This is a genomic window from Enterobacter sp. BNK-14 (assembly GCF_047456095.1).
Lineage (GTDB): Bacteria > Pseudomonadota > Gammaproteobacteria > Enterobacterales > Enterobacteriaceae > Enterobacter > Enterobacter kobei.
This window is the reverse complement of record NZ_CP179897.1, coordinates 3,090,468-3,551,840: the sequence shown is the minus strand read 5'-3', so window position 1 is coordinate 3,551,840 and position 461,373 is coordinate 3,090,468. Positions and strand designations below refer to the sequence as shown.

At 55.5% G+C, this 461,373-nt stretch carries 422 protein-coding genes, 8 tRNA genes, 3 rRNA genes, 3 pseudogenes, 1 riboswitch and 1 other annotated feature (1 of these 438 cut by a window edge); of the genes and pseudogenes, 209 read left to right on the top strand and 227 right to left on the bottom strand.

The features are described from left to right. The 3 genes from ilvN to leuO form a co-directional block, all read right to left on the bottom strand. Positions 1 to 448: the 5' portion of an acetolactate synthase small subunit gene (gene ilvN / locus ACMGGM_RS16885; protein ID WP_014882536.1), read on the bottom strand. Its footprint begins 44 nt before the window's first position; 448 of the gene's 492 nt are visible here — the first part of the coding sequence; its start codon is at positions 446 to 448; its stop codon lies beyond the left edge, outside the window. Between the two features lies 1 nt (position 449). Continuing rightward, positions 450 to 2,174 (bottom strand): acetolactate synthase 3 large subunit, encoded by a 1,725-nt coding sequence (gene ilvI, locus ACMGGM_RS16880; protein ID WP_045281052.1) that lies wholly within the window; start codon positions 2,172 to 2,174, stop codon positions 450 to 452. Between the two features lie 379 nt (positions 2,175 to 2,553). Beyond that, positions 2,554 to 3,498: a transcriptional regulator LeuO gene (gene leuO, locus ACMGGM_RS16875; RefSeq protein ID WP_032629721.1), complete on the bottom strand. Its 945-nt coding sequence runs from the start codon at positions 3,496 to 3,498 to the stop codon at positions 2,554 to 2,556. Between the two features lie 615 nt (positions 3,499 to 4,113). Between leuO and leuL the strand changes: the two genes are divergently transcribed. The 5 genes from leuL (at position 4,114) to leuD (ending at position 8,973) form a co-directional block, all read left to right on the top strand. After that, positions 4,114 to 4,200, top strand: coding sequence for a leu operon leader peptide (gene leuL / locus ACMGGM_RS16870; protein ID WP_099458923.1), 87 nt, complete (start codon positions 4,114 to 4,116; stop codon positions 4,198 to 4,200). 91 nt (positions 4,201 to 4,291) lie between these two features. Then, positions 4,292 to 5,863 carry a 2-isopropylmalate synthase gene (gene leuA / locus ACMGGM_RS16865; protein ID WP_014882534.1) on the top strand — a complete coding sequence of 524 codons (1,572 nt, stop codon included), beginning with the start codon at positions 4,292 to 4,294 and terminating at the stop codon, positions 5,861 to 5,863. Then, complete coding sequence (gene leuB, locus ACMGGM_RS16860) at positions 5,863 to 6,954, top strand: 3-isopropylmalate dehydrogenase (protein WP_045134567.1); 1,092 nt, start codon at positions 5,863 to 5,865, stop codon at positions 6,952 to 6,954. Before leuA ends, leuB begins: the two co-directional genes overlap by 1 nt. Positions 6,955 to 6,956: 2 nt before the next feature. Further along, positions 6,957 to 8,357: a 3-isopropylmalate dehydratase large subunit gene (gene leuC / locus ACMGGM_RS16855; protein ID WP_014882532.1), complete on the top strand. Its 1,401-nt coding sequence runs from the start codon at positions 6,957 to 6,959 to the stop codon at positions 8,355 to 8,357. 10 nt (positions 8,358 to 8,367) lie between these two features. Beyond that, entirely contained in the window at positions 8,368 to 8,973 is a 606-nt protein-coding gene (leuD, locus tag ACMGGM_RS16850) for a 3-isopropylmalate dehydratase small subunit (protein ID WP_014882531.1), read from the top strand. A gap of 92 nt (positions 8,974 to 9,065) precedes the next feature. Here the strand turns inward: leuD and ACMGGM_RS16845 are convergent, their stop codons facing one another. From ACMGGM_RS16845 to sgrT, 3 genes are all read right to left on the bottom strand, one after another. After that, positions 9,066 to 9,218 (bottom strand): Hok/Gef family protein, encoded by a 153-nt coding sequence (locus tag ACMGGM_RS16845; RefSeq protein ID WP_010427008.1) that lies wholly within the window; start codon positions 9,216 to 9,218, stop codon positions 9,066 to 9,068. Between the two features lie 217 nt (positions 9,219 to 9,435). Continuing rightward, positions 9,436 to 10,614 (bottom strand): sugar efflux transporter, encoded by a 1,179-nt coding sequence (locus ACMGGM_RS16840; RefSeq protein WP_045134566.1) that lies wholly within the window; start codon positions 10,612 to 10,614, stop codon positions 9,436 to 9,438. A 120-nt stretch (positions 10,615 to 10,734) separates the two neighbouring features. Then, positions 10,735 to 10,887 carry a glucose uptake inhibitor SgrT gene (sgrT, locus tag ACMGGM_RS16835; RefSeq protein ID WP_014882529.1) on the bottom strand — a complete coding sequence of 51 codons (153 nt, stop codon included), beginning with the start codon at positions 10,885 to 10,887 and terminating at the stop codon, positions 10,735 to 10,737. An 88-nt stretch (positions 10,888 to 10,975) separates the two neighbouring features. Between sgrT and sgrR the strand changes: the two genes are divergently transcribed. The 4 genes from sgrR (at position 10,976) to thiQ (ending at position 16,054) form a co-directional block, all read left to right on the top strand. After that, positions 10,976 to 12,631: an HTH-type transcriptional regulator SgrR gene (sgrR, locus tag ACMGGM_RS16830; RefSeq protein ID WP_045134565.1), complete on the top strand. Its 1,656-nt coding sequence runs from the start codon at positions 10,976 to 10,978 to the stop codon at positions 12,629 to 12,631. 36 nt (positions 12,632 to 12,667) lie between these two features. Next, positions 12,668 to 12,768: riboswitch (TPP riboswitch) on the top strand. A 31-nt stretch (positions 12,769 to 12,799) separates the two neighbouring features. Beyond that, positions 12,800 to 13,783, top strand: a complete 984-nt coding sequence (gene thiB, locus ACMGGM_RS16825; protein WP_045134564.1) for a thiamine ABC transporter substrate binding subunit — start codon at positions 12,800 to 12,802, stop codon at positions 13,781 to 13,783. Beyond that, on the top strand, positions 13,759 to 15,369 hold the full coding sequence (gene thiP, locus ACMGGM_RS16820) for a thiamine/thiamine pyrophosphate ABC transporter permease ThiP (protein ID WP_059373552.1): 1,611 nt from the start codon (positions 13,759 to 13,761) through the stop codon (positions 15,367 to 15,369). Before thiB ends, thiP begins: the two co-directional genes overlap by 25 nt. Next, positions 15,353 to 16,054: a thiamine ABC transporter ATP-binding protein ThiQ gene (gene thiQ / locus ACMGGM_RS16815; protein WP_059373553.1), complete on the top strand. Its 702-nt coding sequence runs from the start codon at positions 15,353 to 15,355 to the stop codon at positions 16,052 to 16,054. The genes thiP and thiQ overlap by 17 nt, the downstream gene beginning before the upstream one ends. A gap of 42 nt (positions 16,055 to 16,096) precedes the next feature. Here the strand turns inward: thiQ and ACMGGM_RS16810 are convergent, their stop codons facing one another. Further along, positions 16,097 to 16,864 carry a DedA family protein gene (locus ACMGGM_RS16810; protein ID WP_014882517.1) on the bottom strand — a complete coding sequence of 256 codons (768 nt, stop codon included), beginning with the start codon at positions 16,862 to 16,864 and terminating at the stop codon, positions 16,097 to 16,099. 128 nt (positions 16,865 to 16,992) lie between these two features. Then, entirely contained in the window at positions 16,993 to 17,838 is an 846-nt protein-coding gene (gene araC, locus ACMGGM_RS16805; RefSeq protein ID WP_014882516.1) for an arabinose operon transcriptional regulator AraC, read from the bottom strand. Positions 17,839 to 18,175: 337 nt separating this feature from the next. On the opposite strand from araC, the gene araB reads away from it, so the two are divergent. The 6 genes from araB (at position 18,176) to rluA (ending at position 28,323) form a co-directional block, all read left to right on the top strand. After that, on the top strand, positions 18,176 to 19,885 hold the full coding sequence (araB, locus tag ACMGGM_RS16800) for a ribulokinase (RefSeq protein WP_059373554.1): 1,710 nt from the start codon (positions 18,176 to 18,178) through the stop codon (positions 19,883 to 19,885). 10 nt (positions 19,886 to 19,895) lie between these two features. After that, positions 19,896 to 21,398, top strand: coding sequence for an L-arabinose isomerase (gene araA / locus ACMGGM_RS16795; RefSeq protein ID WP_414149177.1), 1,503 nt, complete (start codon positions 19,896 to 19,898; stop codon positions 21,396 to 21,398). Between the two features lie 47 nt (positions 21,399 to 21,445). Beyond that, complete coding sequence (araD, locus tag ACMGGM_RS16790) at positions 21,446 to 22,141, top strand: L-ribulose-5-phosphate 4-epimerase (RefSeq protein WP_014882513.1); 696 nt, start codon at positions 21,446 to 21,448, stop codon at positions 22,139 to 22,141. 115 nt (positions 22,142 to 22,256) lie between these two features. After that, entirely contained in the window at positions 22,257 to 24,614 is a 2,358-nt protein-coding gene (polB, locus tag ACMGGM_RS16785; protein ID WP_063943967.1) for a DNA polymerase II, read from the top strand. Between the two features lie 129 nt (positions 24,615 to 24,743). Continuing rightward, positions 24,744 to 27,650: an RNA polymerase-associated protein RapA gene (gene rapA, locus ACMGGM_RS16780; RefSeq protein WP_014882511.1), complete on the top strand. Its 2,907-nt coding sequence runs from the start codon at positions 24,744 to 24,746 to the stop codon at positions 27,648 to 27,650. A gap of 13 nt (positions 27,651 to 27,663) precedes the next feature. Next, positions 27,664 to 28,323, top strand: a complete 660-nt coding sequence (rluA, locus tag ACMGGM_RS16775; RefSeq protein WP_014882510.1) for a bifunctional tRNA pseudouridine(32) synthase/23S rRNA pseudouridine(746) synthase RluA — start codon at positions 27,664 to 27,666, stop codon at positions 28,321 to 28,323. Positions 28,324 to 28,353: 30 nt separating this feature from the next. Here the strand turns inward: rluA and djlA are convergent, their stop codons facing one another. Then, positions 28,354 to 29,169: a co-chaperone DjlA gene (gene djlA, locus ACMGGM_RS16770; protein WP_014882509.1), complete on the bottom strand. Its 816-nt coding sequence runs from the start codon at positions 29,167 to 29,169 to the stop codon at positions 28,354 to 28,356. A gap of 239 nt (positions 29,170 to 29,408) precedes the next feature. Between djlA and lptD the strand changes: the two genes are divergently transcribed. From lptD to apaH, 6 genes are read left to right on the top strand one after another with little or no spacing between them, the layout of a single operon-like run. Beyond that, positions 29,409 to 31,760: an LPS assembly protein LptD gene (lptD, locus tag ACMGGM_RS16765; protein WP_014882508.1), complete on the top strand. Its 2,352-nt coding sequence runs from the start codon at positions 29,409 to 29,411 to the stop codon at positions 31,758 to 31,760. Positions 31,761 to 31,813: 53 nt separating this feature from the next. Continuing rightward, a complete protein-coding gene (gene surA / locus ACMGGM_RS16760) occupies positions 31,814 to 33,100 on the top strand; it encodes a peptidylprolyl isomerase SurA (protein WP_014882507.1) in 1,287 nt (428 codons plus the stop codon). After that, entirely contained in the window at positions 33,100 to 34,086 is a 987-nt protein-coding gene (gene pdxA, locus ACMGGM_RS16755; RefSeq protein WP_014882506.1) for a 4-hydroxythreonine-4-phosphate dehydrogenase PdxA, read from the top strand. Before surA ends, pdxA begins: the two co-directional genes overlap by 1 nt. After that, on the top strand, positions 34,083 to 34,904 hold the full coding sequence (gene rsmA / locus ACMGGM_RS16750) for a 16S rRNA (adenine(1518)-N(6)/adenine(1519)-N(6))-dimethyltransferase RsmA (protein ID WP_008502020.1): 822 nt from the start codon (positions 34,083 to 34,085) through the stop codon (positions 34,902 to 34,904). Before pdxA ends, rsmA begins: the two co-directional genes overlap by 4 nt. 3 nt (positions 34,905 to 34,907) lie before the next feature. Continuing rightward, positions 34,908 to 35,285 carry a Co2+/Mg2+ efflux protein ApaG gene (gene apaG, locus ACMGGM_RS16745; protein WP_014882505.1) on the top strand — a complete coding sequence of 126 codons (378 nt, stop codon included), beginning with the start codon at positions 34,908 to 34,910 and terminating at the stop codon, positions 35,283 to 35,285. A 4-nt stretch (positions 35,286 to 35,289) separates the two neighbouring features. Then, on the top strand, positions 35,290 to 36,138 hold the full coding sequence (gene apaH / locus ACMGGM_RS16740; RefSeq protein WP_014882504.1) for a bis(5'-nucleosyl)-tetraphosphatase (symmetrical) ApaH: 849 nt from the start codon (positions 35,290 to 35,292) through the stop codon (positions 36,136 to 36,138). 33 nt (positions 36,139 to 36,171) lie between these two features. Here the strand turns inward: apaH and folA are convergent, their stop codons facing one another. The 3 genes from folA to kefF form a co-directional block, all read right to left on the bottom strand. Next, the gene (gene folA / locus ACMGGM_RS16735) at positions 36,172 to 36,651 is read right to left on the bottom strand and encodes a type 3 dihydrofolate reductase (protein WP_006173915.1); all 480 of its coding nucleotides are present in this window, start codon (positions 36,649 to 36,651) and stop codon (positions 36,172 to 36,174) included. 114 nt (positions 36,652 to 36,765) lie between these two features. Beyond that, positions 36,766 to 38,631 (bottom strand): glutathione-regulated potassium-efflux system protein KefC, encoded by a 1,866-nt coding sequence (kefC, locus tag ACMGGM_RS16730; RefSeq protein WP_063943965.1) that lies wholly within the window; start codon positions 38,629 to 38,631, stop codon positions 36,766 to 36,768. Beyond that, positions 38,624 to 39,154: a glutathione-regulated potassium-efflux system oxidoreductase KefF gene (gene kefF, locus ACMGGM_RS16725; protein WP_014882502.1), complete on the bottom strand. Its 531-nt coding sequence runs from the start codon at positions 39,152 to 39,154 to the stop codon at positions 38,624 to 38,626. The genes kefC and kefF overlap by 8 nt, the downstream gene beginning before the upstream one ends. A gap of 376 nt (positions 39,155 to 39,530) precedes the next feature. Here kefF and ACMGGM_RS16720 point away from each other — a divergent pair, with 376 nt between their 5' ends. After that, positions 39,531 to 42,467 (top strand): autotransporter outer membrane beta-barrel domain-containing protein, encoded by a 2,937-nt coding sequence (locus tag ACMGGM_RS16720; RefSeq protein WP_202815646.1) that lies wholly within the window; start codon positions 39,531 to 39,533, stop codon positions 42,465 to 42,467. A 46-nt stretch (positions 42,468 to 42,513) separates the two neighbouring features. Here the strand turns inward: ACMGGM_RS16720 and ACMGGM_RS16715 are convergent, their stop codons facing one another. The 9 genes from ACMGGM_RS16715 to ribF all read right to left on the bottom strand — a co-directional run bounded on the left by ACMGGM_RS16715 (position 42,514) and on the right by ribF (position 54,567). Continuing rightward, a complete protein-coding gene (locus tag ACMGGM_RS16715) occupies positions 42,514 to 42,747 on the bottom strand; it encodes a YgdI/YgdR family lipoprotein (protein WP_014882500.1) in 234 nt (77 codons plus the stop codon). A 139-nt stretch (positions 42,748 to 42,886) separates the two neighbouring features. Beyond that, complete coding sequence (gene carB / locus ACMGGM_RS16710; RefSeq protein ID WP_014882499.1) at positions 42,887 to 46,111, bottom strand: carbamoyl-phosphate synthase large subunit; 3,225 nt, start codon at positions 46,109 to 46,111, stop codon at positions 42,887 to 42,889. Positions 46,112 to 46,129: 18 nt separating this feature from the next. Further along, complete coding sequence (carA, locus tag ACMGGM_RS16705) at positions 46,130 to 47,278, bottom strand: glutamine-hydrolyzing carbamoyl-phosphate synthase small subunit (protein WP_014882498.1); 1,149 nt, start codon at positions 47,276 to 47,278, stop codon at positions 46,130 to 46,132. A 454-nt stretch (positions 47,279 to 47,732) separates the two neighbouring features. Beyond that, complete coding sequence (dapB, locus tag ACMGGM_RS16700; RefSeq protein WP_023332060.1) at positions 47,733 to 48,554, bottom strand: 4-hydroxy-tetrahydrodipicolinate reductase; 822 nt, start codon at positions 48,552 to 48,554, stop codon at positions 47,733 to 47,735. A 205-nt stretch (positions 48,555 to 48,759) separates the two neighbouring features. Next, the gene (gene ispH, locus ACMGGM_RS16695; protein WP_014882496.1) at positions 48,760 to 49,710 is read right to left on the bottom strand and encodes a 4-hydroxy-3-methylbut-2-enyl diphosphate reductase; all 951 of its coding nucleotides are present in this window, start codon (positions 49,708 to 49,710) and stop codon (positions 48,760 to 48,762) included. 1 nt (position 49,711) lies between these two features. Beyond that, positions 49,712 to 50,161, bottom strand: a complete 450-nt coding sequence (fkpB, locus tag ACMGGM_RS16690; RefSeq protein WP_003856450.1) for an FKBP-type peptidyl-prolyl cis-trans isomerase — start codon at positions 50,159 to 50,161, stop codon at positions 49,712 to 49,714. Between the two features lie 117 nt (positions 50,162 to 50,278). Beyond that, positions 50,279 to 50,779 carry a signal peptidase II gene (gene lspA, locus ACMGGM_RS16685; RefSeq protein ID WP_008502034.1) on the bottom strand — a complete coding sequence of 167 codons (501 nt, stop codon included), beginning with the start codon at positions 50,777 to 50,779 and terminating at the stop codon, positions 50,279 to 50,281. Further along, a complete protein-coding gene (ileS, locus tag ACMGGM_RS16680; RefSeq protein WP_414149050.1) occupies positions 50,779 to 53,595 on the bottom strand; it encodes an isoleucine--tRNA ligase in 2,817 nt (938 codons plus the stop codon). Before ileS ends, lspA begins: the two co-directional genes overlap by 1 nt. Positions 53,596 to 53,640: 45 nt before the next feature. Continuing rightward, on the bottom strand, positions 53,641 to 54,567 hold the full coding sequence (ribF, locus tag ACMGGM_RS16675; RefSeq protein WP_096217623.1) for a bifunctional riboflavin kinase/FAD synthetase: 927 nt from the start codon (positions 54,565 to 54,567) through the stop codon (positions 53,641 to 53,643). A gap of 327 nt (positions 54,568 to 54,894) precedes the next feature. On the opposite strand from ribF, the gene rpsT reads away from it, so the two are divergent. Continuing rightward, on the top strand, positions 54,895 to 55,158 hold the full coding sequence (gene rpsT / locus ACMGGM_RS16670; RefSeq protein ID WP_003856458.1) for a 30S ribosomal protein S20: 264 nt from the start codon (positions 54,895 to 54,897) through the stop codon (positions 55,156 to 55,158). A gap of 57 nt (positions 55,159 to 55,215) precedes the next feature. Here the strand turns inward: rpsT and nhaR are convergent, their stop codons facing one another. From nhaR to dnaK, 4 genes are all read right to left on the bottom strand, one after another. Then, entirely contained in the window at positions 55,216 to 56,115 is a 900-nt protein-coding gene (gene nhaR, locus ACMGGM_RS16665; RefSeq protein WP_014882493.1) for a transcriptional activator NhaR, read from the bottom strand. Between the two features lie 57 nt (positions 56,116 to 56,172). Further along, positions 56,173 to 57,348 (bottom strand): Na+/H+ antiporter NhaA, encoded by a 1,176-nt coding sequence (nhaA, locus tag ACMGGM_RS16660; RefSeq protein ID WP_063943959.1) that lies wholly within the window; start codon positions 57,346 to 57,348, stop codon positions 56,173 to 56,175. A gap of 172 nt (positions 57,349 to 57,520) precedes the next feature. Beyond that, complete coding sequence (dnaJ, locus tag ACMGGM_RS16655) at positions 57,521 to 58,666, bottom strand: molecular chaperone DnaJ (protein WP_014830600.1); 1,146 nt, start codon at positions 58,664 to 58,666, stop codon at positions 57,521 to 57,523. 87 nt (positions 58,667 to 58,753) lie between these two features. Next, the gene (dnaK, locus tag ACMGGM_RS16650; RefSeq protein ID WP_045135534.1) at positions 58,754 to 60,667 is read right to left on the bottom strand and encodes a molecular chaperone DnaK; all 1,914 of its coding nucleotides are present in this window, start codon (positions 60,665 to 60,667) and stop codon (positions 58,754 to 58,756) included. 297 nt (positions 60,668 to 60,964) lie between these two features. On the opposite strand from dnaK, the gene satP reads away from it, so the two are divergent. Next, the gene (gene satP, locus ACMGGM_RS16645) at positions 60,965 to 61,531 is read left to right on the top strand and encodes an acetate uptake transporter (protein WP_023332055.1); all 567 of its coding nucleotides are present in this window, start codon (positions 60,965 to 60,967) and stop codon (positions 61,529 to 61,531) included. Here the strand turns inward: satP and ACMGGM_RS16640 are convergent. The 3 genes from ACMGGM_RS16640 to tal form a co-directional block, all read right to left on the bottom strand. Further along, complete coding sequence (locus tag ACMGGM_RS16640; protein WP_045135535.1) at positions 61,508 to 62,830, bottom strand: MFS transporter; 1,323 nt, start codon at positions 62,828 to 62,830, stop codon at positions 61,508 to 61,510. The two genes, satP and ACMGGM_RS16640, sit on opposite strands and share 24 nt — an antisense overlap. A gap of 122 nt (positions 62,831 to 62,952) precedes the next feature. Continuing rightward, the gene (gene mog, locus ACMGGM_RS16635) at positions 62,953 to 63,540 is read right to left on the bottom strand and encodes a molybdopterin adenylyltransferase (protein ID WP_032637529.1); all 588 of its coding nucleotides are present in this window, start codon (positions 63,538 to 63,540) and stop codon (positions 62,953 to 62,955) included. Positions 63,541 to 63,650: 110 nt separating this feature from the next. After that, on the bottom strand, positions 63,651 to 64,604 hold the full coding sequence (tal, locus tag ACMGGM_RS16630) for a transaldolase (RefSeq protein ID WP_014882487.1): 954 nt from the start codon (positions 64,602 to 64,604) through the stop codon (positions 63,651 to 63,653). A 262-nt stretch (positions 64,605 to 64,866) separates the two neighbouring features. On the opposite strand from tal, the gene ACMGGM_RS16625 reads away from it, so the two are divergent. Next, positions 64,867 to 66,297: an alanine/glycine:cation symporter family protein gene (locus ACMGGM_RS16625; RefSeq protein WP_023336743.1), complete on the top strand. Its 1,431-nt coding sequence runs from the start codon at positions 64,867 to 64,869 to the stop codon at positions 66,295 to 66,297. Between the two features lie 66 nt (positions 66,298 to 66,363). Further along, positions 66,364 to 67,137, top strand: coding sequence for a peroxide stress protein YaaA (yaaA, locus tag ACMGGM_RS16620; RefSeq protein WP_014882485.1), 774 nt, complete (start codon positions 66,364 to 66,366; stop codon positions 67,135 to 67,137). A 32-nt stretch (positions 67,138 to 67,169) separates the two neighbouring features. Here the strand turns inward: yaaA and ACMGGM_RS16615 are convergent, their stop codons facing one another. The 7 genes from ACMGGM_RS16615 to yjjY form a co-directional block, all read right to left on the bottom strand. Next, the gene (locus ACMGGM_RS16615) at positions 67,170 to 67,463 is read right to left on the bottom strand and encodes a DUF2502 domain-containing protein (RefSeq protein ID WP_014882484.1); all 294 of its coding nucleotides are present in this window, start codon (positions 67,461 to 67,463) and stop codon (positions 67,170 to 67,172) included. A gap of 289 nt (positions 67,464 to 67,752) precedes the next feature. After that, positions 67,753 to 69,039, bottom strand: coding sequence for a threonine synthase (gene thrC, locus ACMGGM_RS16610; RefSeq protein ID WP_023332051.1), 1,287 nt, complete (start codon positions 69,037 to 69,039; stop codon positions 67,753 to 67,755). A 3-nt stretch (positions 69,040 to 69,042) separates the two neighbouring features. After that, complete coding sequence (thrB, locus tag ACMGGM_RS16605; protein ID WP_045134337.1) at positions 69,043 to 69,972, bottom strand: homoserine kinase; 930 nt, start codon at positions 69,970 to 69,972, stop codon at positions 69,043 to 69,045. Between the two features lies 1 nt (position 69,973). Then, on the bottom strand, positions 69,974 to 72,436 hold the full coding sequence (thrA, locus tag ACMGGM_RS16600) for a bifunctional aspartate kinase/homoserine dehydrogenase I (protein ID WP_014882481.1): 2,463 nt from the start codon (positions 72,434 to 72,436) through the stop codon (positions 69,974 to 69,976). Positions 72,437 to 72,460: 24 nt separating this feature from the next. Continuing rightward, positions 72,461 to 72,578 (bottom strand) — a sequence feature (Thr leader region). Then, complete coding sequence (gene thrL, locus ACMGGM_RS16595; protein WP_015572623.1) at positions 72,517 to 72,585, bottom strand: thr operon leader peptide; 69 nt, start codon at positions 72,583 to 72,585, stop codon at positions 72,517 to 72,519. Its footprint overlaps the feature before it by 62 nt. Positions 72,586 to 72,796: 211 nt before the next feature. Then, complete coding sequence (locus ACMGGM_RS16590; RefSeq protein WP_045134338.1) at positions 72,797 to 73,483, bottom strand: tRNA/rRNA methyltransferase; 687 nt, start codon at positions 73,481 to 73,483, stop codon at positions 72,797 to 72,799. Positions 73,484 to 73,882: 399 nt separating this feature from the next. Then, a complete protein-coding gene (gene yjjY, locus ACMGGM_RS16585) occupies positions 73,883 to 74,023 on the bottom strand; it encodes a protein YjjY (RefSeq protein WP_085928893.1) in 141 nt (46 codons plus the stop codon). A gap of 95 nt (positions 74,024 to 74,118) precedes the next feature. Between yjjY and arcA (ACMGGM_RS16580) the strand changes: the two genes are divergently transcribed. Then, positions 74,119 to 74,835: a two-component system response regulator ArcA gene (arcA, locus tag ACMGGM_RS16580; protein WP_003856501.1), complete on the top strand. Its 717-nt coding sequence runs from the start codon at positions 74,119 to 74,121 to the stop codon at positions 74,833 to 74,835. A gap of 49 nt (positions 74,836 to 74,884) precedes the next feature. Here the strand turns inward: arcA (ACMGGM_RS16580) and creD are convergent, their stop codons facing one another. Genes creD through creA form a run of 4 tightly spaced genes read right to left on the bottom strand, consistent with a single transcriptional unit; the run spans position 74,885 to position 78,892 of the window. Further along, positions 74,885 to 76,237, bottom strand: a complete 1,353-nt coding sequence (creD, locus tag ACMGGM_RS16575; RefSeq protein WP_063614424.1) for a cell envelope integrity protein CreD — start codon at positions 76,235 to 76,237, stop codon at positions 74,885 to 74,887. A 56-nt stretch (positions 76,238 to 76,293) separates the two neighbouring features. After that, positions 76,294 to 77,718 carry a two-component system sensor histidine kinase CreC gene (gene creC / locus ACMGGM_RS16570; protein WP_023332048.1) on the bottom strand — a complete coding sequence of 475 codons (1,425 nt, stop codon included), beginning with the start codon at positions 77,716 to 77,718 and terminating at the stop codon, positions 76,294 to 76,296. Beyond that, the gene (creB, locus tag ACMGGM_RS16565) at positions 77,718 to 78,407 is read right to left on the bottom strand and encodes a two-component system response regulator CreB (protein WP_014882477.1); all 690 of its coding nucleotides are present in this window, start codon (positions 78,405 to 78,407) and stop codon (positions 77,718 to 77,720) included. The genes creC and creB overlap by 1 nt, the downstream gene beginning before the upstream one ends. A gap of 14 nt (positions 78,408 to 78,421) precedes the next feature. Continuing rightward, positions 78,422 to 78,892 carry a protein CreA gene (gene creA / locus ACMGGM_RS16560; RefSeq protein WP_014882476.1) on the bottom strand — a complete coding sequence of 157 codons (471 nt, stop codon included), beginning with the start codon at positions 78,890 to 78,892 and terminating at the stop codon, positions 78,422 to 78,424. A gap of 211 nt (positions 78,893 to 79,103) precedes the next feature. On the opposite strand from creA, the gene robA reads away from it, so the two are divergent. After that, complete coding sequence (robA, locus tag ACMGGM_RS16555; protein ID WP_023336739.1) at positions 79,104 to 79,973, top strand: MDR efflux pump AcrAB transcriptional activator RobA; 870 nt, start codon at positions 79,104 to 79,106, stop codon at positions 79,971 to 79,973. Here the strand turns inward: robA and gpmB are convergent. Continuing rightward, the gene (gene gpmB, locus ACMGGM_RS16550) at positions 79,970 to 80,617 is read right to left on the bottom strand and encodes a 2,3-diphosphoglycerate-dependent phosphoglycerate mutase GpmB (protein ID WP_014882474.1); all 648 of its coding nucleotides are present in this window, start codon (positions 80,615 to 80,617) and stop codon (positions 79,970 to 79,972) included. The genes robA and gpmB overlap by 4 nt on opposite strands. Positions 80,618 to 80,667: 50 nt before the next feature. On the opposite strand from gpmB, the gene yjjX reads away from it, so the two are divergent. After that, positions 80,668 to 81,183, top strand: coding sequence for an inosine/xanthosine triphosphatase (gene yjjX / locus ACMGGM_RS16545; RefSeq protein ID WP_014882473.1), 516 nt, complete (start codon positions 80,668 to 80,670; stop codon positions 81,181 to 81,183). On the opposite strand, the gene trpR is transcribed toward yjjX, so the two are convergent. After that, positions 81,180 to 81,506, bottom strand: coding sequence for a trp operon repressor (gene trpR / locus ACMGGM_RS16540; RefSeq protein WP_014882472.1), 327 nt, complete (start codon positions 81,504 to 81,506; stop codon positions 81,180 to 81,182). The genes yjjX and trpR overlap by 4 nt on opposite strands. Positions 81,507 to 81,561: 55 nt before the next feature. Further along, positions 81,562 to 83,499, bottom strand: a complete 1,938-nt coding sequence (gene sltY / locus ACMGGM_RS16535; RefSeq protein ID WP_063614423.1) for a murein transglycosylase — start codon at positions 83,497 to 83,499, stop codon at positions 81,562 to 81,564. 227 nt (positions 83,500 to 83,726) lie between these two features. Here sltY and ettA point away from each other — a divergent pair, with 227 nt between their 5' ends. Next, entirely contained in the window at positions 83,727 to 85,394 is a 1,668-nt protein-coding gene (ettA, locus tag ACMGGM_RS16530) for an energy-dependent translational throttle protein EttA (RefSeq protein WP_014882470.1), read from the top strand. Between the two features lie 126 nt (positions 85,395 to 85,520). Here the strand turns inward: ettA and ACMGGM_RS16525 are convergent, their stop codons facing one another. Next, positions 85,521 to 86,420, bottom strand: coding sequence for a LysR family transcriptional regulator (locus tag ACMGGM_RS16525; protein ID WP_045269570.1), 900 nt, complete (start codon positions 86,418 to 86,420; stop codon positions 85,521 to 85,523). A gap of 109 nt (positions 86,421 to 86,529) precedes the next feature. Between ACMGGM_RS16525 and ACMGGM_RS16520 the strand changes: the two genes are divergently transcribed. Then, positions 86,530 to 87,531: a zinc-binding alcohol dehydrogenase family protein gene (locus tag ACMGGM_RS16520; protein WP_063614422.1), complete on the top strand. Its 1,002-nt coding sequence runs from the start codon at positions 86,530 to 86,532 to the stop codon at positions 87,529 to 87,531. A gap of 42 nt (positions 87,532 to 87,573) precedes the next feature. On the opposite strand, the gene nadR is transcribed toward ACMGGM_RS16520, so the two are convergent. The 3 genes from nadR to serB all read right to left on the bottom strand — a co-directional run bounded on the left by nadR (position 87,574) and on the right by serB (position 91,270). Beyond that, positions 87,574 to 88,806 carry a multifunctional transcriptional regulator/nicotinamide-nucleotide adenylyltransferase/ribosylnicotinamide kinase NadR gene (gene nadR, locus ACMGGM_RS16515; protein ID WP_006810194.1) on the bottom strand — a complete coding sequence of 411 codons (1,233 nt, stop codon included), beginning with the start codon at positions 88,804 to 88,806 and terminating at the stop codon, positions 87,574 to 87,576. A 35-nt stretch (positions 88,807 to 88,841) separates the two neighbouring features. Further along, a complete protein-coding gene (radA, locus tag ACMGGM_RS16510; RefSeq protein WP_014882467.1) occupies positions 88,842 to 90,227 on the bottom strand; it encodes a DNA repair protein RadA in 1,386 nt (461 codons plus the stop codon). A 74-nt stretch (positions 90,228 to 90,301) separates the two neighbouring features. Next, positions 90,302 to 91,270, bottom strand: a complete 969-nt coding sequence (gene serB, locus ACMGGM_RS16505) for a phosphoserine phosphatase (RefSeq protein ID WP_008502066.1) — start codon at positions 91,268 to 91,270, stop codon at positions 90,302 to 90,304. Between the two features lie 117 nt (positions 91,271 to 91,387). On the opposite strand from serB, the gene ACMGGM_RS16500 reads away from it, so the two are divergent. From ACMGGM_RS16500 to ACMGGM_RS16465, 8 genes are all read left to right on the top strand, one after another. Further along, on the top strand, positions 91,388 to 92,032 hold the full coding sequence (locus ACMGGM_RS16500; protein WP_014882466.1) for a YtjB family periplasmic protein: 645 nt from the start codon (positions 91,388 to 91,390) through the stop codon (positions 92,030 to 92,032). A gap of 39 nt (positions 92,033 to 92,071) precedes the next feature. Then, entirely contained in the window at positions 92,072 to 93,088 is a 1,017-nt protein-coding gene (gene lplA / locus ACMGGM_RS16495; RefSeq protein WP_045134344.1) for a lipoate--protein ligase LplA, read from the top strand. A gap of 234 nt (positions 93,089 to 93,322) precedes the next feature. Next, a complete protein-coding gene (locus tag ACMGGM_RS16490; protein WP_014882464.1) occupies positions 93,323 to 94,033 on the top strand; it encodes a DUF1120 domain-containing protein in 711 nt (236 codons plus the stop codon). A gap of 239 nt (positions 94,034 to 94,272) precedes the next feature. Continuing rightward, positions 94,273 to 94,989 (top strand): DUF1120 domain-containing protein, encoded by a 717-nt coding sequence (locus tag ACMGGM_RS16485; protein ID WP_014882463.1) that lies wholly within the window; start codon positions 94,273 to 94,275, stop codon positions 94,987 to 94,989. A gap of 69 nt (positions 94,990 to 95,058) precedes the next feature. Further along, positions 95,059 to 95,760 carry a fimbria/pilus chaperone family protein gene (locus ACMGGM_RS16480; RefSeq protein ID WP_045134345.1) on the top strand — a complete coding sequence of 234 codons (702 nt, stop codon included), beginning with the start codon at positions 95,059 to 95,061 and terminating at the stop codon, positions 95,758 to 95,760. A 45-nt stretch (positions 95,761 to 95,805) separates the two neighbouring features. Continuing rightward, complete coding sequence (locus ACMGGM_RS16475; RefSeq protein WP_248235073.1) at positions 95,806 to 98,196, top strand: fimbrial biogenesis usher protein; 2,391 nt, start codon at positions 95,806 to 95,808, stop codon at positions 98,194 to 98,196. Then, the gene (locus ACMGGM_RS16470) at positions 98,193 to 98,750 is read left to right on the top strand and encodes a hypothetical protein (RefSeq protein WP_063614420.1); all 558 of its coding nucleotides are present in this window, start codon (positions 98,193 to 98,195) and stop codon (positions 98,748 to 98,750) included. Before ACMGGM_RS16475 ends, ACMGGM_RS16470 begins: the two co-directional genes overlap by 4 nt. Before the next feature lie 112 nt (positions 98,751 to 98,862). Continuing rightward, a complete protein-coding gene (locus tag ACMGGM_RS16465) occupies positions 98,863 to 99,567 on the top strand; it encodes a DUF1120 domain-containing protein (RefSeq protein ID WP_023332037.1) in 705 nt (234 codons plus the stop codon). Between the two features lie 42 nt (positions 99,568 to 99,609). Here ACMGGM_RS16465 and deoD read toward each other — a convergent pair whose 3' ends face one another. The 4 genes from deoD to deoC form a co-directional block, all read right to left on the bottom strand. Then, positions 99,610 to 100,329 carry a purine-nucleoside phosphorylase gene (gene deoD, locus ACMGGM_RS16460; protein ID WP_014882458.1) on the bottom strand — a complete coding sequence of 240 codons (720 nt, stop codon included), beginning with the start codon at positions 100,327 to 100,329 and terminating at the stop codon, positions 99,610 to 99,612. Between the two features lie 103 nt (positions 100,330 to 100,432). Further along, on the bottom strand, positions 100,433 to 101,656 hold the full coding sequence (deoB, locus tag ACMGGM_RS16455; RefSeq protein ID WP_014882457.1) for a phosphopentomutase: 1,224 nt from the start codon (positions 101,654 to 101,656) through the stop codon (positions 100,433 to 100,435). 53 nt (positions 101,657 to 101,709) lie between these two features. Next, positions 101,710 to 103,032: a thymidine phosphorylase gene (gene deoA, locus ACMGGM_RS16450; RefSeq protein ID WP_023332036.1), complete on the bottom strand. Its 1,323-nt coding sequence runs from the start codon at positions 103,030 to 103,032 to the stop codon at positions 101,710 to 101,712. Positions 103,033 to 103,141: 109 nt separating this feature from the next. Further along, the gene (deoC, locus tag ACMGGM_RS16445; protein ID WP_023310320.1) at positions 103,142 to 103,921 is read right to left on the bottom strand and encodes a deoxyribose-phosphate aldolase; all 780 of its coding nucleotides are present in this window, start codon (positions 103,919 to 103,921) and stop codon (positions 103,142 to 103,144) included. A gap of 262 nt (positions 103,922 to 104,183) precedes the next feature. On the opposite strand from deoC, the gene ACMGGM_RS16440 reads away from it, so the two are divergent. Both ACMGGM_RS16440 and ACMGGM_RS16435 read left to right on the top strand, forming a co-directional pair. Further along, the gene (locus tag ACMGGM_RS16440) at positions 104,184 to 105,719 is read left to right on the top strand and encodes a YjjI family glycine radical enzyme (RefSeq protein WP_063614419.1); all 1,536 of its coding nucleotides are present in this window, start codon (positions 104,184 to 104,186) and stop codon (positions 105,717 to 105,719) included. After that, entirely contained in the window at positions 105,694 to 106,554 is an 861-nt protein-coding gene (locus tag ACMGGM_RS16435; protein WP_045134349.1) for a YjjW family glycine radical enzyme activase, read from the top strand. The genes ACMGGM_RS16440 and ACMGGM_RS16435 overlap by 26 nt, the downstream gene beginning before the upstream one ends. On the opposite strand, the gene ACMGGM_RS16430 is transcribed toward ACMGGM_RS16435, so the two are convergent. The 8 genes from ACMGGM_RS16430 to ACMGGM_RS16395 all read right to left on the bottom strand — a co-directional run bounded on the left by ACMGGM_RS16430 (position 106,549) and on the right by ACMGGM_RS16395 (position 112,910). Continuing rightward, positions 106,549 to 107,331, bottom strand: a complete 783-nt coding sequence (locus tag ACMGGM_RS16430; RefSeq protein WP_045134350.1) for a TatD family hydrolase — start codon at positions 107,329 to 107,331, stop codon at positions 106,549 to 106,551. The genes ACMGGM_RS16435 and ACMGGM_RS16430 overlap by 6 nt on opposite strands. Then, positions 107,328 to 108,380 carry a patatin family protein gene (locus ACMGGM_RS16425; protein ID WP_045134351.1) on the bottom strand — a complete coding sequence of 351 codons (1,053 nt, stop codon included), beginning with the start codon at positions 108,378 to 108,380 and terminating at the stop codon, positions 107,328 to 107,330. Before ACMGGM_RS16425 ends, ACMGGM_RS16430 begins: the two co-directional genes overlap by 4 nt. Before the next feature lie 120 nt (positions 108,381 to 108,500). Continuing rightward, positions 108,501 to 108,662 (bottom strand): DUF1328 domain-containing protein, encoded by a 162-nt coding sequence (locus tag ACMGGM_RS16420; protein ID WP_003856556.1) that lies wholly within the window; start codon positions 108,660 to 108,662, stop codon positions 108,501 to 108,503. Between the two features lie 127 nt (positions 108,663 to 108,789). Next, entirely contained in the window at positions 108,790 to 109,407 is a 618-nt protein-coding gene (osmY, locus tag ACMGGM_RS16415; protein ID WP_050862271.1) for a molecular chaperone OsmY, read from the bottom strand. A 299-nt stretch (positions 109,408 to 109,706) separates the two neighbouring features. Further along, the gene (prfC, locus tag ACMGGM_RS16410; RefSeq protein WP_008502076.1) at positions 109,707 to 111,296 is read right to left on the bottom strand and encodes a peptide chain release factor 3; all 1,590 of its coding nucleotides are present in this window, start codon (positions 111,294 to 111,296) and stop codon (positions 109,707 to 109,709) included. Between the two features lie 91 nt (positions 111,297 to 111,387). Then, positions 111,388 to 112,065, bottom strand: coding sequence for a pyrimidine 5'-nucleotidase (yjjG, locus tag ACMGGM_RS16405; RefSeq protein WP_180253670.1), 678 nt, complete (start codon positions 112,063 to 112,065; stop codon positions 111,388 to 111,390). A 19-nt stretch (positions 112,066 to 112,084) separates the two neighbouring features. Continuing rightward, a complete protein-coding gene (rimI, locus tag ACMGGM_RS16400) occupies positions 112,085 to 112,528 on the bottom strand; it encodes a ribosomal protein S18-alanine N-acetyltransferase (RefSeq protein WP_250365959.1) in 444 nt (147 codons plus the stop codon). After that, positions 112,497 to 112,910: a DNA polymerase III subunit psi gene (locus tag ACMGGM_RS16395; protein ID WP_250365958.1), complete on the bottom strand. Its 414-nt coding sequence runs from the start codon at positions 112,908 to 112,910 to the stop codon at positions 112,497 to 112,499. Before ACMGGM_RS16395 ends, rimI begins: the two co-directional genes overlap by 32 nt. Positions 112,911 to 113,012: 102 nt before the next feature. On the opposite strand from ACMGGM_RS16395, the gene rsmC reads away from it, so the two are divergent. From rsmC to ACMGGM_RS16375, 4 genes are all read left to right on the top strand, one after another. Next, the gene (gene rsmC, locus ACMGGM_RS16390) at positions 113,013 to 114,041 is read left to right on the top strand and encodes a 16S rRNA (guanine(1207)-N(2))-methyltransferase RsmC (protein WP_014882445.1); all 1,029 of its coding nucleotides are present in this window, start codon (positions 113,013 to 113,015) and stop codon (positions 114,039 to 114,041) included. A 172-nt stretch (positions 114,042 to 114,213) separates the two neighbouring features. Then, positions 114,214 to 114,299, top strand: a tRNA-Leu gene (locus ACMGGM_RS16385). A 28-nt stretch (positions 114,300 to 114,327) separates the two neighbouring features. Beyond that, positions 114,328 to 114,412 (top strand) — tRNA-Leu (locus tag ACMGGM_RS16380). A 32-nt stretch (positions 114,413 to 114,444) separates the two neighbouring features. Continuing rightward, positions 114,445 to 114,530, top strand: a tRNA-Leu gene (locus ACMGGM_RS16375). A gap of 42 nt (positions 114,531 to 114,572) precedes the next feature. Here ACMGGM_RS16375 and ACMGGM_RS16370 read toward each other — a convergent pair. Then, positions 114,573 to 114,842, bottom strand: coding sequence for a DUF1435 domain-containing protein (locus ACMGGM_RS16370; RefSeq protein ID WP_250365997.1), 270 nt, complete (start codon positions 114,840 to 114,842; stop codon positions 114,573 to 114,575). Positions 114,843 to 115,058: 216 nt separating this feature from the next. On the opposite strand from ACMGGM_RS16370, the gene ACMGGM_RS16365 reads away from it, so the two are divergent. Both ACMGGM_RS16365 and fhuF read left to right on the top strand, forming a co-directional pair. After that, positions 115,059 to 116,123, top strand: a complete 1,065-nt coding sequence (locus tag ACMGGM_RS16365) for a GGDEF domain-containing protein (RefSeq protein WP_087529116.1) — start codon at positions 115,059 to 115,061, stop codon at positions 116,121 to 116,123. 94 nt (positions 116,124 to 116,217) lie between these two features. Then, positions 116,218 to 117,006: a siderophore-iron reductase FhuF gene (gene fhuF / locus ACMGGM_RS16360; RefSeq protein WP_045134353.1), complete on the top strand. Its 789-nt coding sequence runs from the start codon at positions 116,218 to 116,220 to the stop codon at positions 117,004 to 117,006. A 97-nt stretch (positions 117,007 to 117,103) separates the two neighbouring features. Here the strand turns inward: fhuF and ACMGGM_RS16355 are convergent, their stop codons facing one another. After that, positions 117,104 to 118,450 carry a PTS sugar transporter subunit IIC gene (locus tag ACMGGM_RS16355; RefSeq protein WP_014882441.1) on the bottom strand — a complete coding sequence of 449 codons (1,347 nt, stop codon included), beginning with the start codon at positions 118,448 to 118,450 and terminating at the stop codon, positions 117,104 to 117,106. A 327-nt stretch (positions 118,451 to 118,777) separates the two neighbouring features. Here ACMGGM_RS16355 and ACMGGM_RS16350 point away from each other — a divergent pair, with 327 nt between their 5' ends. Further along, on the top strand, positions 118,778 to 119,236 hold the full coding sequence (locus ACMGGM_RS16350; RefSeq protein WP_014882440.1) for a YbaK/EbsC family protein: 459 nt from the start codon (positions 118,778 to 118,780) through the stop codon (positions 119,234 to 119,236). Positions 119,237 to 119,272: 36 nt separating this feature from the next. Here ACMGGM_RS16350 and bglJ read toward each other — a convergent pair whose 3' ends face one another. Beyond that, complete coding sequence (gene bglJ, locus ACMGGM_RS16345) at positions 119,273 to 119,908, bottom strand: DNA-binding transcriptional activator BglJ (protein WP_014882439.1); 636 nt, start codon at positions 119,906 to 119,908, stop codon at positions 119,273 to 119,275. Beyond that, on the bottom strand, positions 119,905 to 120,642 hold the full coding sequence (locus ACMGGM_RS16340) for a helix-turn-helix transcriptional regulator (protein ID WP_023331965.1): 738 nt from the start codon (positions 120,640 to 120,642) through the stop codon (positions 119,905 to 119,907). Before ACMGGM_RS16340 ends, bglJ begins: the two co-directional genes overlap by 4 nt. A gap of 410 nt (positions 120,643 to 121,052) precedes the next feature. On the opposite strand from ACMGGM_RS16340, the gene ACMGGM_RS16335 reads away from it, so the two are divergent. The 18 genes from ACMGGM_RS16335 (at position 121,053) to ACMGGM_RS16250 (ending at position 136,259) form a co-directional block, all read left to right on the top strand. Next, on the top strand, positions 121,053 to 121,829 hold the full coding sequence (locus ACMGGM_RS16335) for a threonine/serine ThrE exporter family protein (RefSeq protein WP_023331964.1): 777 nt from the start codon (positions 121,053 to 121,055) through the stop codon (positions 121,827 to 121,829). Further along, entirely contained in the window at positions 121,820 to 122,293 is a 474-nt protein-coding gene (locus ACMGGM_RS16330) for a threonine/serine exporter (RefSeq protein WP_014882436.1), read from the top strand. Before ACMGGM_RS16335 ends, ACMGGM_RS16330 begins: the two co-directional genes overlap by 10 nt. A 67-nt stretch (positions 122,294 to 122,360) precedes the next feature. Next, positions 122,361 to 123,002, top strand: a complete 642-nt coding sequence (locus ACMGGM_RS16325) for a TetR family transcriptional regulator (protein ID WP_023331963.1) — start codon at positions 122,361 to 122,363, stop codon at positions 123,000 to 123,002. Between the two features lie 41 nt (positions 123,003 to 123,043). Then, the gene (locus ACMGGM_RS16320) at positions 123,044 to 123,496 is read left to right on the top strand and encodes a MarR family winged helix-turn-helix transcriptional regulator (protein ID WP_014882434.1); all 453 of its coding nucleotides are present in this window, start codon (positions 123,044 to 123,046) and stop codon (positions 123,494 to 123,496) included. Positions 123,497 to 123,580: 84 nt separating this feature from the next. Beyond that, a complete protein-coding gene (locus tag ACMGGM_RS16315) occupies positions 123,581 to 124,009 on the top strand; it encodes an organic hydroperoxide resistance protein (protein WP_010427173.1) in 429 nt (142 codons plus the stop codon). Positions 124,010 to 124,157: 148 nt separating this feature from the next. After that, positions 124,158 to 124,703, top strand: a complete 546-nt coding sequence (dnaT, locus tag ACMGGM_RS16310) for a primosomal protein DnaT (protein ID WP_023338998.1) — start codon at positions 124,158 to 124,160, stop codon at positions 124,701 to 124,703. After that, a complete protein-coding gene (gene dnaC, locus ACMGGM_RS16305) occupies positions 124,700 to 125,437 on the top strand; it encodes a DNA replication protein DnaC (RefSeq protein WP_014882432.1) in 738 nt (245 codons plus the stop codon). The genes dnaT and dnaC overlap by 4 nt, the downstream gene beginning before the upstream one ends. A gap of 84 nt (positions 125,438 to 125,521) precedes the next feature. After that, positions 125,522 to 126,004, top strand: coding sequence for a DUF2501 domain-containing protein (locus ACMGGM_RS16300; RefSeq protein ID WP_014882431.1), 483 nt, complete (start codon positions 125,522 to 125,524; stop codon positions 126,002 to 126,004). 270 nt (positions 126,005 to 126,274) lie between these two features. Continuing rightward, positions 126,275 to 128,566, top strand: coding sequence for a phosphatidylglycerol--membrane-oligosaccharide glycerophosphotransferase (gene opgB, locus ACMGGM_RS16295; RefSeq protein ID WP_014882430.1), 2,292 nt, complete (start codon positions 126,275 to 126,277; stop codon positions 128,564 to 128,566). Positions 128,567 to 128,746: 180 nt separating this feature from the next. Then, positions 128,747 to 129,385, top strand: coding sequence for an EAL domain-containing protein (locus ACMGGM_RS16290; RefSeq protein ID WP_196361393.1), 639 nt, complete (start codon positions 128,747 to 128,749; stop codon positions 129,383 to 129,385). Beyond that, complete coding sequence (locus tag ACMGGM_RS16285; protein WP_023331958.1) at positions 129,382 to 129,924, top strand: helix-turn-helix transcriptional regulator; 543 nt, start codon at positions 129,382 to 129,384, stop codon at positions 129,922 to 129,924. The genes ACMGGM_RS16290 and ACMGGM_RS16285 overlap by 4 nt, the downstream gene beginning before the upstream one ends. Before the next feature lie 32 nt (positions 129,925 to 129,956). Continuing rightward, positions 129,957 to 130,454: a spore coat U domain-containing protein gene (locus tag ACMGGM_RS16280; RefSeq protein ID WP_014882427.1), complete on the top strand. Its 498-nt coding sequence runs from the start codon at positions 129,957 to 129,959 to the stop codon at positions 130,452 to 130,454. A gap of 2 nt (positions 130,455 to 130,456) precedes the next feature. Beyond that, positions 130,457 to 131,233 (top strand): molecular chaperone, encoded by a 777-nt coding sequence (locus ACMGGM_RS16275; protein ID WP_050862266.1) that lies wholly within the window; start codon positions 130,457 to 130,459, stop codon positions 131,231 to 131,233. Further along, complete coding sequence (locus ACMGGM_RS16270; protein ID WP_414149049.1) at positions 131,154 to 133,433, top strand: fimbria/pilus outer membrane usher protein; 2,280 nt, start codon at positions 131,154 to 131,156, stop codon at positions 133,431 to 133,433. Before ACMGGM_RS16275 ends, ACMGGM_RS16270 begins: the two co-directional genes overlap by 80 nt. Then, entirely contained in the window at positions 133,424 to 134,380 is a 957-nt protein-coding gene (locus ACMGGM_RS16265) for a spore coat U domain-containing protein (RefSeq protein WP_014882424.1), read from the top strand. Before ACMGGM_RS16270 ends, ACMGGM_RS16265 begins: the two co-directional genes overlap by 10 nt. A gap of 127 nt (positions 134,381 to 134,507) precedes the next feature. Then, positions 134,508 to 135,248, top strand: coding sequence for a winged helix-turn-helix domain-containing protein (locus ACMGGM_RS16260; RefSeq protein WP_414149048.1), 741 nt, complete (start codon positions 134,508 to 134,510; stop codon positions 135,246 to 135,248). 1 nt (position 135,249) lies between these two features. Then, a complete protein-coding gene (locus ACMGGM_RS16255; RefSeq protein WP_032637567.1) occupies positions 135,250 to 135,723 on the top strand; it encodes a hypothetical protein in 474 nt (157 codons plus the stop codon). Between the two features lie 29 nt (positions 135,724 to 135,752). Beyond that, positions 135,753 to 136,259, top strand: coding sequence for a GNAT family N-acetyltransferase (locus ACMGGM_RS16250; RefSeq protein ID WP_333155047.1), 507 nt, complete (start codon positions 135,753 to 135,755; stop codon positions 136,257 to 136,259). Between the two features lie 138 nt (positions 136,260 to 136,397). Here the strand turns inward: ACMGGM_RS16250 and tsr are convergent, their stop codons facing one another. Then, positions 136,398 to 138,062 carry a methyl-accepting chemotaxis protein gene (gene tsr / locus ACMGGM_RS16245; RefSeq protein ID WP_014882420.1) on the bottom strand — a complete coding sequence of 555 codons (1,665 nt, stop codon included), beginning with the start codon at positions 138,060 to 138,062 and terminating at the stop codon, positions 136,398 to 136,400. Between the two features lie 83 nt (positions 138,063 to 138,145). Further along, on the bottom strand, positions 138,146 to 138,586 hold the full coding sequence (gene hpaR, locus ACMGGM_RS16240; protein WP_014882419.1) for a homoprotocatechuate degradation operon regulator HpaR: 441 nt from the start codon (positions 138,584 to 138,586) through the stop codon (positions 138,146 to 138,148). Positions 138,587 to 138,856: 270 nt separating this feature from the next. On the opposite strand from hpaR, the gene hpaG reads away from it, so the two are divergent. The 14 genes from hpaG to yjiA all read left to right on the top strand — a co-directional run bounded on the left by hpaG (position 138,857) and on the right by yjiA (position 153,744). Beyond that, entirely contained in the window at positions 138,857 to 140,134 is a 1,278-nt protein-coding gene (hpaG, locus tag ACMGGM_RS16235; RefSeq protein ID WP_023331949.1) for a 4-hydroxyphenylacetate degradation bifunctional isomerase/decarboxylase, read from the top strand. Continuing rightward, a complete protein-coding gene (hpaE, locus tag ACMGGM_RS16230; protein WP_032637572.1) occupies positions 140,131 to 141,597 on the top strand; it encodes a 5-carboxymethyl-2-hydroxymuconate semialdehyde dehydrogenase in 1,467 nt (488 codons plus the stop codon). The genes hpaG and hpaE overlap by 4 nt, the downstream gene beginning before the upstream one ends. A 2-nt stretch (positions 141,598 to 141,599) precedes the next feature. Beyond that, positions 141,600 to 142,451, top strand: coding sequence for a 3,4-dihydroxyphenylacetate 2,3-dioxygenase (gene hpaD, locus ACMGGM_RS16225; RefSeq protein ID WP_014882416.1), 852 nt, complete (start codon positions 141,600 to 141,602; stop codon positions 142,449 to 142,451). Between the two features lie 9 nt (positions 142,452 to 142,460). Then, positions 142,461 to 142,841 (top strand): 5-carboxymethyl-2-hydroxymuconate Delta-isomerase, encoded by a 381-nt coding sequence (locus ACMGGM_RS16220; protein ID WP_014882415.1) that lies wholly within the window; start codon positions 142,461 to 142,463, stop codon positions 142,839 to 142,841. 63 nt (positions 142,842 to 142,904) lie between these two features. Beyond that, entirely contained in the window at positions 142,905 to 143,708 is an 804-nt protein-coding gene (hpaH, locus tag ACMGGM_RS16215) for a 2-oxo-hept-4-ene-1,7-dioate hydratase (RefSeq protein WP_023331948.1), read from the top strand. 10 nt (positions 143,709 to 143,718) lie between these two features. Beyond that, positions 143,719 to 144,516: a 4-hydroxy-2-oxoheptanedioate aldolase gene (gene hpaI / locus ACMGGM_RS16210; RefSeq protein WP_014882413.1), complete on the top strand. Its 798-nt coding sequence runs from the start codon at positions 143,719 to 143,721 to the stop codon at positions 144,514 to 144,516. 21 nt (positions 144,517 to 144,537) lie between these two features. After that, positions 144,538 to 145,890 carry a 4-hydroxyphenylacetate permease gene (gene hpaX / locus ACMGGM_RS16205; protein WP_023331947.1) on the top strand — a complete coding sequence of 451 codons (1,353 nt, stop codon included), beginning with the start codon at positions 144,538 to 144,540 and terminating at the stop codon, positions 145,888 to 145,890. After that, positions 145,862 to 146,752: a 4-hydroxyphenylacetate catabolism regulatory protein HpaA gene (gene hpaA, locus ACMGGM_RS16200; protein ID WP_045268931.1), complete on the top strand. Its 891-nt coding sequence runs from the start codon at positions 145,862 to 145,864 to the stop codon at positions 146,750 to 146,752. Before hpaX ends, hpaA begins: the two co-directional genes overlap by 29 nt. Positions 146,753 to 146,947: 195 nt before the next feature. Further along, positions 146,948 to 148,510, top strand: coding sequence for a 4-hydroxyphenylacetate 3-monooxygenase, oxygenase component (hpaB, locus tag ACMGGM_RS16195; RefSeq protein WP_023331946.1), 1,563 nt, complete (start codon positions 146,948 to 146,950; stop codon positions 148,508 to 148,510). Positions 148,511 to 148,527: 17 nt separating this feature from the next. Further along, positions 148,528 to 149,037, top strand: a complete 510-nt coding sequence (locus ACMGGM_RS16190) for a 4-hydroxyphenylacetate 3-monooxygenase reductase subunit (protein WP_014882409.1) — start codon at positions 148,528 to 148,530, stop codon at positions 149,035 to 149,037. Positions 149,038 to 149,215: 178 nt separating this feature from the next. Next, complete coding sequence (locus ACMGGM_RS16185) at positions 149,216 to 150,133, top strand: helix-turn-helix transcriptional regulator (protein ID WP_063614414.1); 918 nt, start codon at positions 149,216 to 149,218, stop codon at positions 150,131 to 150,133. A 191-nt stretch (positions 150,134 to 150,324) separates the two neighbouring features. After that, positions 150,325 to 152,478 (top strand): carbon starvation CstA family protein, encoded by a 2,154-nt coding sequence (locus ACMGGM_RS16180; RefSeq protein WP_014882408.1) that lies wholly within the window; start codon positions 150,325 to 150,327, stop codon positions 152,476 to 152,478. Positions 152,479 to 152,576: 98 nt separating this feature from the next. After that, entirely contained in the window at positions 152,577 to 152,780 is a 204-nt protein-coding gene (locus ACMGGM_RS16175; protein ID WP_003856610.1) for a YbdD/YjiX family protein, read from the top strand. A 10-nt stretch (positions 152,781 to 152,790) separates the two neighbouring features. Then, positions 152,791 to 153,744 (top strand): GTPase, encoded by a 954-nt coding sequence (gene yjiA / locus ACMGGM_RS16170; protein WP_023331944.1) that lies wholly within the window; start codon positions 152,791 to 152,793, stop codon positions 153,742 to 153,744. A gap of 57 nt (positions 153,745 to 153,801) precedes the next feature. Here the strand turns inward: yjiA and ACMGGM_RS16165 are convergent, their stop codons facing one another. Next, the gene (locus ACMGGM_RS16165) at positions 153,802 to 155,160 is read right to left on the bottom strand and encodes an esterase-like activity of phytase family protein (protein WP_014882406.1); all 1,359 of its coding nucleotides are present in this window, start codon (positions 155,158 to 155,160) and stop codon (positions 153,802 to 153,804) included. A gap of 410 nt (positions 155,161 to 155,570) precedes the next feature. On the opposite strand from ACMGGM_RS16165, the gene ACMGGM_RS16160 reads away from it, so the two are divergent. Further along, positions 155,571 to 156,116 (top strand): YfaZ family outer membrane protein, encoded by a 546-nt coding sequence (locus ACMGGM_RS16160; protein ID WP_023331942.1) that lies wholly within the window; start codon positions 155,571 to 155,573, stop codon positions 156,114 to 156,116. 102 nt (positions 156,117 to 156,218) lie between these two features. Here the strand turns inward: ACMGGM_RS16160 and ACMGGM_RS16155 are convergent, their stop codons facing one another. Then, positions 156,219 to 157,589 carry an NAD-dependent succinate-semialdehyde dehydrogenase gene (locus tag ACMGGM_RS16155; RefSeq protein ID WP_023331941.1) on the bottom strand — a complete coding sequence of 457 codons (1,371 nt, stop codon included), beginning with the start codon at positions 157,587 to 157,589 and terminating at the stop codon, positions 156,219 to 156,221. Between the two features lie 151 nt (positions 157,590 to 157,740). Here ACMGGM_RS16155 and ACMGGM_RS16150 point away from each other — a divergent pair, with 151 nt between their 5' ends. Genes ACMGGM_RS16150 through ACMGGM_RS16140 form a run of 3 tightly spaced genes read left to right on the top strand, consistent with a single transcriptional unit; the run spans position 157,741 to position 160,460 of the window. Next, positions 157,741 to 158,493: an AraC family transcriptional regulator gene (locus ACMGGM_RS16150; RefSeq protein WP_059372202.1), complete on the top strand. Its 753-nt coding sequence runs from the start codon at positions 157,741 to 157,743 to the stop codon at positions 158,491 to 158,493. A 38-nt stretch (positions 158,494 to 158,531) separates the two neighbouring features. Then, the gene (locus tag ACMGGM_RS16145; protein ID WP_014882402.1) at positions 158,532 to 159,185 is read left to right on the top strand and encodes a LysE family translocator; all 654 of its coding nucleotides are present in this window, start codon (positions 158,532 to 158,534) and stop codon (positions 159,183 to 159,185) included. A 3-nt stretch (positions 159,186 to 159,188) separates the two neighbouring features. Beyond that, positions 159,189 to 160,460 (top strand): DUF445 domain-containing protein, encoded by a 1,272-nt coding sequence (locus ACMGGM_RS16140; RefSeq protein WP_014882401.1) that lies wholly within the window; start codon positions 159,189 to 159,191, stop codon positions 160,458 to 160,460. On the opposite strand, the gene ACMGGM_RS16135 is transcribed toward ACMGGM_RS16140, so the two are convergent. The 7 genes from ACMGGM_RS16135 to ACMGGM_RS16105 form a co-directional block, all read right to left on the bottom strand. After that, on the bottom strand, positions 160,457 to 161,533 hold the full coding sequence (locus ACMGGM_RS16135) for a DUF2955 domain-containing protein (RefSeq protein ID WP_014882400.1): 1,077 nt from the start codon (positions 161,531 to 161,533) through the stop codon (positions 160,457 to 160,459). The genes ACMGGM_RS16140 and ACMGGM_RS16135 overlap by 4 nt on opposite strands. Beyond that, positions 161,523 to 162,590, bottom strand: a complete 1,068-nt coding sequence (locus ACMGGM_RS16130; RefSeq protein WP_108444094.1) for an HlyD family secretion protein — start codon at positions 162,588 to 162,590, stop codon at positions 161,523 to 161,525. Before ACMGGM_RS16130 ends, ACMGGM_RS16135 begins: the two co-directional genes overlap by 11 nt. After that, complete coding sequence (locus ACMGGM_RS16125; protein WP_032637586.1) at positions 162,587 to 163,057, bottom strand: MarR family winged helix-turn-helix transcriptional regulator; 471 nt, start codon at positions 163,055 to 163,057, stop codon at positions 162,587 to 162,589. Before ACMGGM_RS16125 ends, ACMGGM_RS16130 begins: the two co-directional genes overlap by 4 nt. A gap of 151 nt (positions 163,058 to 163,208) precedes the next feature. Next, entirely contained in the window at positions 163,209 to 163,910 is a 702-nt protein-coding gene (locus ACMGGM_RS16120) for an ArsR/SmtB family transcription factor (RefSeq protein WP_023331936.1), read from the bottom strand. Next, positions 163,885 to 164,280, bottom strand: coding sequence for an amino acid-binding protein (locus tag ACMGGM_RS16115; RefSeq protein ID WP_045134364.1), 396 nt, complete (start codon positions 164,278 to 164,280; stop codon positions 163,885 to 163,887). Before ACMGGM_RS16115 ends, ACMGGM_RS16120 begins: the two co-directional genes overlap by 26 nt. After that, entirely contained in the window at positions 164,273 to 164,596 is a 324-nt protein-coding gene (locus ACMGGM_RS16110) for an antibiotic biosynthesis monooxygenase family protein (protein ID WP_014882395.1), read from the bottom strand. Before ACMGGM_RS16110 ends, ACMGGM_RS16115 begins: the two co-directional genes overlap by 8 nt. A gap of 153 nt (positions 164,597 to 164,749) precedes the next feature. After that, positions 164,750 to 166,165, bottom strand: a complete 1,416-nt coding sequence (locus ACMGGM_RS16105) for an aldehyde dehydrogenase family protein (RefSeq protein WP_045134365.1) — start codon at positions 166,163 to 166,165, stop codon at positions 164,750 to 164,752. 100 nt (positions 166,166 to 166,265) lie between these two features. Between ACMGGM_RS16105 and ACMGGM_RS16100 the strand changes: the two genes are divergently transcribed. Then, the gene (locus ACMGGM_RS16100; protein WP_063943929.1) at positions 166,266 to 167,168 is read left to right on the top strand and encodes a LysR family transcriptional regulator; all 903 of its coding nucleotides are present in this window, start codon (positions 166,266 to 166,268) and stop codon (positions 167,166 to 167,168) included. On the opposite strand, the gene ACMGGM_RS16095 is transcribed toward ACMGGM_RS16100, so the two are convergent. Next, the gene (locus ACMGGM_RS16095; protein ID WP_014882392.1) at positions 167,155 to 167,634 is read right to left on the bottom strand and encodes a carboxymuconolactone decarboxylase family protein; all 480 of its coding nucleotides are present in this window, start codon (positions 167,632 to 167,634) and stop codon (positions 167,155 to 167,157) included. The genes ACMGGM_RS16100 and ACMGGM_RS16095 overlap by 14 nt on opposite strands. Before the next feature lie 103 nt (positions 167,635 to 167,737). Here ACMGGM_RS16095 and ACMGGM_RS16090 point away from each other — a divergent pair, with 103 nt between their 5' ends. After that, positions 167,738 to 169,126: a PLP-dependent aminotransferase family protein gene (locus ACMGGM_RS16090; RefSeq protein WP_023331931.1), complete on the top strand. Its 1,389-nt coding sequence runs from the start codon at positions 167,738 to 167,740 to the stop codon at positions 169,124 to 169,126. Positions 169,127 to 169,166: 40 nt separating this feature from the next. On the opposite strand, the gene ACMGGM_RS16085 is transcribed toward ACMGGM_RS16090, so the two are convergent. Continuing rightward, on the bottom strand, positions 169,167 to 169,328 hold the full coding sequence (locus tag ACMGGM_RS16085; RefSeq protein ID WP_014882390.1) for a DUF1127 domain-containing protein: 162 nt from the start codon (positions 169,326 to 169,328) through the stop codon (positions 169,167 to 169,169). A 176-nt stretch (positions 169,329 to 169,504) separates the two neighbouring features. On the opposite strand from ACMGGM_RS16085, the gene ACMGGM_RS16080 reads away from it, so the two are divergent. After that, positions 169,505 to 170,923: a PLP-dependent aminotransferase family protein gene (locus tag ACMGGM_RS16080; RefSeq protein WP_014882389.1), complete on the top strand. Its 1,419-nt coding sequence runs from the start codon at positions 169,505 to 169,507 to the stop codon at positions 170,921 to 170,923. 61 nt (positions 170,924 to 170,984) lie between these two features. Here ACMGGM_RS16080 and ACMGGM_RS16075 read toward each other — a convergent pair whose 3' ends face one another. Continuing rightward, on the bottom strand, positions 170,985 to 172,106 hold the full coding sequence (locus ACMGGM_RS16075; RefSeq protein ID WP_063666866.1) for a cupin domain-containing protein: 1,122 nt from the start codon (positions 172,104 to 172,106) through the stop codon (positions 170,985 to 170,987). 134 nt (positions 172,107 to 172,240) lie between these two features. Further along, positions 172,241 to 172,843: an ATP-dependent Clp protease proteolytic subunit gene (locus ACMGGM_RS16070; RefSeq protein ID WP_014882387.1), complete on the bottom strand. Its 603-nt coding sequence runs from the start codon at positions 172,841 to 172,843 to the stop codon at positions 172,241 to 172,243. 275 nt (positions 172,844 to 173,118) lie between these two features. Between ACMGGM_RS16070 and ACMGGM_RS16065 the strand changes: the two genes are divergently transcribed. After that, positions 173,119 to 173,736 (top strand): response regulator transcription factor, encoded by a 618-nt coding sequence (locus ACMGGM_RS16065; RefSeq protein ID WP_023338979.1) that lies wholly within the window; start codon positions 173,119 to 173,121, stop codon positions 173,734 to 173,736. On the opposite strand, the gene ACMGGM_RS16060 is transcribed toward ACMGGM_RS16065, so the two are convergent. From ACMGGM_RS16060 to ACMGGM_RS16040, 5 genes are all read right to left on the bottom strand, one after another. After that, positions 173,737 to 179,322, bottom strand: a complete 5,586-nt coding sequence (locus ACMGGM_RS16060; RefSeq protein ID WP_059372200.1) for an ATP-binding protein — start codon at positions 179,320 to 179,322, stop codon at positions 173,737 to 173,739. Between the two features lie 9 nt (positions 179,323 to 179,331). Continuing rightward, on the bottom strand, positions 179,332 to 179,712 hold the full coding sequence (locus ACMGGM_RS16055) for a response regulator transcription factor (protein ID WP_014882384.1): 381 nt from the start codon (positions 179,710 to 179,712) through the stop codon (positions 179,332 to 179,334). A 23-nt stretch (positions 179,713 to 179,735) separates the two neighbouring features. Beyond that, positions 179,736 to 179,996, bottom strand: coding sequence for a XapX domain-containing protein (locus ACMGGM_RS16050; RefSeq protein ID WP_014882383.1), 261 nt, complete (start codon positions 179,994 to 179,996; stop codon positions 179,736 to 179,738). Next, positions 179,993 to 180,208 (bottom strand): DUF1427 family protein, encoded by a 216-nt coding sequence (locus ACMGGM_RS16045; RefSeq protein WP_014882382.1) that lies wholly within the window; start codon positions 180,206 to 180,208, stop codon positions 179,993 to 179,995. Before ACMGGM_RS16045 ends, ACMGGM_RS16050 begins: the two co-directional genes overlap by 4 nt. A gap of 61 nt (positions 180,209 to 180,269) precedes the next feature. After that, a complete protein-coding gene (locus ACMGGM_RS16040; RefSeq protein WP_023331928.1) occupies positions 180,270 to 180,956 on the bottom strand; it encodes a hydrolase in 687 nt (228 codons plus the stop codon). A gap of 216 nt (positions 180,957 to 181,172) precedes the next feature. Here ACMGGM_RS16040 and ACMGGM_RS16035 point away from each other — a divergent pair, with 216 nt between their 5' ends. From ACMGGM_RS16035 to ACMGGM_RS16020, 4 genes are read left to right on the top strand one after another with little or no spacing between them, the layout of a single operon-like run. Further along, positions 181,173 to 183,044 carry an amidohydrolase gene (locus ACMGGM_RS16035; RefSeq protein ID WP_023331927.1) on the top strand — a complete coding sequence of 624 codons (1,872 nt, stop codon included), beginning with the start codon at positions 181,173 to 181,175 and terminating at the stop codon, positions 183,042 to 183,044. Next, on the top strand, positions 183,044 to 183,451 hold the full coding sequence (locus ACMGGM_RS16030) for a DoxX family protein (RefSeq protein ID WP_014882379.1): 408 nt from the start codon (positions 183,044 to 183,046) through the stop codon (positions 183,449 to 183,451). Before ACMGGM_RS16035 ends, ACMGGM_RS16030 begins: the two co-directional genes overlap by 1 nt. Then, on the top strand, positions 183,448 to 185,067 hold the full coding sequence (locus tag ACMGGM_RS16025; RefSeq protein ID WP_023331926.1) for an MFS transporter: 1,620 nt from the start codon (positions 183,448 to 183,450) through the stop codon (positions 185,065 to 185,067). The genes ACMGGM_RS16030 and ACMGGM_RS16025 overlap by 4 nt, the downstream gene beginning before the upstream one ends. Before the next feature lie 30 nt (positions 185,068 to 185,097). Further along, a complete protein-coding gene (locus ACMGGM_RS16020; protein WP_045134370.1) occupies positions 185,098 to 185,919 on the top strand; it encodes an alpha/beta fold hydrolase in 822 nt (273 codons plus the stop codon). Here the strand turns inward: ACMGGM_RS16020 and ACMGGM_RS16015 are convergent. Together ACMGGM_RS16015 and ACMGGM_RS16010 are read right to left on the bottom strand one after the other, a co-directional pair. Continuing rightward, a complete protein-coding gene (locus ACMGGM_RS16015; RefSeq protein ID WP_045134371.1) occupies positions 185,882 to 187,303 on the bottom strand; it encodes an MFS transporter in 1,422 nt (473 codons plus the stop codon). The genes ACMGGM_RS16020 and ACMGGM_RS16015 overlap by 38 nt on opposite strands. Before the next feature lie 50 nt (positions 187,304 to 187,353). Continuing rightward, a complete protein-coding gene (locus ACMGGM_RS16010) occupies positions 187,354 to 188,442 on the bottom strand; it encodes a cellulase family glycosylhydrolase (RefSeq protein WP_063943915.1) in 1,089 nt (362 codons plus the stop codon). A 185-nt stretch (positions 188,443 to 188,627) separates the two neighbouring features. On the opposite strand from ACMGGM_RS16010, the gene ACMGGM_RS16005 reads away from it, so the two are divergent. Continuing rightward, positions 188,628 to 189,635 (top strand): LacI family DNA-binding transcriptional regulator, encoded by a 1,008-nt coding sequence (locus ACMGGM_RS16005; RefSeq protein ID WP_248227995.1) that lies wholly within the window; start codon positions 188,628 to 188,630, stop codon positions 189,633 to 189,635. Here the strand turns inward: ACMGGM_RS16005 and fosA are convergent. After that, positions 189,621 to 190,046 carry a FosA/FosA2 family fosfomycin resistance glutathione transferase gene (fosA, locus tag ACMGGM_RS16000; RefSeq protein ID WP_047173263.1) on the bottom strand — a complete coding sequence of 142 codons (426 nt, stop codon included), beginning with the start codon at positions 190,044 to 190,046 and terminating at the stop codon, positions 189,621 to 189,623. The genes ACMGGM_RS16005 and fosA overlap by 15 nt on opposite strands. Before the next feature lie 199 nt (positions 190,047 to 190,245). On the opposite strand from fosA, the gene trpS reads away from it, so the two are divergent. Together trpS and ACMGGM_RS15990 are read left to right on the top strand one after the other, a co-directional pair. Further along, positions 190,246 to 191,250, top strand: coding sequence for a tryptophan--tRNA ligase (gene trpS, locus ACMGGM_RS15995; protein WP_414149047.1), 1,005 nt, complete (start codon positions 190,246 to 190,248; stop codon positions 191,248 to 191,250). Positions 191,251 to 191,826: 576 nt separating this feature from the next. Beyond that, positions 191,827 to 192,198, top strand: coding sequence for a hypothetical protein (locus ACMGGM_RS15990; protein WP_414149046.1), 372 nt, complete (start codon positions 191,827 to 191,829; stop codon positions 192,196 to 192,198). 57 nt (positions 192,199 to 192,255) lie between these two features. On the opposite strand, the gene ACMGGM_RS15985 is transcribed toward ACMGGM_RS15990, so the two are convergent. The 4 genes from ACMGGM_RS15985 to ACMGGM_RS15970 all read right to left on the bottom strand — a co-directional run bounded on the left by ACMGGM_RS15985 (position 192,256) and on the right by ACMGGM_RS15970 (position 194,667). Further along, entirely contained in the window at positions 192,256 to 192,723 is a 468-nt protein-coding gene (locus ACMGGM_RS15985) for a SymE family type I addiction module toxin (RefSeq protein WP_414149045.1), read from the bottom strand. A 442-nt stretch (positions 192,724 to 193,165) separates the two neighbouring features. After that, positions 193,166 to 193,651 (bottom strand): Hcp family type VI secretion system effector, encoded by a 486-nt coding sequence (locus tag ACMGGM_RS15980; protein WP_008501360.1) that lies wholly within the window; start codon positions 193,649 to 193,651, stop codon positions 193,166 to 193,168. Between the two features lies 1 nt (position 193,652). Continuing rightward, entirely contained in the window at positions 193,653 to 194,171 is a 519-nt protein-coding gene (locus tag ACMGGM_RS15975; protein WP_414149044.1) for a hypothetical protein, read from the bottom strand. Further along, on the bottom strand, positions 194,152 to 194,667 hold the full coding sequence (locus ACMGGM_RS15970; RefSeq protein ID WP_348564031.1) for a DUF2778 domain-containing protein: 516 nt from the start codon (positions 194,665 to 194,667) through the stop codon (positions 194,152 to 194,154). Before ACMGGM_RS15970 ends, ACMGGM_RS15975 begins: the two co-directional genes overlap by 20 nt. A gap of 332 nt (positions 194,668 to 194,999) precedes the next feature. Between ACMGGM_RS15970 and ACMGGM_RS15965 the strand changes: the two are divergent. After that, positions 195,000 to 195,488, top strand: a pseudogene (locus ACMGGM_RS15965) (transposase); the annotation flags it as partial. 168 nt (positions 195,489 to 195,656) lie between these two features. Here the strand turns inward: ACMGGM_RS15965 and ACMGGM_RS15960 are convergent. Then, positions 195,657 to 195,965: a helix-turn-helix domain-containing protein gene (locus ACMGGM_RS15960; protein ID WP_071922641.1), complete on the bottom strand. Its 309-nt coding sequence runs from the start codon at positions 195,963 to 195,965 to the stop codon at positions 195,657 to 195,659. A 556-nt stretch (positions 195,966 to 196,521) separates the two neighbouring features. On the opposite strand from ACMGGM_RS15960, the gene dndB reads away from it, so the two are divergent. Genes dndB through dndE form a run of 4 tightly spaced genes read left to right on the top strand, consistent with a single transcriptional unit; the run spans position 196,522 to position 201,581 of the window. Beyond that, positions 196,522 to 197,607, top strand: coding sequence for a DNA sulfur modification protein DndB (gene dndB, locus ACMGGM_RS15955; RefSeq protein ID WP_414149043.1), 1,086 nt, complete (start codon positions 196,522 to 196,524; stop codon positions 197,605 to 197,607). Next, entirely contained in the window at positions 197,604 to 199,238 is a 1,635-nt protein-coding gene (gene dndC, locus ACMGGM_RS15950; protein WP_414149042.1) for a DNA phosphorothioation system sulfurtransferase DndC, read from the top strand. The genes dndB and dndC overlap by 4 nt, the downstream gene beginning before the upstream one ends. Then, entirely contained in the window at positions 199,228 to 201,228 is a 2,001-nt protein-coding gene (gene dndD, locus ACMGGM_RS15945; protein ID WP_414149041.1) for a DNA sulfur modification protein DndD, read from the top strand. The genes dndC and dndD overlap by 11 nt, the downstream gene beginning before the upstream one ends. Beyond that, the gene (gene dndE / locus ACMGGM_RS15940; protein WP_414149040.1) at positions 201,228 to 201,581 is read left to right on the top strand and encodes a DNA sulfur modification protein DndE; all 354 of its coding nucleotides are present in this window, start codon (positions 201,228 to 201,230) and stop codon (positions 201,579 to 201,581) included. Before dndD ends, dndE begins: the two co-directional genes overlap by 1 nt. 34 nt (positions 201,582 to 201,615) lie before the next feature. Here dndE and ACMGGM_RS15935 read toward each other — a convergent pair whose 3' ends face one another. The 9 genes from ACMGGM_RS15935 to rraB all read right to left on the bottom strand — a co-directional run bounded on the left by ACMGGM_RS15935 (position 201,616) and on the right by rraB (position 210,730). Next, on the bottom strand, positions 201,616 to 203,337 hold the full coding sequence (locus tag ACMGGM_RS15935) for a DUF262 domain-containing protein (protein WP_414149039.1): 1,722 nt from the start codon (positions 203,335 to 203,337) through the stop codon (positions 201,616 to 201,618). A 227-nt stretch (positions 203,338 to 203,564) separates the two neighbouring features. After that, positions 203,565 to 204,017: a hypothetical protein gene (locus ACMGGM_RS15930; RefSeq protein WP_414149038.1), complete on the bottom strand. Its 453-nt coding sequence runs from the start codon at positions 204,015 to 204,017 to the stop codon at positions 203,565 to 203,567. Further along, entirely contained in the window at positions 204,017 to 206,059 is a 2,043-nt protein-coding gene (locus ACMGGM_RS15925; RefSeq protein ID WP_414149037.1) for an AAA family ATPase, read from the bottom strand. The genes ACMGGM_RS15930 and ACMGGM_RS15925 overlap by 1 nt, the downstream gene beginning before the upstream one ends. A gap of 1 nt (position 206,060) precedes the next feature. Continuing rightward, complete coding sequence (locus ACMGGM_RS15920; RefSeq protein ID WP_414149036.1) at positions 206,061 to 206,264, bottom strand: hypothetical protein; 204 nt, start codon at positions 206,262 to 206,264, stop codon at positions 206,061 to 206,063. Further along, positions 206,257 to 208,371 carry a DEAD/DEAH box helicase family protein gene (locus ACMGGM_RS15915; protein ID WP_414149035.1) on the bottom strand — a complete coding sequence of 705 codons (2,115 nt, stop codon included), beginning with the start codon at positions 208,369 to 208,371 and terminating at the stop codon, positions 206,257 to 206,259. The genes ACMGGM_RS15920 and ACMGGM_RS15915 overlap by 8 nt, the downstream gene beginning before the upstream one ends. Positions 208,372 to 208,555: 184 nt before the next feature. Beyond that, positions 208,556 to 208,640: transfer RNA gene (locus ACMGGM_RS15910), tRNA-Leu, on the bottom strand. A gap of 106 nt (positions 208,641 to 208,746) precedes the next feature. Continuing rightward, positions 208,747 to 209,469 (bottom strand): topoisomerase II, encoded by a 723-nt coding sequence (locus ACMGGM_RS15905; protein ID WP_414149034.1) that lies wholly within the window; start codon positions 209,467 to 209,469, stop codon positions 208,747 to 208,749. Positions 209,470 to 209,499: 30 nt separating this feature from the next. Continuing rightward, complete coding sequence (gene miaE / locus ACMGGM_RS15900) at positions 209,500 to 210,258, bottom strand: tRNA isopentenyl-2-thiomethyl-A-37 hydroxylase MiaE (protein ID WP_248228022.1); 759 nt, start codon at positions 210,256 to 210,258, stop codon at positions 209,500 to 209,502. A 46-nt stretch (positions 210,259 to 210,304) separates the two neighbouring features. Next, on the bottom strand, positions 210,305 to 210,730 hold the full coding sequence (rraB, locus tag ACMGGM_RS15895) for a ribonuclease E inhibitor RraB (protein WP_014882320.1): 426 nt from the start codon (positions 210,728 to 210,730) through the stop codon (positions 210,305 to 210,307). A 99-nt stretch (positions 210,731 to 210,829) separates the two neighbouring features. Here rraB and argL point away from each other — a divergent pair, with 99 nt between their 5' ends. The 3 genes from argL (at position 210,830) to xynR (ending at position 212,843) form a co-directional block, all read left to right on the top strand. Then, positions 210,830 to 210,925 carry a putative translational regulatory protein ArgL gene (gene argL / locus ACMGGM_RS15890; protein WP_217906299.1) on the top strand — a complete coding sequence of 32 codons (96 nt, stop codon included), beginning with the start codon at positions 210,830 to 210,832 and terminating at the stop codon, positions 210,923 to 210,925. Beyond that, on the top strand, positions 210,895 to 211,899 hold the full coding sequence (argF, locus tag ACMGGM_RS15885) for an ornithine carbamoyltransferase (protein ID WP_414149033.1): 1,005 nt from the start codon (positions 210,895 to 210,897) through the stop codon (positions 211,897 to 211,899). The genes argL and argF (ACMGGM_RS15885) overlap by 31 nt, the downstream gene beginning before the upstream one ends. Positions 211,900 to 212,084: 185 nt before the next feature. Continuing rightward, complete coding sequence (gene xynR / locus ACMGGM_RS15880; protein ID WP_014882318.1) at positions 212,085 to 212,843, top strand: DNA-binding transcriptional repressor XynR; 759 nt, start codon at positions 212,085 to 212,087, stop codon at positions 212,841 to 212,843. Positions 212,844 to 212,847: 4 nt separating this feature from the next. Here the strand turns inward: xynR and ACMGGM_RS15875 are convergent, their stop codons facing one another. From ACMGGM_RS15875 to ACMGGM_RS15855, 5 genes are all read right to left on the bottom strand, one after another. Further along, positions 212,848 to 214,458 (bottom strand): glycoside hydrolase family 43 protein, encoded by a 1,611-nt coding sequence (locus tag ACMGGM_RS15875; RefSeq protein WP_414149032.1) that lies wholly within the window; start codon positions 214,456 to 214,458, stop codon positions 212,848 to 212,850. A gap of 11 nt (positions 214,459 to 214,469) precedes the next feature. Continuing rightward, positions 214,470 to 215,852, bottom strand: coding sequence for an MFS transporter (locus tag ACMGGM_RS15870; RefSeq protein ID WP_414149031.1), 1,383 nt, complete (start codon positions 215,850 to 215,852; stop codon positions 214,470 to 214,472). A gap of 224 nt (positions 215,853 to 216,076) precedes the next feature. Then, a complete protein-coding gene (gene yagF / locus ACMGGM_RS15865) occupies positions 216,077 to 218,044 on the bottom strand; it encodes a xylonate dehydratase YagF (protein WP_014882315.1) in 1,968 nt (655 codons plus the stop codon). A gap of 14 nt (positions 218,045 to 218,058) precedes the next feature. After that, complete coding sequence (yagE, locus tag ACMGGM_RS15860; RefSeq protein WP_014882314.1) at positions 218,059 to 218,967, bottom strand: 2-keto-3-deoxygluconate aldolase; 909 nt, start codon at positions 218,965 to 218,967, stop codon at positions 218,059 to 218,061. A 221-nt stretch (positions 218,968 to 219,188) separates the two neighbouring features. Continuing rightward, a complete protein-coding gene (locus ACMGGM_RS15855) occupies positions 219,189 to 219,641 on the bottom strand; it encodes a YhcH/YjgK/YiaL family protein (RefSeq protein WP_248073376.1) in 453 nt (150 codons plus the stop codon). 675 nt (positions 219,642 to 220,316) lie between these two features. On the opposite strand from ACMGGM_RS15855, the gene arcA (ACMGGM_RS15850) reads away from it, so the two are divergent. The 5 genes from arcA (ACMGGM_RS15850) (at position 220,317) to ACMGGM_RS15830 (ending at position 225,501) form a co-directional block, all read left to right on the top strand. Further along, complete coding sequence (gene arcA, locus ACMGGM_RS15850) at positions 220,317 to 221,537, top strand: arginine deiminase (RefSeq protein ID WP_014882312.1); 1,221 nt, start codon at positions 220,317 to 220,319, stop codon at positions 221,535 to 221,537. Between the two features lie 10 nt (positions 221,538 to 221,547). Beyond that, positions 221,548 to 222,459 carry a carbamate kinase gene (arcC, locus tag ACMGGM_RS15845; RefSeq protein WP_096217509.1) on the top strand — a complete coding sequence of 304 codons (912 nt, stop codon included), beginning with the start codon at positions 221,548 to 221,550 and terminating at the stop codon, positions 222,457 to 222,459. A gap of 26 nt (positions 222,460 to 222,485) precedes the next feature. After that, positions 222,486 to 223,490, top strand: coding sequence for an ornithine carbamoyltransferase (argF, locus tag ACMGGM_RS15840; RefSeq protein WP_023310201.1), 1,005 nt, complete (start codon positions 222,486 to 222,488; stop codon positions 223,488 to 223,490). A 47-nt stretch (positions 223,491 to 223,537) separates the two neighbouring features. Beyond that, complete coding sequence (locus ACMGGM_RS15835; RefSeq protein WP_045134401.1) at positions 223,538 to 224,941, top strand: YfcC family protein; 1,404 nt, start codon at positions 223,538 to 223,540, stop codon at positions 224,939 to 224,941. Positions 224,942 to 225,021: 80 nt separating this feature from the next. Next, a complete protein-coding gene (locus ACMGGM_RS15830; protein WP_014882308.1) occupies positions 225,022 to 225,501 on the top strand; it encodes an arginine repressor in 480 nt (159 codons plus the stop codon). A 3-nt stretch (positions 225,502 to 225,504) separates the two neighbouring features. On the opposite strand, the pseudogene ACMGGM_RS15825 reads toward ACMGGM_RS15830, so the two are convergent. Further along, positions 225,505 to 225,622: pseudogene (locus ACMGGM_RS15825) on the bottom strand (hypothetical protein). On the opposite strand from ACMGGM_RS15825, the gene ACMGGM_RS15820 reads away from it, so the two are divergent. The 5 genes from ACMGGM_RS15820 to gbpA all read left to right on the top strand — a co-directional run bounded on the left by ACMGGM_RS15820 (position 225,602) and on the right by gbpA (position 229,193). Then, entirely contained in the window at positions 225,602 to 225,706 is a 105-nt protein-coding gene (locus ACMGGM_RS15820) for a pyrBI operon leader peptide (RefSeq protein WP_022646880.1), read from the top strand. The pseudogene ACMGGM_RS15825 and the gene ACMGGM_RS15820 sit on opposite strands and share 21 nt — an antisense overlap. 34 nt (positions 225,707 to 225,740) lie before the next feature. After that, entirely contained in the window at positions 225,741 to 226,673 is a 933-nt protein-coding gene (gene pyrB, locus ACMGGM_RS15815; RefSeq protein WP_014882307.1) for an aspartate carbamoyltransferase, read from the top strand. Between the two features lie 12 nt (positions 226,674 to 226,685). After that, a complete protein-coding gene (pyrI, locus tag ACMGGM_RS15810; RefSeq protein ID WP_014882306.1) occupies positions 226,686 to 227,147 on the top strand; it encodes an aspartate carbamoyltransferase regulatory subunit in 462 nt (153 codons plus the stop codon). A gap of 74 nt (positions 227,148 to 227,221) precedes the next feature. After that, a complete protein-coding gene (gene ridA, locus ACMGGM_RS15805; protein WP_014882305.1) occupies positions 227,222 to 227,608 on the top strand; it encodes a 2-iminobutanoate/2-iminopropanoate deaminase in 387 nt (128 codons plus the stop codon). 133 nt (positions 227,609 to 227,741) lie between these two features. Then, a complete protein-coding gene (gene gbpA, locus ACMGGM_RS15800; RefSeq protein ID WP_414149030.1) occupies positions 227,742 to 229,193 on the top strand; it encodes an N-acetylglucosamine-binding protein GbpA in 1,452 nt (483 codons plus the stop codon). Positions 229,194 to 229,255: 62 nt separating this feature from the next. Here gbpA and ACMGGM_RS15795 read toward each other — a convergent pair whose 3' ends face one another. From ACMGGM_RS15795 to mgtA, 3 genes are all read right to left on the bottom strand, one after another. Further along, positions 229,256 to 231,640 carry a beta-N-acetylhexosaminidase gene (locus ACMGGM_RS15795; RefSeq protein ID WP_414149029.1) on the bottom strand — a complete coding sequence of 795 codons (2,385 nt, stop codon included), beginning with the start codon at positions 231,638 to 231,640 and terminating at the stop codon, positions 229,256 to 229,258. 190 nt (positions 231,641 to 231,830) lie between these two features. After that, complete coding sequence (locus ACMGGM_RS15790) at positions 231,831 to 232,988, bottom strand: DDE-type integrase/transposase/recombinase (RefSeq protein WP_045282386.1); 1,158 nt, start codon at positions 232,986 to 232,988, stop codon at positions 231,831 to 231,833. A gap of 148 nt (positions 232,989 to 233,136) precedes the next feature. After that, positions 233,137 to 235,845 carry a magnesium-translocating P-type ATPase gene (mgtA, locus tag ACMGGM_RS15785; protein WP_176260904.1) on the bottom strand — a complete coding sequence of 903 codons (2,709 nt, stop codon included), beginning with the start codon at positions 235,843 to 235,845 and terminating at the stop codon, positions 233,137 to 233,139. Positions 235,846 to 236,234: 389 nt separating this feature from the next. Between mgtA and treR the strand changes: the two genes are divergently transcribed. From treR to ACMGGM_RS15765, 4 genes are all read left to right on the top strand, one after another. Next, positions 236,235 to 237,182 carry a trehalose operon repressor TreR gene (treR, locus tag ACMGGM_RS15780; protein WP_014882301.1) on the top strand — a complete coding sequence of 316 codons (948 nt, stop codon included), beginning with the start codon at positions 236,235 to 236,237 and terminating at the stop codon, positions 237,180 to 237,182. A gap of 127 nt (positions 237,183 to 237,309) precedes the next feature. Further along, on the top strand, positions 237,310 to 238,728 hold the full coding sequence (treB, locus tag ACMGGM_RS15775; RefSeq protein ID WP_014882300.1) for a PTS trehalose transporter subunit IIBC: 1,419 nt from the start codon (positions 237,310 to 237,312) through the stop codon (positions 238,726 to 238,728). 51 nt (positions 238,729 to 238,779) lie between these two features. Further along, positions 238,780 to 240,435, top strand: a complete 1,656-nt coding sequence (gene treC / locus ACMGGM_RS15770; RefSeq protein ID WP_069601644.1) for an alpha,alpha-phosphotrehalase — start codon at positions 238,780 to 238,782, stop codon at positions 240,433 to 240,435. Positions 240,436 to 240,571: 136 nt separating this feature from the next. Then, positions 240,572 to 241,318: an oligogalacturonate-specific porin KdgM family protein gene (locus tag ACMGGM_RS15765; RefSeq protein ID WP_414149028.1), complete on the top strand. Its 747-nt coding sequence runs from the start codon at positions 240,572 to 240,574 to the stop codon at positions 241,316 to 241,318. Between the two features lie 8 nt (positions 241,319 to 241,326). Here the strand turns inward: ACMGGM_RS15765 and ACMGGM_RS15760 are convergent, their stop codons facing one another. Continuing rightward, entirely contained in the window at positions 241,327 to 241,986 is a 660-nt protein-coding gene (locus tag ACMGGM_RS15760) for a MurR/RpiR family transcriptional regulator (protein ID WP_014882297.1), read from the bottom strand. A gap of 179 nt (positions 241,987 to 242,165) precedes the next feature. Between ACMGGM_RS15760 and ACMGGM_RS15755 the strand changes: the two genes are divergently transcribed. The 5 genes from ACMGGM_RS15755 to nrdG all read left to right on the top strand — a co-directional run bounded on the left by ACMGGM_RS15755 (position 242,166) and on the right by nrdG (position 249,865). After that, positions 242,166 to 243,569, top strand: coding sequence for a PTS fructose transporter subunit IIC (locus ACMGGM_RS15755; RefSeq protein WP_071978045.1), 1,404 nt, complete (start codon positions 242,166 to 242,168; stop codon positions 243,567 to 243,569). A 10-nt stretch (positions 243,570 to 243,579) separates the two neighbouring features. Beyond that, on the top strand, positions 243,580 to 246,177 hold the full coding sequence (locus ACMGGM_RS15750) for a glycoside hydrolase family 38 C-terminal domain-containing protein (protein ID WP_045134405.1): 2,598 nt from the start codon (positions 243,580 to 243,582) through the stop codon (positions 246,175 to 246,177). Between the two features lies 1 nt (position 246,178). Continuing rightward, entirely contained in the window at positions 246,179 to 246,751 is a 573-nt protein-coding gene (locus tag ACMGGM_RS15745) for a PTS sugar transporter subunit IIA (RefSeq protein WP_014882294.1), read from the top strand. 369 nt (positions 246,752 to 247,120) lie between these two features. Beyond that, positions 247,121 to 249,259, top strand: coding sequence for an anaerobic ribonucleoside-triphosphate reductase (nrdD, locus tag ACMGGM_RS15740; protein ID WP_014882293.1), 2,139 nt, complete (start codon positions 247,121 to 247,123; stop codon positions 249,257 to 249,259). 141 nt (positions 249,260 to 249,400) lie between these two features. Next, entirely contained in the window at positions 249,401 to 249,865 is a 465-nt protein-coding gene (gene nrdG, locus ACMGGM_RS15735) for an anaerobic ribonucleoside-triphosphate reductase-activating protein (protein ID WP_023338956.1), read from the top strand. A gap of 32 nt (positions 249,866 to 249,897) precedes the next feature. Here the strand turns inward: nrdG and ACMGGM_RS15730 are convergent, their stop codons facing one another. From ACMGGM_RS15730 to pmbA, 12 genes are all read right to left on the bottom strand, one after another. After that, complete coding sequence (locus ACMGGM_RS15730) at positions 249,898 to 251,808, bottom strand: BglG family transcription antiterminator (protein ID WP_023338955.1); 1,911 nt, start codon at positions 251,806 to 251,808, stop codon at positions 249,898 to 249,900. A 19-nt stretch (positions 251,809 to 251,827) separates the two neighbouring features. Continuing rightward, a complete protein-coding gene (locus ACMGGM_RS15725; RefSeq protein ID WP_063308443.1) occupies positions 251,828 to 252,964 on the bottom strand; it encodes a lactonase family protein in 1,137 nt (378 codons plus the stop codon). Positions 252,965 to 252,981: 17 nt separating this feature from the next. Then, on the bottom strand, positions 252,982 to 253,725 hold the full coding sequence (gene dagF / locus ACMGGM_RS15720) for a 2-dehydro-3-deoxy-phosphogluconate aldolase (protein WP_023338953.1): 744 nt from the start codon (positions 253,723 to 253,725) through the stop codon (positions 252,982 to 252,984). After that, positions 253,722 to 254,840 (bottom strand): DgaE family pyridoxal phosphate-dependent ammonia lyase, encoded by a 1,119-nt coding sequence (locus tag ACMGGM_RS15715; protein WP_063308444.1) that lies wholly within the window; start codon positions 254,838 to 254,840, stop codon positions 253,722 to 253,724. The genes dagF and ACMGGM_RS15715 overlap by 4 nt, the downstream gene beginning before the upstream one ends. After that, positions 254,824 to 255,957 (bottom strand): amidohydrolase/deacetylase family metallohydrolase, encoded by a 1,134-nt coding sequence (locus ACMGGM_RS15710; RefSeq protein WP_023338951.1) that lies wholly within the window; start codon positions 255,955 to 255,957, stop codon positions 254,824 to 254,826. Before ACMGGM_RS15710 ends, ACMGGM_RS15715 begins: the two co-directional genes overlap by 17 nt. Positions 255,958 to 255,999: 42 nt before the next feature. Further along, a complete protein-coding gene (locus ACMGGM_RS15705) occupies positions 256,000 to 256,641 on the bottom strand; it encodes a DUF4310 family protein (protein WP_003856081.1) in 642 nt (213 codons plus the stop codon). Between the two features lie 13 nt (positions 256,642 to 256,654). Then, positions 256,655 to 257,431 carry a DUF4311 domain-containing protein gene (locus ACMGGM_RS15700; RefSeq protein WP_008501408.1) on the bottom strand — a complete coding sequence of 259 codons (777 nt, stop codon included), beginning with the start codon at positions 257,429 to 257,431 and terminating at the stop codon, positions 256,655 to 256,657. Positions 257,432 to 257,453: 22 nt separating this feature from the next. After that, positions 257,454 to 257,753, bottom strand: a complete 300-nt coding sequence (locus ACMGGM_RS15695) for a DUF4312 family protein (RefSeq protein ID WP_063308445.1) — start codon at positions 257,751 to 257,753, stop codon at positions 257,454 to 257,456. A gap of 2 nt (positions 257,754 to 257,755) precedes the next feature. Beyond that, positions 257,756 to 258,118: an SFCGS family glycine-rich protein gene (locus ACMGGM_RS15690; RefSeq protein ID WP_006179053.1), complete on the bottom strand. Its 363-nt coding sequence runs from the start codon at positions 258,116 to 258,118 to the stop codon at positions 257,756 to 257,758. 10 nt (positions 258,119 to 258,128) lie between these two features. Then, positions 258,129 to 258,467: a glycine dehydrogenase gene (locus ACMGGM_RS15685; protein ID WP_086527803.1), complete on the bottom strand. Its 339-nt coding sequence runs from the start codon at positions 258,465 to 258,467 to the stop codon at positions 258,129 to 258,131. A 316-nt stretch (positions 258,468 to 258,783) separates the two neighbouring features. Beyond that, positions 258,784 to 259,170 (bottom strand): cytochrome b562, encoded by a 387-nt coding sequence (cybC, locus tag ACMGGM_RS15680; RefSeq protein ID WP_032637638.1) that lies wholly within the window; start codon positions 259,168 to 259,170, stop codon positions 258,784 to 258,786. A 38-nt stretch (positions 259,171 to 259,208) separates the two neighbouring features. Further along, complete coding sequence (pmbA, locus tag ACMGGM_RS15675) at positions 259,209 to 260,561, bottom strand: metalloprotease PmbA (protein ID WP_047343866.1); 1,353 nt, start codon at positions 260,559 to 260,561, stop codon at positions 259,209 to 259,211. Between the two features lie 95 nt (positions 260,562 to 260,656). Here pmbA and yjgA point away from each other — a divergent pair, with 95 nt between their 5' ends. Beyond that, positions 260,657 to 261,208: a ribosome biogenesis factor YjgA gene (gene yjgA, locus ACMGGM_RS15670; RefSeq protein WP_014882279.1), complete on the top strand. Its 552-nt coding sequence runs from the start codon at positions 260,657 to 260,659 to the stop codon at positions 261,206 to 261,208. A gap of 102 nt (positions 261,209 to 261,310) precedes the next feature. Here yjgA and mpl read toward each other — a convergent pair whose 3' ends face one another. Continuing rightward, on the bottom strand, positions 261,311 to 262,684 hold the full coding sequence (gene mpl / locus ACMGGM_RS15665; protein ID WP_014882278.1) for a UDP-N-acetylmuramate:L-alanyl-gamma-D-glutamyl-meso-diaminopimelate ligase: 1,374 nt from the start codon (positions 262,682 to 262,684) through the stop codon (positions 261,311 to 261,313). A 197-nt stretch (positions 262,685 to 262,881) separates the two neighbouring features. Here mpl and fbp point away from each other — a divergent pair, with 197 nt between their 5' ends. After that, entirely contained in the window at positions 262,882 to 263,880 is a 999-nt protein-coding gene (gene fbp / locus ACMGGM_RS15660) for a class 1 fructose-bisphosphatase (RefSeq protein ID WP_014882277.1), read from the top strand. Positions 263,881 to 264,030: 150 nt separating this feature from the next. Next, positions 264,031 to 264,387, top strand: coding sequence for a helix-turn-helix domain-containing protein (locus ACMGGM_RS15655; protein ID WP_063308446.1), 357 nt, complete (start codon positions 264,031 to 264,033; stop codon positions 264,385 to 264,387). On the opposite strand, the gene ACMGGM_RS15650 is transcribed toward ACMGGM_RS15655, so the two are convergent. The 5 genes from ACMGGM_RS15650 to ytfQ form a co-directional block, all read right to left on the bottom strand. Continuing rightward, a complete protein-coding gene (locus ACMGGM_RS15650) occupies positions 264,359 to 265,930 on the bottom strand; it encodes a methyl-accepting chemotaxis protein (protein WP_014882275.1) in 1,572 nt (523 codons plus the stop codon). The two genes, ACMGGM_RS15655 and ACMGGM_RS15650, sit on opposite strands and share 29 nt — an antisense overlap. A 93-nt stretch (positions 265,931 to 266,023) precedes the next feature. Then, positions 266,024 to 267,025 carry a galactofuranose ABC transporter, permease protein YjfF gene (gene yjfF / locus ACMGGM_RS15645; RefSeq protein ID WP_023331880.1) on the bottom strand — a complete coding sequence of 334 codons (1,002 nt, stop codon included), beginning with the start codon at positions 267,023 to 267,025 and terminating at the stop codon, positions 266,024 to 266,026. Beyond that, entirely contained in the window at positions 267,012 to 268,037 is a 1,026-nt protein-coding gene (ytfT, locus tag ACMGGM_RS15640) for a galactofuranose ABC transporter, ATP-binding protein YtfT (RefSeq protein ID WP_162269483.1), read from the bottom strand. Before ytfT ends, yjfF begins: the two co-directional genes overlap by 14 nt. 10 nt (positions 268,038 to 268,047) lie before the next feature. Then, complete coding sequence (gene ytfR, locus ACMGGM_RS15635; protein WP_045134407.1) at positions 268,048 to 269,550, bottom strand: galactofuranose ABC transporter, ATP-binding protein YtfR; 1,503 nt, start codon at positions 269,548 to 269,550, stop codon at positions 268,048 to 268,050. 102 nt (positions 269,551 to 269,652) lie between these two features. Further along, positions 269,653 to 270,609, bottom strand: a complete 957-nt coding sequence (ytfQ, locus tag ACMGGM_RS15630) for a galactofuranose ABC transporter substrate-binding protein YtfQ (RefSeq protein WP_014882271.1) — start codon at positions 270,607 to 270,609, stop codon at positions 269,653 to 269,655. A 309-nt stretch (positions 270,610 to 270,918) separates the two neighbouring features. On the opposite strand from ytfQ, the gene ppa reads away from it, so the two are divergent. From ppa to ACMGGM_RS15615, 3 genes are all read left to right on the top strand, one after another. Further along, a complete protein-coding gene (gene ppa / locus ACMGGM_RS15625; RefSeq protein ID WP_008501423.1) occupies positions 270,919 to 271,449 on the top strand; it encodes an inorganic diphosphatase in 531 nt (176 codons plus the stop codon). 216 nt (positions 271,450 to 271,665) lie between these two features. Continuing rightward, on the top strand, positions 271,666 to 272,250 hold the full coding sequence (locus tag ACMGGM_RS15620) for a hypothetical protein (RefSeq protein WP_014882270.1): 585 nt from the start codon (positions 271,666 to 271,668) through the stop codon (positions 272,248 to 272,250). Then, complete coding sequence (locus ACMGGM_RS15615) at positions 272,247 to 272,717, top strand: hypothetical protein (RefSeq protein WP_023336692.1); 471 nt, start codon at positions 272,247 to 272,249, stop codon at positions 272,715 to 272,717. The genes ACMGGM_RS15620 and ACMGGM_RS15615 overlap by 4 nt, the downstream gene beginning before the upstream one ends. 315 nt (positions 272,718 to 273,032) lie before the next feature. On the opposite strand, the gene ACMGGM_RS15610 is transcribed toward ACMGGM_RS15615, so the two are convergent. Genes ACMGGM_RS15610 through tamA form a run of 3 tightly spaced genes read right to left on the bottom strand, consistent with a single transcriptional unit; the run spans position 273,033 to position 278,886 of the window. Next, the gene (locus ACMGGM_RS15610; protein ID WP_014882267.1) at positions 273,033 to 273,377 is read right to left on the bottom strand and encodes a gamma-glutamylcyclotransferase; all 345 of its coding nucleotides are present in this window, start codon (positions 273,375 to 273,377) and stop codon (positions 273,033 to 273,035) included. A 2-nt stretch (positions 273,378 to 273,379) separates the two neighbouring features. Continuing rightward, positions 273,380 to 277,156 (bottom strand): autotransporter assembly complex protein TamB, encoded by a 3,777-nt coding sequence (gene tamB / locus ACMGGM_RS15605; protein ID WP_248235084.1) that lies wholly within the window; start codon positions 277,154 to 277,156, stop codon positions 273,380 to 273,382. Continuing rightward, on the bottom strand, positions 277,153 to 278,886 hold the full coding sequence (gene tamA, locus ACMGGM_RS15600) for an autotransporter assembly complex protein TamA (protein WP_014882265.1): 1,734 nt from the start codon (positions 278,884 to 278,886) through the stop codon (positions 277,153 to 277,155). The genes tamB and tamA overlap by 4 nt, the downstream gene beginning before the upstream one ends. Positions 278,887 to 279,110: 224 nt before the next feature. On the opposite strand from tamA, the gene msrA reads away from it, so the two are divergent. Further along, positions 279,111 to 279,752 carry a peptide-methionine (S)-S-oxide reductase MsrA gene (gene msrA, locus ACMGGM_RS15595; protein ID WP_023336688.1) on the top strand — a complete coding sequence of 214 codons (642 nt, stop codon included), beginning with the start codon at positions 279,111 to 279,113 and terminating at the stop codon, positions 279,750 to 279,752. On the opposite strand, the gene ACMGGM_RS15590 is transcribed toward msrA, so the two are convergent. After that, positions 279,753 to 280,811, bottom strand: coding sequence for a LacI family DNA-binding transcriptional regulator (locus ACMGGM_RS15590; protein ID WP_176260914.1), 1,059 nt, complete (start codon positions 280,809 to 280,811; stop codon positions 279,753 to 279,755). It lies immediately after the preceding gene. A 193-nt stretch (positions 280,812 to 281,004) separates the two neighbouring features. On the opposite strand from ACMGGM_RS15590, the gene ACMGGM_RS15585 reads away from it, so the two are divergent. The 6 genes from ACMGGM_RS15585 (at position 281,005) to ACMGGM_RS15560 (ending at position 288,612) form a co-directional block, all read left to right on the top strand. Continuing rightward, positions 281,005 to 282,156: a Gfo/Idh/MocA family protein gene (locus ACMGGM_RS15585; RefSeq protein ID WP_248228037.1), complete on the top strand. Its 1,152-nt coding sequence runs from the start codon at positions 281,005 to 281,007 to the stop codon at positions 282,154 to 282,156. A 15-nt stretch (positions 282,157 to 282,171) separates the two neighbouring features. Next, positions 282,172 to 283,356, top strand: a complete 1,185-nt coding sequence (locus ACMGGM_RS15580) for a Gfo/Idh/MocA family protein (protein ID WP_023338948.1) — start codon at positions 282,172 to 282,174, stop codon at positions 283,354 to 283,356. Then, the gene (locus ACMGGM_RS15575) at positions 283,353 to 284,420 is read left to right on the top strand and encodes a Gfo/Idh/MocA family protein (protein ID WP_023336687.1); all 1,068 of its coding nucleotides are present in this window, start codon (positions 283,353 to 283,355) and stop codon (positions 284,418 to 284,420) included. Before ACMGGM_RS15580 ends, ACMGGM_RS15575 begins: the two co-directional genes overlap by 4 nt. 12 nt (positions 284,421 to 284,432) lie before the next feature. Beyond that, positions 284,433 to 285,452, top strand: coding sequence for a Gfo/Idh/MocA family protein (locus tag ACMGGM_RS15570; RefSeq protein ID WP_023338947.1), 1,020 nt, complete (start codon positions 284,433 to 284,435; stop codon positions 285,450 to 285,452). Between the two features lie 79 nt (positions 285,453 to 285,531). Beyond that, on the top strand, positions 285,532 to 287,079 hold the full coding sequence (locus ACMGGM_RS15565; protein ID WP_023338946.1) for an MFS transporter: 1,548 nt from the start codon (positions 285,532 to 285,534) through the stop codon (positions 287,077 to 287,079). 195 nt (positions 287,080 to 287,274) lie between these two features. After that, positions 287,275 to 288,612 carry a hemolysin family protein gene (locus tag ACMGGM_RS15560; protein ID WP_014882257.1) on the top strand — a complete coding sequence of 446 codons (1,338 nt, stop codon included), beginning with the start codon at positions 287,275 to 287,277 and terminating at the stop codon, positions 288,610 to 288,612. 63 nt (positions 288,613 to 288,675) lie between these two features. Here the strand turns inward: ACMGGM_RS15560 and ACMGGM_RS15555 are convergent, their stop codons facing one another. Next, positions 288,676 to 288,882: a DUF1107 domain-containing protein gene (locus ACMGGM_RS15555; RefSeq protein ID WP_003856054.1), complete on the bottom strand. Its 207-nt coding sequence runs from the start codon at positions 288,880 to 288,882 to the stop codon at positions 288,676 to 288,678. A 324-nt stretch (positions 288,883 to 289,206) separates the two neighbouring features. On the opposite strand from ACMGGM_RS15555, the gene ACMGGM_RS15550 reads away from it, so the two are divergent. After that, complete coding sequence (locus tag ACMGGM_RS15550) at positions 289,207 to 289,764, top strand: YtfJ family protein (protein ID WP_014882256.1); 558 nt, start codon at positions 289,207 to 289,209, stop codon at positions 289,762 to 289,764. Here the strand turns inward: ACMGGM_RS15550 and cysQ are convergent. Further along, positions 289,758 to 290,498 carry a 3'(2'),5'-bisphosphate nucleotidase CysQ gene (gene cysQ, locus ACMGGM_RS15545; protein ID WP_023338944.1) on the bottom strand — a complete coding sequence of 247 codons (741 nt, stop codon included), beginning with the start codon at positions 290,496 to 290,498 and terminating at the stop codon, positions 289,758 to 289,760. The genes ACMGGM_RS15550 and cysQ overlap by 7 nt on opposite strands. Before the next feature lie 190 nt (positions 290,499 to 290,688). Between cysQ and ACMGGM_RS15540 the strand changes: the two genes are divergently transcribed. Further along, complete coding sequence (locus tag ACMGGM_RS15540; RefSeq protein WP_023338943.1) at positions 290,689 to 292,638, top strand: bifunctional 2',3'-cyclic-nucleotide 2'-phosphodiesterase/3'-nucleotidase; 1,950 nt, start codon at positions 290,689 to 290,691, stop codon at positions 292,636 to 292,638. A 77-nt stretch (positions 292,639 to 292,715) separates the two neighbouring features. On the opposite strand, the gene ACMGGM_RS15535 is transcribed toward ACMGGM_RS15540, so the two are convergent. Beyond that, on the bottom strand, positions 292,716 to 293,102 hold the full coding sequence (locus tag ACMGGM_RS15535) for a winged helix-turn-helix transcriptional regulator (protein WP_023331869.1): 387 nt from the start codon (positions 293,100 to 293,102) through the stop codon (positions 292,716 to 292,718). A gap of 84 nt (positions 293,103 to 293,186) precedes the next feature. Here ACMGGM_RS15535 and ACMGGM_RS15530 point away from each other — a divergent pair, with 84 nt between their 5' ends. The 3 genes from ACMGGM_RS15530 to ACMGGM_RS15520 all read left to right on the top strand — a co-directional run bounded on the left by ACMGGM_RS15530 (position 293,187) and on the right by ACMGGM_RS15520 (position 295,981). Beyond that, complete coding sequence (locus tag ACMGGM_RS15530) at positions 293,187 to 294,035, top strand: SDR family oxidoreductase (RefSeq protein ID WP_023331868.1); 849 nt, start codon at positions 293,187 to 293,189, stop codon at positions 294,033 to 294,035. 80 nt (positions 294,036 to 294,115) lie between these two features. Next, positions 294,116 to 294,940 carry an AraC family transcriptional regulator gene (locus ACMGGM_RS15525; protein WP_023331867.1) on the top strand — a complete coding sequence of 275 codons (825 nt, stop codon included), beginning with the start codon at positions 294,116 to 294,118 and terminating at the stop codon, positions 294,938 to 294,940. Positions 294,941 to 295,015: 75 nt separating this feature from the next. Continuing rightward, positions 295,016 to 295,981: a DMT family transporter gene (locus ACMGGM_RS15520; RefSeq protein ID WP_014882250.1), complete on the top strand. Its 966-nt coding sequence runs from the start codon at positions 295,016 to 295,018 to the stop codon at positions 295,979 to 295,981. An 87-nt stretch (positions 295,982 to 296,068) separates the two neighbouring features. Here ACMGGM_RS15520 and ACMGGM_RS15515 read toward each other — a convergent pair whose 3' ends face one another. Further along, positions 296,069 to 297,718, bottom strand: coding sequence for a methyl-accepting chemotaxis protein (locus ACMGGM_RS15515; RefSeq protein ID WP_023331866.1), 1,650 nt, complete (start codon positions 297,716 to 297,718; stop codon positions 296,069 to 296,071). Between the two features lie 245 nt (positions 297,719 to 297,963). On the opposite strand from ACMGGM_RS15515, the gene ytfE reads away from it, so the two are divergent. Next, the gene (gene ytfE, locus ACMGGM_RS15510; RefSeq protein WP_045134413.1) at positions 297,964 to 298,626 is read left to right on the top strand and encodes an iron-sulfur cluster repair protein YtfE; all 663 of its coding nucleotides are present in this window, start codon (positions 297,964 to 297,966) and stop codon (positions 298,624 to 298,626) included. Positions 298,627 to 298,710: 84 nt separating this feature from the next. Here the strand turns inward: ytfE and cycA are convergent, their stop codons facing one another. After that, positions 298,711 to 300,120: a D-serine/D-alanine/glycine transporter gene (cycA, locus tag ACMGGM_RS15505; RefSeq protein WP_014882247.1), complete on the bottom strand. Its 1,410-nt coding sequence runs from the start codon at positions 300,118 to 300,120 to the stop codon at positions 298,711 to 298,713. A gap of 311 nt (positions 300,121 to 300,431) precedes the next feature. Next, positions 300,432 to 301,052 carry an FKBP-type peptidyl-prolyl cis-trans isomerase gene (gene fklB, locus ACMGGM_RS15500; RefSeq protein WP_008502892.1) on the bottom strand — a complete coding sequence of 207 codons (621 nt, stop codon included), beginning with the start codon at positions 301,050 to 301,052 and terminating at the stop codon, positions 300,432 to 300,434. A 233-nt stretch (positions 301,053 to 301,285) separates the two neighbouring features. Here fklB and ACMGGM_RS15495 point away from each other — a divergent pair, with 233 nt between their 5' ends. Then, entirely contained in the window at positions 301,286 to 301,924 is a 639-nt protein-coding gene (locus ACMGGM_RS15495; RefSeq protein WP_045134414.1) for an OapA family protein, read from the top strand. Between the two features lie 67 nt (positions 301,925 to 301,991). On the opposite strand, the gene rplI is transcribed toward ACMGGM_RS15495, so the two are convergent. Genes rplI through rpsF form a run of 4 tightly spaced genes read right to left on the bottom strand, consistent with a single transcriptional unit; the run spans position 301,992 to position 303,431 of the window. Further along, on the bottom strand, positions 301,992 to 302,441 hold the full coding sequence (gene rplI / locus ACMGGM_RS15490; protein ID WP_006810372.1) for a 50S ribosomal protein L9: 450 nt from the start codon (positions 302,439 to 302,441) through the stop codon (positions 301,992 to 301,994). A 41-nt stretch (positions 302,442 to 302,482) separates the two neighbouring features. Further along, positions 302,483 to 302,710: a 30S ribosomal protein S18 gene (rpsR, locus tag ACMGGM_RS15485; RefSeq protein ID WP_000135199.1), complete on the bottom strand. Its 228-nt coding sequence runs from the start codon at positions 302,708 to 302,710 to the stop codon at positions 302,483 to 302,485. A 4-nt stretch (positions 302,711 to 302,714) separates the two neighbouring features. Further along, positions 302,715 to 303,029 carry a primosomal replication protein N gene (priB, locus tag ACMGGM_RS15480; protein ID WP_008502895.1) on the bottom strand — a complete coding sequence of 105 codons (315 nt, stop codon included), beginning with the start codon at positions 303,027 to 303,029 and terminating at the stop codon, positions 302,715 to 302,717. Between the two features lie 6 nt (positions 303,030 to 303,035). Continuing rightward, positions 303,036 to 303,431, bottom strand: a complete 396-nt coding sequence (rpsF, locus tag ACMGGM_RS15475; RefSeq protein WP_014068637.1) for a 30S ribosomal protein S6 — start codon at positions 303,429 to 303,431, stop codon at positions 303,036 to 303,038. Between the two features lie 341 nt (positions 303,432 to 303,772). Here rpsF and yjfY point away from each other — a divergent pair, with 341 nt between their 5' ends. After that, positions 303,773 to 304,048: a DUF1471 family protein YjfY gene (yjfY, locus tag ACMGGM_RS15470; protein ID WP_014882245.1), complete on the top strand. Its 276-nt coding sequence runs from the start codon at positions 303,773 to 303,775 to the stop codon at positions 304,046 to 304,048. A gap of 140 nt (positions 304,049 to 304,188) precedes the next feature. On the opposite strand, the gene ACMGGM_RS15465 is transcribed toward yjfY, so the two are convergent. The 6 genes from ACMGGM_RS15465 to ulaA are packed head-to-tail and all read right to left on the bottom strand — an operon-like array spanning position 304,189 to position 308,596. Next, positions 304,189 to 304,875 carry an L-ribulose-5-phosphate 4-epimerase gene (locus tag ACMGGM_RS15465; protein ID WP_045134415.1) on the bottom strand — a complete coding sequence of 229 codons (687 nt, stop codon included), beginning with the start codon at positions 304,873 to 304,875 and terminating at the stop codon, positions 304,189 to 304,191. After that, positions 304,868 to 305,728, bottom strand: coding sequence for an L-ribulose-5-phosphate 3-epimerase (locus ACMGGM_RS15460; RefSeq protein WP_045134416.1), 861 nt, complete (start codon positions 305,726 to 305,728; stop codon positions 304,868 to 304,870). Before ACMGGM_RS15460 ends, ACMGGM_RS15465 begins: the two co-directional genes overlap by 8 nt. 9 nt (positions 305,729 to 305,737) lie before the next feature. Further along, positions 305,738 to 306,388: a 3-keto-L-gulonate-6-phosphate decarboxylase UlaD gene (ulaD, locus tag ACMGGM_RS15455; RefSeq protein WP_032637676.1), complete on the bottom strand. Its 651-nt coding sequence runs from the start codon at positions 306,386 to 306,388 to the stop codon at positions 305,738 to 305,740. Positions 306,389 to 306,400: 12 nt separating this feature from the next. After that, positions 306,401 to 306,868 (bottom strand): PTS ascorbate transporter subunit IIA, encoded by a 468-nt coding sequence (ulaC, locus tag ACMGGM_RS15450; RefSeq protein ID WP_014882241.1) that lies wholly within the window; start codon positions 306,866 to 306,868, stop codon positions 306,401 to 306,403. A 9-nt stretch (positions 306,869 to 306,877) separates the two neighbouring features. After that, the gene (gene ulaB, locus ACMGGM_RS15445; protein WP_003856022.1) at positions 306,878 to 307,183 is read right to left on the bottom strand and encodes a PTS ascorbate transporter subunit IIB; all 306 of its coding nucleotides are present in this window, start codon (positions 307,181 to 307,183) and stop codon (positions 306,878 to 306,880) included. Between the two features lie 12 nt (positions 307,184 to 307,195). Continuing rightward, complete coding sequence (ulaA, locus tag ACMGGM_RS15440) at positions 307,196 to 308,596, bottom strand: PTS ascorbate transporter subunit IIC (RefSeq protein ID WP_045134417.1); 1,401 nt, start codon at positions 308,594 to 308,596, stop codon at positions 307,196 to 307,198. Between the two features lie 359 nt (positions 308,597 to 308,955). Between ulaA and ulaG the strand changes: the two genes are divergently transcribed. Then, on the top strand, positions 308,956 to 310,020 hold the full coding sequence (gene ulaG, locus ACMGGM_RS15435; protein ID WP_045134418.1) for an L-ascorbate 6-phosphate lactonase: 1,065 nt from the start codon (positions 308,956 to 308,958) through the stop codon (positions 310,018 to 310,020). Positions 310,021 to 310,130: 110 nt separating this feature from the next. Next, positions 310,131 to 310,886 carry an HTH-type transcriptional regulator UlaR gene (gene ulaR, locus ACMGGM_RS15430; protein ID WP_014882239.1) on the top strand — a complete coding sequence of 252 codons (756 nt, stop codon included), beginning with the start codon at positions 310,131 to 310,133 and terminating at the stop codon, positions 310,884 to 310,886. On the opposite strand, the gene yjfP is transcribed toward ulaR, so the two are convergent. Beyond that, a complete protein-coding gene (gene yjfP / locus ACMGGM_RS15425; RefSeq protein ID WP_014882238.1) occupies positions 310,883 to 311,605 on the bottom strand; it encodes an esterase in 723 nt (240 codons plus the stop codon). The genes ulaR and yjfP overlap by 4 nt on opposite strands. Before the next feature lie 137 nt (positions 311,606 to 311,742). Here yjfP and bsmA point away from each other — a divergent pair, with 137 nt between their 5' ends. From bsmA to ACMGGM_RS15410, 3 genes are all read left to right on the top strand, one after another. Continuing rightward, entirely contained in the window at positions 311,743 to 312,072 is a 330-nt protein-coding gene (gene bsmA / locus ACMGGM_RS15420) for a biofilm peroxide resistance protein BsmA (protein WP_014882237.1), read from the top strand. A 136-nt stretch (positions 312,073 to 312,208) separates the two neighbouring features. Next, positions 312,209 to 312,496 (top strand): DUF1471 family protease activator YjfN, encoded by a 288-nt coding sequence (yjfN, locus tag ACMGGM_RS15415; RefSeq protein ID WP_023331857.1) that lies wholly within the window; start codon positions 312,209 to 312,211, stop codon positions 312,494 to 312,496. Positions 312,497 to 312,668: 172 nt separating this feature from the next. Continuing rightward, the gene (locus tag ACMGGM_RS15410; protein WP_063614397.1) at positions 312,669 to 314,600 is read left to right on the top strand and encodes a methyl-accepting chemotaxis protein; all 1,932 of its coding nucleotides are present in this window, start codon (positions 312,669 to 312,671) and stop codon (positions 314,598 to 314,600) included. On the opposite strand, the gene ACMGGM_RS15405 is transcribed toward ACMGGM_RS15410, so the two are convergent. Next, entirely contained in the window at positions 314,597 to 316,219 is a 1,623-nt protein-coding gene (locus ACMGGM_RS15405; RefSeq protein WP_045134422.1) for an isovaleryl-CoA dehydrogenase, read from the bottom strand. The two genes, ACMGGM_RS15410 and ACMGGM_RS15405, sit on opposite strands and share 4 nt — an antisense overlap. A 193-nt stretch (positions 316,220 to 316,412) precedes the next feature. Between ACMGGM_RS15405 and ACMGGM_RS15400 the strand changes: the two genes are divergently transcribed. Beyond that, positions 316,413 to 317,687 carry an MFS transporter gene (locus ACMGGM_RS15400; RefSeq protein WP_045134423.1) on the top strand — a complete coding sequence of 425 codons (1,275 nt, stop codon included), beginning with the start codon at positions 316,413 to 316,415 and terminating at the stop codon, positions 317,685 to 317,687. Between the two features lie 82 nt (positions 317,688 to 317,769). Here ACMGGM_RS15400 and rlmB read toward each other — a convergent pair whose 3' ends face one another. From rlmB to nnr, 14 genes are all read right to left on the bottom strand, one after another. After that, complete coding sequence (gene rlmB, locus ACMGGM_RS15395) at positions 317,770 to 318,501, bottom strand: 23S rRNA (guanosine(2251)-2'-O)-methyltransferase RlmB (RefSeq protein ID WP_023331853.1); 732 nt, start codon at positions 318,499 to 318,501, stop codon at positions 317,770 to 317,772. A 70-nt stretch (positions 318,502 to 318,571) separates the two neighbouring features. Continuing rightward, positions 318,572 to 321,016 carry a ribonuclease R gene (gene rnr, locus ACMGGM_RS15390; protein ID WP_014882231.1) on the bottom strand — a complete coding sequence of 815 codons (2,445 nt, stop codon included), beginning with the start codon at positions 321,014 to 321,016 and terminating at the stop codon, positions 318,572 to 318,574. A 38-nt stretch (positions 321,017 to 321,054) separates the two neighbouring features. After that, positions 321,055 to 321,480 carry a nitric oxide-sensing transcriptional repressor NsrR gene (gene nsrR / locus ACMGGM_RS15385; RefSeq protein ID WP_014882230.1) on the bottom strand — a complete coding sequence of 142 codons (426 nt, stop codon included), beginning with the start codon at positions 321,478 to 321,480 and terminating at the stop codon, positions 321,055 to 321,057. Between the two features lie 192 nt (positions 321,481 to 321,672). After that, positions 321,673 to 322,971, bottom strand: coding sequence for an adenylosuccinate synthase (locus tag ACMGGM_RS15380; RefSeq protein WP_023619490.1), 1,299 nt, complete (start codon positions 322,969 to 322,971; stop codon positions 321,673 to 321,675). A 104-nt stretch (positions 322,972 to 323,075) separates the two neighbouring features. Next, positions 323,076 to 323,273: a DUF2065 domain-containing protein gene (locus ACMGGM_RS15375; RefSeq protein WP_003855996.1), complete on the bottom strand. Its 198-nt coding sequence runs from the start codon at positions 323,271 to 323,273 to the stop codon at positions 323,076 to 323,078. Positions 323,274 to 323,344: 71 nt separating this feature from the next. Further along, positions 323,345 to 324,349, bottom strand: coding sequence for a protease modulator HflC (gene hflC, locus ACMGGM_RS15370; protein WP_013095290.1), 1,005 nt, complete (start codon positions 324,347 to 324,349; stop codon positions 323,345 to 323,347). 2 nt (positions 324,350 to 324,351) lie between these two features. Then, on the bottom strand, positions 324,352 to 325,611 hold the full coding sequence (gene hflK / locus ACMGGM_RS15365) for an FtsH protease activity modulator HflK (RefSeq protein WP_014882229.1): 1,260 nt from the start codon (positions 325,609 to 325,611) through the stop codon (positions 324,352 to 324,354). A gap of 56 nt (positions 325,612 to 325,667) precedes the next feature. Beyond that, complete coding sequence (gene hflX / locus ACMGGM_RS15360; protein ID WP_014882228.1) at positions 325,668 to 326,948, bottom strand: ribosome rescue GTPase HflX; 1,281 nt, start codon at positions 326,946 to 326,948, stop codon at positions 325,668 to 325,670. 73 nt (positions 326,949 to 327,021) lie between these two features. Next, positions 327,022 to 327,333 (bottom strand): RNA chaperone Hfq, encoded by a 312-nt coding sequence (gene hfq, locus ACMGGM_RS15355; RefSeq protein ID WP_008502919.1) that lies wholly within the window; start codon positions 327,331 to 327,333, stop codon positions 327,022 to 327,024. A gap of 85 nt (positions 327,334 to 327,418) precedes the next feature. Further along, entirely contained in the window at positions 327,419 to 328,369 is a 951-nt protein-coding gene (gene miaA / locus ACMGGM_RS15350) for a tRNA (adenosine(37)-N6)-dimethylallyltransferase MiaA (RefSeq protein ID WP_032629682.1), read from the bottom strand. Further along, the gene (gene mutL / locus ACMGGM_RS15345; protein WP_063943833.1) at positions 328,362 to 330,206 is read right to left on the bottom strand and encodes a DNA mismatch repair endonuclease MutL; all 1,845 of its coding nucleotides are present in this window, start codon (positions 330,204 to 330,206) and stop codon (positions 328,362 to 328,364) included. The genes miaA and mutL overlap by 8 nt, the downstream gene beginning before the upstream one ends. Positions 330,207 to 330,215: 9 nt before the next feature. Continuing rightward, on the bottom strand, positions 330,216 to 331,553 hold the full coding sequence (gene amiB / locus ACMGGM_RS15340) for an N-acetylmuramoyl-L-alanine amidase AmiB (protein ID WP_045268842.1): 1,338 nt from the start codon (positions 331,551 to 331,553) through the stop codon (positions 330,216 to 330,218). Positions 331,554 to 331,569: 16 nt separating this feature from the next. Then, positions 331,570 to 332,031 carry a tRNA (adenosine(37)-N6)-threonylcarbamoyltransferase complex ATPase subunit type 1 TsaE gene (gene tsaE / locus ACMGGM_RS15335; protein WP_014882224.1) on the bottom strand — a complete coding sequence of 154 codons (462 nt, stop codon included), beginning with the start codon at positions 332,029 to 332,031 and terminating at the stop codon, positions 331,570 to 331,572. Then, positions 332,024 to 333,547 carry a bifunctional ADP-dependent NAD(P)H-hydrate dehydratase/NAD(P)H-hydrate epimerase gene (nnr, locus tag ACMGGM_RS15330; RefSeq protein WP_045268841.1) on the bottom strand — a complete coding sequence of 508 codons (1,524 nt, stop codon included), beginning with the start codon at positions 333,545 to 333,547 and terminating at the stop codon, positions 332,024 to 332,026. The genes tsaE and nnr overlap by 8 nt, the downstream gene beginning before the upstream one ends. On the opposite strand from nnr, the gene queG reads away from it, so the two are divergent. Continuing rightward, positions 333,546 to 334,685 (top strand): tRNA epoxyqueuosine(34) reductase QueG, encoded by a 1,140-nt coding sequence (gene queG, locus ACMGGM_RS15325; RefSeq protein ID WP_014882222.1) that lies wholly within the window; start codon positions 333,546 to 333,548, stop codon positions 334,683 to 334,685. The two genes, nnr and queG, sit on opposite strands and share 2 nt — an antisense overlap. A gap of 270 nt (positions 334,686 to 334,955) precedes the next feature. On the opposite strand, the gene ACMGGM_RS15320 is transcribed toward queG, so the two are convergent. From ACMGGM_RS15320 to orn, 4 genes are all read right to left on the bottom strand, one after another. Continuing rightward, positions 334,956 to 335,031: transfer RNA gene (locus ACMGGM_RS15320), tRNA-Gly, on the bottom strand. Between the two features lie 36 nt (positions 335,032 to 335,067). Next, positions 335,068 to 335,143: transfer RNA gene (locus tag ACMGGM_RS15315), tRNA-Gly, on the bottom strand. A 37-nt stretch (positions 335,144 to 335,180) separates the two neighbouring features. Further along, positions 335,181 to 335,256: transfer RNA gene (locus tag ACMGGM_RS15310), tRNA-Gly, on the bottom strand. A 196-nt stretch (positions 335,257 to 335,452) separates the two neighbouring features. After that, the gene (gene orn / locus ACMGGM_RS15305) at positions 335,453 to 335,998 is read right to left on the bottom strand and encodes an oligoribonuclease (RefSeq protein ID WP_014882221.1); all 546 of its coding nucleotides are present in this window, start codon (positions 335,996 to 335,998) and stop codon (positions 335,453 to 335,455) included. 107 nt (positions 335,999 to 336,105) lie between these two features. Here orn and rsgA point away from each other — a divergent pair, with 107 nt between their 5' ends. The 3 genes from rsgA (at position 336,106) to mscM (ending at position 341,567) form a co-directional block, all read left to right on the top strand. Continuing rightward, positions 336,106 to 337,158, top strand: coding sequence for a small ribosomal subunit biogenesis GTPase RsgA (gene rsgA, locus ACMGGM_RS15300; protein ID WP_014882220.1), 1,053 nt, complete (start codon positions 336,106 to 336,108; stop codon positions 337,156 to 337,158). Between the two features lie 97 nt (positions 337,159 to 337,255). Then, a complete protein-coding gene (gene asd, locus ACMGGM_RS15295; RefSeq protein WP_045282248.1) occupies positions 337,256 to 338,224 on the top strand; it encodes an archaetidylserine decarboxylase in 969 nt (322 codons plus the stop codon). Between the two features lie 19 nt (positions 338,225 to 338,243). Next, positions 338,244 to 341,567 carry a miniconductance mechanosensitive channel MscM gene (gene mscM / locus ACMGGM_RS15290; protein ID WP_049011341.1) on the top strand — a complete coding sequence of 1,108 codons (3,324 nt, stop codon included), beginning with the start codon at positions 338,244 to 338,246 and terminating at the stop codon, positions 341,565 to 341,567. A gap of 36 nt (positions 341,568 to 341,603) precedes the next feature. Here mscM and yjeM read toward each other — a convergent pair whose 3' ends face one another. After that, positions 341,604 to 343,103, bottom strand: a complete 1,500-nt coding sequence (gene yjeM / locus ACMGGM_RS15285; protein ID WP_063943831.1) for a glutamate/gamma-aminobutyrate family transporter YjeM — start codon at positions 343,101 to 343,103, stop codon at positions 341,604 to 341,606. Between the two features lie 198 nt (positions 343,104 to 343,301). After that, a complete protein-coding gene (gene epmA / locus ACMGGM_RS15280; protein WP_014882216.1) occupies positions 343,302 to 344,279 on the bottom strand; it encodes an elongation factor P--(R)-beta-lysine ligase in 978 nt (325 codons plus the stop codon). Positions 344,280 to 344,589: 310 nt separating this feature from the next. On the opposite strand from epmA, the gene frdA reads away from it, so the two are divergent. From frdA to frdD, 4 genes are read left to right on the top strand one after another with little or no spacing between them, the layout of a single operon-like run. Then, a complete protein-coding gene (frdA, locus tag ACMGGM_RS15275; RefSeq protein WP_014882215.1) occupies positions 344,590 to 346,380 on the top strand; it encodes a fumarate reductase (quinol) flavoprotein subunit in 1,791 nt (596 codons plus the stop codon). After that, a complete protein-coding gene (gene frdB, locus ACMGGM_RS15270; RefSeq protein ID WP_014882214.1) occupies positions 346,373 to 347,107 on the top strand; it encodes a fumarate reductase iron-sulfur protein in 735 nt (244 codons plus the stop codon). The genes frdA and frdB overlap by 8 nt, the downstream gene beginning before the upstream one ends. A gap of 10 nt (positions 347,108 to 347,117) precedes the next feature. Beyond that, the gene (gene frdC, locus ACMGGM_RS15265; RefSeq protein ID WP_014882213.1) at positions 347,118 to 347,513 is read left to right on the top strand and encodes a fumarate reductase subunit FrdC; all 396 of its coding nucleotides are present in this window, start codon (positions 347,118 to 347,120) and stop codon (positions 347,511 to 347,513) included. 10 nt (positions 347,514 to 347,523) lie between these two features. Then, complete coding sequence (frdD, locus tag ACMGGM_RS15260; RefSeq protein WP_045134431.1) at positions 347,524 to 347,883, top strand: fumarate reductase subunit FrdD; 360 nt, start codon at positions 347,524 to 347,526, stop codon at positions 347,881 to 347,883. A gap of 29 nt (positions 347,884 to 347,912) precedes the next feature. Here the strand turns inward: frdD and ampR are convergent, their stop codons facing one another. Further along, the gene (gene ampR / locus ACMGGM_RS15255) at positions 347,913 to 348,788 is read right to left on the bottom strand and encodes a LysR family transcriptional regulator AmpR (RefSeq protein WP_014882212.1); all 876 of its coding nucleotides are present in this window, start codon (positions 348,786 to 348,788) and stop codon (positions 347,913 to 347,915) included. Between the two features lie 132 nt (positions 348,789 to 348,920). On the opposite strand from ampR, the gene ACMGGM_RS15250 reads away from it, so the two are divergent. Together ACMGGM_RS15250 and ACMGGM_RS15245 are read left to right on the top strand one after the other, a co-directional pair. Further along, positions 348,921 to 350,066 (top strand): cephalosporin-hydrolyzing class C beta-lactamase ACT-103, encoded by a 1,146-nt coding sequence (locus tag ACMGGM_RS15250; RefSeq protein WP_063943829.1) that lies wholly within the window; start codon positions 348,921 to 348,923, stop codon positions 350,064 to 350,066. A 98-nt stretch (positions 350,067 to 350,164) separates the two neighbouring features. Continuing rightward, positions 350,165 to 350,695 carry a lipocalin family protein gene (locus tag ACMGGM_RS15245; RefSeq protein WP_063943827.1) on the top strand — a complete coding sequence of 177 codons (531 nt, stop codon included), beginning with the start codon at positions 350,165 to 350,167 and terminating at the stop codon, positions 350,693 to 350,695. On the opposite strand, the gene sugE is transcribed toward ACMGGM_RS15245, so the two are convergent. Then, entirely contained in the window at positions 350,692 to 351,009 is a 318-nt protein-coding gene (sugE, locus tag ACMGGM_RS15240) for a quaternary ammonium compound efflux SMR transporter SugE (protein WP_014882209.1), read from the bottom strand. The genes ACMGGM_RS15245 and sugE overlap by 4 nt on opposite strands. 258 nt (positions 351,010 to 351,267) lie before the next feature. On the opposite strand from sugE, the gene ACMGGM_RS15235 reads away from it, so the two are divergent. Next, a complete protein-coding gene (locus ACMGGM_RS15235) occupies positions 351,268 to 351,867 on the top strand; it encodes a response regulator transcription factor (protein ID WP_045134434.1) in 600 nt (199 codons plus the stop codon). 37 nt (positions 351,868 to 351,904) lie between these two features. On the opposite strand, the gene ecnB is transcribed toward ACMGGM_RS15235, so the two are convergent. The 3 genes from ecnB to efp all read right to left on the bottom strand — a co-directional run bounded on the left by ecnB (position 351,905) and on the right by efp (position 352,906). Further along, a complete protein-coding gene (gene ecnB, locus ACMGGM_RS15230; RefSeq protein WP_003025482.1) occupies positions 351,905 to 352,051 on the bottom strand; it encodes a lipoprotein toxin entericidin B in 147 nt (48 codons plus the stop codon). A gap of 108 nt (positions 352,052 to 352,159) precedes the next feature. Continuing rightward, positions 352,160 to 352,291, bottom strand: coding sequence for an entericidin A/B family lipoprotein (locus ACMGGM_RS15225; RefSeq protein ID WP_063943825.1), 132 nt, complete (start codon positions 352,289 to 352,291; stop codon positions 352,160 to 352,162). 48 nt (positions 352,292 to 352,339) lie between these two features. After that, the gene (gene efp / locus ACMGGM_RS15220) at positions 352,340 to 352,906 is read right to left on the bottom strand and encodes an elongation factor P (RefSeq protein WP_014882207.1); all 567 of its coding nucleotides are present in this window, start codon (positions 352,904 to 352,906) and stop codon (positions 352,340 to 352,342) included. A gap of 40 nt (positions 352,907 to 352,946) precedes the next feature. Between efp and epmB the strand changes: the two genes are divergently transcribed. Next, entirely contained in the window at positions 352,947 to 353,975 is a 1,029-nt protein-coding gene (epmB, locus tag ACMGGM_RS15215; RefSeq protein ID WP_063943823.1) for an EF-P beta-lysylation protein EpmB, read from the top strand. Between the two features lie 65 nt (positions 353,976 to 354,040). Here the strand turns inward: epmB and ACMGGM_RS15210 are convergent, their stop codons facing one another. Continuing rightward, the gene (locus ACMGGM_RS15210; protein WP_014882205.1) at positions 354,041 to 354,394 is read right to left on the bottom strand and encodes a DUF4156 domain-containing protein; all 354 of its coding nucleotides are present in this window, start codon (positions 354,392 to 354,394) and stop codon (positions 354,041 to 354,043) included. 232 nt (positions 354,395 to 354,626) lie between these two features. On the opposite strand from ACMGGM_RS15210, the gene ACMGGM_RS15205 reads away from it, so the two are divergent. The 3 genes from ACMGGM_RS15205 to iadA are packed head-to-tail and all read left to right on the top strand — an operon-like array spanning position 354,627 to position 356,908. After that, positions 354,627 to 355,292, top strand: a complete 666-nt coding sequence (locus ACMGGM_RS15205; RefSeq protein ID WP_063943821.1) for a nucleoside recognition domain-containing protein — start codon at positions 354,627 to 354,629, stop codon at positions 355,290 to 355,292. Continuing rightward, the gene (locus ACMGGM_RS15200; protein WP_014882203.1) at positions 355,273 to 355,734 is read left to right on the top strand and encodes a YjiG family protein; all 462 of its coding nucleotides are present in this window, start codon (positions 355,273 to 355,275) and stop codon (positions 355,732 to 355,734) included. Before ACMGGM_RS15205 ends, ACMGGM_RS15200 begins: the two co-directional genes overlap by 20 nt. A 10-nt stretch (positions 355,735 to 355,744) precedes the next feature. Continuing rightward, positions 355,745 to 356,908 (top strand): beta-aspartyl-peptidase, encoded by a 1,164-nt coding sequence (gene iadA / locus ACMGGM_RS15195; protein WP_063943819.1) that lies wholly within the window; start codon positions 355,745 to 355,747, stop codon positions 356,906 to 356,908. Between the two features lie 73 nt (positions 356,909 to 356,981). On the opposite strand, the gene groL is transcribed toward iadA, so the two are convergent. Then, positions 356,982 to 358,625 carry a chaperonin GroEL gene (gene groL, locus ACMGGM_RS15190; RefSeq protein ID WP_014882201.1) on the bottom strand — a complete coding sequence of 548 codons (1,644 nt, stop codon included), beginning with the start codon at positions 358,623 to 358,625 and terminating at the stop codon, positions 356,982 to 356,984. A gap of 31 nt (positions 358,626 to 358,656) precedes the next feature. Beyond that, positions 358,657 to 358,950, bottom strand: coding sequence for a co-chaperone GroES (locus ACMGGM_RS15185; RefSeq protein ID WP_003855929.1), 294 nt, complete (start codon positions 358,948 to 358,950; stop codon positions 358,657 to 358,659). A gap of 179 nt (positions 358,951 to 359,129) precedes the next feature. Here ACMGGM_RS15185 and yjeH point away from each other — a divergent pair, with 179 nt between their 5' ends. Then, positions 359,130 to 360,377 carry an L-methionine/branched-chain amino acid transporter gene (yjeH, locus tag ACMGGM_RS15180; protein WP_032637712.1) on the top strand — a complete coding sequence of 416 codons (1,248 nt, stop codon included), beginning with the start codon at positions 359,130 to 359,132 and terminating at the stop codon, positions 360,375 to 360,377. 24 nt (positions 360,378 to 360,401) lie between these two features. Here yjeH and ACMGGM_RS15175 read toward each other — a convergent pair whose 3' ends face one another. After that, positions 360,402 to 360,866, bottom strand: coding sequence for an FxsA family protein (locus ACMGGM_RS15175; RefSeq protein ID WP_014882199.1), 465 nt, complete (start codon positions 360,864 to 360,866; stop codon positions 360,402 to 360,404). Between the two features lie 335 nt (positions 360,867 to 361,201). Here ACMGGM_RS15175 and aspA point away from each other — a divergent pair, with 335 nt between their 5' ends. The 6 genes from aspA to ACMGGM_RS15145 all read left to right on the top strand — a co-directional run bounded on the left by aspA (position 361,202) and on the right by ACMGGM_RS15145 (position 366,999). Then, positions 361,202 to 362,638 (top strand): aspartate ammonia-lyase, encoded by a 1,437-nt coding sequence (gene aspA, locus ACMGGM_RS15170; RefSeq protein WP_003855923.1) that lies wholly within the window; start codon positions 361,202 to 361,204, stop codon positions 362,636 to 362,638. Between the two features lie 115 nt (positions 362,639 to 362,753). Further along, the gene (locus ACMGGM_RS15165) at positions 362,754 to 364,055 is read left to right on the top strand and encodes an anaerobic C4-dicarboxylate transporter (protein ID WP_023331834.1); all 1,302 of its coding nucleotides are present in this window, start codon (positions 362,754 to 362,756) and stop codon (positions 364,053 to 364,055) included. Between the two features lie 113 nt (positions 364,056 to 364,168). Beyond that, complete coding sequence (cutA, locus tag ACMGGM_RS15160) at positions 364,169 to 364,492, top strand: divalent cation tolerance protein CutA (protein ID WP_014882197.1); 324 nt, start codon at positions 364,169 to 364,171, stop codon at positions 364,490 to 364,492. Further along, positions 364,468 to 366,171 (top strand): protein-disulfide reductase DsbD, encoded by a 1,704-nt coding sequence (locus tag ACMGGM_RS15155; RefSeq protein ID WP_063943817.1) that lies wholly within the window; start codon positions 364,468 to 364,470, stop codon positions 366,169 to 366,171. Before cutA ends, ACMGGM_RS15155 begins: the two co-directional genes overlap by 25 nt. Before the next feature lie 49 nt (positions 366,172 to 366,220). Next, positions 366,221 to 366,796 (top strand): transcriptional regulator, encoded by a 576-nt coding sequence (locus ACMGGM_RS15150; protein WP_014882195.1) that lies wholly within the window; start codon positions 366,221 to 366,223, stop codon positions 366,794 to 366,796. 127 nt (positions 366,797 to 366,923) lie between these two features. After that, positions 366,924 to 366,999, top strand: a tRNA-Phe gene (locus tag ACMGGM_RS15145). Between the two features lie 216 nt (positions 367,000 to 367,215). On the opposite strand, the gene rrf is transcribed toward ACMGGM_RS15145, so the two are convergent. The 3 genes from rrf to ACMGGM_RS15130 form a co-directional block, all read right to left on the bottom strand. Further along, positions 367,216 to 367,331: ribosomal RNA gene (rrf, locus tag ACMGGM_RS15140) — 5S ribosomal RNA — on the bottom strand. A gap of 64 nt (positions 367,332 to 367,395) precedes the next feature. After that, a 23S ribosomal RNA gene (locus ACMGGM_RS15135) occupies positions 367,396 to 370,299 on the bottom strand. A gap of 208 nt (positions 370,300 to 370,507) precedes the next feature. After that, positions 370,508 to 372,047: ribosomal RNA gene (locus ACMGGM_RS15130) — 16S ribosomal RNA — on the bottom strand. The 16S, 23S and 5S rRNA genes sit together here, the layout of an rRNA operon. Before the next feature lie 495 nt (positions 372,048 to 372,542). Between ACMGGM_RS15130 and ACMGGM_RS15125 the strand changes: the two genes are divergently transcribed. Next, complete coding sequence (locus tag ACMGGM_RS15125; RefSeq protein ID WP_023338934.1) at positions 372,543 to 373,496, top strand: nickel/cobalt transporter; 954 nt, start codon at positions 372,543 to 372,545, stop codon at positions 373,494 to 373,496. 33 nt (positions 373,497 to 373,529) lie between these two features. On the opposite strand, the gene proP is transcribed toward ACMGGM_RS15125, so the two are convergent. Then, positions 373,530 to 375,032, bottom strand: a complete 1,503-nt coding sequence (proP, locus tag ACMGGM_RS15120) for a glycine betaine/L-proline transporter ProP (protein ID WP_014882193.1) — start codon at positions 375,030 to 375,032, stop codon at positions 373,530 to 373,532. A gap of 650 nt (positions 375,033 to 375,682) precedes the next feature. On the opposite strand from proP, the gene kdgT reads away from it, so the two are divergent. Then, positions 375,683 to 376,675, top strand: a complete 993-nt coding sequence (kdgT, locus tag ACMGGM_RS15115) for a 2-keto-3-deoxygluconate transporter (RefSeq protein WP_014882192.1) — start codon at positions 375,683 to 375,685, stop codon at positions 376,673 to 376,675. A gap of 62 nt (positions 376,676 to 376,737) precedes the next feature. Here kdgT and ACMGGM_RS15110 read toward each other — a convergent pair whose 3' ends face one another. Both ACMGGM_RS15110 and crfC read right to left on the bottom strand, forming a co-directional pair. Then, entirely contained in the window at positions 376,738 to 377,613 is an 876-nt protein-coding gene (locus ACMGGM_RS15110) for a diguanylate cyclase regulator RdcB family protein (RefSeq protein ID WP_032637716.1), read from the bottom strand. Continuing rightward, a complete protein-coding gene (crfC, locus tag ACMGGM_RS15105) occupies positions 377,610 to 379,964 on the bottom strand; it encodes a clamp-binding protein CrfC (protein WP_063944069.1) in 2,355 nt (784 codons plus the stop codon). Before crfC ends, ACMGGM_RS15110 begins: the two co-directional genes overlap by 4 nt. 596 nt (positions 379,965 to 380,560) lie before the next feature. Here crfC and ACMGGM_RS15100 point away from each other — a divergent pair. From ACMGGM_RS15100 to phnP, 16 genes and pseudogenes are all read left to right on the top strand, one after another. Next, positions 380,561 to 380,896 carry a zinc ribbon domain-containing protein YjdM gene (locus tag ACMGGM_RS15100; protein ID WP_008500067.1) on the top strand — a complete coding sequence of 112 codons (336 nt, stop codon included), beginning with the start codon at positions 380,561 to 380,563 and terminating at the stop codon, positions 380,894 to 380,896. Positions 380,897 to 381,018: 122 nt separating this feature from the next. Further along, on the top strand, positions 381,019 to 381,456 hold the full coding sequence (gene yjdN / locus ACMGGM_RS15095; protein ID WP_014882189.1) for a VOC family metalloprotein YjdN: 438 nt from the start codon (positions 381,019 to 381,021) through the stop codon (positions 381,454 to 381,456). 136 nt (positions 381,457 to 381,592) lie between these two features. After that, positions 381,593 to 382,381 (top strand): phosphonate ABC transporter ATP-binding protein, encoded by a 789-nt coding sequence (gene phnC / locus ACMGGM_RS15090; protein ID WP_047027968.1) that lies wholly within the window; start codon positions 381,593 to 381,595, stop codon positions 382,379 to 382,381. A gap of 22 nt (positions 382,382 to 382,403) precedes the next feature. Next, positions 382,404 to 383,420 carry a phosphonate ABC transporter substrate-binding protein gene (phnD, locus tag ACMGGM_RS15085; RefSeq protein ID WP_023336612.1) on the top strand — a complete coding sequence of 339 codons (1,017 nt, stop codon included), beginning with the start codon at positions 382,404 to 382,406 and terminating at the stop codon, positions 383,418 to 383,420. A gap of 118 nt (positions 383,421 to 383,538) precedes the next feature. Beyond that, the gene (phnE, locus tag ACMGGM_RS15080; RefSeq protein ID WP_023331823.1) at positions 383,539 to 384,318 is read left to right on the top strand and encodes a phosphonate ABC transporter, permease protein PhnE; all 780 of its coding nucleotides are present in this window, start codon (positions 383,539 to 383,541) and stop codon (positions 384,316 to 384,318) included. Between the two features lie 20 nt (positions 384,319 to 384,338). Continuing rightward, positions 384,339 to 385,064, top strand: a complete 726-nt coding sequence (gene phnF, locus ACMGGM_RS15075) for a phosphonate metabolism transcriptional regulator PhnF (RefSeq protein WP_032637718.1) — start codon at positions 384,339 to 384,341, stop codon at positions 385,062 to 385,064. Further along, positions 385,065 to 385,517: a phosphonate C-P lyase system protein PhnG gene (phnG, locus tag ACMGGM_RS15070; protein ID WP_014882184.1), complete on the top strand. Its 453-nt coding sequence runs from the start codon at positions 385,065 to 385,067 to the stop codon at positions 385,515 to 385,517. Further along, a complete protein-coding gene (gene phnH, locus ACMGGM_RS15065) occupies positions 385,514 to 386,098 on the top strand; it encodes a phosphonate C-P lyase system protein PhnH (RefSeq protein ID WP_063944071.1) in 585 nt (194 codons plus the stop codon). The genes phnG and phnH overlap by 4 nt, the downstream gene beginning before the upstream one ends. After that, positions 386,098 to 387,162 carry a carbon-phosphorus lyase complex subunit PhnI gene (locus tag ACMGGM_RS15060; RefSeq protein WP_023331819.1) on the top strand — a complete coding sequence of 355 codons (1,065 nt, stop codon included), beginning with the start codon at positions 386,098 to 386,100 and terminating at the stop codon, positions 387,160 to 387,162. The genes phnH and ACMGGM_RS15060 overlap by 1 nt, the downstream gene beginning before the upstream one ends. After that, the gene (gene phnJ, locus ACMGGM_RS15055; RefSeq protein ID WP_063667355.1) at positions 387,155 to 388,000 is read left to right on the top strand and encodes an alpha-D-ribose 1-methylphosphonate 5-phosphate C-P-lyase PhnJ; all 846 of its coding nucleotides are present in this window, start codon (positions 387,155 to 387,157) and stop codon (positions 387,998 to 388,000) included. Before ACMGGM_RS15060 ends, phnJ begins: the two co-directional genes overlap by 8 nt. After that, positions 387,997 to 388,752 carry a phosphonate C-P lyase system protein PhnK gene (gene phnK / locus ACMGGM_RS15050; protein WP_014882180.1) on the top strand — a complete coding sequence of 252 codons (756 nt, stop codon included), beginning with the start codon at positions 387,997 to 387,999 and terminating at the stop codon, positions 388,750 to 388,752. The genes phnJ and phnK overlap by 4 nt, the downstream gene beginning before the upstream one ends. A 106-nt stretch (positions 388,753 to 388,858) precedes the next feature. Further along, the gene (gene phnL, locus ACMGGM_RS15045; protein WP_045268835.1) at positions 388,859 to 389,539 is read left to right on the top strand and encodes a phosphonate C-P lyase system protein PhnL; all 681 of its coding nucleotides are present in this window, start codon (positions 388,859 to 388,861) and stop codon (positions 389,537 to 389,539) included. Then, a pseudogene (gene phnM / locus ACMGGM_RS15040) lies at positions 389,536 to 390,671 on the top strand (alpha-D-ribose 1-methylphosphonate 5-triphosphate diphosphatase). The gene phnL and the pseudogene phnM overlap by 4 nt, the downstream one beginning before the upstream one ends. Further along, positions 390,668 to 391,219, top strand: a complete 552-nt coding sequence (gene phnN, locus ACMGGM_RS15035) for a ribose 1,5-bisphosphokinase (protein ID WP_063944073.1) — start codon at positions 390,668 to 390,670, stop codon at positions 391,217 to 391,219. Before phnM ends, phnN begins: the two are co-directional and overlap by 4 nt. Beyond that, entirely contained in the window at positions 391,212 to 391,646 is a 435-nt protein-coding gene (phnO, locus tag ACMGGM_RS15030; protein ID WP_063944075.1) for an aminoalkylphosphonate N-acetyltransferase, read from the top strand. Before phnN ends, phnO begins: the two co-directional genes overlap by 8 nt. A gap of 9 nt (positions 391,647 to 391,655) precedes the next feature. Then, positions 391,656 to 392,414, top strand: a complete 759-nt coding sequence (phnP, locus tag ACMGGM_RS15025) for a phosphonate metabolism protein PhnP (protein WP_014882175.1) — start codon at positions 391,656 to 391,658, stop codon at positions 392,412 to 392,414. A 47-nt stretch (positions 392,415 to 392,461) separates the two neighbouring features. Here the strand turns inward: phnP and yjdP are convergent, their stop codons facing one another. Then, positions 392,462 to 392,782 carry a DDRRRQL repeat protein YjdP gene (yjdP, locus tag ACMGGM_RS15020; protein ID WP_014882174.1) on the bottom strand — a complete coding sequence of 107 codons (321 nt, stop codon included), beginning with the start codon at positions 392,780 to 392,782 and terminating at the stop codon, positions 392,462 to 392,464. A gap of 69 nt (positions 392,783 to 392,851) precedes the next feature. Further along, the gene (locus ACMGGM_RS15015; RefSeq protein WP_050863260.1) at positions 392,852 to 395,131 is read right to left on the bottom strand and encodes a hybrid sensor histidine kinase/response regulator; all 2,280 of its coding nucleotides are present in this window, start codon (positions 395,129 to 395,131) and stop codon (positions 392,852 to 392,854) included. A 181-nt stretch (positions 395,132 to 395,312) separates the two neighbouring features. Between ACMGGM_RS15015 and ACMGGM_RS15010 the strand changes: the two genes are divergently transcribed. The 4 genes from ACMGGM_RS15010 to lpxO all read left to right on the top strand — a co-directional run bounded on the left by ACMGGM_RS15010 (position 395,313) and on the right by lpxO (position 399,941). Continuing rightward, positions 395,313 to 396,827, top strand: coding sequence for a sugar ABC transporter ATP-binding protein (locus tag ACMGGM_RS15010; RefSeq protein WP_014882172.1), 1,515 nt, complete (start codon positions 395,313 to 395,315; stop codon positions 396,825 to 396,827). A 2-nt stretch (positions 396,828 to 396,829) separates the two neighbouring features. Next, positions 396,830 to 397,825 (top strand): ABC transporter permease subunit, encoded by a 996-nt coding sequence (locus ACMGGM_RS15005; RefSeq protein WP_014882171.1) that lies wholly within the window; start codon positions 396,830 to 396,832, stop codon positions 397,823 to 397,825. A 32-nt stretch (positions 397,826 to 397,857) separates the two neighbouring features. Next, positions 397,858 to 398,799 (top strand): ABC transporter substrate-binding protein, encoded by a 942-nt coding sequence (locus ACMGGM_RS15000; protein ID WP_014882170.1) that lies wholly within the window; start codon positions 397,858 to 397,860, stop codon positions 398,797 to 398,799. 233 nt (positions 398,800 to 399,032) lie between these two features. Beyond that, the gene (gene lpxO / locus ACMGGM_RS14995; RefSeq protein WP_014882169.1) at positions 399,033 to 399,941 is read left to right on the top strand and encodes a lipid A hydroxylase LpxO; all 909 of its coding nucleotides are present in this window, start codon (positions 399,033 to 399,035) and stop codon (positions 399,939 to 399,941) included. 3 nt (positions 399,942 to 399,944) lie between these two features. Here lpxO and ACMGGM_RS14990 read toward each other — a convergent pair whose 3' ends face one another. Next, entirely contained in the window at positions 399,945 to 400,676 is a 732-nt protein-coding gene (locus ACMGGM_RS14990; protein WP_063944077.1) for a response regulator, read from the bottom strand. A gap of 257 nt (positions 400,677 to 400,933) precedes the next feature. Here ACMGGM_RS14990 and fdhF point away from each other — a divergent pair, with 257 nt between their 5' ends. Both fdhF and ACMGGM_RS14980 read left to right on the top strand, forming a co-directional pair. Continuing rightward, a complete protein-coding gene (gene fdhF / locus ACMGGM_RS14985) occupies positions 400,934 to 403,081 on the top strand; it encodes a formate dehydrogenase subunit alpha (protein WP_078309985.1) in 2,148 nt (715 codons plus the stop codon). Between the two features lie 106 nt (positions 403,082 to 403,187). Next, a complete protein-coding gene (locus tag ACMGGM_RS14980; RefSeq protein ID WP_023331811.1) occupies positions 403,188 to 403,862 on the top strand; it encodes a tetratricopeptide repeat protein in 675 nt (224 codons plus the stop codon). Positions 403,863 to 403,942: 80 nt separating this feature from the next. Here the strand turns inward: ACMGGM_RS14980 and gltP are convergent, their stop codons facing one another. After that, positions 403,943 to 405,256, bottom strand: coding sequence for a glutamate/aspartate:proton symporter GltP (gene gltP / locus ACMGGM_RS14975; RefSeq protein ID WP_014882165.1), 1,314 nt, complete (start codon positions 405,254 to 405,256; stop codon positions 403,943 to 403,945). 423 nt (positions 405,257 to 405,679) lie between these two features. Between gltP and acs the strand changes: the two genes are divergently transcribed. From acs to actP, 3 genes are all read left to right on the top strand, one after another. Continuing rightward, positions 405,680 to 407,638: an acetate--CoA ligase gene (gene acs, locus ACMGGM_RS14970; protein ID WP_023331810.1), complete on the top strand. Its 1,959-nt coding sequence runs from the start codon at positions 405,680 to 405,682 to the stop codon at positions 407,636 to 407,638. 137 nt (positions 407,639 to 407,775) lie between these two features. Next, positions 407,776 to 408,090, top strand: coding sequence for a DUF485 domain-containing protein (locus ACMGGM_RS14965; protein WP_014882163.1), 315 nt, complete (start codon positions 407,776 to 407,778; stop codon positions 408,088 to 408,090). Then, positions 408,087 to 409,736: a cation/acetate symporter ActP gene (gene actP, locus ACMGGM_RS14960; RefSeq protein WP_014882162.1), complete on the top strand. Its 1,650-nt coding sequence runs from the start codon at positions 408,087 to 408,089 to the stop codon at positions 409,734 to 409,736. The genes ACMGGM_RS14965 and actP overlap by 4 nt, the downstream gene beginning before the upstream one ends. 32 nt (positions 409,737 to 409,768) lie before the next feature. Here actP and ACMGGM_RS14955 read toward each other — a convergent pair whose 3' ends face one another. After that, positions 409,769 to 410,458 carry an LrgB family protein gene (locus tag ACMGGM_RS14955; protein ID WP_014882161.1) on the bottom strand — a complete coding sequence of 230 codons (690 nt, stop codon included), beginning with the start codon at positions 410,456 to 410,458 and terminating at the stop codon, positions 409,769 to 409,771. Continuing rightward, positions 410,451 to 410,861 carry a CidA/LrgA family protein gene (locus ACMGGM_RS14950; RefSeq protein ID WP_014882160.1) on the bottom strand — a complete coding sequence of 137 codons (411 nt, stop codon included), beginning with the start codon at positions 410,859 to 410,861 and terminating at the stop codon, positions 410,451 to 410,453. Before ACMGGM_RS14950 ends, ACMGGM_RS14955 begins: the two co-directional genes overlap by 8 nt. A 102-nt stretch (positions 410,862 to 410,963) precedes the next feature. On the opposite strand from ACMGGM_RS14950, the gene ACMGGM_RS14945 reads away from it, so the two are divergent. Both ACMGGM_RS14945 and ACMGGM_RS14940 read left to right on the top strand, forming a co-directional pair. Continuing rightward, positions 410,964 to 411,851: a LysR family transcriptional regulator gene (locus ACMGGM_RS14945; protein ID WP_059373130.1), complete on the top strand. Its 888-nt coding sequence runs from the start codon at positions 410,964 to 410,966 to the stop codon at positions 411,849 to 411,851. A 143-nt stretch (positions 411,852 to 411,994) separates the two neighbouring features. Continuing rightward, positions 411,995 to 413,152 carry a DDE-type integrase/transposase/recombinase gene (locus ACMGGM_RS14940; protein ID WP_414149027.1) on the top strand — a complete coding sequence of 386 codons (1,158 nt, stop codon included), beginning with the start codon at positions 411,995 to 411,997 and terminating at the stop codon, positions 413,150 to 413,152. 77 nt (positions 413,153 to 413,229) lie between these two features. Here the strand turns inward: ACMGGM_RS14940 and ACMGGM_RS14935 are convergent, their stop codons facing one another. From ACMGGM_RS14935 to soxR, 4 genes are all read right to left on the bottom strand, one after another. After that, positions 413,230 to 414,876, bottom strand: coding sequence for a Na+/H+ antiporter (locus ACMGGM_RS14935; RefSeq protein WP_014882158.1), 1,647 nt, complete (start codon positions 414,874 to 414,876; stop codon positions 413,230 to 413,232). Positions 414,877 to 415,026: 150 nt separating this feature from the next. Next, complete coding sequence (gene ghxP / locus ACMGGM_RS14930) at positions 415,027 to 416,376, bottom strand: guanine/hypoxanthine transporter GhxP (RefSeq protein ID WP_014882157.1); 1,350 nt, start codon at positions 416,374 to 416,376, stop codon at positions 415,027 to 415,029. Positions 416,377 to 416,670: 294 nt separating this feature from the next. Beyond that, positions 416,671 to 417,342, bottom strand: coding sequence for a glutathione S-transferase family protein (locus ACMGGM_RS14925; RefSeq protein ID WP_023331807.1), 672 nt, complete (start codon positions 417,340 to 417,342; stop codon positions 416,671 to 416,673). 357 nt (positions 417,343 to 417,699) lie between these two features. After that, positions 417,700 to 418,158 (bottom strand): redox-sensitive transcriptional activator SoxR, encoded by a 459-nt coding sequence (soxR, locus tag ACMGGM_RS14920; protein WP_023331806.1) that lies wholly within the window; start codon positions 418,156 to 418,158, stop codon positions 417,700 to 417,702. Positions 418,159 to 418,256: 98 nt separating this feature from the next. Between soxR and soxS the strand changes: the two genes are divergently transcribed. After that, positions 418,257 to 418,583: a superoxide response transcriptional regulator SoxS gene (soxS, locus tag ACMGGM_RS14915; protein WP_008503387.1), complete on the top strand. Its 327-nt coding sequence runs from the start codon at positions 418,257 to 418,259 to the stop codon at positions 418,581 to 418,583. Between the two features lie 6 nt (positions 418,584 to 418,589). Here soxS and ACMGGM_RS14910 read toward each other — a convergent pair whose 3' ends face one another. Further along, the gene (locus tag ACMGGM_RS14910) at positions 418,590 to 420,155 is read right to left on the bottom strand and encodes an EAL domain-containing protein (RefSeq protein ID WP_023336605.1); all 1,566 of its coding nucleotides are present in this window, start codon (positions 420,153 to 420,155) and stop codon (positions 418,590 to 418,592) included. Between the two features lie 527 nt (positions 420,156 to 420,682). Between ACMGGM_RS14910 and ACMGGM_RS14905 the strand changes: the two genes are divergently transcribed. Beyond that, complete coding sequence (locus ACMGGM_RS14905; protein WP_063614490.1) at positions 420,683 to 420,964, top strand: YjcB family protein; 282 nt, start codon at positions 420,683 to 420,685, stop codon at positions 420,962 to 420,964. A gap of 56 nt (positions 420,965 to 421,020) precedes the next feature. Here ACMGGM_RS14905 and ssb1 read toward each other — a convergent pair whose 3' ends face one another. After that, positions 421,021 to 421,548: a single-stranded DNA-binding protein SSB1 gene (gene ssb1, locus ACMGGM_RS14900; protein ID WP_063614489.1), complete on the bottom strand. Its 528-nt coding sequence runs from the start codon at positions 421,546 to 421,548 to the stop codon at positions 421,021 to 421,023. Between the two features lie 251 nt (positions 421,549 to 421,799). Between ssb1 and uvrA the strand changes: the two genes are divergently transcribed. Continuing rightward, the gene (gene uvrA / locus ACMGGM_RS14895; protein WP_063614488.1) at positions 421,800 to 424,622 is read left to right on the top strand and encodes an excinuclease ABC subunit UvrA; all 2,823 of its coding nucleotides are present in this window, start codon (positions 421,800 to 421,802) and stop codon (positions 424,620 to 424,622) included. A 2-nt stretch (positions 424,623 to 424,624) separates the two neighbouring features. On the opposite strand, the gene ACMGGM_RS14890 is transcribed toward uvrA, so the two are convergent. From ACMGGM_RS14890 to dnaB, 6 genes are all read right to left on the bottom strand, one after another. Beyond that, positions 424,625 to 424,978, bottom strand: coding sequence for an MmcQ/YjbR family DNA-binding protein (locus ACMGGM_RS14890; RefSeq protein WP_014882150.1), 354 nt, complete (start codon positions 424,976 to 424,978; stop codon positions 424,625 to 424,627). 2 nt (positions 424,979 to 424,980) lie between these two features. Continuing rightward, a complete protein-coding gene (locus ACMGGM_RS14885) occupies positions 424,981 to 425,397 on the bottom strand; it encodes a secondary thiamine-phosphate synthase enzyme YjbQ (protein WP_014882149.1) in 417 nt (138 codons plus the stop codon). 113 nt (positions 425,398 to 425,510) lie between these two features. After that, positions 425,511 to 426,224: an acid phosphatase AphA gene (gene aphA, locus ACMGGM_RS14880; protein WP_014882148.1), complete on the bottom strand. Its 714-nt coding sequence runs from the start codon at positions 426,222 to 426,224 to the stop codon at positions 425,511 to 425,513. Between the two features lie 217 nt (positions 426,225 to 426,441). Continuing rightward, a complete protein-coding gene (gene tyrB, locus ACMGGM_RS14875) occupies positions 426,442 to 427,635 on the bottom strand; it encodes an aromatic amino acid transaminase (protein ID WP_014882147.1) in 1,194 nt (397 codons plus the stop codon). A gap of 119 nt (positions 427,636 to 427,754) precedes the next feature. Further along, entirely contained in the window at positions 427,755 to 428,834 is a 1,080-nt protein-coding gene (gene alr / locus ACMGGM_RS14870) for an alanine racemase (protein WP_032637743.1), read from the bottom strand. A gap of 16 nt (positions 428,835 to 428,850) precedes the next feature. Beyond that, positions 428,851 to 430,263 (bottom strand): replicative DNA helicase, encoded by a 1,413-nt coding sequence (dnaB, locus tag ACMGGM_RS14865; RefSeq protein WP_008503375.1) that lies wholly within the window; start codon positions 430,261 to 430,263, stop codon positions 428,851 to 428,853. Between the two features lie 66 nt (positions 430,264 to 430,329). Between dnaB and ACMGGM_RS14860 the strand changes: the two genes are divergently transcribed. Then, positions 430,330 to 431,313 (top strand): quinone oxidoreductase, encoded by a 984-nt coding sequence (locus ACMGGM_RS14860; protein WP_250365941.1) that lies wholly within the window; start codon positions 430,330 to 430,332, stop codon positions 431,311 to 431,313. Between the two features lie 184 nt (positions 431,314 to 431,497). On the opposite strand, the gene pspG is transcribed toward ACMGGM_RS14860, so the two are convergent. From pspG to ACMGGM_RS14840, 4 genes are all read right to left on the bottom strand, one after another. Then, positions 431,498 to 431,740, bottom strand: a complete 243-nt coding sequence (gene pspG / locus ACMGGM_RS14855) for an envelope stress response protein PspG (protein WP_014882144.1) — start codon at positions 431,738 to 431,740, stop codon at positions 431,498 to 431,500. 136 nt (positions 431,741 to 431,876) lie between these two features. Next, entirely contained in the window at positions 431,877 to 432,872 is a 996-nt protein-coding gene (gene dusA / locus ACMGGM_RS14850; RefSeq protein ID WP_063944083.1) for a tRNA dihydrouridine(20/20a) synthase DusA, read from the bottom strand. 82 nt (positions 432,873 to 432,954) lie between these two features. Next, positions 432,955 to 434,214, bottom strand: a complete 1,260-nt coding sequence (gene traF / locus ACMGGM_RS14845) for a conjugal transfer protein TraF (protein ID WP_176602214.1) — start codon at positions 434,212 to 434,214, stop codon at positions 432,955 to 432,957. Between the two features lie 223 nt (positions 434,215 to 434,437). Beyond that, positions 434,438 to 434,926 carry a cupin domain-containing protein gene (locus tag ACMGGM_RS14840; protein ID WP_014882141.1) on the bottom strand — a complete coding sequence of 163 codons (489 nt, stop codon included), beginning with the start codon at positions 434,924 to 434,926 and terminating at the stop codon, positions 434,438 to 434,440. Positions 434,927 to 435,041: 115 nt separating this feature from the next. Between ACMGGM_RS14840 and zur the strand changes: the two genes are divergently transcribed. Then, positions 435,042 to 435,554, top strand: a complete 513-nt coding sequence (zur, locus tag ACMGGM_RS14835; protein ID WP_014882140.1) for a zinc uptake transcriptional repressor Zur — start codon at positions 435,042 to 435,044, stop codon at positions 435,552 to 435,554. 48 nt (positions 435,555 to 435,602) lie between these two features. Here the strand turns inward: zur and ACMGGM_RS14830 are convergent, their stop codons facing one another. From ACMGGM_RS14830 to ACMGGM_RS14815, 4 genes are all read right to left on the bottom strand, one after another. Then, positions 435,603 to 435,812 (bottom strand): CsbD family protein, encoded by a 210-nt coding sequence (locus ACMGGM_RS14830; RefSeq protein WP_014882139.1) that lies wholly within the window; start codon positions 435,810 to 435,812, stop codon positions 435,603 to 435,605. 120 nt (positions 435,813 to 435,932) lie between these two features. After that, positions 435,933 to 437,270 (bottom strand): MATE family efflux transporter DinF, encoded by a 1,338-nt coding sequence (gene dinF / locus ACMGGM_RS14825; RefSeq protein WP_063944085.1) that lies wholly within the window; start codon positions 437,268 to 437,270, stop codon positions 435,933 to 435,935. A 63-nt stretch (positions 437,271 to 437,333) separates the two neighbouring features. Next, on the bottom strand, positions 437,334 to 437,942 hold the full coding sequence (gene lexA, locus ACMGGM_RS14820; RefSeq protein WP_014882137.1) for a transcriptional repressor LexA: 609 nt from the start codon (positions 437,940 to 437,942) through the stop codon (positions 437,334 to 437,336). 108 nt (positions 437,943 to 438,050) lie between these two features. Next, positions 438,051 to 438,419: a diacylglycerol kinase gene (locus tag ACMGGM_RS14815; protein ID WP_014882136.1), complete on the bottom strand. Its 369-nt coding sequence runs from the start codon at positions 438,417 to 438,419 to the stop codon at positions 438,051 to 438,053. A 154-nt stretch (positions 438,420 to 438,573) separates the two neighbouring features. Between ACMGGM_RS14815 and plsB the strand changes: the two genes are divergently transcribed. After that, positions 438,574 to 440,994 (top strand): glycerol-3-phosphate 1-O-acyltransferase PlsB, encoded by a 2,421-nt coding sequence (gene plsB, locus ACMGGM_RS14810; RefSeq protein WP_014882135.1) that lies wholly within the window; start codon positions 438,574 to 438,576, stop codon positions 440,992 to 440,994. A 126-nt stretch (positions 440,995 to 441,120) separates the two neighbouring features. Here plsB and gntU read toward each other — a convergent pair whose 3' ends face one another. The 5 genes from gntU to ACMGGM_RS14785 all read right to left on the bottom strand — a co-directional run bounded on the left by gntU (position 441,121) and on the right by ACMGGM_RS14785 (position 446,062). Further along, the gene (gene gntU, locus ACMGGM_RS14805) at positions 441,121 to 442,461 is read right to left on the bottom strand and encodes a gluconate transporter (RefSeq protein WP_014833577.1); all 1,341 of its coding nucleotides are present in this window, start codon (positions 442,459 to 442,461) and stop codon (positions 441,121 to 441,123) included. A gap of 3 nt (positions 442,462 to 442,464) precedes the next feature. Then, positions 442,465 to 442,992 carry a gluconokinase gene (gntK, locus tag ACMGGM_RS14800; RefSeq protein ID WP_014882134.1) on the bottom strand — a complete coding sequence of 176 codons (528 nt, stop codon included), beginning with the start codon at positions 442,990 to 442,992 and terminating at the stop codon, positions 442,465 to 442,467. Positions 442,993 to 443,118: 126 nt separating this feature from the next. Further along, the gene (gene gntR, locus ACMGGM_RS14795) at positions 443,119 to 444,114 is read right to left on the bottom strand and encodes a gluconate operon transcriptional repressor GntR (protein WP_014882133.1); all 996 of its coding nucleotides are present in this window, start codon (positions 444,112 to 444,114) and stop codon (positions 443,119 to 443,121) included. A gap of 91 nt (positions 444,115 to 444,205) precedes the next feature. Next, entirely contained in the window at positions 444,206 to 444,901 is a 696-nt protein-coding gene (locus ACMGGM_RS14790) for a pirin family protein (RefSeq protein ID WP_000639796.1), read from the bottom strand. A gap of 123 nt (positions 444,902 to 445,024) precedes the next feature. Continuing rightward, entirely contained in the window at positions 445,025 to 446,062 is a 1,038-nt protein-coding gene (locus ACMGGM_RS14785; RefSeq protein ID WP_014882132.1) for an oxidoreductase, read from the bottom strand. A gap of 255 nt (positions 446,063 to 446,317) precedes the next feature. Between ACMGGM_RS14785 and yhhY the strand changes: the two genes are divergently transcribed. Further along, the gene (gene yhhY, locus ACMGGM_RS14780) at positions 446,318 to 446,806 is read left to right on the top strand and encodes an N-acetyltransferase (RefSeq protein ID WP_014882131.1); all 489 of its coding nucleotides are present in this window, start codon (positions 446,318 to 446,320) and stop codon (positions 446,804 to 446,806) included. 87 nt (positions 446,807 to 446,893) lie between these two features. On the opposite strand, the gene ggt is transcribed toward yhhY, so the two are convergent. Beyond that, positions 446,894 to 448,639: a gamma-glutamyltransferase gene (gene ggt, locus ACMGGM_RS14775; protein WP_023331796.1), complete on the bottom strand. Its 1,746-nt coding sequence runs from the start codon at positions 448,637 to 448,639 to the stop codon at positions 446,894 to 446,896. Positions 448,640 to 448,762: 123 nt separating this feature from the next. On the opposite strand from ggt, the gene ACMGGM_RS14770 reads away from it, so the two are divergent. Then, the gene (locus ACMGGM_RS14770; protein WP_023331795.1) at positions 448,763 to 449,140 is read left to right on the top strand and encodes a DUF2756 family protein; all 378 of its coding nucleotides are present in this window, start codon (positions 448,763 to 448,765) and stop codon (positions 449,138 to 449,140) included. Here ACMGGM_RS14770 and ugpQ read toward each other — a convergent pair. The 10 genes from ugpQ to livK all read right to left on the bottom strand — a co-directional run bounded on the left by ugpQ (position 449,124) and on the right by livK (position 459,194). Then, entirely contained in the window at positions 449,124 to 449,870 is a 747-nt protein-coding gene (gene ugpQ / locus ACMGGM_RS14765; RefSeq protein ID WP_063944087.1) for a glycerophosphodiester phosphodiesterase, read from the bottom strand. The genes ACMGGM_RS14770 and ugpQ overlap by 17 nt on opposite strands. Continuing rightward, a complete protein-coding gene (locus ACMGGM_RS14760) occupies positions 449,867 to 450,937 on the bottom strand; it encodes a sn-glycerol-3-phosphate import ATP-binding protein UgpC (protein ID WP_014882127.1) in 1,071 nt (356 codons plus the stop codon). Before ACMGGM_RS14760 ends, ugpQ begins: the two co-directional genes overlap by 4 nt. 1 nt (position 450,938) lies before the next feature. Then, positions 450,939 to 451,784: a sn-glycerol-3-phosphate ABC transporter permease UgpE gene (ugpE, locus tag ACMGGM_RS14755; RefSeq protein ID WP_063944089.1), complete on the bottom strand. Its 846-nt coding sequence runs from the start codon at positions 451,782 to 451,784 to the stop codon at positions 450,939 to 450,941. Further along, positions 451,781 to 452,668, bottom strand: coding sequence for a sn-glycerol-3-phosphate ABC transporter permease UgpA (gene ugpA, locus ACMGGM_RS14750; RefSeq protein ID WP_023331792.1), 888 nt, complete (start codon positions 452,666 to 452,668; stop codon positions 451,781 to 451,783). Before ugpA ends, ugpE begins: the two co-directional genes overlap by 4 nt. A 127-nt stretch (positions 452,669 to 452,795) precedes the next feature. Further along, positions 452,796 to 454,112, bottom strand: a complete 1,317-nt coding sequence (gene ugpB, locus ACMGGM_RS14745; protein ID WP_063944091.1) for a sn-glycerol-3-phosphate ABC transporter substrate-binding protein UgpB — start codon at positions 454,110 to 454,112, stop codon at positions 452,796 to 452,798. Between the two features lie 246 nt (positions 454,113 to 454,358). Beyond that, positions 454,359 to 455,072: a high-affinity branched-chain amino acid ABC transporter ATP-binding protein LivF gene (gene livF / locus ACMGGM_RS14740; RefSeq protein ID WP_006812273.1), complete on the bottom strand. Its 714-nt coding sequence runs from the start codon at positions 455,070 to 455,072 to the stop codon at positions 454,359 to 454,361. 1 nt (position 455,073) lies between these two features. After that, on the bottom strand, positions 455,074 to 455,841 hold the full coding sequence (gene livG / locus ACMGGM_RS14735; protein WP_014882123.1) for a high-affinity branched-chain amino acid ABC transporter ATP-binding protein LivG: 768 nt from the start codon (positions 455,839 to 455,841) through the stop codon (positions 455,074 to 455,076). Beyond that, the gene (gene livM / locus ACMGGM_RS14730; protein ID WP_014882122.1) at positions 455,838 to 457,115 is read right to left on the bottom strand and encodes a branched chain amino acid ABC transporter permease LivM; all 1,278 of its coding nucleotides are present in this window, start codon (positions 457,113 to 457,115) and stop codon (positions 455,838 to 455,840) included. The genes livG and livM overlap by 4 nt, the downstream gene beginning before the upstream one ends. Beyond that, complete coding sequence (gene livH / locus ACMGGM_RS14725) at positions 457,112 to 458,038, bottom strand: high-affinity branched-chain amino acid ABC transporter permease LivH (protein ID WP_014882121.1); 927 nt, start codon at positions 458,036 to 458,038, stop codon at positions 457,112 to 457,114. The genes livM and livH overlap by 4 nt, the downstream gene beginning before the upstream one ends. A 46-nt stretch (positions 458,039 to 458,084) precedes the next feature. Continuing rightward, on the bottom strand, positions 458,085 to 459,194 hold the full coding sequence (livK, locus tag ACMGGM_RS14720) for a high-affinity branched-chain amino acid ABC transporter substrate-binding protein LivK (RefSeq protein ID WP_014882120.1): 1,110 nt from the start codon (positions 459,192 to 459,194) through the stop codon (positions 458,085 to 458,087). A gap of 424 nt (positions 459,195 to 459,618) precedes the next feature. Here livK and panM point away from each other — a divergent pair, with 424 nt between their 5' ends. After that, on the top strand, positions 459,619 to 460,008 hold the full coding sequence (panM, locus tag ACMGGM_RS14715) for an aspartate 1-decarboxylase autocleavage activator PanM (protein WP_045135385.1): 390 nt from the start codon (positions 459,619 to 459,621) through the stop codon (positions 460,006 to 460,008). A 109-nt stretch (positions 460,009 to 460,117) separates the two neighbouring features. On the opposite strand, the gene livJ is transcribed toward panM, so the two are convergent. Then, complete coding sequence (livJ, locus tag ACMGGM_RS14710; protein ID WP_014882117.1) at positions 460,118 to 461,218, bottom strand: branched chain amino acid ABC transporter substrate-binding protein LivJ; 1,101 nt, start codon at positions 461,216 to 461,218, stop codon at positions 460,118 to 460,120. Positions 461,219 to 461,373: the final 155 nt, after the last annotated feature.

Sequence of the window (461,373 nt, the reverse complement as noted above, 5' to 3'; positions counted from 1 at the left end):
ATCTGGCCACTTCAACAATTTTTGCTACATCCCGCACGGACGCCAGAAAAGCGTCCAGCTTGTCACTGGTCCCGACCAGTTGAACCGTATAAAGAGAAGGCGTGACGTCAATGATCTGCCCGCGGAAAATATCCGCATTGCGTTTGACCTCTTCACGCCCGTAGCCGCTGGCCTGAATTTTTACCAGCATGACCTCACGCTCAACGTAAGCCCCCTGCCCCAGCTCGCTCACGCGCAGGACATCAACCAGTTTATGCAGCTGTTTCTCAATCTGCTCAAGCACTTTGGCATCACCAACGGTCTGAATCGTCATACGCGACAACGTCGGGTCGTCCGTGGGGGCAACGGTCAGGCTTTCTATGTTATAGCCGCGCTGCGCGAAAAGCCCAATGACGCGCGACAGTGCGCCAGACTCGTTTTCCAGCAATACAGATAATATCCGGCGCATATCAGGTTCTCTCCGTTTTGCTTAACCACATTTCATCCATACCACCGCCGCGAATATGCATCGGATAAACGTGCTCGGTCCCATCAACGATGACATCCATAAAGACGAGGCGGTTGTTTTTAACCTGCTCAAGCGCTTGTGCGAGCGACGATTCCAGCAAAGCGGGATCGGTCACCCGCATCCCCACGTGGCCATAAGCTTCAGCAAGACGAACAAAATCCGGCAGCGACTGCATGTATGACTGAGAGTGACGGCCAGAGTAGATCATATCCTGCCACTGCTTCACCATACCGAGATAGCCGTTGTTGAGGTTAAGCACCAGTACCGGCAACTCATATTGCAGCGCGGTGGATAGTTCCTGAATGTTCATCTGGATACTGCCGTCCCCGGTCACGCAGACGACGGTTTCATTTGGCAGTGCCAGCTTCACGCCCAGCGCGGCAGGCAAACCAAAGCCCATCGTTCCTAACCCCCCCGAATTGATCCAGTGACGCGGTTTATCAAAGGGATAATAGAGGGCGGCGAACATTTGATGCTGACCCACGTCTGAAGTGACATAGGCGTCGCCTTTCGTCAGTCGCCAGACCGCTTCAATCACGGCCTGAGGCTTAATATGCTCACTTTGAGTGTCATATTTCAGACACTGGCGCGCGCGCCACTGCTCAATTTGCAGCCACCAGTCGCGGATCTCATCCAGCGGTTGAGTCGTGCTCTCCTGGGTCAGCAGATCCAGCATTTGCTCCAGCACCTGCCGGGCATCGCCGACGATAGGCACATCAGCTGACACCGTTTTTGAAATCGACGTGGGGTCGATATCAATGTGCAGCACCGTGGCATTCGGGCAATACTTCGCCAGATTGTTGGTCGTACGATCGTCAAAGCGCACGCCGACGGCAAAGATCACATCGGAATGATGCATCGTCATGTTGGCTTCATAGGTACCGTGCATACCCAGCATGCCCAGCGCCTGACGGTGGGTGGCGGGAAACGCCCCGAGTCCCATCAGCGACGACGCAACAGGAAGATTGAGCTTTTCGATCAGTTCACGAAGCTGTGGCTCACACGCAGAATTAATTGCCCCACCGCCGACATAGACCACCGGTTTTTTAGCGGTCAATAGCGTCTGCAGTGCACGTTTGATCTGGCCTTTGTGGCCCTGCGTGGTGGGGTTGTAAGAACGCATGCTTACCGATTCTGGCCAGACATAAGGCAGCTTGTTTGCCGGATTCAGGATATCTTTAGGCAGATCGACCACCACCGGTCCCGGACGTCCGCTTGCCGCCAGCCAGAATGCTTTTTTCAGCACGCCAGGAATGTCTTCGGTTTGCTTGACCAGGAAGCTGTGCTTCACAACGGGACGCGATATCCCGACCATGTCGCACTCCTGAAATGCGTCGTAGCCAATCAGAGAGGTTGCCACCTGCCCGGAGAGGATCACCAGAGGAATAGAGTCCATGTACGCGGTCGCAATCCCGGTAATAGCGTTTGTCGCGCCGGGGCCCGACGTGACTAACACCACGCCCACTTCCCCCGTCGCACGCGCCAGGCCATCAGCCATGTGCACCGCCGCCTGTTCATGACGTACAAGGATATGGTCAATGCCGCCTACCGTATGCAGTGCATCATAAATATCAAGGACCGCGCCGCCAGGATAGCCGAACACTTGTTTCACGCCCTGATCGATAAGCGATCGGACGACCATTTCCGCGCCAGACAACATCTCCATGCTTTGCCTCCAGGCATTTTGTTATAGACGGACCGCCGAATTCATTTCTGCACCGTCTTGCGATCGGGATGAACCCGTCTTCTATTAGCTGAGTGATACTTACCTTAACCGCTCGTTATGAGGCAGGCAATTAGCAAACCCGGAGAGCGAAGAGGCGGTTAAAGCAGAAAAAACAGACATTGCCAGAGGATATGGTTAATTCATCTGTAATTAGAGGAGGAGATGATAAATCATCGTTGAAAAGCGCGATGATTCAGGAAATCATCTATTTTTACAGGTCTGGCAACCACCAGAAAAGATTCAGAACAGAATAAAATAGCAGTTAACAAAACAAAACCAGGATAAACCACATGCAAAGATGCAATTTATCCTGATCTGATTAACGGCGGCAGATGCTGATAAGTAATTCTTCCATCCACTGATGCCCTTTATCCCGCCCTGCAGCTTCATGCCAGGAGAGATAACAGGTACGGCTATTAAGCTTAAGCGGCAGAGGCAAAATTTGCAGATTTAACGCGTCAGAGAACTCTTCCGCCAGCCAGCGCGGGGCAATAGCCACCAGCTGCGTCTGGGAAACGACGTTTAATACGCTGACCATAGCCATTCCTTGATATGCCACGCTCGCCTGTTTATCTGCTGTGTCGTACCACGGCAGACTAAATGAGGCATATCTGTCGAGCGCAACCACGGCATGTTGTTCGCTATAAACATCACTTTCACGTAGCGGAGCATTCAATCGTGGATGTTTTTTACTGGCAACCAATACCATTTCATCTTTAAACAACGGCACGCACGAAAATTCAGGGCGACGGAACTCTTCGTATCCCAGGACAAATTCGGTTTCCTGGTAACGTAACTGGTGTTCTGTGTTTTGATTTAAGGATGATTTGAACACCAGATTAATATTTGGCGCAATCTCTTCAACCTTATTATAAATAATAGATGTCAGATAATTATCTAACGGACTGCAGACGCAGAGATGGAATACGCGTTCACTGCTTAGTGGTTCAAAACCCGAGCCCGGCAGCTCATTTTGCACCAGTTGCAGAGCCTGGCGAATAGAGCCGAAGAGCTGGAATGCCCGCGCAGTAGGCTGAATCCCTCGTCCGTAGCGAACGAATAATTCATCGTTGAACATCACCTTAAGCCTGGCAACGGCATTACTCACGGCAGGTTGTGACATCCCCAACGCTTGCGCCGCCCGGGTGATATTCTGCTCCTGCATGACAGCATCAAACACCGTCAGTAGATTAAGATCCACCGTGCGTAGCTGGGGTTTAATCCCATCTGTAACTTGAGGTTGTTTAATATTATTTTCTGACACTTCTGACTCCACTGTCACGCTACACAGCACGTCCTTCGCCGACGCATTGTAATAATCCCGAAAAATATGATTTACCATGCCAATACGTCCAACAAAAGAGAATTGTTTAAAAATCGGAATATATAAAGACCACGCGATAACACACAAATAAAAACCGGCATAACAGATATATTTGACTTTATAGTTAGAATGAAACCATAAACCAAGTCAATACACAATGGTCATCTAGTTAAGGATGACTTAAGTATAATTAAACTGTTATCGACTTTGCGTATACTTACGTTAATAATCTGTTATTCCCATTCATTCACGGCCAGAGAGAAAGAATGCCTATGTGAATGGTAAATCAATGATATTAAATACTTTAAAAAGAAAACATCCACGACGAAAAATACATATTTCAAAATACCTGCTAAATGTACTTATTTCTGCAAATGCTTTTTGAGTCCAATTTTAGACAATTCATATAGCCTGAAAAGCAAAATCCAGCACAATAAGCTAAAGCCTATAACCTGTCTGTTCAGTCTGTCGGAACCGTTTTTACCGTCAGGGGTTGACATGAACAGCCGTATCCAGTACCACTAAAAGTATATTGAATTTAACGGAGCACGATTCATGACACGCACCCATCGTTTCACCGGTCTACTACTACTAAACGCATCTTCTGTGCGCGGTAGACTGGCGGGCGAAATTCAGCGTTGAATCGTCACCAGTAAGACTAAAAACCCGCGCCACTGCGCGGGTTTTTTTATGCTCGTAGCAAGGCGCCCTAAGACTGACAAGGACCTAACCCATGAGCCAGCAAGTCATTATTTTCGATACTACTTTACGTGACGGTGAACAGGCATTACAGGCAAGCCTGAGTGTAAAAGAGAAACTGCAGATTGCGCTGGCTCTCGAGCGAATGGGCGTCGACGTCATGGAGGTGGGGTTCCCGGTCTCTTCTCCGGGTGATTTCGAATCCGTACAGACCATTGCGCGCACCATTAAAAATAGCCGCGTCTGTGGCCTGGCACGCTGTGTAGAGAAAGACATCGACGTTGCGGCCGAGTCGCTGAAAGTGGCCGAAGCCTTCCGTATTCACACTTTCATTGCTACTTCGCCAATGCATATCGCAACCAAATTGCGCAGCACGCTGGATGAGGTGATTGAACGCGCGGTGTATATGGTTAAGCGCGCACGTAACTATACCGATGACGTTGAATTCTCTTGCGAAGACGCGGGCCGTACGCCAATCGAAGACCTGGCGCGCGTTGTGGAAGCCGCCATCAACGCGGGCGCGAAAACCATCAACATCCCGGACACCGTCGGCTACACCATGCCGTTTGAGTTCTCAAACATCATCACCGGCCTGTATGACCGCGTACCGAATATTGATAAAGCAATTATCTCCGTCCACACCCACGATGATTTAGGGCTGGCGGTGGGCAATGCCATCGCCGCTGTCCACGCTGGTGCGCGTCAGGTAGAAGGCGCGATGAACGGTATCGGTGAACGCGCGGGCAACTGTTCGCTGGAAGAAGTGATCATGGCGATCAAAGTGCGCAAAGACATCATGAACGTGCACACCCGCATCAATCACAACGAAATCTGGCGCACCAGCCAGACCGTCAGCCAGATTTGCAACATGCCGATCCCGGCCAACAAAGCGATTGTCGGCACGGGTGCGTTCGCGCATTCCTCTGGTATCCACCAGGACGGCGTACTGAAAAACCGCGAAAACTACGAAATCATGACCCCGGAATCTATCGGTCTGAACCAGGTGCAGTTGAACCTGACCTCCCGTTCCGGCCGCGCTGCGGTGAAACACCGTATGGAAGAGATGGGTTATCAGGACAGCGATTACAACATGGATCAGCTGTACGACGCATTCCTGAAGCTGGCCGACAAAAAAGGTCAGGTGTTCGACTATGACCTGGAAGCGCTGGCTTTTATTAACAAACAGCAGGAAGAGCCAGAGCACTTCCGTCTGGATTACTTCAACGTGCAGTCCGGCTCCAGCGACATCGCCACCGCCTCGGTCAAACTGGCCTGTGGTGACGAGATTAAAGCCGAAGCGGCAAACGGTAACGGCCCTGTCGACGCCATCTATCAGGCAATCAACCGCGTCACCGAATACGACGTTGAGCTGGTGAAATATGACCTGACGGCGAAAGGGCATGGTAAAGACGCTTTAGGCCAGGTGGATATCGTCGTCAATTACAACGGTCGCCGTTTCCACGGAGTGGGTCTGGCGACGGATATTGTCGAATCCTCCGCGAAAGCAATGGTGCATGTCCTGAACAACATCTGGCGCGCCGCTGAAGTCGAAAAAGAGTTGCAACGCAAAGCTCAGAATAAAGAGAACAACAAGGAAACCGTGTAATGTCGAAGAATTATCATATTGCTGTGTTGCCGGGTGATGGTATTGGCCCGGAAGTGATGGCACAGGCGCTGAAAGTACTGGAAGCCGTTCGCTCGCGTTTTGCGATTAAAATCACCACCAGCCATTACGACGTGGGCGGTATTGCCATTGATAACCACGGTACGCCGCTGCCAAAAGCCACCGTCGAAGGCTGCGAAAATGCCGACGCCGTGCTGTTTGGCTCCGTCGGTGGCCCAAAATGGGAACACCTGCCGCCGGCTGAGCAGCCAGAGCGCGGCGCGCTGCTGCCGCTGCGTAAACACTTTAAGTTGTTCAGCAATCTGCGTCCGGCGAAGCTCTACCAGGGGCTGGAAGAATTCTGCCCGCTGCGCGCGGATATCGCGGCCAACGGTTTCGACATTCTCTGCGTACGCGAGCTGACCGGCGGAATTTACTTCGGTCAGCCAAAGGGCCGCGAAGGCAGCGGCCAGCATGAAAAAGCATTCGATACCGAGGTATATCACCGTTTCGAAATTGAACGTATCGCCCATATCGCCTTTGAGTCGGCGCGTAAACGCCGTCATAAAGTGACCTCCATTGATAAAGCAAACGTGCTGCAGTCGTCCATTTTGTGGCGTGAGATCGTCAGCGAAGTCGCGAAGCAGTATCCGGACGTTGAGCTGTCGCATATGTACATTGATAACGCGACCATGCAGCTGATTAAGGATCCCTCCCAGTTTGACGTGCTGCTCTGCTCTAACCTGTTCGGCGATATCCTGTCTGACGAGTGCGCGATGATCACCGGCTCCATGGGGATGTTGCCATCCGCCAGCCTGAATGAAGAAGGCTTCGGGCTGTACGAACCTGCCGGGGGCTCCGCACCGGATATCGCAGGCAAAAACATCGCCAACCCGATTGCACAGATCCTCTCCCTGGCTCTGCTGCTGCGCTACAGCCTTGATGCAGGTGATGCAGCAACCGCAATTGAAAACGCCATTAACCGGGCGTTAGAAGAAGGCGTCCGTACCGGTGATTTAGCACGCGGCACGGCAGCAGTCAGTACTGATGAAATGGGCGACATCATTGCCCGCTATGTCGCTGAAGGGGTGTAATCATGGCCAAAACCTTATATGAAAAGTTGTTTGATGCACACGTTGTCTACGAAGCACCAAACGAAACCCCACTGCTGTATATCGACCGTCATCTGGTACACGAAGTGACCTCCCCGCAGGCATTTGACGGCCTGCGTGCGCACAAGCGTCCCGTGCGTCAGCCGGGAAAAACCTTCGCGACGATGGATCATAACGTTTCCACTCAGACCAAAGACATCAATGCGTCGGGTGAGATGGCACGTATCCAGATGCAGGAACTGATCAAGAACTGCAACGAATTTGGCGTGGAGTTGTACGATCTGAACCACCCTTATCAGGGCATCGTCCACGTGATGGGGCCGGAGCAAGGGATTACCCTGCCGGGCATGACCATCGTCTGCGGTGACTCTCATACCGCAACGCACGGCGCGTTTGGCGCGCTGGCGTTTGGTATCGGTACGTCTGAAGTGGAACACGTTCTGGCGACGCAGACCCTGAAACAGGGCCGCGCCAAAACCATGAAGATTGAAGTGAAAGGTAAAGCCGCACCTGGGATAACGGCGAAAGACATCGTGCTGGCTATCATCGGCAAAACCGGCAGCGCAGGCGGTACCGGTCACGTAGTGGAATTTTGCGGCGACGCTATTCAGGCGCTGAGCATGGAAGGTCGTATGACCCTGTGCAACATGGCCATTGAGATGGGCGCCAAAGCAGGCCTGGTGGCGCCAGACGAAACGACCTTCAACTATGTGAAAGGTCGTCTGCACGCGCCAAAAGGCCAGGATTTTGACGATGCGGTCGCGTACTGGAAAACCCTGAAAACCGACGACGGGGCAACCTTTGACACCGTTGTCACGCTGCAGGCAGAAGAGATTGCGCCTCAGGTGACCTGGGGCACCAACCCGGGTCAGGTGATTTCCGTTAACGACAGCATTCCTGACCCGGCCTCATTTGCCGATCCGGTCGAGCGTGCCAGTGCGGAGAAAGCGCTGGCCTATATGGGACTGAAGCCCGGTGTGCCGTTGACCGACGTGACCATTGATAAAGTCTTCATTGGATCCTGTACCAACTCCCGTATCGAAGATTTACGTGCTGCTGCAGAGATTGCTAAAGGCCGCAAAGTTGCGCCGGGCGTGCAGGCGCTGGTGGTTCCCGGTTCCGGTCCGGTGAAGGCTCAGGCAGAAGCGGAAGGGCTGGATAAGATCTTTATCGAAGCAGGTTTTGAGTGGCGTTTGCCGGGATGCTCCATGTGTCTGGCTATGAACAACGACCGTCTGAATCCAGGCGAACGTTGTGCTTCCACCAGCAACCGTAACTTTGAAGGCCGTCAGGGCCGCGGTGGGCGTACCCATCTGGTCAGCCCGGCAATGGCCGCCGCTGCAGCCGTTACCGGCCATTTCGCCGACATTCGCAGCCTGAAATAAGGAGACAATCATGGCAGAGAAATTTACCCAACACACAGGCCGGGTTGTCCCCCTGGATGCCGCTAACGTCGATACTGACGCCATCATTCCTAAGCAGTTTTTGCAGAAAGTGACCCGCACCGGTTTTGGTGCACACCTGTTCAACGACTGGCGTTTCCTGGATGATAAAGGCGAAGTGCCTAATCCAGAATTTGTTCTGAACTTCCCGGAATACACAGGCGCGTCCATTCTGCTGGCGCGGGAAAACTTTGGCTGCGGTTCTTCGCGTGAACATGCTCCCTGGGCGCTCACCGATTACGGCTTTAAGGTGGTTATCGCCCCGAGCTTCGCGGATATCTTCTACGGTAACAGCTTCAACAACCAGCTGCTGCCCGTGACGCTGAGTGACGAACAGGTTGATGAGCTGTTTGCGCTGGTTAAGGCGAATCCGGGCATGGCGTTTGAAGTGGATTTGGAAGCGGAAGTGGTTAAAGCGGGTGAGAAGACCTACAGCTTCAGCATTGATGCATTCCGCCGTCACTGCATGCTGAACGGTCTGGACAGCATTGGTCTGACGCTCCAGCACGAAGACGCCATCTCAGCGTACGAGAAAAAACAGCCTGCGTTTATGGGCTAAAGGCAATGGCCCGCGAAAAGCGGGCCATTGATAAGGGTGCGTTGAGGCTCAACCACTCTGGAGAGGCGGGGAAACCTTCCCCGCCAATACCGCTAACGTTTTGCTTCGTAAGCCAACACTGCTGCCAGCTCTGTTTTCTCCTGTCTGAAATGCAATTCACATAGCGAATCACGCACCATCCAGGTGAAGATCAACAGCGTCGTACAGATCAGAAACAAACCTAACAGCAGAGTACGTTTTGGCATTCCAGCCTCCTTATTGCTTTTCGGCAATGAAGAGACTAACCTCGCAATGTGGGTTGTGAAGTTGGTCTCCCCATCAGTTTTATTGATGTGGGACTCTCCACTGTTTGCCTCTTGCGAAAGCCTGAGGCAAACAGCCTCAAGCACCCGCCACGCACTCTATGCGCCTTCCCTTCATCTGTCAGAAATTCGTTTCATTTCGTGAAGCCGCCTTCCAGAATCAAACATCCTTAACCCGGCATGTCAGCCCAAGCGTGATGACCGAAATCGCGGCAATCATCCAGTAAACCGAGGCATGTCCGTAGCTCTGCGCCAGCGCTCCCTGAATCACCCCCGCCAGAATGACGCCTGTCGAAATGCTGTTGGTGAAAAGCGTGGTCGCCGAGCCAGCGCGTCCCGGCATTAAGTCCTGGAACCAGAGCATGCCGATCCCGGCCACGATCCCGATGAATATGGCATTGAACAGCTGCAGCGCCAGCAGTGCTTCGCGCGAATGGAAGAAGATCAGCCCAAGATAGAACAACACCCCGGCGGCAACCGCAACCACCATCATTTTGCGTTTACCGAAGCGCTTTACGTAATATCCTGCAAGAATCATCGCCGGAATCTCCAGCCCGGCAGCCGTTCCCATTAAGATCCCAGCGAGCTTGTCCGGCAGACCGAGATCGCTGCTGATCCACAGTGGCATATCAATGATGTACATGGTATTGCAGGTCCACATCAGCGTGGAGGCGATAAACAGCATACGGACGTTTTTGTCCTGCCAGCCGCTCACTTGCGTAATCGGCTTATCCGTCGTCTGTTCGACGCGCGCCACAGACGGCAGCACGAAGGCAATCAGCGCCAGGCTGATGGCAAAAATGGCCGCGGCGATGGAGAACATGGCGGTAAAACCGTAGTTCAACGCCAGCATGAAGGCCAGCGGCGGGCCGATGACCCATGCCAGTGAAAGCTGAGCACGCATCACCGAGCTGAACATCACCACTTCCCGCGCGGAGTTATCCGCGTATTCTCGGGCCAGGGCGAAAAGCTGCGGCATGGCGGTATTCGCCAGCGATGCCAGCAGGACACCGCAGGTAATGAGCGTCAGGTAATGGCGATTGAACGCAAAGAGTAGCGCGTTGCCCACGGCCATGGCGCAGCAAAAGAGGATCAGCTTGCGGCGATCGCCCTGGCTGTCCGATCGTTTCGCCAGCGCGAGGCTGACCAGGATCCCGGCAATGGCGTTAACGGTGTAAAACAGGCCGACCCAAAACGGCTGCGCCCCCACCTCGCGGCTGAGGAACAGGCTCAACGTTGGCGCCTGCAACGCCCCCGCCACGCCCATCATAAAGGCTACCAGCATAAAAGCGGCATATACGCCATTCAGGCGGCGCCCCATCGTCATCAACCACAGCATACGCAAGTCCTTGTGAAAGCGAATCGAAATTGGGTGAAAGAATAAACGAAAAAAGCCAGCAAAAACATTTTGCTGGCGGGTGATAAACACCAATACTCAGTCACACATGATCGAGGCGAGTTAGCGGGAAGAAGTCGGTTTCGTAACGTCCCACTGCATCAGTTCTTCTAACATTTTCAGCCGCTGCTCTGCACACCGGCGGGCCAGCCAGGACGCTCCTTTTGTCGCTGAAAAGTACTGCTGATAAAACTGACGTGCGGTGGACCTCTTCATAATTTACCTCCTCACTTCATCGGGGAGAATTATTGGCCTAATATAGGGATAAATAAATTGCTGGTTTTTTGTCAGGAGTTCCCCTTTTATGCCTTCTGGTCGTCTGCAACAACAATTTATCCGCCTCTGGCAGTGCTGCGAGGGGCAATCGCAGGAGACCACGCTCAACGAGCTGGCTGACCTGCTCAACTGTTCGCGCCGTCATATGCGCACGCTGCTTAACACCATGCAGCAGCAGGGCTGGTTAAGCTGGGAAGCGGAGGCAGGACGCGGGAAGCGCTCACGTTTGACCTTTCTCTATACCGGTCTGGCGTTGCAGCAGCAGCGCGCGGAGGATCTGCTGGAGCAGGATCGCATCGACCAGCTGGTGCAGCTGGTGGGCGACAAAGCCGCCGTGCGCCAGATGCTGGTTTCACATCTTGGACGTAGCTTTCGTCAGGGCCGCCACATTCTGCGGGTGCTCTACTACCGTCCGATGAAAAATCTGTTACCCGGCACGGCGTTACGGCGTTCTGAAACCCACATGGCCCGGCAGATTTTCAGCGGCCTGACGCGGATAAATGAGGAAAATGGGGAACTGGAAGCGGATATCGCGCATCACTGGCAGCAACTTTCCCCGTGCCACTGGCGCTTCTTCTTACGCCCCGGCATCCACTTTCACCACGGTCGCGAGCTGGACATGCGCGACGTCATCGCCTCTCTGGAACGTGCCCGCAAGCTACCGCTTTATTCACACATTTCCCGCGTCCATTCCCCGACGGCATGGACGCTGGATATTGAGCTGTCGCAGCAGGACAAATGGCTTCCCTGGCTGCTGGGCTATGTGCCGTCGATGATTTTGCCCGCCGAGTGGGAGTCGCTGAACAATTTCGCCAGCCTGCCGATTGGCACCGGACCCTACTCCGTGTCCCGCAATAACAACAACCAGCTGAAAATTCTCGCGTTTGATGACTACTTTGGCTATCGGGCACTGATCGACGAAGTGAACGTCTGGGTATTACCGGATCTCAATGAAGATCTCAGCTGCGGGCTGACGCTGGAAGGCCCCACCACGGGAGAAAAAGCGGTGGAGAGTCGTCTGGAGGAGGGATGCTACTACCTGCTGTTTGATAGCCGCACCCACCGCGGGGCAAACCAGGCCGTTCGTCAGTGGGTCAGCCACGTGCTGTCCCCCTCCAATCTGATCTACCATGCGGAAGAGCAGTACCAGACATACTGGTTCCCGGCGTACGGCCTGCTTCCGCGCTGGCACCACGCCCGCCCGGCGCACTGCGACAGACCTGCCGGGCTGGAGTCCATCACCCTGACCTACTACCGCGAGCACGTGGAGCATCGTTTTATCGCCGGGATCATGGCCAGGCTGCTGGCAGCCGAAGGCGTGACGCTGGAGATCAGAGAAGTGGACTATGACGAATGGCACCGGGGGGAGATCGTCAGTGATATCTGGCTAAACAGCGCCAACTTCACCCTGCCGCTCGATTTCTCGCTCTTTTCTCATCTGTATGAGATCCCGCTGATCCAGCACTGTATCAACCGTGACTGGCAGCAGGACGCTGCCCAGTGGCGCGCTGGCGACATGAATCTTGCCGTTTGGTGTCAGCAATTGCTGGCTGAACAGGCGATTGTACCTCTGATACACCACTGGCTGATGATCCAGGGTCAACGCAGTATGCGCGGTCTGCGGATGAACACCCTGGGCTGGTTTGATTTCAAATCAGCCTGGTTTGCGCCGCCGGAGCCATAACGCTTTCGTAATATTCACCAAATCATTACAATAGCGCCGTTCTCAACGGGGTGCTGCATCACAGATGTGCGCTGAGATAATACCCGTCGAACCTGATCCGGATAACGCCGGCGAAGGGATTTGAGGCTGTCACTCAAAATCCTTTGCCACTCAACCCTGAGGTGCAAAGTGTTAAAAAAAGTTCTTCCTCTGCTGGCGCTGTTTGCGCTGCCTGCGTTCGCGAAGCCCGTCCTGACGGTCTATACTTACGACTCGTTCTCTGCCGACTGGGGCCCTGGCCCGGTAGTCAAAAAAGCCTTTGAAGCTGACTGTAATTGCGAGCTGAAATTCGTGGCGCTGGAAGATGGCGTGTCGCTGCTTAACCGTCTGCGTATGGAAGGGAAAAACAGCAAAGCCGACGTGGTGCTCGGGCTGGATAACAACCTGCTGGAAGCCGCCACGCAAACCAAACTGTTTGCCAAAAGCGGCGTAGCGGCAGAGGCCGTCAACGTGCCGGGCGGCTGGAACAACGACACCTTTGTGCCGTTCGACTACGGCTACTTTGCTTTCGTCTATGACAAAAACAAGCTGAAAAATCCGCCGAAGAGCCTGAAGGAGCTGGTGGAGAGCGACCAGAAATGGCGCGTGATTTATGAAGATCCGCGTACCAGCACGCCAGGCCTGGGGCTGCTGCTTTGGATGCAGAAGGTCTACGGGGAGAGCGCGCCGCAAGCGTGGCAGAAGCTGGCCGCCAAAACCGTCACTGTGACCAAAGGCTGGAGTGAAGCGTATGGTCTGTTCCTGAAAGGCGAAAGCGATCTGGTGCTCAGCTACACCACCTCGCCGGCTTACCACATTATCGCCGAGAAGAAAGACAACTACGCCGCCGCGAATTTTGCCGAAGGGCATTATCTGCAGGTGGAGGTTGCCGCGCGTACCGCTGCCAGCAAACAGCCGGAACTCGCCGAGAAGTTCCTGAAATTTATGGTTTCTCCGGCGTTCCAGAATGCCATTCCTGCGGGCAACTGGATGTATCCCGTCACCCACGTTGCACTGCCAGCCGGTTTCGACCAGTTAACCAAACCACAAACGTCGCTGGAGTTTACGCCGCAGCAGGTGGCCGCGCAGCGAGCAGCATGGGTAAGTGAATGGCAACGCGCCGTCAGCCGTTAATTCCCGGCTGGTTACTTCCCGGACTGCTCGCCGCCATGCTGATGGTGGTAGTCAGTCTGGGAGCATTCCTTGCGTTGTGGTTCAACGCGCCGGAGAGCGATCTGCTCGCGCTCTGGCGCGATAGCTATCTCTGGCACGTCATTCGTTTCTCCTTCTGGCAGGCGTTTCTTTCTGCCCTGCTGTCAGCGCTCCCGGCTATTTTTCTTGCGCGGGCTCTGTATCGTCGGCATTTCCCCGGAAGAGTAGTCCTGCTGCGCCTGTGCGCCATGACGCTGATCCTGCCCGTGCTGGTCGCGGTATTTGGTATCCTGAGCGTTTACGGTCGACAGGGCTGGCTGGCGTTGCTGTTTGCCCGGTTTGGTCTGGAATGGACCTTCTCGCCATACGGCCTGCAGGGCATTCTGCTGGCGCACGTGTTTTTCAATATGCCGATGGCAACGCGCCTCTTTTTGCAGGCACTGGAGAATATTCCCGGCGAACAACGCCAGATTGCCGCTCAGCTTGGCATGCGTGGATGGTCGTTTTTCCGCTTTGTCGAATGGCCTTGGTTAAGACGTCAGATTGCCCCGGTTGCCGCGCTGATCTTTATGCTCTGCTTCGCCAGCTTCGCCACCGTGCTTTCTCTCGGCGGCGGGCCACAGGCGACCACCATTGAGCTGGCGATTTATCAGGCCTTAAGTTACGACTACGATCCGGGCCGCGCCGCGCTTCTGGCGATCGTGCAGATGGCGTGCTGTCTGGTGCTGGTGCTGCTGAGCCAGCGCCTGAGCAAAGCGATTCCCCCGGGCAGCAATAGCCTCTCGGGCTGGCGCGATCCGCAGGATAGCCTGCACAGCCGCGTCTCCGATTTTATCCTGATCGTGCTGGCACTCCTGCTTCTGTTGCCACCGCTGCTGGCCGTTATCGTTGATGGCCTGAACAGGAATGTGGTGTCAGTACTGCAACAGCCCGTGCTGTGGCAAGCGACGTGGACCTCGGTACGCATTGCGCTGGCAGCCGGAGCGCTATGCGTGATCCTGACCATGATGTTGCTCTGGAGCAGCCGCGAGCTCTACGCGCGTCATGCCCGTAAAGCCGGACAAGCGCTGGAGCTGACGGGCATGCTGATCCTGGCGATGCCGGGCATTGTGCTGGCGACCGGCTTCTTTCTGCTGTTCAACACCACCGTCGGCCTGCCGGAAAGTGCTGACGGCATCGTCATTTTTACCAATGCCTTAATGGCCATCCCCTACGCGCTGAAAGTACTGGAAAATCCTATGCGGGATGTCAACAGCCGCTACAGCGTCCTGTGTCAGTCCCTTGGGATAACCGGCTGGCGGCGGTTAAAGGTGGTGGAACTTCGCGCCCTGAAACGACCGCTCGCCCAGGCGCTGGCCTTCGCCTGCGTACTCTCCATCGGGGATTTTGGCGTGGTGGCCCTTTTCGGCAATGACGATTTCCGCACGCTGCCGTTCTGGCTTTATCAGCAGATTGGCTCCTACCGCAGCCAGGACGGGGCCGTCACGGCGCTGCTGCTGCTCCTGCTGTGCTTTGGACTCTTTACCGTTATCGAAAAACTTCCGGGGCGTGATGTTAAAACTGACTGATGTAACCTGGCTTTACCAGCATCTGCCGATGCGCTTCACGCTCTCCGTGCGTCAGGGAGAGATTATTGCGGTGCTTGGCCCAAGCGGTGCGGGAAAAAGCACGCTGCTCAATTTGGTTGCGGGGTTTCTGCAGCCGGCAAGCGGATCGATAGTCATTGAAAATCGGGACCATACCCATACGCCGCCTGCAAAACGTCCTGTCTCCATGCTGTTTCAGGAAAACAACCTGTTTACCCACCTGACGGTGCGGCAAAACATCGCGCTGGGGATGCATCCGGGACTCAAGCTGAACGTCCCCCAGCGCCAGAAGCTGGAGGTCATTGCCGCCCAGATGGGGATCGCGGAATTTCTCGACAGGCTGCCCGGCGAGCTTTCCGGCGGCCAGCGTCAGCGCGTGGCGCTTGCCCGTTGTCTGGTCCGCGAACAGCCGATACTGCTGCTGGATGAACCGTTCTCTGCGCTCGACCCGGCGCTGCGCCAGGAGATGCTGACGCTTGTGCAGGATGTCTGTCAGCGCCAGCAGCTGACGATGCTGATGGTTTCGCACAGCATCGAAGATGCCGCACGGATTGCCCCCAGATCGGTGGTCATTGCCGAAGGACGAATTGTGTGGGATGGGATGACAGAAGAACTTCTGAAGGGTAACGCTGCCGCGTCGTCGCTGCTGGGCATCAGCGCAGTCTGATGCCATCACTCTGGCCCTCTCCCACAGGGAGAGGGAAACACATTAACGGCTCACCACCTTCAACAGGATTTCACCGTACACCGGCATCAGAGGATGGCGAATCAGTGCGACGAGCGCCACCACCGCAACGCCCAGCATCAGCGGGGCCAGCCACAAAAGACGAGTGCGCGGAAGATAGCGTGTCAGGCGATCGACACTGGCTTTCGCGCTGCGCCACAACCGCCAGCACAGCCACGCAGCCAGCCACAGCAGCACCGCCGTTGCCAGCAACAGCCACTTAAACTCACCGCTTTGCATGCCGTCAGGAATATCGATGGCCGCACCGGCCAGGATCCCCGGCAGGAAGTAGAACGGCGGCCAGAAGACGCAGCCGATGATGTTCGGCACCACAAACTTTGCAACGGGCAGATCCAGCATTCCGGCAACCATCGGCACCAGAGGACGCGTGGGTCCAACAAAGCGGCCGACGAGAATAGTAAACATGCTGTGCTGATGCAGCGCATGCTCGGTTTTATCCAGCAGCGCTTTGTTCTTTTTCATGAACGACCAGCGGTGCAGCGGCTTCTTAAAGCGCCAGCCCAGCCAGAAGGATATCCAGTCGCCCAGCAGGCAGCCGATTATCCCGGCCAGCCACGCCTGCCAGAAATTGACCTCACCGCTGCCAATCAGCGCGCCAAGACCCGCCATCATCACGGTGCCGGGCAGGATTAACCCCACGAGCGCCAGCGACTCCAGAAAGGCCACCAGCGCCACGGCGATGAGCGAATACATAACGGACTGGGTAATAAAGTGTTCCAGCAATGCCTGCATAACTATTCCGGTCAGAAAACGAATCAGCGATTCTGCTTAGCGCCCCGCACTGCGTCAAGGCAACAATTGTCTGAATAGTTTACAGGTAGCTTTCTGCGTTCACCTGTTTGTTTATCTTTTTTTACCGTTTATTCACATCCCGCGCGGAATTCACTCGGGCTGGCACCGGTGCATTTTTTAAAGACGCGAGAAAAATAGAGCTGATCTTCAAAGCCAACGTTACGCCCCACGGTGGCAATCGGCATCCGGGTGGTGCTGAGCAACAGTTTCGCCTGGCTGATACGCTGATCCTCACGCCAGCTCAGGACGCTGACGCCAAGCTGCTGGCGAAACAGATGTGACAGCCGTGACGGCGACAGACACACATGCTGGGCGACGCTGGCAATATCGAACTGACTGTCGGCGAGATGGTCGCTGATGTACTGGCAGGCGTCGCGCACGCGGTTATCCAGCGGAGGATTAAGCGACTCGTTAATGGCCTCCATCCGTCGCAGCAGCAGTTGTTCAAGCAGGTTTATCGCCAGCAGTTCAGCGTAGCGACCACCAGCCTGCCCCGCGTCAATAATCTGCGCGAACAGCTCACGGAACTGCGCCAGATGCACTTCATCCGGGCGATAAAAACCGGTGTGCGCAAAAATAGCCGGCCAGGTAAGCCACTCCTGCCAGTAGGCGCGCGGACGGAAATAGACCCACTGGTGATACCACTCTTTGGCATCCGGATGACGGCCGTAGTGGTGGATCTCCCCCGGCGGGAACAGCAGGATATCGCCGGGGCGGCAGACGAACTGCTGGTCGCCATTCTTGATGATCCCCTCTCCGCGCACGGTCAGGTTGAGGATATACCCTTTCATCCCGAGCGGTCGGTCGACGTAAAAATCGAGATATCCCTCAGCCTCGATAGGGGTCAGCCCTGCCACAAGGTGCGCGTTAAACGAGTATCCCGGCAACAAGGGATCGTTTTGCGTTTCGGCCATAGATTCAGTTCTCCCAACGGTCCTGAAGGAAACCAATTGTCCATATCACTAAAAGCAGGTCAAAAATGGTCTGCGAAAAGATCCAGAAAGCATCACGCCTCTTTTACGTCCGCCATGTTTCAGCCTTTCCCCCTGATTTCTCCGCCAGAGGAGGCAGATAAGCAGTAACAAAAGTGTCTATAAGTGCGGCAGAAATGTCCACATTGAATATTTGCACGGCGTCACACTTTCCGCTGTAACAGCAATTTAATCCATAAGATTAGCGGATCCTGCCTGACGATTTTTGTCCCCAGTCTCTAATGTTCTTCCATACCTGTTTTTCGGATGGAGCAACACCATGGCAATTGCAATTGGCCTCGATTTTGGCAGCGACTCGGTTCGCGCGCTGGCAGTGGACTGTACGACTGGCCAGGAGATAGCAACCAGCGTTGAGTGGTACCCGCGCTGGCAAGAGGGGCGCTACTGTGATGCGCCAAATAACCAGTTCCGTCACCACCCGCGTGACTATATCGAGTCGATGGAAGCGGCCGTCAAAACCGTTCTCGCGGAGCTGACGGATGCCCAGCGGGTCGATGTCGTTGGGATTGGCGTCGACAGCACCGGCTCAACGCCTGCCCCGGTGGATGCCGAAGGCCGCGTACTGGCGCTGCGCCCGGAATTCGCCGACAACCCGAACGCCATGTTCGTGCTGTGGAAAGACCATACCGCCGTGGAAGAGGCCGAAGCCATCACCCGTCTTTGCCATCAGCCGGGCAAAACAGACTACTCACGCTATATCGGCGGGATTTACTCCAGCGAATGGTTCTGGGCCAAAATCCTGCATGTCACCCGTGCCGATGCGACCGTCGCGCAGGCTGCGGCATCGTGGATTGAGCTGTGTGACTGGGTTCCCGCCCTGCTCTCCGGCACCACCCGTCCGCAGGATATTCGCCGCGGACGCTGCAGCGCCGGGCATAAATCCCTGTGGCATGAAAGCTGGGGCGGTCTGCCTCCGGCAGCCTTCTTCGATGAACTCGATCCAATTATCAATAAAAACCTGACCTACCCGCTGTTTACCGACACCTTCACCGCCGATATTCCGGTGGGCACGCTCTGCGAAGAGTGGGCAAAACGCCTCGGCCTGCCGCAGAACGTGGCGATTTCCGGGGGCGCGTTTGACTGCCATATGGGTGCCGTGGGGGCAGGCGCACAACCTAACACGCTGGTGAAAGTTATCGGCACCTCCACCTGCGACATTCTGACGGCGGATAAAGCCACCGTTGGCGATCGCGCGGTAAAAGGCATTTGCGGCCAGGTTGACGGCAGCGTGGTGCCGGACTTCATCGGTCTCGAAGCGGGTCAATCCGCGTTCGGCGATATCTACGCCTGGTTTGGCCGCGTGCTGGGCTGGCCGCTGGATCAGCTCGCGGCTGCGCATCCTGAACTGAAAAGCCAGATCGCCGACAGCAAAAAACAGCTTCTGCCACAGCTCACGGAAGCCTGGGCGAAAAATCCGTCTCTCGATCACCTGCCGGTGGTGCTGGACTGGTTTAACGGCCGCCGCACGCCGTTTGCCAACCAGCGACTGAAAGGGGTGATTACCGATCTCAACCTGGCGACCGACGCCCCTGCGCTGTTCGGTGGCCTGATTGCCGCCACTGCCTTCGGCGCGCGCGCCATTATGGAGTGCTTCACCGAACAGGGTATCGACGTGAATAACGTGATGGCACTGGGCGGCATCGCCCGTAAAAATCCGATCATTATGCAGGCCTGCTGCGACGTGCTGAACCGTCCGCTGCAGATTGTCGCGTCCGATCAATGCTGCGCGCTGGGCGCGGCGATTTTCGCCGCCGTGGCAGCCGGTGTCCACGCGGATATCCCCACCGCGCAGCAGCATATGGCGAGCGCCGTCGAAAACACACTCGAGCCGCGTGCCCAGCAGGCACAACGCTTTGAACAGCTTTATCAGCGCTACCAGCAATGGGCAAAAAGCGCCGAACTTCACTATCTCCCTGTCGCCGCCCCGTCAAAACACACCGCGGACACGACGGCAACCCTGACCCATTAAGGACACGATGATGACCATTTTTAATAATTATGAAGTGTGGTTTGTGATTGGCAGCCAGCACCTGTACGGGCCGGAAGCGCTGCAGCAGGTGACGAAACATGCGGAGCACGTCGTTAATGCCCTCAACGCGGAAGCCAAACTGCCATGCAAACTGGTGCTGAAACCCCTGGGTACAACGCCGGATGAGATCACCCATATCTGTCGCGACGCGAACTACGACGACAAGTGCGCCGGTCTGGTCGTGTGGCTGCACACCTTCTCACCGGCCAAAATGTGGATCAACGGCCTGTCTATCCTCAACAAACCGCTGCTGCAGTTCCATACCCAGTTCAACGCCTCCCTGCCGTGGGACAGCATCGATATGGACTTCATGAACCTGAACCAGACCGCGCACGGCGGCCGCGAGTTCGGCTTCATCGGCGCGCGTATGCGTCAGCAGCATGCCGTCGTGACTGGTCACTGGCAGGACAGCCAGGCGCAAAACCGTATCGGCTCGTGGATGCGTCAGGCGGTATCGAAACAAGATACCCGCCATCTGAAAGTGGTGCGTTTCGGTGACAACATGCGTGAAGTGGCGGTCACCGATGGCGATAAAGTCGCAGCACAAATCAAGTTCGGTTTCTCCGTCAATACCTGGGCGGTGGGCGACCTGGTGCAGGTAGTGAATGAAATCAGCGATGGCGACGTGAGCGCGCTGGTAGACGAGTACGAAAGCCGTTACCGCCTGACGCCTGCGGCACAAATCAACGGCGACAAGCGCCAGAACGTGCTGGATGCCGCGCGCATTGAGCTTGGCATGAAGCGCTTCCTGGAACAGGGCGGCTTCCACGCCTTTACGACAACGTTTGAAGACCTCCACGGCCTGAAACAGCTCCCGGGTCTGGCAGTACAACGTCTGATGCAGCAGGGCTACGGCTTTGCAGGCGAAGGCGACTGGAAAACTGCCGCTCTGCTTCGCATCATGAAGGTGATGTCAACCGGTCTGCAGGGCGGCTCCTCCTTTATGGAGGACTACACCTACCACTTCGAAAACGGCAACGACCTGGTACTCGGCTCGCACATGCTGGAAGTGTGCCCGTCTATTGCGGTGGAAGAGAAACCGATTCTTGACGTGCAGTACCTCGGCATTGGCGGTAAAGCCGATCCGGCTCGTCTGATCTTCAACACCCGCACGGGCCCGGCCATCAACGCCAGTCTGATCGACCTGGGCGATCGTTTCCGCCTGCTGGTGAACTGCGTCGATGCAGTTGAAACGCCGCATTCACTGCCAAAACTGCCTGTCGCCAACGCCCTGTGGAAAGCACAGCCAGACCTGCCAACCGCGTCAGAAGCCTGGATCCTGGCAGGTGGCGCGCACCACACGGTGTTCAGCCACGCGCTGGATCTGAATGACATGCGTCAGTTCGCCGAGCTGCACGATATCGAACTGACCGTGATTGATAACGACACCCGCCTGCCTGCGTTCAAAGATGCGCTGCGCTGGAACGAAGTCTATTACGGTTCGAAACGCTAAGTACGAAATGCCCGGTGGCACCGTGTTCACCGGGCAGGGAGACAACAATGTTAGACGATCTCAAACGACAGGTGCTCGAAGCCAACCTGGCGCTGCCGAAACATAACCTGGTGACCCTGACCTGGGGCAACGTCAGTGCCGTTGACCGCGAAAAAGGTGTGTTCGTGATCAAGCCTTCTGGCGTGGATTACACGGTGATGACGGCAGACGATATGGTGGTGGTCAGCATCGAAACGGGTGAAGTGGTGGAAGGCAACAAAAAACCCTCCTCCGATACGCCTACCCACCGTCTGCTGTATCAGTCATTCCCGACCATCGGCGGCATCGTGCATACCCATTCGCGTCACGCCACCATCTGGGCGCAGGCGGGCCAGTCCATTCCGGCCACGGGTACCACCCACGCGGATTACTTTTACGGCACCATTCCCTGCACGCGCTTAATGACCGAGGCGGAAATCAACGGTGAGTACGAGTGGGAAACCGGCAACGTGATTGTCGAAACCTTCGAAAAACAGGGTATCGACGCGGCGCAGATGCCTGGCGTGCTGGTGCACTCCCATGGTCCCTTCGCCTGGGGTAAAAACGCGGAAGACGCGGTACATAACGCCATCGTGCTGGAAGAGGTCGCCTATATGGGGATCTTCTGTCGCCAGCTCGCGCCGCAGCTACCGGATATGCAGCAAACCCTGCTGGATAAGCATTACCTGCGCAAGCACGGCGCGAAAGCGTATTACGGGCAGTAGCTTGTAGGCCGGATAAGCGCAGCGCCATCCGGCAAAACAGACACTGTATAAAACCCCAGCAAACACCCCTTAACCAGGCTATAATCAAGCCTGGTTTTGTTTATGGGATAACGGTGTGACGCAGGCGCAAGAAGGCTTTTTACTGACCCGGCACTGGCGGGATACGCCTCAGGGCACTGAGGTTGAATTCTGGCTGGCGACGGACAGCGGCCCGTTGCACGTAACGCTGCCGCCGCAGGAGTCCGTGGCGTTTATTCCTGGATCGCACGTCGAAAAAGTCAAACAACTGCTGCGCGGCGAAAACGGCTGGCGCATCACCCCTCTTGAGCTGAAAGATTTCCACCGTCATCCGGTATACGGCCTTTACTGTCGCGCCCATCGTCAACTGATGCGCTATGAAAAGCTGCTGCGCGAGGCGGGCGTAACGCTTTACGAAGCGGATATCCGTCCCCCCGAGCGTTTCCTGATGGAACGGTTTATTACCGCGCCCGTCTGGGTGGATGGCACAGCGCAAAACGGTCGCCTCGTTAACGCTCGTCTGAAGCCTAACCCGGGCTATCGCCCGCCGCTAAAATGGGTCTCCCTGGACATTGAAACTACCCGCCACGGCGAGCTGTACTGCATTGGCCTGGAAGGCTGCGGCGATCGGGTTGTGTACATGCTTGGGCCGCCAAATGGCGATTCGTCCGCGCTGGATTTCCGGCTTGAATATGTCAATAGCCGACCCCAGCTGCTGGAGAAGCTTAACCAGTGGTTTGCCGACTACGATCCCGATGTCCTGATCGGCTGGAACGTGGTGCAGTTCGACCTGCGCGTGCTGCAAAAACATGCCGAGCGGTATCGCATTCCGCTGATACTCGGGCGCGGCAACAGCGAGCTGGAGTGGCGCGAGCACGGCTTTAAGAATGGCGTCTTCTTCGCCCAGGCCAATGGCCGCCTGATTATCGACGGCATCGAGGCACTGAAATCCGCCTTCTGGAACTTCTCGTCATTCTCTCTTGAAGCCGTAGCGCAGGCGCTGCTTGGCGAGGGCAAATCCATTGACAATCCCTGGGACAGAATGGATGAGATTGACCGACGCTTTAACGAAGATAAACCGGCGCTCGCCACCTATAACCTGAAAGATTGCGAGCTGGTTACGCAGATTTTCCACAAAACCGAGATCATGCCATTCCTGCTGGAGCGCGCGACGGTAAACGGCCTCGCGGCCGACAGGCACGGCGGCTCGGTAGCGGCCTTTAGCCACCTCTATTTCCCCCGCATGCACCGGGCAGGGTACGTTGCCCCCAACCTCGGGGACGTACCGCCACAGGCCAGCCCCGGCGGGTATGTGATGGACTCCCGGCCAGGGCTTTACGATTCGGTGCTGGTTCTGGATTATAAAAGCCTGTATCCGTCGATTATCCGCACGTACCTGATTGACCCGGTGGGGCTGGTGGAAGGGATGGCGCAGCCGGACGACGCGCACAGCACTGAAGGCTTTCTCGGCGCCCGTTTCTCGCGTGAAAAACACTGCCTGCCTGAAATTGTGGGAAACATCTGGCACGGGCGCGACGAGGCGAAGCGTCACGGCAATAAGCCCCTCTCGCAGGCGCTGAAAATCATTATGAATGCCTTTTACGGCGTGCTGGGCACCAGCGCCTGCCGCTTTTTCGACCCCAGACTGGCGTCATCCATCACCATGCGCGGGCATGAAATCATGCGTCAAACCAAAGCGCTGATTGAATCCCGGGGCTATGACGTCATTTATGGCGATACCGACTCCACCTTTGTCTGGCTGAAAGCCGCCCATTCTGAAGAGGACGCCGCGCGAATCGGCAAAGAACTGGTCGCCTTCGTGAACGCCTGGTGGCGCGAAAGTTTGCAAAAAGAGCGGTTAACCAGCACGTTAGAACTGGAATTTGAAACCCATTTCGCCCGCTTTTTAATGCCCACCATTCGCGGTACCGACCAGGGCAGTAAGAAGCGCTACGCCGGGCTGATTCAGGAAGGTGACACGCAGCGGATGGTGTTCAAAGGGCTGGAGACGGTGCGCACCGACTGGACCCCGCTGGCGCAGCAGTTCCAGCAAACGCTTTACCTGCGGGTATTCCGCAATGAGCCCTATCAGGATTACGTGCGCGAAACCATCGCCAGCCTGATGGCGGGTGAGCTGGATAACCAACTGGTTTACCGCAAACGCCTGCGCCGCCCGCTGGCAGAGTATCAACGTAATGTGCCTCCCCACGTACGCGCCGCGCGCCTGGCGGATGAAGAGAACGTGAAGCGCGGCCGCGCCCCGCAGTATCAGAACCGAGGAACGATCAAATACGTCTGGACAATTAACGGTCCGGAACCGGTGGATTATCAATACTCACCGCTCGATTACGATCACTACCTGACGCGTCAGCTTCAGCCGGTCGCCGACGGAATTTTGCCCTTCATCGACGACGATTTTGCTACACTAGTGACAGGGCAACTTGGCCTATTTTGACACGTGACGAAATGGCTGCCATCCAGTACCATAGCGCCCTTTCCATTCCCGGACCCATTTTTCGATGACCGTCTTTTTTTGACGGGGGTCGAACTATTGCCTGCAATTAAAGATTAGAGCCGAACAACTATGCCTTTTACACTTGGTCAACGCTGGATCAGCGATACAGAAAGCGAACTTGGATTAGGAACCGTCGTTGCCGTCGATGCGCGTATGGTTACCCTCCTCTTCCCTGCCACCGGTGAAAACCGCCTGTACGCTCGCAATGACTCCCCTGTAACCCGCGTGATGTTCAATCCGGGTGACACCGTGACCAGCCATGACGGCTGGCAGCTCAAGATTGAAGACGTAAAAGAAGAGAATGGACTGCTCGCTTACATTGGTACGCGTCTTGATACAGACGAAGCCAATGTCATCCTGCGTGAAGTGCTGCTCGACAGCAAACTGGTTTTCAGTAAGCCGCAGGACCGCCTGTTTGCCGGGCAAATTGACCGTATGGATCGCTTCTCGCTGCGCTATCGCGCGCGCAAGTTCCAGAGTGAACAGTATCGCATGCCGTGGAGCGGCCTGCGCGGTCAGCGCACCAGCCTGATCCCCCACCAGCTGAATATCGCCCATGACGTGGGCCGTCGCCATGCCCCTCGCGTACTGCTGGCCGATGAAGTGGGCCTGGGTAAAACCATTGAAGCGGGTATGATCCTGCATCAACAGCTGCTTTCCGGTGCCGCCGAGCGCGTGCTGATCGTGGTGCCTGAAACCCTGCAGCACCAGTGGCTGGTCGAGATGCTTCGCCGCTTTAACCTGCGCTTCTCCCTGTTTGACGACGAACGCTATGCCGAAGCGCAGCACGACGCCGACAACCCGTTTGAAACCGAACAGCTGGTCATTTGCTCCCTGGACTTCGTGCGCCGCAGCAAGCAGCGTCTCGAGCACCTGTGCGACGCCGAGTGGGACATTATGGTCGTTGACGAAGCGCACCATTTAGTCTGGAGCGAAGACGCGCCAAGCCGCGAGTATATGGCTATCGAACAGCTTGCGGAGCGCGTCCCTGGCGTCCTGCTGCTGACCGCAACGCCGGAACAGCTGGGTCTGGAAAGCCACTTCGCCCGTCTGCGCCTGCTTGACCCAAACCGTTTCCACGATTTCGGGCAGTTCGTGGAAGAACAGAATAACTACCGTCCGGTCGCGGATGCCGTGGCCATGCTGCTGGCAGGCAATCGTCTTTCTAATGAGGAACTCAACACCCTGAGCGAGCTGATTGGCGAGCAGGATATTGAACCGCTGCTGCAGGCCGCGAACAGCGATAGCGATAACGCGGAGCCTGCGCGTAAAGAGCTCATCGACATGCTAATGGACCGCCACGGCACCAGCCGCGTGCTGTTCCGCAACACCCGTAACGGCGTGAAAGGGTTCCCGAAACGCGAGCTGCATACCATCAAGCTGCCGCTGCCCACCCAGTATCAGACGGCGATCAAAGTCTCTGGCATTATGGGCGCGCGCAAAACCCAGGAAGAGCGCGCCCGCGACATGCTCTACCCGGAACAAATCTACCAGGAATTTGAAGGCGATACCGGCACCTGGTGGAACTTCGACCCGCGCGTGGAGTGGCTGATGGGCTACCTGACCGCCCACCGCTCCCAGAAGGTGCTGGTGATCTGCGCCAAAGCGGCTACCGCGCTGCAGCTGGAGCAGGTGCTGCGCGAGCGTGAAGGTATTCGCGCTGCCGTGTTCCACGAAGGGATGTCCATCGTTGAACGTGACCGCGCCGCGGCATGGTTCGGTGAAGAAGACAGTGGCGCACAGGTTCTGCTGTGCTCGGAAATCGGTTCTGAAGGCCGTAACTTCCAGTTTGCCAGTAATCTGGTGATGTTCGATCTGCCGTTCAACCCGGATCTGCTGGAACAGCGTATCGGTCGTCTGGATCGTATCGGCCAGGCGCATGATATTCAGATCCACGTGCCGTATCTGGAAAAAACTGCCCAGTCCGTGCTTGTGCGCTGGTTCCACGAAGGTCTGGATGCGTTTGAGCATACCTGCCCGACGGGCCGCACCATTTACGATCAGGTGCATAGCGATCTGATCGGCTACCTGGCCGCACCGGAAAACAGTGACGGGTTTGACGATCTGATCAAATCCTGCCGCGAGAAGCATGAAGCGCTGAAAGCGCAGCTTGAGCAGGGTCGCGACCGCCTGCTGGAAATTCACTCCAACGGCGGTGAGAAAGCGCAGGCGCTGGCTGAAAGCATTGAAGAACAAGATGATGACACCAGTCTGATCAGCTTCTCCATGAACCTGTTCGACATCGTCGGTATTAACCAGGACGATCGCGGCGAGAACCTGATTGTCCTGACCCCGTCCGATCACATGCTGGTGCCGGATTTCCCGGGCCTGCCGGAAGATGGTTGTACTATCACCTTCGAGCGTGATGTGGCGCTGTCCCGCGAAGATGCTCAGTTCATCACCTGGGAACACCCGCTGATCCGTAACGGACTGGATCTGATCCTTTCCGGCGATACCGGTAGCAGCACGATTTCACTCCTCAAGAACAAGGCACTGCCGGTGGGTACGCTGCTGGTAGAACTGATCTACGTTGTGGAAGCCCAGGCACCGAAACAGCTCCAGCTGACCCGCTTCCTGCCGCCAACGCCTGTGCGTCTGCTGCTGGATAAAAACGGTACCAACCTGGCAGGGCAAGTTGAATTCGAGAGTTTCAACCGTCAGCTGAGCGCGGTGAATCGCCATACGGGCAGCAAGCTGGTGAATGCGGTACAGCAGGACGTGCATGCCATTCTGCAGCTGGGCGAAAGCCAGATCGAGAAAGCGGCCCGTGCGCTGATCGATGCTGCACGCACCGAGGCCGATGAGAAACTCTCAGCGGAGCTGTCCCGTCTGGAAGCGCTGAAGGCGGTGAACCCGAACATCCGTGACGATGAACTGGCTGCCATTGAAAGCAACCGTCAGCAAATTATGGAAAGCCTGAATCAGGCGGGCTGGCGACTGGACGCATTGCGTCTGATTGTTGTCACGCATCAGTAAGCGGAGCAAAAAAATGGTAATGGAGCCCTACAATCCGCCGATGGATCCCTGGCTGGTCATCCTGTATCAGGATGAACACATTATGGTAGTTAACAAGCCGAGCGGCCTGTTGTCCGTACCGGGGCGTCTGGATGAGCACAAAGACAGCGTGATGACGCGCATTCAGCGCGATCATCCACAGGCGGAATCTGTGCATCGTCTGGATATGGCAACCAGCGGCGTGATTGTGGTGGCGCTCAATAAAGCGGCGGAGCGCGAGCTGAAGCGCCAGTTCCGCGAGCGCGAGCCGAAGAAGCAGTACGTGGCGCGCGTCTGGGGACATCCTGCACAGGCAGAAGGGTTGGTGGATCTGCCGCTGATCTGCGACTGGCCGAACCGGCCTAAGCAGAAGGTCTGCTATGAAACCGGCAAGGCCGCGCAGACCGAGTATGAAGTGCTGGAGTACGCACCGAATAACACCGCGCGCATACTCCTTAAGCCGATTACCGGACGTTCACACCAGCTGCGCGTGCATATGCTTGCGCTAGGTCATCCGATTTTAGGCGACCGGTTTTACGCGCCGCCGGAAGCGCTGGCGTTAGCGCCGCGTCTGCAGCTTCACGCCCAGACGCTGACCATTACCCATCCGGCCTTCGGTAACACGATGACGTTTAACGCCCCGGTGGACTTCTGAAAAAAGGGCCCGACAGTGTCGGGCCCTTTTTTATTTGAAACCTTTCTTCTCTTTAATCAGCTCGTAAGCCTTCTGAATTTCCTGCGCTTTCTGCTTCGCCATCTCCATCATTTCCGGCGGTAAGCCTTTCGCGACCAGTTTGTCCGGGTGATGCTCGCTCATCAGCTTGCGATAGGCGCGTTTGATGGTGGTTTGATCGTCAGTGGGTTTCACGCCAAGTACGTTGCACGCATCGTCCAGCGTCGGTCCACGCTGCGCCTGCTGCCATGCACCGCCGGAAGACTGCTGGTGATACCCCCCGCCAAACTGCGCGCCGCCCTGCATCATGCGTAAGAACTGGTCGAACTGCATTCGGGAGATGCCCAACTCTTCTGCAATGACGTACAGAACATCACGTTCATTAGGGTGCAGTGAACCGTCAGCAAACGCCGCCTGGATTTGAATTTCCAGAAACATCCGAATTAAATCAAAACGTCCGAAGCAGATGCTGCGGAACTGACGCATTTTTTCACGCAGCGGATAGTTATCTGATTTCCCAATGCGAAACGCATTCTGCGCGGCCACACGGGATTCACCATGCAAATTCATGCGGTCCATAAAGATGCTGGCGATTTGAATATCGGCTTCGGTCACGCGGCCTTTGGATTTGGTTAAATGCCCCATGACTTCAAAGGTGGTGGAGAAAAAGAGTGACTGGCGCTCGCGCTGATTCGCAAACCAGGCCATTTTGCGGCTGCGCGCCTTATCAAACATATGACCGATAATGAGCCCAAGCACGATTCCCCAGAACCCGGCACCCATGATGATGGCGAACGCAACGCCGATTATTTTACCCCAATACTGCATATACTCCCCGGATAGTCATATTCCTGGCCGACGCAACGTCATCATCACAGTGTTCAAGCCACGGTCAATTGAAGGACATCGCCTATAATTTGCTTTATCATACTCGTCATTCGATAGCGAGCCTAACACTCTGGCACGCAAACGGGCAGGATTAACGCTGGTACTGCGCTGATGAGTAAGATAGTCTCTGAGCGTTTGTAAGCCGTAGCCACTGATGACGGAACAATAAAATACAACGTATGAAAAAACGTATCCCCACCCTTCTGGCCACAATGATTGGCACCGCCCTGTACAGTCAACAGGGGCTGGCGGCCGATCTCGCCTCGCAGTGTATGCTTGGCGTTCCAAGTTATAATCGCCCACTGGTGCAGGGTGATACAAATAGCTTGCCGGTAACCATTACTGCAGACAGTTCTAAGGGTACTTATCCTGACAACGCCACGTTTACGGGCAATGTGGATATTAACCAGGGCAATAGCCGCCTGCAGGCAGATGAAGTGCAGTTGCACCAGAAGCAGCCGGAAGGCGCGGCCGAGCCGGTACGAACGGTGGATGCGCTGGGTAATGTGCACTATGACGACAATCAGGTCATCCTGAAAGGTCCGAAAGCCTGGTCAAACCTGAATACGAAAGATACTAACGTCTGGGAAGGTGATTACCAGATGGTGGGTCGCCAGGGACGCGGTAAAGCGGACCTGATGAAACAGCGCGGTGAAAACCGCTATACGATCCTGGAAAATGGCTCCTTTACCTCCTGTTTGCCAGGGTCAAACACCTGGAGCGTGGTCGGGAGCGAAGTGATCCACGACCGTGAAGAGCAGGTCGCGGAGATCTGGAACGCCCGCTTTAAGCTGGGTCCGGTACCGGTATTCTACAGCCCTTATCTTCAGCTTCCCGTGGGTGACAAGCGTCGCTCGGGCTTCCTGATCCCTAACGCCAAATACAGCACCTCGAACTACTTTGAGTTCTACCTGCCGTATTACTGGAACATCGCGCCCAACATGGACGCCACGATCACGCCGCACTATATCCATAAGCGCGGCAACGTCATGTGGGAGAACGAGTTCCGCTACCTGACTCAGGCCGGTGCGGGTCTGATGGAGCTGGATTATCTGCCGTCAGATAAAGTCTTCCAGGATGAGCACCCGACCGAAGGCGACAAGCACCGCTGGATGTATTTCTGGCAGCATGCAGGGGTACTGGATCAGGTCTGGCGTTTTAACGTCGACTATACCAAGGTCAGCGATCCTTACTACTTTAATGACTTTGACTCCAAGTACGGTTCAAGTACCGATGGTTATGCCACGCAGAAATTCAGCGTTGGCTATGCGATTCAAAACTTTAACGCCACGGTGTCAACCAAGCAGTTCCAGGTCTTTAATACCCAAACAGCAAGTACCTACGGTGCTGAACCGCAACTGGACGTGAACTGGTACCAAAACGATGTCGGTCCTTTCGACACCCACGTCTACGCTCAGGCGGTGCATTTCGTTAATACCAACTCGGATATGCCAGAATCCACACGCGTTCATATTGAGCCGACGGTCAACCTGCCCTGGTCAAATGACTGGGCAAGTCTGAATACCGAAGCCAAGCTCATGGCGACGCACTATCAGCAGAAAAATCTGGACTGGTACAACAATCGCTATGGTACCGATCTTGAAGAATCAGTAAACCGTACGCTTCCCCAGTTTAAGATGGACGGTAAACTGATTTTCGAACGTGATATGGCACTCCTGGCGGATGGCTATACTCAGACGCTTGAACCGCGTATGCAGTATCTTTACGTGCCTTATCGCGATCAGAGCAAGATTCAGAACTACGACTCCTCTTTCCTGCAATCGGACTATAGCGGCCTGTTCCGCGACCGTACCTACGGTGGTCTCGACCGAATTGCTTCCGCTAACCAGTTAACGACCGGTGTCACAACGCGCGTTTATGATGAATCTGCCGTTGAACGTTTTAACGTTTCTGTTGGTCAAATTTACTATTTCACCGAGTCTCGTACGGGTGATGACGACATTAACTGGGAGAAAGACAACAAAACGGGTTCACTGGTGTGGGCGGGTGATACCTACTGGCGCATGACCGATCGCTGGGGTCTGCGCGGTGGGTTGCAGTACGATACGCGACTGGACAATATCGCGACGAGCAGTGCAGCTATTGAATACCGTCGCGATGAAGACCGTATGATGCAGTTGACGTACCGTTATGCCAGTCCGGAATATATTCAGGCGACATTGCCGAACTACGCCAATGCTGACCAATACAAAGATGGGATTTCGCAGGTGGGTGGCGCAGCAAGCTGGCCTATCGCCGATCGCTGGTCAATCGTAGGCGCTTACTACTTTGACACTAACGCCAATAAACCTGCTGACCAGATGGTGGGTCTGCAATATAACTCCTGCTGTTATGCGCTGCGTGTCGGCTACGAACGTAAGCTTAACGGCTGGGATACTCAAAACAATCAGAGCAAATACGATAACGTGATTGGCTTTAATGTCGAACTGCGCGGCCTGAGTTCCAACTACGGCCTGGGCACCCAGCAGATGCTGCGTTCGAACATCCTGCCATACCGTAGTTCCTTGTAATGTATTTGATTTACAACGTAATCCGCTTTGCGGTTAATTGAAATGGAAAAAGTATGAAGAACTGGAAAACGCTGCTGCTCGGTGTCGCTATGGTTGCGAATACCAGCTTCGCGGCCCCCCAGGTTGTTGATAAGGTCGCCGCTGTTGTTAACAACGGCGTCGTTCTCGAAAGTGACGTTGACGGTCTGATGAAATCTGTGAAGCTCAATTCGGGCGAAGCAGGTCAGCAACTTCCGGATGACGCCACGCTGCGCCATCAGATCCTGGAACGACTGATCATGGATCAGATCGTTCTGCAGATGGGTCAGAAAATGGGCGTGAAGGTGACTGACGAGCAACTCGATCAGGCCATCGCTAACATCGCAAAGCAAAACAACATGTCTCTGGATCAGATGCGCAGTCGTCTGGCCTATGACGGCATCAGCTACGCCACCTACCGCAACCAGATCCGTAAAGAGATGCTGATTTCGGAAGTGCGTAACAATGAAGTCCGTCGTCGCGTCACGATCCTGCCGCAGGAAGTGGACGCGCTGGCAAAACAGGTGGGTAACCAGAACGATGCGAGCACAGAGCTGAACCTGAGCCACATTCTGATCCCACTGCCAGAGAACCCAACCTCCGATCAGGCTGCGGAAGCAGAAAGTCAGGCACGTTCTATTGTCGAACAGGCGCGTAACGGCGGCGACTTTGGCAAGCTGGCTATCACCTACTCCGCTGACCAACAGGCGCTGAAAGGCGGCCAGATGGGCTGGGGACGTATTCAGGAGCTGCCATCCATCTTTGCCCAGGCGCTGAGTACGGCGAAGAAAGGCGATATCGTGGGTCCAATCCGTTCCGGTGTGGGCTTCCACATTCTGAAAGTGAACGATCTGCGTGGTCAGAGCCAGAACATTTCCGTGACTGAAGTTCACGCTCGTCATATTCTGCTGAAACCGTCACCGATCATGACTGACGATCAGGCACGTGCGAAGCTGGAGCAGATTGCGGCAGACATTAAGAGCGGTAAAACCTCGTTTGCCAATGCCGCGAAGGAGTTCTCTCAGGATCCAGGCTCTGCTAATCAGGGCGGCGATCTGGGCTGGGCTGCAGCAGATATTTACGATCCTGCCTTCCGCGATGCGCTGATGAAGCTGAACAAAGGCCAGATCAGTGCTCCGGTACACTCTTCATTTGGCTGGCATCTGATCGAGCTGATGGACACCCGTAACGTGGATAAAACGGATGCGGCGCAGAAAGACCGCGCTTACCGTATGCTGTTTAACCGTAAGTTCTCTGAAGAAGCGGCAACCTGGATGCAGGAACAACGCGCCAGTGCTTACGTGAAAGTTCTGAGTAACTAATGAAACCGCATCGTGTTGTGATCACCCCCGGCGAACCCGCCGGGATTGGGCCAGACCTCGTTGTCCAGCTCGCCCAGCGAAGCTGGCCGGTGGAACTGGTTGTCTGCGCAGATGCAACACTGTTACAAGACCGGGCGAAGCTGCTCGGTCTGCCTTTAACGCTTATTCCTTACGTTGAAGGCCAACAGCCAGCACCACAGCAAGCCGGTACGCTCACGGTTCTTTCTGTCCCTCTTCGTACACCGGTCATTCCAGGCCAGCTCAGCACGGAAAACGGCCACTACGTCGTGGAAACCCTCGCGCGCGCCTGCGACGGTTGCCTGAAGGGTGAATTTGCTGCCCTGATCACCGGCCCCGTGCACAAGGGCGTCATCAACGAAGCGGGTATCCCCTTCACCGGGCACACGGAATTCTTTGAAGAGCGCTCGCACAGCCCGAAAGTAGTGATGATGCTGGCGACGGAGGCAATGCGCGTTGCGCTCGTGACCACCCATCTGCCTGTTAAGGCCATTCCTGATGCCATCACCCCGGCACTGCTGCGGGAGATCATCGGGATCCTGCATCATGACCTGCAAACCAAATTCGGCATCAAACAGCCACACGTTCTGGTTTGCGGCCTGAATCCGCATGCGGGAGAAGGTGGACACATGGGCACCGAAGAGATCGACACCATTATTCCGGTGCTTGAAGAAATGCGCGCTAAAGGGATGAATCTTAGCGGGCCGCTCCCTGCGGACACGCTTTTTCAGCCGAAATACCTGGATAATGCCGACGCCGTCCTCGCGATGTACCACGATCAGGGCCTGCCCGTGCTAAAATACCAGGGCTTTGGCCGCGGGGTGAATATCACCCTCGGTTTACCCTTTATTCGAACGTCCGTTGACCACGGTACTGCGCTGGATCTGGCAGGACAGGGGAAAGCGGATGTCGGCAGTTTTATTACGGCGCTTAATCTCGCCATCAAAATGATTGTTAATACTCAATGACTAATCGAGTCCATCAGGGCCACTTAGCCCGAAAACGCTTCGGGCAAAACTTCCTCAACGATCAGTTCGTGATCGAAAGCATTGTTTCGGCTATTAATCCGCAAAAAGGTCAGGCTATGGTCGAAATCGGTCCGGGCCTTGCTGCACTGACCGAGCCGGTAGGCGAACGCCTCGACGAGCTGACCGTCATCGAACTGGACCGCGATCTTGCCGCACGCCTGCAAACGCACCCGTTCCTCGGACCGAAGCTGACCATCTACCAGCAGGACGCCATGACCATGAACTTTGGCGAACTGTCGGAGAAAATGGGTCAGCCGCTGCGCGTCTTCGGCAACCTGCCGTACAACATCTCCACGCCGCTCATGTTCCACCTGTTTAGCTATACTGATGCCATTGCCGATATGCACTTCATGTTGCAAAAAGAGGTGGTTAACCGTCTGGTTGCAGGGCCGAACAGTAAAGCGTATGGTCGTTTAAGCGTGATGGCACAATATTACTGTAACGTGATCCCGGTACTCGAAGTGCCGCCGTCAGCGTTCACACCACCACCGAAAGTGGATTCAGCGGTTGTGCGCCTTGTGCCACATAAAACGAAACCCTATCCGGTTAAAGATCTGCGTGTCCTCAGCCGCATTACCACAGAAGCCTTTAACCAGCGCCGTAAAACGATCCGTAACAGCCTGAGCAATTCATTTACCGTTGAGGTGTTAGCCGAGCTGGGGATCGACCCGGCAATGCGTGCGGAGAACATTTCCGTAGAGCAGTACTGCAAGCTGGCTAATTACATCAGCGAAAATGCGCCGCCGAAGGAGAGTTAAGCCATGATTGATTCGCCCCGCGTATGTGTCCATGTACAAAGCGTCTATGTTGAATCGCAATCCTCACCCGATGAAGAGCGTTTTGTCTTTGCTTACACCGTGACCATTCGCAATCTGGGGCGGATGCCCGTGCAGCTGCGCGGGCGCTACTGGCTTATCACCAACGGCAATGGCCGCGAAATCGAAGTTCAGGGTGAAGGTGTCGTGGGCGAACAGCCCCACATCGCCCCTGGCGAAGAGTACCAGTACACCAGCGGTGCGGTGATTGAAACGCCGCTGGGTACCATGCAAGGCCATTACGAAATGGTCGACGTCGATGGCAATGTGTTCCGCGTTGCTATTCCTGTGTTCCGTCTCGCCGTAACCACACTCATTCATTAATCTAATGTCTACATATCTGATTGGCGACGTTCACGGTTGCTACGATGAACTGATCGCATTGTTAAAACAGGTCGACTTTACGCCAGGGCAGGACACCCTCTGGCTGACGGGCGATTTAGTCGCGCGCGGCCCGGGCTCGCTTGAGGTTTTACGTTTCGTCAAATCGCTGGGCGATAGCGTGCGCATGGTGCTGGGCAATCACGATCTCCATCTGCTGGCCGTGTTTGCCGGGATCAGCCGCAACAAGCCTAAAGATCGCCTCACTCCGCTGCTGGAAGCGCCAGACGCGGACGATCTGATTAACTGGCTGCGCCGTCAGCCCTTGTTGCAGGTCGACGAGGATAAAAAACTGGTCATGGCCCATGCCGGGATCACCCCGCAATGGGATCTTGAGACGGCAAAAACCTGTGCGCGTGACGTAGAAGCGGTACTGGCGAGCGACTCGTATCCCTTCTTCCTGGATGCCATGTACGGCGATATGCCGAACCACTGGAGCGAAGAGCTCAGCGGTCTGGCCCGCCTGCGCTTTATCACCAATGCGTTCACCCGCATGCGATTCTGCTTCCCGAACGGGCAGCTGGACATGTATTCCAAGGAAACGCCGGAAAGCGCGCCTGCCCCCCTCAAACCGTGGTTTGCCATTCCGGGGCCGGTAACAACCGAATACAGCATAGCGTTTGGTCACTGGGCGGCACTGGAGGGCAAAGGCATGCCAGAGGGTATCTACGGTCTGGATACCGGCTGCTGCTGGGGAGGCGAGTTAACCTGCTTACGCTGGGAAGATAAAGCTTACTTCGTGCAGCCATCCAACCGACAGCAGGACTCAGGGGAGAGTGAGGCCGTCGCCTCCTGATGAATCCCCCTCACCCAGGGTGAGGGGAAAAACTTAACGACGTTCCAGAATCTCGAAGCAGTAGCTGTGGGAGTTCTGCGCATCGGCGTCGTGGAATTCACTGAATACGGATTCCCACTCGTCCGGATCGTAATCCGGGAAATGGGTATCCCCTTCCACTTCCGCATCAATGTGGGTCAGATACAGCTTCTGCGCTTTAGGCAGGAACTGCTCATAAACACGACCACCGCCGATCACCATGATCTCTTCGGCATCACCGCAGGCAGCAATCGCTTCATCTACGGACTTAACCCATTCGACGCGATCGTCAGTACCCGGCTGGCTACTGATAACGATATTCTTACGGCCCGGCAATGGACGACCAATCGACTCCCAGGTCAGGCGGCCCATCACTACCGGCTTGTTTAACGTCGTACGTTTAAACCATGCGAGATCGGCAGGCAGGTTCCACGGCATGGCATTTTCCATACCGATAACGCGGTCTACCGCCAGCGCTGCAATCAGACTGATCATTGAAAATTTCCCGGATGCAAAAAATTGCCGCCACTATACGGAAAGCTTAATCTTTCGTCGACTGGCGGCAGAGTAAAGATACAGAAATTTTTTAATATTGCTGGCAACGCCACTTCACACTGAAGGTTTACTCTCGGGCTCGTCAGCCGGATCGCCGGTATGCTTGCCCTCTTCCGTGCCCTGCCAGCCATGACGCTGGATCAGCGACAGATGATTACGGTCCTCATTGATGATTTCCGTCAGCATCGCACTGGTGCGTTTAAACACCGCCGCCCGCTCCGTGGCCGTGCTGCCTGCCATCGCCGCCATCTCTTCCACCATCCCGGTGTTAAAGCGGCGGAACAGATCCGCACGTTCGCGCGCTTCATACGCCCCGAGCCCCAGATTCTCGAGCGCCATACGCCCGGATTTCAGCGCACCTTCGAATGTTTCACGCTCGGGTGCCTCAACGCCTGCCTGACGTAGTCGGATGTAATGATCCACATCGCGCGCGCGGGAAATGATCCTCAGCGCCGGGAAATGTTCTTTTACCAGCTCCACCATCTGTATGCTGGTCTCCGGATCGTCAATGGCGTTAATCAACACCTCCGCTTTTGCGGCCCCCGCGGATTCCAGCAGATCGACACGGGTGGCATCACCGTAAAACACTTTCATATCAAATTTACGCAGCGTATCGACATGGTCGGGATCGTGGTCGAGGATGACCATTTTCACCCCACTCGACAGCAGCAAACGCCCTACGATCTGTCCGTAGCGACCAAAACCAGCGATGATCACGCGTGGCTGCTCCTCGTCGATTTCATCGGCTTCGCGCTCCTGATCGCTACCCGATTTTTCGAGGCGAGTCAGCACCACCAGCAGAACAGGCGTTGCCGCCATCGAGAGTGCGACCGCCAGCGTCAGCGCTTTTGCCCACTCAGGATCCAGCACGTTTGCCATCTGCGCGGCGCCAAAGACCACGAACGCAAATTCACTCCCCTGCCCCAGCAGTACTGCAAACCAGCTGCGCTGTTTACCCGGCACATTTAAAGGCCGCGCAATCAGCCACAGCATTGCCATTTTAATGACCAGGAAACCGACCAGCAGGATGATAATCCGCAGCGGGTGTGTGACCAGCGTGCCGAAGTCGACGGACATCCCCACGCCGATGAAAAACAGTCCCAGCAGCAACCCTTTGAACGGCTCAATATCGCTTTCCAGCGCGTGCCGGTATTCAGAGCTTGCCAGCAGAACGCCCGCAAGGAATGCCCCCATCGCCATCGACAGCCCGGCTTCTTCCAGCAGCAAACCAAAACCAAAGACCAGGAACAGTGCCACGGCGCTGAACACTTCGCGCAGACCCGAGCGGGCGACGAAACGCAGCAGCGGACGGGTCACGTAGCGGCCCAGCAGGACCACCAGTGCCAGCGCCCCTACAACCTTCAGTGCCGACAGCGCGAACGCGCCCAGCGTGGTGGAGGAGCCGCTTGCCGCCAGCAACGGGATCATCGCCACCAGCGGAATCGCCGCTATATCCTGGAACAGCAGCACCGAGAACGCGCTGCGCCCCATCTGGGAGACCGTCAGGTTTCGCTCGTTCATCGCCTGCATGGCAATGGCCGTCGAGGAGAGCGCCAGCGTCATGCCGATGAGCTCAGCCACTTTCCAGTCCATTCCCAGCAGGATGCAGAACCCGCCCAGCAGCAAGCCGCAGGCCACCATCTGCAATGCCCCGCCGCCAAATACCGAGGCGCGAAGTTTCCACAGGCGCTGCGGATCGAGCTCCAGACCAATCACAAACAGCATCAGCACAACACCGATTTCAGCGAAATGGAGAATCGCCTCTGCATCCGTAACCAGACGAAAACCCCACGGCCCAATGACGCAGCCCGCAATCAGGTAGCCGAGAACCGAGCCCAGCCCCAGGCGTACCGCCACGGGCACAATCAGCGCCGCCGCGCCGAGATAAATCAGCGCCTGTATCAGCGTATGGCTATCCATGGTGCGTCTCCTGCCACTCAAGTAAGCGTTGTTTGTAATGGCGAGCCTGCGCCTGCAGCGTTTCATCGTCGCAGACAAACGTGCAGTGCATCGCAAAAGGTGGGATCCAGTTCAAACCACAATAGAGTGCAGTAGCCTGTAGCGGCTGGGCCAGCACGTCAAACCCCGGGAAAGAACCAATATCAAAGTGGCTTTCTCCTCCGCCAGTGGTCACCGCCCACATCAGGCTTTTCCCTTTTAGCGCATTGCCATTGTGGCCATACGCCCAACCGTGGGAGAAGACTTTATCAATCCACAGTTTCAGGAGCGGAGGCGTGCTGTACCACTGCATTGGATGCTGCCAGATAATCAGATCGGCACGGGAGAGCGCGTCCTGTTCAGCAGCGATATCGATATTAAAATCGGGATAAAGTTGATAGAGGGAACGTATCTCTACGTTATCAAGCGTCCTTACCTGCTCAAGCATCCGCTTATTCGCATGCGAGTGCTGCGGATAAGGGTGCGCGTAAATTATGAGTATCATCAAATGACCTGTCTTCTTCTCTTCTTGTAGCAGTGAGTGTAGACAGTTAACCCGCCCGGTGAAAGGGTCAACAGACCTCGCAAAGGTAAAACGCAACTATTGGCAACCCTACTTCCTGGCGGGTATAGCAGACCTCAAACCAACAAAAATGACTGTTATCAGATGATATTTGAAATGAATAATTAAGCGCTAAAGCATATTAGCAAGTGATCAATTAAGAAAATATAAAATTATTCTTTAGCAAAATGATCTATACATAACACATTGAAAAATTAATAATTTTACGCTTTTTATCGTTGAATCATTCTTTTAAGTAGCCCAGAAGCGCTATTTTAAGTCATTAATTAGCGCCACTTCTTTTCAAATGGACGTGTAAATGCGCAACAAAATATTCAAATTAAACAAGACCACAAAAACTCTGGGAAATATATTTCCTGCTTTACTTATATTCACACCGGTAGTGGCCTTCGCTGGAACTATTAGCCAGTCAACCTCAGTACCCCAGGATTTTTCCGCTGATGCAGAATACGTGATAAATAAAGATGTCACCATTTCCTCCGCGGGAAGCGAGAGTGCCGTATCGGTCACAGGCATCAATGTCACATCCATGACCAACAAAGGTAATATTTCCGGAAAAGGGAATGGATTAGATATTAATACCGGGGCTCAGCGAGTCATTATTCATAATGAAAGCGGTGCAACCATTTCCTCTACAACAGCCAATGCCGTAAATGTTCAGTCAATGCTTGGCGATCTAAACAATGATGGAAACATCACAGGCACAGAGAATGGCGTGTTCGTCAGTGAAAGCTCTTCAGCCGTCAATATCGCTAACACTGACACAGGCATAATCAGAGGAAACACAGGCCTGAGTTCTCAGATTGGTGTGGGAATAAATAATAGCGGAAAAATAACGGGTACAAACGGCGATGGTATCAGCCTGAGCGATGGTAATACCAAAATTATTAATACCGGCACCTTAGAGGGAACGCAGTACGGTATCAACGTCACGGACACGTCGAAAGCGGACATCACAAACAGTGGCGCGATTAGTGGCGATACGACAGCTATTATGTTTGCCAGCACGAAAAATAATACGCTGGTACTGAACACAGGATCGTCACTCAAAGGAGATGTCATCTCCACCGCGTCAAAAGGCAACACGCTTTCACTGGTTGGTACGGGCACAGAAGACAGCAATTTCATCGGACTGAAGGAAGGGGATGGCTTTGCGTCAGTAAAAATGGATGGTGAAAAGTGGACGCTGTCAGGCAATATAGACATTATCGGCGCAGATGACTCTTTACAGGTCAACAGCGGTGATTTAGTCCTGTCAGGTGCCGTCGCGAATGCCGGTAATACCCTCGTTGCAAAAGATGCCTCTCTCCAGCTTGGTGATGGCACGAAAACCGCCACGCTGAGCGGTGGCCTGACCAACAACGGCACCGTTATTTTTAATCAGGGCAGTTCTTCCACATTCGCCACCGGCATTACCGGTAGCGGTAATGTCGAAAAAGCAGATTCAAACACCCTGACGCTCTCCGGCAATAATAGCTACACGGGAAATACCGTTCTGCATAACGGTACGACGCTGATCGCCAGTGGTGCAACGCTCGGCGTGAAAGGCAGTAACGCCACCGTCACCGTTGAAAATGGTGCAGCGTTTGCCACGGCAGGTGAAGTGAATAACAACATTGATATCCTGACCGGCGGTACGCTGGCGGCATGGAATGCGGTTCAGGGTAACACGACCCTGAGCGTTTCAGGTATCGATACGGTTAACGGCAACGTTACCAACGGTGGCACGCTGTTACTCGGCGCGGCCAATAACAGTGTTGGCAACAATTTCATAATAAACGGCGACTACACGGGTTCTTCTGGTAGCCAGATCGTAATGAACAGCAGCCTCGGCGAAGATAACGCACCAACCGACCACCTCACCATTACGGGCAGCAGCTTCGGTCAGTCTGATGTCAGCGTTAAGAATATAGGCGGTCTGGGCGCTCAAACGGTAAATGGTATGGAAATTGTGAGCGTCGGTGGCAGTTCTGAAGCCCAACTGACGCTGGCAGCACCGGTTGTTGCCGGGGCGTATGAATACAATCTGTATCAGCACGGCGACGGCAACTGGTATCTGGAATCGAAGGCGACGCCATCAGATGAGCCGGCAGACGATAATGATGACGGCGGAAACACCGACGGTGACAATACCGATAACGGTGGTAATACCGATAACGGCGACAATACCGACAACGGTGGCAATACCGACAACGGTGGCAATACCGATACCGATGGCAACACGGATAACGGCGGTAATAGCGATAACGGTGGCAACACGGATAACGGCGGTAATAGCGATAACGGTGGCAACTCAGCCCCTGAAGTTATGGCCCCTGAAGTTGGCGCTTACTTAGGCAACTACCTTGCTGCCCAAAGCATGTTCCTGCACAAGCGTGACGACCGCGATCAAATCACCTTCCGCAATGAAGACGATCTGAACACCTGGATGTACGTTAAGGGTCGTTATCACGAGAACGACGCGGGTGGCGATAAAGTCAGCTACGACACCACCACGACCGTTCTGCAAGTCGGCAGCGATTTCATGAGCAAGCCAATGGACAATGGGATCCTGCGTGCCGGTGGCATGTTCGGTGCTGGCCAGGCGAAGACGCATTCGGATGCGAAGCACAACGTGCGTGATGCTCAAGGCAAGGTGGATGGTTTCAATGTTGGGGTGTATGCCACCTGGCAGGAAGATCAGACATTACGCCTGGGCAGCTACATTGATACCTGGGCCGCTTATAGCTGGTACAACAATAAAGTGACCAGCAACCGCAATGATGAAGACTACGACAGCGAAGGCTTCGCTGCGTCTGTCGAAGTCGGCCACGCGTGGGTTATCCCGTCAGAAAACGCGCGTACCTGGAAGATCGAGCCGCAGGCGCAGGTGATCTACAGCTATCTCGATCAGGAAAATCATACCGATCGCGACGGCGTGCGCGTAACGACTCTGGACAACGACAGCATCTTTGGTCGTCTGGGCGTTAAGTCCAGCTACTTCGAGCAGAAGGACGTGAAAGCCTGGCAGCCGTACGTTGCGGTGAACTGGCTGAAAGGGGCAGGCCAAAACGATCTGGCGTTTAATGATGAAACCGTGAGCAACGATACGCCGGAAGATCGTGGTCAGTTAGAACTGGGCGTCACCGGCAACCTGAACGAAACCACGACGCTTTCGCTGCGTGCCAGCGGCGAATGGGGTGAGAACAGCTATGCTGCCTATGGCGGCCATATCCTGCTGAACCACCGCTGGTAATCGTCCAGCAAAAGCGAAAAGCCGTGGCATTTGCCACGGCTTTTTTTTAGTTATCCAGCTCGCCCATGGATTTCACCTGGTCACGGTTAATCTGCTCCGTTTGACCGGTTTCGGCGTTTTTGTACGACACCAGTCCGGTGTCATCATCTACCTGCGGTTTCCCGTCAGTCACGATGGTTTTGCCATCGGTGGTTTTGACTGCCTGGTTAGATGAACAGCCTGCTACGGTAAACAGTGCAGTGGCAGCCAGAACGGAAGCGATCAGTAATTTATTTTGCATGGTGTTTTCCCCTGCTCTCAGATGAATTTCGTTATCGACCTAACCATTTTAGGCTAACTGACTGAAAGCGGATGGAAAACCAGAAGGTTCTGAAGAGGGGAAGAATGCCCGGCAACCGAATGGCACCGGGCATTTTGTCTTACTTGTTAATCTGCGCGTGCATTTCCTGCACTGAAATCACCTTCTCGGTGGCATCCGCATTCAGCGCCATAGCTGTTGCGAAACCGCCGTTCAGGGTAGTGTCATAGTGCACTTTGTACTGCAGCGCGCTGCGGCGAATCAGCTTGGAGTCTTCAATCGCCTGACGACCTGCGGTGGTGTTGATGATGTAGGTGTATTCGCCATTCTTGATACGGTCCTGAATGTGCGGACGACCTTCATGCACCTTGTTCACCAGGCGCGGGTTGATACCGGCTTCACCCAGCACAATCGCCGTACCGTGAGTTGCATCCAGCTCGAAGCCCTGTTTCAGCAGCTTGGCCGCCAGGTCAACCACACGCTCTTTATCGCCTTCGCGAACGGAGAGCAGCGCACGACCTGATTTTCTCATGGTGGAGCTACTGCCGAGCTGCGCTTTCGCGAACGCTTCAGCGAAGGTGCGGCCCACGCCCATCACTTCCCCGGTAGAGCGCATTTCTGGCCCTAACAGTGGGTCAACGCCCGGGAATTTGTTGAACGGCAGCACCACTTCTTTCACCGAGTAGTACGGCGGAATGATCTCTTTGGTCACGCCCTGCTGCGCCAGCGTCTGGCCCGCCATCACGCGCGCCGCCACTTTCGCCAGCGGAATACCGGTGGCTTTGGAGACGAACGGGACGGTACGTGCCGCACGCGGGTTCACTTCAATCAGGTAGACTTCGTTGTCTTTCACCGCGAACTGGACGTTCATCAGACCGCGAACCTGCAGTTCAAAGGCCAGCTTCTGCACCTGCTGACGCATCACATCCTGAATTTCCTGGCTCAGGGTGTAGGCTGGCAGAGAACAGGCTGAGTCACCGGAGTGCACGCCCGCCTGCTCGATATGCTCCATGATGCCGCCAATCAGCACCATTTCGCCGTCGCAGATGGCGTCAACGTCCACCTCTACCGCGTCGTCGAGGAAGCGGTCGAGCAGCACTGGCGCATCGTTAGAAACGCTCACCGCCGTCTGGAAGTAGCGACGCAGGTCAGCTTCGTCATACACGATTTCCATCGCGCGGCCGCCCAGGACGTAAGAAGGACGCACCACCAGCGGATAGCCAATCTCTTTCGCCTTCTCAACGGCCATCTCAATGGCGGTGACGGTGGCGTTGGCTGGCTGTTTCAGCTTCAGACGGTCAACCGCCTGCTGGAAACGCTCGCGGTCTTCCGCACGGTCAATCGCATCCGGGCTGGTACCGATAACCGGTACGCCTGCGGCTTCCAGCGCACGTGCCAGCTTCAGCGGAGTCTGGCCACCGTACTGCACGATAACGCCTTTTGGCTTCTCAATACGCACGATTTCCAGCACGTCTTCCAGAGTAACCGGCTCGAAGTAGAGGCGGTCGGAGGTGTCGTAGTCGGTTGAGACCGTTTCCGGGTTACAGTTGACCATGATGGTCTCGTAACCGTCTTCGCGCAGCGCCAGCGAGGCGTGTACGCAGCAGTAGTCAAACTCAATGCCCTGGCCGATACGGTTTGGACCGCCGCCCAGCACCATAATCTTGTCGCGGTCGACGGACGGGTTCGCTTCACACTCGTCTTCATAGGTGGAGTACATGTACGCGGTGTCGGTGGAGAACTCCGCCGCACAGGTGTCCACGCGCTTGTAAACCGGGTGCAGGTCATACTGGTCACGCAGCTTGCGGATTTCCGCTTCACGTACGCCCGCCAGCTTGGCCAGACGCGCATCGGCGAAACCTTTACGCTTCAGCATACGCAGGAAGTCTGCGTCCAGGCCGTTGATGCCCAGCTCTGCCACTTTCTCTTCCAGACGCACCAGCTCTTCAATCTGCACCAGGAACCAGCGGTCAATGTTGGTCAGGTTGAATACGCCGTCGACGGACAGGCCAGCACGGAAGGCATCGGCGATGTACCAGATACGCTCTGCACCCGCATCTTTCAGTTCGCGGCGAATTTTGGTCAGTGCTTCCGGGTCGTCCAGGCTGACTTTAGGGTCAAAGCCGGTTGCACCCACTTCCAGACCGCGCAACGCTTTCTGCAGGGATTCCTGCTGCGTGCGGCCAATCGCCATCACTTCACCGACAGATTTCATCTGGGTGGTCAGGCGGTCGTTCGCACCGGCGAATTTCTCGAAATTGAAGCGTGGAATTTTGGTCACAACGTAGTCGATGGACGGTTCGAAGGAGGCTGGCGTGCGGCCACCGGTGATATCGTTCATCAGCTCATCGAGGGTGTAACCCACCGCCAGTTTCGCCGCCACTTTCGCAATCGGGAAGCCGGTCGCTTTGGAGGCCAGCGCGGAGGAACGGGACACGCGCGGGTTCATTTCGATAACAATCAGACGCCCCGTTTTCGGGTTCACCGAGAACTGCACGTTTGAGCCGCCGGTTTCCACACCGATTTCACGCAGCACCGCCATCGAGGCGTTACGCATGATTTGGTACTCTTTGTCGGTCAGCGTCTGGGCTGGCGCAACGGTGATGGAGTCGCCGGTGTGGATACCCATCGCATCGAAGTTTTCGATGGAGCAGACGATGATGCAGTTGTCGTTTTTATCACGCACCACTTCCATCTCGTACTCTTTCCAGCCAATCAGCGATTCATCAATCAGCAGCTCTTTGGTTGGCGAGAGATCCAGACCGCGTTCGCAAATCTCTTCGAACTCTTCGCGGTTGTAGGCGATACCGCCGCCGGTCCCCCCCATGGTGAAGGATGGACGGATGATGCACGGATAGCCCACTTCAGCCGCAACGGCCAGCGCCTCTTCCATATTGTGCGCGATACCGGAACGCGCGGTGTCGAGGCCGATTTTTTTCATCGCCACGTCGAAGCGACGACGGTCTTCTGCTTTATCAATTGCATCGGCGGTCGCGCCAATCATGGTCACGCCGAACTCGGCCAGCACGCCCTGACGCTCCAGCTCGAGCGCACAGTTTAGCGCCGTCTGGCCACCCATGGTTGGCAGCACAGCATCCGGACGCTCTTTCTCAATGATTTTGCGTACCACTTCCCAGTGAATCGGCTCGATGTAGGTTGCATCCGCCATTTCCGGGTCGGTCATGATGGTCGCCGGGTTGGAGTTGACCAGGATAACGCGGTAACCCTCTTCACGCAGGGCTTTACATGCCTGCGCACCGGAGTAGTCAAATTCACAGGCCTGGCCGATAACAATCGGGCCAGCGCCAAGGATCAGGATGCTTTTTATGTCTGTACGTTTTGGCATGGTCTTCTCGGCTCCTGATTATTTAGCGGTCTTACGGTATTGCTCGATAAGTTCGATGAAGTGATCGAACAGCGGCGCGGCGTCGTGCGGGCCCGGGCTGGCTTCCGGGTGGCCCTGGAAGCTGAACGCTGGCTTATCGGTACGATGAATCCCCTGCAGGGTGCCATCGAACAGTGATTTATGCGTCACGCGCAGGTTAGCCGGCATTGACGCTTCATCGACGGCAAAACCGTGGTTCTGCGCGGTGATCATCACCGTGTTGTTATCAATATCTTTCACCGGGTGGTTACCACCGTGGTGGCCGAACTTCATCTTGATGGTGTTCGCACCGCTCGCCAGCGCCAGCAGCTGATGGCCGAGGCAGATGCCGAATACCGGGATGTCGGTTTCCAGGAAGGACTTGATGGCGTCGATAGCGTAGTCGCACGGTGCCGGGTCGCCAGGACCGTTAGAAAGGAAGATGCCATCCGGGTTCATCTTCAGTACGTCTTCGGCAGAGGTTTTCGCCGGAACCACCGTCAGACGGCAGCCGCGGTCAACCAGCATGCGAAGGATGTTGCGCTTGGCGCCGAAATCATAGGCCACCACGTGGAACGGCAGCTCGCTCTCTTTTTTCGCTTCTGGCAGGTCGCCTTCCAGCGTCCAGCTACCCTGCGTCCAGCTATAGGCTTCAGCGGTAGTCACTTCTTTCGCCAGGTCCATGCCGTTCAGACCCGGGAAGGCTTTCGCTTTTTCCAGCGCCAGCGTGGCATCGAGGTTATCACCCGCGATGATGCAGCCGTTCTGTGCACCCTTCTCGCGCAGCAGACGCGTTAACTTACGGGTATCGATATCAGCAATCGCCACGATGTTATGGCGCTTCAGGTAAGACGAGAGATCTTCAGTGCTGCGGAAGTTGCTGGCAATCAGCGGCAGGTCGCGAATGACCAGGCCTTGCGCATGTACCTGAGAAGATTCTTCGTCAGCCGCATTGGTGCCGACATTGCCGATATGAGGATAAGTAAGAGTAACGATTTGGCGAGAATAGGAAGGATCAGTGAGGATTTCTTGATAACCGGTCATTGAAGTATTGAAAACGACTTCCCCAACCGCCGAACCCGTTGCCCCTATGGCCCGACCGATAAACTGGGTTCCGTCTTCCAGAACCAATAGCGCTGACTTAATCAAAACACCCTCCAGAGAATATTCACTCACTTTATTTGCATATTAATTCATAACCATGTCATGAATCAATGCAAATGTGTTGCCAGCGGATTTTTGGCAAACGGCGGCATTCTGGAGATTGGGAGGCTAAAAGTCAACTTAAAACGGATATTTTGTTTATCCTTTTACAAGCCTGGCGAGAGTAAAGCCACTTAAGCGACAAAAAGATCAGGTAAATCACTGTAGAAAACGCTTGCGTGCAAGGTTTAATGAAAAATTATTCGGCGAGGCAGTAAAAAGTGGACCAAATGGTCAAAATTTACATTTCAGTAACGAAAACAAGAGATAAAACTTCTTATTTTTAAGCTTTAGAGCAAGAATTAAATAAAATGAGGTAAAATAAAAGGGCAATAAAATATTGCCCTATGCAATCAATATATTACGACTGCAATAACCACATCACGATGGGTAATAATGCTTACAGATTGTTGAGATCAAGCACATCTCGCATATCAAAAAGGCCGCTCTTCTTGCCTTTCAGCCACAAAGCGGAACGCACTGCACCATTGGCAAACGTCATTCGGCTGGAAGCTTTATGCGTAATTTCGACGCGTTCGCCAATATCGGCGAACATCGCCGTATGTTCGCCGACGATGTCACCCGCACGGACGGTAGCAAAACCAATCGTGCCCGGTACGCGTTCGCCGGTATGACCTTCGCGGGTATAGACCGCGCAGTCTTTCAAATCTTTATCGAGTGCATGAGCAATCGCTTCGCCCATCGCCAGCGCCGTGCCTGACGGCGCATCAACTTTGTAGCGGTGGTGCGCTTCAACAATCTCAATGTCGGTGTAGTTGCCCATCACCTTCGCCGCCTTCTCCAGTAGCTTCAGCATGACGTTAACGCCCACGCTAAAGTTTGCCGCGAAGACAATCGCAATTTCTTTCGATGCATCCTGGATGGCCTGCTTACCTGCGTCGTCAAAGCCGGTGGTGCCGATCACCATCCCCTTACCGTGCTGACGGCAAAACGCCAGATGCGTCAGCGTCCCTTCCGGGCGGGTAAAATCGATAAATACATCGAAGTCATCCTTAACCGCTTCCAGGCTGCTATGTACGGTGACGCCGGTCTTTCCTGCGCCCGCCAGTTCACCTGCATCGGCTCCCAACAGTGATGACCCTTCACGCTCCAGCGCCGCGCCCAGTGCCACGCCATCCATCTGAAGTGCCGCCTGAATCAGCTGACGGCCCATACGTCCACCCGCGCCCGCAATGGCGACACGGATCTGTGCATCATGCATAGTTATTCTCTTACGTTAAAATGATGTAAATCGTTTTCAGATTAACCAGCCTTCGCAAAGGCTGCCAACTGAAAACACCGATAATTAGAATTTAACGTGAAACAGACTTAAATATCAGTAAAAGACATGATTTTGTCGTCACGATAAAGTACGGGGCAAAAAAAAGGCCAGCACATGAGATGCTGGCCTTTCATCAGATAAGGGGTTATTCCACTTCGCGCGCATCGATACGCAGTTCTTTCGGGACCTCGAAAACAATGTTCTCTTCGCGTCCTTCGAGCGGAACCGCTTCGCCGCCGCCGAGTTCCTGCAGGCGGACAATGACGTTCTGCACCAGAATATCCGGCGCGGAAGCGCCTGCGGTCACGCCGACGCAGGCCGCATTTTTCACCCACGCTTCCTGAATATCCGTCGCGTCGTCGATCAGAAATGCCGCTTTACCCATACGCTGTGCCAGTTCGGCCAGACGGTTAGAGTTAGAGGAGTTTTTCGAGCCGACCACCAGCACCACATCCGCCTGTTCAGCCAGCGCGCGCACCGCTTCCTGACGGTTGGTGGTGGCGTAGCAGATATCGTCTTTACGCGGCCCGACGATCTTCGGGAAGCGCTGGCGCAGTGCGTCAATCACGTCAGAGGTATCGTCAACGGAGAGCGTCGTCTGGGTCATAAACGACAGACGGGCTTCGTTTTTGACGTTCAGCGTCAGGACATCTTCAGGCGACTCCACCAGGTACATGCCCCCTTCCGGGTTACTGTACTGCCCCATCGTGCCTTCGACTTCCGGATGACCCGCGTGGCCAATCAGAATCGACTCTTCACCACGACGGCTGGCGCGCGCCACTTCCATATGTACTTTCGTCACCAGCGGACAGGTGGCATCAAAGACCGTCAGATCGCGGCTTTTCGCTTCGTTACGGACGGCCTGAGAGACGCCGTGCGCGGAGAAGATCAGGATCGCGCCGTCCGGCACTTCGCTAATCTGCTCGATGAAAATAGCACCACGCTCGCGCAGGCTGTCGACCACGTAGCGGTTGTGCACCACTTCATGACGCACATAAATCGGCGCGCCGTAAATTTCCAGCGCGTTTTCAACAATGCTGATAGCGCGGTCTACACCGGCGCAGAAGCCGCGCGGGTTAGCCAACAGGATCTGCATTTCAGGCCTCCAGTGCTGGGTCAATCTCCAGCACTTCAACATCAAAATGAACGGTACGCCCGGCAAGCGGATGGTTGAAATCAACGGTAATGGAGTCACCATTGATTTCGCGGATCACACCAGGCATTTCGCTGCCGTCCATAGCGGTAAAGAGCATAATCGCCCCGATTTCCGGCTCACCTGCGTCCATAAATTCGCGACGCGAGAAATACTGGATCAGATCCGGGCTTGGCACACCAAACGCAGCATCTGGCTCCAGCGAAAAGGCTTTTTTCTCGCCCTCTTTCAGGCCAAGAAGCTGCTGCTCAAGACCTTCAGACAGGGAGGTATCGCCAAGACGGAACAGGGCCGGTTTGCCGTTATTGCGGGTGGATTCAGCCGTGGAGCCATCATCCAGCTTCAGCGTGAAGTGGACGAGAACCGCGCTGTTGCTCTGTACGGATTTAGACATGCAAATTGCTCGCTTGTTTTGGGTCACCTGTTGCCCGGTGGCGCTACGCTTACCGGGCCTACGGGAGGCCACAAATTCTGTAGGCCGGGTAAGCGTAGCGCCACCCGGCATTGATGCTTACGCCTGCTCTTTCGCGGCCGGTTTCGGCAAGAAACCTTCCAGCACGATTAACGCCGCACCGATGCAAATTGCGCTATCGGCGAGGTTAAAGGTCGCGAAGTGCCAGTCGCCGACATAGAAGTCGATCATATCGACCACAAAGCCGTGCCACAGGCGATCGAACAGATTGCCCAGCGCGCCGCCAATGATCAGCGCGTAGGCGATGTTATTCAGCTTTTGCGTTGCCTTCGAACGGTACATCAGCACTGCCAGTATGACGCAAATACCTAAAGCGATACCCGCGAAGAACCAGCGCTGCCAGCCACCGCTGTCAGCAAGGAAGCTAAACGCCGCACCGTAGTTACGTGCGTAGTGCAGGTTAAGCGACGGGAACAGCGGGACCGTCTCCCCCAGAGCAAAGTTCTGGAGGATCAGGAACTTGCTGCCCAGATCGATAATCAGCACTACCACAACCAGCCACAGCCAGCGCAGTCCTGTTGAACAGAGAGTTTTACTCATCAGGCAAACTTACGTTTTTCGCCGTCACCGGCGACGTTGCTTACACAGCGTCCGCAGATGTCTGCGTGTTCCGCCACCTGGCCGACATCCGTGGTATAATGCCAGCAACGCGGGCATTTCTCACCGTCGGCTTTGCTCAGCGCGACTTTCAGTCCTTTGAGCAGCTCGCTCTGCTGAGCATCAGCAGAGGCCTCGGCATAATCCGCAACTTTCGCACCGGAGGTCAACAGGACAAATCGTAATTCATCACCCAGCGCGGTCAGTTTTGCCGCCAGCTCAGGTTCGGCGTACAGGGTTACTGCCGCTTCCAGAGAGCCGCCGACTTTCTTGTCCGCACGCGCCTGCTCGATAACCTTGTTCACTTCACCACGCACTTTCAGCAGCTCGTCCCAGAAGGCATCGTTCATCGCTTCGGTGCTGGAGAGATCGAACAGACCTTCGTACCACTCGCCCGTGAAGACATATTTCTCACGGTCGCCTGGCAGGTAGCCCCAGATTTCATCTGCGGTGAAGGACATGATCGGCGCCATCCAGCGAACCAGCGCTTCAGCGATGTGGAACAGGGCGGTCTGGCAGCTACGACGCGCCACGCTGTCCGCTTTCGCGGTGTACTGGCGGTCTTTGATGATGTCGAGATAGAACGAGCCCATTTCGATGGAGCAGAAGCGCATCAGGCGCTGCACCACTTCGTGGAAATCATAAGACTCATAGGCTTTCAGGATATCGTCCTGCGCCGCTTTCGCACAGCCTACCGCCCAGCGGTCCAGCACGACCATCTCTTCCGGTTTCACCATGTCCTTCACTGGATCAAAACCGTTCAGGTTCGCCAGCAGGAAGCGCGCGGTGTTACGGATACGACGATAGCTGTCGGCAGCACGCTTCAGGATCTCGTCAGACACCGCCATTTCGCCGGTGTAGTCGGTAGAAGCCACCCACAGACGCAGGATGTCTGCGCCCAGCTTGTTCATCACATCCTGCGGAGAAACGGTGTTCCCGATGGATTTAGACATCTTACGACCCTGACCATCCACGGTGAAGCCGTGAGTCAGTACCTGGCGATAAGGTGCTTTACCTTTCATGGCGGTGTAGATCATCAGGGATGACATGAACCAGCCGCGGTGTTGGTCAGACCCTTCCAGATACATGTCGGCAGCGTGACCGGCAAACTCTGGACGCACGTCAACCACCGAGGCGTGGGTCGAACCAGAGTCGAACCACACGTCCAGGGTATCTGGCACTTTCTCGTAGTTGTCCGCGTCCGCGCCCAGGATGTCGCGGGCATCGAGATCCCACCACGCCTGAATGCCGTCAACTTCGACGCGCTTCGCCACTTCTTCCATCAGTTCCAGGGTATTCGGGTGCAGTTCCTGCGTCTCTTTATGCACGAACAGAGACATCGGCACGCCCCAGGTACGCTGACGAGAGATACACCAGTCAGGACGGTTAGCGACCATGGATTCGATACGCGCCTGGCCCCAGTCCGGGATCCACTGCACGCCTTTGATCTCTTTCAGAGACTGCTCACGCAGGCCTTTCTGATCCATGCTGACGAACCACTGCGGGGTTGCACGGAAGATGATCGGCGTCTTGTGACGCCAGCAGCATGGATAGCTGTGCTGCATTTTCTCAACGTGCAGCAGCGCGCCGCTGGTGCGCAGCATATCCACGATGATGTCGTTGGCTTTAAAGACGTTGATACCGTCCAGAGCCGGATAAGTACCAGGCAGGTACGAGCCGTCCGGCCCCACCGGGTTAGCGATTTCCAGACCGTACTTCAGGCTGATGTTGTAGTCGTCAGGGCCGTGACCACCGGCGGTGTGTACCGCACCGGTACCGGCTTCCAGCGTAACGTGGTCGCCCAGGATGGCCGGAACGTCGAAGCCCAGGAACGGGTGTTTGAAGCGCATCAGTTCCAGCGCGTCGCCTTTCACGGTACCCAGCACGGTGTAGTCGGTGATGTTCGCGCGTTTCAGCACGCTCTCCACCAGATCTTTCGCCAGGATAACCGCGCGACCCTCAATCTGCACCAGCGCGTAGTCAAACTCACCGGACAGGGAGATTGCACGGTTGGCTGGCAGCGTCCACGGCGTGGTGGTCCAGATCACCAGCGAGACCGGGCCGTTAACGGAGGAGACGCCAAATTTGGCTTTCACCGCATCCTGATCGACGGCGTCGAACGCCACGTCGATAGAAGGCGAGGTTTTGTCGTAATACTCTACTTCGGCTTCTGCCAGCGCAGAACGGCAGTCCACGCACCAGTGCACCGGCTTCGCGCCTTTGTGCAGGTGGCCGTTACCGATGATTTTGCCCAGCGCACGGATGATGTTGGCTTCAGTTTTGAAGTCCATAGTCAGGTACGGGTGCGACCAGTCGCCCAATACGCCCAGACGGATAAAGTCCGCACGCTGGCCGTCAACCTGCGTGGCAGCGTATTCGCGGCATTTTGCTCGGAACTCAGCGGCGGTGAACTTCTCACCTGGCTTGCCAAACTCTTGCTCTACTTTCAGCTCGATTGGCAGACCGTGGCAGTCCCAGCCCGGAACGTAAGGCGAGTCATATCCCGTGAGGCCTTTGGACTTCACGATAATGTCTTTCAGAATCTTGTTTACAGAGTGACCAATATGAATGCTGCCATTCGCATAGGGAGGGCCATCATGCAGAATGAAGGTTTTTTTGCCTTTTTTGGCTGCACGAATGATGCCGTACAGGTCATCATCGGTCCAACGCGCCAGCATTCCCGGTTCGCGCTTGGCGAGATCGCCGCGCATCGGGAACCCTGTTTCCGGCAAATTCAGGGTTGATTTATAGTCACTCATCAGATTCTCGGTTCCGTATTTATCACGTAGGCATTTAAGCCGGGTTCATAGCCCAAAAAACTCGCGGGCCGTCAATTCATCACGCGCAATCTGCGCTTTTAGTTCATCCAGTGAAGCAAATCGCTGCTCATTGCGTATTTTTTTACGCAGTATTACATCTATATGGCGACCATAAAGGTCCATTACAACGTCCAGCAGGTGCACTTCTAACTGTTGACGTACACCGGCGACAGTGGGACGCGTGCCAATGTTGGCAACGCCGTAAAACGGCTTATCGCCCAGTCCTGCCACTTCCACCGCATAGACCCCTTTAACCGGGGAAACCTGACGACGCAGCGGGATATTCGCCGTCGGGAAACCTATCGTGCGCCCCAGGGCGTCGCCATGCACGACGCGGCCTGAGATGGTAAACGGATGCCCCAGCAGCGTTTCTGCCGTATCCAGTTCATCATTCGCCAGCGCCTGACGCACCGCCGTGCTGCTGACGCGCACGCCGCCTTCACAGAAGGTCATCGCGCTGGTCACGTCAAAACCGTACTCCAGGCCCGCCTTCTGTAATAGCAAGAAATCGCCCTGCCGACCAGCGCCAAAGCGGAAATCATCCCCCACGGCGAGAAACTGTACGCCAAGACGCTTAACCAGCAGGTCGCTGACGAAATTTTGTGCTGTCAGTGCGGCAAAGCGACGATCGAAACGCACGCACAGCACGTAGTCCACGCCGGACTCTGCCAGGTAGCGCAGCTTCTCACGCAGGCGAGTGAGACGGGCGGGCGATTTATCCCCCGCAAACAGCTCCAGCGGTTGCGGTTCGAAAATCATCACCACCACGGGCAGGCCACGGGCCTCCCCTTCTTTACGCAATCCCTGCAACAGCGCCTGATGACCACGATGCACGCCGTCGAAATTACCAATAGTCAGCACGCACCCGCGTGGTGCGCTGCTGAGATTATGTATGCCGCGTATCAGCTTCATGTCTGGCTCAAAACAGTGAAAATCGCCAAAGTATACCTTGTACCGCGGTTAAGGTTAACCGGCGATTGTTCGCGCAAAACAGAAAGCCGTAATGATTTCATCAGGCTGACCTTTCACAGCGAAAAAATCTGCTCGTGAACTGCGATTTTTATGCCGAAAGGCTGTATTCACGCAAGACAAGCTGGTAGAATCCTGCGCCATCACTACGTAACGTAGCGTCGCTTTTTAACGGCGCTTATTTGCACAAATCCATTGACAAAAGAAGGCAAAGAGGGCATATTCCTCGGCCTTTGAATTGTCCACATAGATCATATTTGGGAGTTGGACTTGGCTAATATCAAATCAGCTAAGAAACGTGCCGTTCAGTCTGAAAAGGCTCGTAAGCACAACGCAAGCCGTCGCTCTATGATGCGTACTTTCATCAAGAAAGTATACGCAGCAATCGAAGCTGGCGACAAAGCTGCAGCGCAGAACGCATTTAACGAAATGCAACCAATCGTGGATCGTCAGGCTGCTAAAGGTCTGATCCACAAAAACAAAGCAGCGCGTCATAAAGCAAACCTGACCGCGCAGATCAACAAACTGGCTTAATCGCTACTTGTTGTTGCTTGTTTAAAGAACCCGCTTAACGCGGGTTTTTTTATGTCTTCAGATTGCCGGTGGCGTAAACAGCGCCGAGTAGTCACGGTTGCAGATTCGCTGCACCGCCGGGTGCTGAATCATTCTTTCGGCAAATATGGCGTGATACTCCTCCATCACGTTATCCACTCTGCCAATCTCCGTAATCTTGTTGTCTGAATAGAGATCGAGCACGTACAGCGTTGGCGCAACGAAGATGGCATTGTGCGCTTCGCCAAAGGCTTTCATCAGTGCCGCATCGTCGAATTCACCGAGGATCTCCACCTTCAGCCCCTGCGAGTTGAACCAGTTCAACAGCTTACGCCCGAGCATTGACCGCCTTCCCGGCACCAATAAGCGACGCTCTTCCAGACAGGCCGGGAAGGGTTTTTCCGGCGGTGGATTAATGCACCAGAAGCTGACACCGCATTCGCCAATCTTCACTGAGAACAGCCCTTCCTGCTGCGTGGAGTCGATGGGGCAGTCCGAGATAATCATATCCAGCTTATGCTGGCTCAGCTGTTCCAGCAGCATCTCGTGGGTGGATTCAAAGCAGCGCAGATGGATTTGTTCATCTTCCACCACCGCGGCATCCAGCACGCCGCTCACCAGCCGTTTGGACAGCGCATCCGCCACGCCGACGTCAAAGAGCAGGTTAGACTCTTTGCGATAGTTGACGATATCCAGCATCTCCTGGCTCAGGGTGAACATCTTGTCCGCATAGCGAAAGACCAGTTCCCCAAGTTCGCTTGGCTCAATCCCGCGGCCTTTACGCTTGAACAGCTTGCCCTGCAGGCGCTCTTCCAGCGCCTTGATTTGGCCGGTAATGGTCTGCGGCGTGAGATAGAGCGCCTCAGCCGCCCCCACCACCGAGCCCTGCTTGTAGACGTGCCAGAAGTAGTAAAGATGGTTGTAATTCAAATGAGACATAGCGTCTTCACTCCCTGAGTATGTAACGGGAGAAGGCTCATCTTCTCCCGGTTTCCGTTATGCCTGGACAGCCTGTCCGGGCAATTTCACCTTCAACAAGGTATAACCGATTACCGCGGCCAGTAATGACCCGATAAGAATGCCGAGCTTCGCCCAGACGATGAGTTCAGGGGCATTTGTGCCAAACGCCAGCGTCGAGATAAAGATCGACATGGTAAATCCAATACCACACAGCACGCCGACAGCCATAATCTGACCAAAGGTGGTGCCGTTCGGCAGCGATGCCAGCTTCATCTTCAGCGCCAGCCAGCAGAACAGGCTGATCCCCAGCGGTTTACCAATAAACAGCCCGGCAATAATGCCCAGCGGCAGGACAGACGTCAGCCCATCCAGCGTCACGCCCTGCAGGGAAACACCAGCGTTAGCAAAGGCAAACAGTGGCAGGATCATAAAGGCGACCCACGGGTGCAGGACGTGCTCAAGCTGTTTAGCAGGGGATTTACCCTCCTGCGGTTTTAGCGGCACAAAGAAGCCAACAATTACCCCGGCCAGCGTGGCATGCACGCCGGATTTCAATACCGCTGTCCAGAGTACCATCCCCACGAGGATGTAAATGCCGATGCGGCGGACATTGAAAATGTTCAGCAGCGCCAGGACCGCAATTGCGCCTGCCGCCACGCTCAGCGACAGAATCGACAGATCGCTGGTATAAAACAGCGCGATAATCACGATCGCGCCCAGATCATCAATGATCGCCAGCGCCATCAGGAAGATTTTCAACGCCATCGGCACGCGGCTGCCGAGCAAGGCTAAGACACCGAGCGCAAACGCGATATCCGTTGCCGCCGGGATAGCCCACCCGTCACGCGCAACAGGATCCTGCCAGGTAAACGCAAGGAACAGCAGTGCCGGAACGACCATCCCGCCGATAGCGGCGATCACCGGAAAGGCGGCGCGCTGACGGCTGGCGAGGGAGCCCAACACCAGCTCCCGTTTGACCTCAAGTCCCACCAGCAGGAAGAACACCGCCATTAGCGCATCGTTGATCCACAGCAGCATGTTCTTGTTAATTTCCAGCGCCCCGACCTTCAGCTCAACGGGTGTTTCCAAAAATGCGTGATAGAGATCGCGCGTCATGCCCAGGTTCGCCAGCACCATTGCGGCTGCCGCGGCAATAATCAGGATCACACCACCGGACGCCTCACTGCTAAAGAAACGGTGTAGTAATTTCATTTAAGTTCTCTCTTTTACAACAATACCTCGATAAAACCATAATACCAAGCCAAATAGCTCGGCAAAAACAGATTAATATTGAGTGTAGACTCAGTTTTACCGATCTATCCCCCAAAATAAAAAAGCCCGGAATCGCTTCCGGGCTTTATATCGTGGAAAACCGGCTAACAGATTAGCGGGTCAAATCGTCGAAGAATTTTTTGACGCCATCAAAGAAGCTTTTGGAGCGCGGGCTGTTTTTCTCGCCCGTTGGGCCGCCAAAGCTCTCCTGCAGCTCTTTCAGTAGCTGTTTCTGCTTGTCGTTCAGCCCCACTGGGGTTTCTACAACCACACGGCACAGCAGGTCGCCCTGAGCACCGCCGCGAACGGACTTCACGCCTTTACCACGCATGCGGAACAGCTTACCGGTCTGGGTTTCGCCCGGGATCTTCAGATTGACGCGACCATCCAGTGTAGGCACTTCAATTTCACCACCGAGCGCCGCCATGGCGAAGTTGATCGGCACTTCACAGTACAGGTTGTTACCTTCACGCTCGAAGATGGCATGCTGCTTCACCTGAACCTGAACGTACAGATCGCCTGCCGGTGCGCCGTGCTCACCGGCTTCACCTTCACCTGCCAGACGGATGCGGTCGCCAGTATCCACGCCTGCCGGGATTTTGACGGACAGGGTCTTGGTTTTCTCAACGCGACCATGACCGTGGCATTTAGTGCACGGATCTTTAATCAGCGTACCGCGGCCATGACAGTGAGGACAGGCCTGCTGTACTGCGAAGAAGCCCTGACGCATCTGCACCTGGCCGGAACCGTGACAGGTTGGACAGGTCTGCGGCTGGGTACCCGCTTTCGCGCCGCTGCCGTGGCACACGTCACACTCTTCAAGCGTCGGGATACGGATCTCTTTGGTGACACCGCGAACGGCCTCTTCCAGCGTCAGCTCCATGTTGTAGCGCAGGTCTGCGCCGCGCGCTGCGCGCTGACGACCACGACCGCCGCCAAAGATATCGCCGAACACGTCGCCGAAGATGTCGCTGAAATCAGCACCGCCGCCAAAGCCGCCGCCACCGAATCCGCCGCCGCCCATGCCGCCCTGTTCAAAGGCTGCGTGGCCGTACTGGTCATAGGCCGCACGTTTTTGTGCATCGGTCAGGACTTCGTAGGCTTCTTTGATCTCTTTAAATTTTGCTTCAGCCTCTTTATCCCCCTGGTTGCGGTCCGGGTGGAATTTCATGGCCAGGCGCTTATACGCCTTTTTGATTTCACGCTCTTCCGCAGTTTTCGGAACGCCTAAAATCTCGTAATAGTCTTGCTTTGCCATTGGTTTTTTTAAGCCCCTTAACATGCGAGCACGGGCGTGGAGAGTTCTCCTACGCCCGTGCCGATTAATTACCCTGCATCAGGGCGATTATTTTTTGTCTTTAACTTCTTCGAACTCAGCGTCGACAACGTCGTCATCTTTCGCGTTGTTCGCGGAAGCTTCAGCGCCCGCTTGCTGCTGCGCGTGCTGCTGCTGAGCAATTTCCATCAGCTTCTGGGAAGCCTGTGCCAGCTCCTGCATCTTCGCTTCGATATCCGCTTTGTCTTCGCCTTTCAGAGACGTTTCCAGCGCGGTCAGTGCAGCTTCGATAGCCGTTTTATCTTCCGCTGGCAGTTTGTCGCCCGCTTCTTCAACCTGCTTACGGGTGCTGTGCAGCAGATGGTCACCCTGGTTACGGGTCTGAACCAGCTCTTCGAACTTACGGTCAGATTCCGCGTTCGCTTCTGCTTCACGAACCATTTTCTGGATCTCTTCTTCGTTCAGACCGGAAGAAGCCTTAATGGTGATCTTCTGCTCTTTACCGCTGTTTTTGTCTTTCGCGGAAACGTGCAGGATACCGTCAGCATCGATATCGAAGGTCACTTCGATCTGCGGCATGCCGCGTGGTGCCGGGTTGATACCATCCAGGTTGAACTGACCCAGAGATTTGTTATCAGACGCACGTTTACGCTCACCCTGCAGCACATGGATGGTTACCGCAGACTGGTTGTCTTCAGCGGTAGAGAACACCTGGCTGTGCTTGGTCGGGATAGTGGTGTTTTTAGTGATCAGCGCAGTCATCACGCCGCCCATGGTTTCGATACCCAGAGACAGCGGGGTAACGTCCAGCAGCAGAACGTCTTTCACTTCACCGGTCAATACACCACCCTGAACGGCAGCACCGATAGCAACGGCTTCGTCCGGGTTAACATCTTTACGTGGCTCTTTACCGAAGAACTCAGCCACTTTCTTCTGGACCATTGGCATACGGGTCTGACCACCAACGAGGATAACGTCATTGATATCAGACACGGACAAGCCAGCATCCTGCAGAGCAACTTTCAGTGGCTCGATAGAACGGTTCACCAGGTCTTCGACCAGGCTTTCCAGTTTTGCACGGGTCACTTTGATGTTCATGTGTTTAGGACCGGTCGCATCTGCAGTAATGTACGGCAGGTTAACGTCGGTCTGCTGAGCGGAAGACAGTTCGATCTTCGCTTTCTCAGCGGCTTCTTTCAGGCGCTGCATGGCCAGCGGGTCGTTACGCAGGTCGATGCCCTGATCTTTCTTGAACTCGTCTACGAGGTAGTTGATCAGACGGGTATCGAAGTCTTCACCACCCAGGTGGGTATCACCGTTGGTTGCCAGAACTTCGAAGGTTTTTTCGCCGTCAACTTCGTCGATTTCGATAATAGAGATATCGAAGGTACCACCACCCAGGTCGTAAACCGCGATAGTGCGGTTGCCCACTTCTTTATCCAGACCGTAAGCCAGAGCCGCTGCGGTAGGTTCGTTGATGATACGTTTTACTTCCAGACCTGCGATACGGCCAGCATCTTTGGTAGCCTGACGCTGAGCATCGTTAAAGTAGGCAGGTACGGTGATAACGGCTTCAGTTACTGGCTCACCCAGGTAATCTTCAGCAGTTTTCTTCATTTTTTTCAGCACTTCAGCAGAGATCTGCGGTGGTGCAGTTTTGGTGCCTTTCACATCAAGCCATGCATCGCCGTTATCTGCTGCGATGATTTTATAAGGCATGATAGAAACGTCACGCTGAACTTCTTCGTCCTGGAAGCGGCGGCCGATCAGGCGTTTAATCGCAAACAGGGTATTTTGCGGGTTTGTCACTGCCTGACGTTTAGCCGGCTGACCAACCAGAGTTTCACCATCCTGGGTATAAGCAATGATAGAAGGCGTGGTGCGATCGCCCTCGGCGTTCTCCAGCACGCGTGCAGTAGTGCCGTCCATAATCGCTACACAAGAGTTGGTCGTACCCAGGTCGATACCAATAATTTTACCCATCTAAACGTCTCCACTAAAAATTCAGTCAACATGTGGTTGTGTACCTGTAATAAGGGCAGAACGTGCTTTTTCAACTGCCCAGATTTGATTTTTTTCAGGTCCACACACTGCGGTTGACTACAAGATGGGGTCGCTACGGCATCCATCAAGGGGCAAGCGTAAAAAAATTTTTAATTTCACCCTGATGAGATCATAGACGGCATCGATTGCGCCCATTATGATGCCGCGCCCCGTCAGGGAGTAATGACGCGGGTTTAACCATTTCACCATATTAATGATGATTTTTTTTGAGGACTTATGGGCAACACTAAGTTGGCTAATCCGGCTCCGCTGGGCCTGATGGGTTTTGGCATGACCACTATCCTGCTGAACCTGCACAACATCGGGATGTTCCCGATGGATGGCATTATCCTGGCGATGGGCATTTTTTACGGCGGCATCGCACAAATCTTCGCGGGTCTGCTGGAATATAAGAAAGGCAACACCTTCGGCTTAACCGCCTTCACCTCTTACGGCTCGTTCTGGCTGACGCTGGTCGCTATCCTGCTGATGCCTAAAATGGGTCTGGCAGACGCAGCGAATGCCCACTTCCTGGGCGTGTATCTGGGTCTGTGGGGCGTCTTCACCCTGTTCATGTTCTTCGGCACGCTGAAGGGGAACCGCGCGCTGCAGTTCGTCTTCCTGAGCCTGACCGTACTGTTCGCCCTGCTGGCCATCGGCCACCTGGTGGATAACGAAGGCATCGTACACGTTGCAGGCTGGATTGGCCTGGTATGCGGCGCAAGCGCTATCTACCTGGCCATGGGTGAAGTGCTGAACGAGCAGTTCGGCCGCACTATTCTACCGATTGGTGAAAAACACTGATTCGTCTGTCGTGCCCGCCTCGCGGGCACGATTTTCCCCTGACTGCCGAAGCCAAACCCCCAATACCAGCCCCATTAACGATAACGCCAGCACGTACCAGGCCGGCGCCAGGGGAGACACACCCATTAATACCGTCACGGCAATCGGCGTCAGTCCGCCAAAGATGGCATACGAGACGTTGTAAGAAAATGAGATGCCGGTGAAGCGCACCTCAGGTGGAAACGCGCGTACCATCACATACGGTACCGCCCCGACAACGCCTACGCACAGGCCTACCACACCGTACAGCAGGAACAGCTGTTCAGGGTGGCTGCCTGCCAAATGGTAAAACGCCCAGCTTGATACGGCCAGTAACAGGCTGCCGACGATAAAGGTCACGCTGGCACCGAAACGATCGGCAGCCAGCCCGGCGGCAAGACAGCCAAAGCAAAGCATAATGGTCGCGATACTGTTCGCCTGTAACGTCACTGCCGGGGCGAACCCGTACTGTTTTTGCAGCCAGACCGGCGACATCAAAATCACCACTACGATGCCCGCCGAGAGAAGCCAGGTGAGCAGCATCGACACCACGACCGCTTTTTTATGGCGCACCACCACGGCTTTGACCGGCAACTCCTGAGCCAGCGCTTTGCGCTGCTGCATCTCAAGGAAAATCGGCGTCTCCTGCAACCAGCGACGCAGGTACATCGCCACCAGGCCAAACGCTCCGCCCAGCAGGAACGGTAAGCGCCAGCCCCAGTCGTGCACAGCCTGCTGCGTCATGCTGGTGTTTACAATGGTCGCAACGACGGAACCAAGCAAAATCCCCACCGTTAACCCCGCGGTTAAGGTGCCGCAGGCGATACCAATGCGGCGCGCCGGAACATGTTCCGCAACAAACACCCACGCCCCCGGTACCTCACCACCGATCGCCGCCCCCTGAAGAATACGCATCAGTAGCAGCAATAACGGGGCAACAATACCCATTGAGGCATAGGTTGGCAGCAGGCCAATCGCCAGCGTCGGCACGGCCATCAGCAGGATACTCAGGGTAAACATTTTCTTGCGCCCGACCAGATCGCCAAAGTGCGCCATCACAATGCCGCCCAGCGGACGTGCCAGATATCCGGCAGCAAAAATGCCGAAGGTTTGCACCTGTCGCAGCCATTCCGGGATATCCGCCGGGAAGAACAACTCCCCTACCACAGCGGCGAAGAAAACAAAGATGATGAAGTCGTAAAACTCCAGCGCGCCGCCCAGAGCGGCGAGCGTGAGGGTTTTGTAATCCTGTCGATTCAGAGGTCGGGTGTTATGTGACATAGCGAACCATTGTGCATGTGTTGTGGATTATTTTTTACAGCAATCGTAAAGAAAAAATTACTATATCGTAAATCCATTTACACGCCACTGCGGCTGACGCTAATGTCACATTTTAATTAATTTCAGGAGATTGTCTCGCGGCGGGCGCTTTTAGGACGAAATGCTGCTACCACTTTGTCGTCCGTCTCGACGTACGGCCCCTCCAGCAACTGTATACAATACGGTACACTTGCAAAGATGCCGTGGACGATGACGCTGCCATCCTCCGCTTTCAGTCCTTCCAGCGTCTCTTTGATGGACTTCGGCTGGCCCGGCAGGTTCAGAATCAGCGCCTGTTTGCGGATCACCCCCACCTGGCGAGACAAAATGGCTGTCGGGACAAAGTGTAGACTGATCTGACGCATCTGTTCACCGAAGCCTGGCATTTCACGATCGGCAATCGCCAGCGTCGCGTCCGGGGTAACATCGCGGCGCGCAGGGCCGGTTCCGCCCGTCGTCAGCACAAGGTGACAGCTCATTTCATCGACCAGCTCACACAGGGTCTGCTCGATGATTGGCTGTTCGTCCGGGATCAGGCGGGTCTGGATCTCAAACGGGGTGGTCAACGCGCTTGCCAGCCACTCTTCCAGAGCAGGGATGCCTTTATCCTGGTAAACGCCGCTGGAGGCGCGGTCGGAAATCGACACTAAGCCGATGCGTAAGGTATTCATATCCATTCCATTCAAAAAGTACTGATTAAAGGGAATGATACACGCAGAGGGGAAATTCAGACAGAGTACGAAAGAAGTAGCGTGACCGGGGACCCGGTCACGCAGAATGATTACAGCAGGTCGCCGATCATTTTTTCCAGTTTTTCCTGGTCAATAGCAAACTTACGGATACCGTCCGCCAGTTTGTCTACCGCCATTGGATCCTGGTTGTGCTGCCAAAGGAACTCGGATTCAGTGATGCGCTCTGGGCGTGCTTTCACTTCACCGGTGTAGGACAGTTTGCGCTCGATGGTACCTTCGCTTTCTGCCAGCTCTTTCAGCAGCGCAGGGGCGATGGTCAGGCGGTCACAGCCAGCCAGTTCGATGATTTCACCGACGTTACGGAAGCTTGCGCCCATCACCACGGTCTCATAACCATGCTGTTTGTAGTATTCGTAGATTTCAGTCACGGAAACCACGCCTGGATCTTCAGAAGCCGCGTACTCTTTCTTGTCGGTGTTGGCTTTGTACCAGTCCAGAATACGGCCTACGAACGGAGAAATCAGGTATACGCCAGCTTCAGCACAAGCACGCGCCTGCGCGAAGGAGAACAGCAGGGTCAGGTTACAGTTGATGCCTTCTTTTTCCAGCTGCTCCGCCGCGCGGATGCCCTGCCAGGTAGACGCCAGTTTGATCAGGATACGGTCGTTGCTGATGCCCGCATCGTTGTACAGTTTGATCAGACGTTTTGCTTTAGCAATTGACGCTTCGGTGTCGTAGGACAGACGTGCATCCACTTCGGTGGAGATACGGCCCGGGACCAGTTTCAGAATTTCCAGACCGATGTTCACGGCCAGTTTATCAGTGGCATCCACAACCTGCTGCGCGCGGTCATTGCTCTGTGCTTTCGCCCAGGTCACGGCCTCGTCAATCAGTTTGCGATACTCAGGGATCTGTGCGGCGTTAAGGATCAGAGAAGGGTTAGTTGTGGCATCCTGCGGCTGGTACAGCTTCATTGCCGCGATATCTCCGGTGTCAGCTACGACAGTGGTGAACTGACGAAGGGAGGTCAATTTATCCGTCATGATAGTGTTTCTCTTTTAACGTGCCCTGGATAATTCACGCTACCGACAGCATGCCTGCAGCGGAAAAATGACAGGTTTACTTGTTAGGGGGATGTAACCGGTCTGCCCTGATGATAACACGACGGAGGGGTAGCGCAACCGCAGACAGTGCGCTTAGGCAGAGTATGATAAACTGAGAATATTAACAGGCTGCTAAGCAACAGCATGCCCAATCAGTGGTAGCGCTTACATATTCACGTTGGCATCAACAAGAGGGACGTTAATGCCTGATTTCTTTTTCTTTATTAACGAAGTCCTCTGGGGTTCGATAATGATTTACCTGCTCCTGGGAGCAGGTATCTGGTTTACGCTACGCAGTGGGTTTATCCAGTTTCGCTATATTCGCAAGTTTGGCAGAAGTCTGAAAAACAGCGTCACGCCCCATCCGGGCGGACTCACCTCGTTTCAGGCGCTGTGTACCAGCCTTGCGGCACGCCTTGGCAGCGGCAATCTGGCAGGCGTTGCGCTGGCCATCAGCGCAGGAGGGCCTGGCGCAGTGTTCTGGATGTGGGTCACGGCACTTCTGGGAATGGCCACCTCTTTCGCCGAAAGTTCGCTGGCGCAACTCTACAAAGAGAAGGATAAAAGCGGACAGTTTCGTGGCGGCCCGTCATGGTATATGGCGCGTGGCTTAGGGATGCGCTGGATGGGCGTGCTGTTCTCGCTTTTTTTACTGTTCGCATACGGCCTCATTTTTAATACCGTCCAGTCAAACTCGGTTGCCCATGCTCTGCGCTATACCTTCTCCTGTCCGGAGTGGCTCACGGGCAGCGTGTTAGCCCTCTTTGTTTTGCTCGCCATTTCTGCCGGCCTTAGGGGCGTCGCCCGCCTAATGCAGTGGCTGGTGCCCATTATGGCCCTGCTCTGGGTTGCCGCGAGTCTGGTCGTTGCAGCACTGCATTTCGAACAGGTTCCGGGGGTCATTGCGTCCATTTTTAAAAGCGCCTTTGGCTGGCGAGAAGTCGCATCAGGCGCGCTGGGCTATACCCTGAGCCAGGCATTGATGGCAGGTTTTCAACGGGGCATGTTCTCCAATGAAGCCGGAATGGGTTCCACTCCCAACGTCGCAGCGGCCGCCTCTTCGTGGCCGCCACACCCGGCTGCGCAGGGTATTGTGCAGATGATCGGCGTCTTTATGGATACGGTGATCATCTGTTCCGCCAGTGCCATGATCCTCCTGCTGGCCGGCCCGGTCCCCCATACCTCGGATGCCGTCGGGATACAATTTCTTCAGCAGGCGCTGGTGAACCTGACCGGCGGCTGGGGGGCTGGCTTTGTCTCGCTCATACTGATGTTGTTCTCCTTCAGCTCAATTGTGGTCAACTATCTGTACGCTGAAAACAACCTCATTTTCCTGAGATTCAACGCTCGCCCTGCTATCCTCCTGCTTCGCCTGGGGGTGATACTGATGGTGTTCGCGGGCGCCCTTCTGACGATGCCTATGATCTGGCAGCTGGCGGATGTCATTATGGCGCTAATGGCAATCACTAACCTGACGGCGATCCTGCTGCTCTCCCCCGTTGTGACGCTTATTGCCAAAGATTATCTTCGCCAGCGCAAGCTGGGGGTTGCCCCGGTATTTGATGCGTCACGTTACCCCGAAATTGCGTCACAACTTGCCCCTGGCACCTGGGATGATTTGCCCCGGCGATAACAGCTATCGATCAATTCAGGGCGATTTTTTGTTAAAGTCGCTCTAAATTTCCTGCAAGGACTGGATATGCTGATTCTGATTTCACCTGCAAAAACGCTCGACTACCAGAGCCCGCTCGCCACCGAGCGCTATACCCAGCCAGAACTGCTGGATTATTCACAGCAGCTGATCCGTGAAGCGCGCAAGCTCTCTGCGCCGCAAATCGCCTCGCTGATGGGCATCAGCGACAAGCTGGCAGACCTTAACGCGACCCGATTCCATGAATGGCATCCGGATTTCACCCCTGCTAACGCGCGTCAGGCGATTCTGGCGTTTAAAGGTGATGTCTATACCGGTCTGCAGGCGGAAGACTTCAGTGAAGCCGACTTCGATTTTGCCCAGCAGCATCTGCGTATGCTGTCGGGTCTGTATGGCGTACTGCGTCCGCTGGATCTGATGCAGCCGTACCGTCTGGAGATGGGCATTCGTCTGGAAAACGCCAAAGGCAAAGACTTGTACCATTTCTGGGGCGAAATCATCACCGATAAGCTGAACGCGGCGCTGCGCGCTCAGGGCGATAACGTGGTGATTAACCTGGCATCCGATGAATACTACAAGTCGGTGAAACCGAAAAAGCTGGATGCGGAGATCATCAAGCCGGTCTTCCTGGATGAGAAAAACGGCAAGTTCAAGGTCATCAGCTTCTATGCCAAAAAGGCGCGGGGCCTCATGAGCCGCTATATCATTCAGAACCGCCTGACCAAGCCGGAGCAGCTGACCGGTTTTAACAGCGAAGGCTATTTCTTTGACGAAGACGCGTCGGGGAAAGGCGAACTGGTCTTTAAACGCCACGAACAATAAAACAACACCCCGCCTGCTGGCGGGGTGTTGCATTAATGGTGCTTCCAGTCCGGCCCTGGATGGCGATCGTCATGATGATGGTCGTGTCGATCGTCACGATCGCGATGTTCGTCATGCGGGCGCCAGTGGTTATCACGCCAGTCATAATGCGCCTTCCACCAGTCGTGGTCGCGCCAGCGGCCGCCGTCCCAGTAATGCCCGCTGTTGTCCCGGTCGCCAATCTGCAGTTTAACCGCCGGTACGAGGGTGATTTCGGATGCCTGTGCCGCCATGGGAGCGACCAGCACCAGTGAAAGCGCGATGAGTGCAGGTTTCAGTGTAGACATCTGTGACTCCTTATTCTTCTTGCCCAACGTGGGCCGATGTAAGGAGAGTACGCGAGGGGAACGGGGGATGTTATTCTCTGCAATCCTAAACGCTAAGTGACCGCATTTATTGGGAATTTCTGCTTTTTTCCTGCTTTATTCCTCCTTATTTTCTTCACAAAAAAGCCGGGTGGCGGCTTCGCCTTTCCCGGCCTAAAAATCGGTGCTGCTTTTGCCGGGTGGCGCTGCGCTTACCCGGCCTACAAACCCCGTAGGTCCGGTAAGGCGTAGCCGCCACCGGGCAACACAATCACGCGCGAGTCATCATCAGCTTACGCAGCGCGGCAAAATCCGCAGGCAGCTCGTGTGACAGCAGCGGCAGGTCGGCACGCTCGGCCAGCTCTTTTGGCAGCGGCAGCGTTTCGCCCAGGATCGCTTCCACGCTCTCTTTGAACTTGGCGGGATGGGCGGTACCGAGGAACAGACCATATTCCCCCGGGTTGAGCTGGTCGCGCAGTGCGCGATACGCAATTGCCGCGTGCGGCTCAGAGGTATATCCCACCGCCTTCAGCTCGCGCATGGTCGCTTTAGTGGTCTCATCCGTCACCGCCGCGTAGCCCAGGTCCACCAGACGCCATACCTTGCGGCGGAACAGCTCTTCCACGCGCGGCCAGTTGTTTGGCTGTGACACATCCATGGCATTGGAGAGCGTTGCCTGCGTCGCGTTCGGTGCCCATTTCCCGTCTTTCAGGAAGCGCGGCACGGTGTCGTTGGCGTTGGTAGCGGCGATAAAGCGCTTCACCGGCAGACCGAGCGATTTCGCCAGTAATCCCGCCGTCAGGTCACCGAAGTTACCGCTTGGTACGGACACCACCAGCTGATTGCGCGCTTCCTGCGGCAGCTGCGCTACCGCTTCGAAGTAGTAGCAAATCTGCGCCAGCAGACGGCTGATGTTGATGGAGTTGGCGGAATTCAGCCCCAGCGCGGCCTTCAGCTCTTCATCATCGAACGCCTGCTTGACCAGCGCCTGACAGGCATCAAAGTCACCGTCGATCGCCACAGTCTCAATGTTGCCGCCGAGCGTACAGAACAGTTTTTCCTGCAGCGGGCTGATTTTGCCTTTTGGATAGAGGATCACCACGCGGACGTTTTTCAGGCCGTAGAACGCATGCGCGACCGCGGCACCGGTATCGCCAGAGGTGGCTGTCAGAATGGTCACCGGCTTGTCGCCGCTGATGTGGGTCAGCATCTGCGCCATAAAGCGGCCGCCGAAGTCTTTAAACGCCAGTGTCGGGCCGTGGAAGAGCTCCAGACAACCGACGTCAGGCTCCACCTGCTGCACCGGAGCCGGGAAGGCAAACGCCGCACGCACGCGCTCTTCCAGCAGCTCCTGAGGGATTTCGTCGCCGATAAACGCAGACAGAATTTTGGTGCTGCGGGTGACAAAGTCCTGCTTCAGCAGTTCATCAATCTCGGTCAGCTGAAATTCCGGCAGGTCATGCGGGAAGAACAGCCCCTGATTTTTGCCCAGCCCCTGAGTCACTGCCTGCGCGAAGCTGACCTGCTCGTTATGATCTTTAAGGTTATAGAGTTTCATTCGTTATCCCAGTACTCGTGCGCCAGCCGTGTCCAGACGGCAAATATGAACAAAGCCTTCCTGATTTTGCAGGTAGTGTTTAGAGAGCCAGTCCGCCACGCGCTGCGCGGTGTCTGGCGTATCGCACAGGGCGAACAGCGTCGGGCCTGAGCCGGAGATGCCGCACGCCTGCGCGCCGATATCCATGGCGGCCTGTCGCGCCTCGTTAAAGCCAGGCAGCAGCTTCGTGCGGTACGGCTCGGCAATGACATCTTTCATCAGCTTCGCCGCCAGCTGCGGCTGACGGGTATAGCAGGCGTGGATAAAGCCCGCCAGATGACGTCCGTGAGCAATACAGTCCTGACGACGATATTGCGCAGGCAGGATCGCACGCGCTTCCGCGGTAGAGACCTTAATCCCCGGATACGCCAGCACCCACAGCCACTCATCAAACCCTGGCACCTGCTGGCTGATGATGCCATTTTCTTCAATCATCAGTTGCATACCGCCAAGGAAGCACGGTGCCACATTGTCGTAGTGGATACTGCCGGAGATACGCCCTTCCAGCTCGCCCATTAACCCTAGCAGGCGGCTGTTATTCAAAGGCTTGCCGCAGTGCTCGTTCATCGCCACCAGCGCGGCAACAACGGAACAGGCGCTGGAGCCCAGCCCCGAACCAATCGGCATACTTTTTTCCAGCGTCATGGCGACCGGCACGTTTTTGCCGATCTCCTGACAGAAGCGTTCCCAGCACTGATAGACGATATTCTCGCGCGGGTCGGACGGCAGTTTGCTGGCGAATCGGCCCACGTTATTGAGGCTGAAACTCGCCGCCGCCTCAACCGTAACCGTATCGCCCAACAGCGAACCGTCCACCGGCGTGACCGCCGCCCCCAGCACATCGAATCCGACGCTCATATTGGCGCTGGAAGCCGGGGCATAAACTTTGACCATGTTAAACTCCTAACTTCCATGACAGGGTACGCAACAGATCGGCAAACACACCCGCCGCTGTCACATCGTTCCCTGCGCCATAGCCGCGAAGCACCAGCGGCAATGGCTGATAATAGTGGCTGTAAAACGCGAGGGCGTTTTCGCCGTTTTTGACTTTGTACAGCGGGTCGTTGCCATCCACTTCGGCAATCTTCACCCGGCACACGCCATCTTCTTCAATGTTGCCAACATAGCGCAATACCTTACCTTCATCACGGGCTTTCGCCACGCGCGCGGCAAAAGCATCGTCAAGCTGGGGTAAATTCGCCATAAAGGTGCTGACATCACCGCTGCTGTCAAACTCGGCTGGCAACACGGGCTCAATCACAATATCCGAAAGCTCCAGCTCGCGACCGGTTTCGCGCACGAGGATCAGCAGCTTACGCGCCACGTCCATGCCGGAGAGATCGTCACGTGGATCCGGCTCGGTATAGCCCAGCTCGCGCGCGGCGCGGGTGGCTTCCGAGAGGCTCATGCCCTCGTCCAGCTTGCCAAAGATAAACGACAGGGAGCCGGAGAGAATGCCGGAGAAGCGCTGCAGTTCATCGCCCGCATTCAGCAGATTTTGCAGATTTTCGATAACCGGCAGGCCTGCGCCCACGTTGGTGTCGTACAGGAACTTACGGCGCGACTTGCTCGCCGCCAGACGCAGCTGGTGATAGTAATCCATCGACGAGGTGTTGGCCTTTTTGTTCGGCGTCACCACGTGGAAGCCTTCGCGCAGGAAATCCGCATACTGGTCGGCAACGGCCTGGTTTGACGTACAGTCGACAATCACCGGGTTAAGCAGATGGTACTCTTTTACCAGACGGATAAGGCGACCCAGATTAAACGGCTCTTTCGCCTCTTCCAGCCCGGCCTGCCAGTTTTCAAGATTCAGACCATGCACATTGGTCAGTAGCGCTCTGGAATTGGCAATACCGCAGACGCGCAAATCGATATGCTTCTTCTTGAGCCACGCCTGCTGACGCTTCACCTGCTCGAGCAGCGCGCCGCCGACACCGCCCACGCCAATCAGGAACAGCTCAATGACCTGATCGGTATTGAACAGCATCTGATGCACCACGCGCACGCCGGTGGTGGCATCGTCGTTATCCACCACGACGGAGATAGAACGCTCAGACGAGCCCTGGGCAATCGCCACGATATTGATGTTGGCGCGGGCCAGCGCGGCAAAGAACTTTGCGGAGATACCGCGCAGGGTGCGCATTCCGTCGCCCACGACGGAGATGACGGCCAGACGCTCCTGAATGGAGAGCGGCTCCAGCAACTCCTCTTTCAGCTCCAGATAAAACTCTTCTTCCAGCGCACGGCGCGCGCGCAGGCAGTCGGCCTGCGGCACGCAGAAGCTGATGCTGTACTCGGAAGAGGACTGCGTGATCAGCACCACCGAGATACCGTTGCGTGACATTGCGGCAAAGACGCGCGCCGCCATGCCGACCATGCCCTTCATCCCCGGACCGGAGACGCTGAACATCGCCATGTTATTCAGGTTGGAGATGCCTTTCACCGGCAGGCCATCTTCATCGGAGCTGGCACCAATCAGCGTGCCTGGCGCTTGCGGGTTACCGGTGTTTTTAATCAGGCAAGGGATCTGGAACTGGGCAATCGGGGAGATGGTACGTGGGTGAAGCACTTTGGCGCCGAAGTAGGAAAGCTCCATCGCTTCCTGGTAAGACATCGACTTCAGCAACCTGGCGTCCGGTACCTGGCGCGGGTCGCAGGTATACACGCCGTCGACGTCAGTCCAGATCTCACAACAGTCTGCGCGTAAACAGGCAGCCAGCACGGCGGCAGAGTAGTCGGAGCCGTTACGGCCCAGCACCACCAGCTCACCCTTCTCATTTCCGGCGGTAAAACCCGCCATCAGGATCATGTGGTCAGACGGGATTTTGCTCGCGGCGATACGGCGGGTTGATTCGGCAATATCAACGGTAGATTCGAGGTAGTGGCCCACCGCAAGCAGTTTTTCAACCGGATTGATGACGGTCACGCCGTGGCCACGCGCTTCCAGCAGGCCAGCCATGATGGCGATTGACAGTTTCTCACCGCGGCAGATCAGCGCCGCGTTGATGCTGTCCGGACACTGGCCCAGCAGGCTGATACCGTGCAGCACATGTTTGATCTGAGCAAACTCCTGCTCAACGAAAGACTTCAGCTGTGCGAGCGGGAAGCCGGGCTGTGCCTCCGCCAGCCCCTGCAGCAGCTCAGCGAAGATACGCTCGGCGTCGCTGATGTTCGGAAGTGCATCCTGACCACCGATGGTTTTTTCAATCATCGCCACCAGATGGTTCGTGATTTTTGCCGGGGCAGAAAGCACGGTCGCAACCTGCCCCTGCCTGGCGTTGCTCTCCAGGATATCGGCAACACGCAGAAAACGTTCTGCATTTGCCACTGATGTACCGCCGAACTTCAACACTCGCATGGTTCTACCTCGTTTCCTTTAGCCGAAAAAAAAGCCCGCACTGTTCAGGTGCGGGCTTTTTTTTGTTTTTCCTGTACGCGTCAGCCCGCATCGTTACCTGTGGTAATGATGATGGTTGTAGTAATGGTGGTAATGCTGATGCGTTTCATGGATGTTGTGTACTCTGTCATTATTATCTGTCTGTGCTGTATTCTTTTAGGGTTAAAGGATCGGGCACCTTAAGTCAATGAATTTTTAATTTGATCACAATTCCGCAGAGACTCACGCCCCGCTGTTTGCCGATTTATTTTCATCCGATCCCCCCAAATGCAACCCTCCATGACAGACAATTTCGCCATAGTAAAAACTTATGACAGCATTTTACTCGGCTAATTTTTTTTCAATATCGTGCAGCAAACGGTGCAACATTGCCGTGTCCCGCTGCTCAAGTCGTCCGAGACGCTGGTGTAGCCAGTCAGCCATTTTTTGATCGTCCGCCACATCCAGCCGCAAGAGCAAGTTCTCCACGCGAGCGCGAAGGGCAGCCAGCTGGTTTTCATCGGTTCCTGTATCGGGCGGCTGGGGGATTTGTATTAAGGATGCTAATTGATAGCAATAGACCATGACCGCCTGGCCTAAATTCAGAGACGGATAATCCGCGACCATCGGCGCGCCAGTCAAAACATCCGCCAGTGCCAGCTCTTCGTTAGTGAGTCCGGAATCTTCGCGGCCAAACACCAGCGCCGCTTTCTCAAGCCACTGGCTTTTCTCTTGCAGCATGGGCACCAGCTCAGCAGGCGTGGCGTAGTAATGGAACTTCGCGCGGCTGCGGGCGGTGGTCGCAACGGTAAACGAAATGTCATGCAGTGCGTCGGCAAGAGTAGCGTAAGTCGTTATATTATCGAGAATATCTCCCGAACCATGCGCCACCCAGCGGGCAGCAGGCTCCAGGTGCGCAGTGCTGTCCACAATACGTAAATCGGTAAAACCCATGGTCTTCATGGCACGCGCCGCAGCGCCTATATTTTCTGCTCTGGCTGGGGCGACCAGTACAATCGACAGATGCATTTATGCTCTCTTTTTAATCAGTTAGCGGGTAAAAATGTGATGCACTTCAACATATTACGCAGCGCAAATTTACAAATTTGCAACACAAATCACCGAAATAGCGTTTCACAACAAATTAAAGACGCTAAACTATTTTGTGTCTGAACAATCAGTTAGAATGTTAATAGAAGACCATTATCCCTATGTTTTATAATGATAATGGCATCATGAATACCCTATTCTGATTGGATTCGCTTCGTTTATATATCAATGTCCGCAACTAGTTGGTTTATTGAAAAATTGTGACAAAGGCTAGCATTCGGCTACGATGATTTCATCAAACTGTTAACGTGCTACAATTGAACTTGATATATGTCAACGAAGCGTAGTTTTATTGGGTGTCTGGTGTCACTTAGCCTGTTATGTTGCTGTTAAAATGGTTAGGATGACAGCCGTTTTTGACACTGTCGGGTCCAAAGGGAAAGTACCCAAGACCAAGCTAATGATGTTGTTGACGTTGATGGAAAGTGCATCAAGAACGCAATTACGTACTTTAGTCACGTTAAGCCGATCATGTTAATTTGCGACATGCATCAGGCAGGTCAGGGACTTTTGTACTTCCTGTTTCGATTTAGTTGGCAATTTAGGTAGCAAACATGCAGACCCCGCACATTCTTATCGTTGAAGACGAGTTGGTAACACGCAACACGTTAAAGAGCATTTTCGAAGCAGAAGGCTACGATGTCTTTGAAGCGACCGATGGCGCAGAGATGCATCAGATCCTTTCTGAAAATGATATCAACCTGGTAATCATGGATATCAACCTGCCGGGCAAAAACGGGCTTCTTCTGGCGCGCGAACTGCGTGAGCAGGCGAACGTCGCGTTAATGTTCCTGACAGGCCGTGACAACGAAGTTGATAAAATTCTTGGCCTGGAAATCGGTGCGGATGACTACATCACCAAGCCGTTCAACCCACGCGAGTTAACCATTCGTGCACGCAACTTGCTGTCCCGCACCATGAACCTGGGCACGGTCAGTGAAGAGCGTCGTAGCGTCGATAGCTACAAATTCAACGGCTGGGAACTTGATATCAATAGCCGTTCGCTGATTAGCCCGAACGGTGAGCAGTATAAACTGCCGCGCAGCGAATTCCGCGCGATGCTGCACTTCTGCGAAAACCCGGGCAAAATTCAGTCCCGTGCAGAACTGCTGAAGAAAATGACCGGCCGTGAGCTGAAACCACACGACCGTACCGTAGACGTAACCATCCGTCGTATTCGTAAACATTTCGAATCTACGCCTGATACGCCGGAAATCATCGCCACTATCCACGGCGAAGGGTACCGTTTCTGCGGAGACCTGCAGGAGTAATCCCGCAGTCAATGCAATAAAGAAAAACGGCGCATTCGCGCCGTTTTTTTTATTTCCAGATCCGCATCGTGTCGTTATCGGGCTCTGCGGGTGGCTCAGGGCGCTTCGGCTGTGAAAGCGAATACCAGTCGAAATGCCGGGTCAGGTACATCACGGCGAACAGTGCCAGTGCGAGCACCGCTGACCCCAACAGCAGCGCACTATCCTCCGAGCGCAGCAGGAACCACATCACCACGTCCAGCCCCAGCAAGGCCAGCACAAACAACCCGCTGCGCTTCCAGCTTTTTAGCACCGCCTGCAGGTACATCCCGTTCATCGCAGCACCCACCAGGCTTGCAACAACCCAGGCAGGTGTAAAGCCGACGTGTTCTGACAGCGCCAGCAGCACCAGATAGAACAGCACCAGCGACAGCCCCACCAGCAGATACTGCATTGGGTGCAGGCGCAGCCCGGTTAAGGTTTCGAAGACAAAGAAGGCCATAAACGTCAGCGCAATCAGCAAAATAGCATACTTGATTGCCCGGTCAGTCAGCTGATACTGATCGGCAGGTGTGGCTACCGTGACGCTAAAAGCCGGGATCGACTCCCACGCAGGAGATTCACTCCCGTTGAACCAGCTCTCAAGGTTGTTCGCAAACCAGCTGCTCTGCCAGTTCGCCTGAAAACCTGAATCACCGATTTTGTGTTTCACCGGCAGATAGTTGCCCATGAAGCCCGGATGCGGCCAGTTGCTGTTCAGCGCCATTTCGCTGTTACGTCCCACGGGCACCACGGCAAAACTCCCCGTCCCCGCCAGATTCAGCGACATCTCCATGGCAAACGTTTTTGACTCCAGCGCTTTATCCGTCAGCGGGATATGAAGACCGGAAAGCGCGCCAGATACGCCCGAACCCGGCTCTACGCTCAGCGTCTCGCCGTTGATACTGGAGACTTTCACCGTGCCAATACCGCGTGCATCGCCCACTCCAACAACGATAAACGGCTGCCCCAGGGTCATCGTCTCCCCTTTTAGCTGCGTCATTTTTTCGGTGCTGAACTGCGCTTTTATTTTGAGATCGGTGTTCCAGATCTGTCCGTCATAGATGCCGATATTTCGGGACTCAACGCGCTGGTTACCCTCAACAAGCAGCGACTCCGGCAGGATAAAATGCAGATAGCTTTTCTTGTACTCGACCTTCTTCTCATCCTCTAGCTTGTAAAAGATCTCTGTCACCGGAATCGCAATCAGCGGGCCGACCAGTTTTTGCGGTCCGCTGGTGCTCTGGCGAAGCGTATTTTCGACATCATTACGGTAGCTTTCACGCTCTTCAATGAGGTTACTTACCATAAACAACGGGACTAACAGCAGCAGAATGCACCCCAGCAGGGTGCTTATTTTCCAGAACAGGGGGGATTTCATCATTACGTCTCCTTTGTGATGAAGAGAGCGTAACCAGGCTGTGTGGGGGCAGTTTGAAGTTATGTGAAGGGACGGTGAAGTGTCAGCGTGGCCATCACGCCGCCCTCATCACGATTGCGCAATGTAATCTCTCCCTGATGCAGACGCGCCACCTCCTGCACAAAGGCCAGCCCGAGCCCACTGCTCTTAAGCCCGTTCTCGCGCGGAAGGGAATAGAAGCGTTCAAAAATACGATCCAGCGCGTAATCCGGGATCCCGCTTCCGCTGTCGATGACGACAAGCTGTATCTGCCCCTGCTCTTCCCGGGCCGCCAGTTCAATGGTTCCGCCCTGAGGCGTAAAATCGATGGCGTTATCCAGCAAATTGCCGAGCGCCTGTTCGAGGAGATCGGGATCGCCTTCAACATTAAACGGAACAGGCTGGATAGTCAGCACAATCGCTTTTGCCGATAGCAGGGCCGAGCGCGCGTCAGCAAGCCGCGTAAACAGTGAATTGACCCGAATGACCTCCGGCGTAATCTCGACCCGATTTTCAAGCCGCGCCTGCGCGAGCAGTTTTTCAACCAGCGACTGCATGCGTGCGTTTTGTACCAGAATGTTATCAATAAAGCGTGCTGCCACCTGCGGCGGCGGCTGCTCGGCAAGGATTTCCGCCGCGCCGCGTATGGCCGCCATCGGGCTTTTCAGCTCGTGGGTGAGCGCATGGACATAGCGTTCAATGTAATTTTTCCCTTCGAGACGAATGCGCATATTCTCCAGCGCCTGGGCCAGCTTGTGCAGTTCGCTGCTGCCCGGATTAGGTAGCGGGAGAGGCGTGTCGGTGGTCACCGAATCGGCATAGCGCGATAACGTACTGATAGAACGATTGATCCACCAGGCGACAAGGAGACCAATCAGCAAGGCAATGCCGAGCAACGCGCCACCCGCCCAGAGGATCCGCCGCTCGCTGCGGTGGATAACCGGAGCCATCGCGCTGTTCGGTTTCCCGACCGACAGCACGCCGATAATCTTACCCTGCTCCACAACCGGCGCGGCAACATACATTACCGTACTCTCAGGATCGTCTGGATTGCTCTGAGTGCTGCGCGCGCCGTATTTACCGCGAAGCGTCAGCCAGACATCGTTCCAGCGCGAGTAATCTTGCCCCACGGCCAGACCGGCGGAATCAAACACCACTCTGCCCTGCGCATCGGTCATATAGACGTGATACTCGTTACGCACCTTATAGATGCCGCCGAGGTTGGCGCGGAAAGGCCGCTGATGGAGCTGTGAAAAGGCCTGCGCCAGTTTGCCCTGCTGCGCATTCCCCGAAAGAAGATCGTCGCGCCCGATTTCGGCAAGCAAGGTCGCGGTATCGATCAACGTCCCCTCGGTGGCCCTGCGCACGCCGGGCTTCACTTCCTGAACAAAAATCGACAGCACAAACCACGCGGCGATGCCCACGATCAGGAAATATCCCAGCAACAACCGCATCCCAATGCGCATCAGTAAAGGCCCAGACTGTAGCCCATACCCCGATGGGTACTGATGGGAGACTGTTCATCGTTCACCGCCCGCAGCTTGGCGCGCAGGGTTTTGATATGGGTATCCACGGTACGATCGAAGCTGTCGCCGTCTTCACCCCATACCTTGTCCATCAGCTGCTGGCGCGAAAATACCCGCCCGGGGGCCTGTAAAAAGGTTTTGAGCAGCAAGAACTCGTAGCGGGTCAGGGGTAAAACTTCACCGCACCAGCTTATTCGGGCGGCAGGTTCATTTAGCTCAAATTGCCCGATACGCATAGTTTCTGCTGGCGCGGCGGATTTTTGCATCCGCCGTAAAATTGTCCTTACCCGGGCGCAAACCTCTCGCGGAGAAAAAGGCTTGGCGACGTAGTCGTCGGCGCCCATTTCCAGCCCGAGGAGTTTATCCACTTCATCACTGCGTGCCGTGAGAAACAGCACCGGAAGTGACGGATGCTGCGCCAGCAGCTGGCGGCAGAGTTCAAAGCCGCTGATGTCCGGCAGCCCAACATCCAGAATGGCGAGCGCCGGGATCTGCCGCCGCGCCTCCTCCAGCACCGGTAAACCGCGCTCAAACGCCTTTACCGCAAAGCCTTCCTGCTGAAGCATGTAGATAAGCGTATCGGCGATACTGGTTTCGTCTTCAACCAGCCAGACCACAGGTTGTTGCATGGTTCATCCCTGAATTAATGCCATGGCATAATCGGCACGGCGCTGATGGCGTTTTTCGGTGAGCCTTCCACCACTTTGTCGGAATAGGCAAGATAAGCCAGCGTATTGCGCTTCGCATCATAGAAACGCACTACCTGCAGCTTTTTGAACACCAGCGACGTCCGTTTCTGGAACACCACGTCACCCTGCGCTTTACCGTTTTTAATTTTATCGCTCAGCTCAACTGGCCCCACCTGCTGGCAGGAGATCGCCGCATCGGAGGTATCTTCCGCCAGCCCCAGACCGCCTTTAATACCGCCCGTCTTCGCACGGCTGACGTAGCAGGTGACGTTTTTCACATCTGGATCGTCAAACGCCTCCACCACAATTTTGTGGTCCGGGCCAAACATTTTGAACACGGTATCGACAGATCCAATCTGTTCCGCCTGCGCCGCACGGCCAGCAACCAGCAACAGAGCGGTAAGAAGCAAAGTCTTGTATTTCATATTGTTACCATTCTTTAAAATTGCATTGAGCGATTATTCAACACTTTAGACAAAAATGTAGCAAGATCACAGGATTAGAATATATTCGCCCAAAACGGGGGAGAAAAGGCATTAATGCGCAAAAAAAACACTGAATGCTAAAACATCAAAAAATGCTATTATCCGCTAACCTGTTATCAGGCACCTGCTGTTTTAAGGATGAGGATAGTATATGGATCAGGCTGGAATTATTCGCGACCTGCTCACTTGGCTGGAAGGTCATCTCGACCAGCCTTTGTCACTGGATAATGTGGCGGCTAAAGCAGGCTATTCCAAGTGGCATCTGCAAAGGATGTTCAAGGATGTCACCGGTCATGCTATCGGGGCCTATATTCGCGCACGTCGTTTGTCCAAGTCTGCGGTGGCATTGCGCCTGACCGCGCGGCCCATTCTGGATATTGCCTTGCAGTATCGTTTTGATTCGCAGCAGACCTTCACCCGTGCGTTTAAAAAACAGTTCTCGTTGACGCCAGCGCTCTATCGCCGCTCGCCAGACTGGAGCTCGTTTGGTATGCGCCCGCCGCTGCGTCTGGGCGAGTTCGCCATGCCGAAATACGAAATTGTCACGCTGCCGGAAACCCATCTGATCGGTACTACCCAGAGCTACTCCTGTTCTCTTGAGCAGATTTCTGAGTTCCGTCATCAGATGCGTGTCCAGTTCTGGCGCGACTTCCTGAGTCATGCGCCAGCGATCCCACCGATCCTCTATGGTCTCAACGAAACGCACCCAAGCCAGGAAAAAGACGACGAGCAGGAGGTGTTCTACACCACCGCGCTGACGCCAGAGATGGCAAATGGTTATATTCAGGGGTCTAAACCGGTCGTGCTGGAAGGCGGCGAATACGTGATGTTCTCGTATGAAGGACTGGGAACGGGCGTTCAGGAGTTCATCCTGACCGTTTACGGGACCTGCATGCCGATGCTGAATCTGAATCGCCGTAAAGGTCAGGACATTGAGCGCTACTACCCGGCGCAGGATGCGAAACCGGAAGAAGGCCCAATCAATCTGCGGATGGAATTCTTAATTCCGATACGTCGTTAACGCTGCAGTTCATCAAGCGCAGGGGCATCGAGATGCGAAATGTCCCCTGCCATCTCCACGACCCAACCCGACGCCAGCCACGCACTTTCCTGATAATCAATTCGGGAAATAGAGCAGTTGCGCAGACGCAGACGACGTTCAGCATAAGCCGGTAATCCCAGAATGGTGCTCACCAGGCAGCCCAGCGCAATACCGTGACTCACCAGCAGCGGACGGCTACCTGCCGGAAGCTTCAGACATTCCGCCAGTGCGGCATGCATACGCACGCTCAGCTCCTGCATGGATTCCCCCTCAGGGATGCGGCCATCTTCGGTACCGTTGACCAGCGTACGACGCCAGCCCTCTTCCGTTTCGGTCAGCGTATCGATATGGCGTTTTTCCAGCACGCCCATATCCAGCTCGCGCAGACGCGGCTCTAGCATCACGTCACAGCCGCAGGCATCTGCGATGATGCGCGCTGTCTGCTGCGTGCGACCTAAATCGCTGGTGATCACGTGGGTAATGCCCAGCGTCCTGGCACGCTCTGCCACCTGCCACGCTTGCTGGATCCCCTTCTCAGTGAGAGGACTGTCTGACTGGCCTTGAATACGTCGCTCGGCGTTCCACTGCGTCTCACCGTGGCGAACAAGGTATACCTGTAACATGCTTTTTTTCCGTTATACTGCGATGAGTTTTTTTTGAATCGAGCTTAATTATGCACCATGTTGTCTCTGCTACCACCAATCCTGCCAAAATTCAGGCAATTCTAAAGGCTTTTGAAGAGATTTTCGGCGAAGGATCCTGCCATATCGAAGCCATCGGCGTCGAGAGTGGCGTACCTGAACAGCCGTTTGGCAGCGAGGAAACGCGCGCTGGCGCACGAAATCGCGTGGCAAATGCTAAAGCCGCGGCCCCAAAGGCGGACTTCTGGGTCGCCATTGAAGCCGGGATCGACGAAGGTGCCACCTTTAGCTGGGTAGTGATAGAAAGCCGAGAGCAGCGCGGTGAAGCGCGTTCTGCCACCCTGCCGCTGCCAGAGATCATTCTGAACAAAGTGCGCGAAGGCGAAGCGCTCGGGCCGGTGATGTCACAGTACACCGGCATTGATGAGATTGGACGTAAAGAAGGGGCGATTGGCGTCTTTACTGCGGGCACGCTCACGCGTTCAGGCGTTTACCACCAGGCGGTGATTTTAGCGTTAAGCCCGTTCCATAACGCGATTTATCGTTAGGTATTTTTCAACAACACCGCTTCCAGCCACTGGCGCAGCTCGACCGGCGCAGACTTCAGGCTGTTCGAGCCGCGGGTGATCGTCGCGATGCCCGCGCCCAGCTCATTTTTCAGCTCACGCTGGCTCATCTCACCGCGCAGTAGCTCTTCAATGATCCGCACGCGCGTGCCCAGCGCTTCACGCTCGTCTGGGGTCAGCATCAGCTGCATAAGAGGTAAGTGCAAATCCTGATCGTAAGACTGGCGAAGCAGCTCCACAAAACGAAGCCACTCCTGGTGACGCTGTTCGGCCATTGCCGAGGAATACGGGGAATGCTGGGTCATGTTATGCTGCCTCTTGTACTCATTAGCGAGTACAGCATAACACAACCCACGCCGATCAGTAACGTCTCTGCCACTCGGCATCGCTCATCAGGGTATCTTTCTGCCCCATGAAGTAGCGATAGTAAGCATCGTACGCCAGCACGTTCTTCACATAACCGCGCGTTTCTGAGAACGGAATGCTCTCCACAAACGCCACGGCATCAATGCGTCCGGCGCTGTTGCTGAGCCAGGTACGCACGCGCCCCGGCCCCGCGTTATACGCCGCCGAAGAGAAAATGCGGTTATTGCCAAACTGCTGATAAACATACTGCAGATAGCTGGTACCGATGTTGATGTTGGTATCCGGATCGAGAAGCTGTGAGGGGCTACTGTACCCGGGAATGTTAAACATCTTCACCGTATGGGTCGCCGTTCCCGGCATAATTTGCATCAGACCGCTGGCCCCCACCGGGGAGCGGACTTTCGGATTCCAGGCACTCTCCTGACGGGCAATCGCCATCGCGTAACTTTGCGGGATATCTTTGCCGCTGGTGTAGCGTTCGAAAAGATCGTTGTACGCCAGCGGGAAACGCTCTTCAAGATGATCCCAAAGCTTACCGGCGATCGTCGCCTGCACGCTCAGATCCCACCAGTGGTTATCCAACGCATAGCGGGCAAGCTGGGCTTTCTCGTCGGTGGTGCGACTGGTTACCAGATTCGCCCACTCGCTGCGCGCGGTATTGTCCATATTCCAGTACATCAGCTCGCGCACGCGCGCCATCTCTGGCCCCTGCGTCAGCGCCGGGTTCGCATTCGCGGGCGCTTTATCAATGCGGAAGGTATACTCCTCGCCCAGGCGCTGCGCGGCTACCATCGGATAGAAGCCACGCTGCTGCATCAGGCCGTGGAGGATCTCTTTGGCTTCATCATCACGACCGCGCTCCATCAGCAGATCGGCCTGCCAGTAGCGCCATTCATCTTTCTCTTTGGCGTCCATCGGCAAACGTGCGAGCCAGGTATTCAGCCCCCGGCGATCGCCGGTGCCCAGCGCCATGCGCACGCGGCGCTCCACCAGCGACGTGGAGTTCGAACGCATAATGGCATCATCTCGCCAGCGTGCCTGTTCGTCGGTCACATCCGTGCCCATCAGTCGCCACGCCACGATGTCACGCAGCTCCTGGGTTTGATCGTCATTCAGCTGCTGAGCCTGCACCAGCTGCGGGATCATCAGCCGGGCGTTTTCCACATCGTCGCGCGCCACGCTGGCAAAAGCCACCGCCGCCATCTGACGGGTAAAGTCAGTCGCGCCCGTGCTGCGGGCAAAGGTCAGGACGCTGTTCGGATCGTTTGCCAGCGCGATAACGGCCGTAGAGATCGTCTGATAATCGGAGGGCATCTGCCCCGCCAGCGCGGTCACCAGGCGCGTGTTGCCGGCTTTCATCGCCAGGCGAATACGCTCAAGATAGGCCAGCGGATCCTGCTTGCCGGAGGCTCGCCACGCGCCAAACAGCGAATCACAGGCATTCGGCTGGCTTTTGCCGGTCAGCCAAAGATCCTTCGCCCCGGCCCAGGCCTCTTCCTGCTGTCCGGTCGCCCATTTCGCATAGTAGTAGTTACACTGCGCTTCGGTGGTATTCGGCTTATCGGGGCTAAATGCCAGCAGCCCGCGCCAGTCTTCGCGACGCGCCAGTTCATTCACAAAACGAGATTGCAGGGTTCGCGCAGGCGGCAGGGTCGGGTTCGCCTGAATGAAATTATTCACAGTGACGGTCGGCTGGTTCATGAGATCGTCAGTGATCTGGCGATACTCCAGATACGGATACAGCGGATAATCCTTCAGCGTCGGCATCAGCGCCTGCACGGTATCCATCTGCTTATTGTCCCACGCCTGTTTAATCTGGGCGTAGCGATTACGTTGTTCATCCAGTGAATCGGCATGCACCGCCTGGCTTACCGCCATTACGCATACGCTGGCAGCCAGCAGACGCCAGACCACCTGTTTGGCTTTTTCCACAAGCTCTTCCTCATTGTTTTTTCGTCAATTGCAGCGTCTTGCCACGTCAAAGTCACACCAACTTATGCTAACCAGGCATCCTGCAACGCGCCACGTTATGGACACTTTTTTACCTTTCTTGCGCGTTTTAACACTCCCGACGTTCCTGGCTGGGATTAGGGCGTGAAAAAGGCTACACTTCGAGGCTGAAATTCCTTCTCATTACGATAAAAGAGGCGAAGTCCAACGTGGCTCAATTCGTTTATACCATGCATCGTGTCGGCAAAGTTGTCCCGCCGAAACGTCATATTCTTAAAAATATCTCGCTGAGCTTCTTCCCGGGCGCAAAAATTGGTGTTCTGGGTCTCAACGGTGCCGGTAAGTCCACCCTGCTGCGCATCATGGCCGGCATCGATACAGACATCGAAGGTGAAGCCCGTCCGCAGCCTGGCATCAAGATCGGCTACCTGCCGCAGGAACCTCAGCTGAACCCGGAACACACCGTTCGTGAATCCGTTGAAGAAGCGGTTTCCGAAGTGGTTAACGCCCTGAAAGGTCTGGATGAAGTGTATGCCAAATACGCCGAGCCGGATGCAGACTTCGACAAGCTGGCCGCTCAGCAGGGCAAGTTTGAAGAGATTATCCAGGCGCACGATGGTCATAACCTGAACGTGCAGCTGGAGCGCGCGGCCGATGCCCTGCGCCTGCCGGACTGGGATGCGAAAATCGCCAATCTTTCCGGGGGTGAACGCCGCCGCGTAGCGCTGTGCCGCCTGCTGCTGGAAAAACCAGACATGCTGCTGCTCGACGAACCCACCAACCACCTGGATGCGGAATCCGTGGCGTGGCTGGAACGCTTCCTGCACGACTTCGAAGGCACCGTGGTGGCAATTACCCACGACCGTTACTTCCTCGACAACGTCGCAGGCTGGATCCTGGAGCTGGACCGCGGTGAAGGTATTCCATGGGAAGGTAACTACTCCTCCTGGCTGGAGCAGAAAGATCAGCGTCTGGCGCAGGAAGCTTCTCAGGAAGCCGCGCGTCGTAAGTCTATCGAGAAAGAGCTGGAGTGGGTTCGTCAGGGTGCTAAAGGCCGTCAGTCTAAGGGCAAAGCCCGTCTGGCACGCTTTGAAGAGCTGAACAACACCGAATACCAGAAACGTAACGAGACCAACGAACTGTTTATTCCGCCTGGAGCACGTCTGGGGGATAAAGTGGTTGAAGTCACCAATCTGCGTAAGTCATACGGCGATCGCCTGCTGATTGACGATCTGACCTTCTCCGTACCAAAAGGGGCTATCGTCGGGATCATCGGTCCGAACGGCGCGGGTAAATCGACGCTGTTCCGCATGATGTCCGGTCAGGAGCAGCCTGACAGCGGCTCTATCACCCTGGGTGAAACCGTGAAGCTGGCGTCCGTTGACCAGTTCCGTGACGCGATGGATAACAGCAAAACCGTGTGGGAAGAAGTGTCCGGCGGTCTGGATATTATGCGTATCGGCAACACCGAGATGCCAAGCCGCGCTTACGTTGGCCGCTTCAACTTCAAAGGCACCGACCAGGGCAAACGCGTGGGCGAGCTGTCCGGCGGTGAGCGCGGTCGTCTGCACCTGGCGAAGCTGCTGCAGGTTGGCGGTAACGTACTGCTGCTCGATGAACCGACCAACGACCTGGACATCGAAACCCTGCGCGCGCTGGAAAACGCCCTGCTGGAGTTCCCGGGCTGCGCGATGGTTATCTCGCACGACCGTTGGTTCCTTGACCGTATCGCGACCCACATTCTGGACTACCAGGATGAAGGGAAAGTGGAGTTCTTTGAAGGTAACTTCACCGAATACGAAGAGTACAAGAAACGCACGCTGGGCGCTGACGCGCTGGAGCCGAAGCGTATTAAGTACAAGCGTATTGCGAAATAAAAGCAAAACGGCAACTTCGGTTGCCGTTTTTAGTATTTGTTCCCTATCCCCGTGGGAGAGGGCCAGGTGAGGGCATCAGGCCGCACAGTTCGTAGGCCGGGTAAGCGTCAGCGCCACCCGGCTTTTTTATTTGTCCACGTAATACCGCTTCACCTCGTCAAACTGTATCGCAAAGTCGATATAGCTCATCAGCGCAGGCGAGTTCAGCTTGCGGCTCGGATAAGCCAGCCACAAATCATTCCCCTCGACGTTCCATTCAGGCAGCACCTTCACCAGCGCCCCTGTCTCAATCTTATCTTCCAGAAGAAAGGCGGGTAACAGCGTGATCCCGGCGCCAGCAATCGCACATTCACGGGCGTACACCAGGTTATCCGTCATGTGGGCGTTATCCGGCAGGTAGCGGTAATCCTCACTCTCGCTTCGCAGCAGCCACTCAGACCAGGCTTTGTGGGTAATGCAGCGGTGCTCCACCAACTGACGGGGATGGATTAACGGCTCCCGACGCGCCAGATAGTCGGGTGAAGCCAGCATATAGCGCGGACAATGTCCGATCATCCGGCCAATCAGGGAGGAGTCCTGCGGCTTACCGGTACGCAGCGCCACGTCAAAGCCGGACTCGACCAGATCCACCACATCATCAGAGATCGACACGTCCAGCGACACGTCAGGATAGCGAAGCTGGAATTCGGCATTCATATGCGCCAGCAGCGTCGCACCAATCCCCGCCGGGCAGGTGATGCGCAGCCGCCCGCTCGGGTTTTCGCGTAGCCGCTGAATGGCATACTCCGCCCGCTCGCTGGCCGCCAGCATTTCGCGACAGTGCACCAGATAATGCTCGCCTGCAAAAGTCAGGCTGATTCTGCGCGTCGTGCGGTTGAGCAGGCGTATTCCTACCTGCTGCTCCAGCTGGCTTATTCGCTGGCTGACGCTGGATTTTGGCAGTTCAGCCTTCTGTGCCGCAGCAGTAAAGCTGCCCATCTCGGCCACCAGCGCAAACAGCGCCATATCCTGAAGCTGTTTAAACATGATTGTTCATCCTGTGAGAACACTTCGTTCTTGATTGTCCATCTTATCATGCAGCTGACCACTTAATAGACTAGCCTCAACAAAACGCATGCCATTGAGGAGTCCATCCATGTCAGTTAAAGCCATTGCCGTTAATCCTGCGAATCCCGGCACGTTCATTGAAATCGCCCCGCCGATGCCGCAGCCCGGCGAGCACGATCTGCTTGTCGAAGTGAAAGCCGTGTCTGTTAACCCGGTCGACACCAAGGTGCATGCAGGCATTGTCAAAAACGGGCTGAACGAGCCGCGCATTCTCGGGTGGGATGCCAGCGGTATCGTTAAAGCCGTGGGCGCGGCCGTTACGGGATTTAAACCCGGTGACGAAGTGTGGTACGCAGGGGATATCACTCGTCCGGGCAGCAATACCACCCATCAGCTGATCGATGCGCGTATTGTCGGACACAAACCTGCCAGCCTTGGCTGGGCGGCAGCAGCCGCATTGCCGTTGACCGCGCTGACCGCCTGGGAAGGGTTGTTCGAACGGCTGAACATTCAGGATGCGGACGCGGATAAAACGTTACTGATTATTGGCGGCGCGGGCGGCGTGGGCTCGCTGGCGATCCCGTTTGCAAAGCACAACAGCAAGGTGAACATCATCGCGACAGCATCAAGAGAAGATTCCGCCCGGTGGTGCCGCGAGCGCGGTGCGGATCGGGTCGTGAACTACCGCGACCTGAAAGGTGAGCTGGCAAAACAGGGTATCACTTATGTGGATTACATTTTCATCCTCAATGACACCGACGGCCACTGGGATGCCGTCAGCGAACTGATCGCACCGCAGGGGCACATCTGCTCCATCGTTGAGAACGCGCATCCGCTGAACCAGGATAAGCTGAAATCGAAATCCGCCGCCCTGCACTGGGAGTTTATGTACACCCGCAGCATGTACCAGACCGCTGATATGGCACGTCAGGGCGAGATCTTAAACGAGGTTGCAAAGCTGGTGGACAACGGCTTGGTGGAAAGCTCGCTCAGCGAAACGCTTCACGGATTGAGCGTGGAAAGCATTACCGAGGCGCACCGCAAAGTGCTGGAGGGACATATGCGGGGGAAAGTGGTGGTTGCGTTCTGAAGGAGATGATGCCCTCTCCCACAGGGAGAGGGTGGTTAAAGCTTACCCCTGCTCCCCCATCATCTCCTTCACCAGCTCGACGCAGCGCAGGAAACGGGAGTCGTAGTCCGACTCTTCAACATGCACAAACTCAACGTTGTTTTCGTTGAGCATCTCCACCAGCATGGACTGGAACTCGCGCCTGTCTACGGAGCTGCCGAGGCTGCGCATGCCATCAGCGACCCATGGCGTGTTGTTTTCCAGCAGGATCACCAGGTCAAAGCGGTATTCGTCAATCAGCGCCTGCACGAACGGGTGCTCGCGCCCTTCGTACTTTTTACAGAACGCCTGCGTGGTGACGAAATCGGTATCAATAAACGCCACTTTGTTGGCATATTTGACCGCAAAATCAATGTACTGGGCGTGGCCGAGCGCGATTTTATCGTAGTCGGAATACTGCAGCGCCATCTCGTCACCGCCGAGGTGCGAGAAAACGTAATCGCGGCCATACTCCCACGCACTGGTCGTGTTGAAGATATTCGCCAGCTTATTAACGAGAGTGGATTTTCCGCTCGACTCACCGCCCAGGATCGCAACGGTACGTACAAAGAAGGGCTTTACCTCGGTCGGGATATAATCCCAGTAGCGGAACGGGTTTTCGCGGATCTGCGCCCCGCTGATGTTCATGAAGGTCCGTTTCGGATCGATCAGCACCGTCTCGATGCCCAGATGCTCGCGGAACTGCGGCGCGTCGGACTCTTCAGAGGTGTAGATCCAGTTAGGTGCAATGCCCTTCTCTTCCATAAACGCTTTGATGCCGTTGCTCCACACGTCCCAGCCGTGCGGATAGGGCTCCATGCCCTCTTCGTTAAAAGCATGAATGCGAATGTTTTTCTGGTACTTAAAGGTCTGGAGCAGCCAGCGCAGGCGGTCAGGCACCGTCGGCTGCTGCGACATGGCGCTGTCCTCGAACAACTGGCGGTCACGGGTTTCATCGTACCCCATAATGATGTGCAGCTCGTCCACCTGGCTACAGGCGCGCTGAATCAGGTAGATGTGACCAGTATGCAGCGGGTAAAACTTGCCAAACACCACGCCGATGTTCTTTTGCATACGGGGAAATTCAAGTCCCAGGAAACGGTGCAGCGCTTCGAGCTTCTGCGCGCTGGGGCTTTTGATTTTGGCGTTCAGCAGCTGGCTTAAATAGCCTTTGGTCATACCGCTGGCGTCCGCCACCTGCTGCAACGTGCAGCCTTTCTGGCGGATTGCGGTTTTGATGTAGTCAAATGATGACATAAATTACGGTGCCTCCTGCAAAATCGAATACGTAATTATAAGTCGTCAAAGACATTTAACGCATCTGCGAGTTTCTTAACGCCAAAAACCTGCATCCCTTCGGGGATTTTTTTCGGCACGTTAGCGGCGGGCACAATCGCGCGGCGGAAGCCGTGTTTTGCCGCTTCGGAGATACGCTCCTGGCCGCTCGGCACCGGTCGGATCTCTCCGGCCAGGCCAACCTCGCCAAACACCACCAGATCCTGCGGCAGCGGTCTGTCGCGCAGGCTGGAGACCATCGCCAGCAGCAACGCCAGGTCCGCGCTGGTTTCCGAGACCTTCACCCCGCCCACCACGTTCACGAAGACGTCCTGATCCGCCATCTGCAGACCACCGTGACGGTGCAGCACCGCCAGCAGGATCGCCAGACGGTTCTGTTCCAGACCCACCGCCACGCGACGCGGGTTGCCCATCATCGAGTGATCCACCAGCGCCTGGATTTCAACCAGCAGCGGGCGCGTTCCTTCCCATAGCACCATGACCGAACTGCCGGAGGTGACTTCGTCGCCACGGCTCAGGAAGATGGCCGACGGGTTGCTGACTTCACGCAGCCCCTGCTCCGTCATGGCAAAAACACCTAATTCATTCACCGCGCCAAAACGGTTTTTATGGCTGCGCAGGGTGCGGAAGCGGGAATCCGCGTCACCGTCGAGCATCACCGAGCAGTCGATACAGTGTTCAAGCACTTTTGGCCCGGCCAGGGAACCGTCTTTCGTCACATGGCCGACCATCACAATCGCCACGCCGCGCGTTTTGGCGAAGCGTGTCAGGTAGGCCGCGGTTTCGCGCACCTGCGCCACGCTGCCCGGCGAGGACTGAATGTCCGCCATGTGCATCACCTGAATGGAGTCGATCACCATCAGCTTCGGCTGCTCTTCTTCGGCGATCATGCAGATCTGCTCAATGCTGGTTTCCGACAGCATATTCAGGTTGCCGGTTGGCAGGCCCAGGCGGTGCGCACGCATCGCCACCTGCTGGAGTGATTCTTCCCCCGTGACGTAAAGGGTTTTCATCTGCTCGGCGAGCTTGCAAAGCGTTTGCAGCAGCAGGGTCGATTTACCCGCCCCGGGGTTACCGCCGATCAGAATCGCACTGCCCGGCACCACGCCGCCGCCGAGCACGCGGTCAAACTCTTTGAACCCGGTGGAGAAGCGCGGTAACGCTTCCAGGCTGATGTCTGAAAGCTTTTGCACCTTCGACACGCCTGCATTGCCCGCATAGCCGCTCAGGCGTTCATTGCGGGCCACACTCGGCGAAGCCGCCACACCACGCACTTCGGTGATGGTGTTCCAGGCATGACAGGCGCTGCATTGCCCCTGCCAGCGCGGATAATCCGCACCACATTCATTACAGACAAATGCGCGTTTTGGAGCTTTCGCCACGGTGTACCTCGTTATTTCTGTGCGGACTGCGTGCCGGGTAGCGCTTACGCTTACCCGGCCTACAAAGCAGACCGTTATTTCTGATTAAGGCTGCCAGAAAGGATGCAGAACACCCCCATCAGGTCAGCATGACGGATAGTCACTTCCGTCTTTTCGTTCACTTTTGGCTTGGCATGGTAGGCAATGCCAAGACCAGCAGCTTTGATCATCGGCAGGTCGTTCGCGCCGTCCCCGATGGCGACGGTCTGGACCACCGGGATTTCATATTTTTCGGCCAGACGGGTCAGGGTGTTAGCTTTGTACTGCGCATCCACGATGTCGCCAATCACCTGTCCGGTCAGCTTGCCGTCCATAATTTCCAGTTCGTTGGCCACCACGGTGGTCAAATGCAGTTTCTCGCGCAGATAATCCGCGAAGAAGGTGAAGCCACCGGAGGCAATCGCCACCTTCCAGCCAAGGGACTGCAGCTTCAGCACCAGTTGCGTCAGTCCTGGCATCAGCGGCAGCACATCACGCACCTGGCGCAGGATGTTAGCATCGGCCCCTTTCAGGGTCGCCACGCGCTGTCTCAGGCTGGCGGTGAAATCCAGCTCGCCGCGCATCGCACGTTCAGTGACTTCCGCCACCAGCTCACCGCTGCCTGCCAGTTTAGCAATCTCGTCAATACACTCGATCTGAATAGCGGTGGAGTCCATGTCCATGACCAGCAGACCCGGCGTTTTCAGGTGCGGAATTTTACCGAGCGGGGCAACGTCCAGCCCTGCGTCATGCGCCAGACGCGTGGCACGCTGCGTCAGAGAACCCGCCAGGCGGATAACCTGGTAATCTTCTACGCACCAGGCGGCGACGATGACCATTGCCGCACCCAGTTTGGTTTGATACTGGGTCAGGCGTTGCTTATCCAGGCCGCGACCATACAGCAGCCAGCCGCTACGGCCAGCGTGGTAATCCAGAGGCATCACCTCATCGCCACTTAACGAGAGCGGCAATCCTGGCCATAAAGAGACATCCGTTGGCAGGTCACACCAGGTAATGTTCGGCATCAAAGCTCCTGTAATTTCGTTCGCGCCGGAAGGTTCCAGAGGGAAAATAACGCATGAGGCTACCCTGTAACCATCACTTCTGGCAACATTAAGCCCTAAATTTTAAGCAGGTGGAATATGGCTCGCGCAAAACTGAAATTCCGGCTTCATCGCGCCGTGATTGTCCTTTCCTGTCTCGCACTGTTAGTGGCATTGATGCAAGGGGCATCGTGGTTTAGCCAGAATCATCAGCGGCAGCGTAACCCGCAGTTTGAAGAGCTGGCCCGCACGCTGGCGCGTCAGGTGACCCTTAACGTCGCCCCCTATATGCGCACCGAGACACCGGACGATAAGCGCATCGGCCAGATCCTGCGTCAGCTTACGGAAAACAGCCGCATTCTCGATGCGGGCGTGTACGATGAAAAAGGCGACCTGATTGCCCGCGCCGGTGAGCACGTCGACGTGCGCGACAGGCTGGCGCTGGACGGCAAAAAAGCCGGAGGCTATTTCAACCAGCAGCTCGTCGAACCTGTTCAGGGAAAAAATGGCCCGCTGGGCTATCTGCGCCTGACGCTCGACACTCACACCCTGCCGACCGAAGCCAAACAGGTGGATAACACCACCAATATTCTGCGCCTGATGTTATTGCTCTCACTGGCGATTGGCGTGGTGCTGGCGCGCACGCTGCTGCAGGGTAAGCGCACCCGATGGCAACAGTCGCCGTTCCTGCTGACCGCCAGCAAGTCGGTTCCGGAAGACGAAGAGAGCGAGAAGAAAGAATAGTGATAAAGTAGGCGGAGGATATGGAAAAGGAACTCTGCCATGACGACGTTACGCCTGCTTATCTCTGACTCTTACGATCCCTGGTTTAATCTCGCGGTGGAAGAGTGCATCTTCCGCCAGATGCCCGCCACCCAGCGCGTACTGTTTCTCTGGCGCAATGCCGACACGGTGGTGATTGGCCGCGCGCAAAACCCGTGGAAAGAGTGCAACACCCGCCGCATGGAAGAGGACCACGTCCGCCTGGCGCGCCGCAGCAGCGGCGGTGGAGCCGTGTTTCACGATCTGGGCAACACTTGCTTTACCTTTATGGCAGGCAAGCCGGAATACGACAAAAGCATCTCTACGTCGATTGTGCTGAACGCGCTGAATGCGCTCGGCGTAACCGCAGAAGCGTCAGGCCGGAACGATCTGGTCGTCAAGACCCCCGAGGGCGACCGGAAGGTCTCCGGCTCAGCCTATCGCGAAACAATGGATCGCGGGTTCCACCACGGCACTCTGCTGCTGAATGCCGATCTCAGCCGGCTGGCTAACTACCTCAATCCTGACAAGAAAAAGTTACAGGCAAAGGGCATTACCTCCGTACGCGGCCGCGTGGCGAATCTGGTGGAGCTTCTGCCGGGTATTACTCACGAGCAGATTTGCGACGCGATCCGTGAGGCCTTCTTTGCGCACTACGGCGAGCGTGTGGAGGCGGAAGTGATTTCCCCTAATAAAACGCCTGACCTGCCCAACTTCGCTGAAACCTTTGCCCGCCAGAGCAGCTGGGAGTGGAACTTCGGCCAGGCACCGGCGTTTTCACATCTGCTGGATGAACGTTTTACCTGGGGCGGCGTGGAGCTGCACTTTGACGTGGAGAAAGGTCATATTACCCGCACACAAATTTTTACGGATAGTCTTAACCCGGCACCGCTGGAAGCGTTGGCGTCACGCCTGCAGGGCTGTGTATACCGTCCCGATATGCTGCAACATGTGTGCGACGGGTTGCTTGAACATTATCCGGAACAAGAGCGGGAACTTCGGGAATTGTCGGCGTGGATCGCTCAGGCGATAAAATAATTCTCGCCCCCGGTTAAGAAGAGAAAATAGCTTCCTCCGTTCTTATCCTGCCGAAATGTGTAAATACAACCGTGAATGTATTTACACATTTTAATAAAACTCAATTCAGAGATTAGAAATACTCATTACAGAAATAACAATAACCATTAATAGAATCCCTGCGCTTGCATTTCAGCAAGTTAATGACTTCACGGAAATTTATACATTTATTTTATTAATGGTTAAGGAATAACAATGAAAAAGCTTCTTCTCGCAACGCTGATTGCGATGACCTCTTCGGCTGCATTCGCCGAAGGCAGCATCGTCATGAAGGTTCAGGGCAAGATGAACCATGCATCCTGTACGCCGGAACTCAGTAACGGCGGATCGATTGATTTTGGCACAATCGCGCTGGACCAGCTTTCTCCAACCCAGACCAACCAGATGGGTCATAAAGATATGTCTCTGACGATCAATTGCCCGTCAGCGACTAAAGTGGCATGGAGTATTGCTGATAACAAAGAAGATTCCAATGCGGCGACCTACCTGAACTCCAGCGAGTTTTACATTCGTGACGCCACAGACAATGGTGGGGACGTTTACGGTTCAGGTACCACCTACGGCGTAGGTACCACCGCTGCTGGCGATAAAATTGGCGCCTATGCAATCAGTACCCGCATCAATGAGATCACCGCTAACGGTGTGCCTGCTCAGGCGATCTTTGCGCCAAACTTCCTCAACAGCAAAGGCGAATATATGTGGCGTAACCTGGCCACCGGTGTGATTGCCAACGGTAACGCCGAGATCATGACCGCTACCAGACCAGGTTATACCGCACCGCTGGCCATCACCAGCGTTGTCTACCCTTTCAAAGTCTCTCTGGCCATTGTTAACACTGACCGTCTGACCACCACTGACGAAGCGCAGCTGAGCGGCGAAACCACCATCACTCTGGTTTATCTCTAACAGATAAAAACGCGTGACTCAACGGCGGATATTTCCGCCGTTTCTGCATAAAACATACGTTCAGAAATGTTTAATCGACATTATAAAATCTCAATACTGTCGTAAGAAAATCTAACTATTTAATGCGTTGATTCGTTAATAGAATCGGCCGCGACTCTTATGCCAGAAATTATCTTTTGGCAAGATTCATTTAAATTAAAAATATCCGAATTATCTCTTTCTATGGTTAAGGAATAACAATGAAAAAGTGCCTTCTCGCCACCGTTATGATGATGGCGGCGACAGCAGTTTATGCCGAACCTACTGCAATGTTAAAAGTTCACGGTACGCTGACCAGCGCAGGCTGCGTTCCTGAAATTAGCAACGGCGGCGTGGCCGATTTTGGCGAAGTGGGTCTGGACTCACTCTCCTCCGGTGTGGCTTATCAGGCTGGGCATAAAGATGTCACTCTGACCATCACATGTCAGTCTGCGACCCGCGTCGGCTGGACAATCAAAGATGACCGCAAAGACTCAAACGCGGGCGCACATAAAACGTCAAGCGAGTTCCATGTGGATAACGCTACCGCAAGCGGCGCACAGGCATACGGCGATTACCAGCTCAACGGTGTCGGAAAAACCAGCGCTGGCGAAAGTATCGGTGCCTATTCAGTTTCAACTTACATGAACGCGGTCACTGCTGACGGTGCAACCGTTCAGCCTATCGCCGCAGCGATGTATACCGGCGGTACCATCAGCAGCAGAAGCTGGATCAACCTGTGGGCCACCGGCATCCTCACTAACGATGGTACCGACGTCATGACCGTTGCCAAAACCGGCGAACGCGCTCCGCTGGCCTTCACGACGGCGGCCTTCCCTCTGAAGATCGCGCTGGCGATTGCGCCAAGCAAAAATCTGACCCTGACTGACAGGACCGACCTGGACGGTCAGTCCACAATCACGCTGGTTTATCTGTAACCCGCATTCACGACGCTAAACTCCCCGCTCAGGCGGGGAGTTTTAACCCATTGTTCAATATCAATATTCATGGAAAGAATTGTGAAAATTTCTCCTTTGGTCTGCGCTCTTTTTCTCACCCTTCCAGCGACAGTCTATGCTGCAGGCATGGTGCCAGAAACCACACTGCTGATGATTGATGAAGCCAACCACGGCGGCGTTATGAGTGTGAAAAATACGGACTCCATCCCCACCCTGCTTTATACCTCCATTAACGACATCGAGGGGGAGAATGGGGTCAAGCTCAACGTCACTCAGCCGGTTGTACGCCTTGAGCCAGGCCAGGAACAGCAGGTGCGCTTTATTCTTGAAACCAAAGAACCGCTGACCGTTGAACATTATAAACGCGTGATCTTTGAAGGCATTCCGCCTAAAACCAAAGATAAAAACGTTAAAGTCGGTATCAATCTTCGTCAGGATTTACCGGTGTTGATCCATCCTAAAAATCTTCCTGTTGTCACGGATGCATGGAAATTACTGACCTGGTCCGTACAAGAGAAAGAGGTTCAGGTCCGTAATACCTCGCCGTACGTTGTACGTTTTTCCACATCAGTGACGCTACTGCCTTCCCACACCGAGGGAGTGGTTAATAAAACCTTTATCCTGCCGGGTGAGACCATGAAGGTGCAGACAAATACCCCGATCGGTAGCGGCGATAATGCCGTCGAGTTCAACCCTGCCAGTCGCTACGGGATTGAAGTGGACAAGTTCACTGCCGCGCTTACACGCTGATATCACAGGGAATTTTTAGTGATACCGCGCGCTTTGCAAAACACGATGCGTCGAACAGCAGTGGCGGTCGCTTTTCTGCCGTCGTCGGCGCTGCATGCATCCGATCTGGATTTCAATACCGATATACTGGCCTCGCGGGGAATCAGTACTAATCTCGCCCATTACTTCTCTGATGCACAACGCTACCTGCCCGGCCAGCATGCCGTGCAGGTCAAAATTAACGGCGTTGAGAAGGGGAGCCTGGCCATTCGGGTTGGAGAAGAGGGGCAGCTTTGCATTGATGATGACTTCACCCGTGCAGCTGGCCTACTGCCATTGAATATCGGCGAAAAAGAGAAATGTCATAACCTGCTGAAAGATTACCCTTCCGCGACGGTAACGCTTCTACCGAATACCGAATCACTGGAGATTTTCGTTCCCGCAGAGGCAATGGACACTGGATTTTATGCCGCGAAATATTACTCGCACGGCGGTGTTGCGGGCTTAATCAACTATAGCGCCTTCAGTAACATTAACGAGTACGGCTCGGGCGGGAGCAGCCGTTATGCCCAGGGAAATTTGGGGGCAGGCATTAATCTTGCGAACTGGACGCTGCGCAGCAATTTCATTTTGACGGATGACAACGGGACTCGCAGCACAGAGAACCTGTACACCTACGCTGAACACGTTTTTGAAGAGCGGAAAATGCGGGCGCAGGTTGGGCAGATCAACGTCAATTCGGCCCTGTTTAGCGGCGCGCAAATCACCGGCGTTCAGCTAATGCCTGAAACCGGCCTTCAGCCTAATATCCAGGCCACTGAGGTGTCGGGAATTGCCCGGACGAATCAGGCCCGCGTAGAGGTTCGCCAGTCGGGACAGCTGATCTACTCTTCCCTGGTCAACGCCGGCCCTTTCTCCCTGACGGACGTGCCCCTGGTGCGCGGAAATGTCGATCTTGACGTCAGCGTGGTGGAAACGGACGGTTCGACAACCCAATTTAGCGTTCCCTCTTCCGCCCTCAATATACAGGGAAGTAATCGTGCCGAAGGGTTAAACCTCTCTCTCGGACGGGTTCGCGACAGCGGGGATGAGTCAAGTACGCCCTGGGTATTTACGCTCTCTGACGGAACGATGCTGAACACGCGCATGTCCGCCGTAGCCGCCGGCGTACTGGCAGAAAAATATCAGGCTACCGGTGCCAAACTCGACGTTTCCATCAACGAAAACTGGGCGATCTCACCGAGCTTTTTACTGAGCCAGTCCCACTTTTACGATCGACTGAAGGGCAGCAAGGCTGAACTTAGCAGCAATATCTTACTGCCCGCCCAGCTGACGATGGGGGTAAGTGCGTCCCAGTTCAGTGGCGGCTTCCGCGAACTCACGGAAGCCATGGATGAAGAGGCGCAGACCTACGAAAATAACTGGAACGCCAGCCTCACCTGGAACAATGAGTACATTGGCGCGATCTCAATGCAATACAGCGTGAATTCCGGTGATGAAAACAGCGGTGATTCACGCTATCTGATGGCCTCCTGGAGTAAAAGTCTCGGGCGTACCTCGCTGTCCGTAAACTGGCAGCATGCCATGAGCAATAGTGATACCCAGAACCAGAGCAGCACCAGCCGCGATGACGATCTCTTTTATGTCAGCCTGATCGTTCCTTTTGGCGAGGATCGCGTCAGTACCTACATGCGCGCTCAGGGGGAAAAACAAAATTATGGCGTTCAGGAAAGCGGCTCTATCGGTCAAAACCTTAACTACAACGTCTCTGCAGACCGCGATAATCAGGATAAGAGTAACGCCTTTAACGGCAATATCACCACCAACCTTCACTATACGCAGCTCGGTTTATCCGCTGGCCTGAATGACGGCAATCAGCATAACTACAGCGCATCCTTAAACGGTGGCGTAGCGCTGCATCGTCATGGCATAACGTTTTCGCCCTATACGGTAAAAGAGACATTCGGCATCGCCCGGTTAAGCGAACCGGAAAGCGGTATTGAAATCACCACCCCCGATGGAACCGTCTGGACAGATCGCTGGGGACAGGCCGTGGTTCCCGGACTTCGGGAATGGCAAAAATCGCAAATAGTGATTAATGCCAGCTCGTTACCTCAGGGGATGGATTTATCAAACGGTATTCAGACCGTCTCCGCCGCGTATGGCTCTTTTGCGCTGATCGATTTCAACGTGCTGAATACGCGTCGCGTCATGCTGGACGTCAAGCGAGTCAACGGGTCATGGCTGGAAAAAGGGCTGAGCGTGGTGGATCAGGACGGTAACTATATTGTCAGCGTAATGGATAACGGCAGCGTATTTATTCCCGATGCGTCGGATACGCCTGCGCTTTATGTGGTGGACGACAATTTAACCAAACTCTGCCAGATCGCTTACACCCTGAAAGACGAAAAAGATAAAGACGCCTATTACGAAAAAGCAGAAGGAGTTTGCCAGTGAAAATAGTTAACGCAGTGCTCATCGGTGCAGCATCACTTTTTTCGTCTTATGTCGTGGCCGAAGCGTGTCAAATTACGCTGTCGCAACCGAACGTCTCCTTTGGCAGATTCAAACAGGATGACATTATCGCCTCGCGTAAAAACTGGAACCGCATGCCGGGCAAAGAGGTCACCGCCGCGGTTTTTTGCCCGCAGCCAAGGGTGATGGCGCTTTTTCTGCAATCCACGTCCGGCAGCAACGGGGGCGTTCTGTTTGGTCAGAAGAGCCGACTGGCGCTGGTTGCCAGCAATATTCTGGTCGATGGTCATCACTATAATCTGGTCAGGACCTCTGACCGGGTATCGTTCACCTCTGCGGAAACCCCCAAGGAAAAAGTCTTTCTGAGGAATAATGACGGCATCCTTGCATATCAAAATGGCCTGCCGATGCGTGGCAAACAAATGAGTGTGACGATAAAAATTATACCTGTCATTAATGACGATCAACTGCGCGGCATTTCAGATAATACCGAGCTGGAAAGCGCACTCGCCTGGGAGCTATTAACGACAGAGTAACGCATTCACCGCCGAATAGATTATTCGGGTGAAGAGAAAAGAAGAAAAATAAAGGCAAAACACGTGGATTCGTCCATTTATTTTAACGATATATCTATGTTAAGGAATAACCATGAAAAAGAGTCTCCTTGCCGCTGCGCTGGCGCTGACAGCGACCTGTGCTCATGCGGGAGATACGGCAGTGCTGAAAGTGAAAGCCTCACTGACCAGCAACTCCTGTACGCCGGAACTCAGCAACGATGGCGTGATTGACTTCGGTACCGTTCAGGTTGGCGATCTCTCGCAAACTCAGACCACGCAGCTAGGTGAAAAGGGTCTGACGCTGACTATCACCTGCCCTACCCCTACCAAAGTGGGCTGGAGTATTGCCGACAACCGTACGGATTCGAACGCCAGCACCGGAACCGACTCAAACCTGAAGGTGCAGAACGCCACGTCAAACGGCGGCGAACTGCGCGGCAGCATGACGACCTTTGGCCTTGGCAAAACGCACGATGGCAAGAATATCGGTGCCTATTCCATCTATACCAGCACGGGTGAAGTGACGGCAAACGGGGCGACGGTTGAACCGATTCGTACGGCAGTCACTGCTGGTGTGGGCATGAGTCGCTGGCAAAAAGCCAATGGTGGCACTATCGCCAATAAGGATCTGGGCTTAATGAGCGTCGCCTCTGCGGGCAAAACGGCCCCGATGGCGGTGACCAGCGTCTCTTTCCCGCTGAACATTTCGCTGGCAGTGGAAAACCTGAAGAAACTGTCTCTGACAGAAGATACCGAGTTTGATGGTCAGGCCACCATCAGCGTGGTGTACCTGTAAGTCACAGAAACCGGGCGGCTTTCGCCGCCCGGCAGCACAACATTACTCTTTATCGCCCAGCAGAACGGATTCCAGCGCGATTTTGATCATGTCGTTGAAGGTGGTCTGACGTTCAGCAGCGGTCGTCTGCTCGTGGGTACGGATGTGGTCAGAGACGGTGCAGATGGTCAGCGCTTTTGCACCGAATTCTGCCGCTACGCCGTAGATACCCGCCGCTTCCATCTCCACGCCGAGGATGCCGTACTTCTCCATCACGTCGAACATTTCACCGTCCGGGGAGTAGAACAGATCGGCAGAGAAGAGGTTGCCTACGCGCGCATCAACGCCCAGCGCTTTGGCCGCGTCCACCGCGTTACGCACCATGTCGAAGTCAGCAATCGCCGCGAAGTCATGATCCTTAAAGCGAATACGGTTCACTTTAGAATCTGTGCATGCGCCCATGCCGATAACCACATCACGCAGCTTAACATCCATGCGCACCGCGCCGCAGGATCCCACGCGGATGATTTTCTTCACGCCGAAATCGGTGATCAGCTCTTTGGTATAGATAGAGCAGGATGGGATACCCATACCGTGGCCCATCACAGAGATTTTGCGGCCTTTATAGGTACCGGTGAAACCCAGCATGCCGCGCACGTTGTTCACTTCACGCACGTCTTCGAGGAAAGTTTCTGCAATGTGCTTCGCGCGCAGCGGGTCGCCCGGCATCAATACGACGTCAGCGAAATCACCCATTTCTGCGTTAATGTGAGGAGTTGCCATCTTCAGTTCCTTTTACATTGTTGTTTTTGCCGGGTGGCGGCTACGCCTTACCCGGCCTACAAAACCGTAGGCCCGGTAAGCGAAGCGCCACCGGGCAATGACCTCAGAACATAGCCTTGCCATATTCCATGTCGGACGTACCAAAGTACTTCGCGAGGGTCTGGCCGATGTCTGCGAAGGTTTCACGGTGTCCCAGTGAACCTGGTTTGACTTTCGGTCCGTACACCAGCACCGGAATGTGCTCACGGGTGTGGTCGGTACCGGTCCAGGTTGGGTCACAGCCGTGGTCGGCGGTCAGGATCAGAATGTCATCTTCACCCACCAGCTCCATCAGCTCTGGCAGACGGCGGTCGAACAGTTCCAGACCGGCAGCATAGCCCGCGACGTCACGACGGTGCCCCCAGGAAGAGTCGAAGTCCACGAAGTTGGTGAAGACAATGGTCTTATCGCCCGCTTCTTTCATCTCTTTGATGGTGGCATCGAACAGCGCATCCAGACCGGTGGCTTTCACTTTTTTGGTGATGCCGCAGTTAGCGTAGATGTCTGCGATTTTACCCACGGACACCACGTGACCGTCTTTCTCGTCGACCAGTTTCTGCAGCACGGTAGGGGCCGGTGGCTCAACGGCCAGGTCGTGACGGTTACCGGTACGCTGGAAGTTACCTGCTTTATCGCCGATAAACGGACGGGCGATAACGCGACCAATGTTGTAGCCGCCTTCGGTCAGCTCTTCACGGGCGATTTCACACAGCTCGTAGAGTTTATCCAGGCCAAACGTCTCTTCGTGGCAGGCAATCTGGAAAACGGAGTCAGCGGAGGTGTAGAAAATCGGCTTGCCGGTTTTCATGTGCTCTTCGCCAAGCTGGTCCAGAATCACGGTGCCGGAAGAGTGGCAGTTACCGAGGTAGCCCGGCAGGTTGGCACGCTTCACCAGCTTATCGAGCAGCTCCTGCGGGAAGCTGTTCTCGTGATCGGAGAAATAACCCCAGTCGAAGAGGACCGGCACACCGGCGATTTCCCAGTGGCCAGACGGGGTATCTTTACCGGAAGAGAGCTCGTGAGCCCAGGCGTAGGCGCCCACCACTTCCGCGTTGCCGTCCATACCGGCTGCGATTTTACCGGTAGAACCTTCATGCGCTTTCACCAGACCGAGGCGGGTCAGGTTTGGCAAGGTCAGAGGGCCTTTACGACCGTTGTCCGCTTCGCCTTTCGCACAGGCTTCCGCGATGTGACCCATGGTATCGGAACCCACGTCACCAAAACGTTCTGCATCTTCGGTTGCGCCGATGCCGAATGAGTCCAGCACCATAATAAATGCACGTTTCATAATTGTTCTCCGTACGTAGTGCTTCATAAAAATTCGATCAGATCAGTATACCGCTATTCGGTGATACGGCGATAGACCGAAGGTGAGCTTTCTGGCGCTTTATCAGCAAGCGTAATGGCCGCTTTCACCGCCTTCGCCGCGTCCTGCCAGCTGGCTTCGTCTTTGGCGTGGATCACCGCCAGCGGACGTTGGCCATCAACGCTGTCGCCCAGACGGGCCATATCGGTAAAGCCGACGCTGTAATCAATGGTGTCTGACGCCTGACGACGACCGCCGCCCATCGAGACCACCGCCATACCCAGCGCACGGGTGTCCATTGCTGAGACAAAGCCCTCGCTGTCGGCATATACGGCTTTGCTGAGCGTCGCGGTTGGCAGGTATTTGGCGTAATTCTCAACGAAGTCGGTCGGGCCTTTTTGTGCGGCGACCATACGGCCAAAGATCTCTGCCGCTTTGCCGTTGTCCAGCACGGCCTGCAGTTTCGCGCGGGCTTCCGCCTCGTCTTTCGCCAGCTTGCCGGAGATCAGCATCTCTACACACAGCGCCATGGTCACGTCGAACAGGCGCGGGTTGCGGTATTCCCCCGTGAGGAACTGGACGGCTTCACGCACTTCGACCGCGTTACCGGCGCTGGAGGCCAGTACCTGGTTCATGTCAGTGAGCAGCGCGGTGGTGCGCACGCCTGCGCCGTTGGAGACGCCAACGATCGCTTCGGCGAGCTGGGCAGAAAGTTCATAGGTCGGCATAAAGGCACCGCTGCCCACCTTCACGTCCATCACCAGCGCGTCCAGCCCTTCTGCCAGCTTTTTCGCCAGAATAGAGGCGGTGATCAACGGAATGGAGTCAACGGTGGCGGTGATGTCGCGGGTCGCGTAGAAACGCTTGTCTGCCGGGGCAAGAGAGCTGGTCTGGCCGATAATTGCCACACCCACGTCTTTAATAATGTCGCGGAAGCGGTTGTCATCCGGGAAGATATCGAAGCCCGGAATGGCTTCCAGTTTGTCGAGCGTACCGCCGGTGTGGCCCAGACCGCGCCCGGAAATCATCGGGATGTAACCGCCACAGGCGGCCACCATAGGGCCCAGCATCAGGGAGGTCACGTCACCCACACCGCCGGTGGAGTGTTTGTCCACAATCGGGCCGTTAAGGTTAAGGCTTTTCCAGTCCAGAACGGTTCCTGAATCTCGCATCGCCATGGTCAGCGACACGCGCTCGGGCATCGACATATCGTGGAAGAAAATGGTCATCGCCAGAGCCGCAATCTGCCCTTCAGAGACGGTGTTATCACGAATGCCATTGATAAAGAAGCGGATCTCTTCGTCGCTTAATGCATGACCATCACGTTTTTTACGAATAATTTCTTGTGCGAGAAACACGGTAACCTCCATGCGGAATCGGGGGAATTGTGGCGGGTGGCGCTACGCTTACCCGCCCTACGACCCTGTAGGCCGGATAAGCAAAGCGTCATCCGGCATTGTCTGGCAATCAGTAGCTGCTTGCGCTCTTACCGTCGCCATGACCCAGCGCTTTCAGCAGGCTTGCCAGCAGGCTGGACGCACCGAAGCGGTAGTGACGGGAATCGGCCCAGTCGGCGCCGAACAGCTCGTCGGCAATCGCCAGGAACTGCTGCGCGTCTTCGGCAGTACGCACTCCGCCCGCAGGTTTGAAACCAACGGTTTTGGACACGCCCATATCGCGAATGACTTCCATCATGATGCGCGCGCTTTCCGGGGTCGCATTCACCGGTACTTTACCGGTAGAGGTTTTAATGAAATCCGCACCGGCTTTGATGGAGATTTCAGACGCTTTACGAATAAGCGCTTCTTCTTTCAGCTCGCCGGTTTCGATAATCACTTTGAGCAGCACGTTTGCCGCCGCGCACGCGTCTTTACAGGCTTTCACCAGGTCGAAGCCAACCTGCTCGTTACCGGCGATCAGCGCGCGGTACGGGAATACCACGTCAACTTCGTCTGCACCGTAAGCAATGGCCGCGCGGGTTTCTGCCAGCGCAATCTCGATATCGTCGTTGCCGTGCGGGAAGTTAGTTACGGTTGCAATGCGCACATCCGGCGTGCCCTGCTCTTTCAGCGTTTTGCGGGCAATCGGAATAAAGCGCGGGTAGATACAGATGGCTGCGGTGTTACCCACTGGCGTTTTCGCCTGATGGCACAGGGCGATGACTTTCTCATTGGTGTCGTCATCGTTCAGGGTAGTCAGGTCCATCAGTTTCAACGCGCGCAGGCTGCTTGCAGTTAAATCGGTCATAACATTCTCCAACGGCAGTGCCGTATCAATTTTACCTTGCGGGTCTGTGAGTATTTTAACATCCACCCGCATCCACACTTCGACATTCATCACAGTTAATGAAAACTGCGTACAAATTTGCATTACTGTAATGAGATCCTCTTCAAACTTTAGCGCACTTATTGCTGACTAAAGCCGCGATACCCCCTGTGGGATCAAAAGCCCCAACAGGCTGGCTTTCTACAATTCGTTCATCATCAGCAGAACACTCAAGGAAGCGAACATGCCAGATACCCTGCAACAACGTTGCCAGCACATTGTGACAAGTCCGGTGTTAACCCCGGAACAAAAACGTCATTTTCTGGCGCTGGAAGCGGAAAACAACCTGCCTTATCCGGCACTTCCTGAAGCCGCCCGCGCCGCGCTGGACGAGGGATTTATCTGCGACATGTTCGAAGGCCATGCGCCTTACAAACCGCGCTACGTCCTGCCGGATTATGAAAAATTCCTGGCTAACGGTTCTGAATGGCTGGAGCTGGAAGGGGCAAAGGATCTGGATGATGCCCTCTCGCTATTAACCATTCTCTACCATCATGTTCCTTCAGTGACATCTATGCCGGTCTATCTGGGGCAGCTTGATGCGATACTGAATCCATATGTTAGAATTCTAACACAAGAAGAAATCGATAGCCGAATAAAACGTTTCTGGCGCTATCTCGACAGAACGCTCCCTGATGCGTTTATGCACGCAAACATCGGGCCCGCTGACGGCCCTATCATCCGCGCCATTCTACGCGCAGATGCAGAGCTTAAGCAGGTTGCGCCGAATCTGACCTTTATTTACGATCCTGAAATCACCCCGGACGATTTGCTGCTTGAGGTGGCAAAAAACATTTGCGAATGCAGTAAACCGCATATTTCAAACGGCCCCGTGAATGATAAAATTTTCACAAAAGGGCGTTTTGGCGTGGTGAGCTGTTACAACTCCCTGCCGCTGGCTGGCGGTGGCAGTACCCTGGTGCGCCTTAACCTCAAAGCCATTGCGGAGCACAGCACCTCCGTTGACGACTTCTTCAACCGTACGCTTCCGCACTACTGTCAGCAGCAAATCGCCATCATTGATGCCCGCTGTGATTTTCTCTATCAACAATCAGGCTTCTTTGAGAATAGCTTCCTGGTAAAAGAGGGGCTGATTGATGCCGGGCGTTTTGTGCCGATGTTTGGCATGTACGGCCTGGCAGAAGCGGTAAACACGCTCTGTGAGAAGGACGGAATCAACGGTCGCTATGGCAAAGACGAGCAGGCTAACGCGCTGGGCTATTGCATCAGCGAACAGCTTGCGGCGTTTGTAGAAAACACGCCGGTGAAGCACGGCTGGAAACAGCGCGCCATGCTCCATGCGCAGTCGGGCATCAGCTCTGATTCAGGCACCACGCCAGGCGCGCGTCTGCCTTATGGTGACGAACCGGATCCCATCAGCCATCTGCTGGCCGTTGCGCCACACCACAGACACTATCACTCCGGTATCAGTGATATTTTAACGCTCGATGAGACGGTAAAACGCAACCCACAGGCGATAGTGCAGCTTTGTCTGGGCGCGTTCAGGGCCGGTATGCGGGAGTTCACCGCCAACGTTGCGGGTAACGATCTGGTCCGCGTGACGGGCTACATGGTGCGCCTGTCGGACCTGGAAAAATTCCGCGAAGCCGGTTCGCGCACCAATACGACCTGGCTTGGCGAAGAAGCCGCACGCAATACCCGCATCCTGGAACGTCAGCCGCGCGTGATAAGCCATGAACAACAGATGCGCTTTAGTTAGTCAGGTCATTCCTTTTTCCTGCGTGGACGGGCCGGGCAGTCGCCTGGCCCTGTTCCTGCAGGGCTGCAACCTGCGCTGTAAAACCTGCCACAACCCATGGACCATCGGGCGCTGCAACGACTGCGGCGACTGCGTGCCCCACTGCCCTCATGATGCACTCAACATTCAGGCCGGACGCGTATGGTGGCAGGAGAGTCATTGCCAGCAGTGTGATACCTGCCTTCATCTTTGCCCGCAGCAGTCCACGCCCATGGCGCACCGCCTGAGCGTGGAGGAGATCCTCACGCAGATCCGAAAAGCTGCCCCCTTTATTGAGGGCGTTACCGTGAGCGGCGGCGAGGCCACAACACAGCTGCCGTTTTTAATCGCCCTTTTTAGCGCAATCAAAACCGATCCTGAACTGCAGCATTTAACCTGCCTGGTGGATAGCAACGGGCTGCTAAGCGAAACCGGCTGGGAGAAACTGCTGCCGGTACTGGATGGGGCGATGCTGGATCTCAAGGCATGGGGAAACACGCATCACCGTTTCCTGACCGGGCGCGAAAACCCGCTGATTAAACAGAGCATTCGCTGGCTTGCCGATCGCCACCGTTTGACGGAACTGCGCTTGCTGGTTATCCCGGGGCAGTGCGATTATCTGGAACATCTTAAGCCGCTGACCACGTTTATCCGCGGGCTTGGGAATGTTCCGGTGCGTATTAACGCGTTTCATGCGCATGGGGTTTACGGAGAGGCGGCGTCATGGCGCAGCGCCAAGCCGGAGGACATTGAACCGCTGGCGCAGGCACTGGAAAAACAGAAGATAACGGTGATTCGTCCGGCGCTTTACCTATAGCGTGATGCCAAATACCGCACGGGTATTTTCCAGTAACGCATCGGCAATCACCTCTTCAGGCTCCGTTCGCAGCTCACACAGGGTGGTAAACACGCGCGCCGCCTGCTCCGGACGATTCGGCTGACCCTGAAAACCACTCAGCGGCATATCCGGGGCATCCGTTTCCAGTAGCAGCGCAGAGAGTGGCAACTGTGCCATCACATCGCGGGTTTTACTGGCACGCGGATAGGTAATGGTGCCCCCCACGCCAATTTTATAGCCCAGTTCGATAAAACGCTGCGCCTGCTGCAGGCTGCCGGAAAAACCGTGCACCACGCCGCTACGCGGTAGATCGATGCGTTTCAGGAGCATCGCCAGCTTATCGTGCGTGCGTCTTGAATGGAGGATCACCGGCAGGTCGTGACGCTTAGCCAGCCGAAGCTGCGCGTCGAGGATCGTCTGCTGGCGTTCAAACTGAGGATCCTCACGATAGAGATCGAGCCCGATCTCGCCGATAGCGACAAGTTTGTCTCCTGCGGTCTGCAGGGCTTTATCAAGTGCCTCAATATGCTCATCAAGGTGGCGCTCAATCACTATCGGATGCAGGCCGAGCGCAGCATAGAGAGCGGGGTAACGCGTGGAGAGCGTCAGCACACGCGAAAAATCAGCCGCTTCTACCGACGGTACAACGATCGCCTGAACGCCTGCCTCAGCGGCTTTCGCAATACTTTGCGCCTCATTTCCCGTAAACGGCGGAAAATCAAAGTGGCAGTGGGTGTCAACAAAGCGGTGCGTCACGCCAGATCCTCGTTATCTAATAAAGCGTCATTCGCCTGTGGAATGTCCACCAGCGGCATCGTCAGGGCGTCGTTGGCGACAATTGCAGGGGGCGTAATGATGGGTTTATGCCGATGCAGAGGCGGTTGCTCCGCCAGCATCTTACCGACCGTCGCCAGGAAGTAGCGTCCGCACAGCCGCCCCGTTTTGTAGTCCATGCGCAGCGCAGGGACGCGGCTGCCCAGCGCCATGCTGATCAATGGCTTAGGAGGATAGATTTCGAAAATTCGCAGCTTACCCGGCGGTTTTTCAATGAAACGCTGCATCGCGCCGTAGGTGGTTTCATGCTGCTTCGCGATGTTCACCAGCGGTTGCAGGCTGCTGTCACCCAACCAGCGCTCCATCCGCTTAAACCACTGCGGTGTATAGTACATTTGCGACGGCACGGTACGGATCACCACGATCGTTTTCGCACCGCGACGGGCGGCTTCCTGCACCGGTACCGCGTCACTGATCCCGCCGTCCAGATAGCTGATCCCGTCCAGCAGGGCGCCGGTACGATAAAAACCGGGAATGGCGCTGGAGGCGCGGATGATGTCCAGCCAGTTCTCCTTCTGCGGAGAGAAATAGCCCGGGGAATAGTCATCCCCCCGACTGGCGCACATCCAAAACTCTTTTCCGCTATCAAACAGACGGGCCGCCGTGTCCATTGCCAGCGGCATCTGGCTGGAGGTCGACTCCAGCAGCCAGTCGAGATCGATCAGGTTGCCGCCGCGCACAAAGCGCACCGGGTTAAAAAATTCTTTCGCCGTGGTGTAGCGCATAATCACTTTTCGCGCGTAGCCAGGCTGGTTGCAGACATAGGCAGAGAGATTCTGCGCCCCGGCAGACGTGCCAAAGTAGAGATCAAACGGGTTGAACTGCGCGCGCATAAACTCATCCAGCACGCCAGCGGTGAAAATGCCGCGCTGCCCACCGCCCTCACAGACCAGTGCGAGTTGACCCGCGCGAAACGGTTTTAACGTCAGCGGCGCAATATTGCCGAGCGTAACGGGAATTCGTTGCCCCACCTCTGCTTTCCTGTTTTGATTATTTTATAACACCACAGTAACGCACCCGACCTGTAACGCAAATAAGAAAAAGCCAGTCGCGGTGACTGGCTTTATTTTGTTGATGGAATATTGCGTTTGCTATGGACGTCGACGCCCTGTAAACAGGCTGACCAGGAACAGAATAATACCCACAACAAAGACAATTTTAGCTGCCCATGCCGCTGTACCTGCCAGTCCACCAAAGCCCAATGCGGCGGCAATTAACGCGATAACCAGAAATATAATGCCCCAACGAAACATAAGCTTCTCCTTTACCATAGTTAATGTCGGCCGCTAAACGTGAGCGCTCAGGTCACTCACCGGCGTTTTTCCAGAGTCGTTCTTATTTCGCCCGCAGGGTTGAGCCTGGCGGGCGACTGGTCCAGATTTACTTCGTTTTCAGATCGTTTTTAACGCTTTTCACACCATCAATCGCTTTCGCAATTGACTCGGCGCGTTCACTTTGCGCCTGGGAATCAACCGTACCGGAAAGCTGAACCACGCCATCGGTGGTTTCCACTTTCACCTTACGGGACGGTACGATGTCATCTGCTAACAGTTTAGCTTTGATTTCGCTGGTGGTTGCCGCATCCCCGGCATAACCTTTCACTGAAGCGTCTTTGCTGTCGCGAACGTGCAGTTTATCGCTCACGGAGGTGACACCCTCAATACCCTTCGCCACTTTGACAGCCTGTTCGGCCTGGGCCTGGCTTTCCACAAAGCCACTCAGGGTCACGACTTTCTTGTCGGTTTTAACGGAAATATCGGTGCTCTTGATCGCTTCGTCATCCACCAGTGCGGCTTTCACTTTTGCTGTGATAGAGCTGTCGTCCATGAAATTACCGACTTTATTCATAGAGCTATCGATTTTTTGCCCTGCGCTATCGGCCGTGGACTGTGCTTTATCCATGGTGCTGCTTTCCGCCAGAGCGGAACCGCTAACCAGAACGCTACCCAGTGTTACAGCCAGCAGAGTTTTAGAAATCTTCAGTCTTGTCATATTCATCGATGTATTCCTGTGTTGACCCGTTATTCGGGCTACATACTTCCTTAGTAGTTTTATATATTGCGAATAAACACACGGGCGAAATGGATAACCTAAAGCCATGCATTGAACAGTTAATTTATCCACGCCCGGTGCTAAACACTGAGTTAAATATAGATCACTCTCACAATGCCGCTTTCAGATTTGGGCAAAAAATAGGCAAAAGGCGTGAAAACGCAGTGAATTAAGAACATTCCGCAAGGGACTAATAAGACAGGAAATAAAGAAGAGCACGGCGAGTGCCGTGCTCTGAGAGGGAATTAGTGTTCGCGCGTTTTGCGGAACTGAACGTCAGGATAACGCTCCTGCGTCAGGTTCAGGTTCACCATGGTTGGGGCAATATAGGTCAGGTTATCGCCGCCATCCAGCGCCAGTTGTACTTCGTTCTTACGCTTAAATTCTTCGAATTTCTTCACGTCAGAACACTCAACCCAGCGCGCCGTCGCCACGTTCACCGATTCGTAAATCGCTTCCACGTTGTATTCGCTTTTCAGACGCGCAACGACAACGTCGAACTGCAGTACGCCGACCGCACCGACGATCAGATCGTTGTTGGCGATAGGACGGAAGACCTGCACCGCCCCCTCTTCAGAGAGCTGAACCAGACCTTTCAGCAGCTGTTTCTGCTTCAGTGGATCGCGCAGGCGAATACGACGGAACAGCTCAGGGGCGAAGTTCGGGATACCCGTGAACTTCATCATTTCACCCTGAGTGAACGTATCGCCGATCTGGATCGTACCGTGGTTGTGCAGACCGATGATGTCACCCGGATACGCTTCTTCAACGTGCGAGCGGTCACCCGCCATAAAGGTCAGCGCGTCGGAGATCACCACATCTTTACCAATACGCACCTGGCGCAGCTTCATGCCCTTTTCATACTTACCGGACACTACGCGCATAAAGGCGACGCGGTCACGGTGTTTCGGGTCCATGTTAGCCTGAATCTTGAAGACGAAGCCGGTGAATTTCTCTTCTTTCGCTTCCACTTCACGGGTGTCGGTTTTGCGTGGCATCGGCTGTGGCGCCCACTCCACCAGACCGTCGAGCATATGGTCTACGCCAAAGTTACCGAGCGCGGTACCAAAGAACACCGGGGTAATTTCACCGCTCAGGAACAGTTCTTTGTCGAACTCATGCGAGGCACCTTTCACCAGCTCCAGCTCATCGCGCAGCTGCGCGGCAAGCTCTTCACCGACCGCAGCGTCCAGATCCGGGTTGTCCAGACCTTTCACAATGCGCACTTCCTGAATGGTGTGCCCTTTACCGGTTTGATACAGGTAAGTTTCGTCTTTATAGAGGTGATACACCCCTTTAAACAGCTTACCGCAGCCAATAGGCCAGGTGATTGGCGCACAGGCGATCTTCAGCTCGTTTTCCACTTCATCCATTAACTCCATCGGGTCACGGATGTCACGGTCGAGTTTGTTCATAAAGGTGAGGATCGGCGTATCGCGCAGACGGGTAACTTCCATCAGCTTACGGGTACGATCTTCTACCCCTTTCGCGGCGTCGATCACCATCAGGCAGCAGTCCACTGCCGTCAGTGTACGGTAGGTATCTTCGGAGAAGTCTTCGTGGCCCGGGGTGTCCAGCAGGTTTACCAGGCAGTCGTGATACGGGAACTGCATCACGGAGGTGGTAATCGAAATACCACGCTGCTTTTCCATCTCCATCCAGTCTGATTTCGCATGCTGGCTGGAGCCACGGCCTTTAACGGTACCCGCAGTCTGGATCGCCTGTCCGAACAGCAACACCTTCTCGGTGATGGTCGTTTTACCGGCATCCGGGTGCGAGATAATGGCAAAAGTACGGCGCTTGGCCACCTCTTGCAGATAAGGAGACAACGTCATAATTAAATCTTCTTTTATAAGCGCGGCAGCACGCCACGCGTCATGGAATACAAAATTGCGGCTATTTTACCCATCAATGGGGGGCAGGCAATCATTGTTTACACAGGAGTTGCTCCAGTTCGTTCAACGACGTGACGGTCCAGGTCGGCTCAATGCCTTCAGGCTTCACGCGGCCATGCGCATTCAGCCAGACAGTCGACAGACCGGAGTTCATACCCCCCAGAATATCAGACTCTGCGGTATCCCCTACCATCAGCACGCGGTCGCGGTCGGGATTTCCGGCTTGCGCCAGGGCATAATCAAAAATTCGCGGATCCGGCTTCGGCACCCCCACCTCTTCGGAGATCACCAGCGCGTCAAAATGATCGCGCAGGCCGGTGCGTTCAAGGCGGATCTGCTGCAGCGCGGTAAAGCCGTTGGTGATGATCCCAAGCTTCGCTTTACCTTTGAGAGAATCCAGCAGGGAAACCGCGCCCGGCAGTGGGGAGCAAATCTCTGCCATCGCATTGAGAAAAGCGTCGTTCAGCGAGCCCGGACTGACGTTTAAGCGTTCCGCCCACGCGTCAAAACGCTGGTGCTGGAGTTGTAACGCGGTGATGGCGCCGTTCTGATAATCCACCCACAGCGGCTTGTTCACCGCCTGATAGTCCTGAAAATCTTCAGCGGTGAAGGTCACGCTATAGTCGAGAAACATCCGCTGTAGGCCGCCGAACGCGTCAAAGGTAAACAGCGTTTCGTCGGCATCAAAGAAAATCCAGTCCCATTTCATCGTTACAACCTTATCTTTGTTATCCAATTGGCAGAGCCATAATAATGGCGTCTTCACGTCCCTCTGCGGTGGGGTAGTAGTTACGGCGGATTGTCGCCTCGTTAAAGCCTAAGCTTTCATAGAGCGCGATGGCGGCGACATTCGACGCGCGCACCTCCAGCCAGAGGGTAAAAACGTCACGGGTTTCGAGCTCACGAATGAGATGCTCAAGCAGTTCTCTTCCCAGTCCCCAGCGCTGAAACGCAGGGTCAACCGCGATGTTAAACAGCGTCGCCTCATCAAGGACGACCTGCGTTATGGCAAACGCCGCCATAGTGCCGTCAACGTCCAGCCGGTAGTTGAGGTACCGATCGCCCTGGTTGCTGGCGAACGTTTTTTCGCTCCACGGAAACGCGTGGGCGCGTGTTTCAATCGCGAACGCGGTGGTCAGGTCAGGCGTCGTGAGGGAAGAAATCGTGTTCATATTCGCAGATTTGTTGCCATAGCGCGCTGCGCGCTTTTGGGTTGGCTTTCAGTTCGTCCAGCGCTGGCGAGCAGATCTGGCTCCCCTGAAGAGAGATGTCGGTCGTCTCTCCGATGCACCAGCTGTTACACCGACTCTCAGGAGGAAGCATTGCCACCCGTTCCGGCGTCAGCTGTAAAACCTGGTCGGAAGTCAGCTTCAGGCTGCGAAGGACATCACCAATCAGGGGTTCATTCAGGGCAGGCAGTTCTTCCGCCACCATCACCAGCCTGACGTGCGCCGGGATGGAGATAGCGATTTCACCCTGCAACGCCGTCGGGCGACGCAAGGCCCACTGGGTGATGCCCAGTTGCTGCAACTGCCAGTCTCGTCGGGATGTCATAGCGAAAACTCCTGTCTCTCAGGCGCGCAAATATAGCAAATGTGTCGAAAGTGCGCCATCTACCTACTATAATCCCCGCCTGAGTTTATTGAGGAATAATTCATGTCTGCATTTACCCCGGCAAGTGAAGTCTTGCTGCGTCACAGTGATGATTTCGAAGAAAGCCGTATTCTGTTTGCCGGAGATATGCAGGATGACCTGCCTGCGCGTTTCGACTGTGCTGAAAGCCGTGCCCATACCCAATACTACCACCACTGGCAGGTCCTGAGCCGACAGATGGGCGAGCGCGCGCGCTTTAGCCTGGTGGCGGAGCAGCGCGATATTGCTGACTGCGATACGCTGATCTACTACTGGCCGAAGAACAAGCCGGAAGCCCAGTTTCAGCTGATGAACCTGCTCTCCCTGCTGCCGGTGGGTTGCGACATTTTCGTTGTCGGTGAGAACCGCAGCGGCGTGCGCAGTGCTGAACAGATGCTGGAAGGCTATGCGCCACTGAATAAAGTCGACAGCGCGCGTCGCTGCGGTCTGTACCATGGTCGTCTGGAAAAACAGACAGAATTCGATGCTAACACCTACTGGGACGAGTATCAGCTTGACGGCCTGACCATCAAAACTCTGCCGGGCGTGTTCAGCCGTGATGCGCTGGATACCGGCAGTAAGCTGCTGCTTTCTACCCTGACACCACACACCAAAGGCAAAGTGCTGGACGTGGGCTGCGGCGCGGGCGTGCTTTCAACGGTGCTTGCCAGCCATTCGCCTAAAGTCCGTTTAACCCTGTGTGATGTGAGCGCCCCGGCGGTAGAAGCCAGCCGTGCAACGCTTGCGGCAAACGGCATTGAAGGCGATGTTATTGCCAGCAACGTCTTCTCTGACGTGACCGGCCGCTTTGACATGATCATCTCTAACCCGCCGTTCCACGACGGTATGGAGACCAGCCTCGAAGCGGCGCAAGCGCTGATTCGTGGTGCGACCCGTCACCTCAACAGTGGCGGTGAACTGCGTATCGTCGCGAACGCCTTCCTGGCGTATCCGAAAGTGCTGGATGAAACCTTTGGCTTCCACGAAGTGATCGCCCAGACCGGCCGCTTTAAGGTGTATCGCACCGTGATGACGCGTCAGGCCAAAAAGTAATCTCCCGTTCTGTTTGCCAGATAAGCGCATGCGCTATCCGGCAAACAGGCACCTCGCTCCCGACCATTTTTGCAGCGATCAATAAATCGTGCGCACTTTTCTGTTGACGTAAAGCTGAAAACATCTAGAATGCGCCTCCGTGGTTACGATACTTTTACAGTATCGATGGTATGCGAAGGTGGCGGAATTGGTAGACGCGCTAGCTTCAGGTGTTAGTGTCCTTACGGATGTGGGGGTTCGAGTCCCCCCCTCGCACCATAAATCACGTTGATATTGCTCGCACTGGGCGAAGGTGGCGGAATTGGTAGACGCGCTAGCTTCAGGTGTTAGTGTCCTTAGGATGTGGGGGTTCGAGTCCCCCCCTCGCACCAACGAGGCGATATCAAACCAGTAAGATAACTGTGCGAAGGTGGCGGAATTGGTAGACGCGCTAGCTTCAGGTGTTAGTGTCCTTACGGATGTGGGGGTTCGAGTCCCCCCCTCGCACCAATTATCTTGCATCCCTTCTGTTGTACCTCTTATTTTTCCCTGTTATTTCAAACTCATCAGTATTACCAGAATTCCACCGATCAGTGCCATACCGGATGGCAGTAAAACAAAGTGACGTAGTTGCTTATGCCAGATCATGCATGAAGTCACCAGCAATCCCGACACAAGAATGGTCTTCCAGACATCAATGGAGAGATCGGCGAACATCAAACCGCCAAGCACGACGCCCGGCAGCAGTACCCCCCATGCACTTCCCAGCACCCTGTTCAACATGCATCGCCCTTTCACAACGATAATGATAAACAATATCATATGATAAAGATTATCATTTGTCAGCGCAGACAATCAAAAAAGTTCGACCTTTACCGCTATGTAGAATGACAGGAATAGCCTAAGGTGATAAATTGCTCACCTGTTAACTACACATAAAGTTTTTCTTATAATTACTCTTTGAGTTTTTTGCATATTTTATTGCAAAACAACGCCTATTTATCTGTTTTAATTAAATTTTAATAAAAACGCACGACTATGACATCACAATCCTGGCGGTCTTTGGTTCAACGAAAATATCAATTATCGTTACGTTTATTTTTATTTCTGAATGCAACCTCAGCGGTGTTCTCGGTAACAAATCCGCTCTATTCCGTGCGCGTGTTTTCCGCCCCGCTGATTGCTATTTTTTCCATCAGCATAGGCCTGTTCGTCTGGCACTGGAAAAAGTGTGCGCGAAAGATAAATATTCCTGTGGTTTCAGGGATCTTCGGTATTTTGTGGGCATGGCAAATTGATTCGAAATTTTCGCTAATTACCCATAACCAGGCGACGTATTTGTTAATCGCCCTATTAACGGTGCTTTTTATCGGAACGCTAGCATTCGCCAGTAATATCAAAGCATTTACTCTGCATTCACTCCCCGCGTTTATTGTCTGTCTGTGGTTAAGCGATCCAGAGATGTGGCTGAGAATGACCTATTCCTTCGCACTTCCTGTGGTGGCCATCGCTATTCATAACATTTTGCAAAGACGCAACGATCGCTTTGCGCAGGAACTGCTTTCCCGGCTGCTGGAAGAACGGGAGACCCTTACCGATCTCAGCATGATGGATCCGCTTACCGGCCTCTATAATCGTCGCGGCCTGCAGAGCCGCCTGGAGAACCTGCCAGCGGTGGAAAACGGTGAACACTTTGTTCTGCTGATGGATATCGACCACTTCAAAGCCTATAACGACCACTACGGCCATATGATGGGTGACCAGGCCCTGAAACGTGTTTCTGCAGCAATCCGCGACGCCGTGCGTTCGCGTGACATTGTGGCGCGTTTCGGCGGGGAAGAGTTTATGGTGCTGCTGACGAATATTTCACTTGAACACGCCCGTCATACGGCAGAGCGGATCCGGCAAAAAGTCTACGATTTGAAAATCCCGCATCTCTTCAACGAAAGCGTCGCCACCAATGTCACCATCAGCATCGGTATTGCCATTTTTGAAAATGAAGATGTCGAAGGCGCGCTGGAGAGAGCAGACAGAGCGCTCTATGAAGCAAAGCATCTGGGGCGTAACAACATTCTTCTGAGCGAAGAGCTGCAAACCGCGTAGACGAGTCGGCGTTGAATCAGGACAAAAGTCTTGCCATTGGTATAAGCAATAGTTAGGATTGGCAATCATTATCATTTAGATTCCTATCTCAACTATGGCTACGCATACCGCACACATTGTTGAACCCCTTCTCTGGCGAGCGCCCCTCACCAACGGGAATGCGTCGCTTGCGGATGCCATACGGGATAAGATTGCGGAAACACGCGCTCACCTGCTGGACTTTATCCGGCTTGATGAAGCGCCCCCGCACCACGCCATGACCCTCGCGGAGTGGCGACAACCCTCTACGCTGCAGTCGCTGCTTGCCACCTATTCCGACCATATCTATCGCAATCAGCCAGCCCTGACGCGAGAAAATAAGCCTTTGCTTTCCCTGTGGGCGCAATGGTATATCGGGCTGATGGTACCTCCGCTCATGCTGGCGGTGTTAACCCAGAAAAGCATGCTGGCGCTCTCCCCGGAACATTTCCATGTCGAGTTCCACGAAACCGGTCGAGCGGCCTGTTTCTGGATCGATCTGCACGAGGACCTGAACGCGGCACACCTCTCTGCCCAGGAACGACTGGAGCAACTTGTCATTCAGGCCTTGATCCCGGTGGTGGATGCGCTTGAAGCGGCGGGGGAGATCAACGGAAAGCTTATCTGGAGTAATACCGGATATTTAATCCACTGGTATTTAACGGAAATGAAACCGCTGCTTGGTGATGAGAACGTTGATGCACTGCGTCAGTCCTGTTTCTTTGCAAAACAGCTTTCAGACGGCCGCGATAACCCGCTCTTTCGTACCGTTGTACTCCGTGACGGACTCCTGGTGCGCCGCACCTGCTGCCAGCGCTATCGCCTGCCGGACGTTAAGCAGTGCGGGGATTGTACGCTGAAGTAATTGGGTGCGGCCTGATGCCCTCACCCTGCCCCTCTCCCACGGGGAGAGGGAACAAACACTAAAAACGGCAACCTGAAAGTTGCCGTTTTGCTTTTACCTAGGCCACCTGCTGATTATCCTCTTCCGCATTACGCTGCGCTTCTTCAGCTTCCTGCTCCAGCAGTTGTTTCTCGTAAACTTTAAAGAACGGGTAGTAGATGATGGCCGATACGCAGGCCAGAACGACAACCAGAATAGCTGCACGGAAATCCCAGCCCAGGGCCCATGCTGCGCCTATCGGCGCCGGTGCTGTCCAGGGTACGACGGAAATGACCCGGCCTATCAAATCAAAGGTCATCGCGGCCCAGGCCAGGACGGCGTTAACCATGGGGGCCAGCAGGAACGGTATAAAGAACACCGGATTCATCACAATCGGCGTGCCGAAGATAACGGGTTCGTTGATGTTAAAGAAGCTGGGCACCACGCTCAAACGCCCGATAGAACGTAAATGCGCCGAGCGGCTACGCAGATAGCAAATCACCAGCCCCATCGTCGCGCCCGACCCACCGATCACGATGAAGAACGTCCAGAAGGCTTCCATAAAAATATGTGGCAAAGGCTGACCGGCGGCCAGCGCTGTCTGGTTAGCCCCAAGGTTTGTCAGCCAGAACATCTGCAGCATCCCGGAGACAATGGCCGCGCCGTGGATCCCGGCGAACCACAGCAAATGCCCAATCAGTACCGCCAGCAGAATCGCAGGCAGTGAGTCTGCCGCGGAAACCAGGGGTTTAAAGATCGACATAATCGCCTGCGGGATCAGCATGTCAAACTGAGACTGAATCACCAGGCTCAGCGGATAGAGCGTTAACACCACCACCAGCACCGGGATCAGCAGGTCAAAGGAGTTTTTGATCATCGGCGGTACCTGGTCTGGCAGGCGAATACCGATGTTATGCGCCTTGAGGAAACGCATCATCTCAACGCAGTAAATCGCGACCAGAATGGCGGTGAAAATACCGGTTCCACCGAGGCTATCGACAGGAAGTGTACCTTTGGTTTTCGGTGCCGCGACCAGCAAAAATGCCATGAGCGAGAGCATGGCACACATAAACGGATCGAGCTGGTGCGTTTTGACATAGTGTTTGCCCAGGTTATAGGCAATGGCCGCACAGATATAAATGGACATAATCCCCATCGTCATATCAAACGGCGTGAGGATCTGGCCTTCAAATTGTTTCGCCATATCCAGCCAGGCGCGTGCGAAACCCCAGGTGGTATCAGGCGAAAACGGCGGGTAAGCGAACACTAATAAAAATGAACCCACAATCATAAACGGCATCGCGGAGATGAAGCCATCACGGATAGCCATCACATGACGTTGAGAAGAGATGCGCCCGGCAATCGGGCTAACGTAATTTTCAACGAAACGGAATATCAGATTAAACGCAGCATGGTTGGCAGACATGGCAGCTCTCCTGTCAGACGTTTATAACGGACGCGCTCGCGCCGCACGTTGTTCCATAACTCAGCTTCACAACCTTGCTGGCTTGTGTACCCGCGGTACTGCTCAGACGAAATGGTTTCATAATTGGCTCTTATTATTGGATACAGGGACGTTACATACTCAGTATTAATCTACGCATCACGCTCTGCAACCGGTTACTGTAACCGGTTTCTGTGATTGTGAAGGGGATCCAGAAATCAGCCATCCGGGATATTTGTTACTTAAGAGATATTTACAGAGCATAAATTCTTATGACAGATTACGCAGGTTATTTGTCAGGAGGAAATAATGAGTTTGCAGTCCGTACAGCAGTTTTTTGCCGACAACGCGCCGGAGATAGAAGTTATAGAACTTAGCCAGAGTACGGCTACCGTTGCGCTGGCTGCTGCCGCCCATCGTGTGGAACCGGGACAAATCGCCAAAACCTTATCTTTGAAGATTAAAAATGAGGTGATACTGGTCGTTGCGAAGGGTGATGCGCGTCTGGATAACAAAAAACTGAAAGACACCTTTGGCGCAAAAGCGCGCATGCTCAGCAGTGATGAAGTGGTCACCGTGACGGGCCATCCCGTTGGCGGCGTCTGCCCGTTCGGGCTGGAAAACCCGCTCGCGGTTTACTGTGATATCTCTCTAAAACAGTACGCGGAAGTGCTTCCTGCCGCTGGCGCAATCCATAGTGCTGTGCGTATTTCTCCGGACAGAATGGCAGAGCTGACATCCGCAAAGTGGGTCGATGTGTGCATCTGATTGATGCGCCAGAAGATCTCTGGCGCAAAAGGCAGGTTACAAAAATGTCGGTTTGTTTAACCCCACACTACGCGTTTCTCTTACCGGCAAATGCGTAAGAATATCCGCGGCATCGAGCAACCCGACGTCAGAATTCACCCCCAGCTTCACCATCGCATTAAACTTATGTGCGCGGATAGTCTTGATATTGCGCTTAAGCTGCGCCGCGATTTCAGGGATGGAATAGCCGCACGACATATAACGCAATATTGCCCTCTCCGTCGGGCTTAACATCCGGTTCTGGCTGCAGTACCAGTGATTAAGCATATTGTCGTTTATGCGCAGCGTTTCGCTCAACAGCACCATGAATTCTTTCCGCAGGTGTTCAAGCGTCACTGATTTACTGACCACACCATGAAGACGAGAAGGGGAAAGATGGCTAATCAGCCGCGCCTCCATCTCATCAGATACCAGTATAATGCGCTGAATATGGCTATGCGTAAACGCGAGATCCCTCAGGTGTGCCAGGCAGTTACGACGCGCTTCTCGCGCATCGGAAAGGGAATAGATCAGCGAGAAAAAATTAACGTGATAAAGCGCCTTCTTAAAGCCATCGAAATCATTGAACAGGTGCAGTTGATATTGACTGAGTTCGGACTGCGCAAAAAGATGCTGCAGCCCAATGGCACTCATCGTGCAATTTTCGATGATGGCGATATGTCGTGTTGAATCGGTTTTTTCCATTCCTCGAACTCTCCATAGGCTGACATGAGATTCAGCTCTCTCATTCCCTGTGTACTGTTGATCCAGGCGTACATATCGGCATTACTCCGTAATGACAGCCTTCGCATCGCACTGTTTTTCTGCGCACTGATCGTTTTATTGCTCTTCTTAAGCAACGTAGCGATTTGGTTAATCCCCCACCCTTTACCTAACAGACGAAGTACCTTGCGCTCAGAATTTGTAAGCGCAATGACGTGTTCGTCTTCCTCTTCGCCTTCCTGAGATTCGGGAGTTAATAACGTCTGGCTAATCCGCTCTGCGCGTTCACTTCCTGCCCGGATAGCGTTCACGACACCTTCGATAGGTTCCATATCAGAAAGCAACGTGGTTTCCGGGCGCATAAGCAGCTCAACAGCAATAGGATAAAATGGCCGGGAAACCAAAAAGATCCAGTGGATATCCCTGTACTGATTCAATAAGCGGTAATACTCTTCGAGCGCACCCCGCGGGTTCCTGTATTCGCCTGAAACATCGGCAATAATCACATCTGCGCGGCGTAACTGAAGCAGGGTCAACTCCTGCAGTGAGCGGCAATAGGTCAATTCAAAATCGGGAAAATGACGTGTCACCACATCCCCTAACCCATTTTGCATTACGGGTATCCGGCTAATGACAACGCCATGCTTACCGTGCAATGACAACATAGACCCTCCGTGTCCATTTTCATTTGATAAGTAACGTTAAAACGCATCAAGTTATACGTATTTTCGTCCCTGAGTGTAAAACTGATTAATACAAGCAGAAGATGAGAAATGTTTTAAGTTTAAGAAATGCCTAAAACTGCACTAATATCTCACAAAGCGACAATAAATTTAATTCGACAATCATTAAAATATCGACAATATAAAATTAGAATAACTAAATACAAATATTCTATATTTCCAAACCAATAATTCACCGAATTGATAAATTGATCCCAACGTCTTTCGTCAGCCAGGCTGCAACTGTTTGCATAAACCTTGATCTGACCCACAGCAACTGCCACTGCATTTTGTGCTAAAAGTAGGCACTACGGGCCACGCGGCTACTCTTCACCTTCTCTTCAGGACACGACATGCAGGCAGAACGGTCAACGCAGCGTGCTATCACGCGGCTCTGTATTCAGTGCGGTCTTTTTCTGCTCCAGCACGGCGCGGAAAGCGCGCTGGTTGAGGAACTTTCAACCCGGCTGGGGCTGGCGCTGGGGATGGACAGCGTGGAAAGCGCCATCTCTTCCAACGCCATTGTGCTGACCACGATCAAGGACGGTCAGTGCCTGACCTCCACCCGTAAAAACCAGGACCGTGGCATTAACATGCACGTTGTGACCGAAGTGCAGCATATCGTCATCCTTGCGGAGCATAAGCTTCTCGATCTCAAAGAGATTGAAAAACGGTTCAACCAAATCAAACCGTTACGTTATCCGCGCTGGCTTGTCGTGCTGATGGTCGGGCTCTCATGCGCCTGTTTCTGTAAGCTCAATAAAGGCGGCTGGGATGGCGCACTGGTCACCTTTTTCGCCAGTAGTATCGCCATGTATGTACGCCAGTTGCTGACCCATCGGCAGTTGCACCCGCAAATTAACTTCTGCATTACCGCGTTTGTCGCCACTACCGTTTCAGGCCTGCTGCTGCGCCTGCCGCAGTTCGCCAACACCCCGACGATTGCCATGGCGGCCAGCGTGCTTTTGCTGGTGCCGGGCTTTCCGTTAATCAACGCCGTTGCCGATATGTTTAAAGGGCACATTAATACCGGTCTGGCACGCTGGGCCATCGCCAGCCTGCTGACGCTGGCAACCTGTATCGGCGTGGTCATGGCTATGACTCTCTGGGGGTTACGCGGATGGGCGTGATAGATTTTCTGCTGGCACTGGCACAGGATATGATCCTGGCCGCCATTCCTGCCGTCGGCTTTGCGATGGTCTTTAACGTTCCGCAACGTGCTCTGCCGTGGTGTGCGCTGTTGGGGGCGATTGGTCACGGCTCGCGGATGGCCATGATGGCGGCGGGTTTTAATATCGAATGGTCGACATTTATGGCCTCTATGCTGGTCGGTAGCATCGGCATTCAATGGTCGCGCTGGTATCTGGCGCATCCTAAAGTCTTCACCGTCGCCGCCGTGATCCCAATGTTCCCGGGCATATCGGCGTATACGGCAATGATTTCGGCGGTGAAAATCAGCCATTTTGGCTACACCGAGCCGCAGATGATCCTTCTTCTGAGCAACTTTCTTAAAGCGTCGTCCATTGTCGGTGCGCTCTCTATCGGGCTGTCGATCCCCGGATTGTGGCTGTACCGCAAACGCCCGCGCGTTTGATATTTGTGTTATTTCGTTGCCGTGGAGATAATCTTTCTGGTCCGTTTGGTGAAAATAAGGAAAGGATGTGGCTAACCCTGGCAGCGAACACCCCGAGCACAACGAAGAGTCCAGCCTGAAAGAGAAAATTTTTCAGAGCGCTATTGCGCTGTTTGCCGAATACGGACTGAACGGCGCCCGCATGGAGCAGATCGCGGAGAAAGCGGGCACCACCAAACGCATGGTGGTTTACCATTTTAAGAATAAAGAAAATCTTTATCTGCTGGTGCTGGAACACGTTTACACCGAAATTCGCGCCAGCGAAAAAGCGCTTAGCCTGGCGGATATGCCCCCCGTCGAAGCGCTGGTCCACCTGGTTGAAACCACCTTTGACTATCATGCTGACCATCCGGATTACATCCGTATCATCTGCATGGAAAACATGCAGCGTGGCCGCTTTATGCAGCAGTCGAATTATCTGCGCCAGGTTAACCGCAGCGCGCTCGACCTGCTGGAAGAGATCCTGCGTCGCGGCAAAGAGAAACTGCTGTTCAGCCAGACGGTTGACGCCCGCGATCTCCACCGCCTGATAAGCAGCTTCAGCTTTCACTACGTCGCCAACAGCTACACCTTCACTCTGCTGTTTGAAGAGGGTGCCGACGAGCGGGCTCAGCGCCAGCACTACCGTAAAATGGCCGTTCAGGTGGCGCTGCGATATACCTGCCCATAAAATTGCTTGCAATTAAATCGTACACTATCTATATTCACCTCATGAACGCGAAAACGAACGACACGACCGCTGCGCTCCTGCTGGATAACCAGCTCTGCTTTGCCCTCTATTCGGCAAATCTGGCGCTTAACAAGCTGTACCGGCAGTTGCTGGCACCGCTAAACCTGACTTACCCGCAATATCTGGTGATGCTGGTGCTGTGGGAGCAGGATGACGTGACGGTATCAGACATCGGTGAACGGCTGTTCCTTGATTCCGCAACGCTGACGCCGCTGCTGAAGCGTCTGGAAAGCGCCGGGCTCATCAACCGTCACCGCTCGCGTAAAGACGAACGCCAGGTCGCTGTCACCCTGACTGATGCAGGACGTCACCTACAGCAGCAGGCCGCAGGGATCCCTCATGCGGTGGGATGTGCGGCACAGTGTGATACCGAGACCATGCTGTCGCTCAAGCAGCAGCTGGAAGTTTTGCGACAACAGATTCAACGCGCGTGACGCTATACTTTACGCGTATTTATTTACCCATGTATATCGCACGCTATTTAATAGCACACATAAAAGTAAGATGAGGAACCTGCCATGTCTTTAGAAAAAGTTGTTTATACCGCCAAAGCAAAAGCCACCGGGGGCCGTGACGGCCGTGCGACCTCTTCCGATGGCGTTCTGGATGTCAAACTGGGCGTGCCAAAAGAGATGGGTGGCATGGGGGGTGAAGTGACTAACCCTGAGCAGCTGTTTGCTGCTGGCTACTCCGCCTGCTTCCTGGGCGCGATGAAGTTTGTCGCGGCTCGCGACAAATTTGCCCTGCCTAAAGAAGCCTTTATTGAAGGCGAAGTGGGTATTGGTCCGTTGCCAACCGGTTTTGGTATCGAAGCAAAACTGAACATCCACGTTGAAGGGATGGATCCGGCGGAAGCCAAAAAACTGGTCGATGCGGCGCACATTGTTTGCCCTTACTCTAACGCGACCCGCGGCAACATCGACGTGACCCTGAATATCATCGCGTGATAAATGCCTGATGGCGCTGTGCTTATCAGGCCTATGACTGTAGCCCCGGTACGCGCAGCGCCACCGGGGAAATCCCCTCCTTCCCTTCCCCCTCTCTGTGCTACCATAAGCCCTTATCACGCCCGTCGTTATCAGTAGAGTAAGCGTTATGTCCTCCAGAATTCTGACCACCAGCATTGCTGGCATTGATGCCTTTATGCGCGACCCACGCGGTGTGTTGACTCACGCCGAAGGCGGCACGGTTGCGGTTTTTGCCGACAACGCGCCGGCGTTTTACGCAATCACGCCGGAACGTCTGGCACAGCTTCTGGAGACTGAAGCGCAATTGTCCCGCCCGGTGAGCGATGTCACGCTGGATAACCAGTTGTTTGATGAACCGGTTAACGCCCCGGTGACCGTTCCGATGGGCAAATTTGCCCTTTATGCGGGCTGGCAGCCCGACGCCGATTTTCAACGGCAGGCCGCGCTGTGGGGCATTGCGTTAACCCAACCGGCCACCGCGGAAGAGCTCGCCGCCTTTACGGCCTGGTGGCAGGCAGAGGGTAAAGTTTTCACCCATATTCAGTGGCAGCAAAAGCTCGCGCGTCATCTGCAGATTACCCGCGCCAGCAATAATGGCCAGCCAAAACGCGATATCAACGCGTTTTCAGAACCGGATAAACAGATCCCCAGTGGATTCCGAGGTGCGAAATGAAGAACGTCGGTGACCTGATGAAACGTCTGCAAAAAATGATGCCAGCCAACGTGAAGCCCGCTTTCACGACGGGGGAAGAACTGCTGGCGTGGCAAAAAGAGCAAGGAAAAATCCGTGCCGCCGCGCTCGCCCGCGAAAACCGGGCGATGAAAATGCAGCGCACGTTTAACCGCTCCGGTATTCGCCCTCTGCATCAGAACTGCTCGTTTGATAACTATAAAGTTGAAACCAGCGGGCAGATGAACGCGCTCGCCGCCGCACGTCAGTACGTGGATGAATTTGACGGTAATATCGCCAGCTTCATTTTTAGCGGTAAACCGGGCACCGGGAAGAACCATCTTGCCGCGGCCATCTGTAACGAACTGCTTCTGCGCGGTAAATCGGTGCTCATTATCACCGTGGCCGATATCATGTCCGCCATGAAAGACACCTTTAGCAACCGCGAAACCAGCGAAGAACAGCTGCTTAACGATCTGAGTAATGTCGATTTACTGGTCATCGACGAGATTGGCGTTCAGACGGAATCCCGTTATGAAAAGGTCATCATCAATCAGATTGTCGATCGCCGTTCTTCCTCCAAACGCCCCACCGGCATGCTCACAAACCACAACATCGACGAGATGACCCGCTTACTGGGCGAACGCGTCATGGACCGTATGAAGCTGGGTAACAGTCTGTATGTCATCTTCGACTGGGACAGTTACCGCAGCCGCGTTACCGGCAAAGAGTATTAAGACAGTTCCAGGAATCGCCAGCGGGACACAGGTATATACTGGAACCCCTTCCGGCCCAAAACGGACCTTTTTGAGAAAGCCATTATGAAAAAACAGATCCTTATCAGCACCTTTTTAGGCGCGCTGCTGGTTACCGGCGCAGCGCAAGCGGCGTCCTGGCAGGAGTCCCTCTCAAGCGCAGCAAACGAGCTGACCAAAGAGAGCAGCAGCACTCAGGGTGGGCTCTCCGCCTCTTCCCTCACCAGCCTGCTAAGCAACAGCTCCCAAAGCCTGAGCGCGGGCACGATGAACAACGCGGCGGGGATTCTGGAATATTGCGCGAAGCAAAAACTGGCCTCGGTGACCGACGCGCAAAACGTGAAAAACCAGGTGCTGGGTAAACTGGGTCTCGATACTCAGGAGCAAAAAGCGGATACCAGCTATATGGATGGCATTCAGGGTCTGCTTAACGCACAAAACGGTCAGCAACTTAACCTGAGCACCCTTGGCAACTCTTCTCTGGCGAAACAGGTGAAAACCAAAGCCTGCGATCTGGTGTTGAAACAAGGCGTTAATTTCATCTCCTGATTTCCCCCATTTTCTGCCACAACACGCCGCGTTTATTGCGATAGTCTTGCATCGCGGCGTGAAACGAGCGTTTTTCCAACCTGCCACCGTCTCAGCGTCCGTTTGTCAGGATGCGACCTTCTTCATAAAAACGATTTTCTAAACCAAATCCTAACAACAGCACACTTTCGTGACACTAAAATTGCAGCTAAACGACATCGCCATTACATTGTATAACCCAAAAAATAAACAGTTAGCCAGCGAAGCACCTGGCGTCATGAGGATATGCTGTTGTCAGAATTCATGTCTCTTGTCCTTTTTCTGGCTTCTGTGGGCGTTTATGCCTGGAAAGCCGGCCGTAACACCTGGTGGTTTATCGCCACACTGGTCGTACTCGGCTTTTTTATTATTTTAAACATTACCTTATACGCCAGCGATTACTTCACCGGTGACGGGATCAACGATGCGGTACTTTATACCCTGACGAACAGCCTGACGGGCGCGGGAGTGGGCAAGTACATTCTTCCGGGGCTGGGCCTGGTTGTGGCGCTGGTAACCATTTTTGGCGCACTCGCCTGGGTGCTGCGTCGCCGTCGTCATCTTCCTCACCATCATGGTTACAGCCTGCTGGCGCTTTTCCTGGCGTTAGCCTCCGTCGACGCCAGCCCGGCGTTTCATCAGATCACCGAACTGGTGAAATCTCAGTCGCGTGACGGCGATCCAGACTTTGTGGCGTACTACAAAGAGCCATCGAAAACGATCGCCAACCCGAAACTCAACCTGGTCTATATCTACGGTGAAAGCCTGGAGCGCACCTACTTCGACAACACTGCGTTCCCGAACCTGACCCCGGACCTGGGGGCGCTGAAAGATGAAGGTCTCGATTTCAGCCACACCATGCAGTTGCCCGGCACGGATTACACTATCGCCGGGATGGTGGCTTCCCAGTGCGGTATCCCGCTGTTCGCACCTTTTGAAGGTAACGCTTCAGCCTCGATGTCGACGTTCTTCCCGCAGAATATTTGCCTGGGCGATATACTGAAAAATTCCGGTTACGAAAACTACTTCGTGCAGGGTGCAAACCTGCGCTTTGCCGGAAAAGATGTGTTCCTGAAATCCCACGGTTTTGATCACCTGTACGGCTCAGAAGAGTTAAAGACGACGGTTGCCGACCCGACCTACCGCAACGACTGGGGTTTCTATGACGATACGGTACTGGACGAAACCTGGAAGAAATTCGAGGCGCTTTCCCGCGCCGGGAAGCGTTTTTCCCTCTTCGCGCTGACGGTAGATACGCACCATCCGGATGGTTTCGTCTCGCGCACCTGTAAACGCAAACGCTATGACGTGGACGGCAAAAGCAACGCCTCCTTTAGCGCCGTGACCTGTAGCCAGGAGCATATCGCCGCTCTGGTCGAGAAAATCAAAGCCTCGCCGTATTTTAAAAACACCGTCATCGTCGTCTCGTCTGACCATCTGGCGATGAAAAACAGCGCCTGGGATCAGCTCAACAAGCAGGATCGCAGCAACCTGTTCTTCGTTCTGCGCGGCGACCAGCCGCAACAAGAGGTGATCGCCACCAAACGCAACTCCATGGATAACGGCGCAACCGTGCTGGACATTCTGGGTGGCGACAACTTTATTGGCCTGGGTCGCAGCACGCTGTCCGGGCAATCCCTGTCGGAAGTGTTCCTCAACATGAAGGAGAAAATCCTCGCCTGGAAGCCCGACATCATCCGGCTGTGGAACTTCCCGAAAGAGATGAAAGACTTCACCATCGATCGGGAGAAAAACACGATTGCCTTCTCTGGCAGTAACTTCCGTCTGCCGCTGCTGGTACGGGTGTCGGACAGTCGCGTTGAACCGCTACCGGAAAGTGAATATTCCGCACCGCTGCGTTTCCAGCTGGCCGATTTCGCCCCACGCGATAACTTTGTCTGGATCGACAGGTGTTACAAAATGGGTCAGCTCTGGTCACAGCCGCTGGCGCTGTCGACCGACTGGTGCGTCTCTCAGGGGCAGCTTGGCGGGGAGCAAACCGTGCAGCATGTGGACAAAGCCCAGTGGAAAGGCAAAACCGCCTTTAAAGATACGGTGATTGATACCACACGCTATCAGCACAACATCGACATGCTGAAAATCGTCGACAACGACATTCGCTATAAAGCAGACAGCTTCATCTTCAACGTGGCAGGCGCGCCTGAAGAAGTGAAGCAGTTTAGCGGCATCTCTCGTCCGGAGTCGTGGGGACGCTGGTCAAACGCGCAGTTGGGTAACGAAGTGAAAATTGAGTACACCCATCCCCTGCCGGAGCAATTTGACCTGGTGATCACAGCCAGAGCGTATGGACCTAACGCGAATAAGCCAGTGCCGGTGCGCGTGGGCGATGAGGAGCAGACGCTGACGCTTGGGAATGATGTCAGCACGCACACTCTGCATTTTGCCAACCCATCGCGCAGCAATACCCTGGTGATTGTGCCGCCAGACCCGCAGTCCACCAATGAAGGAAATATTCTTGGCCACTCACCGCGCGAGCTCGGGATTGGCATGGTCGAAATCAAAATTGTCAGCAGACAAGGTTAATGCCTGAGCACCCGGCGTCCCTGCCGGGTGCTTATAAAAATAAATAAACCTATAAATTGATTATAAATCAGATAAAAACACCATATATAAGTCATTTTTATTTATAAATATCCCGCAAAAACACCATTCTATAAAATGTGTAACTCCTAAAGTAACGACGGAGAGTGACACACTTTTATCATGCTAACCGGCTATAAGTTCGAATCCATCCGGGCACTGCGCAGTGAACATGTGATTGCCTGGGAGGTATTGTCCACGGCAAAACCCCACGTCAATCTCGAAGACTATTTTGACGCCATGCCTTCGACGCAGCGTAAACAACTTTTCTTTGCGCAGCTTCGCCATGCCATGTTTTGCGAAGAGGGCGACAAATATTATCTCAACGCGACATCAGATTTGCTGCTGGAAACGGACTTCCTCGACAAGCTAAAAGAAGCAACACCCTGTCCGGAGAGGCTTGCTATCGAAGTGACCGATCTCCATACGATGGTACAACTCGATGATACGCAAAGCCGGGTCCTGCGAAACTGCATTGCGACACTTCATCTGTGGGGAATTGAAGTGTGGGCTGATGATGTCTGTGAAGCCATTCTTCCCGAACTGCTTGCCAGCCAGATCCGCTTCTGTGGCGTCAAAATTGACAAACATACTTTCTGGAGCGGGCGCACAGAGCAGGCGAAGTTTCTGCATCTCACCCGTCAATGCAAGCGTGTCGCCAGTAAAGTCCTTATTGAAGGCATCGAAACGGCGGGTGATTTCGCACTGGCCCGGGCAAGCGCGGCCGATTACGGCCAGGGTTATCTGTGGGGTCTAAAATGACGCCTTTCATCGCAAATGCCGGCTATCAGGTTATCGTTCTGAGCAGCAACGCTTTTTTATGGCTTGGCCTGAATTCGATCCTGTCGACAGCCGTATCACCCCGTCCTGAGGTGTACTGGATTAACAACGTTAATCCACAAGGGCTTATGCGTCTGCAGACACTGCTGCTCAATACGCACGTCGGGGGAAACTGGCTGTTATTGACGGACGCGGCCCGGGTCAACGACATTAACGCCTGGCTACACAACGCGCGGGTCAGAGTGGTTGCGGACAATGTGTCTCTCGCGCAGCTAAGCCTCTGTTTTAGCGACACAAGCTTCTCTTTCGAGAATACCGCCACGCTCACCTGTCAGGAGATGCGGGTTTGCATGCTGTTCCATAAAGGATTCAGCCCGATACGTATTGCGCAAATCCTTAATAAGTCACCTAAAACGATCTACACCCACAAACGTAACGCGATGAACAAATTTTGCTGCCAGAACCTGGCGGAATTCCATCAAAAACTCTGCCTGCTGGACGCGCTCCCCTCTTCTTTGTAATTGCACTGTTATTCACGTCAGGAAATACGATCATGAGAATTATCCCTGTTGTTGTATGTTGTTCCGTTCTCCTGCTTCCTGCTGCTGCAATCGCCGCAGACAGCACCACAAGCGCGACGATGCACGTTTCACTTGAGGTGGTGAAGTCCTGCACGCTCAAAGCCAACGACCTCAATTTCTCGCGCCACGGCTCGGACGAATCAAGCGAAATTCAAGCCAAAACGCAGGTCGATATCGTCTGTACCAACGGGACGCCGTTCACGCTCTCTGCTACCAGCAACGATAGCAGTGACAACGGCACCTTCTGGCTGAAGCCAGAAAACGGTGAAACGGGCGCACAGAAGATTGCCTGGAAACTTTTTGCCGATGAAGGCAAACAGACGCAAATTACCAGCACCGATGGACTCACCGACACCGGCAACGGTATGGAACAGCAAGAGACGCTGTATGGCGTGATTGACGCAGGTGCCCTGACGACCGCGCAGGCTGGCGCCTATAGCGATGATGTCACGTTGAATCTGGTGTATTGATCATGCGTCGTTTTCTCCCCTGCTTCATTCTGTGGTTCATGATGCTGGCGCTGCTGTCACGCTACGCGATGGCCGCCACGCTTCAGGTGGCCCCAGTGACGCTCGACCTCCAGAGCGGGCAAAGCGCCTCGGCGGTCTACCTCACTAACAGCGGTAAAGCGGCCATCCATGCGCAGATACGGGTTTACGAATGGACCCAGCAAAACGGTAAAGATGTATTAACGGCCACCGACGAGGTGGTCAGCAGCCCGGCGATGACCTCACTGGCGCCGGGCCAGCAGCAGCTGGTGCGCATAATCGTGATGCAGCCAGGGATCCGTGAACAGGAGCAAAGTTACCGGCTGGTCATTGATGAGCTACCGGATGCAACGTCCCGTGCGGCCAATCCCAACGCGATACACTTTCTGCTTCGCTACTCTATTCCTGTCTTCATTGCCGGAAACCAGAATATGCCCGTCAGCCGCGATGCCCTGAGCTGCGAACAGGCGGACACCCCGGGAACGATCCGCTGCTATAACGCCGGAAACAGCCATATCCGCCTGAGCCACCTGCAGGCCCTGACGGCCGCCGGTCAGGTCGTCGGGTCGTTGAAAGGGCTGGCAGGTTATGTTCTGCCGGGACAGACCGCGCTTATAACGCTTAAGCACACTTCGCGCCACACATTCAGCGCGTTGCGCGCCTATCTCAATGACGACCACCATGCCAGCCAGATACCCCTGCGCCCGCTTGCTTCTCGCGCTCCTGTTTTGGCTACCGCTGATGCTGTCAGCCCGGACTGAACCCGCCGCCGATACCCTGCAATGGCTGGCAATCACCTTGAACCACGACCCGCGCGGGGATCTGTGGGCCTGCCGGGTAGTGGGAGATGCGCTGTGGATGGACCACCGCGACCTCAAAAAACTGGGGCTGCGCGCCCCGGATAACGCCAACGAGTGGGTCGCGCTGACGTCCCTGCCGGGCCTGAAAGTCAGTCTCGATTTGCATGCTCAGCAGGTCTCCATTATCGCCGACGCAAAGGCACTTGAGGGCCAACAGCATCTGTCTGTCGGCAGGCCGACGCCGCAGTATCGCTATCCTGAGGCGCAGCCCATCAGCGTGTTGACGCTCGGGTATGCGCTTTATGGCAGCGGCGCAGAGGGGAAACGCCAGCTTAACGCGCAAACGTCGCTCACCGCATCCGGGGCGCTTCCCGGGACGTTCAGCAGCAGCTTTTCGAGCCATGCCGGTGAGGAAAACAGCGCAGGTCGGCCCCGCCACACACGCCTTGAAACTCGCTGGCAGTGGGACAACACAGACTCGCTCACCAGCCTGGCGCTGGGCGACAACATCACCACGGGCTCCCGCTGGAGCCGACAGGTACGCTTTGGCGGGTTGCACTGGGCGCGTAATTTTGAGCTCAATCCGCAGCTCAACACCGAACCGCGTAGCCGTTACAGCGACACGGCGGTTCTGCCTTCTACGGTCGATCTGTACATCGACGGGCTTAAGCAGAGCAGCCAGCGCGTCACGCCGGGCGATTTTCTGCTGGATACCCTGCCCTCATTTACCGGAAGCGGGCAGGCCCAGGTGGTCATTACCGACATCAACGGTCAGCGTCGTACCGTACAGCTCGATCTCTACGGTGCGCCGGGGATGCTGGCGGAAGGACTCAGCAGCGGCTCGCTGGATATCGGCTGGATGCGACAAAACTACGCCCTGCGATCAAATGACTATGCCGCCTCGCCCATGCTCGACGCAGGGTGGCGCTACGGGGTGAATAACCAGCTGACGCTGGCGCTGCACACGGAGCAGCAGAGTAAACTGCGCAATGTCGGGACAGGGGTCGACTGGCTGATCTCGCCCGGGACAGGGATTATCAGCCAGCATGTCGCCATCAGCGACAGCCCCTACGGTCAGGGAAAACAGTGGGGCCTTGGCTGGCAATGGAACGGTCGCGGGACGGGGATCTCTGCCAGTACCGTTCGTACCGATGCCACATTTGCCGATAACGCCCGCATGAGCGGTACCCTCCCCGTCAGACGCAGCGATAGCGTTTGGGTCAGCCAGTCGATTCCCCATTCAGGTACCTTCGGTGCGGGCTGGGTACAGCAAAACATTCAGGGCACCAGGCAACGCTATCTCAACGCCTCCTGGTCCGCCTCGCTGCCGGCACATATTTCCACCACGCTGAGCTACACCCGCTCGTTTACGGATGCGTCGAGCCACGTTCAGCTGATGCTTTCGATCCCGTTAGGGCGTGAGGATACCCTCTCCGTTCAGGCCAGCCGCGATATGCCGCGCATGGATTATCGCCATCAGCCGGACGATCAGGTCGGCGGCTGGTCATGGCAGCTGGGGCGAGGCTTTGGCGAGCACCGGGAAACCTATGCGGACGTGGGCTATCTGGGCCACGCAGGTGAGTGGCACGTCGGGATGGCGCAGGGCGCTAACTATGCCTCAGCCGAGGGTAGCCTGACGCTGCTGGATGGCAGCCTGCACACGCTGCGCTACAGCCAACAAAGCCTGGCCCTGGTCTCCACGCACGGTGTCGGACATGTGCCGGTGATGCTGGAAAACCGCCCGGCAGGCGAAACCGACGAGAAAGGGTATCTGCTGCTGACCGACCTGCCGCGTTACCACGCCAGCAAAGTCAGCATCAATCCGCTGGATCTGCCTGCCGACGTGATTGCCCCCGTCACCGACATGCAGGCCAGACCGGGCAACGGCGGCGCGGTAAAAGTCGATTTTAACGTCCATCACGCCGTCACAGTTCAGGCCCGACTGGTGGACCTCCACCATAATCCGCTCCCGCTCGGCAGCATTGTCTCAACGCCACGCGGTGCCACCATTGTGGGGCGTGACGGTTTTATCTGGCTTGAAGACCCGCCTCTGCCAGGTGAGCTGGTGGTAAAAACCGGTGAGGGTGAGTGCCGGGTCAGGCTTCCGGCCCCCCGTACTGCGTCACCCATACAGAATATTGGAGAACAACAGTGTCATTAAAAGCACCGTTCTTGTTGCTGCTTGCGGTGTCCGTGAAGGCGATGGCCGCCGCATGCTGGATAACATCACCTGCCGTCATCAACTTTGGCAATGTCGTGGCGGGCAATGCCGCGTCGACCAACACCGAAGTTAAATTTAGCTGTCAGGCTGACAACAACGGCACGACGGAATATATCAACGTCTGTCTGAGCAGTATCGACGCACCGCCCTTTCAGATGGTCTCACCGGGAGATTCGGAGGGTAAACAGTACACCCTGCTTTTCCGCCTGCTTAACGGCGACGCGCGCGCTCAGGAACTCGGTCCCGTCAGCAGCGGGGAGCTCATTCAGCAGACTCTGACCGCCGACAGCAATGCCAACATCAGCGGGAGCTTTCCGCTTATCGCCACCGTCCCGGCAGGGCAAAACCAACTTCCGGCGTACCACTATTACAACTACAACATGAATCTGCGCATCGCCTGGCACAGCGCTAGCCGTCAGGATGCACTGCAAAACTGCTCGGATGGCTCTGCGGAGGGGGAGCAGGTGCAGGGCGGTACCAATGCGCAGGCCGAAATCAGCCAGGGCTGCTACATAGAACGCGTCACCCCGCTTAACTTCGGCACCCTGAACAGTACCGCCACGCTGCGCCCGACGCGTTCCACCGCAACCCTTACCACGCGCTGTCCGGCCGGTACAGCGTTTACGCTTGGCATGGGCAACGGCAACCATGCCATCGGGAATCAGCGGCAGCTGTGTAACGATGAGGGTCAGTGCCTGCGCTACGGGCTCTGGCAGGATGCGGGTGCCACGCAAAGCTGGGGCGATCTGCACAGCGGCGATGCGCTGCATGTCACCCATCCTGCTGGCGGCACCCAGAACTTCACCGTTTACGGGGAAGTCCCCGCTCAGCCCCTGAGCGGTACAGGGGAATTTATTGATGACGTGATAATCACGCTGACTTATTAAACAGACCAAAATCCTGTCTGGATCAATGTTATCGGTAACAATGGCGTTAAAATAGCCACCAGCTCTGCATACAAGGCGTAAACCTTCTCTTTTTTATTCGTTATCTCTGTCTGTTTTACAACAACTTATGAAATACCTGCTTGCTGACGTCATCGTCTACAACGACGAGGACGGTTCTGTTTCTCTTATCAATGTGCCGCCTGAGGATGCGCAGATCCTCACCTGCACAGCCAATAGCATTATGAAGCTGCTGGTGCAGCATCATGGGAACGTGGTCGAGCGGGAGACCTTCCTGCATGACGTCTGGGATCGGCGTGGGCTCCAGGGGTCTAACAATTCGTTAAACCAGTACATCAGCATCTTGCGCAAAATGCTGGCCAGCCTGCTTCCCGACGTGCTGTTTATCGTCACCGTCCCCAGGACGGGCTTTATGCTCAGCGCAGACGTCACGGTAACAGCCCTGGAGGAAGAAACACCGGCCGCCGAAACGGCGAAAACTGCAGTACCCGCCCGACCGGAGCGGCTGCTCTGGGGCGCGCTTACGCTGGCGGTCGTTGCGCTGTGCCTTTGGATAACGGCTATCAAACCCGAAACCCGGCAGAAGGACATTCATCTGCTGACCCATATCGGGAACTGTCCGGTCTATACCTTTACGCCGCTGGCGGATGTGTTTCACGAGCGGGCGGCTGCGCTGGCGCAAAGCCTTCAGCAGGACGGTCACCTTCCGTGCCTGGAAAATTCAATTTTCTACATGCACATTCAGCGAACGCTTTTCTACGGCCACGAGGGACGACTGGTGCTCTCCCAATGCTCGCTCACGCAGGGGCAAGCGAGCGCCTGTCGTACGCTTTACTATTACGAGTGGTGATATGAGATACACAAAAATCTGGCTCATTCTGGCCCTTAACCTGATGATTACCGGCGCTGCACTGGCGTGGTATTTCTACACGCCACCGCTGTCGGTGGCCTGCAATGGATACCTGACCTTCTCCGACAAACGTGACAGCCACGATTTCACGTTTGACGGGGAGGTCATCATGCAGTTTCACCCCAACAAAACCGGGTACATCACGCTAAACGGTAACGTGGAGAATGCCCCAAACCACTGGGAAGTGTCCCGTCAGGAGATGTTTAAATGGCGCCACGTGGAAGGGGAACTGTATGAGATCGTTATTCAAAAAGTGGAGCGTTTTGGCCATGACGCCATGCCGCAGGGCGTATTTGAGAAGTACGTCGCGGGCCTGACCCAGGGGAAAAAAAGGCTCCTGGCGATAGAGCGCACGCCGCATGATGCACTGGTTATCAGCAATTTTTACTCGCCGGTACTGGTCTGCACAGAATAATACCGGCGGGTCAGGCTATACTTCCCGCCATGAACATTCGCATTCGCCCTACCACCTTCAACGACGCTGCCACCCTGCCCGCCATTGAACGCGCGGCGGGCGAGCGTTTTCGTGAAATCCCCCCTCTCGCCTGGCTTGCCGGGGGTGAGGTGATTTCAACTGAAGAGCATCTCAACTATGCCGAACGGGGGCTAAGCTGGCTGGCACTGGCGAACGACCATCCCGTTGGGTTTATCCTCGCAGAGGCGCACGCGACATCGCTGTTTATTGTCGAACTTTCGGTGCATCTGGACTGGCAGGGAAAGGGGATTGGTCGGCAGCTCATTAACGCTGTGGCTGACCATGCCCGTGAAGGGGGGCTGTCGTCGCTGACGTTGACGACATTCCGCGACGTACCGTGGAATGCGCCGTTCTATGCGCGGCTGGGGTTTGAATACGTCACTGAACTCACGCCTGAACTGCGTCAGAAAAGGGAAGATGAGACAGCGCACGGCTTAGCGTTTGACTCCCGCTGCGCCATGCGTCTGCCGCTTTGATATCGCCCGGTGGCGCTGCGCTGACCGGGCCTACAAAACCCTGAACCGTAGGCCGGGTAAGGCATAGCCGACACCCGGCACATACCCCTCCCCGTAGGCCGGGTAAGGCGAAGCCGCCACCCGGCACAACACGCACGATCAGAACGTTTCCCAGTTATCACCCGCATCAGCGGTTGCCGCTTTACGCGACATCACCGGGGTAGCAACGCTTTTCGCCGAAGCGAACTCGCGCGCTTTCATCTGCTCCTGCTGAATGCGGAACACCGCGACAGCCTGGGTCAGGCGGCTCGCCTGCTCTTCCAGCGCCGCCGCCGCTGCGGCAGACTCTTCCACCAGCGAGGCGTTCTGCTGGGTCACGCGATCCATCTCGGCGACCGCCAGACCCACCTGGTCGATACCGCGGCTCTGCTCGTCAGAAGCCGAGGCGATTTCGCCCATGATATCCGTAACGCGGGTTACCGCATTCACGATCTCGCCCATGGTTTCACCGGCGCTTTCTACCAGCGTTGAACCCACTTCCACGCGACCCACAGAGTCTTCAATCAGGCTCTTGATTTCACGTGCTGCCTGGGCGCTGCGCTGGGCCAGGTTACGCACCTCACCTGCCACCACCGCAAAACCACGGCCCTGCTCGCCTGCGCGCGCCGCTTCTACCGCCGCGTTCAGTGCCAGGATGTTGGTCTGGAAAGCAATTCCGTCGATAACGCTAATAATGTCGGCAATCTTCTGCGAACTACCGGCGATATCGCGCATGGTCTGCACCACGTTGTCCACCACTTTACCGCCTTTCTGCGCGGTCTCGGACGCGCTCAGCGCCAGATGGCTCGCCTGACGGGCGTTTTCGGCGTTCTGCTTCACGGTCGCCGTCAGCTGCTCCATGCTGGCAGCAGTCTCTTCCAGGGACGCAGCCTGCTGTTCTGTACGGGAAGAGAGGTCGTTATTGCCCATCGCGATTTCGCTCGCGCCGCTGTAGATAGCATTCGCGCCATTACGCACGTCGCCAACGGTCCGTACCAGCTCACTCTGCATATGACGCAGAGAATCGGCCAGTTCGCCCATCTCGTTGGAACCCTCCACTTCAATGCGCTTCACCAGATCGCCGCTGGCGATATGGCGAATGTTGTCGATGAGGCGCGTCAGCGGCGAAATCAGCGCCTGCTTGATACCCAACCAGACGGCCACGATCACCACCAGCACGGCAAGCAGCACGCTAATCAACACCCAGATGGCCTGGCTGAAGGAGCTCTTGCTGTCTTCAACCGCCATTTGATACAGCTTGTCGTTCTGCTGCAGGTAGCTGACATACTGCTTCTCAAAACCATCCTGGTAGCTCTGGGTCGGCTGATCGAAGAAGGCGTTGATTTTGCCCGCACCCAGCAGCTGAATCAGCTCCGCCAGCGCACCGTGGTAGATATCGTAGTTACGCTTGATCTCCATGGCATCCGCGTCGCTTTGACGCGGATCGCGCGGCAGGGCCTCGTAGGCGGCCCAGTTTTTTTCCGCCTGCTTCAGCGACGTGGACGCGATTTGCATCAGATCGTTAACGGTCGCGCCGCTGCCGATATTGCTCTGATCCATCATGTAGCGAATACCCGCGCGGTTCAGTGTATTACGGGTTTGCAGCAACGCCACCCAGCTGGCATTCAGCGTGGATTGTTGCTGGCGAATGGTTTGCAGGACGGTGAAATTCTCTTTGTCATGCTTAAGGGCATTGAAGAAAAGACCACCGGATGTGAGTTGTAACAGGCCAAATATAGCTAAAACCAGCATTAAACTGGTGACAATCTTGATACGGTTTAACATGTTTTCTCTTTCCTCAGACAGATACAGAATTTTCGGCCTGGAAAGGGAAAACTTTACGAAAATCATCCTGGAATTTGTGGTTTTTACTCTTCTTCCCGCGCTGCGTTATGCCGGTTTCCGAGTTCAATAAACTCTTCCAGCAGCGTCGTCAGCTGTTTCATCTTCTCCGGCGTGTATTCCGCCTCAATCTGCTGGTATGCCTCTTCCACCTGTGCCTGGGCGTGCTCATACAGCGCATTGCCCTCTTTGGTCAGCGACACGTACAGCTTGCGCTGGTCGTTCACTGGCTTTAAGCGCAGCACCAGGCCGTCGCGCTCCATGCGCGTCAGAATGCCGGTCAGGCTGGGACGCAAAATGCAGGTGCGAAACGCCAGATCGTGAAAATCCATCGACGGATGTTCCGCCAGCACGCGCACAATACGCCACTGCTGCTCGGTCAGGTTATGTCGCTTCACAATGGGTCGGAAGTACGACATCGCCGCTTCCCGCGCCTGCAGCAGCGCGATGGTTAATGAATCATGCATAGCCTCTCCCCGACCTTCATTAACAAGTAAACAATTCATAAAAGATGTTTTTATAAACAACACGTTTTCTGCCAAAAAGTCTAACAGAAACCCGCCACTTTTGTTAACACACTGATTTTAATCAAAATAAAAACCAAAATGTAAATTTATTGTTATTCATATCACAAATTTTTCACTTCTGATTGCGAAATAAACAGCAAAAGCATAAAACCAGATCATTAACATATTAATGAAATTATAACCCGGACTGCCGGGGTGAGGAGCAGGTGAATGAAAGGTACCGTTTTTGCCGTCGCGTTGAATCATCAAAGCCAGCGCGATGCCTGGGCTGAGGCGTTTGAAAAAGCCCCCTACAACACGCCGCCGAAAACGGCAGTGTGGTTTATCAAACCGCATAACACCGTGATCCGCGCAGGCGATCCCATTCCCTTCCCGCAGGGTGAAACGGTGCTAAGCGGCGCAACGGTCGCGCTGGTGGTGGGCAAAACGGCCAGCAAGGTGCGCGAGGAAGACGCGGCGGCGTACATTGCCGGATATGCGCTGGCCAACGAGGTGAGTCTGCCGGAAGAGAGCTTCTACCGCCCGGCGATCAAGGCGAAATGCCGGGACGGATTCTGTCCGCTGGGCGAGCTGGTCAACGTTGATAACGTGGATAACCTGACCCTCATCACCGAAATTAACGGCCGCGAGGCGGACCACTGGAATACGGCCGATTTGCATCGCAACGCCGCGCAGCTGCTGAGCGCCCTGAGTGAGTTCGCGACCCTTAATCCCGGCGATGCGATATTGCTCGGCACCCCGCACAGCCGCGTCGAGATCCGCCCTGGAGACCGGGTACGCATTCTGGCAAAAGGTTTTCCGCCGCTGGAAAACCCGGTGGTGGACGAACGCGACGTCGCTATCGCTCACCGCACGCCCCCGCACGCCACGCTGTTCGCCCTTGGCCTAAACTACGCCGACCACGCCAGCGAGCTGGACTTCAAGCCCCCCACCGAGCCGCTGGTGTTTATCAAAGCGCCGAACACTTTCAACGGTGACGACCAGACCTCGGTGCGCCCGAACAACATCGACTACATGCACTACGAAGCGGAGCTGGTGGTGGTCATCGGCAAAACCGCGCGCAAGGTGAGTGAAGCCGAGGCGATGGACGTTGTTGCGGGCTACACGGTCTGCAACGACTACGCCATCCGCGACTATCTCGAGAACTACTACCGCCCAAACCTGCGGGTGAAAAGCCGCGACGGGCTGACCCCCATTTCCCCAAACATCGTGCCAAAAGAAGCCATTCCCGACCCACACAACCTCGCCCTGCGCACCTTCGTTAACGGCGAACTGCGACAGCTTGGCACGACGGCGGATCTGATTTTCAGCATCCCGTTCCTGATTGCCTACCTGAGCGATTTTATGACCCTGCAACCGGGCGACATGATTGCCACCGGCACGCCGAAGGGGCTGTCCGACGTGGTGCCGGGGGATGAAGTGGTGGTGGAAGTGGAAGGCGTGGGACGCCTGGTAAACCGAATTGTGAGTGAGGAGACGGCAAAATGAAAAAAATTAACCATTGGATCAACGGCAAAAACGTGGCGGGAAGCGACTATTTCCACACCACCAATCCGGCCTCCGGCGAGGTGCTGGCCGAAGTGGCTTCCGGCGGTGAAGCCGAAATCCATCAGGCCGTAGCCGCCGCGAAAGAGGCGTTTCCAAAATGGGCCAACCTGCCGATGAAGGAACGCGCACGCCTGATGCGTGGTCTGGGCGATCTGATCGATCAGAACGTGCCCGAGATCGCCGCTATGGAGACCGCCGACACCGGCCTGCCGATCCACCAGACTAAAAACGTGCTGATCCCGCGCGCCTCGCACAACTTCGAGTTTTTCGCCGAGGTGTGTCAGCAGATGAACGGCAAAACCTATCCGGTTGACGACAAAATGCTCAACTACACCCTGGTGCAGCCGGTGGGCGTCTGCGCGCTGGTGTCACCGTGGAACGTGCCGTTCATGACCGCCACCTGGAAGGTCGCCCCGTGCCTGGCGCTCGGCAATACCGCGGTACTGAAAATGTCTGAACTCTCCCCGCTGACCGCCGACCGTCTGGGCGAGCTGGCGCTGGAGGCGGGCATTCCGGCGGGTGTACTCAACGTGGTGCAGGGCTACGGCGCGACGGCAGGCGATGCGCTGGTGCGTCATCACGACGTGCGCGCCGTCTCCTTTACCGGCGGCACGGCCACCGGGCGCAATATTATGAAAAACGCCGGGCTGAAGAAGTATTCCATGGAGCTGGGCGGCAAATCCCCGGTGCTGATTTTTGAAGACGCGGACATCGAGCGCGCGCTGGATGCCGCCCTGTTCACCATCTTCTCCATCAACGGCGAGCGCTGCACCGCGGGCTCGCGCATCTTCATCCAGCAGAGCATCTACCCGGAGTTCGTCAAACGCTTTGCGGAGCGTGCCAACCGTCTGCGCGTGGGCGACCCGACCGATCCGACCACCCAGATTGGGGCACTCATCAGTAAGTCACACTGGGAGAAAGTCTCTGGCTATATTCGCCTCGGCATTGAAGAGGGCGCGACCCTGCTGGCGGGCGGCCCGGACAAACCGACCGACCTGCCTGCACATCTGAAAGGCGGCAACTTCCTGCGCCCGACCGTACTGGCGGACGTCGACAACCGCATGCGCGTGGCGCAGGAGGAGATCTTCGGGCCGGTGGCCTGCCTGCTGCCGTTTAAGGATGAAGCGGAAGGTCTGCGCCTCGCGAACGACGTGGAGTACGGCCTGGCGTCGTACATCTGGACCCAGGACGTCAGCAAAGTGCTGCGCCTGGCGCGCAATATCGAAGCGGGCATGGTGTTCGTCAATACCCAGAACGTGCGCGACCTGCGCCAGCCGTTTGGCGGCGTGAAGGCCTCCGGCACCGGGCGCGAAGGCGGCGAGTACAGCTTCGAGGTGTTTGCGGAGATGAAGAACGTCTGCATCTCCATGGGCGACCATCCGATTCCAAAATGGGGGATCTGATCATGGGTACATTAGCGTTAGCGGCAAAAATCACCCACGTCCCGTCAATGTATCTCTCCGAGCTGCCGGGGAAAAACCACGGCTGCCGTCAGGGCGCCATCGACGGGCATAAAGAGATCGGCAAGCGCTGCCGCGAGCTGGGCGTGGACACCATCATCGTCTTCGATACCCACTGGCTGGTGAACAGCGCATACCACATCAACTGTGCGGACCATTTTTCAGGCGTCTACACCAGCAACGAACTGCCGCACTTTATCCGCGACATGACTTACGACTACGACGGCAACCCGGCGCTCGGCCAGCTGATTGCCGACGAGGCGGTGAAGCTCGGCGTGCGCGCCAAGGCGCACAACATCCCAAGCCTGAAACTGGAGTACGGCACGCTGGTGCCGATGCGTTACATGAACCCGGATAAACACTTCAAAGTGGTCTCTATCTCGGCGTTCTGCACCGTTCACGACTTCGCCGACAGCCGCAAACTCGGTGAGGCCATCGTCAGCGCCATCAAAAAATACGACGGCACCGTGGCGGTGCTCGCCAGCGGCTCACTGTCGCACCGCTTTATCGACGACCAGCGCGCGGAAGAAGGGATGAACAGCTATACCCGCGAGTTTGACCGCCAGATGGACGAGCGCGTGGTGAAGCTGTGGCGAGAGGGGCAGTTCAAAGAATTCTGCAGCATGCTGCCGGAATACGCCGACTACTGCTACGGCGAGGGCAATATGCATGACACGGTGATGCTGCTGGGCATGCTCGGCTGGGACAAATACGACGGCAAGGTGGAGTTTCTCACCGAGTTGTTCGCCAGCTCCGGCACCGGCCAGGTTAACGCCGTTTTCCCCCTGCCCGCGTGAGGAGCCACCATGCCGCACTTTATTGCTGAATGTACCGACAACATCCGCGAGCAGGCAGACCTGCCGGGGTTGTTCGCCAAAGTGAACGAGGCGCTGGCCGCCACGGGCATCTTCCCGATCGGTGGTATCCGCAGCCGCGCCCACTGGCTGGATACCTGGCAGATGGCCGACGGTAAGCAGGATTACGCCTTTGTGCATATGACGCTGAAGATCGGTTCCGGGCGCAGCCTGGAAAGTCGGGAAGCCGTGGGGGAAATGCTGTTTGGGCTTATCAAAGCGCACTTTGCTGCGTTGATGGCTGCCCGCTATCTGGCGCTGTCGTTCGAGCTGGACGAACTGCACCCGACGCTCAATTACAAACAAAACAACGTGCACGCGTTGTTTAAGTAATACCGCTCGATCTGTCCCCTCTCCCTTTGGGAGAGGGAGAAAACAATACAACAGGATATCGCCATGCTCGATAAACACACCCATACCCTGATCGCCCACCGCCTGCATCAGGCGGAACAAACCCGGGAGCAGATCCGCGCGATCTCGCTGGACTACCCGGAGATCACCATTGACGACGCCTACGCCGTTCAGCGCGAATGGGTAAGCCTGAAAATCGCCGAAGGCCGCGTGCTGAAGGGTCACAAGATCGGCCTCACCTCCAAAGCGATGCAGGCCAGCTCGCAGATCAGCGAGCCGGACTACGGCGCGCTGCTGGACGACATGTTTTTCCACGACGGCAGCGACATCCCCGTCGATCGCTTTATCGTCCCGCGCATCGAAGTAGAGCTGGCGTTCGTGCTGGCAAAACCGCTACGCGGCCCGAACTGCACGATCTTCGACGTCTACAACGCCACGGATTACGTCATTCCCGCGCTGGAGCTGATCGACGCCCGCTGCCACAACGTTGACCCGGAAACCCAGCGCCCGCGCAAGGTGTTCGACACCATCTCCGATAACGCTGCCAACGCAGGGGTGATCCTCGGCGGTCGCCCGATTAAGCCCGACGCGCTGGATCTGCGCTGGATCTCCGCCCTGCTCTACCGCAACGGCGTGATCGAAGAGACCGGCGTGGCCGCTGGCGTGCTTAACCACCCGGCGAACGGCGTGGCGTGGCTGGCGAACAAGCTGGCGCCGTACGACGTGCAGCTTGAGCCGGGGCAGATCATCCTCGGCGGCTCGTTTACCCGCCCGGTGCCCGCCAGCAGAGGCGACACTTTCCACGTTGACTACGGCAACATGGGCTCCATCAGCTGCCGCTTTGTGTAAGGAGACAATCATGCAGAATGCATTCAAAGCGGCGCTGAAAGCGGGCCGTCCACAAATCGGCTTATGGCTGGGGCTCACCAGCAGCTACAGCGCCGAACTGCTGGCCGGGGCAGGCTTCGACTGGCTGCTGATCGACGGCGAGCACGCCCCGAACAGCGTGCAAACCGTCTTAACCCAATTGCAGGCCATCGCCCCTTATCCGAGCCAGCCGGTGGTGCGCCCGTCGTGGAACGATCCGGTGCAGATCAAACAGCTGCTGGACGTCGGCGCACAAACCCTGCTGGTGCCGATGGTGCAAAACGCTGAAGAAGCGCGGCTGGCGGTACGTGCCACCCGCTACCCACCGGCGGGCATTCGCGGCGTCGGCAGCGCGCTGGCAAGAGCGTCGCGCTGGAACCGCATTCCGGACTATCTGCAGCAGGCTAACGACGCCATGTGCGTACTGGTGCAAATCGAAACCCGTGAGGCGCTGAAAAACCTGCCGCAGATCCTCGACGTGGAAGGCGTCGACGGCGTGTTTATCGGCCCGGCCGATCTCAGCGCCGACATGGGCTTTGCCGGTAATCCGCAGCACCCGGAGGTCCAGGCCGCTATCGAGCAGGCGATCGCGCAGATCCTGAGCGCGGGCAAAGCCCCCGGCATCCTGATGGCAAACGAGGCGCTGGCAAAACGCTATCTCGACCTCGGCGCGCTGTTTGTCGCCGTCGGCGTCGACACCACCCTGCTCGCCCGCGGTGCGGAAGCGCTGGCTGCACGCTTTATCGAACAACCGGTTACGTCAGTTAATAACAATAAATCCGTCTACTAAACGTAAGATCTGGAGCGCACCATGACGACCTCTACCCTGCAAACCCATGATAATAAAGCTGTTGAACAACGCGCCATTAACAAGCTGTTCCGACGTTTAATCGTGTTTCTCTTTATCCTGTTTGTTTTCTCGTTTCTCGACCGCATCAACATCGGCTTTGCCGGACTGACGATGGGTAAAGATCTCGGCCTCACCTCCACCATGTTTGGCCTGGCCGCAACCCTGTTTTACGTCACCTATGTGCTGTGCGGGATCCCAAGCAACATCATGCTGGCGAAGATCGGCGCGCGGCGCTGGATCGCCGGGATCATGGTGGTGTGGGGCATCGCCTCCACCTGCACCATGTTCGCCACCAGCCCTGAAACCCTTTACGTCCTGCGCATGCTGGTGGGCATTGCCGAAGCCGGTTTCCTGCCGGGGATCCTGGTCTATCTCACATGGTGGTTCCCGGCCTATCACCGCGCCCGCGCCAACGCGCTGTTTATGATCGCCATGCCGGTCACCATGATGCTCGGTTCAATCCTCTCCGGGTACATTCTGGCGATGGACGGGCTGTGGAACCTGAAGGGCTGGCAGTGGCTGTTCCTGCTGGAAGGGCTGCCGTCAGTAGTGCTCGGGGTAGTAACCTGGTTCTACCTTAACGACACGCCGGATCAGGCCACCTGGCTGGATGAGGACGAAAAGCAGGCGCTGAAAACCATGATCGCCCGCGAGCAGGAGGTCGCCATTGCCCGCGCCGTCACGCCGCGCTCGACGCTTCGAGAAGTGCTGACGCCCGCCGTGCTGCTCTATACGCTGGCCTACTTCTGCCTGACCAACACGCTGAGCGCGATCAACATCTGGACGCCGCAGATCCTGCAGAGCTTTAACACCGGCAGCAGCAATATCGTCATTGGCCTGCTGGCGGCGATCCCGCAGTTTTGCACCATCCTCGGGATGATCTGGTGGAGCCGCCGATCCGACAGGCTGAAAGAGCGAAAAAAGCACACCATCCTGCCGTACCTGTTCGCGGCGGCGGGATGGATGCTGGCCTCCGCCACCGATCACAGCCTGATCCAGCTGCTTGGCATCATCATGGCCTCAACCGGATCATTTACCGCCATGGCGATATTCTGGACCACGCCAGATCGGGTGATTAGCCTGCAGTCCCGCGCGGTGGCGCTGGCGGTGATCAACGCCATCGGCAACGTGGGTTCTGCCGTTAGCCCGCTGCTGATCGGCATTCTGCGCGACGCGACCGGCAGCTTCAGCTCCGGGCTGTGGTTTGTGGCCGGGCTACTGGTGGTCGGCGCGCTGGTGCTGACGCGCATTCCGATGACGCAGCGGGATCAACAGAGGAACGATCATGTGCCAGAGCCCTATCGCCAACATTGATATCAGCAAGGAGTACGACGAAAGTCTGGGCACCGACGATGTGCACTACCAGTCGTTCGCACGCATGGCGGCCTTTTTTGGCCGCGACATGCAGGCGCATCGTCACGACCAGTATTTTCAGATGCACTTTCTGGATACCGGGCAGATTGAACTCCAGCTCGACGATCACCGTTACTCGGTGCAGGCCCCGCTTTTCGTTCTCACGCCGCCGTCGGTGCCGCACGCGTTTATTACCGAATCCGACAGCGACGGGCACGTGCTGACGGTGCGCGAGGATCTGATCTGGCCGCTGCTGGAGGTGCTCTACCCCGGCACCCGGGAAGCGTTTGGTCTGCCGGGGATCTGCCTGTCGCTGGCCGACAAGCCTGATGAACTGGCGGCGCTGAAACACTACTGGCAGCTGATAGCCCGGGAGTCCATGGAACAGCTGCCGGGCCGCGAGCATACGCTGGTTCTGCTGGCGCAGGCCGTATTCACTCTGCTGCTGCGCAACGCGAAGCTCGACGATCACGCTTCAGGCGGTATGCGCGGCGAGCTGAAGCTGTTCCAGCGCTTTACCCAGCTGATCGACACGCACTACCACCAGCACTGGACAGTGCCGGAATATGCCAACGAACTGCACCTGACCGAATCCCGGCTAACCGATATCTGTCGCCGCTTCGCCAACCGCCCGCCGAAGCGGTTGATCTTCGACCGACAGCTGCGGGAAGCCAGACGGCTGCTGCTCTTTTCCGACAGCGCGGTCAGCGAGATTGCCTGGCAGCTGGGGTTTAAAGATCCGGCCTATTTCGCCCGCTTTTTTAACCGCTTAGTGGGGTGCTCGCCAAGCGCATATCGGGCGCAGAAAGTACCGGTTTCCTGAACGCATCACGGTTCGTAGGGCGGGTAAGCGCAGCGCCACCCGCCGAAAAGCCGCACAGATCACAAATCCACATCCCCCCCGAAAAGTACCCGCCGTTGTCCCAATCGTCCCTTCACGTCCCGCCCCTCTCACGCTTCAATTAAACAACAAAAACAAAACATAAATTTAACATCACTATTCCGATACGAGGTCCCTATGAAGCCTGAAGATTTCCGCGCCGATGCCAAACGTCCGTTAACCGGTGAAGAGTATTTAAAAAGCCTGCAGGACGGGCGTGAGATTTATATCTACGGCGAGCGCGTCAAAGACGTCACCACCCATCCGGCGTTCCGCAATGCGGCAGCCTCCATCGCGCAGATGTACGATGCCCTGCACAAGCCGGACATGCAGGACACGCTGTGCTGGGGCACCGACACCGGCAGCGGCGGTTACACCCACAAGTTCTTCCGCGTGGCGAAAAGCGCCGACGACCTGCGCCAGCAGCGCGACGCTATCGCCGAATGGTCACGCCTAAGCTACGGCTGGATGGGGCGTACGCCGGACTATAAGGCCGCGTTCGGCTGCGCGCTCGGTGCCAACCCGGCCTTCTACGGTCAGTTCGAGCAGAACGCCCGCAGCTGGTACACCCGCATTCAGGAAACCGGGCTGTATTTCAACCACGCCATCGTTAACCCGCCTATCGACCGCCACAAACCGGCGGATGAGGTGAAAGACGTCTACATCAAACTGGAGAAAGAGACCGACGCCGGGATCGTTGTCAGCGGGGCGAAAGTGGTGGCAACCAACTCGGCGCTGACCCACTACAACATGATCGGCTTCGGCTCCGCGCAGGTGATGGGCGAAAACCCGGACTTTGCGCTGATGTTCGTCGCACCGATGGATGCCGAAGGCGTCAAGCTCATCTCCCGTGCCTCTTACGAGATGGTGGCTGGCGCAACCGGCTCCCCGTATGACTACCCGCTCTCCAGCCGCTTTGATGAGAACGACGCGATCCTGGTGATGGATCATGTGCTGATCCCGTGGGAAAACGTGCTGATCTACCGCGATTTCGACCGCTGTCGTCGCTGGACGATGGAAGGTGGCTTTGCGCGGATGTATCCGCTACAGGCATGCGTGCGCCTGGCAGTGAAGCTCGACTTCATCACCGCCCTGTTGAAAAAATCGCTGGAGTGTACCGGCACCCTTGAATTCCGCGGCGTACAGGCGGATCTCGGCGAGGTGGTGGCCTGGCGCAATATGTTCTGGGCGCTGAGCGACTCCATGTGCTCTGAAGCCACGCCGTGGGTCAATGGCGCGTATCTGCCGGACCACGCGGCGCTGCAGACCTACCGCGTGATGGCTCCGATGGCCTACGCGAAGATTAAGAATATTATCGAACGTAACGTCACCAGCGGGCTGATCTATCTGCCGTCCAGCGCGCGGGACCTGAATAACCCACAGATTGACCAGTATCTGGCGAAATACGTGCGCGGCTCCAACGGCATGGATCACGTCGAACGCATCAAGATTTTGAAGCTGATGTGGGATGCCATTGGCAGCGAGTTTGGCGGCCGTCACGAGCTGTATGAGATCAACTACTCCGGTAGCCAGGATGAAATTCGCCTGCAGTGTCTGCGCCAGGCGCAGAGCTCCGGCAACATGGACAAAATGATGGCGATGGTCGACCGCTGTATGTCCGAATACGACCAACACGGCTGGACGGTGCCGCACCTGCACAACAACAGCGATATCAACATGCTGGATAAGCTGCTGAAATAGCGCAGCGGGAGGTTTCAATGCAATCAGAAGAACGCCTGCGTTTTCGCGACGCGATGGCCAGCCTGTCGGCCGCAGTCAATGTCGTCACCACCGAGGGGGAAGCAGGCCGCTGCGGCATTACCGCCACCGCAGTCTGTTCGGTTACGGACACGCCGCCGTCGGTCATGGTGTGCATCAACGCCAACAGCGCCATGAACCCGGTATTCCAGGGCAACGGCAGACTGTGCATAAACGTGCTGAACCACGAGCAGGAGATCATGGCTCGCCACTTCGCCGGGATGACCGGTATGACAATGGAGGAGCGCTTTGCCCTCTCCTGCTGGCAGAAAGGCCCGCTGGCGCAGCCGATGCTGAAAGGTGCGCTGGCAAGCCTGGAAGGCGAGATAAGCCAGGTGCAAACCATCGGCACGCATCTGGTGTATCTTGTTGAAATTAAAAATATCATTTTGAGTGATGCAGGACACGGCCTGATCTACTTCAAACGCCGTTTCCACCCGGTCATGATGGAGGTGGAAGCCACCGCGTAATTCTCCCGCGCGCTGGCCTTTTTTTCGGCCAGCGCCACTTTCTGCAAAAACTCCTAAGGTTTCCGCTAAATCACGCCGTTATACAACCATAAGATAAATTTTCTGTGCCTGAATACTGACATCTCTGGTCAGTGCTTCCCGCTTCATTCAGCGCATACCTAATATACAGGATTACCTTATGGCTAAAACGACGCGGAGCCGCTCGGCTGAACGTCTGGTCGATATTCTGGTTGAGCTACATTTAAACGGTGTGGTAAACCGCAGTGCGCTAATGACCAAATTTAAAATTACCGAGCGTACCGTCTACCGGGATTTAAATGCGCTCTCTCCAATCGTTGAACATACCGGTAACGGGCTATATCGGCTGATCCATTCCGCACAATCTCCCGGCGGACAAGGGTTACATCACACACTGGCTAACTTCCTGAATGCAGATAACTTTTTCCCTGAAAGAAATACGGAATTCTGGCAAAAGCTGGAAACACGCGTTGACGAAAATCATATTCTTATCCTTGGAAACGACGCAGAGCACACGGTACAACGTGATATCAGCCGTCATTTAGCGAAAATTGAGAAATCTATTAATAACCATAATGTTTGCCAGATCGTTTATAAGGGTAAAACCCGCCTGATTAATCCCTATAAACTCATTAACAAAAAAAATATATGGTATTTACAAGCTACCGAAAATAGTCGGCTTAAATCCTTTTCATTGAGTCAGATTCGCTGGTTTGATATTCAGAAAACCCTTTTTACCCCTGAAGAGAATGTCCGCGCGCTCCTGGAAAAAAGCCTCGATCCGTGGGTGTCTGAAGATACTTTCACCGTGAAAATATTCATTAAAGATAATATTTCACATTACTTCCTGCGCCGGGATCTTCTGCCGGAACAAGAGCTGCTGGAAGAACAACGCGGCGGTATCACGCTGCGCTGCCGGGCGGCACACGAGAACCAGATCCTGCCGCTGCTGTTCTACTGGCTGCCGAATATTCAAATCCTGGAACCGAACTGGCTGAAGGAGAAACTGGTTAAAACGCTGGAAAACTATCTGGCGATGGCGCGCAGCCCGGATAACCAAGTGATCTCAATCACATAATTTCCTCCAGCGGCGGCGAGCCTTAACCACTCGCCGCTTCCTTTGACCGCTCACCCGTCACTTTCAACCACTCATTCATTTACCCACCTTTACACGCGCGAGGATCTGGCACGATCGCTCCAGCATTATTCAATACCTCCTCACAACGAACCTTGACCCTTTTTTCTTTACATAAAAAACCAGGTCTTACTATGGATACTAAAAAACTACTTAAGCACGTGCCCTGGGCCTTACTCGGGATCCTCGGTGCTTTCTGTCTGGCGGTTGTCGCATTACGCCGGGGCGAACACGTCAGCGCCCTGTGGATCGTCGTCGCGTCCGTTTCCGTCTATCTTGTGGCTTATCGCTACTACAGCTTATACATCGCGCAGAAGGTCATGAAGCTCGACCCAACGCGCGCCACGCCGGCGGTCATTAACAATGACGGCCTGAACTACGTGCCAACCAACCGCTACGTGCTGTTTGGTCACCACTTTGCCGCCATTGCAGGCGCTGGCCCGCTGGTCGGCCCGGTACTGGCCGCGCAGATGGGCTACCTGCCGGGTACCCTCTGGCTGCTGGCGGGCGTGGTGCTCGCGGGCGCGGTGCAGGACTTTATGGTGCTGTTTATCTCCTCACGCCGTAACGGTTCGTCGCTGGGTGAGATGATCAAAGAAGAGATGGGTCGCGTGCCGGGCACCATTGCCCTGTTCGGTTGTTTCCTGATTATGATCATTATCCTCGCGGTGCTGGCGCTGATCGTCGTGAAAGCGCTGGCCGAAAGTCCGTGGGGCGTGTTTACCGTCTGCTCTACCGTACCGATCGCGCTGTTCATGGGCATTTACATGCGCTTCCTGCGCCCGGGGCGCGTGGGTGAAGTCTCCGTGATTGGTATCGTGCTGCTGGTTGCCTCTATCTACTTTGGCGGCGTCATTGCGCATGACCCGTATTGGGGCCCGGCGCTGACCTTTAAGGACACCACCATCACCTTCGCGCTGATTGGTTACGCGTTTGTATCCGCCCTGCTCCCGGTATGGCTGATTCTGGCACCACGTGATTACCTCGCGACCTTCCTGAAAATCGGGGTTATCGTCGGGCTGGCTATCGGGATTGTGATCATCAACCCTGAGCTGAAAATGCCGGCGGTGACTCAGTACATTGACGGCACCGGCCCACTGTGGAAAGGCGCGCTGTTCCCGTTCCTGTTTATCACCATCGCCTGTGGTGCCGTGTCTGGCTTCCACGCGCTGATCTCCTCCGGCACCACGCCGAAGCTGATGGCCAACGAAACCGACGCGCGCTTTATCGGTTACGGCGCGATGCTGATGGAATCCTTCGTGGCGATCATGGCGCTGGTTGCGGCGTCTATCATCGAACCGGGCCTGTACTTCGCAATGAACACCCCGCCTGCGGGTCTGGGCATCACCATGCCAAACCTGCATGAGATGGGCGGCGAAAATACCGCGCTGATCATGGCCCAGCTGAAGGATGCCAGCGCCCACGCGGCAGCGACCGTCAGCTCCTGGGGCTTCGTGATCTCCCCTGAGCAGATCATGCAGACCGCGAAAGACATCGGCGAACCGTCCGTGCTGAACCGCGCAGGTGGCGCACCGACGCTGGCTGTCGGTATCGCACATGTGTTCCATAAAGTGCTGCCGTGGGCAGACATGGGCTTCTGGTACCACTTCGGTATTCTGTTTGAAGCGCTGTTTATCCTCACCGCGCTGGATGCCGGTACCCGTGCGGGCCGCTTCATGCTGCAGGACCTGCTGGGTAACTTCGTGCCGTTCCTGAAGAAAACCGACTCTCTGGTGGCGGGTGTGCTCGGCACTGCGGGTTGCGTAGGCCTGTGGGGTTACCTGCTGTATCAGGGCGTGGTTGATCCACTCGGCGGCGTGAAGAGCCTGTGGCCGCTGTTCGGTATCTCTAACCAGATGCTGGCCGCTGTGGCTCTGGTACTTGGCACCGTCGTACTGGTGAAAATGAAACGCACCAAATACATCTGGGTGACCGTCATTCCTGCACTGTGGCTGCTGCTCTGCACCACCTGGGCGCTGGGCCTGAAGCTGTTCAGCACCAACCCGCAGCTGGAAGGCTTCTTCTTCATGGCGAACCAGTACAAAGAGAAGATTGCCGCAGGCGGCGCAGATCTGACCGCGCAGCAGATTGCCAACATGAACCATATCGTGGTGAACAACTACACCAACGCAGGTCTGAGCATTCTGTTCCTGGTGGTGGTGTACAGCATCATTTTCTACGGTATCAAAACCTGGCTGAAAGTGCGTAACGCCGAAGGCCGTACGGATAAAGAAACGCCGTACGTGCCGGTGCCGGAAGGCGGCGTGAAGACCTCTTCACACCATTAAAAAAAAATGGCGGGTGGCGCTACGCTGACCCGCCCTACAACGGTACTGTAGGCCCGGTAAGCGTAGCGCCACCGGGCTTTGTCTTATCAGGATGTATTATGTTTGGTAACTTAGGCGAAGCGAAAAAATACCTCGGTCAGGCGGCAAAAATGCTGATTGGTATTCCGGACTATGACAACTACGTTGAGCATATGAAGACCAACCATCCGGATAAACCGTACATGACCTACACTGAATTCTTCCGCGAGCGTCAGGAAGCACGCTACGGTGGAAGTGGAGAAGGCGGCGTCCGCTGCTGCTAAAGGAGAGAACATGACCCCGATTGCCGTCACCCTGCTGACCGGTTTCCTCGGCGCCGGTAAAACCACCCTGCTGCGCCACATCCTGAACGAGCAGCACGGCTTCAGGATCGCCGTCATCGAAAACGAATTCGGCGAAGTCTCCGTGGACGATCAATTGATTGGCGATCGCGCCACGCAGATCAAAACCCTGACCAACGGCTGCATCTGCTGTACCCGCTCAAACGAGCTGGAAGACGCCCTGCTGGATCTGCTCGACAGCCGCGATCGCGGTGAAATCGACTTCGACCGCCTGGTGATTGAATGCACCGGCATGGCCGACCCCGGCCCGATTATTCAGACCTTTTTCTCCCATGACATTCTTTGCCAGCGCTACCTGCTGGACGGCGTCATCGCCCTGGTCGATGCGGTTCACGCCAACGATCAGATGAACCAGTTCACCATCGCCCAGTCTCAGGTGGGCTACGCCGACCGCATCCTGCTGACCAAAACCGACGTGGCGGGTGACAGCGAGAAACTGCGTGAACGTCTGACCCGCATTAACTCCCGCGCGCCGATTTACACCGTGACGCACGGCGATATCGACCTCTCACAGCTGTTCAACACCAACGGCTTTATGCTGGAAGAGAACGTCACCACGAAACCGCGTTTCCACTTTATGGGAGACAAGCAAAACGACGTGACGTCGATTGTGGTGGAGCTGGATTACCCGGTGGATATCAGCGAGGTCTCCCGCGTGATGGAGAACCTCCTGCTGTCATTTGCCGACAAACTGCTGCGCTACAAAGGGATGCTGTGGATCGACGGCGAACCGAACCGCCTGCTGTTCCAGGGCGTGCAGCGCTTATACAGCGCCGACTGGGATCGCCCGTGGGGCGATGAAGCGCCGCGTAGCGTAATGGTATTTATTGGCATACAGCTGCCGGAGGAAGAGATTCGCGCGGCGTTTGCAGATCTGAAAAAATAACCGCCCTGCTTCCCCTCTCCCCCGTGGGGAGAGGGGAAGGTTGAGGGGTGCCTAAACTTATTTCAACGCCTCCGGCAGCGTCACAATCCACAGCTCACTATCCGACTCAGGCTTCTTCAGCGGCTTCACGCTAAGCGTGGTTTCAACCGGTTTATCATCCAGCGTCAGCTTGCCTTCCGCGTTCACCCGATAATCCTTGAGCTTCTTGCCCTCGACCGGATTTTGCATCGCCACCTTCACGCCAAAGTCATTATCGTTCGCCACGGCAAGCCGTTTGCTGTCGATCAGCGCCAGCCCTTCAGCTTTCTCCTGCTGCCAGCCCAGCGCGCGCAAATCAACGACCTGCGTTTTTGCCGCAAGGGTAATGCCGCGCTGCTTCAGGGTTTTCTCATCATCAAACTCCGGGTACTCGCCCGGCTTGTCAAAGGCGCTCAGGTCGCTCGCTTTGCTGAGGTCCACCTTGTAGATAAGGTTACGCATCCCGTCATTTTTATCGCTTCCCTGCTCAATCAGCAGGATATGCTGGTCATCAAGCGCCACGATGTCGCCGATTTTGGCATCACTGTTTTTGCTGTAGGCCGCGCTGTCGATAGGGTAGCCGTACATCGCTGTTTTGCCGGTCGCCGGGTCGAAGCTCACGAGACGCGTAAACAGCGCCTGCTTTTTGCTTTTACCGTCGATATCCAGCGTACTTTGTACCGCGGCGATAATGCGCCCGTCCGGCATACGGGTCAGGCCTTCAAAGCCCCGGTTCGGTTGACGCCATTTGATAACGTTTGGCAGACCGCCCGCGATCGACTTTTCCCCTTCCGCCGCCTGCGGGCCGTGGATCGCCAGGATTTTCCCTTTACTGTCGACGTTAATCAGAAACGGGCCATACTCGTCGCACAGCCAGTAGCCGCCTTTGCCGTCCGGCGTGATGCCTTCCGTATCCAGCCCGCGGTTGTCACCCTTCAGCGTCTTGAGGGTGTCGCTAAACGCCACCTCATTGGTGGATCCAATCACGCCGCTTTGCAGCGGCAGACCGTTAATCTCGCCTTTATCGTCATGCAGCGGGCGGGCATCCGTCGCTTCTGCTTTACCGTTCTGCACGCGGATGGTCATCAGCAGCGGCGCGAAATCCGGCGTGACAAAAATTTTGGCTTCATTTTTACCCATTTTTGGCGCATCGGCGTTTGGACCGCGATCGGTCACGGTTGCAAAGGTCAGAGCATCGCCCTGCTTACCCGTAAACAGCAGGCCAGAGCCAATGCCCACCGGGAGTCCGTTCGGAAATGCGCTGGCGAACGCGCCGCTGTAGTTGACGTGTGAGCCTTCAGGAAAGCTGACGACATAGCGTTCAGCCGTGGGCTGTGCCGCCAGGCCAGAGAAAGAGAGCGCACAACCAACCAGCACAGGAATGATTTTTCTTTTCATATTGTTAGCATCCAGTAAGAGAAGCCAACAACGTAATGAACAAACGTGTCAGAAAAATGACATCGCAGGGAAAGGCGCCTGCGCGAGAGGACGTGTTTTCACCACCATAAGTGTAAATCTTTGTTGTTTTATGTGATTTTTGAAATATTTTTGGAAATTTCTGGAGCCTCCATTATTACACCTCCAGTCACTATCCCGCCCTCGTTCAGTTTATGTTTAGTCAAAAAACTAAACGGTTTCTAAACGCCTGAAAATCACGCGTTGACTCCCGTTCAATCAAACAAAAACGCAACATTAAATAAATAAAATTTAACAAAACCAGCATAAAACAGCGACTTGCATCACATTTGCAGTCATAAACATCGCTTGTTATGGTGCCTCCAGATTAATTTGATGATGAGGCATGAAACATGAAAAAACTGAATATCCTTCTTCTTTCTGCACTGACAGCCCTCTCTGGTTCCGCACTGGCCATGGGCGGTAGCGTTGAGCAGGGTAAAAACTTTACTAACCTCAATCTGGAAATGGGCAAATCCTCATCCGGCCTGTACGCCGAAAGCAACTGGCTCAAAAACACCGATGACGGTACCCAGACCGGTGGCGTGGGCGCAGGCTACAACCTGGAAGTGGGCCCGGTCATGCTGAACGCAGGCGCGAAGGCGATCTACATCGGCCCGAAAAAAGGCGATAACGGCGTGGCGTTCCCGATTGGTGGCGGCGTAAACGTTGCGCTGACTGACAGCATCCATGTCTATGGCGAAGGTTACGTTGCGCCTGAAGGCCTGAACAACAGCGTGAAAAACTATGTGGAAGCCAACGGGGGCGTAAGCTGGACGCCTGTCACGCCGCTGACCCTGAAAGTGGGTTACCGCCACGTGAGCGTTGATGGCAAAGACGGTCGCCCTGGCCACACGCTGATTGACGGCGCATACGTGGGCGGTGGTGTGTCCTTCTAAGGCTGTATTGCGCGTTTCGCCCGGCGGCGCTACGCTTGCACGGGCCTACGGGTTTTGTAGGCCGGGTAAGCGCAGCGCCACCCGGCAAGAAAGGCGATGACGTTACTTACGCACCACCACCAGCTTCTGGTTCACAAACTCTTTGATCCCCAGATCCGACAGCTCGCGTCCATAACCGGAGCGCTTCACGCCGCCGAACGGCAGCTCTGGCGCGGTATCGGTGAGCCAGTTGATGTACACCATCCCGGTCTCAATCCGCGACGCCATTTTCTTCGCGCGCTCGATATCCTGACTGAATACCGCCCCACCCAGGCCATAGTGTGAATCGTTCGCCAGGGCGACGGCCTCGTCGTCGTTTTTCACCACATACATCTGGGCCACCGGACCGAAGAACTCCTCGAAATACGCCGGGTTGTCGCGAGAGATATTCGTCAGAATCGTCGGCTCGAAGAAGCTGCCGTCACGCTGAACAGGTTTACCGCCATAGTGCAGCGTCGCACCGTTTTTCACCGCCTCGTTAACCTGTTTGGTCAGCGTTTCCAGCGCATCTTTAGACGACAGCGGTCCCAGCGTGGTGCTTTCGTCCAGCGGATCGCCGATTTTCACCTGCTTAAACGCCTCGGTGAATTTAGTCAGGAAGGCATCCGCAATCTTTTCATGCAGGATAAAGCGCTTCGCCGCGGTACAGACCTGCCCGGCGTTGTTGAGGCGCGCACTGACCCCCGTCTTCACCGCTTTTTCGAGGTCGGCGTCATCCAGTACCACGAAGACGTCGTTACCGCCCAATTCCAGCGTGGATTTCTTGATGTGCTTCGCCGCCTGTGCGGCCACGACGCTACCGGCTTTTTCGGAACCGGTCAGCGCGGCACCCTGGACGCGATCGTCAGCGATGATGTTCGCCACCTGATCGGACGAGATAAACAGGTTGGTCCACGCCCCTTCCGGCGCACCCGCCTCGCGTACCAGATGGGCAAAGGTCTCAGCGCAGTGCGGTACAATGCTGGCGTGTTTGGCGATGACCGGGTTCCCCGCCGCCAGGTTCGGCGCCAGAACGCGCATCAGCTGGTAGTACGGGAAGTTCCACGGCTCAACGGCCATCAGTACGCCGATGGGGTGATGCTCCACCCACGCTTCCCCAAGTTCAGAGGGATACTTCACCGGCGCCAGGAACTGCTTCGCGTTGTCGGCGTAGTAGCGGGCGATTTGTGCACACAGCTTCACCTCGCCGCGGCTCTGCTCAATGAGCTTACCCATCTCCTGACTGGCAATTTTCGCCAGATCGTCCACGCGCTCGTCGATCAGGTCGGCAAGCTTATGCAACACCGGGAGACGCTGGTTGATGTCGCCTTTCGCCCAGTCAGAATGGTAAAGCGCATCAGCCGCCTTCAGGGCCGCTTCAATATCCGCGTCGGTATGTGAGGGGTATTCTTTGATGAGCTGGTTAGTGGCAGGATTTACTGTCTGATAAGCCATATCGAATCTCCATGTTTTACCGCTTAGGGTATTAAGGGTAGTCAACATGACTGGCTCTGGACGTAAAGTTGGGTATATCCGGACGGTTCCTAATGAAGCGCTGCCAGACGGTTCCCTGACGTGGTATAAAAAACGTCCAGAAGGAGTTCCCATGACCGATACCCGACACATCCTCCAGACTTTTCACCGCGCCTCAGGCCTTGAGCTCCGCAGCACATGGCAGAGCACGCAAGCCTACAAACGTCATTGTCATCCTCAACTCTCTCTTGGCGCGATTGTGGAAGGCCAGACCTGCTGCGTGTGCCATGACAGGGAGTACATCCTTCATCCCGGGGATCTGATTGTGATCCCGGCTTATGCGCCGCACAGCTGCAACCCCATCGCCGGGCAAGCGCGCAGCTACCATATGCTCTATATCGACACCGATCGTCCTCTGGCGCTCCAGGTGATCCGTAACGCTACGTTCTTCAACCACTTCCTTGATATTGTTGAGACAATGTCGCCTGCATCCGTGGACAAGCTGCTTTCTGTCCTTCCCCACCGTGCGGATAACCCTGATGCGCTGCGTTCAACCAGCCAGCATATTCAGCAGGCACTTCTTGCCGATCTGGCTGCACCGCCTTCGCTTGATGAACTGGCTCAACGCTTCTCGCTACGCAAGGAGACGCTGATTCGTACCTTCCGGCAGGACACCGGGCTGACGCCAGCCAGCTTCCTTAATATCTCCCGCGTGGAATACGCCAAAGCACGGCTGCGCGCCGGGGATGATATTGCCGACGTGAGCTACCAGAGTGGGTTTGCCGATCAGAGCCATTTCCATAAGACCTTCGTTCGCTATAGCGCCGCTACGCCGCGCCAGTACGCCACAGGACGATCAATATCAGACAATAATCAGGATACGTAACACCGTAAGGTGATCTCAGTTACGGCTATGAGGTCACTATGGAACTGTTCTTCCCTTCCGCTTTTCTCGCCCTGGCGCTGGCGCATTTTGTTGCGCTGTTAAGCCCGGGTCCGGATTTCTTCTTGCTTGTGGGCTACGCGGCGCGCTACCGACTGCGCGGCAGCGCCGGGCTGTGCCTCGGCATCGCCGCGGGTAACGCGCTCTATATTGTTCTGGTGATTGTCGGCTGGAGCGCCCTGCGCCAGTTTACGTGGCTGTTTACGCTAATCGAACTGTCCGGGGCGCTGTACCTGCTGTGGATTGGCTCGCACCTGGTGCGCAGCCGCCCGCAGACGCTGGCGCTGAATGAAACTCATCAGCGGCTTCCCGCATTGCGTAAGCAAATCCTGCTGGGGCTCGGCTCGGCACTGCTTAATCCGAAGAACGCGCTGTTCTATCTGGCGCTGATGACGGCGTTACTGGGGCCAGACGTCACGCTGCTTCAGCAGGCAACCTGCGGCGTCTGGATGGTGATGGTGGTGCTGGTGTGGGATCTGGCGCTGGTGTCGCTAATGGGGTTGCGAGCGGTGCAACAGAAGCTCAGCCGTGCGCTCGGGTGGATTGAACGCACGGCGGGCGTGGTGCTGATGGGGTTTGGTGGGTGGGTGCTGTGGCGATTTTTGCATTTTCTTCCCGTCTCCCTCTATCCTTAACCCATGGAAAAAATAGCTGAACTCAAACGCGCTAAGCTTCTCGCGCTGTCGCTGCTGCTGGTTGCCGCCGCGGCGTTTATCTTCACTCTGTTCCTCCCGCAGACTTTCTGGGTGCGCGGGGTAAAGGCGATTGCCGAGGCGGCGATGGTCGGCGCACTGGCGGACTGGTTCGCCGTCGTTGCGCTTTTTCGCCGGGTCCCCATTCCGTTTATCGCGCGCCATACGGCGATTATCCCGCGCAATAAAGACCGTATCGGCGACAATCTTGGCCAGTTTGTGCAGGAGAAGTTTCTGGATACCCAGTCCCTGGTAGCGTTAATCCGCCGCTATGAACCCGCGCACATGATCGGTGCCTGGTTCAGCAAGCCTGACAACGCCCAGCGCGTCGGGCTGCATCTGATGCAGGTGATGAGCGGGTTCCTTGAGTTGACCGACGACGGGCGCATTCAGCGGATGCTCAAACGCGCGGTGCATAAGGCCATCGATAAGGTCGATTTCACCGAAACCAGCGCCGTGATGCTGGAGAGCATGACCAAAAACAACCGCCACCAGGTGCTGCTCGATGCCATCATCAACCGCCTGATTACCTTGATTCAGCGCGACAGCACGCGGGAATTTATCTCTGACCAGATCGTCCACTGGCTGAAGACCGAACATCCCCGCAAAGCGATGGTATTGCCCACCGAGTGGCTGGGCGATCAGAGTGCAGAGATGGTATCGAATGCGGTGAACACGTTGCTGGACGATATCAGCCACGACCGCACGCACCAGATCCGTCAGGCGTTCGACCGGGCCACGCTGAAGCTTATCGACAACCTGAAAAACGATCCGGAAATGGCGGCGAAAGCCGACAACATCAAGCACTACCTGAAAAATGACGAGGCGTTTAACCGCTATCTGGGGGAAATGTGGGCCGATCTGCGCCAGTGGCTGAAGGCGGATATGCAAAGTGAAGACTCGCGCGTGAAGCAGCGCATCGCCAACGCCGGGCTGTGGTTTGGCGAAACGCTGACAAACGATGCCAGCCTGCGGGCGTCGCTGAACGAGCATCTGGAGCAGGCCGCGCATCGCGTCGCGCCGGATTTCGCCGCGTTCCTGACCCGCCACATCAGCGACACGGTGAAAAGCTGGGATGCTAAAGACATGTCCCGCCAGATCGAGCTGAATATCGGCAAAGATCTGCAGTTTATCCGCGTCAACGGTACGCTGGTGGGCGGGACGATTGGCCTGATCCTGTTTTTACTCTCGCAGCTGCCTGCCGTGCTGGGACATTAATCCGCTTTGGGCGGCGCGATGATATAGCGCGTCGCCTCGAAGCGATTCAGGATTAAATGCACCAGAAAGACCATCGTCAGCGTCGCCACCAGCGAAAACGTGACGGAGGTGATGCGATAGAGATCGCTGAACACCAGGTCGCTGTCAGGGTGCATGTTCTGCCCGAACATAATGCCGATGGTGGTAATACTTGAAAATCCTACGCCTGCGCCCACTTTCTCCATCACATGCAGACGTGCGCCAAACGCCAGCCCAAGGCCAATCAGCGGCATCATGAGCAGCATATGGCTACTGTGGTCGTAGAGGATGAGCTGGACAACCAGGATATAAAGACAGCCCAATACCACGCCGACCACGCGCCAGATGGAGCTCATCACCGCGCCACGATAGTGCATCGGGAACAGGATCAAAATCCCGGCCATCAGCGCCGAGAGGGAATCGCTTAAGTCACTGATTTGAAAAACGACGAAAATCAGCGTCGCGACGGTGCCGGAGAGCAGCGACTCATGGCGCACGCGGGCATCGTCTTTCTCAATCAATGGCGGCGGCTTGCGGGGTTCCACGTCCGGCAGGAGATAGTTCATCAGCGCGCTCAGGCACACCGCCATCACGCTCGCTTCGATGTTGGAAAACAGCAGCGTGTGCCAGTTGGTGGTGGGGTAGCTCATAAAATTGAGCATCACGCTCTGGCACACCACGCCCATCGACCCGAACAGGAACAGCGGCCCTTTGCTCATAAAGCGAAAACGCATGACGTACAGGGCAAACACCACCAGCGTCATGATGACCGGCCATTGCGACAGATAGCCGATGATAATCACCATTTCAACGCAGTTCAGCGATGCACTGAAGATAAACTGCTTCGCCACATGGCGGTTGAAGACCGGCACCAGCGAGAGCAGCATGATCGGGTAGACCACAAAAAACACGCCGTAGCTGGTGTTGTAGAAACTGGAAATGCTCAGCGCAATCATCCCTGCAAAGACGATGCGCAAAGTCTGGCGAAAGTCGTTTGCCGTGTAGACGATGTTACCGTGCGGGGTAAACACCCGCGCCAGCGTATTAATAGACATAATGCAGCAGGCTCACCAGATGGATCTGCATCCCGGAGAAGAAGCGCGCAAACGGCCCTTCACTGTTATAGAGCTGGACAGTCGCCCGCGCGCCGGTCGGCAGTGGCTTCGGCAGCGCCTCGTCCAGCATGACGTGAATGCGCATGCGCTGGGCGTCACGCACCCAGCGGTTCGAGGTTTCCGGCTCGGAGAGCTGGCCGTTCACCGCCTCCTGACCCGCGAGGATCCCCGCGTCGCTGCTGGTCACGTGGGCGCGGAAGACGTGTCCCGGAAAGGCGTCAAACACCACCGCGGCATCGGTGCCCTGATGGGTATGGCGCAGGCTTTTCTCGCGGAAATCGGCCACGATGTCGGTCTGGTTGTTCACCAGCGCCAGCGCCGCTGCGCCTGAGGAGGCATAAAAACCGGGGCTTAACTGCAGGTTACTGACCGTGCCGTCTGCCTGAGCATACACCTTCGTCCAGCCGAGATTCAGCTCCGCCTCATCCAGCGCGTTGCGGTATTTTTGCAGCGTGACGTTGCGGTGTTCATCCCGCTCGCCGCGCTGAATACGCAGGTTCCGGATATTAGCCTGAATCGTGCTGACGGACTGCTCGCTGCTCTGCCAGGTGGTCCGGACTTTATCCAGATCCGCCTGCGAGACGTTCTGTAACGTGCTCAGCTTCTGATAACGTTCGAAGGTCACTTTATCGTTACGCGCGGTCAGCACGGCGGTTTTCAGGCTGGCCTGCGCGGCGGCGATCTGCGCGTCCAGCTGCTGGTTGGAAAGACGAGCCTGCTCCAGCGCGATTTGCGCCGCTTCCACTTTATTGCGAAACGGCGTGTCGTCGAGTTCAAACAGCAGATCGCCCCGCTTCACCTGGCTGTTGTTGTGCACATGCACGGCCGCCACATAGCCGGAGACACGCGGAGAAACCGGCGTCACCACGCGCATCACGGTGGAGTCCGGCGTCAGCGGGATCCAGATATCCGCGACGACAAAATAGATAAACATCAGCAGGAAAGAGGCAATACTCACCCTTACCCAGCGGGCAAACTTTTGTTCAGGGGTCATTATTTTTCGGTCTTGTTGTCTTCTTCGCGGATTGTCCGCAAATTACAGGCGATTTGATTCAGGGTGGCGCTGAAGATATCGATATGTTCCGGCGCGATATTTTGCGATACCCGCGCCTGATAGGTCTCAATCACCTGAGTAAGCCTTTTTAAAATGGCTTTTCCCTCAGGCGTCAGCGTCAGAAGCCGGATGCGCTTGTCATAAGGCGATGTGGTGCGCAGCAGGTAACCCTGTTTTTCCAGCTGTGTGAGCGTGCGCATCAGCGGCGGCAGTTCAATGCCCTGCACCTCCGCCAGCTCACTCATTGAGACGTTATCCCCAAGTTGAAAAAGCTGCATCATCACCGTCCAGCTCGACTGGGTTAACCCGGTATCGAGAATGGCATCGTCGATCACCGCACGCCACTGACGCACAATCATCGCCATCCGCATACCCATCGGCCTGCGGCTAAACAGTTCTTCTTCACTCATAGGGAGTCCCTCTCGTCACACGCAGTCAAGATAATAGTTATCAGGGTAAGTATCAAGAAACGAGGGACGAAAGCGCAGGAATTGCGAAAACGACGTTCTCCCTCTCCCTGTGGGAGAGGGCCGCGGTGAGGGCATCAGCCCGCAGTGGAATTTAACGGCTAAAGCTAAAATGTCGGGTAATGGCACTTTTCCCCGACGCCGTCACCACCACCTCCCTGTACCCCATCACCCGCTGGATCCAGCCTTTACTCTCCAGATAAGTTAGCAGCGCCGTGCCAGCGTCTCCCCCAAGATGAAACCGTCGCTCACTCCAGTCGAGGCAGGCGCAGCAGGCCTTGCGATGGGGATGAGCATTTAATGGAATGCCGAGTTTCAGAAACTGCTCACGGCCATACAGGGTGAGCGCGGAACCGTCATCCTCCAGCCAGCCTTCCGCCTGCATAAAATCATAGATCTGAACCGCCACCGTTCCGGCAAGATGGTTATAGCAGGTGCGGGCTTCACGCAGGGCTTTTGGCGCAGACGTTTCCGGCGGCGTAATGCGGCTCCAGGAGAGCCCCATCATCTGCTCGACCAGCGCCGCGACGTCGTGCCCGGCAAGGCGATAATAGCGGTGCCGCCCTTGCGATAAACACGTAATCAACTTTCCCTCCACCAGCCGGGCGAGATGCCCGCTGGCGGTCGACGGCGCAACATCTGCCGCAGTGCTGAGTTCGGTAGCGGTCCACGCCCGCCCGTCCATCAGCGCGCAGAGCATCTTCACGCGCGAGGGATCGGCCATTGCCGCCGCCACCGCCGCAATGGCCTGTTCCAGTGCCGCGCTGTTCTCAGGAGGCTGGTTCGTTTTTAACATGGGGCGCCCAGGGTTCGGTGATCTCTGCGGCCAGCTTATCATCATCCGTCAGCAGAATAAGGTGATTCGCATGGTCGCTGTACTGGGTAAGAATAGACACACCGCGTGCCGCCAGCACCGCCGCGATGTCACCTAACTCGCCTGGCCGCTCCTGCCTGAGTTTTCTGATAACCGGCTTGCGCACCGCCTGAACGGTAAATCCGGCCTCCATCAGCACGCGGCAGGCTTTTTCTCCGTCCTCCACCAGGAAATGGGCATCGGTACCAAATACGCCGCCCCCCTCCAGCCCCACGCCGTGACGGCCTAACAGTTGCCCAAAGCGCGCCAGCTCGCCGGGCCTGTCGCTGAAAATCACGTGAACGTCATACATTCGCCTGCCCTCCGTTTTCGGAACTGTATTCCCGCACGACCTGTGCCACGCGAATGCGATAGTACGCAAAAATGGATCCCCGCCCTTCGGCCTGCGCCGCCTGGTGAAAGACGTTTTGCTTCCAGCTGCGGATGGCCTCTTCATCCCGCCACCAGGAAAGGGACAGGATTTTGCCGTCGGTGGTCAAACTCTGAAAGCGTTCGATATCAATAAAACCATCAATGTCGGCCAGCAAAGGTTTGAGTTCAGCGGCGAGTTGCAGGTAGCGGGCCTGATGATGAGGCTCCGCTTTGGCTTCGAAAAGGACTGCGATCATAAGTGTCTCTCCGTTGTGATAGTGAGGAGAGAATGCAGAGAAAATTAACTTCATACTTCGGCGACTGACGAAGTGTTTTTGCCGGATGGCGCTGCGCTTATCCGGCCTACGAGCACCTGTAGGCCCGGTAAGCGCAGCGCCACCGGGCAGGTTTTAGCCCAGGATCGACCTCGGCTCCATAAACGCCCGAATCCCCCACTCACCCATCTCGCGCCCCACGCCGGAGTGCTTAAACCCGCCAAACGGCGCTTTCGGCTCATGGGCAAGCGTATTCACCAGCACGCGCCCGGAGACAATCTGCTGCGCCACGCGGCGGGCGCGGTCCACATCCTCACCCAGCACCATCGCGCTCAGGCCGTACTCGGTATCATTGGCAATCGCGATAGCCTCCGCTTCGTCCTGATAGGGAATGATGCACAGCACCGGGCCAAAAATCTCGTCGCGGGCAATCACCATGTCATTATTCACGTCAGCAAACAGCGTCGGGCGTACAAACCAGCCGTCCTGCGTGCCCGCTGGCCGCCCTTCGCCTCCTGCCAGCAGCCGTGCGCCCCCGTCGAGCCCCTGACGAATATATCCCTGCACCCGCAGCCACTGCTTCTCGCTGACCATCGGGCCGACGTCCGTGGCACTGTCGCGCGGGTCACCGGATTTCACCGCCGCCACGGCCTGCGCCAGCGCGGTTTCGATTTCCGTTTTACGCGACTGCGGCACCAGAATGCGCGTTCCCGCCACGCACGCCTGCCCGCTGTTCATAAACCCGGCCTGAATCACCAGCGGGATCGCCTGCGCTAAGTCCACATCATCCAGCAGGATCGTCGGCGATTTACCGCCCAGCTCCAGCGTCACGCGCTTAAAGCTTTCCGCCGCGTTACGCAGAATGGCCTTGCCGGTATTCGTCGAACCGGTAAACGAGATTTTCGCCACGTCCGGATGGCGGCTGATGGTGTCCCCGACGATGTCACCGCGTCCGGTGACAATGTTAAACACGCCCGGCGGCAAAGCAGCATCGCGCAACGCTTCGGTGACAATCCGGGTTTGCAGGGCGCTCATTTCGCTCGGCTTGATCACTGCCGTACAGCCTGCCGCCAGCGCGACCGCCAGCTTGCCGCAGATAAAACCCGCGTCGCTGTTCCACGGCGTGATCAGCCCGGCCACGCCAAGGGGCGTCATCTGTACCGTCGCGGCCCCCGCGGTTGTCTCGAACTCAAACGCCTCCAGCGCCTCAATGGCCTGGGCAATCACCTCGGCCGGATAGCGGGCCATCCAGGCGGAACGCGAGGCGGGCGCACCATACTCTTCAACGATCGCTTCCAGCAGATCGTCGTGGCGAGCGACCACGGCGGCGTGCATGCGTTTTAGCGCCGCGATGCGTTCCGGCCTTGTGGTCTTTGACCACGCCGGAAACGCCGCCTTCGCCGCCGCGATGGCGCGTCCGGCGTCAACCTCATCCGCCAGACGAACCTGACCAATAACCTGCGCCGTCGCCGGGTTATACAAATCAAACCATTCGGTGCCGTGCGGGGTAACAAACTCGCCGTTAATAAAAATCTGTTCGATCTGGTGCATATAAGCCTCCTCAGGCTGTGTGAGCACAGTCTGGCACGGCTTCTCCGTTGCGATAATCCACGCTATGCTGCAAGGGTTGTTTCGATTTTCAGGATAATCTATGCATCGTTCAGGTCTGACAGAGCTGGAAGTGGTGATGGCCGTGGTGCGGCGCGGCAGTTTTCGCGGCGCGGCGCAGGAGCTCGGGATGTCCGCGACGGCGGTGAGCAATGCCATCGCCGGGCTGGAGAGCCGCCTTGAGACTCGCCTCTTTAACCGCACCACCCGCAGCGTGGCGCTTACGGACACCGGGCAGCGCTACGTGGCGCGCGTGGGGCCGGCCTTGCAGGAAATCCGCCTCGCGGGTGAGGAGATCCACAGCGACACCGGGGAACCTGCCGGAACGCTGCGTCTGAACGTACCGAACCATATCGGCTCGCTTTTTCTCGACCAACTGCTGATCGACTTTATGATCCGCTACCCGAAAATGCGCGTGGAGATCTTCAGTGAAGCACGCATGATCGACATCGTCGCCGAGGGTTACGACGCGGGGATCCGCCTCGAAGAGTCCATCCCGCAGGACATGATCGCCGTACCGCTGACAGGGGAGATCCGCCAGCTCGTCACCGCCACGCCAGATTACTTCGCACGTCACGGCATTCCGCAAACGCCGGACGATCTGCTGCAACATCAGGGGATCGGCATGCGTATGGCTCACGGCGGGATCTACCGCTGGGAGCTGGCCCGTCGGGGGGAAACGTACGCGCTTGCCGTGCCGCCGCGCTTTGCGACGTCCGATCTTTTCGCCTCGATCCGCGCCGTAAAAGCGGGGTTAGGCGTGGGATTTTTGCCGGAACTCTATATCCAGGAAGAGCTTGAGAGCGGGGAACTGGTGAGCGTGTTAAACGACTGGACGCAGCCGTTTGCCGGGCTGCGCCTTTACTATCCTGGTCATCGCCACGTCCCGCCAGGGTTACGGGCGCTGGTGGCGATGATCCGCGAGCGCGGCATTATTCCAGGTTAGCTTTATTCAACCCGTAAGCCGCATCCAGCGAGCCTGGCGCCATGCGGGAGGTAATTCCCAGACGGTTCCAGGCGTTAATCGCCACGATGGCGAAGTTCAGCTCTGAAATCTCAACGTCCGAGAAGTGCTCCGCCACGCTGCGGTACAGGGCATCGCTCACGCCATGCACGCCAATCTGCGTCAGCGCTTCGGTAAAGGCCAGCGCGGCTTTTTCGCGGGCGCTGAACAGCGGGGATTCACGCCAGGCCGCCAGATGGTACAGGCGCAGCTCGCGTTCGCCGGCAATTTTGGCCTCTTTCGAATGCATATCCAGACAGAAGGTACAGCCGTTCAGCTGCGACACTCGAATGTCGATCAGGTGCTTCAGCGCCGGGTCGATGGAAGTTTTCGCCACCTCCATGCTCAGGGCAGACAGTGCGTTAGCGAGGGCAGGTGTAACTTTATGGTGGTTGACGCGAGTGCTCATGGTCTTTCCTCTTTTTTTGTGCGGCATCGGTGATGCGATGAGGCAAATCTACGCCGTTCATGACATAGTAAAAAGACACAAAAAGCGTGAAATGAGGTAGGACATGAAGCCGGGCTATCACGAGATCTACTCCCGCTATCGCGACAACATTACGCGCGGCGTGCTCAAGCCGGGCGACAAAGTGCCCGCCATCCGCGTGCTGGCCGAAGAGCTGAAGGTGGCGCGTAAAACGGTCGAAACGGCGTATGCCATTCTGACGGGCGAAGGGTATCTGGTTAGCCAGGGCGCGCGCGGCACGCGGGTCAACCCGGACTTACTGTTGCCGGAGCGTCCTGCCCCAACGGAACAGCCTACCGGTACGCTTCCGGCGTCGCTTATCAGCCAGCGCGAGCGGGCAGGGTTTCTGCGCCCTGGCATCCCATCCCTCGACAGCTTTCCGTACAAAAAATGGCTGCTGCTGGCAGGCCAGGCGACGCGCGCCATGCGTCAGGAGGAGATGCTTAACCCGCCCGTTCTGGGCTGGTACCCGCTGCGCCAGGCCATCGCCAGCTATCTCAATATCTCGCGTGGCTTGTCCTGCACCGCCGGGCAGGTGCTCATCACCAGCGGCTACAGCGGCAGCCTGCGCCTGATCCTCGACACGCTCGCCAGCCGCAGCGACAAGGTGGTGTTCGAAGATCCGGGCTACTTTATGGGCCAGCAGCTCCTGAAGCGGATCGTGCCGCGTCTGCACACGGTGCCGGTCGATCGCTGCGGCATGGACACGGAATACCTCCTCCGCCACCATCGCGACGCCCGTTTTGCCCTCGTCACCCCGTCGCACCAGAGCCCGCTGGCGGTGACGCTCTCCCTGCCGCGTAAACAGCAGCTGCTCGACTGGGCCAGCCAGAACGAGGCGTGGATCATCGAAGACGATTACGATGGCGAGTTTCACTACACCCGCAAGGTGTTGCCGTCGCTGAAAAGCCTCGACCAGCACGACCGGGTAATTTTTATGGGCACCTTCAGCAAAACCATCATGCCGTCGCTGCGCATGGGATACGTGGTGATGCCCGCCAGCACCGTCGGGGCGTTTACCGACTGTGCGGACATTACCACCAGCGGCCAGCCGGTGCTGACGCAAAAGATCCTCACCGCATTTCTCAACGAAGGCCATTTTTTCCGTCACCTGAAAAAGATGCGCGCGCTGTATCAGACCCGCCGCGACTGGATGATTGCCGCCCTGCGCGAGGTGTATGGCGATCTGTTTTTCACCGAGCAGAACGACGGCGGGATGCATATCGTGGCGTTTCTGACCAAAGGAAGTTGTGACCGCGAAGTGGCGCGCTGCTGGCAGGAACAGCAGCTGCAGGTTAACGCGCTCTCCGAATGGTACCGCGGGTCGGGAAAACGCTACGGGCTGGTGATGGGCTACAACAACGTGCGGACATACCAGGAGGCGGTGGCGTTGCTGGAAAGGCCGAAACGGCAGACGCTTGCGCTGTTGAGTTGAACATCGCCGGGTGGCGGCTGCGCCTGACCCGGCCTACGGTTTAAATGTCATTGCGGGATAAACCCACATCTTTGAGCTGCTCATCGCTCATCTGGCTCAGGATGCGGCGGGTACGGTTGATGCGATACCAGTTACGCAGCGTTTTCGCGATCCAGACAAACACGATAAACGGTCTTTTAGAACGATTCTCGAAAAATTCCATGATGCTCTCCTCACTGTGCCAGTGGGGTTATCATCCTGGAAATCCGCCTGTGCAATACAGATGCAAAAACACCTTTTGTTTACCATACAGATCCGCTAAAACGGTATCTGCATGGCATTTTTTACGGCAATCTGTACTGGTTTTACAATCTGTATGGTGAAAACAAAGGATACAGCATGACGCGCTATCAACATCTGGCCAATCTCCTGGCAGAACGCATTGAACAAGGGCTGTATCGCAGCGGCGAACGTCTGCCGTCGGTGCGCACGCTGAGCCAGGAGCACGGCGTGAGCATCAGCACCATACAGCAGGCTTATCAGATCCTTGAAAACCTCCAGCTGATCACGCCCCAGCCGCGCTCCGGCTATTTTGTTTCGCAGCGTAAAGCCCAGCCGCCCGTCCCGGCGATGACGCGCCCGGTGCAGCGCCCCGTGGACGTCACCCAGTGGGATGAGGTGATGATGCTGCTGGACGCCCGCGCTGACAAAGAGATGATCTCTTTTGGCGGCGGTTCGCCGGACATTAACCAGCCGAGCCTGAAGCCCCTGTGGCGCGAGATGAGCCGCATCGCGCAGCATAATCCGGGTGAGATGCTGAGCTATGACGTGCTCGACGGGCGCCTGGAGCTGCGCGAGCAGATCGCCCGCCTGATGCTGGACGGCGGCTCCACCGTGGCAGCGAACGAGATTGTCATCACCAACGGCTGCCACGGCGCGCTGTCGATTGCCCTGCTCTCGGTGTGTCAACCGGGGGATATCGTGGCGGTGGAGTCGCCGTCATTTCACGGCACCATGCAGATGTTGCGCGGGTTTAACATCAAGGCGATTGAAATTCCCACCGACCCGGAAACCGGGATCAGCATTGAGGCGCTTGAGCTGGCGCTGGAGCAGTGGCCGATCAAAGCGGTGATCCTGGTGCCCAACTGCAATAACCCGCTCGGGTTTATCATGCCGGAAGCGCGGAAAAAGCAGGTCTTAGCCCTCGCCCAGCGGCACGACATTGTGATTGTTGAAGATGATATCTACGGCGAGCTGGCGGCGGAGTACCCGCGTCCGCGAACCATTCATTCGATGGATATCGACGGCCGGGTGATCCTCTGCAGCTCGTTTACCAAAACCGTGGCACCGGGTCTGCGCGTGGGCTGGATTGTGCCGGGACGCTATTACGACCGGGTGATGCACATGAAATACGCCGCGGGCGGGTTTAACGTACCGGGCACGCAGATGGCGGTGGCGGCGTTTATTCGCGACGGCCATTACCATCGCCACGTCCGCCGTATGCGCCAGATTTATCAGCAGAATATGGAAACCTATACCTGCTGGGTACGGCAGTATTTTCCGGCAGGGATTTGCGTGACCCGCCCGCAGGGCAGCTTCCTGCTGTGGGTTGAGCTGCCGGAGAAGGTGGATATGGTGTGCGTCAGCAAGCAGCTGTGTCGGCTGAAGATCCAGGCCGCAGCCGGTTCGCTGTTTTCCGCGTCAGGGAAGTACCGCAACTGCCTGCGCATCAACGTGGCGCTGCCGCCGACGGACAAAAATCGCGAGGCATTAAAGAAGATGGGTGAAGCGATTGTGATTGCGATGGAGGAGGGCTAGTGCGGCCTGATGCCCTCACCCCGACCCTCTCCCACAGGGAGAGGGAGAAAGCCGTGCCGCACTACTCGTCGAAGTACCAGTACCCCTGGTTAATCAGCCCGGTGAGCTCTTCAACAAACGCCGGGTTTTTCAGCGCATCGCCCAGCTCGGCCTGGCCGAGTTCGGTGTAGCGGCACAGCACATCCGCGGCCTTCGCATCCACCGTCTCAAGCTGTTCGCTGTTAATGAAGAAGCTGCCGTTAATATTTAGCACGCGCAGGCCGCTCAGGCGAGACAGCGTTTCGCCGCCCTGAAGCGCATCCAGCACCTCTTCCGGCACATACGGTGGCTCGGCGGCGGCAATATCCAGCTCGTGGCGCGGCGTCGAGACAAAGCTGCCGAACCATTTCGTGAAATCATCCGGCTTGCTGATCATCTCGATCATCATCTGACGAATGCGATCGAGCTCGTACTGCTCCACGCGGCCCGGGTGTTCACGACAGGTCAGATCCGGATCGCTATAGTGCTCGCCGCCCAGATCGTTTTCCAGCGCGTAATCGGCGAAGCTGCTGATCAGATCGCGACCGTTCGGCCCGCGGAAGCCGACGGAGTAGTTGAGCGCCGTTTCGTGGGTAAAGCCGTCGTGCGGGAATCCTGGTGGAATGTAGAGGATATCGCCCGGCGCAAGATCTTCGTCGATGATCGGCTCAAACGGATCAACATGCAGCAGTGCCGGATGCGGGCAGAACTGACGCATCGGCAGCTTGTCCCCCACGCGCCAGCGGCGGCTGCCCATCCCCTGAATGATAAACACATCGTACTGATCGATATGCGGACCCACGCCGCCGCCCGGCACGGAGAAGGAGATCATCAGATCGTCCAGTCGCCAGTCCGGCAGAACGCGGAACGGACGCACCAGTTCCGCCGCGGGCATATGCCAGTGATTCACCGCCTGCGCCAGCAGCGACCAGCCCGTTTCGCCCAGATCGTCAAAGTGTTCAAACGGACCATTACTGGCCTGCCATTTGCCGTTAGCGTGGCTCACCAGACGACTGTCAACTTCCGGCTCCATCGCCAGACCTGCCAGCTCGTCCGGGGTAATCGGATCGACAAAATTCGGGAAGGCATTTTTCAGCACAACGGGTTGTTTTTGCCAGTATTTTTCAAGAAATTCCGGCCAGTTCAGGTTCAGTTGATACGCCATGGGTAGCACCAGTGAGAGGGGAAACAGGCGCGATTATAGGGGAGACGGTGGAGGGGGAACTTGTCATGGGTCAAACCAGCTCGCGTAGGTCGGGTAAGGCATTGCCGTCACCCGACGCAATACGGCGCTAAAACTTAGTCCAGCTTCAGTTCGTCATAGTGGGTAATCAGCTTGCCCACGATGCCGTAGTCCAGCGCTTCTGCCGGCGACATCCAGAAGTTACGGTCGGTGTCTTTTTTCACTTTCTCCAGCGGCTGGCCGGTGGCGTCAGCAATCAGCTTGTTCACGCGATCCAGCATGCGGATGATCTCGCGCGCTTCGATCTCAATATCCGTTGCCTGACCGCGCACGCCGCCCAGCGGCTGGTGGATCATAAAGCGGGTATTAGGCAGGGAATAACGGTGCTCTTTTTTCGCCGCCAGGAAGATGGTGATCCCCGCGCTCGCCACCCAACCGGTACCGATGACGTGCACTTCCGGACGGATGAATTTGATAAAGTCGTGGATGGTGTCACCCGCTTCCACGTGGCCGCCCTGGCTGTTGATATACAGCTTGATCGGATCGTTGCTGACGCTTTGCAGCAGGATCATCTGGGTGATCACCTTCTGCGCCAGCTCCTGGTTGATCTCCCCGGAGATCACAATCGAACGGGATTCCAGCAGTTTTTGCTGCAGAGCGCCCGCGCCGTTTGACCCTTCCGCCTTATCCTTGTCGCTTTCTTTCAGTGTGTAGAGCATTGTTGTTTCCTCAGCTTGTCGCGCTCAAAACCAGAGTGTAGCCTGTTTTACGGGGTAAAGTCCTCAGAGACAGATCGCGAGAACGATGATGAAACGTGCGCAGGCAAACGACACGCCAGTCGACAACCGTTCGCTATACTTCCTCTTCATACGGTTATCATATTGTTAAATGATAATGATATTTAATGTGTTAAGATGAAAGCCAGCAGAAACAGTCTCTTACGTGACGGGACGTGTATATTTTCTCGACAGTTAACTCAGCACCGGGGCAGTGAATGGAACACATTGTGTATGTGGTTGACGACGATGACGCGGTCAGGCAGTCCGTTCTCGGCCTGCTGGAATCAGCGGATTTAGACGCCATGGGGTTTTCATCAGCAGAGGCGTTTCTTCAGCACCGTTTTGAGGATCTGCCGTCGTGTGTGATCCTCGATATGCAAATGCCCGCCATTTCAGGTTTTGACGTAGCAGACGCCCTCAAGGACAGCGGGCGCGACATCCCGATTATTTTTCTCACCGGCCACGGCACTATCCCGATGTCGGTGCGCGCCATTAAAGGCGGCGCGTACGAATTTCTCACCAAGCCCGTTGAATCCACCGCGCTGATCGACGCCATTCAGTCTGCGCTCCAGCTGGCGGAAAACAACGCCGTGCGCAACAAAGAGCACTATGCCCTGAAGCAGCGCCACATGTCCCTTACGCCACGGGAACATGAGGTGTTAACACTGGCGATAAGCGGGATGCTGAACAAGCAAATTGCCGCCGAGCTTGGCGTCAGCGAGATCACGGTGAAAGTGCATCGCCGTCGCGTAATGGAAAAAATGCAGGTGCGCTCCGTAGCGGAGCTGGTCAGGGCCGTTGAGCGCCTGACCCACAGCCAGCCTTCGGATTAACTACTCCCCTGTCTGTCCGGCAAGCGGTAACACAAACGCAAACACCGTGCCGTGTGGCTCCCGGCGGCGCGCGCTCAGTTTTCCTCTGTGTCGCTCAATGATGCTGGCGCTGATGGTCAGCCCCATCCCCATTCCCTGCGCCTTGGTGGAATAGAACGAGTCAAAAATCTTCTCCAGCCGCTCGGGCTCAATGCCGCTGCCGGTATCGGCGATCTCGACGATAACGTTCCCGTCGGCGTTGCCGGTGCTGAGGGTGATGATGCAGGGGCGATCGTTAACCTCCGCCATGGCCTCAACGGCGTTCATCACCAGATTCAGCAGTACCTGCTGGATCTGCACGCTGTCCCCGGTGATAAAGCTGTCACCGGCGTTTAACAGATAATCCACGCTAATGTGTCGCTGCTCCAGCTCGCTGCGGGAAAGGGTAATAATGTGGTGGATCAGATAGTGGAGATCGATACGCGCGAAGGTCGGATCCTGCTTGCGGGTCAGGGACTGAATGCTGCGGATGATCTCCCCCGCCCGGGCACCTTCCGCGGCGATCTCCTCCAGCCCTTCCCGCACTTTATCCAGCCGGGCGGGTTCACGGTTAAGCCAGCGCAGGCTTGCCCCGGCGTTAGAGACGATCGACATCAGCGGCTGGTTGATCTCGTGGGCGATGGAAGAGGTTAACTGACCGACCGTGGTGGCACGCGACACCCGCGCCAGTTCCGCCTGCGCCACCCGCATGGCATCCTCCGCGGCGCGCTGACTGGTAATATCGGTAATGATGCCGTAATACTCGTTCACCTCACTGCCCACGCCCACCGGATCGCCAATCCCGAGGATATAGCGCGTGGAACCGTCGGTACGCTTAATACGAAACTCCGCGCGCATAGAGAGCCCCTCGCGCACGCTCTGGGTGACGATGGCGCTGATGCGGGCGTAATCATCCTCATGGACGAAGGTCAAAAACTCCGCCATGGAGATCATCTTTTGCTGCTCGGGCAGGCCGAGAATACGGGCGTACTCTTCGGACATAAACATCAGATCCTGCTCTAGCTCCCAGCGCCAGCTCCCGGTGTGGCTGATCTGCTCACCCAGCATCAGCGAGTTCTGGCTGGCGCGCAGCTCTTTTTCCACGCGTCGGCGCTGGATGTTCTCCGCCAGCAGTTCGGCGTACAGCCGCGCCGTCTCCAGAGAGACCGCAGCCTGCGCCCCCAGCAGGCTCACCACGCGAGAGTGCTCGGCGGTGAAGACCTCCGGCATCAGGCGGTTTTCCAGATAGAGCACCCCCACCAGCCGCGCCTGTTTGAACATCGGAACGCACATCACGGCCGCCCCCGAGGTCACCAGGTAGGGATCCTGACTGAAGGGATGGAACTCCTCCGGTTTACCGGTGCGGATCTCCTGTCCGGTGCGGATCACCGCCGCCAGCACCGACAGCGGCATGTCGGTCGCTACCGGTACGTCCTTCAGGATCCGCACCCGCACGCCCTCGGTGCTGGTCCACGCGCTGGCTTCGATCTCCGGAATCAGGTTATCGCTCACGCGAAGCAGCAGGCCGCGCTGCGCCCCGGCACGTTCGAGCAGCAGCGTCATCAGGTTTTCGATGAGCCGCTCAAGGTTGATCTCTTCCGACAGGGCGCGTGAGGCTTTGATCACGCTCTGCAAATCGCGGATCACTTCATTCTGGGCAAACGCTACCGTGTCATAGGCGCTGGCCTGTCCAGAGGCCAGCAGATGCGGGAAATCCTGCTCCAGCTGGCGCACCTTAGCCTGTGCCCCGGCACGGCCCCAGGCGGCAATGGCGCCGCGAAAATGCGCATCTGACGCGGTCGGGTAACCGCAGGACAGCGAAAAGCGACCCGCCAGCTCGTGCGCCAGGGCGTTAATCGGATTAAAGCCGCCCTCGCGTGACAGCCGGACCGCTTTCTCGTACTGCTCAAGCGCAATGCTGTTCATGCCGTCCAGACGCACGATTTCGGCGTAAATCAGCGCTTCTTTATCCGCAAACGTCCCCGGATTAATGCGCGCCCAGAGGGCAATTTTGTCGTAGTGAGCGTGAATACTGCGTCGATGATTCGCCGAGAACGTCTCCGGCGTTAGCTGGCGGGAAAGCGCCAGGGCGCTGTAGAGATGGTAATCCAGCAGATGGATATGGCCAGGCGCAGACCACGCGTACCAGCCCGCCATCTCAAGATCCGCCTGCGCATCGGCAAATTCGCCGCAGGTAAAGTGCGCCATACCGCGATAGAGCCAGTACCAGAACAGCATGGTCGACGTCTGTTCCGGAGCCTGCTCTGGCGAAGCAGGCAGCAGCGCCTCCGGCAGCACCTGCGAGGCGGTCCAGGTGCCGATCACCGGCGTGCGTAAAAACTCCACGTAGCCACGCTGAACCATCAAAATGGTCTCAACGTCCTGGAAGTGGGTTTTCCGCACAAAGGCCAGGCCGCGATCGATGCTGGTCAGCACCCCGTCGAGATGATCGCCCCGAGAGAGGAAGTTAATGGCCTGGTGGCAGGCCGCGAAGCAGGCCATCGTCATATCACCGTGGGTCACCGCCGCGGTGAAGCAGGCTTTTGCGCACTCGATGGTGAACGACAGCGGCTGGGTCCAGACGCTGAGCTGATCGAGCGGCAGCAGGGTTTTCGCTTCATACGCATCATAGCCGTGGCGATTGACCAGCTCGCGGGCCAGCGTGCCGTACTGGAACCCGAGGCGATACTCGGCGTAGCGGTGGCCGATCAACACGCCAAACCAGGCCATCGCCGTGGTGGAGGCGCCGGTGATGCCGTGGTCGAGGGTCAGGTGCATCATGCGGCAGAGCAGCAAAAAGTGCAGACGCGGACAGATGAAGCTGGCGCAAATGCTGGCGCTGTAGAGCAGGTTCATTACCGCTTCCGTTTCCGGATTTTCCATCCGCGAGAGCTGGGCATAGCGGCTTTGCGGCGCGTCGCCCGTGCGGTTACAGAAGTCTTTCCAGGCAGCATCGCAGTCGGCATCTTCCGGATGGCGGCCGATCTGAATACCAAAAATACCCAGCCAGCAGAGCGCCGCCTCCAGCGCCAGACGGCTATCCGACTGGCGAATATAGACTTCCACCAGCAGGTTGGCCGCCAGCGCTTTTTCGGTCAGCCCGCCGGGGCAGCCCAGGATCGCATCGCACAGCTCGCGGGTCCGCTCCAGATGGCCGAGCGCAAACTCGCAGCCCGCCTCTTCAATATCCAGCACAAAGTCTGACACCACACCGGCATTGCCCAGCGCTCTCGCCGTCTGGATGTAGCTCAGTGCCGAAAGATAATCGCCCGTGCGTTTCGCCCGGCGCGCGGCCAGCAGGCTCAGCTCGCGGAACATCTGCCGCTGCGGAGCGGGCTGAATGCTGTCCAGTGCGGCCGTAACATGGTGAACGGCGCGGAAAAGCAGTTCGTTTCCCGCAGCCTGCCGCGCGGCATCGGCTAGCAGGCTGGCGGTGGTCAGATGAAGGTGGCTTTTCTCATGCGGATCCAGCAGCGCGAAGGCGGCTTCCTGCACCCTGTCGTGGGTGAAGGCGTACTCTTTTTCCGTCAGCACGATGAGCTGCGCCATGACCGCCGGATGGAGCGCATAGCGCATTTCCGCCATCGACATGCCGACAACGCGGCATATCATCTCCATCTCGCCCTTGCCGCCGAGGCAGGCAAAACTCCCCAGCAGGCGACGCGTCTCGTCGGGCAACTCTTCGAGCTGCTCCAGCACCAGGGTGACGACGTTTTCGGTGTAATGCCGGGCGCGGATCGCCTGCAGATCGTAGTGCCACTTATCCTGATATTTGTTATGCACCACCAGCCCGTCATCGACAATGCGGCGGAAAAACTCATGCACAAAGAGCGGGTTGCCCCCGGTTTTTTCATGGATCAGCGTGGCGAGGTCAGACGTCGCCGTGCTGCGGGTTCGAAACAGCGTCGCCAGCCAGCGCGCTACCGCTTTCACGGACAGCGCCTGAGGGACAATTTCGCTCGCGTTTAGCGCCGCTTCCGGAAGACTCGTCAGCAGCGCTTGTAAAGTGGCATCGGATAACGAACAGATATCCCGGTGAGCAACAACCACCAGCAGCGGGATTGCCCCGCTGTTCACCAGCAGGTATTTGAGCGTATGCAGGCTGGCGGCGTCGCTCCACTGAAGATCGTCAAGCACCAGCACCAGCGGGCAGCCCTGAGAGGCAAAGGTTTTGACCAGCGCCAGCACCATATGGCTGAAGCGCGCCCGGGCATCAATGGAAAACGTATCCGGCGAGAAGCGCGGTTTGCTCTCAAGCAGCAGCCCCAGTTCAGGCACAAGACTGACAGCGAGCGCCTCGTGGCCCTCCAGGGCGCGCGAGAGACGGATTTTCCACTTCGCCACGTCGTCTGCGGGCAGCCCCAGCAGGTGCAACGTCAGGGTGCGAAACGCGGAACTTAGCACGCCGTAAGGCAGTGACGGCGAAAACTGGTCCACCTTGCCTACCGCCAGCAGCACCGTACGCTGCTGCAGCGTTTTAAGCGCCGTCGCGATGATCGAGGATTTCCCGATCCCTGACGGTCCGCCGATCGTCACCAGCTCTGGCACCCGGCTCTGCCCGACTCGCTCAAACGCGGCAATGACGTCATTCGCCTGCGGATGCGTCGCGAACAGGGAATCCGCCAGATGGATCGCCGGGGTGCGATCCTGCTGACCGGGAGTAAAGGGGGCGATCTCGCCCTCACCGGTCAACGTCGCCTGGCAGCGTCGCAGGTCGGCAATCAGCCCGTCCACCGTCTGATAGCGGTTATCAGGATGCTTTTCCAGCAGCTTGAGGAGGATGGTTGAGAGCATTCCCGGCACGTCCGGGCGTATCACGTCCGGGGCCAGCGGCTCCGAGGCAATATGGTAGTGCGCCCAGTTGGTCTGATCGTCCGCGCCCAGTTCAAACGGCAGGCGTCCGGTCAGAAGTTCATACAGCACCATGCCGAGGCTGTAGAGATCGCTGCGGCTGTCGACGGGGCGCCGGGTGCGGGTGGTATGTTCCGGCGACATCCAGGCGGGAGTACCGCCTGAAACGGTAAGACGGGTCTGCGAGAAGGCATCGGAAAAACGGCAGGAGAGACCAAAGCTGCCCAGACGGCAGGTGGCATCGTGATAAACAAAAATACTGCCGGGTTTGATATCGCCGTGGATCAGGTTTTGCAGATGCATCTGGCGCAGGGGGGCGCAGATCTGGATCGCCAGCTCGATAAAGCGCGCAATCCCGGAGATCGCCCTGCCCGCGCGTCGCGCCAGCAGCTCAAACGAAAACGGGGCGTAAACCAGCGCGAAACGCCCCCGATACTGGGTAGAGGCGACGGCGCGAATGGCCCAGCTGTCCTGGAGCACGTCGCGCAGCGCAAACTCGTTTTTCAGCAGCCGGGTGGCCCGCTCTTCCTCTTCGTCGCTCACCGCGGTGGCAATGATGAAGGAGCCGCCGGAATGGGGATGACGTGCGTTCATCCAGGCGATGCCGCCCTCCTGCGCCAGCACGGTAAAAATCACATCCTCTTTAAGGACAAAAACCCGCCCCTGATGAAGATTTCCCTGGGCGGGCCAGAATGCAGGCTGCTCGTTTTCGTTCATCCGCGATCCTTATTGTCGGCGGGCCAGCTCCCGCTGAATATGATCCAGCAGAATATCGATGTTAATCGGCTTACGCAAAAATGCAGCGGCGCCCAGACTGAGGGCGTACCGCTGCATATTTTCATCAGCATGACCGGAGATAAAGAGTACAGGGGGTGGCGGTACGGCCAGCAGCCGCAGCTTGTCGAACAGCTCAAGGCCGCTCATGCCTCGCAGCTTGATATCGGTGATCACCAGCGCCGCGCCGGACAGCGCGAGAGGATGGCTCAGGAACCCCTCAGCCGAATCAAACGTATCGGTCGAATACCCTTCCGACTCCAGGAGATTACTCAACCCGCTGCGGACGGAACGTTCGTCATCAATGATGGCAATGCGCCACGGCAGCGTCATGCGGTCTTTCCTCTCACAAATCATTAAACGTCGCGCGTGTCCTTCGCGGGCGCCGGGGGCGCCGTGCCGCTGATTTTCGGTACGCATTCGTGACGAAACCAGGCGAGGGTCAGCGGTTCGCGACTCATTAAGCGTCGTCCCACCGGGATGAGCTGCTCCCCCACCAGCATGCCAAACAGGCCAAGCAGGGCGACAACCGGCGGTGCCGGCGAATGGACGTCGAGCAGAGCGTAAATTACCCCAGCTACCACGCCGCACACCAGCGAAATAATCCATGCTTTCATGACGATGCTCCTGTCTGCGGTGCTGCCGGAACGGTGACCTGTGCAGGCGCACTGTCGCGGGATAACAGATGCCGCGTCGCCTGTTCACCCGCCAGCATCCCCAGCAGGCCAATCAGCGCCAGCGCGGGCGGCGCGGGGGAGCGCACCTTCAGCACGGCATACATCAGGCCAATCAACACGCCTGCCGCAAGGGATATCAGCCCAGTACTCATTGTGAACTCCAGAGAAAAAAGCAGCGGCGAGCCGGATGAGGGACCAGCCCGCCGACAGGGCTTAGCGAGCCGGGACCGGCGCTAAGGTGCGGTGCTCGCTCTTCTGGCGAGATGGCGCTTTGTGCACCATGGTGTAGGCGTAATCGACGCCCATGCCGTACGCGCCAGAGTGCTCGCGCACGATATCCATTACCGCGGTGTAGGTCTCTTTACGCGCCCAGTCGCGCTGCCACTCCAGCATGACCTGCTGCCAGGTCACCGGGATCACGCCCGCCTGGATCATGCGCTGCATCGCGAAGTCGTGGGCTTCTTTTGACGTGCCGCCGGAGGCATCCGCCACCATGTAAATTTCATAATCGCCTTCCAGCATCGCGCACAGGGCAAAGCTGTTGTTGCACACTTCGGTCCACAGACCTGCTACCACGACTTTCTTCTTGCCGTTGGCCTTCAGCGCGTCACGCACTTTCTGGTCGTCCCAGGAGTTCATGGAGGTACGCTCCAGAATGTCCTGGCCCGGGAACACGTCCAGCAGTTCCGGATAGGTGTTACCGGAGAAGCTTTCGGTCTCTACGGTGGTGATGATGGTCGGGATATTGAAGACTTTCGCCGCTTTCGCCAGCGCCACGGTGTTATTTTTCAGCACCTGGCGGTCAATAGACTGCACGCCAAACGCCATCTGTGGCTGGTGATCGATAAAGATTATCTGACAGTTCGCAGGGGTTAACACTTCGAGCTTTGAAGAGGTCATAGCATTTTCCAGTGGTTAAGGGTGAAATCGCCGTGAGCGCACGGCGATAAAGTCACGCTCATCCTGCGGTTTATCGCCCCTGGGCGTAATTATCTCTTCGTATAGTTAACCTTAGGTATAGTTATACTTTGGTATACCTATCCTATTGTATAACTGGATCTTTGCCGAAACCGGTTCCCATAATCCTGACCATTCCCCTCTCAGTCAGGAGCAGTTATGGTTACCCTCGGTAAAGCCGATCTCATTCTGGTTAATGGCCAGTTTCATACCGTCGATCGCGAGAACCCCATCGCGGAAGCCGTTGCCGTGCGCGATGGAAAATTTCTGGAAGTGGGTACCGTCGCTGAGGTGATGCAACATCACTGCGACGGTACGAAAGTGGTCGATTTGAAAGGCCACACCGCCATCCCCGGGCTGAACGATTCGCACCTGCACCTCATTCGCGGCGGGCTGAACTACAACCTCGAGCTGCGCTGGGAAGGCGTGCCGTCGCTGGCCGATGCCCTGCGGATGCTGAAAGAGCAGGCTCTGCGCACGCCGTCGCCGCAGTGGGTACGCGTGGTGGGCGGCTGGACCGAGTTCCAGTTTGCCGAACGCCGCATGCCGACGCTGGACGAGATCAACGCCGCCGCCCCGGACACCCCGGTTTTCATCCTGCACCTCTACGACCGCGCCCTGCTCAACCGCGCCGCGCTGAAGGTGGTCGGCTATACCAAAGACACGCCGAACCCGCCGGGCGGCGAGATCCAGCGTGACGCCAACGGCAACCCAACCGGGATGCTGATTGCGCGCCCGAACGCCATGATCCTCTACGCCACGCTGGCCAAAGGACCGAAGCTGCCGCTGGAGCAGCAGGTTAACTCCACCCGTCAGTTCATGCGCGAGCTGAACCGTCTGGGGCTGACCAGCGCCATCGACGCGGGCGGCGGCTTCCAGAACTACCCGGAAGATTACGAGGTGATTGCCGAGCTGCACGAGAAAAAGCAGATGACCATCCGCATCGCCTACAACCTGTTTACCCAGCGTCCGGGCCACGAGCTGGAGGACTTTGAGAAATGGACCGACATGCTCACGCCGGGCCAGGGCAGCGACTTCTTCCGCCATAACGGCGCGGGCGAGATGCTGGTCTTCTCCGCCGCCGATTTTGAAGATTTCCTCGAACCCCGCCCGGATCTCGCGCCGGGCATGGAGGACGAGCTGGAGCGCGTGGTGCGCCACCTGGTGGAGCACCGCTGGCCGTTCCGCCTGCACGCCACCTATAACGAATCCATCAGCCGCATGCTGGACGTCTTCGAGAAGGTGAACCGCGACATTCCGTTCAACGGCCTGCACTGGTTCTTTGACCACGCGGAAACCGTCACCCAGGCCAACATCGACCGCATCAAAGCGCTCGGGGGCGGCATTGCCGTCCAGCACCGTATGGCCTTCCAGGGCGAGTACTTTGCCGAACGTTACGGTATCGAAGCCACCCGCCATACACCGCCGGTGGCGAAAATGCTGGAGACCGGGGTACCGGTGGGCTTAGGCACCGACGCCACCCGCGTGGCGAGCTACAACCCGTGGACCGCGCTCTACTGGCTGGTCTCCGGCCGTACCGTCGGCGGGATGCAGATGTACGACCACAGCGCCCGTCTGGATCGCGATACCGCCCTGATGCTCTGGACCCAGGGCAGCGCGTGGTTCTCCAGCGAGCAGAATCAGAAGGGGCAGATCAAGGTCGGCCAGCTCGCCGACCTGGCCGTACTCAGCAAAGACTACTTCCGCGTGCCGGAAGAGGAGATCAAGGGCATCGAGTCCGTCCTGACGGTGGTCAACGGCGATATCGTCTACGCGGCAGGCACCTTTGGCCCGCTCGCGCCGCCCGCCATTCCGGTTCTGCCCGACTGGTCCCCGGTCGTGAAAGTACCGGGCCACTACCGCAGCGCGCCGCCGCAGGCCGCACGCGTGGGCATGAGCGCCGTTCACCACTGCAGCGGCCCGTGCGGGGTTCACAGCCACCAGCATGATTTTGCCCGCACGTCAGAAATGCCGGTGTCCGACGATAACGCTTTCTGGGGGGCGCTGGGCTGCAGCTGCTTTGCATTCTGATGAAAAACACGCTTGCTCCGCCCCGGGTTGACCTGGGGCTGTTCTTCCTGCGCCTGACCGGCAGCCTGCTGCTGCTGTACGTGCACGGCCTGCCAAAGGTACTGCACTTCAGTGAAGAGCTGACGCGCATTGAAGATCCGTTCGGCTTCGGGCCCTATGCCAGCCTGATCCCGGCCATCGTCGCCGAGGTAATTTGCCCGCTGTTTATTATTGCGGGCGTGTATACCCGCCTGGCGTGCCTGCCGATTATCGCCGTGCTGCTGGTGGCGATGCTGGCGGTGCACCCGAACTGGTCGATTGCCGAAGGGCAGTTTGGCTGGCTGTTGCTGATTATCTTTACCACCCTTGCCCTCACCGGCCCTGGCCAGTGGCGATTGCAGCGTAAGGCAGCGGAGAGGTTCGCATGACCCAGGTTAACGACGTTCGCGACGCACACGTCGAGACGACGCACACATCAACGGTTTCGCCCTGGCAGCCGCTAAGCCAGCCGGTGTTCAGGATGCTGTGGATCGCCACGGTGGTCTCTAACGTCGGCTCATGGATGAGCGACGTCGGCATCAACTGGAGCATGCTGACCCTGAGCGCCGATCCGCTGGACATCGCGCTAGTGCAGGCGGCCAGCAGCCTGCCGATGTTCCTCTTCGCCCTGCCGTCCGGGGTAATGGCGGATATCGTCGACCGACGTAAATACCTGCTCTTCTCCCAGCTGTGGGTGTTTATCGCCGCCGCCGGGCTGACGGTGCTCTCCTTCACCGGACACGTCACTCCCGCCGTTCTGCTGGTGGCGACGTTTCTGCTGAGCGTCGGCGCGGCGATGAGCTCGCCGCCGTTTCAGGCCGTGGTGCCGGACCTGGTGAGCAAGCCCGAACTGGGTGCCGCCGTGGCGCTGAACTCGCTCGGGGTAAACATCAGCCGGGCGATTGGTCCCGCGCTGGGTGGTTTTCTGCTGTCGCTCGCCGGGCCGTGGATGGTGTTTGCCCTGAACGCGCTGTCCGTGGTCGGCGTGGCGTGGGTGCTGTGGCGCTGGCGTCAGGCCCCGACCGTGCAGCGTTTGCCGCCGGAGCATTTCTTCTCGGCGGTGCGATCCGGCATTCGCTACGTGCACGCCGCGCCGGTGCTGCGCAACGTGCTGGTGCGCACCGTGGCCTTCTTCGTTTTCGGCAGCGCGGGCTGGGCGTTACTGCCGCTGGTGGCGCGCCGCGAGCTGGGCTTAGGCCCGGCGGGCTACGGCGTAATGCTGGCGTGCATTGGCCTGGGGGCGATTGCCGGTGCGATTCTGCTGCCGCGCCTGCGCCAGCGGCTGAATGCCGACCGCCTGATGGTGGCCGCCAGCCTGACCTTTGCCCTCACCATGCTGGCGCTGGCGTTTGTGCGCCACGTCTGGCTGCTTAACCTGTTTGAGTTTTTCACTGGCTTCGCGTGGATTGCGGTGCTCTCCACCCTCAATCTCGGCGCGCAGCGCAGCGCCGCCCGCTGGGTGAAGGCCCGCGCGCTGGCGGTGTATCTGACGGTGTTCTTCGGCTCGATGACCGCAGGCAGCGCCCTCTGGGGGCAGATCGCCTCCCGGTTCGGTACCCCAACCTCGCTGGTTGTCGCCACGCTGGGGATGGTGCTGGCGAGCGCGACGGTGTTCCGCTGGAAGCTGGAGAAAGATCCGGACCTGAACCTCGACCTGAGCGGTCAGCCGCTGGACGGCGTAGAGATTGACCTGCCGAACGAACGCGGCCCGGTGCTGGTCTCGCACGAGTACCTCATCGACCCGCAACACGCCAAAGCCTTCCTGGAGGCGGTCCACGAGCTGCGCCGGGTGCGCCGCCGCGCCGGGGCGATGAGCTGGGCGGTGTATGAAGATATCGAGCGCCCCGGTCTGTTTATCGAGACCTTCCTGATGGGCTCGTGGATTGAGCATCTGCGGCAGCAGGAGCGCCACACCATGAATGACCTCCTGCTGCAGAGCCGCGTTCTGGCTTTTCATCAGGGCACAACCTCACCGGCTATTCGCTACCTGGTCGCGCCGGTATAACCATAACCATCACCTGTACAGGAACACACTATGGCAACGTTTAAGGCAAAAGACGGCACGCAGATTTACTACAAAGACTGTGGCGCGGGTAAACCGGTTCTCTTCAGCCACGGCTGGCCGCTGGACGGCGACATGTGGGACAGCCAGCTGAACTACCTGGCCGAGCGCGGCTTCCGTGCCATCGCCTTTGACCGTCGCGGGTTTGGCCGCTCGGATCAGCCGTGGAACGGTTACGACTACGACACCTTTGCGTCCGACATCAATGACCTGATCACCACCCTGGATCTGCGCGACGTGACGCTGGTGGGCTTCTCTATGGGCGGCGGCGACGTGACCCGTTACATCAATAACTACGGCAGCTCACGCGTCGCCGGTCTGGCGCTGCTGGGCGCAGTCACGCCGATCTTCGGTAAATCCGACTCCTTCCCGCAGGGTGTGGATCAAAGCGTATTCGACGGCATTCGCGACGGACTGCGTAAAGATCGCGCCCAGTTTATCAGCGACTTCGCCACCCCGTTCTACGGTACCAACGCCGGACAAACCGTTTCTGCCGGTGCCCTGACCCAGACGCTGAACATTGCCCTGCTGGCATCGCTGAAAGGCACCATCGACTGCGTGACCGCGTTCGGCGAAACCGACTTCCGCCCGGATATGGCGAAAATCGACGTGCCGACGCTGGTGATTCACGGCAGCAACGACCAGATCGTGCCGTTTGAAAGCACCGGCAAGCTGGCGGCAGAGATGATCCAAAACGCCACGCTGAAGGTGTACGACAACGCGCCGCACGGCTTTGCGCTGACCCACCAGGACCAGCTCAACGAAGATCTGCTGGCGTTTGTGAAGTCGCTGTAATTTTCTGTAGGCCGGGTAAGGCGCAGCCGCCACCCGGCGCTTTCGCAGACGCGTTCCGCTCTGCCAGCAGCCGACAAATCTCCGCATGCTTCTCCTCGGTAAAGGTAAAGCGCGACATAAAGCCCATTCGGATCGCTGACCCCATCGCCGGCAGCAGGCAAATCCCAAAGAACAGCCCCTCCAGCACGCTTTCACTCTGGATCTGCGCCTGCGGCACGTAGCCAATCAACGTCAGGAACACGCCGATTAACCCGCCGCCCACCGCCACCGACATCTTGCCGGTAAAGGTCTGCCCGGAGAAGGTAATCGCCGCGCAGCGCTTGTGGGTGTGGTACTCCGCGTACTCGATGGTGTCGGCAATCATCGACGAGGTGAGGATGTTGGTCATCATCACAAACAGGGTGCTCAGGCCGAGCAGGATAAACAGCATCGTCACCTGCTGATACCCGACAAACCACATCACCACGCGCACCGCCACGTCCAGCCCGCAGAGGATCATAAACAGCTTCCGCTTCTGCATCCGGCGCGTCAGCATCGGGGCGACCAGGCACAGCACTGCCGCGACTATCCCCATCACGCCAATCGCCATCTGCAGGCTACCGTCGCCCAGGTTGTTGATAAAGAAGTAGATATACAGCCCGCCCGCCACGTTGTGGAACACGCAGAAAAAGAACGACAGCAGGACGATAAACAGCGGCTTGTTCTGACGCAGGTTGTGGAAGGTGTCGCGGATGGTCACCTTTTCCGGGCTCGGCGGCACGCGCTCTTTGATCTGCATAAAGCCGTTAAGCATCAGCGGCAGCCCCACCAGCATCATCACCAGCGCCGCCATAAAATAGCCTTTGTCGTTACTGTACTGGGCGAAGAACGCCGCCAGCTTCGGGAAGAAGATATTGGCGCAGGCAATCCCGGCGTTCACCCCGAGCATCGCCGCCGTCACCGCGCGGGTACGCTGGGCGGAGTCGTTGGTCATCACCGACGACATCGACCAGAACGGAATATCGGAGATGGCATACAGCGTCCCCCACAGGATGTAGGTCACCCCGGCGTAGAGGATTTTGGTGGTCATGTCCGCTTCAATTTTATAGAACGACAGCAGCGTGACGCCGGTGATCAACAAAGGGGCGATCAGCAAAAAGTGGCGAAACTTGCCGAACCGGCTGTTAATGGTGTCCATAATGCTGGCAAATAGCGGATCGTGAACCGCGTCCCACGCGCGGGCAATCAGGAAAATGGTGCTCGCCGCCAGCGCCGAAATGCCCAGCACGTCGGTGTAAAAATAGTTAATAAACGAACCCACTAAACCAAAGCTAAAACACTGACCTAATCCATAACCAAAATAAGACCACAACTCGCGAGACGGTATTTTCATTGTCATTGCCATTGTTATATGCCTGCCTGGTTGCCCGGCGGTGGACCGCCGGGTCGATATTATTAGTCCTGCGCCTTCGGGGCGATCTTGCGCAGCTGCTGCATCAGGGCGATTTCACGACGTGAGAACGGAATGCCGTTTTCCTCAAACACGTCGTGGAACCAGAGGCGGCAGTAGTCCGTGGACTCCTTCATCACCACCGGCCACGGCAGCCACGTCTGGGTTTTGCCGCGCACCAGCCCCCACTGGTAGGGCGCGACCTTCGCCGCATACATCAGCGGGAGCTGCTCTTCGATGGTGCTGCCCACGTGGCGCGCCAGCCATTCGGTGCAGAACAGCGGACGACCGAGCGTTTGCAGCTGCTGGATTATCGCCGTCATGCGCCCGGTGTGGGTGTAGGCGTGGAAGCTCACCACATCCGAGAGTGCCAGCGCGGTTTGGTCCAGCGGATGCCGGAAGAACGTCTCGCCCTCCTCTTCCGGCGGCAGACGCCAGGCGCAGACGGTGAGCGGCTGGGTCGGGTTCTCTTCACGCACCCACCGGAACGCCAGCTTCATCAGTTCATGGGCGCAGGTCTCCAGCTTCGCGTCGTACTGCACCTCCTGCGTGCCCGTCGCGAAAATGCCGCGGTTACCCGGCTCGTTGTAGAGATCCCACAGCAGCACGCGCTTGTCCGCGCGGAACTGGCGGACAACGTCGCGGATATAGCGCTCAATCTGCGGCCAGCAGTCGGGATCGCACACCTTATCCCGCCCCGGGCTCGCCGCCGCCTGGCTGTTGTGCTTGCCCGGTACGGGCGGCTTTTGCGGGCCGAGGTACGGCTCGTCGCCGGAGAAGCCGCAGTCGTCCATCAGGGTCAGCATGGTACTGAACCCGCGGCCGTCGGCAATGGTCAAAAACCGGTCGATGCGCGCCATCAGCCCGTCGCGGTCATGCTCCCAGACGATAAACGGCAGGTTAATGCGCAGGGTGTTGTAGCCTGCCTCCGCCGCCCAGCCGAGTTCGCGGTCGATGGTCTCGGCATCGAAGGTCTCTTCCTGCCAGATATCGGTCCAGTTCACCGCCGTCGACGGCAAATAGTTAAACCCGCACAGCCAGCCTTTTTGCTCATACCACGCCTGTGCCTGCTCCCTGCTCCACTGCTCTTTCATTACGCGTCCTCTTACTGATAATATTTAGCTAATAAATATTAGTTGCGGGATAAATGCGCAAATCACGGCACGCCGAAAAGCGACGGCCTTCACAAAGTTCGCGCTTCGATGAATGAGAAACGTGATCGACGGCGCGTAAGCGCGCGGTTAGGGTATGATGCGAATTCGCGAAAGGGAGAGGACGGATGAAGCGAAAACCGAAAGTGACGATGAACGATATTGCGCGGGCGGCAGGGGTGTCGCAGGCGACGGTATCGCTGGTGCTTAACCAGTCCCGCAACATCAAGCTCAGCGACGACACCCGCCAGCGGGTGATTGGCGTTGCCACCGAGCTCGGCTACGACCGCCTCCCCGCCGTTCACGCCCCGCGCAACCAGGAAGAGATCGCCCTGCTGGTCAGCTCCGTTCAGAGCTTCGACCCGTTTATCGACGCCATCAGCCAGGCGCGGGAAGCGGCGTGGCGCAACGAGACCCTGCTCACCGTCTACGACTACGGCGACGACATCGAGCTGGCGCTGAACATCATCCGTCAGCTGGAGAAGCGCAACTGCATCGGGATTATTCTCGCCTCTCCGGTCACCACGCTGGTGGACATGACGGCGTTTCAGGACTGCACCCGCATCCCGCTGGTGCTGCTCAACCAGCGTGACCCCGGCTCGCCGCTGCTGCCGTCGTTTATCCCGGACGACTACGCCAACGCCTTCCAGGTGACTAAACACCTCATCGCCTGCGGGGCCACGCGCATCGCCCACATCACCGGCGAGAGCTGGATGGAGGCCTCACGCCAGCGACTGGCAGGCTACCAGGCCGCGCTGCAGCAGGCCGGACTGGCGTGCGACGACGACCTGGTGCGCCAGACCAACTGGCAGTTCAGCGAGTCCTTTACCGTCACTACCTCTCTGCTGGAACTGGCCGAGCGCCCGGACGCCATCTTCTGCGCCAGCGACTGGCTGGCGATTGGCTGCTATCAGGCGCTGGCGGTGAACGGCGTGCGCATCCCGCAGGACATGCTGCTGGCGGGCTACGACGACCAGAAGATCTCCGAGCAGCTCACCCCGCCGCTGACCAGTATCCAGCTGCCCTACAGCGAACTGGGACGGCTGGCGGTGGAGTACCTGTGCAATCAGGAAGATGCCGCCACGCACGTGACGCTGGCGGGCAGGCTGAAGGTGCGCGCCTCAAGCCTCGTCTGAGGTAAACACCATGCCCGCATAGGGCTTCTCGCGACACGCCGCCAGCCGCGCGGCGAGGCTGCCCACGTGCAGCTCCAGCTTGTGCCCGTCCGGGTCGAGAAAATAGAACGACGCCCCCTCGCTTTTGTTCTGCTTCCAGACGGTGACGCCCGCCTGCTCCAGCCTGTGCGAGAACGGTTCAAAATCCGCTTCTGCGACGGTAAACGCGTAGTGGGTGTAGTCGCTCTCCTGCGGCGGCACATACTGGCGCGCCTCGTCGTACGACAGGCAGACCCACAGATCGCCGCAGGTGAGATAGGCCCCGGTATTCCAGCGGGCGTGGAGCGTCAGCCCCAGCAGCTCGTGCCAGAAGGTGACGCTTTTTTGCAGGTCGCTGACCGCGAGGGTCAGATGGTTGAGTGATTGCAGCATAATGAGCCCTTTTGTTTTTCGCGCCGGACGTGATACGGTAAAGAGATGAACATAAACCACGCCGTGCTCACCGTAAACCGCTGGTGGCTGCCTTCTTAAAGGCGGCTCGGAGTTGTTTTCCCCATTTTCAGATAGCCGCCGAAAGGCGGCTTTCTCACATCTAAGACTCCTTTCGGCAACTGCACATTAAGGAGTCTTTATGAACGCACCAACCATCCTCACCGGCGACCGCCCGACCGGCCCGCTGCACCTCGGCCACTTCGTCGGATCGCTGCGCCAGCGCGTGGCGCTCCAGCAGACGCACAACCAGTTTGTGCTGATTGCCGACCTGCAGGGGCTGACCGACAACGGCAGCAACCCGCAGAAAATTCGCGACAACATCCCCGAAGTGCTGGCCGACTACCTCGCCGCGGGCATCGACCCAAACCTGACCACGATCTGCCTGCAGTCCGCCCTGCCCGCCCTCGCCGAGCTGACGATGCTGTATATGAACATCGTCACCGTCGCCCGCGTGGAGCGTAACCCGACGGTGAAAAACGAGATTGCACAGAAGGGCTTTGCCCGCTCGCTGCCGGTCGGGTTTATGGCCTACCCCATCAGCCAGGCGGCGGACATCACGGCGTTTAAGGCCGAGTGCGTGCCCGTCGGCGACGACCAGCTGCCGATGATTGAGCAGACCAACGAGATTGTGCACAAGATGAACAGCCTGCTGCCCGCCCCGGTGCTGCGCCACTGCAAGGCGATGCTGAGCGACACCAGCCGCCTGCCCGGCATCGACGGCAGTGCCAAGATGTCGAAATCGCTGGGCAACACGCTGCACCTTTCGGCCAGCGAAGAGACCATTCATCGTGCGGTCAGCGCCATGTACACCGACCCGAACCACCTGAAGGTGAGCGACCCGGGGCTGATTGAGGGGAACGTGGTGTTTACTTACCTCGACGCGTTTCATCCGGACAAGGCGAAAGTGGCGGCGATGAAGGCGCACTATCAGGCGGGCGGGCTGGGTGACCGGGCGTGCAAGAACGAGCTGGAGGGGTGTTTGCAGGAGCTGATTGCGCCGATGCGGGAGCGGAGGGCGAGGTATATGCAGGATAAAGGCGAGCTGATGGCGATGCTTAAGCGCGGGACGGAACGGGCGCAGGGGGTGACGCAAGGGACGTTGAGGGAGGTGAAGGTTGGGCTGGGGGTGCCAGTGTTTAGTTAAAGTCGATATAGCGGTGGAGTGCGGGAGATTAGCATGAAGCCGCTAACTTGATAATTACGGAACTTAGCGAGGCGCAATAAATTCTGAAATGCATTATTAGCCAATGTCGTTTGTCATTCTTTTGAGAGCGCTATATTCATAGACTCTTAATATTTTTCGAACGTCGTAGCAAATGTTATGAGCAAGTTTATTATTTCCATGCTGAATACGTTACTTTGTGTTTTTGTGATTGTGCTATGCCTCCTATGCGTGGGCGTCACTGATAACTGGAAAGAGTGCACTATAGCTATAATCATTACTTTAGGATGCGCACATTTCATGGCCGTTTTACTTAATCGTGTATTGCCTCATAAGTTATCTATCTTAGAAGGAATACTGGAATTATTGGGAGGACCACTATTAGTTATAGGCGCAATTGTGTGCTTTGATGTATTCGAACCCTGGCCGTTAAAAATCATTGGGATGTTTGCGTGGATTGTTTTGATTTTCTTTGTACCTTCAATAATCAGTCCCAGGCATTAACTCGGTCTGTTAATCAATATCTACGTCATTTCTTCACCAACGGAATCCAACATAATGTACCCCACTCTTTCGCAGGTCATTGAAGTAGTGCGTCATTCCTCTGGACATCATCGCAAGCGCATTGATGAGAACACCCTAATCGAAGCCGACCTTGATATCTGCGGCATGGATGGCGATGCCCTGATTGAAGACTGCGAGGCAGCGTTTGGCGTTACGCTTGTCACTGAAGAAGATGGCTATGAGACAACGTTTTCTCTCGTTGAAAATGAGTTTCTTTTTAGCACCGAAGGCATAGATTACTTCGCTATCTGCCGTTTGATTCGCAGGATACGTGGTACTCCGGAACCGGTGATAAGCGATTTAACCGTTGGCGAACTCCATGCTGTGCTGGTTAAGGCAGTGAAAGAACAAATACATCATGACTGAGTTATTCTTAGCGTAGTGCGGGCATGTGCTTACATGCCCGTGCAGGTAGCCTTAAGTTTAAACAGCCTGCCCACTCCCACGCTTAATCACCGGAACATCACCTGTATCATTCAGCGCCCCCGGAAACGTCTTCAGCCACTGTGCGACTTTCTGTTTATTGATATTCACCACGCTCATCCCTTCCAGGCATCCCCATAATTCTCTTGTATGCTGGGGCGTAATCACAATGCAGTCTTTCATGGCGCGGATTTTTACGGGCATACCGTTGATAAAGCCTGCACGGTTTAACCAGTCGCCGCCCAGAAGAAGATATTTCATGTCTATGCGTGCATAAAGTTCGCAGCAGGCGGCGCTGTCCTGCGGCGTTTCTGCGCGGGGATGGACGGGCGCTGCGTTGGTCTGGTTGCCGTGAAGTCGGCGGGCGCTGTTTTTGCGCACCAGCTCGCGGTTTTCAATCATGCCGGTGAAAGCGTCTGATTCTGTTTTGCAAACAGTAAACTCTGGCTTAAAATTCGTCGCAGCCATTTTCAACTCCGTTATAGTTGGTTGTGGTTAGCGGTATGGGGGTGTTGCAGCACCTTCATATCGCGAATTCTCGGTTAAACTATCTTTGATACTTCCTTTGCCGTTCGGCGTAATTTCTGGTGCTCATTATACAGGGCTGAATATAAATACAGCGGTTTGGTGTGGGGGAAATTTGGAATTTGCGAGGGAGATTCAGGAAAAGGGTTGGGTCAGGGAAATTACGCAGCGAGGACTATCAGAATATAAGGTGAGCGCCCGCATGAACCTCAGAGCAACCATTCGCCGATCTGCGGGCTGGCAATGAGTCGTTTTATTATCAAGTTCGGTGACCGACTGAGCGATAACCTTTAATACGATGGCAGTTACACAGAATTACGGACAGGCTCCTTTGAGAGGATAAGCGTTAATAAAGAGGAGGCACTCAATGCCTCCTTTCTATTTGTTACGCTCTTACGTTCCAATCGTCCGTATACTGGACATTACCATCAACATAACGCCAGGTGATTTTGTCATACATCAGGGAAACAGATTCCATGTGGTTGATCTGCGAGTTTCCTGCCATTTTAGCGTTTGGCATCCCTGGGTTAATGCCCGTCACTTTCACGCCCTCAATGGTCATGACGAAGTAGCACTCTTCTTGTCCTGCATGGTTAATGCGATACCAGCGAATCTCCGCACTTTTCAACGTTTGACCGGTGGCAACGGCTTTGTATAGATACGGGCTGGAGCTATCAAACTCCTTTTCAATCATCATCGGAGAATGTGAACGCTTGCCAGTAATCTTCCCGTTGGCACTGTCTACTGGAATGTTCAGACCATGACTAAAGCCAACAATCTCTATACTCCCCTCACGATCCTGAACGTCTACAGCTCCTTTAATGTCTGCGCCGCCATCGTCCTTAAGCCACATGTAAGCCGGAATAGGCATTTTACAAACTCCTTTTAGTTGTGATTTTCTTCGTGATGAACCAGTAGCAAACAATCGTTAAGAGCAACTGAAAGCCCACAATCGCCGCCATTGTGAAATTTGAATACGTTTGATCCGGGAATAAAGACTGATAAGGCAGCAAGCGAAACAACGCCCAAAGCAGGAAGGTAAACCCGAAGATTTTAGCTAACCGTCGCAATGTGGAACTGAACCACTCTCTGGGGATGCCTGCTGGACTAACTTTATGTGTCGCGCCACTGTACGCCGTGGTAATGGCGCTCATGACAGGTACGCTGATTAATGTATTGATTAAGATGCTAAAATAGGCGTCTAACGATTCCCAAACTTCTAAATCAGGTTCACCCAAAATGAAGCGGGTAAACTTGTCGGCGCTCTGGAAATCAAAAAGCCCCGTAATAGAATTAACTAATCCATCATACGGAACTATTTCAGCAACGATCAGCATAACAACAGCGAACAACACTATCTTGATAAATAAACTACGGGCATGTTTTGCCATTGGAGATCACCTCAATCGTGCCGTATGCCTGTAGCTTCCTCATGCAAGGAACATCCATTCTTTGGCTTCTCAACAGAGCATTACGCAACATGGCAAAATCAGAATCATGTGGGAGAGTGATACAACCTTCTGATAGTACGCCTGGATGCAAACGGAAATTGCCACGCTGAACGCTCTCAATCCATGTGTAATCGTCGATCCCCCAATCATCACGCCATAATGCGAACCATTCAGAATGTTTGAACGTTGCACCATTGGCGAAGTGATTATAAATGTCTCTTCCCGCTGCGTTTAGCTGCGACTTGAGTCCACCTTGAGGGCGGTCAACAATCCAGTATTTACCCGCTGGTACTGGCCCCTCTTTGGGGATCATTCCACATGCCCCACGATTACGGTAAGCACCATTACCAGAGAAAGCTAAAAACGTGCCTATACCAGGAAACGATAACGGGGAGTAGTACGCATCATTAATTACGAACTTTCCATGTAGAGCCATAGATAACCCTTTTATCTATAATGATTTGTTGGCTTATCGTACTCCTACGCAATCTGACATAAGAAGGTTTTCGTCCGAGAGACATCTGATTTTCAGACAATAGCCCGTTGGTGGTAAGACAACGTGTAAGGCCGTTAAGCGGTAACATCAGAGGTGTGTCAGGAAGCGAAGTTTATCAAGTTGAACATGCACCCTCAGGGGCGAGACCGAACCGCTGGCAGTGTAAGTATCCCGGCAAAAACGAACCATTCACTTTTAGAGATCTTCCGACATACTGATTATGTCCGCCCGAGGAGGTCGCCTAGCGTAAAGCCCTATTCACTGAACACCAGATCATTGCCGTCCTGAAGTCCGTCGAAGCCGGACGTGCCGTTAAGGATGTCTGCCGCGCAGCCTGTATCTCAAAAGCCAGCTACTAAAATTGGAGAGCAAAATATGGCGGGATGGAAGTAGCTGATATTTAAAAAATCAAAGACCCGGAGGATGAAAATCGTCGCCCTAAACAGATGTTTGCCGATTTCAGCCTTGAATGCCTAGCTCTGAAAGACGTTATCACATAAAAGCTTTAAAATCAGCGATAAACCGTGAACTCGCCAGCTATCTGACGGCGCAATTTGCCATGAGTTTACGCCAGGCCTGCAGGACGTTATCGCTGAGCAGGAAGATTTATTTTTACCAGCTCGATACCCAAGTGATGGACCGGTGATCCAGGCACTGACTGAGCTGGTAGAGCGCTATCCGCGCTACGGTTTTAGAAGTTGTTTCAACTGCTGCGCAGGCGAGGCAATACCTGGAACCATAAACGCGTTCACCTGCTTTACACTGAATATAAATACAGCGGTTTGGAGTGGGATAGATTTGGATTTTGCGAGGTGGATTCAGGAAATGAAATCAGACGAATTAGAGCAAGACACTAATGCAAGGTTTTGGTTCTAAATCACTGGAAAGCTTTTCGAGAAGAGAAATTACAGCGAAGCACTCTTTTTTGTTTAGAGCTGCTGAAGGATGTTTTTCTTCTTCTCCGAGTCCAACTTCGGCCAAAGACGGACTAAAGAGGCAAGTTCATCATCTTCTGTGTAGAAGTATGCTACAGGCACTTCGAGAACTTTAGCGAGATGCCGGACGACTTCTATGCTTGCCTGGTGAACCCCTTTCTCGTAGCGGTTGATACGTGCGCTCGCTGCAAACTCATCTATGCCAGCCAAAATACCCAAGTTTTTTTGCGATAACGCCATGTCTAAGCGCACCTCTTTGAGGCGTCGACTGAAGAGCTGATTATGAGAATTGGAAGTTTTCATAACTACGATAATCGTAGTTAATGCCTACGGAAGATACTACGTTTTACGTAGTGCAACCGCTAGATTGATTTTTACGTAAGAATTTCAAAAATTCTCGATCACCCTCGCAAAACTACGTAAAACGTAGTTTTTAAAGATTCCAAAGAAGCTACGAATAACGTAGTGTCTCGTTAGTCAACTTCCCACAAGGAGATATGAAGAATGGTTTGGTACAAAGCTTGCGTTTTAGCTGCTCTCAAAAAGGAACAAGATTTCGCTTGCCACCTTCGGTCTCAGCGCCTACACAACGATTAACGCTCTTAAGAGACCGTGACACAAAGTAAAATTCTTCTTTGCAGGATCAATTGGCATCAATCCTGAACTCATAGGGCCACGTCGTACCTTTAAATCTTCGGATCGAAGCTTACATGGAAGAAGAATCAAGCACAGCAAAGAGTTACGTCAAATCATACGTAAATCTTTAACAATTTGTGTTTTATCATCATAAAAATTTCGTTCTAAGAAATTTTTTACGTAAAATGTAACGTAATAGCATCTTTAAAACAGGGACTAGATTATGGCTAACTTCGATGCAGATTATTGCTACTCTTTCCCCGCTGTAAGGGGTGTCCAAGCTGGACGACCATTCTACATCGCCACTTGTCCTATGCGCATCATTCCGAAGATCTTCAGCTTCGATGAGACAGACGTGCCGCCGGAGCTGCGCGCTCAGCGTATCTTGAATAAATCACGCATCCCAGAAATGGTGCGTTATTTACTTGAAAACCCGAAAGATTATGTATTCTCTGCATTAACTGCATCCATTGCGGTCGATGTACAGTTTGACGAGTTCGAAAACTCCAACAATCTTGGAACGCTTCGAGTACCAATGGATGCGCAAATTCTCATCAATGATGGTCAACATCGCCGTAAGGCTATCGAGGATGCCCTTTCGGAGCGTCCTGAATTAGGGCAGGACAACATCCCCGTATTGTTCTTTGTTGATGAAGGTTTAAGGCGTAGTCAGCAGATGTTTGCTGACCTGAACAAATACGCAATCCGCCCTAGCCCTTCACTCTCCGCGCTTTACGATCATCGCGACGTAAGCTCAAACCTTGCACGCTATCTGGCCATGTCTATCGAGCCCTTTATAGGTCTTACTGAACTTGAGAAATCCAGTATCAGTTTGCTTTCCAATAAACTGTTCACGCTAAGCAGCATTAAACAGGCAACACGCGCCCTGCTTGGTAAAGACCCTAAAGTAGGCAGCATTGAGGACAATACGCACATCGCTACGCTATACTGGCAGGCTATTTTCAAAGTCATGCCAGACTGGCAGCTTGCTGCACGCAAAGAAGTATCTCCGGCGCAGCTCCGCCAGGATTATGTGCATGCCCACGGTATCGGTTTGCAGGCTTTGGGCCTTCTGGGCCGTTCACTACTGGCTGAGGAACCCGAACACTGGCAGGAAAGACTTACGAAGCTAAAAACCTTTGACTGGCGTAAAAGCAATCCTGAGATGATTAAGCGCGCAATGCAACATGGCAAATTGAGCAAAACCGGTACCGCCATTCAGCTAACGTGCAACGCTTTAAAAATAGCGCTGTCTCTCCCCCTTTCTCCTGAAGAACAAGAGCTTGAAGCTCAGATGGTTGTATCATGAGTACATTAACTCAGGCCTATGATCTGGCCGACTATGAAGATTTCATAAACGAAGAGCAATTTGCTGGGCGTACTCTCGCTGATTTTGTCTCTGAAGTTCAGCGTGTCTACTGCGCAGATAAACGCCCTTGGGTAATTGGATACAGTGGTGGCAAAGACTCTTCGGCAGTTATTACCCTTGTTTACCTGGCGTTGATGGGTCTTCCGCCGGAAATGCGTACGAAGGATGTGTTTGTCGTTTCTTCAGACACACTCGTAGAGACGCCGGTTGTAGTAGACCTCATCAAAAAAACGATGCTCCAGATTGAAGCTGGCGCTAAACGCGACGCTTTACCGATAACACAACATGCTGTAACGCCAAAAACCAACGAGACATTCTGGGTAAACCTGCTTGGTAAAGGCTATCCAGCGCCAACCCGTAGTTTCCGTTGGTGTACAGAACGCATGAAAATCAACCCGGTAAGTGACTTTATCAAAGATAAGGTCAGCCAGTTTGATGAAGTTATTGTCGTTCTTGGATCGCGCAGCAGTGAAAGTGCATCACGTGCTCAGGTTATTGCAAAGCATAAGATTGACGGCTCGCGCCTTGCACGCCATACCACCCTTTCAAATGCCTTCATTTACACCCCGATTGATACCTGGGATGTTGAAGACGTATGGAAATTACTGCGTGGTGCATTCAGATATGCGCCTGATGATATTGACGAGTGGGAAAGCCCTTGGGGGGGGAATAACCGCCCGCTGTGGACTCTTTATATGGATTCCTCAGCTCAAGGTGAATGCCCGCTAGTTATTGATGACAGCACGCCTTCCTGCGGTAATTCACGCTTTGGTTGCTGGACATGTACTGTAGTCACAAAAGATAAAGCGATGGAAAGCTTAATCCAGAATGGTGAAGAGTGGATGTCGCCCCTTCTGAAATACCGCGACCTGCTGGCTTTCACAACCGATCCAGTAAACAAAGATACCTACCGCAACTATAAACGACGCACAGGTAAAGTGAGCTACCAATATGCGAAGGATGGCGAAGAACTTACAGCTGAGCGTAAACATGTGCCAGGCCCTTACTGGCTTAAGTATCGCCAGGAATGGTTGAAGGATTTGCTGACGATTGAGCGTGATATGAACGCGCAAGGTCACACCATTACATTAATCACAGAACCTGAGCTGCATGCCATACGCCAGCAATGGCTGAAGGATCCTAATGAACCCGACTGGTACGACACATTACCGGGTATTTATCGTGATGTTTATGGCAAGGATCTGGACTGGGTTATAGACGATCAATCACGTTTCGACGCCAGCGATGCCGAACTTCTTGAGCAAATTGCCCAAGGGTTTGATGTTGTTCCTGAAATGGTTATGAAATTAATTGAGCTCGAAGTTTCGATGGAAGGCCTTAGCCGCCGACAGGGGATCTTCGACAAACTAGGGACGATCCTCAAGCAAGACTGGGGAAGTCTTGAAGAGATAAAACAACAGCAGGAAGCTTTGCAGAAACGTAATGAGCGTGATGTTCATCAGGAAGAAGTGGCAAGCATAGAAGCTGAACTGCAGATACTGCAGCGGAGAATTGCCGAAGTCAGCGAGCCAAGCCTGCTTACCAGTGAGGAAAAAGAACGTGTTAATTAAACAGCTGGTACTGCGTAATTATCGGGTATTCAATGGAACCCATGTTATCGATCTGGCCCCTAAAAAACGGCAGAACGACGATAACCCCCGCCCTATCGTTTTATTCGGTGGGTTAAACGGCGCAGGTAAAACATCAATACTTTCCGCTATCCGCCTAGCCCTTTATGGAAGGCTTGCATTTGGTTCAACTACTCAACAGCAAGAGTATGTGGAAGAGCTTAGTGCCCTGATACACAACGGCTCAACTTTGGGTGAACAGCCCGATGAGGCCTCAGTCGAGCTTATTTTTACGTACAACAAAGGTGGGCAGGAGGCTGAATTTACCGTTACCCGCACCTGGCAAAAAGGTAAGCGAGACAAACTGTCCTTACAGCAGGATGGCAAACTCATTGAAGGGCTTGGCTATGATCAGTGCCAGGGTTTTTTAAATGAATTAATCCCCCACGGCATAGCCGACCTGTTTTTCTTCGATGGTGAAAAAATTGCGGAGCTTGCTGAGGACGAATCGGGAAATATCCTCCGTACGGCTGTGCGTCGTCTGCTGGGCCTGGATCTAATCGAGAAGCTCCGGAACGATTTAACAATTTTCGTGAAGCGCCAACAATCTGGTCAATTGGCTGAATCTCAACAGCAGAAGCTTCTTGAACTTGAGAAACAGATTAAAGAATTTTCCTTTAAAACCGAGCAAATTCTTGAAAAGGCTGATTTCGCTAAATTGCGTATTGACCTAATCTCCAAGGAAATTGTGCAGAATGAGACCCTACTTAACGCACAAGGGGGGGCATTTGCTCAAACAAAAACCCAGGAGAAACAGAAGGTCGAGACGCTTTTAAAAGAAAAAGATCGACTGGAAAAAGCGCTTCGTCATGAGTGTGATAGCTCTTTACCGTATGCTTTAGCTCCAAAGACTCTGGGTCGTTTGCTTGAACAGATTAGTGCAGAGACGCAAATAAAACAGGCAAATAGCTTTGAAAAGGAATTGAATCAATTCCTTACGCAACTCAAAAGCGACATTTCTTTCCGCTCAGGAAGCACAGGGAAAATAGCTGCTGAGGCTATAGAAGATAACCTTAAAACATATCTTGCTGATAAGCCAAAAGGTGAATTGCTGTTTGACATATCTGAACGTGAAGCTGGGATGATCCAGCAGTCTATCGAACAAGATAGTAAAAAAGCCTGGCAACGTTTTGACCTTTATCGTAACCAGCTGGCAGAGATAGAAGAACAATTAGAGCAAGCCGCAGCAAATATCGCCCGAGCGCCGGAAGATGATCAGCTGATGGATATTTTTGAAAGAATCCGTGAGCTGGATCGTCAACGTGAAGCTAAGCGGCAGGAGTATCGCTCATTGCTGGAAGAAGCAAAAAATACCAAGCAACAGCAACTTGATTGCGCTCGCCAGATACAAAAGGCTCACGACGCAGCACGCACTCAGCATAGCTTTAATAGTGCATTCAACAATGCGCAAGAGACAATCAGCTTGCTTGATCGTTATAGTGAACTGTTAACGCAGGCGCGAGTAAAAACCCTCTCAGCTAACTTTGAAGTTGCTTACCGAAAGTTAGCCAGAAAAGAAGATTTGCAGCTGAATGCGCATATCAATCCAGAAACATTTGATGTTGAACTGGTGGATGAGAACAACAAAGTTATCAACCGTAAACTACTTTCCGCTGGAGAGAAGCAAATTTATGCGATAGCGATTCTTGAAGCACTGGCTAAAACATCGGGTAGAGACCTGCCGGTAATCATTGATACTCCGCTAGGACGCTTAGATTCTCAGCATCGAGATAAGCTAATCAATCATTACTTCCCATATGCGAGTCACCAGGTCGTGTTGTTATCTACAGATACTGAAGTTGATGAACGGTATTTTGTTGATCAATTACGTGATGATATATCTCATGCATACGAGATTATTTTCAATTCTCGAACTAAATCGTCAGCTCTTAAGCCTGGGTACTTCTGGAATTTAACGAAGGAGGAAATTTAATGCTTCCTAATAGAATGCAATTAAATCATCAAACGGAAGAGCAACTGAAGCGTTTGAAAACTTTCACAGGATTGACCCCCAATATTTCTGCAAGACTTGCTTTCTTTTTTTCTGTTGAAAGCGGGTTTAGATACAATGAAAAAAATAACAGAGACAAACTTGATGGAAGTTTAGTATTAGACAAAATAACTTGGCTTGGTGAGACGTTATTGCTAACAGAACTAACCCTGAAAATGTTATACCCGAACTATAATGAAAAGGAAATGCATAAAATATGGGCTTCTCATGTACAAGATGGGATTGCACCGCTAAGAAATTATAAAAACTTAAGAGATTTTACTCAAGCTTTGTAATGAAACCAGCCCTATTATAGGGCTGGTTAATTTTTTAATTACACATATCTGAGTTCAGCGGCCAAATTTCAATTGCTAGATCAGCAAGATAGCTACAACGATTAAAAATTGATTCCTCAGACCAATTTGGTAGTGTAGATATTTGTTTTGCGCTATTGAATTCAGAGGAAGAAAATACGCTTTTCTTTTCCTCAAAGACAGAGTTCTTGATTTTTCTATTTTTTCCTTTCTCGAGCAAGATCACATTCCCAACAGAATTAACCCAACGACTGTAAGGTTTACTGAAACAATCCAAATTACTGCCCCATACTTCATGATTTTTAGGGAATATATGCTCTAGGTCTACCTCTAAGAAGTCAGGAATTAAGGCTTTAGTCGCCCCCAGATGTAAATCTACTTTACATGAAATATATTTCAATATTGTCGAACTTTCAGTTTCAAATAGGCTGAAACTTTCAATGAAAGAGCCTTGAACTTTTTCTATCAGCGGAATGAAGTTTTTCAAAATATCAGTATCAGATTTACCAGCTTTAAGATCAGCAAGAATTTTTTTAAAGAGAGAATCTATTTCACCAATACCATAATCACAAACTGTCACCCACCTGAACAACAAATTCAATGATAATTCAGCCAACTTTTCAAGAATACTTTCTTTATTTTTGAGTGCGTAAAGGAAACAAGGCAAATGGATTGTATAGCCCAATAAATTCATTTCGGCTACTTTTTCTGCCCATTTATCGTTGGTATTTATCTTAGGCCAATTAAGATTTGACTTATTTTTTAGCTTACTAAATGGTTCAGAATTTTGAATAAGCTCACTTAGAAAATTCCTGGTATTGATTTCGTCATTACCAATTTTTTTTCTGATTGTTTGATAAAGCGTTGCTTTTGTAACATCCGTTGATTCGTAAGAGTTCCAGTAAACCTTAATATAATCTACGAAACTTGCTGGAACACCCTGAATTTTTTTTACCAAGTCATCCCATTCGCAAAGCGCTGCATCTTGATAATTGCTCGAAATATTGCTTAATATCTTATTTTTTAGCAGGTCAGCAACAGAGAGGTCCATCCCCTTTGAGTTAAGAGATTCAAATATTATGTAGGCGTCGAAATCATCTTCAACTGTAATAGTTACGAACTTCAGTTTCGTAATAACGAAGCGGAAAAATTTTTTGAGTTCAGTTAAAGAATTACTACGACCAAAAAATTCTTTTCTTACTTTCTCTTGGAAAAAACGCTTTGCTTTTGTTATTCTGTTTGATTTATTTACTACATTAGTAAGAACTTCTCGTTTTGATATATCTAAAGCATCTTCAAAATATTTTGAATCTTTGTTATTTGCTCGCAAATAATAGTCATCTTGTTTAATGTGTCTATTAACGCTTGAAAATAAAGAGTCAGCAGCATCTTCTCTTTTCTCAGTCGTTGAATCAAGATCATCAGAACTAATTACGCCATCAACAACAAGCTTAGAATAATCCTGGATTACAGACAGCAATAACATGAAGCTAATCGTTCTTTGTTGTCCATCAACAATATCATACTGAGTTCCGTTCTTACCTCGACTTGCTAATAGTAACGTCCCCATAAAATATTCTTTACCTTCATTATAAGAGGTAATAATATCAGTCCATAGTTCGTTAAGCTCATTGCTGGCAGTCCATGAATAATCACGTTGATATCGGGGAATAAAATATCGAGTATCTAAACCATAAAATATCTGTTCTAAGTTTTTGCCATCTGCTTTAATGTTCACGGTTACTCCAAGATTACTCTAACAATAAATGCACGAATGAATTATACCACACTGTTATACATGCATATAAATAATAATGGATATATATTTCATATTAGTAAAAACTCTAGATAATCATCATAACGGTGAATACTTCATGAGTTAAAATATATTGCTTGTATCAAAAGCACCTTAATAATATCAAGGTGCTTAAGAGTTACATTCGAAACCATATACAAATATCAATATTAAGACAAAAGATCTTTAATATTATTGATATCAAAAGCATTGTTACTACTCTGCTCATTTGATATCTCAGTCGCAGCACTAAGCATATGAAGAAGAATTACTTCAGACTTATCTTTCAATGGGAATTCATGTAACCAATCATTGATAACATTCATACCAGCATTGACAGCACTTTGAAAATGGTCCCAGCACTGATTTATGTTCTCTTCTCTAAGGCACTCCATACCATTAGTTTTGTTTATACCAATCAAATATATTAAACCTTCCATTTGATTGTTAGTAAATACAGTATCTCTGGCTGATTTTCCTCTTGTTTTGATTTGTACATTATCTAAACGCCAACCAATTGATGCTGCAAAACATGCGAAATGCATATATGTTGGAAAAATCTTGTCTTCATCCACTACTTCGGTAAGAAGATCATCAAATTGGGCATCGAAATAAATTTCCATTAAATTTCCTTAATCAATGAACCTTCAAAATCAGACTCATAAATTGATTGCTGATGAACTATATTTTTAATTTCAATAAGATCAGAGGGCTTTTCATTTTGCTTGTCAGTTTTATGTGAAATAATCAAATATTCTTTGCCAACACGATCTTTTATTGAAGAGTCGACGGTCCCACTCCAATGAGAAGAGGAAAGTAGTAATATCAATTGCTCACAGCATTGAGGTAAAAATACTGCTGTTGCTTGGCGATATGTATCGTCAAGCTCGCCGAAAGGGGCATCAATGAAAAATGGTGCAACAGTACCTTTGATTAAAAAACGATTATCTCCTGAAGCCCGTTGTGCACAAAACCCTAAAAGCGCTGAAACAAAGGATAGATTTAAAAGGAGATTTTCCCCCTTACTTTTTGCAACTAAAGAACCATCTGGTCTTGCTAATTTAAAGTCAAAGTTTTCCGTAACTCTAACGTTAAATTCTTTTCTTGAAAAGTTATTCAAAATAACATTTACACTTACTGCAATATTATTTCTAGCTGTTAATTCATAATTCTTTAGTTTCGATTCACACAAACGGACTAGTTTCTCTAACTTCTCAATATCTCGATTATATTTATAAACCAAATCATTGTCTGGCGCATTAGAACTTATCCATCGGTCACATTCACCAATCCTAGTATTAAGTACAGAAATATTTTTTTCAATATTACTCATTCTAATTTTTGCATTTTCTTTTTGTGTCGATATAGAATGAATCTCTTTATTAATTGTTGCGACCTCTCTTTCTCCACCATCACCTATATCTTCTAATTGTTGTTGGAGGTCAGCTATTTCAAGTGTAGATATTTGTTTTTCTCTTAATAAATTTGCAATCTCTTTATCAATATCTTGGTATGCCGTAATAAATTCTTGTGGTTTCTCAGAAAGATTTCCTATAGACCCTGCAAAATGTACTGCTGCAAGTCTTTTTTGTTTTATATCAGCTGTATTAGCTTTATTCCTTAAGCTTTTGATATGCTCATATTCAGAAGATAAAGGATTAACCTCTCTCCCACAAATGCATAATTTTGCTTCAATAATCTTATTAATTAAACTTTCATCATATGGAGAGGGTATCTCACCCAAAACCTCCTTTTCAGTAATATTTAGCATCGTATCGTTTGCTAATTTATAGCCAAAAAGCATCATTCCATATTGGTAAATTAATTTTTTTTGTTTAGACATAAATTCGCTAGTTTTTGCTTCGATGTACTTTACCCTTTTCTCTTCTGCTTGTTTTTTGTTTTGTATATCAGAGACATTATATACTTTTATATTCTTAAGTCTCTCACTCAGTGCATCTAACTCAATCTGGTAATTTTCAATATTATCCTTACAAACCTCTCTAGCAGAAATCAATTCTCTCCTGTCATACTCAAGATCAGTTTTTATTTTATATTTAGCACTATATTCATTATTTTTTTTTGTTATTTTTTGAATTTCGACCTTTCTTCTTGAAATTAATTCAATCAGATCATCCTTTGCATATTCAGCAGATGTGAATCCTAATATGTCTCTTATTGCCTTCCTGAATTTAGTCAAGTTATTATTATTATTAATGTTAGCAATACCCTCACCATGGAAGAAAAAATAGTCAGCCATTTGAGAAGGAATAACACTTTGAATAAATGGCACAGCTAATTTTACTTGCTTAATAAATGTACCATTTTCTAATTCGTATACAATAACATCATTGTTCTGTGTGCTATTGTTATATTCTCGCTTTATATAAAATTCTTTACCTTCATGATTAAATATGATCTCTACAGTAGCTATAATATTCCCTTGACTCAATGAAAAAATATTCACTATTTCACGTGGGTTTTCAAAATCGTTAGTAAAGCGGTTATAAAAACACCATAAAATTGCATTTAAAAGAGTGGTTTTTCCTAGACCATTTTCACCATGAATTAAAGTAATGTTTTTATCCTCATCTGTGGCAAAAACAATAGTGTTACTTCCATAGAATTGCCGAAAGTTGGTGACTATAATCTTGTTTAATTTCATGTTATGACTCCAAGTATTCTTTCAATATTGAATCAATATAATTCAACCGAATTTTATCATCAGAAGGATTCGATACAGAACGAGCAACTCTTTCATGATCTATTATTTTTTGAAGAATTCTATCTTCATCGGTTGATAAAAAGTCGGGATCTTTCTCCAAAGATTCACGAATCTGTTTAAGTATTTCTACATGATTGTTAGACATCTACTATCTCCGTTTCGATCGCTAGGCGGCTAAATTCATGAATTCTTGCTTCCTCCCGTTTTATTAAGGAATCAAGTGCTTGAGAATTCCTATTAGTGGGAGGTGATACAATAAAATCATAAATCACTGCAAACTCTTTCCCAGTACTTTTACGTAAGATGCGCCCTCTTCGTTGAATGTACTGCCTTGTACTATTTGCACTAGCTAAAATAAATGCATACCTACAATCTGGAATGTCAATTCCTTCATCCAAAACTCTTTTAGCTACCAGAGAATCTAAAGTGCCATTTTTAAATGCCTCTAAATATTCTTCTCTCTGAATATTTGTTTGTTCACTGGTAAATCGAGCATTTTTATAACCATATTTGGCGAGTACCCTTGTAACTTTATCAATGATTTGTGTTGAACCATATTCTTCGTTAACTTCTTCTGATAAATCACTCCCCTCGCCGCAGTAAAATAATGATTTTGATTTTATTCCTTCATTTTTTATAAGTTTATCTAATTTGTAATATTTGCTTTTTATAGCTCCCAACATTCTTGTACGCCTTAAGAGCAGATGCAATAGTTGACTTTCATCAATACTTACTCCTTTTTCTCTTTTACCTTCTAAAACTGAAATGGATTTCGAAATCTGCAAGTAACTCTCAACCTCATCATCATCCATTTCACAATATATTGTTTTATATTTATATGGGCACAACACATTGTCTTTCAATGCATCTTCAAGATCGTACTTAGCAATCGGCTGACCATATATATTCCTGAGAAAAACTGCTGAATCCGAGTAATAGTCCTCCCATGGTGTGGCAGATAATCCAATTTTGAATTTTGCTTCAGGGACAATTCCGTTCATTTTAAATGAACCATGATGATGACATTCATCACAAATAAAAAGCATTCCATTCGGATTAATCTTATTCAATTCAAACTGAAAATCATTTGATTTTAACGTTGCATTAATAACAATAATAGCGTTGAATTTTTTATTTTTCGCTAAATTTGACGATGCGACAATTTTTTTTAATTGAAAATTCCAGTTGTTTTTTGAAAAACCACAAATCAAAGGGAATATATTATAACGAGCCATTTCTTTTCGCCATTGCTCAGCTAAGGCTTGATACGGCACAGCTACAATGAAAAACAAATTACTATTCATATGTTGAAAAAGCTTTGTAGCTGCATGTAATGCGGTAATCGTTTTACCAGCACCTGTTGCCATTGTAAAAATCCCTTTAAATGAATTATTCTGCCACTCCTTGATTGCATTTTCTTGATGTTTTTTCAGAGAATAAGACTGCCCATTAATATAAAGAGGGATTTTTGGATTGAGATTGTCCTCGAAATCAATTGACACAAAATCTTTATCATTTGTATTAATTTTAGAAAACAACTCATTGAAATAATTTAAATCTTTCCCCTTGGAATATTCTTTTATTGAAGAAATAAAATCTGGTGTTGCTGGTACAACCTTAATGTTTTTAACGTTGTTATTCCATAATGAATCAAATTTTCGCTCTATTTGAATTCCATACTTAGCATACACCTCAGAATCAATGTCGCTAAATACCATTATCGATTCACTATTTACATCGCCACTTAAAGCACTTCCTGTTTCATTAGCGGAACCTCCAAATGATATTTTCCTTCCATCCTCTGATATCAATACGCCAATTTTTTCATGATACATTCCATTTTTTTTTAGAGCAAATTTGATATCGAGATTACCGTTAAAAACAAGATATGAAAGTAACTCTATACCTGCCTTCAATACGTTTGAAGTACATTCATAATAAATTCTGTTTAATGTTTCTGCACAACATTGGTTTAAGAAGGATATTTTTTTAGTTTCGTCTATTGCATCAAACTCCTCTCGTGACAACGGAGAGCCTATTATCAACTGCATCCTTCCATCGTTATGAATGAACTGAAAAAGCCCTTGCGCAGCTAACATTATTGATGATGAAGAAAAATAACCAACCGCTCTTTTATATATTTTTGCTAATGGTAGGGCTTTATTATAAAAATCTTTAATAATGTCATCATAATCAGTATCATATACAACGTTTGGTTTAAACTCAGATAACGTTTTTTTGTTGTCGAACATCATCTCCTCCGCTAAACAACATTCTCAAAGCAATCTGAGTTCCTTTAAAAATGTCCATTGATTCAGAATACTCCTAAATAATTTTTAGCAGGTTTTAAAGGGGACATCAATGAGAAAGCATGTAAAATGCGAGGATTATGCAAACAAAAAAAGCCGCCCTTAAGCGACTTTGATTTGCATCTTTTGGTGCCGAAGGCCGGACTCGAACCGGCACGTATTTCTACGGTTGATTTTGAATCAACTGCGTCTACCGATTTCGCCACTTCGGCACTGAAGGGGATGCGGAAACGTTGTGGATTATACCTGTCGCGCGCCGCCATGCAAGCGACGACGCGCGAAACCCGCGCTAAGTGCCCAAAAAACCAGCGCCCTTCGTCACTCCAGCTCAGACACCGCCAGCCGAATCACGCCTGCCGCCTTCTGCTCCGGCAGCGCCAGCACCTTCGCCCACATGTCCTGCACCATATCGCAGGAGAGCTTCTCTTTGCCCGCCGCCTTCTCCGGCATCTGCAGCAGCTGGATGTCCTCGCCGTACTTATCGGCAAGCCCCTTCATAATCGGTCGCACATCCTCGACGGCCGCCTCGCGTTCGGCCTGGGTCACGGTGTGGCGGTTTTTGCCGTAGGCCGCGCGCATCATGTCGGCGTCGGCCTGCATGCGCCGCGCCATCAGGTCTTTATCCAGCATGCGCATCGGGTTGATGCCGCCCTTCACCATTGGGTAAAGAAAGCGGAAGCAGGCGTCGTCGCTCACCTTCTGGATGGCGGCGGTCTGCTCCATGTTGATGGTCATGTAGTTCACCACGTTGGCGTCCGGGGCGTTTTGCAGGCGCGACATCTGCAGATGCAGGATCTGCGGCTGGATGGTGTCGATAATCTGCTGCTCCGGCTCGCCCGCTTTTTGCAGGGCGGCCATCTGGTCGAGGATGCGCTGATGCAGCGCAGGCTCCTGCTCCTTAATCACCTGCCAGGCGGGCATCGCGTTGAGGGCAGCATCCATCTGCTGTTCAGGCGCGCGCTGCCTGTCGAAGAACACCCAGAACGCCACGGCGGCGGCCGCGACGACAACAATCACAATACGGGTCCACGTTTTATTCATCTCGCATCCTTATCCTTGCGTTATGCCGGTTTACACCGGCACGCCGCTGTGGAAGCGAAACTCGTTGTCCGGTGTCGAGATAAGTGTGGCTTCAATTTCGCCAAAATGCTGTATACGCGGTGAGATATCGTCGTCGCTCACCTGTTGGGCCAGCGTCAGGTAGTCCTGATAGTGGCGCGCTTCCGAGCGCAGCAGCGAGAGATAAAACTTCTGCAGGTCGTCCTCGAGGAACGGGGCCAGCGCGGCGAAGCGTTCGCAGGAGCGGGCTTCGATGTAGGCGCCGCAGATGAGTTTGTCGATCAGCGTCAGCGGTTCGTGGGTGCGCACTTCTTTAAGCATCCCTTTGGCGTAGCGGCTGGCGGTGATTTTGACGTACGGAATGTCGCGGGCCAGCATCGCCTCGCGCACCTGCCAGAAGTGGTGCAGCTCCTCTTTAATCAGCAGCACCATGCTGTCGATGAGCGCCTGGCCCCATGGGTCGTCGGTTTTGGGCATCACGCTTTTGCCAATCTGCTTGTGCAGGGCGATGAAGTCCGGCTCCGGGCCGTCGCGGAAGGTGAACTGTTCGTAGGGTTTGAGCCAGTCGAGCAGCGCGTCGGCACCGCTTTCGTCGGCGACGTATTTACGCACGAGTAATAGCGCGGTCTGGGCGGCCTTGAGCTCGCACACCATATGGTCGGTGAGCAGCAGCGGCAGGTTAGCCGGGTCGCGGGCTTGATCAATCCATGCTTGCGGGGTCGGGCACTGGAGGAAGTTGAGTACGGGGGCGAGTATCTGCGGGTAATCCATGGTTCTGCCTTGAAAAAGCGGTGGCGCGCGCCACCGCCTGAAACGCTTAGTGACGCACGCCGTCGTCGTCTTCGTCGACGTAATCTTCGTCGTCGCCTTCTTCGCCGTCTTCACCGTTCGGATCTTCGAAGTAGGTTCCCCAGCCGTCGTACTCCACCTCAAACTTCTCGGCCAGGTTCATCAGCTGTTCTACCTGCGCGTCGATAAGCTCCGCCTTCAGCGCGCCTTCGCTCAGGATGTCGCAGCAGATGACGGTATCGCCCTCTTCCACTTCCAGCTCTTCCGGCTCGGTCACTTCGTAACCCAGCTTGAAGGCTTCCACCGCCATTTTTTCCAGCGCGTCGAAATCATCCGCAGAGAAATGGTGCTCGATGGTGTACAGCGCGTCCGGATCGCTACCGTCTTCCAGCAGCTCTTCAATAATCAGACGCGTCTCTTCGCGTTGCTCTTCCAGGTGTTCCGGGTTTGCCATGGCTCAATCCTCTTTAAAGTGCGGCAGATACTTCTATTTTCACACACGGACGGGTTTGCCTCCACCTTTGTAAGAAAGAATTGTGAAACGGGGTTGCAAATGAATAATTACACATATAAAGTGAATTTTAATTCAATAAGTGGCGTTTGCCAGGCGAGGATAAAATGTCCGATTTGTACAAGAAACACTTTCTGAAATTGCTCGACTTTACCCCTGCACAGTTCACTTCTCTGCTGACTCTTGCCGCACAGCTTAAAGCCGATAAAAAAAAGGGCAAGGAAGTACAAAAGCTTACCGGTAAAAACATCGCGCTCATCTTCGAAAAAGACTCGACCCGTACACGATGCTCTTTCGAAGTTGCCGCATTTGACCAGGGCGCACGCGTCACCTATTTAGGGCCGAGCGGCAGCCAGATTGGGCATAAAGAGTCAATTAAGGACACCGCACGGGTGCTCGGGCGGATGTACGACGGCATTCAGTATCGCGGTCATGGCCAGGACGTGGTCGAAACGCTGGCACAATATGCGGGGGTGCCGGTGTGGAACGGCCTGACCAACGAGTTCCACCCGACGCAGCTGCTGGCGGACCTGCTGACCATGCAGGAGCACCTGCCGGGCAAAGCGTTTAACGAGATGACGCTGGTCTACGCGGGCGATGCGCGCAACAACATGGGCAACTCGATGCTGGAAGCGGCGGCGCTGACCGGGCTGAATCTGCGTCTGGTGGCCCCGAAAGCCTGCTGGCCGGAAGAGAGCCTGGTAGCGGAGTGCAGCGCGCTGGCAGAGAAGCACGGCGGCAAAATCACCCTGACGGAAGACGTGGCGGCCGGCGTGAAGGGCGCGGACTTTATCTATACCGACGTGTGGGTGTCGATGGGCGAAGCCAAAGAGAAGTGGGCGGAGCGGATTGCGCTGCTGCGTGGGTATCAAGTGAACGCGCAGATGATGGCGCTGACCGGCAACCCGAACGTCAAGTTCCTGCACTGTCTGCCGGCGTTCCATGACGACCAGACCACGCTCGGCAAGCAGATGGCGAAGGAGTTCGATCTGCACGGCGGGATGGAGGTGACGGACGAGGTGTTTGAGTCGGCGGCGAGCATCGTGTTCGACCAGGCGGAAAACCGGATGCATACGATTAAGGCGGTGATGGTGGCGACGCTTGGGGAGTGATCCTCTCTCCACATTATTGATTCGGTGCGCTCTTCTTGCCGGGTGACGCTGCGCTTACCCGGCCTACAAAACCCGTAGGCCCTTGCAAGCGAAGCGCCGCCGGGCAAATCAGGCCTGCTCAATTGATTTTTCACCCCAAAAAAGGTACGTTTTCGCCTTAATTCCAGCGTGGACATGCCAGCATTATGCCGATTATTCAGTCTGTTGAACGTGCGTTGCAGATCCTCGACCTCTTCAACGAGCAGGCCACCGAGCTTAAGATCACCGACATCAGCAAACTGATGGGGCTGAGCAAAAGTACCCTCCATTCGCTGCTGAAAACCCTGCAGCTTCACGGCTATATCGATCAGAACCCAGAGAACGGTAAATATCGCCTCGGCATGAAGCTGGTCGAGCGCGGCCATTTCGTCGTGGGCTCAATGGATATTCGTCAGAAGGCAAAAGGCTGGCTGACGGATCTTTCCCGGCGGACCGGGCAGACCACCCATCTGGGGATCCTGGACGGGCGTGAAGGGGTCTATATCGAGAAGATTGAAGGCAAGCTGGCCGCCATCGCCTATTCGCGCATTGGCCGTCGCCTGCCGGTTCATGCCACCGCCATCGGCAAGGTGTTGATTGCCTGGCTGGGCGAGGCCGAGCTGAACGCCCTGCTGGAGGGCTATCAGTACACTACCTTTACCCCTTCCACTCTTGCCACCCGCGAAGCGTTGGTGGATGCGCTGAAAAAAACCCGCGAACAAGGCTACGCCCTGGACAGCGAAGAGAACGAGCAGGGCGTGCGCTGCGTGGCGGTGCCGGTGTGGAACCACGAGTCACGCGTGATTGCCGCCCTGAGCCTGTCGACGCTGACCTCGCGCGTGGACGACGCCGAGCTGGCTAATTTCCGCGAGCAGCTTCAGCAGGCCGGGCTCCAGCTCTCACGCGCGCTGGGCTACCCGGCCTGAGCCGCTATAGCGGCTCGTAGGTGAAGTAGTCGAAGTCCGCATGGCAGCCGTCACCGCTGATATCCTCGCAGTGCAGCCCCACAAACGCGCCGGTGAAGAAGCCGCGCCCGCCGATGTAGTCGTCCGATAGCTTCCACGCCTCATAGGTTACCGGCACGGTGTGCCACGTCTCGCCGTCGAACGAGTAGCTGTAGCGATAGACCAGCGTATCCACATCGACGCGCAGCCAGACGCTCTGCGCACTCTCCGGTACCGGAATCGGCTGCTCGTGCAGCGGCCATGACGGCACGTTGTGGTCGAGCTGGATCACCTTGATCGTTCTCCCCTGCCCCTCCTCGTAGTCCACAAAGCAGTAGCTCCAGTTTTTGCTGTTGTAGTAGCAGGTCAGCCCCGCGCTCTGCTGGAAGTGGACCGGCGAGAACTGCATCCGCGTCTCCGCCCGGAAGGTGAAGTGCTGCCAGCGGCGCGCCACGGTCGACTGGGTGAAGGTCGAGTTAAGCGAGTCGTTGCCGTAGAGCCGTAAATAGCCGGGGCGCGCGGTGAGCGAGCCGAGAGTGTCGTCGAACGGAATGCGCAGGGTTTGCAGCTCCGGGTCAAGCGAACTGGCGTCGAAATCGTCCCGCCAGGTGGCCTGAACGGCTGCAGGCTGCTCGGCCACCTGCGGGCCTTTCACGGTCAGCTGCGCGTGCTTACCACCTTCGACATACGGCCAGCCGTCGCGCCACTCAATACGGGCGATGCCGGTCTCGCGCCCCAGCGGGCAGTAGCCGCGCCCGCCGGAGGCCAGCAGCGGCACGCCGGGCAGGCGCAGCGGGCGGCTGGTGAGGTAGGCCATATACCATTCCCCCGTGTGGGTCTGCAGCAGCGAACCGTGGCCGCTCTTCTGCAGCGGGTTCTCCGGCAGGTGCCAGCTGGTCATCATCGTCACGTCCGGGTGCAGCTCGTACGGCCCGTCGATCGTTTTTGAACGCAGCACCACGACGGCGTGTTCGTAGCTGGTGCCGCCTTCGGCAACCATCAGGTAGTACCATCCTGCGTGGCGATACAGGTGCGCGCCTTCGGTGTAGCAGAGCGGCGTGCCGGTAAACAGGGTCTTACGCTCCGGCGAGAGGGTGCCGGTCTGCGGATCGAACTCCTGCATCACGATGGTGTTGTGCGGGTTGCTGTGGTGGCGCGGCCCCCACGGGCGGTAAAGGTAATATTTGCGGCCATCGTCGTCGTGAAACAGGGACGGGTCGAACCCGCCGTTGCCCATCGGGATCGGCTCGCTCCACGGCCCCTCAATGGACGGCGCGGTGACGAGGTAGTTGCGGCCGTTTTTCCACGGCGAGTCGACAATTTTCACGTCGGTATAGAGCAGCCAGAATTTGCCGTCGGCGTAGCTCAGGCACGGCGCCCAAATGCCGCCGGAGTCCGGGTTGCCCTTCATGTCCAGCATCGACACGCGGTCCAGCGGCGTGCTGACCAGCGACCAGTTTTTCAGGTCGCGGGAGTGGTAGATACGCACGCCCGGGAACCACTCGAAGGTCGAGGTGGCGATGTAGTAGTCCTCGCCCTGGCGGCAGAGGGACGGGTCCGGGTTGAAGCCGGTGAGTATCGGGTTAGTGATTTCCATAGTGCCTCCGGTTAATGGAATGCGGCTGTCGCGGCGTCGGGAACGGCTTCACCCTGGGCCGCGCGGTGCTTGATCAGCTGCTGGCTGATGGCCTCCACGCGGGCGTCGGTGAGCTTATAGAATGACAGCATGATGAACATGCCCGCGTAGAGCACTACCGGCACCACGCAGAACAGAATTTTGATGGTGGTCAGCACCTCAACCGGCTGCACGCTGCTGCTGGCGGAGTAGTTCACGTACGCCAGGATCCAGCCCACTACCGCCCCGCCAATCGCCAGGCCAATCTTCAGGCTGAACAGGTAGGTGGAGAACACCAGCCCGTCGAGGCGGCGCCCGCTGCGGCTCTCCTCGTAATCCACCACGTCAGAGGCCATGAGCCACTGGAGCGGCGTGGTGGTGTTAAAGACGAACAGGAACAGGATGTTGAGGGCGAAAATCAGGGCGATATGCTCCGCCGGGGTGACGAAAATCAGCAGGCTGATCAGCGAGTAGGCGACGATGATCCACTTGAAGGCGGTGACGCGGTCAAAGCGGCCCAGCAGGCGGGAGGAGCAGAGCGAGCCGAACATGGTGGCGAGGCTGCCATAGAGTAAAAACTGGGTCGCCAGCTCCGGGTGATCCATCACGTATTTGACGAAGTAGAGGGTCGCCCCGCCGCGCACCACGTTGGAACAGGTCGCCATCATCTTAAAGGCACACATAATGCGCCACTGGCCGTTGCCGAACAGCAGCCTGAGATCTTTTGCCACCGACGAGCCCGGCTGCACCTCAAAGGTGTAACGCTCTTTGGTGGTAAAGAAGCAGACGTAGAGCAGCACCACGCCGCTCAGCCCCAGCACGCACATGGCGCCGAAATAGCCCACCTGCTCGTCCCCTTTGCCGATGATGCTCACCAGCGGCAGGGCAATGCCGCTGATGGCGAGCGACCCCGCCGCCGCCAGGAAGAAACGCCAGGATTGCAGGGCGTGACGCTCTTTCGGGTCAGCGGTGATGACGCCCGGCATGGCGCAGTACGGCACGTTAACGAAGGTGTAGACCAGGGTCAGGAGAATGTAGGTCACGCAGGCGTAGATGATTTTGCCCTGCGCCGAGAAGTCCGGCGTGTAGAAGGTCAGTACGCAGACGATGCCGAACGGGATCGCGCCCCACAGCAGGAACGGGCGGAACTGGCCGTGCCGCGTGCGGGTGCGGTCAACCAGCAGCCCCATCAGCGGGTCGGTGACGGCGTCGAGCACGCGGGAGACCAAAAACAGCGTGCCCATAATGCCCGCCGACAGGCCGAAGACGTCGGTATAGAAATAGGCCAGCAGAAACATCGTGGCCTGCCAGACGAAGCCGCAGGCGGTGTCACCCAGCCCGTAGCCAATTTTGTCTTTCATGGTTAATTGCGTCATCAGATTTACACCCTTATGTCGTGTGCTGAATAACAACATCGTGTTAATGGAGTGTAATGAGCTGTTCAATTAACCAGCAATGGTCATATCTTATTTCTGAATTATGTTATTTTGCTTTTGTGACGCCAACGATATATCGCAACTGATTGTTTAAATTAATAAATTACAGAAACGGGAAAGCCGTCCGCGGAATATTTTCCGCAGACGTTTTTTCCTGGAAATAATTAAATGCCGAGCGCTTTTTTACCGGCGTTAATTACCTCAATAATTTTATCGGTGTCATAAATACAGCCTTTCCAGGTGCCGCCGCTCACCGACTGCAATGCTGCCCATAGCCGCGTATCGTCCGGCAAAAAGTCGTGGGCGTGCAGGTCCGGATGCGTCTGCCGCCGTGCCAGCTCGCGCGCGCCCTCTTCCGGCGTCAGCGGGGTGTCCGCCGTGCCGATAAAGTTCACGCTGCCCGTCAGGGTCATACGATCCACGGCAATCTCAATGATGTCGTTATCGCGCAATTTGCCGATCGGCCCGCCCGCCAGCGCCTCCGGCGACACGTGCCCGAAGCAGGCGCCCGTCGACACGCCCGAGAAGCGCGCATCGGTAATCAGCGACACCGTTTTGCCCCACGAGATATGCTTCAGCGCGGAGGTGAGCTGGTAGGTCTCTTCCATGCCGGTGCCGGACGGTCCGCCGCCGATCACCACCATGATATCGCCCTGCTGAATCTCTTCCCGCTTGATGGCCTTAATCGCCTGCGCTTCTGAGACAAACACCCGCGCCCGGCCGGTGTGGCGGTAAACGCCATCGTCACCGACCACCGACGGGTCGATCGCCGTGGCCTTGATCACCGATCCTTCCGGCGCAATGTTGCCCGTCGGGAAGCAGACCGTTGAGGTCAGCCCTTTCGCCTTTGCCTTCTCCGGCGGCAGGATCACGTCATCCGGATCGACGCCGTCCTGCTCGCGCAGGCACTGACGGAAGCGCGCCCGACGTTCCGAGGCCTGCCACCAGTCGAGGTTCTCGCCCACCGTCTGGCCGGTCACGGTCATGGCATCCAGATGCAGCAGGCCGAGATCGCGCAGGTGGAGCATCACCTCCGGCACGCCGCCTGCCAGGAACGCGCGCACGGTCGGATGATAGTCCGGACCGTTGGGCAGGACGCTCACCAGGCGCGGAACTTTACGGTTGATGCGCGTCCAGTGCGCGACGTCAGGAAGGGTGCAGCCCGCCGCGTGGGCGATGGCCGGTATGTGCAGCAGTAAATTGGTGGAACCACCGAACGCCGCGTGGAGCACCATGGCGTTTTCGATGGCCTTATCGGTGAGGATATCGCGCGTGGTGATGCCGCGGTTATCCAGCTCGCTGACCGCGCGCGCCGACTGGCGGGCGATCTCCAGCCACACCGCCTGCCCGGACGGTGCCAGCGCGGAGTGCGGCAGTGCCAGACCCAGCGCTTCCGCGACCACCTGAGAGGTGCCCGCCGTGCCGAGAAACTGACACCCGCCGCCCGGCGACGCGCAGGCGCGACAGCCCAGCTCGGCGGCCTCCTGTAACGACAGCTCGTGGTTGGCAAAGCGCGCGCCGATGGTTTGCACTTTGCCCGCGTCTTCACCCACGGTCGGCGGCAGCGTCGCGCCGCCCGGCACCAGAATGGTCGGCAGATCGTGCATGGCGGCCAGCGCGATCATGGTCGCAGGCAGCCCTTTATCGCAGGTTGCCACGCCGATTACCGCCCGGCGCGTCGGCAGGGAGCGGATCAGACGACGAAACACGATCGCCGCGTCGTTGCGGTACGGCAGGGAGTCGAACATGCCGTGCGTGCCCTGAGAGCGCCCGTCGCACGGGTCGCTGACGAAGGCCGCGAACGGGATCCCACCGTTGCGGGTGATCTCCTTCGCTGCCGCCTGCATCTGCATGCCAATTTCCCAGTGCCCGGTGTGGTAGCCCAGCGCAACCGGGCGTCCGTCCCCGGCGCGGATGCCGCCCTGGGTACCGATGATCAGCACCTCTTTGCCGGTCAGCCTGTTGGCGTCCCAGCCCATCCCGGCGTTTTGCGTCATGCCGAACAGGTTGCCGCTGGGGGATTCCATCAGCATCTGCGGGGTCAGCGGCAGCGCGCCCTGCGGCCCCGCCGCGTGGGTGATCACCGCGTAAAACGCATCGTCCTGTGGGGTGAAAATTTTCTCGATGGTCATGGTTATCTTCCGGCTCAGCAGAGCTTGAGCTGTTGCAGCAGGGATTTCAGCTGCGCCTTGCGCGGCTCGTCCAGCGGTGAAGCGGGCGGCAGCACGTGCGTGGAGATCGGGCGACCGCAAAGTACAATCGCCTCTTTAATGACGTTCACGAACGGCGTATCCAGCTGATACAGCTGCGGGATTTGCAGCAAGGTCTGATGATACTCAGCCGCTTTCGCCACGTCCTTATCGCGCCAGGCTTTCAGAAGATTTACCGACACCTGCGGCGCAAAGTTGCCGCTCGCCGAGATCGCCCCGTCGCCGCCGAGCAGCAGGGTATTGAACAGATGATCGTCGTAGCCACACAGCACGGTGAAGTGTGGGTGGGCCGCTTTGACGGTGTGGATCATGCTGCGCAGATGGGCGACGGAGTCGATGGTGTCTTTAATGCCTACGATGTTGCTGCGCGAGTCGGCGAGGGTTTTCACCAGCGCTGGCGTGAGATCCTGCCCGGTCAGCGCCGGGAAGTTATAGAGCATCACCGGCAGCGTGACGCTGTCGGCCACCTGTTCGAAATAGCGAATCAGGTTCGCTTCCGACACTTTCCAGTAGTAGGGGTTGATGACCACGATGCCGTCCGCGCCCGCCTGCTGCGCGTGCTGGCTCAGTTCAATGGTTTCCCGGGCGTTGGTGCCGCCGGTGCCGATCAGAACCGGCACGCGACGATCGACATGATCGATAGCAAAGCGGGCAATGGTTTTACGCTCTTCGGCGTTGAGCTGGGAGAATTCGCCGCCGCTGCCGAGGAAGAACAGGCCATCAACGCCTGCGGCGATCAGATCGTCGATCAGCGCGGCGGTGCCCTGCTTATCGAGCTGGCCATCGGCGGTAAAAATGGTGGAGACAGGGGGAATGATTCCCGTAAACAACACAGGCTGCGGCATGAGATCTCCTTGCTGAATCATTTTGTTCTACATTATAGAACAGCGTTCATTAATTTAACGATCATACTATGACGCAGAAAAAGCGCAGGTAAATGGGAGATGAGGAGGGAGTGCGGGAAATTTAAGCTGGATCACAGATTAAAGGGTGCGGTCTGTTGCCCTCACCCTAACCCTCTCCCACAGGGAGAGGGGACTTTTACTCCCTGCCGGGGTTAATGGAGTTATTCAATCAGCATTTTCACCACGACTTTTCGCACCCTGGCAGGCGCCCCCACCGCGCACAGCGGCTTATGGACTTCGCCAGGCCAGAACACCACAAAATCCCCTTCGCTAAGCACCACGGTTTTCTCCTGCTCGCCTTCCGGCAGGAACGCGATGTCTTTGTCCGCCAGCCAGTCGGTATCCGGCGTACCGTGCGGCAGGGTGCTGAAGGTCATCCCTTCCTGACCCTTCATCACGATCTGGATGTCCAGATAGCGCGCATGAAACTCGGCGCGGCGTTCAGCAAACGGCTGAGTCATGTCTTCCGAGACCAGATAAAAGAGAGTGTTGCCATCGATATCATGCTTGCCGGGCGGCGTGGCGTCGGTGACGTGGCGCTTTATATACTCAATGGCCTGGCGCAGCTCGACAGGCAGCCAGGGCTGGAGATGGTGAATGTTGCCGATGATCATGAGAAAACCCTCAATGTAAAACAACGTTTCATTTTTGTCTTTTATACGAGAGTTCGCGCTGCCATACCAGCCCTTTTTCTGTGACCTTTGCGCGAGCGCATGTTTATCGGGAAAGGTGTTAATTCACTGTTAATCACACACAGGCAATTATGCAGCGGTTATGCATAACCTCATTTCGCGCGCGCGATAGCGCCAACATAACCTCCTGAAACGAAAGCGTAAATCACAAAACCTGCTGCCGTATCACATTTTATCACTTTAAAAATTTCCTTTATAAACTCATAATTATTTATGGATTTTCCTTAAGTCAAAAATAGTTAACTGCCATTATTGCATAGCTATTCCCGCCACTAAATTTTAACTTTTAAAATCAATGATATAACTAATTATTTCGAAACATTAAATTCTACAAAATAATAACAAATACAAATATTGCCACCGAATGCTGCTTAGCTATTCACGTGCCAATAATATGAAATTAATCATTATCTGATGCGAATCATGCAAATGAAAACAAACACCTTAATATCCATTTTCGCGTGAACTGCATCACAATAATGATTATTTAACCGCCTAGTATGAACCACGAAATCAATTGAGCTTAGCCGCCATGAAATTAAACACATCACATGGCGCATGCCCTTTTTATTCTGAAAAACAGTTAAAGGAATAATTATGGAAAAGCATTACGTCGGTTCTGAAATTGGTCAATTGCGTAGCGTTATGCTGCACCGCCCAAATTTAAGTCTGAAACGTTTAACGCCATCGAATTGTCAGGAACTGCTTTTCGATGATGTGCTCTCGGTTGAACGGGCGGGTGAAGAGCATGATATCTTCGCAAACACGCTGCGCGAGCAGGGTGTGGAAGTCCTGCTGTTAACCGACCTCCTGACACAAACGCTTGATATTACAGAAGCGAAAGCCTGGCTGCTGGAGACGCAAATCTCGGACTATCGCCTCGGGCCTACCTTTGCGGGCGACGTGCGCGGCTGGCTGGCGGACATGCCGCACCGTGAACTGGCGCGCAGATTAAGCGGCGGATTAACCTACGGCGAAATTCCGGCGGCCATCAAAAATATGGTGGTAGATACCCACACGGCCAATGACTTTATTATGAAGCCTCTGCCGAACCATTTATTTACCCGCGACACTTCCTGCTGGATTTATAACGGCGTGTCCATTAACCCGATGGCTAAACCCGCCCGTCAGCGTGAAACCAATAACCTTCGGGCAATATATCGCTGGCATCCGGCATTTGCCGACGGCGATTTTATTAAGTATTTCGGCGACGAAAATATTAATTACGACCACGCTACCCTGGAAGGCGGCGACGTATTAGTGATTGGTCGCGGGGCGGTATTGATCGGCATGTCCGAACGCACGACGCCGCAGGGCGTGGAGTTCCTCGCCAACAGCCTGTTCAAACACCGCCAGGCCGAGCGCGTGATCGCCGTTGAACTGCCAAAACATCGCTCCTGCATGCACCTCGACACCGTGATGACCCACATCGACGTGGACACTTTCTCCGTCTACCCGGAAGTAGTGCGCAAAGACGCCCAGTGCTGGACGCTCACCCCGGACGGGCGCGGCGGTCTGCAACGTACCCAGGAAACCGACCTGCTGCACGCCATCGAGAAAGCGCTCGGCATTAATCAGGTGCGCCTGATCACCACCGGCGGCGACGCCTTTGAAGCCGAACGCGAACAGTGGAACGACGCCAACAACGTTCTGACCATCCGTCCCGGCGTGGTGATTGGCTACGAGCGTAACGTCTGGACTAACGAGAAGTACGACAAAGCCGGCATCACCGTGCTGCCCATCCCGGGCGATGAGCTGGGACGCGGCCGCGGCGGCGCACGCTGCATGAGCTGCCCACTGGAACGCGACGGAATTTAAAGGAGCCATCATGGAACGAAAACCCACTCTGGTTGTGGCCCTTGGCGGCAACGCGCTGCTGAAGCGCGGCGAGCCGCTGGAAGCAGAGATCCAGCGCCAGAACATTGAGCAGGCCGCCCGCACCATCGCCGGGCTCACGGCGCAGTGGCGCGTGGTGCTGGTCCACGGCAACGGTCCACAGGTCGGGCTGCTGGCGCTGCAGAACAGCGCCTACGACAAAGTGACCCCTTACCCACTGGACGTTCTTGGTGCCGAAAGCCAGGGGATGATCGGCTACATGCTCCAGCAGGCGCTGAAAAACAACCTGCCGCAGCGTGAGGTGAGCGTCCTGCTTACGCAAGTGGAAGTGGACGCCGCCGACCCGGCGTTCAGCAACCCGACCAAATACATCGGCCCGGTGTACAGCGAAGCCCAGGCAAAAACGCTGGCCGCGGAAAAAGGCTGGGTGTTTAAGGCCGACGGCAGCTACTTCCGTCGCGTGGTGCCGTCACCGCAGCCGAAACGCATCGTCGAGAGCGACGCCATCACGGCGCTGATCCAGCGCGACCACCTGGTGATCTGCAACGGCGGCGGCGGCGTGCCGGTGGTGGAAAACGCCAACGGCTATCACGGCATTGAGGCGGTGATCGACAAAGACCTCTCCGCCGCCCTGCTGGCGCGCCAGATTGAGGCCGACGCCCTGCTGATCCTCACCGATGCCGACGCGGTGTACCTCGACTGGGGAAAACCGACCCAGCGCCCGCTGGCGCAGGTGACGCCAGAACTGCTCAGAGACATGCAGTTTGACGCCGGATCGATGGGGCCGAAAGTGGCCGCCTGCCGCGAGTTTGTTGAAGCCTGCAACGGCATTGCCGGGATCGGCGCGCTGGCCGATGGGGCAGAGATTCTGGCGGGCGAGAAAGGCACGTTGATTCGTAACTGAACATACATTTAAAAAGGATTTCCCATATGACCATCAACCTGAAAAACCGCAACTTCCTGAAACTGCTGGACTACACCCCGGCGGAGATCCAGTACCTGATCGACCTCGCCATCGAGCTGAAAGCGGCCAAAAAAGCCGGACGCGAAAAGCAAACCCTGGTCGGCAAAAACATCGCCCTGATCTTTGAAAAAACCTCCACCCGCACCCGCTGCGCCTTCGAAGTGGGCGCGTTTGACCAGGGTGCGCAGGTGACCTACCTCGGCCCAAGCGGGTCGCAGATCGGCCATAAAGAGTCAATGAAAGACACCGCCCGCGTGTTGGGGCGTATGTATGACGGTATCGAATACCGCGGCTATGGCCAGGCGATTGTTGAAGAGCTGGGTGAATACGCGGGCGTACCGGTGTGGAACGGCCTGACCGACGAATTCCATCCGACGCAGATCCTCGCCGATCTGATGACCATGCTGGAGCACGCCCCGGGCAAAACCCTGCCGGAGCTGAGCTTTGCTTATCTCGGCGACGCACGCAACAACATGGGCAACTCCCTGATGGTCGGCGCGGCCAAAATGGGGATGGACATCCGCCTGGTGGCACCGAAATCCTTCTGGCCGGAAGCGGGTCTGGTTGAGCAGTGCCGTGCCATCGCGAAAGAAACGGGCGCGCGCATCACTTTGACCGATGACGTGGAAGAAGGCGTGCGCGGGACGGATTTCCTCTACACCGACGTGTGGGTCTCCATGGGCGAGCCGAAAGAGGCGTGGGCCGAACGCGTCAGCCTGATGAAGCCGTATCAAATCAACGCGGACGTCATGAAAGCCACCGGCAACCCGAACGTCAAGTTCATGCACTGCCTGCCGGCGTTTCACAACGAGCACACCAAAGTGGGCCGCGAAATCGAAATGGCCTATGGCCTGAAAGGGCTGGAGGTGACGGAAGAGGTCTTCGAATCCCCGAACTCTATCGTCTTTGATGAAGCAGAAAACCGCATGCATACCATTAAAGCGGTCATGGTGGCGACACTCGGCGACTAATCACCGCCCGGCGCGCCGCGGGGTGCGCCGGGTTTCAGGAGAACATCATGGGCAAGTTCAAATTTCCCTCCGCATACACCATTCTCTTTTTTCTGATTGCCGTCGTTGCCGTCCTGACGTGGATTGTTCCGGCCGGGCAGTATCACATGGCCATGAACGAGGCGCTCGGCAAGGACGTGCCGGTTGCCGGAACCTATGCACACGTAGCGGCCCATCCGCAGGGGCTGGTTTCCGTGCTGATGGCCCCGATTGCCGGGTTGTACGATCCCGAGTCCGGCCAGGCCGGGGCGATCGACGTTGCGCTGTTTATACTGATCATCGGGGGATTCCTCGGGATCGTCACCAAAACCGGGGCCATTGACGCCGGGATCGAACGCGTCACCACCCGGTTGCGCGGTCGCGAAGAGTGGATGATCCCGATCCTGATGGCGCTGTTTGCCGCAGGCGGCACCATTTACGGCATGGCCGAAGAGTCCCTGCCGTTCTATACCCTGCTGGTTCCGGTGATGCTGGCCGCACGTTTCGACCCGGTGGTAGCCGCCTCCACCGTGCTGCTCGGCGCCGGGATCGGCACGCTTGGCTCCACCATTAACCCGTTCGCGACAGTGATCGCCGCCAACGCCGCCGGGATCCCCTTCACCAACGGTATCGCCCTGCGCGTCGCGCTGCTGGTCATCGGGTGGATCATCTGCGTGGCGTGGGTGATGCGCTATGCCCGTAAAGTGCGCAAGGATCCTTCTCTCTCCATCGTGGCGGACAAACAGGAGGAGAACCTCGCCCACTTCCTCGGCAACAAGGGCGAACAGTCGCTGGAATTCACCCCGGTGCGCAAAATCATCCTGGTGATTTTCGCCCTTGCCTTCGCGGTCATGATCTACGGCGTGGCGGTGCTCGGCTGGTGGATGGCGGAGATCTCAGCGGTGTTTCTCGCCAGTGCAATAATCGTCGGCCTGATCGCCCGCATGAGCGAAGAGGAACTGACCTCAACCTTTATCAACGGCGCGCGAGATTTGCTGGGCGTCGCGCTGATTATCGGTATCGCGCGCGGTATCGTAGTAATCATGGATAAGGGCATGATTACCCACACCATTTTGCACAGCGCCGAGGGAATGGTTACCGGCTTATCGACGGTGGCGTTCATCAACGTGATGTACTGGCTGGAGGTGGTGCTGTCGTTTCTTGTGCCTTCTTCGTCCGGCCTGGCCGTTCTGACGATGCCGATCATGGCGCCTCTTGCCGATTTCGCTAACGTCAACCGCGACCTGGTGGTTACGGCTTACCAGTCGGCGTCCGGTATCGTTAACCTGATCACTCCCACCTCTGCCGTCGTAATGGGCGGGCTGGCTATCGCCCGCGTGCCTTACGTGCGCTATCTGAAATGGGTCGCGCCGCTGCTGGGGATTTTAACGGTGGTGATTATGGTGGCGTTAAGTCTGGGGGCGTTGTTGTAATTTGCCGGATGGCGCTGCGCTTATCCGGCCTGTGGATCGGTGCGGTGTCACCGGTTATTTCGGGAACTGATATGGGAACTATGATGGATTACGAAGAGTACTCTCCCAAAGAGCAACTACAGCTAACGGTCTGCCAGCGTCTGATCGCGGAAAAGGGCTATCTCTCTCAGGAGGAGATCCGCCGCGACTTACAGGAGCGGGGTTTTGAGACCATCAGCCAGTCCACCGTTTCACGTCTGCTGAAGTTGCTCGGAGTCATAAAAATTCGAAATGCCAAAGGGCTAAAGATTTATTCGCTGAATCCCCAGCTGCGCCCGGCTCCTGATGCCGCGCGCACCGTGTCCGAAATGGTGGTGAGCGTTGAGCACAATAGCGAATTTATCCTTATCCATACCGTTGCCGGATATGGCCGCGCGGTGGCGCGTATCCTGGATTATCACCAGTTACCGGAAATTTTAGGCGTGGTGGCCGGAAGCAGTATCGTCTGGGTCGCCCCTCGGGTGGTGAAGCGCACCGCGCTGGTGCATAAGCAAATTAATTATTTACTCAGAACGCATTAATATTCATAAAGAACCGTTTGCATTGAGTAAAGCGTGCATTAAATCGCTTGATCCGCAAAGCGAGCTGCGTATAATGCCCGACAATTTGCCGGGAGGAAGCATGGTCAAGCGTGTACGACATAACGTCTTACCGCGTCTGAAATCAGACGCTGGCCTGCCGTTTTTCTTCCCGTTGCTTAATCTATTCCCAGAGCCCCTCATTTGAGGGGCTTTTTTTTGCCCGGCGTCAGGAGATAAACATGAATCCGCTTTATCAAAAACACATCATTTCCATAAACGACCTCAGCCGCGAAGAGCTGGAACTGGTTCTGGAAACCGCGGCAAAACTGAAGGCCAATCCGCAACCGGAGCTGCTGAAGCACAAGGTGATTGCGAGCTGCTTCTTTGAAGCCTCGACCCGCACCCGCCTCTCCTTTGAAACCTCCATGCACCGCCTGGGCGCGAGCGTGGTGGGCTTCTCAGACAGCAGCAACACGTCGCTGGGTAAAAAAGGCGAGACCCTGGCGGATACCATTTCAGTGATCAGCACCTACGTAGACGCGATTGTGATGCGCCACCCGCAGGAGGGCGCGGCGCGCCTGGCGACCGAGTTTTCCGGCGGCATCCCGGTACTGAACGCCGGGGACGGTGCTAACCAGCATCCGACGCAGACCCTGCTGGATCTGTTCACCATTCAGGAGACGCAGGGCACGCTGGAGAACCTGAACATCGCCATGGTCGGCGACCTGAAATATGGCCGCACCGTCCACTCCCTGACCCAGGCGCTGGCGAAATTTAACGGCAACCGCTTCTTCTTCATCGCCCCAGACGCGCTGGCGATGCCGCAGTACATTCTCGATATGCTGGACGAAAAAGGCATTGCGTGGAGCCTGCACGCCAGCATCGAAGAGGTGATGAGCCACGTGGATATTCTCTACATGACCCGCGTGCAGAAAGAGCGTCTGGATCCTTCCGAGTACGCCAACGTGAAGGCGCAGTTTGTGCTGCGCGCCAGCGACCTCGACGGCGCGCGCGACAACATGAAGGTGCTGCACCCGCTGCCGCGCATCGATGAGATCACCACAGACGTGGATAAAACGCCGCACGCCTGGTACTTCCAGCAGGCCGGGAACGGTATCTTCGCCCGCCAGGCGTTACTGGCACTGGTTCTGAATCGCGACTTAGCTCTGTAAGGGGAGACGACCATGACACACGATAACAAACTCCAGGTTGAAGCCATCAAACGTGGCACCGTGATTGACCACATCCCTGCGCAGGTGGGCTTTAAGCTGCTGACGCTGTTCAAACTGACCGAAACCGATCAGCGCATCACCATTGGCCTGAACCTGCCGTCGGGCGAGATGGGCCGCAAGGACTTGATCAAAATCGAGAATACCTTCCTGACCGACGAGCAGGTCAACCAGCTGTCGCTGTACGCACCGGATGCCACCGTCAACCGCATCGACGAGTATGAAGTGGTCGGCAAATCCCATCCTGGCCTGCCGGATCGCATTGAGAGCGTGCTGGTCTGTCCGAACAGCAACTGCATCAGTCATGCTGAGCCGGTTTCATCCAGTTTTGCAGTGAAAAAACGCGCTGATGACATCGCACTCAAATGCAAATACTGCGAAAAAGAGTTTTCTCATTATGTGGTGCTGGCCAACTAATTGAGGTTGGTAAAGGATCCCGGCCTCCCTATAATGGCCGGGAACATTTAATCAGCTGTTATTCTGGAGAAATCATGACCAAAGTACTCGCGACGGAAAATGCACCCGCGGCTATCGGCCCGTACGTTCAGGGCGTTGATCTGGGCAGCATGATCATCACCTCGGGCCAGATCCCGGTGAACCCAAAAACCGGTGAAGTGCCAGCCGACGTAGCGGCACAGGCGCGTCAGTCGCTGGAAAACGTGCAGGCTATCGTTGAATCTGCCGGTCTGAAAGTGGGCGACATCGTGAAAACGACCGTGTTCGTGAAAGATCTGAACGATTTCGCGACCGTTAACGCCACTTACGAAGCATTCTTTACCGAACACAACGCGACCTTCCCGGCGCGCTCCTGCGTTGAAGTGGCGCGTCTGCCAAAAGACGTGAAAATTGAAATCGAAGCGATCGCCGTGCGCCGCTAATCAATTTCAGGCAAACCAGGGCAGCTTCGGCTGCCTTTTTTATTTGGCTATTTTTACCTTCGTAATACGATGACGACGCGGTTCGGGAATAAATACACTCGCACACCTTTATAAATTCCCGCTTCGGACAAAAATGAAAATCTCCAGAATTGCGTTGGCTATGGCCACTCTTACGGTAGCCTCTTCTGCGCTGGCACATGGCTATATCGAATCCCCTGCCAGCCGCGCTTATATGTGTAAACAGGGACAAAATATTGACTGCGGTCTGGTGGAATATGAACCCCAGAGCGTAGAACGTGCCTCCGGTTTCCCGTCAGGGAGCCTGCCGCCGGATGGCGAACTCGCCAGCGCCGGGATTGCCAACTACTCGCAGCTTGATAAGCAAAGCCAGAATGCCTGGATCAAAACGCCGATGACCGCCGGGGTACATCAGTTTGTCTGGCACCACACCGCGCCGCACAAAACCACCAACTGGCGCTATTACATCACCAAACAAAACTGGAACCCGAATAAGCCGCTGACCCGCGACCAGTTCGACTTAACGCCGTTTTGTACGGTAAACGGCAACGGCCAGGCGCCCGCAATGACCCAGTCGATGAACTGTAACGTGCCGGAACGTACCGGTTATCAGGTGATTTACGGCGTGTGGGAAATTGCCGATACGCCCAACAGTTTCTATCAGGCCATCGACGTGGACTTCGGTAACGGCGGCAACGTCACGCCGGATGAAACCCCGGCCGCCGCCTCCGTCTGGAGCAAAACGCTGAGCGGCCAGGTTGCAGGTAACAACCTCAACGTGGGCGATAAAGTGATTGCTCGCTTCTTCGATGCCAACGGCGAAATTGCCTCCATGGCGACCGAGCTGACTATCGCCTCGGCTCAACAGGGAGATGCCAACCAGTGGGCCTACGATCTTGCGCAAAAAATTAACAGCGCTCATCACGACGTGCGCGTCGGCGTGAAGGATGAAAGCGGAGACGTTAGCCCGGTTCACGGCGCAAACAGCGTCTTCGTAAAAGAAGACAGTACGCTGAAGTCAGTGGCTATCTCTTATGAAGAGCAAAAAGCAGTGGTTAATGAATCCATTGCTGTGACTGACCTGCATTACAGCAAAGTGACTCACGGTGCCGCGACGGTGACATTCCACGTCAATACGCAGGGTGACGTGAACCTTGAAGCACACGTATTGAACCATCCCGGAGCGGAAAAAGGTTATCTGAAGCAGGATATGAATAACAGCAACCAGGATGTGACCATGAACCTGACAAACGTCACGCCAGGGCACCACATGCTGAAATACTACGCTACCAATAAAGCCGGCACCCTGTTCGCGCAGGACGTGCTGGATATGATGCTCGAAGGTGAAGCAACCTCCGGCGATACCGGTAAATCTGATTTTATCTTCCCGGATAACCTTGCCTCTTATAAGGCGGGCACCGTGGTGTTGCAGCCCAAAGACGGTAAGACCTACGAGTGCAAGCCATTCCCGTACAGTGGGTACTGCAAGCAGTACAGTTCGACCTCTACCCAGTTCGAGCCCGGCGTGGGTTCAGACTGGAAAGAGGCGTGGGTGTTGAAGAACTGAGTGGTTTGATTCCCTCACCCTAACCCTCTCCCTTTGGGAGAGGGCGGGGTCAGGATTCTTTTCTACTGATTCCGCGTGGCGCGCAATAACGTCTCCAGCGGATACACCACCGCAATCACCACTTCGTCCTGCACCTTCGCCGCGTTATCCAGCTCGCGTTGAATCGAGGCGATCTCTTTGTCATCCAGCGTGCCCTGTCGCGCCACCAGATCCGTCAGCCTCAGGCCAATTGCGGCAAGCTTATCCACCTCCAGGATCACCGGTTTAATCGCCTTCAGCTGATAGCTGTTTTCGCTCAGCGCCAGCGCGTCGCTGGTGTTGCTCTGCCAGCGATTAAAGACGTGGCGCAGCGCGTCGGCGCTTTCCGTGTCTTCCGCATCGCTCACCAGACGGTCCGCCCATTTGTTCATCTGACGCACGGTGATGCTTTCCGCATTCAGCGCATCCGCGAGGCGGTTAAGCGGCTCAAACTGGTGATAGTTTCCCGCCTGGAACTTGAGGTGCTGACGGGTGTAATACTGGGCCGGTTCAAGCGCCTGCGCGAGGATTTGCAGCGGCAACGTGTCGGCATTATTCGCGAGCCGCGTGAATTGCACCTGCTGCTGGGTATGCTGCTGCAGGCCAACCGACACCGTCGTCCAGCTGTCCATCGCCTGCAGGCGGGTATACATGTTGTCGACATCATTGACGTCCTGCGCGGACCATAACCGCTCCGCCACCGCAAACGTCCGCGGCCACAGGCGGATATCCAGCACCGGTGCGACCACGTTTTCCGCCCACAGCGCGGCTTCTCCGCCGAGCAAATTAGCCTGATTCGCCACGTCCGGCACTACCGGTGGGATCCCTTTCGGCACCTCGTCCAGACGGGTACAGCTAATCGGATAGCGGGTATTGCCCACCAGGAAGTAACCGGTGAGCTTGTCGTTATCGACCGAGACGACCGGGCGCGTTTCACCCATCCAGGTGTCAACGGTAAACGTCACCTGATTGTCGTCGCGCCATGCAATATCCTGCACCGCGCGGCGGGATTTCCCGGCAAAATCAATAAAACCGCGCCAGCCGGCGTCCCCTTTCACCAGGGTAAAACTCCCCTCGACCGGCTTGCCTTTCAGACGCGGCATGGAGAAGGCCCAGCTCTGGGCGCTGTCGGTGTCTGCTATCACGTCCACGCCATTCAGCCCCTGGGGAACGATTTCATTGCGGTAGTGATAGGCGGTGGACTGGGGTTGATCGAGGTAGAAACCGGTCGAAAGAATGCCCTTGTAGCCGGTTTGCGCCACCTTACCCAGCGCGTCCTGCCCCTGCCAGGACTGGATCAGAATGCTTTTCGGTAAGTCAGGGTGATAGATCTCATCCCAGCCGACCATCTGCCGATGATGTTTCTCGAGGAGCGTCTCCAGCTTGCGGTTGAAATAGGCCTGCAGCGCGTGGCTGTCCGCCAGCGTGTGGTCACGCATAAACTGCTGAATGGCAGGATTCGCTTTCCACTGGCTGTCGTCCACCTCATCCCCGCCGATGTGCAGATACGGATCCGGGAAGATCGCTGCCAGTTCGCTGACCATCGCGTCAGCAAAGGCGTATGTGGCCTCTTTGGTCGGATCAAGCACCGGCTTCAGCACGCCCCAGTTGCGCTCCATTTTGTAGGGCCCCGGCGCGCTCATCAGCTCCGGGTAGGCTACAGCAATCGCCGAGGCGTGGCCCGGCATGTCGATCTCCGGCACCACGCGGATGCCGCGCTCGGTGGCATAGCGAACAATCTCGCGCATCTGCTCAGGGGTATAGAACAGCCCGTCGCTGGCAAGCTGCGTCAGCTTCGGGTAACGCTTCGAGCTGAAGCGCCAGCCCTGATCGTCGGTTAAGTGCCAGTGCAGGACGTTAAGCTTTGCGGCCGCCATGCCGTCAATCTGGCGTTTGATATCCGCGACGGGAATGAAATGGCGCGCCGAGTCGAGCAGCAGCCCTCGCCACGGGAAGCGCGGCGCGTCTTCAATGGTCACCCACGGCAGCGACGTGTTTTCCGCGCCGTTTTGCACCAGCTGAAGCAGCGTTTCCATCGCCCGCAGCGCGCCGAAGCGGGTGTTGGCGGAGATGTTCACACCGTTGGCATCCACCGTTAGCTTATAGCTTTCATCGCTGTCCGGCAGCGGCTGTTGCTTCACCTTTTTGGCGATGGCGATGCGAATGGTCGGTTTGTCCGGTTGCTCAGCCTGCGGCTGTAGCGTCCAGCCGGTTTGCAGGGCGATACGCTGACGCAGGCGGTTGACCGCGTCGCCGAGATCGTCGCCGCTGACGGTCACGGAAAGTTGGCTGGTGAGCACCAGTGCGCCCTGCGTGGTCGGGCGTTCCACCTTCGCAGGCCAGGGCATTAACGGGAGATCCCCTGCCGGGGCGGCAAAGGCAGAGGCGCCGAGCAGCAGCCCGGCGGTTAAGAGACTGTACCGTAACATGAATGTTCCATATCTGACGGGCCAAATAAAGGCAAAACATTCTGTTAACATGCGTACAAATTGTCGTCAAGCGAATGCGCCGACGGCGATCACAGGTTGTTGAATTTGGGAAGAAAGCTATTGCCCGGTGGCGCTTCTGTATGACCGGATACATAGGTGACAGATCAGACCGGGAACATAGGTAACACTTTTAGTCTATCCGGAGCACACTCTGGGTTTTTCGGTCGTAGTACGCAAGCGTTATCCCATTAAAGATGATGGCCTCAAGGCCATCATCTTGTTCTTCCAGCATGATGTACTCCCCAGTCAGTGCTTCACTCAGGAACACCGTACCCTTTTTTCCCATATAGAGGGTCCCCCTCGATTTCACCCTGTAGACTGTACCTCCTTCCGGATAAGCATATTCAGGAACACGGCCATCCCAGTGTCGGTTTGAGGGTTGCCATACCGTTCCGGGCGTTGCTCCCGCCAGTGCTTCATGCGGCCTTTCGTAGTTAAATTCTTTCCGGTAGTCACTGAACCACCGCTGTTGTTCTTCCATCGTCATGAAGGTGTTGCCCTGTTTCACCGCACTTTTCAGGGAGCGGTGCATTCGCTCATGGCGGCCATTTTCTTCCGGATGCCCCTTTCTGATACGCTCCGGCCTGATGCCCAGCTTGATTAGCCAGACGGCAAGACGACTTAATCCGGCTATTCCTGTTCCCGCGAAGGGCTGGCCGTTATCGGTTCTAAGCACTTCCGGCAGACCATATTCCAGGAACGCATCCGTCAGGCACTCTCTGACAAAGGGTTCACTCTCACGGTGTGTTCCCCGGCAGCTGAGCAGATACCGGCTGTGATTATCGGTCAGGGTGAAAGGATGGCAGTACTCTCTGCTGAGCAGCCTGAACTTGCCTTTAAAATCAGCGCTCCAGACCTGATTGTTCTCACTGATGATGGTCAGGGGCTGGCGATTGCCTGGTGTTCTGCGTTTTCGTTTTTTATCCGGAACCAGGCCTTCGCGCTTGAGGATATCGCCGATAGTGCTGGCGGCAGGTACGGTAAAATCGACGTGATGATTGAGCAACCACATCCGCAGTTTTTTTGGCCCCCAGTCAGGGTGTTTTTGACGCAGGGCAGTCAGGTGTCCGGCGATATCATCAGGAACCGTCCGGGAGTGGGAGCGTGGCGCACGCGACCGGTCCGAGAGAGATGACAGGTCAGAAGGGTCAAAACGCTGAAGCCATTTATAGCCGGTTTTACGGCTGATGCCAAAAAGACGGCAAAGCGCGGAGAAGGAGTCCGTACCTGCATGGCAGGCACGGATAAAATCAAGGCGTTGCATAGGTCGGGTCTCAGTCCAGGGCATAGCGAGTCTCCTCTTCTATGCCAGTTATAACTGTTACCCATGTATCCGGTCTAAAGTGTTACCCATGTTTCCGGTTCATACCCTGCGCTTACCGGGCCTACGTGACGGGAGTAGGCCGGGTAAGGCGAAGCCGCCACCCGGCAAAAAATCACTGCCATCCATACCGACGCGCATAAAACCCTTTCACCATCTGCGTCAGCACCATGTAGCCCGCGAGGATCGCCACCAGCCAAGGGAAGTAGCTCAGCGGCAGCGCCTGAAGCTGCAGGTAACTTGCCAGCGGCGAGAACGGCAGCGCGATGCCGAGCGCCATCACAATGCCCGTCATCACAATCAGCGGCCATGCGGCACGGCTCTGGATGAACGGAATGCGGCGCGTGCGGATCATATGCACAATCAGCGTTTGCGACAGCAGACCCACCACGAACCAGCCGGACTGGAACAAGGTCTGATGTTCCGGCGTGTTGGCATGGAACACAAACCACATCAGGCAGAAGGTCAGGATGTCGAAGATGGAGCTGATCGGCCCAAAGAACAGCATAAAGCGCCCCAGATCGGACGGGTTCCAGCGCTGCGGCTTCTGGATCTGCTCGTCGTCGACGTTATCAAACGGGATCGCCACCTGGGACACGTCGTACATCAGGTTCTGGATCAGCAGGTGCAACGGCAGCATCGGCAGGAACGGCAGAAACGCGCTGGCCACCAGGACGCTGAACACGTTACCGAAGTTGGAGCTGGCGGTCATTTTGATGTACTTGAGCATGTTGGCGAAGGTGCGACGCCCTTCGATAACGCCCTCCTCCAGCACCATCAGGCTTTTTTCCAGCAGGATAATATCCGCCGCTTCGCGGGCGATATCCACCGCGCCGTCCACGGAGATGCCAATATCCGCGGCACGCAGGGCGGGCGCATCGTTGATGCCGTCGCCCATAAAGCCCACAACGTGCCCTTCACGACGCAGCAGGGTAACAATGCGCTCTTTATGCATCGGTGTCAGGCGGGCAAACAGCGTGGTGTGCTGCGCCAGTTTCGCCAGCTCGTCGTCGGACAGGGGCTCAATGTCGCTGCCCACGACCACCTCGCCCGCATCCAGCCCGACTTCGTGACACACTTTCGCGGCCACCAGCTCGCTGTCGCCGGTGAGGATTTTAACGGTGATACCGCTCGCCTTCAGCGCCTTCAGCGCAGGCGCGGTGGTCTCTTTCGGCGGATCGAGGAATGCGATGTAACCCTCGAGGATCAAATCGGATTCGTCGATACGCTGATAGTCCCCCTCGCGCGCGGGCAGAAACTTGCTCGCCACCGCCACCACGCGCAGCCCCTGACGGTTCAGGTTGTCGGTAACGCGCTTGATGCGGCGCAGCATGGTGTCGTCCAGCGGCACGATCTCACCGTTATGGCGCACCTGCGTCGACACATTCAGGATCTCCTGCAGCGCGCCTTTGCAGATCAGCTGGTGCACGTCCGGCTGCTCGCTCACCACCACCGACATGCGGCGGCGCTCGAAATCAAACGGGATCTCATCCACCTTCTGCCAGCGACCGGAGAGCGTGCGGGCGGCTTCCTCATCGACCCCTTCCAGCACCGCCACGTCGAGCAGGTTCTTCAGCCCGGTCTGGTAATGGCTGTTCAGCCACGCGCTGTGCAGCACGCGTTCGCTGGTTTTACCGGCGATATCGGTGTGGTTCTCCAGCACGATTTTATCCTGCGTCAGGGTGCCGGTTTTGTCGGTGCAGAGAATGTCCATCGCGCCAAAGTTCTGGATAGCGTCGAGGTGCTTGACGATCACTTTCTGTTTCGAGAGCTTCACCGCCCCACGCGCCAGCGTGGAGGTGACAATCATCGGCAGCATTTCCGGCGTTAAGCCAACGGCCACGGAGAGGGCAAACAGCGCCGCCTCCCACCAGTCGCCCTTGGTGTAGCCGTTGATCAACAGCACAATCGGCGTCATCACCATCATAAAGCGGATCAGCAGCATGCTGACGCGGCCAATCCCTTTCTGGAAGGCATTCGGCTCGCTCTCCTGCTCGCTGACGCGTCCGGCAAGCTGACCAAACCAGGTGTTGCCCCCGGTCGCGGTGACAATCGCCTGCGCCGTACCGCTGACGACCGTGGTTCCCATAAAGCACAGGGTGTCGCACTCAAGCGGGTTCATCTGCTGCGGATCACGGCTGCGCGCCACCTTTTCAACGGGCAGGGATTCCCCGGTCAGGGAGGCCTGGGCGACAAACAGATCCCGCGCCTGAATGATGCGTAAATCCGCCGGGATCATGTCCCCCGCGGCCAGCTTCACCAGGTCACCCGGCACCAGCTGGTCAATGGGCAGCTCCACCCAGGCGTTTTCGCCGAGGTCGTTAATCACGCGCGAGACGGTCGCGGTGTTGCTGACCATCGCTTTCAGGGCGTCCGCCGCTTTGGTGGAGCGGGCTTCCTGAATAAAGTTCAGCAGCGTGGAAATCCCCACCATCAGGGCAATCACCCCTGCGGCAAAGAGATCTTCCGTCGCGTAGGAGATGATGCCGAGCACGGTCAGCAGCAGGTTGAAGGGGTTGCGGTAGCAGAGCCACAGGTGCACCCACCACGGAGACGGTTTTTGCGCCGGAATTTGGTTATCGCCGTGCACGGCGCGGATTTTGTCCACTTCCGTCGCGTTCAGCCCTTCCGGGTGGCCGCCAAAGGCGCGCCAGACTTCGTTCTCATCCATTGCCGCCACGTTCAGGCAGCGTTCGGTCAGGGAAGAGGGAATCGCTGCACCCGCGATGTTTTTTGCATTGGGCAGCGGGTCGCGCTGAATAAGACGATATGGCAGGTGGCGGCTCAGCAGGGCCTGCAGCTGCCGAGTGATATTTTTAAACATAGTCATTCCTCCGCATCCGCAACGGCGGACGCAGCATTCCCTTCAGGCGTGGCAAAGCCGTACCTGTCAGGCACTCAATTTTTCAAGCAGGAACGTTTGGGACGTTGCTGCCTCACATCACCGGTGAGACAGCAAAAGCTGGCTTACCGGAAAGAACGTGTTCTCCCGTTCAGGAGAGGTGTGGGATCGGGATCCATGGAGCCTCCGGTAAGTAAAAACAGGGTGTCGCCGCGCAGTATAAGGATTTAAGCGTACCCTTTGTGACGATTCGGGCGGTATTATACCCCCCTGCAAATAAACCGAACGTAAACCAGACTTTGCCCATAGCGAAATCGCGCTATAGCATTAGGCTCAATTGATCATTTTGTCGTTGTTACAGGGAAAACAGCATGCAGAACCGCCTTACCATTAAAGACATCGCGCGTTTAAGCGGCGTGGGGAAATCGACCGTCTCACGGGTGCTGAATAACGAAAGCGGTGTCAGCGAACGCACCCGCGAGCGCGTCGAGGCGGTGATGAATCAGCACGGCTTTTCCCCTTCCCGCTCCGCGCGCGCTATGCGCGGGCAGAGTGACAAAGTGGTCGCGATTATTGTCTCTCGTCTGGATTCGCTCTCGGAGAACCTTGCCGTGCAGACCATGTTGCCCGCCTTTTACGAGCAGGGATATGACCCCATCATGATGGAGAGCCAGTTCTCGCCGCAGCTGGTTGAAGAGCATCTGGGCATGCTCCAGCGACGCAACATTGACGGCGTGGTGCTGTTCGGCTTTACCGGCATTAAAGACGAGATGCTAAAACCCTGGCAGCCCTCACTGGTCATGATGGCGCGCGACGCCCACGGTTTTGCCTCTGTCTGTTATGACGACGAGGGGGCGATTATCACCCTGATGCAGCGTCTGTACGATAAAGGCCATCGCCATATCAGCTTCCTCGGCGTACCCCACACCGACGTCACCACCGGCAAGCGTCGCCATGAGGCCTATCTGGCGTTTTGCAAAAAGCACAACCTCCCGGCCGTCGCCTCCCTGCCGGGTCTGGGCATGAAGCAAGGCTACGAGCAGGTTGCCAGTGTCCTGACCCCGCAGACAACCGCGCTGGTGTGCGCCACGGATACGCTGGCGCTGGGAGCCAGCAAATACCTTCAGGAGCAGCGCATCGACAGCCTGCAGGTGGCGAGCGTCGGCAGCACGCCGCTGATGAAGTTTCTGCACCCGGAGATCATCACCGTCGATCCGGGTTATGCCGAGTCCGGCAGACAGGCCGCCGCGCAGCTGATCGAGCAGATCAACGGGCGGAGTGAGCCGCGGCAGATCGTGATTCCCGCTCATCTTTCATAGCCCCCCTGAAGCGTTTATTGTGATCTTCGCCCGATTTCGGGAACGTTCCCATTTTCGCCGTCACGCTGAAAGAGTAGGCTTGCGCTCAGGTCATTACACCCCTCACCATCTGTCATGAGGTTTCATGATGAGTAAAGTCAAACAAGCAGATATTGATCAGCTGATCGTCCTGGTCGGCGGCCGCGAAAACATCGCAACCGTTAGCCATTGCATTACCCGCCTGCGCTTCGTGCTGAACGATCCGGCAAAAGCGAACCCGAAGGCCATTGAAGAACTCAAAATGGTTAAAGGCTGCTTCACCAACGCCGGGCAGTTCCAGGTGGTCATTGGTACCGAAGTGGGCGATTACTATCAGGCTCTGCTGGCAACCACCGGGCACAGCTCGGCGGATAAAGAGCAGGCCAAGAAGGCTGCACGCCAGAATATGAAGTGGCACGAGCAGCTGATTTCCCACTTCGCGGAGATCTTCTTCCCGCTGCTGCCGGCGCTGATCAGCGGCGGCTTAATTCTTGGTTTCCGTAACGTCATCGGTGATGTGCCGATGAGCGACGGCAAAACGCTGGCGCAGATGTATCCGGCGCTGAAAACCGTTTACGACTTCCTGTGGCTGATTGGTGAAGCGATCTTCTTCTATCTGCCGGTCGGGATTTGCTGGTCCGCGGTGCGCAAAATGGGCGGTACGCCGATTCTCGGTATCGTGCTGGGCGTCACGCTGGTCTCTCCGCAGTTAATGAACGCTTACTTACTTGGTCAGCAGGTGCCTGAAGTGTGGAACTTCGGTCTGTTCACCATCGCCAAAGTGGGCTATCAGGCGCAGGTTATCCCGGCCCTGCTGGCGGGGCTGATGCTGGGCTTTATTGAGACACGCCTGAAGCGCATCGTGCCGGATTATCTCTATCTGGTGGTCGTTCCGGTCTGCTCGCTGATTCTGGCCGTCTTCCTGGCACATGCGTTTATCGGTCCGTTTGGCCGCATGATCGGCGACGGCGTGGCCTTCGCGGTGCGCCACCTGATGACCGGCAGCTTCGCACCGATTGGCGCCGCGCTGTTTGGCTTCCTGTACGCCCCGCTGGTGATCACCGGTGTACACCAGACCACGCTGGCCATTGATATGCAGATGATCCAGAGCCTCGGCGGCACGCCGGTCTGGCCGATTATCGCCCTGTCTAACATTGCGCAGGCGTCTGCGGTGACCGGCATCATCATCGTCAGCCGTAAGCACAACGAGCGCGAAATCTCCGTTCCGGCCGCGATCTCCGCCTACCTCGGCGTCACCGAACCGGCGATGTACGGTATCAACCTGAAATACCGCTTCCCGATGCTCTGCGCGATGATCGGTTCCGGTCTGGCAGGCCTGGTGTGTGGTCTGAACGGCGTGATGGCGAACGGGATTGGCGTGGGCGGTCTGCCGGGCATTCTCTCCATCCAGCCCGCTTACTGGCAGGTGTTTGCCCTGGCAATGGCGATTGCGATTATCGTCCCAATGGCGCTCACCACCGTGGTTTATCAGCGTAAGTTCCGTCAGGGCGCGCTGCAGATTGTTTAACTTCATCTTTCGGGGCGCAGTTGCGCCCCTTCGCATTTGCAGGAACGCATTATGAATACCCTTCCTCACTGGTGGCAGAACGGCGTCATCTATCAGATCTATCCAAAGAGTTTTCAGGACACGACCGGCAGTGGCACCGGCGATTTACGCGGCGTGACCGCGCGGCTGGACTACCTGAAAACCCTCGGCATTGACGCCATCTGGCTGACGCCGTTTTATATCTCGCCGCAGGTGGATAACGGCTATGACGTGGCGAATTACATCGCCATCGACCCGACGTACGGTACGCTGGATGATTTTGACGAACTGGTCGCCGGGGCGCATCAACGCGGTATTCGCATCGTGCTGGACATGGTGTTCAACCACACGTCAACCCAGCACGCCTGGTTCCGGGAATCACTGAATAAGGAAAGCCCGTACCGCCAGTTCTACATCTGGCGCGACGGTACGCCGGAGCAACTGCCTAACAACTGGCGCTCCAAGTTTGGCGGCAACGCCTGGCGCTGGCACGCCGAGAGCGAGCAGTATTACCTTCACCTCTTCGCGCCGGAGCAGGCGGATCTCAACTGGGAAAACCCGGAGGTGCGCGCCGAGCTGAAAAAGGTATGCGAGTTCTGGGCCGATCGCGGCGTGGACGGCTTACGTCTGGACGTCATTAACCTGATTTCAAAAGATCAGGATTTCCCGAATGACGAAACGGGCGACGGTCGCCGCTTCTACACGGACGGGCCGCGCATCCACGAATATCTTCAGGAGATGAGCCGCGACGTCTTTACCCCGCGCAACCTGATGACGGTGGGCGAAATGTCCTCGACCTCGCTGGAGAATTGCCAGCAGTATGCCTCGCTCGACGGGCGCGAGCTGTCGATGACCTTTAACTTCCATCACCTGAAGGTGGATTACCCGGGCGGTGAAAAATGGACGAAGGCGAAACCGGACTTTGTCGCGCTGAAAACCCTCTTCCGCCACTGGCAGCAGGGGATGCACAACAAAGCCTGGAACGCGCTGTTCTGGTGTAACCACGATCAGCCGCGCATCGTTTCACGCTTTGGCGACGAAGGGGAACACCGCGTAGCCGCAGCGAAAATGCTGGGCATGGTGCTGCACGGTATGCAGGGCACGCCGTACATTTATCAGGGCGAGGAGCTGGGGATGACCAACCCGCACTTCAGCCGCATCACCGATTATCGCGATGTGGAAAGCCTGAATATGTTCGCCGAAATGCGGGCAAACGGTCGCGATCCTGAGGAACTGCTGGCGATTCTGGCAAGCAAATCCCGCGATAACGGCCGCACGCCAATGCAGTGGGACGCCTCGCACAATGCGGGCTTTAGCGAGGGCGAGCCGTGGATTGGCGTCTGCGATAACTACGAAACCGTGAACGCCCGCGCGGCGCTGGACGACCAGGACTCGGTGTTTTACACCTACCAGTCGCTGATTCGCCTGCGCAAAACGCTGCCGCTGCTCACGTGGGGCGACTACGAGGATCTGCTCCCGGACCATCCTTCCCTGTGGTGTTATCGCCGTCAGTGGCAGGGGCAGACGCTGAGGGTGGTGGCGAACCTGAGCCGCGAGCGTCAGCAGTGGCAACCGGAGCCGGTACAGGGCGCATGGCGGGTCGCACTCAGCAACTATGATGATGTCCCCACCCGTCCCGACACGCTGCTCTTGCGCCCGTTTGAAGCTATCTGGTGGGTGCAGGAATAACTATCAGGAGATACAGCATGCTGTATCTCTTTTTTTTATGTTTAGCGATACGCTAAATGTACGACGATAACTTTTACATCGTGGCGTGCCGAAAATAAAAATAGCCCTGCCAATCAAATAATCTCGGCAGGACATTATGAAAAAGAGAATTATTAAAGCAACGTGTATTAGCGCACTATTATTAAGCACACAGGGATGGTGCGGAAATACATCCGTCGACCTTCGTTTTGGTCACAACACAAACTCAGACGTCAATGATTCCCGTATTAAGGTCATGCATCAGGCGGAGAATGGTTTTTACTTCTCCGTTGAAGCCGCACAAAACCACAATGATACCTTTTTTGGCGATACCGACCGATATAACCCAGACGAAAAAGGCTTAACGGAGGCGGCACAAGAGATTGAAACACGCTGGCGCTTCGATCTTGGAAACGGCTTTGCCGTAGCGCCGGGTATGGTGACGGTTTTCACCGCCAGCAATACCCATTACCGCCCCTTCATTCAGGGCTGGAAAGCGTTCGATAACGGTCTGAATCTCGCCGCCCGTTATCGCTATAACACCGTCAATGACGCGCACAGCGACAAAGAACTCGACGGCAGCGGGTATACCCGCCGCCAGTCACACCAGTTCGACATCTGGTTCGCGTATAACATTGGCAAATTCGGGATGTCCTACAACCCACGCTTCCGCTGGCAGGATGGTGTCGATCAGGGAACCGGGGATGATACCTACTGGGAACATACCGTCGCCTTCAACTACAAGCTCGACGATGGCTGGACGCCTTACGTCGAACTGGTTTCACTGGATAAAACCTATATCAACGATGACGGCAACCATGAAAATGATTATGCCGTCCGTATGGGGATAGTGAAGCAGCTCTGACGACCTGACTACACCGTATCGTGCTGCAGCAGCCTGCAGCCGATACGGTCTACCGCACTTAACAGTTCCAGCTGCCCTTCCCGCTGATATAACGATACCGCGTTGATATCAATCAACAACGGCCAGCATAGAGAAGAGAGCGCGGCCAGCGTAGACCCCTCGCGCGTGATCGCAATAATCTTTAATCCTTTGCGCAGCGCGTTACGCGCCATTTCAATTAACGACTGCGTCTCTCCGGATTTACTGATCAACACCAGCGTTCCCTTCGATACCCGCGTCAGCTGGTGCATATCGTTGAGAATAAGGTGCGGCAGGCTCGCCAGAGATAAAAAACGCGACAGGTAGTTGAGGCTGGTGAGTGATGCGCCCCGTGCATAGAGAAAAATATGGCTGGAATGGGTCAGCAACCTGGACATCTCCACCACAATCTCCTCCGCCTGCGGCCCCACGTCAGGGTTTACAGGCGCAGGGGTAAAATGATCGCGTAAAAAACGATACCGAAGCTCTGTATAGCTCTTATAGCCCATTTTCTTACACACGCGATTAACGGAGGTTGTCGTGGTAAAAGTATCACGGGCAATCTCTTTTGCCGATATAGTAGAAATATGAGTAGCGTGATGCTGAATGTATTCAAATATCAAACGCTCACTTCCCTGAAATGAATTCATATATTACACCCTGTTTAATCCTGACATGATTTTACCACAGCCGAAAAATATCCTCTGGAAGGCGCTTCACATATTGCAAGCCCGCGTATGACGATACGTAATAAGTATTAGCAAACATTAAAAACTGTTTTGGCTTCTCTTTATACTTTCCCTGTTTTCACATCCAGGGAATTATGACAATGACGAAACAAAAAGTTGTCGCGGTAACGGCCTGCCCGACAGGCATTGCACACACGTTTATGGCCGCGAATAAAATTATCGCATGGGCTAAAGCGCATAACATTGAGGTAAAGGTCGAAACGCAGGGTAGCGACGGTGTTAAAAATCGCTTAACAAAACAGGAAATTGCCTCTGCCACCGCCATTATTCTGGCAACCGACGTCCCCATTCAGGATGCCGAACGTTTTGATGACATTCCTCACCTTCAGACACGAACACAAGAGCTGATCAAGCACACCGATCGCTATCTGCGTCAGGCGCTGGCAATGGAAAAAAATGCTACCGCTGTAGCAGATGAAGACGAAGACGATCTCCGGCGTTCGGCTTACCAGATATTTATTGGCCATATCATGGCGGCCATCAGCTATATGTTACCGGTCGTGGTCATGGGTGGGCTGATGATGGCGACGGCCAAAATTACCGGCCAGTTTATTAACATTGAACATTCGCCGTTCAGCGTGCTGGATAAAGTGGGCTTTATGACAATCAAGTTCATGTATCCGGTCTTCGCCATGTATCTGGCGTTTGCCATTGCCGGAAAACCGGCGCTGATCCCCGGGCTTATCGGCGGCATCATGTCAGACGAAGTCTACAAGCGCTTCTTTGATATCGAGGGCTTTATGCCCTCCGGCTTTTTTGGCGCGATTGGGATTGGCTTCTTTGTGGGCTATCTGGTGCGCTGGCTCAACGATTCGATTCATGTCCGCCAGCAGCTCACCACCATTAAAACCATGCTAATCGTCCCGCTGATCACCGGCATTACGCTGGTGATGGTCATGGAATATCTGATTAACCCGATTTTTGGCTCGCTTAATCAGCTGATGGTGGTCTTTTTTACCTCGGCAGGCGACACCGGTCGCGGGTTCTATTCCGCAATGATCGCCGCGGGCACCGCTTTCGACCTTGGTGGTCCGGTCAATAAGGCGGCAGGCTCGGTCGCGCTCGGCCTGAATGGCATGAGCGAGACGTTTGATTTAACCGCCCGCGAACTCTCTATCGTGATCCCCTCCATTGGCGTCGGTTTTGCCGCATTCCTCAACGGCCGCTTTGGTCTGCCGGATGTCTTCAGCCGGGAAGAAAAAACCGTTGGCAGCACCTCGTTATTGCTGGGCGTAATCGGGATCTCAGAAGGCGCTATCCCGTTCATCCTGAAAAACCCACGCCTGATCCCGGTGTTCATGACCGGTGCCGTCGCCGGTGCACTGGTGGCGATTGCACTCGGCGTGAAGCAGACGCTGCCTCTGCCCGCCATCTGGGGCTGGCCGCTGGCGACCAATGTGGCGGGCTATCTGGCGAGCGTCTTTATTGGCGCACTGATTTGCGCCCTGGGCGTGCTTTATGTCAGCCCAAAGAACGTCAGGTGAGGGAAACATCATGAGTCAGATCCACGTTATTGCCCACACGCACTGGGATCAGGAGTGGTATTTCACCCGTCAGGACAGCATGGTGCTGGCGTCATACAACTTTGCGGATGTTATCAACACGCTGGAGCAGAACCCGGCTTATGCCTGCTATCACCTTGACGGGCAGATGGCGGTCGTGGAGGACTTTCTTGCGATCAATCCCGATTATCGCGCCAGGCTGGAAAAGCTGGTCAGAGAAAAAAGGATTTTCGTCGGGCCGTGGTATACCCAGACGGACACCTACAACGTGCATGGCGAATCCATTATCCGCAACCTGAAGTACGGCATCTTCGCCGCCCGAACGCTGGGACATGCGATGCAGGTCGGTTATCTGCCGGATACCTTCGGCCACAATGCGCAGATGCCGACGATTTTGCAGGGCTGCAATATCGATAACATCGTCTTCTGGCGCGGTATCGATCACGACCGGCATGCCAAACGCAGCCAGTTTATCTGGCGCGCGCCGTCAGGGGCGAGCGTCATCGCCTGCGCGATGGCGCTCGGGTATGGCGCGGCTAAAAATATCGCTTCGCAAGCCAGCCATCTGCAGGGGAAAATCTACCCGATGGTCGATTTGCTGCGTTCACGGGCCGGTATCGATGACCTGCTCCTACCCTGCGGCGGCGATCAGGTCAGCATCGACCCGGCGCTGCCGACTATCCTGCAGGTCGCCAGCAAACACTCTCCCAACCAGGACTGGTACACCATCAGTTCGCTGGAGCGTTACGTGGACATCCTGCGCGCGCAGCGTGAGCAGTTTGAAAGCTGGGAAGGCGAGCTGAAATCGCCACGCTACACCCGCATCCATAAAACGATCGGCTCTGTGCGCTACGACATTAAAAAGAAAAATGATGAGATCGAGCAGTTTATCCTGCGACAGCTGGAGCCGACGATTGCCATGGCGCGGCATCAGGGGCTACCGGTCAATCTCTCTGTAGTCGATACCCTCTGGAAGACGCTTTTGCGAAGCCACGCCCACGACTCTATCGGCGGCTGTAATAGCGATGCGACCAATCGCGACATTCTGCATCGGCTGGAACAAACCGAGCAGCTGTGTCACAGCCTGTGGAATCTGGTGGTAAAAACGCTGGCCGCCGCCTGTGCTCAGGAAGGGGACCTGCTGATCTTCAATCCGCTGACCACCCCAATGCGGCGCGTGGTTAAAACCACGCTGTATAGCCGGGCTGAACATATCGCGCTGACGTATCAGGGGCAGCCCGTGCGCTTCGACGTCCTGAAAAGAGACATTTTACCCGGCGGAACGGCGATCTCCCTCACTGCCGAAGGCGAGTGTGAAACGCCCCTTCCTCCCTATTTCCGCTGGCACGTTGCTGTGCAGACGCCGGTTCTGCCGTCGGTTGGCTATCTCACCGTGAACGTTGAGAATAGCCCTGCGCCGCTACGGCAGCCTGAACAGGAAAAGGGCCGCGAAATAGAAAATGCGCATTATCGGCTGATGCTGGACGCCGGAACGCTTACCCTTGAGGACAAACACACGGGCAGATGCATCCCCGCGTTCTTTACCCTCGAAGACTGCGCGGATGCGGGCGACAGCTACGATTTCTCCCCGCTCGCGGGCGATACGCCAACGCGCTGTTCCCATTTCGCACTCATTGATTGCCTGAAAACGCCGCTTGTCGAAAAGCTGGTTATTGAGGCGACGCTGCTTCTGCCGCCGGATCTCGCCGGACATCAGGATGCAGCCAGAAAACCGTTATGCCTGCGTCTGGCGTGTGAATTGCGCCATGACGATCCGAACCTGTATGTCGACGGTGCGCTGGAAAACAGCCACTGCGATCACCGGCTGCGCTTGCTGATCAACAGCGATATTCACACGCATCACGCTATCGCCTCACAGCCCTTTGCGATCATCCAACGCGAAACGGGGTATGACGATGAAAACTGGCAGGAACGCTATCGCGAGCTGCCCGTGGATATCGAAACCAGCGAGGGCATTATCGCTGTCGCAGAAGAAGGCAAAGCGCTGGTGGTGAATAGCCGCGGCATGAAGGAGTTTCAGATCCTCGGGCACGAACCGGCAGTGATTGCCCTGACGCTGTTTAAGTCAACGGGTGTGCTCGGACGAAACGACCTGGACTGGCGGCCGGGTCGGGCATCCGGGATTAATAATACGGTGGTTGAGACCCCCGATGCCCAGTTGCTGAAGCCGTTGCACTTTTCATTCAGCGTCGCGCTGGCCGACAGTGCCGATCATCTGACGCTACGCCAGCTGGAAAATCTCGCGACCGGACAGCCCTTTACCTATCAACGGCAAAAGCTGCACACGCTCGATCATCGCCTTGAGCGCTTTTCGTTGCGCCTGCCCGAACGCCAGCTTCCGGCACACTTCTCGCTGTTGACCCTACCGGAGCCGCTTATTCTGTCTGCCCTGCCCCATGCCCAACAGTCACATGGCACGGTCATCCGCGTGTTTAACGCTGGCACGCAGCCGGTTCCCGTTCCGGCAGATCTCGCGGGGCTTCCTCAGATCAACTATCTGGAAGAGCCCGTGCAGCCGGTAACGGCGATCCAACCTTCCGCGACCTGCGATTTTTTGTTAGAGGCTTAATATGAACTTGCTTGCATTGACGCACCCCGATTTGGTTTTTATCAACCCGCCGCACCGTACCCCTGAAGCGCTGATCCGCTGGCTCGCCGAACCGCTCGTCAGGCGAAACGTCATCGGCGATCAAGAGACATTTATCCAGAGCGTTTTACAGCGTGAAAGTGAAGGTCCCACGGCTCTGGGCGAAGCACTTGCCGTTCCACACGGTAAAACCGAGACGGTGCATCAGGCGGCGTTTTGTCTGGCGCTTTTTGACGACCCAATACGCTGGCCGGGGCTGGAGGGGGATGAAGAGGTCAGAATGGTCTTCCTGCTCGCCATTCCCCCTGCTGAAGCAGGCAGCACGCATATGCAGCTGCTGACGACGCTAACCAGCCTGTTGACGGAAGACCGTGTGCGTGAGCAGCTTCTGGCGGCACGCACCCGGGAAGAGGCGCTGTCTGCCCTGAGTACGGAAGAACCGCACATTGAGGATGCGGTGCCCGCGCGTTCCCTTCTCATCCCACTGGTGCTGGGCACTGTCGCTATCGCCGCCTTTTTACAGGCAGGTTTAAGCTGGGTGCGCGGCATCCATTAATCACGTAGCGCTCAGTACAGACCGTGCTGAGCGCTTGTTTTTGTTGAATAATTAATCAGATTTTTCCTTCTGGTCTTTACAATCGCTGAAGCGCCCGCCGTTTGTACTCTCGTCTTTTTACTTTGTTCTGCATCAAATAAATCGCAAACAAGTTTGATGCAAATCACTATATGTAGCACTTAAAATGCACGCCAACCCAACATGTTGTATTAATCGTCTACTATTCCAACAACAAGACGGCGCTTACGCTGGCCGGAATTGTGGATAACACGAGCCGGGAACGCGGGAAGTCTTTGGCCTGGCGGGGAATGCGCCCGGTGAATACTTCTCCACCTCTGTGGATAAACTGTTTTTAAAAATGGAGTGATCATGACACCGCATGTGATGAAACGTGATGGCTGTAAAGTGCCGTTTAAATCAGAGCGCATCCAGGAAGCCATTCTGCGTGCAGCTAAAGCAGCGGGAGTCGATGACGCAGATTACTGCGCCACCGTCGCAGAAGTCGTTAGCAGCCAGATGAATGAACGCAGCCAGGTTGATATCAACGAGATCCAGACCGCGGTTGAAAATCAGCTGATGGCGGGCCCCTACAAGCAGCTGGCCCGCGCCTACATTGAGTACCGCCACGATCGTGACGTGCAGCGTGAAAAGCGCGGTCGCCTGAACCAGGAGATCCGTGGTCTGGTAGAGCAGACCAACTCTGCCCTGCTCAATGAAAACGCCAACAAAGACAGTAAAGTGATCCCCACCCAGCGCGATCTGCTGGCCGGTATCGTCGCCAAACACTATGCCCGTCAGCACCTGCTGCCGCGCGATGTGGTCTCAGCGCACGAGCGCGGTGAGATCCACTATCACGATCTCGACTATTCACCGTTCTTCCCGATGTTCAACTGTATGCTGATCGACCTGAAAGGCATGCTGACCCACGGGTTTAAAATGGGTAACGCCGAGATTGAACCGCCAAAATCCATCTCCACCGCCACTGCGGTCACGGCACAGATTATCGCCCAGGTCGCCAGCCACATTTACGGCGGCACCACCATTAACCGCATTGACGAAGTGCTGGCCCCGTTTGTGACCGCAAGCTTCAACAAGCACCGCAAAACGGCCGAAGAGTGGCAGATCCCGGACGCCGACGGTTATGCACACTCGCGCACCGAGAAAGAGTGCTATGACGCGTTCCAGTCGCTGGAGTATGAGGTGAATACCCTGCATACCGCCAACGGCCAGACGCCGTTTGTGACCTTCGGTTTTGGCCTGGGCACCAGCTGGGAATCGCGTTTGATCCAGCAGTCCATCCTGCGCAACCGTATCTCCGGCCTCGGTAAGAACCGCAAAACGGCGGTGTTCCCGAAACTGGTATTCGCCATCCGCGACGGGCTGAACCACAAAGTTGGCGATCCGAATTACGACATCAAACAGCTGGCGCTGGAGTGCGCGAGCAAGCGCATGTACCCGGATATTCTGAACTACGATCAGGTCGTAAAAGTAACCGGTTCATTTAAAACGCCAATGGGTTGCCGCAGCTTCCTCGGCGTATACGAAGATGAAAACGGCGAGCAGATCCACGACGGGCGTAACAACCTCGGCGTCATCAGCCTGAACCTGCCGCGCATCGCGCTGGAGGCGAAAGGCAATGAAGCGGAATTCTGGACGCTGCTGGATGAACGTCTGCAGCTGGCGCGCAAGGCGCTGATGACCCGTATCGCCCGCCTTGAAGGGGTCAAAGCCCGCGTGGCACCTATCCTCTATATGGAAGGGGCCTGCGGCGTGCGCCTGAAAGCGGACGATGACGTGTCTGAGATCTTCAAAAACGGCCGCGCGTCGATTTCGCTGGGCTATATCGGCATCCATGAAACCATCAATGCCCTGTCTGGCGGCACGCATATGTATGACAGCGACGCGCTGCGTGAAAAAGGCGTGGCGATTGTTCAGCGCCTGCGCGATGCCGTGGACCAGTGGAAAGAGGAAACCGGCTACGGTTTCAGCCTGTACAGTACCCCAAGCGAGAACCTGTGCGACCGCTTCTGCCGTCTGGACACCGCCGAGTTCGGCATCGTGGAAGGCGTGACCGATAAAGGTTACTACACCAACAGCTTCCACCTCGACGTGGAGAAGAAGGTAAACCCGTACGACAAGATCGACTTTGAAGCGGCGTATCCGCCGATCGCCAACGGCGGCTTCATCTGCTACGGCGAGTACCCGAACATTCAGCACAACCTGAAGGCGCTGGAAGACGTGTGGGATTACAGCTATCAGCATGTGCCGTATTACGGCACCAACACGCCCATCGACGAATGCTACGAGTGCGGCTTTACCGGCGAGTTCGAGTGTACCAGCAAAGGCTTTACCTGCCCGAAATGCGGTAACCACGACGCGGCACGCGTGTCGGTAACCCGCCGCGTGTGCGGCTATCTCGGTAGCCCGGATGCGCGTCCGTTTAACGCCGGTAAGCAGGAAGAGGTAAAACGCCGCGTGAAGCATCTGGGGAATGGGCAGATCGGGTAAGTTCTGCGCTGGGTTCTCCCCCTCACCCTACCCCTCTCCCTCAAGGGAGAGGGAACCGATCGAGCATATTGTTGAGCCCGGCTCCGGTTTTCTCCCTCTCCCTGTGGGAGAGGGCCGGGGTGAGGGCATCAGGTTAACGCTATGAATTACCATCAATACTACCCCGTTGATATCGTCAACGGACCCGGCACCCGCTGCACCCTGTTCGTGTCAGGCTGCGTCCACGAGTGCCCGGGTTGCTATAACAAAAGCACCTGGCGCTTAAATTCCGGTATGCCGTTTACCGCGGAAATGGCAGACCGGATCATTAACGATCTCAACGATACGCGCATCAAACGACAGGGAATTTCGCTCTCCGGCGGCGATCCTCTTCACCCGCAAAACGTGCCGGAGATCCTGAATCTGGTAAAACGCATTCGCCGCGAGTGCGCAGGAAAGGATATCTGGGTCTGGACGGGTTACAGGCTGGATGAACTGAATGCGGCTCAGATGGAAGTGGTGGAGTTGATTAACGTGCTGGTCGACGGCAAGTTCGTTCAGGATTTAAAAGATCCCGCGCTGATCTGGCGCGGCAGCAGTAACCAGGTTGTGCATCATTTGCGTTAATTAAAAGCGGATATTATTTATCCGCCTTTTTCTCAAAACCGACTCAAACTCTCCATCGCCACCGTTTTAAACTCGGCAAAATCGCCGCAGCTACAGAGCCGCGCCATGGCGCGCTCGCGCAGGAAGGTGACGAAGATATCGTAGATCGCCATCGCCTCTTCATACTCGCTTTTGCTGATGGCGAGCAGGAAAATCACGTGCGCGGTTTCGTCACCCCACGCAATCCCCTGCGGGGCGAGTACGGTGTAGACCACGGTTTTCTGGGCAAGCAGACCGAGGGAGTGCGGAAGCGCAATGCCGTCACCGAGCATGGTGCTGACGATGGCTTCACGTTCAACCACCGACTCCAGAAACGCCGTCCCCACAAACCCCTCCCCTTCAAGCTGTTCGCACAGCTCGCGGAACAGCGTTTGCTGGTCAATCGGCGCGTCGATGATGCGGAAATGGGCGGCGTCGAAGTATTTATCCAGCATCCACGGGCGGGTGCGGTCTACCAGCACCAGCTTGCCAATCTGCTCCAGCTGATAATCAGTCGGAAACGGTGCGATCATCACTACCGGTTTTGCTTTTTCACTGACGCGCGCGGTAGCGATAACAAAGTCCTCGCTAAGCGATTCCACCTGCTCGTACTCGCGCAGCGTGAGCGTGCGCGTGACCTCAATCTGCGGGTATTTACGCTGGAGTACCGCCTCAATCATACGCACCATCGCATTACCGGCGTCACAGACCAGCAGCACGCGCGGCTGGCGCTGGTAGCCAATGTTGTAGTGACGCTCCAGCCCGACGCCAATGTGCAGCACCAGGAAACCAATTTCGTTTTCGCTGATCGCATACGGCGTGTATTTGCCCCAGTTCGATACCGCCGCCAGGGTCATGTCCCAGGCCATCGGGTAGTGCTGCTTGATGTTATCCAGCAGCGGATTGGGGATCATGATTTGATACCGCACGCGGGTGATCATCGTCTTGATGTGCGTGAGCAGATCCGCGTGCAGCTGCGCGTCGCTGAGCAGGTTGTAGTTGTAGTGGGTGTTGATGTAGCGCAGGATGTAGTTCACCAGCGCCTCTTCGTCATCGGCGTTAATGGCGCTTGGGGCGATCTCCTGGATCTGCCGCGCAGCGATGTGCACGCAGAGCCAGTTCTCCTCCGAGGGTGCAAGCGCTTTGCCCGCCAGTTCCTGAATGGCCACAGCAATATCTTTCGCCGCTTCCCGCACGTTCTCCTCCACATCCTCCGCATGGAATTCCGGTAGCGGATAGCCTTCGCTGATGCGTCGCACTGATACCGCGCAGTACAGGCGCAGGAACAACTCCCCTTCGTCCGTCAGGCGAATGTGGTGACGCGTCAGCGCGTCGTGCAGCACTGGCACCATCTTTTCCGCCACGCCCGCATTGAGCGCGACATCCGTCACCAGCGGGTTCAGGCTGTCCTGCTGCGCCAGCTCCCAGAGCAGATCGGTCAGGCAGGCGCGAACCGACATTTCGCTGCCAAACAGCTTCATGCCATGGCGTGGACGGGTTTCCAGCGTCAGGTTATAGCGATGAAAACACTCGCGCACTTCCGCCATGTCGCTTTGTAGCGTGGCGCGGCTGACAAACCACTCGTCCGCCAGGTCCTCCAGCTTAAGCGAAAACGCCGACGTCAGAAAACGCACCACCAGATAATGCACGCGCTCCGCGCCCGTACGGGGAATACGCAGTGCGCGCGGATGGGAGGCCTGGAGCTGCTGATAACGCGCGGCGTCGTCAATTTTAAGCTGATAGCCATTTCCACGGCTCAGAATAAACTGCGCCCCGTGGCTCGCCAGCAGCGCGTTCAGGGCGGTGATGTCAGCACGGACGGTTCGCGTGGAGACCGACAGCCGCTGCGCCAGCTCGTCCTGCGGCAGCGTCTCGTTTTGCAACAGATCGAAAAGTTGCGCTAAACGTTGGTTCGGAAATCGCACGTCGTTGTCCTCTTACGGCTTAGGGTGAAATGACCATCTGGGATGGGCTGCCAACCGGCGTATAGTCTGGCTCGAAGCTCAACTTCCCATCCTGCGCCACGCGAAAACGGGTAATGTTATCGCTGCGCTGGTTCATAACGTACAGCCAGCGTCCTTGTTTATCGAGCGTCAGGGTGCGCGGGTAGTCGCCACGCGTCCACACGTCATCCTGATGCCTCAGCGTGCCTTCTGCTGTTACGGTAAAGTGCCCGATGCTGTTATGCAAACGGTTAGCCACATACAGCTGTTTACCGTCGGCGCTTAACGCCAGCCCGGCAGCAAAACTGGTGCCTTTGTACCCTTTTGGCAGGGCAGAGAGTGTTTTACCCGCTTTCAAGGTGCCGTTGGCATTCACGGCATAATGGGTGAGCGTTGAGGCCTCTTCGTTAATCAGCCACAGGGCATCCCCTTTCGGCCTAAAGACGAAATGGCGAGGTCCGGCCCCTTTCGAGGAGGCGCTGATAAACGGCGGATCGTTGGGGGTCAGCTTTCCGCTTCGATCGTCAAAACGGTACTGATAGATGCGATCTAACCCCAGATCGGTCGAAAACACGTACTTCCCGCTCGGATCGGCGGCGATCATGTGCGCATGAGGACCGTTGTGATCGCTGATAGCAAAACTGCCCTCTACAGCGGCTTCTGGTTTTGCTGCACCCGGTTCGCCCTGATCCTGATGTTTATCCGTGGCATCTCCCAGGCTGCCGTCTGCTTTGACCGGCAAAACGGCAATCGATCCGCTGACGTAGTTGGCCACCAGCAGGTGCTGGCCATTCGGCGTCAGCGAAAGATAAACCGGCCCCGCGCCGCCGGAGGCCACCTGATTCAACTCGCTCAGCTCGCCGTTATCTTCCACCCGCAGCGCCTGCACCACGCCCTGCTCCACTTCGCTTGCCAGATAGAGCGTTTTGCCGTCGTGTGAGACGGCCAACTGAGCGGCGTTCGGCAGTTTGCTCACCAGCGTTTTGTTGCCGAGCGCGCCGGTTTGCGCGTCAACGGTAAAACGGTACAGCCCTTCGCCGTTGGGGTTGTAGGTGCCGACCCAGGCATACTGGGTTTGCGCGACGGCGGCGGTAGCAAGCAAAGAGAGTGAAGCAACAAGCAGGTTACGGGTGTGCATGGTGGCTCCTTTGGGTGTTATGACTTAACCAGTTTCTTCGTCATCTCAAGCAGCGTACGCACATCTTCCGGACGCGTATCACCGCTGGCCTTGTCGATAATCGAGCTATAGATATGCGGGATGATCTTGCTCACGCCCGCGTCGAGGGCGATCTGCAGGATCGCCTCAAAGTTTTCCAGATCGATCCCACCGGTCGGTTCCAGCCAGAAGTCGTAACGGGCGCAGGCTTCCGCTACCGCCTGGTATTCGTCACGGCACTTAAGGCCACCCATCGGGAAGTATTTGATCGAGCTGCCGCCAAAATCTTTCAGCAGGGCAATCGCGGTTTCCACCGGGACGATACCGTCCGGTGCCGTGCTGCTCAGCGGACCGGTGGAAATTTTCACCATACCGACGGTGCCGGTCGGTGAGACCAGACCGTTCACCACAGAGTCGTTCTGCCCCAGCAGCGCGCGGCTGGTCGCCACGCCGGTAAAGACCTGGTTGACGTGCTGCGGCTGTACCTGACGGGAGATTTCACTGACCATCGCCGACTGGTTCGGGTCGCCCGCGCCCAGTCCCACGGAAAGCGCGTTATCAATCAGCGCCGCGTACTCGCGCATATCCGCCACTGCGCTTGCCACGTCCGGGTAATTTTTGGAGAGCACGCCCACCAGCACATGGCCTTCCGCCGCCTCGTAAATGGCGCTGGCATTGGCCTTCGAACCTGCCAGCACGTTCAGGCAGACGCGGTCACGGTAAAAATTGGGGGTCAGTTTCATGCGTTTTTCTCCTGTCCTAACACTTCGCTAATGCGGCGGTACACGATGTTCAGCTGGTCAGCATTTACGCTGCGCACGTCCGCTTCGATAATCCCTTCGTTGGCCTTGTAGCCACGGAAATAGATGGCGTATTCACCCTGCTTGAGCTTATTCACCAGGTCACCGGTGCCCACGCCGGTGGTCGCTTCGTCAAATTTAATCTCGGTGCGGGCAATATCGCGCCCGGCGCTGTCCCAGACTACGCGCGCGGTGACGCCGTTCAGGGTGTTAAGCGCGTCGATAAACGGCGTCATCTTCGCCACCATCTCGGCACCGCTCTCTTTGGTCGCCGTGAGGTAGTGTTCGATGGCGCAGGTCAGGCCGAGAATGCCCTCTTTACCCACCTTCATCGCGCGGCCAATACCTGCCGTCTGGCGTTTCACCCACTCAACGTACTGGGTTTTGCCGATCACCAGCCCGCTGGTTGGCCCTTCGATCGCCTTCGCACCGCTGTAGATCACCAGATCCGCGCCGGAACGGTAGTAAATATGCAGATCTTCTTCCGCTGCGGCATCGACGATCAGCGGCAGATCGTGTTTACGTGCGACTACTGCCGCCTGCTCGACGCTGAGCATGCTTTTCTGCACGCAGTGGTGAGATTTGATATAGAGGATCGCCGCCGTGCGCGGGGTGATCGCCGCCGCCAGCTGATCGGCGGAACATTCGTTGGCATAGCCCGCTTCGACCAGTTTTCCGCCGCCCAGCGCGACCATGGTGCCCACCGGCGCGCCAAAGTTAACGTTGTGGCCTTTCGGCAGGACAATCTCGTTGTTCGCAATCGGGGTCACGTGCAGGTTTTCCAGCAGCCAGTCGCTGTCTTTGACCAGCACTGCCGCTACGGACTGGGTAATGCCCGCCGACGCGCAGGAGACCACCGTCGCGCCTTCCACATCAAGAAGCTTCGCGATGTATTCCCCGGTTTTGTTGACCAGATCCTTCATCTCAAAATAGTGATTCATGCCGTCCATTGCGGCCTGCACCACTTCCGGGCGCGGCGTGGAAACGCCCAGCGCCGTCATGCGGCCCGAGGTGTTGATAACTTGCTTTAAGTGGTACTTCTCATAAATCGAAGGCATGTTCCGTGCTCCCTTGTTCGGTCATGTAGCCCTTGCCCGCGCGGATCGCGGCAAGCGGCACCAGAATATGTTCAGCCTGCAGGCTGTCGTTTTCGGCATCCGTCAGCACCGTTGGCTGGCGTTTAATCGTGAACAGCGTCAGGTCGGCGTCAAGGCCGGGCTGGATGCGGCCTTTACGCGTCAGGCGCAGGCCATCCGCGGCGTTGGCGGTGACGCAGTCAATGACCTGCGGCAAAGACATGCCGATGGCGAGAAACTTCGACATCACGCTTGCAAGCGACCCGACCGGTCCGTTAATCCGGTTACGGCAGTAGATATCCGAGCTGATGGTGTGCGGCAGAATGCCCATCGCGATGGCGCGTTTCGCCACCTCAAAGCTGAAGCTCGCCGTACCGTGCCCCACGTCCAGACGCACGCCGCGCTTCAGGGCGGAGGTGATGGAGGCGCGCAGCTCGCCGGAGGGCGTCAAAATACGGTTGGGTTTGCCGTTGTAGCAGTGGGTGATGATGTCGCCGGAACTGAGCAGTTCGGCGATTTCGTCGAGGTTCGGCGGGTTGTTGCCGATGTGCACCATCAGCGGCAGATCGCCGTTCTCGCTCTGGATGGCTTTCGCGCGCTCCAGCGGCGTAATGCCGTTTTCACCGACCACGCTGCTGCTCATGCGCGCTTTCAGGCCGACGATAAAATCAGGGTGGCGTTTTACTGCCTGCTTCACGGCATCGGCATCAATATTCGCCATATTGGCCAGTTCGTTCTGGGCAATCAGCCCGACGCGGGAGATGTTCAGCAGGGCAAACACCTCGGTGGCGGCTTTGCGGGTAATTTCATAGAAATCATCCACGTCATCTGCCCCGGTACTGCCGGCATCCACCACGGTGGTGACGCCCGTGGCAATGCCTACGCTGTCCGGCTCGTCGTGGTAAATCGGCGAGTTCGGGTAGCAGTGGACGTGAGAGTCAATCCAGCCTGCGCTGACGAACACATTACCGTTCAGCTCAACCGTTTTACGGGCAGGAGCGTCAATGTCGCCCAGCGCGGCGATTTTCCCATCCTGAATGGCGATATCGGTCAGGGTATCGTCGGCGAGGCGCGCGCGGCGCAGGAGTAAATCAAACATGGGGTTCTCCTGATAAGGCGGGCGCCTGAGCGCCCGCGGGTATTAAAGGGCGACCGGGAACAGCCAGCCCAAAATCATTGCACCGAGGATGGCGCCACCGGTGATCGGCTTCTGCCAGATGTAGAACAGCAGCGCGCCCACCAGCGAACCGACGCCGATAGGAATAGAGGCGGTCATGGCGCTGAGGATAATCAACGGCCCGAGGAAGCGGCCTGAGGCGTTACCCGCGCCCATCATCACGTCAGCCCCGTAGGTGGAGTTGCTCTGGTTGATGGTGAACTTACGCGCCAGGATGATGACGTAGCCAATCGCCAGGCCAATCACCAGGCCGGTAATCAGCGAGGCAATAAAGTTGGTCACCGGGAACATGATCCCCGCCCCCAACAGCAGCGCCGGCACGCCGAGCCCGACGCCGGTCTGAATCGCACCGCCGATGTCGAGAATACCCACCAGTGAGCCTTCAATGATGCGGGCGAACAGGAAGCTTGCGCCGAATGCCGCCACCGCACCGTAGACCCCGGTATCAATCCCCGCTTTCAGCATCGCCACGAAGGCCACTTCGTTAAACGCGCCGATGCCGTAGAGGTAGTACATGTGCGTCCCGGCGAACACGCCGGAGGAGAGCAGGCCAACGAAGATCGGGAACGACCAGTCGGCATACCAAAAACCTTTATTCTGTTCCATGTCGAGGCTCCTGTTATTTACCGCTGAGCGAGTTGTGGATCATGTCGAGCCAGTTCGGCACGGTCAGATGGAAGGATTCGATCATCTTCATGTCGAAGCCGCGGAAGAAGCCGCTCAGCACGAAGAGCAGAACGATCGCCGCCATCATCACTTTGGTGACGTGGTTCCAGCCGCTCTCTTCAACGCCTTTACCGATCAGGATCCCCAGCACCAGGCCCGGTACGGCGTTACCCATGATCAGCTGTGCCGCGCCGCCAAAGATGGTGGCCCAGAAGCCCGATTTTTTACCGGCGTCGATGGCCGCCAGCCAGAAGATCACCGGCATCACGGTGTTGACCAGCAGGTTCGCAGCGGGCACCAGCACCTTCACGGCGGTGACCTGAAGCGCAGCCGGTACGGAGGAGGCCGTCAGGTTAAGGAAAGTCACGACGATCATGCCGATCACGCCACAGGCAATCGCCATTTTGCGCGGATCGTGCAGCGTTTCGCCGACGTTACGGTTTTTGATCATCAGTGCCGCCGCGCCCCAGTTTGGGATGATGCGGTGGTCAACGTCCTGTGTGAAAGCACCCGCGGCCACGGAAGAGGCCCAGGCGTTAAAGAAGAAACCTAACCCAAAGGAGAAGTGAGAAGCGGGATCCCCTTCGCAGGAGTTCAGTTCCCCCAACGTACGAAACGCGCCCATACCCTGAGTGGTAGGCGCATGAAACATGCGTGCAGCCCCGGCCCCAACACCGACGCCTACCAGGCCGCCGATGATGAGCGATTTTATTAATATAATTAAGAACATCAGTCTGCCCTTTTATGAATAATCAGCGTTGCGTGACGAAGTCCACCAGATCGAGATTGATGGCGGTCACGTTGACGGTCACATCCAGCTCCACGCTGTAGGTGCGTCTTTCCCGGCGCAAAAAGAAGAACAGAAACGCTTCTTTACGCACCGCTTCTTGCGCCTGAACGACCTGCACATCCTGTGGCTCAATACGCAGTAAGATATGCGGTGAGGCTTTCATCACCGCGGCCTGAACGTGGTTGAGCGCGTCGGCAAAGGCGCGCGCTTTGGCGTCGCCCTTCCCCTTCACTCTCACCGTGGTTGTGAACTGTTCTTTCATGCTTATGCGCCGTGTTTCTTCTGCCACGCCTGCACCAGACGCTCGCCCAGCTCTTCTTTGTCCATAAAGCCAAAGCCCAGCACGTTGCAGCCTTCGTTGATGGCGGTGACGCCTTCATCCACCGAACGCATGCCGTATTTGGCTTTGTAGCCATACTTGGTTTGCGCGGTAATCGCGCCCGCGCCGCCGCTGCCGCAGAAGGAGATGCCGAAGGTGGCGTTTTCCGCTTTCATTACGTCGCCGAGCTTCATATCCGCTGCCATGCCCGGCACGACCACCGCGCGTCCACCTGCTTTTTCCACCCCGGCCGCCACTTTCTGACCTTTACCCAGGCGATCGCCAATCACGACTGTAATCTGTTCCATGTGTTGCTCCTTAAAGGTTGTCTTTCGCGACTTCAAAGTGAACGGAGAGCAGCCAGGCCTCTTCATCAGGAAGGTTGCCAAACTGCGCCACCACTTCACGGGCAAGCCGCATTGAATCCGGTGAAATTTCGTCAAACAGCTCTGCTTCAACCTCCGGCAGCGGCTCGCCGGTCACGGACCGGTGCGCCATGGCGCGAACGTGGGAGGTGAGCATCTGCTCCTGTACTGCGTTGGGGATGATGTTGTGCCGGGCCAGCAGGGCATAGACCTGCTGTAGCATGGTGTTCGCGAGCTGTTCTGTTTGCACCGCCTGTTCCCCAACGTCGTTCATTACCGCTCCGTTAATCACTCGTCTTACCCCGTTAATGGCTCTGGAATAAAACTAACGGTGGGGAGGAAGGGTTTGTAGCGAGTTGTTTTCCACTTCGAAGTGGAAAGGCAAGCCGCGGCAGTGATCTGTGCCACATAAATACGGTGAATGCGGTCAAATCAATGCATTTACGTGATGAATATCACTGATTCCAGCGGTCAAAGGCGGGCAGAGGCAACGAAAACGTTCAGGCGTGGTAATGCAAAAATGTGATGGCGATAGGGTTTACTTATCACCACGCAAAAAAAACGGGAGCCACTGGCTCCCGTTGGGTGTTGGTCCGATGCGCGATCGGTTAACGGTATTTCTTGTGATACGTGTTGCGGGTCGTCACGAACTGATCGGCTGCCGCCTGGGCTTCTTTAACTTTGCCTTCGTTGGCCAGCTTCAGCGCGCCGTCGATCTGGCCGACCAGCACGTCAAAGCCGTGGCGATAGTCTTTCATCTCTGCGCTGTCAGCCGCTTTGCTTTCCAGCTTCGGCGGTGTCGCTTTTTGGGCGTCCAGCGCCGCTTCACGCATTTTGGTCAGGGCGTCTTTCATTTCCGCCGCATTGTCCGTCTTTTGCACCACCTTCAGGTTTTGCCCGAGGATGCCCATGTCTTCTTCAAGATCGGCAGCAAACGCAGAAGAGCCAAGAACCAGCGTTGAAGCCGCGACGATCGCTAACAGATGTTTACGCATTGCTCACTTCCTTTTTTATTATTAACAAAACGCTATCTTTATTGACCCGCAATTTTCATCTCGGGCAGCAGTACAGAACCACACTGTATATTGCTACGTGTTTCAATATCGTTACCGACCGTAACGATGTTGCGCCACATGTCCTTCAGGTTGCCGGCGATGGTGATTTCGCTCACCGGATACTGAATTTCACCGTTTTCGACCCAGAAGCCCGCCGCCCCGCGAGAATAGTCTCCGGTGATGCCGCTGACGCCCTGGCCCATCAGTTCGGTTACCACCAGACCGGTGCCCATCTCTTTCAGCATCTGCTCAAAGTTCAGGCCCTGCCCGGCAATACGCCAGTTATGGATACCGCCCGCGTGGCCAGTACTTTTCAGCCCCAGCTTGCGAGCGGAGTAGTTGGTCAGCAGCCACTGGGTCAGAATGCCGTCCTTAACGATATCGCGGCGTTCCGTGCGCACCCCTTCGCTGTCGAACGGCGTAGAGGCCAGCCCTTTCAGCAGATGCGGGTGTTCTTCAATGGTCAGCCATTCCGGCAGGATCTGCTTGCCCAGCGAGTCGAGCAGGAAGGTGGATTTACGGTAAACGGAGCCACCGGCGATAGCGCCCACCAGATGACCAAACAGACCGGTTGCCACTTCATTGGCAAAAATCACCGGGGCTTTCATGGTAGAGAGTTTACGCGGCGACAGGCGAGACAGCGTGCGTTCGGCACACTCTTTGCCCACCCACTCCGGCGATTGCAAATCCCCCAGCGCGCGGCCAATGGTGTAAGCGTAGTCACGCTCCATGTCACCGTTCTCTTCGGCGATGACGCAGCTGGAGAGCGAGTGACGGGTGGAGCAGTAGCCCTGCAGCATGCCGTGGCTGTTGCCGAAAACTTTGATGCCGTAGTGGCTGTTGAAGCTGCCGCCTTCGGTATTGGTGATGCGCTTGTCGGCCTGCAGGGAAGCCTGCTCGGCACGCGCGGCCAGCTCGATGGCTTCATCCGGGGTGACGTCTGCCGGGTGGAAGAGATCAAGATCCGGCGCGTCAAAGGCCAGCAGCTCTTTATCGGCCACGCCGGCGTAAGGATCCGGCGAGGTGTATCGGGCGATATCCAGCGCCGCCTGCACCGTGCGGGCAATGGCATCCGGGCTGAGATCGGTAGACGACGCGCTGCCTTTGCGATTCTGGTGATACACCGTGATCCCAAGCGCGCCATCGCTATTGAATTCTACGTTCTCCACTTCGCCATAGCGGGTGCTCACGCTGATACCGGTGGTTTTGCTGACCGCCACTTCGGCGCCATCTGATTTTTCGGAAGCAAGCATCAGCGCGGTGGAGACGGCTTCTTCCAGAATCTTACGCTGCGCTTCAACTTGTGAGGTTACTTTCATCGCAAATGCCATACTGTAAGAGAGAGTTAAATGAAGTCTAACAGAGAACCGTTTTTCAGTGCGCGTCTTAACTGGTAACATTAGCCTCTTTTTTTAAGGAGCCTGACATGACTAAGCAGCCCGAAGACTGGCTCGACGACGTTCCCGGTGATGACATCGAAGACGAAGATGATGAGATCATCTGGGTCAGTAAAAGTGAAATTAAACGCGACGCCGAAGAGTTAAAACAGCTTGGCGCAGAAATGGTAGAACTGGGTAAAAACGCGCTGGACAAAATCCCGCTCGACCAGGATCTGCGTGATGCCATTGAACTGGCACAGAAAATCAAAAAAGAAGGCCGTCGTCGCCAGCTTCAGCTTATCGGGAAAATGCTGCGTCAGCGCGACGTAGATCCGATCCGCCAGGCGCTGGATAAACTGAAAAACCGCCACAACCAGCAGGTTGCGCTGTTCCATAAGCTGGAGCAGATCCGCGATCGTCTAATTGAACAGGGCGATGATGCGGTACCGGAAGTGCTGAACCTGTGGCCGAATGCCGACCGTCAGCAGCTGCGCTCTTTGATCCGCAACGCGAAGAAAGAGAAAGAAGGGAATAAACCGCCGAAGTCTGCGCGTCTGATTTTCCAGTATCTGCGCGAGCTGTCTGAGAACGAAGGGTAATCGGTGCGGTTTTGCGCCGGATGGCGGCGTAAACGCCTTATCCGGCCTACAAGGTCGTGCAAAATCCAGGCCCGGTAAGCGCTAGCGCCACCGGGCTTTTTTTTACTCTGCGGCCTCGGCCTTTTTCGCCAGACCGTCCAGCAGCTTCTGATGGATCCCACCAAACCCGCCGTTGCTCATCACCAGAATATGGTCGCCAGGCTGTGCGGCTTTGACCACCATATCCGCGAGCGCATCCACATCCGCACTCCAGTGGGCAGGCTGAATGCAGGCATCGGCCACTTCCGCCACCTGCCACGGAATATGCTGCGGCTGCAGCAGGAAGACTTCATCGGCACGGCCTAACGACGGGGCCAGATCGTCTTTGCAGATGCCCATTTTCATGGTGTTCGAGCGCGGTTCCAGCACGGCAAGAATGCGCGCGGTGCCGCCGACCTTGCCACGCAACGCGGCAAGCGTCGCCAGAATAGCCGTTGGGTGGTGCGCGAAATCGTCATACACCGTCACGCCATTCGCTTCACCGCGCAGTTCCAGACGGCGGCGGGCATTGATAAACGTGCCCAGCGCATTGGCGGCATCCGCAGGCAGAACGCCAACATGACGCGCAGCTGCAATCGCCATCAGGCCGTTGTGCATGTTGTGTTCGCCCACCAGGCCCCACTTCACCTCACCCACTTTTTCGCCGTCGAGCAACACTTCCCACTCGGAGGCATCCGCGTTGAGTTTCTTCGCCTGCCAGTGACCCTGCTCGCCCACCAGCTCCTGCTCGCTCCAGCAGCCCATCGCCAGAGTCTGCTTCAGGTTAATGTCATTCTCCGGCAGGATGATACGGCCCTGCCCCGGCACGATGCGCACCAGGTGGTGGAACTGCTTCTGAATCGCTTTCAGGTCGTCAAAAATATCCGCGTGATCGAACTCAAGGTTGTTGAGGATCAGCGTGCGCGGGCAGTAATGGACAAACTTGGAGCGTTTGTCGAAGAACGCGCAGTCGTATTCATCCGCTTCAATGACAAAGAATGGGCTATCGCCCAGACGCGCAGAAACGTCGAAGTTACCCGGCACGCCGCCGATCACAAAGCCCGGCTTGTAGCCACAGGCTTCGAGGATCCAGGTCGCCATGCCGGCGGTGGTGGTTTTTCCGTGGGTACCCGCAACGGCAACCACCCAGCGGTCACGCAGGACGAAATCATGCAGCCATTGCGGGCCGGACATGAATGGAATATTGCGCTCCAGCACCGCTTCAACGCACGGATTGCCGCGGGTCATGGCGTTGCCAATAATGACCAGATCCGGCTCGGGATCCAGCTGGCTGGCATCGTAGCCCTGAATCAGAGAGATACCCTGCTTCTCCAGAAGCGTGCTCATCGGCGGATACACATTGGCGTCCGAACCTGTCACTTCATGGCCCAGCGAGCGCGCCAGCATTGCCAGCCCGCCCATGAAAGTGCCACAAATCCCCAATATATGAATGCGCATACGTCACTATCCTTCTTCAATGTGGCGCACATTTTACTCACATGTTAGCGGCTGTGAAACGCATTTCAGGTAAATCCGTATGTTGCTGGCGCGATTCACCTCTGCGCTACTATTTGAATATTTGTTAAGATTGTTGGGCTTTAGTCGTTTTAGTGAACATACAATCGCTCTACTCACAAAGATGCAGGGAAAGTGTTATGAAAACGTTAGGTGAATTTATTGTCGAAAAGCAGCACGAGTTCTCTCATGCTACGGGTGAACTCACTGCTTTGCTGTCGGCAATAAAGCTGGGCGCTAAGATCATCCATCGTGATATCAACAAGGCCGGTCTGGTCGATATCCTGGGTGCCAGCGGTGCCGAGAACGTTCAGGGCGAGGTTCAACAGAAACTCGATCTGTTCGCAAATGAAAAACTGAAAGCTGCACTGCGCGCGCGCGACATCGTTGCGGGTATCGCCTCCGAAGAAGAAGATGAAATTGTTGTTTTCGAAGGCTGTGAACACGCGAAATACGTTGTACTGATGGATCCGCTCGACGGTTCCTCCAACATCGACGTTAACGTTTCTGTCGGTACCATTTTCTCCATCTACCGCCGCGTCACGCCTGTTGGCACGCCGGTGACCGAGGAAGATTTCCTGCAGCCGGGCAGTAATCAGGTGGCTGCCGGTTACGTCGTCTATGGCTCCTCCACCATGCTGGTGTACACCACCGGGTGTGGTGTTCACGCCTTTACCTACGATCCATCGCTGGGCGTCTTCTGTCTGAGCCAGGAGCGTATGCGCTTCCCGGAGAAGGGCAACACCTACTCCATCAACGAAGGCAACTACATCCGATTCCCGAACGGCGTGAAGAAGTACATCAAATTCTGTCAGGAAGAAGATAAAGCGACTCAGCGCCCGTACACCTCCCGCTATATTGGCTCGCTGGTCGCGGATTTCCACCGTAACCTGCTGAAAGGCGGTATCTACCTCTATCCAAGTACCGCCAGCCACCCTGACGGAAAGCTGCGCCTGCTGTACGAGTGCAACCCAATGGCGTTCCTGGCCGAACAGGCGGGCGGCAAGGCGAGCGACGGTAAAGAGCGTATTCTGGACATCGTGCCGGAAAGCCTCCACCAGCGTCGTTCCTTCTTCGTCGGCAACAACCACATGGTTGAAGACGTTGAGCGCTTTATCCGCGAGTATCCGGACGCGTAATCTCTCACCCCCGGGGAGCCCGTCTGGCTCCCCAACACATTTATATCTTTTACCGTATAAGTGTTTATAAAAAACACGCTTTAATATTCGCCATTGCTCCTGCATTATTTCCATAACAGTTTGACAGATATTTCGTGGAGCAGCATCGCAATGAAAAATTATTCCCGGGCGAATACCGGCATTGATTTAAACCTTATTCCTGTATTTATTGAAGTGGTCCGCTGCGGCAGCATGGCAAAGGCCTCTGTGCGCCTGGAGATGTCACGTCCTGCGGTGAGCCTGGCCCTGAAGCGTTTTAATCAACTGTTTGATGAGCCATTATTTTTCCGCAAAGGTTTATACCTTGAGCCAACTGAAAAAGCGTTAGCGTTAACCCACTCGCTGGAAATATTAATGGGCGATATTCACGATAATATTGCGGCCATTAATTCAGGGCGAAATAAACCCCCGGCACAGAACGTACCGGGGTTGGGAAATATTATGCCGCAGTCTGAGCCGTTAATTTAAATGATGACATGGCCTCCATCAGCTGACGCGACTGCTCTTCCAGAGAGCGGGTCGCGGCGGAGGATTGCTGCACCAGCGCCGCATTCTGCTGCGCCGTTTCGTCCATCTGATTCACCGCAATATTCACCTGCTCAATGCCGCGGCTCTGCTCCTGAGACGCGGTCGCAATCTCGCGCATCAGTTTGGTCATGCGCAGCACTTCGGTGGCAATCTCATCCATCGTTTCACCCGCCTGCTGGGCCAGCTCGCTGCCCTCGTTAACGTGGGTCTGCGAATCGCTGATAAGGGATCGGATCTCTTTCGCCGCGTCGGCGCTGCGGCTGGCAAGGTTACGCACTTCACCCGCCACGACGGCGAACCCGCGCCCCTGCTCGCCCGCGCGCGCCGCTTCCACGGAGGCGTTAAGGGCCAGAATATTGGTCTGGAAGGCAATGCCATCGATCACGCTCAGGATGTCAGCAATACGCGCTGAACTGCCGGAGATATCACGCATTTTTTCAATCACGTAGCAGACCATTTCGCTGCCGTGATCGGCGGTATCAGAAACCGATTTCGCCAGCTGGTGCGCCTGCTCGGCATTATCGGCGTTGAGTTTCACCGTGGCGGTAATCTGTTCCATACTGGCTGCTGTCTGCTCCAGCGAGGTGGCGGTGGATTCTGTACGCTCGGCAAGATCCCGGTTGCCCGCCGTCAGCTCACGGCTGCCGGTGTCGATTTGCGAGCTGGCATCGCGTACCCGCATCACCGAGTGCATCAGCGACTGACGCATCACCTCTATCGCCGCGTTAAGGCGGTTAAATTCCTGGCTCGCCGGGGCATTCAGCGTGTGGGTTAAATCGCCCGCCGCCACATTCTCCAGCTGAGCAATGGAAGCAGAGAGCGGCTTAAGCAGCATATGGCGCAGCACCAGCCAGGCAAGCACGATGATGCCAGCCGTCAGCAGCGCGGCGACAATAATCAGGATCAGCACGCGGGTTTTGCTCGCCTGTACGGCAGTGACTTCCGCCTTCCCTCGCGCTTCGCTCCATGTCTGAAACGCCTGCATATCGTTATCAAACTGCTTCGCCACGGGGATCAGCGTATTCTCCAGCAGGTCGTAATAACTGTCCGCGCTCTGGTCATTCAGGGTTTTTAGCATCGGGTTGATGCCCTGCTGGTTATACGTCGCCAGACTGGTTGCCACGTTATCCAGCAACTTTTGCCCCTGCTCGTCAGCCACGCCGCCGTCGATCACGCCTTTCAGCGTTTTCTGAGCCACGGCGATTTCCTGATTGATGTTTTTAACCGATTTGGCCGCATCATCGAGCATGCCGATTTCCATCATCCGGACGGCCTGGCCCGCCTCATTGCGCGCGCGCAGAATCAGCGTATAGCCGGTATTTAGCTGCACCATCTGCTCACCCTGAAGGTGATTAATGCGCTGCAGTGAAGAAGAACTCTGTGTGAGGGCATAAATGCCAATGCCGCTGACAATCAGCAGCAGAAGGGTCATAACGGCCAGTAAAGAGAGCAAGCCGGTACGAATCGATAGCGTTTTAAGCATGATATTATTTCCGGTAGCGAGATATTTCTGGACAGAAAAAAAGGTTATCGGCCGCTACCGGAAAATGTTTAGACTTTAAGCAAATTCAGCGTGTTATCGCTCTGTTACCGAGGTGTTTACGCGAGTAACAGGCGAGCTTTGACGGTTCTCCCAGAGCACCGTCAGACCGCGCTGCAGGGCAATAAATATAAACAGCAGAATGCCGATGGCGATCTTGGTCCACCAGGAACTGAGCGTGCCGTCAAAGTTGATATAGGTCTGGATCAGCCCCTGGATCGCTACGCCGAACAGCGTTCCCAGCACCGTCCCCACTCCGCCGCTGAGCAGCGTGCCGCCAATGACCACAGAGGCAATCGCGTCCAGCTCCACGCCTACGCCTGCAAGGGCATAGCCCGCCTGGGTATACACCGAGAAGACAATACCCGCCAGCGTTGCCAGGCCGGTTGAGAGCATATAGATGCGGATGGTCGTGCTGCGGGTCGAGATCCCCATCAGGTTTGCCGACGTGGCGTTCCCGCCAATGGCGTAAACCTGATTACCGAACCGGGTACGGTGGGCAAGGAAGATACCCACCACCACCACGCCCAGCATCAACAACCCCATCGCGCTCAGACGGCCACCGCCGGGGATTTTCCACGCCAGGCTGGAGAGCGTGTCGTACACCGGGTGGTTAATCGGGATGGACTCTTCCGATACCAGGTAACTTACGCCGCGCAGGAAGAACATCCCGGCGAGGGTAATAATAAAAGCGGGAATTTTTAGCGCGTCGATCAGTAGCCCCATAAAGGCGCCAAACGCACAGCCCATCGCCAGCACCAGCGGAAACGCTACCAGAGGGGAGATCCCCCAGAAACCGATCGCCTTGGCGAGGAACACGCCGGTAAACGCGATCACCGAGCCAACGGAGAGATCGATCCCACCGGAGAGGATCACAAAGGTCATCCCGACGGCGATGATGCCTAAAAAGGCGTTATCGGTCAGGATGTTGCAAATCACGCGTGTTGAGGCAAAACCGGGGAACTGGGTCAGACAGTAGAGATACCCCAGCACAAACACGCCCAGCGTGATCATTAACGGTAAATTACGTTTTATCATGGCCACGGATCCCCTTAATGATGCTGACAAAGCGCGGTGACTGGACGATCAGCACGCAGAGTACGACCACCGCTTTTACCACCTGGTTGAGTTCCGGCTGAAAACCGGAGAGCAGGATCCCGGTGTTCATGCCCTGAATGATCAGCGCGCCAATGACCGAGAGCAGCAGGTTAAAGCGCCCGCCCATCAACGATCCGCCGCCAATCACCACCGCGAGGATGGCATCCAGCTCCAGCCAGAGCCCAGCATTGTTGGCATCGGCCCCGCGGATATCGGCCGCGACAATCACCCCGGCAATGGCGGCGCAAACGCCGCTCAGCACGTAGGTCAGCATCACCATCAGCCGCGTATTGACCCCGGCATTTCGTGCCGCACGAATGTTGATCCCCACCGCTTCAATAAACATGCCGAGCGCTGTTTTGCGGGTGAAAAGCCAGAACACCACTAATGTAACCAGAGCCACGATCACCGGTGTTGGAAAGAACAGGAAATTGCCGCTGCCGATCCACGCCAGACTCGGGGAGTTAAAGGTGACTATCTGTCCGGAGGTGATCAGCTGCGCCACCCCGCGCCCGGCCACCATCAAAATAAGGGTGGCGACGAAAGGCTGAATTTTTAGTACCGCCACCAGAATGCCGTTCCACAGTCCGGCCAGCACGCCGGTTCCCAATGCCGCCAGCAGTACCACCGGCAGGCTATGGCCCGCCACGGTCATGGAGGCTGCGGTAGCCCCGGCAATAGCCATCACTGCGCCGACGGAGAGGTCAATCCCGCCGGTGGCTATCACCAGCGTCATACCAATCGCCAGCAGCGCGACGGGCGCGGCACGGTTTAAAATATCGATCGGGCTGCCAAACAGGCGACCATCCTGAACAATAATCTGGAAGAAATGCGGTGCGACAAGGCTATCCACCAGTAACACCAGCAGCAGCGCTGCGATTTGCGGCGTGCCGGTTGGCCAGTTAAAGCGGCGCTTTGACTCACCGGTTTGCGAAAGCGAACGGGACATCACAATTCACTCCTTATGCCGCGATGGCATTCATGATCGCCGGAACGGACAGCTTATCCAGCGGGATCTCAGCCACCTGTTTGCGATCGCGCATGATGATCACGCGATCGGCATACCCCACCAGCTCTTCCAGCTCGGACGAAATGACCAGCAGCGCCAGCCCGTCGGCACACAGCGTTTCGATAAGCCGGATAATTTCGGCGTGCGCGCCAACGTCAATGCCGCGCGTGGGTTCATCCAGGATCAGGAACTGCGGTTTGGTCAGCAGCCAGCGTGACAGCAGCACTTTCTGCTGGTTACCGCCGGAGAGAAATTCGATCGGCTGTTCCGCGCTCGGCGTACGAATACCCAGCTGGCGAATAAAGCGCTCGGCAATGGCGTTTTGCTCTTTACGCGGAATTGGACGCAGCCATCCGCGCTGCGCCTGTAGCGCCAGAATGATATTTTCCCGCACCGAGGCGGCGGCAATAATGCCGTCTGTTTTCCTGTCTTCCGGGCAGAACCCCACTCCCAGACAGGAGGCCTGATGCGGCGATCGCAGGGTTTGCGGTTTACCTTTGATCAACGCGGTACCGCTGTCCGCAGGCTTGATGCCGAAGATCACCTCGGCGGTTTCGGTCCGGCCTGACCCTAGCAGCCCCGCCAGCCCGACAATTTCGCCGGGGCGCACTTCGAGGTTAAACGGTGAGATGATCCCTTTTTTGCCGTAATCGCTGAACGCGGCCACCGGTTTTTCGCTCAGCAGCGTGCGCCCTGCGCGCTGGAGCGCATTGGTCTCCAGCTCACGGCCCAGCATCATTTTGACCAGCTCAATCTGCGGCAGCTCGCGGGTTTCACGGCAGCCGACAAAGCTGCCGTTACGCAGTACGGTAATGCGATCGCTCACTTCATACACCTGATCGAGGAAGTGTGTGACGAAGATCAGGCTGACGCCCTGATCGCGCAGCTGGCGCATCAGGGTAAAGAGCATCTCGACTTCCTGGGTATCGAGGCTGGCAGTAGGTTCGTCGAGGATCAGCACCTTCGCGGAGAGATCGATCGCGCGGCAAATGGCGACGATCTGCTGCATCGCGACGGAAAACCGGTTCAGCGGCTCGCGAACGTCGAGGGAGAAGCCGTAGGATTCCATCAGTTTCGTCGCCCGCGCTTCCATCTCTTTGCGCCGCAGCAGGCCAAAACGTCTTGGTTCACGACCAATAAACAGGTTATCCGCCACCGACATATTTGGCAGCAGGTTCACTTCCTGGTAGACCGTCCCAATCCCAAGCTGTTGAGCATGGGCGGTATTTTTTGGCGAAATGGCGTTGCCTTCCAGCCAGATGGTGCCGCGGTCGGCGTGATAAACGCCGGTCAGAGATTTAATCAGCGTCGATTTTCCCGCGCCGTTCTCGCCCAGCAGCGCCATAATTTCACCGCGCCGCAGGCTGAAATCAACGTTATCCAGCGCTTTTACACCCGGGAAAAATTTGCTTAAGCCCTCTGTGCGGAGGATTTCCTGGTGCTGTTCAGTGGTCATGGTTCCCCCTACATCAAGCCGGGTGGCGCTACGCTTATCCGGCCTACAAAAGAGCGTATCGTAGGCCGGGCAAGCGCAGCGCCACCCGGCAATTTCACTGGCTTAGTAGCCCATGTTTTTCTTCTTCTCTAACTCTTCTTTCGCCGTATCCGGCAGGTAGAGCGTGGACTTGGTGACGGTCACCTTCTCAGGCATCGTGCCGTCTTTCTTGAATTTCTCCAGCGCATCAAATGCCGGACCCGCCATATTTGGCGTCAGTTCTACGCTGGCATTGGCTTCGCCGTCGATCATCGCTTTGTAGATATCCGGCACACCGTCGATAGAGCCGGTGAGGATATCTTTGCCCGGCTTCAGGCCCGCTTCTTTAATCGCCTGAATCGCACCGATCACCATGTCATCGTTATGGGCGTAAACCATGCAGATGTTCTTGCCGTTGTTTTCCGCTTTAATAAAGCTCTCCATGACCTCTTTACCTTTACTGCGGGTAAAGTCGCCGGACTGAGAGCGGATAATCTTGATGTTTGGCGCTTTCGCGATGGCCTCAGCAAAACCCTTCTTACGGTCGATAGCCACGCTCGCCCCCACGGTGCCCTGCAGTTCAACGACGTTACACGGCTTGCCGTCGACCTGTTTTACCAGCCAGTCGCCAATTAATTGCCCTTCAAGCACGTTGTTGGCCGTCACGGTGGTCATATAGAGAGATTTGTCTTTAACGTCGATGGAACGATCGAGCAGAAAGACCGGAATCTCAGCATCTTTGGCTTCTTTTAGAACCGGTTCCCAGCCGGTCGCCACCACTGGCGCGATAAAGATGGCATCCACGCCCTGAGCAATAAATGAGCGCACGGCTTTGATCTGGTTTTCCTGCTTTTGCTGACCATCTGCGATTTTCAGCGTGATGCCGCGTTTCTGAGCCTCGCTTTTCGCAACGTTGGTTTCTGCCGCACGCCAGCCGGATTCAGAGCCAACTTGCGAAAAACCTACGGTTAAAGGGGCGGCCATCGCCATAGACGACATGGCTGCCGAAACTGCTGTGACAAGAAGTAAGCGCTTCCACATATGAGCGTCCTCGTAGGGGTGTTTATTGTTGGTTAAAAGATGTTCTGCGAAATGACTATAGCCAATGAAATATGTAACGAATTGCGTTACATCACACTTCGGAAAAGTGAATAAAACGTTAATCACAAGTTTGTAATCGCTTTCATTTCACCATTAAAAATGCGGCTGAGTTTATGGATTTTTCTGTCATGGAATCGGTCTGAAAAGTGGTGCTGGCGGGGAGAGAATGCGAAAACAGGCGGAGACATTCAGCGTGAGTTGGCTATAATACCTGCCACTTGTTTACCATCCATTTTAAAGGACACCGACATGAGCTTACTCAACGTCCCAGCGGGTAAAGAACTGCCAGAAGACATCTACGTAGTTATCGAAATCCCGGCAAACGCAGATCCGATCAAATACGAAGTGGACAAAGAGAGCGGCGCCCTGTTCGTAGACCGTTTCATGTCTACCGCGATGTTCTATCCATGCAACTACGGTTACATCAACCACACCCTGTCTCTGGACGGTGACCCGGTTGACGTACTGGTCCCAACGCCATACCCGCTGCAGCCAGGCGCAGTCATTCGCTGCCGTCCAGTTGGCGTGCTGAAAATGACCGACGAATCCGGTGAAGATGCGAAGCTGGTTGCAGTACCGCACACCAAGCTGAGCAAAGAGTACGATCACATTAAAGATGTGAACGACCTGCCAGAACTGCTGAAAGCGCAGATCACTCACTTCTTCGAGCACTACAAAGACCTCGAAAAAGGCAAGTGGGTTAAAGTTGACGGCTGGGACAACGCAGAAGCGGCGAAAGCAGAAATCATCGCCTCTTTCGAGCGCGCGGCTAAGAAGTAATTCTTACGCTGATAATGAAGGCCCCGCGAGTCGGGGCTTTTTTATGGATTAGTTAAAAGCACCACATGAGTTTTTAAGATAAATCCCATTTCTTTTATCTTGTATATTCTTAAAAAAAGGACACCCTATCATTTATGGTGGGAGTGGTTGAATAGCATGGAAATTAATAACATACTGTCATGATGATCATTAATCCCCATTCATAACAGGATTCATATGTCATCCATTAACATTGATGTTGCCCGCCCAACTGGAATTTATTTTATCATTGAACGACTGTATTCCCGCGATGGACTTATGCCTTCTATTGGGGAAATAAGCCCCTCTTTGACACAGGTGCATCGTACAGTCATTCAGCTAAAACGTAAGCAAGATATGTTTATGGATGGTATAAAAGTAATCCCAAAAGATATTACCCTTTGGCAACAGATAAAATATCTTACGGGTTCAAAAGTCACGACTAAAGATACCGATGCGTTAGTGTATACGACCGATTTTATCGGCTCCCTTGTTGCCACTACACCTTTAGGCAATATTGAGCATGAAAGCATTCCTCGCTTCCTCACGACAGAGTCTATTCACTCCCTTCCGCAAGCAGTGAGTTATGGGCGTGATCCCATCCCACAGGTACTTCTTTATGGTCGTAAGGATATTGTCTTCTTTATGGACAATGGTGGTAAAGGTACGCCAACCGCTATTGCAAAGTATAACCACAATACTCGTGACCTTGCCATAATCAAAGATCAGCTGGAAGCTGGTAAAACAATGAAGGAACTGCTTTCTAAGGGAGCAAAATTATGAGTAAGAAAAGCCATATCTTGAGTCTATTCATCCTTATTATTGCTGCCTTTATCTTTGGCAGAAGCACGTATGTTGAATACCTGGCATGGTACTATGGAAGCGATAATTTAGTCTTCAATGAAGTTAATATCGCCTTACTATCAAGTTTATTTAACGGACTCTATTTTGCTCTTTCAGCAAGTATTATCTACGCATCACTTATGTTATTAAAAAGAATTCCCAAAAATATCGTCGCTTCTTGTCTACTTCAGTTCTGTATCAACATCGGGCTATATACACTTTTTGTTGCAGTAGAGAGAGGATATAGTAAATTGCATACTTTAGGCTCGGGTGCTACTGATATCACCCACAGCTATTTTTTAGGGGCGTTGCTGACGAGCACACTCCTGACCGTCGCGATCGTGAGCGTTATACATGCTAAGTTTCTTTCTTCAAAGCATAAAGATGGGTTACATAAAGGCGTTTGACTGTTACGGCAAAGACAGCAAATGGCAGTATCTCTGCATCATAACATTCCAGCTTGCCTGGTTTTTGTTTTACTTATGGATCCCTTATCGAAGCGATTATGCGATTCTGCTGTTTTTACTGTTTTTCCTGCCCGTCATTTCAAGCAATACGCGGTGCATAAACTACTATGGCCGTTCACGCGCCTTGTGTTTTTTATGGATTATTGCCCCGTACGTCATGCTGTTCGTTCCTCTGTTCTTAACCAGACGCCGTAATACAGAAGATAATTGAAAGAGTAAAAAAACAACGCCACCTTCCGGTGGCGTTGTCGTTTTTCAGTACTGGTCTCTGTCTAACCAGTTACCGCTTACAATCCGCGTTAACCCATCGACCGGACGCTGGTAGACATACATCCACGCACTTCCGTACGGCGTCTGGATCAACTGGCGAGCGTATTCACCGCCCCTGGTGCGCAAGGCATCAAGTTCGGCAAGTGTAGCATTATCAATACGATAAACTTCACCCTGTACTGTTCCTTCGCCGGGAACCGCGCCTGGATAGTGGCCCAGGCTGTACAACTGGTAATTTTCGATATTGTAATTCCCCAGCAGCAGGGCATTGGTCATCCAGTGACTGTTGCCTTGCTTGGTTCGTAAACTGCCGTAGACAAATATTCGCATTGCTAAAACTCAAACTGATAGAGCAGATCAAGTGCCTGGTCTACGCCGGACACTGCTTCCAGATATAGCTTAGGCATCAGGCGATAGCGTAGCGTGAGTGTTGCCAGTGAGTCAAAGATACCCACACCGTATTTTACCTGCAGACCCGGCAGTACATAGCCACTGACCACCACCTGCGAGGAGTCACCCACGCCCTGGGTGTCCAGCGCCAGATTGCTTACGCCGAACGTCTCGCCGATTTTACCCACAACCTGCCCACTTTGTGCAACCCCCAGGCCGACTAACATTGAGGTCATCGCCGCACTGTCGCTCTGACCGCTGTCCAGACCCTGTCCACGCAGCAGGTAAGAGAGGGCTTCCTGCTGCGACATCGCCGGGTCAGAGAAGATCTCCGCCTTCGGTTCGTCGGCAGAGCCGGTGACGCGTACGCCTGCAATGACGTCGTTTTCCGTCGCTTCAGGGTTACGAATCGCTTCGATGTTCAACAGAGGCTGATCCGGTGGACCGGAGAACAGCAGCTCGCCCTTACGCACAATCAGATCCTGACCATAGGCATGGAAACGCCCTTCAGGAATATTGATCTGCCCGTTCAGGCCAAGCCCTTGTTTATCCTGGGCCACTTTCAGATCGCCCGTGAGCCTCGCCTTCAGCCCAAACGCATCCAACCGCACGTTATTCCCCACGTGTACGATAAGGTTACTATTAATCGGTATGCCAGCGCTCTTCTGTTCGACAGGTTTCAGATTTTCATTGAGCATAACTTCATCACTTGAGACACCGACGGCGCTTTCCGGAACCTCGTGAACCACAATACGCGCCCACGGCACGTCGACGCGCCCGTCCAGGGTGAAGAGGCTTGGCGTCGCCTCAAAGACCACATCCGGCGAGACATCCAGGCGCACCATTGGCGGTACGGTAATGCGCACCTTGCTGCCTTTGGCCGCGATGCGGGCACGCCAGTTATCGAGCTGGCTCCAGTCCGCGTCACCGCTCAGGTTGATTTGCCCCTGCTGCGTTAACACCGAACCGCTCAGGGTCGAGCTCATGCCGTTGAAGTTCATCGCAATCTGGCTGGGCTGCATATCAAACGGCATAAAGTTGCCGTCGATGTCCACGCCGCTGAGGCGCATCTGACCGAATAGCTGCGGGCTTTGCGCGTTGCCGCCCAGACGCAGGTTGGCGTTCAGCATACCCTCGGCTTTCTCCCCGCGGGCGAATATCGGGTTCACCATCGCCAGGTTGAAGTTACGGATATTGACGTTGCCGCCCAGATTACGCCGTCCTTGCGGATCGGTAATTTGTACCTGTCCGTCAAGCTGACCGTTGTTAGTAAGACGGATCAGCCACCCCAGCTCAGCACGGTTGTTATGCAGGTCTGCGCTCAGGTTGAGGGTATCGAATGCCACCGGGAGCGACGCATCATTCACCTCCTGCGTCACCTTCACGTTACGGCCCGAAAGCGTGACGCTACCCTGCGGCAGCCCCTCTTTGGTCGTATCCCAGGCGACATCGGCTTTCCCGCTGAAGACGCCGCTGGCCTGCGTGGTGTCCGGCATAAACGGTTTCAGCATCGCCAGATCAAAGCGGTTGAGGTTTACCTGCGCGTGCCCTGCCGCGCCCGCATCGATGGTCTGCGGCACGCACAGCTCTGCATTCGGGTTGATCCAGCAGTGCGGCCCAATAGCGATCTTTTGTTCAGCATTACGGTAGTCCAGCGAGAGAGAACGTGACAACGCCAGCGGCCCCACCGGCGTGTTGAAACGGGTATTGTCCAGCGTCCCTTTCCAGCGCTCCGCTTTGCGGTCGAAGCTGCCGGTCAGGTGAAGCTGCCCGGAAACCGGCTCACCCTGCACGCGTAGCTGGAGGTCATGCTGTTTTTCGTTCCCTTTGGCGTCCAGGGTGACCAGGTTAATGTTCACGTCCGGCTGAGAAATGCGCTCCACGCGCAGGTTCAGGTTACCGCCGATCTGATCGGTGGATTTCACATCTCCTTCCACGCGGACGCGAGCAACGCTCAGTTCCTGCCAGCGCAGATTATTGGCGGTGATATCCGCAAGGAGCTGTGGCGCGTCGACCGTACCGCGCACTTTCACTAACCCTTTCGCCGTTCCGCCCAGGCCCGGCAGGGCGTTATCCAGGTTCGGCGCGTCGATGGTGGCATCAAGATTGAGATCTTTTACCCCCAGCTCGCCTTTGATATCCGCCGTGTTGCGCCCCAGCGCGACGTGCAGACCCGGGATCACCCACTGCAGGTAGCTGTTGCCTTTCACCGAGCCTTCAACATTCACTTTGTTCTGCTTCACGTTACCGGTGAGCTTGATCTCCGGCACGTCCATCTGCCACGTACCGCCGTACAGGCTACCGCGCGTTTTGATCAGCCCGTCCAGCTTCGACGGCCAGTCCGGCACCTCTTTGGCGGTGTTGATACCCGTCAGCTTCAGTTCGCCCCGCCAGCTGATCGCCTGCTGCCAGTCGAGCAGCGCGGTCAGCTCCGTTTTCCCTTCCAGCGCCGCGACGGTCAGCTTGTCGAGGTTGACCTGTTGTTCGTTGCCCTTCGCATCCAGCGTGATGTTCGCGGGCGGTACGCCCTGCCCCTTCACCGCCGTGTGGAACGAGAGCGTGTAGTCAGTCATCTTGCCGCTCAGCTTCAGCTTCAGGTCATCGGCCTGGAACTGTTTTTCGCCGGTGAACGGCCAGTAAAGCTGCTTGCTGACGACCTCAAGATTGAGCGGCAGCCCGGCTTCAGCCAGCTGAGTCTGCGCGCGCAGAACCATGTCCACCGGGCCGGAGAGATTGACCCCGACGTCCAGCTTATCGCGCAGCGCCCCACCCACTTTGACCTTCACTTTTTCGCCCTTCAGCGGGTCGATGTTGAGCGCGCTGTTCAGCGTGATATCCACCGGCCAGTTGTCGCGCAGCAGGGCGTTACCAGACGCATTCACCGACCCCTTGTTGGTGTCGATATCCAGCGCGTCGAGCTTCATGTTGCCGTCAATGCTGCTGACTTTCAGCAGCATGTTGTAGACGGTCAGGTCGGTATCGCCGGTCAGGCGTAGCTGCTCACCTTTGAACTCCTCAATATTGAGGTTCAGCGGCAGATGAACGTCAGTCATTTCCGGCAGAACAGGCTTCGAGAAGAGATCCTTCAGCGTTTCACCCAGCGGCTTTTCTTCCGGCTGCGGATTCTGGATCTTCGGCTCGACGATCTCTTCCTGCGCCACCTCGGCCACTTTCGGCAGCGCGATCAGCAAGCCCTGCAGTGAGGTTGGCGTCAGGGTCAGGTTTTTCTCCTGCCAGCGCAGGCCGGAGGTGAAATCCATGACGGAAACGGTGGTGTCGTCGATTTTAATATTGACGTTATCGAGCGCCACCCGATAGAGCGCAATCGGGTACGGCGTGGAGAGATTCAGCGGGCCGCTATCCTCTTCTTCCACCGACGCAGACGGCGGCATTTTCTTCGAATCTATCGCCACGTTAACGTCTTTTAGCGACAGATCGTTAACGCACAGCTTGCTGTCACGCAGACAGCCCAGCTTCACCGCGAGGTGAAATTCCCCGGCATTTACCGCCACGCCCGGCTGCTCATAGCGGATATTCTTCAGACGCAGGTCGCGCCAGCCGCCGGTCACCTGACCTATCTCCAGCCCCGGCACCCAGCGGTTCGCCGCGTTAAACAGCAGATGCAGCCCGGTCGTCGTCCCCACCAGAAACGCCACCGTACCGAGCAGCAGCACGATAAAAATCAGCACCCCGAGGCTTATTTTCTTCCATAAACTCATAATTCAGGCCCCAGACCGATGTAAAACTGTAATCCATGTTCTTCTTTGTCGCCGACCGGAACGGCGAAATCAAGCTTGATGGGCCCGACCGGTGACTGCCAGCGCACGCCTACACCTGCGCCAGTTTTAAAGTCGCTGCGGCGGATATCGCTCACCGCCTCGCCGCCATCAACGAACATGGCACCCCACCATTTTCCGCTGACGTTGTACTGGTACTCCAGCGAGCCAGTGGCCAGCTTGGAGGCCCCGATCAGCTTGCCGTCATCGTCTTTAGGCGCGATAGATTTGTATTTGTAGCCGCGGATGCTGCGGTCGCCCCCGGCGAAGAAACGCAGGTCCGGCGGGACTTTGTCGAAATCGCCGGTTTCAATCCAGCCGAGGTTGCCGCGCATGACAAAGCGGTGTTTGTCATACAGCGTGCGGATCCAGACGTTTTGCGCCTGAATCACCGAGAAATCCACGTCAGAACCCCACATCGTGTTGGAGTAATCGATGGAGTAACGCTGGGAATCCCCCCAGGTTGGCATCAGGCCGCCGCGCGAGCGGGTGCGGCTGATCATCACCCCAGGATAGAGGAGCATGGTGGTGTTGGTGACGTTGGCCTGGGTAAAGTGGTCCAGGCTCCAGCGCAGGTTAATGGCGCGCTGCCAGCCGCTGGAGAGATCCCAGTAGCGGGATACCGCAAGCGTGGTGGAATCGGACTCTGTATCGTTCAGGTCGGTGCGCTTAAAGCCCCCCTGGACAAGATAGTACTGCTCAAGCGGATTTTTCAGCAGCGGCATTTTATAGCTGAAATCAAGCTGCTGCTCCGGTGCAGAGATACTGGCGCTGGTCGTCAGGCTGTGGCCGTATGAGTTCATCCACGGCTTTTTCCAGGTGGCCTTCACGCGCGGGCCGACGTCGGTCGAATAGCCAACACCGGTCTCAATGGTGTTCTCGGTGCGCGGCGAGACAACGCCATGCAGCGGCAACACCTTGGTTTTGCGAGACTTATCAAATTCCGGCGCGACAACCACCGAGTTAAACCAGCCGGTGGCGGAGAGACGACGGTTTAGCTCCGCCAGGTCGCTCGACTGGTAGTAGTCGCCTTTTTTAAACGGCACGAGGTTTTGCAGGTACTCTTCACGAATTTGCGAACCTTCAAACGTCACGTCGCCAAAGCGGTAGCGCTCCCCGCTGTCGTAGTCGATGTCCCAGAAGGCCTGGCGTCGCGCCAGCGCGATGCCCAGCTGGCTTTTGTTGAACTGGCTGTCAAAGTAGCCCTTACGCAGGGAAACGCTCGTCAGCTCTTTTTTGAAATGGTCGTAATCGCCATGGTTAAGCACGGTGCCGATTTTCGGCCGCGTGCTGAGCAGATCCAGGTAATCCCGGTCGGTACGCGCCCCGCCGCGCAGGACGACGTTCGTGCCACCAATCCGTACCGGCTCCCCCGCCGAGACGCGGGCAATAAGCACCTGACGCCCCTTCTTTGGCGGCGGACGGAGATCGAAATCAATGGTGGGTTCGTAATAACCCAGCGCTTTCAGCCCTTCACGGATCGCGTCATCCACGCGCGCGCGAAAACGCCGGTCCGGCGTCACCTCATCACTCTCGATGGTCGACAGCTGCGCACGCACGTTTTTTTCCAGCGCCCCGGAAAGCCCCTCAACCTGCAAACGGACATTCGCCGCGCTGGCAACCCCGCTTGTCAGCAACACACTGACCAAACATAACTGGCGGATTTTTGTCACGTTTTCTCCTGAATATCCCTGTTTCCACCCTGGAAGCAAATGCAGTGCCGCTCCGCGGCAAAATACGGCCTGTTAGCCAAAAACCCACATCACGGGTTGAAAATGGGTGTAACACCCAAATATTTCTTATGATTAAATCTAGACTCATTCAGCGCATTTATTGTGTTCAATTAAACGCGTCGTGACAACCTTAACCGAAACATCGCACCCCGGGAGGCCCCATCGTGAGTTTATTCGACAAAAAGCATCTGGTTTCACAAGCTGATGCATTACCGGGACGCAACACCCCTATGCCTGTGGCGACCTTACACGCCGTGAATGGCCATTCGATGACTAACGTGCCGGATGGAATGGAGATCGCCCTGTTCGCCATGGGCTGCTTCTGGGGCGTTGAGCGCCTCTTCTGGCAGCTGCCCGGCGTATACAGCACCGCTGCTGGCTACACCGGCGGCTACACGCCTAACCCAACCTACCGCGAAGTCTGCTCCGGCGAGACCGGCCATGCGGAAGCGGTTCGCGTGGTGTACGACCCTGCGGTGATTCGCTACGAGCAGCTTCTGCAGGTTTTCTGGGAAAACCACGATCCGGCGCAGGGTATGCGTCAGGGCAACGACCACGGCACACAGTACCGCTCGGCCATTTATCCGCTCACGCCTGAGCAGGATGCTGCCGCCCGCGCCAGCCTTGAGCGTTTCCAGCAGGCCATGCGGGAAGCGGGCGATACGCGTGACGTGACAACCGAAATCACCACCGCGAAACCGTTCTACTATGCCGAGGACGATCATCAGCAGTACCTGCACAAAAACCCGTACGGCTACTGCGGTATCGGAGGCATCGGCGTCTGCCTGCCGCCTCAGCTGGCCTGATCACCGTTCCAGCGCCACGCGAGCCGCGTGGCGCGTTGCATTACAGACCGAGCCGTAATCCATCACTTTTCCCTGCAACAGCAGGTTAAAGACCGGCGCCTGCGGTCGGTTAAGCCGCGTTTGCAGCAGGTGAACGGCTTCAATCCCCAGCTCCCGACAGGGCACCGTCACGCCCGTGACCGGTTTTTCCAGACGGTGCGCCAGGTTCCATGCAAAATCGGTCGTTATCAGTGAAATATCTTCCGGAACGCGCAGCCCGTGTCGGGTTAACGCCCTGACCACCCCTTCCACCATGCTGGTGCTGTTCGGGAAAATCACCTCCGGCCACTGCGATCTATCATGGCTCATCAGCCACGCATCCAGAGCCCGCTCAGCCTCTTCGGCGGTAAACCACTCCGTCACGAGCAAATCACGCTGGGGATCAAAGCCCACGTGAAAATGGCGGTACGCCTCTTTAATGCCGTCCAGACGCGCGTAAAGCGTTTCTCGCCGCAGGCAGGTGAGCGTGAGCACACGCCGATGTCCCTGCTCAAAAAGATACTGCATGGCGGTAAACCCAATCGCCCGGTGATCGGGTGACACGGCATCAAGCTCCCGATCCCGGTCAACGGAATTAATTAACACGCAGGGCTTATTTAACGTGCTCGCCAGTTTAAATATGATGGAATCATCAGTCCCAATAATAATTATCGCGTTAATATTCTTCTGACTGGCCTTTTCCATAAATAATTTCACGTCGGCGTGCTGTTCTTCTAATCCACAGCAGCTCACCCACACATTGTGCCGCGCGCAGGCTTCAGTAATCCCTTTTGTGACTTCCAGATAAAAAATATCGCCACGTCCCTGAAAGGTTCTTTCTGGCGCAAAAACAGCGATACCGTTAATTAACAGTCTGCCGCTCGCCATGGACTCCAGTACGCCTAATTCTCTGGCAGTACGAACGATCGCCTCCCGGGCTTTATCGCTGGTATACGATTTGCCGCTTAATACCCGAGATACCGTACTGACGGAATAGCCCGTCAGGGCCGCAATCTCCTCCATTTTTAACCTGCCCGGCATAGTGTGACCTCGCTCTCATTCAGTTTTTGCAAATATTTGCAGAAACAGCCTTTTGATTTTAAAACCAAATTTCAGAAAGCCTGGAGATTACTTAATCACCTTGCGAGTATTCTCACAAAAACACATTGTCGCTGCGGCTCGCCTTTCCTATTTTCCGGTCATCACTTCTTTTCAACAGAAATTAAGGTGTGACATGGAGAAGGTACGTTTTGGCATTATTGGAATAGGTAATATCGGCACGGTCCACGCGTGCTATTTACTGGCGGGTACGGTCAGCGACGCGTGCCTGACGGCGGTTTGCGATAATGCACCGGAAAAGCACCCGGCCATTCGCCAGCTGGTCGGCAATCTCCCCGTGTTCAGTGACGCCCAGGAGATGATCCAGAGCGGGCTTATCGACGCGGTGATTGTCGCGACGCCGCACTACGAGCATCCGCGCCTGTCGATGCTGGCGATGCGCAACGGCATTCACACCCTGTGTGAAAAACCGGCGGGGGTATACACGGCGCAGGTGCAGGAGATGAACACCTGCGCCCGGGACTGCGACGTGGTGTTTGGCATCATGTACAACCAACGCCCGAACCCGCTCTATCAGAAGGTAAAAGACCTTATCGACAGCGGTGAGCTGGGCGAGATCCGCCGCTCCAACTGGATCATCACCAACTGGTATCGCTCGCAGAGCTACTACAACTCCAGCGGCTGGCGCGCCACCTGGAAAGGGGAAGGTGGCGGCGTCTTGCTCAACCAGGATCCGCATCAGCTCGATCTCTGGCAGTGGCTGGTCGGCATGCCGGTCCGTCTGCGCGCGTTTTGCCAGTTCGGCAAACATCGCGATATCGAAGTGGAAGACGAGGTCACCGCCTATGCGGAGTACGCCAATGGCGCGACGGGCGTGTTTATCACTACCGTCGCGGAAACACCGGGGACCAACCGCCTGGAAATCGTTGGCGACCGCGGCAAGGTGGTCGTCGAAGAGGGGAAACTGCGCTACTGGCGGTTACGTGAATCCGAAACCGCCTTCAACGCCCGCTGGCAAAACGGTTTTGGTGAACCCGAATGCTGGGAGGTCTCCATCCCCGTCGCCCCGGAATGCAGCGAACATCACGTTATTACCGCCAATTTCTCGGCCGCCATTTTGCGCGGCGAGCCGCTGATCGCCCCGGGTCTGGAAGGGATCCGCGGGCTTACGCTTTCCAACGCCATGCACCTCTCCACCTGGACAGACGACTGGGTCGACCTGCCGCTCAATGAGAAACAGTATCTGCGCCTGCTTCAGCAGCGTATTAGCACCTCAGTGGCTAAAGAGACCGCCAGCATCACGCTGGACGCCTCTGGCACCTGGTAACAGCGGAGAAACACGATGTTAAATGTCGCTATCGTGGGAACAGGGAATATCTCGCATAACCATATTCAGGGCTATTTGCAGTTTGGTCAGCGTTGCCGGATCGTCGCGCTGGTCGATATCTACCCGGAAAAAGCCCACGAGAAAAAAGCACGCTACGGCCTGACGGATGCCCGCGTGTACGCAAGCCACCAGCAGATGCTGGCGTCAGAGCCCGATGTGGATATCGTCGATGTCTGTACGCCGCCCTATGTTCACGCGGAGATCAGCATTGATGCCCTGCGCGCGGGGTGCCATGTGCTGTGCGAAAAACCGATGGCCGCCTCGCTGGAAGAGTGCGACGCGATGATCGCCACACAGCAGGCCAGCGGTAAAACGCTCTCCATCATCGCTCAGAACCGCTTTACCGATGCTTTCTGGCGCTTAAAAGCCGCACTGGATTCCGGCCTCGCGGGAAAAATCTGCCATGCGCAGGTGGATTCGTTCTGGTGGCGCGGACACTGCTATTACGATCTGTGGTGGCGTGGCACCTGGGAAAAAGAGGGAGGTGGCTGCACGCTTAACCACGCGGTACATCATATCGACGCCATCCAGTGGATGCTCGGCTTCCCGTCGGAGGTCGTGGCAATGATGACCAACGTGGCGCACGACAATGCCGAGGTGGAAGACCTCAGCGCCGCGATCTTCAAATACCCGAACGGCGCGCTCACGCAGCTTACCGCCTCGGTGGTGCACCACGGGGAAGATCAGAAAATCATCATTCAGGGCGATAAAGCGCGTATCTCCGCGCCGTGGCAGGCCTTTGCCAGCGTCAGCGCCGATAACGGCTTCCCACAGGAAAGCCACGATCTGCCGCGAGAAGCGCAACTCAACGCGGTTTTTCACGACACCCGCAAACTCGAATGGACGCTACACAACGGGCAGATTAACGACCTGCTTTATGCCATTGAGCACGGCACGGCACCGTTAGTGGATGGTCTGCAGGGCAAGCGTTCCCTCGAACTGATTACCGCAATTTATAAATCAGCCATTACCCGCACCGTCGTCCCGCTGCCGATTCAGCGCGATGACCCGTTTTACCGTACCGGCGGGACGAACGCCCTCGCCCCCCGTTTTTATGAGAAGTCCGCAAGCGTGGCCAACTTCAGCGAAGTCGGTGCCATCCCCCTGGGAAAAGATCTGGATCGAGGAATGTCATCATGAACAAGAAAGACGGAATGAACTACGCCCCGGTAGGTAAACCGCAGCCGGTTGTCCGAGAAGGTGAATTTGTTTTTGCCGCTGCCGCACTCGACCACGGTCATATTTACGGCATGTGCAACGGCCTGATTGAAGCCGGCGCCACGCTGAAATGGGTGTACGACCCCGATCCGGCGAAGGTGGATAAATTCATCCAGCAATATCCGCAGGCCCACGTGGCGGCGTCGCTGGACGTGATACTCAACGACGACGAGGTGCGCCTGGTGGCGGGTGCCGCCATCCCGTCCGGGCGCTGTGCACTGGGGCTGAAAGCGATGGCCGCGGGTAAGGACTATTTCACGGATAAAGCGCCGCTCACCACCCTTGAACAGCTGGCCGATGCCAAAGCAATGGTGGCGCAAACCGGGAAGAAATACGCGGTGTATTACAGCGAGCGTCTGCACGTAGAGAGCGCGGTCTTTGCCGGACAGCTGGTGCAGCAGGGCGCGATTGGCCGCGTCGTGCAAACCCTGGGAACCGGTCCGCACCGGGAAGGGAGCGGTCGTCCGGAGTGGTTCTACGATCGTCGCGACTTCGGCGGCATTCTCTGCGACATCGGCAGCCACCAGATTGAGCAGTTCCTTTTTTATACCGGCAACAGCGACGCCTCGGTGGTGGCAAGCCAGGTTCGCAACGTTAAACACCCGCAGTATCCCGCCTTCGAAGATTTCGGCGACGCGATGCTGAAAGGGGAAAACGGTGCCAGCGGCTATTTCCGCTGCGACTGGTTTACGCCAGACGGGCTGTCAACGTGGGGCGACGGTCGTCTGACCCTGCTCGGCACCGAAGGCTATATCGAAATCCGCAAATATGTCGATTTAACCCGCGGCGAGCAGGATGTGGTTTACCTGGTGAACAAGGAGGGAGAATTCCGTTATCCCGTCGCCGGGCAGGTCGGGTTCCCGTTCTTTGGTGAACTGATCCTCGACTGCCTGCACCGGACCGAAAACGCCATGACGCAGGCGCACGCCTTCAAGGCGGCGGAGCTTTGCGTAAAGGCTCAGATGCTGGCCAACGCGACGGCATAACGGGAGGCAACGATGACGATCCTGAACACAGCGGTTATCGGTGCCGGCGCGATTCACCGCTGCCATGTGAATGCATTACGCCAGATCCCCAACGTCGCGCTGCGCGCGCTGGTGGATATCGACAGCGTTAAAGGACTGACGCTGGCGATGGCCTATCAGTGCCGTTTTTATCAGGATTACCGGGAAATGCTGCTGGATGATGCCATCGACGTGGTCCATATCTGTACGCCGCATTTCGAGCATAAACGTATGATTCTGGCGGCGCTCGCCGCCGGGAAGCATGTGTTCTGCGAAAAACCGGTGGGGATGAACAGCAGTGAGCTCGGCGATATCGTCCAGGCCGTCGAGCAGGCGCCGGGCCTGCTCGGCGTTTGCTATCAGAACCGGCTCAATCCCACCAGCCTGCGCATCCGACAGGAGTTAAGCGAGGGCGAGCTGGGGAAGATGCTCGGCATGAAAGCGGTGCTGACGTGGTCGCGGTCGGGCGCCTATTACACCGAAAGTCCGTGGCGTGGACGGCTGGCAACGGAAGGCGGCAGTCTGCTGATCAACCAGGCGATCCATACCCTCGACCTGATGCAGTGGTTCGCCGGCGGGGTCACGCGCCTGAAAGGCGTGGTGGAGAGCGGTGAGCTGGCGGACGTAACCGAAGGGGAGGACAGCGCAATGGCGACGCTGCACTTTGCTAACGGCGCGCGTGGCCTGTTTTATGCCAGCAACTGCAATACCACGGATTCCCCCCTCTGGCTTGAGATCCATTGCGAACGGGGTTCGCTGCTGCTCAATGACAACGTGCTCTGGCGCATTACCCCGGGCGAACGTCGCAAGCTGGCAACCGATGATTCTCCTGACGGCTCGGTCAAAAGCTACTGGGGGCTGGGACACCAGCAGGCGATCCGCCGTTTTTATCATGCCATTCATCACCCGGAAACGGACTACACCGATATCCATGCTGCCGGGAAATCACTCACCCTTGTGGAGGCCCTTTATCGCTCATCTCAATTAAGAAAATGGATAGATATCAATAATTAGAACGTAATGTGTCGTCCAGCAGTAAATAAAAAAACGACCTGAAACACAGGTTAATCATTACCCTACACTGGATATTATTATGGTCAAACCAACTGAACGTAGAGTTGGTTACGGCGTAGCGCTTGGCTACGGCGTAACCGATCTGTTTGGCGGGGGCGCTTTTGCCATTATCGGCACCTGGCTGCTCTTTTTTTACACCACCTATTGCGGACTCTCAGTGATTGAAGCGGGTTCAATATTCGCCATTGCCCGCGTTATTGACGCACTCCTCAGCCCCATTATGGGATACGTCACCGATAATTTCGGTGATACCTGGCTCGGACGTAAATTTGGCCGCCGCCGCTTCTTTTTATTACTCAGCTCACCGCTCATGTTTTTGTATGCCCTGCTGTGGATGACGGACATGGGCTACTGGTACTATCTGGGCACCTATCTCTCGATTGAACTGCTGTCGGCGATGGTGCTGGTCCCGTGGGAAACGCTGGCAGCGGAAATGACAAACCGCTATGAAGAGCGTAGCCGCCTTTCCGGCGTGCGCATGATCTGCTCTCAGCTCGGGGGATTTCTTGCGGTTTCCGTCCCCGGCGTCATTATGCAGTTCACGGGTAAAGATAATCCGTTTACCTATACCCTTACCGGGCTGATATTTTCCTGCGTATTTTGCATTGCGGTATTTATTACCTGGTACACCACCTGGGAAGCCAAAGATGTGCAGCAGGAGTCCGATTTTAAAGTGGATAACCAGCGCACCAGCGGGATACTCAATCACCTGAAATATCTGGTTCTGGATCTCTTTTCTTCATTCCGCATTCGCGCGTTCCGGCTGCATATCATTATTTATATCTTTTCGTTTACGGCGATGGACGTATTCGGTTCGGTCTTTACCTATTATGTCGTGTATTGCCTGAGCCAGGATGCGGCGGCGGTATCTGGCTGGCTGAGCATTGCGGCCTTCGCCTCGGTGCCAGGCACGTACGGGTTTATGCTGTTGCTGAACCGGCTGAATGTGACTCCATCCGCCGCGCTCCGCCTCTCCTACGGCTGTATTTTCTGCGTGCTGGTATTCCTGTTTACGGTCTACCTTACCGAAACGCAGGTGCCGACGCTGCTGTTCTCGGCGGTCTTTATCTTGCTGGGTGCCGCCCGCTCCGGCCTTTACTACATTCCGTGGAATATCTACAGCTTCATTCCGGATATCGACGAGATGGTGACGCAGCAGCGCCGCGAAGGGATTTTTGCCGGTGTGATGGTCCTGACCCGCAAAAGTACCGTGGCTATTGCCATCATGATTATTGGTCTGGTGCTGCAGGAGTCCGGTTTCGTGAAAGGCAGTGGCGCACAACCGGAAAGCGCGCTGGGGGCCATTATCGGCCTGATGATTTTCGCCACCGCGGCGCTTCTGGCGGTGAGTTTCTTCACTACCTACAAGTTTAAGCTCACCCGCGAGACGCATAAGTTGCTCCTCAAGGAGATTGCCCGGCGGAAACTGGGCGGAGATTACCGCGACTGCGACGCCAGGACTCGGGTGATCATCAAGCAGTTAACCGGATACGAGTATGACCAGGTGTGGGGAGGCGACGCCACACGACAGACGGTGGGAAGCGCCCAATTATCTCCCGTGAAATAACCGCGCAGACCGGGCAGCACTCCACTGTCCGGTCTGTTTTTATGCCAAAATGTGACCTCTGGCAGATTTACATCTCTTTACGCTATACTACCCGCTGAAATAATCAGCTCAACGCTACGGGCTGACGTTCTACGTGTTTTCACACAAATGGTATCAATTCCCCTTCTGAGGATCTGGCGAGAAGCCGGATAAACTATGTTAAACAGTATTTTAGTAATACTTTGTCTGATTGCCGTCAGTGCATTTTTCTCGATATCGGAGATTTCGCTGGCCGCCTCCCGTAAAATCAAACTGAAGCTGCTTGCTGATGAAGGCAACATCAACGCCTCCCGCATTCTCAAAATGCAGGAGAACCCCGGCACCTTCTTCACCGTGGTGCAGATTGGCCTGAACGCGGTCGCCATTCTCGGCGGTATCGTGGGCGATGCAGCGTTTTCGCCGGCGTTTTACAGCCTGTTTGTGCAGTACATGTCCGCCGAACTGGCCGAGCAGTTGAGCTTTATTCTCTCCTTCACGCTGGTTACCGGCATGTTCATCCTCTTCGCTGACCTGACCCCGAAACGCATCGGTATGATTGCGCCAGAAGCTGTGGCTTTGCGTATCATCAACCCGATGCGCTTCTGCCTGTTCGTGTTCCGTCCGCTGGTATGGTTCTTCAACGGCCTGGCAAACGTGATTTTCCGCATCTTCAAGCTGCCCATGGTGCGTAAAGACGACATCACCTCTGACGACATCTATGCGGTGGTGGAAGCTGGCGCGCTGGCCGGGGTGCTGCGTAAGCAGGAACACGAGCTCATTGAGAACGTATTCGAACTTGAATCCCGTACCGTGCCCTCTTCCATGACGGGCCGTGAAAGCATTATCTGGTTCGATTTGCATGAGGATGAGCAGAGCCTGAAGAACAAAGTGGCACAGCATCCGCACTCTAAGTTCCTGGTCTGTAATGAAGATATCGACCACATCATCGGTTACGTCGACTCCAAAGACCTGCTCAACCGCGTGCTGGCAAACCAGAGCCTGGCGCTCAACAGCGGCGTGCAGATCCGCAACACCCTGATCGTGCCAGACACCCTGACGCTCTCGGAAGCGCTGGAAAGTTTCAAAACCGCCGGGGAAGACTTCGCCGTCATCATGAACGAATACGCGCTGGTGGTGGGGATCATTACGCTGAACGACGTGATGACCACGCTGATGGGCGACCTGGTGGGCCAGGGGCTGGAGGAGCAGATTGTTCAGCGTGACGATAACTCGTGGCTGATTGATGGCGGTACACCGATTGAAGACGTCATGCGCGTGCTGGACATCGACGAGTTCCCGCAGTCCGGTAATTACGAAACCATCGGCGGCTTTATGATGTTTATGCTGCGCAAAATCCCGAAACGTACCGATTCGGTGAAGTTCTCCGGCTACAAGTTTGAGGTGGTGGACATTGATAACTACCGCATCGACCAGCTGCTGGTGACGCGCATCGACAACAAACCGACCGTGCTGGTGCCGCGGATGCCTGACGCAGAAGATAAGGTGTCGGCGTAAGACCCATATACATCAACGGCTCCCATTGGGAGCCGTCTTTTTAACTACTGCATAGCACGTTGGTTAAGCCATCTCAGTTTGCAGACGCATAACCTGACGGTTGACTTCGGACATCACAGACAGGTGCTGTTTGTCCTTCACTTTTGGGATAAGGATCTTGCCCTTATCAAATTCAAAAGCGCCAACATCCTTGATGTACAACCGTCCACGGAACAGGATCTTCACGTACTTCGCCACTTGAAGCGGGTTGTAGCGTTGGAAAATTTTCATTCTTGTATCTCCTGCGAATCATACGCTCTTGCGGTGCCACAATCGGCCCGACTGTCCTGAGCGCAAATTTTGATGCCCAATGACTATAGACCAGAACTACGGTGTTACCCAGTGTGCATAAGTTTATTTACCGTTTGATTACAATTATTCAGAATAATCTTTGCAAAGCGTGACTGAGAGCAGTATAAGCCGTCGTTTTTTCATGGATATGTGCGTTCACCCGCAAACTGGCATTGGGATTGCGGGAAAACCACATTGATCGCACTTATGATTAAAAGCGTAAGACCAAGTGGTCGGATCACCTGCAAACAATAAGGAAACGCCATGACCCTACGTAACATCCTTGCAGCAGCTTGTCTGCTGCTGCCCCTGTGGGCTTGCGCTCACAACATTGAAAAAGGACAACGTGTCCCGCCAGTCGGCATTGCTGACCGGGGAGAATTGATTCTCGACAATGATAAGTTTAGCTATAAAGCCTGGAATAGCGCGCAGCTCGCAGGCAAAGTGAGAGTTGTACAACATATTGCCGGTCGTACATCTGCAAAAGAGAAAAATGCCAACCTGGTGGAAGCGATCAAGGCCGCAAAATTCCCGCACGATCGCTACCAGACCACCACGATTGTGAACACCGATGACGCGATTCCCGGCTCCGGGATGTTTGTGCGTTCAAGCCTTGAGAGTAATAAGAAGCTCTATCCGTGGTCGCAGTTTATCGTCGACAGCAACGGAGTCACCCGTAAGGCCTGGCAACTGGAGGAAGAGAGTTCCGCGATTATCGTGCTGGATAAGGAAGGTCGCGTCCAGTGGGTGAAAGACGGCGCGTTGACCCAGGAAGAGGTGCAGCAGGTCGTCGCCCTGCTGCACAAGCTGTTGGCTCAATAAATCGAGACGCGGAAGCCGGGGTTGAGGAAGGATTCACGCGGGGTATAGTCCAGCGGCTTGCCCTGCCAGTCATGAACATGCGCCCCGGCGGCCGCTGCAACCGCGTGCCCTGCCGCCGTATCCCAGACGTTAGTCGGCCCAAAGCGCGGATAAAGCTGCGCCTGTCCTTCCGCCACCAGGCAGAATTTCAGCGATGAACCAATCGACGTCGTCTGGTGTTCCCCCAGCTGCTGCAGGTACTCCTGCAGTTCACTGTCGCTGTGCGAGCGGCTAATCACCACCAGCGGTGGGCGCGCATCGCGCACCTGGATCTGCTTACGAACGCCGCACTCCTCCTTCCAGGCTTTACCTTCCGCCGCGCTGTACATCACCTTCATCACCGGGGCGTAAACCACGCCGAGCACCGCCTTTCCCTTTTCAATCAGAGCGATATTAACGGTGAACTCCCCGTTGCGCTTGATGAACTCTTTGGTACCGTCCAGCGGATCGACCAGCCAGTAGCGCTGCCAGTGCTGGCGTACATCCCAGCTCTGCGGCGCTTCTTCAGACAGAACGGGGATGTCCGGCGTCAGCGCCTGTAAACCGTTCATAATGACCTTATGCGCAGCGATATCCGCCGCCGTGACCGGGGAGTCGTCCGCTTTACTGACGACCTCCATCGGTTTTGCACCGTCATACACTTGCATGATGGCATCCCCCGCATCCCGTGCGAGTTGACAAATTTTATCTAGCATTCTCCACCTCTTTGTTAACGCAGTGAGGTTAACTCATTGTTTTAGTTATATCGTAATGTGAACAATTCCGCTATCTGTGAAGCAATTCCGGTTTCAGTACGCTTTTTTCTGTCAGGATTCACATTTCTGTAAGCAACACGCTATAGATACATACTCTTTTGTGGCATGGATCGAAAAAAGGACTCCTCTGATGATTAAGTTTAGTGCAACGCTTCTGGCGACGCTGATTGCAGCGAGCGTGCAGGCGGCGACGGTAGATCTGCGTATTCTGGAAACGACCGATCTGCACAGCAACATAATGGACTTCGATTACTACAAAGATACCCCTACCGAAAAATTCGGTCTGGTCCGCACGGCAAGTTTGATCGATGCCGCGCGCGGTGAAGTGAAAAATAGCGTGCTGGTGGACAACGGCGATCTTATTCAGGGTAGTCCACTCGGGGATTACATGGCCGCGAAGGGGCTAAAGAAAGGCGAGATCCATCCCGTTTATAAGGCGATGAATACGCTGGATTATGCCGTCGGCAACCTGGGCAACCACGAATTTAACTACGGCCTGAAGTACCTGCACGATGCGCTGGCTGGCGCAAAATTCCCTTACGTTAACGCCAACATCATCGACGTTAAGACGCAGAAGCCGCTCTTTACCCCCTATCTGATTAAAGAGACCGAGGTTGTCGATCAGGACGGTAAAAAACAGACGCTTAAAATCGGCTATATCGGCTTCGTGCCGCCGCAAATCATGACCTGGGATAAAGCCAACCTCGACGGTAAAGTGACCGTTAACGATATTACCGAAACTGCGCGCAAATACGTGCCGGAAATGCGCGAAAAAGGGGCCGATCTGGTGGTGGTGGTTGCGCACTCGGGACTCTCCGCCGACCCGTATCAGGCCATGGCGGAAAACTCCGTTTATTATCTGAGTGAAGTCCCGGGCGTCGATGCGATCCTGTTCGGCCACGCCCACGCGGTCTTCCCGGGTAAGGACTTTGCCAGCATTAAGGGCGCAGACATCGAGAAAGGGACGCTCAATGGCGTGCCATCGGTGATGCCGGGCATGTGGGGCGACCACCTTGGGGTGGTGGATCTGGTACTCAATAACGACGGCGGCAGCTGGAAGGTCACTCAGTCAAAAGCAGAGGCGCGTCCGATTTACGACGCTGCGGCTAAAAAATCACTGGCCGCTGAAGATAAAAAACTGGTCGACGTGCTGAAGCACGATCACGACGCCACCCGCGAATTCGTCAGCAAGCCGATCGGCCAATCCGCCGATAATATGTATAGCTTCCTGGCGCTGGTGCAGGATGACCCAACCGTTCAGGTCGTCAACATGGCGCAGAAGGCCTATGCCGAACACTTTGTTCAGGGCGATCCGGATCTGGCAAAACTGCCGGTGCTGTCTGCCGCTGCGCCATTCAAAGTTGGCGGGCGTAAGAACGACCCGGCAAGCTATGTCGAAGTTGAGAAAGGCCAGCTGACGTTCCGTAACGCCGCCGATCTCTATCTCTATCCGAACACGCTGGTGGTGGTGAAAGCGACGGGTAAAGAAGTGAAGGAATGGCTGGAGTGCTCTGCCGGACAGTTTAACCAGATCGATCCGAAGAGCAGTAAACCGCAGTCGCTGATTAACTGGGATGGCTTCCGAACCTATAACTTTGACGTGATCGATGGCGTGAATTATCAGATTGACGTTACCCAACCCGCGAAATATGACGGCGAGTGCCAGGCCATTAACCCGCAGGCCGAGCGCATCAAAAACCTGACCTTCAACGGTAAGGCGATCGATCCGAATGCCACCTTCCTGGTGGTAACCAATAACTACCGCGCCTATGGCGGTAAGTTTGCCGGTACGGGAGATAACCACATCGCCTTTGCTTCACCGGACGAAAACCGCTCGGTACTGGCGGCGTGGATCAGTGCTGAGTCGAAGAAGGCGGGCGAAATTCACCCGGCCGTGGATAACAACTGGCGCCTGGCACCGATCCACAGCGATACGAAACTGGATATCCGCTTTGAAACGTCACCGTCCGATAAGGCCGCCGCGTTCATTAAGGATAAGGCGCAGTATCCGATGAAGAAGGTGGCGACCGATGATATTGGCTTCGCGATTTATCAGGTTGACCTAAGCAAGTCGCGGTGATTGTGTCGGGTGGCGCTTCGCTTACCCGACCTACGAGATCGGGTAGGCCGGGTAAGGCGAAGCCGCCACCCGGCATGTCACGCCGCCCGATCGTCCCGATTCGCCATCACCTTCGGCGTATTCACCTCAATCCAGTCCGCCAGCGCAGCCACTTTCTCACTGACCTCAATCCCCATCGGCGTCAGGCTATACTCTACGTGCGGCGGCACAACCGGATATGACACGCGATCGACAAACCCGTCCTGCTCCAGCGCCTGAAGCGACTGGGACAGCATCTTTTCGCTTACCCCGCCCATTTTGCGGCGCAGATCGCTGAAGCGATGCGTTCCCTGACGCAGGGCCAGCAGAATCAGCACGCCCCAGCGGCTGGTAACGTGTTTGAGCACCTCCCGGGAAGGACACTGTTCCGCAAAGAGGTTGCCATCGCGCATTTGTTCGCTGAGTGTCGGTATCGTTGTTTTCATACTTACCTTTTTGTACGTACTTACTAAAAGTTAGCTATGGTGCTAGTGTGCCATAACACCAGACAAACACGAAGGAGATTCATCATGATTGCGATTACCGGCGCTACCGGCCAGCTTGGCCAATACGTTATTGAAGAACTGCTGAAAACGGTTCCGGCAAACGAGATTGTCGCCATTGTCCGTAACCCGGCGAAAGCCGACGCCTTAAGCCAGCAGGGAATTGTAGTTCGTCAGGCGGATTACACGAACGAAGCCGCCTTCACCGCCGCGCTGAGCGGCGTGCATAAGCTGCTGCTGATCTCCTCCAGCGAAGTCGGCCAGCGTGCAACCCAACATCAGAACGTCATTAACGCCGCCAAAGCCGCTGGCGTGAAATTCATCGCCTACACCAGCCTGCTGCATGCGGATCGCTCCCCGCTGGGCCTGCACGTTGAACACGTCGAGACGGAGAAAGCGCTGGCGGCGTCCGGCATTCCTTATGCCCTGCTGCGCAATGGCTGGTATACCGAAAACTATCTGGCAAGCGCGCCACCGGCGATTGAGCATGGCGTGTTTATAGGTGCGGCAGGCGAAGGCAAAATTGCCTCTGCCACCCGTGCAGACTACGCCGCCGCCGCAGCCAAAGTGATCGCTGAAGAGGGTCATGCTGGCAAGGTATATGAACTGGCTGGCGACCACGGCTGGACGCTGAGCGAGCTGGCGGCTGAACTCAGCAAACAGAGCGGGAAGCCGGTGACCTATCAGAATCTCAGCGAAGCCGATTTTGCCGCCGCGCTGAAGGGGGTGGGTCTGCCTGCGGGGCTGGCGGATATGCTCGCGGACTCCGACGTGGGTGCATCCAAAGGCGGCCTGTTTGACGACAGCCATACCCTGAGCACACTGATCGGCCGCCCGACCACGCCGCTGGCGGAGAGCATTAAAGCCATTCTGTAATTGTTACAGATTGGTTATTTTTTGTGGCATCCCCTCGGGTCATCTCTGATAATGAAGCGATGACCACGAGGAGGCTCAACGTGCAAGGCGTACCGGAACAGTTCATTGATGAGAGAGACAGCGCGCGCTTTCGCCATCTGGCGCAGGTGCCGGGCATCGAACTCTATCACGCGCATATTTCCCGCTACGCCTTTGAGCCTCACACCCATGAAGCCTTCGGGATCGGCACGATTGAAACCGGTGCCGAACGTTTTCGCTATCGCGGTACCCAGCACCTCGCGCCGGAGAAATCCGTCGTTACCATGAACCCGGACGAGATCCACACCGGGGAATCCGCCACCGAAGGCGGCTGGCGCTACCGGATGGTTTACATCGAACCTGACCTGCTGGAAGAGGTAACCGGCCTCCGGCACTGGTGGTTCAGCGAGGTGACCCGTTTTGACCCCCAGCGCTCGCAGCAAATCGGCAGGCTCATCTATGGCCTGTGGCATACGGACGATCCGCTGGCGCAAAAAGGATTATTGCTGGATCTGATTGAGACCTTTCAGCCCCTGGCCCATCACGCGCCGGTGGTTCAGGAAGGTGCGCACCGCTTCGAACGTGTGCGTGAGTATCTGCATGACAACTATATGCACTCCCTGACGCTGGATGAGCTGGCCAACGTCGTTTCGCTCAGTCCGTATCATTTTCAGCGCCAGTTCAAAGCCCATTTCCACGTTACGCCGCACCAGATGCTGATGGCTATCCGCCTGTGGCGCGCCAAAGCGTTCCTCACCCATGGCATGCCCGCAGCTGAGGTCGCTGCGGCGACCGGGCTGACCGACCAGTCACATTTGACCCGGGCATTTACCCGCCGCTACGGCATTACGCCCGTGCGCTACCAGAAGCAGGTCACCCGGCGCTAATGCGCAATCTCATACAATACGCGCGCATTTGCCCCTCCTACACTGAGCGCAACGTGAAGCAATAGGGATGGAAAAATGATTAGTGGCGTGTTGTATGCCCTGCTGGCAGGGATGATGTGGGGGCTGATTTTTGTTGGCCCGCTGATCGTGCCCGAATACCCGGCAATACTGCAGTCGACCGGACGTTATCTGGCGCTGGGGCTGATAGCCTTACCTCTGGCATGGCTGGGACGCGCGCGCCTGCGTCAGCTTAGCCGTCAGGACTGGCGCACCGCGCTGGCGCTGACCATGATGGGCAACCTCATCTATTACGTTTGCCTGGCGAGTGCCATTCAACGCACCGGGGCCCCGGTCTCGACCATGATTATCGGCACACTGCCGGTTGTCATCCCCATCTTTGCTAACCTGCTCTATAGCCACCGCGATGGCAAACTGGCGTGGCCAAAAATGGTGCCTGCGCTGTTGTGTACCGCCGTAGGGCTAATATGCGTCAATATTGCCGAGCTGCGTCATGGGCTGGAGGACTTTGATCTGTGGCGTTACGGCTCCGGCATTCTGCTGGCGTTCGTTTCCGTGGCGTGTTGGGCATGGTATGCCCTGCGCAATGCACGCTGGCTGCGTGAGAACCCGGACAAGCATCCGATGATGTGGGCGACGGCTCAGGCCCTGGTTACGTTGCCCGTTTCACTGCTGGGATATGTTGGAGCGTGCCTCTGGTTAGGCCATCAACAGCCCGATTTCGCCCAACCCTTCGGACCCAGACCGTGGGTATTTGTTGCCCTGATGGTGGCGATTGCAGTGCTGTGTTCCTGGGTGGGCGCGCTGTGCTGGAACATTGCCAGCCAGAAACTGCCAACGGTGATCCTGGGGCCGCTGATTGTTTTCGAAACCCTGGCCGGGCTGCTTTATACCTTCCTGATGCGCCAGAGCGTACCGCCTGTATTAACGGCCTGTGGGATTGTGTTGCTGGTCGTTGGGGTGGTGATGGCGGTGAGAGCGAAGCCGGAAAAACCGAGGGTTGTGTCAGCATCAGAAGTGTGATTTTTGCCGGGTGGCGGCTACGCCTTACCCGGCCTACACGGAGCGATTTTGTAGGCCGGGTAAGCGTCAGCGCCACCCGGCACCAGGTTAAAACGTTTCCCAGTTCGCTTCAGGCACGCTCGCTGCGGGCTGCGCTTTCGGCACGTAGGTTTTCACCGGCGCGGCTTTGACCGCCTGATTACGGGTAATTTTAAACACCGCCACCGCGTCATTCAGGCGTGCAGCCTGATCTTCCAGCGCGGCCGCCGCGGCCGCAGATTCCTCGACCAGCGAGGCGTTCTGCTGGGTCACGCGATCCATTTCAGCCACCGCCTGGCCCACCTGGTCGATACCGCGGCTCTGCTCGTCAGAGGCTGAGGCGATCTCGCCCATAATGTCCGTCACGCGGGTGACCGCATTGACGATCTCCGCCATCGTCGCCCCGGCTTCGTTAACCAGCTGCGAGCCGGCGTTCACGCGCTCGCCGGAATCGTCGATCAGCGCTTTGATCTCTTTCGCCGCCTGAGCACTGCGCTGGGCGAGGGTACGTACTTCCCCTGCGACCACCGCAAAGCCACGGCCCTGTTCACCTGCACGCGCAGCCTCTACCGCCGCGTTCAACGCCAGAATGTTGGTCTGGAAAGCAATACCGTCGATTACGTTGGTAATTTGCGCAATTTTACTGGAACTGGTGGCGATTTCGTCCATCGTGCGCACGACACCTTCCACCACGTTCCCGCCCTTCTTCGCCGTTGAGGAGGCATCCAGTGCCAGACGGGAAGCCTGACGGGCGTTATCGGCGTTCTGCTTCACGGTGGCCGTCAGCTGTTCCATGCTGGCTGCCGTTTCTTCCAGGGAAGCCGCCTGCTGCTCAGTACGGGAAGAAAGGTCGTTACTCCCGGCAGAAATTTCACCGGCTCCGGTGTAGATGGTGTCGGCACCTTCACGCACCACGCCAACGGTGTTCGCCAGCGAGGTCTGCATCTCCTGCACGTTGCGCGCCAGGATCGCCATTTCGTTCTTACCGTCAGCCTGAATCGGCTGGGTTAAATCCCCTGCCGCAATGGCGCGAATATGGTTGATCACCTCTTCCAGAGGCAGCAGCAGCACGCGTCGCATGGCGATCCAGCTGGAAATAATCACCACAATGACCAGCAGCATTACCGCAGAGAGGATCCACAGAATGCGTTTGTAGTCGCTTTCATTGTCCTGGATGCCTTTATCGGTAAGCGTTGCCTGTGCTTCGCGCCACTCGCGATAAACCGCCTGCATCGCAGTCTGTTTTTGCTCAGCGTTCTGCTTGAACATGTCTTCCAGATTGCCCTGGCTCAGCAGCACGTTCATTTGCGTCAACGTGGCGGAGTATGTGCGGTACTGCTCTTCCAGCCGATCGGCCAGTTTTTCATCCAGGCCCGGCGTTTCTGGCAGCGCGTAGTATTTATCGTAATGAACCTGGGCATCTGCGAGCAGGTTTTTCGCCGTGTTAACCAGCTCGTTCAGCTGTCCGCCGTTAATCTGAGAGGCCATGCTGCTTTGCAGACGCAGCATCCCACGGTTCAGCGTCACGCGCGCCTGGTTCAGGCTGATCCACGCATCGGTAAACTCCGCCACATTCTTGCTGGAGAGCTGCGACACGGTGAAATTGTCTTTATCGTTGTTCAGCGCGTTGATAAAGATCCCCGCGGAAATCACTTGCATGATGCCGAGTACAAGCAGCACCGAAATAAGAAGAGTAATAACTTTTATACGTTTAAACATACGTTGCCTTTGTTATATGCAGGTTTGTCTGACGTGGATATATCGGCAGGCAAGGCGGGTTGTTTACTGTTTCTCCACCTTTAAAAACTTTCTAAACCACTTTCCTGAGTCCATTCAGGGCGTTAACCCGGATAATTTTTTTGTGACTTACATCTCACTTTTCCCCTTCCCTCTAAAGGGTTATAGCGTCGCCTTAAAGATGCATTTAATATGCATCTTATATTCTTGATGACGAGGTAACTGCTATGGCCTTTCGCGACCAACCCCTCGGCGAGCTGGCGCTCTCCATCCCTCGCGCTTCTGCGCTGTTCCGTAAATACGATATGGATTACTGCTGCGGCGGTAAGCAAACCCTCGCGCGAGCGGCCTCACGTAAGGAGCTGGATGTGGAGGTGATTGAAGCAGAGCTGGCGCAACTGGCCGAACAGCCTGTTGATAAAGACTGGCGTACCGCCCCGCTCGCAGAAATCATCGACCACATCATTGTGCGTTACCACGATCGCCACCGGGAGCAACTGCCGGAGCTGATCCTGCAGGCGACCAAAGTCGAGCGCGTACATGCTGACAAACCTTCCGTACCCCGCGGTCTGGCGAAATATCTGACCATGCTGCACGAAGAGCTTTCCAGCCACATGATGAAAGAAGAACAGATCCTCTTCCCGATGATTAAACAGGGAATGGGCAGCCAGGCAATGGGTCCGATTAGCGTGATGGAAAGCGAGCATGATGATGCGGGCGAACTGCTGGAAGTGATCAAACACACCACCCACAACGTCACACCGCCGCCAGAGGCGTGCACCACCTGGAAAGCGATGTACAACGGCATTAACGAGATGATCGATGACCTGATGGAACACATCAGTCTTGAGAACAACGTGTTGTTCCCGCGGGCATTAGCTGGGGAATAAAAAAAGCCGCTGCGGCCTGATGCCCTCTCCCACAGGGAGAGGGTGCAAAAACTAAAAACGGCAACTGAAGTTGCCGTTTTGCTTTTATCTTACGCCTGCCATACGTTTCTTACCGATAAACACCCAGCCCAGCCCCAGCGCGATAAACCACAGCGGCGTAACAATCAGCGCCTGACGGGTATCATCTTCCAGCGTCAGCAGCACCAGCACGAACACGAAGAACGCCATGCACACCCAGCACATCAGCTTGCCCAGCGGCATCTTGTAGATCGACTTCTCATGCAGGTGTGGACGCTGTTTGCGGTACACCAGGTACGAGCAGAGGATAATGGTCCAGACGAACATAAACAGGATTGCAGAGACCGTGGTGATCATGGTGAACGCGCCAATCACGCTTGGGTTCACGTAGAGCATGACCACGCCGCCCAGCAGGCACATGCAGGAGAAAGTCAGCCCTTTCGCCGGTACCGCACGCTTAGACAGTTTCGCAAAGGCGCTCGGCGCCACGCCCTCCTGCGCCAGACCAAACAGCATACGGCTGGTTGAGAATACACCGCTGTTCGCGGACGACGCCGCAGAGGTCAGCACGACGAAGTTAATCAGGCTTGCCGCAGCGGGCAGCCCTACCAGCACAAACAGTTCAACGAACGGGCTCTTGCTCGGCACCACGGAGCTCCACGGCGTCACGGACATAATGATGATCAGCGCGAAGACGTAGAACATGATGATACGAACCGGAATCGAGTTAATGGCGCGCGGGAGAGACTTCTCGGGATCTTTAGTTTCGGCCGCCGTGGTTCCCACCAGCTCAATGCCCACAAACGCGAACACCGCAATCTGGAAGCCGGCAAAGAAGCCGCTGATGCCTTTCGGGAACCAGCCGCCGTCATTCCACAGATGGGTAAATGACGCCTGTACGCCGGTTGGCGACTGGAAGTGCGTCAGTACCATCACCAGGCCCACAACAATCAGCCCCACGATAGCGACAATCTTGATCATCGCGAACCAGAACTCCATCTCACCGAACATTTTTACGGTGGCGAGGTTGAGGCTCAGCAGCAAAGCGATAACCGCCAGCGAGGCCACCCAGTCTGACAGTCCCGGGAACCAGAACTGTGCGTAGGCGGTAATCGCCACGACGTCCGCCATACCGGTAACAACCCAGCAGAACCAGTAGGTCCAGCCGGTGAAATAGCCTGCCCATGGACCGAGCAGGTCAGACGCGAAGTCGCTGAAGGATTTGTATTCGAGGTTCGAGAGCAGCAATTCACCCATTGCCCGCATCACGAAGAACAGCATGAAACCAATGATCATATAAACGAAGATGATCGACGGCCCGGCAAGACTGATGGTTTTGCCTGACCCCATAAACAGCCCGGTCCCGATGGCCCCACCTATGGCGATAAGCTGAATATGACGGTTTGTGAGATTGCGCCGTAGCGACTGTTCAGACGTCGCCTCTTCTGCAGCGGCGACTTTGACCTGATCTACCATGTAATTTTTCCTGTTTATGCCTGTCTGTGTTGTTAAGGCTCTTCTGGCCTTTAAATACGTCAAAAGATGACGTTCCCCTTGTAAGGGCTTATCGATATTAGGTAAGAATCGGCGGGATGAATACTATGATTTAGATATTATGTTAATAATATGTTGAAAGTGAGTGTCATATCACTCATACAGCGCGAAACAGCTCACAAAAATACACGCAAAAGTTTCGTTTGCAAGATAAAATATTGATAACGTCGTAACTATAGGTTTTATCACTATTTTCCTCTCCCCGAACGGAGAGAGGAAATAAGAAAAGTCGATTACAGGATTTCCAGCAGCTCGACTTCAAATACCAGGGTGCTGAATGGCGGGATGGATGCGCCAGCACCACGCTCGCCGTAAGCCAGGTTGTGCGGGATAGTCAGTTCCCATTTGGAGCCAACTGGCATCAGGGTCAGCGCTTCAATCCAGCCTGCGATCACGCCGTTGACCGGGAATTCTGCCGGTTCGCCACGCGCCACGGAGCTGTCAAACACGGTGCCGTCGATCAGTTTACCGGTATAATGTACGCGAACGTGGTCGGTACGTGCCGGGATTGCGCCGTCGCCCTGGTTGATCACGCGGAACTGCAGGCCAGACTCGGTGCTGTTCACGCCTTCACGCTCACGGTTCTCTTCCAGATATTTCACGCCTTCGGCCGCCATCTCTTCGAAACGCGCGCGACGCACAGCGTCAGCTCGTTCATGAATTTCACGCAGTGCGCGGTGAACAACGTCAACCGGAACAGCAGGCTGTTTACCTTCCAGCGCGTCAGCGATACCCGCCACCAGCGCTTCTGGTAACAGACCTTCCAGGCCGGATTCGCTCAGCTGCTGTCCTACCTGCAAGCCGATACCGTAACTTGCCTGCGCTTCGATAGTGTCAAAAGTCGGGGTGGTCATGGGTTTTCCTTCCATCACATTTAAAGTAGCGGGCAGCATAGCAGCCATGCCCTTATGGGTAAAACTTTGTCTGAAGTTAAGGTGACAAACCGCGACGAAACAGAAACAATAGAGACAACCAGGATTAATCCCGAACTGATGTCACGGATGTCGGGTTTGCTACGCCGTTCAGGCAGTTAGCAAACTATACTTCGATGCACAGGATAAAAAAGACGCGGAGCAGGAGGAGAGCCATGCCCGGGCGATTTGAACTGAAACCTACCCTGGCGAAAATCTGGCAGGCGCCGGACAATTTTCGCATTATGGACCCGCTGCCTCCCCTGCATCGCAGAGGGATTATCATTGGTGCGCTGATGGTGATCGTGGGCTTCCTGCTTCCTTCCGGCGGTGATGATGCCGATACCGCCCCTGTCACCCGCAATGCACAACTGGATATTCAGTCGCAAACGCGGCCGCAGCCTGATGCACAGCCGATGCAAACGCAACTGGTGACCCCTTCGAACGATCCGGGTCAGGTCGCGCCGGTTGAACCGGAGCCCGTCCAGGAAGATCAGGCTCAAACCTCCGCCCCGGTAGAGCAGCAGGCTCAGCAGCCTACGGGCATTGAGCAGCAGTGGCGCTCCTATCGCGTCGAGCCGGGTAAAACCCTGGCGCAGCTTTTCCGCGATCACAACCTGCCGCCGACTGACGTGTATGCCATGGCAAAAGTGGAAGGTGCGGGTAAGCCGCTCAGTAACCTGCAGAATGGTCAGATGGTACAGATTCGCCAGAATGCCAGCGGTGTGGTGACAGGCTTAACGATTGATACAGGAAATGGTCAGCAGGTGCTGTTTACCCGCCAGCCGGACGGCAGTTTTGTCCGGGCGCGTTAAAACCTGGTTCTTTAAAAAGCAAAACGCCGGCACAAGGCCGGCGTTTCAACGTGAGCAGAGTAAAAAATTACTCAGCTACAACGTTAACAACCAGTTTAGCGAACACTTCGCTGTGAACCTGGAAGTCAACTTCGTGCTCACCAGTGGTACGCAGAACGCCGTTCGGCATGCGAACTTCGCTCTTAGCCACTTTAACGCCTGCTGCAGTCACTGCATCAGCGATATCGCGGGTACCGATGGAACCGAACAGTTTACCTTCGTCGCCAGCTTTAGACGCGATGGTAACGGTGCCCAGTGCGTTGATTGCTTCAGCGCGAGCGTTAGCAGCCGCCAGAACGTCAGCCAGTTTGGCTTCCAGTTCAGCACGACGTGCTTCGAAAAACTCTACGTTTTTCTTAGTAGCTGGAACAGCTTTACCCTGTGGAACCAGGAAGTTACGAGCGTAACCCGCTTTAACGTTTACCTGATCACCCAGGCTGCCCAGGTTTGCTACTTTATCAAGCAGAATAACTTGCATTACCTTATCCTCTTAAAGTCGTATTAATGGACCGTGCCCGATTACTGATGACGATCAGTGTACGGCAGCAGGGACAGGTAGCGAGCGCGTTTGATAGCGCGAGCCAGCTGACGCTGATATTTTGCACGAGTACCGGTGATACGGCTTGGGACAATCTTACCGCTTTCGGTGATGTAGTTTTTCAGCGTTGCGATATCTTTATAGTCGATCTCTTGAACGCCTTCCGCGGTGAAACGGCAGAACTTGCGACGACGGAAATAACGTGCCATATGGCTAGTCTCCAGAATCTATCAAATCAATCTGCTCGGCATGCAGAACCATTTTGCTCAGGCCGTTCTTTGCCTTGTGGCAAGAGATGAACCCCTGAACGATTACTGCGCTACCGACCGTTAAACTGTGAGTAATGGCCTGGTTTTCGTGTCCGCTAATAATAACGGGCATTTGGCACCACGCCTGCCGGTGAAACCCGGCTTCCTCTTGCACAGAACGATGCTCAAGCACGAACTGGCAATGCGGAATTCCTGATGGACTGACCTTTCGAAGGGGAGCCCTGCATACGATGCCGGACAACGCCAGACGGTTGGTCATCAGAAATTACTCTTCAGAATCCCCAGCATCAGAATCATCTGCGGTTTCGTTTGCGAAATCATCGCGACGCTCACGGCGCTCGTCTTTCGCTTTAACCATCGGAGATGCTTCGGTAACTGCGTTTTTGGTACGCATAACCATGCTGCGGATAACGGCATCGTTGAAGCGGAAGGTAGTTTCCAGCTCATCGATCACTTCCTGCGGCGCTTCAACGTTCATCAGAACGTAGTGTGCTTTGTGCAGTTTGTTGATCGGGTAAGCCAGCTGACGGCGGCCCCAGTCTTCCAGACGGTGGATCGTACCTTCTGCACCAGTGATGGCAGCAGAGTAACGCTCGATCATACCCGGAACCTGTTCGCTCTGGTCAGGATGGACCATAAAAACGATTTCGTAATGACGCATCGAATTGCTCCTTACGGATTATTCAGCCTCCTGTCTGGGTCAGCCGAGGCCCGGGGAGGCAAGGAACGTGTTAAAGGTCGGCTGAAAAATTGACGCGTCATAATACTTGCGCGCCCCTGGAAACTCAAGCTGATTGCACAAATAATTCGCACAAAGCGTAAAGCGGGTCTAAGTGGGTGATTTAAAATTGAACACACCAGGAAGCGTTGTTTTTTTGAACAACTGCATCAGAAATGGTCACGCATCCCCGCCGTATGAATGATTACACTTTAATCAGAGAACACCTGAATTAAAGAAGGAGTATTCCCTCTCTCACAGCACGCAGTCGTGGAGCGCATATCATGAAAAAAATCGCATTAGCCATTATGGCTGCGCTTTTGCTCAGTGCAAACGCGATGGCAGCCATCAAAATAGACGGCCGGCAGGCCAGGAACATGGATGATGTGCAAAGCTTAGGCGTAATCTATATCAATCATAATTTCGCCACTGAAAGCGAAGCAGATCAGGCACTAAATGAAGAGACCGATGCCCAAGGCGCAACCTATTACCACGTGATGTTAATCCGTGAGCCCGGCAGCAACGGCAATATGCACGCCAGTGCAGACATTTACCGATAACGCTTTAACGCTAGCACCAGGAAAGCCAACAACGAGAACATAGCCATAGTTTACGTTGCCCCCTGCCCGGGGGCTTTTTTTTTAAATGGCTCTGAAATACCACCGGTTACAACTGTTTTTCGGTATTCCAGAGCACTTATTTACTTCTGCCCGTAATAGGCATTCGGGCCGTGCTTGCGCATGAAATGCTTGTTCATCAGGTAATCATCAATCCCCTGAAGCTGTGGATTTATGTCGCGGGCAATCCACGCCATTTTGGCCACCTCTTCCATCACCACAGCATTATGCACAGCGTCGTGAGCATCTTTACCCCAGGAGAACGGACCGTGTTGGTACACCACAATTCCCGGCGTATGCAGCGGTTCTGACTCACCCAGCGTTTCGATAATCACCTTGCCGGTGTTGAGCTCGTACTCGCCTTCCACCTCGGCCTGCGTTAACGCGCGCGTGCAGGGAATATCCCCGAAGAAGTAATCCGCGTGCGTCGTGCCCAGCGCCGGGATGGCAAGCCCAGCCTGTGCCCAGGCGGTGGCATGGGTTGAGTGGGTATGCACTACCCCGCCGAGGGAGGGATAACGTCGATAAAGCGCCAGATGGGTAGCGGTATCCGAAGAAGGACGCCACTGTCCCTCTACGACGTTTCCTTCAAGGTCCACGACAACCATATCGTCGACCTTCATGGTCTCATACGCCACTCCGCTGGGTTTAATGACGATGAGGCCGCGCTCTCGGTCAATCGCGCTGACGTTACCCCAGGTGAACGTTACCAGGCCATAGCGCGGCAAATCCATATTGGCTTCATAGACCTGCTGTTTAAGCTTAAGCATGTTCCACCTCCAGCAAACCTGCTCGCGCCATACGCTCGCGCACCCAGTCCCGCGCGTTTGCCACTTCCGCTGCCGGGTCGTCAGACGTCTCGCTCCACATCTCAATCAGGTAAGGCCCGCAATACCCTGTCTGCTTGAGCGTCTCGAAGCATCGTTCGAACTCCACCACCCCGGTGCCGAACGGTACGTTTTTAAACACGCCTGGACGGGTATCTTTGACGTGCACCGCCACGATATGCCCGATGCCCGCCTGCAGCTCCATCTGCACGTCGTTATCCCATGCCGACAGGTTGCCGATATCCGGATAGAGCTGGAACCACGGGTTATTCAGATAGTGCGCGTAGCCCAGTGCCTTGCTGATGGAGTTCATTAACGGGTAGTCCATGATCTCCATCGCCAGCGTCACCTGCGCGCGGCTTGCCATTTCAACGCTCTCTTTCAGACCGTCACGGAAACGACGGCGCGTTTCATCGTTGGCTTCCTGATAGTAAACGTCATAACCCGCCAGCTGGATCACACGGATACCGACATCCTGAGCAAAGCGAATGGCTTTGCGCATGATCTCCAGCCCCTGCGCCCGCACGGCATCATCTTCGCTGCCGAGGGGAAAACGACGGTGAGCGCTCAGGCACATGGACGGCACGCGCACGCCCGTTTCGGCAATGGCGCTCACCAGCGCCAGACGCTGCTCGCGGCTCCAGTCGAGGCGAGAGAGGCGTTCATCCGTCTCATCCACTGACATTTCGACAAAATCGAAACCCAGCTGCTTCGCCAGCTGTAACCGCGCCAGCCAGCACTCCCCCGTAGGGAGTGCCTTTTCATAGATGCCAAGCGGAACCTGTTTTGACAACATACCCGCTCCTTAGCCCCAAAGCTGAGCGATTGAGCGTTTGAACTGACGCGCTGCTTCCACCGGAGACGCCGCGTCACGGATGCTACGACCCGCGATAAAGACGTGAATCGGGATACCCTTGAACAGCGGCAGATCTTCCAGCGCCAGGCCACCGGTCACGGTCACTTTGAAGCCCATTTCGGCCAGACGTTTAATCGCGCTGATGTCCGCGTCGCCCCACGCCACGCCAGCGGCCTGCGCATCACGGCTGCGGTGGTACACCACCTGCTGGATCCCCGCATCGCGCCACGCCTGTGCCTGCTCCCAGGTCCAGAAACCGGTCAGTTCAATCTGCACGTCGCCGTTAAACTCTTTTGCCACATCCAGCGCGCCTTTGGCAGTGTTGATATCCGCGCAGCAGATCACGGTGACCCAGTCGGCGTTGGCTTCAAAACACATGCGGGAGAGGATTTTGCCCGCGTCAGCGATTTTGGCATCAGCCAGTACGATTTTGTGCGGGTAGAGCGCCTTCAGGTCACGAACGGCGCGAACGCCTTCGCCCACGCACAGAATGGTACCCACTTCAATGATGTCTACCTCTTCGGCAATCAGGCGGGTGGTTTCATAAGCATCGGACAGCGTCTGGTTATCCAGCGCAACCTGCAACATTGGTAATGACATGTTCAATTCCTCTTAAACGGCCGCCGCAGTGGCGTTATCAATTAAATCCAGCACTTCCTGCGCGGTACGGCAGGCGCGTAAACGGTCAAAATTGGCTTCATCATCAAACAGATTGACGATCTGCATGATGCCCACCTCCTGGTGGGTATTGGCATCGACAGCCGCCATGGTGATCAGGATATCGACCGGGTCGTTATCTTCATGGTTGAAGACCAGCGGCGTTTTCAGCGTGACCAGCGCAAAGCCGGTTTTCTTCACGCCCTCTTCCGGGCGGCCGTGCGGCATAGCCAGCCCCGGGGCAATCACAAAATAGGGGCCGTGCTGCGCCACGCCATCCAGAATGGCCTGGTAATAACGCGGCTCGACAACATCCGCCTTAACCAGCAGATCCACGCTCAGCTTCACCGCTTCCTGCCAGGTGCTGGCGTCAGCCTGCAAAAGGATGGAGTCATTCTCTGCCAGCGAATCTCGTAGTTTCATGTCGGGTCCTTACTTCACGTCTTGTGGGAAGTGTTCTTTGATCACTTCCAGCAGTTTTGGTCCGAAATCCGCAGGCGACAGCATGTTGCGCACGCCCACCACATATTTGTTGCCCGACACGCTAATCTCGCCGGCAATGTGAGTTGACGCGATGATGATGTCTGCGCCGTTCAGCTCACTTTTGTATTCACCCACTGCGCAGCTGTTTACCGTGTGGTCGATGTTTGACTGGGTTAAAAACTGGTCCACTTTCATCTTCATGATCATGGAGCTGCCTTGCCCATTGCCACACACAGCCAGGATACGTACGGTCATAATCGAAACTCCTTAGTGAGCAGAAACTTCTGCTGTTTGTTTTTCTGCATCTTCTTCTGCTCGCAGCGAACGGCCAGCGAAGAACATATAAGCCAGTGCAATCAGGATGATGACGGCCATAAAGACCAGCCCGACGGACGCAAAGCCCTGCATCATCGGCGGCGCCAGGATTGACCAGTCCGCCATGCCCATCCAGGCGCTCATACCGGTGAGCTTGACCGCCCACACGCAACCGAAGATTTCCACCATCCCCATCACCAGGCAGATCTTGAGCGCTGCACGCCAGCCGCCGAAGTGGTTAGCAAAGACGCCGATGGTGGCGTTGGAGAAGAACATCGGGATAAAGCCAGGAATAATCAGGATTGAGGAGCCGCAGGCCACCAGGATACCCACCGCAATCAGCTGGCCGATGGTGCCCCACATAAAGCCCCAGACGACGGCGTTTGGCGCGAAGCTATAGATGGCCGCACAGTCAATTGCCAGAACGGCTCCCGGGATCAGGCGCTGAGAGATGCCGTTGAAGGCTTCAGAGAGCTCGGCGACGAACATACGCACGCCCTGGGTGATAATGAAAATGGCCACCGCGAAGGAGAAACCGGTCTGCAGGATATAAATCGTCCAGTGCGTTTTGCCCGCCATCGCCTGCACAACGTCAATGCCAAAGGAGAGCAGAATGGCGCCGAAGAACAGGGTCATCACAATCGCCGTCGAGACGATGTTGTCGTGGAAGATATTCAGCCAACCGGGCATCTTGAGGTCTTCAACGCTCTCCTCTTTTTTCCCTAGCCACGGCGCAACTTTATAAGCAACCCAGGCCGCAAACTGCTGCTGATGGCCGATGGAGAAGCCACAGCCGTCGGTTACTTCCTGGGTCGGCTTGTACATCATGTTGGAGGTGATGCCCCAATAGAGCGAGACCAGCACCGCGGTGCAGATAATCGTGGTCCACATTGGGTAACCGAAGATATAGAGAGAAACCGCGATCAGACCCGCCTGCTGGAACATGATGTGACCGGTAAGCATGATGGTGCGAATACCGGTAATGCGACGCAGCAACACGTAGATAATGTTCAGCGCCAGCGCGAGCAGAACCGCGTAACCCACCCAGCTGTAGGCGTCACCCATGCGGTCAATCGTGGCCATCATAGAGGCATAAGTATCGGAAATTGCACCGTTTATACCGTAGACCTCCGCCATTTTGGCGACGACTGGCTTAAACGTGCTGGTCAGGATGCCTGACCCCGCCTGCAACAGCATAAAACCGATAATGGTCTTAATCGTGCCTTTGATGATCACGCTGACGCTTTTACGCAGCAGGATGTAACCCAGGCACGTCACGATACCCAGCAGCAGCGGGGCGTTGGTCATTACCTGATTGAAGAAAACGGTAAAGACGTTGTAGAGGATCTCCATAACTCTCTCCAGAAATGAGAACACGAGGGGCAATCCCTGTGTGGTTGGTGTCATCACTCTAGTAATCACAAATAATCATCACAAGATTGAATTTGATTATTTGTGACGTATCACGCAAATTATTTCCATGGTGTTAGTAATGGTTTTCACTACCGCACAAACAAAATGAATTATTCTTTATAATTCATGTAATTAATCATTAACAGCGGATAGTCTAACAAGGATAAAGCGAAGTATCTGTGATATCGCACAGTTAAAATTACGCACTTTTGTCATTGCAAAGCACGTCAAATGGTGCCAGAGTTAATCACAACAAATCGCCATATGATTACTTTTGATTAAAACCAGGAGTCAAAACGATGAGTAAAGTGAACACCATCACCCGTGAATCATGGATTCTGAGCACCTTCCCGGAGTGGGGTAGCTGGCTGAACGAAGAGATCGAACAGGAACAGGTTGCTCCTGGTACTTTTGCCATGTGGTGGCTGGGCTGCACCGGTATCTGGCTGAAATCCGAGGGTGGCGCCAATATTTGCGTCGATTTCTGGTGCGGCACAGGCAAACAGAGCCACGGCAATCCGTTGATGAAAAAAGGCCACCAGATGCAGCGCATGGCCGGCGTGGAAAAACTGCAACCGAACCTGCGTACCACGCCGTTTGTGCTCGACCCTTTTGCCATTCGCCAAATCGATGCCGTGCTCTCCACCCACGATCACAACGATCATATTGACGTGAACGTGGCGGCGGCAGTAATGCAAAACTGCGCGGACGACGTGCCGTTTATCGGGCCGCAGACCTGCGTGGATCTCTGGATTGGCTGGGGCGTGCCAAAAGAGCGCTGCATCGTGATGAAGCCAGGCGACGTGGTGAAAATCAAAGACATTGAAATTCACGCCCTGGATGCCTTTGACCGTACCGCACTGATTACGCTGCCGGCTGACCAGAAAGCCGCAGGCGTTCTGCCGGACGGCATGGACGAGCGCGCCGTCAACTACCTGTTCAAAACCCCTGGCGGTTCCCTGTACCACAGCGGCGACTCACACTACTCCAACTACTACGCGAAGCACGGTAATGACCATCAGATTGACGTGGCGCTGGGCTCCTACGGCGAGAATCCACGTGGAATTACCGACAAGATGACCAGCGCCGATATGCTGCGTATGGCGGAAGCGCTGAACACCAAGGTCGTGATTCCGTTCCACCACGACATCTGGTCAAACTTCCAGGCCGATCCGCAGGAAATTCGCGTGCTGTGGGAGATGAAAAAAGACCGCCTGAAGTACGGCTTCAAGCCATTTATCTGGCAGGTAGGCGGCAAGTTCACCTGGCCGCTGGATAAAGACAATCTTGAGTACCACTACCCACGCGGTTTCGATGATTGCTTTACTATTGAGCCTGACCTGCCGTTTAAGTCCTTCCTCTGATTATCCGGCCACATCGCCAGACCCTGAGTCTGGCGATTTCATATTTATTTTAGTAATTTCACGCTATTTCAAATATCATCTTTTCAAATCAATTCTTATCGGAATAGCTCATGACGGAAGCGCAACGGCATCAAATTTTACTGGAACTCCTGGCGCAAACAGGGTTTATCACCGTCGAGAAAGTGATCGAACGTTTAGGCATCTCCCCCGCTACCGCGCGGCGGGACATTAACAAGCTGGATGAGAGCGGCAAACTGAAAAAAGTCCGCAACGGTGCAGAAGCCATCAGCCAGCAGCGTCCACGCTGGTCGCCAATGAATATCCATCAGGCGCAGAATCACGATGAAAAGGTGCGGATCGCCAGAGCCGCCTCACAGCTGGTGAACCCGGGTGAGAGCGTCGTCATCAACTGCGGGTCTACGGCATTTTTGCTGGGCCGCGAGATGTGCGGCAAGCCGGTGCAGATCATCACCAACTACCTACCGCTCGCCAACTATCTTATCGACCAGGAGCATGACAGCGTGGTGATCATGGGCGGCCAGTACAATAAGAGCCAGTCCATCACCCTTAGCCCCCAGGACAGTGAAAACAGTCTTTACGCCGGGCACTGGATGTTTACCAGCGGCAAAGGCCTGACTGCAGACGGTTTATATAAAACCGATATGCTGACTGCGATGGCCGAACAAAACATGCTGAACGTTGTGGGCAAACTCGTCGTGCTGGTCGACAGCAGTAAAGTCGGTGAACGCGCAGGCATGCTATTTAGCCGCGCAGAGCAGATCGACATGGTGATCACCGGCAAAGGGGCTAACCCCGAGATCCTCCAGAAACTGGAAGATCAGGGCGTTAAAATCCTGCGGGTTTAAAGGTGCTGGCGGAAAAACGCCACCGTGGCCTCCAGCGCCGCTGGCGTAATGCGGTGGCGGACGCCCGATTCCCACAAACAGGTCAGATTGCCGTCCAGTCCTTCACGCTTTAGCGCCTGCTGCAGGCGAAAGGTGCCGTCAGGCGGTACCACGTCATCTGCGTCACCGTGCCACAGCAGAAGCGGACGATCGGCCACGCGCGGCAGTGCGCGAGTCACTTCCCAGTCAGCCAGCCTCGCCGTCATTTCCGTCAAATCTTGCGGGGGAAAAAGCGTCTTCGCCAGTGACGTAAAGTAGCCGGAGCCCATCAGACAGGCGACGGATCTCACTTCAGGATGATGCGTCATAATCCCCAGCGCCGTCATGCCGCCCATCGAGGCCCCGGCAACCGCCAGCCGGTTATCGGCCACCAGCCCTGCGTCATAAAGCGCATCGCGCATCCCGGAAAACTCGGTCAGACTGCCGTGCAGAATGGGCCAGAACTGACCAAGCCGCGCCTGTTCATCCCCCGTAAAGCGCGCACCGTGATCGGGGGCATCCGGCATGACGACACGAAAACCGGCCTGCGCCAGCGCCACCGCAAAATAACTGTAAACCAGCTTTGACGAGGTAAATCCATGATAAAAAACCACAACTGGCAGCGGTTTATCACGTTTCCCCGTCGGCATGGCGTGTAAAATTTCATGGTCGCCGAGACGGCGTATTTCAATTTCAATCATTGTCGACCCTGTACGAATGAATGATTCATAATGTTGAGAACTGGGTTACGGTTTCAGGCTATTTTCATTCGAAAATTACGCCCCAGATAACACTTCGGGAACATTCCCCCAAAACGAAATTCGCAGACAACTACACTATGGCTATCAGGAAAAGAGATATGGTTATGCACAGGTTTGCAGCTTTATTGCTGGTGCTTCTTCTCAGTGGCTGTAGCGCACTGCAGGGAACGCCGCAACCCGCTCCCCCGGTTGCCGATCACCCGCAGGAGATTCGTCGTAATCAGACAGAAGGATTACAACGAATGGGCACCGTCTCCGCGCTGGTTCGCGGTTCTCCGGATGACGCAGAAGAGGCAATAAAGGCACAAGCCGTCGCCGCCAAAGCAGATTATTACGTCATTATCATGGTCGATGAAACCATCATTACGGGGCAGTGGTATTCACAGGCCATTTTATACCGTCAGTAATGGTTTTCCTTTGAACGACATTTACACTGCTTTGCGTCCATAGACATTTTCCTGTCCACAATAAACTCCATGCCCGCGTCAATGGAAAGGAGTTTATTCGCGAAGGATTGCCCGGCGGATACCGGAGATATGTGAAATGGAGCTGACGATGAAACGAACTCTTGCTTTGACCTCTCTGTTGCTCTCAGCAGGCCTGGTGAGCACCACCGCGCAGTCAGCAGAATTTGCCAGCGCGGATTGCGTAACAGGTCTGAATGAAATAGGCCATATCTCCGTCAATAACATTTCGGGGAGCCCGCAAGATGTTGAACGTATCGTGGCATTAAAAGCCGATGAACAGGGTGCGTCATGGTATCGCATCATCCAGATGCAGGAAGATAACCATGTCGACCACTGGCGGGTACAGGCCATTCTCTACGTCTAAGAACCTTCCTGATAAAAGCCACTTATTTTTAGTGGCTTTTCGTTTTTGCAAGTTTTTTATCTTTTACAAAACCATATAAAAACAACTCAATAACATTTTGTTACACTAATTCAGTAAACGTAATCCCCGCTCTGCCGTTGAAGAACCATACCTTTTCAATGATGAGCAATTTATGATCAATCTTTTCCGCCGTGCGGGCCTCGGGACAAAGCTATCGCTGCTGACGGGCGTCAGTGTTGCCGTGCTGTTTCTGCTTTTCACTTTCCTGCTCAGCCAAAAAGCCAGCCAGCAGCTTGAAGCCCTCGCGGTAGAAGACCTGCATAACCAGTCCACCGGTATGGTCGATATGGTGCAAATGTTCAACACCAGCCTGAGTGAAGAAGTCGAAAGCTATACCAGACTGTTTACGACTTTTTTGCCCCAGCCATTTAGCGTCGATACGCTTCAGACCCGGACAATTAACGGGCTCAATGTTCCTCTGCTGAAAGGCGGGGACACGGAACTCCATGAAAATACCACTTTTTCTGACGACTTCCTGAACCGAACGGGGGCCATCTCCACGCTATTTGTTCGCAGCGGTAACGACTTTATTCGCGTCGCCACCTCCCTGCGTAAAGAGAATGGCGAGCGCGCAATGGGGACCGTTCTGGATACCTCCAGCCCGGCCTTTGCCGCCGCCAATAAAGGTGATGTCTACCGTGGCCTGGCGCTGCTGTTTGGCAAACGCTATATCACCCAGTACCAGCCGGTGAAAAACGCCGAAGGTCATGTCATTGCGATCGTCTTTGTCGGGGTGGACATTAGCCACTCCTGGAACGTCATGCGCGAGAAAATCCTCAACCGCCGCCTGGGCGAGAGCGGTCACTTCTTCGTGCTGGATCGCAGCAACGGCAAAACACGCGGGCAATACCTGTTCCACACCACGGAAGAGGGACAACTGCCGAAGTGGGACAGCGCGACACAACAGCAGCTTCTGGGTGATAAACCCGGCACCCTGGAGCGCGTAAGTGACGACGGACGGACGCTGAAAATGGCCTATACCCCGCTACCCGGCTGGAACTGGACTATCGTGGGCGAAGTGGATAAGTCAGTGCTGCTTTCAAGCGTCACCGCCATGCGCGATCGCTTCCTGCTGGCCGGTGTGGTCTTGTCAGTCCTCTTTGCAGGCCTGTTCGTGATCCTTATTCGCCGTATGCTGACGCAACCGCTGCGCAACGTGATCCAGCTTGCACGGCAGTATGCCGACGGCGATCTTCGCTCCAGCCTGCCCGTGACGCGCCGGGACGAGGTCGGACAGCTGATTGACGCCATTAACGGCATTGGCGGCGGGCTGCAAAAAATTGTTCTGCAGGTTCGCGAGGCTGCAGGTGAGATCCAGACGGGGACTAACGCGCTGGCCTCCGATACCGGCGAGATCTCAGAGCAGATCAACAAGCAGGCCAGCAGCGTGGAGGAGACCTCAGCCAGCATGGAGCAACTGGCCGCGACCGTACAGCAAAATGCCGCCAACATGGAGCAAACGCAGCAACTGGTGGGTGAAACCTCACGCGCGGTTCACGAGGGGGGTGAAACGGTAACCCATGCGGTTGCCACGATGGATGACATTCGCGAAGCGTCAAAACGTATCGAAGATATTACCCGCGTGATTGAGTCCATCGCGTTTCAGACCAATATTCTGGCGCTGAATGCGGCGGTAGAAGCGGCACGTGCAGGCGAGCACGGAAAAGGTTTTGCGGTGGTTGCCCAGGAAGTTCGCGCGCTGGCGGGCCGGAGCGCCAACGCGGTGAAAGAGATAGAACAGCTGATTGGCGATACGCTGAGAAAAGTGAGCGAAGGTCACGCGCTGTCTGAACAGACGCGTCTGGCTATGGATTCCATCATCGTTCATATCGATAACATCAGCCAGCTGGTCACCGAAATTAACCATGCATCGCGCGAGCAATCCGCGGGGATTGGCCAGGTGAATCTCGCCATGACCCACATTGGTGAAGCGTCACACATCAACGCCGATCGCGTCTCGCGCAGCGAACAAACCGCACACACGCTGCGCGAGAAAGGTTTACACCTTACCCAACTGGTCAGTCTGTTCCAGCTTAAACGCTAGCCAACCCTGCCCGTGGCGCGCAGCAGCAAATCGCTTTGCACCTGCTCGCTCATCAGCGTACCGCCACGGGTATCCAGCATCATGCGGCACCACGCCTGCGCCACGGGCGGCGATGCGTGCCGCAGCATCTGGCTCCCGGCTCCCAGCAAGAAAAGCTGCTGCGCGATCTCCCGCCCCTGCGCCTCCTGTGGTTTACGCAGCTTTTGCTGAAGCTGGCGCCAGCTACGGTCAAAGTGTCTGTCCTGCCCTTTGACCTGCGCAAACTCATCGGCCAGCAGGTCGTGGATCCCGGGCTGCTTCGTCAGCACGCGCAGCACGTCCAGGCACATGATATTGCCTGAGCCTTCCCAGATACTGTTCACCGGCATTTCGCGATACAGGCGGGGAAGCTCACTCTCCTCGCAGTACCCTACGCCGCCCAGCACCTCCATCGCCTCTGCCACAAACGGGATACCCGCTTTGCAGACGCTAAATTTCGCGGCCGGCGTAAACAGCCGTGCCCAGGCCGCCTCTTGCGGATCCACGCGTTTATCCCACGCGCGGGCGAGACGGAACAGCAGTGCCGTTTGCCCCTCCAGCATCAGCGCCATGCGGCTTAAGACCTCACGCATTAACGGCTGATCGATGAGATTTTTACCGAAGGTTTGCCGCTGATGAGCGTGGTACAACGCCACAGACAGCGCCCGGCGCATTAAACCATGGCTGCCCAGCGCGCAGTCGAAGCGCGTCAGACCGCCCATTTTGAGGATCTGCCGTACCCCTTCCCCTTCTTCCCCCAGCAGCCAGCCGGAGGCATCAAGAAACTCCGCCTCGCTGCTCGCGTTGGAGCGGTTCCCGAGCTTGTCCTTCAGGCGCTCCAGCCGTACGGCGTTACGTTGTCCGTCAGGTAAAAAGCGCGGGACAAAAAAGCAGGATAAGCCACCTTTTGCCTGAGCCAGCACCAGATGCGCATCACTCTGCGGGACGGAGAAAAACCATTTATGGCCTACCAGACGGTAGCTACCGTCGCTGCATTTTTCCGCTTTGGTGGTGTTGCTCAGGACATCGGATCCCCCCTGCTTTTCCGTCATCCCCATGCCGATCAGCAGCCCGCGTTTTTGCCCACCCGGCACGAGATGGGGATCGTAGCGATCGCTCATCAGCGGCGTTAACCATGCATGAAACGGTTTAGGTAGCGACTGTTGCAACAGCGGCGTGGCGGCGAAGGTCATGGTGACGGGGCAAAGCGTGCCGGCTTCAACCTGCGCATGCAAAACAAACCGGGCCGCTCTGGCCACAAAGGAACCTCTTCGCGCCTCCTCTTCCCACGCCAGGTTATGTACCCGGTTGGCACAGAGCCCCTGCATCAGGAGGTGCCAGGCGGGGTGAAAGCGAATATCGTCCAGCCGCTCTCCGGTGGCGTCGTAGCGTAACAGCTCCGGTGGGTTGACGTTGGCCAGCCTGCCCAGCTCCAGCGACTCTGCGGTCCCTAACTGCTGCCCGATACTGGCGAGCAGCTCGCTATCCCACTCGGCCCCCTCGCGGGAAACCGCGTCACGCAGGGCGCAGTCGGAGAGGAAAAGGTTGCTGTTTGAAAGCGGTGCCGGTTGATTGAAAACGGTATGGGTCTGCCAGTGCATGCTGTCTCCCTCCTTCAGTGGCAATGAGGATAAGTATGGACAGGCCGCGTGCACGCTGCATGGGAGGGGGGTCACAAGCTGGCGATCCCGCTGATATCATTCGTGAAATAGCTCACAGAACATAAGAATAAACTATTTCATCACTCCGCTTTTGTTGAATAATTTATTCTTACCCCTTTCAGTGAGGATCGTTATGCAACCGGATGCGCACAAGCGAGCATTAATTGCAGGCTCCATTGGTAACTTCATCGAGTGGTATGAGTTTGCGGTCTACGGTTTTATGGCGACCGTGATTGCCAGAAACTTCTTCCAGCTCGAGGGAGAAGCGGGACTGACCAGCCTGATCCTCACCTGGGCCTCGTTTGCTATCGCGTTCTTCTTCCGTCCCCTGGGTGCGGTGGTATTTGGCCGCATCGGCGACAGGATTGGCCGGAAACCGACGCTGATCATTGTGCTGGTACTGATGACGCTCGCCACCACAGCCATTGGTCTTGTGCCCGTCTACGCCAGCATAGGCATTGCCGCACCGCTGATCGTTACGCTGCTGCGCATTTTGCAGGGATTGTTCGCAGGCGGAGAGTACGGTGGTGCAGTTTCGTTGATGACAGAGTTCGCTCCACGCGGCAAGCGCGGTCTGTATGGCGCGTGGCAGTCCTTTACCGTGGCGCTCGGGCTGCTAGCGGGCGCGGGGATTGTGGCACTGCTCTCCGCCCTTCTCACGCCTGAGGCATTACATGACTGGGGCTGGCGTATTCCATTCTTCCTTGCGCTGCCGATGGGGGCTGTCGCGCTATGGCTGCGTGTGAGTATGGAAGAGACGCCGAGCTTTGTGCAGCAGAAGGAAAAACCGGTTGTGGCTCAGGCCAGCACCTCCGCCACGCTCAAAACGATTCTGATGGGCATTTGCCGGGTCATGGTCTGGTCGGCGGCAGGGTATACCTACCTGGTGATTATGCCAACCTATCTCCAGTCGGCGCTACACACCGGGTTTAATCAGGCACTGCTGATAGCGGTGATTTCGAATATCGGCTTTGCGCTGACCATCATTCCCTCGGGTATCCTGAGCGACAAGATTGGCCGCCGCACGGTGATGATGATTGCCACCGCCCTGCTGCTGATCCTCGCCCTGCCGCTGCTGAAAATGTTGCAGGCTGAGTCCGCCACGCTGGCCGTTAAAGCGATGGTGGTGCTAATTGCGGGCGGACTGGTGGGGATGCTGGCAGGACCGGGGCCGGCGATGCTGTCTGAAATGTTCCCGACGCGCGTGCGTTATACCGGTCTGGGGCTGGCGTATTCCCTGTCAAACGCGATCTTCTCGGGCTGTGCGGGACTGATTATTACCGGATTAATTAAAGAGACGGGCAACCTGGATATTCCGGCATATTACGTGATGGCAACGGCGGTGGTGAGTATTTTCGCGCTGATGACGCTGCGAAAGGATGACCATTTGCGGTCGTTAGAGGAGTGAGGTTGTTTTGCCGGGTGGCGGCTTCACCTTACCCGGCCTACAAAAACGCAGGCCCGGTAAGCGAAGCGCCATCGGGCGAAAATCAGCTACGCTGACGCACCGCTTCAAACAGGCAGATGCCCGTCGCCACAGACACGTTCAGGGACGACACGCTGCCCGCCATCGGGATGCTGATCAGCTCGTCGCAGTGCTCGCGCGTCAGACGGCGCATACCTTCACCTTCCGCCCCCATCACCAGCGCCAGACGTCCGGTCATTTTGCTCTGGTACAGAGTATGATCTGCCTCACCCGCGGTACCGACGATCCAGATATTCTCTTCCTGCAGCAGACGCATGGTACGCGCCAGGTTGGTTACGCGGATCAGCGGAACGTTTTCCGCTGCGCCGCAGGCCACTTTCTTCGCCGTCGCGTTCAACTGCGCGGAGCGATCTTTCGGTACAATCACAGCATGCACACCTGCCGCATCCGCGCTACGCAGGCATGCGCCGAGATTGTGCGGATCGGTTACGCCATCAAGGATCAGGAAGAACGGGTTATCCAGTGCGGCAATAAGATCCGGCAGATCGTTTTCCTGATACTGACGGCCCGGCTTCACGCGGGCAATAATGCCCTGGTGAACCGCGCCTTCACTTTTCTCATCCAGGTACTGACGGTTCGCCAGCTGGATCACCACGCCCTGCGCTTCCAGCGCGTGGATCAGCGGCATCAGACGTTTGTCTTCACGCCCTTTCAGAATAAACACTTCCTGAAAACGCTCCGGTGCGCGCTCGAGAAGGGCCTGCACCGCGTGGATGCCGTAAATCATTTCACTCATTGATGGTTCTCATTATGACTGTTCTTTCCCCTCTCCCCCCTGGGGAGAGGGTCAGGGTGAAGGGCGGAACTTACTCCGCCTGTTTTTTCTTCGCTGCACGTTTTGCTTTGGTGGCAGCAGCGATTTTCTGCGTCTTCGCAGAAGGTTTTTTCGCTGAGCGAGCGTCTTTCTTCGCCGCCTTCGGCTTTTGCTTCTTCTCGCCGCGGAACGCGCTGTCTGGCTCGAAGTTTACCTTCTTACCCGCCTGACGACGTTTACCGCCGCCCGGTTTACCGTTTCCGCCTTTTTTCGCCCGTTCACGCTCGGTTTTACCGACGTTACGCGGCGCACGCTCGCTGGAGATGAGGCTGAAGTCGATTTTACGGTCGTCCATATTCACGGCTTCAACTTTCACTTCCACACGGTCGCCCAGACGGTAGGTCTGGCCGCCCGATTCGCCAATCAGGCGTTGACCAACCTGGTCGAAGCGGTAGTAGTCGTTATCCAGGCTGGAGACGTGCACCAGACCGTCGATAAATAGCTCGTCCAGACGCACGAAGAAACCAAAGCCGGTCACGCTGGCAATCACGCCTTTAAAGACGTTGCCCACCTGGTCCAGCATAAAGTCACACTTCAGCCAGTCCGCTACGTCGCGCGTGGCTTCATCAGCACGACGCTCGGTCATGGAACAGTGCTGACCGAGCTGCAGCATCTCTTCCATCGAATAGTGGTAACCGCCGGTTTCGGTAGTGTTCCCTTTATGGCCCTGCTCCTGCGCCAGCAGATACTTGATCGCGCGGTGCAGAGAGAGGTCAGGATAGCGACGGATCGGCGAGGTGAAATGCGCGTAAGACTGCAGCGCCAGGCCGAAGTGTCCCCGGTTTTCCGGATCGTAAATCGCCTGCTTCATCGAACGCAACAGCATCGTCTGCAGCATTTCTGCGTCAGGACGGTCGCCAATGGACTCCAGCAGCTCGGCGTAATCGCGCGGTTCAGGCTTGTTGCCGCCAGGCAGCTCCAGACCCAGTTCCGCCAGTACTGAACGGAACGCGGTGATGGCTTCCGTTGACGGCTTATCGTGAATACGGAACAGCGCCGGCTCTTTGGCTTTCTCAACGAAACGCGCTGCCGAGATGTTCGCCAGGATCATACACTCTTCGATCAGCTTGTGCGCATCATTACGCTGGGTCTGCTCGATACGCTCAATGCGACGCTCTGCGTTGAAGATAAACTTCGCTTCTTCGCTCTCGAACGAGATCCCGCCGCGCTCTTCGCGTGCCTGATCCAGCGTTTTGTAGAGGTTATGCAGTTCTTCAATATGCTTGACCAGCGGCGCGTATTGTTCGCGCAGATCCTGGTCGCCCTGCAGCATATGCCAGACCTTGGTATAGGTCAGACGCGCATGGGAACTCATGACCGCTTCATAGAACTTGTAGCCGGTTAAGCGCCCTTTGGTGGAGATGGTCATCTCACACACCATACAGAGGCGATCAACCTGCGGGTTCAGGGAGCACAGGCCGTTAGAGAGCACTTCCGGCAGCATTGGTATTACCTGAGAGGGGAAATACACCGAGGTACCACGGCTGCGCGCTTCGTTATCCAGCGGGGTGTGCGGGCGAACATAGTAGCTCACGTCCGCAATCGCCACCCACAGACGCCATCCGCCACCGCGTTTTTTCTCACAGTAAACGGCATCATCGAAGTCGCGGGCATCTTCGCCATCAATGGTGACCAGCGGCAGGGAGCGCAGATCCACGCGGCCCACTTTGGACTCTTCCGGCACTTCTTCACGCAGACTTTCGATCTGATCTTCAACCGCTTTCGGCCAGATGTAGGGGATCTCATGGGTGCGCAATGCCATATCAACGGCCATGCCAGTGCCCATGTTATCGCCCAGGACTTCCACGATTTTACCAACCGCTTTGGTGCGACGCGTTGGGCGCTGAGTGAGTTCTACCACAACCACAAAGCCCATGCGTGCGCCCATCACCTCTTCAGGCGGGATCAGGATGTCAAAGCTCAGACGGCTGTCGTCCGGCACCACAAAGCCCACACCCGCATCAGTGAAGTAACGGCCAACAATCTGGCTGGTTTTTGGCACCAGTACGCGCACCACGCGCGCTTCCCGGCGACCTTTACGGTCAGCACCCAGCGGCTGCGCCAGGATCTGGTCGCCGTGGATACACATTTTCATCTGTTCAGATGACAGATACAGGTCATCTTTGCGGCCTTCCACGCGCAGGAAGCCAAAGCCATCACGGTGCCCAATCACGGTGCCTTTCAGCAAGTCGAGGCGTTCAGGCAGCGCGTAGCACTGGCGGCGGGTAAAGACCAGTTGCCCGTCGCGCTCCATGGCACGCAGGCGACGGCGAAGGGCTTCAATTTGCTCTTCACCTTCAATATTTAATTCAACGGCAAGTTCTTCACGATTGGCGGGTTTTTCGCGTTTTGTTAAGTGTTCAATGATGAACTCGCGGCTGGGGATAGGATTCGCGTATTTTTCGGCTTCGCGTTCCTGGAAAGGATCTTGTGACATGTCGGTTCCTCCGTTGTCAGCTCCGGTGGAAATTTTCTTCATTCCACCAGCAATAATTTATAAAGCGGTTGATTCTCTTCAACCAAATCGGCCAGCGTGTAGTTATCCAGTTCCTTGAGAAAACTTTGCACAGCCTTAGAAAGCGCCTGTTTCAGGCGGCAAGCGGGTGTAATGTGGCAAAACTCACTGCTGCAGTTCACCAGAGACAAGGGCTCCAGTTCGCGTACCACATCCCCGATGCGAATACTCTGCGCCGGTTTACCGAGACGGATCCCCCCATTCTTCCCGCGGACGGCAGCAACGTATCCGGCACGACTAAGTTGATTGATTATTTTGACCATATGATTACGAGATACGCCGTATACCTCCGTCACTTCAGAGATACTGGTCATCTTCCCATCGGGTAACGACGCCATGTAAATCAGCGCACGTAAGCCGTAATCGGTGAAACTTGTTAACTGCACATCAACCTCAGGAAAAAGGGAAAACGCGGTCAAACCGCAGAGATATTCATTAATGATGATAAACCAGCCAGATAGATAGCGGCTAATTTATTTGACAGACGGGGCGAAAAAGCGGAGATCCAGGAGCGGTCGCCGGATGGCGCTACGCTTATCCGGCCTACGAGTTTCCCCGCAGGCCAGCATTCACGAAGATTATGCGTCGAACGGGTCGCGCAGGATCATCGTTTCAGTACGATCCGGGCCGGTAGAAATAATATCGATCGGCACTTCGGTCAGTTCTTCAATACGCTTGATGTAATCCAGCGCCGCCTGTGGCAGGCCACTACGCTCTTTCACACCGAAAGTGGTCTCAGACCAGCCCGGCATGGTTTCGTAAATTGGCTCAATGCCTTCCCAGTCATCAGCGGCCAGCGGAGTCGTGGTCACTTCACGGCCGTCTGGCATACGGTAGCCGACGCAGATTTTCACTTCTTTCAGGCCGTCCAGCACGTCCAGCTTGGTCAGGCAGAAGCCAGACAGGGAGTTGATCTGCACGGCACGACGCACAGCAACCGCGTCCAGCCAGCCGGTACGACGACGACGACCGGTGGTCGCGCCAAACTCGTTACCCTGCTTGCAGAGGAACTCGCCGGTTTCATCGAACAGCTCGGTCGGGAATGGACCTGCCCCCACACGCGTGGAGTAAGCTTTAATGATGCCCAGAACGTAATCCACATAACGTGGACCCAGGCCAGAGCCGGTCGCCACGCCACCTGCGGTGGTGTTAGAAGAGGTTACGTACGGATAGGTACCGTGGTCGATGTCCAGCAGCGTACCCTGCGCACCTTCGAACATGACGAAATCGCCACGCTTGCGCGCCTGGTCCAGCAGATCGGACACATCAACAACCATACCGGTCAGAATGTCTGCAATCGCCATGACGTCATCCAGCACTTTCTGGTAGTCAACAGCGTCAACTTTGTAGAAGTTCACCAGCTGGAAGTTGTGATATTCCATCACTTCTTTCAGTTTTTCAGCGAAGGTGGCTTTGTCGAAGAGATCGCCCACGCGCAGACCGCGACGTGCCACTTTATCTTCATAAGCCGGGCCGATACCACGACCGGTCGTACCGATCGCTTTCGCACCACGTGCTTTCTCACGCGCGACGTCCAGTGCCACGTGATAATCCAGGATCAGCGGGCAGGCTTCGGAGAGCAGCAGACGCTCACGAACAGGGATACCACGGTCTTCCAGACCTTTCATCTCTTTCATCAGCGCAGCGGGAGACAGCACAACGCCGTTACCGATGATGCTGGTGACGTTTTCGCGAAGAATGCCTGATGGAATAAGATGGAGGACGGTTTTTTCACCGTTGATTACGAGAGTATGGCCTGCGTTGTGACCGCCCTGGTAGCGTACAACATATTTAGCCCGTTCAGTCAGAAGATCAACAATCTTCCCTTTACCTTCGTCACCCCATTGGGTGCCCAGTACGACGACGTTGTTACCCATTTTTTTCAAAATCACCGTTTGCTTAAAAATGGATTCTACCATCGCTTTTTCAGATATACAGCACTTTTTGACCTCAAAATACGCCAAATCCGACCACTTTTTGATCAGCCAATCGTTTTCCTCAACATGTAGTAGATCACGATGCCAGCAACCACAAGTCCACCGCCGAAACGGCGCAAAATATTATCCGGAAGTTGGCTCATGGTCGCGATCATGCGGCGCCAGGCACGCGGATAAAGCATCGGTCCCAGGCCTTCCAGCACTAACACCAGGGCCAGCGCCAGCCAAATGGTTGAATTCATTTTTATTCCTTATAAAAGAAAACCACCGCTCCGGAAGGAGCGGTGGTTTGAATACTCAAACGTGCCAGAGTTTATCGTGTTGCGTTAGTCGGCGTCTTCATATAACGGAAGAAATCGCTGTCCGGGCTGAGCACCATCACATCCTGGTTGCTCTGGAAGCTATTCTCGTAAGCACGCAGGCTACGGATAAAGGCGTAGAAGTCGGGATCCTGGCTGAAGGCATCAGCGAACAGCTTCGCCGCTTCCGCATCACCTTCACCGCGCAGAATACGGCCCTGACGCTCAGATTCCGCCAGCGTCTTGGTAACTTCGTAGTCCGCTGCCGCACGCAGCTTCTCAGCCTCTTCCTGGCCTTGTGAACGGTGGCGACGGGCTACCGCTTCACGCTCGGCGCGCATACGGTTGTAGATCGCTTCGGACACTTCAGCTGGCAGGTTGATCTGCTTGATACGCACGTCAACCACTTCGATACCCAGCGCAGCCATACTGTTCGGGTTGATCACCGGCACTTTACCGTTGGTTTCAGCCTGAACGCGTTCAGCTGCTTTCGCAATCGCGTCATCCGCTGCTGGCGTTTCCACTTCGTCTTCCGTGCCCGCTGTACCGGAATTCAGCGCATCGCGCACTTCCAGGGTCAGACGACCGCGGGAGTCGGTCACGATGTCTTTCACATCCAGACGACCAATTTCAGAACGCAGACGGTCAGAGAACTTACGTTTCAGCAGCACTTCCGCCTGAGAAACGTCGCCACCGCCGGTGGCCAGGAAGTAACGGCTGAAATCGCTGATGCGCCATTTGATGTAGGAATCAACGATCAGGTCTTTCTTCTCTTTGGTCACGAAACGGTCAGCCTGGTTATCCATAGTCTGGATACGCGCATCCAGCGTTTTCACTGACTGAATGAACGGCACCTTGAAGTGCAGACCCGGTTCGTAAATCACCGGACGTTTGTCACTGTCACGCACGACGCTGCTGAACTGGAACTTGATCCCACGCTCGCCCTCTTTCACCACAAAGATCGAGGTATACAGCACGACCAGTACGATGACGATGATCGCAATAACTGACTTACGCATCCTTATTCCCCCTGACGCTGGTAGTCGTTACGCTGCGCGTTAGCACGGCGTTGGTCCATAATGTCACCATCGTTCGAAGAAGGCGTTGTGTTCGCGCTGGCGCTGCCCGATGACGCTGGCGGCAGACGCAGCAGGTTGTTCGCTCCGCTGGTGTCTTTCGCGGCCGGTGCAGAACCGCCCTTCAGCATCTGATCCAGCGGCAGCACCATCAGGTTTCCACCTTTGCTGTCGTTAACCAACACTTTGCGGGTATGGCTCAGCACTTTTTCCATGGTCTCGATATAGAGACGCTCACGGGTAATTTCTGGCGCTGCTTTATATTCCGGCAGAATCTTCGCGAAGCGAGCCACTTCACCCTGTGCTTCCAGGATGGTCTGCGTCTTATACGCGCGTGCTTCTTCCAGAATACGCTGCGCCTGACCGTTAGCACGTGGCTGAACTTCGTTGGTGTACGCTTCCGCTTCACGGATGTACTGCTGTTCGTTTTCACGGGCAGCAATTGCATCATCAAATGCGGCCTTCACCTCTTCCGGCGGACGAGCAGCCTGGAAGTTAACGTCCAGCAGGGTGATACCCATGTTGTACGGACGAATGGTCTCCTCCAGCTCGCGCTGGGTATCGCTACGAATAACGGTACGACCTTCGGTCAGAATGCGGTCCATGGTGTATTTACCAATCACACCACGCAGGGCGCTGTCAGTCGCCTGACGCAGGCTGTCATCGGCGCTGGTTACGCTAAACAGATAACGTTCAGGATCGGTCACGCGGTACTGGACGTTCATCTCAACGCGTACCACGTTCTCATCAGACGTCAGCATCACGCCAGAGGCGGCCAGTTCACGGACGGACTCCACGTTTACCGCTGTCACGTCGTCAATGAAGGTCGGCTTCCAGTTCAGGCCCGGCTCAACCAGATGGCTGAACTTACCGAAACGGGTGACCACGCCGCGTTCTGCTTCTTTAATGGTGTAGAACCCGCTGGCTGCCCAGATGATTACCACCGCAGCGGCCACAATGCCCACTACGCGGCCACCCATTGGCGGGCGCGGACTCTGAGTGGAATTCCCCCCTGAGCCAGAACCTTTTCCTCCGCCCAGGCCACCAAGCTTTTTGCTCAGCTTGCGGAAGATATCATCCAGATCCGGCGGCCCCTGCTCGCGACCACCTTTGTTGCCATTTCCCCCAGAGTTGCCGCCTTGATTATTGCTGCTTCCCCACGGGTCGCGGTCTTGTCCGTTATTACCGGGCTGATTCCACGCCATGTATATGCTCCATATTTGTTATGCAAGGGCGAATTTTTCAGGCTTCCCCTTTCTGATCAGACGATATAGTCCGCCAGCGCAGGTTCTTGTTTACAGAGGCGACGCCAGTCAACGATCGGCATACGCACCTGCATCCCCACGCTGCCGTCATCCTCCATCCACTCTTTTTCTATCGCCTGAAGCTGATAAAACCGGCTGCGCAGCCTGCCTTCCTGTGGCGGCAGGCGCAGCGTGTGCTGCGCTACCTCACCGGAAAGACGTTCTGTCAAAGCCTGGAAAAGCAGTGGCACACCAATACCGGTCTGAGCAGAAAGCCAGACCCGAATCGGTTTGTTCTCTTCATCTCGGTCGATACGCGGTTCGAAATCCTCCAGCATATCGATCTTGTTCATCACCAACAGCGTGGGAATTTCGTGGGCATCAATCTCTTCCAGCACCACGTTCACCGCGTCGATGTTCTCCTGCACGCGTACGTCAGCCGCATCAATCACGTGCAGCAGCAGGGTCGCCTGTCGCGTCTCCTGCAACGTCGCTTTAAACGCCGCCACCAGATCGTGTGGCAAATGGCGGATAAACCCTACGGTATCCGCCAGCACCGTTTCACCCACGTCTGCTACGTCAATACGACGCAGCGTAGGGTCCAGGGTCGCAAACAGCTGGTCTGCGGCATAAACCTGGGCCTCGGTTATCTGGTTAAACAGGGTAGATTTACCGGCGTTGGTATAACCCACCAGCGACACGGTCGGGATGTCAGCTTTGGTTCGCGCCCGACGCCCCTGTTCACGCTGTTTCTCTACACGTTCCAGACGCGAGAGGATCTGGGTAATACGGCCACGCAGTAAACGACGGTCGGTTTCGAGCTGGGTTTCACCCGGACCGCGCAAACCGATCCCGCCTTTTTGTCTTTCAAGGTGGGTCCAGCCACGCACCAGACGCGTCGCCAGATGGCGCAGCTGTGCAAGCTCAACCTGCAATTTCCCTTCATGGGTACGTGCACGCTGAGCAAAAATGTCTAAAATCAATCCCGTGCGGTCGATCACACGGCATTCGCAGAGAGCTTCCAGGTTGCGCTCCTGGGCTGGAGACAGCGCATGATCAAACAACACGACTGACGCGCCGGTTGCTTTTACGGCATCCGCAATTTCTACTGCTTTACCTTCACCAACAAAATACTTTGGGTGCGGCGCTTTACGGCTACCGGTAATCACCTGCATTGCTTCGACACCGGCGGAAGAGACCAGAGATTCAAACTCCTGGAGATCTTCCATATCTTTGTCTTGCGAAAAATAGATGTGTACCAGCACCGCCTGCTCACCGGCATCATAACGGTCAAACAAGCGTAAACCTCTCTAAAAAGATCAGCGGGGAACGCAGGATCCCTGGCTCCCCGTGTGGATAACAGCTGAAACCTTATTCGGTTTCGTCGCTGTCCTGCGCTGGCGTTGAAGAACCCTGCGCGTTGCTGCCATGATGGTAGTTACTGCCAGTGCCGCCGCCAGCGTTATTGCTGTGATGAGAGACTGGACGGGACGGAACAACAGTAGAGATAGCGTGCTTGTAGACCATCTGACTGACCGTGTTTTTCAACAGGATCACAAACTGATCGAAAGACTCAATCTGACCTTGCAGCTTAATACCATTCACCAAATAAATAGAAACTGGAACACGTTCCCGACGCAATGCGTTCAGGAACGGATCTTGTAAAGATTGCCCCTTAGCCATTCTATCTTTTCCTTATATGCTTGTTTTGTACTTAGAACCTTGCGATTCTGAAAAATTGCGCACGATACGTCTCAATTGTACACATTCAGTGGGCGATATCACCAACAACCTCAATCACCTCGTTTAACGCCTGTTGCGGTTTTTCACTGTCTAACCAGTGAACTCCCTCCCAACCGCGCAACCAGGTGATCTGGCGCTTCGCTAACTGTCTCGTGGCGCAAACACCTCGATAAACCATTTCATCGTATGAAATCTCACCTTCAAGATACGACCACATCTGGCGGTATCCCACACAACGAACGGAAGGCATATCCGTATGCAAATCTCCACGGGCAAATAGCGCCCGCACTTCTGCTTCAAAATCTGAAGCTAACATCTGATGAAAACGCTGCTCAATTCGTTGATGGAGCAGTTCACGGCTCGCCGGGGCGATGGCGAACTGATGCACCTGATACGGCAGAGCGTCTCCTGACGTTTGCGTCAGTTCCGTTAAAGTTTTACCCGAAATGAAAAAAACTTCCAGTGCCCGGGAAAGCCTTTGCGGATCATTTGGATGGATTCGCGCTGCCGCAACCGGGTCAATCTCTGCCAGTTGCTTATGCAACACGTCCCATCCCTGCTCTGCCGCCTGTTGCTCAATCTTTGCTCTCACGTCAGGATCTGCGGAAGGTAAAGGTGATAATCCTTCCAGCAGCGCCTTAAAGTAGAGCATGGTGCCGCCAACCAACAGCGGTATACGTCCCGCCGCCGTAATCTCGGCCATCTCGGCTAAGGCATCCCGGCGGAAATCCGCTGCGGAGTAAGCCTCTGCCGGGTCGAGAATATCCAGCAAACGGTGCGGTGCCGCACGCAGTTCTTCTGCGCCAGGCTTCGCCGTACCAATGTCCATCCCCCGATAGATGAGGGCGGAATCAACGCTAATCAACTCTACAGGCAAAACTTTGCGTAACTCAATGGCTAACGCCGTTTTGCCGGAGGCCGTTGGGCCCATTAAAAAAATTGCCTTTGGCAGGCTCGCCTTACTTACGTCAGTCATGTTTCAGGGCGGTCATCGCCGTTTTCAAATCAACAGGTTGTAATAACCCACCCGGCGGCGCTTTCACCAGCTGTGGGCAGAGGCGTTCGACCTCCGCCAGCACGGTAATCGCCTGCGCCATACTCCACGGTGTATGTTCGCTGGCCAGATGGCGAGCGATCCACTGCGCGGTGTTGGCGGCCTCAAACGATGTTTGCTGCGCCAGGTAGCCTATCAGTTCAGGAATCAAGTTTTGTAAATTTTGTTGGCGTAAGGGTAAAGGCACTGCGCGAATTGTCACATGTTGTGGTTCGAGCACCATTTCAATGCCCATTTGCGCCAGTAGGGCCTCTGTACGCTGCAATACCCGCGTTTCTTCAGCGGATATTTTCAGACGAACCGGGATCAATAACGGCTGCGCACAGGCCGCATTTTCCCCTGGCGTCAGTTGCGCCTGTTTGAGCCAGCGTTCGGCAACCGGTAACGCCAGAAGCTGCAATTTGCCGTCGCGTTCTAGCAATGCCATATCCGGTGCGATAATCGTCAGCACTCGCCCGAAACTCTGGCTGTGCCCTTCAAGGGACGGTGTCGCCACTGCAACGTGATCTTTGCGCTCAACAGCAGGCGTTTCCAGCAACTTACGGTACAACGCCCCCTGCTGCTTTTGATAGCCGGGTTGAGCGTTCGGATAGTTTGCTCCCGTCGGACGCGTCGTGCTCGCACCGGTTGAGAATCGAGGCGTTTCCAGCTCTCGCGCGACAGCGGGCTGCGCAAAATGGTTGCGGCCCGCAGCGACACGGTTTTCCGGGATGGGACGCGGTGAGGAATCGTCTTTTTCCAGCGGCAATGCAGGCTCAACCTGCTGTTGCAATACGCTCAGTACGCCCTGATAGATAAAATCATGCACCAGACGCGACTGATGGAAGCGCACCTCATGCTTGGCGGGGTGAACGTTAACATCGACCTGATGCGGATCGATCTCCAGATAAAGCACAAAAGCCGGTTGCTGATCGGCCCCAAGCTTGTCTTCACAGGCCTGACGAATGGCGTGGTTAATGAGGCGGTCGCGCATCATGCGGCCATTCACGTAGCAATACTGAATTTCAGAGAAAGCCGCACTGCTGGCGTTCGGGTCGGCCACCCAGCCACGTAAAGCGAGATCGCCATGCTGCCACTCTATCGCCAGCGCCTGTTCCAGAAATGGCGTTCCGCAGATAGCCCCTAAACGGCGCTCTTTCTGCCCGCCTTCCGCCACCGCGCGATACTGGCGCATCACCTTGCCGTTATGGCTGAGATTAATGGTGACGTCAAAACGCGCCAGCGCGATACGACGAATGATCTCGTCGATATGGCCGAATTCGGTTTTTTCGGTACGCATAAACTTGCGTCGGGCGGGGGTGTTGTAGAACAGATCCAGCACTTCCAGCGTGGTACCGACAGGATGCGCCGCGGGTTTAACCGTCACATCCATGTCGCGTCCTTCGGCGTATGCCTGCCAGGCTTCCTGCTGTTCAGCGGTACGAGAGGTCAACGTCAGGCGGGAAACCGAGCTAATACTGGCGAGCGCCTCGCCGCGAAAGCCGAGGCTGATTATCGCTTCAAGATCGTCCAGAGAGGCAATTTTACTGGTGGCATGACGCGCCAGCGCCAGCGCCAGCTCGTCTTTTTTTATCCCACAGCCGTTATCGCGAATGCGGATAAGTTTCGCCCCGCCGCGTTCGATATCAATATCAATGCGGGTAGCTCCCGCATCGAGGCTGTTTTCCACCAGTTCCTTCACCACCGATGCAGGACGTTCCACCACCTCACCGGCGGCGATTTGGTTCGCAAGCTGCGGCGGTAGAACCTGAATCGGCATGATGTCTCCTTAGTTGGTCGCGGTCATCCCACCCGGCAGTGAAGCGTTGGCCACCTGGCCTGCTCCGCCCGACGGCGCGGACTGCAGCGGGTGCGCGTCAAAGTATTTACGCAGACCGTTATAAATCGCTTCGGCAATTTGCTGCTGATAGCTGTCGCTTCCCAGCAGGCGCTCTTCGGCGTTGTTGCTGATAAAGCCGGTCTCCACCAGAATTGACGGAATATCCGGCGAACGCAGCACGCCCAGGCTCGCATGTTCCGGGCGACGCTTGTGCAATGCCCCGATGCCCTGCAGCTGATTCAACACGTTAGTGGCGACATCATACCCGACGCGCTGGGAATGACCGAACTGTAAATCCAGTACCGCCTGGCTGAGGTACGGGTCTGACTGACTGTTTGCCAGCACATCACCCGCACCGCCCAGCAGTTCTGACTGTTTCTCATGCTCTTCCAGCCAGTTTGCCATCTCGCTGTTTGCCCGGCGGTTTGACAGCACCCACACAGACGCGCCCGTGGCACTGCGGTTTGGCGCAGCATCCGCATGAATAGAGACCAGGAAATTGGCATTTTGCTTACGCGCCACGTCCGAGCGCCCCATAACGGAAATAAAATAGTCGCCGTCGCGGGTCAACACGCCTTTAAACATAGGATCGTCATTCAGCAGCGCGCGCAGCTTGCGGGCAATGGCAATGGTGACGTTTTTCTCCCGCGTGCCGCCCGGGCCGATCGCACCAGGATCCTGACCACCGTGTCCGGCATCAATGGCGATAATCACTTTATCACCGCTGACCGCGCGGCGCGCACTGGCCGCCGGACGCGTTACCGTATTGCTGCTGGTTGCTGCGGTAATGCGATCGTTCTGCGATTTAAACGGATTACGCGCGGGTTCCGATGGACGCGGAGTATACACAGGCTCCTCCACGCGTTTCGCGACAACCGGTGGCGGCGGAGGCGGCGGCGGAACGTCGGCATTGATGGTAAAAACGACCGTATAGTTCGCGCCGTTTTGCTGCTTAACCGCTTTCGTTTTGCCCTTTTCGGTGAGATCCACCACCAGGCGCAATGACTGGCTGTCCTGCGGGTTACCCGAGCGGATACTTTTCACCAGGTTGTTACCGCTGAACCGAAGCGGGAGCCCCTGAATCACCCCGGTCTGTTTGATATCCAGCGCCACGCTGTGGCTGTCTGGCTGTGAAAAAGCGTATTCAGGGTCACCCATAAAGCTAAACGTGATCCGGGCCTGGCTTTCGCCGTTCGACACCTGAATATCCGAAAGGCTTGCCGCCCCGGCCTGCGCGCACAGCAGCACCGAAGCAGCCAACAGCCAACTTTTAACGCGATTTTTCATCCCGTCATCCCTACGCTTAACCGGCGAGACGCGCCAGTAAGGAACACCCTGATGAGGAAACCGCACTGATGCGAGCCTCACGCCCTTGTGCCTGGTAATCTATGTGAATTTCGACATCCGGGTCAGGTAACACACCCGCACCTTGTTGCGGCCACTCCACCAGGCAGATGGCATCATTGGCAAAATAATCACGGATCCCCATAAATTCCAGCTCCTCAGGATCCGCAAGGCGATATAAATCAAAGTGGTACACCATGAGATTGTCGAGGGTGTACGGCTCGACGAGCGTGTAGGTTGGGCTTTTCACATTCCCGTTATGCCCTAACGCCTGCAAAAAACCCCGGCTGAAAGTGGTTTTACCCGCCCCCAAATCACCATACAGATAAATGACGGTTGCCCCCTGACAGGCCTGCGCCACGCGCTTGCCGAGATCTAAAGTGGCTTGTTCATCAGGTAAAGGAATCGCTCGATTAGTCATTTTCTACGTCAATCACATCCGGGTTAACAACACGCCGTAGCGTGCAAAAAAGATCGGTGGCCAGCATACCGCGTGTCCCATATCGCGCCGCCAGTTTATCTGCCGCGACACCGTGGGCCACGCAGCCCGCACAGGCTGCATCATAAAGGGGAAGTTTCTGTCCAAGCAATGCGCCGATGATACCGGAAAGCACGTCGCCCATACCGCCGCTCGCCATGCCCGCATTTCCGGCATCAATAATGCCCAGCGCCTCGTCACTGGCAACGACGGTTCCTGCCCCTTTCAAAACGGCAACACCTCCGTAACGTTTTACCAGACGCTGAGCAGAAAGTAAGCGATCGCTTTCAATTTCTGCGACGCTGCAGTTAAGCAGGCGCGCGGCTTCGCCGGGGTGTGGCGTCAGGATGCGATTGTGACGCTTATCCGGGTTTATTGCCAGAAGGTTAAGCGCGTCGGCATCCCACAGCATCGGTTTACGAAAATTCTCGACTTTTTGCAGGGCCTGTTTACCCCATCCCTGTTGCCCAAGCCCTGGGCCAATGACCACGACATCCGCCCATTCGAGGCTTTCCTCAAGCGTCTGGGGCGTAAGCTCATGCACCATCAGCTCCGGTCGGGCTGTGATTATCGGTGCAATGTTCTCAATACGAGTGAGAATTCGCACTAAACCAGCACCGCTGCGTAATGCTGCCTCGCCGGTCATGCGAATCGCCCCTGCCGTACCGCGATCGCCACCAATAATCACCAGCCTGCCGTGGTCGCCCTTATGGGATGTCGGACGGCGCGGCGGAAACCACTCAGTCAGCTGCGATGCATCAAAACGGGCGATGCGCATTTCCTGCCCGGCTAGCCAGCCCTCCAGCCCGAGCGCGTTATGGTGTAATACGCCGACCACATCCCGTGCTTTACCGGTTAACAGACCCGGCTTCAAAGCAATGAAGGTCACGGTGTGCGCAGCCTGGATGACGGCGCCAGGCGTCGCGCCGGTTTGCGCGTTCAGGCCTGAAGGGATATCCAGCGCCACTACCGGGGCGCAATGTCTGTTGGCGTGTTCAATCAGCGCGGCAATATTCTCGCGGGGAGCACTGCGCAGCCCGGTACCCAGCAGACCATCAATAATCAGATCGACATCCTCCGGCCAGACGATATCAGGCGCATGAATCACACCACCGGCATTCAGCCATGCCTCCCGTGCTGCACTGGCCTCTTCCGGCAGGGGCTTATCACTTTCCAGCGCCAGCAGCGTAACGCGAATACCGGCAGCTACCGCAAGACGGGCAATGACGTAGCCGTCCCCGCCGTTATTGCCGTGTCCGCACAAAATCAGCCAGTGGGTGGATTGCGGCCAGGCGCTGCGGGCAACGGTAAATGCTGCTTCTCCCGCACGCTGCATCAGTTCATAAAGGGTGATCCCGAGGCTGTCTGCAGCCTCTTTTTCGGCGCACCGGAGGTCATCCGCATGCCAGATGGAATGTGGTATACTTGCGGGGTTTTTCTTCACTGTATGGTCCGTCATGTCACAGCCCCTAGATCTCAATGAGTTAGCGCAAAAAATAAAACAGTGGGGTGCTGAGCTTGGCTTCCAGAAGGTGGGTATTACCGACACCGACCTCTCCGCCAGCGAGCCAAAACTGCAGGCCTGGCTGGACAAACAATACCACGGCGAAATGGAGTGGATGGCGCGTCACGGCATGATGCGTGCCCGCCCACACGAGCTTTTACCGGGTACCTTGCGCGTCATCAGCGTACGCATGAACTATCTGCCTGCCAACGCAGCTTTTGCGCGCACGCTAAAAAATCCCTCTCTGGGTTACGTTAGCCGGTACGCCCTGGGGCGTGATTACCATAAGCTTCTGCGTAACCGTTTAAAAAAACTCGGGGAAACTATTCAGCAGCACTGTGTTTCGCTGAATTTTAGACCCTTTGTTGATTCCGCGCCTATTCTTGAGCGCCCGATCGCTGAAAAAGCCGGGCTTGGCTGGACAGGTAAGCACTCACTTATCCTTAGCCGTGACGCCGGATCGTTCTTCTTCCTTGGCGAATTGCTGATTGATTTACCGTTACCGATAGACGGCCCGGTGGAGGAAGGCTGTGGCCGGTGCGTGGCCTGCATGACCATCTGCCCGACGGGGGCTATCGTTGAGCCTTATACCGTTGATGCCCGTCGCTGCATCTCCTATCTCACTATCGAACTGGAAGGGGCCATTCCGGAGGAGTTTCGACCACTTATCGGCAACCGCATATACGGCTGCGATGACTGCCAGCTGATCTGCCCGTGGAACCGTTATTCGCAGCTTACGGATGAAGAGGATTTCAGCCCGCGTAAGGCGCTGCATGCGCCACAACTCATCGAACTGTTCGCCTGGAGCGAAGCCTGGTTCCTGAAAGTGACGGAAGGCTCGGCCATTCGTCGTATCGGTCATCTGCGCTGGCTGCGTAATGTCGCCGTCGCGCTGGGTAATGCCCCGTGGGATGAAGCGAACATTCAGGCTCTTGAAAGCCGTAGAGGTGAGCACCCACTTCTTGATGAACACATAGAATGGGCGATTGCGCAGCAGATTGAGAAGCGTAATGCCTGTGTGGTTGAGGTGCAGCTTCCGAAAAAACAGCGGCTGGTCAGGGTCATCGAAAAAGGACTTACGCGGGATGCGTGAACTATTCACAGCCTGTGTATAAAAATAAAAACTCAAGCGCCATCTGGGCTTGAGAAGAGGTCAAGTGATCTCAATAACATTTTGAAATCAAATTTTCTTCAATTTATACAATCACTTGGAAGGATATTATTCACCCTGCTAACTTTCTGCACAGTCAGGATTAAAGACGGAATCTGTGGATAACTCTGTTCACAAGAGTATTTCAGAAGAAATAGAAAACGTCCCCAACGACTCTTTTCGCTGTGGATACTTTAAATATGAAGAAGAATTTGGAGCGGGAAACGAGACTCGAACTCGCGACCCCGACCTTGGCAAGGTCGTGCTCTACCAACTGAGCTATTCCCGCTTGGGTGGTCCGTGCTCTGAAAGCACTTTCAAATTTTGGAGCGGGAAACGAGACTCGAACTCGCGACCCCGACCTTGGCAAGGTCGTGCTCTACCAACTGAGCTATTCCCGCTTGGGCAGTCTGTGCTGTGAAAGCACTTTTCAAATTTTGGAGCGGGAAACGAGACTCGAACTCGCGACCCCGACCTTGGCAAGGTCGTGCTCTACCAACTGAGCTATTCCCGCAAATCTGTACTGCTTTTGTTGCTGTCGTAACGTGTAATTCTCTGTCGTTACGGGAGGCGCATTATACGAGAAATCCTTTTAGCTGCAACCCCCCTTAAAGCGATTTTTTCGAAATTCAGTTCAAATGCTTATTAAATCGGCAAGCTGAACAATTTAACGACAAAAACCCAGCCACGCAAGGCGCCGGATCTCAAAATCACAGCTTAATAAAGTTTTCGCGGTAGTACGCAAGCTCTGCCACAGACTCACGAATATCGTCCATCGCCTGGTGCGTCCCCTGCTTTTTAAAGCCATCAAGGATTTCAGGTTTCCAGCGGCGCGCCAGCTCTTTCAGGGTACTGACATCCAGATAGCGGTAGTGGAAGTAAGACTCCAGCTCCGGCATGTACTTAAACAGGAAACGGCGATCCTGGCCAATGCTATTCCCACAGATAGGCGATTTACCTGCCGGAACCCATTGTTTCAGGAACTCAAGCGTCGCCAGTTCTGCCTCGCGATCGCCCAACGTGCTGGCCTTCACGCGATCCACCAGGCCGCTACCGGTGTGGGTGCGAACGTTCCATTCATCCATCAAAGCCAGCTGATCGTCGGACTGATGCACGGCAATCGTCGGCCCTTCGGCCAGAATATTCAGGTTGGCGTCCGTCACCAGAGTTGCAATCTCAATAATGCGATCGCGCTCGGGATCCAGCCCGGTCATTTCGAGATCGATCCAAATCAGGTTGTTTTCATCCGCGCTCATGTTATTTTCCACCCTTCTCGCATAACCGGCAGTAGCAGGTTAACTAGTATTAATTAGAGTGTATCATAGAGGTTTTGCCCCTTACGGGCGACCAGGAGCCAGCGCGATTGAGTAAAAATAAACTCTCCAAAGGGCAGCAGCGCCGCGTAAACGCCAACCACCAGCGCCGTCTTAAAACCACTTCGGAGAAGCCGGATTATGACGATAACCTGTTTGGTGAAGCGACAGAAGGCGTCGTCATCAGCCGTTTCGGTATGCATGCCGATGTGGAATCCGCCGACGGGGATATTCACCGCTGCAATATCCGTCGCACCATCCGTTCACTGGTTACCGGCGATCGCGTGGTCTGGCGTCCGGGTAAAGAGGCGGCTGAAGGGGTCACGGTTAAAGGTATCGTTGAAGCCGTGCATGAACGCACGTCAGTGCTCACCCGCCCGGATTTCTACGATGGCGTGAAGCCGATTGCCGCCAACATTAACCAGATCGTGATTGTTTCGGCGATTTTACCTGAGCTTTCGCTCAATATTATCGACCGTTACCTTGTCGCCTGCGAAACGCTGCAGGTTGAGCCGATCATTGTATTAAACAAAATCGATCTGCTGGACGACGACGGGATGGCCTTCGTCAATGAGCAGATGGATATCTATCGCAATATTGGCTATCGCGTCCTGATGGTCTCCAGCCATACCAAAGATGGTCTGAAACCGCTGGAAGAGGCGCTCACCGATCGCATCAGCATCTTTGCGGGCCAGTCCGGCGTGGGCAAATCGAGTCTGCTGAACAATTTGCTTGGCCTCCAGCAGGCGATCCTTACCAATGATGTGTCTGATGTCTCGGGTCTTGGCCAGCACACCACCACCGCATCACGCCTGTATCACTTCCCGCACGGGGGCGATGTCATCGACTCCCCGGGCGTGCGCGAGTTCGGTTTGTGGCATCTTGAACCGGAACAAATCTTCAACGGATTTGTCGAATTCCATGATTATTTAGGCGCTTGCAAGTACCGCGACTGTAAACACGATAACGACCCAGGTTGCGCTATCCGTGAAGCGGTCGAAAAAGGTGAGATTGCGGAGACCCGCTTCGAGAATTACCACCGCATTCTTGAGAGCATGGATCAGGTAAAAACGCGTAAAAACTTTTCTGATTCTGACAACTGACAACTAAGCTAAGCATCGCTAAAATCGTCCCCTTTTTTCAGGTTCCGGCGGCTTACCGCCGGATCAGGAACGACAAAACAATGGCCTGGAGGCTACCTTGTTAAACGCATTTAAACTTTCGCTTCAATACATTCTGCCAAAACTGTGGCTCACTCGCCTGGCGGGCTGGGGCGCAAGCAAACGCGCGGGCTGGCTGACCAAACTGGTCATCGACCTTTTTGTGAAGTATTACAAGGTCGACATGAAAGAGGCACAGAAGCCAGACACCGCCAGCTACCGTACCTTCAACGAGTTTTTTGTACGCCCGCTACGCGATGAAGTGCGTCCGCTGAACACCGACCCTAACGTCCTGGTGATGCCCGCTGACGGCGTGATCAGCCAGCTGGGTAATATCGAAGACGACAAAATCCTGCAGGCGAAAGGCCATAACTACAGCCTGGAAGCGCTGCTGGCGGGTAACTACCTGATGGCGGACCTGTTCCGTAACGGTACGTTTGCGACCACCTACCTGTCACCGCGCGACTATCACCGCGTACACATGCCGTGTAACGGTATCCTGCGTGAGATGATCTACGTTCCGGGCGATCTCTTCTCCGTGAACCACCTGACCGCGCAGAACGTACCGAACCTGTTTGCCCGTAACGAACGCGTCATCTGCCTGTTCGATACTGAATTTGGCCCGATGGCGCAAATTCTGGTGGGCGCGACCATTGTCGGCAGTATTGAAACCGTCTGGGCTGGCACCATCACGCCTCCGCGTGAAGGTATCATCAAACGCTGGACGTGGCCTGCCGGTGAAGCGGAAGGCTCTGTCGCCCTGCTGAAAGGTCAAGAGATGGGGCGCTTCAAGCTGGGCTCTACCGTTATCAACCTGTTTGCGCCGGGCAAAGTGAAGCTGGCTGAACAGCTTGAAAGCCTGTCGGTGACCAAACTTGGCCAGCCGCTGGCAGTCTCCACCGAAACTTTTGTGACACCCGATGCAGAACCTGCTCCGCTGTCACAACAAGAGATCAACGCCGAGCATGACGCCAGCCCGCTGGTTGACGACAAAAAAGACGAAGGCTAACAACAGAAGGATCGCTGACGTGCGCCCGATTATCGTTCTACTGATGGCCTGGTGCCTCAGCATGGGGGCGTACGCAGCGACAGCCCCCGACGCCAAACAGATAACTCAGGAACTGGAGCAGGCAAAAGCGGCCAAACCCGCTCAGCCAGAGACCGTCGAGTCGCTTCAGTCCGCACTGAACGCGCTTGAAGAGCGGAAAGGCTCTCTTGAGCGCGCTCAGCAATATCAGCAAGTTATCGACAACTTCCCCAAACTATCGCAAACATTGCGCGCGCAGCTGGCGAATCTGCGTGATGAGCCGCGCGATGTGCCAGCCAATATGACCACGGACGCCCTGAATCAGGAAATCCTGCAGGTCAGCAGCCAGCTTCTGGAGAAGAGCCGTCTGGCTCAGCAGGAGCAAGAGCGTGCACGTGAAATTGCCGACTCCCTCAGCCAGCTCCCGCAGCAGCAAACCGACGCCCGTCGCCAGCTTAATGAAGTTGAGCGCCGCGTGGGTACGCAAACTGGCAACACGCCGCAGGCGCAGGCACAAAATCTTGGTCTGCAGGCGGAATCGGCGCGTCTGAAAGCCCTGGTAGATGAACTGGAACTGGCGCAGCTGTCCGCCAATAACCGCCAGGAGCTGTCGCGGATGCGCTCGGAACTCGCACAAAAGCAGAGCGAGCAGCTGGATGCGTATCTTCAGGCCCTGCGTAATCAGCTTAATAGCCAGCGCCAGCGCGAGGCCGAACGTGCTCTCGAAAGCACCGAACTGCTGGCGGAAAACAGTGCCAACCTGCCAGCGGACATCGTCGATCAGTTTAAGGTCAACCGTGAGCTTTCTGCCGCACTGAATCAGCAGGCGCAGCGTATGGATCTGGTTGCCTCACAGCAACGTCAGGCGACCAATCAAACCCTGCAGGTGCGTCAGGCGCTCAACACCCTGCGCGAACAGTCCCAGTGGCTTGGGTCATCAAACCTGCTGGGCGAGGCGCTGCGTGCCCAGGTTGCGCGTCTGCCGGAAATGCCGAAGCCGCAGCAGCTGGATACTGAGATGGCCCAGCTACGCGTTCAGCGATTACATTTTGAGGATCTCCTCAATAAGCAGCCGCAAATTCGCCAAATCCGACAGGCGGATGGCCAGCCCCTGACCAGCGAGCAAAACCGGATTCTGGAAGCTCAGCTGCGTACCCAGCGTGAACTGCTGAACTCCCTGCTGCAGGGCGGCGATACGCTGATTCTGGAGCTGACTAAGCTCAAGGTTTCCAACAGCCAGCTGGAAGATGCGCTGAAAGAGGTCAACGAGGCAACGCACCGTTATCTTTTCTGGACATCCGACGTGCGTCCAATGACCTTCTCGTGGCCGATCGAGATCGTGCAGGATTTGCGCCGTCTGATTTCGCTGGACACCGTCAGCCAACTGGGACAGGCCAGCGTGATGATGCTGACCAGCAAAGAGACCATCTTCCCGCTGCTGGGCGCGTTGATTCTGGTGGGATTCAGCATTTACTCACGCAGGCATTTTACCCGTTTCCTGGAGCGTTCCAGCGCACGGGTGGGGAAAGTCACTCAGGACCATTTCTGGCTGACGCTGCGCACCGTGTTTTGGTCGATACTTGTCGCCTCTCCGCTGCCGGTGCTGTGGATGACGCTCGGTTACGGGCTACGGGAAGCCTGGCCCTATCCACTCGCCGTTGCCATTGGCGATGGCGTGACCGCCACGGTACCGCTGCTGTGGGTCGTGATGATCTGCGCCACCCTCGCGCGACCAAATGGCCTTTTCATTGCCCACTTTGGCTGGCCACGTAACCGCGTTGCGCGCGCCATGCGCTACTACCTGATGAGCATCGGGCTGATTGTGCCGCTGATTATGGCGCTGATCATGTTTGATAATCTCGATGACCGCGAGTTCTCAGGCTCGCTGGGCCGCCTCTGCTTTATGCTGATATGCGGTGCGCTGGCCATTGTCACGCTCAGCCTGAAACGTGCAGGGATACCGCTCTATCTGGATAAATCCGGTAGCGGCGACAACATGTTTAACCGACTGCTCTGGAACCTGCTGCTCAGTGCCCCTCTGATTGCAATGCTGGCCGCAGCAGTGGGATATCTGGCTACCTCGAAGGCGCTACTGGCGCGGCTGGAAACCTCTGTGGCGATCTGGTTCCTGCTTCTGGTGGTGTATCACGTTATCCGCCGCGGAATGCTGATCCAGCGCCGTCGTCTGGCCTTTGACCGCGCCAAGCACCGCCGGGCGGAGATCCTCGCTCAACGTGCGCGAGGTGAGGAAGAGTCAAACCATGTTAACAGCACGGAAGGCACGATAGACGCGGACGAGGTCGAACTGGACCTGGATGCCATCAGTACCCAGTCCCTGCGGCTGGTGCGTTCCATCCTGATGCTGATAGCCCTCCTGTCGGTAATCTTCCTGTGGTCGGAAATTCATTCCGCGTTTGGCTTCCTGGAGAACATCTCTCTGTGGGATGTGACGTCCACGGTGCAGGGCGTGGAAAGCCTGGAGCCGATTACCCTGGGTGCGGTGCTGATTGCCATTCTGGTGCTGATCATCACCACCCAACTGGTGCGTAACTTCCCGGCACTGCTCGAGCTGGCGCTATTGCAGCATCTGGATTTAACCCCCGGCACGGGATATGCGATTACCACCATCACCAAATACCTGATATTGCTTTTTGGTGGGATGGTCGGTTTCTCAATGATTGGTATCGAGTGGTCTAAACTGCAGTGGCTGGTCGCCGCGCTGACGTTTGGCCTGGGTTTTGGCATGCAGGAGATTTTCGCCAACTTTGTGTCCGGCCTGATCATCCTGTTTGAAAAACCGATTCGTATAGGCGATACGGTGACGATTCGCGATCTGACCGGTAGCGTAACGAAGATCAACACTCGCGCCACCACAATCAGTGACTGGGACCGTAAAGAGATCATCGTGCCTAACAAGGCGTTTATCACCGAGCAGTTTATCAACTGGTCGTTGTCAGACTCCGTCACGCGTGTGGTGTTGACAGTGCCGGCACCGTCGGATGCTAACAGTGAAGAAGTCACGCAGATCCTCTATACCGCTGCCGAACGCTGCACGCTGGTGCTCGATAACCCTGCACCGGAAGTGTTCCTGGTCGATTTACAACAGGGGATCCAGATTTTCGAGCTCCGTATCTACGCCGCCGAAATGGGGCACCGAATGCCGCTTCGCCACGAGATCCACCAGCTGATTCTGGCGGGCTTCCGCGAGCACGGTATTGATATGCCGTTCCCACCGTTCCAGATGCGTCTGGAAAGTATGGACGGACGAAAGATGGGTAAAACCCTAACCTCGGCGGCAAGAACCCGCCCGGCAGGAAGTTTGTAACTGTCTCCCCTCCCTTTCGGGAGGGGGATTTTAGCGCTATGCCACTTCCGTGACGAACGCCTGCGAGCGTCGACGGTAATTCTCGTAAATCCCCATCGCCAGCAGCGAGAAGAAGATCGGCCCACCAACCATCCACAACGCGCTGTTCCAGTCATTCGCCTCAACCACGGGCTGTATAACGGTAAAGATGTTGGCAAACGCCACGACCAGCACCACCACCGTGGTCGCCAGCAGCGTTGCCGCGCGGGTTTTGAAGATCACAAACGGACGCTCAAGATCCAGCTTCGCTTTGAAGAACGGGAACGCCAGGGTCAGGAACAGGTAGGGCAGCGTCATCGACACGTTCGCCATCAGGGTCAGCTTGTTGTAAAACGCAGACGCCGTATCGCCACCAAAAGACACCAGCAGGATGAACATGCAGACCAGCAGACACTGCATCCACATAGCGTTAGCTGGCATTCCTGCGGTGTTCAACTGCGTCATGCGTGCTGGCCACAGCGCTTTAGGCGTACCCTGAATGATCGCTTTCAGCGGCGAGTAGATCAGCGTGAAGAATGCGCCAGTATAGGCGAGGAACATCGACAGGCCGGTGATACGCGCAAACCAGACTCCCATTACCGATGCCGCCTCGGGGCTCAGGTTCATCGCCTGCCCCAGGGTCATCCCCAGGCTTTTCATTAGCACATAGGTAATGTTACCGAGGTTAGTGGTGTTATTGCTCAACACCTGTTGCCAGTTGGTGCTGACGCCCCAGAGGAAAATGGCCAGTGAATAGCCGATGGAAATCACGATAGCGGCAAAAATAATCCCTTTGGCGAAGTTCTTTTCCGGGTTCTCGGTCTTGTCGACCAGCCCGCCTACCGCTTCAATACCACCGTAAGCGAAGATGGCAAACACCACAAAGGAGAGCATAGCCAGCCCGGACTGATAACCCGGATTAGGGGATGAAACAAAATTGACCTCCTGCGCAAAATGCCCGCCGTTCAGGCACAGAATAGCGATACTCACCAGCAGCAGCACCAGGTTCAGACACATCACTGAAATACCACCAACCGCGGTGATACGGGCAATTTTGTTGATACCTTTCGACGCCACCAGCGTGACCATCACCATCCAGAAGACCGCCAGAATACCGACGACCTGCGTGGAGCTCAGCCCTGTCAGAGACCAGACCTGCGTTTTATCCGTACCAAAAAGAAACGTGGAGAACGGCACCCAGACTTTGGCCGCCGTGCTGACCATCCACACGACGTAGGATGAAAACCACATAAACGTCCCGATAAACGCGTAACGCGGGCCGATACTGTTGTTCATCCACGAATAGATACCGCCCTCTTCTTTTCGGTAAGCCGAGCCCATCTCCGCCATCATCAGCGCAAACGGGATAAAGAAGAACAGAGCAGAAACGATATAAAACGGCGTCGCGCTATAGCCCATCAGATAGAAAGCCGACGGGCTGTTAGCAAAGCCAAAAACTGACGTAAAAATCATCAGTATGAGCCCGGTAAGGGTCATTTTTTTGAGTGAGTGGGACATATAACCATCCGAAGAGGAATTAAACTGCGCGGATGGTAGCAGATGACCAGACAAATATTGTGGCTATGCGAGGCAATTTAAGAAAAAGACCCGTGTACACAGAAAATGGCAGTTTTTAATGTTGCCATGACAAAATGGAAAGGATAATTTCCACCAGAAGCGTAGGCCGGGTAAGCAATAGCGCCACCCGGCAATTCTTTACGCGCGATCGACCGTAAAGGCAATCACATCGCCCAGTTGCTCTGCGCCAAGAGCCAGCATTACCAGACGGTCAACACCCAGCGCTACGCCTGAGCAGTCCGGCAGACCGGCTTTTAACGCTTCCAGCAGGTTGTTATCAATTGGCTGCTGCGGCAGACCACGCGCGCCGCGCTTGCGGTTATCCTGCTCAAAACGCTGCTGCTGTTCACGCGCGTCGGTCAGTTCGTGGAAACCGTTCGCCAGCTCAATGCCTTTGTAATAGACCTCAAAACGCTCCGCCACGCGGTGATCTTCGGTGCTGATCTGCGCCAGTGACGCCTGGCTTGCCGGGAAATGGTAAACGAAGGTCGGGCGATCTTTGCCAATCAGCGGTTCAACACCAAAAGTGAACAGCAGTTGCAGCAGCGTGTCGCGATCCTCTTCGGTATCCGCCACGTTGCTCAGATCCAGTTTTGCCGCCACTTCGCGCAGCTGGGCCTTGTCCGCCGACAGCGGATCGATTTCCAGATGGCGCTGGAAAGCCTGCTGATAAGAGAGCGTTTCTGCTTCTGAACACTCCAGTACCTGCTGCAGCAGATCGTCCACCTCATTCATCAGGCGGTACATATCATAATGCGGGCGGTACCACTCCAGCATGGTGAATTCCGGGTTATGGTGACGACCCATCTCTTCATTTCGGAAACTGCGGCACAGCTGATACACCGGACCACACCCCGCCGCCAGCAGGCGTTTCATGTGGTATTCCGGGCTGGTCATCAGATACAGATTCATGCCCTGAGAGTGGCCAGGACCAACAAAACGGGTTTCAAACGGGACCAGATGAATATCCGTCACCGTTGCCTGACTCATGCACGGGGTTTCCACCTCCAGGACGCCGCGGTCGGCAAAGAAACGACGGATCTCCGTCATAATTGCAGCGCGTTTTAACAGATTTGGGATGGATGCGCTCGGCTGCCAGGTGGCCGTTTCGCTCATGAGTTTTTCTCCGATTTCAGACAAGGGCACGAAGTCTACTCGTTAGCAGGGACAGAGACAAATTTTGCGCAGTAAAAAAGCGCATTTCATTTAGGTTGATTATTTCGTGACGTAATTCATCAATCACCATGATAAATCACCGCACAGAACAGCAAAAAAATCGAACACGTCAAATTTCCCTGACATCTACACGGTTATACTCTTTTACCCATAAAGGAGCAGTGGAAACGCTTTCGCAATCGTCCCTTTGGGCGGGTGAACTACCTTTAGTTTGTCGCGTTGCGAAATAACAAAAATCTGGAGGAATGTCGTGCAAACTTTTCAAGCCGATCTTGCCGTAATTGGCGCTGGCGGGGCTGGATTACGTGCTGCGATTGCTGCAGCGCAGGCTAATCCAAACGCTAAAATCGCACTGATTTCAAAAGTCTATCCGATGCGCAGCCACACGGTTGCCGCAGAAGGAGGGTCCGCCGCCGTTGCGCAGGATCATGACAGCTTTGAATACCATTTCCACGACACGGTTGCAGGGGGCGACTGGCTTTGCGAACAGGATGTCGTTGACTACTTTGTCCACCATTGTCCAACGGAGATGACCCAGCTTGAGCAGTGGGGATGCCCGTGGAGCCGCCGTCCGGACGGCAGCGTCAACGTCCGCCGCTTCGGCGGAATGAAGATTGAACGCACCTGGTTCGCCGCCGATAAGACCGGCTTCCACATGTTGCATACCCTGTTCCAGACCTCCCTTCAGTTCCCACAAATTCAGCGCTTTGATGAACATTTCGTCCTCGATATCCTGGTTGATGACGGGCATGCGCGCGGCCTGGTGGCAATGAACATGATGGAAGGCACGCTCGTTCAGATCCGCGCTAACGCGGTGGTGATGGCAACGGGCGGCGCGGGACGCGTGTACCGCTACAACACCAACGGCGGCATCGTTACCGGTGACGGCATGGGCATGGCGCTCAGCCACGGCGTGCCGCTGCGTGATATGGAGTTTGTGCAGTATCACCCAACCGGTCTGCCAGGGTCCGGCATTTTGATGACGGAAGGCTGCCGCGGTGAAGGCGGTATTCTGGTCAACAAAAACGGCTACCGCTATCTGCAGGATTACGGTATGGGTCCGGAAACGCCGCTTGGCGAGCCGAAGAACAAATACATGGAACTCGGCCCGCGCGACAAAGTTTCTCAGGCCTTCTGGCACGAGTGGCGCAAAGGCAACACCATCTCAACGCCGCGCGGCGACGTGGTTTACCTTGACCTGCGTCACCTGGGCGAGAAGAAACTGCTGGAACGTCTGCCGTTTATCTGTGAGCTGGCGAAAGCCTATGTGGGCGTCGACCCGGTGAAAGAGCCGATTCCGGTTCGCCCAACTGCACACTACACCATGGGCGGTATCGAAACCGATCAGCAGTGCGAAACCCGTATTCAGGGCCTGTTTGCGGTGGGCGAATGTTCCTCTGTGGGTCTGCACGGCGCCAACCGTCTGGGATCTAACTCGCTGGCAGAGCTGGTGGTCTTTGGCCGCATGGCGGGCGAACGCGCAATGGAGCGTGCCGCAACCGCAGGCGAAGCTAACGGTGCCGCGCTGGATGCGCAGGTCGCAGACGTTGAAAAACGCCTGAAAGACCTGGTGAACCAGGAAGGTAACGAGAACTGGTCGAAGATCCGCGATGAAATGGGTCTGTCGATGGAAGAAGGCTGCGGTATCTACCGTACCCCTGAGCTGATGCAGAAAACCGTCGACAAGCTGGCGGAGCTGCAGGAGCGCTTCAAGCGCGTGCGCATCACCGACACCTCCAGCGTCTTCAATACCGACCTGCTCTATACCATTGAGCTGGGCCACGGCCTGAACGTCGCGGAATGTATGGCGCACTCTGCGCTGGCGCGTAAAGAGTCGCGTGGGGCACACCAGCGTCTGGACGAAGGCTGCACCGAGCGTGACGACGTCAATTTCCTGAAACACACTCTCGCCTGGCGCGATGCGGATGGCACAACGCGCCTGGACTACAGCGACGTGAAAATCACCACGCTGCCGCCGGCTAAACGCGTGTACGGCGCAGAAGCAGAAGCCGCCGAGAAGAAGGAGAAGGCGAATGGCTGAGATGCAAAAACTGAAAGTTGAAGTGGTGCGCTACAATCCGGAAGTGGATACCGCCCCCCACAGCGCTTTCTATGAAGTGCCTTATGACGAGCAAACCTCCCTGCTGGATGCGCTCGGCTATATCAAAGATAACCTGGCACCGGACCTGAGCTACCGCTGGTCATGCCGCATGGCAATCTGCGGCTCCTGCGGCATGATGGTCAACAAAGTGCCGAAGCTGGCATGCAAAACCTTCCTGCGCGATTACACCAAAGGCATCAAGGTTGAAGCATTGGGTAATTTCCCAATCGAGCGCGATCTGGTGGTCGATATGACGCACTTTATCGAAAGTCTGGAAGCGATTAAGCCGTACATCATTGGCAACCCGCGTACCCCGGATCAGGGACCCAATACCCAGACGCCAGCGCAGATGGCGAAATACCATCAGTTCTCCGGCTGCATCAACTGCGGCCTGTGCTACGCCGCTTGTCCCCAGTTTGGCCTGAACCCTGAGTTCATCGGCCCGGCCGCCATTACCCTGGCGCACCGCTATAACGAGGACAGCCGCGACCACGGTAAAAAAGAACGCATGGCGCAGCTTAACAGCCAGAACGGCGTCTGGACCTGTACCTTTGTGGGTTATTGCTCCGAAGTCTGTCCGAAGCATGTCGACCCTGCCGCCGCAATTCAGCAGGGTAAAGTGGAAAGCTCGAAAGACTTTCTTATCGCTACCCTGAAACCACGCTAAGGAGTGCATGATGACGACTAAACGCAAAGCCTATGTGCGGCCAGTGCCGTCCACCTGGTGGAAAAACCTGCCGTTTTATCGCTTCTACATGCTGCGTGAAGGCACGGCGGTACCGGCGGTCTGGTTCAGCCTTGAGCTGATGTATGGCGTTTTTGCCCTCAAGCACGGGCCGGAAACCTGGGCGAACTTTGTCGGTTTCCTGCAAAACCCCATCATTGTAATTCTGAACCTGATCGTGCTCGCGGCAGCGCTGCTTCATACCAAAACCTGGTTTGAACTGGCGCCAAAAGCGGCAAACATCATCGTAAAAGGCGAGAAAATGGGGCCAGAGCCGGTGATTAAAGGGCTATGGGGAGTGACGATCCTGGTCACTGTGGTCATTCTGTTTGTCGCACTGTTCTGGTAAGGAGACGACTGTGATTAATCCAAATCCAAAACGTTCAGACGAGCCGGTCTTCTGGGGCCTGTTTGGCGCAGGCGGCATGTGGAGCGCCATCATCGCGCCGGTGATCATTCTGCTGGTCGGGATTATGCTGCCGCTGGGGTTATTCCCGGGCGATGCGCTGAGCTACGAACGCGTGCTGGCGTTTGCGAGCAGCTTTATTGGTCGGGTATTCATCTTCCTGATGATCGTCCTGCCGCTGTGGTGTGGCCTGCACCGTATTCACCATGCGATGCATGACCTGAAAATCCATGTACCGAGCGGTAAATGGGTATTCTACGGTCTGGCGGCCATCCTGACCGTGGTGACGCTGATTGCCGTGGTCACTATCTGATACATCTGGCCCGCCCTCCGGCGGGCCTTTTATTTCTGCATTTTTCCCACCAGCCATTGAGCAAACTCATGCATTGCGGGGGTTTCAGCCCTCGACTGTAATCGCGTGAGCCAGTAACTCCCCAGGTCAATCCGGGTGGCAAACGGCTGCACGATACGCTCGCTATTGAGCAGATGGGTAAACATATCCACAGGTGCTATGGCGATGCCCACACCTGCCTGCGCGGCTTCCAGCATGGTCACGGACGAATCAAAGACCATCACCCGATGCGTGGGTGACGGGGGATGTTCACCTGCCGCCTGCATCCACGCCGACCATTCGTCGCGTCGGTAGGAGCGCAGCAGGGTAAACTTCAGAATGTCGGCCGGAGACTGGAGCCCGAGAGCAATATCGGGTGAGCAAAGCGGGGACAGCGGTGCAGAACACAGGAACTGCGCTTCAGTGCCATGCCACGCCCCGCCACCGTAGCGAATCGTATAATCCAGCCCTTCCGCCGCGGGATCGACGCGGTTGTTATGGGTCGAAAGATGAAGATCGATATGCGGATAGCAGCGACGAAAGTCCGCGAGCTGCGAGAATAAAACACCGGTAGCAAAGGTGCCGACCACACCCACTTTTAGCTTCTCCTGGGCGCGATGACTGGCAAAGCGATCCAGCATTCCGGCGATCCGATCGAATGAATCATTCAACACCGGCAGCAAATTTTCACCTTCCGTGGTCAGCATCAGCCCGCGCGAAACGCGGACAAACAGCTGACAATTCAGATGCTGCTCCAGCGCTTTAACGTGCTGGCTGATGGCAGAGTGGGTCACGTTCAGCTCTATCGCAGCATGCGTAAAACTGAGGTGTCTGGCGGCAGCTTCGAAAGCGCGAAGCGAATTAAGCGGGAGATAGCTGCGGGTCATCATTACATCCTTTAGAAAAATTAACAGCTAATGCTAAATTTAACCGTTTGTCAGCCACAGTCAAATCCAACAGACTACTGAGGTCTGACGGGCCCGGACACTCCCTTGAACCGCTATTACGGAAGATAACTGATGAAGACAAAATCCCTTTTCTGTGCCCTGCTGCTCAGCACCTCCTGCTCTGTTCTCGCCGCGCCGATGTCAGAGAAACAGCTGTCTGACGTGGTGGAACGTACCGTTACCCCCCTGATGAAAGCGCAAGCCATTCCGGGCATGGCGGTAGCGGTGATTTATCAGGGTCAGCCGCACTACTTTACCTTCGGAAAGGCCGATGTTGCTGCGAACAAACCTGTCACCCCGCAAACCCTGTTTGAGCTGGGCTCTATAAGTAAAACCTTCACCGGCGTATTAGGTGGCGATGCGATTGCGCGCGGAGAAATATCGCTGGGCGACCCCGTGACAAAGTACTGGCCCGAGCTAACAGGCAAGCAGTGGCAGGGTATTCGCATGTTGGATCTGGCGACCTACACCGCGGGTGGCCTGCCGCTACAGGTGCCGGATGAGGTCACGGATAACGCCTCCCTGCTGCGTTTCTATCAACACTGGCAACCTCAGTGGAAACCAGGCACAACGCGTCTTTATGCGAACGCCAGCATCGGGCTTTTTGGCGCCCTCGCGGTTAAACCCTCCGGTATGAGCTTTGAACAGGCCATGACGAAGCGGGTCTTCAAGCCACTCAAACTGGACCATACATGGATTAACGTTCCGAAAGAAGAAGAGGCGCATTACGCCTGGGGATACCGTGATGGTAAAGCAATCCACGTTTCACCGGGAATGCTGGATGCCGAAGCGTATGGTGTCAAAACCAACATCCAGGATATGGCGAGCTGGCTGAAGGCCAACATGAACCCTGACGCCCTTCCGGATTCAACGTTGAAACAGGGTATTGCCCTGGCACAGTCTCGCTACTGGCGCGTGGGTGCCATGTATCAGGGTCTGGGCTGGGAGATGCTCAACTGGCCGGTAGAAGCCAAAACCGTCGTGGAGGGCAGCGATAACAAGGTGGCTCTTGCACCGTTACCGGTGGCAGAAGTGAACCCTCCAGTTCCGCCAGTAAAAGCATCATGGGTACATAAAACAGGCTCGACGGGTGGATTCGGCAGCTATGTCGCATTTATTCCTGAAAAGGAACTCGGCATTGTTATGCTGGCGAACAAGAGCTACCCGAACCCGGCGCGCGTGGAAGCGGCATACCGTATTCTGAGCGCTCTGCAGTAAAACCTTGCCGGGTGGTGCTAACGCCCACCCGGCCTGCAAAATTCCCGCATTTTCCCTGCTGTCATCTACACTTAACAAAAAACAGTAAGGAAACTCCTATGCGCATTCTGCCTGTTATCGCCGCGGTGACAGCCGCGTTTTTAGTGGTTGCCTGCAGTTCCCCTACCCCACCTCCTGGTGTCACTGTCGTCACGCCTTTTGACGCACAACGCTTTCTCGGAACATGGTATGAAATCGCCCGCCTCGACCATCGGTTCGAACAGGGTTTAGAGAAGGTGACTGCACATTACAGCACGATGGAGGATGGGGGTATTCAGGTTATCAACCGGGGCTATAACCCCGATCGGCAGATGTGGCAGCAGTCTGTCGGGAAAGCATACTTCACCGGCGACCCGCGACGGGCCGCGCTCAAAGTCTCTTTCATTGGCCCCTTCTATGGCGGCTATAACGTGATAGCGCTCGACAGAGAGTACCGTCACGCACTGGTCTGCGGGCCGGATCGCAACTATCTGTGGATTCTTTCCCGCACGCCAACCATTTCGTCGGAGATGAAACAGCAGATGCTGGATGTCGCGACCCGGAAAGGGTTTGATGTGTCGAAACTCATCTGGGTTAAACAGCCCCACTAATGGGTGCTGAGCTTCAGTCCAATGATACCGGCCACAATCAGGGCGAGGCTGGCGATACGCGCCAGGCTCGCTGACTCACCCAGCAACAGAATGCCGGTAATTGCAGCCCCCACGGCACCAATCCCCGTCCAGACAGCATAGGCTGTTCCCACGGGCAGGGAACGCATCGCCCATGAGAGCAGAACAATACTCACAATCATCGCAGAAACGGTAATGACGCTGGGCGTCAGGCGGGTAAAACCGTGGGTGTACTTAAGACCAATCGCCCATACCACTTCGAGCAGGCCGGCAATAAAAAGAATAATCCAGGACATCTCAGGCTCCTTAACTTAAATAAGTTGGGGCCGTCCCCGATGAAGAAAGCGCTTACGGGTCGTCCCGCAAGGCAGATAACGCCTCATATTTTGGTTAACGTGCGATTTTTTTTCAATCATTTTCTGCTGCCCCCCTTAAGGCCAGAAATAGCCGCAGTAAGGCGCGCAGTTCAGGCATTTATTACTCATCGGACTTCTCTATGATGATGTGCTTTCTGATGGCAGGAAGCCAAACCACTAGCCGACTGCGAATAAAATATGTTCAAAATACTTTTGATTGACCGTTGTCACTTTACCCGCGCGGGGTTTGAAGCATGGCTCAATCATTCCGGTTTATTCCCGGGACATTACGTTGTGACCGGGCTGAACAATCTTTTCCTCGCCAGAGAGCACATTCTGCAATGGAAACCCTCACTGGTTATCGCTGACCTGCATGGTTTCAGGCAGGATACTCCCCATTTCCAGCAATTCTCTTCCTTACTGAATGCCAGCGAAAAACTCCCCTTTATTATGTTGCAATCGGGAGAGGACAGAGACATGACGGCCTGGCTGGAGAACTTCCCTGTCTGGTCTTCACTCATGAAAAATGCCCGTCTTGAGGAACTCGCCACGGTTATTAATGACGCGTTAATTTCGGGCTCAGACACGCACAGACCAACAGTGGCCACGCCGTTGCTGACCCGCCAGGAGGAGAAAGTGCTGACAATGTGGATGGACGGCGCAAGCAATCAAAAAATTGCCGCTCACCTGAGTATCAATGGGAAAACGGTATATACCTACAAGCGAAATATCCGCATGAAGCTGCATATGGACACGCGCTTTTCCCCGTTTTTATCTCCGCAGGGTACAGAAAACTGACGGTACGAAACCCTTCTGGTTCCGTACCGTTAATTAATTACTGCTGTGCTTTTGTTGCCGCACCAGAGATTGCACTACCACCTTCAGAAATATCCTGACCAACGCCACGCGTGGTATTACAGGCAGTTAATACTGAAGAAAGTACCAGGACTGAAAAGATCGCTGCAATTGTCTTCTTAACCATAATATCTTCCTTTTATAGCCAAAGTTGTTTTGTGTATAGCAACTTAAGAATAGACAAGATCCCGCCGATTGACGGACAAGGAAGCATTTTTCGGAAAATTAGACGAGCTTAGCTGGACGCGTGAGAAATGATATGCCCAAGATCCTGGATATCTTCCCCCATGCCGCGCGTGGTGTTACAGCCGGAAAGCAATGCACTGGAGAGCGCTAACAGAAGCAGAATTTTAACGGTACGTTTCATCATCCCTGCCTGCAAAAATCAGGCGCAGCGGGCGCTGCGCCCTGACTATTACTTCACGCGTGATACGTATTCGCCGGAGCGGGTATCCACTTTGATCACTTCGCCAGTCTGTACGAACAGTGGCACTTTAACCACAGCACCGGTAGACAGCGTCGCTGGTTTACCGCCAGTACCGGCAGTGTCACCTTTCAGACCTGGATCGGTTTCAACGATTTCCAGCTCAACAAAGTTTGGCGGGGTAACAGCGATAGGCTGACCGTTCCACAGGGTCACGATGCACTCAGCCTGATCCAGCAGCCATTTTTCGCTATCGCCAATCGCTTTCGCGTCAGCAGACAGCTGCTCGAAGGTTTCGTTGTTCATGAAGTGCCAGAACTCACCGTCGTTGTACAGGTAAGTCAGGTTCATATCCACAACATCTGCGCCTTCAGCGGAGTCGGTAGACTTGAAAGTTTTCTCAACGCGGGTACCGGTCAGCAGGCGGCGCAGCTTAACGCGTGCGAATGCCTGGCCTTTACCTGGTTTAACGAATTCGCTGGCTTCAACCGCGTACGGTTCGCCGTCCATCATGATTTTAAGACCAGCACGAAAATCGTTGCTATAGTACGTTGCCATAAGGCCCTCTAAATTTGTTAACTGGTAGCTAAGCCACAAAATGGCGCATATTGTAACCCTAAACACCCCGTCCAGAGAAGATTGGTTATCGCAACTTGCCGATGTAATCACCAGTCCTGATGAATTGCTGCGTCTTTTAGACCTCGATCAGCACCCAGAGTTGCTTGCGGGCCGCGAGGCAAAGCGCCTTTTCGCCCTGCGCGTTCCACGCGCGTTTGTTGCGCGCATGGAGAAAGGCAATCCTGACGATCCGCTTTTAAAACAAACCATTACCTTGCAGGATGAGTTCATTACTGCACCAGGGTACAGCACCGATCCCCTGGAAGAGCAGAACAGTGTGGTACCGGGTTTACTGCATAAGTATCTCAACCGCGCCCTGCTGCTGGTCAAAGGCGGCTGCGCGGTAAATTGCCGTTATTGCTTCCGTCGGCACTTCCCTTACGCCGAAAACCAGGGAAATAAGCGCAACTGGCAGGTCGCGCTGGACTATATCGCCGCCCATTCAGAGCTGGATGAGATTATTTTTTCCGGCGGTGACCCGCTGATGGCAAAAGATCATGAGCTGGACTGGCTATTAACCCAGCTTGAGGCCATCCCGCACATCAAACGTCTGCGTATTCACAGCCGTTTACCGATTGTCATTCCGGCACGCATTACTGACGGACTGGTGTCGCGCCTGGCGCAATCCCGCTTGCAGGTGCTGCTGGTGAACCATATTAACCACGCGAATGAAATTGACGATGCATTTCGCGCGGCCATGGCGTGCCTGCGTAAAGTGGGGGTCACGCTACTAAACCAGAGCGTGCTGCTGCGTGGGGTAAATGATAGCGCCCGCGTGCTGGCCGACCTCAGCAACGCCCTGTTTGATGCGGGTGTCTTGCCCTATTACCTGCATGTGCTGGACCGCGTGCAGGGTGCGGCGCACTTCATGGTGACCGATGAAGAAGCCCGACAGATTATGCGCGAGCTGTTAACGCTGGTTTCAGGTTATATGGTACCCAAGCTGGCGCGCGAAATTGGCGGAGAGCCAAGTAAGACGCCGCTGGATTTGCAGCTGCGGCAGCACTAAAAGGCAGGTGGCGCTACGCTTACCTGCCCTACAGGGTCCGGGCGCAGCGCCATCACCGCGTTAACTCAGTTCGGGCACTTGTAGACCTGGCCGCTCATCTGGCTGGCGGTTGGCACGAAGCTGGAGAGCATTCCCTGCGTTGGGCTACTCACGCCGTAAATCACATTGCCGCCCATCGCCGCAGCCTGGTTACGCAGGGCATTCGCCGCACCGCGCATAGAGCCGCCCTCTTCACCATGCTGTCCCGACATCCAGTTGCTTTGCTCGCCCGTGGCCGTGCCTAACAGCTGGCATTCGCTACCCGGCTTATCTTCCACAAAGCGAACACCCTGGCCCGCCGCCGACAGCTCATTGCTGGAGCTACAACCCGCCAGCAGCAATGCTGCCCCTACAATCCCTGCACAGACTTTTACGCGCATGTTATTCCTCGTTTTCAATAAGCTGGACAGTAGTTGTCCGTGTCTAAATCTTATACCTAAAAGATGACCAAAAGAAAAATGCCGAGCATTTCTGCGAGCCAGATTCCGCCTGGCACTCCTCCGACATCTTAAATGAATTCTGATAATAGCCTTTGGGATATCGTGTTTTAGCCCTCGATCGTATGTAGTGGTGCGACGTACAACTTTTGTACGCAATGAAAAAGGGGGTTTCATGAGTGCATCATCCTCAGGAGAGGAAAAAGTGACATGGGTAGGCTATCTGGCGTTTGTACTCACCATCGTATTTTTCTCCGGTTTTTTCGCCAAAAGTACTGAATGGTGGCGCGTGCTGGACTTTACCGTCTTAAACGGTAGCTTTGGACCGGTCAACGGCGCCCTGACGTTTCGCGGCACGGGCGGAACGGGGGCGAAAGACGGGTTTTTATTTGCCCTTGAACTGGCGCCCTCGGTCATTTTATCGCTCGGGATCATTGCCGTCACCGAAGGTCTGGGCGGACTGCGTGCCGCACAACAGCTGATGACGCCTATTTTGCGTCCGCTGCTTGGCGTGCCGGGGATCTGCTCTCTGGCCCTTATCGCCAACCTGCAAAACACCGATGCGGCGGCAGGTATGACCAAAGAGCTGACCGACGACGGAGCAATTACCGACCATGAACGCGCCATTTTCGCTACCTTCCAGACCAGCGGAAGCGCCATTATTACCAACTATTTTTCTTCCGGCGCCGCGCTTTTCACGTTTATTACCGTCCCGGTGATCGCGCCGCTGGCCGTCATTCTGGTATTCAAATTTGTTGGCGCTAACTTCCTGCGACTGTGGATCGCCCGTATGGAAGATCATCGTTTTCAGGAGGAAAAAAATGATCGCCCAGCCGCGTAAAAATATCATGGACATGTTTATTGATGGTGCCCGTCGCGGCTTTACCATCGCGACCACCAGCCTGCTGCCAAACGTGGTCATGGCATTTGTCATTATTCAGGCGCTGAAGGTGACGGGCCTGCTGGATATCGTGGGCAATGTTTGCGAGCCCGTCATGGCGCTCTGGGGGCTTCCGGGCGCGGCGGCAACGGTCCTTCTGGCCTCGGTGATGAGTATGGGCGGCGGCGTGGGGGTCTGCGCCAGTCTGGTCGCCGCCGGCTCACTCAACGGTCACGATGCCACCATCCTGCTGCCCGCCATCTATTTGATGGGCAATCCGGTGCAAAATACCGGCCGCTGCCTGGGTACCGCAGGCGTGAATCCGAAATATTACCCGCACATTATTACGGTTTGCGTCATTAACGCCCTGCTCTCAATGTGGGTGATGCAGCTACTCTTCTGAGGAGATAAAAATGGATTTTTCAGTGCTGGAACCCCATCTTTTCCGCAACGCACATCTCTACGCCCCGGAGGATCGGGGACATTGCGATCTGCTGATCGCTGGGGGAAAAATTGTTGCGATCGAAAAAGCGGGGCATGCAACAACGCGGATGGCGTGTCCTGAAACCGATCTCGCTGGAGCGGTGATTTGCCCGGGATTTATCGATCAGCATGTGCATCTCATCGGTGGCGGCGGTGAAGCGGGGCCCCACACCCGCACGCCGGAGGTGCGGCTGTCTGCGCTGGTAGCAGCAGGTATCACCTCCGTGGTTGGCCTGCTGGGCACCGACGGCGTCACCCGACACCCTGAATCACTGCTGGCAAAAACACGCGCGCTTGAGCATGAAGGGATCAGCGCGTGGATGCTGACGGGCGCGTACGGACTGCCTTCTCCGACGATTACCGGCAGTATTGAAAAAGATGTGGCGCTGATCGACAAAATCATTGGTGTGAAATGCGCGATTTCCGATCATCGCTCTTCCGCGCCAGCGGACGATCGGCTCGCCAGCATGGCCGCCCAGTCACGCGTCGGCGGGCTATTGGGTGCCAAAGCGGGGATTTCCGTTTTTCACCTCGGCAACAGCCCGAAGCTGCTGGAGCCGCTCCTTAACATTCTGAATAACGCTGACGTTCCCCGCACGAAGCTGCTGCCCACCCACGTTAACCGCGGTGAGGCGCTCTTCCTCGCCGCGCTAAACTATGCTCGCGAAGGGGGTTATATCGATATCACCACCAGCATCAGCGAACCCATTGATGCCGCCACCGCCATTGCGACAGCCCGCGAAGCGCAGGTGCCGTTTAACCGTCTCACGCTCAGCTCGGACGGTAACGGTAGCCAACCGAATTTTGACGCAAATGGCAATCTGGTAGGTATTGGCGTGGCAGGATTCGAATCCCTTCCGGAAACCCTACAGCAGTTGGTCAGCCGCTATCACCTGCCGCTGGAGGAGGCGCTTCTGCCATTTACGCGTAATGTGGCGGAGTTTCTCGGGCTGGAGCATAAAGGACGGATCGCGCCCGGATGCGATGCCGATTTCCTGGTGTTGACGGACGATCTAAAAATCCACGAGGTCTGGGCGAAAGGCCGCCAGATGGTGCGCGAAGGTGTTGTGTGCGTGAAAGGCACCTTTGAGTAGCAACTGGACAGGCAATAAAAAACCCCGGGCATCGCTGCCCGGGGTTCGTTCTGAGAGGTTCAGAACAACATGATTACATCATGCCGCCCATACCACCCATGCCGCCCATACCAGCAGCACCTAAGTCAGGCGCGTCGCCTTTAGGCATATCAGTAACCATGCACTCGGTGGTGATCATCAGGCCAGCTACAGATGCCGCATACTGCAGAGCAGAACGGGTAACTTTAGTTGGGTCCAGAATACCGAAGTCGATCATGTTGCCGTATTCTTCAGTTGCCGCGTTGTAACCGTAGTTACCTTCGCCCGCTTTCACGTTGTTCGCAACCACAGATGGCTCTTCACCGGCGTTAGAAACGATCTGACGCAGAGGCGCTTCCATTGCGCGCAGCGCAACTTTGATACCCACGTTCTGGTCTTCGTTCTGTGCAGTCAGGCCAGCCAGTTTAGCGGCAACACGCACCAGCGCAACGCCACCACCAGCAACCACGCCTTCTTCTACCGCAGCACGGGTCGCGTGCAGGGCATCGTCAACGCGCGCTTTTTTCTCTTTCATTTCAACTTCGGTCGCAGCACCGACTTTGATAACAGCGACACCACCTGCCAGTTTCGCTACGCGCTCCTGCAGTTTTTCACGGTCGTAATCAGAGGTTGCTTCTTCGATCTGCTTACGGATCTGACCAACACGGCCCTGAATAGCGGCTTCTTCACCCACACCGTCGATGATGGTGGTGGTGTCTTTGTTGATCACAACGCGTTTTGCCTGGCCCAGGTCTTCCAGGGTCGCTTTTTCCAGCTCCATACCGATCTCTTCAGAGATAACGGTACCGCCAGTCAGGGTAGCGATATCCTGCAGCATCGCTTTACGACGATCGCCGAAGCCAGGTGCTTTAACCGCAGCCACTTTCACGATGCCACGCATGGTGTTAACCACCAGGGTCGCCAGCGCTTCGCCTTCAACGTCTTCAGCGATGATAACCAGCGGTTTGCCTGCTTTCGCAACGGCTTCCAGCACTGGCAGCATTTCGCGGATGTTGGAGATTTTCTTGTCAGCCAGCAGGATGAACGGGCTTTCCAGCTCAACAGCGCCAGTCTCTGGCTTGTTGATGAAGTATGGGGACAGGTAGCCGCGGTCGAACTGCATACCTTCAACCACGTCCAGTTCGTCTTCCAGACCGGTACCGTCTTCAACGGTGATAACGCCTTCTTTACCGACTTTGTCCATCGCTTCAGCGATCAGTTTACCTACGGTTTCGTCGGAGTTAGCGGAGATGGTACCTACCTGAGCAATGGCTTTGGAGTCAGAGCACGGTACGGACAGCGCTTTCAGCTCTTCAACAGCGGAAGCGACAGCTTTGTCGATACCACGTTTCAGATCCATTGGGTTCATGCCCGCAGCAACGGCTTTCAGACCTTCAGTGATGATAGCCTGCGCCAGTACGGTCGCGGTGGTGGTACCGTCACCTGCAGCATCGTTCGCTTTAGAGGCAACTTCTTTCACCATCTGCGCACCCATGTTTTCGAACTTGTCTTCCAGTTCGATTTCACGTGCTACAGAAACACCATCTTTGGTGATGGTTGGCGCGCCGAAGGATTTATCCAGCACTACGTTACGGCCTTTCGGGCCCAGGGTCACTTTAACTGCATCGGCCAGTACGTTTACGCCGCGGAGCATTTTTACACGAGCGTCGTTACCGAATTTTACGTCTTTAGCTGCCATGTTCTTATTTCCTCAAATTCTCGTGCGTAAATTACGCTTCAACAATTGCCAGAATGTCGCTCTCGGACATGATCAACACTTCTTCATTGTCGATCTTCTCGGATTTCACGCCGTAGCCATCGTTGAAAATTACGATGTCACCAACTTTAACGTCCAGCGGCTGCACAGTTCCGTTTTCCAGGATGCGGCCCTTACCGACAGCGATGATTTCGCCACGCGTTGATTTGGCTGCAGCAGAACCGGTCAGAACGATGCCGCCAGCAGACTTGGTTTCAACTTCTTTACGTTTGACGATCACACGATCATGTAACGGACGAATACTCATTGATAGCTCTCCTTTGAGAAAGTCATTATCAGTTATGGATGACGCCGGCCCGCATGCGGTTTTCCGACTAGTGCCCTGAGAGATGGGGATAGCTTTTTCCCCCTTCAAGGGGGAGTTGAAAAAAAAATTTGCGAAAGTGTTACCATCCCCTCTCTTTTGATATTGGCAGGACGATGTCAATGAGTGGACTTAAACAGGAGTTGGGACTGGCGCAGGGCGTTGGCCTGCTCTCAACCTCCTTGTTAGGTACGGGCGTATTTGCCGTACCCGCACTGGCGGCGCTGGTAGCAGGCAATAACAGCCTGTGGGCGTGGCCGGTGCTGATTGTGCTGGTGTTTCCGATAGCCATTGTGTTTGCCATCCTCGGGCGGCACTTCCCTGACGCAGGCGGTGTGGCGCACTTTGTCGGGCTGGCTTTTGGCCCGCGACTGAAGCGTGTTACCGGCTGGCTGTTTCTCTCGGTGATCCCGGTGGGTCTTCCTGCGGCATTGCATATTGCAACCGGCTTTGGACAGGCGCTGTTTGGCTGGCATAACGAGCAGCTCCTGCTGGCTGAACTGGGTACGCTGGCCATCGTCTGGTGGGTGGGCTCACGCGGCGCCAGCTCAAGTGCAAACCTGCAGACGCTGGTTGCGGTACTGATTGTTGCGCTCGTTGCTGCTGTCTGGTGGGCGGGCGATATCACAATTAAGGACATTCCCTTCCCGGCAGCGACAAACATTGACCATTCACAGCTTTTCGCCGCCCTTGCCGTTATGTTCTGGTGTTTTGTGGGTCTCGAAGCGTTCGCCCATCTGGCCTCTGAATTTAAGCAGCCTGAGCGCGATTTTCCGCGCGCGCTGATGATTGGCCTGCTGCTGGCGGGAACAGTTTACTGGGCCTGCACCGTGCTGGTATTGCACTTCAACGCATTCGGTGCGGATAAAGCGGCTGCCGCGTCACTGCCTGGCATAGTGGTACAGCTGTTTGGCGTAAAAGCGCTGTGGGTCGCGTGTATGATTGGCTATCTCGCCTGTTTTGCCAGCCTGAATATTTATATCCAGAGCTTTGCCCGTCTGGTGTGGTCGCAGGCGCTTTATAATCCTGAAAGCCGTCTTGCGCAGTTGTCCAAACGTCAACTTCCGGTGAATGCACTGAATACCGTGCTGGGCTGCTGCGTGTTGAGTACGCTGGGTATTTACGTACTGAAAATCAATCTGGATGCCCTGATCGTCTACGCCAACGGCATTTTCATTATGATCTATCTGCTGTGCATGCTGGCGGGCTGTCGTCTGCTGGAAGGCCGTTATAAAGCACTGGCGGTCGTCGGGGGTGTGCTTTGCCTGCTGTTGCTGGCAATGGTGGGATGGAAGAGTGTGTATGCCATCGTCATGCTGGCAGGGCTGTGGCTGTTTTTACCGAAGCGGCAAAACCCGCAGGCCCGGTGAGCGATGCGCCACCGGGCAAAAAAATCACCGATCGTCTTTGTGGTCTAAACGGTCGTGCTGTTCATCCTTACGCTGATACTCCCCTTCAAACGTATCGCCCGGGCCCGTACTGAAGCCACCGCCCGGCATACGGCTAAAACGCAGATGCGGCAGCAGCTTCATGGTCAGGTGTTTTTGCACTGGCGGCAGAAGCAGCAAAAGGCCGAGGAAGTCGGTAAAGAAGCCAGGCAGAATAAGCAGCAGACCCGCGATAATCAGCGACACGCTTTTGATCATCTCTTCTGCCGGGCTTTCGCCTGCAGCCATCTTCTGCTGCATTATCAGGAAATTTTTGAAACCCTGGTTACGCACCAGCGACATGCCGATGACGGAGGTGAAAATCACCAGAACCAGCGTCAGCAGGACGCCCAGTACATGGGCAACCTGGATAAAAATGGAAATCTCAATGTAAACATAGAGAAAGAAAGCAATAAATGGTATCCAGCGCACTGGCATCTCCTGTAGGGCAGGTGCCGTCAGGCCCCTGTCTGAATGTGTTCGCGACGCGCGTTTGTATGAAATGGTGGCAGTTAGCGAAAATTCAATCGGTTTGCACGGATATTTTTTCTGGAAATATTAAAGCGGTGACACATTTCACAGATTAATAATTATCATGGAATCGGCTCGATAATAAGTGATCCAGCTTACGGCAATTCGCTATCATCAGCATATGATCTCGAGCATCTGGCTGATTGAGGGAATAATCGTCGGTCAGAAAATATTCAAAACCACATATATACTGTGTGTTTAGTACAATCCATCGGCAGCTTGAAAAGAAGGTTCACATGTTAAACAACATTCGTATCGAAGAAGACTTGTTGGGTACCAGGGAAGTTCCAGCGGATGCCTACTATGGTGTTCACACTCTGAGAGCGATTGAAAACTTCTACATCAGCAACAGCAAAATCAGCGACATCCCTGAGTTTGTCCGTGGCATGGTGATGGTGAAGAAAGCCGCAGCGCTGGCCAACAAAGAGCTGCAAACCATTCCTAAAAGCGCGGCAAATGCGATTATCGCTGCCTGCGATGAAGTGCTGAACAACGGCAAATGCATGGACCAGTTCCCGGTTGACGTCTATCAGGGCGGCGCGGGTACCTCCGTCAACATGAATACCAACGAAGTACTGGCAAACATCGGCCTGGAGCTGATGGGTCATCAGAAAGGTGAATACCAGTACCTGAACCCGAACGACCACGTTAACAAATGCCAGTCCACCAACGACGCCTACCCAACCGGCTTCCGTATCGCGGTGTATGCCTCCGTGGTGAAACTGGTGGACGCCATCAACCAACTGGGCGATGGCTTCCAGCGTAAAGCGGTTGAGTTCCAGGATATCCTGAAAATGGGTCGTACCCAGTTACAGGACGCAGTGCCAATGACGCTGGGCCAGGAATTCCACGCATTTAACGTGCTGCTGAATGAAGAGACCAAAAACCTGCTGCGCACCTCTGAGCTGCTGCTGGAAGTGAACCTGGGCGCAACCGCCATCGGTACGCGTCTGAACACCCCGGATGGCTATCAGCAGCTGGCGGTTCAGAAGCTGGCTGAAGTATCCAACCTGCCGGTCGTGCCTGCGGAAGACCTGATTGAAGCCACCTCCGACTGCGGCGCGTACGTGATGGTACACAGCGCACTGAAACGTCTGGCGGTGAAACTGTCCAAAATCTGTAATGACCTGCGCCTGCTCTCTTCCGGCCCGCGCGCTGGCCTGAACGAAATCAACCTGCCAGAGCTGCAGGCGGGTTCGTCCATCATGCCAGCTAAGGTGAACCCGGTCGTGCCAGAAGTGGTGAATCAGGTTTGCTTCAAAGTCATCGGTAACGACACTACCGTGACGATGGCCTCCGAGGCCGGTCAGCTGCAGCTGAACGTAATGGAGCCCGTGATTGGCCAGGCGATGTTCGAATCTATCCACATCCTGACTAACGCCTGCTACAACCTGCTGGAAAAATGCATTAACGGCATTACCGCAAATAAAGAAGTGTGTGAAGGCTACGTTTACAACTCTATCGGGATCGTCACCTACCTCAACCCGTTCATCGGTCACCATAACGGTGACATCGTCGGTAAGATTTGTGCCGAAACCGGTAAGAGCGTGCGTGAAGTGGTGCTGGAGCGCGGACTGTTGACCGAGGCTGAGCTGGACGATATCTTCTCCGCCCAGAACCTGATGCACCCGGCATATAAAGCGAAACGATATACCGATGAAAGCGAACAGTAACCGTTCAGGCTAGGCTTTTAAAGGCACGTCACTTGTGACGTGCCTTTTTTCTTTTTAGGCGTTACCAAAATACAACAATTCAATATCAACTTGTTAATAAGCAAGGCAGGTCCTTATGTTTGGAGCAGAACTCGTCATCGTCTTGTTGGCGATTTATTTGGGAGCAAGACTCGGGGGTATCGGCATCGGTTTTGCCGGCGGTCTCGGGGTGCTCGTTCTTACCCTTATCTTTCAGATTAAACCCGGCGCAATCCCCTTTGACGTTATCGAAATCATCATGGCAGTTATTGCCGCTATCGCCGCTATGCAGGTGGCAGGCGGTATGGACTACCTGGTGAGTCTGGCGGAGCGTATGCTGCGCCGCCATCCTAAATACATTACCTTCCTTGCCCCGCTGGTCACCTGGTTTATGACCATTCTCGCGGGAACTGGCCACACGGCGTTCTCCACGCTGCCGGTGATTACCGAAGTGGCAAAAGAACAGGGGATTCGCCCGTCTCGTCCCCTCTCTATTGCCGTCGTTGCGTCTCAGATTGCCATCACCGCGTCGCCGATCTCTGCCGCCGTGGTCTTCTTCGCCGGTATCCTTGAGCCGATGGGCGTGAGCTACCTGACGCTGCTGGCGATCTGTATTCCGGTGACGCTGATTGCGGTCATGATTACTGCCGTGCTGTGTAACTTCCTCGGTGCCGAACTGAAAGACGATCCGGTTTACCAGGAGCGTCTGGCAAAAGGTGAAGTGAGACTGCGCGGTAGCCAGGTCTTCGAACTGAAGCCGCACGCAAAGCGCTCCGTACTGCTTTTCCTGATTGGTATCGTCGCAGTGATGTTCTACGCAACCGCCATCAGTGACACCGTGGGGCTGATTCAGAACCCGGTTCTGCCGCGTAACGAAGCGATTGTGGTGTTCATGCTGACTATCGCGACGCTGATTAGTATCACCTGTAAAATCGACACCAGCGAAGTGCTGAACGCCAGTACCTTTAAATCCGGTATGAGTGCCTGCGTGTGTGTACTGGGTGTGGCATGGCTCGGCGACACCTTCGTGAAGGCGCACATCAGCGATATCCAGACCGTAGCCGGCGACCTGCTGCACAACTACCCGTGGCTGCTGGCGGTCGTGCTGTTCTTTGCTGCGACCCTGCTTTACTCCCAGGCAGCAACCACCAAAGCGCTGATGCCTGCGGCACTCATGTTAGGCGTAACGCCGCTGACGGCGATTGCCTCTTTCGCAGCCGTTTCCGCACTGTTCGTTCTGCCAACCTACCCAACCCTGCTGGCAGCGGTTGAAATGGATGACACTGGCTCTACCCGTATCGGTAAATACGTGTTTAACCACGCGTTTCTGATCCCGGGCGTGGTAGCAATTACGCTTTGCGTCATCCTCGGCTTTATCATCGGTGGCATTGTGCTGTAAACCTTCAGCCGTTGTAAAAATAGTTAAAATCGGGCCGCACTGCGGCCCGATTCATTAATGACCAATCGTCTTGCGTGATATAGTGAAGACTTTCGTGATGAGGAGGTCGACTTGTGAACACGCCTGATGCCGTTGTCGTACTGTGTACCGCCCCTGATGAAGCCTCTGCCCAGGATCTCGCCGCCAAAGTGCTGGCCGAAAAATGGGCAGCCTGCGTAACGCTCCTCCCCGGCGCAACCTCCCTTTATTACTGGGAAGGCAAACTGGAGCAGGAGTACGAAGTCCAGATGTTGCTAAAAACCAACCGGGCGAACCAGCAGGCGCTCCTCGACTGCCTCAAGTCTCATCATCCTTACCAAACTCCAGAGCTGCTGGTGCTGCCAGTGCTCCATGGCGATAACGACTATCTCACATGGCTCAACGCTTCCTTACGCTGATCCTGCTGCTGTGCAGCACATCAGTATTTGCCGGGTTGTTTGACGCACCCGGCCGTTCAAACTTTATTCCTGCCGACCAGGCGTTTGTTTTCGATTTTCAGCAGAACCAGCACGATCTCAATCTGACCTGGCAGGTGAGAGAGGGTTACTACCTTTACCGCAAACAGGTCAGTATCACGTCCGCAAAGGCTAACGTCGGCGCATTGCAGATGCCCGCGGGCGAGTGGCACGAGGACGAGTTCTACGGTAAGAGTGAAATCTATCGTCAGCGCTTAAACGTCCCCGTCACGGTGAATCAGGCGGATAAAGGCGCCACGCTGACGGTGACGTATCAGGGCTGTGCCGACGCGGGCTTCTGCTATCCTCCTGAAACGAAGGTCGTTCCGCTTACTGAAGTTAAAGCCGCTGCCTCCCCTCTCCCCCCAGGGGAGAGGGCCAGGGTGAAGGGAGAAGGCGAAGCCACTTCAGATCTTCCCTTCTCAGCGTTTTGGGCGCTACTGATTGGTATTGGCATTGCCTTTACGCCGTGTGTACTGCCCATGTACCCGCTGATCTCCGGGATTGTGCTAGGCGGTAAGCAACGGCTTTCCACCGCCCGGGCGCTGCTGCTGGCTTTTATTTATGTCCAGGGCATGGCATTAACCTACACGGCGCTCGGCCTCGTGGTCGCCGCCGCTGGATTGCAATTCCAGGCAGCGCTTCAGCATCCTTACGTGCTTATTGGTCTGTCAGTTGTCTTTATTCTTTTGGCGCTGTCGATGTTTGGCCTGTTCACTCTGCAACTGCCCTCTTCGCTGCAAACCCGCTTAACGCTGATGAGTAATCGTCAGCAGGGAGGAGCTGCAGGCGGCGTGTTCGCAATGGGTGCAATTGCCGGGCTAATCTGTTCACCCTGCACCACTGCGCCGCTCAGCGCCATCCTGCTGTACATCGCCCAGAGCGGCAATATGTGGCTCGGTGGCGGAACGCTGTATCTTTATGCGCTGGGGATGGGTCTGCCGCTCATTCTTGTGACGGTCTTTGGTAATCGTCTGCTGCCGAAAAGCGGACCGTGGATGGAGACGGTGAAAACCGCGTTTGGTTTTGTCATTCTGGCGCTACCGGTGTTCCTGCTGGAGCGCATCATCGGAGACGAGTGGGGAAGGCGTCTGTGGGCGATGCTTGGCGTCGCATTCTTCTCCTGGGCATTTATCGTCAGCCTGGGGGCGAAAAAGCCATGGATGCGCCTTGTGCAAATCCTGCTGCTGGCGGCTGCACTGGTCAGCGTGCGTCCGCTGCAGGACTGGGCATTTGGCACGCCGGTGGGTCAGACGCAGGCGCATCTGGACTTCACCCGCATTAACAATGTCGATGAGCTCAATAGCGCCCTGGCTCAGGCAAAAGGTAAACCGGTGATGCTCGATCTCTATGCTGACTGGTGTGTTGCCTGCAAAGAGTTTGAAAAATACACCTTTAGCGATCCTCAGGTACAAAGCGCCCTGAAAGAGACGGTGTTGCTTCAGGCAAACGTCACGGCCAACAATGAGCAGGATAAGACTCTGCTTAAGCACCTTAACGTACTCGGGCTGCCAACCATTTTATTCTTCAATGAACAAGGGGAAGAGCAGCCAGAACAGCGTGTAACCGGGTTTATGGATTCAACGGCATTCAGCGCGCATTTGCGCAATCGCCAACCGTAAACAACACTTTAGACGGGACATACCGTTGGGAATAGCGGAGGAGATAACCGTGCAACGTGAAGACGTACTGGGACAAGCCCTGCAATTACTTGAGATTCAAGGGATCGCCAGCACCACGCTTGAGATGGTAGCCGACCGTATCGATTACCCTCTGGATGAGTTAACGCGCTTCTGGCCGGATAAAGAGGCCCTGCTTTATGATGCGCTGCGCTACCTTAGCCAGCAGGTGGATATCTGGCGCAGACAGCTGATGCTTAATGAAGAACTGACGGCTGAGCAAAAGCTGTTGGCTCGCTACACCGCCCTGACTGAATGTGTCAGTAACAATCGTTATCCGGGCTGCCTGTTTATTGCCGCCTGTACATTTTATCCCGATCCCGGGCATCCAATACATCAGCTGGCGGATCAGCAAAAGCGTGCGGCGCATGACTTCACTCACGAGCTACTGACAACGCTTGAAGTGGATGACCCGGCAATGGTCGCTAAGCAAATGGAGCTGGTACTGGAGGGTTGTCTGAGCCGCATGCTGGTGAATCGTAGCCAGGCCGATGTGGATACGGCGCACCGCCTGGCGGAAGATATTCTTCGCTTTGCTCAGTGTCGTATGGGCGGGGCGTTGACGTAAGCGAATCAGCGAAATTTGGTCTTTTCGGCGCGTAAACCGCCAGATTGCCGTAAAGTTAAGCAATTGAACAGCTTTCCCCGAAATAATGTTGACGATAAGGCGCGATTGCGGTTTAATGCGCTCCGTTGCCCGGATAGCTCAGTCGGTAGAGCAGGGGATTGAAAATCCCCGTGTCCTTGGTTCGATTCCGAGTCCGGGCACCACTATTTAAAGAACCCAGCCTATGGCTGGGTTTTTGCTTTTCTGCGTTTATAAATCCCTTCTTTTATATTCTTGCTTCTCTTTCCGGTGAGATCGTGCAATCTGCTTTGCCGGATGGCGGCTTTGCCTTATCCGTCCTACGGGAAAATTTCAAGGAGAGGAATAAAACCCAAAGCAAAAAACCCCGCACCTTACGGTACGGGGTTCTTCTATTTGATGCCTGGCAGTTCCCTACTCTCACATGGGGAGACCCCACACTACCATCGGCGCTACGGCGTTTCACTTCTGAGTTCGGCATGGGGTCAGGTGGGACCACCGCGCTAAAGCCGCCAGGCAAATTCTGTAATCTGTATCAGGCTGAAAATCGTCTCTCACCGCCAAAACAGCTTCGGCGTTGTAAGGTTAAGCCTCACGGTTCATTAGTATCGGTTAGCTCAACGCATCGCTGCGCTTACACACCCGACCTATCAACGTCGTCGTCTTCAACGTTCCTTCAGGAGACTTATAGTCTCAGGGAGAACTCATCTCGGGGCAAGTTTCGTGCTTAGATGCTTTCAGCACTTATCTCTTCCGCATTTAGCTACCGGGCAGTGCCATTGGCATGACAACCCGAACACCAGTGATGCGTCCACTCCGGTCCTCTCGTACTAGGAGCAGCCCCCCTCAATTCTCCAGCGCCCACGGCAGATAGGGACCGAACTGTCTCACGACGTTCTAAACCCAGCTCGCGTACCACTTTAAATGGCGAACAGCCATACCCTTGGGACCTACTTCAGCCCCAGGATGTGATGAGCCGACATCGAGGTGCCAAACACCGCCGTCGATATGAACTCTTGGGCGGTATCAGCCTGTTATCCCCGGAGTACCTTTTATCCGTTGAGCGATGGCCCTTCCATTCAGAACCACCGGATCACTATGACCTGCTTTCGCACCTGCTCGAGCCGTCACTCTCGCAGTCAAGCTAGCTTATGCCATTGCACTAACCTCCTGATGTCCGACCAGGATTAGCTAACCTTCGTGCTCCTCCGTTACTCTTTGGGAGGAGACCGCCCCAGTCAAACTACCCACCAGACACTGTCCGCAACCCGGATTACGGGTCTACGTTAGAACACCAGCCATTAAAGGGTGGTATTTCAAGGTCGGCTCCACGCAGACTGGCGTCCACGCTTCAAAGCCTCCCACCTATCCTACACATCAAGGACCAGTGTTCAGTGTCAAGCTATAGTAAAGGTTCACGGGGTCTTTCCGTCTTGCCGCGGGTACACTGCATCTTCACAGCGAGTTCAATTTCACTGAGTCTCGGGTGGAGACAGCCTGGCCATCATTACGCCATTCGTGCAGGTCGGAACTTACCCGACAAGGAATTTCGCTACCTTAGGACCGTTATAGTTACGGCCGCCGTTTACCGGGGCTTCGATCAAGAGCTTCGCGTTACCGCTAACCCCATCAATTAACCTTCCGGCACCGGGCAGGCGTCACACCGTATACGTCCACTTTCGTGTTTGCACAGTGCTGTGTTTTTAATAAACAGTTGCAGCCAGCTGGTATCTTCGACTGATTTCAGCTCCACCCGCAGGGGCTTCACCTACATATCAGCGTGCCTTCTCCCGAAGTTACGGCACCATTTTGCCTAGTTCCTTCACCCGAGTTCTCTCAAGCGCCTTGGTATTCTCTACCTGACCACCTGTGTCGGTTTGGGGTACGATTTCGTGTTACCTGATGCTTAGAGGCTTTTCCTGGAAGCAGGGCATTTGTTACTTCAGCACCGTAGTGCCTCGTCATCACACCTCAGCGTTAAAAGGTACCGGATTTACCTGGAACCTCCGCCTACATGCTTAAACCGGGACAACCGTCGCCCGGCTAACATAGCCTTCTCCGTCCCCCCTTCGCAGTAACACCAAGTACAGGAATATTAACCTGTTTCCCATCGACTACGCCTTTCGGCCTCGCCTTAGGGGTCGACTCACCCTGCCCCGATTAACGTTGGACAGGAACCCTTGGTCTTCCGGCGAGCGGGCTTTTCACCCGCTTTATCGTTACTTATGTCAGCATTCGCACTTCTGATACCTCCAGCAACCCTCACAGGCCACCTTCAACGGCTTACAGAACGCTCCCCTACCCAACAACACATAGTGTCGCTGCCGCAGCTTCGGTGCATGGTTTAGCCCCGTTACATCTTCCGCGCAGGCCGACTCGACCAGTGAGCTATTACGCTTTCTTTAAATGATGGCTGCTTCTAAGCCAACATCCTGGCTGTCTGTGCCTTCCCACATCGTTTCCCACTTAACCATGACTTTGGGACCTTAGCTGGCGGTCTGGGTTGTTTCCCTCTTCACGACGGACGTTAGCACCCGCCGTGTGTCTCCCGTGATAACATTCTTCGGTATTCGTAGTTTGCATCGGGTTGGTAAGCCGGGATGGCCCCCTAGCCGAAACAGTGCTCTACCCCCGAAGATGAATTCACGAGGCGCTACCTAAATAGCTTTCGGGGAGAACCAGCTATCTCCCGGTTTGATTGGCCTTTCACCCCCAGCCACAGGTCATCCGCTAATTTTTCAACATTAGTCGGTTCGGTCCTCCAGTTAGTGTTACCCAACCTTCAACCTGCCCATGGCTAGATCACCGGGTTTCGGGTCTATACCCTGCAACTTAACGCCCAGTTAAGACTCGGTTTCCCTTCGGCTCCCCTATACGGTTAACCTTGCTACAGAATATAAGTCGCTGACCCATTATACAAAAGGTACGCAGTCACCTAACAAGTAGGCTCCCACTGCTTGTACGTACACGGTTTCAGGTTCTTTTTCACTCCCCTCGCCGGGGTTCTTTTCGCCTTTCCCTCACGGTACTGGTTCACTATCGGTCAGTCAGGAGTATTTAGCCTTGGAGGATGGTCCCCCCATATTCAGACAGGATACCACGTGTCCCGCCCTACTCTTCGAGTTCACAACCTGTGCATTTTCGTGTACGGGACTATCACCCTGTACCGTCGGACTTTCCAGACCGTTCCACTAACACACAAGCTGATTCAGACTCCGGGCTGCTCCCCGTTCGCTCGCCGCTACTGGGGGAATCTCGGTTGATTTCTTTTCCTCGGGGTACTTAGATGTTTCAGTTCCCCCGGTTCGCCTCGTTAACCTATGTATTCAGTTAACGATAGTGTGACGAATCACACTGGGTTTCCCCATTCGGACATCGCCGGGTCAAAGGTTCATATCACCTCGCCGGCGCTTTTCGCAGATTAGCACGTCCTTCATCGCCTCTGACTGCCAGGGCATCCACCGTGTACGCTTAGTCGCTTAACCTCACAACCCGAAGATGTTTCTTTCGATTCATCATCGGTTTGCGAAAATTTGAGAGACTCGAACACACATAACATGTGTGTCGTTTCAATTTTCAGCTTGATCCAGATTTTTAAAGAGCAAAACTTCTTAATGCACTCAAAAGTACATTCAGAAGTTCATCATTCATCAGACAATCTGTGTGAGCACTGCAAAGGCAGGTTCTTTAAGGTAAGGAGGTGATCCAACCGCAGGTTCCCCTACGGTTACCTTGTTACGACTTCACCCCAGTCATGAATCACAAAGTGGTAAGCGCCCTCCCGAAGGTTAAGCTACCTACTTCTTTTGCAACCCACTCCCATGGTGTGACGGGCGGTGTGTACAAGGCCCGGGAACGTATTCACCGTAGCATTCTGATCTACGATTACTAGCGATTCCGACTTCATGGAGTCGAGTTGCAGACTCCAATCCGGACTACGACGCACTTTATGAGGTCCGCTTGCTCTCGCGAGGTCGCTTCTCTTTGTATGCGCCATTGTAGCACGTGTGTAGCCCTACTCGTAAGGGCCATGATGACTTGACGTCATCCCCACCTTCCTCCAGTTTATCACTGGCAGTCTCCTTTGAGTTCCCGGCCTAACCGCTGGCAACAAAGGATAAGGGTTGCGCTCGTTGCGGGACTTAACCCAACATTTCACAACACGAGCTGACGACAGCCATGCAGCACCTGTCTCAGAGTTCCCGAAGGCACCAATCCATCTCTGGAAAGTTCTCTGGATGTCAAGAGTAGGTAAGGTTCTTCGCGTTGCATCGAATTAAACCACATGCTCCACCGCTTGTGCGGGCCCCCGTCAATTCATTTGAGTTTTAACCTTGCGGCCGTACTCCCCAGGCGGTCGACTTAACGCGTTAGCTCCGGAAGCCACGCCTCAAGGGCACAACCTCCAAGTCGACATCGTTTACGGCGTGGACTACCAGGGTATCTAATCCTGTTTGCTCCCCACGCTTTCGCACCTGAGCGTCAGTCTTTGTCCAGGGGGCCGCCTTCGCCACCGGTATTCCTCCAGATCTCTACGCATTTCACCGCTACACCTGGAATTCTACCCCCCTCTACAAGACTCTAGCCTGCCAGTTTCGAATGCAGTTCCCAGGTTGAGCCCGGGGATTTCACATCCGACTTGACAGACCGCCTGCGTGCGCTTTACGCCCAGTAATTCCGATTAACGCTTGCACCCTCCGTATTACCGCGGCTGCTGGCACGGAGTTAGCCGGTGCTTCTTCTGCGGGTAACGTCAATTGCTGCGGTTATTAACCACAACACCTTCCTCCCCGCTGAAAGTACTTTACAACCCGAAGGCCTTCTTCATACACGCGGCATGGCTGCATCAGGCTTGCGCCCATTGTGCAATATTCCCCACTGCTGCCTCCCGTAGGAGTCTGGACCGTGTCTCAGTTCCAGTGTGGCTGGTCATCCTCTCAGACCAGCTAGGGATCGTCGCCTAGGTGAGCCGTTACCCCACCTACTAGCTAATCCCATCTGGGCACATCTGATGGCAAGAGGCCCGAAGGTCCCCCTCTTTGGTCTTGCGACGTTATGCGGTATTAGCTACCGTTTCCAGTAGTTATCCCCCTCCATCAGGCAGTTTCCCAGACATTACTCACCCGTCCGCCACTCGTCACCCGAGAGCAAGCTCTCTGTGCTACCGTTCGACTTGCATGTGTTAGGCCTGCCGCCAGCGTTCAATCTGAGCCATGATCAAACTCTTCAATTTAAGTTTGATGCTCGTGAATTAAACTTCGTAATGAATTACGTATGTTCACTCAGAGACTTGGTATTCATTTTTCGTCTTGCGACGTTAAGAATCCATGTCACTTTGAGTGCCCACACAGATTGTCTGATAAATTGTTAAAGAGCAGTGCAACGCGGCTTTCGCTCACCGTTGCGAGGTGGCGTATATTACGCTTTCCTCTTTCAGAGTCAACCCGTTATTTCAGGATTTTTTCTCTTCAACCGACCGGGTTGTCTGTGAAGTGATTCACATCTGCCGTGTCGATGGAGGCGCATTATAGGGAGTTCTCCGCAGGCCGCAACCGCTAAATGACAGAAAAATGACTGACTGCTGCATTCCACAGCAAAACCCCGCCTTATACCCTTTTACACACAGACTTATCCACAACATCATCAGGATCCCGATGCGATCCTGCGAACTGAACAAGAAGATCAACTATACTAGCGGCAAATATTCTTCCTAGCAGAGCACTCCCTCATGAACACACAACGCCTCGCCCGCGACTGGCGTCTCCCTACCGCAGGGGTGATGCTGCTGGCTATTCTGTTTGCCAGTTTTACCCTGCATACGCACTGGAGCGCCTTTATCCAGTGGTGTCTTGCCACTCAAATTACCCTGCACCGTTATCTGGTGATGTATCTGCTGCAGCTGAATAACCACCAGTACAGCGGCGGACTATGGCTCTTAACAGGCGCCTTCCTTTATGGCGTGCTGCACGCCATCGGGCCGGGGCACGGGAAATTCATTGTGACGACCTATCTGACCACTAATAAGGAAAGCGAGCGGGCTGCCCGGGTCGTTCCTTTCCTTGGCAGCCTGATGCAGGGCGTGAGCGCCATTCTGTTTGTCTTTATTCTGGCGGTGGGGTTTAACCTCGCCTCAGGGGATATCAGTACCAGCCGCTGGTATGTAGAGAAGATAAGCGCAGTGCTGATTGGTGTATTCGGCGCGTTCGTCATTTATCAGGCATTAAAGAGCCTGCGTCCGCGCAGAATGACGATCTCAGCCATCAGTCCCCTCCATCAGCACAATGAACACTGTGGCTGCGGCCATCACGGCGTGGGTGCCGACCTGACGCAGGGAGACTGGAAAACTCGCCTGGGGGTGATTCTGGCGATTGGCGCACGCCCGTGCAGTGGGGCAATCATGATTCTGATGTTTTCAAATGCGCTGGGCATTGTCACCTGGGGGATGGCTGCCGTCATGACAATGTCCCTGGGAACGGCACTCTCGATTATGGGGCTCTCGCTGGCGGTACGTTATGCCCGTGAACGCACGGTGGCCTGCTTCGGGGGAAATAGCACGTTAAGATGGCTGGTGCCAGCCGTCAAAATAGCCGGCGGGATAGTTCTGATCCTGTTCGCGACCGTTCTCTTCCTGACGGTCATCCCCATCAGCGCCAATGGCGACTACATCGCTGCCGGATGCTAATAAAAGAAAACCCGCCGTTGGCGGGTTTCTTTATTACTCGTTGATGCGTGGATGCTGATCCACCAGTCGGGAGCGTTTTTTCTGCAGTTCTTCAATCTCTGCGTCAATGTCTTCAATCTTCTGCTCTACATTATCGTAGTGCTCACGCAGGATCTCTTTCGCTTCCTGAATATCCGATGCCGCAGGCGTCGCCCCTTTCAGTGGACGGTTCGCCGTCTCCTTCATCGTAATACCGGTAATCAAGCCAATCACCGCGATCACCATCAGGTAATAAGCAGGCATCATCAGATTCTGCGTGCTTTCCACCAGCGAGGCGGCAAGCGTCGGGGTCAGACCGGCAATCAGTACCGAGATGTTAAAGGCTGCCGCCAGCGCACTGTAACGAATATGCGTCGGGAACATCGCAGGCAACGTTGAGGCCATCACCCCGATGAAGCAGTTCAGGATCACCGCCAGCATCAGCAGACCCGCAAAAATCAGCCCCAGCACGTTACTGTTGATCAGAATAAAGGCCGGGATTGCCAGGGCAAACAGCGCCACGCTTCCCAGAATAATGAATGGTCGACGACCAAAACGGTCACTCAGCAGACCCATAATCGGCTGCACGAACAGCATACCCACCATGATGGCAATAATAATCAGCACACCGTGATCTTCCGAGTAATGCAGGTTATGCGACAGATAACTCGGCATGTAGGTCAGCAGCATGTAGTAGGTCACGTTGGTCGAAATCACCAGACCAATACAGGTCAGCAGGCTGCGCCAGTGCTTAGTGGCAATCTCTTTGAACGACACCTTCGGACCATCCTGCAGCCCTTCGCGGTCACCCTGCTCCAGTTTCTCAACGTGCTGCTGGAACGCCGGTGTCTCTTCCAGCGCATGACGCAGATACAGACCGATGATCCCCAGCGGCAGCGCGAGGAAGAACGGGATACGCCAGCCCCAGTCGAGGAAGTTCTCTTCACCGACGACGGTTGAAATCAGCACCACGACACCCGCCCCCATCACGAACCCGGCAATCGAGCCGAAGTCCAGCCAGCTCCCCATAAAACCGCGCTTACGGTCCGGGGAATACTCCGCGACGAAGATCGAGGCACCGGTATATTCCCCACCGACGGAGAAACCCTGCGCCATCTTACAGAGCAGCAGCAGAATCGGTGCCCAGATGCCGATCGTGGCATAGGACGGAATCAGGCCGATACAGAAGGTACTTATCGACATGATGACAATGGTGATGGCAAGGATCTTCTGGCGACCGTATTTATCACCGAGCATACCGAAGAACAGACCACCCAGCGGGCGAATAAGGAAAGGAACGGAGAACGTCCCCAGTGCGGCAATCATCTGCAGGCTGGGATCAGCCCCTGGGAAAAACACTTTACCTAACGCGTAGGCCACAAAGCCATAGACACCAAAATCGAACCATTCCATCGCATTACCGAGCGAGGCTGCGGTGATGGCCTTACGCAATTTTGCGTCGTCAATAATAGTGACGTCGCGAAGCGTGATGGGTTTAATCTTTTTCCTTCTCAGCATAGCTATCCTCGTTGACTCGGCCCTGTCTGTTTCACAATCCAGTGTGGGTGCTGTGAACCTTGGGATCCGCTCCATGCGAATCGCCTTATTCAAGCGTAGCAGGTTTACTTACATTGACGTTTATCGTCGATACAACCGAACCTGTTGACGCCTGCCAGGGCAGTTAATGACCTTTTTACCCTACCAGCGTTTATATTTGTGATCAACTTCACACATATATTTATGCTGCGTAAAGTGAAGACAGTCTTTGTCAATTTCCGCAAATAAGCACTTTCTCAACCCGTCCCAAAGAAACATTTTCATGTTGTCCCATTTTCTTTTTATCACGACATAAAAAGCCGCTTTTTTACAAGAGATTTACATAAACCCCATCCAGCCAGAACGCGGCGTAAAGTTTACAATCAATATGTGACGCAGATAACTAAAACACTGTTTTATTTTCATTGAATCATTATTCCAGTGATCGCATGATAATTCCCGAAACATAGCGATGAGTGTTTTCTGACAAGAGAAAACCAGAGCGCTTACTGAATTTTGTTGCGGGGTTATCCAATACAAGCCATCAAGAAAACCCTTCATCATTTTGAATTTATTGATTTTTTATTCGCGCCCGCCGCTCGCTATGAGGGGTAACATTGTGAGGGTTGTATATGAAGATTAAAGCCACGATAGAACGTATTCCTGGTGGTATGATGCTGGTCCCCCTGGTACTCGGTGCTATTCTGAATACCTTAGCGCCTGAAACCGGGGCTTATTTTGGCGGTTTCACAAAAGGGATGATTACAGGTACCGTCCCCATCCTGGCAGTCTGGTTCTTTTGTATCGGTGCATCCATTAATTTACGTGCAACAGGCACCGTATTACGCAAATCCGGCACGCTGGTCATAACCAAAATAGCGGTGGCCTGGGTTGTCGCCATGATATGCGCGATGTTCATTCCAGAGAATGGAATTCAGACCGGTTTCTTCGCGGGTTTATCGGTCCTGGCAATTGTCTCGGCGATGGATATGACTAACGGCGGGTTGTATGCCAGCCTGATGAACCAGTACGGAACGAAAGAAGAATCCGGGGCATTTGTTCTGATGTCTCTGGAGTCCGGCCCGCTCATGACGATGCTGATCCTGGGTTCTGCTGGCCTGGCCTCTTTTGAGCCTCACCACTTTGTTGGCGCGATCCTGCCCTTCCTGATCGGTTTCGCCCTCGGGAATCTGGATCACGATCTGCGCGATTTCTTCAGCAAAGCCACACCCGTACTCATCCCGTTCTTTGGTTTTGCGCTGGGCAACACCATCAACCTGAACGTGATCCTTGATACGGGCCTGCTGGGTATTGTGCTGGGGGTTGCGGTCATCATCATCACCGGTATTCCGTTGATTATTGCCGACCGCGTGATTGGCGGCGGAAACGGCACGGCGGGTGTCGCCGCCTCTTCAGCCGCAGGTGCTGCGGTCGCAAACCCGGTGATTATTGCTCAGATTAACCCGGCCTTCGAACCGGTAGCCGCTTCTGCAACGGCACTGGTGGCTGCCAGCGTGATTGTTACCGCGATTCTGGTGCCGATCATCACGGCACTGTACGCGAAACGCTACGGAAACGTGCAAGAGAAAGATGTAGAAAGGAAGGCAGCAGAGCTTCAACATTAACAAACCGCACCAAACCATCCCCTCTCCCCTCTGGGGAGAGGGCCAGAGTGAGGGTGAGGGGTTCAACCAAAAATCTCCTCCACCATCGCCTCCACCAGACGTTTTGCCGAACACAGCCTCGGCATACCCAGCGCAACGGTCTGCCAGTTTTGCGTAACTGACCAGCTCACCGGGTGTTTATCCGCCTGACACCAGTCACCCAGCCACCCCAGCATGTCTTTATGATCGATTAAACCCGCCGAAGCGGGTGTGGTCAGCCACTGATGATAGAAATGGCGCGTTGCAGGAGACGCATTGATACCCTGAGCAAGATAATTGGCAGCCATACTGCGTAAATTATCCTTGAGCATGGCCGATACATCGTCCTTCGCCAGACGGCAAGCATCGCCGAAGGCCCCCCAGCGCAACTCTTCCAGGACAATGAAACAACGCCCGGCCAGCGACCAGCCATCATAATGACCGGCTCGCCAGCGAGTGAAAATTTGCTCGCTGTGCTCACCCGCCTGGACGGTCAGTCCACGCTGAGTTAGCGCCTTTTCTTTATAAACGGCACGTTGGGTAAAATGCGATGAGAGCTCAGCGTACTGTTCAAGCAGGCCCGGAGAGGGCTGAGCCCTTAAGTGAGCCTGCTGACGAAGTGTATTCAATTTATCCGCCATCAGCGTCAGCGCAAGATGGCCAGGGTCAAGCATCCCGGCGAGTTTTTCAGCCAGACCGAGGCGCAGGGCAGCATTCTCATTCAGCATTCCGGCCATCGCCCAGGGGCGTAACCGGGTGTGCGTCATGATCTCCTGAGTCAAGCGCTCACGAAACTGCAGCTGCTGCGGCCCCAAATGAGGATGACGTGCAACGTCCACGCCCTGCACAAGATCGACCATAAATTTAGGATGAATACACTCCAGCGTCCGCCCGGGACCGTCCAGTAGCTGTGTTGTCATGGTTGCTCTGCCGCGAATAGAGTTTGAATATCATCGCGTAACAGTCGGGTATCTTCCTGTATCCACGTCGCAGTAGTGATACTTTGCTTCAACAGCTGGCTGAGCGCTCGGGTCGAATGCTCATTTTGTTGACGCACTGCGAGGCTATCACGCAAGCTTTCCTGTAACCCGGTCAGGTATAACGAAAATTCTGCAAAGAACGTCGCCATTCCTGCCGTAACAGAGACATCGACCTGGGCGGACAAAGCTTTACGTATATGTTCACAAAACTGATCAATATGTTGCTTAAATTTGTCATGTAGCTGCGCAATGTCGATAACATAGCGCGTGCGGGTCGCCACATATTCATCCCAGCCCCAGCCCGGATTATTCAGCCAGCGAGAGACAGTCTCACGCATGCTGCCCGCGCCCGATGGCTGTCCTGCAGGGCGGTTGTCCTGCGCGATGGCATCGTTAAACAGCGCCTGCGTATTGACGTTAAGCTGGTTAGCCTGAAAAGCCGGGAAGCTAATCCGCGCCCGAAAGCCGGCATGGCTCAGATGCTCTTTAATACGCGTTTCGATGGGACGCATGGCGTCATTCAGGGAACGCGCCAGCGTAGACTCCAGCTGATCGAAGCGTAACGCCAGCTCCCGGCAGATCTTTGTCTGCGCATCCAGCATGATAAGCTCGCAGGAGGAGCGGATTTTACTCAGGGCAATCTGTGCCTGCCCCTCGTCATCCAGTACCAGCTGCTGTAGTTCTTGCGGTTCGTCACCGCGAGGATTCAACCGATCGTTACCGGCGAAATCAAGGATATTGCGAGCGCTAAACACGTGACCAATCGCCTGGTGAAGCGCTGTTTTTTGGGCCCCCATAAAGTCCGCAGTGGCATTCAGCGCCTGCTCAACTTCATGTTTCACCTCATCACTCACCACCCGCTGGCGCGTCTGCATCATCGCCATGTCCTCTTCAAGACGCGTAATATTCAGTTCCAGCGCGTCAAAGGCGACCGTCAGCCCCTGATAGCGGAAGTCGAGATATTCCCGGGCATTTTGTGCGTAGTTGAGCAGCTTATGGGACGCCGAGCGCAACGCAAATAACGAGGCATTAGCATAGGCGGCGTAAATCAGTTTGCGTATCGGTTGTTCAAACAGCGAATCTTCCCAGAGCAAATCGGCGGCGTGACGGATATGGCCAATATCATCCAGGTCCGCCGTACGCCAGCGGCGACCGAGGGCGGCTTCGGCAAAATCCTGCACCCAGGGTTGCTCCTGATGATCCGGCAGTTGTCCGTGGGTATTCATCTCGTAGCGAGCACGGTTCGCCAGATACGCCCACATGGAGGAGACAGGGTAGATCTGGCCAGGCGAAATATTGCCTTTCATTAAGGTGCCGGAGATCATCGCCCGGACCTGCTCTTCATCATCGCTATTGCGATCTTTCTGGTCGAATTTATTCACCAGGGCATACAGAGGCACGGATTTCCCCGCCACCGAAATAGCCTGACGGACCTCTTCATCAGATATAGATTTAAGCTGGGTATAATCCATTACCGCCAGCACCGCCGATGCGCGGGCTAATTGCTCACTCAGCATTTTTTGCAGATGCGGCTGTCCGGCCTCATTAGGCCCAGGGGTATCGAGCAGCGTCAGTTGCCCGAGGTGGGCATCCAGACCCGCAAGATGCACGAACTCCACTTCAATGACCGGAATGTGTTCAATGGCCGCGTATTCTGAAAACGGAAACGCCACGCCCAGCGCCTGAGAGAGTCTGACCAGGTCATTGAGGCTTTTCAGGCAATGAAATATTGGCTGCGCTCCAAGATGATGCTTTTCAAAGGCTTCACCTTTTTCAATGCGTTCCAGCAGCGTATTCATGTCTTTATCAATTTCCAGATGCTGAGCCAGCTTCCCGCGATCGTAATCGCAGAGTTGTTTCTGCAGCAGCTGGATCAAATCATCAATAGGCGAGACATGTGAGAAATGGAGTACCGGCTCTTTCTGGCCTGGCGTATGACGAATCAGGGTAGGAAGTGCCGTCATTGGGCGGTTGCGATTAGGCAACACTTCGGTCCCCACAATGGCATTAATGGTGGTCGATTTCCCCGCTTTCATGGTACCAACGATAGCCAGAACCATTTCCAGACGTGTTATTTTGCGTAATTCATTATTCAGCATTGCCTGCTGCGCTTCGACACCCCGCGCACTAAAATGCAAAGGCAGAACGTTGTTCTTTTCACCCGTAATAGCGGCCGTCGTGTTCTCCAGCATCGCTGTCGGCATTGACTTCAAGGTATCAAGATTTTGCAGGGCAAGCTGTAACAAACGCTCAGCTTCCTGGCTTAATTCAAAAATGGTCTGTGTGTGCATGATAAAAGCCTTTCCTTAACGCAAATTTATTACTTTTATTAAGCCACTGGTATTAATTATGATGTTCAGGCTTATATGATCACGTGTGGAAAACATGTTCACCGGAATATAACTGATTGAAGATAATCAGAAATAAATGGCTATCCTTGCATGGCGTGTAAAGCTCTCCTCAAGGCCTAACAGCCAAAAGATAAAAAGCGTAGCCCTTTTTAAGAAACTTCAGGATATATCATCATTATTTACCCACCTAAAAAGAACGGGTTATGCCACAACCATACGAAATGCATGGCAGTAAAGACCAAAGATAAATAACAATGTGTTGCTTCACCTTATCCGAAATGAAGGTGCGTAGCAATTTGCCACAATAAAATATTCGATATATTTAGCGACTTCTCTTTCCACCGTGTTAATGACGTTAGCATCGCTTAACTGACTGACAGGAAGTGTCACTCCCGACACATTTTTTGCTTTTTTTTAAATTCAGAATATCACCGACAAACGTGTGGATTTGCGCTATACTTGCCGCCTTTTTCGGCACACTGCCGTCATTTAGCTGGCATTTTCCAGCGTGTTAACACTTTTTTGAGGATACCGATATGTCTCTCCCACACTGCCCGAAATGCAATTCTGAATACACCTATGAAGATAATGGCATGTTCATCTGCCCGGAATGTGCGCATGAATGGAATGATGCCGAACCGGCACAGGATGCAGATGCCCTGATCGTAAAAGATGCGAACGGTAACCTGCTGGCGGATGGCGACAGCGTCACCGTGGTTAAAGATCTTAAAGTCAAAGGCAGCTCTTCCATGCTGAAGATCGGTACCAAAGTGAAGAACATCCGTCTGGTTGAAGGCGATCATAATATCGACTGCAAAATTGACGGCTTCGGTCCGATGAAACTGAAATCTGAGTTCGTGAAAAAGAACTGATTTTTCTCCTGTAGGCTCGATAACCGAAGCGCCGCCGGGCGCTTTTCCGGATGTGCTACGCTTATCCGGCCTACAAAAAAAGAACTACACTTAATGGGCTTTTCTTACGTGAGGTAAAGAATATGCCGTTAAGTCCCTACATCTCCTTCGCCGGCAACTGTGCAGAGGCAACCGCCTTTTATCAGCAGGCCGTCGGCGCTGAACTCCTCTATAAAATCACTTTCGGTGAAATGCCCAAAAGCGACAGCAGTGAAGAAGGCTGTCCGTCCGGCATGCAGTTTCCTGATTCCGCTATCGCCCACTCTAACGTCCGCATTGCGGGCAGCGACATCATGATGAGCGACGGGCAGCCGCCGGGCAGCAACGCGCAGTATGCCGGGTTCACGCTGGTGCTCGACACGCAGGATGTGTCAGAAGGCAAGCGCTGGTTCGACAACCTCGCCGCTGGCGGCAATATCGACATGGCGTGGCAGGAGACCTTCTGGGCGCACGGTTTCGGTAAAGTCACCGATAAATACGGCGTACCGTGGATGATTAACGTCGTTAAGCAGCAGCACTAATTTTCTGGCGGTGGGCGGTCAGCCTCCGCCTGTCATCAAACTCCCCTCAACTCTTCAAATTCCCGCAACCCAGACTTAACCCAAATGTCACATTGATGCGCCAGCATGAGGCCACATTTATCGTGAGGCCCCGCACATGCAAACTGTCATCCGCGTCGAGAAACTGAGCAAGACCTTCAATCACAACAAGGCGCTGCATGCCGTTGATCTGACCGTCCAGCAGGGCGACATGGTGGCGCTTCTCGGCCCTTCTGGCTCCGGTAAATCCACCCTTCTGCGCCATTTAAGCGGTCTTATCACCTGCGATAAAACCCCGGAAAGTCACGTCGAATTGCTGGGCAACACGGTGCAGCGCGCCGGGCGTCTGGCAAGTGATATCCGCAAGAGCCGTGCCCAGACGGGCTACATCTTCCAGCAGTTCAACCTGGTCAATCGCCTGACGGTACTGGAGAACGTGCTGATTGGCGCACTCGGTAGCACACCGTTCTGGCGCACCTGCATGCGCTGGTTCTCACCTTCCCAGAAGCAGGAAGCTCTTCAGGCGTTGACTCGCGTCGGTATGGCACACCTAGCCCACCAGCGTGTCTCCACCCTGTCCGGTGGACAACAGCAGCGCGTCGCCATCGCCCGCGCCCTGATGCAGAAAGCAAAAATCATTCTGGCCGATGAACCTATCGCCTCGCTGGACCCGGAATCCGCCCGCATCGTGATGGAAACCCTGCGCGACATTAACCAGAACGACGGCATTACCGTGGTGGTAACGCTGCATCAGGTGGATTACGCCCTGCGCTACTGCGAGCGCATTGTCGCCCTGCGTCAGGGCCATGTGTTCTTTGACGGCGCAAGCCACCAGTTTGATAACGAACGTTTTGATCATCTCTACCGCAGCGTAAACCGCGTCGAAGAGCGCGCGCAGGCTGCATAAATCCCCATAACGAGGAATGGAAATGAACTACAAAGCCGTTGCCGCGCTGGCCTTTACCAGCATGTTCAGCATCAGCACCCTGTTAAGCCCGGCGTATGCGGAAGAGCAGGAAAAAGCGCTGAACTTCGGCATTATTTCGACGGAATCACAGCAGAACCTGAAGCCTCAGTGGGAACCGTTCCTGAAAGATATGGAAACCAAACTGGGGATCAAAGTGAATGCCTTCTTCGCCCCGGACTACGCGGGCATTATCCAGGGAATGCGCTTTAATAAAGTCGACATCGCCTGGTATGGCAACCTCTCCGCAATGGAAGCGGTAGACCGCGCCAACGGCCAGGTCTTTGCCCAGACCGTTGCGGCAGATGGCTCCCCGGGCTACTGGAGCGTGCTGATCGTGAACAAAGACAGCCCGATCAACAACCTCAACGACATGCTCGCCAAACGCAAAGAGCTGACCTTTGGTAACGGCGACCCGAACTCCACCTCCGGCTTCCTCGTCCCTGGCTACTATGTCTTCGCGAAAAACAACGCCTCCGCCAGCGACTTCAAACGCACCGTCAACGCCAGCCATGAAACCAACGCCCTGGCCGTGGCGAACAAGCAGGTGGATGTTGCCACCAACAACACCGAAAACCTCGACAAGCTGAAAACCTCCGCGCCGGACAAGCTGAAAGAACTGAAGGTGATCTGGAAATCGCCGCTGATCCCGGGCGACCCGATCGTCTGGCGTAAAAACCTCTCCGAAAGCACCAAGGACAAGGTGTACGACTTCTTTATGAACTACGGCAAAACGCCGGAAGAGAAAGCGGTTCTTGAGAAACTGGGCTGGGCACCGTTCCGCGCCTCCAGCGACCTTCAGCTGGTCCCGATTCGCCAGCTGGCGCTGTTTAAACAGATGCAGGCCGTGAAGGACAACAAAGGGCTCAAGGAAGAAGAGAAGACCAGCAAAGTCTCTGACATTCAGGCCCAGCTGGAAGACCTTGACCGCCTGACCGCGGCACTCGGCGCCATGACCAGCGTAAATAAAGCGGTGCAGTAGTTTCTTTTCCCCCTCTCCCCGTGGGAGAGGGTCGGGGTGAGGGCATCAGCGCGCACATTTCCCCCTCACCCTAACCCTCTCCCTCAAGGGAGAGGGAATTAAAACCCAAGGAGCCAACATGCAAACCATCACCCTCCCGCCGCCAAAGCGCAGCTGGTTCTCGCTCATAAGCTGGGCCATCCTGCTGGCGGTGCTGGTTATCTCCTGGAAGGGCGCAGAAATGGATCCCCTGCTGCTCTTCAAAGATTCCGGCAACATGGCAACCTTTGCTGCCGACTTCTTCCCGCCGGACTTCAGCCAGTGGCAGGACTATCTCAGCGAAATGGCCATTACCCTGCAAATTGCCGTCTGGGGCACCGCCCTTGCCGTCATTCTCTCCATTCCGTTTGGCCTGATGAGCGCGGAAAACATCGTGCCGTGGTGGGTATACCAGCCGATGCGTCGCCTGATGGACGCCTGCCGCGCGATTAACGAAATGGTCTTTGCGATGCTGTTCGTGGTGGCCGTGGGTCTGGGTCCGTTCGCGGGCGTCATGGCGCTATTCATCCACACCACCGGGGTGCTCTCCAAGCTACTCTCGGAAGCGGTCGAAGCCATTGAGCCCGGCCCGGTGGAAGGCATCCGCGCCACCGGTGCCAACAAAATCGAAGAGATCCTCTACGGCGTCCTGCCGCAGGTGATGCCGCTGCTGATCTCCTACTCGCTGTACCGCTTTGAGTCCAACGTTCGCTCCGCCACGGTCGTCGGCATGGTCGGTGCAGGCGGAATCGGCGTCACCCTGTGGGAAGCGATTCGCGGTTTCCAGTTCCAGCAAACCTGCGCCCTGATGGTGCTCATCATCGTCACCGTCAGCCTGCTGGATTTCCTCTCTCAACGTTTGCGTAAGCACTTCATCTGAGAAGCGAGGCTTTGTTTTCTATGCACTTATCCAGACATCCGACCAGTTACCCAACCCGTTGGCAAGAAATTGCGGCAAAGCTCGAAGCGGAACTGCGCACGCACTACCGCTGCGGAGACTACCTGCCTGCCGAGCAGCAGCTTGCGGATCGCTATGAAGTGAATCGCCACACCCTGCGCCGCGCCATTGACCAGCTGGTCGAGCGCGGCTGGGTGCAACGCCGTCAGGGCGTGGGCGTGCTGGTGCTGATGCGCCCGTTCGACTATCCGCTCAATGCCCAGGCGCGCTTTAGTCAGAACCTGCTGGATCAGGGCAGCCATCCCACCAGCGAAAAGCTGCTCTCGGTCCTGCGCCCGGCCTCCAGCCATGTGGCGGACGCGCTGGGCATTCAGGAAGGCGATAACGTCATCCACCTGCGCACGTTGCGCCGCGTCAACGGCGTAGCGGTATGCCAGATTGACCACTACTTCGCGGACCTCGCCCTCTGGCCAGTGCTGCAAAACTTTTCCAGCGGTTCCCTGCACGACTTTCTGCAGGATGCCACGGGCATCGCTCTCAAGCGCACCCAGACGCGTATCAGCGCCCGCCGCGCGCAGGCTAAAGAGAGCAAAGTGCTCGAAATCCCCAATATGGCGCCGCTGCTCTGCGTGCGCACCCTCAACCACCGTGACGGCGAGGTCAATGCGACGGAATACTCCGTCAGCCTGACCCGTGCCGACATGATCGAATTCACTATGGAGCACTGAATGCACGTCGATACCGCCACCCGACAGCGCTGGATGCGTGTGCTGGCCCACAGCCAGCCTGCTGCCCTGCGCGATCGCATGAACGCCCTGAGCCTGACGCCAGACTACGACACTATCCGCGCACCGGAAATTGGCCTGGTGCAGATCCAGGCCCGGATGGGCGGCACCGGGCAGCGCTTTTTTGCGGGAGACGCCCCCCTCACCCGCGCCGCGATCCGCCTGAACAGCGGCACGCTGGGCTACAGCTACGTGCTGGGACGCGATAAAGCACACGCCGAGCGCTGCGCAGTAATAGACGCCCTTTTGCAGGAACAAACGCATTTTCAGACGTTAATGGAAACCCTTATTGCCCCGCTGGAAGCTGACCGCGCCGCACGACTTGCCGCACGTCAGGCCGAAGTGAATACCAGTCGGGTCGACTTCTTTACGCTCGTTCGCGGAGACAACGCATGACGCTTCAACCTGCTTTTACCCTTGCCGTCCAGGATGCCCAACAAAGTTTTCGTCGCCTGCTGAAAGCCATGAGCGAGCCGGGGGTGATTGTCTCGCTGCATCAGCTTTCACAGGGCTGGCTGCCGCTGAATCTGGCGACCACCAGCGTGTTGCTGACCCTTGCCGACAACGACACGCCGGTGTGGCTGTCAGGCGCCTTATCTAATGGCATCGCCAGCCAGAACCTGCGTTTTCACACCAGTGCTCCGCTGGTTGAGCAACCGCGACAGGCGGTCTTTGCCGTGGCCGACGAACACATCAGCCACGAGCAGCTCAACGCCCTGAGCGAAGGGAGCGCCGTTGCACCGGAAACCAGCGCCACGCTGATTCTGCAGGTCTCCAGCCTGAGCGGCGGCCGCATGCTCCGCCTGACCGGTGCAGGTATCGCCGATGAACGCATGGTTGCGCCGCAGCTGCCAGAATGCATCATTCATGAGCTGACCGAACGCCCGCACCCGTTCCCGCTGGGCATAGACCTGATCCTGACCTGCGGCGAGCGTCTGCTCGCCATCCCGCGGACCACCCACGTGGAGGTGTGCTGATGTACGTTGCCGTTAAAGGGGGCGAAAAGGCGATCGCCGCCGCCCATGCCTTGCAGGAACACAGACGACGGGGCGATGAAAAACTGCCCGAACTGAGCGTCGCCCAGATTGAGCAGCAGCTGAACCTGGCCGTTGACCGGGTGATGACCGAAGGCGGCGTCGCCGATCGCGAGCTGGCGGCGCTGGCGCTGAAGCAGGCCAGCGGCGATAACGTCGAAGCCATCTTTCTGCTGCGCGCCTGGCGCACCACGGTTCCCCGCTTCACGGCGAGCGAGCCGGTGAATACGGCGCAGATGCGCCTGGAGCGCCGTATTTCTGCCGTTTATAAAGACATCCCCGGCGGCCAGCGGCTTGGCCCCACCTACGATTACACCCATCGCCTGCTGGATTTTACCCTGCTGGCAAATGGCGAAGCGCCACGGCTCAGCACCACGGATGCCGAACAGGAGCCGTCTCCGCACGTCTTCAGCCTGCTGGCAAACCAGGGGCTGGCGAAAGCGGAAGAAGATTCGGGTACCGCGCCGGATGACATCACCCGCACGCCGCCAGTTTTCCCGTGCTCGCGCTCCTCGCGCCTGCAACAGCTGATGCGCGGCGACGAAGGCTATCTGCTGGCGCTGGCCTACTCCACCCAGCGCGGCTATGGGCGTAACCACCCGTTTGCGGCCGAAATTCGCAGCGGCTATATCGACGTCGAAATTGTGCCGGAAGAGCTGGGTTTTGCGGTGAACGTCGGCGAACTGCTGATGACCGAATGCGAAATGGTTAACGGCTTTGTCGCGCCAGAGAATGAAGACCCGCACTTTACCCGCGGCTACGGGCTAGTGTTTGGCCTGAGCGAACGCAAAGCCATGGCGATGGCGCTGGTCGACCGCGCCCTGCAGGCACCGGACTACGGCGAGCACATCGCCGGCCCGGCGCAGGATGAGGAGTTCGTGCTGGCCCATGCAGACAACGTTGAGGCCGCCGGTTTCGTCTCGCACCTCAAGCTGCCGCACTACGTCGATTTCCAGGCCGAACTGGAACTGCTGAAACGTCTGCAACGGGAGCGCGCCAATGGCTAACTTAAGCGGCTACAACTTTGCCTATCTGGATGAGCAAACCAAACGCATGATCCGCCGCGCCATCCTCAAAGCGGTTGCCATTCCGGGCTACCAGGTACCGTTCGGCGGCCGCGAGATGCCAATGCCCTACGGCTGGGGCACCGGCGGTATTCAATTGACCGCCAGCGTGATCGGGGAAGCCGACGTGCTTAAGGTCATCGACCAGGGGGCAGACGACACCACCAACGCCGTTTCGATCCGCAACTTCTTCAAGCGCGTGACCGGCGTAGCGACCACTGAAAAAACCGAAGACGCAACGCTGATCCAGACCCGCCACCGCATTCCGGAAACCCCGCTGACTGAAGATCAGATTCTGATTTTCCAGGTGCCGATCCCGGAGCCGCTGCGCTTTATCGAGCCGCGGGAAACCGAAACCCGCACCATGCACGCGCTGGAAGAGTACGGCGTGATGCAGGTGAAGCTGTACGAGGACATCGCCCGCTTCGGCCATATCGCCACCACCTACGCTTACCCGGTGAAGGTCAACGGGCGTTATGTGATGGACCCGTCGCCAATCCCGAAATTCGATAACCCGAAGATGGACATGATGCCAGCCCTGCAACTCTTTGGCGCCGGGCGTGAAAAACGCATCTATGCCGTACCGCCTTACACCCGTGTGGAGAGTCTCGATTTTGATGACTACCCGTTTACGGTGCAGGCGTGGGACGAGCCATGCGCCATCTGCGGATCCCAACATAGCTATCTGGATGAAGTGGTGCTGGATGACACGGGCAAACGGATGTTCGTCTGCTCCGACACCGATTTCTGCCGCCAACAGAGCGAGGCGAACAGCCAATGAAACCGCTGCTTTCGGTTAATAACCTGACTCACCTATACGCGCCGGGCAAAGGCTTCAGCGACGTGTCGTTCGAGCTGTGGCCGGGCGAAGTGCTGGGGATTGTCGGCGAGTCCGGCTCCGGCAAAACCACGCTGCTCAAATCTCTCTCCGCGCGCCTGACGCCGCAGAACGGTGAGATTTTATATGAGGGCACGTCGCTGTATGGCATGAGCGAGGCCGAGCGCCGTCGCCTGCTGCGTACCGAGTGGGGCGTAGTGCATCAGCACCCAATGGACGGGCTGCGCCGCCAGGTTTCAGCGGGAGGCAACATCGGCGAACGGCTGATGGCCACCGGCGCGCGCCACTACGGTCACATCCGCGCCACCGCGCAGCACTGGCTGGAGGAGGTTGAAATCCCCGCCTCGCGTATCGACGACCTGCCCACCACTTTCTCCGGCGGCATGCAGCAGCGTTTACAGATCGCCCGCAACCTGGTCACCCATCCGAAGCTGGTGTTTATGGATGAGCCCACCGGCGGGCTGGACGTCTCGGTTCAGGCGCGCCTGCTCGATCTGCTGCGCGGCCTGGTGGTGGAGTTGAACCTGGCGGTGGTGATTGTCACCCACGATTTGGGCGTCGCACGCCTGCTGGCGGACCGTCTACTGGTGATGAAGCAGGGTCAGGTGGTGGAAAGTGGGCTGACCGACCGCGTGCTCGACGATCCCCATCATCCGTACACCCAGTTGCTGGTGTCGTCCGTATTGCAGAATTGAGGCTGCTGTTGCCGGGTGGCGCTACGCTTACCCGGCCTACGAACACCGCACCTGTAGGCCGGGTAAGGCGAAGCCGCCACCCGGCAAAACGAATCACGAGGCCAACATGATCCACGTACAAAACGTCAGTAAAACCTTTGTGCTCCACCAGCAAAACGGCGTGCGGCTGCCCGTCCTGCAAAACGCGTCGTTAGAAGTCGGCAACGGCGAATGCGTCGTGCTGCACGGCCACTCCGGCAGTGGAAAATCCACCCTGCTGCGCTCCCTGTACGCCAACTATCAGCCAGACGAAGGCCACATTCATATTCGCCACTACAACGAGTGGGTGGATCTGGTACAGGCACCCGCGCGTAAGGTACTTGAAGTGCGCCGTTCAACGATCGGCTGGGTCAGCCAGTTTCTGCGGGTGATCCCGCGGATCTCCGCTCTGGACGTGGTGATGCAGCCACTGCTGGATCTCGGCGTACCGCGTGATACCTGTGCCGCCAAAGCCGCCAGCCTGCTGACGCGCCTCAACGTGCCGGAGCGTCTGTGGCACCTTGCCCCATCGACCTTTTCCGGTGGCGAGCAGCAGCGGGTCAACATCGCACGCGGCTTTATTGTCGACTACCCGATTTTACTCCTGGATGAACCCACCGCTTCGCTCGACAGCAAAAACAGCGCAGCGGTGATGGAACTGATCGAACAGGCCAAAGCGCGCGGCGCGGCGATCGTCGGGATCTTCCACGATGAAGCCGTGCGCGAGCGCGTAGCGGACAGACTGCACCCGATGGGGACAAACGTATGATTATCAATAACGTCAGGCTGGTGCTGGAAAACGAGGTCGTGGATGGCTCGGTTGAAATCCAGGACGGCGTCATCCGCGCGTTTGCCGAAACCCGGAGCCGCGCGCCTGACGCGATGGACGGCGAAGGTGGCTGGCTGCTGCCGGGGCTCATTGAGCTGCATACCGACAACCTCGACAAATTCTTCACCCCGCGCCCAAAGGTGGACTGGCCCGCCCATTCGGCGATGAGCAGCCACGACGCGCTGATGGTCGCCAGCGGTATTACCACGGTGCTGGACGCGGTGGCGATTGGCGACGTGCGCGACGGCGGCGACAGGCTTGAAAACCTGGAGAAGATGATTAACGCCGTGGAAGAGACGCAAAAGCGTGGCCTCAACCGCGCCGAGCACCGTTTGCACCTGCGCTGCGAGCTGCCGCACCACACCACCCTGCCGCTGTTTGAAAAACTGGTGGGCCGCGAGCCTGTCTCGCTGGTCTCCCTGATGGACCACTCGCCGGGGCAGCGTCAGTTCGCCAACATTGAGAAGTATCGTGAATACTATCAGGGCAAATACTCGCTCAACGATGCCGAGATGGCGCGCTACGAAGAGAACAGCTGGCGCTTGCGGCACAGTGGTCGCAGCCGAACCGTCTCAGGATTGCCGCAATGTGCCGTGACCGCAATATTGCGCTGGCAAGCCATGACGATGCCACGCACGATCATGTGCGTGAATCCCACCAGCTTGGTAGCGTGATCGCCGAATTTCCCACTACGTTCGAAGCCGCAGAGGCGTCACGTCAGCACGGGATGAACGTGCTGATGGGCGCGCCGAACATCGTGCGCGGCGGCTCGCACTCCGGCAACGTGGCGGCAAGCAAGCTCGCCTCGCTCGGCCTGCTGGATATCCTCTCGTCTGACTACTACCCCGCCAGCCTGCTGGATGCGGCATTCCGGGTCGCGGACGATGAGGAGAACCGTTTTACGCTGCCGCAGGCCATTCGCCTGGTGACCAAAAACCCGGCCGCCGCACTCAATCTTCAGGATCGCGGTGAGATTGCCGAAGGAAAACGGGCAGATCTGGTGCTTGCCCACCGCAAAGGCGAGCATATTCATATCGACCACGTCTGGCGTCAGGGAAAAAGGGTGTTCTGATGGGAAGACTTATCTGGTTGATGGGGCCGTCCGGCTCCGGTAAGGACAGCCTGCTGTCTGCCCTGCGGCAGCGGGAACATTCACAGCTGCTGGTGGCGCACCGCTATATTACCCGCGCGGCGAACGCCGGAAGTGAAAACTATATCGCCCTGAGCGAGCAGGAGTTTTTCACCCGCGCCGGGCAAAACCTGCTGGCACTGAGCTGGCACGCTAACGGTTTCTACTATGGCGTCGGCATTGAGATCGACCTCTGGCTGCACGCGGGTTTTGATGTGCTGGTCAACGGCTCACGCGCCCATCTGCCGCAGGCAAAAGCCCGATATGAGGCGGCCCTGCTGCCGATCTGCCTGCAGGTTTCCCCGGACGTTCTGCGCAGCAGGCTGCAAAACCGGGGGCGCGAAAACGCGCGTGAGATTGACCAGCGGCTGGCGCGCGCGGCGCGCTACACCCCTTCAGGCTGCCATGTCCTCAATAACGACGGAAGTTTGCTACAGTCAGTCGAGATCTTTTTATCCCTTATCCGTCAGAAGGAGAAACAGCATGCCTGACTGCCAGCTTCGCCCCGCCACTGCTGATGATGCGCAGAGCGTGTACGCCCTCATCTGCGAACTTAAGCAAGCAGAGTTCGATCACCAGGCGTTTCATGCCGGCTATCTGGCTAATCTGCAGGATCACAATATGCGCTACCAGCTTGCCGAGCTGAACGGGGAAGTCATCGGCATGATCGGTCTGCACATGCAGTTTCACCTCCATCACGCCCGCTGGATCGGCGAGATCCAGGAGCTGGTGGTCATGCCGCAAGCGCGCGGGTTAAAGGTGGGTAGCCAGTTGCTCGCCTGGGCAGAGGACGTTGCACGACAGGCTGGCGCGGAGTTGACAGAACTTTCCACCAGCGTGAAGCGCGTGGACGCCCACCGTTTCTACCTTCGTGAAGGGTATACGCAGAGCCATTTCCGCTTCACCAAACCGCTGTAGAGGTGAGTGATGAGTCTGACCATAACGTTAACCGGCACCGGCGGTGCCCAGCTGGTGCCCGTCTTTGGCTGCGACTGCGCGTCGTGTAGACGCGCGCGTTTGCAGGAAAATTATCGCCGTCGTCCCTGCAGTGCGGTGGTCAAATACAACGATGCGGTCACGTTGCTGGACGCCGGTATTCCACACCTGATGGAGGACTGGCCCGCGGGCAGTTTTCAGCAGTTTTTACTCACTCACTATCATATGGATCACGTTCAGGGGCTGTTTCCCCTGCGCTGGGGCGTGGGTGCAACGATTCCGGTCTACGGCCCACCGGACGACGCGGGGTGTGACGACCTGTTCAAACATCCGGGGATCCTGGATTTCAGTCATACGGTCGAACCGTTTGTGGTGTTTGAGCTACAGGGACTGCGGGTGACGCCGCTGCCCCTCAACCATTCGAAGCTGACGTTTGGCTATCTGCTGGAATCCGCCCACAGCCGCGTGGCGTGGCTTTCAGACACGGCGGGATTACCGGAAAAAACGGTGAAGTTTCTGCTCAACAATCAGCCGCAGGCGATAATCATCGACTGCAGTCATGAACCGCGTGACGAGCCGCCGCGTAACCATTGTGATTTGAACACCGTGGTTGCGTTAAACGAGGTGATTGGCTGTCCGCAGGTGATCCTGACGCACATCAGCCATCAGTTTGACGTGTGGATGATGAACAACCCGCTGCCGAACGGTATCGAAGCGGGGTATGACGGCATGGTGCTGGTACTCGACTGAGTTTTGCCGGGTGGCGGCTGCGCCTTACCCGGCCTACGGACCAGGCTTTAGCCGCGATCGTAATCGTCTTCTAAACGCCGTTCATCCTCTTCCAGTCGACGCCTGTCGTCATCTAACTGACGTTGACGCTCGTCTAAACGGCGGCGTCTGTCTTCGAGCTGCCGACGGCGATCGTCGTACTGACGGCTGTCGCTTTGACGGCTGCGATCGTAGCGATCGTCGTCGTCATTACGGCTGCTGTCGGGGTTATAAGCATCGTTGATCGCCTGCTGAATGTTGCCAATGGCATCATCAATCACGTCGGCGTGGGCCAGCTGGCTGGTGAGTGACAGCAGACCCAATATCAGAGCGGAAAAGTAACGTTTCATAAGGCCAGACTCACAGGTGGACTGGCGTTAAGGTAATCAACGGGACTGTGCCGGAGTAGCGGAGGAATCTCAAATTACCATCACCTTACGCAGCGCCTGTGCCAGCTGTACGCGGGTAAACGGCTTACGCAGTAACTGAACGTCCGGCAACTGAGGGTTATGCGTAGGCCGCAAATCCTGGCCGCTGATCAGCAGCACCGGAAGCTGCGGATAATGACTGCGCACATGGTTAATGACCTCCGCTCCGCTGAGGCTTCCGGGCAGCATCAGGTCGCTGATAAACATGCCAATATCCGGCGATGCCTCCAGCATGCTCAGGGCCTGCTCGCCATTCTCCGCTTCGAGTGTCAGGTAGCCTAGCTGATGCAGCTGCTCACACAGGGTCTGGCGGACATCCGCCTCATCTTCCAGTACCAGCACCAGCCGCTCGCTATCCGGGGAGGTGGTAGCCGGGAGCGCCTCACTTTCAGACACGGTGGAAAACGTCGAGCGCGGCAGATGGAGCCGAACGGTGGTGCCCTGCCCCGGCGCGCTTTCAATCTCCACGCGTCCCCCGGACTGACGCACAAAACCGTACACCATCGACAACCCTAATCCGCTGCCACTTCCGGTCTGTTTGGTGGTAAAGAACGGTTCAAAGACCCGGGATTTCACCTCCTGCGCCATACCGCTACCATGGTCAATGACCTCCAGCGCCACCATATCCTGCCTGCGGCCGTCGCTGCGGGTCACGCGCTGGTTCCATGTACGAATTTTAATGACGCCGCTTTGCCCTTCCATCGCATCGCGGGCGTTCATCACCAGGTTGATAATCGCGTTTTCCAGCTGGCCGACGTCTATCCATGCGGGCCATGCCGGGGTTTGCGCTTCAATCTCCAGAGTCAGGGTGACAGGCAAGGAGTGGCGCATCAGTTCCCGCAGGTTCTCCAGCAGCGGTTTCATCTCAACGGTATGCGGCGTCAGGGATTGCTTGCGGGAAAATGCCAGCAGGCGCTGGGTCAGCATGGCGCCGCGTTCTGCCGCCTTCAGCGCCCGGGTAATACGCGGCGCGTCTTTTGATTCGGGGTCGGTCAGCTCAAGACTGCCGATGATCACCGCCAGAAGATTATTAAAATCATGCGCCAGCCCGCCGGTCAGCTGTCCGACAGCCTTCATCTTCTGGCTGTGGAGCAACGCTTCTTCCAGTCCCTGACGCTCGATGCGGTCAATCTCCATCTGCGTCGTTTTCTCTTTCAGCAGACGCGTCGTGTGCTCAAGTGAAGCAGTGTTGCGGGCAAAAACGTTAAACGCGCGCGCCAGCTCGCCCAGCTCGTCCCGCCGCTGCAATGCGGGCACCGAGACATCCTGTTCGCCACGGGCAAGGCGCGACATGGCCCGGGAGATAGCCGTCAGGTTGGAGGCCAGGTTACGGTAAATATACCAGCAGGCGCACCCGGTGATGATCAGCGCCAGCACGGCGAAAATGCTGATAAAAACGCTAATGGATTGCAGCTCGTGATGGCTCTGGGCCGTGCGAAGCCGGGAGGCTTGCGCGACCTGTTCAACGTACTGATTGATATCGCTATTCAGTATCGCCACCAGCGCCTTGATGTGGAACATATACCAGCTTATTGCCAGATCGCTCTCTGCCAGCTGCGTCGACAGCGGGGCAAGCTTACGCAGCTCGGCGTTAAAGTCGGGCAGCACAACGTTGACCGCAGGCTGCGTCGCGCGCTGGGGCAACATCGCCGTCACCGTATCCAACTGCTGTATCGTGGCGCGTGGTGAAGGGGTTTCGATGGCGGCGGCGATCAGCCTGTCCATTTCCATCAGCAGCTGCGCATCCGGAACATCGCTGCCAGTACGGCGGTTGATGTCCTGCAGATGACGCAGGTAACTCTGGCTCTGGTAGAGCGAACTGAGCAGCGCGTTACGCTCCAGATGGCGTCGCTGCCCGCGCTCCAGCATCCCCGTCACGCCTTGCTGTAATTCATTGCTTCTCTGAATAATCCGCGCCACCAGCGCCGGCTCCTGCTGCGCCAGCGGCGCATCGGCCAGCTGCTCCAGCGAGCGGCGCAATGCCGTTTGCATCTGCTTTAACCGCTCCGCCTCGCCTTTGTACTCCAGCGATCCGACTACCTGCGACAACCGCACCGCCGCCGTCGCCACGTTAGCCGTATCGCGAGCGAGGTTCATGCTGCCGGTCATGTCATCCAGCGTTTGCTGCTGCACCTGCTCCTGGATCTGGCTGGCATGACGGAAGCCAAGCACCGCCACGCCGCTGACCATCAGCGTGACCGCAACAACCAGCAGATTGAACATCAGCAGGCGGCCACGGGCACTGGTAAAAAACGGGGGGCGTGATGACATCTCTTTAGGCTCCTTAGCGGTCTGATGCCCTCACCCTGGCCCTCCCCCACGGGGAGAGGGAAAAGAGAAATGTGACGGCGGTTAACTATTCATAACTATGACAAATATGAACAGCTTCTGACATTTTGCATTTACGCACCTGTGATGAAGTGCAGATATCGACATTCACAGGAGATCCGCCATGAGCAGAACCCCGGTTTTAGAGATGCGCGGCATAGCCAAAACCTTTGGCAATTTCCACGCGCTCAAGGGCGTGGATTTGACGGTTTTCCCCGGTGAGATCCACGCGCTGATGGGCGAAAATGGCGCGGGCAAAAGCACGCTGATGAAAATCCTCGCAGGTGCCTACACTGCCACCCGCGGTGAGATCCTGATCGACGGACAGCCGTTTCACATCAAAGGGCCGAAAGATGCCCTGGCCGCAGGCATTACCTTGATTTACCAGGAGATGCAACTCGCCCCCAATCTGACCGTGGCGGAAAACATTTTCCTCGGCAGCGAACTGTCGCGCGGCGGGCTGGTTCAGCGTAAAGAGATGGCCGCCCAGGCGCAGGCGGTGATCGATCGCCTCGGCGCCCAGTTCAGCGCCACCGATCGGGTGATGAAGCTGACCATCGCCGAACAGCAGCAGGTAGAAATTGCCCGCGCGCTGCACCGCAACAGCCGCATTCTGGTGATGGACGAACCCACCGCTGCCCTCTCTTCCCGCGAAACCCACCGCCTGTTTGAACTGATTCTGCGCCTGCGCGATGAAGGCATGGCGATTATCTATATCAGCCACCGCATGGCGGAAGTGTATGAACTCTCTGACCGCGTCAGCGTTCTGCGTGACGGGCAGTACGTCGGCAGCCTGACGCGCGACAAGCTCAACGCCTCCGAGCTGGTGAAAATGATGGTGGGCCGCCCTTTAAGCGATCTGTTCAACAAAGAGCGCGATATCCCTCTCGGCAGCCCCCGCCTGAACGTCCACCACCTTACCGACGGTAAAAAAGTGCGGCCGTGCAGTTTACAGGTCCGTTCCGGCGAAATCGTCGGGCTGGCCGGGCTGGTCGGTGCCGGACGCTCCGAGCTGGCGCAGCTGATTTTCGGCGTGCGCAAAGCCACGGGCGGCATGATTGAGGTGGACGGCGAGCCGGTGGTGATCCACTCCCCGCGCGCGGCCATTGAAAACGGGATCGGTTTTCTCACCGAGAACCGTAAGGAGCAGGGGCTGTTTCTGGAGCTGGCGGCGCAGGAGAACATCACGATGGCGACGCTGGAACGCGATGCCACCTTCGGCATGCTGAACCGCAAAAAAGCCCAGTCCATTTCCGATGACGCTATCGCCCTGCTCAACATTCGTGTGCCCCATTCACAGGTACGCGCGGGCGGACTGTCCGGCGGTAATCAGCAAAAACTGCTGATCTCGCGCTGGGTGGCGATAGGCCCGCGCATTCTGATTCTGGACGAACCCACCCGCGGCGTGGACGTTGGCGCGAAAAGCGAGATCTACCGCATCATGAACCAGATGGCGCGTAAGGGCGTGGCGATTTTGATGATCTCCAGCGAACTGCCGGAAGTGGTGGGCATGAGTGACCGGGTGTACGTGATGCGCGAAGGCAGCATTGCGGGTGAACTCCACGGGCGCGATATCTCTCAGGAAAACATCATGACGCTGGCAACCGGCGTGGACGACACACATCATCAGGCGGTGTAATTATGACAACTCCAACCCATCCGCAGCAGGTGGCGAAATCCGCCTCCGCCAAAAAAATGCTGATGAGCGATCTGATGCAAACGATCGGCATTTTACCTATTTTAATTCTGATCGTGGCGGTATTTGGCTTTATCGCCCCTAACTTCTTCACCGAGAGCAACCTGCTCAACATCACCCGTCAGGCGTCAATCAACATCGTGCTGGCTGCGGGGATGACTTTCATCATCTTAACCGGTGGGATTGACCTCTCCGTGGGGTCGATTCTCGGTACTACCGCCGTTGCGGCAATGGTGGTGTCGCTGATCCCGGAATTCGCCGGACTTTCTATTCCGGCGGCGCTGATGCTCGGCATGGTGCTGGGGCTGTTCAACGGCGCGCTGGTGGCCTTTGCCGGGCTACCGCCGTTTATCGTCACGCTCGGTACCTATACGGCGCTGCGCGGCGCGGCCTACCTGCTGGCAGACGGCACCACGGTGATCAATTCGAACATCAACTTCGAGTGGATCGGCAATAACTACCTCGGTCCCGTGCCATGGCTGGTGGTCATTGCTTTGGCGGTCATTGCTATCTGCTGGTTTATCCTGCGCCGCACTACGCTGGGCGTTCACATCTACGCCGTGGGCGGCAACATGCAGGCGGCGCGCCTGACGGGCATCAAGGTCTGGATGGTACTGCTGTTTGTCTACGGCATGAGCGGGCTGCTCTCCGGCCTCGGTGGCGTGATGAGCGCCTCGCGCCTTTACAGCGCCAACGGCAACCTCGGTACCGGCTATGAGCTGGATGCGATTGCGGCGGTGATCCTCGGCGGTACCAGCTTCGTCGGCGGGATCGGCACGATCACCGGCACGCTGGTGGGGGCATTGATTATCGCCACCCTCAACAACGGCATGACGCTGATGGGCGTCTCCTACTTCTGGCAACTGGTGATCAAAGGGGCGGTGATCATCATTGCGGTGCTGATCGACAAATACCGTACCCGACACCATCAAAGTGCATAACAACAAAACCCTACAGCTTCGAGGAATACAATATGCGTTTAAAACCGTTAGTGACCGCGCTCTGTGCTGGCGCGCTGCTTGCCGCAACGCCGTTTGCGCAGGCGAAAGATCTGAAGTCCATCGGCGTGACGGTGGGTGACCTGGCCAATCCGTTCTTTGTGCAGATCACCAAAGGTGCCGAGCTGGAAGCGCGCAAGCTGGCGGGCGATAACGTCAAAGTGACGCTGGTCTCCAGCGGTTACGATCTCGGTCAGCAGGTGGCGCAGATCGATAACTTTATCGCCGCGAAAGTGGACATGATCATCCTCAACGCCGCGGATTCCAAAGGGATCGGCCCGGCGGTGAAACGCGCGAAGGATGCCGGGATCGTGGTCGTGGCGGTTGACGTGGCGGCGGAAGGTGCCGATGCGACCATCACCTCCAATAACACCCAGGCGGGCGAAATGGCCTGTAAGTACATTACCGACCGCTTGAAAGGCAAAGGCAATGTGGTGATCATCAACGGACCACCGGTCTCAGCGGTGCAAAACCGTGTGGAAGGTTGCCAGATGGAATTCAAAAAACATCCGGATATCAAGGTGCTCTCGGATAACCAGAACGCCAAAGGCAGCCGTGAAGGCGGTCTGGAAGTCATGACCTCTCTTCTGGCGGCCAATCCGAAGATCGACGGCGTATTCGCGATTAACGATCCTACCGCGATCGGCGCCGATCTGGCGGCAAAACAGGCGCAGCGCAATGAATTCTTCATTGTGGGCGTGGATGGCAGCCCGGATGGTGAAGAAGCGCTGAAGCGGGAAAACTCCCTGTTTGTGGCAACCCCGGCACAAGATCCGCAGGTGATGGCGGCAAAAGCGGTCGAGATCGGCTACGACATTCTCCAGGGCAAACCGGCACCGAAAGAACCGGTGCTGATCCCGGTGACGATGATCGATAAAAAGAACGTCGGTACCTATAAGGGCTGGACGGTTAAGTAACCCCTCAGCCTAAACCCTCTCCCCTTTGGGGAGAGTGGGTGGCAAAAAACGCTGGCCGGGCTGCAGGCTTTTATTCGCGAGGGCAATTAATTTAACAATAATTGCGATTTTTCATTACAGTTCTATGAATTTTACATTCCCGAACTACACTCTCTCCATCTGGCATATTCGGCGTGGGCAGCACTCTGTCCGCACGCTTTTCCGAAATGAGATAGAAAGAGGACAAGGGAAAAATGTTCGCAGCCATCATCATCGGTATTTTCATTATTAGCGTTATTTACGCGCATTCACGCGGGAAAGAAAAACAGACGCTGTCTCGTCAGTTGTTCGACCATTCGACGTTCATGGCACCCATCAATATGTTTATGACGGCGTTCTCTTCCCTGCCCGCCAGGCAGGCTTTCTTTGAGACAGAGCGTTTCCCTGAATTAAAAACGCTGACGGAAAACTGGCAGGTTATTCGTGAAGAGGCTGTGCGTTTACAGGATCATATAAAGGCGGCGCAAAATAATAACGACGCTGGCTTTAACACCTTTTTTAAACGCGGCTGGAAACGTTTTTATCTGAAATGGTACGCCGACGCTCACCCTTCTGCGCAAGCGCTTTGCCCGGTGACCACGCAACTGGTGAGTCAAATTCCTTGCGTAAAGGCGGCGATGTTTGCCGAACTGCCTGCGGGGGCAAAGCTGGGCAAGCATCGCGATCCCTACGCGGGCTCGGTTCGCTATCATCTGGGCTTATCTACCCCGAATGACGATCGCTGCTTTATTGAAGTGGACCAGCAGCGCCATAGCTGGCGCGATGGCGAGGCCGTCATTTTTGATGAGACTTACGTTCACTGGGCAGAAAATAAAACCGATCAAACGCGCATTATTCTTTTCTGTGATATCGAGCGTCCGATGAAGTGGGGCTGGGCACAGGCAGTTAACCATTGGGTAGGGACGACGCTGATGTCTGCAGCCAGCTCACCCAATGATGAGAATGACCGCACTGGCGGCATTAATCGCATTTTTAAATATGTTCATGCGGGGCGCGAACGCGGACAGCGTCTTAAAAAACGAAATCGTAAAGCCTATTATGCCCTCAAGTACCTGTGCATCAGCGCCATTTTTGCCGCCCTTCTTATTCCGGCGATAACATAGACCTTATGCCGCCTGTTCGGGGCGGCTAACATCGGTGGCAAACACGTAGCCCAGCCCGCGAATGGTTTTGATGAGGGCTGGCTGATGCGGGTTGACCTCGATTTTCCGGCGCAGACGCATGATCAGCACGTCAATAGTCCGGTCAAACACCTCCGTGCTTTCGCTGTGGGTGAGTTCCAGCAGTTGATCGCGGCTGAGTACCCGGCGGGCATTTTGCGTAAGCGCCAGCAGCAGGCCATATTCCCCCTGGGTCAACGGCACGACGTTACGCTGCGGATCAATCAGTTCACATCGGGAGGTATCCAGCGTCCAGTTATCGAAGGTTATCCCCGCTACGCGTGGCATCGGCGTTTCTGCGGCCAGCACGCCGCTCCGACGCAGGACCGCTTTAACCCGGGCAACCACCACGCGCGGATTAAACGGTTTGCCAATATAGTCGTCGGCTCCCATCTCCAGCCCCACTACCACGTCGGATTCACTGCCCAACCCGGTTAACATGATCACCGGTAGCGCCGGACGCTGCTTTTGCAACTGCAGCAAAACCTGTAACCCATTGATATCCGGCAGCATCATATCCAGCAGGACAAGGGCGATCTCCGGCGTCTGTTGTACCCGGCCTGGCACATCCTGGCCGTTATGGCAGACAAGCACGTCAAAGACGTGTTCACTCAGCACATCCTGCAGCAGTTCGCACACTGCCAAATCGTCATCAACCACCAGAATCGCCGGTTTCATCATATGCTTCCGTCAGGGGATTATGTTAAGTCTGAACCATTCTGCCGTCAGCTCCAGTGAAAGGGCGTTTTCCGTGATGGAAATTCAACCCATGTCACATACCCTGCCCATTCGACACGTCAATTTTGACGATGGTCTGCTTTTCGTCAGGGTTGTCGGCAGGAATACGCCGTAAAACGCGCCATTACCCCTACTAAAAACATGGCATAGAAGCTGCATTAGTCGGTGCGAAAGATTCGATTAACTGGAGCAGACTGATGAAAAAAGTCGTCACGGTTTGCCCTTATTGTGCCTCAGGTTGCAAGATCCACCTGGTGGTCGATAACGGCAAAATCGTCCGGGCGGAGGCCGCACAGGGGAAAACCAACCAGGGCACGCTGTGTCTGAAAGGGTATTACGGCTGGGATTTTATCAATGATACCCAAATCCTCACCCCGCGCCTGAAAACCCCTATGATCCGCCGCGAGCGCGGTGGCAAGCTGGAAGCCGTCAGCTGGAACGAGGCTCTCGATTACGTCGCCACGCGCCTCAGCGCCATCAAGGCCAAGTACGGCCCGGATGCGATTCAGACGACCGGTTCCTCACGCGGGACTGGGAATGAAACCAACTATGTGATGCAAAAATTCGCACGCGCCGTTATTGGAACCAATAACGTCGACTGCTGCGCTCGCGTCTGACACGGCCCATCGGTTGCAGGTCTGCACCAGTCGGTCGGTAACGGCGCAATGAGTAATGCCATCAACGAGATAGACAACACCGATCTGGTGTTTATTTTCGGCTATAACCCGGCGGATTCTCACCCTATCGTCGCGAACCATGTTATTCGCGCCAAACAGAACGGGGCGAAAATCATCGTCTGCGATCCGCGCAAAATTGAAACCGCGCGCATTGCAGATATGCACATCGCATTGAAAAACGGCTCGAACATCGCGCTGTTGAATGCGATGGGGCACGTCATTATTGAGGAGAATCTGTACGACCAGGCGTTTGTGGCCAGCCGCACGGAGGGCTTTGAAGAGTATCGTAAAATTGTCGAAGGCTATACGCCAGAGTCCGTTGAAGCGATAACCGGCGTCAGCGCACAGGAGATCCGCCAGGCCGCACGCATGTACGCCGGGGCGAAAACCGCCGCCATTCTGTGGGGCATGGGCGTGACCCAGTTCTACCAGGGCGTGGAAACCGTGCGTTCGTTGACCAGCCTCGCCATGCTGACGGGTAACCTGGGCAAGGCCCACGTCGGCGTCAACCCGGTACGTGGCCAGAATAACGTCCAGGGGGCCTGCGATATGGGCGCGCTGCCGGATACCTATCCAGGATATCAGTACGTCAAATTCCCGGAAAACCGCGAGAAATTCGCGAAAGCCTGGGGGGTCGAAAGCCTGCCGGAACACACCGGCTATCGCATCAGCGAGCTGCCGCACCGCGCGGCGCACGGTGAAGTGCGTGCGGCCTACATCATGGGTGAAGATCCGCTCCAGACCGATGCCGAACTCTCTGCGGTACGTAAAGGGTTTGAGGATCTTGAGCTGGTGATTGTCCAGGATATCTTCATGACCAAAACCGCGGCGGCGGCGGATGTGATTTTACCGTCGACGTCATGGGGTGAGCATGAAGGCGTCTACACGGCGGCGGACCGCGGCTTCCAGCGCTTCTTCAAAGCGGTCGAACCGAAGTGGGATCTGAAAACCGACTGGCAGATCATCAGCGAAATCGCCACCCGTATGGGCTACCCGATGCACTACAACAACACCCAGGAGATCTGGGACGAGTTGCGGCATCTGTGCCCGGACTTCTACGGTGCCACCTATGAAAAAATGGGTGAGCTGGGGTATATCCAGTGGCCATGCCGCGATGAGTCGGAAGCCGACCAGGGGACGTCATACCTCTTTAAAGAGACGTTCGACACCCCGAACGGGCTGGCGCAGTTCTTCACCTGCGACTGGGTCGCACCTATAGATAAACTCACCGACGAGTATCCGATGGTGCTCTCCACCGTGCGCGAAGTAGGCCACTACTCCTGTCGCTCAATGACCGGGAACTGCGCCGCGCTGGCCGCGCTGGCAGATGAACCCGGCTACGCGCAAATCAACACTGCCGACGCGGAACGCCTGGGTATTGAGGATGAGGCGCTGGTATGGGTGAACTCGCGCAAAGGGCGAATCATCACCCGTGCGCAGGTGAGCGATCGTCCCAACAAAGGAGCGGTCTATATGACCTACCAGTGGTGGATTGGTGCCTGTAACGAACTGGTGACGGAGAACTTAAGCCCGATAACCAAAACGCCGGAGTATAAATATTGTGCCGTCAACGTGGAGCCCATTGCGGATCAACACGCTGCCGAACAGTATGTGATTGACGAATATAACAAGCTGAAAGCCCGACTGCGTGAAAGCGCAATGGGTTGAAGCGGGTAATTAATTAATGAACGAAGGGAGTGATATATTCACTCCCTTTTTTTATTTCCGCCACCGCGATTATACTGCGCGGCGTGTACCCAGAAGATAAGAATCCATGAAAGCCATTTTTCTGTTGTTATTCTTTATAACCTCGTTCGCCTGCGCGGATGAGATAGGCAGCCAGTATCTGAAGCAGGCGGAAGCGGGCGATGCCCGCGCCCAGTATTATCTTGCTGATACCTACTTCAGCTCGGGGGACCGCACACAGGCCGCGCGGTGGGCCGAAAAAGCCGCAAAAGGTGGCGATGTCGATGCCATGGCGCTGTTGTCGCAAATTCACTTTACGCAGGGGGATTACGCGCAGGCCAAGGCTCTGGCGCAGCAGGCAAACATTGCAGGCAGCAAACGCGGCGCGATCATGCTGGCGCGCGTGCTGGTCAACACTCAGGCCGGTCAAACCGACTATCCCCAGGCCATTAAGCTCCTGCAAACGGCGACTGAAGATATCGACAACGATTCGGCGGTAGACGCGCAGCTGCTGCTGGGGCTGATCTATGCCAACGGCGTTGAGGTGGCTCAGGATGACGTGCGGGCCGCGTCGTGGTTCAAGCGAAGTTCTACCCTGTCGCGAACGGGCTATGCGGAGTACTGGGCGGGAATGCTGTTCAGACAGGGCGAGAAAGGGTTTATCACGCCGAATAAGCAGAAAGCGCTTTACTGGTTGAACCTGAGCTGTACGGAAGGGTTTGATACGGGATGTGAAGAGTTTGATGCGTTGAGCGGGGAGTAAAGCGCCGGGTGGCGGCTTCGCCTTACCCGGCCTACAAAACCCGTAGGCCCGGTAAGCGCAGCGCCACCGGGCATAAGATGTTACCGATCGGCCGTCTTATCAAAACGCCCCAGCACCTCGCGTTCATACGCCAGCGCTTTTTTACGGTCGAATTTGTGTTCCCACTTGGCGATAACCAGCACCGCCAGGGCATTCCCCACCACGTTCAGCGCCGTACGCGCCATATCGAGGATACGGTCGACACCGGCGATAAACGCCAGACCTTCCAGCGGAATACCCACGCTGCCCAGCGTCGCCAGCAGCACCACGAACGAAACGCCCGGTACGCCTGCAATACCCTTAGACGTCACCATCAGGGTCAGCACCAGCACGATCTCCTGCCACAGCGACAGGTCAATGCCATACAGCTGCGCAATAAAGATAGCGGCGATACTCTGGTACAGCGTTGAACCGTCCAGGTTGAAAGAGTAGCCGGTCGGCACCACGAAGCTGGTGATAGAGGCAGGTGCACCGTAAGCCTCCATCTTCTCAATAATGCGCGGCAGCACGCTCTCAGAGCTTGCCGTGGAGTACGCCAGAATCAACTCATCTTTCAGGATACGGATCAGGATCCAGATGCTCAGCCCGCACAGGCGCGCCACAATGCCCAGCACCACCAGCGCAAAGAACAGGATGGCGAAGTGCACCAGGATCACCAGCTTCGCCAGCGGCCACAGGGAGGCAAAGCCGAAGTTTGCCACGGTCACCGCAATTAATGCGAACACCCCAACCGGCGCGTAGCGCATCACCATGTGGGTCACTTTGAACATGGTTTCGGAGATGGAGCGGAAGACGGTGACCAGCGGTTCACGGTGCGTGGCAGGCAGCGAGGAGAGCCCCAGGCCAAACAGCACCGAGAAGAAGATGATCGGCAACATCTCGCCTTTCGCCATCGACGCCACGATATTGGTCGGCACCAGTGAAAGGATCGTGCCCATCAGGCCGTGCGCATGGCTCTGCACTTCCGCCGTTGTGCTTTGGTATTTCGAAATATCCACCGTGGCCAGCTGCGACATATCGATCCCGGAACCTGGCTGGAACACGTTTGCCAGGGTAATCCCCAGAATAATCGCAACCGTAGTGATCACTTCGAAATAGAGAATGGTTTTCGCACCGATACGGCCTAACTGTTTCGCGTCACCGACCCCGGCAATGCCGACCACCAGCGTCGAGATCACAATCGGGACCACGATCATCTTGATCAAATGAATAAAGATATCGCCCGCCGGGGAGAGCAGGTTGGCAATCAGCCATTCGCGGCTGTCGCTATGATAGTGGAGATAACTGCCCAGCAAGATGCCCAGCACAAGGGCTAGCAAGATCTGCCAGGCCAGGCTGACTTTAACGTTTTTCATAGAAACTGACTTCCTCAATGAAATCTCCGCACCAGCAAAACTGCATGAATATGGAGACATACTGAAAGGGTATGAATTGTGTTGCGTTGGTTTATGGGATTTTTTAACGCGGCGTATGAGTATCATTTGCGCGACCTGTTGCGCAAGCCTTAAAGAACGACGCATTTCACTGGAAAATGACGGTATAACGCGAGTTTGTCATTATCCTGATAAATAACCATTTGTTATAAAAACGCTTTTTTAAATCTAAATGCGAATAATCGTCAGGCTGAATTATTTCCCTTCAAAGTTTCATTCGCTCGTTTTTCAACCTCTTCAAACAATGCGTGATCTGTAGCCCAAATAATAAACAAAGCTTGTAAAGCCCCTACTATTAACGTTTTTGCGACATATTATTAACATCTTACAAGGAGAAAAAAAGCCATGAGCCAAATACATAAACACGACATTCCCGCAAACATTGCGGACCGTTGCCTGATCACCCCGGAGCAGTACCACGAGAAATATCAGCAATCAGTTTCCCACCCTGACGCCTTCTGGGGCGAGCAGGGACACATCCTTGACTGGATCAAACCTTATCAGAAGGTGAAAAACACCTCCTTTGCGCCCGGCAACGTCTCCATTAAATGGTATGAAGATGGCACGCTGAACCTGGCGGCGAACTGCCTGGATCGCCATCTTGCCGAACGCGGGAATGAAACCGCCATCATCTGGGAAGGCGACGATGCCTCACAGAGCAAACACATTACCTATAAAGAACTGCATCGCGACGTCTGCCGTTTCGCCAACGTCCTGTTGGAAAAAGGCATTAAAAAGGGCGATGTGGTGGCTATCTATATGCCAATGGTGCCGGAAGCCGCGGTTGCTATGCTGGCCTGCGCGCGTATCGGCGCAATTCACTCGGTTATCTTCGGCGGGTTCTCACCGGAAGCCGTTGCCGGCCGTATTGTCGATTCCAGTTCAAAACTGGTGATCACCGCCGATGAAGGCGTGCGCGCCGGACGCGGTATCCCGCTGAAGAAAAACGTCGATGAAGCGCTGAAAAACCCGAATGTCAAAACGGTCAGTAACGTTATCGTGCTGAAGCGTACCGGCGGCAAGATCGACTGGAACGAGGGACGTGACCTGTGGTGGAGTGACCTGATCGAGAAAGCGAGTGACCAGCATCAGCCGGAAGAGATGAATGCTGAAGACCCGCTGTTCATTCTTTACACCTCCGGTTCAACCGGTAAACCGAAAGGCGTGCTGCACACCACCGGCGGTTATCTGGTTTATGCGGCCACGACCTTTAAATATGTTTTCGACTACCACCCGGGCGACATCTACTGGTGTACCGCCGACGTGGGCTGGGTGACCGGGCACAGCTACCTGCTCTACGGCCCGCTGGCCTGCGGTGCCACCACGCTGATGTTTGAGGGCGTGCCAAACTGGCCGACCCCGGCGCGTATGTGTCAGGTAGTCGACAAGCACCAGGTCAACATTCTCTACACCGCGCCAACGGCGATCCGCGCGTTAATGGCGGAAGGCGATAAGGCCATCGAAGGCACTGACCGCTCTTCGTTGCGCATCCTCGGTTCCGTGGGTGAACCCATTAACCCCGAAGCCTGGGAGTGGTACTGGAAGAAAATCGGCAATGAAAAATGCCCGGTGATGGACACCTGGTGGCAGACCGAAACCGGCGGCTTCATGATCACCCCTATGCCTGGCGCCACACAGCTGAAGGCCGGTTCTGCCACGCGCCCATTCTTCGGCGTACAGCCTGCGCTGGTGGATAACGAGGGCAACCCGCTGGACGGGGCCACCGAAGGCAACCTGGTGATCGTCGACTCGTGGCCAGGCCAGGCGCGTACCCTGTTCGGCGACCACGAACGCTTTGAGCAGACCTATTTCTCGACCTTTAAAAACATGTACTTCAGCGGCGACGGCGCGCGCCGTGATGAAGACGGTTATTACTGGATCACCGGTCGCGTGGATGACGTGCTCAACGTTTCTGGCCACCGTCTGGGGACGGCTGAAATTGAATCGGCGCTGGTGTCGCATCCGAAAATTGCTGAAGCCGCCGTTGTCGGGATCCCGCACAACATCAAAGGCCAGGCGATTTACGCTTACGTCACGCTGAACCACGGCGAGGAGCCATCACCCGAGCTGTACGCCGAGGTGCGCAACTGGGTACGTAAGGAGATCGGCCCGCTTGCTACGCCGGACGTGCTGCACTGGACCGACTCGCTGCCGAAAACCCGCTCCGGCAAGATTATGCGCCGTATCCTGCGCAAAATCGCGGCGGGGGATACCAGCAACCTCGGTGATACCTCAACGCTCGCGGATCCTGGCGTGGTGGAAAAACTGCTCGAAGAGAAGCAGTCCATCGCAATGCCTTCCTAGTTTTTTCTCCCTCTCCCCGTGGGAGAGGGCCGGGGTGAGGGCATCAGACCGCACCTTCCTCTCCCCTCACCCTAACCCTCTCCCCAAAGGGGAGAGGGGACTAAAAACAAACCAACCTTACCTTTGGAGACTCTGTGATGAATGACCATATTTGTCAGCAGATAGAGAATAGTGCGCACTACAGGGAGCTCGTCGAAAAACGGCAACGGTTTGCCTTCATCCTTTCTATCATCATGCTGATTATCTACGTCGGCTTTATTATGCTGATCGCCTTTGCTCCGCACTGGCTGGGCACCCCGCTGCACGCGGGCACCAGCGTCACGCGCGGCATTCCTATTGGCATTGGCGTGATTGTGATCTCCTTCTTGCTGACCGGCGTGTACGTCTGGCGCGCGAACGGTGAATTCGATCGTCTCAACAGAGCGGTACTGCAAGAGGTAAAAGCATCATGAAGCGGATCCTGACGGCGCTTGCCGCCACACTTCCTTTTGCCGCCCACGCGGCGGATGCCATCACCGGCGACGTTCAGCGTCAGCCGACTAACTGGCAGGCGATTGTGATGTTCCTGATTTTCGTCCTGCTGACCCTGTACATCACTTACTGGGCGTCGAAGCGCGTGCGCTCTCGTAATGATTATTACACCGCGGGCGGCAACATTACCGGTTTCCAGAACGGGCTGGCGATAGCGGGCGACTTTATGTCTGCCGCCTCGTTCCTCGGGATCTCCGCGCTGGTTTATACCTCCGGCTACGACGGCCTGATCTACTCCCTGGGCTTCCTCGTCGGCTGGCCGATCATCCTGTTCCTCATTGCCGAGCGCTTGCGCAACCTCGGGCGCTATACCTTCGCTGACGTGGCCTCCTATCGCCTGAAACAGGGGCCCATTCGTACCCTCTCCGCCTGCGGTTCGCTGGTGGTGGTCGCGCTATACCTGATTGCGCAGATGGTCGGGGCAGGTAAATTGATCGAACTGCTGTTCGGTCTGAACTACCACATCGCCGTGGTACTGGTTGGCGTCCTGATGGTGATGTACGTCCTGTTCGGCGGCATGCTGGCGACCACCTGGGTACAGATTATCAAAGCGGTCCTGCTGCTGTTCGGCGCCAGCTTTATGGCCTTTATGGTGATGAAGCACGTCGGGTTCAGCTTCAATAACCTGTTTACCGAAGCGATGGCGGTTCATCCAAAAGGAGAGGCAATCATGAGCCCGGGCGGGCTGGTGAAAGATCCGATATCCGCACTCTCCCTCGGTCTCGGCCTGATGTTCGGTACCGCGGGCCTGCCACACATTCTGATGCGTTTCTTCACCGTGAGCGATGCGCGTGAAGCGCGTAAGAGCGTCTTCTACGCCACCGGCTTTATGGGTTATTTCTACATCCTGACCTTTATCATCGGCTTTGGCGCGATCATGCTGGTAGGGGCAAACCCGGCGTTTAAAGACGCGGCGGGTGCGCTGATTGGCGGCAACAACATGGCGGCGGTGCATCTGGCCGACGCGGTGGGCGGTAACCTGTTCCTCGGCTTTATCTCTGCCGTGGCCTTCGCCACCATCCTTGCCGTAGTAGCGGGACTGACGCTGGCCGGTGCCTCTGCGGTCTCGCACGACCTCTACGCCAACGTGTTCCGTAAAGGGGCAAGCGAACGTGACGAGCTGAAAGTCTCTAAGATCACCGTGCTGGTGCTGGGTGTGGTCGCCATTTTGCTCGGTATTCTGTTCGAGAAGCAGAACATCGCCTTTATGGTGGGGCTGGCCTTCTCGATTGCGGCGAGCTGTAACTTCCCGATCATTCTGCTCTCCATGTACTGGTCAAAACTGACCACCCGTGGGGCGATGATTGGCGGCTGGCTGGGGCTGCTGACGGCGGTGATCCTGATGATTCTGGGCCCGACCATCTGGGTACAGATCCTCGGTCACGAAAGCGCCATTTTCCCGTATGAGTATCCGGCGCTGTTCTCGATTGCCGTGGCGTTTATTGGTATCTGGGTCTTCTCGGCCACCGACAACTCGCCGGAAGGTAACCTGGAGCGTGAGAAATTCCGCGCCCAGTTTATTCGCTCACAAACCGGCCTTGGCGTTGAACAGGGCCGCGCACACTAAGCCTTTCTCCCCGGTCTCTCAGGCCGGGGAGTTTAAAACATCACCCATGCCACCAGCGGTGCGATAAGCACCATCGTCACGCCAGAGAGCATCATCACCAGACTTGCCACCACGCCTTCCTGCTGACCCAGCTCATACGAACGCGCCGTACCTGCGCCATGAGACGCCGCGCCAAACCCTGCCCCTTTCGCCATCCCCTCCCGAATAGAAAGCCGCAAAAAGAGCATATCGCCCACCGCCATGCCAAAGACGCCCGTCACGACCACAAACAGCGCCACCAGATCCGGCTGCCCGCCAAGCGGTTTAGCCGCTGCCAGCGCAAACGGCGTCGTCACCGAACGCACGGCCAGGCTGCGCTGAATTTCATCGGGCAGCGTAAACAGCCGCGCCAGCCAGACCGAGCTACACACCGCCACCACCGTGGCAGTCAGAACGCCTGCGCTAAGCGACATCCAGTGGCGTTTAATAATATTCAGGTTGTCGTACACGGGAACGGCAAAGGCGATAGTGGCCGGGCCGAGCAGCCACAGCAGCCAGTGGGATTCCCCAATGTAGTTCTGCCAGGAAATATGGCCGAAGACCAGCATGAGCACCAGCAGGATGGGGGTGAACACCAGCGGCATGAGCGGCAGCGCGCGAAAGCGGCGGTACAAACGCTTGTTGGCAAAGTAGATTACGATGGTCGCAATCAGACACAGCACGCTTATCTGAACGTTAGTCATGCTTCTGCCTGCTGATTTCAAAGCGATAGACTTTATCCACCACCCAGGCAGTGGCGCCCAATACCATCAGCGTACTCAGGGCGATAACCGCGAAGATGCGCCAGCCGTCGACCATCAGCAGCTGGGCATAGTTCACCACCGCGACCACCGCAGGCACGAAGAACAGCAGCATCTCCGCCAGCAGCCAGCGCGCGCCGGCTCGCACCCAGCTAAGGGGCAACGCGCGACAGAGGATCAGCGTTAGCATTAGCACCATCCCGACCAGATTGGCGGGTAAAGGCAGGTGCAGCCAGTCGACAAGATATTCCGCGAAAACAAACAGTCCGGCATAGAGCAGTACCTGAACCGGTACCTGGAGTCGTTGCACAACGGCAGGCGTAACACGACTTAACGCCACGGCCATGGGGGTTTTCCTCAAAATTGAGACGAGGCGCCAGTATAGTGAGCGCACGTCAGGGACAGAAATGAATTAAAATCATCGAAGGTATAGTTTCGAGGAATAATCATGGACATAAGAACGCTGCGCTATTTTGTCGAGGTGGTTCGCCAGCAAAGTTTTACCCGCGCAGCGGAGAAGTTGTTCGTTACCCAGCCGACCATCAGCAAGATGCTGAAAAACCTTGAGGACGAGCTGAACTGTACCCTGCTGCTTCGTGACGGACGCAAGCTGCTGCTGACGGATACCGGGCGCGTGGTCTTCGAGCGCGGGCTGACGATTCTGGCTGAGTTCCGCCAGCTTGAGGCTGAGCTTGCGGATATCAACCACCTTACCAAAGGGCTATTACGTCTTGGCATTCCGCCGATGGTCGGCATGATGATGGCCGGGCCGATTAGCCTCTTTCGTCAGCGCTACCCCGGCGTTGAGCTAAAAATTTCTGAATTTGGCGGCCTGACCGTCCAGCAGGCCGTGATGAACGGCGAGCTGGATGTGGCGATGACGGCCCTCCCCGTAGAGGAAGAGAGCGGTCTGGCGACGCTGCCGCTGTTCAGCCATCCGCTGTGCGTGCTCGTACCGCGCTCCGGTGACTGGCTGAAAATTGACTCGGTGAAACCCGAACTGCTCGGCGAACATCCGTTGCTGATATACAACGAAGACTTCGCCTTAAGCCGCCAGCTGATGACGCTGTTTAACCAACATAATGTGAAGCCACGCATTGCGGTGCGCAGCGGTCAGTGGGATTTTCTGGCCGCGATGGTTCAGGCTGGCGTGGGGATTGCCATTCTGCCGCAGCCAATTTGCGAGCGGCTGGATAAAAACACCCTGCGCTGGATCCCGCTGGAGAGCGAGCTGCACTGGCAGTTAGGGATGATCTGGCGTGAAGGGGTGTATCTGTCGCATAGCGCGCAGGCGTGGCTGGAGTGCTGTAAGGGGTTTTGGGTGCAGTCTGAATAGTGCCGGGTGGCGGCTTCGCCTTACCCGGCCTACGATTCGAATATAGGCTCGGTAAGCGCAGGGTATGAACCGGAAACATGGGTAACACTTTAGACCGGATACATGGGTAACAGTTATAACTGGCATAGAAGAGGAGACTCGCTATGCCCTGGACTGAGACCCGACCTATGCAACGCCTTGATTTTATCCGTGCCTGCCATGCAGGTACGGACTCCTTCTCCGCGCTTTGCCGTCTTTTTGGCATCAGCCGTAAAACCGGCTATAAATGGCTTCAGCGTTTTGACCCTTCTGACCTGTCATCTCTCTCGGACCGGTCGCGTGCGCCACGCTCCCACTCCCGGACGGTTCCTGATGATATCGCCGGACACCTGACTGCCCTGCGTCAAAAACACCCTGACTGGGGGCCAAAAAAACTGCGGATGTGGTTGCTCAATCATCACGTCGATTTTACCGTACCTGCCGCCAGCACTATCGGCGATATCCTCAAGCGCGAAGGCCTGGTTCCGGATAAAAAACGAAAACGCAGAACACCAGGCAATCGCCAGCCCCTGACCATCATCAGTGAGAACAATCAGGTCTGGAGCGCTGATTTTAAAGGCAAGTTCAGGCTGCTCAGCAGAGAGTACTGCCATCCTTTCACCCTGACCGATAATCACAGCCGGTATCTGCTCATCTGCCGGGGAACACACCGTGAGAGTGAACCCTTTGTCAGAGAGTGCCTGACGGATGCGTTCCTGGAATATGGTCTGCCGGAAGTGCTTAGAACCGATAACGGCCAGCCCTTCGCGGGAACAGGAATAGCCGGATTAAGTCGTCTTGCCGTCTGGCTAATCAAGCTGGGCATCAGGCCGGAGCGTATCAGAAAGGGGCATCCGGAAGAAAATGGCCGCCATGAGCGAATGCACCGCTCCCTGAAAAGTGCGGTGAAACAGGGCAACACCTTCATGACGATGGAAGAACAACAGCGGTGGTTCAGTGACTACCGGAAAGAATTTAACTACGAAAGGCCGCATGAAGCACTGGCGGGAGCAACGCCCGGAACGGTATGGCAACCCTCAAACCGACACTGGGATGGCCGTGTTCCTGAATATGCTTATCCGGAAGGAGGTACAGTCTACAGGGTGAAATCGAGGGGGACCCTCTATATGGGAAAAAAGGGTACGGTGTTCCTGAGTGAAGCACTGACTGGGGAGTACATCATGCTGGAAGAACAAGATGATGGCCTTGAGGCCATCATCTTTAATGGGATAACGCTTGCGTACTACGACCGAAAAACCCAGAGTGTGCTCCGGATAGACTAAAAGTGTTACCTATGTTCCCGGTCTGATCTGTCACCTATGTATCCGGTCATACAGCAGCGCCACCGGGCAAAAGCGCGCTACTGATTCTCTATCAACAACGCTTCCAGCAAATCCAGATCGTGCAGCAGCTTTTGCAGCGTCTCGTTGCTGATCTGCCGCGTGGCACGCAGATGGTACAGCTCGGCACGCTCTGAACGCAGCGCCGCCAGGCGGAACCGGCGTTCCAGGTTTTCCTCCTGCAGCGAGCTTTCCACGTCATTACGACCGTCAGCCCGACGGCGCAGGTTACCAATCACGCGGGAACTCACTTCCGTCAGCAGCTGGTTATCGATGTTCTCGTCTGTATCGGCCGCCAGACGCTCTTCCATTTTCTGAATAGCGACTATCGCCACTTCGGCGGTAGCCGCACGCGCAATACGCTCCTCTTTATGCTGTTGGGTCGAATCCCCGGCGTCAATGTGCTGCAGTAAAATCGGCAGCATCACCACGCCCACGAACAGCGAGAAGAGGATCACGCCTGCCGCCAGGAACACCAGCTCGTAGCGCGCCGGGAAGACATCGCCCGTCGGCAGCAGCAGCGGAATAGAGAGCACACCGGCAAGGGTGATCGCCCCACGCACGCCAGCGAAAGAGGCAATCAGCAGCTCGCGTGTGGTCCAGGAGCCAAACTCCATCGGCTTTTTCGTCAGGAAGCGCACGCTGAATTTCTTCATCGTCCAGAGCCAGCCAAAACGCACCAGCATCAGTGCCATGTAGATCAGCACGATGTCGGTAAACAGCATCCAGACTTCAACGTTCGGATCGGCCTCTGCCGCAATCAGCGAGGACTCCATAATGCCCGGCAGTTGCAGGCCCAACAGCAGGAATACCATGCCGTTAAACACGAATTCCAGCATCGCCCAAGTGCTGTTGGCACGCAGACGCATTGCCAGCGGCGCGCGGCGCATCACGCCGGAGCGGGTAATGGTCATCCCTGCCGCTACCGCCGCCAGAATGCCCGATACGCCAATATGTTCGGCAATCAGGTAGGAGGCAAACGGCAGCAGGAACAGCAGTACGATTTGCGTGGCGGGTTCATCACCGCCCCAGCGGCTGAGGAAGCGCAGGGAGCGACCATACAGCCAGCTCACCACAAAGCCCGCGAGGATACCGCCAATCGCCACTTTGAAGAATTCCAGCGTCGCGCCGCCAATGGTAAAGACCATCGTCCCCATGGCAACCGCCACGGCAAACTTCAGGGCGACCAGACCAGAGGCGTCATTCATCAGCGCCTCGCCCTGCAAAATCCCCATGATTTTCTTCGGAATACGACCTTCACCCACAATGCCGGAAAGCGCCACGGCATCGGTTGGCGAGAGCACGGCGGCCAGCGCAAAGGCGGGGATTAACGGGATACCCGGTACGGCCCAGTAAATCAGGAAGCCAATCCCGACGACGGTGACGACGACCAGCGCCAGCGCCAGGCCGAAGATCTCTCGCCCATGCTCAAGGAATTCGCGCGTGGGCGTTTTCCAGCCATCAGCAAACAGCAGTGGCGGAATAAACAGCACGAGGAACAGTTCGGGGTCAAATTCCACGTGCAGGCCAAACGTCGGCCACGCCAGCAGCGCGCCGATGGCAATTTGCATTAATGGCAGGGGGACCTGAAAGGGCAGTACGCGTGTAACCACCCCGGATAAAGAGACCACAAGGGTCATGATGAGTATTGTGAAGAAGATTTCCATGCGTTCCCTGTTTGCTGTGTTACTTATGTACTACGGAAGGCGTCGTGCCTTTTATTCTATCTTCTTCAGAGTAACGCAAAAGGCAACGGGATGAGCTCTGAAAATAAAAACGGGCGGCCTGAGCCACCCGTTTTCGCATCAATGGACAACTTAGATGGCCCAGCCGCCCGCGTAGAATGCCACCAGCGCAACGGCGATCACCACGGTGCCGATGTTCAGCTTGCGCCATTCACCAGAGACCAGACGACCAATGACCAGCGACGCGAAACCGATCATGATGCCGGTCACGATGTTACAGGTCAGCACGATAAACACGGCGGTAATCAGGCCAGACATGGCATCCACGAAATCCGCAAAGTCGATCTTCGCCACGTTGCTCAGCATCAGCAGGCCGACATACATCAGCGCTGGCGCGGTGGCATAAGCCGGTACCAGATAAGAGAGCGGAGAGAGGAACAGGATCAGCAGGAACAGCACGCCGACGGTGATGGCCGTCAGGCCGGTTTTACCGCCTGCTGCCGTGCCCGCTGCGGACTCGATATACACTGCCGCAGGCGCTGCGCCCACCAGTCCTGAGAAGACGCTGCTCAGGGAGTCAGTCGTCAGGGCTTTGCCGCCATCAATAATCTGACCGTCTTTATCCAGCAGGTTAGCCTGACCGGCCACCGCGCGAATCGTACCGGTTGCGTCAAACACGGCGGTCATCACCAGTGCCAGCACGCTTGGCAGGATTACCGGGTTAAGCGCACCAACGATATCCAGGCTGCCAATCAGAGAATTGCCCTTGTCATCGCTCAGCGACGGCATAGCGAAAATACCGGAGAAGTGAACGTTCGGATCGAAAATCAGGCCGACAATGGATACACCGATAATGGTCAGCAGAATGCCGCCCGGCACTTTCAGTTTTTCCAGACCGATAATCACCGCCAGACCGATCAGCGACATGATCACCGGGAAGCTCGCGAAATGCCCCAGCGCCACCGGCAGGCCGTCCAGCGGGTTCTTGATCACCAGGCCCACGCCGTTAGCGGCAATCAGCAGCAGGAACAGACCGATGCCGATACCGGTGCCGTGCGCCACGCCCTGCGGCAGGTTGCGCAAAATCCAGCTACGAATGCCGGTAGCAGAGATAACGGTGAACAGCACACCCATCAGGAACACGGCGCCGAGTGCGACCGGTACGCTGATCTGCTGACCCAGCACCAGGCTGAACGCGGTGAACGCGGTCAAAGAGATGGCGCAACCAATCGCCAGCGGCAGGTTCGCCCACAGCCCCATCACAATGGAGCCCACACCGGCTACCAGGCAGGTCGCGACAAAAACAGCTGCTGGCGGGAAGCCCGCTTTACCCAGCATGCCCGGCACAACGATGACGGAGTAAACCATCGCCAGAAACGTTGTCAGACCGGCAACAACTTCCTGACGCACGGTGCTGCCGCGAGCCGAAATTTTAAACATGGCGTCAAGTGAACCGCCGGTACGCGCAGATGGCGTAGACATAGAAAACATCCCCTGAGAGTTTTTATAGAACGTTCATAAGCGTGGTGGAGACGCCACTGCCAGCTAAACGTCAAATCCTTGTCTTGCGTTTGCGACGAAAGGGCGTCACAAAAAAAGCAAACGTTTAGCTCCGCGCTTAAAAACGGGTGGTCAAATTAAGGCAAACGATTATCCAGCCTAAACACCGCCCTTTTCAACTGAACTTTATCGTTTTTCGCTAAAATTCGCTTATGACGCTGAAGAAATAAACAGAGGATGCGCAAACGTTATCGTCTATGCGCAATTTGTTTACATTTAATCCTCACCCGGGATGGATAATGGCCCACCCTGTTCCAGGGTTCGCTTCCAGCCGGGACTGTTGTCGACCTTTTGCTTCCAGGCCTCAATATGCGGCAGATTGTCGATGCCCCCACGCGCCAGCAGGGCAAAGATCGGGAAACTCATCTGAATGTCGGCCATGCTGAGCGCGTCCCCGGCAAACCAGCTGTTTTGAGCGAGATGCGAGTCAATAAAGCGCGCATGCGTTTCCAGCTGGGGATTGAGATACGCTTTCTGCACCCCCTTACCCAGCGCCTTGCCCAGGAGTCGGATGCCTGGCGGCACGGGCGGCTTGCCGAGGCTGTTGAAAACCAGCTTCATTAACAGCAGTGGCATCAGCGATCCTTCCGCGTAATGCAGCCAGAAGCGGTATTGCACCTTATGCGCCGGATCTAACGGCTTAAGGCGCGATTCGGCATCATAGGTTTCCTGGAGGTATTCCAGAATGGCACCCGATTCCGCGAGGATAAGTCCGTTATCTTCGATGATGGGTGATTTGCCCAACGGATGCACCTTTTTGAGAGCCTCCGGCGCCAGCATGTTCTTTTCGCGCTGGTAGTGAACGATCTCATAAGGCAGGGCGAGTTCTTCCAGCGCCCAGATCACACGATGTGAGCGCGACTGGTTAAGGTGATGTACCGTGAGCATGGTCTTCTCCTGTGATTCATACTTTTTAACTATAGAAAATTGAACAACACCGCGAAAAAAATTCGGCTAAAAACCGGTCAGCGACGCTGGCGAAAAAACGGGGCTTGCATAGAATTAAAGTGTCAGCACAATCCGGAACCTCACCAACCAGCTCGACACGAGGGGTGCTGATGTCGGGGGAAACCCTCCCGTGAACCAGCGGGATAGAGAGAAAGACAAAGACCGGGAAAAACTAAAGCGCCCTTAGTGGCGCTTTAGTTCTTTATAGGGTGCGTGTGTATGCCGGGTGGCGGCTGCGTTCGCAGGTGTTGTAGGTCGGGTAAGCGACGCGCTACCCGGCAAACAGGCCGCGCAACCTCAATCTTCTTCCAGCAGCCGCGCCCCTGTCCCCTGCTCGCCCAGCCTGTCGCCGGGGTTCCGCAACGGGCAGTCGCTGCGGGACAGACAGCCGCAGCCGATACAACCGTCCAGTTCATCGCGCAGCGCAACCAGCGTATGGATACGTCTGTCCAGCTCTTCACGCCACTGGGAGGAGAGTTCTTTCCACTCTTTCGGGCTCAGCGTGTGGCCCTCTGGCAACACCCCAAACGCCTCACCTATCGTCGCCAGGGGAATACCGATTCGTTGCGCAATTTTGATAATCGCCACATAACGGAGAACGTCACGGGTATAGCGGCGCTGGTTTCCGCCGTTACGGATGCTTTTAATTAACCCTTTGCTTTCATAGAAGTGGAGCGCCGATACCGCAACACCGCTTCGCTTTGCCACTTCGCCGGGGGTTAAAAGCGCTTTAATACGCGGCAATCTCTTTTCCATAAAACCTCTTTACCTCAAGTTAACTTGAGGAATTATACTCCCCCGCAGAGAAAACGACGAATCAACCAAGAAAGTTGTATCTACAGAGGGGCAACCTTATGTCGCATCAGCAGATTATTCAGACACTTATTGAATGGATTGATGATCATATCGATCAACCGTTGAACATCGATGTGGTCGCTAAAAAGTCGGGCTATTCGAAATGGTATTTACAGAGAATGTTCCGCACGGTTATGCATCAAACCCTGGGTGAGTACATTCGTCAGCGCAGATTACTGCTGGCGGCGCAGGCGTTACGCTCAACGCAGCGACCGATTTTTGATATCGCGATGGATCTTGGCTATGTGTCGCAACAAACCTTTTCCCGCGTGTTTCGCCGCGAGTTTGACCGTACGCCGAGCGACTATCGCCACCAGTTGAATTAATCACCCTTAGTGCAAAGGTTGCTGCTGCCAGGTCATAAATTCCTGGGGCGGCATCGCTTTCGCGAAGTGCCATCCCTGACAGAACTGGACGCCACGCTTCAGCAACCAACTCACCTGCTCTGCCGTTTCGACCCCTTCCGCAATGGTTTTAAGCCGCAGGCTTTGCGCCATCTCGATAATATGCTCGGCAATCAGGTGGCTGGTGCTGTTGGTCGTTAGCGTATCGATAAACGATTTATCGATTTTCAGAATGTCGACGTTCAGCGAATAGAGATTGTGCAGGTTCGAGTAACCGGTCCCGAAATCATCGATCGCCACTTCATAACCCGCCTGCCGGAAAGCCTGAATCACCGGAGTGGTTTTTGGCACATCAATGAACCCACGTTCCGTCACTTCGATTTTGATTTGCTGGGCACGGACGGCATAGTGGCGCGCCTTGTCAGAAATCATGGCGATCAGCCGCGAGGAGTGGAAATCCGTGGCCGACAGGTTAATTGAAATATAGAGATGCGGATGCTCAGCCAGGAAATGGCCCAGATCGCTGAATACCTCCTCAACGACATAATCCGTAATCCGCTCGCTCATTCCCTCTTTTTCAGCCAGCGGAATAAACTCAGCCGGACTCATCACCTGCCCGTTGAAACCCGGCCAGCGCAACAACGCCTCTGCCCCCACGCACTGGTTGTTCTTGATATCAATAATCGGCTGGTAGTGCAGGCAAAGCTGTCGTTTGTGCAACGCCCGATGCAGCAACCGCCCTGGCGAATTAAGCTCGCGGTGCGTCCGCGACCATACCAGCAAAATAATAATGCTGCAGATCATCCCCAGCGGCAGCGTCAACGTCGCCTGATGGTAGAGCGTTTCGTAAAAACGCTTATTTGACGTCGACACGATAGCGGCAATAGGCCGTTTCGGTGATTTCACGACGGTATAGAAACGGTTATCTTTTTGAAATACCGATTCCTTATCCTGAATCATCGAATTTAATAAAGAAGGATTAGCTTTCTGGCTAACGGAAAAGAATGCATTGGTTACCGTGTCGTACACTCCCCAGGAGAGAGAATGATCGGTAGACATCACTTCGCTGTAAGAAAGCGGATTGACCACCACGACATAATTTCCACGCTGCATATATGTCATTTTATAGCCAGTATAAAATGGCGTGTCGCGAAAATAATAGATAGCGATGTCAGGTTTACGGGTGTAATTGGCAATCGGGATCGCGTAAGGTTGGTCCGGTGTAAAAACGGTTGAACAAAGAAAATTCTGACCTTCTGCATAAATTAAATCAGCGACAAACAGGCGGCCACGCACAACGTTCAACATATATTGGCGATGTTCCGGTGTACAAAGTTTACCCTGATATTTTTCGGCCTCGTCCCGGGCCAGATCAACTTGTTGAATAACCAGTTCTGTTTTGTCTAAAGCCAGTTCAGCAAATGTACGGAGCTGAGCGCTTGTTTCCGACACGGCTCTTAGCTGGGCAAACCATAGGGCAAGCATCACCGGCAGCATAACTACCATGATGATCCCTACTACCCTGAGCATTTTGCGCCGCGCGCTACGATTCATTTCCCGCCCTATATCCCTGCATGTTGTACGCCTGTAGTAATGAAGGCCGGATGCTTTGTTAAACAGGTGATTACGTTGCATGAATCATGCGAAGTTAGCAACTGACTTTTAGTATTAAAAATCTTAAATTTCGTTATGACGATAATATTTTCCCGTAAGCTAAACTGTAAGTATTCGTTCCGTTTCAATTAAGGGAAATAATTATCCAGCGCACATGTGGGGTTTGAAGATAACACAACAGAGAATCGATGTTTTATAAATGCCCGGCTATTACCACATTATTTTCAGGATGAGCAAAAAATAACGTGCCACTTATAAAAACAACGTGGCTGGCCCATCGTGTGTCCGCTCAGCCAGGTATCGGGACCCAGGTACCCGGCACCATCGCCTTTTTTGCGTAATAAAATCCCCATTTTGAACGCTCAGACGCTGGCGAATAAATCAACAAATGTGATATAGTTCACACATATTCTGTAACGAGAAACACCGTTTCATTCAGTTCGTCTGTTTTGTAGAGGATGGGTTCTATGGCAACCATTACTACCAGCATGGTTCTCCTGCGCTGGCCTTTGTTGAGCGCGGTACTAATGTTTTTAGCCAGCACGCTGAACATTCAGTTTCGTAAATCTGACTACGCGGGTCTTGCGGTCATCAGTACTCTGCTGGGACTTGGCGCGGCTTGCTGGTTCGCAACGGGCCTGTTGGGCATCACCCTGCTGGATATTGCCGCTGTCTGGGAAAATATTAAAGTCGTGATGGTAGAGGCAATGAGCCACCAGCCACCAGACTGGCCAATGGTGGTTACCTGATTCCTGTATAAACAAAAAACCCAGACGATGTCTGGGTTTTTTTGTGCATCCGTTGATCAGAACGGGATGTCGTCGTCGAAGTCCATTGGTGGCTCGTTAGACGGTGCCGGAGCAGACTGCTGCTGCGGACGAGACTGCGCGCCGCCGCTGAACTGGTTGCCGCCCTGTGGCTGCTGAGGCTGACCCCAACCGCCCTGCTGCTGCTGACCACCACCTGCTGGCGCGCCACCGCTCTGACGGCCGCCCAGCATCTGCATGGTACCGCCAACGTTTACCACAACTTCGGTGGTGTACTTCTCAGCGCCGGACTGATCGGTCCATTTACGGGTGCGCAGCTGGCCTTCGATATAGACCTGAGAACCTTTACGCAGATACTCACCGGCAACTTCTGCCAGTTTGCCAAACAGCACCACGCGGTGCCATTCAGTCTGCTCTTTCATCTCACCGGTCGCTTTATCACGCCAGGATTCGGAAGTAGCCAGCGTAATGTTGGCAACTGCGCCACCACTCGGCATGTAGCGTACTTCCGGGTCCTGGCCCAGATTACCGACGAGAATCACCTTGTTTACGCCTCTGCTGGCCATGTTCGTGTCTCCTGAATACGTTTCTTAATAGTGTAAACGCGCGAGTGTACCATTTCCAGACGCCACTTTGATAGTTGCGTAGTATCTTCCAGAGTTCGCGCGCGAACTGAACATTGTTACACAGCGAATCAGAAAATGCATTCCAATACTGTATATTCAAACAGGTTAAATTGTGTCATAATTAGCCGTTTCTGACAGCCGTTTGTCCTTCAAACAAACCAGGCAATCCGTGTTTCAACCGGGAAAGGTGAATGGATAAGATCGAAGTTCGGGGCGCCCGCACCCACAATCTCAAAAATATCAACCTCATAATCCCTCGCGACAAACTCATCGTCGTGACCGGGCTTTCGGGGTCTGGCAAATCCTCACTGGCTTTCGACACCTTGTATGCCGAAGGACAGCGTCGTTACGTTGAATCTCTCTCCGCGTACGCGCGTCAGTTCCTGTCGCTGATGGAAAAACCGGATGTCGATCATATTGAAGGGTTATCGCCTGCGATCTCCATCGAGCAGAAGTCGACTTCGCATAACCCGCGTTCAACGGTCGGTACCATTACTGAAATTCACGACTACCTGCGTTTGCTGTTTGCGCGCGTGGGTGAGCCGCGCTGCCCGGACCACGACGTCCCGCTGGCGGCGCAGACCGTGAGCCAGATGGTGGATAACGTGCTGTCGCAGCCGGAAGGCAAACGCCTGATGCTGCTGGCGCCAATTATTAAAGAGCGTAAAGGCGAACACACCAAAACGCTGGAGAACCTGGCAAGCCAGGGCTATATCCGCGCCCGTATTGACGGCGAAGTGTGCGACCTGTCGGATCCGCCAAAACTGGAGCTGCAGAAAAAGCACACCATTGAAGTGGTGATCGATCGCTTTAAGGTGCGTGAAGACCTCGCGACGCGTCTTGCGGAATCGTTCGAAACGGCGCTGGAACTCTCCGGTGGTACCGCCGTTGTTTCCGATATGGACGACCCGAAAGCGGAAGAGCTGCTCTTCTCCGCAAACTTTGCCTGCCCGATTTGCGGCTACAGCATGCGCGAGCTGGAACCGCGTCTGTTCTCGTTTAACAACCCGGCAGGCGCATGCCCAACCTGCGACGGCCTGGGCGTACAGCAGTATTTCGACCCGGACCGCGTGATCCAGAACCCTGAGCTGTCGCTGGCAGGCGGCACCATTCGCGGCTGGGATAAGCGTAACTTTTACTACTTCCAGATGCTGAAATCGCTGGCGGAGCACTATAAGTTCGACGTTGAAGCGCCGTGGGCCAGCCTGAGCCCGAACGTGCACAAAGTGATCCTGTTCGGTTCCGGTAAAGAGAACATTGAGTTCAAATACATGAACGATCGCGGTGATACCTCCGTGCGTCGCCACCCGTTCGAAGGGGTGCTGCACAATATGGAGCGCCGCTACAAAGAGACCGAATCCAGCGCGGTACGCGAGGAGCTGGCGAAGTTCATCAGCAACCGCTCCTGTGCCACCTGTGAAGGCACGCGTCTGCGTCGCGAAGCGCGTCATGTCTTTGTCGAAAACACGGCGCTGCCGACCATCTCAGACATGAGCATCGGCCACGCTATGGACTTCTTCAACAACCTGAAGCTCTCCGGTCAGCGCGCGAAAATCGCTGAAAAAGTGCTGAAGGAGATTGGCGATCGTCTCAAGTTCCTGGTGAACGTGGGTCTGAACTACCTGACGCTTTCCCGCTCGGCAGAAACGCTGTCCGGCGGTGAGGCCCAGCGTATCCGCCTGGCCAGCCAGATTGGCGCAGGCCTGGTGGGCGTGATGTACGTGCTGGATGAGCCGTCAATCGGCCTGCACCAGCGCGACAACGAACGTCTGCTCGGCACGTTGGTCCACCTGCGCAACCTCGGTAACACGGTGATTGTGGTGGAGCACGACGAAGACGCGATTCGCGCTGCGGATCACGTGATCGACATTGGTCCTGGCGCGGGCGTACACGGCGGTCAGGTGGTCGCGGAAGGGACGCTGAAAGACATTATGGCGGTACCCGAGTCGCTGACCGGCCAGTACATGAGCGGCAAGCGTAAGATTGAGGTGCCAAAACAGCGCGTAGCGGCAGATCCGGAAAAAGTGCTGAAGCTGACCGGCGCGCGCGGCAACAACCTGAAAGATGTGACGCTGACGCTACCGGTTGGCCTGTTTACCTGCATCACTGGCGTGTCCGGTTCCGGTAAATCGACGCTGATTAACGATACCCTGTTCCCGATTGCGCAGACGGCGCTGAACGGTGCGACGCTGGCCGAGCCCGCGCCGTACCGAGACATTCAGGGGCTGGAACATTTCGATAAGGTTATCGACATTGACCAGAGCCCGATTGGCCGAACCCCTCGCTCGAACCCGGCGACCTATACCGGCGTCTTCACGCCCGTACGTGAACTGTTCGCCGGCGTGCCGGAAGCGCGTTCACGCGGGTACACGCCGGGACGGTTCAGCTTTAACGTGCGCGGCGGCCGCTGTGAAGCGTGCCAGGGCGATGGCGTCATTAAAGTTGAGATGCACTTCCTGCCGGATATCTACGTCCCGTGCGACCAGTGCAAAGGTAAACGCTATAACCGCGAAACGCTGGAAATTAAGTACAAAGGCAAGACCATCCACGAAGTGCTGGACATGACCATCGAAGAGGCGCGCGAGTTCTTTGACGCCGTCCCTGCGCTGGCGCGTAAGCTGCAGACCCTGATGGACGTCGGTCTGACCTACATTCGTCTGGGGCAGTCCGCCACTACGCTGTCGGGCGGTGAAGCCCAGCGCGTGAAGCTGGCGCGTGAGCTCTCCAAACGCGGCACCGGTCAGACGCTGTATATACTGGATGAGCCGACTACCGGTCTGCACTTTGCGGATATCCAGCAGTTGCTCGACGTGCTGCATCAGCTGCGCGATCAGGGCAACACGATTGTGGTCATCGAACATAATCTGGACGTGATTAAAACCGCGGACTGGATTGTCGATCTCGGCCCGGAAGGCGGCAGCGGCGGCGGTGAAATCCTCGTCTCCGGTACGCCAGAGACCGTTGCAGAGTGCGAAGCCTCGCACACCGCGCGCTTCCTTAAACCGTTGCTGTAATGTCAGACGGAGAGTTGTTGTCGGGTCGCTTCCGGCAGCAGCTCTACTGCCTGTTTATAAGACGCATCCACCAGATAGTAAATTTGCGAGCCGGGCAGGGATCCATCCAGATAAACCGTGCTCCAGTGCGCCTTATTCAGGTGTTTGCTCGGCCTCACATCATCATGCTGCTGGCGTAGCAAATCCGCCAGCTCCGGGCTGGTTTTCAGCGACGCGGCCGGGCGGCCTTCGACCTCTTTCACCATCGCAAACAGCACATCTCCCACTTTTATCTGCGTGGCTTTCCAGTCGCTATGCACGCTCTGCTCCGCGCCAGGTTTACTCATGCAGTACTGAAGTAGCTCCGAAATTGTCATCATTATTCCCCTTGTAGCGTTGCGATAATTTTACGCGAACCACCGTGAATGCGATGTTCTCCCAGCCAGATCCCTTGCCACGTTCCCAGCAGTAGCCGCCCGTTGTGTACCGGCAGCATCAGCGATACCCCGAGCAGAGAAGATTTGATATGCGAAGGCATGTCATCTGCGCCCTCATAATCGTGCTCATAGGGGGCGTTGTCCGGGACACTCTTCAGAAAATGGTTTTCCATATCAGACCGGACAGTGGGATCGCAATTTTCATTAAGCGTGAGGGAGGCTGACGTGTGTTGAAGCAGCAGATGCAGTAAACCCGTTCTGACGCGCGACAAATCGCGGATTTGCCCGATGACTTCCTCCGTCACCAGGTGAAACCCGCGGGGTTTAGCGCTTAAGGTCAGGGTCTGTTGATACCACATGTGCTGCTCCGTTTAGAAAGATGAACCTTTCTAAGTGTGCAGCAAGAAGTCGAAAGGTAAAACCCGCCGCAGCGAGATTTGATTAAAAAAGAATCAAACTCGCGGCCAGACGCTTAATACTCCGAGTTAACAATCACCTCTTCGCCAAATTTTCCGGCCATCGGCAGCGGTCGATAGGTCGAGTTAGAGGCGCGTAACACCCTGATCGCTCTGGCTCCTGTATCCTGCGCCGCGGTAATGTCGTTATCCGAATCACCATAGAACACTTTGATGTTTTTCTTCTCCAGCCACTGGGTTTTGGTGTTTTGCCCTTCTTTGTCACCCGCAAAAATGACCGGGTTCATGTTGGCAGCCGGGATCTGGAAATCATCCTGCAGGGTTCTGGAGACGGTTTCTGTTTTGGTCTGACTACGACCGGTGACGAAGTAAATGCTGTCGCCGCGCTTCACATGCATGGCAATGACCGCCCGGGCGACCTCTTTCGGGATACTGTAATCGTCCCAGCCGTTATTCATCTTTTCCCAGAACGCCGGGTTCTTCAGATACGCTTCGCTGTCCGGCGAATACATTTTTTTGCCGCGCCAGAATCCCGGGCTGGAGAACAGAACGGTGTCGTCAATATCAAAGCCAACGGCCATGGGCGGGCGGCCCATCAGACTGTTTTCGATTTGGGCCACGGATACCCAGTGAATGGGAGCCTGTTCGGCAAGAATGGCAGCGGTAGTGCCGGTGTAAAGCGGCGTTGGCGCAGAAGCGCGCGCGACGACGGCACTATTAAGTGAGAACAATAAGCAGGCGGCGCTGAGCGCCAGTGTGATCTTGCGCATATTTTCCCCTGAATATTCAGTTCGTTATCGTTTTATTTTGAGTGAATGGTCAAAAAACTATCCGACCATAACCCCAGCGGCAGGTGAAGAAAAGGAGTTTTTGATTATCAATCTGAAGAAAAAGAAGACGATCACAAAGCGAGACATCGACCTGAGTAGCCTGATGCCCTCACCCCGGCCCTCTCCCACAGGGAGAGGGAGAAACCGTAGTGAGTACTTACATTACCGCAGCAAATGCCTGTGCCACGCGATGAACGTTGCTGGCATTGAGACCCGCGACGCACATGCGGCCGCTGGCAATAAGGTAGACGCCGAACTCGTCGCGCAGACGGTCGACCTGCGCGGCGCTCAAACCGGTGTAGCTGAACATCCCGCGCTGCCTGATCAGATAATCAAAGTTATGCCCCGGTACCGCCTCTTTCAGCACGTTGACCAGCTCCTGACGCATCGACAGAATGCGCTTACGCATGGATTCCACTTCGGCAAGCCAGCTAGCTTTCAGCTGTTCGTCGCCGAGTACCGTCGCCACTACCTGCGCACCAAAGTTCGGGGGGCTGGAGTAGATACGGCGCACCGTAGCTTTAAGCTGGCCCAGCACGCGGCTGGCAGCTTCGGCATCTTCGCAGACCACGGACAGCCCGCCGACGCGTTCGCCATACAGGGAGAAGATTTTCGAGAAAGAGTTGCTCACCAGCACAGGCAGGCCGGCACTCGCAACGGCGCGGATAGCATAGGCATCGTCTTCCATCCCGGCGCCAAAGCCCTGATAGGCGATGTCGAGGAATGGAATCAGGTTGCGAGCCTTGAGCACCTCAATGACGGCATCCCACTGGTCATTGGTGAGGTCCGCACCCGTTGGGTTGTGGCAGCACGGATGCAGCAACACAATGCTGCGCGCCGGCAACGTTTTCAGTTTTTCCAGCAGGGCTTCAACGCGCACGCCGTTGGTTTCGCTGTCAAACCACGGATAAGTCTCGACATTAAAGCCTGCGCCCTCAAAAATTGCGACGTGGTTTTCCCACGTCGGGTCACTGACCCACACGCCGGAATCCGGGAAGTATTTTTTCAGGAAATCAGCACCGACTTTCAGCGCGCCCGATCCACCCAGCGTCTGGATGGTCGCCACACGTTTTTGCGCAAGTACCGGATGATCGGCCCCAAACAGCAGCGGTGCGATGGTATTGCGGTACGCATTGAGCCCTTCCATCGGCAGATAGAGCGACGCTCCATGCGGGACCGCATTCAGACGCGCTTCGGCTTCGGCAACGGCTTGTAACTGAGGAATAATACCCTCTTCGTTGTAATACAAACCGATGCTGAGGTTCACTTTATCGCTGCGAGGATCTTCTTTGAAACGCTCCATTAAGGAGAGAATAGGGTCGCCGGCATAGGCGTCAACGTTCTGAAACACGCGATGGTTCTCCGGAATTCGATGAGGCAGGAGTTTCAACAATAAACCGGAAGTGGGAGAAGGTCGAGAGGATGTTAATAAAGTTGAAGTGAGGTTAATAACCTCACTTCACAGACGGTTCAGTCAAGGTATTTCATCGCCACCCGGGAGGTCAGGCGCGTGATAAGTTCGTAAGCACTCACTTTCGTGATTTCAGCAATGCGCTCAACGGGCAGGCCCTCACCCCACATCACAACATCATCACCTGCTTTATCCTGGGCGTCGGGTCCAAGGTCCACGCAAATCATGTCCATCGCGACGCGACCGACAATGTTGACCTCGCGACCGTTGACCAGCACCGGTGTACCTGTCGGTGCAGCACGCGGATAGCCATCTCCGTAGCCCATCGCCACCACGCCAAGGCGCGTGTCGCGCTCGCTAATCCAGGTGCCGCCATAGCCCACCGGCTCGCCCGCTTTGTGCTCACGCACGGCAATCAGATTCGAGACCAGCGACATCACTGGCTTAAAGCCAAAGTCCGGCCCCCAGGGTTTGCTCTCCAGAGGCGACACGCCATAAAGAATAATGCCCGGGCGCGCCCAGTCAAAGTGCGACTGCGGCCACAGCAGGATCCCGCCGGAAGCCGCAATCGAGCGCATTCCCGGCTTGCCTTCGCAGAAGGTGTTAAAGATATCGAGCTGCTGCTCGGTTGCCCCACATTCAGGCTCATCGGCACGCGCAAAATGGCTGACGATGTTCACAGGCTGGCGCACGTTTTTGCACCTGCACAAACGCTGATAAAACGCCCCCGCATTTTCCGGGCGAACGCCCAGACGGTGCATGCCCGTGTCGAGCTTCATCCAGACGGTAACGGGTTCACTCAGCTCGGCGTTTTCCAGCGCGGACAGCTGTTCTTCGTTATGTACCGCCGTGTGCAGATGCTGGTCAGCAATCGTAGGCAAGTCTGTGGCTTCGAAAAAGCCTTCCAGCAGCAAAATGGGTTGCGTGATCCCCCCCGCACGCAGGCGGAGAGCTTCTTCAAGACGGGCGACGCCAAAGGCGTCGGCATCGGGGAGCGTTCGCGCGGTCTCAAGAAGACCGTGTCCGTAAGCGTTCGCTTTCACGACTGCAACGAGCTTGCTGGCGGGCGCCAGTTCACGCAAACGTTGCAGGTTGTGTCGCAGAGCGCGGCGGTTAATGACTACAGTTGCCGCTTGCATTTGAATTCCTTAGAAATTACTCATCATCATATTGAGGACCGGCGTAGTTGTCGAAACGCGACCACTGTCCGTTAAAGGTCAGACGCACCGTCCCGATCGGGCCGTTACGTTGTTTACCAATAATAATTTCGGCGATCCCTTTCAGGTCGCTGTTCTCGTGATAAACCTCATCACGGTAGATGAACATGATTAAGTCGGCATCCTGCTCGATGGAGCCGGATTCACGCAGGTCGGAGTTGACCGGGCGTTTATCGGCACGTTGTTCCAGGGAGCGGTTCAGCTGCGACAGCGCCACCACCGGCACATGCAGCTCTTTGGCTAACGCCTTAAGCGAGCGGGAAATCTCTGCAATTTCCAGCGTACGGTTGTCGGAGAGCGACGGTACGCGCATCAGCTGGAGGTAGTCGATCATGATGAGGCCGATGCCACCGTGTTCGCGGGCGATACGGCGCGCGCGGGAGCGCACTTCCGTCGGCGTCAGGCCAGAGGAGTCATCGATATAGATGTTACGTTTTTCCAGCAGAATGCCCATCGTGCCGGAGATACGCGCCCAGTCTTCATCATCGAGCTGGCCGGTACGGATACGGGTCTGGTCCACGCGCGACAGCGATGCCAGAGAACGCATCATAATCTGCTCGGAGGGCATCTCAAGACTGAAGATGAGTACAGGTTTATCCTGCAACATTGCGGCGTTTTCGACGAGGTTCATCGCAAATGTCGTTTTACCCATCGACGGACGCGCCGCAACGATAATCAGATCCGACGGCTGCAGGCCAGCGGTCTTTTTGTTGAGGTCGTCATAACCGGTGTTGACCCCGGTGACACCATCGTGCGGTTGCTGGAACAACTGCTCGATACGCGCCACGGTCGCGTCAAGCACATCGGCAATGTTTTTAGGCCCTTCGTCTTTGTTCGCACGGCTTTCGGCAATTTTAAAGACGCGGGACTCCGCCAGGTCGAGCAGGTCTTCGCTGGTGCGCCCCTGCGGATCAAAACCGGCTTCGGCGATCTCGTTCGCCACCGATATCATCTCACGGACGACGGCACGTTCCCGCACGATATCGGCATAAGCGCTGATGTTCGCCGCGCTTGGCGTGTTTTTTGACAGTTCTGCCAGGTAGGCAAACCCGCCGACGCTGTCCAGCTGACCCTGACGCTCAAGCGATTCCGCGAGCGTAATCAGGTCAATCGGGCTGCCCGACTCCTGCAGGCGCGCCATTTCGGTAAAGATATGACGGTGCGGACGGGTGTAGAAATCCTCAGACACCACGCGCTCAGCGACGTCGTCCCAGCGTTCGTTATCCAGCATTAAACCGCCCAATACCGACTGTTCCGCTTCAATCGAGTGCGGCGGGACTTTTAACCCTGCGACCTGGAAATCACGCTCGCGGGGTTCAGTCTGTTTGTTGAAGGGTTTGTTTCCTGCCATAGTGAATGGAGTTACCGAGATAAAGAGTGGGTCGAAAGATTACCATATTTTTCTTACGGAGGGAGCATGGCAACGCGCATTGAGTTCCAGAAACACGGCGGTCCGGACGTACTGAAAGCGGTGGAGTTTACCCCCGCAGCGCCTGGCGAGAACGAAATCCAGGTTGAAAACAAAGCTATCGGCATTAACTACATCGATACCTATATTCGCGGCGGTCTCTACCCGCCTCCGTCAATGCCGAGTGGTCTGGGCACCGAGGCGGCCGGTGTCGTCATTAAAGTGGGCAGCGCGGTTAAGCATATTAAAGAGGGCGACCGCGTGGTGTATGCGCAATCTGCGCTGGGCGCTTACAGCTCCGTCCACAACGTTCCGGCGGATAAAGCCGCTCTGCTGCCTGGCGCTATCTCCTTCGAGCAGGCGGCCGCTTCGTTCCTGAAGGGGTTAACGGTTTACTATCTGCTGCGCAAAACCTATGAAATTAAACCCGACGAGCAGTTTCTTTTTCATGCCGCAGCGGGTGGCGTGGGGCTGATTGCCTGCCAGTGGGCGAAAGCCTTAGGCGCGAAACTCATCGGTACCGTAGGCAATGCCCAAAAAGCGCAGCGTGCGCTGGACGCGGGGGCGTGGCAAGTGATCAACTATCGCGAAGAGAGCATCGTCGAGCGCCTGAAAGAGATTACTGGCGGTAAAAAAGTGCGCGTGGTGTATGACTCGGTGGGCAAAGACACCTGGGAGGCGTCGCTGGACTGCCTGCAACGTCGCGGGCTGATGGTGAGCTTCGGGAATGCGTCAGGCGCTGTCACTGGCGTCAATCTTGGCATCCTGAATCAGAAAGGCTCGCTCTACGTGACCCGCCCTTCCCTGCAGGGCTATATCACCAACCGGGAAGAACTGGAGGAAGCCAGCAACGAGCTGTTCTCGCTGATCGCCAGCGGCGTGATTAAGGTGGACGTGGCGGATGCGCAGAAATATCCGCTGACCGATGCGCAGCGTGCGCATGAGGTGCTGGAAAGCCGGGCGACAGAGGGTTCAAGTTTACTCATTCCCTGAGCCCCAAAAAGAAATTGGGCTTCCCGTGGGAAGCCCTTTCTTTTTTTAGTTCGGCTGTATGTAGGGTACAGCTCGATGAATTCTGTAGCGGCAGCCATAGTGACAGATTCGATAAGTAAATCCTATTCTGTTCTAAGTAATGCTGCCGGGAAAGTTACAAGTATGTGACGAACCCCTCAATACCTTAGTAACGGAAGCGGTTATTGCGCTGATAAGTCGGCAGTTTTGGTGATTTAATCGCCCGTATCGCCCACACCACCGCAATGGCCAGTAATAACCACGGCAGCAGTTTGATGGTCAGGGCAAACAGTCCGCCGATAAACATCACCACCGTCGCCACGACGAGCGCAGCGAGAATGCCGAGCAGCGAAACGCCCGTGGCTAACAGCATGACAAAAAAGCCAATGACAAAAAGTAGTTCCAGCATGGTGCTCTCCCACGAATTCCCGAGTAATACAGTCTGTATTACAAGAATCATGCCAAAACTAAACCATTGTTCTTAAAGAAAAACGCCCCGCAATGATATGCAGGGCGTGGTGAATTTGACGATCTTTTAGCGAAAATTATCGCTTATCTGCGACCAGTCGCAGCGCATGTTCCAGCACCTCGATATCCGCACCGGCTTTATGTGCGTTCTCACTGAGGTAACGACGCCACTGCCGCGCCCCCGGTATGCCCTGGAACAGGCCCAACATATGGCGGGTAATGTGGCCGAGATACGTGCCGTTGCTCAGCTCGCGCTCAATGTAAGGATACATGGCGCGCACGACGGCAACCGGATCGGTATCGGCGCCGTCAACGCCAAAGATTTCACGGTCGACCGTCGCCAGAATGCCCGGGTTCTGATAGGCCTCGCGTCCGACCATCACGCCGTCCATATGTTCGAGGTGCGCTTTGGCTTCTTCAAGCGACTTAATACCGCCGTTGATCGACATCGTCAGATGCGGGAAATCACGTTTAAGCTGATATACGCGCGGATAGTCCAGCGGTGGGATCTCACGGTTCTCTTTCGGGCTCAGGCCGGAGAGCCAGGCTTTACGGGCGTGGATGATAAACATCTCGCATTCGCCTTTGCCGGACACCGTGTTGATGAAATCGCACAGGAATTCGTAGCTGTCCTGGTCGTCAATGCCGATACGGGTTTTGACCGTCACGGGAATGGAGACCACATCACGCATCGCCTTGATACAGTCGGCAACCAGCTGCGCGTTCCCCATCAGACACGCACCGAACATACCGTTTTGCACACGGTCTGAAGGACAGCCAACGTTGAGGTTAATCTCGTCATAGCCGCGCGCTTCCGCCAGCTTCGCACACTGCGCCAGCGCGGCCGGATCGCTGCCACCCAGCTGCAAGGCAACCGGATGCTCTTCTTCACTGTATGCCAGATAGTCGCCCTTGCCGTGAATGATTGCACCAGTGGTCACCATTTCGGTGTACAGCAGCGTATGGTGGGAGAGCTGACGCAGGAAGAAGCGGCAGTGTCTGTCCGTCCAGTCGAGCATTGGCGCAATGGAGAAACGGTGTGCTGGGAAAGCGGTCTGGTATTCTGACAACATGGCGAAGTTTTAAGCATCTGGTGGAAAAGGGGCGCTACTATAGCACAAAGAAAAGCCGGAGGCGCAGCGCCTCCGGTGCACTTTAGAACGTCATGCTTAGCTGTGCCCCTGCGCCCCAGGTTTCGTCTTCACCGTAGAGGCCCATCAGGTCAACATGCACGGTGTTGAACGGCGCGAAGCCGACACCACCGGTAAAGACGTTGCTGTCGTTACCCTTCACGTCAGCGCGATAACCTGCGCGTACCGCCAGCCAGCTCAGCGGGGTCACTTCAGCACCTACCCCAACATACTGCGACGTATCTTCGCTCTTGAAACCTTTGGTTTCGGTCAGATCGCCATCAGCGGTCAGCGTAACAAGATCGTTGTGCCAGGCGGCGCCCGCGGTGACCAGCGGACGGATCTGGTAGGTGTCTTTATAGCTCACCACTTCTCCCGTACGCCCATTGCGGATGCGGATATCCTTGCTGTCGATATCGCGTGACATCAGGTTTTGCCCGCTCAGGCCGACCGTCCAGTTTTCGCCAAAATCAGCGGCAATACCAGCATCAACGTTAAAGCCCGTATCGTCTGTACGGTAGCGGCTATCGTTCCACTTATTACTGTCGTAATCGTAGATGGAAGTGGTGTAGTTATAGATCCAGGTTTTTTGCAGTTTTGGCGTGACGCCAACGGAAACCGGGATGCCCCCGAGATCGAACTGACGGGCAACCGCAATACCGTAGTCGGACACAATCGCCGCACGGCCAGACGCCGTTGAGTTGAGGTTTTTGGTAATCTGATCCGTGCCATTCAGCGCTGCATCCAGGGCAACGCCGGCAGCAACCACATCGCTTCGTTGAATACTGCGCAGATAATCAATATCTTGCTGGTCGATAGATGAGCTAACCCGACCATGAGCATAACCTTTGGCCATAAAGGCAACGGAAAGCACATCGTTAGGGATACTCACGGCAAGTCCTGCCCCTGCCGTTGCACGTGCAGTTTTACCCTTGAGATAGTCCAGTTCATCGGCAAGATCTTTGGCCGCGCCCTGGAACTGGTTGATCGAACCTAACGGATTGGTGATGACTTCAATAGGCGTAAGGTTATCAACCACATCCTTATAGTGATTGATTTTGTCGTTGATGGTATCAATCTCATCCTGAAGATTGTCTTCATCCGTCACCTGCACCCCAACGGATGGCAAAATGACCGTCACATCATCGTCCGGTTTTGCCTTTGCCAGCAGCGCGGGGTTGATTAACGCTCCGCTGCCATAACTGCCAGCGGCTACGCCCGTCCCGCCCATGGCGTCGCTACGTGATTCTGTCCAGGTATTGGCTGCTCCCGCCTGATTTGCCATAAACAGGGAAACAGCAATGCTAACCACCGAAAATTTAAAATGTTTTTTCACAGTATGCCCGTAATAGTTTGTTATTAGATAACCCCTGTCTGTTATCACCCAAACAGGAACGAACTATTGCTGTGAATAAGAAGCAAAAGACCCGCTATTTCTTTCCCTAAGTGAAATTCCCTTACGGCCTGTTGTAATTTGTGACGGCCTTCAATATTTATAGAAGAGGAAATTATTTTTTCACAGGTTTTCCATCATGCGGGCCAAAAAACTGCGGAGGATGGTCAACCCAGCGATCCTCCCGCGTGGCGGCATAGACCGGATTGAGCGGATAGTAGATGCGGTTGTGCTTCTTGTTGGCCTCGCCCACCACCAGTAATCGAACCTCTTCATCCGTGTTGTTGATAAAGGTATGGCAGACGCCAGTTCCGGCAGGAAATCCCACGCTGTCGCCGGGTTCAAGTTTCCACAAATAGCCATTAATCCAGGCTTCAGGATAGCCCTCAAGCACGTAGATAAACTCTTCTTCGTCACTCTCTGCATGGGGATAGGATGTCCGACGCCCGGGCAATAAACGCTCATGATGAATGCCGATACGTCGGAGGCCAAGGCTGCGGGCCAGCGGTGCACCGATAGAAAAGAGCTCATTACTGTCGGGGTAGGTGGCGTCATCCGGCCCTTCTATGTCGCGCCAGTGCTTAATACAGTCTGGTTTTTTCATGATGATATTCCCGATTTGCGATGCGTCAGGTATAGCACAGCCTGACGGATATCGGTGTTTTTACCAGAACATGATAAAGTGAGGGTTTTACTTCCCAGAACATCCGAGGTGCTCAATGGATAAGTCCACAAAAGAGCTGTTAGCGCAGGCCGAAAAGCTGTGCGCGCAACGCAATGTGCGCCTGACTCCGCAGCGCCTTGAAGTCTTACGTCTGATGAGCCTGCAACAGGGTGCCATCAGCGCCTATGACCTGCTCGACCTGCTCCGCGAAAGCGAGCCGCAGGCTAAACCGCCGACAGTGTATCGCGCGCTGGATTTCCTGCTGGAACAAGGATTTGTTCATAAAGTGGAATCCACAAACAGCTATGTACTGTGCCATCTTTTCGATCAGCCCACCCACACGTCGGCCATGTTTATCTGCGACCGTTGTGGCGTAGTGAAAGAAGAAGCTGCGGAAGGCGTGGAAGACATTATGCATACGCTGGCGGCAAGAATGGGGTTTGCCCTGCGTCATAATGTGATTGAAGCACACGGGCTGTGTTCAGCGTGTGTCGAGGTGGAAGCGTGTCGACATCAGGATGAGTGTCAGCATGACCACTCTATTCTGGTGAAAAAAAAGCCGCGTTAGCAGCAAAAGAAAAGGCGGCCTGAAGCCGCCCCAGTAGGTTATTCAGCGTTACCAGCGGTAATCGTTGCGGGTTTCCCAGTCTTTGACTTCGTTTTCCGCCTGATCTTTCGCGTAGCCGTAACGTTCCTGAATTTTACCGACAAGCTGATCGCGCTTACCTTCAATGACGGTCATATCGTCATCCGTCAGCTTACCCCACTGTTCTTTCGCTTTACCTTTGAACTGCTTCCAGTTGCCGCCGATTTCGTCTTTATTCATCATCGTGTCCTCTTAGTTAAGCGTCGGGTCGTAACGTCCGTTACGTTCTTTTCTGCTGGACGTGATAATTATTGTAGTTAAGGATTCGGCGGTTGATTTCATATTCGGAATCTTTAACCATCACGATATATCGTGATGCGAAGGAAACCAGGTATTTTTTTGCCAGTGGCGGCGCCATATAAAAGCCAGCGACAGGCCACGCAGAGAGAGAAAGACCGCAAGCGCCAACCACAAACCATGATTACCCAGCCAGGGAAGCGTCAGCAGCGTCAGGCCAAATCCTGCCGCCGCAACGGCCATACTGTTACGCATTTCCGCCCCGCGCGTCGCACCAATAAACATGCCGTCCAGCAGATAACACCAGACACCCACCACCGGTAAGATGACTTGCCAGATGAGATAGTGGCTCGCCAGTTCGCGCAGCGCAGGGAGAGAGGTCAGTAAGGCAACAATCTGTTCGCCGAAGCAGGCATAGACCACAGCAAACACCAGCGCTACCAGTCCTGACTGACGGCAGGCTGCCCGCCAGACATCATGAAGCTGCCCGCTTTCACGCGCGCCATACGCCTGCCCCGAATGTGCTTCAACCGCGTAGGCAAAGCCGTCCAGCGCATAGGCGGTAAACGTCAGCAGCGTCATCAATACCGCGTTGACCGCGACGATTTCAGGCCCCAGCCGTGCACCGAAGACCGTCAGCGCGCCGAAGCAGAGTTGCAGAAGCAGCGAGCGCAGCATGATGTCACGGTTAAGCGCCAGCAGCTTACGAATATTGCCGCGCCATGCGGTTTTCAGCAGCGCGAGGGAGATCCCGCGCATCGCCAGCACGCGCCAGACCATCCACAGCCCCATCACAAAGGTCCCGTATTCAGCAATCGCCGTCGCCAGTGCCGCGCCCCGCACGTTCATATGGAGGCCCATCACCAGCCAGAGATCCAGCACGATGTTGAGCAGGTTTCCCACGACCAGCAGAATCACTGGCGCACGAGCATACTGAACGCCCAGTAACCAACCCAGCAGAACCAGATTTGCCAGCGAAGCGGGCGCACTGAGCCAGCGGATTTCGAGAAAACGTCGCGCCTGCTCCAGTACCGCCTCACTGCCGCCAACGATATGGAGCGCAAGGTCAATCAGGGGATCGCGGAGTAAAACGATTAACGCGCCCGCGCCTAACGCAAGAATCAGCGGCTGCACCAGCGCCCGCGCCAGACGTAACGGATCTTTTGCACCATACGCCTGTGCCGTGAGTCCGGTGGTGCTCATGCGCAAAAAGAGCAGCAGCATAAAGAGGAAGCTGGTTGCCGTCGCGCCAATCGCCACGCCGCCAAGATAGACAGGGGAATCGAGATGCCCAATAACGGCCGTGTCGACCAGACCCAGCAAGGGCACGGTAATATTGGAGAAAATCATCGGCAGTGCAAGACGCCACAATGCCTTATCGGATGCCGTCAGCAGTGACATGAGAAACACCGGGAGTGGTCAATAAGGCAGGCTACAGCGGAACCGTAGCCTGTCAGGAAGAGATTACAGCCATTCACCGTTGCGAATCACACCGACCGCCAGACCTTCGATAGAGAAGCTCTGTTCGCGGAGATCGACCACAATAGGAGAGAACTCGCTGTTTTCGGGCAGCAACTGAACGGTGTTACCCTGCTTTTTCAGACGCTTAACGGTCACTTCGTCATCAATGCGCGCGACCACCACCTGGCCGTTCCGCACATCCTGCGTTTTGTGTACCGCCAGCAGATCGCCGTCGAGAATGCCGATATCTTTCATCGACATGCCGCTTACGCGCAGCAGAAAATCTGCGCTCGGCTTGAACATACCAGGATCAACCTGGTAGTGGCCTTCGATATGCTGCTGCGCCAGCAGCGGCTCACCCGCAGCAACACGGCCTATCAGCGGAATGCCCGTCTCTTCTTCCACCAGCAGGCGGATACCGCGTGACGCGCCTGAAACAATTTCAATCACGCCCTTACGTGCCAGCGCTTTCAGGTGTTCTTCGGCAGCATTCGGAGAACGGAAGCCCAGACGCTGAGCGATTTCCGCACGCGTGGGTGGCATACCCGTCTGGCCGATATGATCCCGAATGAGATCAAACACCTCTTGCTGCCTGGTCGTTAATGCTTTCATTCCGCCCCCTGGGTGTATATACAGTTATGCTGTGAGTATATACAGTCAAAGGTGAATTTGGAACCAAAAACTGCACAAAAAACCAGGGACTTAATTATTCCTCGAGGCTCATCGGAAATGTGACCAAAGCAGCGTGACCCAGGTAATGACTGCAGTGATAATCGCCAGCAGCACAGCGGCAGAACCCATGTCTTTCGCGCGACCGGAGAGCTCGTGGAATTCTGAGCCAATACGGTCAACAACGGCCTCAATAGCGCTATTGAGAATTTCCACTATCATCACCAGAAGCACGGAACCGATGAGAAGTACGCGGGTAATAGCATCGACATCAAGGAAACAGGCGATGATGACCGCGATGATAGCGGCGACACCTTCCTGACGAAAGGCGGCTTCGTTGATCCACGCGGCACGGAAACCTTTCCATGAATAGCCGGCGGCTTTGATGATACGCGTTAACCCAGTGGTATTATTGGCCATTAAAAGAACCTTTTATGAAAAAAAGCGTCAGTAACAGGAACTGTAGCGCGTTTCGCTACAGCCTGAAGTATGACGGGTAACAACAGAAATTTTGCGCGCTTTCTGTTATCCTTGCGCCGCAATTGCATTATTAACCAGAGGCTTTACATCGTTTATGTCCGGCTGGCCACGAATTTACTACAAATTACTTAATTTACCATTAAGCATCCTGGTAAAAAGCAAGTCTATCCCAGCAGAACCCGCGCTGGAATTGGGGCTCGATACGTCGCGTCCTATTATGTACGTTTTGCCTTATAACTCGAAGGCAGACTTACTGACCCTTCGCGCCCAATGTCTGGCGCATGACTTACCTGACCCGCTTGAACCGCTGGAAGTCGACGGCACGTTGCTGCCGCGCTACGTGTTCATTCATGGCGGGCCGCGTGTATTTACCTATTACACGCCAAAAGAAGAGTCCATTAAGCTGTTCCACGACTATCTCGACCTGCACCGCAGCAATCCCGATTTGGATGTGCAGATGGTGCCGGTATCGGTGATGTTTGGCCGCCGTCCGGGCCGTGAAAAAGGCGAAGAGAATCCGCCGCTGCGTATGCTTAACGGCATCCAGAAGTTCTTCGCGGTCTCCTGGCTGGGACGCGACAGCTTTGTGCGCTTCTCCCCTTCCGTTTCACTGCGCCGAATGGCAGATGAGCACGGTACCGACAAGATCATCGCGCAGAAGCTGGCGCGCGTAGCACGTATGCACTTCGCCCGTCAGCGCCTCGCGGCCGTCGGGCCACGACTCCCGGCGCGTCAGGACCTGTTCAACAAACTGTTGGCCTCCAAAGCGATCGCCCGCGCCGTTGAAGACGAAGCGCGTAGCAAGAAGATTTCGCATGAGAAAGCCCAGCAGAACGCCATTGCGCTGATGGAAGAGATTGCCGCGAACTTCTCTTACGAGATGATTCGCCTTTCCGATCGTATTCTCGGCTTTACCTGGAACCGCCTGTATCAGGGCATCAACGTTCATAACGCCGAGCGTGTACGCCAGCTGGCGCATGATGGCCATGAAATTGTCTATGTCCCCTGCCACCGCAGCCACATGGACTACCTGCTTCTCTCCTACGTGCTCTATCACCAGGGGCTGGTACCACCGCACATCGCGGCCGGTATTAACCTGAATTTCTGGCCAGCGGGCCCGATCTTCCGCCGCCTGGGCGCCTTCTTTATCCGTCGTACCTTCAAGGGCAATAAGCTCTACTCCACCGTGTTCCGCGAGTATCTGGGCGAACTGTTCAGCCGCGGCTATTCCGTGGAGTACTTCGTGGAGGGTGGTCGCTCCCGTACCGGACGTCTGCTTGATCCGAAGACCGGCACGCTGTCGATGACCATTCAGGCGATGCTGCGCGGCGGAACCCGTCCGATCACGCTGGTGCCTATCTACATTGGTTATGAGCACGTCATGGAAGTGGGTACGTATGCCAAAGAACTGCGTGGCGCAACCAAAGAGAAAGAGAGCCTGCCGCAGATGTTGCGCGGCCTGAGCAAGTTACGCAACCTGGGTCAGGGCTACGTGAACTTTGGCGAGCCAATGCCGCTGATGACGTACCTGAACCATCACGTTCCGGAGTGGCGCGAATCCATCGATCCTATCGAAGCGGTTCGTCCTGCCTGGCTGACACCAACGGTTAACGGCATTGCATCCGAGCTGATGGTGCGTATTAACAACGCGGGGGCGGCTAACGCCATGAACCTGTGCTGTACCGCGCTACTGGCTTCTCGTCAGCGCTCCCTGACCCGTGAACAGCTCACGGAGCAGCTGGACTGCTACCTGGACATGATGCGCAACGTGCCTTACTCGGTTGATTCAACGGTTCCTGCGGCTACCGCCAGCGAGCTCATCGATCACGCGTTGCAGATGAACAAGTTTGAAGTCGAGAAGGATACGATCGGCGACATTATCATTCTGCCGCGCGAACAGGCCGTGTTGATGACGTACTATCGCAACAACATCGCGCATATGCTGATGCTGCCGTCGCTGATGGCGGCTATCATTACCCAGCATCGCCACATTTCACGTCAGGAGCTATTGCGTCACGTTGATACGCTCTACCCGATGCTGAAAGCGGAGCTGTTCCTGCGCTGGAGCAAAGATGAGCTGGCCGTTGAGCTGGATAAACTGACGGAAGAACTTCGTCGTCAGGGGCTGATCACCGTTGCCAACGATGAGCTGCATATCAATCCGTCACGCTCCCGAACCCTGCAGCTGCTGGCGGCCGGTGCGCGCGAAACGCTGCAGCGCTACGCCATTACGTTCTGGCTGCTGAGTGCGAACCCGTCGATCAACCGCGGTACGCTGGAGAAAGAGAGCCGGACGCTGGCACAGCGCCTGTCTGTGCTGCACGGCATTAACGCACCAGAATTCTTCGACAAAGCGGTCTTCAGTTCCCTCGTGCTGACGCTGCGTGATGAAGGCTTCATCAGTGATACGGGCGATGCCGAGCCAGAAGAGACGCTGAAGGTTTACCAGATGCTGGCAGAGCTGATTACGTCAGATGTGCGCTTGACGATTGAGAGCGCGACGCAGGGCGAATGATGTAAAAAAGCCGGGTGGTGGTTTCACCTTTCCCGGCCTGATGTTCTGCATAAGATGAAAAGATTAAGGCCCGGTCAGCGTTAACGCTACCGGGCCTTATTTTTGAGCCGGGTTAAATCACCGCATTCAGCTCAGCAAGGTAAAGGCAATCATCCCGACAATCGCACCCGTCGTACCGAGGATGGTTTCCATCAGCGTCCAGGTTTTCAGGGTTTGCGCTTCGGTGGCGCCGGTAAATTTACCGAACAGCCAGAAGCCAGCGTCGTTAACGTGAGAGACCACAATTGAACCGCCCGCGATACAGATAGACAGCGCTGCCATCTGCGCACCGGAGTAGTTCAGCTGTTCAATCACCGGCATTACCAGACCCACGGCGGTTAAACACGCCACGGTGGCGGAACCCTGGATAATACGCACGGCCGCCGCCAGCACGAAGCAGGTTACCGCAATCGGCAGGCCCATTCCGGTCAGCGCTTCACCCAGAGCCGGGCCCACGCCAGAATCCACCAGCACCTGCTTGAACACGCCACCGGCACCAATCACCAGCAGGATAATACCCGCAGGCTGCAGCGCGGCACCGCAGATCTCCATCACGCGGTCTTTCGGCATTCCCTGACGCATCGCCAGGCCATAAATAGCCACCAGACACGCCACCAGGATCGCCGTAAACGGGTGACCAATGAACTCAAACCATTCGTAGGCGGTAGAGCCCACCGGCACAAAACGCGCTGCGATGGTTTTCAGACCCACGAGGACCAGCGGGAGCAGGATCAGTGACAGACTGAAGCCAAAGGACGGCATTTTGCCTTCGCCCAAATGCGGCTCGGTGATGTCATCCGGAATGTGCAGCTCAACGTAACGGCTAATGAAGTTGCCCCACAGCGGGCCGGCAATAATCATTCCCGGGATCGCGGCGCACAGGCCAATCAGGATCATCCAGCCAAAGTCAGCGTGCATCTGGGAGGCCAGAAGCATCGGCGCGGGCCCAGGCAACAGAAACGCTGCCGCTGCCGCCACGCCCGCAAACAGCGGAATGACCAGCTTCACGAGGTTGGTACCGGTATGACGCGCCATAGAGAATGCCACGCTAATCAGCAGCACAACCGCCACCTCGAAGAACAGCGGCAGCGCGCAAATCAGACCCGCCAGACCAATCGCATAGTGCGCGCGGCTGTGGCCGAAGGATTTCAGCATCTTGACGGCAATCTGATCGACCGCGCCCGTCTCATGTAAAATCTTGCCAAACATCGCGCCCAGCGCGACCACTATCGCCAGGAAGCCGAGCGTGCCTCCCATCCCTTTTTCCATCGTCGCAGCGATCTTGTCGAGCGGCATACCGGAAAAGAGACCTGCACCAATAGAAACCACCATCAAAGCAACGAAGGCGTGCATACGCGCCTTCATCACTAAAAACAGCAGCAGCAATACCGAACCCACTGCTGTCAAAACTAGCGTTAATGTACTCAAAACTTACTGCCTTTTATTAATGACCTCGATGGTGCTGGCTACAACACCCTCCAGTGACTGATCGATATCAACCACTAAGACGTCTTTCTCATCTTCACCCGGCTCCTGGAGCGCGTCGAACTGCGTCACCAGCATCTGGGTTTTGAAGAAGTGACCTTTACGCGCCTTCAGTCGGCTTTCAATCACCTCGAAATCGCCTTTCAGGTAGATGAAAGAGAGGTTCGGGTTGCCGTCGCGCAGCAGATCGCGGTAGGTTTTTTTCAGCGCGGAGCAGACGATCAGCGAAACTTTGTTGGTACGCTGCATGGCGAATGCGGCGTCGTTCAGCGCCTGCAGCCACGGTTTGCGATCGTCGTCGTTGAGCGGCTCGCCGGAGGCCATTTTCATGATGTTGCTGCGCGGATGGAGGAAGTCACCATCAAGAAACGCAGCCTGGAGTTGATGCGCCACTTCGCTCGCCACGGCAGATTTACCGCTACCGGACACGCCCATCAGGACGTAAACGTGGTGATCATGATTAGTCGTGCTCAAAGGGTGTCCCTCAGTCAATTGTTACGGGTAACAGTTATCGGTAACATTGTCCTGCCGGGGCAAAAGAGAAGCAATATCCAAACGTGCGCGAAGTGAATAAGTGTGAGCTAGTTCAAATTTGTCAGCTCAAATAGATCCACCCGGTGACAAGGTGAAACCTAAATCTAACATCTTAGGCGTAACCGTCTCGCCACGAATGCGCGCCAGCAGGCGTTCTGCGCCAATGCGGCCCATACGTTCACGCGGTGTCAGCACGCTCGCCAGACGCGGCTCCATAACCTGGCCGATGTCATGGCCGTGGAAACCCGCAATCGCCATATCTTCCGGGATCTTCAGCCCCAGACGCTGGCATTCGAACGCTGCACCGACCGCAAGGTCATCGTTGGTACAGAAAATACCGTCCAGTTGCGGATACTCGCGTCGCGCCTGACGCATCAGCTCAATACCCGACGTATAGGAAGAGGACTGCTCAACCATTACGCTGTACGGGGTTAAGTTCGCGTCGAGCATCGCCTGCTCGTATCCCTTCTGTTTGATGATAGTACGTTCATCAAGACGCGCGCCCAGATAGGCGATATGACGATGTCCCCGGGCGATGATGGCCGCCGTCATCTGACGTGCCGCTTCGAAGTTATCAAAACCCACGGCGATGTCGAGGCACGGCGACTGGCTGTCCATCAGCTCCACCACCGGAATACCCGCCACTTCAATCATTTTTAGCGTGCGGGCGGTGTGCGTACGTTCGGTTAAAATCAGGCCGTCGATGTTCCAGGAAAGCATGGATTCAAGACGTTCTTCTTCCAGCTCCGGCTTGTACCCGTAGTGGGCGAGCATGGTCTGGTAACCAAACGCATCGGTGACGCTTTCAATGCCGCGAAGCACCTCGGCGAAAACCTGGTTGGTTAAGGAAGGCAGGAGGACACCCACCGCACGGCTGGTCGCATTGGAAAGAATATCGGGTGCGCGGTTGGGGATATAACCCAGTTCATCAAGGGCTGCGGCAATCTTGCCACGCAACGCCACGGAAACCTGTTCCGGGTTACGTAAAAAGCGGCTGACCGTCATTTTGGTCACACCGACGCGATCGGCGACATCCTGAAGTACGGGGCGTTTCTTTTTCATCGTCCTGAGAAATCTTGAAGTGAGAGATTTGCTCAGTTTATCACGGACAAAGCTCAACCTTCCCCGTTTAAAGGGAAGGTTGAGAAATTATTTAGACCGGCGGCAGGTCAAACAGCAGGATTTCACTTTCGCTGTCGGCGTGCACGGAGAGTGCCTGTTCATCCCAGATAGCCAGACCATCGGCAGTGGTGGCTTTGGTGCCGTTGATGGACACCTCACCTTTCACTACCTGGATCCAGACGCGGCGGTTAGCGGCAATCTGATGCACAGACTGTTCATCTTTCGCCAGCGCCCAGCGGTACAGCTCCATGTCCTGATGCACTTTCAGGGAACCTTCACGCGCATCCGGGGACAGCACCAGCTGTTTGCCCTGTTTGGCGTCGAAGCGGCGCTGCTCATAGCGCGGCGTGATGCCGGTCTCTTCTGGAATGATCCAGATTTGATACAGGTGCAGTTTTTCCGTTTTACTCGGGTTGTACTCGGAATGACGCACCCCGGTACCCGCGCTCATGATCTGGAACTCGCCCGCCGGAACCTGCTCTTTGTTGCCCATGCTGTCCTGGTGCTCAACCGCCCCTTCCAGCACATAGGTCAGGATTTCCATGTCTTTGTGCGGGTGGGTACCGAAGCCCTGACCTGCATCAATCACGTCGTCGTTAATGACGCGCAGTGCAGAGAAGCCCATGAAGTTCGGGTCGTAGTAGTCGGCAAACGAGAATGAATGCCATGAGTCCAGCCAGCCATGATTCGCGTGACCACGTTCGTTTGCTTTGCGTAAATAGATCATTGTTTTCACCCTCAGTTCGTTTCGATGGAGTAAGTGTGGACGCAAACAGCCTGGGATCATAGAGGGTGAAAATTGACTCCTCTGTTCAAAAATTGTGAACAAGCGCAGAGGAGCCGTTTTTGCTTATTTCGCGAGGGTGATCGTGGCAGGAGAAGCCTGTTCGAACGCCCGCTCGAGCAGTTCGAGGTTGGTAAGAACGTCAGATTCCTTGACGTAATTGGGTGCCCCGCGGGTCAGCGTTTCAAACAGCGCATCGTAGACGCGACCATAGTCGCCGGTTTCCGGCTTCAGCGCTTCTTTGACCGTTACGCCTTCGTCGTTGACATATTCCAGTACGCCCACGGAATCATCCGCCGCAAAGCCCGGTTCACCCGGCATAATGTTGGCCTTCAGACTCGTCTCCTGCTGGTCGATACCGTACTTGATGAACGAGCCACGGGTGCCGTGAACGATAAATTTCGGATAGTCGATTTTCACCAAATGGCTGGTTTTGACGATGGCTTTCAGGTCACCGTAGAACAGCTGCGCTTCAAAGGTATCGTCCGGATTGGCTTTATTGCGCAGACTGCGAATGTCATACGCAGCGTGGTCCGGCCGGCCAAACAGGGAGATGACCTGGTCCATGGTGTGCACGCCAAGTCCGTAGAAAGAGCCATCCTGAGGCAGCCCGGGTTGGGTTTCCGCTACCGGACGGTAGTAATCAAAGTGACTTTCGATTTCCACAATGTCACCGAGCTTACCGCTTTCAATCGCTTTTTTCGCCGTCAGGAAACAGCTGTCAAAGCGACGATTCTGGTACGGCGTCACGGTTAGCCCTTTGCTTTTTGCCAGCGCGAACAGCGCTTTCGCTTCGGCAAGGGTTGGGGTGAACGGTTTTTCCACCAGCACGTTTTTGCCCGCTTCCAGCGCGCGTTTCGCATAGTCAAAATGGCTGTCGGCGTGGGTGCAGACAACCACCAGCTTGACCTGCGGGTCGTTAAGCACCTCATCGAGATCGCTGGTGAAATGAATATGGGAGTACTGCGGGAGTTGCTCTTCCGGCTTCGCGCGGCGGCGGAAGATGTGCGCGACGTGCCAGCTGTCTTTACGGTTGAGAACATACGGCAGGTGATAGCGGGTCGTACTTTTACCAAATCCAATAAATGCGCAATGTAGTGTCATGGCTCAGTCCTTTTGGAAGGTTACTGAGTCTAACCATAACAAAAAAAAGCCAGCTAAAAGCTGGCTAAAGTAATACTGGAAGCAATGTGAGCAATGTCGTGCTTTCAGGTTCCCATAGGGGTCTTCCTGAATGCAGAGCAATAATAATCATTCTCATTCGCACTTGTCCAATACTTTTTGCAAAAAATAGCGGTTGACTCAAATTTTAAAGTCATTGATGTTGAGAGGGACATTTAACTGACTGAGGAACAAGGGATGAGTGAGATTGTGATACGCCACGCGGAACCGAAAGATTATGACGCCATTCGTCAGATCCACGCCCAGCCGGAGGTGTACCACAACACGCTACAGGTTCCTCACCCTTCGCTGGAAATGTGGCAGATGCGGCTAGGCGACCAGCCCGGTATTAAGCAACTGGTTGCCTGTATTGACGATATCGTGGTTGGGCACCTCACCATTGATGTTGCCCAGCGCCCGCGCCGCAGCCACGTGGCCGATTTTGGTATCTGCGTAGGCGCACAGTGGCACAACCGCGGCGTCGCCAGCGCGCTGATCCGCACCATGATCGACATGTGCGACAACTGGCTGCGCGTCGACCGCATCGAATTAACGGTGTTTGTGGATAACGAGCCGGCAATAGCCGTGTACAAAAAACACGGATTCGAGATTGAAGGTACTGGCAAGCGCTACGCCCTGCGCAACGGTGAGTATGTGGATGCGTATTATATGGCGAGAATGAAGTAATTTGTTGCCGGGTGGCGGCTTCGCCTTACCCGGCCTACATTCGTGCCGTTGTAGGCCCGGTAAGCGCAGCGCCACCGGGCAACAAAATCAGTACCCCGCCGTCAAATCATCTACCGAACGCGGGTCCGATGCGCCAAACAGCGCACCGTCCGGCCCGACCATAATGCTCTGGGTGCTGCCCATCGCCTCTTTTACCGCCACCTTCTGTCCACGTTGCTCCAGCAGTTTGATGGTGTCCGGGCTAAAGCCCTTCTCAACGCGCAGTTCATCCGGCAGCCACTGGTGATGAAAACGCGGCGCGTTGGTCGCTTCGGCGACGTTCATCCCAAAATCGATACTGTTGACCACCATCTGCAATACCGTAGTGATAATCCGGCTTCCGCCAGGACTGCCGGTGACCAGCCAGGTTTTACCGTCTTTCACCACGATAGTGGGTGACATGGATGACAGCGGTCGCTTCTTCGGCCCAACCGCATTCGCATCGCCGCCGACCAGACCGTAGACGTTCGGCACGCCCGGCTTGGCAGAGAAATCATCCATCTCGTTGTTAAGCAGAATGCCGCTGTTGCCCGCCACAATCCCGGTACCAAAGGTGGTGTTGAGCGTATAGGTCACCGCCACCGCGTTACCGTCTTTATCCACCACCGAGAAGTGGGTGGTCTGGTTGCTTTCATACGGTGCCAGCTTGCCGGGGCGGATCTCGCTGGACGGTTTAGCCTTGTTGATGTCGATCTCATCAGCAATGGATTTGGCATATGCCTTGTTGGTCAACGCCTGCCACGGCACCTTCACGAAGTCCGGGTCACCGAGGTATTCCGAGCGGTCGGCGTAGGCGCGTTTTTCGGCCTCCGCCATTACCTGCATCGCATCCGCGCTGCCGAAGCCGAACTTATGCATATCGAAGTTTTCAAGAATATTGAGGATCTGCACGATGTGGATCCCGCCGGAGGACGGCGGTGGCATCGAGAAGACTTCGTAGCCGCGATAGGTTCCGCTAATTGGCTCACGCTCTACCGCCTTGTACTCGGCCAGGTCCGCTTTGGTGATGAGCCCGCCGTTTTTCTTCATCTCTTCGGCAATCTGGTCGGCAATTGCCCCTTTGTAGAAGGCGTCCGGACCGTTTTCAGCTATCAGCTCAAGGCTTTTGGCGAGGTTCTTCTGCACCAGCTTATCGCCCTTCTTCAACGGCTCGCCGTCTTTCCAGAAGATGGCTTTACTGTTTTCGTGATTGGGAATCACTTCACTGCCGTAGGTTTTGAGATCGTCCGCCAGAGCGTCATTCACCACAAAGCCGTCCCGGGCCAGTTTAATGGCTGGCTGCACCACTTTGTTCAGCGGCATGGTGCCGTATTTCTCCAGCGCCAGCGAGAAGCCCGCCACGGTGCCCGGCGTGCCGCTTGCGAGATGGGAAGTCAGGGATTTTTTACTGTCCGGGTTCCCCTGGTCGTCGAGGAACATATCGCGGGACGCCTGAGCAGGCGCCATTTCGCGGAAGTCGATGGCGGTCGTTTTGCCGTCTTTGGTGCGCAGCATCATAAAGCCGCCGCCGCCCAGATTCCCCGCCTGCGGGTGCGTTACCGCCAGTGCATATCCCACCGCGACCGCCGCATCTACCGCGTTACCGCCCTGTTTGAGAATGTCGACGCCCACATGGGTTGCCAGCGCATCCACGGACGCCACCATACCGTGGGTTGCCCGCACGGGATGAAAAACATCTTCCTCCACGCCATACGATACTGGCGGAGCCGCTGGCGGGTTGGCCGCCACGCTAAATGTCCCGCCTGCCATCAGCGCGGCGATGGCGACCCAGCGCAAAAACGTTGGTTTCATCATTATTGTTCTCCAGGTGAAGGGATCCATATTCCCCGCTTAAGCCTGGTTCACAACTCCTAAAAAATCATCGTCATGGTGAAATCAGGGTAAACTTAAGAGAGACCTCAACAGGAGGAAATGACAATGAAACGCTTACTGATTCTTGCGGCGCTGATCCCATTTGCCGCGCTCGCACAGCCACTTAACACCATGAACAACCCGAACCAGCAGGGTTATGTCATCCCGAGCCAGCAGCGTATGCAGACGGAGATGATGAGCCAGCAGCAGCAGCAAAAAGGGATGCTGAACCAGCAGTTGAAAACACAGACCCAGATGCAGCAGCAGAGCCTGCAAAATCAGATGAACGCCAACACCCAGCGCGTACAGCAGGGACAGGTGCGTGAGCAGCCGCTGCCGAATAAAAACGGTGGGATGTTAGGTGGGATGACGTCGTCAGGCAGCGGACAGCAGCATATGCTGCCGTCGCAGTCGAATGGCAGTATGCTTAACCCGCAGAACTAAAATTCGGGCCGATCAGGTCTATGGCATCGGTACAGATGCTGTCCACGCCCCAGCGCAGCAGTTCGGCTGCACGCCGGGGTTTATTCACGGTATAAACCAGAATATGCAGACCCGCGTCTTTGAGCATCTTCACCCGCGCCTCGTCCAGCAGCCTGTGATTGAGATGGATAGAGACACAGCCTAAGCGGGTCGTCAGCTCGCGCCAGTCCTCACGCCACTCGTCCAGCAGCAGCCCACGCGGGAGTTCAGGCACGGCAGCCTGGGCCGCTTCCAGGGCGTCAATTTCAAACGAGGAGAGCAGCGGCGCCGTCATCCCTTCCCATAGCTCACGCGCGGCCAGCGCAATGACTTTACCCGTCAGCGTCCCGGTGCCGGTGGTCGGTTTGATTTCAATGTTTGCCATCATGCCGTGCTGACGACAGCGGTCCGCCACCTCCGCCAGCAGCGGCAGCGGTTCGCCTTTGAATTCACCGCTGTACCAGCTTCCGGCATCCACTTTCAGCAGATCGCGCCACGGCAGTTCACCCGCTACGCCCCAGCCGTTGCTGGTGCGTTCGAGGTTGTCGTCATGCAGCAGGAAAATCTCGCCGTCCTTCGACAGCTTGGCGTCAAACTCGATCATCGTGTGACCGTAGCGCGCGCCAACATCAATCGCCCCCAGGGTATTTTCCGGCGCCAGTTTACCGCCGCCACGGTGGGCGACGATGTGGGGATAAGGCCAGTTGCTCATACTCGTTGTCCTGTTTCACCATCAAAGAGGTGCAGATGATTTTCCGGCAGGTGCAGCCACAACGTGCTGCCTGCTTTCGGGCGCTCCTGATGTGCCAGACGCACCACCATTTTTTGCTCGCCCCAGCGCCCGTGCGCCAGGTTATCTGCCCCCAACATCTCCAGCGTGTCCATCACCAGCGGCACGCCGCCGTCCGCCTGAGAGGTTAAACCGATATGCTCGGGGCGGATCCCGAGCGTCATCTTACGCCCGGCGTAGCCACGATAGTACCAGTTGATCGGTAATGCCATCCCGCTTTCCAGCTCAAAGTGCGTGCCTGCATTGCTGATACGCCCTTCCAGCAAATTCATTGCCGGGCTGCCGATAAAGCTCGCCACAAAGCGGGTGGCCGGTTTCTCGTAAACATCCACCGGCGTACCAATCTGCTCGGCGATGCCTTTGTTCATCACCATCACGCGCTGGGCAAGGGTCATAGCTTCGACCTGATCGTGGGTCACGTACAGGGAGGTGGTTTTCAGACGGCGATGGAGCTGTTGCAGCTCAAGACGCATCTGCACGCGCAGCTTGGCATCCAGGTTGGAGAGCGGTTCATCGAACAGGAATACCGCCGGGTCGCGCACGATGGCGCGCCCCATCGCCACGCGCTGGCGCTGACCACCGGAGAGCTCGCGCGGGCGGCGCTTGAGCAGGCCGTCCAGTTCCAGAATGCGTGCCGCTTCTTTGACGCGCTCGTCGATATGGCCTTTGCCCATGCCGCGGATTTTCAGCCCCCACGCCATATTCTCTTCCACGCTCATGTGCGGATAGAGGGCGTAGTTCTGAAACACCATCGCAATACCGCGATCCTTCGGTTCCATCTCGGTGACGCGCTGGCGGTCAATCCAGATATCGCCCGAGGTCACGCGCTCCAGCCCCGCCACCATGCGCAGCAGGGTGGATTTGCCGCAGCCGGACGGGCCAACCATCACGATAAATTCCCCGTCCGCTACGTCGAGCGTCAGCGGCTGAATGACCTGGGTTTTGCCGTCCCAGCTTTTGGTTACTGCCTGAAGTTTTAAACCTGCCATCTTATTTCTCGCTATCGACCAGGCCGCGGACAAACGCGCGCTGCATGGCTAAAACAATGACTACGGGTGGGATAAGGGTGAGCAGCATCGCCGCCATCACCTGGTTCCAGAGGGTGGTGCCTTCGCCGGTGGCAATCATGCCTTTGATACCCGCGACGGCGGTGCCGAGGCTGACGTCCTGGATAATCAGCAGCGGCCACAGGTACTGGTTCCAGCCGTAGATAAAGGTGATCACAAACAGCGCCGCAAGGTTGGTTTTCGACAGCGGCAGCACGATATCGCGGAAGAAGCGCATCGGTGACGCGCCGTCGATACGCGCGGCTTCAATCAGCTCGTCCGGCAGGGTCATAAAGAACTGGCGGAACAGGAAGGTGGCGGTCGCCGAGGCCATCAGCGGCAGGGTTAAGCCCGCATAGCTGTCGAGCATCTTCAGGTTGGCAATCACTTCCACCGTCGGGAAGATACGCACTTCCACCGGCAGCATCAGGGTGATAAAGATCATCCAGAAGAAGAGGTTGCGCAGAGGAAAACGGAACCAGACGATGGCGAAGGCGGAGAGCATCGACACCGTGATTTTGCCGACGGTGATGCCGAACGCCATGATGAAGCTGTTGAGCATCATCAGCCAGAACGGCGCGCTGTTCGCGCCCACGCCCTGGGTCCAGATGGTCTTCATGTTCTCAAACAAATGCGAACCTGGGATCAGCGTCATCGGCGTGTCGAACACCGCGTTGGTGTCCAGCGTGGCGGCGACAAACGCCACGTACAGCGGAAACAGGATGACGATGATCCCTAAAATCAGCATGGTATGGCTGAAAATCGTCAGCCCGCGACGGTTCTCAATCATTGGTAGCGCACCTTACTTTCAACATAGCGGAACTGCACCACCGTGAGGATGATGACGAGGAACATCAGCACCACCGACTGCGCGGCGGAGGCAGAGAGATCAAGCCCCGCAAAGCCTTCACGGTAGATCTTATAGATAAGCGTCGTGGTCGCCTGCACCGGGCCGCCCGCGGTCGCCGCGTCGATCACCGGGAAAGTGTCGAAGAAGGCGTACACAAGGTTAACCACCAGCAGGAAGAAGCTCACCGGGGCGATCAGCGGCAGCGATAATCTGAAGAAGCGGCGAACCGGCCCTGCGCCGTCAATCGCCGCCGCTTCCACCAGCGAACGCGGGATGGACTGCAGTGCGGCAAAGAAGAACAGGAAGTTATAGCTGATCTGCTTCCACACCGAGGCGAACACCACCAGGAACATCGCCTGACCGCTGTTCTGGGCGTGGTTCCAGTCGTAACCCAATTCGGCCAGGAAATGGGTAATCAGCCCGCGCCCCGGGTTAAACAGGAAGATCCACAGCACAGCCGCAACGGCGGGCGCGACGGCGTAAGGCAGCAGCATCAGGGTCTGATACAGGCGGCTGCCGCGCACCACGTAGTCCACCAGCGCGGCAAAGAACAGCGAAGCGACCAGACCGCTGACGGTGACCAGCGCGCTGAATTTCATCGTCGTCCAGAAGGAGTCCAGATAGTAGCTGTCGTGGAACAGCGCGGTGAAGTTGTCCAGGCCAACAAACTGGCTGGACAGCCCGAACGGGTCGACGCTTTGTACCGAGTACCACAGCGCTTCGCCCGCAGGCCAGATAAAGAAGATAACGGTGATGACCAGCTGCGGCGCGACCAGAAGATAGGGCAGCCAGCGGGAGCGGAACACCGGACGGGATGATGACATAGGTTAGCTCTGTAGGTATTCACCCCTCACCCCGACCCTCTCCCCAAAGGGACGAGGGAGAAAAGACGGCTCCGTGCAGTCCCCTCTCCCCTATGGGGAGAGGGTTAGGGTGAGGGGCAGGTTTTAATTACGATTTGGTCGACTGCTCAAAACGGCGCAGCAGCTGATTCCCGCGTTCTACCGCTGAATCCAGCGCCTGTTGAGGCGTTTTCTTCCCGGTCCACACGCTTTCCAGCTCTTCATCCACGATGGTGCGGATCTGCGGCATGTTGCCCAGACGCAGACCTTTGGTGAACGGCAACGGCGGCTTGTTCAGCATCTGTCGCGTCGCGATATCCGCGCCCGGGTTTTTGCTGTAGAAGCCCTGCTCGCGGGTCAGGTCATAGGCGGCTTTGGTGATCGGCAGGTAGCCGGTTTTCTGGTGCCACTCAGCGGCAATCTCTGGCTTCGCCAGGAAGTCGAGGAACTCGGCCACGCCTTTGTAGGTGCCCTTGTCTTTGCCCTGCATCACCCACAGGCTGGCCCCGCCGATGATGGCGTTCTGCGGCGCGCCCTTCACGTCAGCGTCGTACGGCATCATGCCCACGCCGTAGTTGAATTTGGCGTAGTGACGGATATCTGCCAGCGAACCGGAAGACGCGGTGGTAATAGCGCAGTCACCGTTGTAGAACTTTTCAGTGGATTCGTCTTTACGGCCGAAGTAGCTGAAATCGCCCTTTTTGTTGAGCGCTTCCAGCAGCGCAATGTGCTTCACCTGCTCCGGCTTGTTGAACTCCAGTACCGCGTCGGTGCCGTCGAAGCCGTTGTTTTTGGTGGCAACCGGCAGGCCGTGCCAGGCGCTGAAGTTTTCAATCTGGATCCATCCCTGCCAGCCGCTGGCGTAGCCGCACTTCATGCCCGCCGCTTTCAGCTTAGCGGTGTATTCCGCCAGGTCTTGCCAGGTTTTTGGCGGCTGCTCCGGATCTAAACCGGCTTTCCTGAAGGCATCTTTGTTGTAGTACAGGACCGGCGTGGAGCTGTTAAACGGCTGAGACAGCAGGTGACCGGTTTTGGAATCGGTGTAGTAGCCCGCCACGGTTGGCACGAACTGCGACTCGTCGAAGTTGATGCCCGCCTCTTTGAAGACTTCATAGACCGGCTTGATGGCTTTGGAGGCCATCATGGTCGCGGTACCCACTTCATAAACCTGTAACAGTACAGGGGCGTTACCGGTACGGAAGGCGGCGATGCCCGCGCTCAGGCTCTGCTCGTAGTTGCCTTTGTACACCGGCACAATTTTGTAATCCGGGTGGGTGTCGTTGAAACGCTGCGCCAGGGAGTCAACTTCTTTACCCAACTCCCCTTCCATGGAATGCCAGAATGGAATGGTGGTGACAGCCATTGCGTTCGTCGCAAAAGCCAGACCCAGTGCCAGACCCAAAGCTGTGTGTCGTAACGATGTCATTGTCATCTCTCTTATTGTGCCGGATGCGCGATATCACGCGTTTTATGCTCGCGAGGTAACATGACATGCTCGAATGACAGAAAAATAACTGTTTGTTTACAGATAAGTGACAGCAAAGCGTCAGGGGGATGATGGTTGTGTGAAGGGTGTTGGGTTAAAAAAAGCCGGGTGGCGGCTTCGCCTTACCCGGCCTGGTCGATCCCGTAGGCCCGGTAAGCGTAAGCGCCACCGGGCAACACAGACGGCTTAGCCTCCGAGGTACGCGCTCCGTACCGCTTCGTTCGCCAGCAGCGCATCGCCGGTATCTTCAAGCACCACGCGGCCGTTTTCCAGCACGTAGCCACGGTCGGCGAGCTTCAGCGCCTGGTTGGCGTTCTGCTCGACGAGGAAGATGGTCATCCCCTCTTTACGCAGCTGCTCGATGGTGTCGAAGATCTGCTGGATAATGATCGGCGCCAGACCGAGCGACGGTTCGTCCAGCAGCAGCAGGCGTGGCTGGCTCATCAGCGCGCGGCCAATCGCCAGCATCTGCTGCTCACCGCCGGACATGGTGCCCGCTCGCTGAATACGGCGCTCCCACAGGCGCGGGAAGAGTTCGTATACCCACTTGATGCGGGTCTGGTATTCATCGCGGTGAGCGAAGAAGCCGCCCATCGCCAGGTTCTCTTCCACCGTCATGCGCGAGAAGACGCGACGCCCTTCCGGAACAATCGCCACCGCTTCACGCATGATTTTTGCAGTCTGCCAGTCGGTAATGTCTTTGCCATCAAACACAATCCGCCCGCTGGTAGCCCGCGGGTCGCCGCACAGGGTACCGAGCAGCGTGGTTTTGCCCGCGCCGTTGGCGCCAATCAGGGTAACGATTTCACCCTGATTGATGTGCAGGCTGACGTCGTGCAGCGCCTGGATCTTGCCGTAGTGCGCATTGACCTTGTCGAACGTTAACATCGCTTTTTCCATCTTATGCCTCACCAAGGTACGCGCGGATCACGTCCGGATTGTTGCGGATCTCTTCCGGCGTGCCGTTTGCCAGCGGCGTGCCCTGGTTGACCACGTAAATACGGTCCGAAATACCCATCACCAGCTTCATGTCGTGCTCAATCAGCAGGATGGTGGTGTCGTGGTGATCGCGTAGCTCGGCAATCAGCTCGTCCAGCTCTTTGGTCTCTTTCGGGTTGAGGCCCGCCGCCGGTTCGTCGAGCATCAGGATCTCCGGCTGCGTCACCATGCAGCGCACAATCTCCAGACGACGCTGATCGCCGTAGGCCAGGTTGCTTGCCTGACGGTTGGCGTGCTGCAGCAAGCCGATGCGGTCGAGCCAGGTGGCGGCGCGGTCGAGGGCCTCCTCCTGGGCGCGGCGGAAGGCCGGAGTCTTCAACAGACCGGAGAACAGCCCGGTTTTGAGCTGCTGATGCTGTGCCACCAGCAGGTTCTCAATCACCGTCATCTCGCGGAACAGGCGCACGTGCTGGAAGGTACGCACCACGCCCATGCGGGCAATTTGCTGGCCCGGCAGCCCTTCCAGGTGCTTATCGCGCAGCATGATGGTGCCGCCCGTCGGCTTGTAGAAACCGGTCAGACAGTTAAACACCGTGGTTTTTCCCGCGCCGTTGGGGCCAATCAGGGAGACGATCTCTTTCTTATGCAGATCCAGATTCACGTTGTTGACCGCCAGCAGGCCGCCAAAACGCATCATCAGACCGTTAACGGATAATAATGGCTGACTCATGCCTGCTCTCCTTTCGCTTTCCCGTTCTTCAGCTTCAGCTGTGGACGGGTCATCGGCAGCAGGCCCTGCGGACGCCAGATCATCATCAGCACCATCAAACCACCCAGCATCAGCATGCTGTATTCGTTAAAGTCACGCATCAGCTCGCGCGAGACCACCAGCAGGATGGCCGCGAGAATGACGGCAAACTGCGAGCCCATCCCGCCGAGCACCACAATCGCCAGCACAAAGGCCGATTCGGCAAACGTGAACGATTCCGGGCTGACGAAGCCCTGACGCGCGGCAAACAGCGTCCCGGCGAAACCGGCAAACGCGGCGCTGATGGTAAACGCGGTCAGCTTGATGCGGGTCGGGTTCAGGCCCAGGGAGCGGCAGGCGATCTCATCTTCACGCAGCGCTTCCCACGCGCGGCCCAGCGGCATGCGCAGCAGACGGTTAATCACGAAAAGGGTCACCACCACCAGCAGCAGCGCAACCAGGTAGAGCCAAATCACGCGGTCGGACGGGTCATACTTCACGCCAAAGAAGTTGCTGAAGGTATCCCAGCCGCCTTCGCGGGCGGTACGGCTGAACTCCAGCCCGAAGAAGGTCGGTTTCGGGATCTGGCTGATGCCGTTCGGACCACCGGTGATTTCGGTGTTATTCAGCAGCAGGATACGGACGATTTCGCCAAAGCCTAAGGTCACAATCGCCAGGTAGTCACCACGCAGGCGCAGCACCGGGAAGCCCAGCAGGAAGCCCGCAGCGGCAGAAACCAGACCCGCCAGCGGCAGACAGGTCCAGAAGCCGAGGCCGTAATAATGGTTCAGCAGCGCGAAGGTGTAGGCACCGATGGCGTAAAAACCACCGTAGCCCAGCACCAGCAGGCCAGAGAGCCCCACCACCACGTTCAGACCGAGACCCAAAATCACGTAAATCATGGTCAGGGTAGCGATATCCACCGTACCGCGCGAAACCACGAATGGCCACGCCACGGCCGCCACCAGCAGCGCCACAAGGAACAGCTTTTGCTTCACGGTGGAACCGTCGATAGCCGGAAGAACAAATTTCGGCCCGGAGACACCTTTCAGCGTTTTCTGGAACAGCGGACGCAGCAGCTGGAACAGGAACACCACCGCCGTGCCAATAAACACCCACTGCCAGCGGATGTCAGGTGCGGTATCCACCACCAGTTTGGTGCCGCTCAGCTCCAGCTGGACGCCCATAAAGACGCCCGCCAGCACGAAGAACATGGCGGCAGAGAGCAGCGCCATTGCAAAATGCATCGGTTTCATACTTTCTCTACCTCCGGACGGCCCAGAATACCGGTAGGCATGACCAGCAGAACCAGAATCAGCAGGGCAAACGACACCACGTCTTTATATTCGGTGCTCAGGTACGCCGAGGAGAGCGCTTCCGCCACGCCCAGGATCAGGCCACCGATCATCGCGCCAGGAATACTGCCGATACCGCCAAGTACTGCCGCGGTGAAGGCTTTCATTCCGGCCATAAAGCCGATGTACGGGTTGATCACGCCGTAGAACTGGCCGAGCAGCACGCCCGCCACTGCCGCCATCGCGGCGCCGATCACGAAGGTCAGGGCAATCACGCGGTCGGTGTTGATACCAAGCAGGCTCGCCATCTTCAGGTCTTCCGCGCAGGCACGGCAGGCGCGCCCCATGCGGGAATAACGGATGAACAGCGTCAGGGCGAGCATCGCAATAAAGGTCACGACCCAGATGACGAGCTGCATGGTGGTGATAGAGGCAGAGAAGTTTTCGCTGGCCCCCACGATCCACTGGCCGTTAAACAGGCTTGGCAGCGCCACGTCGCGCGACCCTTCGGTCAGGCTGACGTAGTTTTGCAGGAAGATCGACATACCGATGGCGGAGATGAGCGCAATCAGACGCTTGGAGCTGCGCACCGGCCGATAGGCCACGCGCTCGATGCTCCAGCCATAGGCGCTGGCGATCACAATGGCGCCGACAAACCCGGCGGCAACCAGCAGCCAGCTGCTGTCGATGCCCATCATCATCAGGGCGGCGATGATCATAAAGGAGATGTAGCTACCGATCATGTACACCTCGCCGTGGGCGAAGTTGATCATGCCGATAATGCCGTAAACCATCGTATAGCCGATGGCAATCAGCGCGTAGGTGCTTCCCAGCGTGACGCCGTTAAACATCTGCTGCAGGAAATAGAGAAACTGCTCGGACATATGCAAACCTTTTTATTCCCGCCCGGCGGTCCGGGCGGCGGGATAATTATTTGGCGGCCGAGGAAGACCCGTCGGCGTGCCACTTAAAGACACCAAACTCAAATCCCTTCAGATCGCCTTTCTCATCCCAGTTCAGCGGCCCAATCACGGTGTTCGCCCCGTGTGCTTTTAAATCTTTCACCAGATCCAACGGCTCTTTGCTGCCGGTACGCTCCAGAGCCGTCGCCAGAGACTGTACGGCCGCGTAGGTGATCCAGACATACGGACCACTCGGGTCCTTTTTCTGCGCCTTAAGCGCATCAACGATAGCCTTGTTCGCCGGATCCTGGTCATAGCGTTTTGGCATCGTAACCAGCATGCCTTCGGCAGAATCGCCCGCGATGTTCGACAGGGAGGCATTACCCACGCCCTCTGGTCCCATAAACTGGGTTTTCAGACCGGTGGCGCGTGCCTGACGCAGCATCTGCCCCATTTCAGGGTAGTAGCCGCCGTAGTAAACGAAGTCGATGTTCTCTTTTTGCAGACGAGCAATCAGCGCGGAGAAGTCTTTCTCACCGGCAGTGATGCCGTCAAAGAAGACGATGTTCGCGCCACCTTTTTTCAGGCCGTCCTGAACGGAACGCGCCAGGCCTTCGCCGTACTGCTGCTTGTCATGAATGATGGCAATGCGCTTTGGCTTTACGGTTTCGAGGATAAATTTGGCGGCGGTGGGTCCCTGGGAAGAATCGAGACCGGCGGTACGCATAATGTGCTGATAGCCGCGCTGGGTCAGTTCAGGGTTAGTGGCACCGGGGGTGATCATCAGAATACCTTCGTCTTCGTAGATATCAGACGCAGGCTGGGTGGACGATGAGCACAGGTGGCCAATCACATACTGGATGCCATCGTTGACGATTTTGTTGGCGACCGCGACGGCCTGTTTCGGATCGCAGGCGTCGTCATATTCCACGCCCACCAGCTTGTCGCCTTTGATGCCGCCTTTGGCGTTGATGTCTTTGATGGCCTGGCGCGCGCCGTTGAACTCCATATCACCCCACTGGGCAACAGGGCCGGACATTGCGCCCACGACCGCAACTTTGATCTCTTCCGCCATGGCTGCATGCGAGATCGCCAGTGCAACCATTCCCGCGATAAATGTTTTCGCGTTCCTTTTCATCTCAGAATCCCCATTCGTGATGTCGTGTTTATATTTTGTTTTATTATGGTTAAAAAGCATTCTGTACTTTTAATGCACAACGCTATTTTTACCAGTGCCTTTAATGGTTTAGCGCAGTTTTTTGCCAAAAACCAGACTAAAATCTCTATTTTTCATGCGATTAAGCAAAGATAATATTCTGAAATCATGCAGAGATAAACAAATAAAAGTGCAGTTTGCAGCATAAAATAACGGTACAAAGCGCCGAATAAATCACTACCATTCAGGTTAAAATTCTGCTTATTTTTCGATCCATGTGTTTTCAAACTGCCCAGCGCGTTACCAAAAAACTAATCACCTGGTTAATGAGAATAAAAAGAGGAAGCCGCTGAGTGAATAAATTGAGTACACTGCCCCTACTCAATTTGATTTGGACATGTAGCTAATGAAACTGACTATCGTGCGTCTGGTGACCTTTAGCGACCAGGATCATATCGACCTGGGCAAGATCTGGCCGGAATATTCCCCTTCGTCGCTACGCGTCGACGAGACTCACCGCATTTATGCCGCGCGTTTCAACGAACGCCTGCTGGCTGCGGTTCGCGTGACCCTGAGCGGTACAGAAGGGGCGCTGGACTCACTGCGTGTACGTGACGTCACCCGGCGTCGCGGCGTGGGGCAGTATTTAATTGAAGAAGTGATCCGCGAAAACCCGAACGTGACCTCATGGTGGATGGCTGACGTAGGCGTAGAAGACCGCGGCGTGATGGCGGCGTTTATGCAGGCGTTAGGGTTTACGGCGCAGGAGAGCGGGTGGGAGAAGCGCCAGGGATGAATTGTGCGGCCTGATGCGTGCGGTGCGGCCTGATGCCCTCACCCCGGCCCTCTCCCACCGGGAGAGGGAGAAAACACTAAAAAAGGCAACTTACGTTGCCTTTTTGCTTTTATTTTGCGTCGGTCGCCGTACCGTTGGCATGCCAGTCAAACACGCCGAACTCAAAGCCTTTCAGGTCACCCTTCTCATCCCAGGACAGCGGTCCCATCACGGTTTCGACGGTGTTCGCTTTCAGCCAGGTCGCAATCTCGGCCGGATCGGCTGACTGGTTCAGACCCGCCTGCAGAGACTGAAGCGCAGCGTAGGTGGTCCAGACGAACGCGCCGCTTGGATCCTGTTTCTTCGCCTTGATGGCATCTACGATAGGTTTGTTCGCAGGGACCTGGTCGTAGTTCTTCGGCTTGGTCACCAGCAGGCCTTCCGCAGATTCACCCGCGATGTTAGACAGGGAAACGTTCGCTACGCCTTCAGGTCCCATAAACTGGGTTTTCAGACCGGCAGCACGCGCCTGGCGCAGGATCTGGCCCATCTCCGGGTGGTAACCGCCGTAGTAAACGAAATCGATATTCTCTTTTTTCAGGCGCGCCACCAGCGTGGAGAAGTCTTTCTCACCGGCAGTGATCCCATCGAAGAAGACCACATTGGCGTTGCCTTTCTTCAGACCATCCTGCACCGCACGCGCCAGACCTTCACCGTACTGCTGTTTGTCATGAACAATCGCGATACGCTTCGGCTTCACTTTATCCAGAATGTATTTCGCCGCCGTTGGACCCTGGTCAGAGTCCAGGCCCGTGGTGCGCAGGGTCAGTTTGTAGCCGCGCGCGGTCAGCTCCGGTGCGGTCGCCGCCGGGGTGATCATCAGAATCCCTTCGTCTTCGTAGATGTCAGACGCAGGCTGAGTTGAGGAAGAGCACAGGTGACCGATAACGTATTTGATCCCGTCGTTTACCACTTTGTTCGCAACCGCTACCGCTTGTTTCGGGTCACAGGCATCATCATATTTTACGATCTGCAGTTTTTCGCCTTTAATACCGCCCTTAGCATTAATGTCTGCAACCGCCTGTTCAGCGCCCGTAAATTCCTGGTCGCCGTACTGTGCTACCGGACCGGACATTGCGCCAACCACTGCCACCTTAATGTCTGCCTGTGCCATGGTGCTGAATGCCAACGCAATACATCCTGCCAGTAACGCTTTACCCTTCATGTTCATCCTGAGATTCCCCATTATTATGGTTATTACGATTGTTGTGATGTTGTTGTGCAGCGCTTTATTTCAGTTATTGGTGTGCTGTTCGCGCTTTTTCAGCATACTCTGCTAAAACATACCCCATTTTTATGATTTTGGAATAGCTAATTTGAAATGAA

Coding starts and splice junctions, on each gene's coding strand:
- ilvI (WP_045281052.1), bottom strand. CDS start 2,174: ATGGAGATGTTGTCTGGCGCGGAAATGGTCGTCCGATCGCTTATCGAT.
- leuL (WP_099458923.1), top strand. CDS start 4,114: ATGACACGCACCCATCGTTTCACCGGTCTACTACTACTAAACGCATCT.
- leuA (WP_014882534.1), top strand. CDS start 4,292: ATGAGCCAGCAAGTCATTATTTTCGATACTACTTTACGTGACGGTGAA.
- leuB (WP_045134567.1), top strand. CDS start 5,863: ATGTCGAAGAATTATCATATTGCTGTGTTGCCGGGTGATGGTATTGGC.
- leuC (WP_014882532.1), top strand. CDS start 6,957: ATGGCCAAAACCTTATATGAAAAGTTGTTTGATGCACACGTTGTCTAC.
- leuD (WP_014882531.1), top strand. CDS start 8,368: ATGGCAGAGAAATTTACCCAACACACAGGCCGGGTTGTCCCCCTGGAT.
- ACMGGM_RS16845 (WP_010427008.1), bottom strand. CDS start 9,218: ATGCCAAAACGTACTCTGCTGTTAGGTTTGTTTCTGATCTGTACGACG.
- ACMGGM_RS16840 (WP_045134566.1), bottom strand. CDS start 10,614: ATGCTGTGGTTGATGACGATGGGGCGCCGCCTGAATGGCGTATATGCC.
- sgrT (WP_014882529.1), bottom strand. CDS start 10,887: ATGAAGAGGTCCACCGCACGTCAGTTTTATCAGCAGTACTTTTCAGCG.
- sgrR (WP_045134565.1), top strand. CDS start 10,976: ATGCCTTCTGGTCGTCTGCAACAACAATTTATCCGCCTCTGGCAGTGC.
- thiP (WP_059373552.1), top strand. CDS start 13,759: ATGGCAACGCGCCGTCAGCCGTTAATTCCCGGCTGGTTACTTCCCGGA.
- thiQ (WP_059373553.1), top strand. CDS start 15,353: ATGTTAAAACTGACTGATGTAACCTGGCTTTACCAGCATCTGCCGATG.
- ACMGGM_RS16810 (WP_014882517.1), bottom strand. CDS start 16,864: ATGCAGGCATTGCTGGAACACTTTATTACCCAGTCCGTTATGTATTCG.
- araC (WP_014882516.1), bottom strand. CDS start 17,838: ATGGCCGAAACGCAAAACGATCCCTTGTTGCCGGGATACTCGTTTAAC.
- araB (WP_059373554.1), top strand. CDS start 18,176: ATGGCAATTGCAATTGGCCTCGATTTTGGCAGCGACTCGGTTCGCGCG.
- araA (WP_414149177.1), top strand. CDS start 19,896: ATGACCATTTTTAATAATTATGAAGTGTGGTTTGTGATTGGCAGCCAG.
- araD (WP_014882513.1), top strand. CDS start 21,446: ATGTTAGACGATCTCAAACGACAGGTGCTCGAAGCCAACCTGGCGCTG.
- rapA (WP_014882511.1), top strand. CDS start 24,744: ATGCCTTTTACACTTGGTCAACGCTGGATCAGCGATACAGAAAGCGAA.
- rluA (WP_014882510.1), top strand. CDS start 27,664: ATGGTAATGGAGCCCTACAATCCGCCGATGGATCCCTGGCTGGTCATC.
- djlA (WP_014882509.1), bottom strand. CDS start 29,169: ATGCAGTATTGGGGTAAAATAATCGGCGTTGCGTTCGCCATCATCATG.
- lptD (WP_014882508.1), top strand. CDS start 29,409: ATGAAAAAACGTATCCCCACCCTTCTGGCCACAATGATTGGCACCGCC.
- surA (WP_014882507.1), top strand. CDS start 31,814: ATGAAGAACTGGAAAACGCTGCTGCTCGGTGTCGCTATGGTTGCGAAT.
- pdxA (WP_014882506.1), top strand. CDS start 33,100: ATGAAACCGCATCGTGTTGTGATCACCCCCGGCGAACCCGCCGGGATT.
- rsmA (WP_008502020.1), top strand. CDS start 34,083: ATGACTAATCGAGTCCATCAGGGCCACTTAGCCCGAAAACGCTTCGGG.
- apaG (WP_014882505.1), top strand. CDS start 34,908: ATGATTGATTCGCCCCGCGTATGTGTCCATGTACAAAGCGTCTATGTT.
- apaH (WP_014882504.1), top strand. CDS start 35,290: ATGTCTACATATCTGATTGGCGACGTTCACGGTTGCTACGATGAACTG.
- folA (WP_006173915.1), bottom strand. CDS start 36,651: ATGATCAGTCTGATTGCAGCGCTGGCGGTAGACCGCGTTATCGGTATG.
- kefC (WP_063943965.1), bottom strand. CDS start 38,631: ATGGATAGCCATACGCTGATACAGGCGCTGATTTATCTCGGCGCGGCG.
- kefF (WP_014882502.1), bottom strand. CDS start 39,154: ATGATACTCATAATTTACGCGCACCCTTATCCGCAGCACTCGCATGCG.
- ACMGGM_RS16720 (WP_202815646.1), top strand. CDS start 39,531: ATGCGCAACAAAATATTCAAATTAAACAAGACCACAAAAACTCTGGGA.
- ACMGGM_RS16715 (WP_014882500.1), bottom strand. CDS start 42,747: ATGCAAAATAAATTACTGATCGCTTCCGTTCTGGCTGCCACTGCACTG.
- carB (WP_014882499.1), bottom strand. CDS start 46,111: ATGCCAAAACGTACAGACATAAAAAGCATCCTGATCCTTGGCGCTGGC.
- dapB (WP_023332060.1), bottom strand. CDS start 48,554: ATGCATGATGCACAGATCCGTGTCGCCATTGCGGGCGCGGGTGGACGT.
- ispH (WP_014882496.1), bottom strand. CDS start 49,710: ATGCAGATCCTGTTGGCTAACCCGCGCGGCTTCTGCGCCGGTGTAGAC.
- fkpB (WP_003856450.1), bottom strand. CDS start 50,161: ATGTCTAAATCCGTACAGAGCAACAGCGCGGTTCTCGTCCACTTCACG.
- lspA (WP_008502034.1), bottom strand. CDS start 50,779: ATGAGTAAAACTCTCTGTTCAACAGGACTGCGCTGGCTGTGGCTGGTT.
- ileS (WP_414149050.1), bottom strand. CDS start 53,595: ATGAGTGACTATAAATCAACCCTGAATTTGCCGGAAACAGGGTTCCCG.
- ribF (WP_096217623.1), bottom strand. CDS start 54,567: ATGAAGCTGATACGCGGCATACATAATCTCAGCAGCGCACCACGCGGG.
- nhaR (WP_014882493.1), bottom strand. CDS start 56,115: ATGTCTCATTTGAATTACAACCATCTTTACTACTTCTGGCACGTCTAC.
- nhaA (WP_063943959.1), bottom strand. CDS start 57,348: ATGAAATTACTACACCGTTTCTTTAGCAGTGAGGCGTCCGGTGGTGTG.
- dnaJ (WP_014830600.1), bottom strand. CDS start 58,666: ATGGCAAAGCAAGACTATTACGAGATTTTAGGCGTTCCGAAAACTGCG.
- dnaK (WP_045135534.1), bottom strand. CDS start 60,667: ATGGGTAAAATTATTGGTATCGACCTGGGTACGACCAACTCTTGTGTA.
- satP (WP_023332055.1), top strand. CDS start 60,965: ATGGGCAACACTAAGTTGGCTAATCCGGCTCCGCTGGGCCTGATGGGT.
- ACMGGM_RS16640 (WP_045135535.1), bottom strand. CDS start 62,830: ATGTCACATAACACCCGACCTCTGAATCGACAGGATTACAAAACCCTC.
- mog (WP_032637529.1), bottom strand. CDS start 63,540: ATGAATACCTTACGCATCGGCTTAGTGTCGATTTCCGACCGCGCCTCC.
- tal (WP_014882487.1), bottom strand. CDS start 64,604: ATGACGGATAAATTGACCTCCCTTCGTCAGTTCACCACTGTCGTAGCT.
- ACMGGM_RS16625 (WP_023336743.1), top strand. CDS start 64,867: ATGCCTGATTTCTTTTTCTTTATTAACGAAGTCCTCTGGGGTTCGATA.
- yaaA (WP_014882485.1), top strand. CDS start 66,364: ATGCTGATTCTGATTTCACCTGCAAAAACGCTCGACTACCAGAGCCCG.
- ACMGGM_RS16615 (WP_014882484.1), bottom strand. CDS start 67,463: ATGTCTACACTGAAACCTGCACTCATCGCGCTTTCACTGGTGCTGGTC.
- thrC (WP_023332051.1), bottom strand. CDS start 69,039: ATGAAACTCTATAACCTTAAAGATCATAACGAGCAGGTCAGCTTCGCG.
- thrB (WP_045134337.1), bottom strand. CDS start 69,972: ATGGTCAAAGTTTATGCCCCGGCTTCCAGCGCCAATATGAGCGTCGGA.
- thrA (WP_014882481.1), bottom strand. CDS start 72,436: ATGCGAGTGTTGAAGTTCGGCGGTACATCAGTGGCAAATGCAGAACGT.
- ACMGGM_RS16590 (WP_045134338.1), bottom strand. CDS start 73,483: ATGCATCTGTCGATTGTACTGGTCGCCCCAGCCAGAGCAGAAAATATA.
- arcA (WP_003856501.1), top strand. CDS start 74,119: ATGCAGACCCCGCACATTCTTATCGTTGAAGACGAGTTGGTAACACGC.
- creD (WP_063614424.1), bottom strand. CDS start 76,237: ATGATGAAATCCCCCCTGTTCTGGAAAATAAGCACCCTGCTGGGGTGC.
- creC (WP_023332048.1), bottom strand. CDS start 77,718: ATGCGCATTGGGATGCGGTTGTTGCTGGGATATTTCCTGATCGTGGGC.
- creB (WP_014882477.1), bottom strand. CDS start 78,407: ATGCAACAACCTGTGGTCTGGCTGGTTGAAGACGAAACCAGTATCGCC.
- creA (WP_014882476.1), bottom strand. CDS start 78,892: ATGAAATACAAGACTTTGCTTCTTACCGCTCTGTTGCTGGTTGCTGGC.
- robA (WP_023336739.1), top strand. CDS start 79,104: ATGGATCAGGCTGGAATTATTCGCGACCTGCTCACTTGGCTGGAAGGT.
- gpmB (WP_014882474.1), bottom strand. CDS start 80,617: ATGTTACAGGTATACCTTGTTCGCCACGGTGAGACGCAGTGGAACGCC.
- yjjX (WP_014882473.1), top strand. CDS start 80,668: ATGCACCATGTTGTCTCTGCTACCACCAATCCTGCCAAAATTCAGGCA.
- trpR (WP_014882472.1), bottom strand. CDS start 81,506: ATGACCCAGCATTCCCCGTATTCCTCGGCAATGGCCGAACAGCGTCAC.
- ACMGGM_RS16525 (WP_045269570.1), bottom strand. CDS start 86,420: ATGTTTAAACAGCTTCAGGATATGGCGCTGTTTGCGCTGGTGGCCGAG.
- ACMGGM_RS16520 (WP_063614422.1), top strand. CDS start 86,530: ATGTCAGTTAAAGCCATTGCCGTTAATCCTGCGAATCCCGGCACGTTC.
- nadR (WP_006810194.1), bottom strand. CDS start 88,806: ATGTCATCATTTGACTACATCAAAACCGCAATCCGCCAGAAAGGCTGC.
- serB (WP_008502066.1), bottom strand. CDS start 91,270: ATGCCGAACATTACCTGGTGTGACCTGCCAACGGATGTCTCTTTATGG.
- ACMGGM_RS16500 (WP_014882466.1), top strand. CDS start 91,388: ATGGCTCGCGCAAAACTGAAATTCCGGCTTCATCGCGCCGTGATTGTC.
- lplA (WP_045134344.1), top strand. CDS start 92,072: ATGACGACGTTACGCCTGCTTATCTCTGACTCTTACGATCCCTGGTTT.
- ACMGGM_RS16490 (WP_014882464.1), top strand. CDS start 93,323: ATGAAAAAGCTTCTTCTCGCAACGCTGATTGCGATGACCTCTTCGGCT.
- ACMGGM_RS16485 (WP_014882463.1), top strand. CDS start 94,273: ATGAAAAAGTGCCTTCTCGCCACCGTTATGATGATGGCGGCGACAGCA.
- ACMGGM_RS16480 (WP_045134345.1), top strand. CDS start 95,059: ATGGAAAGAATTGTGAAAATTTCTCCTTTGGTCTGCGCTCTTTTTCTC.
- ACMGGM_RS16475 (WP_248235073.1), top strand. CDS start 95,806: ATGCGTCGAACAGCAGTGGCGGTCGCTTTTCTGCCGTCGTCGGCGCTG.
- ACMGGM_RS16465 (WP_023332037.1), top strand. CDS start 98,863: ATGAAAAAGAGTCTCCTTGCCGCTGCGCTGGCGCTGACAGCGACCTGT.
- deoD (WP_014882458.1), bottom strand. CDS start 100,329: ATGGCAACTCCTCACATTAACGCAGAAATGGGTGATTTCGCTGACGTC.
- deoB (WP_014882457.1), bottom strand. CDS start 101,656: ATGAAACGTGCATTTATTATGGTGCTGGACTCATTCGGCATCGGCGCA.
- deoC (WP_023310320.1), bottom strand. CDS start 103,921: ATGACCGATTTAACTGCAAGCAGCCTGCGCGCGTTGAAACTGATGGAC.
- ACMGGM_RS16440 (WP_063614419.1), top strand. CDS start 104,184: ATGCCAGATACCCTGCAACAACGTTGCCAGCACATTGTGACAAGTCCG.
- ACMGGM_RS16435 (WP_045134349.1), top strand. CDS start 105,694: ATGAACAACAGATGCGCTTTAGTTAGTCAGGTCATTCCTTTTTCCTGC.
- ACMGGM_RS16420 (WP_003856556.1), bottom strand. CDS start 108,662: ATGTTTCGTTGGGGCATTATATTTCTGGTTATCGCGTTAATTGCCGCC.
- osmY (WP_050862271.1), bottom strand. CDS start 109,407: ATGAATATGACAAGACTGAAGATTTCTAAAACTCTGCTGGCTGTAACA.
- prfC (WP_008502076.1), bottom strand. CDS start 111,296: ATGACGTTGTCTCCTTATCTGCAAGAGGTGGCCAAGCGCCGTACTTTT.
- yjjG (WP_180253670.1), bottom strand. CDS start 112,065: ATGAAATGGGACTGGATTTTCTTTGATGCCGACGAAACGCTGTTTACC.
- rimI (WP_250365959.1), bottom strand. CDS start 112,528: ATGAACACGATTTCTTCCCTCACGACGCCTGACCTGACCACCGCGTTC.
- ACMGGM_RS16395 (WP_250365958.1), bottom strand. CDS start 112,910: ATGACATCCCGACGAGACTGGCAGTTGCAGCAACTGGGCATCACCCAG.
- rsmC (WP_014882445.1), top strand. CDS start 113,013: ATGTCTGCATTTACCCCGGCAAGTGAAGTCTTGCTGCGTCACAGTGAT.
- ACMGGM_RS16370 (WP_250365997.1), bottom strand. CDS start 114,842: ATGATATTGTTTATCATTATCGTTGTGAAAGGGCGATGCATGTTGAAC.
- ACMGGM_RS16365 (WP_087529116.1), top strand. CDS start 115,059: ATGACATCACAATCCTGGCGGTCTTTGGTTCAACGAAAATATCAATTA.
- fhuF (WP_045134353.1), top strand. CDS start 116,218: ATGGCTACGCATACCGCACACATTGTTGAACCCCTTCTCTGGCGAGCG.
- ACMGGM_RS16355 (WP_014882441.1), bottom strand. CDS start 118,450: ATGTCTGCCAACCATGCTGCGTTTAATCTGATATTCCGTTTCGTTGAA.
- ACMGGM_RS16350 (WP_014882440.1), top strand. CDS start 118,778: ATGAGTTTGCAGTCCGTACAGCAGTTTTTTGCCGACAACGCGCCGGAG.
- bglJ (WP_014882439.1), bottom strand. CDS start 119,908: ATGAGTGCCATTGGGCTGCAGCATCTTTTTGCGCAGTCCGAACTCAGT.
- ACMGGM_RS16340 (WP_023331965.1), bottom strand. CDS start 120,642: ATGTTGTCATTGCACGGTAAGCATGGCGTTGTCATTAGCCGGATACCC.
- ACMGGM_RS16335 (WP_023331964.1), top strand. CDS start 121,053: ATGCAGGCAGAACGGTCAACGCAGCGTGCTATCACGCGGCTCTGTATT.
- ACMGGM_RS16330 (WP_014882436.1), top strand. CDS start 121,820: ATGGGCGTGATAGATTTTCTGCTGGCACTGGCACAGGATATGATCCTG.
- ACMGGM_RS16320 (WP_014882434.1), top strand. CDS start 123,044: ATGAACGCGAAAACGAACGACACGACCGCTGCGCTCCTGCTGGATAAC.
- ACMGGM_RS16315 (WP_010427173.1), top strand. CDS start 123,581: ATGTCTTTAGAAAAAGTTGTTTATACCGCCAAAGCAAAAGCCACCGGG.
- dnaT (WP_023338998.1), top strand. CDS start 124,158: ATGTCCTCCAGAATTCTGACCACCAGCATTGCTGGCATTGATGCCTTT.
- dnaC (WP_014882432.1), top strand. CDS start 124,700: ATGAAGAACGTCGGTGACCTGATGAAACGTCTGCAAAAAATGATGCCA.
- ACMGGM_RS16300 (WP_014882431.1), top strand. CDS start 125,522: ATGAAAAAACAGATCCTTATCAGCACCTTTTTAGGCGCGCTGCTGGTT.
- ACMGGM_RS16290 (WP_196361393.1), top strand. CDS start 128,747: ATGCTAACCGGCTATAAGTTCGAATCCATCCGGGCACTGCGCAGTGAA.
- ACMGGM_RS16285 (WP_023331958.1), top strand. CDS start 129,382: ATGACGCCTTTCATCGCAAATGCCGGCTATCAGGTTATCGTTCTGAGC.
- ACMGGM_RS16280 (WP_014882427.1), top strand. CDS start 129,957: ATGAGAATTATCCCTGTTGTTGTATGTTGTTCCGTTCTCCTGCTTCCT.
- ACMGGM_RS16275 (WP_050862266.1), top strand. CDS start 130,457: ATGCGTCGTTTTCTCCCCTGCTTCATTCTGTGGTTCATGATGCTGGCG.
- ACMGGM_RS16270 (WP_414149049.1), top strand. CDS start 131,154: ATGCCAGCCAGATACCCCTGCGCCCGCTTGCTTCTCGCGCTCCTGTTT.
- ACMGGM_RS16260 (WP_414149048.1), top strand. CDS start 134,508: ATGAAATACCTGCTTGCTGACGTCATCGTCTACAACGACGAGGACGGT.
- ACMGGM_RS16255 (WP_032637567.1), top strand. CDS start 135,250: ATGAGATACACAAAAATCTGGCTCATTCTGGCCCTTAACCTGATGATT.
- ACMGGM_RS16250 (WP_333155047.1), top strand. CDS start 135,753: ATGAACATTCGCATTCGCCCTACCACCTTCAACGACGCTGCCACCCTG.
- tsr (WP_014882420.1), bottom strand. CDS start 138,062: ATGTTAAACCGTATCAAGATTGTCACCAGTTTAATGCTGGTTTTAGCT.
- hpaR (WP_014882419.1), bottom strand. CDS start 138,586: ATGCATGATTCATTAACCATCGCGCTGCTGCAGGCGCGGGAAGCGGCG.
- hpaG (WP_023331949.1), top strand. CDS start 138,857: ATGAAAGGTACCGTTTTTGCCGTCGCGTTGAATCATCAAAGCCAGCGC.
- hpaE (WP_032637572.1), top strand. CDS start 140,131: ATGAAAAAAATTAACCATTGGATCAACGGCAAAAACGTGGCGGGAAGC.
- hpaD (WP_014882416.1), top strand. CDS start 141,600: ATGGGTACATTAGCGTTAGCGGCAAAAATCACCCACGTCCCGTCAATG.
- ACMGGM_RS16220 (WP_014882415.1), top strand. CDS start 142,461: ATGCCGCACTTTATTGCTGAATGTACCGACAACATCCGCGAGCAGGCA.
- hpaH (WP_023331948.1), top strand. CDS start 142,905: ATGCTCGATAAACACACCCATACCCTGATCGCCCACCGCCTGCATCAG.
- hpaI (WP_014882413.1), top strand. CDS start 143,719: ATGCAGAATGCATTCAAAGCGGCGCTGAAAGCGGGCCGTCCACAAATC.
- hpaX (WP_023331947.1), top strand. CDS start 144,538: ATGACGACCTCTACCCTGCAAACCCATGATAATAAAGCTGTTGAACAA.
- hpaA (WP_045268931.1), top strand. CDS start 145,862: ATGTGCCAGAGCCCTATCGCCAACATTGATATCAGCAAGGAGTACGAC.
- hpaB (WP_023331946.1), top strand. CDS start 146,948: ATGAAGCCTGAAGATTTCCGCGCCGATGCCAAACGTCCGTTAACCGGT.
- ACMGGM_RS16190 (WP_014882409.1), top strand. CDS start 148,528: ATGCAATCAGAAGAACGCCTGCGTTTTCGCGACGCGATGGCCAGCCTG.
- ACMGGM_RS16185 (WP_063614414.1), top strand. CDS start 149,216: ATGGCTAAAACGACGCGGAGCCGCTCGGCTGAACGTCTGGTCGATATT.
- ACMGGM_RS16180 (WP_014882408.1), top strand. CDS start 150,325: ATGGATACTAAAAAACTACTTAAGCACGTGCCCTGGGCCTTACTCGGG.
- ACMGGM_RS16175 (WP_003856610.1), top strand. CDS start 152,577: ATGTTTGGTAACTTAGGCGAAGCGAAAAAATACCTCGGTCAGGCGGCA.
- yjiA (WP_023331944.1), top strand. CDS start 152,791: ATGACCCCGATTGCCGTCACCCTGCTGACCGGTTTCCTCGGCGCCGGT.
- ACMGGM_RS16165 (WP_014882406.1), bottom strand. CDS start 155,160: ATGAAAAGAAAAATCATTCCTGTGCTGGTTGGTTGTGCGCTCTCTTTC.
- ACMGGM_RS16160 (WP_023331942.1), top strand. CDS start 155,571: ATGAAAAAACTGAATATCCTTCTTCTTTCTGCACTGACAGCCCTCTCT.
- ACMGGM_RS16155 (WP_023331941.1), bottom strand. CDS start 157,589: ATGGCTTATCAGACAGTAAATCCTGCCACTAACCAGCTCATCAAAGAA.
- ACMGGM_RS16150 (WP_059372202.1), top strand. CDS start 157,741: ATGACCGATACCCGACACATCCTCCAGACTTTTCACCGCGCCTCAGGC.
- ACMGGM_RS16145 (WP_014882402.1), top strand. CDS start 158,532: ATGGAACTGTTCTTCCCTTCCGCTTTTCTCGCCCTGGCGCTGGCGCAT.
- ACMGGM_RS16140 (WP_014882401.1), top strand. CDS start 159,189: ATGGAAAAAATAGCTGAACTCAAACGCGCTAAGCTTCTCGCGCTGTCG.
- ACMGGM_RS16135 (WP_014882400.1), bottom strand. CDS start 161,533: ATGTCTATTAATACGCTGGCGCGGGTGTTTACCCCGCACGGTAACATC.
- ACMGGM_RS16125 (WP_032637586.1), bottom strand. CDS start 163,057: ATGAGTGAAGAAGAACTGTTTAGCCGCAGGCCGATGGGTATGCGGATG.
- ACMGGM_RS16120 (WP_023331936.1), bottom strand. CDS start 163,910: ATGTTAAAAACGAACCAGCCTCCTGAGAACAGCGCGGCACTGGAACAG.
- ACMGGM_RS16115 (WP_045134364.1), bottom strand. CDS start 164,280: ATGTATGACGTTCACGTGATTTTCAGCGACAGGCCCGGCGAGCTGGCG.
- ACMGGM_RS16110 (WP_014882395.1), bottom strand. CDS start 164,596: ATGATCGCAGTCCTTTTCGAAGCCAAAGCGGAGCCTCATCATCAGGCC.
- ACMGGM_RS16105 (WP_045134365.1), bottom strand. CDS start 166,165: ATGCACCAGATCGAACAGATTTTTATTAACGGCGAGTTTGTTACCCCG.
- ACMGGM_RS16100 (WP_063943929.1), top strand. CDS start 166,266: ATGCATCGTTCAGGTCTGACAGAGCTGGAAGTGGTGATGGCCGTGGTG.
- ACMGGM_RS16095 (WP_014882392.1), bottom strand. CDS start 167,634: ATGAGCACTCGCGTCAACCACCATAAAGTTACACCTGCCCTCGCTAAC.
- ACMGGM_RS16090 (WP_023331931.1), top strand. CDS start 167,738: ATGAAGCCGGGCTATCACGAGATCTACTCCCGCTATCGCGACAACATT.
- ACMGGM_RS16085 (WP_014882390.1), bottom strand. CDS start 169,328: ATGGAATTTTTCGAGAATCGTTCTAAAAGACCGTTTATCGTGTTTGTC.
- ACMGGM_RS16080 (WP_014882389.1), top strand. CDS start 169,505: ATGACGCGCTATCAACATCTGGCCAATCTCCTGGCAGAACGCATTGAA.
- ACMGGM_RS16075 (WP_063666866.1), bottom strand. CDS start 172,106: ATGGCGTATCAACTGAACCTGAACTGGCCGGAATTTCTTGAAAAATAC.
- ACMGGM_RS16070 (WP_014882387.1), bottom strand. CDS start 172,843: ATGCTCTACACACTGAAAGAAAGCGACAAGGATAAGGCGGAAGGGTCA.
- ACMGGM_RS16065 (WP_023338979.1), top strand. CDS start 173,119: ATGGAACACATTGTGTATGTGGTTGACGACGATGACGCGGTCAGGCAG.
- ACMGGM_RS16060 (WP_059372200.1), bottom strand. CDS start 179,322: ATGAACGAAAACGAGCAGCCTGCATTCTGGCCCGCCCAGGGAAATCTT.
- ACMGGM_RS16055 (WP_014882384.1), bottom strand. CDS start 179,712: ATGACGCTGCCGTGGCGCATTGCCATCATTGATGACGAACGTTCCGTC.
- ACMGGM_RS16050 (WP_014882383.1), bottom strand. CDS start 179,996: ATGAAAGCATGGATTATTTCGCTGGTGTGCGGCGTGGTAGCTGGGGTA.
- ACMGGM_RS16045 (WP_014882382.1), bottom strand. CDS start 180,208: ATGAGTACTGGGCTGATATCCCTTGCGGCAGGCGTGTTGATTGGCCTG.
- ACMGGM_RS16040 (WP_023331928.1), bottom strand. CDS start 180,956: ATGACCTCTTCAAAGCTCGAAGTGTTAACCCCTGCGAACTGTCAGATA.
- ACMGGM_RS16035 (WP_023331927.1), top strand. CDS start 181,173: ATGGTTACCCTCGGTAAAGCCGATCTCATTCTGGTTAATGGCCAGTTT.
- ACMGGM_RS16030 (WP_014882379.1), top strand. CDS start 183,044: ATGAAAAACACGCTTGCTCCGCCCCGGGTTGACCTGGGGCTGTTCTTC.
- ACMGGM_RS16025 (WP_023331926.1), top strand. CDS start 183,448: ATGACCCAGGTTAACGACGTTCGCGACGCACACGTCGAGACGACGCAC.
- ACMGGM_RS16020 (WP_045134370.1), top strand. CDS start 185,098: ATGGCAACGTTTAAGGCAAAAGACGGCACGCAGATTTACTACAAAGAC.
- ACMGGM_RS16015 (WP_045134371.1), bottom strand. CDS start 187,303: ATGGCAATGACAATGAAAATACCGTCTCGCGAGTTGTGGTCTTATTTT.
- ACMGGM_RS16010 (WP_063943915.1), bottom strand. CDS start 188,442: ATGAAAGAGCAGTGGAGCAGGGAGCAGGCACAGGCGTGGTATGAGCAA.
- ACMGGM_RS16005 (WP_248227995.1), top strand. CDS start 188,628: ATGAAGCGAAAACCGAAAGTGACGATGAACGATATTGCGCGGGCGGCA.
- fosA (WP_047173263.1), bottom strand. CDS start 190,046: ATGCTGCAATCACTCAACCATCTGACCCTCGCGGTCAGCGACCTGCAA.
- trpS (WP_414149047.1), top strand. CDS start 190,246: ATGAACGCACCAACCATCCTCACCGGCGACCGCCCGACCGGCCCGCTG.
- ACMGGM_RS15990 (WP_414149046.1), top strand. CDS start 191,827: ATGTACCCCACTCTTTCGCAGGTCATTGAAGTAGTGCGTCATTCCTCT.
- ACMGGM_RS15985 (WP_414149045.1), bottom strand. CDS start 192,723: ATGGCTGCGACGAATTTTAAGCCAGAGTTTACTGTTTGCAAAACAGAA.
- ACMGGM_RS15980 (WP_008501360.1), bottom strand. CDS start 193,651: ATGCCTATTCCGGCTTACATGTGGCTTAAGGACGATGGCGGCGCAGAC.
- ACMGGM_RS15975 (WP_414149044.1), bottom strand. CDS start 194,171: ATGGCAAAACATGCCCGTAGTTTATTTATCAAGATAGTGTTGTTCGCT.
- ACMGGM_RS15970 (WP_348564031.1), bottom strand. CDS start 194,667: ATGGCTCTACATGGAAAGTTCGTAATTAATGATGCGTACTACTCCCCG.
- ACMGGM_RS15960 (WP_071922641.1), bottom strand. CDS start 195,965: ATGAAAACTTCCAATTCTCATAATCAGCTCTTCAGTCGACGCCTCAAA.
- dndB (WP_414149043.1), top strand. CDS start 196,522: ATGGCTAACTTCGATGCAGATTATTGCTACTCTTTCCCCGCTGTAAGG.
- dndC (WP_414149042.1), top strand. CDS start 197,604: ATGAGTACATTAACTCAGGCCTATGATCTGGCCGACTATGAAGATTTC.
- dndE (WP_414149040.1), top strand. CDS start 201,228: ATGCTTCCTAATAGAATGCAATTAAATCATCAAACGGAAGAGCAACTG.
- ACMGGM_RS15930 (WP_414149038.1), bottom strand. CDS start 204,017: ATGGAAATTTATTTCGATGCCCAATTTGATGATCTTCTTACCGAAGTA.
- ACMGGM_RS15925 (WP_414149037.1), bottom strand. CDS start 206,059: ATGAAATTAAACAAGATTATAGTCACCAACTTTCGGCAATTCTATGGA.
- ACMGGM_RS15920 (WP_414149036.1), bottom strand. CDS start 206,264: ATGTCTAACAATCATGTAGAAATACTTAAACAGATTCGTGAATCTTTG.
- ACMGGM_RS15915 (WP_414149035.1), bottom strand. CDS start 208,371: ATGTTCGACAACAAAAAAACGTTATCTGAGTTTAAACCAAACGTTGTA.
- ACMGGM_RS15905 (WP_414149034.1), bottom strand. CDS start 209,469: ATGAATAAAACGTGGACCCGTATTGTGATTGTTGTCGTCGCGGCCGCC.
- miaE (WP_248228022.1), bottom strand. CDS start 210,258: ATGGATTACCCGCAGATACTCGCCCCCGTACTCAACTTCCTCCAGTGC.
- rraB (WP_014882320.1), bottom strand. CDS start 210,730: ATGGCAAACCCGGAACACCTGGAAGAGCAACGCGAAGAGACGCGTCTG.
- argL (WP_217906299.1), top strand. CDS start 210,830: ATGAATAATTACACATATAAAGTGAATTTTAATTCAATAAGTGGCGTT.
- argF (WP_414149033.1), top strand. CDS start 210,895: ATGTCCGATTTGTACAAGAAACACTTTCTGAAATTGCTCGACTTTACC.
- xynR (WP_014882318.1), top strand. CDS start 212,085: ATGCCGATTATTCAGTCTGTTGAACGTGCGTTGCAGATCCTCGACCTC.
- ACMGGM_RS15875 (WP_414149032.1), bottom strand. CDS start 214,458: ATGGAAATCACTAACCCGATACTCACCGGCTTCAACCCGGACCCGTCC.
- ACMGGM_RS15870 (WP_414149031.1), bottom strand. CDS start 215,852: ATGACGCAATTAACCATGAAAGACAAAATTGGCTACGGGCTGGGTGAC.
- yagF (WP_014882315.1), bottom strand. CDS start 218,044: ATGACCATCGAGAAAATTTTCACCCCACAGGACGATGCGTTTTACGCG.
- yagE (WP_014882314.1), bottom strand. CDS start 218,967: ATGCCGCAGCCTGTGTTGTTTACGGGAATCATTCCCCCTGTCTCCACC.
- ACMGGM_RS15855 (WP_248073376.1), bottom strand. CDS start 219,641: ATGATCATCGGCAACATTCACCATCTCCAGCCCTGGCTGCCTGTCGAG.
- arcA (WP_014882312.1), top strand. CDS start 220,317: ATGGAAAAGCATTACGTCGGTTCTGAAATTGGTCAATTGCGTAGCGTT.
- arcC (WP_096217509.1), top strand. CDS start 221,548: ATGGAACGAAAACCCACTCTGGTTGTGGCCCTTGGCGGCAACGCGCTG.
- argF (WP_023310201.1), top strand. CDS start 222,486: ATGACCATCAACCTGAAAAACCGCAACTTCCTGAAACTGCTGGACTAC.
- ACMGGM_RS15835 (WP_045134401.1), top strand. CDS start 223,538: ATGGGCAAGTTCAAATTTCCCTCCGCATACACCATTCTCTTTTTTCTG.
- ACMGGM_RS15830 (WP_014882308.1), top strand. CDS start 225,022: ATGATGGATTACGAAGAGTACTCTCCCAAAGAGCAACTACAGCTAACG.
- ACMGGM_RS15820 (WP_022646880.1), top strand. CDS start 225,602: ATGGTCAAGCGTGTACGACATAACGTCTTACCGCGTCTGAAATCAGAC.
- pyrB (WP_014882307.1), top strand. CDS start 225,741: ATGAATCCGCTTTATCAAAAACACATCATTTCCATAAACGACCTCAGC.
- pyrI (WP_014882306.1), top strand. CDS start 226,686: ATGACACACGATAACAAACTCCAGGTTGAAGCCATCAAACGTGGCACC.
- ridA (WP_014882305.1), top strand. CDS start 227,222: ATGACCAAAGTACTCGCGACGGAAAATGCACCCGCGGCTATCGGCCCG.
- gbpA (WP_414149030.1), top strand. CDS start 227,742: ATGAAAATCTCCAGAATTGCGTTGGCTATGGCCACTCTTACGGTAGCC.
- ACMGGM_RS15795 (WP_414149029.1), bottom strand. CDS start 231,640: ATGTTACGGTACAGTCTCTTAACCGCCGGGCTGCTGCTCGGCGCCTCT.
- ACMGGM_RS15790 (WP_045282386.1), bottom strand. CDS start 232,988: ATGCCCTGGACTGAGACCCGACCTATGCAACGCCTTGATTTTATCCGT.
- mgtA (WP_176260904.1), bottom strand. CDS start 235,845: ATGTTTAAAAATATCACTCGGCAGCTGCAGGCCCTGCTGAGCCGCCAC.
- treR (WP_014882301.1), top strand. CDS start 236,235: ATGCAGAACCGCCTTACCATTAAAGACATCGCGCGTTTAAGCGGCGTG.
- treB (WP_014882300.1), top strand. CDS start 237,310: ATGAGTAAAGTCAAACAAGCAGATATTGATCAGCTGATCGTCCTGGTC.
- treC (WP_069601644.1), top strand. CDS start 238,780: ATGAATACCCTTCCTCACTGGTGGCAGAACGGCGTCATCTATCAGATC.
- ACMGGM_RS15765 (WP_414149028.1), top strand. CDS start 240,572: ATGAAAAAGAGAATTATTAAAGCAACGTGTATTAGCGCACTATTATTA.
- ACMGGM_RS15760 (WP_014882297.1), bottom strand. CDS start 241,986: ATGAATTCATTTCAGGGAAGTGAGCGTTTGATATTTGAATACATTCAG.
- ACMGGM_RS15755 (WP_071978045.1), top strand. CDS start 242,166: ATGACGAAACAAAAAGTTGTCGCGGTAACGGCCTGCCCGACAGGCATT.
- ACMGGM_RS15750 (WP_045134405.1), top strand. CDS start 243,580: ATGAGTCAGATCCACGTTATTGCCCACACGCACTGGGATCAGGAGTGG.
- ACMGGM_RS15745 (WP_014882294.1), top strand. CDS start 246,179: ATGAACTTGCTTGCATTGACGCACCCCGATTTGGTTTTTATCAACCCG.
- nrdD (WP_014882293.1), top strand. CDS start 247,121: ATGACACCGCATGTGATGAAACGTGATGGCTGTAAAGTGCCGTTTAAA.
- nrdG (WP_023338956.1), top strand. CDS start 249,401: ATGAATTACCATCAATACTACCCCGTTGATATCGTCAACGGACCCGGC.
- ACMGGM_RS15725 (WP_063308443.1), bottom strand. CDS start 252,964: ATGCACACCCGTAACCTGCTTGTTGCTTCACTCTCTTTGCTTGCTACC.
- dagF (WP_023338953.1), bottom strand. CDS start 253,725: ATGAAACTGACCCCCAATTTTTACCGTGACCGCGTCTGCCTGAACGTG.
- ACMGGM_RS15715 (WP_063308444.1), bottom strand. CDS start 254,840: ATGCCTTCGATTTATGAGAAGTACCACTTAAAGCAAGTTATCAACACC.
- ACMGGM_RS15710 (WP_023338951.1), bottom strand. CDS start 255,957: ATGTTTGATTTACTCCTGCGCCGCGCGCGCCTCGCCGACGATACCCTG.
- ACMGGM_RS15705 (WP_003856081.1), bottom strand. CDS start 256,641: ATGGAACAGAATAAAGGTTTTTGGTATGCCGACTGGTCGTTCCCGATC.
- ACMGGM_RS15700 (WP_008501408.1), bottom strand. CDS start 257,431: ATGTTCTTAATTATATTAATAAAATCGCTCATCATCGGCGGCCTGGTA.
- ACMGGM_RS15695 (WP_063308445.1), bottom strand. CDS start 257,753: ATGAAAGAACAGTTCACAACCACGGTGAGAGTGAAGGGGAAGGGCGAC.
- ACMGGM_RS15690 (WP_006179053.1), bottom strand. CDS start 258,118: ATGGAACAGATTACAGTCGTGATTGGCGATCGCCTGGGTAAAGGTCAG.
- cybC (WP_032637638.1), bottom strand. CDS start 259,170: ATGCGTAAACATCTGTTAGCGATCGTCGCGGCTTCAACGCTGGTTCTT.
- pmbA (WP_047343866.1), bottom strand. CDS start 260,561: ATGGCATTTGCGATGAAAGTAACCTCACAAGTTGAAGCGCAGCGTAAG.
- yjgA (WP_014882279.1), top strand. CDS start 260,657: ATGACTAAGCAGCCCGAAGACTGGCTCGACGACGTTCCCGGTGATGAC.
- mpl (WP_014882278.1), bottom strand. CDS start 262,684: ATGCGCATTCATATATTGGGGATTTGTGGCACTTTCATGGGCGGGCTG.
- fbp (WP_014882277.1), top strand. CDS start 262,882: ATGAAAACGTTAGGTGAATTTATTGTCGAAAAGCAGCACGAGTTCTCT.
- ACMGGM_RS15655 (WP_063308446.1), top strand. CDS start 264,031: ATGAAAAATTATTCCCGGGCGAATACCGGCATTGATTTAAACCTTATT.
- ACMGGM_RS15650 (WP_014882275.1), bottom strand. CDS start 265,930: ATGCTTAAAACGCTATCGATTCGTACCGGCTTGCTCTCTTTACTGGCC.
- yjfF (WP_023331880.1), bottom strand. CDS start 267,025: ATGATAAAACGTAATTTACCGTTAATGATCACGCTGGGCGTGTTTGTG.
- ytfR (WP_045134407.1), bottom strand. CDS start 269,550: ATGACCACTGAACAGCACCAGGAAATCCTCCGCACAGAGGGCTTAAGC.
- ytfQ (WP_014882271.1), bottom strand. CDS start 270,609: ATGTGGAAGCGCTTACTTCTTGTCACAGCAGTTTCGGCAGCCATGTCG.
- ppa (WP_008501423.1), top strand. CDS start 270,919: ATGAGCTTACTCAACGTCCCAGCGGGTAAAGAACTGCCAGAAGACATC.
- ACMGGM_RS15620 (WP_014882270.1), top strand. CDS start 271,666: ATGTCATCCATTAACATTGATGTTGCCCGCCCAACTGGAATTTATTTT.
- ACMGGM_RS15615 (WP_023336692.1), top strand. CDS start 272,247: ATGAGTAAGAAAAGCCATATCTTGAGTCTATTCATCCTTATTATTGCT.
- ACMGGM_RS15610 (WP_014882267.1), bottom strand. CDS start 273,377: ATGCGAATATTTGTCTACGGCAGTTTACGAACCAAGCAAGGCAACAGT.
- tamB (WP_248235084.1), bottom strand. CDS start 277,156: ATGAGTTTATGGAAGAAAATAAGCCTCGGGGTGCTGATTTTTATCGTG.
- ACMGGM_RS15590 (WP_176260914.1), bottom strand. CDS start 280,811: ATGCCGGGCAGGTTAAAAATGGAGGAGATTGCGGCCCTGACGGGCTAT.
- ACMGGM_RS15585 (WP_248228037.1), top strand. CDS start 281,005: ATGGAGAAGGTACGTTTTGGCATTATTGGAATAGGTAATATCGGCACG.
- ACMGGM_RS15580 (WP_023338948.1), top strand. CDS start 282,172: ATGTTAAATGTCGCTATCGTGGGAACAGGGAATATCTCGCATAACCAT.
- ACMGGM_RS15575 (WP_023336687.1), top strand. CDS start 283,353: ATGAACAAGAAAGACGGAATGAACTACGCCCCGGTAGGTAAACCGCAG.
- ACMGGM_RS15570 (WP_023338947.1), top strand. CDS start 284,433: ATGACGATCCTGAACACAGCGGTTATCGGTGCCGGCGCGATTCACCGC.
- ACMGGM_RS15565 (WP_023338946.1), top strand. CDS start 285,532: ATGGTCAAACCAACTGAACGTAGAGTTGGTTACGGCGTAGCGCTTGGC.
- ACMGGM_RS15560 (WP_014882257.1), top strand. CDS start 287,275: ATGTTAAACAGTATTTTAGTAATACTTTGTCTGATTGCCGTCAGTGCA.
- ACMGGM_RS15555 (WP_003856054.1), bottom strand. CDS start 288,882: ATGAAAATTTTCCAACGCTACAACCCGCTTCAAGTGGCGAAGTACGTG.
- ACMGGM_RS15550 (WP_014882256.1), top strand. CDS start 289,207: ATGACCCTACGTAACATCCTTGCAGCAGCTTGTCTGCTGCTGCCCCTG.
- cysQ (WP_023338944.1), bottom strand. CDS start 290,498: ATGCTAGATAAAATTTGTCAACTCGCACGGGATGCGGGGGATGCCATC.
- ACMGGM_RS15540 (WP_023338943.1), top strand. CDS start 290,689: ATGATTAAGTTTAGTGCAACGCTTCTGGCGACGCTGATTGCAGCGAGC.
- ACMGGM_RS15535 (WP_023331869.1), bottom strand. CDS start 293,102: ATGAAAACAACGATACCGACACTCAGCGAACAAATGCGCGATGGCAAC.
- ACMGGM_RS15530 (WP_023331868.1), top strand. CDS start 293,187: ATGATTGCGATTACCGGCGCTACCGGCCAGCTTGGCCAATACGTTATT.
- ACMGGM_RS15520 (WP_014882250.1), top strand. CDS start 295,016: ATGATTAGTGGCGTGTTGTATGCCCTGCTGGCAGGGATGATGTGGGGG.
- ACMGGM_RS15515 (WP_023331866.1), bottom strand. CDS start 297,718: ATGTTTAAACGTATAAAAGTTATTACTCTTCTTATTTCGGTGCTGCTT.
- ytfE (WP_045134413.1), top strand. CDS start 297,964: ATGGCCTTTCGCGACCAACCCCTCGGCGAGCTGGCGCTCTCCATCCCT.
- cycA (WP_014882247.1), bottom strand. CDS start 300,120: ATGGTAGATCAGGTCAAAGTCGCCGCTGCAGAAGAGGCGACGTCTGAA.
- fklB (WP_008502892.1), bottom strand. CDS start 301,052: ATGACCACCCCGACTTTTGACACTATCGAAGCGCAGGCAAGTTACGGT.
- ACMGGM_RS15495 (WP_045134414.1), top strand. CDS start 301,286: ATGCCCGGGCGATTTGAACTGAAACCTACCCTGGCGAAAATCTGGCAG.
- rplI (WP_006810372.1), bottom strand. CDS start 302,441: ATGCAAGTTATTCTGCTTGATAAAGTAGCAAACCTGGGCAGCCTGGGT.
- rpsR (WP_000135199.1), bottom strand. CDS start 302,710: ATGGCACGTTATTTCCGTCGTCGCAAGTTCTGCCGTTTCACCGCGGAA.
- priB (WP_008502895.1), bottom strand. CDS start 303,029: ATGACCAACCGTCTGGCGTTGTCCGGCATCGTATGCAGGGCTCCCCTT.
- rpsF (WP_014068637.1), bottom strand. CDS start 303,431: ATGCGTCATTACGAAATCGTTTTTATGGTCCATCCTGACCAGAGCGAA.
- yjfY (WP_014882245.1), top strand. CDS start 303,773: ATGAAAAAAATCGCATTAGCCATTATGGCTGCGCTTTTGCTCAGTGCA.
- ACMGGM_RS15465 (WP_045134415.1), bottom strand. CDS start 304,875: ATGCTTAAGCTTAAACAGCAGGTCTATGAAGCCAATATGGATTTGCCG.
- ACMGGM_RS15460 (WP_045134416.1), bottom strand. CDS start 305,728: ATGTTGTCAAAACAGGTTCCGCTTGGCATCTATGAAAAGGCACTCCCT.
- ulaD (WP_032637676.1), bottom strand. CDS start 306,388: ATGTCATTACCAATGTTGCAGGTTGCGCTGGATAACCAGACGCTGTCC.
- ulaC (WP_014882241.1), bottom strand. CDS start 306,868: ATGAAACTACGAGATTCGCTGGCAGAGAATGACTCCATCCTTTTGCAG.
- ulaB (WP_003856022.1), bottom strand. CDS start 307,183: ATGACCGTACGTATCCTGGCTGTGTGTGGCAATGGGCAAGGCAGCTCC.
- ulaA (WP_045134417.1), bottom strand. CDS start 308,596: ATGGAGATCCTCTACAACGTCTTTACCGTTTTCTTCAATCAGGTAATG.
- ulaG (WP_045134418.1), top strand. CDS start 308,956: ATGAGTAAAGTGAACACCATCACCCGTGAATCATGGATTCTGAGCACC.
- ulaR (WP_014882239.1), top strand. CDS start 310,131: ATGACGGAAGCGCAACGGCATCAAATTTTACTGGAACTCCTGGCGCAA.
- yjfP (WP_014882238.1), bottom strand. CDS start 311,605: ATGATTGAAATTGAAATACGCCGTCTCGGCGACCATGAAATTTTACAC.
- bsmA (WP_014882237.1), top strand. CDS start 311,743: ATGGCTATCAGGAAAAGAGATATGGTTATGCACAGGTTTGCAGCTTTA.
- yjfN (WP_023331857.1), top strand. CDS start 312,209: ATGGAGCTGACGATGAAACGAACTCTTGCTTTGACCTCTCTGTTGCTC.
- ACMGGM_RS15410 (WP_063614397.1), top strand. CDS start 312,669: ATGATCAATCTTTTCCGCCGTGCGGGCCTCGGGACAAAGCTATCGCTG.
- ACMGGM_RS15405 (WP_045134422.1), bottom strand. CDS start 316,219: ATGCACTGGCAGACCCATACCGTTTTCAATCAACCGGCACCGCTTTCA.
- ACMGGM_RS15400 (WP_045134423.1), top strand. CDS start 316,413: ATGCAACCGGATGCGCACAAGCGAGCATTAATTGCAGGCTCCATTGGT.
- rlmB (WP_023331853.1), bottom strand. CDS start 318,501: ATGAGTGAAATGATTTACGGCATCCACGCGGTGCAGGCCCTTCTCGAG.
- rnr (WP_014882231.1), bottom strand. CDS start 321,016: ATGTCACAAGATCCTTTCCAGGAACGCGAAGCCGAAAAATACGCGAAT.
- ACMGGM_RS15380 (WP_023619490.1), bottom strand. CDS start 322,971: ATGGGTAACAACGTCGTCGTACTGGGCACCCAATGGGGTGACGAAGGT.
- ACMGGM_RS15375 (WP_003855996.1), bottom strand. CDS start 323,273: ATGAATTCAACCATTTGGCTGGCGCTGGCCCTGGTGTTAGTGCTGGAA.
- hflC (WP_013095290.1), bottom strand. CDS start 324,349: ATGCGTAAGTCAGTTATTGCGATCATCGTCATCGTACTGGTCGTGCTG.
- hflK (WP_014882229.1), bottom strand. CDS start 325,611: ATGGCGTGGAATCAGCCCGGTAATAACGGACAAGACCGCGACCCGTGG.
- hfq (WP_008502919.1), bottom strand. CDS start 327,333: ATGGCTAAGGGGCAATCTTTACAAGATCCGTTCCTGAACGCATTGCGT.
- miaA (WP_032629682.1), bottom strand. CDS start 328,369: ATGACTGACGTAAGTAAGGCGAGCCTGCCAAAGGCAATTTTTTTAATG.
- mutL (WP_063943833.1), bottom strand. CDS start 330,206: ATGCCGATTCAGGTTCTACCGCCGCAGCTTGCGAACCAAATCGCCGCC.
- amiB (WP_045268842.1), bottom strand. CDS start 331,553: ATGAAAAATCGCGTTAAAAGTTGGCTGTTGGCTGCTTCGGTGCTGCTG.
- tsaE (WP_014882224.1), bottom strand. CDS start 332,031: ATGACTAATCGAGCGATTCCTTTACCTGATGAACAAGCCACTTTAGAT.
- queG (WP_014882222.1), top strand. CDS start 333,546: ATGTCACAGCCCCTAGATCTCAATGAGTTAGCGCAAAAAATAAAACAG.
- nnr (WP_045268841.1), bottom strand. CDS start 333,547: ATGACGGACCATACAGTGAAGAAAAACCCCGCAAGTATACCACATTCC.
- orn (WP_014882221.1), bottom strand. CDS start 335,998: ATGAGCGCGGATGAAAACAACCTGATTTGGATCGATCTCGAAATGACC.
- yjeM (WP_063943831.1), bottom strand. CDS start 343,103: ATGTCCCACTCACTCAAAAAAATGACCCTTACCGGGCTCATACTGATG.
- epmA (WP_014882216.1), bottom strand. CDS start 344,279: ATGAGCGAAACGGCCACCTGGCAGCCGAGCGCATCCATCCCAAATCTG.
- frdB (WP_014882214.1), top strand. CDS start 346,373: ATGGCTGAGATGCAAAAACTGAAAGTTGAAGTGGTGCGCTACAATCCG.
- frdC (WP_014882213.1), top strand. CDS start 347,118: ATGACGACTAAACGCAAAGCCTATGTGCGGCCAGTGCCGTCCACCTGG.
- ampR (WP_014882212.1), bottom strand. CDS start 348,788: ATGACCCGCAGCTATCTCCCGCTTAATTCGCTTCGCGCTTTCGAAGCT.
- ACMGGM_RS15250 (WP_063943829.1), top strand. CDS start 348,921: ATGAAGACAAAATCCCTTTTCTGTGCCCTGCTGCTCAGCACCTCCTGC.
- ACMGGM_RS15245 (WP_063943827.1), top strand. CDS start 350,165: ATGCGCATTCTGCCTGTTATCGCCGCGGTGACAGCCGCGTTTTTAGTG.
- sugE (WP_014882209.1), bottom strand. CDS start 351,009: ATGTCCTGGATTATTCTTTTTATTGCCGGCCTGCTCGAAGTGGTATGG.
- ACMGGM_RS15235 (WP_045134434.1), top strand. CDS start 351,268: ATGTTCAAAATACTTTTGATTGACCGTTGTCACTTTACCCGCGCGGGG.
- ecnB (WP_003025482.1), bottom strand. CDS start 352,051: ATGGTTAAGAAGACAATTGCAGCGATCTTTTCAGTCCTGGTACTTTCT.
- ACMGGM_RS15225 (WP_063943825.1), bottom strand. CDS start 352,291: ATGAAACGTACCGTTAAAATTCTGCTTCTGTTAGCGCTCTCCAGTGCA.
- efp (WP_014882207.1), bottom strand. CDS start 352,906: ATGGCAACGTACTATAGCAACGATTTTCGTGCTGGTCTTAAAATCATG.
- epmB (WP_063943823.1), top strand. CDS start 352,947: ATGGCGCATATTGTAACCCTAAACACCCCGTCCAGAGAAGATTGGTTA.
- ACMGGM_RS15210 (WP_014882205.1), bottom strand. CDS start 354,394: ATGCGCGTAAAAGTCTGTGCAGGGATTGTAGGGGCAGCATTGCTGCTG.
- ACMGGM_RS15205 (WP_063943821.1), top strand. CDS start 354,627: ATGAGTGCATCATCCTCAGGAGAGGAAAAAGTGACATGGGTAGGCTAT.
- ACMGGM_RS15200 (WP_014882203.1), top strand. CDS start 355,273: ATGATCGCCCAGCCGCGTAAAAATATCATGGACATGTTTATTGATGGT.
- iadA (WP_063943819.1), top strand. CDS start 355,745: ATGGATTTTTCAGTGCTGGAACCCCATCTTTTCCGCAACGCACATCTC.
- groL (WP_014882201.1), bottom strand. CDS start 358,625: ATGGCAGCTAAAGACGTAAAATTCGGTAACGACGCTCGTGTAAAAATG.
- ACMGGM_RS15185 (WP_003855929.1), bottom strand. CDS start 358,950: ATGAGTATTCGTCCGTTACATGATCGTGTGATCGTCAAACGTAAAGAA.
- yjeH (WP_032637712.1), top strand. CDS start 359,130: ATGAGTGGACTTAAACAGGAGTTGGGACTGGCGCAGGGCGTTGGCCTG.
- aspA (WP_003855923.1), top strand. CDS start 361,202: ATGTTAAACAACATTCGTATCGAAGAAGACTTGTTGGGTACCAGGGAA.
- ACMGGM_RS15165 (WP_023331834.1), top strand. CDS start 362,754: ATGTTTGGAGCAGAACTCGTCATCGTCTTGTTGGCGATTTATTTGGGA.
- ACMGGM_RS15155 (WP_063943817.1), top strand. CDS start 364,468: ATGGCTCAACGCTTCCTTACGCTGATCCTGCTGCTGTGCAGCACATCA.
- ACMGGM_RS15125 (WP_023338934.1), top strand. CDS start 372,543: ATGAACACACAACGCCTCGCCCGCGACTGGCGTCTCCCTACCGCAGGG.
- proP (WP_014882193.1), bottom strand. CDS start 375,032: ATGCTGAGAAGGAAAAAGATTAAACCCATCACGCTTCGCGACGTCACT.
- kdgT (WP_014882192.1), top strand. CDS start 375,683: ATGAAGATTAAAGCCACGATAGAACGTATTCCTGGTGGTATGATGCTG.
- ACMGGM_RS15110 (WP_032637716.1), bottom strand. CDS start 377,613: ATGACAACACAGCTACTGGACGGTCCCGGGCGGACGCTGGAGTGTATT.
- crfC (WP_063944069.1), bottom strand. CDS start 379,964: ATGCACACACAGACCATTTTTGAATTAAGCCAGGAAGCTGAGCGTTTG.
- ACMGGM_RS15100 (WP_008500067.1), top strand. CDS start 380,561: ATGTCTCTCCCACACTGCCCGAAATGCAATTCTGAATACACCTATGAA.
- yjdN (WP_014882189.1), top strand. CDS start 381,019: ATGCCGTTAAGTCCCTACATCTCCTTCGCCGGCAACTGTGCAGAGGCA.
- phnC (WP_047027968.1), top strand. CDS start 381,593: ATGCAAACTGTCATCCGCGTCGAGAAACTGAGCAAGACCTTCAATCAC.
- phnD (WP_023336612.1), top strand. CDS start 382,404: ATGAACTACAAAGCCGTTGCCGCGCTGGCCTTTACCAGCATGTTCAGC.
- phnE (WP_023331823.1), top strand. CDS start 383,539: ATGCAAACCATCACCCTCCCGCCGCCAAAGCGCAGCTGGTTCTCGCTC.
- phnF (WP_032637718.1), top strand. CDS start 384,339: ATGCACTTATCCAGACATCCGACCAGTTACCCAACCCGTTGGCAAGAA.
- phnG (WP_014882184.1), top strand. CDS start 385,065: ATGCACGTCGATACCGCCACCCGACAGCGCTGGATGCGTGTGCTGGCC.
- phnH (WP_063944071.1), top strand. CDS start 385,514: ATGACGCTTCAACCTGCTTTTACCCTTGCCGTCCAGGATGCCCAACAA.
- ACMGGM_RS15060 (WP_023331819.1), top strand. CDS start 386,098: ATGTACGTTGCCGTTAAAGGGGGCGAAAAGGCGATCGCCGCCGCCCAT.
- phnJ (WP_063667355.1), top strand. CDS start 387,155: ATGGCTAACTTAAGCGGCTACAACTTTGCCTATCTGGATGAGCAAACC.
- phnK (WP_014882180.1), top strand. CDS start 387,997: ATGAAACCGCTGCTTTCGGTTAATAACCTGACTCACCTATACGCGCCG.
- phnL (WP_045268835.1), top strand. CDS start 388,859: ATGATCCACGTACAAAACGTCAGTAAAACCTTTGTGCTCCACCAGCAA.
- phnO (WP_063944075.1), top strand. CDS start 391,212: ATGCCTGACTGCCAGCTTCGCCCCGCCACTGCTGATGATGCGCAGAGC.
- phnP (WP_014882175.1), top strand. CDS start 391,656: ATGAGTCTGACCATAACGTTAACCGGCACCGGCGGTGCCCAGCTGGTG.
- yjdP (WP_014882174.1), bottom strand. CDS start 392,782: ATGAAACGTTACTTTTCCGCTCTGATATTGGGTCTGCTGTCACTCACC.
- ACMGGM_RS15015 (WP_050863260.1), bottom strand. CDS start 395,131: ATGTCATCACGCCCCCCGTTTTTTACCAGTGCCCGTGGCCGCCTGCTG.
- ACMGGM_RS15010 (WP_014882172.1), top strand. CDS start 395,313: ATGAGCAGAACCCCGGTTTTAGAGATGCGCGGCATAGCCAAAACCTTT.
- ACMGGM_RS15005 (WP_014882171.1), top strand. CDS start 396,830: ATGACAACTCCAACCCATCCGCAGCAGGTGGCGAAATCCGCCTCCGCC.
- ACMGGM_RS15000 (WP_014882170.1), top strand. CDS start 397,858: ATGCGTTTAAAACCGTTAGTGACCGCGCTCTGTGCTGGCGCGCTGCTT.
- lpxO (WP_014882169.1), top strand. CDS start 399,033: ATGTTCGCAGCCATCATCATCGGTATTTTCATTATTAGCGTTATTTAC.
- ACMGGM_RS14990 (WP_063944077.1), bottom strand. CDS start 400,676: ATGAAACCGGCGATTCTGGTGGTTGATGACGATTTGGCAGTGTGCGAA.
- ACMGGM_RS14980 (WP_023331811.1), top strand. CDS start 403,188: ATGAAAGCCATTTTTCTGTTGTTATTCTTTATAACCTCGTTCGCCTGC.
- gltP (WP_014882165.1), bottom strand. CDS start 405,256: ATGAAAAACGTTAAAGTCAGCCTGGCCTGGCAGATCTTGCTAGCCCTT.
- acs (WP_023331810.1), top strand. CDS start 405,680: ATGAGCCAAATACATAAACACGACATTCCCGCAAACATTGCGGACCGT.
- ACMGGM_RS14965 (WP_014882163.1), top strand. CDS start 407,776: ATGAATGACCATATTTGTCAGCAGATAGAGAATAGTGCGCACTACAGG.
- actP (WP_014882162.1), top strand. CDS start 408,087: ATGAAGCGGATCCTGACGGCGCTTGCCGCCACACTTCCTTTTGCCGCC.
- ACMGGM_RS14955 (WP_014882161.1), bottom strand. CDS start 410,458: ATGACTAACGTTCAGATAAGCGTGCTGTGTCTGATTGCGACCATCGTA.
- ACMGGM_RS14950 (WP_014882160.1), bottom strand. CDS start 410,861: ATGGCCGTGGCGTTAAGTCGTGTTACGCCTGCCGTTGTGCAACGACTC.
- ACMGGM_RS14945 (WP_059373130.1), top strand. CDS start 410,964: ATGGACATAAGAACGCTGCGCTATTTTGTCGAGGTGGTTCGCCAGCAA.
- ACMGGM_RS14940 (WP_414149027.1), top strand. CDS start 411,995: ATGCCCTGGACTGAGACCCGACCTATGCAACGCCTTGATTTTATCCGT.
- ACMGGM_RS14935 (WP_014882158.1), bottom strand. CDS start 414,876: ATGGAAATCTTCTTCACAATACTCATCATGACCCTTGTGGTCTCTTTA.
- ghxP (WP_014882157.1), bottom strand. CDS start 416,376: ATGTCTACGCCATCTGCGCGTACCGGCGGTTCACTTGACGCCATGTTT.
- ACMGGM_RS14925 (WP_023331807.1), bottom strand. CDS start 417,342: ATGCTCACGGTACATCACCTTAACCAGTCGCGCTCACATCGTGTGATC.
- soxR (WP_023331806.1), bottom strand. CDS start 418,158: ATGGAAAAGAGATTGCCGCGTATTAAAGCGCTTTTAACCCCCGGCGAA.
- soxS (WP_008503387.1), top strand. CDS start 418,257: ATGTCGCATCAGCAGATTATTCAGACACTTATTGAATGGATTGATGAT.
- ACMGGM_RS14910 (WP_023336605.1), bottom strand. CDS start 420,155: ATGAATCGTAGCGCGCGGCGCAAAATGCTCAGGGTAGTAGGGATCATC.
- ACMGGM_RS14905 (WP_063614490.1), top strand. CDS start 420,683: ATGGCAACCATTACTACCAGCATGGTTCTCCTGCGCTGGCCTTTGTTG.
- ssb1 (WP_063614489.1), bottom strand. CDS start 421,548: ATGGCCAGCAGAGGCGTAAACAAGGTGATTCTCGTCGGTAATCTGGGC.
- uvrA (WP_063614488.1), top strand. CDS start 421,800: ATGGATAAGATCGAAGTTCGGGGCGCCCGCACCCACAATCTCAAAAAT.
- ACMGGM_RS14890 (WP_014882150.1), bottom strand. CDS start 424,978: ATGACAATTTCGGAGCTACTTCAGTACTGCATGAGTAAACCTGGCGCG.
- ACMGGM_RS14885 (WP_014882149.1), bottom strand. CDS start 425,397: ATGTGGTATCAACAGACCCTGACCTTAAGCGCTAAACCCCGCGGGTTT.
- aphA (WP_014882148.1), bottom strand. CDS start 426,224: ATGCGCAAGATCACACTGGCGCTCAGCGCCGCCTGCTTATTGTTCTCA.
- alr (WP_032637743.1), bottom strand. CDS start 428,834: ATGCAAGCGGCAACTGTAGTCATTAACCGCCGCGCTCTGCGACACAAC.
- dnaB (WP_008503375.1), bottom strand. CDS start 430,263: ATGGCAGGAAACAAACCCTTCAACAAACAGACTGAACCCCGCGAGCGT.
- ACMGGM_RS14860 (WP_250365941.1), top strand. CDS start 430,330: ATGGCAACGCGCATTGAGTTCCAGAAACACGGCGGTCCGGACGTACTG.
- pspG (WP_014882144.1), bottom strand. CDS start 431,740: ATGCTGGAACTACTTTTTGTCATTGGCTTTTTTGTCATGCTGTTAGCC.
- dusA (WP_063944083.1), bottom strand. CDS start 432,872: ATGTTGTCAGAATACCAGACCGCTTTCCCAGCACACCGTTTCTCCATT.
- traF (WP_176602214.1), bottom strand. CDS start 434,214: ATGGCAAATCAGGCGGGAGCAGCCAATACCTGGACAGAATCACGTAGC.
- ACMGGM_RS14840 (WP_014882141.1), bottom strand. CDS start 434,926: ATGAAAAAACCAGACTGTATTAAGCACTGGCGCGACATAGAAGGGCCG.
- zur (WP_014882140.1), top strand. CDS start 435,042: ATGGATAAGTCCACAAAAGAGCTGTTAGCGCAGGCCGAAAAGCTGTGC.
- ACMGGM_RS14830 (WP_014882139.1), bottom strand. CDS start 435,812: ATGAATAAAGACGAAATCGGCGGCAACTGGAAGCAGTTCAAAGGTAAA.
- dinF (WP_063944085.1), bottom strand. CDS start 437,270: ATGTCACTGCTGACGGCATCCGATAAGGCATTGTGGCGTCTTGCACTG.
- lexA (WP_014882137.1), bottom strand. CDS start 437,942: ATGAAAGCATTAACGACCAGGCAGCAAGAGGTGTTTGATCTCATTCGG.
- ACMGGM_RS14815 (WP_014882136.1), bottom strand. CDS start 438,419: ATGGCCAATAATACCACTGGGTTAACGCGTATCATCAAAGCCGCCGGC.
- plsB (WP_014882135.1), top strand. CDS start 438,574: ATGTCCGGCTGGCCACGAATTTACTACAAATTACTTAATTTACCATTA.
- gntR (WP_014882133.1), bottom strand. CDS start 444,114: ATGAAAAAGAAACGCCCCGTACTTCAGGATGTCGCCGATCGCGTCGGT.
- ACMGGM_RS14790 (WP_000639796.1), bottom strand. CDS start 444,901: ATGATCTATTTACGCAAAGCAAACGAACGTGGTCACGCGAATCATGGC.
- ACMGGM_RS14785 (WP_014882132.1), bottom strand. CDS start 446,062: ATGACACTACATTGCGCATTTATTGGATTTGGTAAAAGTACGACCCGC.
- yhhY (WP_014882131.1), top strand. CDS start 446,318: ATGAGTGAGATTGTGATACGCCACGCGGAACCGAAAGATTATGACGCC.
- ggt (WP_023331796.1), bottom strand. CDS start 448,639: ATGATGAAACCAACGTTTTTGCGCTGGGTCGCCATCGCCGCGCTGATG.
- ACMGGM_RS14770 (WP_023331795.1), top strand. CDS start 448,763: ATGAAACGCTTACTGATTCTTGCGGCGCTGATCCCATTTGCCGCGCTC.
- ugpQ (WP_063944087.1), bottom strand. CDS start 449,870: ATGAGCAACTGGCCTTATCCCCACATCGTCGCCCACCGTGGCGGCGGT.
- ACMGGM_RS14760 (WP_014882127.1), bottom strand. CDS start 450,937: ATGGCAGGTTTAAAACTTCAGGCAGTAACCAAAAGCTGGGACGGCAAA.
- ugpE (WP_063944089.1), bottom strand. CDS start 451,784: ATGATTGAGAACCGTCGCGGGCTGACGATTTTCAGCCATACCATGCTG.
- ugpA (WP_023331792.1), bottom strand. CDS start 452,668: ATGTCATCATCCCGTCCGGTGTTCCGCTCCCGCTGGCTGCCCTATCTT.
- ugpB (WP_063944091.1), bottom strand. CDS start 454,112: ATGACATCGTTACGACACACAGCTTTGGGTCTGGCACTGGGTCTGGCT.
- livF (WP_006812273.1), bottom strand. CDS start 455,072: ATGGAAAAAGCGATGTTAACGTTCGACAAGGTCAATGCGCACTACGGC.
- livG (WP_014882123.1), bottom strand. CDS start 455,841: ATGAGTCAGCCATTATTATCCGTTAACGGTCTGATGATGCGTTTTGGC.
- livM (WP_014882122.1), bottom strand. CDS start 457,115: ATGAAACCGATGCATTTTGCAATGGCGCTGCTCTCTGCCGCCATGTTC.
- livH (WP_014882121.1), bottom strand. CDS start 458,038: ATGTCCGAGCAGTTTCTCTATTTCCTGCAGCAGATGTTTAACGGCGTC.
- livK (WP_014882120.1), bottom strand. CDS start 459,194: ATGAAAAGGAACGCGAAAACATTTATCGCGGGAATGGTTGCACTGGCG.
- panM (WP_045135385.1), top strand. CDS start 459,619: ATGAAACTGACTATCGTGCGTCTGGTGACCTTTAGCGACCAGGATCAT.
- livJ (WP_014882117.1), bottom strand. CDS start 461,218: ATGAACATGAAGGGTAAAGCGTTACTGGCAGGATGTATTGCGTTGGCA.